The organism is Streptomyces stelliscabiei, from assembly GCF_014873495.1.
Taxonomy (GTDB): domain Bacteria; phylum Actinomycetota; class Actinomycetes; order Streptomycetales; family Streptomycetaceae; genus Streptomyces; species Streptomyces bottropensis.
Genome location: NZ_JADBGF010000001.1, coordinates 6,186,471 through 6,640,413 on the forward strand (window position 1 = coordinate 6,186,471; position 453,943 = coordinate 6,640,413).

General features: G+C 71.0%; 435 protein-coding genes and 2 riboswitches (1 of these 437 running past the window's edge). Of the genes, 236 read left to right on the top strand and 199 right to left on the bottom strand.

All coding sequences use genetic code 11. The annotated features are described in order from the left end of the window. Positions 1-112 precede the first annotated feature (112 nt). The 16 genes from rplK to H4687_RS27510 all read left to right on the top strand — a co-directional run bounded on the left by rplK (position 113) and on the right by H4687_RS27510 (position 23,171). Positions 113-547 (top strand): 50S ribosomal protein L11, encoded by a 435-nt coding sequence (gene rplK, locus H4687_RS27435; protein ID WP_005481290.1) that lies wholly within the window; start codon positions 113-115, stop codon positions 545-547. 106 nt (positions 548-653) lie between these two features. Beyond that, the gene (gene rplA / locus H4687_RS27440; protein ID WP_005481289.1) at positions 654-1,379 is read left to right on the top strand and encodes a 50S ribosomal protein L1; all 726 of its coding nucleotides are present in this window, start codon (positions 654-656) and stop codon (positions 1,377-1,379) included. A 182-nt stretch (positions 1,380-1,561) separates the two neighbouring features. Then, a complete protein-coding gene (locus tag H4687_RS27445) occupies positions 1,562-2,497 on the top strand; it encodes a hypothetical protein (protein WP_078907581.1) in 936 nt (311 codons plus the stop codon). 292 nt (positions 2,498-2,789) lie between these two features. Then, complete coding sequence (gene rplJ / locus H4687_RS27450; RefSeq protein WP_046913801.1) at positions 2,790-3,320, top strand: 50S ribosomal protein L10; 531 nt, start codon at positions 2,790-2,792, stop codon at positions 3,318-3,320. Positions 3,321-3,442: 122 nt separating this feature from the next. Beyond that, positions 3,443-3,826, top strand: coding sequence for a 50S ribosomal protein L7/L12 (gene rplL / locus H4687_RS27455; RefSeq protein ID WP_086016332.1), 384 nt, complete (start codon positions 3,443-3,445; stop codon positions 3,824-3,826). Positions 3,827-4,472: 646 nt separating this feature from the next. After that, complete coding sequence (gene rpoB, locus H4687_RS27460; RefSeq protein ID WP_046913802.1) at positions 4,473-7,958, top strand: DNA-directed RNA polymerase subunit beta; 3,486 nt, start codon at positions 4,473-4,475, stop codon at positions 7,956-7,958. 94 nt (positions 7,959-8,052) lie between these two features. After that, positions 8,053-11,952 carry a DNA-directed RNA polymerase subunit beta' gene (locus tag H4687_RS27465; RefSeq protein WP_046913803.1) on the top strand — a complete coding sequence of 1,300 codons (3,900 nt, stop codon included), beginning with the start codon at positions 8,053-8,055 and terminating at the stop codon, positions 11,950-11,952. Between the two features lie 236 nt (positions 11,953-12,188). Further along, entirely contained in the window at positions 12,189-12,668 is a 480-nt protein-coding gene (locus H4687_RS27470) for a DUF1707 and DUF4190 domain-containing protein (protein ID WP_005481266.1), read from the top strand. Between the two features lie 326 nt (positions 12,669-12,994). Beyond that, positions 12,995-13,366, top strand: coding sequence for a 30S ribosomal protein S12 (gene rpsL / locus H4687_RS27475; protein WP_003948652.1), 372 nt, complete (start codon positions 12,995-12,997; stop codon positions 13,364-13,366). A gap of 2 nt (positions 13,367-13,368) precedes the next feature. After that, positions 13,369-13,839 carry a 30S ribosomal protein S7 gene (gene rpsG, locus H4687_RS27480; protein WP_005481264.1) on the top strand — a complete coding sequence of 157 codons (471 nt, stop codon included), beginning with the start codon at positions 13,369-13,371 and terminating at the stop codon, positions 13,837-13,839. A gap of 39 nt (positions 13,840-13,878) precedes the next feature. Further along, positions 13,879-16,005, top strand: a complete 2,127-nt coding sequence (fusA, locus tag H4687_RS27485) for an elongation factor G (protein ID WP_046913804.1) — start codon at positions 13,879-13,881, stop codon at positions 16,003-16,005. Positions 16,006-16,160: 155 nt separating this feature from the next. Further along, the gene (gene tuf / locus H4687_RS27490) at positions 16,161-17,354 is read left to right on the top strand and encodes an elongation factor Tu (RefSeq protein WP_005481261.1); all 1,194 of its coding nucleotides are present in this window, start codon (positions 16,161-16,163) and stop codon (positions 17,352-17,354) included. 228 nt (positions 17,355-17,582) lie between these two features. After that, entirely contained in the window at positions 17,583-18,134 is a 552-nt protein-coding gene (locus H4687_RS27495; protein ID WP_046913805.1) for an RNA polymerase sigma factor, read from the top strand. Then, complete coding sequence (locus H4687_RS27500) at positions 18,131-18,748, top strand: hypothetical protein (protein WP_046913806.1); 618 nt, start codon at positions 18,131-18,133, stop codon at positions 18,746-18,748. Before H4687_RS27495 ends, H4687_RS27500 begins: the two co-directional genes overlap by 4 nt. A gap of 166 nt (positions 18,749-18,914) precedes the next feature. Next, complete coding sequence (locus H4687_RS27505; RefSeq protein WP_192781724.1) at positions 18,915-22,076, top strand: glycosyl hydrolase 115 family protein; 3,162 nt, start codon at positions 18,915-18,917, stop codon at positions 22,074-22,076. Positions 22,077-22,094: 18 nt separating this feature from the next. After that, positions 22,095-23,171, top strand: coding sequence for an endo-1,4-beta-xylanase (locus H4687_RS27510; RefSeq protein ID WP_046920177.1), 1,077 nt, complete (start codon positions 22,095-22,097; stop codon positions 23,169-23,171). A gap of 16 nt (positions 23,172-23,187) precedes the next feature. On the opposite strand, the gene H4687_RS27515 is transcribed toward H4687_RS27510, so the two are convergent. From H4687_RS27515 to H4687_RS27530, 4 genes are all read right to left on the bottom strand, one after another. Next, positions 23,188-23,787: a Uma2 family endonuclease gene (locus H4687_RS27515; RefSeq protein WP_046920178.1), complete on the bottom strand. Its 600-nt coding sequence runs from the start codon at positions 23,785-23,787 to the stop codon at positions 23,188-23,190. Between the two features lie 49 nt (positions 23,788-23,836). Continuing rightward, complete coding sequence (locus H4687_RS27520) at positions 23,837-24,715, bottom strand: DNA-binding protein (RefSeq protein WP_050399455.1); 879 nt, start codon at positions 24,713-24,715, stop codon at positions 23,837-23,839. A gap of 147 nt (positions 24,716-24,862) precedes the next feature. Next, positions 24,863-25,357, bottom strand: a complete 495-nt coding sequence (locus tag H4687_RS27525) for an ATP-binding protein (protein WP_050399456.1) — start codon at positions 25,355-25,357, stop codon at positions 24,863-24,865. 9 nt (positions 25,358-25,366) lie between these two features. After that, positions 25,367-25,543 carry a PIN domain-containing protein gene (locus H4687_RS27530; protein ID WP_192781725.1) on the bottom strand — a complete coding sequence of 59 codons (177 nt, stop codon included), beginning with the start codon at positions 25,541-25,543 and terminating at the stop codon, positions 25,367-25,369. A 285-nt stretch (positions 25,544-25,828) separates the two neighbouring features. Between H4687_RS27530 and H4687_RS27535 the strand changes: the two genes are divergently transcribed. Together H4687_RS27535 and H4687_RS27540 are read left to right on the top strand one after the other, a co-directional pair. Next, positions 25,829-26,659 carry a hypothetical protein gene (locus H4687_RS27535; protein ID WP_046916812.1) on the top strand — a complete coding sequence of 277 codons (831 nt, stop codon included), beginning with the start codon at positions 25,829-25,831 and terminating at the stop codon, positions 26,657-26,659. A gap of 232 nt (positions 26,660-26,891) precedes the next feature. Beyond that, the gene (locus H4687_RS27540; protein WP_046916813.1) at positions 26,892-27,719 is read left to right on the top strand and encodes a hypothetical protein; all 828 of its coding nucleotides are present in this window, start codon (positions 26,892-26,894) and stop codon (positions 27,717-27,719) included. A gap of 19 nt (positions 27,720-27,738) precedes the next feature. Here H4687_RS27540 and H4687_RS27545 read toward each other — a convergent pair whose 3' ends face one another. Both H4687_RS27545 and H4687_RS27550 read right to left on the bottom strand, forming a co-directional pair. Then, positions 27,739-30,528: a poly(A) polymerase gene (locus tag H4687_RS27545; protein ID WP_050399457.1), complete on the bottom strand. Its 2,790-nt coding sequence runs from the start codon at positions 30,526-30,528 to the stop codon at positions 27,739-27,741. A 6-nt stretch (positions 30,529-30,534) separates the two neighbouring features. Beyond that, positions 30,535-32,208, bottom strand: a complete 1,674-nt coding sequence (locus H4687_RS27550) for an RNA ligase family protein (protein WP_046916502.1) — start codon at positions 32,206-32,208, stop codon at positions 30,535-30,537. Between the two features lie 113 nt (positions 32,209-32,321). Here H4687_RS27550 and H4687_RS27555 point away from each other — a divergent pair, with 113 nt between their 5' ends. The 33 genes from H4687_RS27555 (at position 32,322) to truA (ending at position 51,284) form a co-directional block, all read left to right on the top strand. Beyond that, complete coding sequence (locus H4687_RS27555) at positions 32,322-33,050, top strand: YoaK family protein (protein ID WP_046916501.1); 729 nt, start codon at positions 32,322-32,324, stop codon at positions 33,048-33,050. Positions 33,051-33,090: 40 nt separating this feature from the next. Further along, the gene (locus H4687_RS27560; RefSeq protein ID WP_046916500.1) at positions 33,091-33,354 is read left to right on the top strand and encodes a hypothetical protein; all 264 of its coding nucleotides are present in this window, start codon (positions 33,091-33,093) and stop codon (positions 33,352-33,354) included. 409 nt (positions 33,355-33,763) lie between these two features. Continuing rightward, a complete protein-coding gene (gene rpsJ, locus H4687_RS27565) occupies positions 33,764-34,072 on the top strand; it encodes a 30S ribosomal protein S10 (RefSeq protein ID WP_003948644.1) in 309 nt (102 codons plus the stop codon). Between the two features lie 17 nt (positions 34,073-34,089). Then, positions 34,090-34,734 carry a 50S ribosomal protein L3 gene (gene rplC / locus H4687_RS27570; RefSeq protein ID WP_005481233.1) on the top strand — a complete coding sequence of 215 codons (645 nt, stop codon included), beginning with the start codon at positions 34,090-34,092 and terminating at the stop codon, positions 34,732-34,734. A 7-nt stretch (positions 34,735-34,741) separates the two neighbouring features. After that, a complete protein-coding gene (gene rplD / locus H4687_RS27575) occupies positions 34,742-35,401 on the top strand; it encodes a 50S ribosomal protein L4 (RefSeq protein WP_046916499.1) in 660 nt (219 codons plus the stop codon). After that, the gene (gene rplW / locus H4687_RS27580) at positions 35,401-35,820 is read left to right on the top strand and encodes a 50S ribosomal protein L23 (protein ID WP_005481228.1); all 420 of its coding nucleotides are present in this window, start codon (positions 35,401-35,403) and stop codon (positions 35,818-35,820) included. Before rplD ends, rplW begins: the two co-directional genes overlap by 1 nt. Before the next feature lie 38 nt (positions 35,821-35,858). Further along, positions 35,859-36,695 carry a 50S ribosomal protein L2 gene (gene rplB / locus H4687_RS27585; RefSeq protein ID WP_005481225.1) on the top strand — a complete coding sequence of 279 codons (837 nt, stop codon included), beginning with the start codon at positions 35,859-35,861 and terminating at the stop codon, positions 36,693-36,695. A gap of 12 nt (positions 36,696-36,707) precedes the next feature. After that, on the top strand, positions 36,708-36,989 hold the full coding sequence (gene rpsS / locus H4687_RS27590; protein ID WP_005481224.1) for a 30S ribosomal protein S19: 282 nt from the start codon (positions 36,708-36,710) through the stop codon (positions 36,987-36,989). A gap of 42 nt (positions 36,990-37,031) precedes the next feature. After that, positions 37,032-37,379, top strand: coding sequence for a 50S ribosomal protein L22 (gene rplV / locus H4687_RS27595; RefSeq protein ID WP_004571827.1), 348 nt, complete (start codon positions 37,032-37,034; stop codon positions 37,377-37,379). After that, positions 37,379-38,212 carry a 30S ribosomal protein S3 gene (gene rpsC, locus H4687_RS27600; protein WP_005481221.1) on the top strand — a complete coding sequence of 278 codons (834 nt, stop codon included), beginning with the start codon at positions 37,379-37,381 and terminating at the stop codon, positions 38,210-38,212. Before rplV ends, rpsC begins: the two co-directional genes overlap by 1 nt. A 5-nt stretch (positions 38,213-38,217) precedes the next feature. Beyond that, a complete protein-coding gene (gene rplP, locus H4687_RS27605) occupies positions 38,218-38,637 on the top strand; it encodes a 50S ribosomal protein L16 (protein ID WP_004927269.1) in 420 nt (139 codons plus the stop codon). Continuing rightward, positions 38,637-38,861, top strand: a complete 225-nt coding sequence (gene rpmC, locus H4687_RS27610) for a 50S ribosomal protein L29 (protein ID WP_005481220.1) — start codon at positions 38,637-38,639, stop codon at positions 38,859-38,861. The genes rplP and rpmC overlap by 1 nt, the downstream gene beginning before the upstream one ends. Continuing rightward, a complete protein-coding gene (rpsQ, locus tag H4687_RS27615) occupies positions 38,861-39,148 on the top strand; it encodes a 30S ribosomal protein S17 (RefSeq protein WP_013001413.1) in 288 nt (95 codons plus the stop codon). The genes rpmC and rpsQ overlap by 1 nt, the downstream gene beginning before the upstream one ends. A gap of 103 nt (positions 39,149-39,251) precedes the next feature. Continuing rightward, on the top strand, positions 39,252-39,620 hold the full coding sequence (gene rplN, locus H4687_RS27620; RefSeq protein WP_003992364.1) for a 50S ribosomal protein L14: 369 nt from the start codon (positions 39,252-39,254) through the stop codon (positions 39,618-39,620). A 2-nt stretch (positions 39,621-39,622) separates the two neighbouring features. Then, the gene (rplX, locus tag H4687_RS27625) at positions 39,623-39,946 is read left to right on the top strand and encodes a 50S ribosomal protein L24 (RefSeq protein WP_046916498.1); all 324 of its coding nucleotides are present in this window, start codon (positions 39,623-39,625) and stop codon (positions 39,944-39,946) included. Next, positions 39,946-40,503: a 50S ribosomal protein L5 gene (gene rplE, locus H4687_RS27630; protein WP_005481216.1), complete on the top strand. Its 558-nt coding sequence runs from the start codon at positions 39,946-39,948 to the stop codon at positions 40,501-40,503. The genes rplX and rplE overlap by 1 nt, the downstream gene beginning before the upstream one ends. Positions 40,504-40,508: 5 nt before the next feature. Continuing rightward, complete coding sequence (locus H4687_RS27635; protein WP_003948630.1) at positions 40,509-40,694, top strand: type Z 30S ribosomal protein S14; 186 nt, start codon at positions 40,509-40,511, stop codon at positions 40,692-40,694. 215 nt (positions 40,695-40,909) lie between these two features. Continuing rightward, positions 40,910-41,308 carry a 30S ribosomal protein S8 gene (rpsH, locus tag H4687_RS27640; protein ID WP_013001411.1) on the top strand — a complete coding sequence of 133 codons (399 nt, stop codon included), beginning with the start codon at positions 40,910-40,912 and terminating at the stop codon, positions 41,306-41,308. A 24-nt stretch (positions 41,309-41,332) separates the two neighbouring features. Further along, positions 41,333-41,872: a 50S ribosomal protein L6 gene (rplF, locus tag H4687_RS27645; protein ID WP_046916497.1), complete on the top strand. Its 540-nt coding sequence runs from the start codon at positions 41,333-41,335 to the stop codon at positions 41,870-41,872. A gap of 3 nt (positions 41,873-41,875) precedes the next feature. Next, positions 41,876-42,259 carry a 50S ribosomal protein L18 gene (gene rplR, locus H4687_RS27650; protein WP_005481210.1) on the top strand — a complete coding sequence of 128 codons (384 nt, stop codon included), beginning with the start codon at positions 41,876-41,878 and terminating at the stop codon, positions 42,257-42,259. Positions 42,260-42,298: 39 nt separating this feature from the next. After that, positions 42,299-42,907, top strand: a complete 609-nt coding sequence (rpsE, locus tag H4687_RS27655; RefSeq protein ID WP_010354225.1) for a 30S ribosomal protein S5 — start codon at positions 42,299-42,301, stop codon at positions 42,905-42,907. Beyond that, positions 42,907-43,089 carry a 50S ribosomal protein L30 gene (gene rpmD / locus H4687_RS27660; protein ID WP_005481207.1) on the top strand — a complete coding sequence of 61 codons (183 nt, stop codon included), beginning with the start codon at positions 42,907-42,909 and terminating at the stop codon, positions 43,087-43,089. The genes rpsE and rpmD overlap by 1 nt, the downstream gene beginning before the upstream one ends. A gap of 2 nt (positions 43,090-43,091) precedes the next feature. Beyond that, a complete protein-coding gene (gene rplO, locus H4687_RS27665) occupies positions 43,092-43,547 on the top strand; it encodes a 50S ribosomal protein L15 (protein WP_005481206.1) in 456 nt (151 codons plus the stop codon). A gap of 243 nt (positions 43,548-43,790) precedes the next feature. Further along, positions 43,791-45,104, top strand: coding sequence for a preprotein translocase subunit SecY (secY, locus tag H4687_RS27670; RefSeq protein ID WP_046916496.1), 1,314 nt, complete (start codon positions 43,791-43,793; stop codon positions 45,102-45,104). After that, complete coding sequence (locus H4687_RS27675) at positions 45,104-45,766, top strand: adenylate kinase (RefSeq protein ID WP_046916495.1); 663 nt, start codon at positions 45,104-45,106, stop codon at positions 45,764-45,766. The genes secY and H4687_RS27675 overlap by 1 nt, the downstream gene beginning before the upstream one ends. A gap of 111 nt (positions 45,767-45,877) precedes the next feature. Continuing rightward, on the top strand, positions 45,878-46,714 hold the full coding sequence (map, locus tag H4687_RS27680) for a type I methionyl aminopeptidase (protein ID WP_046916494.1): 837 nt from the start codon (positions 45,878-45,880) through the stop codon (positions 46,712-46,714). Between the two features lie 261 nt (positions 46,715-46,975). Then, the gene (gene infA, locus H4687_RS27685; protein WP_003948620.1) at positions 46,976-47,197 is read left to right on the top strand and encodes a translation initiation factor IF-1; all 222 of its coding nucleotides are present in this window, start codon (positions 46,976-46,978) and stop codon (positions 47,195-47,197) included. Positions 47,198-47,269: 72 nt separating this feature from the next. After that, positions 47,270-47,383: a 50S ribosomal protein L36 gene (rpmJ, locus tag H4687_RS27690; protein ID WP_003998809.1), complete on the top strand. Its 114-nt coding sequence runs from the start codon at positions 47,270-47,272 to the stop codon at positions 47,381-47,383. Positions 47,384-47,591: 208 nt separating this feature from the next. Then, the gene (rpsM, locus tag H4687_RS27695) at positions 47,592-47,972 is read left to right on the top strand and encodes a 30S ribosomal protein S13 (protein ID WP_005481202.1); all 381 of its coding nucleotides are present in this window, start codon (positions 47,592-47,594) and stop codon (positions 47,970-47,972) included. Positions 47,973-48,042: 70 nt separating this feature from the next. Continuing rightward, positions 48,043-48,447, top strand: coding sequence for a 30S ribosomal protein S11 (gene rpsK, locus H4687_RS27700; RefSeq protein WP_003956432.1), 405 nt, complete (start codon positions 48,043-48,045; stop codon positions 48,445-48,447). A 125-nt stretch (positions 48,448-48,572) separates the two neighbouring features. Next, positions 48,573-49,595 (top strand): DNA-directed RNA polymerase subunit alpha, encoded by a 1,023-nt coding sequence (locus H4687_RS27705; RefSeq protein ID WP_003966937.1) that lies wholly within the window; start codon positions 48,573-48,575, stop codon positions 49,593-49,595. A gap of 180 nt (positions 49,596-49,775) precedes the next feature. Beyond that, positions 49,776-50,282, top strand: coding sequence for a 50S ribosomal protein L17 (gene rplQ, locus H4687_RS27710; RefSeq protein ID WP_046916493.1), 507 nt, complete (start codon positions 49,776-49,778; stop codon positions 50,280-50,282). A 138-nt stretch (positions 50,283-50,420) separates the two neighbouring features. Continuing rightward, positions 50,421-51,284, top strand: a complete 864-nt coding sequence (truA, locus tag H4687_RS27715) for a tRNA pseudouridine(38-40) synthase TruA (RefSeq protein ID WP_046916492.1) — start codon at positions 50,421-50,423, stop codon at positions 51,282-51,284. 22 nt (positions 51,285-51,306) lie between these two features. On the opposite strand, the gene H4687_RS27720 is transcribed toward truA, so the two are convergent. Further along, a complete protein-coding gene (locus H4687_RS27720; protein WP_225966843.1) occupies positions 51,307-52,191 on the bottom strand; it encodes a hypothetical protein in 885 nt (294 codons plus the stop codon). 304 nt (positions 52,192-52,495) lie between these two features. Here H4687_RS27720 and rplM point away from each other — a divergent pair, with 304 nt between their 5' ends. From rplM to glmM, 3 genes are all read left to right on the top strand, one after another. Then, a complete protein-coding gene (gene rplM / locus H4687_RS27725; protein ID WP_013001400.1) occupies positions 52,496-52,939 on the top strand; it encodes a 50S ribosomal protein L13 in 444 nt (147 codons plus the stop codon). A 41-nt stretch (positions 52,940-52,980) separates the two neighbouring features. After that, positions 52,981-53,508, top strand: coding sequence for a 30S ribosomal protein S9 (gene rpsI, locus H4687_RS27730; RefSeq protein WP_046916490.1), 528 nt, complete (start codon positions 52,981-52,983; stop codon positions 53,506-53,508). A gap of 285 nt (positions 53,509-53,793) precedes the next feature. Then, positions 53,794-55,152 (top strand): phosphoglucosamine mutase, encoded by a 1,359-nt coding sequence (gene glmM / locus H4687_RS27735; protein ID WP_046916489.1) that lies wholly within the window; start codon positions 53,794-53,796, stop codon positions 55,150-55,152. Between the two features lie 132 nt (positions 55,153-55,284). Here glmM and H4687_RS27740 read toward each other — a convergent pair whose 3' ends face one another. Together H4687_RS27740 and coaA are read right to left on the bottom strand one after the other, a co-directional pair. Further along, on the bottom strand, positions 55,285-56,214 hold the full coding sequence (locus tag H4687_RS27740) for a DUF389 domain-containing protein (protein ID WP_046916488.1): 930 nt from the start codon (positions 56,212-56,214) through the stop codon (positions 55,285-55,287). Positions 56,215-56,245: 31 nt separating this feature from the next. Further along, entirely contained in the window at positions 56,246-57,235 is a 990-nt protein-coding gene (coaA, locus tag H4687_RS27745) for a type I pantothenate kinase (RefSeq protein WP_046916487.1), read from the bottom strand. A gap of 206 nt (positions 57,236-57,441) precedes the next feature. Between coaA and H4687_RS27750 the strand changes: the two genes are divergently transcribed. Next, positions 57,442-57,684 carry a hypothetical protein gene (locus H4687_RS27750; RefSeq protein WP_046916486.1) on the top strand — a complete coding sequence of 81 codons (243 nt, stop codon included), beginning with the start codon at positions 57,442-57,444 and terminating at the stop codon, positions 57,682-57,684. Positions 57,685-57,726: 42 nt separating this feature from the next. Here H4687_RS27750 and H4687_RS27755 read toward each other — a convergent pair whose 3' ends face one another. The 3 genes from H4687_RS27755 to glmS all read right to left on the bottom strand — a co-directional run bounded on the left by H4687_RS27755 (position 57,727) and on the right by glmS (position 61,686). After that, the gene (locus tag H4687_RS27755; RefSeq protein ID WP_179860037.1) at positions 57,727-59,169 is read right to left on the bottom strand and encodes an NAD(P)H-hydrate dehydratase; all 1,443 of its coding nucleotides are present in this window, start codon (positions 59,167-59,169) and stop codon (positions 57,727-57,729) included. Between the two features lie 268 nt (positions 59,170-59,437). After that, entirely contained in the window at positions 59,438-59,809 is a 372-nt protein-coding gene (locus H4687_RS27760; RefSeq protein WP_028796463.1) for a holo-ACP synthase, read from the bottom strand. 29 nt (positions 59,810-59,838) lie between these two features. Continuing rightward, positions 59,839-61,686, bottom strand: coding sequence for a glutamine--fructose-6-phosphate transaminase (isomerizing) (glmS, locus tag H4687_RS27765; RefSeq protein ID WP_046912743.1), 1,848 nt, complete (start codon positions 61,684-61,686; stop codon positions 59,839-59,841). A 215-nt stretch (positions 61,687-61,901) separates the two neighbouring features. On the opposite strand from glmS, the gene H4687_RS27770 reads away from it, so the two are divergent. The 5 genes from H4687_RS27770 to H4687_RS46655 all read left to right on the top strand — a co-directional run bounded on the left by H4687_RS27770 (position 61,902) and on the right by H4687_RS46655 (position 66,375). Next, positions 61,902-62,807, top strand: coding sequence for a L,D-transpeptidase (locus H4687_RS27770; protein ID WP_046912742.1), 906 nt, complete (start codon positions 61,902-61,904; stop codon positions 62,805-62,807). Between the two features lie 85 nt (positions 62,808-62,892). Then, positions 62,893-64,053 (top strand): alanine racemase, encoded by a 1,161-nt coding sequence (gene alr / locus H4687_RS27775; protein ID WP_046912741.1) that lies wholly within the window; start codon positions 62,893-62,895, stop codon positions 64,051-64,053. A 227-nt stretch (positions 64,054-64,280) separates the two neighbouring features. After that, positions 64,281-65,528: an alpha/beta fold hydrolase gene (locus H4687_RS27780; RefSeq protein ID WP_046912740.1), complete on the top strand. Its 1,248-nt coding sequence runs from the start codon at positions 64,281-64,283 to the stop codon at positions 65,526-65,528. Next, positions 65,494-66,018 carry a tRNA (adenosine(37)-N6)-threonylcarbamoyltransferase complex ATPase subunit type 1 TsaE gene (gene tsaE / locus H4687_RS27785; protein WP_078907583.1) on the top strand — a complete coding sequence of 175 codons (525 nt, stop codon included), beginning with the start codon at positions 65,494-65,496 and terminating at the stop codon, positions 66,016-66,018. Before H4687_RS27780 ends, tsaE begins: the two co-directional genes overlap by 35 nt. A 162-nt stretch (positions 66,019-66,180) precedes the next feature. Beyond that, positions 66,181-66,375, top strand: a complete 195-nt coding sequence (locus H4687_RS46655; RefSeq protein WP_107082289.1) for a hypothetical protein — start codon at positions 66,181-66,183, stop codon at positions 66,373-66,375. 125 nt (positions 66,376-66,500) lie between these two features. On the opposite strand, the gene H4687_RS27790 is transcribed toward H4687_RS46655, so the two are convergent. Next, entirely contained in the window at positions 66,501-67,061 is a 561-nt protein-coding gene (locus H4687_RS27790) for a L,D-transpeptidase (protein ID WP_179860036.1), read from the bottom strand. Positions 67,062-67,185: 124 nt separating this feature from the next. Here H4687_RS27790 and tsaB point away from each other — a divergent pair, with 124 nt between their 5' ends. The 7 genes from tsaB (at position 67,186) to H4687_RS27825 (ending at position 71,775) form a co-directional block, all read left to right on the top strand. Then, positions 67,186-67,851 carry a tRNA (adenosine(37)-N6)-threonylcarbamoyltransferase complex dimerization subunit type 1 TsaB gene (gene tsaB, locus H4687_RS27795; protein WP_046919624.1) on the top strand — a complete coding sequence of 222 codons (666 nt, stop codon included), beginning with the start codon at positions 67,186-67,188 and terminating at the stop codon, positions 67,849-67,851. Beyond that, positions 67,848-68,348, top strand: coding sequence for a ribosomal protein S18-alanine N-acetyltransferase (gene rimI / locus H4687_RS27800; protein WP_020113860.1), 501 nt, complete (start codon positions 67,848-67,850; stop codon positions 68,346-68,348). Before tsaB ends, rimI begins: the two co-directional genes overlap by 4 nt. A gap of 4 nt (positions 68,349-68,352) precedes the next feature. Then, positions 68,353-69,468, top strand: coding sequence for a tRNA (adenosine(37)-N6)-threonylcarbamoyltransferase complex transferase subunit TsaD (gene tsaD, locus H4687_RS27805; protein ID WP_334446244.1), 1,116 nt, complete (start codon positions 68,353-68,355; stop codon positions 69,466-69,468). Continuing rightward, a complete protein-coding gene (locus tag H4687_RS27810) occupies positions 69,465-69,722 on the top strand; it encodes a hypothetical protein (RefSeq protein ID WP_046919626.1) in 258 nt (85 codons plus the stop codon). The genes tsaD and H4687_RS27810 overlap by 4 nt, the downstream gene beginning before the upstream one ends. Positions 69,723-69,806: 84 nt before the next feature. Continuing rightward, positions 69,807-70,601 (top strand): hypothetical protein, encoded by a 795-nt coding sequence (locus H4687_RS27815; protein WP_050399459.1) that lies wholly within the window; start codon positions 69,807-69,809, stop codon positions 70,599-70,601. A gap of 146 nt (positions 70,602-70,747) precedes the next feature. Continuing rightward, a complete protein-coding gene (locus tag H4687_RS27820; protein WP_078907654.1) occupies positions 70,748-71,533 on the top strand; it encodes a helix-turn-helix domain-containing protein in 786 nt (261 codons plus the stop codon). Then, on the top strand, positions 71,530-71,775 hold the full coding sequence (locus tag H4687_RS27825; protein WP_046919628.1) for a DUF397 domain-containing protein: 246 nt from the start codon (positions 71,530-71,532) through the stop codon (positions 71,773-71,775). Before H4687_RS27820 ends, H4687_RS27825 begins: the two co-directional genes overlap by 4 nt. Positions 71,776-71,781: 6 nt before the next feature. Here the strand turns inward: H4687_RS27825 and H4687_RS27830 are convergent, their stop codons facing one another. From H4687_RS27830 to H4687_RS27845, 4 genes are all read right to left on the bottom strand, one after another. Further along, positions 71,782-74,100, bottom strand: a complete 2,319-nt coding sequence (locus H4687_RS27830; protein WP_050399460.1) for a beta-xylosidase/alpha-l-arabinosidase — start codon at positions 74,098-74,100, stop codon at positions 71,782-71,784. Positions 74,101-74,152: 52 nt separating this feature from the next. Then, positions 74,153-74,998, bottom strand: coding sequence for a carbohydrate ABC transporter permease (locus H4687_RS27835; RefSeq protein WP_046919312.1), 846 nt, complete (start codon positions 74,996-74,998; stop codon positions 74,153-74,155). Positions 74,999-75,062: 64 nt separating this feature from the next. Beyond that, positions 75,063-75,968 (bottom strand): carbohydrate ABC transporter permease, encoded by a 906-nt coding sequence (locus tag H4687_RS27840; RefSeq protein ID WP_046919313.1) that lies wholly within the window; start codon positions 75,966-75,968, stop codon positions 75,063-75,065. Next, the gene (locus H4687_RS27845; RefSeq protein ID WP_046919314.1) at positions 75,965-77,329 is read right to left on the bottom strand and encodes an ABC transporter substrate-binding protein; all 1,365 of its coding nucleotides are present in this window, start codon (positions 77,327-77,329) and stop codon (positions 75,965-75,967) included. The genes H4687_RS27840 and H4687_RS27845 overlap by 4 nt, the downstream gene beginning before the upstream one ends. 131 nt (positions 77,330-77,460) lie before the next feature. On the opposite strand from H4687_RS27845, the gene H4687_RS27850 reads away from it, so the two are divergent. The 5 genes from H4687_RS27850 to H4687_RS27870 all read left to right on the top strand — a co-directional run bounded on the left by H4687_RS27850 (position 77,461) and on the right by H4687_RS27870 (position 83,406). Then, positions 77,461-78,525: a LacI family DNA-binding transcriptional regulator gene (locus H4687_RS27850; protein WP_046919315.1), complete on the top strand. Its 1,065-nt coding sequence runs from the start codon at positions 77,461-77,463 to the stop codon at positions 78,523-78,525. Positions 78,526-78,992: 467 nt separating this feature from the next. Next, positions 78,993-80,366 (top strand): endo-1,4-beta-xylanase, encoded by a 1,374-nt coding sequence (locus tag H4687_RS27855; protein WP_050399461.1) that lies wholly within the window; start codon positions 78,993-78,995, stop codon positions 80,364-80,366. A 68-nt stretch (positions 80,367-80,434) separates the two neighbouring features. Then, positions 80,435-81,523, top strand: coding sequence for an LCP family protein (locus H4687_RS27860; RefSeq protein WP_046919175.1), 1,089 nt, complete (start codon positions 80,435-80,437; stop codon positions 81,521-81,523). A 184-nt stretch (positions 81,524-81,707) separates the two neighbouring features. Next, positions 81,708-82,064, top strand: a complete 357-nt coding sequence (locus H4687_RS27865; RefSeq protein ID WP_005481157.1) for a YciI family protein — start codon at positions 81,708-81,710, stop codon at positions 82,062-82,064. 43 nt (positions 82,065-82,107) lie between these two features. Next, a complete protein-coding gene (locus H4687_RS27870; RefSeq protein WP_046919174.1) occupies positions 82,108-83,406 on the top strand; it encodes an RNA polymerase sigma factor in 1,299 nt (432 codons plus the stop codon). A 54-nt stretch (positions 83,407-83,460) separates the two neighbouring features. Here H4687_RS27870 and H4687_RS27875 read toward each other — a convergent pair whose 3' ends face one another. Next, positions 83,461-84,657: a class I SAM-dependent methyltransferase gene (locus H4687_RS27875; protein WP_050399462.1), complete on the bottom strand. Its 1,197-nt coding sequence runs from the start codon at positions 84,655-84,657 to the stop codon at positions 83,461-83,463. Between the two features lie 110 nt (positions 84,658-84,767). On the opposite strand from H4687_RS27875, the gene H4687_RS27880 reads away from it, so the two are divergent. The 4 genes from H4687_RS27880 to groL all read left to right on the top strand — a co-directional run bounded on the left by H4687_RS27880 (position 84,768) and on the right by groL (position 89,293). Next, positions 84,768-85,775, top strand: a complete 1,008-nt coding sequence (locus H4687_RS27880) for a polysaccharide deacetylase family protein (RefSeq protein ID WP_225966844.1) — start codon at positions 84,768-84,770, stop codon at positions 85,773-85,775. A gap of 449 nt (positions 85,776-86,224) precedes the next feature. Then, complete coding sequence (locus H4687_RS27885) at positions 86,225-87,043, top strand: polysaccharide deacetylase family protein (RefSeq protein ID WP_225967924.1); 819 nt, start codon at positions 86,225-86,227, stop codon at positions 87,041-87,043. Positions 87,044-87,248: 205 nt separating this feature from the next. Beyond that, positions 87,249-87,557, top strand: a complete 309-nt coding sequence (gene groES, locus H4687_RS27890; protein WP_003998759.1) for a co-chaperone GroES — start codon at positions 87,249-87,251, stop codon at positions 87,555-87,557. 110 nt (positions 87,558-87,667) lie between these two features. After that, positions 87,668-89,293 (top strand): chaperonin GroEL, encoded by a 1,626-nt coding sequence (groL, locus tag H4687_RS27895; RefSeq protein WP_046915025.1) that lies wholly within the window; start codon positions 87,668-87,670, stop codon positions 89,291-89,293. A 125-nt stretch (positions 89,294-89,418) separates the two neighbouring features. Here groL and H4687_RS27900 read toward each other — a convergent pair whose 3' ends face one another. From H4687_RS27900 to H4687_RS27910, 3 genes are all read right to left on the bottom strand, one after another. Then, the gene (locus H4687_RS27900; RefSeq protein WP_046915024.1) at positions 89,419-90,126 is read right to left on the bottom strand and encodes an ester cyclase; all 708 of its coding nucleotides are present in this window, start codon (positions 90,124-90,126) and stop codon (positions 89,419-89,421) included. 119 nt (positions 90,127-90,245) lie between these two features. Beyond that, a complete protein-coding gene (locus H4687_RS27905; RefSeq protein WP_046915023.1) occupies positions 90,246-91,019 on the bottom strand; it encodes an SDR family NAD(P)-dependent oxidoreductase in 774 nt (257 codons plus the stop codon). A gap of 132 nt (positions 91,020-91,151) precedes the next feature. Further along, on the bottom strand, positions 91,152-91,817 hold the full coding sequence (locus tag H4687_RS27910; protein WP_192781726.1) for an MOSC domain-containing protein: 666 nt from the start codon (positions 91,815-91,817) through the stop codon (positions 91,152-91,154). Positions 91,818-91,898: 81 nt separating this feature from the next. Between H4687_RS27910 and H4687_RS27915 the strand changes: the two genes are divergently transcribed. After that, the gene (locus H4687_RS27915; protein ID WP_046915026.1) at positions 91,899-92,801 is read left to right on the top strand and encodes a LysR family transcriptional regulator; all 903 of its coding nucleotides are present in this window, start codon (positions 91,899-91,901) and stop codon (positions 92,799-92,801) included. 71 nt (positions 92,802-92,872) lie between these two features. On the opposite strand, the gene H4687_RS27920 is transcribed toward H4687_RS27915, so the two are convergent. Further along, entirely contained in the window at positions 92,873-93,208 is a 336-nt protein-coding gene (locus tag H4687_RS27920) for a WhiB family transcriptional regulator (protein ID WP_005481142.1), read from the bottom strand. 392 nt (positions 93,209-93,600) lie between these two features. On the opposite strand from H4687_RS27920, the gene H4687_RS27925 reads away from it, so the two are divergent. From H4687_RS27925 to H4687_RS27940, 4 genes are all read left to right on the top strand, one after another. Next, entirely contained in the window at positions 93,601-94,212 is a 612-nt protein-coding gene (locus tag H4687_RS27925; protein ID WP_003948568.1) for a response regulator transcription factor, read from the top strand. Positions 94,213-94,480: 268 nt separating this feature from the next. After that, entirely contained in the window at positions 94,481-95,056 is a 576-nt protein-coding gene (locus H4687_RS27930; RefSeq protein WP_005481141.1) for a sigma-70 family RNA polymerase sigma factor, read from the top strand. 176 nt (positions 95,057-95,232) lie between these two features. After that, positions 95,233-96,735: an IMP dehydrogenase gene (gene guaB, locus H4687_RS27935; RefSeq protein WP_005481140.1), complete on the top strand. Its 1,503-nt coding sequence runs from the start codon at positions 95,233-95,235 to the stop codon at positions 96,733-96,735. Between the two features lie 114 nt (positions 96,736-96,849). Beyond that, entirely contained in the window at positions 96,850-97,974 is a 1,125-nt protein-coding gene (locus tag H4687_RS27940; protein WP_046915022.1) for a GuaB3 family IMP dehydrogenase-related protein, read from the top strand. Positions 97,975-98,528: 554 nt separating this feature from the next. Here H4687_RS27940 and H4687_RS27945 read toward each other — a convergent pair. Continuing rightward, a complete protein-coding gene (locus H4687_RS27945; protein ID WP_046915021.1) occupies positions 98,529-99,737 on the bottom strand; it encodes a nucleotide sugar dehydrogenase in 1,209 nt (402 codons plus the stop codon). Positions 99,738-100,018: 281 nt separating this feature from the next. On the opposite strand from H4687_RS27945, the gene H4687_RS27950 reads away from it, so the two are divergent. From H4687_RS27950 to H4687_RS27975, 6 genes are all read left to right on the top strand, one after another. Then, complete coding sequence (locus H4687_RS27950; RefSeq protein WP_078907585.1) at positions 100,019-101,725, top strand: glycerol-3-phosphate dehydrogenase/oxidase; 1,707 nt, start codon at positions 100,019-100,021, stop codon at positions 101,723-101,725. Positions 101,726-101,929: 204 nt separating this feature from the next. Next, positions 101,930-104,116 carry a serine/threonine-protein kinase gene (locus tag H4687_RS27955; RefSeq protein ID WP_046915019.1) on the top strand — a complete coding sequence of 729 codons (2,187 nt, stop codon included), beginning with the start codon at positions 101,930-101,932 and terminating at the stop codon, positions 104,114-104,116. 389 nt (positions 104,117-104,505) lie between these two features. Then, positions 104,506-107,244, top strand: a complete 2,739-nt coding sequence (locus H4687_RS27960) for a protein kinase domain-containing protein (RefSeq protein WP_046917785.1) — start codon at positions 104,506-104,508, stop codon at positions 107,242-107,244. A gap of 219 nt (positions 107,245-107,463) precedes the next feature. Further along, entirely contained in the window at positions 107,464-109,260 is a 1,797-nt protein-coding gene (locus tag H4687_RS27965; RefSeq protein ID WP_046917784.1) for a serine/threonine-protein kinase, read from the top strand. 132 nt (positions 109,261-109,392) lie between these two features. Beyond that, positions 109,393-111,204 (top strand): serine/threonine-protein kinase, encoded by a 1,812-nt coding sequence (locus H4687_RS27970; RefSeq protein ID WP_050399463.1) that lies wholly within the window; start codon positions 109,393-109,395, stop codon positions 111,202-111,204. A 202-nt stretch (positions 111,205-111,406) separates the two neighbouring features. After that, positions 111,407-113,125, top strand: a complete 1,719-nt coding sequence (locus tag H4687_RS27975; protein WP_046917651.1) for a serine/threonine-protein kinase — start codon at positions 111,407-111,409, stop codon at positions 113,123-113,125. A 4-nt stretch (positions 113,126-113,129) separates the two neighbouring features. Here the strand turns inward: H4687_RS27975 and H4687_RS27980 are convergent, their stop codons facing one another. After that, a complete protein-coding gene (locus H4687_RS27980) occupies positions 113,130-114,080 on the bottom strand; it encodes an alpha/beta hydrolase (RefSeq protein WP_050399464.1) in 951 nt (316 codons plus the stop codon). A gap of 383 nt (positions 114,081-114,463) precedes the next feature. Here H4687_RS27980 and H4687_RS27985 point away from each other — a divergent pair, with 383 nt between their 5' ends. The 4 genes from H4687_RS27985 (at position 114,464) to H4687_RS28000 (ending at position 120,627) form a co-directional block, all read left to right on the top strand. Further along, positions 114,464-115,855, top strand: a complete 1,392-nt coding sequence (locus H4687_RS27985) for a diacylglycerol/lipid kinase family protein (protein WP_046917802.1) — start codon at positions 114,464-114,466, stop codon at positions 115,853-115,855. A 213-nt stretch (positions 115,856-116,068) separates the two neighbouring features. Continuing rightward, positions 116,069-117,724, top strand: a complete 1,656-nt coding sequence (locus H4687_RS27990) for a succinic semialdehyde dehydrogenase (protein WP_046917803.1) — start codon at positions 116,069-116,071, stop codon at positions 117,722-117,724. A gap of 30 nt (positions 117,725-117,754) precedes the next feature. Further along, complete coding sequence (locus H4687_RS27995) at positions 117,755-119,590, top strand: GMC family oxidoreductase N-terminal domain-containing protein (protein WP_404819290.1); 1,836 nt, start codon at positions 117,755-117,757, stop codon at positions 119,588-119,590. Between the two features lie 302 nt (positions 119,591-119,892). Next, positions 119,893-120,627, top strand: coding sequence for a hypothetical protein (locus tag H4687_RS28000; protein ID WP_225966847.1), 735 nt, complete (start codon positions 119,893-119,895; stop codon positions 120,625-120,627). Between the two features lie 539 nt (positions 120,628-121,166). On the opposite strand, the gene H4687_RS28005 is transcribed toward H4687_RS28000, so the two are convergent. Further along, entirely contained in the window at positions 121,167-121,487 is a 321-nt protein-coding gene (locus H4687_RS28005; RefSeq protein ID WP_046917806.1) for a chorismate mutase, read from the bottom strand. Between the two features lie 323 nt (positions 121,488-121,810). On the opposite strand from H4687_RS28005, the gene guaA reads away from it, so the two are divergent. Then, complete coding sequence (guaA, locus tag H4687_RS28010; protein WP_046915626.1) at positions 121,811-123,391, top strand: glutamine-hydrolyzing GMP synthase; 1,581 nt, start codon at positions 121,811-121,813, stop codon at positions 123,389-123,391. Positions 123,392-123,408: 17 nt separating this feature from the next. Here the strand turns inward: guaA and H4687_RS28015 are convergent, their stop codons facing one another. After that, positions 123,409-123,891, bottom strand: a complete 483-nt coding sequence (locus tag H4687_RS28015; protein WP_046915627.1) for a pyridoxamine 5'-phosphate oxidase family protein — start codon at positions 123,889-123,891, stop codon at positions 123,409-123,411. A gap of 266 nt (positions 123,892-124,157) precedes the next feature. On the opposite strand from H4687_RS28015, the gene H4687_RS28020 reads away from it, so the two are divergent. Further along, positions 124,158-124,952, top strand: coding sequence for a class II aldolase/adducin family protein (locus H4687_RS28020; protein ID WP_046915628.1), 795 nt, complete (start codon positions 124,158-124,160; stop codon positions 124,950-124,952). A 46-nt stretch (positions 124,953-124,998) separates the two neighbouring features. Here H4687_RS28020 and H4687_RS28025 read toward each other — a convergent pair whose 3' ends face one another. Together H4687_RS28025 and H4687_RS28030 are read right to left on the bottom strand one after the other, a co-directional pair. Beyond that, entirely contained in the window at positions 124,999-125,892 is an 894-nt protein-coding gene (locus tag H4687_RS28025) for a DUF4429 domain-containing protein (protein ID WP_046915629.1), read from the bottom strand. 113 nt (positions 125,893-126,005) lie between these two features. Continuing rightward, positions 126,006-126,308: a hypothetical protein gene (locus tag H4687_RS28030; RefSeq protein ID WP_159026155.1), complete on the bottom strand. Its 303-nt coding sequence runs from the start codon at positions 126,306-126,308 to the stop codon at positions 126,006-126,008. Positions 126,309-126,419: 111 nt separating this feature from the next. Here H4687_RS28030 and H4687_RS28035 point away from each other — a divergent pair, with 111 nt between their 5' ends. Then, a complete protein-coding gene (locus H4687_RS28035; protein ID WP_050399465.1) occupies positions 126,420-127,670 on the top strand; it encodes a hypothetical protein in 1,251 nt (416 codons plus the stop codon). Between the two features lie 520 nt (positions 127,671-128,190). Further along, positions 128,191-128,733 carry a DoxX family protein gene (locus tag H4687_RS28040; protein ID WP_046913551.1) on the top strand — a complete coding sequence of 181 codons (543 nt, stop codon included), beginning with the start codon at positions 128,191-128,193 and terminating at the stop codon, positions 128,731-128,733. Positions 128,734-129,750: 1,017 nt separating this feature from the next. On the opposite strand, the gene H4687_RS28045 is transcribed toward H4687_RS28040, so the two are convergent. After that, positions 129,751-131,328 (bottom strand): PspC domain-containing protein, encoded by a 1,578-nt coding sequence (locus H4687_RS28045; RefSeq protein WP_046917655.1) that lies wholly within the window; start codon positions 131,326-131,328, stop codon positions 129,751-129,753. Positions 131,329-131,494: 166 nt separating this feature from the next. On the opposite strand from H4687_RS28045, the gene H4687_RS28050 reads away from it, so the two are divergent. Then, positions 131,495-132,784 (top strand): ATP-binding protein, encoded by a 1,290-nt coding sequence (locus H4687_RS28050; protein WP_046917654.1) that lies wholly within the window; start codon positions 131,495-131,497, stop codon positions 132,782-132,784. Then, the gene (locus H4687_RS28055) at positions 132,781-133,692 is read left to right on the top strand and encodes a LuxR C-terminal-related transcriptional regulator (RefSeq protein ID WP_306459053.1); all 912 of its coding nucleotides are present in this window, start codon (positions 132,781-132,783) and stop codon (positions 133,690-133,692) included. The genes H4687_RS28050 and H4687_RS28055 overlap by 4 nt, the downstream gene beginning before the upstream one ends. 370 nt (positions 133,693-134,062) lie before the next feature. On the opposite strand, the gene H4687_RS28060 is transcribed toward H4687_RS28055, so the two are convergent. After that, positions 134,063-135,136: a C40 family peptidase gene (locus H4687_RS28060; RefSeq protein WP_046919050.1), complete on the bottom strand. Its 1,074-nt coding sequence runs from the start codon at positions 135,134-135,136 to the stop codon at positions 134,063-134,065. Positions 135,137-135,836: 700 nt separating this feature from the next. Here H4687_RS28060 and H4687_RS28065 point away from each other — a divergent pair. Continuing rightward, positions 135,837-136,190 carry a hypothetical protein gene (locus H4687_RS28065; RefSeq protein WP_046919048.1) on the top strand — a complete coding sequence of 118 codons (354 nt, stop codon included), beginning with the start codon at positions 135,837-135,839 and terminating at the stop codon, positions 136,188-136,190. Between the two features lie 26 nt (positions 136,191-136,216). Here H4687_RS28065 and H4687_RS28070 read toward each other — a convergent pair whose 3' ends face one another. Then, positions 136,217-137,506, bottom strand: coding sequence for a C40 family peptidase (locus H4687_RS28070; protein WP_046919047.1), 1,290 nt, complete (start codon positions 137,504-137,506; stop codon positions 136,217-136,219). 9 nt (positions 137,507-137,515) lie between these two features. Continuing rightward, a riboswitch (cyclic di-AMP (ydaO/yuaA leader) is annotated at positions 137,516-137,689 on the bottom strand. Between the two features lie 241 nt (positions 137,690-137,930). On the opposite strand from H4687_RS28070, the gene pcrA reads away from it, so the two are divergent. After that, the gene (gene pcrA / locus H4687_RS28075) at positions 137,931-140,441 is read left to right on the top strand and encodes a DNA helicase PcrA (protein ID WP_046917932.1); all 2,511 of its coding nucleotides are present in this window, start codon (positions 137,931-137,933) and stop codon (positions 140,439-140,441) included. Between the two features lie 100 nt (positions 140,442-140,541). Here pcrA and H4687_RS28080 read toward each other — a convergent pair whose 3' ends face one another. Together H4687_RS28080 and H4687_RS28085 are read right to left on the bottom strand one after the other, a co-directional pair. Next, positions 140,542-142,149: a M23 family metallopeptidase gene (locus H4687_RS28080; RefSeq protein ID WP_046917931.1), complete on the bottom strand. Its 1,608-nt coding sequence runs from the start codon at positions 142,147-142,149 to the stop codon at positions 140,542-140,544. Positions 142,150-142,548: 399 nt separating this feature from the next. Continuing rightward, positions 142,549-143,409, bottom strand: a complete 861-nt coding sequence (locus tag H4687_RS28085; protein WP_050399466.1) for a lipase family alpha/beta hydrolase — start codon at positions 143,407-143,409, stop codon at positions 142,549-142,551. A 651-nt stretch (positions 143,410-144,060) separates the two neighbouring features. Between H4687_RS28085 and H4687_RS28090 the strand changes: the two genes are divergently transcribed. Next, complete coding sequence (locus H4687_RS28090; RefSeq protein ID WP_020113873.1) at positions 144,061-144,477, top strand: cobalamin B12-binding domain-containing protein; 417 nt, start codon at positions 144,061-144,063, stop codon at positions 144,475-144,477. Positions 144,478-144,672: 195 nt separating this feature from the next. Here the strand turns inward: H4687_RS28090 and H4687_RS28095 are convergent, their stop codons facing one another. After that, positions 144,673-146,310, bottom strand: coding sequence for a DUF5691 domain-containing protein (locus H4687_RS28095; protein ID WP_046919972.1), 1,638 nt, complete (start codon positions 146,308-146,310; stop codon positions 144,673-144,675). Between the two features lie 55 nt (positions 146,311-146,365). Further along, entirely contained in the window at positions 146,366-147,733 is a 1,368-nt protein-coding gene (locus H4687_RS28100; RefSeq protein WP_046919973.1) for an SWIM zinc finger family protein, read from the bottom strand. A gap of 133 nt (positions 147,734-147,866) precedes the next feature. On the opposite strand from H4687_RS28100, the gene H4687_RS28105 reads away from it, so the two are divergent. The 6 genes from H4687_RS28105 to sucD all read left to right on the top strand — a co-directional run bounded on the left by H4687_RS28105 (position 147,867) and on the right by sucD (position 157,012). Continuing rightward, entirely contained in the window at positions 147,867-149,021 is a 1,155-nt protein-coding gene (locus H4687_RS28105; protein WP_179860034.1) for an ATP-binding protein, read from the top strand. Between the two features lie 26 nt (positions 149,022-149,047). Continuing rightward, positions 149,048-151,546, top strand: a complete 2,499-nt coding sequence (locus H4687_RS28110) for a DUF5682 family protein (protein ID WP_078907589.1) — start codon at positions 149,048-149,050, stop codon at positions 151,544-151,546. 196 nt (positions 151,547-151,742) lie between these two features. Further along, on the top strand, positions 151,743-152,945 hold the full coding sequence (locus H4687_RS28115) for a VWA domain-containing protein (RefSeq protein ID WP_050399467.1): 1,203 nt from the start codon (positions 151,743-151,745) through the stop codon (positions 152,943-152,945). A 242-nt stretch (positions 152,946-153,187) separates the two neighbouring features. Then, complete coding sequence (locus tag H4687_RS28120) at positions 153,188-154,312, top strand: hypothetical protein (RefSeq protein ID WP_046915895.1); 1,125 nt, start codon at positions 153,188-153,190, stop codon at positions 154,310-154,312. 615 nt (positions 154,313-154,927) lie between these two features. Next, positions 154,928-156,106, top strand: coding sequence for an ADP-forming succinate--CoA ligase subunit beta (sucC, locus tag H4687_RS28125; protein ID WP_046915896.1), 1,179 nt, complete (start codon positions 154,928-154,930; stop codon positions 156,104-156,106). Between the two features lie 21 nt (positions 156,107-156,127). Continuing rightward, on the top strand, positions 156,128-157,012 hold the full coding sequence (sucD, locus tag H4687_RS28130; protein WP_046915897.1) for a succinate--CoA ligase subunit alpha: 885 nt from the start codon (positions 156,128-156,130) through the stop codon (positions 157,010-157,012). 129 nt (positions 157,013-157,141) lie between these two features. On the opposite strand, the gene H4687_RS28135 is transcribed toward sucD, so the two are convergent. Beyond that, entirely contained in the window at positions 157,142-158,089 is a 948-nt protein-coding gene (locus tag H4687_RS28135; protein WP_046915898.1) for an RNA polymerase sigma factor, read from the bottom strand. A 138-nt stretch (positions 158,090-158,227) separates the two neighbouring features. Between H4687_RS28135 and H4687_RS48125 the strand changes: the two genes are divergently transcribed. Next, complete coding sequence (locus tag H4687_RS48125) at positions 158,228-160,402, top strand: cell division protein PerM (RefSeq protein WP_050399468.1); 2,175 nt, start codon at positions 158,228-158,230, stop codon at positions 160,400-160,402. A 70-nt stretch (positions 160,403-160,472) separates the two neighbouring features. Here H4687_RS48125 and H4687_RS28145 read toward each other — a convergent pair whose 3' ends face one another. Then, the gene (locus tag H4687_RS28145) at positions 160,473-161,267 is read right to left on the bottom strand and encodes a hypothetical protein (protein ID WP_050399469.1); all 795 of its coding nucleotides are present in this window, start codon (positions 161,265-161,267) and stop codon (positions 160,473-160,475) included. A gap of 365 nt (positions 161,268-161,632) precedes the next feature. Between H4687_RS28145 and purN the strand changes: the two genes are divergently transcribed. From purN to H4687_RS28160, 3 genes are all read left to right on the top strand, one after another. After that, positions 161,633-162,262 (top strand): phosphoribosylglycinamide formyltransferase, encoded by a 630-nt coding sequence (gene purN, locus H4687_RS28150; protein ID WP_005481073.1) that lies wholly within the window; start codon positions 161,633-161,635, stop codon positions 162,260-162,262. Further along, positions 162,259-163,851 (top strand): bifunctional phosphoribosylaminoimidazolecarboxamide formyltransferase/IMP cyclohydrolase, encoded by a 1,593-nt coding sequence (purH, locus tag H4687_RS28155; RefSeq protein WP_005481071.1) that lies wholly within the window; start codon positions 162,259-162,261, stop codon positions 163,849-163,851. The genes purN and purH overlap by 4 nt, the downstream gene beginning before the upstream one ends. 237 nt (positions 163,852-164,088) lie before the next feature. Beyond that, positions 164,089-164,460, top strand: a complete 372-nt coding sequence (locus tag H4687_RS28160; protein WP_225966850.1) for a hypothetical protein — start codon at positions 164,089-164,091, stop codon at positions 164,458-164,460. A gap of 103 nt (positions 164,461-164,563) precedes the next feature. Here the strand turns inward: H4687_RS28160 and H4687_RS28165 are convergent, their stop codons facing one another. Beyond that, positions 164,564-165,142, bottom strand: coding sequence for a hypothetical protein (locus H4687_RS28165; protein ID WP_046916928.1), 579 nt, complete (start codon positions 165,140-165,142; stop codon positions 164,564-164,566). A 285-nt stretch (positions 165,143-165,427) separates the two neighbouring features. On the opposite strand from H4687_RS28165, the gene H4687_RS28170 reads away from it, so the two are divergent. The 8 genes from H4687_RS28170 to H4687_RS28205 all read left to right on the top strand — a co-directional run bounded on the left by H4687_RS28170 (position 165,428) and on the right by H4687_RS28205 (position 175,164). Then, positions 165,428-166,282 (top strand): bifunctional methylenetetrahydrofolate dehydrogenase/methenyltetrahydrofolate cyclohydrolase, encoded by an 855-nt coding sequence (locus H4687_RS28170; RefSeq protein WP_005481066.1) that lies wholly within the window; start codon positions 165,428-165,430, stop codon positions 166,280-166,282. A 487-nt stretch (positions 166,283-166,769) separates the two neighbouring features. After that, positions 166,770-167,276 carry a DUF3017 domain-containing protein gene (locus tag H4687_RS28175; RefSeq protein WP_046920130.1) on the top strand — a complete coding sequence of 169 codons (507 nt, stop codon included), beginning with the start codon at positions 166,770-166,772 and terminating at the stop codon, positions 167,274-167,276. Between the two features lie 840 nt (positions 167,277-168,116). Then, positions 168,117-169,415 carry a helix-turn-helix domain-containing protein gene (locus H4687_RS28180; RefSeq protein WP_046920131.1) on the top strand — a complete coding sequence of 433 codons (1,299 nt, stop codon included), beginning with the start codon at positions 168,117-168,119 and terminating at the stop codon, positions 169,413-169,415. A gap of 467 nt (positions 169,416-169,882) precedes the next feature. Next, complete coding sequence (locus tag H4687_RS28185; RefSeq protein ID WP_046917243.1) at positions 169,883-170,872, top strand: malate dehydrogenase; 990 nt, start codon at positions 169,883-169,885, stop codon at positions 170,870-170,872. A gap of 86 nt (positions 170,873-170,958) precedes the next feature. Then, the gene (locus H4687_RS28190) at positions 170,959-171,765 is read left to right on the top strand and encodes a hypothetical protein (RefSeq protein ID WP_046917242.1); all 807 of its coding nucleotides are present in this window, start codon (positions 170,959-170,961) and stop codon (positions 171,763-171,765) included. Positions 171,766-171,920: 155 nt separating this feature from the next. Further along, positions 171,921-172,307 (top strand): hypothetical protein, encoded by a 387-nt coding sequence (locus tag H4687_RS28195; protein WP_046917241.1) that lies wholly within the window; start codon positions 171,921-171,923, stop codon positions 172,305-172,307. 21 nt (positions 172,308-172,328) lie between these two features. After that, a complete protein-coding gene (locus H4687_RS28200; protein WP_046917240.1) occupies positions 172,329-173,513 on the top strand; it encodes a glutathionylspermidine synthase family protein in 1,185 nt (394 codons plus the stop codon). 82 nt (positions 173,514-173,595) lie between these two features. After that, positions 173,596-173,684, top strand: a riboswitch (ZMP/ZTP riboswitch). Positions 173,685-173,715: 31 nt separating this feature from the next. Further along, positions 173,716-175,164, top strand: a complete 1,449-nt coding sequence (locus H4687_RS28205; protein WP_046917239.1) for a glycine hydroxymethyltransferase — start codon at positions 173,716-173,718, stop codon at positions 175,162-175,164. Positions 175,165-175,182: 18 nt separating this feature from the next. Here H4687_RS28205 and H4687_RS28210 read toward each other — a convergent pair whose 3' ends face one another. From H4687_RS28210 to H4687_RS28220, 3 genes are all read right to left on the bottom strand, one after another. After that, entirely contained in the window at positions 175,183-175,911 is a 729-nt protein-coding gene (locus H4687_RS28210; protein ID WP_225966851.1) for a hypothetical protein, read from the bottom strand. Positions 175,912-176,029: 118 nt separating this feature from the next. Continuing rightward, on the bottom strand, positions 176,030-176,905 hold the full coding sequence (locus H4687_RS28215) for a hypothetical protein (RefSeq protein WP_046917237.1): 876 nt from the start codon (positions 176,903-176,905) through the stop codon (positions 176,030-176,032). Next, positions 176,898-177,518, bottom strand: coding sequence for an RNA polymerase sigma factor (locus H4687_RS28220; RefSeq protein ID WP_078907590.1), 621 nt, complete (start codon positions 177,516-177,518; stop codon positions 176,898-176,900). The genes H4687_RS28215 and H4687_RS28220 overlap by 8 nt, the downstream gene beginning before the upstream one ends. A gap of 100 nt (positions 177,519-177,618) precedes the next feature. Here H4687_RS28220 and trpS point away from each other — a divergent pair, with 100 nt between their 5' ends. After that, positions 177,619-178,632 (top strand): tryptophan--tRNA ligase, encoded by a 1,014-nt coding sequence (gene trpS, locus H4687_RS28225; RefSeq protein WP_046917244.1) that lies wholly within the window; start codon positions 177,619-177,621, stop codon positions 178,630-178,632. A 182-nt stretch (positions 178,633-178,814) separates the two neighbouring features. Next, positions 178,815-179,396 carry a 2'-5' RNA ligase family protein gene (locus H4687_RS28230; protein WP_046917235.1) on the top strand — a complete coding sequence of 194 codons (582 nt, stop codon included), beginning with the start codon at positions 178,815-178,817 and terminating at the stop codon, positions 179,394-179,396. A 49-nt stretch (positions 179,397-179,445) separates the two neighbouring features. Here H4687_RS28230 and H4687_RS28235 read toward each other — a convergent pair whose 3' ends face one another. Both H4687_RS28235 and H4687_RS28240 read right to left on the bottom strand, forming a co-directional pair. After that, the gene (locus H4687_RS28235) at positions 179,446-180,201 is read right to left on the bottom strand and encodes a decaprenylphospho-beta-D-erythro-pentofuranosid-2-ulose 2-reductase (RefSeq protein WP_046917234.1); all 756 of its coding nucleotides are present in this window, start codon (positions 180,199-180,201) and stop codon (positions 179,446-179,448) included. Positions 180,202-180,253: 52 nt separating this feature from the next. Beyond that, the gene (locus tag H4687_RS28240) at positions 180,254-181,750 is read right to left on the bottom strand and encodes an FAD-binding oxidoreductase (RefSeq protein WP_050399470.1); all 1,497 of its coding nucleotides are present in this window, start codon (positions 181,748-181,750) and stop codon (positions 180,254-180,256) included. A 143-nt stretch (positions 181,751-181,893) separates the two neighbouring features. On the opposite strand from H4687_RS28240, the gene H4687_RS28245 reads away from it, so the two are divergent. The 3 genes from H4687_RS28245 to H4687_RS28255 all read left to right on the top strand — a co-directional run bounded on the left by H4687_RS28245 (position 181,894) and on the right by H4687_RS28255 (position 184,350). Next, complete coding sequence (locus tag H4687_RS28245) at positions 181,894-182,436, top strand: phosphatase PAP2 family protein (RefSeq protein ID WP_050399471.1); 543 nt, start codon at positions 181,894-181,896, stop codon at positions 182,434-182,436. After that, complete coding sequence (locus H4687_RS28250) at positions 182,429-183,370, top strand: decaprenyl-phosphate phosphoribosyltransferase (RefSeq protein ID WP_050399472.1); 942 nt, start codon at positions 182,429-182,431, stop codon at positions 183,368-183,370. The genes H4687_RS28245 and H4687_RS28250 overlap by 8 nt, the downstream gene beginning before the upstream one ends. 104 nt (positions 183,371-183,474) lie before the next feature. Continuing rightward, positions 183,475-184,350 (top strand): YihY/virulence factor BrkB family protein, encoded by an 876-nt coding sequence (locus H4687_RS28255; RefSeq protein ID WP_050399473.1) that lies wholly within the window; start codon positions 183,475-183,477, stop codon positions 184,348-184,350. 85 nt (positions 184,351-184,435) lie between these two features. Here the strand turns inward: H4687_RS28255 and H4687_RS28260 are convergent, their stop codons facing one another. Further along, complete coding sequence (locus tag H4687_RS28260; RefSeq protein WP_046915417.1) at positions 184,436-185,725, bottom strand: D-alanyl-D-alanine carboxypeptidase family protein; 1,290 nt, start codon at positions 185,723-185,725, stop codon at positions 184,436-184,438. 127 nt (positions 185,726-185,852) lie between these two features. Here H4687_RS28260 and H4687_RS28265 point away from each other — a divergent pair, with 127 nt between their 5' ends. The 4 genes from H4687_RS28265 (at position 185,853) to H4687_RS28280 (ending at position 189,727) form a co-directional block, all read left to right on the top strand. After that, positions 185,853-186,095, top strand: a complete 243-nt coding sequence (locus H4687_RS28265) for an SCO4848 family membrane protein (protein WP_005481042.1) — start codon at positions 185,853-185,855, stop codon at positions 186,093-186,095. A 16-nt stretch (positions 186,096-186,111) separates the two neighbouring features. Next, the gene (locus tag H4687_RS28270; protein WP_192781828.1) at positions 186,112-187,443 is read left to right on the top strand and encodes a metallophosphoesterase; all 1,332 of its coding nucleotides are present in this window, start codon (positions 186,112-186,114) and stop codon (positions 187,441-187,443) included. A gap of 194 nt (positions 187,444-187,637) precedes the next feature. Next, positions 187,638-189,194 (top strand): ABC transporter substrate-binding protein, encoded by a 1,557-nt coding sequence (locus H4687_RS28275; protein WP_046915419.1) that lies wholly within the window; start codon positions 187,638-187,640, stop codon positions 189,192-189,194. A gap of 134 nt (positions 189,195-189,328) precedes the next feature. Next, positions 189,329-189,727, top strand: a complete 399-nt coding sequence (locus H4687_RS28280) for an ATP-binding protein (RefSeq protein ID WP_046915420.1) — start codon at positions 189,329-189,331, stop codon at positions 189,725-189,727. Between the two features lie 261 nt (positions 189,728-189,988). On the opposite strand, the gene H4687_RS28285 is transcribed toward H4687_RS28280, so the two are convergent. The 5 genes from H4687_RS28285 to H4687_RS28305 form a co-directional block, all read right to left on the bottom strand. Continuing rightward, positions 189,989-190,663, bottom strand: coding sequence for a TetR/AcrR family transcriptional regulator (locus H4687_RS28285; RefSeq protein ID WP_225967935.1), 675 nt, complete (start codon positions 190,661-190,663; stop codon positions 189,989-189,991). Positions 190,664-190,834: 171 nt separating this feature from the next. Next, positions 190,835-191,350, bottom strand: a complete 516-nt coding sequence (locus H4687_RS28290; RefSeq protein WP_046915852.1) for a thiol-disulfide oxidoreductase DCC family protein — start codon at positions 191,348-191,350, stop codon at positions 190,835-190,837. Beyond that, a complete protein-coding gene (locus tag H4687_RS28295) occupies positions 191,347-191,754 on the bottom strand; it encodes a hypothetical protein (protein WP_046915855.1) in 408 nt (135 codons plus the stop codon). The genes H4687_RS28290 and H4687_RS28295 overlap by 4 nt, the downstream gene beginning before the upstream one ends. An 84-nt stretch (positions 191,755-191,838) precedes the next feature. Beyond that, complete coding sequence (locus H4687_RS28300; protein WP_046915853.1) at positions 191,839-192,249, bottom strand: VOC family protein; 411 nt, start codon at positions 192,247-192,249, stop codon at positions 191,839-191,841. A gap of 139 nt (positions 192,250-192,388) precedes the next feature. Then, positions 192,389-195,874, bottom strand: a complete 3,486-nt coding sequence (locus H4687_RS28305) for a DNRLRE domain-containing protein (protein ID WP_046915854.1) — start codon at positions 195,872-195,874, stop codon at positions 192,389-192,391. 484 nt (positions 195,875-196,358) lie between these two features. Here H4687_RS28305 and H4687_RS28310 point away from each other — a divergent pair, with 484 nt between their 5' ends. Both H4687_RS28310 and H4687_RS28315 read left to right on the top strand, forming a co-directional pair. Further along, on the top strand, positions 196,359-203,660 hold the full coding sequence (locus H4687_RS28310) for a polymorphic toxin-type HINT domain-containing protein (RefSeq protein ID WP_234317471.1): 7,302 nt from the start codon (positions 196,359-196,361) through the stop codon (positions 203,658-203,660). A 4-nt stretch (positions 203,661-203,664) separates the two neighbouring features. Next, positions 203,665-204,168: a hypothetical protein gene (locus tag H4687_RS28315; RefSeq protein WP_159026160.1), complete on the top strand. Its 504-nt coding sequence runs from the start codon at positions 203,665-203,667 to the stop codon at positions 204,166-204,168. Between the two features lie 160 nt (positions 204,169-204,328). Here H4687_RS28315 and H4687_RS28320 read toward each other — a convergent pair whose 3' ends face one another. From H4687_RS28320 to H4687_RS28335, 4 genes are all read right to left on the bottom strand, one after another. Then, the gene (locus H4687_RS28320; protein WP_046915432.1) at positions 204,329-205,621 is read right to left on the bottom strand and encodes an IS256 family transposase; all 1,293 of its coding nucleotides are present in this window, start codon (positions 205,619-205,621) and stop codon (positions 204,329-204,331) included. A gap of 435 nt (positions 205,622-206,056) precedes the next feature. Continuing rightward, the gene (locus H4687_RS28325) at positions 206,057-206,848 is read right to left on the bottom strand and encodes a hypothetical protein (protein WP_046918857.1); all 792 of its coding nucleotides are present in this window, start codon (positions 206,846-206,848) and stop codon (positions 206,057-206,059) included. A gap of 121 nt (positions 206,849-206,969) precedes the next feature. Beyond that, the gene (locus H4687_RS28330; protein WP_046918858.1) at positions 206,970-207,287 is read right to left on the bottom strand and encodes a helix-turn-helix domain-containing protein; all 318 of its coding nucleotides are present in this window, start codon (positions 207,285-207,287) and stop codon (positions 206,970-206,972) included. Next, positions 207,284-207,670 carry a type II toxin-antitoxin system RelE/ParE family toxin gene (locus H4687_RS28335; RefSeq protein WP_192781727.1) on the bottom strand — a complete coding sequence of 129 codons (387 nt, stop codon included), beginning with the start codon at positions 207,668-207,670 and terminating at the stop codon, positions 207,284-207,286. The genes H4687_RS28330 and H4687_RS28335 overlap by 4 nt, the downstream gene beginning before the upstream one ends. 243 nt (positions 207,671-207,913) lie before the next feature. Here H4687_RS28335 and H4687_RS48730 point away from each other — a divergent pair, with 243 nt between their 5' ends. From H4687_RS48730 to H4687_RS28355, 4 genes are all read left to right on the top strand, one after another. Further along, positions 207,914-208,216 carry a DUF7737 domain-containing protein gene (locus H4687_RS48730; protein WP_046918860.1) on the top strand — a complete coding sequence of 101 codons (303 nt, stop codon included), beginning with the start codon at positions 207,914-207,916 and terminating at the stop codon, positions 208,214-208,216. 105 nt (positions 208,217-208,321) lie between these two features. Further along, the gene (locus H4687_RS28345) at positions 208,322-208,849 is read left to right on the top strand and encodes a TM2 domain-containing protein (RefSeq protein WP_046918861.1); all 528 of its coding nucleotides are present in this window, start codon (positions 208,322-208,324) and stop codon (positions 208,847-208,849) included. After that, positions 208,842-209,240 carry a DUF2752 domain-containing protein gene (locus H4687_RS28350; protein WP_046918864.1) on the top strand — a complete coding sequence of 133 codons (399 nt, stop codon included), beginning with the start codon at positions 208,842-208,844 and terminating at the stop codon, positions 209,238-209,240. The genes H4687_RS28345 and H4687_RS28350 overlap by 8 nt, the downstream gene beginning before the upstream one ends. 333 nt (positions 209,241-209,573) lie before the next feature. Beyond that, positions 209,574-209,837 (top strand): TM2 domain-containing protein, encoded by a 264-nt coding sequence (locus tag H4687_RS28355; protein WP_005481016.1) that lies wholly within the window; start codon positions 209,574-209,576, stop codon positions 209,835-209,837. 217 nt (positions 209,838-210,054) lie between these two features. On the opposite strand, the gene H4687_RS28360 is transcribed toward H4687_RS28355, so the two are convergent. From H4687_RS28360 to H4687_RS28380, 5 genes are all read right to left on the bottom strand, one after another. Next, the gene (locus H4687_RS28360; protein WP_045562915.1) at positions 210,055-210,834 is read right to left on the bottom strand and encodes a succinate dehydrogenase iron-sulfur subunit; all 780 of its coding nucleotides are present in this window, start codon (positions 210,832-210,834) and stop codon (positions 210,055-210,057) included. Further along, positions 210,834-212,591 (bottom strand): succinate dehydrogenase flavoprotein subunit, encoded by a 1,758-nt coding sequence (gene sdhA, locus H4687_RS28365; protein ID WP_046918862.1) that lies wholly within the window; start codon positions 212,589-212,591, stop codon positions 210,834-210,836. The genes H4687_RS28360 and sdhA overlap by 1 nt, the downstream gene beginning before the upstream one ends. Before the next feature lie 23 nt (positions 212,592-212,614). Continuing rightward, on the bottom strand, positions 212,615-213,106 hold the full coding sequence (locus tag H4687_RS28370) for a succinate dehydrogenase hydrophobic membrane anchor subunit (RefSeq protein WP_046918863.1): 492 nt from the start codon (positions 213,104-213,106) through the stop codon (positions 212,615-212,617). Between the two features lie 5 nt (positions 213,107-213,111). Next, on the bottom strand, positions 213,112-213,492 hold the full coding sequence (gene sdhC, locus H4687_RS28375) for a succinate dehydrogenase, cytochrome b556 subunit (protein ID WP_078531457.1): 381 nt from the start codon (positions 213,490-213,492) through the stop codon (positions 213,112-213,114). A 429-nt stretch (positions 213,493-213,921) separates the two neighbouring features. Then, positions 213,922-214,551, bottom strand: a complete 630-nt coding sequence (locus H4687_RS28380; protein WP_078907597.1) for a 2-oxo-4-hydroxy-4-carboxy-5-ureidoimidazoline decarboxylase — start codon at positions 214,549-214,551, stop codon at positions 213,922-213,924. Positions 214,552-214,841: 290 nt separating this feature from the next. Between H4687_RS28380 and H4687_RS28385 the strand changes: the two genes are divergently transcribed. The 9 genes from H4687_RS28385 to H4687_RS28425 all read left to right on the top strand — a co-directional run bounded on the left by H4687_RS28385 (position 214,842) and on the right by H4687_RS28425 (position 223,184). Next, a complete protein-coding gene (locus tag H4687_RS28385) occupies positions 214,842-216,437 on the top strand; it encodes a beta-N-acetylhexosaminidase (RefSeq protein ID WP_046919840.1) in 1,596 nt (531 codons plus the stop codon). A 271-nt stretch (positions 216,438-216,708) separates the two neighbouring features. Next, on the top strand, positions 216,709-217,440 hold the full coding sequence (locus H4687_RS28390; protein ID WP_046919843.1) for a DUF4328 domain-containing protein: 732 nt from the start codon (positions 216,709-216,711) through the stop codon (positions 217,438-217,440). Positions 217,441-217,530: 90 nt separating this feature from the next. Beyond that, complete coding sequence (locus H4687_RS28395) at positions 217,531-218,067, top strand: hypothetical protein (RefSeq protein WP_005481000.1); 537 nt, start codon at positions 217,531-217,533, stop codon at positions 218,065-218,067. A gap of 85 nt (positions 218,068-218,152) precedes the next feature. After that, positions 218,153-218,761: a hypothetical protein gene (locus H4687_RS28400; protein WP_050399478.1), complete on the top strand. Its 609-nt coding sequence runs from the start codon at positions 218,153-218,155 to the stop codon at positions 218,759-218,761. A 119-nt stretch (positions 218,762-218,880) separates the two neighbouring features. Further along, positions 218,881-219,309, top strand: a complete 429-nt coding sequence (locus H4687_RS28405) for a hypothetical protein (protein WP_020113899.1) — start codon at positions 218,881-218,883, stop codon at positions 219,307-219,309. Between the two features lie 202 nt (positions 219,310-219,511). Further along, positions 219,512-220,102 (top strand): RNA polymerase sigma factor, encoded by a 591-nt coding sequence (locus tag H4687_RS28410; protein WP_005480994.1) that lies wholly within the window; start codon positions 219,512-219,514, stop codon positions 220,100-220,102. Then, complete coding sequence (locus H4687_RS28415; RefSeq protein WP_050399479.1) at positions 220,099-220,887, top strand: hypothetical protein; 789 nt, start codon at positions 220,099-220,101, stop codon at positions 220,885-220,887. The genes H4687_RS28410 and H4687_RS28415 overlap by 4 nt, the downstream gene beginning before the upstream one ends. Before the next feature lie 327 nt (positions 220,888-221,214). Further along, positions 221,215-221,901 (top strand): RNA polymerase sigma factor, encoded by a 687-nt coding sequence (locus H4687_RS28420; protein WP_046919408.1) that lies wholly within the window; start codon positions 221,215-221,217, stop codon positions 221,899-221,901. Next, entirely contained in the window at positions 221,901-223,184 is a 1,284-nt protein-coding gene (locus H4687_RS28425; RefSeq protein WP_046919407.1) for a hypothetical protein, read from the top strand. Before H4687_RS28420 ends, H4687_RS28425 begins: the two co-directional genes overlap by 1 nt. 305 nt (positions 223,185-223,489) lie before the next feature. Here H4687_RS28425 and H4687_RS28430 read toward each other — a convergent pair whose 3' ends face one another. Next, positions 223,490-224,416 carry a L,D-transpeptidase family protein gene (locus H4687_RS28430; RefSeq protein ID WP_179860031.1) on the bottom strand — a complete coding sequence of 309 codons (927 nt, stop codon included), beginning with the start codon at positions 224,414-224,416 and terminating at the stop codon, positions 223,490-223,492. Positions 224,417-224,633: 217 nt separating this feature from the next. On the opposite strand from H4687_RS28430, the gene H4687_RS28435 reads away from it, so the two are divergent. Both H4687_RS28435 and leuE read left to right on the top strand, forming a co-directional pair. Next, complete coding sequence (locus H4687_RS28435) at positions 224,634-226,214, top strand: acyl-CoA mutase large subunit family protein (RefSeq protein ID WP_046919631.1); 1,581 nt, start codon at positions 224,634-224,636, stop codon at positions 226,212-226,214. A gap of 48 nt (positions 226,215-226,262) precedes the next feature. Continuing rightward, a complete protein-coding gene (gene leuE / locus H4687_RS28440) occupies positions 226,263-226,916 on the top strand; it encodes a leucine efflux protein LeuE (protein WP_050399482.1) in 654 nt (217 codons plus the stop codon). A gap of 27 nt (positions 226,917-226,943) precedes the next feature. Here leuE and H4687_RS28445 read toward each other — a convergent pair whose 3' ends face one another. Then, entirely contained in the window at positions 226,944-228,500 is a 1,557-nt protein-coding gene (locus H4687_RS28445) for an FAD-dependent oxidoreductase (RefSeq protein WP_046920297.1), read from the bottom strand. Positions 228,501-228,575: 75 nt separating this feature from the next. Between H4687_RS28445 and H4687_RS28450 the strand changes: the two genes are divergently transcribed. After that, a complete protein-coding gene (locus H4687_RS28450) occupies positions 228,576-229,250 on the top strand; it encodes a TetR/AcrR family transcriptional regulator C-terminal domain-containing protein (RefSeq protein ID WP_050399483.1) in 675 nt (224 codons plus the stop codon). A gap of 41 nt (positions 229,251-229,291) precedes the next feature. On the opposite strand, the gene H4687_RS28455 is transcribed toward H4687_RS28450, so the two are convergent. The 4 genes from H4687_RS28455 to H4687_RS28470 all read right to left on the bottom strand — a co-directional run bounded on the left by H4687_RS28455 (position 229,292) and on the right by H4687_RS28470 (position 233,938). After that, positions 229,292-230,209, bottom strand: coding sequence for a class I SAM-dependent methyltransferase (locus H4687_RS28455; protein WP_050399484.1), 918 nt, complete (start codon positions 230,207-230,209; stop codon positions 229,292-229,294). Positions 230,210-230,482: 273 nt separating this feature from the next. Next, a complete protein-coding gene (locus H4687_RS28460) occupies positions 230,483-231,622 on the bottom strand; it encodes an acyltransferase family protein (protein WP_046917047.1) in 1,140 nt (379 codons plus the stop codon). Between the two features lie 7 nt (positions 231,623-231,629). Then, positions 231,630-232,964, bottom strand: a complete 1,335-nt coding sequence (locus H4687_RS28465; RefSeq protein WP_046917046.1) for an alpha-2,8-polysialyltransferase family protein — start codon at positions 232,962-232,964, stop codon at positions 231,630-231,632. Next, positions 232,961-233,938, bottom strand: a complete 978-nt coding sequence (locus tag H4687_RS28470) for a glycosyltransferase family 2 protein (RefSeq protein WP_046917045.1) — start codon at positions 233,936-233,938, stop codon at positions 232,961-232,963. The genes H4687_RS28465 and H4687_RS28470 overlap by 4 nt, the downstream gene beginning before the upstream one ends. A 198-nt stretch (positions 233,939-234,136) precedes the next feature. Between H4687_RS28470 and H4687_RS28475 the strand changes: the two genes are divergently transcribed. The 14 genes from H4687_RS28475 (at position 234,137) to H4687_RS28540 (ending at position 251,564) form a co-directional block, all read left to right on the top strand. Then, complete coding sequence (locus tag H4687_RS28475; RefSeq protein ID WP_046917044.1) at positions 234,137-235,489, top strand: DUF6716 putative glycosyltransferase; 1,353 nt, start codon at positions 234,137-234,139, stop codon at positions 235,487-235,489. A 35-nt stretch (positions 235,490-235,524) separates the two neighbouring features. Next, positions 235,525-236,865, top strand: coding sequence for an N-acylneuraminate cytidylyltransferase (locus H4687_RS28480; protein ID WP_046917043.1), 1,341 nt, complete (start codon positions 235,525-235,527; stop codon positions 236,863-236,865). Between the two features lie 14 nt (positions 236,866-236,879). Then, the gene (locus H4687_RS28485) at positions 236,880-237,818 is read left to right on the top strand and encodes an N-acetylneuraminate synthase family protein (protein WP_046917042.1); all 939 of its coding nucleotides are present in this window, start codon (positions 236,880-236,882) and stop codon (positions 237,816-237,818) included. Between the two features lie 55 nt (positions 237,819-237,873). Then, positions 237,874-238,980, top strand: a complete 1,107-nt coding sequence (locus H4687_RS28490) for a hypothetical protein (protein ID WP_046917041.1) — start codon at positions 237,874-237,876, stop codon at positions 238,978-238,980. Positions 238,981-239,121: 141 nt separating this feature from the next. Further along, on the top strand, positions 239,122-240,324 hold the full coding sequence (locus H4687_RS28495) for a low temperature requirement protein A (RefSeq protein ID WP_167358673.1): 1,203 nt from the start codon (positions 239,122-239,124) through the stop codon (positions 240,322-240,324). Between the two features lie 485 nt (positions 240,325-240,809). Beyond that, positions 240,810-242,063, top strand: coding sequence for an amidohydrolase (locus H4687_RS28500; protein ID WP_046918343.1), 1,254 nt, complete (start codon positions 240,810-240,812; stop codon positions 242,061-242,063). Between the two features lie 301 nt (positions 242,064-242,364). Continuing rightward, entirely contained in the window at positions 242,365-243,423 is a 1,059-nt protein-coding gene (locus H4687_RS28505; RefSeq protein WP_159026242.1) for a BMP family lipoprotein, read from the top strand. Between the two features lie 565 nt (positions 243,424-243,988). Further along, positions 243,989-245,041 (top strand): BMP family lipoprotein, encoded by a 1,053-nt coding sequence (locus tag H4687_RS28510; protein ID WP_046918344.1) that lies wholly within the window; start codon positions 243,989-243,991, stop codon positions 245,039-245,041. 301 nt (positions 245,042-245,342) lie between these two features. Next, positions 245,343-246,911, top strand: coding sequence for an ABC transporter ATP-binding protein (locus H4687_RS28515; protein WP_046918359.1), 1,569 nt, complete (start codon positions 245,343-245,345; stop codon positions 246,909-246,911). Continuing rightward, positions 246,911-248,041 (top strand): ABC transporter permease, encoded by a 1,131-nt coding sequence (locus H4687_RS28520; protein WP_046918345.1) that lies wholly within the window; start codon positions 246,911-246,913, stop codon positions 248,039-248,041. The genes H4687_RS28515 and H4687_RS28520 overlap by 1 nt, the downstream gene beginning before the upstream one ends. Next, positions 248,038-249,312: an ABC transporter permease gene (locus H4687_RS28525; RefSeq protein ID WP_046918346.1), complete on the top strand. Its 1,275-nt coding sequence runs from the start codon at positions 248,038-248,040 to the stop codon at positions 249,310-249,312. The genes H4687_RS28520 and H4687_RS28525 overlap by 4 nt, the downstream gene beginning before the upstream one ends. Then, entirely contained in the window at positions 249,309-249,701 is a 393-nt protein-coding gene (locus tag H4687_RS28530; RefSeq protein WP_046918347.1) for a cytidine deaminase, read from the top strand. Before H4687_RS28525 ends, H4687_RS28530 begins: the two co-directional genes overlap by 4 nt. Before the next feature lie 111 nt (positions 249,702-249,812). Further along, on the top strand, positions 249,813-251,096 hold the full coding sequence (locus H4687_RS28535; protein ID WP_028796476.1) for a thymidine phosphorylase: 1,284 nt from the start codon (positions 249,813-249,815) through the stop codon (positions 251,094-251,096). 123 nt (positions 251,097-251,219) lie between these two features. Next, positions 251,220-251,564 (top strand): STAS domain-containing protein, encoded by a 345-nt coding sequence (locus H4687_RS28540; RefSeq protein ID WP_225966857.1) that lies wholly within the window; start codon positions 251,220-251,222, stop codon positions 251,562-251,564. Here the strand turns inward: H4687_RS28540 and H4687_RS28545 are convergent. After that, entirely contained in the window at positions 251,457-252,464 is a 1,008-nt protein-coding gene (locus H4687_RS28545) for a sigma-70 family RNA polymerase sigma factor (protein WP_046918348.1), read from the bottom strand. The two genes, H4687_RS28540 and H4687_RS28545, sit on opposite strands and share 108 nt — an antisense overlap. A 124-nt stretch (positions 252,465-252,588) precedes the next feature. Beyond that, a complete protein-coding gene (locus H4687_RS28550; protein ID WP_046918349.1) occupies positions 252,589-253,875 on the bottom strand; it encodes an MFS transporter in 1,287 nt (428 codons plus the stop codon). A gap of 66 nt (positions 253,876-253,941) precedes the next feature. Between H4687_RS28550 and H4687_RS28555 the strand changes: the two genes are divergently transcribed. Then, positions 253,942-254,910 carry a LysR family transcriptional regulator gene (locus H4687_RS28555; RefSeq protein ID WP_046918350.1) on the top strand — a complete coding sequence of 323 codons (969 nt, stop codon included), beginning with the start codon at positions 253,942-253,944 and terminating at the stop codon, positions 254,908-254,910. A 71-nt stretch (positions 254,911-254,981) separates the two neighbouring features. On the opposite strand, the gene H4687_RS28560 is transcribed toward H4687_RS28555, so the two are convergent. Next, a complete protein-coding gene (locus H4687_RS28560; RefSeq protein ID WP_046918351.1) occupies positions 254,982-255,752 on the bottom strand; it encodes a dienelactone hydrolase in 771 nt (256 codons plus the stop codon). 113 nt (positions 255,753-255,865) lie between these two features. Here H4687_RS28560 and H4687_RS28565 point away from each other — a divergent pair, with 113 nt between their 5' ends. Beyond that, positions 255,866-257,029, top strand: coding sequence for an adenosine deaminase (locus H4687_RS28565; protein ID WP_046918352.1), 1,164 nt, complete (start codon positions 255,866-255,868; stop codon positions 257,027-257,029). 133 nt (positions 257,030-257,162) lie between these two features. Further along, positions 257,163-257,528: a hypothetical protein gene (locus tag H4687_RS28570; RefSeq protein ID WP_046918353.1), complete on the top strand. Its 366-nt coding sequence runs from the start codon at positions 257,163-257,165 to the stop codon at positions 257,526-257,528. 61 nt (positions 257,529-257,589) lie between these two features. Here the strand turns inward: H4687_RS28570 and H4687_RS28575 are convergent, their stop codons facing one another. From H4687_RS28575 to afsQ1, 5 genes are all read right to left on the bottom strand, one after another. After that, entirely contained in the window at positions 257,590-257,790 is a 201-nt protein-coding gene (locus H4687_RS28575; protein WP_045562882.1) for a PspC domain-containing protein, read from the bottom strand. A 125-nt stretch (positions 257,791-257,915) separates the two neighbouring features. After that, complete coding sequence (locus H4687_RS28580; RefSeq protein WP_046918354.1) at positions 257,916-258,398, bottom strand: VanZ family protein; 483 nt, start codon at positions 258,396-258,398, stop codon at positions 257,916-257,918. A 251-nt stretch (positions 258,399-258,649) separates the two neighbouring features. Further along, positions 258,650-259,294: a hypothetical protein gene (locus H4687_RS28585; protein ID WP_373560624.1), complete on the bottom strand. Its 645-nt coding sequence runs from the start codon at positions 259,292-259,294 to the stop codon at positions 258,650-258,652. A 44-nt stretch (positions 259,295-259,338) separates the two neighbouring features. Beyond that, positions 259,339-260,889, bottom strand: coding sequence for an ATP-binding protein (locus H4687_RS28590; protein ID WP_046918356.1), 1,551 nt, complete (start codon positions 260,887-260,889; stop codon positions 259,339-259,341). A 46-nt stretch (positions 260,890-260,935) separates the two neighbouring features. After that, complete coding sequence (gene afsQ1 / locus H4687_RS28595; RefSeq protein WP_013001223.1) at positions 260,936-261,613, bottom strand: two-component system response regulator AfsQ1; 678 nt, start codon at positions 261,611-261,613, stop codon at positions 260,936-260,938. Positions 261,614-261,919: 306 nt separating this feature from the next. On the opposite strand from afsQ1, the gene H4687_RS28600 reads away from it, so the two are divergent. Continuing rightward, entirely contained in the window at positions 261,920-262,687 is a 768-nt protein-coding gene (locus tag H4687_RS28600; protein WP_046918357.1) for a SigE family RNA polymerase sigma factor, read from the top strand. Positions 262,688-262,905: 218 nt separating this feature from the next. On the opposite strand, the gene H4687_RS28605 is transcribed toward H4687_RS28600, so the two are convergent. Continuing rightward, complete coding sequence (locus tag H4687_RS28605; protein WP_046918460.1) at positions 262,906-263,535, bottom strand: uridine kinase family protein; 630 nt, start codon at positions 263,533-263,535, stop codon at positions 262,906-262,908. Between the two features lie 143 nt (positions 263,536-263,678). Between H4687_RS28605 and H4687_RS28610 the strand changes: the two genes are divergently transcribed. After that, positions 263,679-264,092: a hypothetical protein gene (locus H4687_RS28610; protein WP_046918461.1), complete on the top strand. Its 414-nt coding sequence runs from the start codon at positions 263,679-263,681 to the stop codon at positions 264,090-264,092. Positions 264,093-264,180: 88 nt separating this feature from the next. Here H4687_RS28610 and H4687_RS28615 read toward each other — a convergent pair whose 3' ends face one another. The 3 genes from H4687_RS28615 to deoC are packed head-to-tail and all read right to left on the bottom strand — an operon-like array spanning position 264,181 to position 267,456. Next, positions 264,181-265,068, bottom strand: coding sequence for an aldehyde dehydrogenase family protein (locus tag H4687_RS28615; RefSeq protein ID WP_046918462.1), 888 nt, complete (start codon positions 265,066-265,068; stop codon positions 264,181-264,183). Then, the gene (locus tag H4687_RS28620) at positions 265,061-266,497 is read right to left on the bottom strand and encodes an aldehyde dehydrogenase family protein (protein ID WP_046918463.1); all 1,437 of its coding nucleotides are present in this window, start codon (positions 266,495-266,497) and stop codon (positions 265,061-265,063) included. The genes H4687_RS28615 and H4687_RS28620 overlap by 8 nt, the downstream gene beginning before the upstream one ends. Positions 266,498-266,502: 5 nt before the next feature. After that, complete coding sequence (gene deoC, locus H4687_RS28625; RefSeq protein ID WP_097249464.1) at positions 266,503-267,456, bottom strand: deoxyribose-phosphate aldolase; 954 nt, start codon at positions 267,454-267,456, stop codon at positions 266,503-266,505. Between the two features lie 342 nt (positions 267,457-267,798). Here deoC and H4687_RS28630 point away from each other — a divergent pair, with 342 nt between their 5' ends. Together H4687_RS28630 and H4687_RS28635 are read left to right on the top strand one after the other, a co-directional pair. After that, entirely contained in the window at positions 267,799-268,548 is a 750-nt protein-coding gene (locus H4687_RS28630; RefSeq protein ID WP_373560623.1) for a PH domain-containing protein, read from the top strand. A gap of 381 nt (positions 268,549-268,929) precedes the next feature. Beyond that, on the top strand, positions 268,930-270,729 hold the full coding sequence (locus H4687_RS28635) for a hypothetical protein (RefSeq protein WP_046918488.1): 1,800 nt from the start codon (positions 268,930-268,932) through the stop codon (positions 270,727-270,729). Between the two features lie 84 nt (positions 270,730-270,813). Here H4687_RS28635 and H4687_RS28640 read toward each other — a convergent pair whose 3' ends face one another. The 3 genes from H4687_RS28640 to H4687_RS28650 all read right to left on the bottom strand — a co-directional run bounded on the left by H4687_RS28640 (position 270,814) and on the right by H4687_RS28650 (position 274,110). Further along, entirely contained in the window at positions 270,814-272,445 is a 1,632-nt protein-coding gene (locus H4687_RS28640) for a phospho-sugar mutase (RefSeq protein ID WP_046918489.1), read from the bottom strand. Positions 272,446-272,695: 250 nt separating this feature from the next. Then, a complete protein-coding gene (locus H4687_RS28645) occupies positions 272,696-273,520 on the bottom strand; it encodes a purine-nucleoside phosphorylase (RefSeq protein WP_046920128.1) in 825 nt (274 codons plus the stop codon). Between the two features lie 152 nt (positions 273,521-273,672). Next, positions 273,673-274,110 carry a gamma-glutamylcyclotransferase gene (locus H4687_RS28650; protein ID WP_045562870.1) on the bottom strand — a complete coding sequence of 146 codons (438 nt, stop codon included), beginning with the start codon at positions 274,108-274,110 and terminating at the stop codon, positions 273,673-273,675. A 169-nt stretch (positions 274,111-274,279) separates the two neighbouring features. On the opposite strand from H4687_RS28650, the gene H4687_RS28655 reads away from it, so the two are divergent. Both H4687_RS28655 and H4687_RS28660 read left to right on the top strand, forming a co-directional pair. Beyond that, complete coding sequence (locus H4687_RS28655; RefSeq protein ID WP_050399485.1) at positions 274,280-275,725, top strand: NAD(P)H-quinone dehydrogenase; 1,446 nt, start codon at positions 274,280-274,282, stop codon at positions 275,723-275,725. 135 nt (positions 275,726-275,860) lie between these two features. Further along, entirely contained in the window at positions 275,861-276,865 is a 1,005-nt protein-coding gene (locus H4687_RS28660; RefSeq protein ID WP_005480912.1) for a DeoR/GlpR family DNA-binding transcription regulator, read from the top strand. Positions 276,866-277,087: 222 nt separating this feature from the next. Here H4687_RS28660 and H4687_RS28665 read toward each other — a convergent pair whose 3' ends face one another. After that, positions 277,088-277,654 carry a TetR/AcrR family transcriptional regulator gene (locus tag H4687_RS28665; protein ID WP_046918855.1) on the bottom strand — a complete coding sequence of 189 codons (567 nt, stop codon included), beginning with the start codon at positions 277,652-277,654 and terminating at the stop codon, positions 277,088-277,090. Between the two features lie 210 nt (positions 277,655-277,864). After that, a complete protein-coding gene (locus H4687_RS28670; RefSeq protein WP_046918854.1) occupies positions 277,865-279,637 on the bottom strand; it encodes an acetyl/propionyl/methylcrotonyl-CoA carboxylase subunit alpha in 1,773 nt (590 codons plus the stop codon). Positions 279,638-280,030: 393 nt separating this feature from the next. Here H4687_RS28670 and H4687_RS28675 point away from each other — a divergent pair, with 393 nt between their 5' ends. Further along, positions 280,031-280,552: a hypothetical protein gene (locus tag H4687_RS28675; RefSeq protein ID WP_179860028.1), complete on the top strand. Its 522-nt coding sequence runs from the start codon at positions 280,031-280,033 to the stop codon at positions 280,550-280,552. Positions 280,553-280,622: 70 nt separating this feature from the next. Here H4687_RS28675 and H4687_RS28680 read toward each other — a convergent pair whose 3' ends face one another. The 4 genes from H4687_RS28680 to H4687_RS28690 form a co-directional block, all read right to left on the bottom strand. After that, entirely contained in the window at positions 280,623-281,243 is a 621-nt protein-coding gene (locus H4687_RS28680; protein WP_046918852.1) for a nucleoside triphosphate pyrophosphatase, read from the bottom strand. A 360-nt stretch (positions 281,244-281,603) separates the two neighbouring features. Beyond that, positions 281,604-281,732, bottom strand: a complete 129-nt coding sequence (gene mmpB, locus H4687_RS47585; RefSeq protein ID WP_097249462.1) for a morphogenic membrane protein MmpB — start codon at positions 281,730-281,732, stop codon at positions 281,604-281,606. A 72-nt stretch (positions 281,733-281,804) separates the two neighbouring features. Continuing rightward, positions 281,805-282,017, bottom strand: coding sequence for an acyl-CoA carboxylase epsilon subunit (locus H4687_RS28685; protein ID WP_050399486.1), 213 nt, complete (start codon positions 282,015-282,017; stop codon positions 281,805-281,807). Positions 282,018-282,034: 17 nt separating this feature from the next. Continuing rightward, a complete protein-coding gene (locus tag H4687_RS28690) occupies positions 282,035-283,633 on the bottom strand; it encodes an acyl-CoA carboxylase subunit beta (RefSeq protein ID WP_050399487.1) in 1,599 nt (532 codons plus the stop codon). 171 nt (positions 283,634-283,804) lie between these two features. Between H4687_RS28690 and H4687_RS28695 the strand changes: the two genes are divergently transcribed. Beyond that, entirely contained in the window at positions 283,805-284,677 is an 873-nt protein-coding gene (locus tag H4687_RS28695) for a biotin--[acetyl-CoA-carboxylase] ligase (protein WP_050399488.1), read from the top strand. Between the two features lie 212 nt (positions 284,678-284,889). Then, the gene (locus H4687_RS28700) at positions 284,890-286,053 is read left to right on the top strand and encodes an adenylate/guanylate cyclase domain-containing protein (RefSeq protein ID WP_050399489.1); all 1,164 of its coding nucleotides are present in this window, start codon (positions 284,890-284,892) and stop codon (positions 286,051-286,053) included. Between the two features lie 101 nt (positions 286,054-286,154). Here the strand turns inward: H4687_RS28700 and H4687_RS28705 are convergent, their stop codons facing one another. Then, positions 286,155-287,045 (bottom strand): hypothetical protein, encoded by an 891-nt coding sequence (locus H4687_RS28705; RefSeq protein ID WP_192781728.1) that lies wholly within the window; start codon positions 287,043-287,045, stop codon positions 286,155-286,157. 308 nt (positions 287,046-287,353) lie between these two features. On the opposite strand from H4687_RS28705, the gene H4687_RS28710 reads away from it, so the two are divergent. The 3 genes from H4687_RS28710 (at position 287,354) to hutH (ending at position 291,572) form a co-directional block, all read left to right on the top strand. Then, the gene (locus H4687_RS28710; protein ID WP_046920324.1) at positions 287,354-288,193 is read left to right on the top strand and encodes an enoyl-CoA hydratase/isomerase family protein; all 840 of its coding nucleotides are present in this window, start codon (positions 287,354-287,356) and stop codon (positions 288,191-288,193) included. Positions 288,194-288,322: 129 nt separating this feature from the next. After that, the gene (locus H4687_RS28715) at positions 288,323-289,495 is read left to right on the top strand and encodes a GGDEF domain-containing protein (RefSeq protein WP_046919108.1); all 1,173 of its coding nucleotides are present in this window, start codon (positions 288,323-288,325) and stop codon (positions 289,493-289,495) included. Positions 289,496-290,033: 538 nt separating this feature from the next. Beyond that, complete coding sequence (gene hutH / locus H4687_RS28720) at positions 290,034-291,572, top strand: histidine ammonia-lyase (RefSeq protein WP_050399491.1); 1,539 nt, start codon at positions 290,034-290,036, stop codon at positions 291,570-291,572. Between the two features lie 257 nt (positions 291,573-291,829). Here hutH and H4687_RS28725 read toward each other — a convergent pair whose 3' ends face one another. Then, entirely contained in the window at positions 291,830-292,147 is a 318-nt protein-coding gene (locus tag H4687_RS28725) for a hypothetical protein (RefSeq protein WP_192781729.1), read from the bottom strand. A 110-nt stretch (positions 292,148-292,257) separates the two neighbouring features. Between H4687_RS28725 and H4687_RS28730 the strand changes: the two genes are divergently transcribed. The 5 genes from H4687_RS28730 (at position 292,258) to H4687_RS28750 (ending at position 300,098) form a co-directional block, all read left to right on the top strand. Beyond that, positions 292,258-292,602, top strand: coding sequence for a hypothetical protein (locus H4687_RS28730; RefSeq protein ID WP_046916397.1), 345 nt, complete (start codon positions 292,258-292,260; stop codon positions 292,600-292,602). Between the two features lie 215 nt (positions 292,603-292,817). Further along, entirely contained in the window at positions 292,818-294,086 is a 1,269-nt protein-coding gene (locus H4687_RS28735; RefSeq protein ID WP_046916396.1) for a L,D-transpeptidase, read from the top strand. A gap of 148 nt (positions 294,087-294,234) precedes the next feature. Continuing rightward, entirely contained in the window at positions 294,235-295,740 is a 1,506-nt protein-coding gene (locus H4687_RS28740; protein WP_046916395.1) for an ABC transporter permease, read from the top strand. 60 nt (positions 295,741-295,800) lie between these two features. Continuing rightward, on the top strand, positions 295,801-296,484 hold the full coding sequence (locus H4687_RS28745) for an ABC transporter ATP-binding protein (RefSeq protein ID WP_046916394.1): 684 nt from the start codon (positions 295,801-295,803) through the stop codon (positions 296,482-296,484). A gap of 227 nt (positions 296,485-296,711) precedes the next feature. Then, positions 296,712-300,098 carry a S8 family peptidase gene (locus H4687_RS28750; RefSeq protein ID WP_046916393.1) on the top strand — a complete coding sequence of 1,129 codons (3,387 nt, stop codon included), beginning with the start codon at positions 296,712-296,714 and terminating at the stop codon, positions 300,096-300,098. 149 nt (positions 300,099-300,247) lie between these two features. Here the strand turns inward: H4687_RS28750 and H4687_RS28755 are convergent, their stop codons facing one another. Beyond that, entirely contained in the window at positions 300,248-301,174 is a 927-nt protein-coding gene (locus tag H4687_RS28755) for a helix-turn-helix transcriptional regulator (protein ID WP_046916392.1), read from the bottom strand. Between the two features lie 171 nt (positions 301,175-301,345). On the opposite strand from H4687_RS28755, the gene H4687_RS28760 reads away from it, so the two are divergent. The 4 genes from H4687_RS28760 (at position 301,346) to msrA (ending at position 304,835) form a co-directional block, all read left to right on the top strand. Beyond that, a complete protein-coding gene (locus H4687_RS28760; protein WP_020113915.1) occupies positions 301,346-302,389 on the top strand; it encodes an NAD(P)-dependent alcohol dehydrogenase in 1,044 nt (347 codons plus the stop codon). 220 nt (positions 302,390-302,609) lie between these two features. Further along, a complete protein-coding gene (locus H4687_RS28765; RefSeq protein ID WP_046916391.1) occupies positions 302,610-303,452 on the top strand; it encodes an MBL fold metallo-hydrolase in 843 nt (280 codons plus the stop codon). A gap of 258 nt (positions 303,453-303,710) precedes the next feature. Next, positions 303,711-304,163, top strand: coding sequence for a DUF5707 domain-containing protein (locus H4687_RS28770; RefSeq protein ID WP_046915692.1), 453 nt, complete (start codon positions 303,711-303,713; stop codon positions 304,161-304,163). 159 nt (positions 304,164-304,322) lie between these two features. Continuing rightward, on the top strand, positions 304,323-304,835 hold the full coding sequence (gene msrA, locus H4687_RS28775) for a peptide-methionine (S)-S-oxide reductase MsrA (RefSeq protein ID WP_046915691.1): 513 nt from the start codon (positions 304,323-304,325) through the stop codon (positions 304,833-304,835). Positions 304,836-304,954: 119 nt separating this feature from the next. Here the strand turns inward: msrA and H4687_RS28780 are convergent, their stop codons facing one another. The 3 genes from H4687_RS28780 to H4687_RS28790 all read right to left on the bottom strand — a co-directional run bounded on the left by H4687_RS28780 (position 304,955) and on the right by H4687_RS28790 (position 308,986). Next, positions 304,955-306,052 (bottom strand): hypothetical protein, encoded by a 1,098-nt coding sequence (locus H4687_RS28780; protein ID WP_046915690.1) that lies wholly within the window; start codon positions 306,050-306,052, stop codon positions 304,955-304,957. After that, the gene (locus H4687_RS28785) at positions 306,049-307,689 is read right to left on the bottom strand and encodes a M48 family metalloprotease (protein WP_046915689.1); all 1,641 of its coding nucleotides are present in this window, start codon (positions 307,687-307,689) and stop codon (positions 306,049-306,051) included. The genes H4687_RS28780 and H4687_RS28785 overlap by 4 nt, the downstream gene beginning before the upstream one ends. Before the next feature lie 178 nt (positions 307,690-307,867). After that, the gene (locus H4687_RS28790; protein WP_046915688.1) at positions 307,868-308,986 is read right to left on the bottom strand and encodes a hypothetical protein; all 1,119 of its coding nucleotides are present in this window, start codon (positions 308,984-308,986) and stop codon (positions 307,868-307,870) included. Between the two features lie 143 nt (positions 308,987-309,129). On the opposite strand from H4687_RS28790, the gene H4687_RS28795 reads away from it, so the two are divergent. After that, a complete protein-coding gene (locus H4687_RS28795; protein WP_046915687.1) occupies positions 309,130-310,284 on the top strand; it encodes a cystathionine gamma-synthase in 1,155 nt (384 codons plus the stop codon). A gap of 16 nt (positions 310,285-310,300) precedes the next feature. Here H4687_RS28795 and H4687_RS28800 read toward each other — a convergent pair whose 3' ends face one another. From H4687_RS28800 to H4687_RS28810, 3 genes are all read right to left on the bottom strand, one after another. Continuing rightward, positions 310,301-310,549: a hypothetical protein gene (locus H4687_RS28800; RefSeq protein WP_046915686.1), complete on the bottom strand. Its 249-nt coding sequence runs from the start codon at positions 310,547-310,549 to the stop codon at positions 310,301-310,303. After that, positions 310,546-311,037: a sigma factor-like helix-turn-helix DNA-binding protein gene (locus tag H4687_RS28805; protein ID WP_179860026.1), complete on the bottom strand. Its 492-nt coding sequence runs from the start codon at positions 311,035-311,037 to the stop codon at positions 310,546-310,548. Before H4687_RS28805 ends, H4687_RS28800 begins: the two co-directional genes overlap by 4 nt. A gap of 140 nt (positions 311,038-311,177) precedes the next feature. Further along, positions 311,178-311,672, bottom strand: a complete 495-nt coding sequence (locus H4687_RS28810) for a MarR family winged helix-turn-helix transcriptional regulator (protein WP_179860271.1) — start codon at positions 311,670-311,672, stop codon at positions 311,178-311,180. A 164-nt stretch (positions 311,673-311,836) separates the two neighbouring features. On the opposite strand from H4687_RS28810, the gene ilvA reads away from it, so the two are divergent. The 3 genes from ilvA (at position 311,837) to H4687_RS28825 (ending at position 315,117) form a co-directional block, all read left to right on the top strand. Beyond that, a complete protein-coding gene (gene ilvA, locus H4687_RS28815) occupies positions 311,837-313,066 on the top strand; it encodes a threonine ammonia-lyase (RefSeq protein WP_046915693.1) in 1,230 nt (409 codons plus the stop codon). A 192-nt stretch (positions 313,067-313,258) separates the two neighbouring features. Further along, positions 313,259-314,275 carry an ATP-binding cassette domain-containing protein gene (locus H4687_RS28820; protein ID WP_046915684.1) on the top strand — a complete coding sequence of 339 codons (1,017 nt, stop codon included), beginning with the start codon at positions 313,259-313,261 and terminating at the stop codon, positions 314,273-314,275. Continuing rightward, positions 314,272-315,117, top strand: coding sequence for an ABC transporter permease (locus H4687_RS28825; protein ID WP_046915683.1), 846 nt, complete (start codon positions 314,272-314,274; stop codon positions 315,115-315,117). Before H4687_RS28820 ends, H4687_RS28825 begins: the two co-directional genes overlap by 4 nt. A 105-nt stretch (positions 315,118-315,222) precedes the next feature. Here H4687_RS28825 and greA read toward each other — a convergent pair whose 3' ends face one another. Together greA and H4687_RS28835 are read right to left on the bottom strand one after the other, a co-directional pair. Then, complete coding sequence (greA, locus tag H4687_RS28830; RefSeq protein ID WP_005480857.1) at positions 315,223-315,723, bottom strand: transcription elongation factor GreA; 501 nt, start codon at positions 315,721-315,723, stop codon at positions 315,223-315,225. A 235-nt stretch (positions 315,724-315,958) separates the two neighbouring features. Then, positions 315,959-316,357, bottom strand: a complete 399-nt coding sequence (locus H4687_RS28835) for a DUF4307 domain-containing protein (protein WP_046915682.1) — start codon at positions 316,355-316,357, stop codon at positions 315,959-315,961. 250 nt (positions 316,358-316,607) lie between these two features. Here H4687_RS28835 and mca point away from each other — a divergent pair, with 250 nt between their 5' ends. From mca to H4687_RS28850, 3 genes are all read left to right on the top strand, one after another. Next, complete coding sequence (gene mca / locus H4687_RS28840; RefSeq protein ID WP_046915681.1) at positions 316,608-317,459, top strand: mycothiol conjugate amidase Mca; 852 nt, start codon at positions 316,608-316,610, stop codon at positions 317,457-317,459. 12 nt (positions 317,460-317,471) lie between these two features. Next, on the top strand, positions 317,472-317,735 hold the full coding sequence (locus H4687_RS28845; protein ID WP_192781730.1) for a hypothetical protein: 264 nt from the start codon (positions 317,472-317,474) through the stop codon (positions 317,733-317,735). 531 nt (positions 317,736-318,266) lie between these two features. After that, positions 318,267-318,488 carry a helix-turn-helix domain-containing protein gene (locus tag H4687_RS28850; protein ID WP_046914940.1) on the top strand — a complete coding sequence of 74 codons (222 nt, stop codon included), beginning with the start codon at positions 318,267-318,269 and terminating at the stop codon, positions 318,486-318,488. Between the two features lie 454 nt (positions 318,489-318,942). Here H4687_RS28850 and H4687_RS28855 read toward each other — a convergent pair whose 3' ends face one another. Both H4687_RS28855 and H4687_RS28860 read right to left on the bottom strand, forming a co-directional pair. Then, a complete protein-coding gene (locus H4687_RS28855) occupies positions 318,943-319,170 on the bottom strand; it encodes a hypothetical protein (protein ID WP_078907600.1) in 228 nt (75 codons plus the stop codon). Between the two features lie 74 nt (positions 319,171-319,244). Further along, positions 319,245-319,628 carry a hypothetical protein gene (locus H4687_RS28860; protein WP_046914939.1) on the bottom strand — a complete coding sequence of 128 codons (384 nt, stop codon included), beginning with the start codon at positions 319,626-319,628 and terminating at the stop codon, positions 319,245-319,247. 185 nt (positions 319,629-319,813) lie between these two features. On the opposite strand from H4687_RS28860, the gene H4687_RS28865 reads away from it, so the two are divergent. Beyond that, entirely contained in the window at positions 319,814-321,040 is a 1,227-nt protein-coding gene (locus H4687_RS28865) for a helix-turn-helix domain-containing protein (RefSeq protein WP_225966863.1), read from the top strand. On the opposite strand, the gene H4687_RS28870 is transcribed toward H4687_RS28865, so the two are convergent. Beyond that, positions 321,021-321,683, bottom strand: coding sequence for an HAD family hydrolase (locus H4687_RS28870; RefSeq protein ID WP_046914938.1), 663 nt, complete (start codon positions 321,681-321,683; stop codon positions 321,021-321,023). The genes H4687_RS28865 and H4687_RS28870 overlap by 20 nt on opposite strands. 73 nt (positions 321,684-321,756) lie before the next feature. On the opposite strand from H4687_RS28870, the gene H4687_RS28875 reads away from it, so the two are divergent. Both H4687_RS28875 and H4687_RS28880 read left to right on the top strand, forming a co-directional pair. After that, positions 321,757-321,951 carry a hypothetical protein gene (locus H4687_RS28875; protein WP_046914937.1) on the top strand — a complete coding sequence of 65 codons (195 nt, stop codon included), beginning with the start codon at positions 321,757-321,759 and terminating at the stop codon, positions 321,949-321,951. A 61-nt stretch (positions 321,952-322,012) separates the two neighbouring features. Beyond that, positions 322,013-322,213, top strand: a complete 201-nt coding sequence (locus H4687_RS28880; RefSeq protein ID WP_046914936.1) for a hypothetical protein — start codon at positions 322,013-322,015, stop codon at positions 322,211-322,213. Between the two features lie 297 nt (positions 322,214-322,510). Here the strand turns inward: H4687_RS28880 and rhuM are convergent, their stop codons facing one another. The 39 genes from rhuM to H4687_RS29080 all read right to left on the bottom strand — a co-directional run bounded on the left by rhuM (position 322,511) and on the right by H4687_RS29080 (position 355,897). Then, positions 322,511-323,344: a RhuM family protein gene (gene rhuM / locus H4687_RS48130; protein WP_159026139.1), complete on the bottom strand. Its 834-nt coding sequence runs from the start codon at positions 323,342-323,344 to the stop codon at positions 322,511-322,513. A gap of 1,052 nt (positions 323,345-324,396) precedes the next feature. Further along, the gene (locus H4687_RS28895; protein ID WP_046914935.1) at positions 324,397-324,705 is read right to left on the bottom strand and encodes a hypothetical protein; all 309 of its coding nucleotides are present in this window, start codon (positions 324,703-324,705) and stop codon (positions 324,397-324,399) included. Between the two features lie 9 nt (positions 324,706-324,714). Further along, the gene (locus H4687_RS28900) at positions 324,715-324,963 is read right to left on the bottom strand and encodes a holin (protein ID WP_046914934.1); all 249 of its coding nucleotides are present in this window, start codon (positions 324,961-324,963) and stop codon (positions 324,715-324,717) included. A 196-nt stretch (positions 324,964-325,159) separates the two neighbouring features. Beyond that, on the bottom strand, positions 325,160-325,933 hold the full coding sequence (locus tag H4687_RS28905) for a peptidoglycan recognition protein family protein (RefSeq protein ID WP_050399497.1): 774 nt from the start codon (positions 325,931-325,933) through the stop codon (positions 325,160-325,162). Next, the gene (locus tag H4687_RS28910) at positions 325,933-326,454 is read right to left on the bottom strand and encodes a hypothetical protein (RefSeq protein WP_225966864.1); all 522 of its coding nucleotides are present in this window, start codon (positions 326,452-326,454) and stop codon (positions 325,933-325,935) included. Before H4687_RS28910 ends, H4687_RS28905 begins: the two co-directional genes overlap by 1 nt. A 65-nt stretch (positions 326,455-326,519) precedes the next feature. Further along, positions 326,520-329,090, bottom strand: coding sequence for a right-handed parallel beta-helix repeat-containing protein (locus tag H4687_RS28915; protein WP_050399498.1), 2,571 nt, complete (start codon positions 329,088-329,090; stop codon positions 326,520-326,522). A 16-nt stretch (positions 329,091-329,106) separates the two neighbouring features. Further along, positions 329,107-329,733, bottom strand: coding sequence for a hypothetical protein (locus H4687_RS28920; protein ID WP_046913302.1), 627 nt, complete (start codon positions 329,731-329,733; stop codon positions 329,107-329,109). Positions 329,734-329,741: 8 nt separating this feature from the next. Then, entirely contained in the window at positions 329,742-330,671 is a 930-nt protein-coding gene (locus H4687_RS28925; RefSeq protein ID WP_046913301.1) for a hypothetical protein, read from the bottom strand. Then, the gene (locus tag H4687_RS28930; RefSeq protein ID WP_046913300.1) at positions 330,668-331,831 is read right to left on the bottom strand and encodes a hypothetical protein; all 1,164 of its coding nucleotides are present in this window, start codon (positions 331,829-331,831) and stop codon (positions 330,668-330,670) included. The genes H4687_RS28925 and H4687_RS28930 overlap by 4 nt, the downstream gene beginning before the upstream one ends. Next, positions 331,831-332,709: a hypothetical protein gene (locus H4687_RS28935; RefSeq protein WP_046913299.1), complete on the bottom strand. Its 879-nt coding sequence runs from the start codon at positions 332,707-332,709 to the stop codon at positions 331,831-331,833. Before H4687_RS28935 ends, H4687_RS28930 begins: the two co-directional genes overlap by 1 nt. 16 nt (positions 332,710-332,725) lie before the next feature. Further along, entirely contained in the window at positions 332,726-337,000 is a 4,275-nt protein-coding gene (locus tag H4687_RS28940) for a replication protein (protein WP_046913298.1), read from the bottom strand. 26 nt (positions 337,001-337,026) lie between these two features. Beyond that, positions 337,027-337,506 carry a hypothetical protein gene (locus tag H4687_RS46675; protein WP_225966865.1) on the bottom strand — a complete coding sequence of 160 codons (480 nt, stop codon included), beginning with the start codon at positions 337,504-337,506 and terminating at the stop codon, positions 337,027-337,029. Continuing rightward, positions 337,449-337,820, bottom strand: coding sequence for a hypothetical protein (locus tag H4687_RS28950; RefSeq protein WP_046913296.1), 372 nt, complete (start codon positions 337,818-337,820; stop codon positions 337,449-337,451). Before H4687_RS28950 ends, H4687_RS46675 begins: the two co-directional genes overlap by 58 nt. A gap of 5 nt (positions 337,821-337,825) precedes the next feature. Continuing rightward, entirely contained in the window at positions 337,826-338,182 is a 357-nt protein-coding gene (locus H4687_RS28955) for a hypothetical protein (protein WP_046913295.1), read from the bottom strand. Positions 338,183-338,270: 88 nt separating this feature from the next. Continuing rightward, positions 338,271-339,041 carry an Ig-like domain-containing protein gene (locus H4687_RS48140; RefSeq protein ID WP_046913294.1) on the bottom strand — a complete coding sequence of 257 codons (771 nt, stop codon included), beginning with the start codon at positions 339,039-339,041 and terminating at the stop codon, positions 338,271-338,273. A gap of 137 nt (positions 339,042-339,178) precedes the next feature. Continuing rightward, the gene (locus H4687_RS28965) at positions 339,179-339,598 is read right to left on the bottom strand and encodes a DUF3168 domain-containing protein (protein ID WP_046913293.1); all 420 of its coding nucleotides are present in this window, start codon (positions 339,596-339,598) and stop codon (positions 339,179-339,181) included. Further along, positions 339,595-339,876, bottom strand: a complete 282-nt coding sequence (locus tag H4687_RS28970) for a hypothetical protein (RefSeq protein ID WP_046913292.1) — start codon at positions 339,874-339,876, stop codon at positions 339,595-339,597. Before H4687_RS28970 ends, H4687_RS28965 begins: the two co-directional genes overlap by 4 nt. 10 nt (positions 339,877-339,886) lie before the next feature. Continuing rightward, positions 339,887-340,234, bottom strand: a complete 348-nt coding sequence (locus H4687_RS28975) for a hypothetical protein (protein WP_046913291.1) — start codon at positions 340,232-340,234, stop codon at positions 339,887-339,889. A 12-nt stretch (positions 340,235-340,246) separates the two neighbouring features. After that, positions 340,247-340,798 carry a hypothetical protein gene (locus tag H4687_RS28980; RefSeq protein WP_046913290.1) on the bottom strand — a complete coding sequence of 184 codons (552 nt, stop codon included), beginning with the start codon at positions 340,796-340,798 and terminating at the stop codon, positions 340,247-340,249. Then, positions 340,791-341,324 carry a hypothetical protein gene (locus H4687_RS28985; protein WP_159026074.1) on the bottom strand — a complete coding sequence of 178 codons (534 nt, stop codon included), beginning with the start codon at positions 341,322-341,324 and terminating at the stop codon, positions 340,791-340,793. Before H4687_RS28985 ends, H4687_RS28980 begins: the two co-directional genes overlap by 8 nt. An 86-nt stretch (positions 341,325-341,410) precedes the next feature. After that, on the bottom strand, positions 341,411-341,623 hold the full coding sequence (locus H4687_RS28990; protein WP_046913288.1) for a hypothetical protein: 213 nt from the start codon (positions 341,621-341,623) through the stop codon (positions 341,411-341,413). A gap of 1 nt (position 341,624) precedes the next feature. Beyond that, complete coding sequence (locus tag H4687_RS28995; RefSeq protein WP_107082302.1) at positions 341,625-341,966, bottom strand: HNH endonuclease; 342 nt, start codon at positions 341,964-341,966, stop codon at positions 341,625-341,627. A 451-nt stretch (positions 341,967-342,417) separates the two neighbouring features. After that, the gene (locus H4687_RS29000; RefSeq protein ID WP_046913287.1) at positions 342,418-343,746 is read right to left on the bottom strand and encodes a phage major capsid protein; all 1,329 of its coding nucleotides are present in this window, start codon (positions 343,744-343,746) and stop codon (positions 342,418-342,420) included. 7 nt (positions 343,747-343,753) lie between these two features. Continuing rightward, positions 343,754-344,644: an HK97 family phage prohead protease gene (locus H4687_RS29005; protein WP_046913305.1), complete on the bottom strand. Its 891-nt coding sequence runs from the start codon at positions 344,642-344,644 to the stop codon at positions 343,754-343,756. An 11-nt stretch (positions 344,645-344,655) separates the two neighbouring features. Continuing rightward, a complete protein-coding gene (locus H4687_RS29010) occupies positions 344,656-346,599 on the bottom strand; it encodes a phage portal protein (protein ID WP_046913286.1) in 1,944 nt (647 codons plus the stop codon). Further along, positions 346,599-346,820 (bottom strand): hypothetical protein, encoded by a 222-nt coding sequence (locus tag H4687_RS29015; protein WP_046913285.1) that lies wholly within the window; start codon positions 346,818-346,820, stop codon positions 346,599-346,601. Before H4687_RS29015 ends, H4687_RS29010 begins: the two co-directional genes overlap by 1 nt. A gap of 22 nt (positions 346,821-346,842) precedes the next feature. Further along, complete coding sequence (locus tag H4687_RS29020; protein ID WP_046913284.1) at positions 346,843-348,594, bottom strand: terminase large subunit; 1,752 nt, start codon at positions 348,592-348,594, stop codon at positions 346,843-346,845. Next, complete coding sequence (locus H4687_RS29025) at positions 348,566-349,045, bottom strand: phage terminase small subunit P27 family (protein ID WP_046913283.1); 480 nt, start codon at positions 349,043-349,045, stop codon at positions 348,566-348,568. The genes H4687_RS29020 and H4687_RS29025 overlap by 29 nt, the downstream gene beginning before the upstream one ends. 113 nt (positions 349,046-349,158) lie before the next feature. Continuing rightward, positions 349,159-349,377, bottom strand: coding sequence for a hypothetical protein (locus H4687_RS29030; protein WP_046913282.1), 219 nt, complete (start codon positions 349,375-349,377; stop codon positions 349,159-349,161). A gap of 27 nt (positions 349,378-349,404) precedes the next feature. After that, on the bottom strand, positions 349,405-349,794 hold the full coding sequence (locus H4687_RS29035; RefSeq protein ID WP_046913281.1) for an HNH endonuclease: 390 nt from the start codon (positions 349,792-349,794) through the stop codon (positions 349,405-349,407). A gap of 860 nt (positions 349,795-350,654) precedes the next feature. Next, complete coding sequence (locus H4687_RS29040) at positions 350,655-351,137, bottom strand: hypothetical protein (RefSeq protein ID WP_233443708.1); 483 nt, start codon at positions 351,135-351,137, stop codon at positions 350,655-350,657. 150 nt (positions 351,138-351,287) lie between these two features. Beyond that, positions 351,288-351,452 (bottom strand): hypothetical protein, encoded by a 165-nt coding sequence (locus H4687_RS29045; protein WP_159026073.1) that lies wholly within the window; start codon positions 351,450-351,452, stop codon positions 351,288-351,290. A gap of 132 nt (positions 351,453-351,584) precedes the next feature. Continuing rightward, positions 351,585-352,175 (bottom strand): hypothetical protein, encoded by a 591-nt coding sequence (locus tag H4687_RS29050; protein ID WP_050399503.1) that lies wholly within the window; start codon positions 352,173-352,175, stop codon positions 351,585-351,587. Beyond that, a complete protein-coding gene (locus tag H4687_RS29055) occupies positions 352,172-352,684 on the bottom strand; it encodes a hypothetical protein (RefSeq protein ID WP_050399504.1) in 513 nt (170 codons plus the stop codon). Before H4687_RS29055 ends, H4687_RS29050 begins: the two co-directional genes overlap by 4 nt. After that, positions 352,681-353,337, bottom strand: a complete 657-nt coding sequence (locus tag H4687_RS29060) for a hypothetical protein (protein ID WP_233443709.1) — start codon at positions 353,335-353,337, stop codon at positions 352,681-352,683. Before H4687_RS29060 ends, H4687_RS29055 begins: the two co-directional genes overlap by 4 nt. Further along, positions 353,334-354,905 (bottom strand): DUF2637 domain-containing protein, encoded by a 1,572-nt coding sequence (locus H4687_RS29065; protein ID WP_318787713.1) that lies wholly within the window; start codon positions 354,903-354,905, stop codon positions 353,334-353,336. The genes H4687_RS29060 and H4687_RS29065 overlap by 4 nt, the downstream gene beginning before the upstream one ends. An 85-nt stretch (positions 354,906-354,990) precedes the next feature. Beyond that, positions 354,991-355,161, bottom strand: coding sequence for a hypothetical protein (locus H4687_RS29070; protein ID WP_159026230.1), 171 nt, complete (start codon positions 355,159-355,161; stop codon positions 354,991-354,993). Next, positions 355,158-355,553: a hypothetical protein gene (locus tag H4687_RS29075; RefSeq protein WP_046917887.1), complete on the bottom strand. Its 396-nt coding sequence runs from the start codon at positions 355,551-355,553 to the stop codon at positions 355,158-355,160. The genes H4687_RS29070 and H4687_RS29075 overlap by 4 nt, the downstream gene beginning before the upstream one ends. Beyond that, on the bottom strand, positions 355,550-355,897 hold the full coding sequence (locus tag H4687_RS29080) for a hypothetical protein (RefSeq protein ID WP_050398152.1): 348 nt from the start codon (positions 355,895-355,897) through the stop codon (positions 355,550-355,552). Before H4687_RS29080 ends, H4687_RS29075 begins: the two co-directional genes overlap by 4 nt. A gap of 203 nt (positions 355,898-356,100) precedes the next feature. Between H4687_RS29080 and H4687_RS29085 the strand changes: the two genes are divergently transcribed. Then, positions 356,101-356,397: a hypothetical protein gene (locus tag H4687_RS29085; protein WP_233443317.1), complete on the top strand. Its 297-nt coding sequence runs from the start codon at positions 356,101-356,103 to the stop codon at positions 356,395-356,397. A gap of 90 nt (positions 356,398-356,487) precedes the next feature. Here the strand turns inward: H4687_RS29085 and H4687_RS29090 are convergent, their stop codons facing one another. The 33 genes from H4687_RS29090 to H4687_RS29250 form a co-directional block, all read right to left on the bottom strand. After that, on the bottom strand, positions 356,488-357,153 hold the full coding sequence (locus H4687_RS29090; protein ID WP_046917888.1) for a hypothetical protein: 666 nt from the start codon (positions 357,151-357,153) through the stop codon (positions 356,488-356,490). After that, complete coding sequence (locus tag H4687_RS29095) at positions 357,150-357,365, bottom strand: hypothetical protein (RefSeq protein WP_046917889.1); 216 nt, start codon at positions 357,363-357,365, stop codon at positions 357,150-357,152. Before H4687_RS29095 ends, H4687_RS29090 begins: the two co-directional genes overlap by 4 nt. Then, complete coding sequence (locus H4687_RS29100; RefSeq protein WP_046916434.1) at positions 357,362-357,613, bottom strand: hypothetical protein; 252 nt, start codon at positions 357,611-357,613, stop codon at positions 357,362-357,364. Before H4687_RS29100 ends, H4687_RS29095 begins: the two co-directional genes overlap by 4 nt. Continuing rightward, the gene (locus H4687_RS29105) at positions 357,610-358,095 is read right to left on the bottom strand and encodes a hypothetical protein (RefSeq protein ID WP_046916433.1); all 486 of its coding nucleotides are present in this window, start codon (positions 358,093-358,095) and stop codon (positions 357,610-357,612) included. The genes H4687_RS29100 and H4687_RS29105 overlap by 4 nt, the downstream gene beginning before the upstream one ends. A 1-nt stretch (position 358,096) precedes the next feature. Beyond that, a complete protein-coding gene (locus tag H4687_RS29110; RefSeq protein ID WP_046916432.1) occupies positions 358,097-358,321 on the bottom strand; it encodes a hypothetical protein in 225 nt (74 codons plus the stop codon). 3 nt (positions 358,322-358,324) lie between these two features. After that, the gene (locus H4687_RS29115) at positions 358,325-358,990 is read right to left on the bottom strand and encodes a hypothetical protein (RefSeq protein WP_046916431.1); all 666 of its coding nucleotides are present in this window, start codon (positions 358,988-358,990) and stop codon (positions 358,325-358,327) included. A gap of 2 nt (positions 358,991-358,992) precedes the next feature. Next, a complete protein-coding gene (locus H4687_RS29120; RefSeq protein WP_046916430.1) occupies positions 358,993-359,562 on the bottom strand; it encodes a hypothetical protein in 570 nt (189 codons plus the stop codon). After that, positions 359,559-359,861, bottom strand: coding sequence for a hypothetical protein (locus tag H4687_RS29125; RefSeq protein ID WP_046916429.1), 303 nt, complete (start codon positions 359,859-359,861; stop codon positions 359,559-359,561). The genes H4687_RS29120 and H4687_RS29125 overlap by 4 nt, the downstream gene beginning before the upstream one ends. Beyond that, entirely contained in the window at positions 359,858-360,241 is a 384-nt protein-coding gene (locus tag H4687_RS29130; protein WP_050399508.1) for a hypothetical protein, read from the bottom strand. The genes H4687_RS29125 and H4687_RS29130 overlap by 4 nt, the downstream gene beginning before the upstream one ends. Next, complete coding sequence (locus H4687_RS29135) at positions 360,238-360,441, bottom strand: hypothetical protein (RefSeq protein WP_046916428.1); 204 nt, start codon at positions 360,439-360,441, stop codon at positions 360,238-360,240. The genes H4687_RS29130 and H4687_RS29135 overlap by 4 nt, the downstream gene beginning before the upstream one ends. Then, positions 360,438-360,995 (bottom strand): hypothetical protein, encoded by a 558-nt coding sequence (locus H4687_RS29140; protein ID WP_046916427.1) that lies wholly within the window; start codon positions 360,993-360,995, stop codon positions 360,438-360,440. Before H4687_RS29140 ends, H4687_RS29135 begins: the two co-directional genes overlap by 4 nt. A 112-nt stretch (positions 360,996-361,107) precedes the next feature. Continuing rightward, on the bottom strand, positions 361,108-362,139 hold the full coding sequence (locus H4687_RS29145; RefSeq protein ID WP_050399509.1) for a hypothetical protein: 1,032 nt from the start codon (positions 362,137-362,139) through the stop codon (positions 361,108-361,110). Further along, entirely contained in the window at positions 362,136-362,375 is a 240-nt protein-coding gene (locus tag H4687_RS29150; RefSeq protein WP_046916426.1) for a hypothetical protein, read from the bottom strand. Before H4687_RS29150 ends, H4687_RS29145 begins: the two co-directional genes overlap by 4 nt. Continuing rightward, positions 362,372-362,644, bottom strand: coding sequence for a hypothetical protein (locus H4687_RS29155; protein ID WP_046916425.1), 273 nt, complete (start codon positions 362,642-362,644; stop codon positions 362,372-362,374). The genes H4687_RS29150 and H4687_RS29155 overlap by 4 nt, the downstream gene beginning before the upstream one ends. Continuing rightward, complete coding sequence (locus tag H4687_RS29160; protein WP_046916424.1) at positions 362,641-362,868, bottom strand: hypothetical protein; 228 nt, start codon at positions 362,866-362,868, stop codon at positions 362,641-362,643. The genes H4687_RS29155 and H4687_RS29160 overlap by 4 nt, the downstream gene beginning before the upstream one ends. Continuing rightward, positions 362,865-363,464, bottom strand: coding sequence for a hypothetical protein (locus tag H4687_RS29165; RefSeq protein ID WP_046916423.1), 600 nt, complete (start codon positions 363,462-363,464; stop codon positions 362,865-362,867). Before H4687_RS29165 ends, H4687_RS29160 begins: the two co-directional genes overlap by 4 nt. After that, the gene (locus H4687_RS29170; protein ID WP_046916422.1) at positions 363,461-363,814 is read right to left on the bottom strand and encodes a hypothetical protein; all 354 of its coding nucleotides are present in this window, start codon (positions 363,812-363,814) and stop codon (positions 363,461-363,463) included. The genes H4687_RS29165 and H4687_RS29170 overlap by 4 nt, the downstream gene beginning before the upstream one ends. Beyond that, positions 363,814-365,697, bottom strand: a complete 1,884-nt coding sequence (locus H4687_RS29175) for a hypothetical protein (protein WP_050399510.1) — start codon at positions 365,695-365,697, stop codon at positions 363,814-363,816. Before H4687_RS29175 ends, H4687_RS29170 begins: the two co-directional genes overlap by 1 nt. 101 nt (positions 365,698-365,798) lie before the next feature. Beyond that, a complete protein-coding gene (locus tag H4687_RS29180; protein WP_159026245.1) occupies positions 365,799-366,347 on the bottom strand; it encodes a helix-turn-helix domain-containing protein in 549 nt (182 codons plus the stop codon). Further along, positions 366,344-366,658 (bottom strand): hypothetical protein, encoded by a 315-nt coding sequence (locus tag H4687_RS29185; RefSeq protein WP_050399511.1) that lies wholly within the window; start codon positions 366,656-366,658, stop codon positions 366,344-366,346. The genes H4687_RS29180 and H4687_RS29185 overlap by 4 nt, the downstream gene beginning before the upstream one ends. Next, a complete protein-coding gene (locus tag H4687_RS29190) occupies positions 366,655-367,497 on the bottom strand; it encodes a hypothetical protein (protein WP_050399512.1) in 843 nt (280 codons plus the stop codon). Before H4687_RS29190 ends, H4687_RS29185 begins: the two co-directional genes overlap by 4 nt. Before the next feature lie 83 nt (positions 367,498-367,580). Continuing rightward, on the bottom strand, positions 367,581-367,841 hold the full coding sequence (locus tag H4687_RS29195; protein WP_050399513.1) for a hypothetical protein: 261 nt from the start codon (positions 367,839-367,841) through the stop codon (positions 367,581-367,583). Then, on the bottom strand, positions 367,838-368,053 hold the full coding sequence (locus H4687_RS29200) for a hypothetical protein (RefSeq protein ID WP_050399514.1): 216 nt from the start codon (positions 368,051-368,053) through the stop codon (positions 367,838-367,840). The genes H4687_RS29195 and H4687_RS29200 overlap by 4 nt, the downstream gene beginning before the upstream one ends. Next, positions 368,050-368,562 carry a hypothetical protein gene (locus tag H4687_RS29205; RefSeq protein ID WP_050399515.1) on the bottom strand — a complete coding sequence of 171 codons (513 nt, stop codon included), beginning with the start codon at positions 368,560-368,562 and terminating at the stop codon, positions 368,050-368,052. Before H4687_RS29205 ends, H4687_RS29200 begins: the two co-directional genes overlap by 4 nt. After that, positions 368,559-368,750, bottom strand: coding sequence for a hypothetical protein (locus tag H4687_RS29210; RefSeq protein WP_050399516.1), 192 nt, complete (start codon positions 368,748-368,750; stop codon positions 368,559-368,561). The genes H4687_RS29205 and H4687_RS29210 overlap by 4 nt, the downstream gene beginning before the upstream one ends. Before the next feature lie 32 nt (positions 368,751-368,782). Beyond that, positions 368,783-369,265: a hypothetical protein gene (locus tag H4687_RS29215; RefSeq protein ID WP_050399517.1), complete on the bottom strand. Its 483-nt coding sequence runs from the start codon at positions 369,263-369,265 to the stop codon at positions 368,783-368,785. After that, positions 369,265-370,065 carry a hypothetical protein gene (locus H4687_RS29220; protein WP_050399518.1) on the bottom strand — a complete coding sequence of 267 codons (801 nt, stop codon included), beginning with the start codon at positions 370,063-370,065 and terminating at the stop codon, positions 369,265-369,267. Before H4687_RS29220 ends, H4687_RS29215 begins: the two co-directional genes overlap by 1 nt. Then, complete coding sequence (locus H4687_RS29225; protein ID WP_046916279.1) at positions 370,062-370,709, bottom strand: hypothetical protein; 648 nt, start codon at positions 370,707-370,709, stop codon at positions 370,062-370,064. The genes H4687_RS29220 and H4687_RS29225 overlap by 4 nt, the downstream gene beginning before the upstream one ends. Beyond that, the gene (locus H4687_RS29230; protein WP_046916278.1) at positions 370,706-370,981 is read right to left on the bottom strand and encodes a hypothetical protein; all 276 of its coding nucleotides are present in this window, start codon (positions 370,979-370,981) and stop codon (positions 370,706-370,708) included. The genes H4687_RS29225 and H4687_RS29230 overlap by 4 nt, the downstream gene beginning before the upstream one ends. Further along, complete coding sequence (locus H4687_RS29235; protein ID WP_159392237.1) at positions 370,978-371,526, bottom strand: hypothetical protein; 549 nt, start codon at positions 371,524-371,526, stop codon at positions 370,978-370,980. Before H4687_RS29235 ends, H4687_RS29230 begins: the two co-directional genes overlap by 4 nt. A gap of 32 nt (positions 371,527-371,558) precedes the next feature. Then, positions 371,559-372,206, bottom strand: coding sequence for a hypothetical protein (locus H4687_RS29240; protein ID WP_050399532.1), 648 nt, complete (start codon positions 372,204-372,206; stop codon positions 371,559-371,561). 91 nt (positions 372,207-372,297) lie between these two features. After that, positions 372,298-372,615: a hypothetical protein gene (locus H4687_RS29245; protein WP_046916275.1), complete on the bottom strand. Its 318-nt coding sequence runs from the start codon at positions 372,613-372,615 to the stop codon at positions 372,298-372,300. Then, positions 372,581-372,868 carry a helix-turn-helix domain-containing protein gene (locus H4687_RS29250; protein WP_046916274.1) on the bottom strand — a complete coding sequence of 96 codons (288 nt, stop codon included), beginning with the start codon at positions 372,866-372,868 and terminating at the stop codon, positions 372,581-372,583. The genes H4687_RS29245 and H4687_RS29250 overlap by 35 nt, the downstream gene beginning before the upstream one ends. A gap of 175 nt (positions 372,869-373,043) precedes the next feature. Between H4687_RS29250 and H4687_RS29255 the strand changes: the two genes are divergently transcribed. Both H4687_RS29255 and H4687_RS29260 read left to right on the top strand, forming a co-directional pair. Further along, positions 373,044-373,496 (top strand): hypothetical protein, encoded by a 453-nt coding sequence (locus H4687_RS29255; RefSeq protein ID WP_159026178.1) that lies wholly within the window; start codon positions 373,044-373,046, stop codon positions 373,494-373,496. A gap of 427 nt (positions 373,497-373,923) precedes the next feature. Continuing rightward, positions 373,924-375,306 carry a hypothetical protein gene (locus H4687_RS29260; protein WP_050399533.1) on the top strand — a complete coding sequence of 461 codons (1,383 nt, stop codon included), beginning with the start codon at positions 373,924-373,926 and terminating at the stop codon, positions 375,304-375,306. A 389-nt stretch (positions 375,307-375,695) separates the two neighbouring features. Here the strand turns inward: H4687_RS29260 and H4687_RS29265 are convergent, their stop codons facing one another. Continuing rightward, positions 375,696-378,980, bottom strand: coding sequence for a tetratricopeptide repeat protein (locus H4687_RS29265; RefSeq protein ID WP_046915358.1), 3,285 nt, complete (start codon positions 378,978-378,980; stop codon positions 375,696-375,698). 236 nt (positions 378,981-379,216) lie between these two features. On the opposite strand from H4687_RS29265, the gene H4687_RS29270 reads away from it, so the two are divergent. From H4687_RS29270 to H4687_RS29290, 5 genes are all read left to right on the top strand, one after another. Next, positions 379,217-381,265: a thioredoxin domain-containing protein gene (locus H4687_RS29270; protein WP_046915359.1), complete on the top strand. Its 2,049-nt coding sequence runs from the start codon at positions 379,217-379,219 to the stop codon at positions 381,263-381,265. Between the two features lie 211 nt (positions 381,266-381,476). Further along, positions 381,477-382,739, top strand: coding sequence for a glycosyltransferase (locus H4687_RS29275; RefSeq protein WP_046915360.1), 1,263 nt, complete (start codon positions 381,477-381,479; stop codon positions 382,737-382,739). Then, positions 382,736-384,475 carry an ArnT family glycosyltransferase gene (locus H4687_RS29280; RefSeq protein ID WP_046915361.1) on the top strand — a complete coding sequence of 580 codons (1,740 nt, stop codon included), beginning with the start codon at positions 382,736-382,738 and terminating at the stop codon, positions 384,473-384,475. The genes H4687_RS29275 and H4687_RS29280 overlap by 4 nt, the downstream gene beginning before the upstream one ends. Continuing rightward, complete coding sequence (locus H4687_RS29285) at positions 384,472-385,758, top strand: glycosyltransferase (protein WP_046915362.1); 1,287 nt, start codon at positions 384,472-384,474, stop codon at positions 385,756-385,758. The genes H4687_RS29280 and H4687_RS29285 overlap by 4 nt, the downstream gene beginning before the upstream one ends. Continuing rightward, complete coding sequence (locus tag H4687_RS29290; protein ID WP_046915363.1) at positions 385,755-388,247, top strand: galactose oxidase-like domain-containing protein; 2,493 nt, start codon at positions 385,755-385,757, stop codon at positions 388,245-388,247. Before H4687_RS29285 ends, H4687_RS29290 begins: the two co-directional genes overlap by 4 nt. A 133-nt stretch (positions 388,248-388,380) precedes the next feature. Here the strand turns inward: H4687_RS29290 and H4687_RS29295 are convergent, their stop codons facing one another. Then, positions 388,381-388,854, bottom strand: coding sequence for a MarR family winged helix-turn-helix transcriptional regulator (locus tag H4687_RS29295; protein ID WP_233443710.1), 474 nt, complete (start codon positions 388,852-388,854; stop codon positions 388,381-388,383). Positions 388,855-388,939: 85 nt separating this feature from the next. Here H4687_RS29295 and H4687_RS29300 point away from each other — a divergent pair, with 85 nt between their 5' ends. The 3 genes from H4687_RS29300 (at position 388,940) to H4687_RS29310 (ending at position 392,405) form a co-directional block, all read left to right on the top strand. Then, positions 388,940-390,133, top strand: coding sequence for an FAD-dependent oxidoreductase (locus H4687_RS29300; protein WP_046915365.1), 1,194 nt, complete (start codon positions 388,940-388,942; stop codon positions 390,131-390,133). Next, the gene (locus H4687_RS29305) at positions 390,133-391,698 is read left to right on the top strand and encodes a multicopper oxidase family protein (RefSeq protein WP_192781732.1); all 1,566 of its coding nucleotides are present in this window, start codon (positions 390,133-390,135) and stop codon (positions 391,696-391,698) included. Before H4687_RS29300 ends, H4687_RS29305 begins: the two co-directional genes overlap by 1 nt. 197 nt (positions 391,699-391,895) lie before the next feature. Continuing rightward, entirely contained in the window at positions 391,896-392,405 is a 510-nt protein-coding gene (locus H4687_RS29310; RefSeq protein WP_159026143.1) for a DUF3592 domain-containing protein, read from the top strand. Positions 392,406-392,442: 37 nt separating this feature from the next. Here H4687_RS29310 and H4687_RS29315 read toward each other — a convergent pair whose 3' ends face one another. The 4 genes from H4687_RS29315 to trhA all read right to left on the bottom strand — a co-directional run bounded on the left by H4687_RS29315 (position 392,443) and on the right by trhA (position 396,371). Then, entirely contained in the window at positions 392,443-393,177 is a 735-nt protein-coding gene (locus H4687_RS29315; protein WP_046915367.1) for a Mut7-C RNAse domain-containing protein, read from the bottom strand. A 33-nt stretch (positions 393,178-393,210) separates the two neighbouring features. Then, positions 393,211-393,876, bottom strand: a complete 666-nt coding sequence (locus tag H4687_RS29320; RefSeq protein ID WP_192781733.1) for a TetR/AcrR family transcriptional regulator — start codon at positions 393,874-393,876, stop codon at positions 393,211-393,213. Positions 393,877-393,880: 4 nt separating this feature from the next. After that, a complete protein-coding gene (locus H4687_RS29325) occupies positions 393,881-395,461 on the bottom strand; it encodes a DHA2 family efflux MFS transporter permease subunit (RefSeq protein ID WP_046916701.1) in 1,581 nt (526 codons plus the stop codon). Between the two features lie 151 nt (positions 395,462-395,612). After that, a complete protein-coding gene (trhA, locus tag H4687_RS29330) occupies positions 395,613-396,371 on the bottom strand; it encodes a PAQR family membrane homeostasis protein TrhA (protein ID WP_097249445.1) in 759 nt (252 codons plus the stop codon). Positions 396,372-396,719: 348 nt separating this feature from the next. On the opposite strand from trhA, the gene H4687_RS29335 reads away from it, so the two are divergent. The 7 genes from H4687_RS29335 (at position 396,720) to H4687_RS29365 (ending at position 405,013) form a co-directional block, all read left to right on the top strand. Beyond that, positions 396,720-398,546, top strand: a complete 1,827-nt coding sequence (locus tag H4687_RS29335; RefSeq protein ID WP_046916702.1) for a phosphoenolpyruvate carboxykinase (GTP) — start codon at positions 396,720-396,722, stop codon at positions 398,544-398,546. Between the two features lie 505 nt (positions 398,547-399,051). After that, positions 399,052-400,041, top strand: coding sequence for a serine/threonine-protein kinase (locus H4687_RS29340; RefSeq protein ID WP_050399534.1), 990 nt, complete (start codon positions 399,052-399,054; stop codon positions 400,039-400,041). Beyond that, a complete protein-coding gene (locus H4687_RS29345; protein WP_192781734.1) occupies positions 400,028-400,582 on the top strand; it encodes a hypothetical protein in 555 nt (184 codons plus the stop codon). The genes H4687_RS29340 and H4687_RS29345 overlap by 14 nt, the downstream gene beginning before the upstream one ends. 159 nt (positions 400,583-400,741) lie before the next feature. Next, positions 400,742-401,947, top strand: a complete 1,206-nt coding sequence (locus H4687_RS29350; RefSeq protein WP_046918277.1) for a hypothetical protein — start codon at positions 400,742-400,744, stop codon at positions 401,945-401,947. A 202-nt stretch (positions 401,948-402,149) separates the two neighbouring features. Further along, on the top strand, positions 402,150-402,911 hold the full coding sequence (locus H4687_RS29355; protein WP_005480825.1) for a vWA domain-containing protein: 762 nt from the start codon (positions 402,150-402,152) through the stop codon (positions 402,909-402,911). Position 402,912: 1 nt separating this feature from the next. After that, complete coding sequence (locus H4687_RS29360; RefSeq protein ID WP_046918278.1) at positions 402,913-403,701, top strand: PP2C family serine/threonine-protein phosphatase; 789 nt, start codon at positions 402,913-402,915, stop codon at positions 403,699-403,701. A gap of 145 nt (positions 403,702-403,846) precedes the next feature. Next, positions 403,847-405,013, top strand: a complete 1,167-nt coding sequence (locus H4687_RS29365; protein ID WP_046918279.1) for a hypothetical protein — start codon at positions 403,847-403,849, stop codon at positions 405,011-405,013. 371 nt (positions 405,014-405,384) lie between these two features. Here H4687_RS29365 and H4687_RS29370 read toward each other — a convergent pair whose 3' ends face one another. From H4687_RS29370 to H4687_RS29395, 6 genes are all read right to left on the bottom strand, one after another. After that, positions 405,385-405,969 (bottom strand): hypothetical protein, encoded by a 585-nt coding sequence (locus H4687_RS29370; RefSeq protein ID WP_046917220.1) that lies wholly within the window; start codon positions 405,967-405,969, stop codon positions 405,385-405,387. A 4-nt stretch (positions 405,970-405,973) separates the two neighbouring features. Next, on the bottom strand, positions 405,974-407,569 hold the full coding sequence (locus H4687_RS29375) for a vWA domain-containing protein (protein WP_046917219.1): 1,596 nt from the start codon (positions 407,567-407,569) through the stop codon (positions 405,974-405,976). Then, positions 407,566-408,756, bottom strand: coding sequence for a toxic anion resistance protein (locus tag H4687_RS29380; RefSeq protein ID WP_046917218.1), 1,191 nt, complete (start codon positions 408,754-408,756; stop codon positions 407,566-407,568). The genes H4687_RS29375 and H4687_RS29380 overlap by 4 nt, the downstream gene beginning before the upstream one ends. Then, a complete protein-coding gene (locus H4687_RS29385; protein ID WP_046917217.1) occupies positions 408,753-409,850 on the bottom strand; it encodes a substrate-binding domain-containing protein in 1,098 nt (365 codons plus the stop codon). The genes H4687_RS29380 and H4687_RS29385 overlap by 4 nt, the downstream gene beginning before the upstream one ends. A gap of 440 nt (positions 409,851-410,290) precedes the next feature. After that, on the bottom strand, positions 410,291-410,692 hold the full coding sequence (locus tag H4687_RS29390; RefSeq protein WP_046917216.1) for an SCO4983 family protein: 402 nt from the start codon (positions 410,690-410,692) through the stop codon (positions 410,291-410,293). 120 nt (positions 410,693-410,812) lie between these two features. Further along, positions 410,813-412,024: a pyridoxal phosphate-dependent aminotransferase gene (locus H4687_RS29395; protein ID WP_046917215.1), complete on the bottom strand. Its 1,212-nt coding sequence runs from the start codon at positions 412,022-412,024 to the stop codon at positions 410,813-410,815. A 313-nt stretch (positions 412,025-412,337) separates the two neighbouring features. Between H4687_RS29395 and H4687_RS29400 the strand changes: the two genes are divergently transcribed. Further along, positions 412,338-413,246, top strand: coding sequence for a S1 family peptidase (locus H4687_RS29400; protein WP_046917214.1), 909 nt, complete (start codon positions 412,338-412,340; stop codon positions 413,244-413,246). Between the two features lie 8 nt (positions 413,247-413,254). Here the strand turns inward: H4687_RS29400 and H4687_RS29405 are convergent, their stop codons facing one another. Together H4687_RS29405 and H4687_RS29410 are read right to left on the bottom strand one after the other, a co-directional pair. Beyond that, entirely contained in the window at positions 413,255-414,874 is a 1,620-nt protein-coding gene (locus H4687_RS29405; protein WP_046917213.1) for an N-acyl-D-amino-acid deacylase family protein, read from the bottom strand. Between the two features lie 50 nt (positions 414,875-414,924). Then, a complete protein-coding gene (locus tag H4687_RS29410; protein ID WP_046917212.1) occupies positions 414,925-416,214 on the bottom strand; it encodes an amino acid deaminase in 1,290 nt (429 codons plus the stop codon). 140 nt (positions 416,215-416,354) lie between these two features. Here H4687_RS29410 and H4687_RS29415 point away from each other — a divergent pair, with 140 nt between their 5' ends. The 4 genes from H4687_RS29415 (at position 416,355) to H4687_RS29430 (ending at position 419,429) form a co-directional block, all read left to right on the top strand. Further along, positions 416,355-417,452: a sugar kinase gene (locus tag H4687_RS29415; RefSeq protein WP_050399535.1), complete on the top strand. Its 1,098-nt coding sequence runs from the start codon at positions 416,355-416,357 to the stop codon at positions 417,450-417,452. Further along, complete coding sequence (locus tag H4687_RS29420) at positions 417,449-418,210, top strand: IclR family transcriptional regulator (protein WP_046918983.1); 762 nt, start codon at positions 417,449-417,451, stop codon at positions 418,208-418,210. Before H4687_RS29415 ends, H4687_RS29420 begins: the two co-directional genes overlap by 4 nt. Then, positions 418,207-418,635, top strand: a complete 429-nt coding sequence (locus H4687_RS29425) for a RidA family protein (protein ID WP_046918984.1) — start codon at positions 418,207-418,209, stop codon at positions 418,633-418,635. Before H4687_RS29420 ends, H4687_RS29425 begins: the two co-directional genes overlap by 4 nt. A 101-nt stretch (positions 418,636-418,736) precedes the next feature. Beyond that, positions 418,737-419,429 carry a hypothetical protein gene (locus H4687_RS29430; RefSeq protein WP_046918985.1) on the top strand — a complete coding sequence of 231 codons (693 nt, stop codon included), beginning with the start codon at positions 418,737-418,739 and terminating at the stop codon, positions 419,427-419,429. A gap of 70 nt (positions 419,430-419,499) precedes the next feature. Here H4687_RS29430 and H4687_RS29435 read toward each other — a convergent pair whose 3' ends face one another. After that, positions 419,500-420,873 carry a M14 family metallopeptidase gene (locus tag H4687_RS29435; RefSeq protein WP_046918986.1) on the bottom strand — a complete coding sequence of 458 codons (1,374 nt, stop codon included), beginning with the start codon at positions 420,871-420,873 and terminating at the stop codon, positions 419,500-419,502. Between the two features lie 422 nt (positions 420,874-421,295). Between H4687_RS29435 and H4687_RS29440 the strand changes: the two genes are divergently transcribed. From H4687_RS29440 to H4687_RS29450, 3 genes are all read left to right on the top strand, one after another. Next, a complete protein-coding gene (locus H4687_RS29440; protein ID WP_373560622.1) occupies positions 421,296-421,688 on the top strand; it encodes an ATP-binding protein in 393 nt (130 codons plus the stop codon). Positions 421,689-421,965: 277 nt separating this feature from the next. Next, entirely contained in the window at positions 421,966-423,288 is a 1,323-nt protein-coding gene (locus H4687_RS29445) for an Nramp family divalent metal transporter (protein ID WP_050399536.1), read from the top strand. 132 nt (positions 423,289-423,420) lie between these two features. Beyond that, on the top strand, positions 423,421-423,969 hold the full coding sequence (locus H4687_RS29450) for a hypothetical protein (RefSeq protein ID WP_097249439.1): 549 nt from the start codon (positions 423,421-423,423) through the stop codon (positions 423,967-423,969). A 69-nt stretch (positions 423,970-424,038) separates the two neighbouring features. Here the strand turns inward: H4687_RS29450 and H4687_RS29455 are convergent, their stop codons facing one another. The 3 genes from H4687_RS29455 to H4687_RS29465 all read right to left on the bottom strand — a co-directional run bounded on the left by H4687_RS29455 (position 424,039) and on the right by H4687_RS29465 (position 427,588). Then, entirely contained in the window at positions 424,039-425,043 is a 1,005-nt protein-coding gene (locus tag H4687_RS29455) for a CU044_5270 family protein (protein WP_050399537.1), read from the bottom strand. Then, positions 425,040-425,720, bottom strand: a complete 681-nt coding sequence (locus tag H4687_RS29460) for an RNA polymerase sigma factor (protein ID WP_046919893.1) — start codon at positions 425,718-425,720, stop codon at positions 425,040-425,042. The genes H4687_RS29455 and H4687_RS29460 overlap by 4 nt, the downstream gene beginning before the upstream one ends. A 146-nt stretch (positions 425,721-425,866) precedes the next feature. Then, the gene (locus tag H4687_RS29465) at positions 425,867-427,588 is read right to left on the bottom strand and encodes a chitinase (protein WP_046919892.1); all 1,722 of its coding nucleotides are present in this window, start codon (positions 427,586-427,588) and stop codon (positions 425,867-425,869) included. 292 nt (positions 427,589-427,880) lie between these two features. On the opposite strand from H4687_RS29465, the gene H4687_RS29470 reads away from it, so the two are divergent. The 13 genes from H4687_RS29470 to H4687_RS29530 all read left to right on the top strand — a co-directional run bounded on the left by H4687_RS29470 (position 427,881) and on the right by H4687_RS29530 (position 439,705). Then, positions 427,881-428,795, top strand: a complete 915-nt coding sequence (locus H4687_RS29470; protein ID WP_046919891.1) for a hypothetical protein — start codon at positions 427,881-427,883, stop codon at positions 428,793-428,795. An 88-nt stretch (positions 428,796-428,883) separates the two neighbouring features. Further along, entirely contained in the window at positions 428,884-429,615 is a 732-nt protein-coding gene (cpaB, locus tag H4687_RS29475; RefSeq protein WP_046919890.1) for a Flp pilus assembly protein CpaB, read from the top strand. Positions 429,616-429,796: 181 nt separating this feature from the next. Further along, positions 429,797-431,413, top strand: coding sequence for an AAA family ATPase (locus tag H4687_RS29480; protein WP_046916457.1), 1,617 nt, complete (start codon positions 429,797-429,799; stop codon positions 431,411-431,413). A gap of 344 nt (positions 431,414-431,757) precedes the next feature. Then, positions 431,758-432,036, top strand: coding sequence for a hypothetical protein (locus tag H4687_RS47590; RefSeq protein ID WP_373560621.1), 279 nt, complete (start codon positions 431,758-431,760; stop codon positions 432,034-432,036). Positions 432,037-432,087: 51 nt separating this feature from the next. After that, entirely contained in the window at positions 432,088-433,428 is a 1,341-nt protein-coding gene (locus H4687_RS29490; protein ID WP_046919132.1) for a CpaF family protein, read from the top strand. Between the two features lie 31 nt (positions 433,429-433,459). Then, positions 433,460-434,524 carry a type II secretion system F family protein gene (locus H4687_RS29495; protein WP_404819291.1) on the top strand — a complete coding sequence of 355 codons (1,065 nt, stop codon included), beginning with the start codon at positions 433,460-433,462 and terminating at the stop codon, positions 434,522-434,524. Between the two features lie 21 nt (positions 434,525-434,545). Further along, positions 434,546-435,448: a DUF5936 domain-containing protein gene (locus H4687_RS29500; RefSeq protein WP_046919133.1), complete on the top strand. Its 903-nt coding sequence runs from the start codon at positions 434,546-434,548 to the stop codon at positions 435,446-435,448. Then, a complete protein-coding gene (locus H4687_RS29505; RefSeq protein ID WP_097249434.1) occupies positions 435,448-436,803 on the top strand; it encodes a sensor histidine kinase in 1,356 nt (451 codons plus the stop codon). Before H4687_RS29500 ends, H4687_RS29505 begins: the two co-directional genes overlap by 1 nt. Beyond that, complete coding sequence (locus H4687_RS29510) at positions 436,796-437,509, top strand: response regulator (protein WP_050399575.1); 714 nt, start codon at positions 436,796-436,798, stop codon at positions 437,507-437,509. The genes H4687_RS29505 and H4687_RS29510 overlap by 8 nt, the downstream gene beginning before the upstream one ends. A 105-nt stretch (positions 437,510-437,614) precedes the next feature. Beyond that, entirely contained in the window at positions 437,615-437,827 is a 213-nt protein-coding gene (locus tag H4687_RS29515; protein WP_046918600.1) for a hypothetical protein, read from the top strand. Next, a complete protein-coding gene (locus tag H4687_RS29520; protein WP_078907660.1) occupies positions 437,824-438,441 on the top strand; it encodes a pilus assembly protein TadG-related protein in 618 nt (205 codons plus the stop codon). Before H4687_RS29515 ends, H4687_RS29520 begins: the two co-directional genes overlap by 4 nt. 15 nt (positions 438,442-438,456) lie before the next feature. After that, complete coding sequence (locus H4687_RS29525) at positions 438,457-439,062, top strand: hypothetical protein (RefSeq protein ID WP_046918601.1); 606 nt, start codon at positions 438,457-438,459, stop codon at positions 439,060-439,062. A gap of 1 nt (position 439,063) precedes the next feature. Then, positions 439,064-439,705, top strand: coding sequence for an OmpA family protein (locus H4687_RS29530; protein WP_050399576.1), 642 nt, complete (start codon positions 439,064-439,066; stop codon positions 439,703-439,705). Positions 439,706-439,718: 13 nt separating this feature from the next. Here the strand turns inward: H4687_RS29530 and H4687_RS29535 are convergent, their stop codons facing one another. After that, positions 439,719-439,991 (bottom strand): winged helix-turn-helix domain-containing protein, encoded by a 273-nt coding sequence (locus H4687_RS29535; RefSeq protein ID WP_046919237.1) that lies wholly within the window; start codon positions 439,989-439,991, stop codon positions 439,719-439,721. Between the two features lie 157 nt (positions 439,992-440,148). Here H4687_RS29535 and H4687_RS47595 point away from each other — a divergent pair, with 157 nt between their 5' ends. From H4687_RS47595 to H4687_RS29550, 3 genes are all read left to right on the top strand, one after another. Continuing rightward, entirely contained in the window at positions 440,149-440,481 is a 333-nt protein-coding gene (locus H4687_RS47595; RefSeq protein WP_050399577.1) for a hypothetical protein, read from the top strand. Then, on the top strand, positions 440,478-440,681 hold the full coding sequence (locus tag H4687_RS29545) for a hypothetical protein (protein WP_159026251.1): 204 nt from the start codon (positions 440,478-440,480) through the stop codon (positions 440,679-440,681). The genes H4687_RS47595 and H4687_RS29545 overlap by 4 nt, the downstream gene beginning before the upstream one ends. A 106-nt stretch (positions 440,682-440,787) precedes the next feature. Next, a complete protein-coding gene (locus tag H4687_RS29550) occupies positions 440,788-441,360 on the top strand; it encodes a dihydrofolate reductase family protein (protein ID WP_046918617.1) in 573 nt (190 codons plus the stop codon). Between the two features lie 40 nt (positions 441,361-441,400). Here the strand turns inward: H4687_RS29550 and H4687_RS29555 are convergent, their stop codons facing one another. The 9 genes from H4687_RS29555 to H4687_RS29595 all read right to left on the bottom strand — a co-directional run bounded on the left by H4687_RS29555 (position 441,401) and on the right by H4687_RS29595 (position 452,549). After that, positions 441,401-442,858: an AI-2E family transporter gene (locus H4687_RS29555; protein ID WP_404819316.1), complete on the bottom strand. Its 1,458-nt coding sequence runs from the start codon at positions 442,856-442,858 to the stop codon at positions 441,401-441,403. A gap of 165 nt (positions 442,859-443,023) precedes the next feature. Then, on the bottom strand, positions 443,024-443,749 hold the full coding sequence (locus H4687_RS29560) for an aggregation-promoting factor C-terminal-like domain-containing protein (protein WP_179860022.1): 726 nt from the start codon (positions 443,747-443,749) through the stop codon (positions 443,024-443,026). Between the two features lie 397 nt (positions 443,750-444,146). Continuing rightward, on the bottom strand, positions 444,147-445,472 hold the full coding sequence (locus tag H4687_RS29565; RefSeq protein WP_046918614.1) for a PhoH family protein: 1,326 nt from the start codon (positions 445,470-445,472) through the stop codon (positions 444,147-444,149). 326 nt (positions 445,473-445,798) lie between these two features. Further along, entirely contained in the window at positions 445,799-446,572 is a 774-nt protein-coding gene (locus H4687_RS29570; RefSeq protein WP_046918613.1) for an isoprenyl transferase, read from the bottom strand. Between the two features lie 868 nt (positions 446,573-447,440). Next, the gene (locus H4687_RS29575) at positions 447,441-448,217 is read right to left on the bottom strand and encodes a methyltransferase domain-containing protein (protein WP_046918612.1); all 777 of its coding nucleotides are present in this window, start codon (positions 448,215-448,217) and stop codon (positions 447,441-447,443) included. 160 nt (positions 448,218-448,377) lie between these two features. Continuing rightward, on the bottom strand, positions 448,378-448,911 hold the full coding sequence (locus H4687_RS29580) for a carboxymuconolactone decarboxylase family protein (RefSeq protein ID WP_046918611.1): 534 nt from the start codon (positions 448,909-448,911) through the stop codon (positions 448,378-448,380). Between the two features lie 73 nt (positions 448,912-448,984). Next, a complete protein-coding gene (locus tag H4687_RS29585; RefSeq protein WP_046918610.1) occupies positions 448,985-451,342 on the bottom strand; it encodes an FtsX-like permease family protein in 2,358 nt (785 codons plus the stop codon). Next, the gene (locus tag H4687_RS29590; RefSeq protein WP_046918609.1) at positions 451,339-452,025 is read right to left on the bottom strand and encodes an ABC transporter ATP-binding protein; all 687 of its coding nucleotides are present in this window, start codon (positions 452,023-452,025) and stop codon (positions 451,339-451,341) included. Before H4687_RS29590 ends, H4687_RS29585 begins: the two co-directional genes overlap by 4 nt. After that, on the bottom strand, positions 452,022-452,549 hold the full coding sequence (locus H4687_RS29595; RefSeq protein ID WP_046918619.1) for a PadR family transcriptional regulator: 528 nt from the start codon (positions 452,547-452,549) through the stop codon (positions 452,022-452,024). The genes H4687_RS29590 and H4687_RS29595 overlap by 4 nt, the downstream gene beginning before the upstream one ends. Positions 452,550-452,882: 333 nt before the next feature. Here H4687_RS29595 and H4687_RS29600 point away from each other — a divergent pair, with 333 nt between their 5' ends. Continuing rightward, a protein-coding gene (locus tag H4687_RS29600; RefSeq protein WP_179860266.1) for a transglycosylase domain-containing protein crosses the window boundary here: on the top strand, positions 452,883-453,943 show its beginning. The gene runs 1,321 nt beyond the window's last position; 1,061 of the gene's 2,382 nt are visible here — the first part of the coding sequence; the start codon lies at positions 452,883-452,885; the stop codon falls past the right edge of the window.

Sequence of the window (453,943 nt, forward strand, 5' to 3'; positions counted from 1 at the left end):
ACCTGCTCGGTTTTTGGCCGCGCATCCATACCCGTTATCGTTGTGCGGTATGCCTTCATCCGGGACGCGACCTGGATGGGGGCGCACTCGAATCGAAAGGACCCGGAGAGCAATGCCTCCCAAGAAGAAGAAGGTCACGGGGCTCATCAAGCTCCAGATCAACGCCGGTGCGGCGAACCCCGCCCCGCCGGTCGGCCCCGCGCTCGGTCAGCACGGCGTCAACATCATGGAGTTCTGCAAGGCCTACAACGCCGCGACCGAGTCGCAGCGTGGCTGGGTGATCCCGGTGGAGATCACGGTCTACGAGGACCGCTCCTTCACCTTCGTCACCAAGACGCCGCCGGCCGCGAAGATGATCCTCAAGGCCGCGGGTGTCGAGAAGGGCTCCGGCGAGCCGCACAAGACCAAGGTCGCCAAGATCACCGAGGCGCAGGTCCGTGAGATCGCCACGACCAAGCTCCCCGACCTGAACGCCAACGACCTGGACGCCGCGTCGAAGATCATCGCCGGCACCGCCCGTTCCATGGGCATCACGGTCGAGGGCTGAGTCCCACCTTCGTAGCATCACGCGGCGGCCGTACACGGCAGCCGCGCGTGGCAGGGCCTGCTCGGCCCGTACCACGACTCCTTACCAAGCACACACAGGAGCAGTTGTGAGCAAGCGCAGCAAGGCTCTCCGCGCTGCGGACGCCAAGGTCGACCGGGACAAGCTCTACGCCCCGCTCGAGGCCGTCCGTCTCGCCAAGGAGACCTCCACGTCCAAGTTCGACGGCACCGTCGAGGTCGCCTTCCGTCTGGGTGTCGACCCGCGCAAGGCCGACCAGATGGTCCGTGGCACCGTGAACCTCCCGCACGGCACCGGTAAGACCGCCCGGGTCCTGGTCTTCGCGACCGGTGACCGTGCCGAGGCCGCGACCGCCGCCGGCGCCGACATCGTCGGCTCCGACGAACTGATCGACGAGGTGGCGAAGGGCCGTCTGGACTTCGACGCCGTCGTCGCCACCCCGGACCTCATGGGCAAGGTCGGCCGCCTCGGCCGCGTGCTCGGTCCCCGTGGTCTCATGCCGAACCCCAAGACCGGCACCGTGACCCCCGACGTCGTGAAGGCCGTCAACGACATCAAGGGCGGCAAGATCGAGTTCCGCGTCGACAAGCACTCGAACCTGCACTTCATCATCGGCAAGACGTCGTTCGACGACACCAAGCTGGTGGAGAACTACGCCGCGGCGCTGGAGGAGATCCTCCGTCTGAAGCCGTCGGCCGCCAAGGGGCGCTACATCAAGAAGGCCGCGCTCAGCACCACGATCGGCCCCGGCATCCCGATCGACTCGAACCGCACCCGCAACCTCCTCGTCGAGGAGGACCCGGCCGCCGTCTGAGCCTGACGCTCACCGGCAGCCGCGTCGCGGTCGCACGCCCGAGGACGAGCCCCGCAGCCTTTCGAGGCTGCGGGGCTCGTGTCTTCTGCGCGGGAGCGGAAAGGCGCACGACAGCCGCCGTCCGTCGGCGCTAGTGTCCCTGTCGCCCCATAGAGGTGGGGCGTGAGGTTCCAGGGGGACGGATGAGGTTGGACGGACACGGCTCCGTACGTCGTCGTAGGGGCGTCGGCATCGCCGTCGTGGCCGCGTTGCTGGGCGGTGCCACCACGGCCTGCGGCACGGGGGCGGGGGCGCAGGCCGAGGCGAAGCCGAAGACGCCCGCGGAGGCCGAGGCGAAGCCCGCGACGCCCGCCGATGCCGTGGCCCGTGCCGCGGAGCGGACGACGGACATCGCGTCGCTGCGCTACCGGGTGTCGGGGACCCTGCCGGAGCACGGGAAGATACGGGTCGAGGCGGCCATGACCGCGCGGCCGACCGCGATGCGCATGGAACTGACCGGGTGGGGCCCGAGCGAGGACAAGGCCTTGGCGGTGCGGTTCGCCGACGGGGTGATCTACGCCGAGGGGGACGCGTCCGCCATCGGCGCCCCGGCGGACAAGAAATGGATCAGCGCCGGGCCGGCCGTGTGGGGACGCGGCGCGGCGGACAACAACACGTACCGCGTCCTGCCCGGTCCGTTGGAGGCGAGCCCGCTCGCGCAGTCCACGCTCCTCACCGGCGCGAAGAAGGTCAGCGAGGTCGGTGCCGAGACGGTCGACGGCGGCGAGGCCACGCACTACCGGGGCACGGTCACCACGAAGAGCCTGCGGGCCGCCCAGACGGCCGCCCGGGACAAGGCGACCCGGGAGATGCGGACGACGAGTCTGGACCAGTTCATGATGCTGGGCATCGAGAAGACGCTCACCGTGGACCTGTGGGTCGACGACGACGGCCGGGCCAAGCGGTACCGGCTCAGGGGCGAGACCTACGCCCTGCAGGAGGGGCGCATGGTCGACGGAGGCCCGCTCGACCTGACCGTCACCCTCCTGGACGTCGACCGGCCGGTGACCGTCGAGACCCCGGCGGCCGAGGACACGGTCGACCTCGCCGAGCGGGTGGACGGGGCCGGAGAGGGCTGAGCGGCGGCCTCCGTGAGCGGATTTGCTCGACAGGGACGCCGTCCCGTACTCTTCCGAGGAAGCCAAAGACCGCTGGTCGTTGCCGTGTGCTCACAAGAGGGCGCGGTGGCCGAAGGATCCGCTGATACGCGGACGACCCGCGCAGGTGACTGTGGAAGTTGCTCCTGGTCCGGTTCCGTCTCGTACGGGATTCGTCCGGTCGAGTCACGCCCCGAGCGCCTGCGCCGGGGCGTTTCGTTTTCTCCAGCCCCTTCTGAGCGGTCCTCATCACCCGGAAGGAGGCCGACGCTCTATGGCAAGGCCCGACAAGGCTGCCGCGGTGGCCGAGCTCACGGAGCAGTTCCGTAGCTCGAACGCCGCCGTGCTGACCGAGTACCGGGGTCTCACCGTGGCGCAGCTCAAGACGCTGCGTCGTTCACTCGGTGAGGACGCCCAGTACGCCGTGGTGAAGAACACGCTGACCAAGATTGCGGCCAACGAGGCCGGGATCTCGACGCTCGACGACCTGTTCAACGGTCCGACGGCGGTCGCCTTCATCACCGGTGACCCGGTGACGTCGGCGAAGGGTCTTCGTGACTTCGCCAAGGACAACCCGAACCTCGTCATCAAGGGCGGTGTCCTTGACGGCAAGGCGCTGTCCGCCGACGAGATCAAGAAGCTCGCGGACCTCGAGTCCCGCGAGGTTCTGCTCTCCAAGCTGGCAGGTGCCTTCAAGGGCAAGCAGTCTCAGGCTGCGCAGCTCTTCCAGGCGCTTCCCTCGAAGCTCGTCCGCACCGTGGACGCGCTCCGTGCCAAGCACGAAGAGCAGGGCGGTGCCGAGTAACTCGGCTCGCGAAATGACCGCCGCCTGAGGCAGTCCGCCTCCGGAAAGCGGTCGTAGCGGGCCGTCGTACGCCCGCCAGACATGTACATCCCGGCACCAGCCGAATTAGTGGAAGGAAAGCCATCGTGGCTCTCACCCAGGACGAACTGCTCGCCGAGTTCGAGGGCATGACCCTCATCCAGCTCTCCGAGTTCGTGAAGGCGTTCGAGGAGAAGTTCGACGTCACCGCCGCCGCGGCCGTCGCCGTCGCCGGCCCGGCCGGTCCGGCCGCCGCCGCCGAGGCTGTCGAGGAGCAGGACGAGTTCGACGTCGTCCTCACCGGCGCCGGCGAGAAGAAGATCCAGGTCATCAAGGTCGTGCGTGAGCTGACCTCGCTGGGCCTGAAGGAGGCCAAGGACCTCGTGGACGGCGCTCCGAAGCCCGTTCTCGAGAAGGTCGCCAAGGAGGCCGCCGAGAAGGCTGCCGAGTCCCTCAAGGCCGCCGGCGCCTCCGTCGAGGTCAAGTAAGGCCTCGCTGGTCCGCCAGCTCTCCTGGATCCGCGAGGATCCGTGCGGGACGGTTTCGAGACGAGTGTCAAAAACTTGTTCGAGGCTGTAACGCGAACGTACCGAAGGGCGATCACCCAACTGGGTGGTCGCCTTTCGGCGTTCCGGGACGTCGGCGGACGGCTGCCTTGCACTGTCGGTGGCGACGAGTATGGTGATCTTCGTCGTGCCTCCGCCGCCCTGGGCGACGAGCCGCGAGTGACGATCGCGGCACCCGGATCGGGCATGAGGGGCCTTGACGAACTGCACGCAGCGCGCAATTCTCAGGACGCGTCGTCACACCGATCCGAACTCCGAGGCATGGATCGACGGCGAAGAGGGCAGTATCAACGTGCGTTGAGGGCGTGGGCTTGCGTAGGTGTCAAGAACAACGAGGGTCTCAAAAAACCCGCACTGGACATCAGTGTGCCAACTGGCTACACTGACCCTTTGCGCTGCCTGTTAGCTGTCCCCTGCCCGTCACCAGGGGCATGCCCTCGCTTGAGCATCGACGAACAGATCATTCCCGACCTGGCCTTTCCGTCAGATCAGGAACAGCCTGCTCTCTTTGCGCATAAGAGGGGCCGGTACGCGCGTAGTGAGTCCGAGCCCTCGGAAGGACCCCCTCTTGGCCGCCTCGCGCAACGCCTCGACCTCGAATACGAACCCCGCCGCCAGCACTGCCCCGCTGCGCATCTCTTTTGCAAAGATCAAGGAGCCTCTCGAGGTTCCCAACCTGCTCGCGCTGCAGACCGAGAGCTTTGACTGGCTGCTCGGCAACACCGCCTGGCAGAGTCGGGTCGAGGAGGCTCTGGAGAACGGACAGGACGTCCCCACCAAGTCCGGTCTGGAGGAGATCTTCGAGGAGATCTCCCCGATCGAGGACTTCTCCGGGTCGATGTCGCTGACGTTCCGCGACCACCGTTTCGAGCCGCCGAAGAACAGCATCGACGAGTGCAAGGACCGCGACTTCACGTACGCGGCCCCGCTGTTCGTCACCGCCGAGTTCACCAACAACGAGACCGGCGAGATCAAGTCCCAGACGGTCTTCATGGGCGACTTCCCGCTCATGACCCACAAGGGCACCTTCGTCATCAACGGCACCGAGCGTGTCGTGGTGTCGCAGCTGGTCCGTTCGCCGGGTGTCTACTTCGACTCCTCCATCGACAAGACGTCCGACAAGGACATCTTCTCCGCCAAGATCATCCCGTCCCGGGGTGCCTGGCTGGAGATGGAGATCGACAAGCGCGACATGGTCGGTGTGCGCATCGACCGCAAGCGCAAGCAGTCCGTGACCGTCCTCCTCAAGGCACTCGGCTGGACCACCGAGCAGATCCTGGAGGAGTTCGGCGAGTACGAGTCCATGCGCGCCACCCTGGAGAAGGACCACACCCAGGGGCAGGACGACGCGCTGCTCGACATCTACCGCAAGCTGCGTCCGGGCGAGCCCCCCACGCGTGAGGCCGCGCAGACGCTTCTTGAGAACCTGTACTTCAACCCCAAGCGCTACGACCTCGCGAAGGTCGGCCGCTACAAGGTCAACAAGAAGCTGGGTGCGGAGGCTCCGCTCGACGCGGGCGTCCTGACCGTCGAGGACGTCATCTCGACGATCAAGTACCTGGTGAAGCTGCACGCGGGCGAGACCGAGACGGCCGCCGACAACGGCCAGACGATCGTCGTCGAGACCGACGACATCGACCACTTCGGCAACCGTCGTCTGCGCAGCGTCGGCGAACTCATCCAGAACCAGGTCCGTACGGGTCTGGCGCGTATGGAGCGTGTCGTCCGCGAGCGCATGACGACCCAGGACGTCGAGGCGATCACGCCCCAGACCCTGATCAACATCCGGCCGGTCGTCGCCTCCATCAAGGAGTTCTTCGGCACCAGCCAGCTGTCGCAGTTCATGGACCAGAACAACCCGCTGTCGGGTCTGACGCACAAGCGTCGTCTCTCGGCGCTGGGTCCCGGTGGTCTGTCCCGTGAGCGGGCCGGCTTCGAGGTCCGTGACGTGCACCCCTCGCACTACGGCCGCATGTGCCCGATCGAGACGCCCGAAGGCCCGAACATCGGTCTGATCGGCTCGCTCGCCTCCTACGGCCGCGTCAACGCGTTCGGTTTCGTGGAGACGCCGTACCGCCGGGTCACCGACGGTGTCGTCACCGACGAGGTCGACTACCTGACGGCCGACGAGGAGGACCGCTTCGTCATCGCGCAGGCCAACGCCACGCTCGACGACGACATGCGCTTCACCGAGAACCGCGTCCTGGTCCGCCGTCGTGGCGGCGAGGTCGACTACGTCCCCGGTGACGACGTCGACTACATGGACGTCTCGCCGCGCCAGATGGTGTCGGTCGCGACCGCCATGATCCCCTTCCTGGAGCACGACGACGCCAACCGTGCCCTCATGGGCGCGAACATGATGCGTCAGGCCGTGCCGCTCATCAAGAGCGAGGCCCCGCTCGTCGGCACCGGCATGGAGTACCGCTCCGCCGTCGACGCCGGCGACGTGGTCAAGGCCGAGAAGGCGGGTGTGGTCCAGGAGGTCTCCGCGGACTACATCACCACCACCAACGACGACGGCACGTACATCACGTACCGCCTGGCCAAGTTCGCCCGCTCCAACCAGGGCACCTCGGTCAACCAGAAGGTCATCGTCAACGAGGGCGACCGGATCATCGAGGGCCAGGTCCTGGCCGACGGTCCGGCCACCGAGAACGGCGAGATGGCGCTGGGCAAGAACCTGCTCGTGGCGTTCATGCCGTGGGAGGGTCACAACTACGAGGACGCGATCATCCTGTCGCAGCGCCTCGTGCAGGACGACGTCCTCTCCTCGATCCACATCGAGGAGCACGAGGTCGACGCCCGTGACACCAAGCTCGGCCCCGAGGAGATCACCCGGGACATCCCGAACGTCTCCGAGGAGGTCCTCGCCGACCTCGACGAGCGCGGCATCATCCGCATCGGCGCCGAGGTCGTCGCCGGTGACATCCTCGTCGGCAAGGTCACGCCCAAGGGCGAGACCGAGCTGACCCCCGAGGAGCGGCTGCTCCGCGCGATCTTCGGTGAGAAGGCGCGCGAGGTCCGTGACACCTCGCTGAAGGTGCCGCACGGCGAGATCGGCAAGGTCATCGGCGTCCGCGTCTTCGACCGCGAGGAGGGCGACGAGCTTCCCCCCGGTGTCAACCAGCTGGTGCGCGTGTACGTGGCGCAGAAGCGCAAGATCACCGACGGTGACAAGCTCGCCGGCCGTCACGGCAACAAGGGCGTCATCTCCAAGATCCTGCCGATCGAGGACATGCCGTTCCTGGAGGACGGCACCCCGGTCGACATCATCCTCAACCCGCTCGGCGTCCCGTCCCGAATGAACCCGGGACAGGTGCTGGAGATCCACCTCGGCTGGCTCGCCAGCCGCGGCTGGGACGTCTCCGGTCTCGGTGACGACTGGGCGAAGCGTCTGCAGGTCATCGGCGCCGACTCCGTCGCCCCCGGCACCAACGTCGCGACCCCGGTCTTCGACGGTGCCCGCGAGGACGAGCTGGCCGGCCTGCTCCAGCACACCATCCCGAACCGCGACGGCGAGCGCATGGTGCAGCCGACCGGCAAGGCGAGGATGTTCGACGGCCGCTCCGGTGAGCCGTTCCCGGACCCGATCTCCATCGGGTACATGTACATCCTCAAGCTCCACCACCTGGTCGACGACAAGCTGCACGCCCGGTCGACCGGTCCGTACTCGATGATCACCCAGCAGCCGCTGGGTGGTAAGGCCCAGTTCGGTGGCCAGCGCTTCGGTGAGATGGAGGTGTGGGCGCTGGAGGCTTATGGCGCCGCGTACGCCCTCCAGGAGCTGCTGACCATCAAGTCCGACGACGTGACCGGCCGCGTGAAGGTCTACGAGGCCATCGTCAAGGGCGAGAACATCCCCGAGCCCGGCATCCCCGAGTCCTTCAAGGTTCTCATCAAGGAGATGCAGTCCCTGTGCCTCAACGTGGAGGTGCTGTCCTCGGACGGCATGTCCATCGAGATGCGCGACACCGACGAGGACGTCTTCCGCGCTGCGGAGGAGCTTGGCATCGACCTGTCCCGGCGTGAGCCGAGCAGCGTCGAAGAGGTCTGACGGGAGTTCGGAGGCCTTCGCGATGAAGGCCTCCGGCCCCAGGACCCCCGTATCAGACCCCATGACTTACAACCCTGAGAGGGATTGACGCATAGTGCTCGACGTCAACTTCTTCGACGAGCTCCGGATCGGTCTGGCCACCGCTGACGACATCCGTCAGTGGAGCCACGGCGAGGTCAAGAAGCCCGAGACGATCAACTACCGCACGCTCAAGCCCGAAAAGGACGGACTCTTCTGCGAGAAGATCTTCGGTCCGACCCGGGACTGGGAGTGCTACTGCGGCAAGTACAAGCGCGTCCGCTTCAAGGGCATCATCTGTGAGCGCTGCGGCGTCGAGGTCACTCGCGCCAAGGTGCGCCGTGAGCGGATGGGCCACATCGAGCTGGCCGCTCCCGTCACCCACATCTGGTACTTCAAGGGCGTTCCGTCGCGGCTGGGCTACCTGCTCGACCTCGCCCCGAAGGACCTGGAGAAGGTCATCTACTTCGCGGCGTACATGATCACGTACGTCGACGAGGAGCGCCGCACCCGCGACCTGCCCTCGCTGGAGGCCCACGTCTCCGTCGAGCGTCAGCAGGTCGAGAACCGCCGGGACGCCGACCTGGAGGCCCGCGCCAAGAAGCTCGAGACCGACCTGGCCGAGCTGGAGGCCGAGGGCGCCAAGGCCGACGTGCGCCGCAAGGTGCGCGAGGGCGCCGAGCGTGAGATGAAGCAGCTGCGCGACCGTACGCAGCGCGAGATCGACCGTCTCGACGAGGTGTGGACCCGGTTCAAGAACCTCAAGGTCCAGGACCTGGAGGGCGACGAGCTTCTCTACCGCGAGCTGCGTGACCGCTTCGGCACGTACTTCGACGGCTCGATGGGTGCCGCGGCGCTGCAGAAGCGCCTGGAGTCCTTCGACCTGGACGAGGAGGCCGAGCGCCTCCGCGAGATCATCCGCACCGGCAAGGGCCAGAAGAAGACCCGTGCGCTCAAGCGCCTCAAGGTCGTCTCCGCGTTCCTGCAGACCAGCAACAGCCCCAAGGGCATGGTGCTCGACTGCGTGCCGGTCATCCCGCCGGACCTCCGCCCGATGGTGCAGCTGGACGGTGGCCGCTTCGCGACCTCCGACCTGAACGACCTGTACCGCCGTGTGATCAACCGGAACAACCGTCTGAAGCGGCTTCTCGACCTCGGCGCGCCCGAGATCATCGTGAACAACGAGAAGCGCATGCTCCAGGAGGCCGTCGACGCGCTGTTCGACAACGGCCGTCGTGGCCGTCCGGTCACCGGTCCCGGCAACCGCCCCCTGAAGTCCCTGAGCGACATGCTCAAGGGCAAGCAGGGCCGTTTCCGTCAGAACCTGCTCGGCAAGCGTGTGGACTACTCCGCGCGTTCCGTGATCGTCGTCGGTCCGCAGCTGAAGCTGCACCAGTGCGGTCTGCCGAAGGCGATGGCGCTGGAGCTGTTCAAGCCGTTCGTGATGAAGCGGCTCGTGGACCTCAACCACGCGCAGAACATCAAGAGCGCCAAGCGCATGGTCGAGCGCGGCCGCACCGTCGTGTACGACGTCCTCGAAGAGGTCATCGCCGAGCACCCGGTGCTGCTGAACCGTGCGCCCACCCTGCACCGCCTCGGCATCCAGGCCTTCGAGCCGCAGCTGGTCGAGGGCAAGGCCATCCAGATCCACCCGCTCGTCTGCACCGCGTTCAACGCGGACTTCGACGGTGACCAGATGGCCGTGCACCTGCCGCTCTCCGCGGAGGCGCAGGCCGAGGCCCGCATCCTGATGCTGTCCTCGAACAACATCCTCAAGCCCGCCGACGGCCGTCCGGTGACGATGCCGACCCAGGACATGGTCCTCGGTCTGTTCTTCCTCACCACCGACGGCGAACTGCGTGACACCAAGGGCGAGGGGCGTTCGTTCGCCTCCACGGCCGAGGCGATCATGGCGTTCGACGCCGGCGAGCTGGCGCTGCAGTCCCAGGTGGACATCCGCTTCCCGGTGGGCACCATCCCGCCGCGTGGCTGGATGCCGCCGGCGCGCGAGGAGGGCGAGCCGGAGTGGCAGCAGGGTGACAGCTTCCGTCTGAAGACCACGCTCGGTCGTGCGCTCTTCAACGAGCTGCTGCCCGAGGACTACCCGTTCGTCGACTACTCGGTGGGCAAGAAGCAGCTCTCCGAGATCGTCAACGACCTGGCCGAGCGCTACCCCAAGGTCATCGTGGCGGCGACGCTCGACAACCTGAAGGCGGCCGGCTTCTTCTGGGCGACCCGTTCCGGTGTCACCGTGGCCATCTCCGACGTCGTCGTTCCCGAGGCGAAGAAGGAGATCGTCAAGGGTTACGAGGCGCAGGACGAGAAGGTCCAGAAGCAGTACGAGCGCGGTCTGATCACCAAGGAAGAGCGCACGCAGGAGCTCATCGCGATCTGGACCAAGGCGACCAACGAGGTCGCCGAGGCGATGAACGCGAACTTCCCGAAGACGAACCCCATCTTCATGATGGTCGACTCGGGCGCCCGCGGAAACATGATGCAGATGCGTCAGATCGCCGGTATGCGTGGTCTGGTGTCGAACGCCAAGAACGAGACGATCCCGCGTCCCATCAAGGCGTCCTTCCGCGAGGGCCTGTCCGTCCTTGAGTACTTCATCTCCACGCACGGTGCCCGTAAGGGTCTGGCGGACACCGCCCTGCGTACCGCCGACTCGGGTTACCTGACCCGTCGTCTGGTGGACGTCTCGCAGGACGTCATCATCCGTGAGGAGGACTGCGGCACCGAGCGCGGTCTGAAGCTGCGGATCGCCTCGAAGGACGAGACCGGGGTCCTGCGCAAGGCCGAGGACGTCGAGACCAGCGTCTACGCCCGCATGCTCGCCGAGGACGTCGTCATCGACGGCAAGGTGATCGCGCCGGCCAACGTGGACCTGGGCGACGTGCTCATCGACCAGCTCGTGCACCACGGTGTCGAGGAGGTCAAGACCCGCTCGATCCTGACCTGTGAGTCCAAGGTCGGCACGTGTGCCATGTGCTACGGCCGCTCCCTGGCCACCGGCAAGCTGGTCGACATCGGTGAGGCGGTCGGCATCATCGCCGCCCAGTCCATCGGTGAGCCCGGTACCCAGCTGACGATGCGTACCTTCCACACCGGTGGTGTGGCCGGTGACGACATCACGCAGGGTCTGCCGCGTGTCGTCGAGCTCTTCGAGGCCCGTACGCCCAAGGGTGTCGCGCCGATCTCCGAGGCGGCCGGTCGCGTCCGCATCGAGGAGACGGAGAAGACCAAGAAGATCGTCATCACGCCGGACGACGGCAGCGACGAGACGGCGTTCCCGATCTCGAAGCGTGCCCGTCTGCTGGTGAGCGAGGGCGAGCACGTCGAGGTGGGCCAGAAGCTCACCGTGGGTGCCACCAACCCGCACGACGTGCTGCGCATCCTGGGTCAGCGTGCCGTCCAGGTCCACCTGGTCGGCGAGGTCCAGAAGGTCTACAACTCGCAGGGTGTGTCGATCCACGACAAGCACATCGAGATCATCATCCGGCAGATGCTGCGCCGCGTGACGATCATCGAGTCCGGCGACGCCGAGCTGCTGCCCGGTGAGCTGGTCGAGCGCTCGAAGTTCGAGACCGAGAACCGTCGTGTGGTCCAGGAGGGCGGTCACCCGGCCTCCGGTCGTCCGCAGCTGATGGGTATCACCAAGGCCTCGCTGGCGACGGAATCCTGGCTGTCGGCCGCCTCCTTCCAGGAGACGACCCGAGTCCTGACGGACGCGGCGATCAACGCCAAGTCCGACAGCCTCATCGGCCTCAAGGAGAACGTCATCATCGGTAAGCTCATCCCGGCCGGTACGGGTCTGTCCCGCTACCGCAACATCCGGGTCGAGCCGACCGAGGAGGCCAAGGCCGCGATGTACTCGGCCGTCGGCTACGACGACATCGACTACTCGCCGTTCGGCACGGGCTCCGGCCAGGCCGTCCCGCTGGAGGACTACGACTACGGTCCGTACAACCAGTAGGCGAGCGGTGGTAGTTGCTTGAGTTGAGGGGCGGTCACCTTCGGGTGGCCGCCCTTTGGCGTGGGTACGGGTGTTCGGTGTGGCAGAACCGCAACAGAACCGGGGCGGGGAACCCGTGCTCGGGGGCGGGCGTTGGAGCATCATGGAGGGACAACCAGTCCGGGGGAGTGTTTCTCGTGTCGAACCCGTCATGGCAGCCGATTCCGTGGCAGCAGCCGCAGGGCAATGGTCCTTCGATGCTCGCCGCACACGCCGACCGTGAGCGTGCCGTGGATGTACTGAAGGCCGGGTTCAGCGAGGGCCGCCTTCCGCAGGACGAGTACGAGAGGCGCGTCGAGAGGGCCTACAGGGCGCGCACAGTGGGGGAGCTGTCCCTTCTGGTCGCCGACCTGCCCCAGGGGCCCTCGGGGATGCAGCCGACCGTCATGGGCGCTCCGGTGCCCAGGACGTTCATGCCGGCGCCCCTGCCGCCCCCGATGACCAACGGCAAGGCCGTGGGCTCCATGGTGTGTGGCGTGCTCACCACCATGACGATGGGGCTCACCGGCATTCCCGCGGTCATTCTCGGCCACACCGCCCGCGCCGAGATCAAACGTACGGGTGAGGGCGGCGACGGCTTCGCGCTGGCCGGGATCATCCTCGGCTGGCTCTCCGTGGCCGGCTGGGCCTTCTTCCTCGTCCTCATCGCCGTTCTGGAGACGTCCGCGACCCCCTGATCCGGTACCGCGCCCGGGAGTTCGCCGGGGGCGCGGGACCGTGCCGGTCGCCGGTTCGGCCGGGCGGGCGCCCCTGCTCAAACCACCGCCCGCCCATTTGTTTTGACCGTAGCGAATGAGGTAGGTACGCTCAGACCTTGTGCCTGGGGTGTGCCCTGGCTCCCGTGCGTGCCTTCAACCGCACAGGGGGAGCCGTAAGCGGCCGCCGTACTCTGCGCCCTTTCTGCCTTGCGGCGGGAGTCTGCAGTTTCGACACACCCGACCGCGTGGGTCGGCGAATGTTTCAGGTTAGCTTCACCATTCGGCACACAGAAACCGGAGAAGTAGTGCCTACGATCCAGCAGCTGGTCCGGAAGGGCCGGCAGGACAAGGTCGAGAAGAACAAGACGCCCGCGCTCGAGGGTTCGCCCCAGCGTCGCGGCGTCTGCACGCGTGTGTTCACGACCACCCCGAAGAAGCCGAACTCGGCCCTGCGTAAGGTCGCGCGTGTGCGTCTGACCAGCGGGATCGAGGTCACCGCTTACATTCCGGGTGAGGGACACAACCTGCAGGAGCACTCCATCGTGCTCGTGCGCGGCGGCCGTGTGAAGGACCTGCCCGGTGTTCGCTACAAGATCATCCGCGGTTCGCTCGACACCCAGGGTGTCAAGAACCGCAAGCAGGCCCGCAGCCGCTACGGCGCCAAGAAGGAGAAGTAAGAATGCCTCGTAAGGGCCCCGCCCCGAAGCGCCCGGTCATCATCGACCCGGTCTACGGTTCTCCTCTTGTCACGTCGCTGATCAACAAGGTGCTGCTGAACGGCAAGCGCTCCACCGCCGAGCGCATCGTGTACGGCGCCATGGAGGGCCTGCGCGAGAAGACCAGCAACGACCCGGTCATCACGCTGAAGCGCGCCCTGGAGAACATCAAGCCGACCCTCGAGGTCAAGTCCCGCCGTGTCGGTGGTGCGACGTACCAGGTTCCGATCGAGGTCAAGCCCGGTCGTGCCAACACGCTCGCGCTGCGCTGGCTGGTCGGTTACTCCCGCGCCCGTCGCGAGAAGACCATGACCGAGCGTCTGCTCAACGAGCTTCTCGACGCGTCCAACGGCCTCGGTGCCGCTGTGAAGAAGCGCGAGGACACCCACAAGATGGCCGAGTCCAACAAGGCCTTCGCGCACTACCGCTGGTAGTCGCTACCCCCATCGAGACCGAGAGAAGACCGAAGCCTTATGGCTACCACTTCACTTGACCTGGCCAGGGTCCGCAACATCGGGATCATGGCCCACATCGACGCGGGCAAGACGACCACCACCGAGCGGATCCTCTTCTACACCGGCGTCAGCTACAAGATCGGTGAGGTCCACGACGGCGCTGCCACCATGGACTGGATGGAGCAGGAGCAGGAGCGTGGCATCACGATCACCTCTGCTGCCACCACCTGTCACTGGCCGCTCGAGGACAACGACTACACGATCAACATCATCGACACCCCGGGTCACGTCGACTTCACGGTCGAGGTGGAGCGTTCGCTCCGCGTGCTCGACGGTGCCGTCACGGTGTTCGACGGTGTCGCCGGTGTCGAGCCGCAGTCCGAGACCGTGTGGCGTCAGGCCGACCGCTACGGCGTGCCGCGCATCTGCTTCGTGAACAAGCTGGACCGTACGGGCGCGGAGTTCCACCGCTGTGTGGACATGATCTCCAGCCGCCTGGGCGCCGTCCCGCTCGTCATGCAGCTGCCGATCGGCGCCGAGATGGACTTCAAGGGCGTTGTGGACCTGGTCCGCATGAAGGCGCTCGTGTGGTCCGCCGAGGCCGCCAAGGGCGAGATGTACGACGTCGTCGACATCCCGGCCACGCACACCGAGGCTGCCGAGGAGTACCGCGGCAAGCTGGTCGAGGCCGTCGCGGAGAACGACGACGAGATCATGGAGCTGTTCCTGGAGGGCCAGGAGCCCACCGAGGAGCAGCTGTACGCCGCGATCCGTCGCATCACCATCGCGTCCGGCAAGTCCGACGGCGTCACCGTCACCCCGGTGTTCTGTGGCACCGCGTTCAAGAACAAGGGCGTCCAGCCCCTGCTCGACGCGGTCGTGCGCTACCTCCCGACCCCGCTCGACGTCGAGGCCATCGAAGGCCACGACGTCAAGGACCCCGAGGTCGTCGTCAAGCGCAAGCCGTCCGACGACGAGCCGCTGTCGGCGCTGGCGTTCAAGATCATGAGCGACCCGCACCTCGGCAAGCTCACCTTCGTCCGGATCTACTCCGGTCGCCTGGAGTCCGGCACCGCCGTGCTGAACTCCGTCAAGGGCAAGAAGGAGCGCATCGGCAAGATCTACCGTATGCACGCGAACAAGCGTGAGGAGATCGAGTCGGTGGGCGCCGGCGACATCGTCGCCGTCATGGGCCTGAAGCAGACCACCACCGGTGAGACGCTGAGCGACGACAAGCAGCCGGTGATCCTGGAGTCCATGGACTTCCCGGCGCCGGTCATCCAGGTCGCGATCGAGCCCAAGTCCAAGGGTGACCAGGAGAAGCTGGGTGTCGCCATCCAGCGTCTCGCGGAGGAGGACCCCTCCTTCCAGGTCCACTCGGACGAGGAGACCGGCCAGACCATCATCGGTGGTATGGGCGAGCTGCACCTCGAGGTGCTGGTCGACCGTATGCGCCGTGAGTTCAAGGTCGAGGCCAACGTCGGCAAGCCGCAGGTCGCCTACCGCGAGACGATCCGCAAGGCCGTCGAGCGCGTCGACTACACGCACAAGAAGCAGACTGGTGGTACCGGCCAGTTCGCCAAGGTGCAGATCGCGATCGAGCCGATCGAGGGCGGCGACGCCTCGTACGAGTTCGTGAACAAGGTCACCGGTGGCCGTATCCCGAAGGAGTACATCCCTTCGGTGGACGCCGGTGCGCAGGAGGCCATGCAGTTCGGCATCCTCGCGGGCTACGAGATGACGGGCGTCCGCGTCACGCTCATCGACGGTGGCTACCACGAGGTCGACTCCTCCGAGCTCGCCTTCAAGATCGCCGGTTCGCAGGCCTTCAAGGAGGCCGCGCGCAAGGCGTCCCCCGTGCTCCTTGAGCCGATGATGGCCGTCGAGGTCACCACGCCCGAGGACTACATGGGTGAGGTCATCGGCGACATCAACTCCCGCCGTGGTCAGATCCAGGCCATGGAGGAGCGGGCCGGTGCCCGCGTCGTGAAGGGCCTCGTGCCCCTCTCGGAGATGTTCGGCTACGTCGGAGACCTCCGCAGCAAGACCTCGGGTCGCGCAAGCTACTCGATGCAGTTCGACTCCTACGCCGAGGTTCCGCGGAACGTCGCCGAGGAGATCATCGCGAAGGCCAAGGGCGAGTAACGCTCCGCGTCCACACGCTTTAGGCTTGACTCCGGAGCCTCAGGGGGCAAACACCCGCCAACACGGGTGTTTGCCCAAGGACCCGGACTTTCCAGCAAAGATCACCTGGCGCCGATGAAGCAAGGCGTTCCAGAACCACTCCCAGGAGGACCCCCGTGGCGAAGGCGAAGTTCGAGCGGACTAAGCCGCACGTCAACATCGGCACCATCGGTCACATCGACCACGGTAAGACGACCCTCACGGCCGCCATTACCAAGGTGCTGCACGACGCGTTCCCGGACCTGAACGAGGCCTCGGCGTTCGACCAGATCGACAAGGCTCCCGAGGAGCGTCAGCGCGGTATCACCATCTCGATCGCGCACGTCGAGTACCAGACGGAGACCCGTCACTACGCCCACGTCGACTGCCCCGGTCACGCGGACTACATCAAGAACATGATCACGGGTGCGGCGCAGATGGACGGCGCCATCCTCGTTGTCGCCGCCACCGACGGCCCGATGCCGCAGACCAAGGAGCACGTGCTCCTGGCCCGCCAGGTCGGCGTTCCGTACATCGTCGTCGCCCTGAACAAGGCCGACATGGTGGACGACGAGGAGATCCTGGAGCTCGTCGAGCTCGAGGTCCGTGAGCTGCTCTCCGAGTACGAGTTCCCGGGCGACGACCTGCCGGTCGTCAAGGTCTCGGCGCTCAAGGCCCTTGAGGGCGACAAGGAGTGGGGCCAGTCCGTCCTCGACCTGATGAAGGCCGTCGACGAGAACATCCCGCAGCCCGAGCGTGACGTCGACAAGCCGTTCCTGATGCCGATCGAGGACGTCTTCACGATCACCGGTCGTGGCACCGTCGTCACCGGTCGTATCGAGCGTGGTGTCCTCAAGGTCAACGAGACCGTCGACATCGTCGGTATCAAGCAGGAGAAGACCACCACCACGGTCACCGGCATCGAGATGTTCCGCAAGCTGCTCGACGAGGGCCAGGCCGGTGAGAACGTCGGTCTGCTCCTCCGTGGCATCAAGCGCGAGGACGTCGAGCGCGGCCAGGTCATCATCAAGCCCGGTTCGGTCACGCCGCACACCGAGTTCGAGGCCCAGGCCTACATCCTGTCCAAGGACGAGGGTGGCCGCCACACGCCGTTCTTCAACAACTACCGCCCGCAGTTCTACTTCCGTACGACGGACGTGACCGGCGTGGTGACCCTCCCCGAGGGCACCGAGATGGTCATGCCCGGCGACAACACGGAGATGAAGGTTGAGCTCATTCAGCCCATCGCCATGGAAGAGGGCCTGAAGTTCGCCATCCGTGAGGGTGGCCGGACCGTGGGCGCCGGCCAGGTCATCAAGATCACGAAGTGATCTTGGCCCGCGAGGGCTGACCGGTTGGTCTTTGGAGAGGCCCGTACGACTTCGGTCGTACGGGCCTCTTCTGTTTCCCCGACGCTCTCCCCGTGACGCCTGTCCTGTGCCGCCCTTCCTGTAACGCCTTTCCCGCCCCGGTCCAAGTACAAGTGACAGCACGACCGACCACGGGAGGTACGTACCTTGGCACCGGACAGCAGAGGCCCCGGCGGTCCGCCGGGAGGCATGTACGATCCGGCGGCCTTCGAGGTCTTCTACCGCCGTCATGTCGACGCCGTCACCCGCTTCATGGCCCGGCGGGTCACCGATCCGCACACCGTCGCCGATCTCACCGCCGAGACCTTCCTCGCGGTGATCGACTCGGCCCGCGCCTACCGCGCCGACCTCGGGAGCGAGACGGCCTGGCTGTACGGCATCGCGCGCAACGTGGTCGCGGCCGAGGCGCGGCGCAGCGCGCGGCAGAGCGTGCTCGGCGGCCGGATCGCCGGGCGGCGGCTGCTGGAGGCCGACGACATCGGCCGGCTGGAGGACAAGCTCGACGCCGAGGCGGCCGGGCGCCGGGCGCTGGCCGCGCTGGAAGGGCTCCCCGAGGGCGAGCGCGCGGTCGTCGAACTCGTCGCCGTCGACCAGTTGAGCGTCACCGAGGCAGCCACGGCGTTGGGGATACGCAAGGTCACGGCGCGCGTACGGCTGCACCGGGCCCGCCGGGCGCTGCGCTCGGCGGCGGTGGGCAGTGAGCATCCGGCAGGGCTCAGCTACGCAGGGGGAGAGGCATGACCACGAGGACGACGAAGACCTTCGAGGACCGGCTGCTGGACGAGCTCCAGCGGGAGATCGCGCTGCGGGCCGAGGACGTGACCGAGCCCGACCCCGTGATCCGCCGGGCGATCACCACGCGGCGCGCGCTCGTCGCCCTCGCGGCGTGCGTCGCGGCGGCGGGGGCGGTGGTGGCGCTGCCGTCGTCGACCGGTGGGTCGCAGGCGTACGCGGTGGAGCGGAACGGGGACGGCAGTGTCACCGTCAGCATGGAGGACATTCTGCTGAGCGGCGACGACCAGAAGGAGCTGAGCGAGCGGCTGCGTGCCGAAGGCATCAGCGTGACCGTCGACAGGCCGAGGAAGGGCTATGTCTGCGCAAAGCGTCGTGGTGAGGCCTATCAGCCGGGCTGGGTGGTGGGGCCGTCGCGTGGCACCGGTGAGGTGGTGATGCCCAGCCATGCGTTCATCCTGCGCCCTGGTGACTCCCTGGTGTTCGAGTTGCCGCAATGGGAGGCGGGGGACCGTGCCGCCCCCGCCTCGACCGTGTTCGGGTACAAGGGGCGGGCCGAGCCCTGCCGGGAAGTGCCCTGGGACGGGAGCGGTGTCCGCAGGGACTCCTTCGAGGAGAAGTAGCCCGGGGTGGCCCGCACGGCGGCGACCGTGCGGGCCACCCCGGGGTTTCGGCGCTTCGAAACTATTCGGCGCGTTCGACCCGTTGTCCCCTCGCCTCACTCCCTTCACCATTTGTCATGTCGCTGAGCAAATTCAGCGTTCGGGATGACCGGGCGAGGGGTGTGGCATGTCCGCGGACGTCAGTCGGAGAACCGTTCTGGGAGCGGGTGCCGGGCTCGCCGTGGTGCCCGCCCTGCCGGGGGTCGCGGGGGCGGAGGAGGCGTCGGCGCAGGACATGGCCTCGGGGGGTGTGCCGGGCGGGCCGCGGGTCACCGACCCCGGCGCGTACCTCTCCTTCACGCCCGTGCCGAGGGCGTTCGCGCTGGTCGGTGCCCCGGTGGTGGTCAGCCCCGAGGATCACCCCGGAGTCGTACGGGTCGCGGGGGATCTGCGGGACGACATCGAGCGGGTGACCGGGGTGCGGCCGGGGAGCGACACGGCGGCCGAGATCGTGCTGGTGGGGGCCATCGGTCGGAGTCCGCTGATCGACGGGCTGATCGCCGCCGGGAAGCTCGACGTCGACGGGGTGCGGGGAAGGTGGGAGACCTCGCTGCAGACGGTCGTGGAGCGGCCGATGCCGGGGGTGCGCCGGGCCTTCGTCATCGCCGGCAGCGATCCGCGCGGCACGATCTTCGGGGTGTACGACGTCTCGTACGGCCTCGGTGTCTCGCCCTGGTACTGGTGGGACGACGTGCCGCCGGTCCGCCGGGACGCGGTGTACGTACGGCCGGGCCGGTTCAGTCAGGGCACGCCCGCCGTGAAGTACCGGGGCGTCTTCATCAACGACGAGAACCCGGCGCTCGGGACGTGGGCGCCGGCGTACTTCGGGCCCGGGAAGGCGCCGGGGCACCCCGGTGGCTTCCATGCGGACTTCTGGGCGAAGGTCTTCGAGGTGCTGCTGAGGCTGAAGGGAAACTACGTCTGGCCCGCGGTGTGGGGACGGGCCTTCGCCGAGGACGATCCGGAGAACCACGCGCGGGCCAAGGAATACGGAATTGTCATGGGCACGTCGCATGAGGCGCCCATGATGCGGGGGATCGAGGAGTGGAACCGCCACGCGGTCCCCGCTGTGCGCGACGGCGCGGGCAAGGTGGTGACCCCCGGGCGGGACCCCTACGGGGGTACCGGGGAGTGGTCGTACCGCCGGAACGCCGAGGCCATCAGGGCGTACTGGCGTGACGGCATCCGGCGCATGGTCGACGAGGACTTCGAGGGCGTCGTCACGCTGGGCATGCGGGGCAACGGTGACACGAGCCTGCCGGACGGCGACGGCATCGAGCTGATGCGGGAGATCATCGACACCCAGCGGCGGATCATCGCCGAGGTGACCGGCCGCCCGGTGCGGGAGACCCCGCAGGTGTGGACCCTCTACAAGGAGGTCCAGCGGTACTGGGACCGGGGGCTGCGGGCGCCGGACGACGTCACGGTCGTCCTCACGGACGACAACTGGGGGAACATCCGTAAGCATCCGGACCCCGGGGAGCCCGTACGACCCGGGGGTTACGGGTTGTACTACCACTTCGACTACGTCGGTGTCGGGCGCAACTACAAGTGGGTCGACACGGCGAACCTCGCGAACCTGTGGGAGCAGCTGCACCAGGCCGACGCGTACGGCAACCACGGTCTGTGGGTGGTGAACGTCGGCGATCTGAAGGGGAACGAGCTGCCGACCGAGTTCTTCCTGAACTACGCCTGGAATCCGGGCCGTTGGGGATCGAAGGACCTGGAGGAGTGGGAGCGGGGGTTCGCGCGGCAGAATTTCGGCGCGCAGGCGGCGGCGGAGATCGCCGAGGTGCTGGCCGCCTACGGGCAGCTCCAGGCCCGCCGCAAGCCGGAGCTGCTCAACCGCCGGATCACCCTCGACGAGACGAAGGACCCCACGAAGGACGAGCGGGCGATCGTCTACGACGACCAGGCGACACCGTTCTTCTTCGGCCACCGGGAGCTGGAACGCGTCACGGCCCAGTGGCGGGCGCTGGCGAAGCGGGCCGACCGGGTGGGGCGGCGACTGCCGGCGGCCGTGCGGGACGCGTGGTTCGAACTGGTCGGATACGAGGTGGCGGCCACCGCGAACCTGTACGAGCTGCGGGAGGCGGAGTTCAAGAACCTGCTGTACGCACGGCAGGGACGGGCGGCGGCCAACAGCCGCGCGGAGGCCGCCGAGGCGGGACTGGCACGCGATCTCGCGCTGGCCGATCGCTTCAACTCCGAGGTGGCGGGCGGGAAGTGGCGAGGCTTCCAGACGCAGCCGCACATCGGGTACGGGGACGTGGAGCGCTACGGCCCGAACGCCGGATGGCAGCAGCCGGAGCGGAACAACGTGGCACTGCCGGACGAGATCTTCCCCCAGGTGCGGCGGATCGAGGTGCCGGTGGCGGCGGAGCTGGGGGTGGCGGTCGACGGGGGCGACGACTCGGGGGAGTGGTGGCCCCGGTCCGCCGCGGAGGCGGTGCTGCCGGTGTTCAGTCCGTACCAGACCAGGCCCCGGCAGTACGTGGAGATCTTCAACCGGGGGCGTACGCCCTTCGCGTACCGGATCGAGTCGTCGGCGCCCTGGCTGGTGGTGGAGCGGCCCCGGGGGCGGGTCGAGGAGCAGGTGCGGGTCGGGGTCCGGGTGGACTGGGGGCGGGTGCCGGCGGGGGGTGCCGAGGCTTCGCTGACGGTGAGCGGGGCCGGGGCCTCGGTCGCGGTGAAGGCCGTCGCGGAGAAGCCGTCGGAGCGGGAGGCGCGGAAGCTGCGGGGGTTCGTCGAGGCGGGCGGCTACGTGGCGATCGACGCGGAGCACCACACGCGGGCGGTGGGTTCGCGCGACGGGCGCGTGGGCTGGCGCCGGATCGAGCGGATCGGGCGTACGGGGGCGGGGGTGACGCCGTGGCCCGTGACGGCGCCCCGGCAGACGCCGGGCGGGTCGGGACCGCGGCTGGAGTACGAGGTCGGTCTGCTGTCGGCCGTGGACGAGGTGACGGTCCGGGCGTACGTCTCGCCGAGGAACCCGACGCTCGCGACGGGCGGCCTGCGCTACGGGGTGTCGTTCGACGGGGCGGAACCCCAGGTCGTCGACATCAACGCCGTCACCGGGGCCGACGACGGGCTCATGAACAAGCAGTGGGCGCGCAACACCTCCGACAACGTGAACGTGACGGTGACCCGGCACACGATCGCCGGGCCCGGGGTGCACCGGCTGACGTTCTGGATGGTCGATCCGACCGTGGTGCTGCAGCGGCTGGTGATCGACACGGGTGGTCTGACACCGACGTATCTGGGGCCGCTGGAGAGCCACCGGATCTGAGAAGGGACCTGGAGACAGATGACGTACATGAACCGCCTTCGCCTGCCCGCGCTCGGGATCGTCGCCGGAGCGCTGCTGTCCACGGCCGTGGCCGTGCACCCGGCCTCGGCACACGGACAGCCCGGCCCGTCGTTGCGGACGCTCGCCGACCGGGCCGGCGTACGCGTCGGCACGGCCGTCGACATGGCGGCCCTCGCGGACGACCGGACGTACCGCGCGACCACCGCACGGGAGTTCAGCTCGGTGACCGCCGAGAACGCCATGAAGTGGGAGTCGGTCGAGCCGCAGCGGGGCGTGTACGACTGGAAGGCCGCCGACGACCTGGTCCGTTTCGCGCGGAAGAACGGGCAGGTCGTCCGCGGTCACACCCTCGTCTGGCACAGCCAGCTGCCGGGCTGGCTGACGGCCGGGGTGACGGACGGGTCGATCGGCCCGGCGGAGCTGCGCGGCATCCTCCGCAAGCACATCACCACCGAGGTGAAGCGGTACAAGGGGAAGATCCAGCAGTGGGACGTGGTGAACGAGGTCTTCGAGGAGGACGGCAGCCTGCGGAACTCGCTCTGGCTGCGTGAGCTGGGGCCGTCGTACATCGCGGACGCGTTCCGCTGGGCGCACGCGGCCGACCCGAAGGCGAAGCTCTTCCTCAACGACTACAACGTGGAGGGCGTCAACGCGAAGTCCACCGCGTACTACGAACTCGCGAAGCGGTTGCGTGCCGAGGGTGTGCCGGTGCAGGGGTTCGGCGCCCAGGGGCACCTGGCGATCCAGTACGGCTTCCCGGGGCAGGTCGCGGAGAACCTCGCCCGGTTCGGTGCGCTGGGGATGCGGACGGCGTTCACGGAGGTGGACGTGCGGATGATCCTGCCGGTGGACGAGACGAAGACGGCGACGCAGGCGAGCTACTACCGGCAACTGCTGGACGCCTGCCTGGGGGCGCGCAGCTGCACGTCGTTCACGGTGTGGGGGTTCACGGACAAGTACTCGTGGGTGCCCGGGGTCTTCGACGGCGAGGGCTCGGCGACGCCGATGGACGAGACGTACGGGCGGAAGGCGGCGTACGGGGCGCTGCGGGAGGGGCTGGCGGCGGGGCGGTGAGCGGGGCCGTCCCCGGTCAGCCCTGGTCCGGATAACGAGGCAGGTTGTCCGTGGAGATGGTCCAGTCCGCGATGGTGACGTCCTCGCCGTAGACGAAGTCCTTGCGGGTGGCGTAGCGCGGGCCGTCCGGAGTTGCGTGGATGTCGGTGAGGACGGCGCCGGTGCCGGTGCGTGGGTCGAAGACGGCATAGACGGGGATGCCGAGCAGGGGGTAGTCGCGGACCTTGCCGATCCAGTCGTTGTCGGGGTTGGAGCGGGACACGATCTCGATCGCGGCGATCAGCGTACGTGCGTCGAAGGATCCGTCTCCTTCCATGTCCGCCTCGGCGATGAGCATCACGTCGGGATGTCGCATGACCCCTTCGGGCTCGTCTTCCACATCCGGGGTGCCCGTGTGGGCCACGAGGTCGTCGGGCATGAGCCGTTCGAGCCGTTTCCGCAGGCGCAGCGCGGTGAGTTCGTGCTGCTTCACGGGCGACATCATGTCGTGGACGATCCCTTCCTTGGTGATCTCGAACTTGCCGGGGAGGGTGTCGTCCATCGACTGAACGAAGTCCCGCATGGCCCGGTAGGGGTGAGAGGCGCCGTGCTGTGCGTTGTCCGGGGTGATGGTCATGGCGCTCGCTCCTCGTCTGTGCCCGGAGGCAAGGATCGTCACGTTCATGCTAGGTGGCCTCCATGAGGTCGGGCGTGGTGTGGTCGGGCCCGCAGTCGCGGCAGCGGCTGCCCTTCGGCCCCCGGAAGCCGCGGTCGCAGCCGCCGCAGTTCGTCATCTCGTAGTGGACGGACGGCGGTGACGCCGGGGCCCGGAACGGCGGCGGGGGCGGGAGCTGGGTCGCGAGGCGGTGGGCCAGCAGGCCGGCCGGGCGGTGGAGCGGCTCGGGCGGGAGATCGCCGGTCAGGGCGTCACGTACGGCGGTGGGGGTGAGGTCGCGCTCCAGCCAGGCGGCCACGCCCGGCGCGAGATGCGCGGCGTCGCAGGCCGAGAGGAGGAGTCGGGGGTCCGTCCTGCGCAGGTCGGCGAGGAGGTCGGTGGCCGTCTGGAGGAGGGTGGGGGAACGGTAGGCGGGCTGGGGGACGGAAGGGAGGGGCTTGCGGGGTGCCTTCTCCTTCCGGGGCGGGCGGCGTACGGGCTCGTCCTGCGTGTGGTCCTTGCCGCGGCCGGGCTGGTTGCAGGAGATCGTTCGGGTGATGATCCGGCCGCCGGGGACGCGTTCGCGTTCGCGGCGCAGATAGCCGTGGGCTTCGAGTTCACGCAGGGCGGCGGCGATACGGGTCGTGCCCTCCGTGAAGCGACCGGCGAGCGTCTTGATGTCGACGCGGGCGCCCTTGGGGAGCGACTGGATGTGCGCGGCCAGCCCGATCGCCACGAGGGACAGCTCGGGGTGCTGGGCCAGGTGGTTGCCGATCACCGTGAAACGGGTGGTGTGGCGGGAGTGGTCGTGGGTCAGGCCACCGCCGTACGGGCTCTGCCGTTTCGGGTGGTTGTTGTCGGCAAGCCGGGCACGGGCGCGCGAGGGCGCGCTAGGGTGCTGCGTATCCATCGGGAAGCGATCTCTTCCTTGGTGGTCAGGCCCTCGCACTGGGATTGCCGTCCCGGCGGGGGCCGTCGTATGTCTGCGGTTGTGTGGGTCCTGCTGCGCTGAGCTAAGGGCATCAACCGGTCCCGAATCCAGCCGAGTCGGCGATGTTCACCCGCGAGGGTGAGGCGGCCTGCCGGGCGGGAGGAGGGGTGGGGTTTGGTGGGGTTCTTTCTCTCCCGGGTCCTTTGAGGAAAGACCGCCCGTCGCACCGAAGCGCACGTCCGCGGGTTCCGGTGACTGTCGGACGGTGACCTCGGCCCAGACCGTCTTGCGTGGGGGCAGCCCCGGCGCGGTGCCCCAGCGGTCCGCGAGAGCTTCGACGAGCACCAGGCCCTGGCCGTCCTCGGCGTCTGGTGAGGGGCACCGGGTGCGCGGCAGCCGTTCGCCGCGCGTGTCGGTGACCTCGATGCGGAGGGTGCCGCCGATCACGTAGAGCGTGAGTCCGAAGTCCCGTCCCTGTACCCGGCCGTGCGTGGCCGCGTTGGCCGCCAGCTCGGCGACGATGTGCCGCGCCGGGTCCAACGGCAGCCCCCATGAGCGCAGTTGCTCCGTCGCCAGGAGGCGGGCGAGGCGGGCTCCGCGCGGTGTGGGGGACAGGCGCAGGCTGACCGGTCACCGCTGTGGTTGTCCGCAGACGACGGAGAGTCCGGGCCTGACCTTGGTGATCGCGGCGAAGTCGTCGTCGACGTGGAGGAGGGTCAGGCGGTGGTGCTCGGCGGTGAGGGCGATCAGGATGTCGATGGGTGAGGGCCCTTCGCGGTGGCCGATCTGGAGCAGGTAGCGCTGCACTGCGACGATCTGACGACCACATGCCCGGCGTCGGCGTCGACGCTGTTCCAGATCAGCTCCTCCACCGCGCCGATCGGGTCACGCAGCCGCGCCAGCTCGGCGACGTGTTCCCGACTGGTCTCCAGTCGCACCTTCACCATGACGTCGGTTTCTCCGGTTCTGTCACTCGTCCCTGGACGAGAGCAAAGTCTGCCCCCTCAGGAGGGTTTGACGTGAGGAATCGCCACGAGATCACTCTTGGTACTCTGCCGCCTCCCGTATGAACACGCTTTCGAAGAGGTGTGAATGAAGTCAGGCAGACGAACCGTCGCGGTGGCCACGCTCGTGGGGGCGCTGGGTTTCTCGGTGTTGAACGCGCCGGCGGCCCACGCGGCGGACACCGGCATCACCGTGTCGGACATCGTCATCAACAAGGGCAAGCCGATCGTGGTGGGCACGAAGAAGGAGGTGGAGCCGCCCATGACGTTCAACCTGGCGCTGCCGGCCGGGTACAGCGTCGAGGGAACAGCGGGCAGCTGGAGCGCATACCCGTTCCTCTACCGGGGCGACCTGAAGAAGGCCGCCGACACCGGAGAGAACTACATCGGACCGGGGGGCTACACCTGCTACGAGAGCGACTCCAGGCACGCTCACTGTGAGGGCAATCTCTACATCGACCCGCACCCGAGCCAGGAGCACGTCGACTCCAACAGCGACGCCACCACGTGGAAGGTCGCCGTCTCGCTCCGTCTGTTCAAGGCCAGCGGGAACCTCAAGGCCGGGGAGATCGAGAAGCGGTCCAAGACCGTCCGGCTCAAGCGCGCGGCCAAGGCGACCGTCAACGCCACGCCCGAGCCGGTCACCAAGGGCAAGAAGATCACCGTCACGGGGAAGCTGACCCGGGCGGACTGGAACACGAAGAAGTTCGGCGCCTACAGCGGCCGTACCGTCAGCCTCCAGTTCCGCGCCAAGGGCAGTGACACCTTCAGGACGGTCAAGAAGGCCACCACTGGCAGCACGGGTGGCCTGAAGACCACGGTCACCGCTTCCACCGACGGTTCCTACCGTTGGGTGTACTTCGGCAACGCGGCCACCGGTGTCGCCACCAGCCCGGCGGACCACGTCGACGTGCGCTGACCCTGGGGGTTCAGCGGAGCGTCAGTGTCTCGCGGCCCGCAGCCCTCATGAGCGTGACCCCGCCAGGCCGCCCAGCCGACGTTCCGCCACGGCGGTCACCTCGGTCGCGGTCGGCGGGGTTCGGCCCAGGCCGACGGTGTAGCAGGTCGGGGCCGTGGTGAAGGCCGGGCCGGGAGATCGCCCTTGGTAGCCTGCCGCCTTCCGGATAGGCATCTTTACTGAAGAGGCGTCAATGAAGTCAGGCAGACGGACCGTAGCGGTGGCCACGCTCGTGGGGGCGCTCGGGCTCTCGGTGCTGAACGCGCCGGCGGCTCAGGCGGCGGACACCGGTATCACCGTGTCGGACATCGTCATCAACAAGGGCAGGCCCATCGTGGTCGGCACGACGAAGGAGGTGGCGCCGCCGATCTCCTTCAACATCGCCCTGCCGGCGGGGCAGAGCACTGCCAATCCCTCCGGTTACACCGCCCACCCCTTCATCTACCGCGGTGACAGGAGCAAGGCCGTCGACACCGGCGACGGTTACATAGGTCCGGGCATCTACACCTGCTTCGAGATCGACGCGAAGCACGCCCGCTGCGAGGGAGAGTTCCACATCGACCCGCATCCGAGCCGGAAGCAGGTGAACACCAACGCCGCCGCCACGGCCTGGAAGGTCGCCGTCGTGATGCGCCTGTGGAAGGCGAGCGGCGGCCTCAAGACCGAGGAGTACGAGACCCGGTCCACGACCGTGCAGCTCAAGCGCGCGGCCAGGGCCACCGTCGCCGCCACGCCGGAGACGGTGACCAAGGGCAGGAAGGTCACCGTCACGGGCAAGCTGACCCGGGCGAACTGGAGCACCAAGAAGTACGGCGGCTACAGCGGCCGGACGGTCAGCCTCCAGTACCGGGCCTCGGACGCCACCTCCTTCAAGACGGTCAAGAAGGTCACCACCAGCAGCACCGGCGGCCTGAACACCACGGTCACCGCCTCGGCCGACGGCTTCTACCGCTGGGTGTACTACGGCAACTCGACGACCGACGGCGTCACCACCCCGGCCGTCTACGTCGACGTCCGCTGACCGCTGACCTCTGCCTTCCTCAGGACAGCGTCGGCACCTCGCCGCCCTCCGCCCGTGTGAGCGTGACCCCCGTCAGACCCCGTAGCCGACGGTCCGCCACGGCGGCGAGGGCGTCGGCGGTCGGCGGGGTAGGTCCCAGGCCGATGGCGTAGCGGGCGGGGGCCGTGGTGAAGGGGCGGGGCCAGGCGTGGCAGCCGGGGGCCACCTCGGCGAGGTCGGTGACCAGGGCCCGCATCCTGCCCCGTACCCGGCCCTCGTCCGCACCCTCACCCGCACCCCCGCCCACCGTCGCGACCGCCCAGGCGGCGTGGCGGCGGTGCAGCGGAGGAGGGGTGAGCAGGCGGGGGAACGGGGTGCTCTCCTCCAGCAACTCCCAGGCCCGGAACAGCTCCTGGGTGATCAGGTCGCGCATGCCCGCCGTGACCTGGTCCGTGCAGGAGCGGACCGGGGCGGACGGCGTGGCGACGGTGAGGGGCCCGGCCGGAACCCCTTCGAGGCCGCCCACCGGCTCGCGCCAGTCCCACGCCGCCCACGTCGCGAAGAAGTGCCTCAGGAGGTCGGCCGGCGGCAGGTCTCCCGCCTCGCTCACCGTGCGGGCCGCCAGCACGGACCAGGCCAGGCCCGGCAGGCCGCCGAACGGCGCCGAGTCCAGCCCTCGCGCCTTCGCCCACGCCTTGACCCGCCTGGCCAGCCCGGCGAACGCCGGACCGTGCCCGCCCACCGAGGTGAGCACCGCCTCCGCGTCGCTCACCGCGCTGAGCGCGACCGCAGCCGCCTCGCCCAGCTCCGCCCGGCGGTCCACCGCCTCCACCGGGTCCAGCGTGCCGGTGGCCACGACGGCCAGGTCCACGTCCACGCCGTCGAGCCGCAGCCGCAGCCCGGGGACGCGTGCTCCGACCACCTCGCGCACATCGGCGGCCTCGCGCAACTCCCGCTGCAGAGAGGCGAGTTCGACTGTTCCGGGCAGCGCCGCCACCAGGTCCAGATCCGCGCCGGGCAGCGCGCAGCCCATGCGCCGAGAGCCGACGACGTGGACGACACCGCCGGGGAACGCGTCGGCGACGAGGCGGGTGACCCGGTCCGCCACGCCGACCTCACCGTCCCCCTCGGCCTGGTGAGGCACCGGCTCCTCCTCGGCCCAGCGCACCTCTCCCGTCCCCAGGCTCACCGTCGCCCGTACCCGCATCGGCTCGTCCCCGCGCCGCGACAGCAGCGCCAGCTCACCGACCCTGGCCGACAGGGGGCCGAGCCGGGCGGCGCACGCGGCGGCCAGGGCGTTCGGGTCGGTGGTGCGGCCCAGGCTCAGGTGCGGGGTGAAGCCCTCCTGACGGCCCCGGCAGCGCGGGAAGTGCCGTACGAGGGTGCTGTGCAGCTCGGCCCACGGCTCCTCACCGGCCGCCGCCGGATCCAGCCACACCGTCGCGTCGTCCCGGTGGCCGAACCAGTGCACGCCCTCCAGCCGGACGTCGAAGGGAGTGGGCGCGGCCGGCATCGACGCCGCGAGCACCGAGGCCGCCTGCTCGAAGGCGTGTTCCGGTACGAAGCCGAAGAGGACGTTCACATGGGGAGGCCAGCGGTGGATCTGCGGGTCGTGGTCACGGCGGACGTCCTGCAGCGGCGGCCACAGCTCCTCGGGCGGCAGCCACGCCAGAGCCGTACGGGCGGTCGGCCGGACGTCGAGGCCCGCGGCGGCCGGGGCCGGGGAGCCGGGCCCCACCTCCGCCCGTACGCCGTAGTGGTCCGAGACGAACAGCCCGTCCGGCGTGGGCGTGTCCCCGTACAGCTCGGCCGAGCGCACCCCCAGCCCGTCCCCGCGCACCAGCACCCGGTCCAGCCGGGAGGCCCGCCCCGTCAGGGACGAGACCGCCGCCAGGGGGTTGGCGCCCGGGTCGAAGGTCGGGGTCATGTCGGCCGGACCGTGCACCTCGCTCCACGCGTCCCGCATGCCGAGCGTCACCTGGGGTGTGTCGCCGCCGTCGTTGAAGTCGCCGAGGAGGAGCAGATCGGCGTCCAGGCCCGCGAACCCCTCGGCCACACGGGCGAGTTCGGCGGTCCGGCGACCCGCTCCGTCGGCGGAGTGGTCGCTGCTCAGATGCGTCGCCGCCACGACGAGGGGGCGTGCGCCGGTCTCCACGACCACGGCGGTCACCGCCTTGTGCGGGCCCAGCGCGTGGAAGGCCGCCTCGCGCACCGGCAGCCGGCTCAGCACCAGCAGACCGCAGCCGTCCACGTCCCGCCCGCGCGGGTCCGTCCCCAGCGTCCAGCCCGCCCGCGCCCACGGCTCGCGCAGCAGCATCGCCAGCAGCTCCGCCTCGACCTCCTGCAACGCGATCACGTCGACCTCGGCCGCGCACAGGGCCCGCAGCAGCAGCGGCCTGCGCCGGGCGCTGTCGATGCGGTCGGCGTCGTAGCGGTCCCAGAGGGTGTTCCAGGTCAGCACCCGCACGCTTGCCACGCCGACCTCGTATCCGGCGCCCTCGGGCGTGCGCCGGGGCGTCCACTCCTCTCCGTCCCAGGCGTGCGGCGTGCGCGCCGTGAAGAACGGCGCCCGGAGCAGCCGGGTCTCCCGGACGCGCCCCGCCTCCGTCGCGTCGATCCGGTCCACACCCGTCGCCCGGTCCCAGACCACCTCGCCGTCCGCCTCGACGAACAGCACCCGGTGCCACGGGATCTCCCCGCCGGGCACGAACGCGGGCAGCGGGACCCGCTTGGGCGCGGCGCCCCGCTGCAGGACGCCAAACACGAAGCGCGCCGGGTCGAAGCGCGCGTCCCAGCGCACCCGGTGATAGATCTCCTCGCTCGTCCGCACGGCTCCTCAGACCTCTTCCTCTACGGTCCCGCTCGCCCCGACGTACCAGGTGCGGTGCGCGTCGCCCGGATACGGCGGGGCGAAGCGGCGCAGCTGGGCGGTGAGGACCTCGGGTGGCACCGGGTGCGCGCGGTGGGAGTTGCGCCGGACCAGCTCGTCCTCGTCCACCAGGACCACGGCGTGGGTGATCAGCGCGTTGCGCCGCTGCGCGACCGCGTGCGCCAGCGAGCGCTGCTGGTGGGTGAGCGAGGTGGCGTCCCACACCGCCGTCCCGCCGGCGGCCAGCGCCGCGTCCAGCCGGTCGAGCCCGGCGCGCAGCACGTCCGGGTTGGCCCGCTGGTCGGCGCGCGCGCCTCGCGCCTCGCGCAACTCGTCCAGCGAGACGTACGCGTCCACGCCCGCGAGCCCCCGCGCGAAGGTGCTCTTACCGCTGCCCGACGGCCCGACCAGCTGGATCAGCTTCGGATAGGCCCCCGACCGCCAGCGCCAGGTCGCGGCGACGGCGCCCTCCGCATCCGCGACGCGCCCCCGCGCGTACGCCTCCCGCGCCTCGGCCCGGCACCGGACGGCCGCGTCGGGCGACAGCCCGGCGAACGCCTTCCGCACGGCACCCTCGTCCAGGGGCCGTACCTCGTCGGCGTGCAGGGCCGACCACTCCACCAGCTCGCGCGCCTCGTGCGTCGCCGCCGTGGCGCGGGCGACCGCGTGCAGCAGACCGAGATCGGCGGCGAGGGACAGCCGGGCCAGGCCCGTCCGGCGCTCCTCGTCCGGGTACGGCCGGTGCAGCGCGGGGTGCAGCCCGACCAGGTCGGCGACCCGGCGCGCGAGCGGCATGCCCACGGCACCGGCCAGCCGCGCCGCGACCCGGGCGCGCCGGCCTCCCGGGCCGTGGGCGTGCAGCAGCGCGGCCAGCACGCCGACGAGCCGGTCGTCACCCGTCCGACCGGCCGCGTCGAAGCGGGCGACGGCCTCCCGGTCGCCCTCGCCGGGCAGCCCGGCGGCCGCCGCCAGCGCGGCGGCGTCGGCGGGCGCGCCGGAACGCACCGCCCACAGGGGGGCCCGCGCACCCAGCCCGTTCTCCACGACGGCCGCGTGCATCCAGTGCGTGTCCGTCGTCACGTGCCCGGCCCGCACCCACTTCGCGACACGGGCGCCGAACTCCGCGGCGCCGAAGCCGTCCACGACCCGGACGACGTACCCCTCCTGCCGCCCGAGATCCAGCCGCAGCCCGCGCAGCGCCCGCTCGTCGAACACGCCCCGCCACAGCACACGCGGCACGGGGATGCCGACTCCGCGCAGGAACGCCGTCGTGCGGTCCCAGCCCAGGCAGTTCCCGTCCGCGTCCCACACCGAGAAGCCGTAGAACCAGCTGTCCAGGTCGTCGTAGGGGAGGGAGTGGCGGGCGAACATGTTCTCCCCGCACACCCGCCAGCCCTCCGGGAGGGCGTGGCCGACCCGGGCCTGGAGCGCCTTGACCCAGGTGCGGGAGGGGTGGTGCGCGGAGTCGAGCGAGCGGGCGTGCAGGCCGTCGGCGTACAGCGTGGTGTTCTCGCCGTCCAGCTTCTCGGTCACGACGACCTCGCGACCGCGCAGGCCGGACAGGTCGGTGACCCGGAGATCGTCGGCGGTGGCGCCGGGGGACCAGGGCAGATGTCTGGTCCGCGGATAGTGCGTACGCATCGTGAACGTTCCCCCGTGACAGCCGGCGTGCCTGAACGGCCGACGTACCTGATCAGCGTAGAAGCGCGGGGCGGCGGCGGGCGAGTGGATTTGCCGCGGCCTAGGGTCCCGGTATGAAGCCCAGAGCGGGCGTCGGGCTCACCTCGGTCATGGTGGCGCTGACGCTGACGACCGGCATGATCGAGGCCGTCAGTTTCCTCGTGCTGGGCCCGGTGTTCACCGCGGTGCAGACCGGCAACCTCCTCTTCCTCTCCTTCGCGCTCACCGGCGCCGCCGGGTTGTCTCCGGCCGCCGCGGGCGTCTCGTTCGCCGGCTTCACGGTCGGGGCGCTGCTCGGTTCACGGTTCGAGTCCGGCGTGGACGCCCACGGTCGCCGCTGGTTCGTCCCCGCGCTGCTCGTCGAGGCCCTGCTGCTGGGGCTCGGCGGACTGGTCGCCTGGCGCACCGGCCTTGACGTGACGGGCGGCCCGGCGGACGACCCGCACTACACCGTCGTCGCCCTGGTCGCCGTGGCCATGGGCGTGCGCAACGTCACCACCCTGCGGGCGCGGGTCCCGGACGTCCCCACCACGGTGTCCACCCGCGCGCTGACCGCGCTGCTCAGCGGTCTGCCCCCGCACCCCGACAGCCACGTGGGAACGGGAGCCAGGAACGAGGGCCGCCGCCTCGCCTCGGTCGTCGCGATGTTCACCGGCGGCCTGCTGGGCGCCTGGCTGCTGCTGCACGAAGAGGTGCACCCGGCGCTGGTCCTGCTGATCCCCGCCGCGCTGGTCCTCGCCCTGGGCGCGCTCTACCGGGCGCTGCCGCGACGGCGTACGCCGGAGCCGTCGGAGCACGGCTGAATCGTGACACCCCGGCGAAGTCGCAGTGGATCATGAACGCATGAGTCTTTCAGCGAGCCGTCTCGTCGGTGCGGCCCTCCTAGTCGCCGGAATCACCGTCAGTCTCTGGCTGGCCCTCGGCGTACCCCAGGAGTGGACCGGAGGGATGCGGTGGGCGGGGGGTGCGCTGCGGCTGACGTCCCTGGGGGCCATCGTCCTCGGAGCTTGCTTCCTGTACCCCGACCGCGCGACGAGGACCCCGGACGGCGCCTCTCACGGCGCGGATGCCGGCACTCCGGACGGCCCCGACGGCTCCCGGGTTTGACGTGCGTCACTCTCGGGGTAATCTCTCCGGCTCGATTGGCGGAGCCGGTGGGCCGTATGGCAGACTAGCGGGGTTGCTCGGTCGAGTGTTGATGCTGCGCGCCTCCCGCCGGGAGGACCGGAAGCGAGTCCCACAGTACTCGTCGCCCCAACTGCCTTACGGCAGCGCTGGAGCGGACGTACGGGAATCTTTCGGGAAGTGTCAGTGCGGCGCCGGCCAGGCACCCGGTGGGCTTCTGCCCCCGGCCCACGGCTGAGGGAAGGGCCGTGTTTCCCGGACAAGGGATGCTCGAACAAGGGGCCTCCGTGTCGAAGGAAGCGCGACACACCCGACCGCGTGGGTCGGAGGAGCAGGTGACGGAACACCGGGTTCCAGAGCGTTAAACGAGACAAAGGACTACTGAGTAGCCATGGCGGGACAGAAGATCCGCATCCGGCTCAAGGCCTACGACCACGAGGTCATCGACTCCTCGGCGAAGAAGATCGTCGAGACGGTGACGCGCACTGGTGCGTCGGTCGCGGGCCCGGTGCCGCTGCCCACTGAGAAGAACGTGTACTGCGTCATCAAGTCGCCGCACAAGTACAAGGACTCGCGCGAGCACTTCGAGATGCGCACGCACAAGCGCCTGATCGACATCCTCGACCCGACGCCCAAGACCGTTGACTCTCTGATGCGACTCGACCTCCCGGCCGGTGTCGACATCGAGATCAAGCTCTAGGGGTCGGTGATCTGAGAATGGCTAAGCAGATCAAGGGAATCCTGGGCGAGAAGCTCGGCATGACGCAGGTGTGGGACGAGAACAACCGTGTTGTTCCGGTCACCGTCGTCAAGGCCGGCCCCAACGTCGTGACCCAGGTCCGTACGAACGATGTCGACGGCTACGAGTCGGTCCAGATCGCCTTCGGCGAGATCGACCCGCGCAAGGTGAACAAGCCCCTCAAGGGCCACTTCGCCAAGGCCGACGTCACCCCCCGCCGTCACCTCGTCGAGATCCGCACCGCGGACGCCTCCGAGTACACGCTGGGCCAGGAGATCTCCGCCGAGGTCTTCGAGGCCGGCGTCAAGGTGGACGTGACCGGCAAGAGCAAGGGCAAGGGCTTCGCCGGTGTCATGAAGCGTCACAACTTCAAGGGCCTCGGCGCCGGTCACGGCACCCAGCGCAAGCACCGCTCTCCCGGCTCCATCGGTGGCTGCGCCACCCCGGGCCGCGTGTTCAAGGGCCTCCGCATGGCGGGCCGTATGGGCAACGAGCGGGTCACCACCCAGAACCTGACCGTCCACGCCGTTGACGCGGAGAAGGGTCTGCTGCTCATCAAGGGCGCTGTCCCCGGTCCGAACGGCGGCCTCGTCCTGGTCCGCACCGCGGCCAAGGGGGCCTGAGGTACCGATGAGCACTGTTGACATCCTTTCGCCTGCCGGCGAGAAGACCGGAAGCGTCGAGCTCCCCGCGGAGATCTTCGGCGTGGAGAAGATCAGCATCCCGCTGATCCACCAGGTCGTCGTCGCGCAGAACGCGGCTGCCCGTCAGGGCACCCACAAGACCAAGCGTCGCGGTGAAGTCCGTGGTGGCGGCAAGAAGCCGTACCGCCAGAAGGGCACCGGCCGCGCCCGTCAGGGCTCGACCCGTGCGCCGCAGTTCGCCGGCGGTGGCGTCGTCCACGGCCCGCAGCCGCGTGACTACTCGCAGCGGACCCCGAAGAAGATGAAGGCCGCGGCCCTGCGCCACGCCCTCACCGACCGGGCCCGTCACAACCGCATTCACGTCGTCTCCGGCGTGATCGAGGGCGAGAACCCCTCCACGAAGGCCGCCAAGTCGCTGTTCGGCAAGATCTCGGAGCGCAAGAACCTGCTCCTGGTCGTCGAGCGTGCCGACGAGGCCGCGTGGCTCTCCGCCCGCAACCTGCCCCAGGTGCACATCCTGGAGCCGGGCCAGCTGAACACGTACGACGTGATCGTCTCGGACGACGTGGTCTTCACCCAGGCCGCTCTGGAGTCCTTCGTGTCCGGCCCGAACACGGCCAACGACACCGAAGGGAGTGACGCCTGATGGCTACGCGTCACCCGAGCATCGCCTCGAAGGCGGCCAAGGCCGCCAAGGCCGCGCGCGTCGCCAAGGCGAAGCGCCACGAGGCCGAGGGCAAGAACACCGTCATCACCGCGCCCAGCAAGGCGTTCACGGACCCCCGTGACGTGCTGCTGAAGCCGGTCGTGTCGGAGAAGAGCTACGCGCTGCTCGACGAGGGCAAGTACACCTTCATCGTCGCGCCCGGCGCCAACAAGACCCAGATCAAGCAGGCCGTCCAGGCGGTCTTCTCGGTCAAGGTCACCGGGGTCAACACGATCAACCGCCAGGGCAAGCGCAAGCGGACCCGCACGGGCTTCGGCAAGCGTGCCGACAGCAAGCGCGCGATCGTGACCCTTGCCGAGGGCGACCGTATCGACATCTTCGGCGGTCCGACCGCGTAAGCGGGTCGGATCGTCCGATATCGGACGAGGACTGAGAAATGGGAATCCGCAAGTACAAGCCGACAACGCCGGGCCGTCGTGGTTCCAGCGTCGCCGACTTCGTCGAGATCACGCGGTCCACGCCGGAGAAGTCGCTGGTCCGCCCGCTGCACAGCAAGGGCGGCCGTAACAACGCCGGTCGTGTGACCGTTCGTCACCAGGGTGGCGGACACAAGCGCGCCTTCCGTGTCATCGACTTCCGTCGTCACGACAAGGACGGCGTGCCGGCGAAGGTCGCGCACATCGAGTACGACCCCAACCGCACCGCGCGCATCGCGCTGCTGCACTACGCGGACGGCGAGAAGCGCTACATCCTCGCCCCGCGCAACCTGCAGCAGGGCGACCGGGTGGAGAACGGTCCCGGGGCCGACATCAAGCCGGGCAACAACCTGGCGCTCCGCAACATCCCGGTCGGTACCACGATCCACGCGATCGAGCTCCGTCCCGGTGGCGGCGCCAAGTTCGCCCGCTCCGCCGGTACCTCCGTGCAGCTGCTCGCGAAGGAGGGCGCCTACGCCCACCTCCGCATGCCGTCCGGTGAGATCCGCCTGGTCGACGTGCGCTGCCGCGCCACCGTCGGCGAGGTCGGCAACGCCGAGCAGAGCAACATCAACTGGGGCAAGGCCGGCCGCAAGCGCTGGCTGGGCGTCCGCCCGACCGTTCGCGGTGTGGCGATGAACCCGGTTGACCACCCCCACGGTGGTGGTGAGGGCAAGACCTCCGGTGGTCGCCACCCGGTCAGCCCCTGGGGTCAGAAGGAGGGTCGTACTCGCTCGCCGAAGAAGGCTTCGAGCAAGTACATCGTCCGCCGCCGCAAGACGAACAAGAAGCGCTAGGAGCGGGTTTAGATGCCGCGCAGTCTCAAGAAGGGGCCCTTCGTCGACGACCACCTGATCAAGAAGGTGGACGTACAGAACGAAGCAGGCACCAAGAACGTCATCAAGACCTGGTCCCGTCGCTCGATGATCATCCCGGCCATGCTCGGCCACACGATCGCGGTGCACAACGGCAAGACCCACATTCCGGTGTTCGTCACCGAGTCGATGGTCGGCCACAAGCTCGGCGAGTTCTCGCCGACGCGCACCTTCCGGGGTCACGTCAAGGACGACCGGAAGTCGAAGCGCCGCTAACGCGGGGTGGAATCGACCATGACAGACACTGGAAGGACAACCATGGAAGCCAGGGCCCAGGCGCGGTACATCCGCGTCACGCCCATGAAGGCCCGCCGCGTGGTGGACCTCATCCGTGGCATGGACGCCACGGAGGCTCAGGCGGTCCTGCGTTTCGCCCCGCAGGCCGCGAGCGTGCCGGTCGGCAAGGTGCTGGACAGCGCCATTGCCAACGCCGCACACAACTACGACCACACGGACGCCTCTTCGCTGGTCATCAGCGAGGCGTACGTGGACGAGGGCCCGACCCTGAAGCGGTTCCGTCCGCGTGCCCAGGGCCGTGCCTACCGGATCCGCAAGCGGACCAGCCACATCACCGTGGTCGTCAGCAGCAAGGAAGGAACCCGGTAATGGGCCAGAAGGTAAACCCGCATGGGTTCCGGCTCGGTGTCACGACCGACTTCAAGTCGCGTTGGTACGCCGACAAGCTGTACAAGGACTACGTCAAGGAAGACGTCGCCATCCGTCGGATGATGACGTCCGGCATGGAGCGCGCCGGCATCTCGAAGGTGGAGATCGAGCGCACCCGTGACCGCGTCCGCGTGGACATCCACACCGCGCGTCCGGGCATCGTCATCGGCCGCCGTGGCGCCGAGGCCGACCGCATCCGCGGTGACCTCGAGAAGCTCACGGGCAAGCAGGTCCAGCTGAACATCCTCGAGGTCAAGAGCCCCGAGACCGATGCCCAGCTGGTCGCTCAGGCCGTCGCCGAGCAGCTCTCCTCCCGCGTCTCCTTCCGTCGCGCCATGCGTAAGAGCATGCAGGGCACGATGAAGGCCGGCGCCAAGGGCATCAAGATCCAGTGCGGTGGCCGCCTCGGTGGCGCCGAGATGTCCCGCTCGGAGTTCTACCGCGAGGGCCGTGTGCCCCTGCACACGCTCCGCGCGAACGTGGACTACGGCTTCTTCGAGGCCAAGACGACCTTCGGCCGCATCGGCGTGAAGGTCTGGATCTACAAGGGCGACGTCAAGAACATCGCCGAGGTCCGCGCCGAGAACGCCGCCGCCCGCGCCGGCAACCGTCCGGCCCGTGGCGGCGCTGACCGCCCGGCCGGCCGTGGTGGCCGCGGTGGCGAGCGTGGCGGTCGCGGTCGTAAGCCGCAGCAGGCTGCCGGCGCCGAGGCCCCCAAGGCCGAGGCTCCCGCCGCCGCCGCTCCGGCTGAGAGCACCGGAACGGAGGCCTGAGGGACATGCTGATCCCCCGTAGGGTCAAGCACCGCAAGCAGCACCACCCCAAGCGCCGCGGTCAGGCCAAGGGTGGTACGACGGTCGCGTTCGGCGAGTACGGCATTCAGGCCCTCACGCCGGCGTACGTGACCAACCGCCAGATCGAGGCGGCTCGTATCGCGATGACCCGCCACATCAAGCGTGGCGGCAAGGTCTGGATCAACATCTACCCGGACCGCCCCCTCACGAAGAAGCCCGCCGAGACCCGCATGGGTTCCGGTAAGGGTTCGCCCGAGTGGTGGATCGCGAACGTGCACCCGGGTCGGGTCATGTTCGAACTGTCCTACCCCAACGAGAAGATCGCCCGTGAGGCCCTCACTCGCGCAGCCCACAAGCTGCCGATGAAGTGCCGGATCGTCAAGCGCGAGGCAGGTGAAGCGTGATGTCGGCCGGTACCAAGGCGTCCGAGCTGCGCGAACTGGGTGACGAGGAGCTTCTCAACAAGCTCCGCGAAGCCAAGGAAGAGCTGTTCAACCTCCGCTTCCAGGCGGCGACCGGTCAGCTCGAGAACCACGGTCGGCTCAAGGCCGTCCGCAAGGACATCGCGCGGATCTACACCCTGATGCGTGAGCGCGAGCTGGGCATCGAGACGGTGGAGAGCGCCTGATGAGCGAGAGCAACGTGACTGAGACGAACACCGAGGCTCGCGGATTCCGCAAGACCCGTGAGGGCATCGTCGTCAGCGACAAGATGGACAAGACCGTCGTCGTCGCCGTCGAGGACCGCAAGAAGCACGCCCTCTACGGCAAGGTCATCCGCAGCACGAGCAAGCTCAAGGCCCACGACGAGCAGAACGCCGCCGGCGTCGGCGACCGTGTCCTCCTGATGGAGACCCGGCCGCTGTCCGCCACGAAGCACTGGCGTGTCGTCGAGATCCTCGAGAAGGCCAAGTAATTCCTGCGGCCAACCCCGCAGGTCAGTTCCGCCAGGCTCGGCAGGGGCTCCCTCGTGAAGAGGCGGCCCCTGCCGGGAACCGGCAGACAATCAGGAGATAGACGTGATCCAGCAGGAGTCGCGACTGCGTGTCGCCGACAACACTGGTGCGAAGGAAATCCTTTGCATCCGTGTGCTCGGTGGCTCCGGTCGCCGCTACGCGGGCATCGGTGACGTCATCGTCGCCACCGTCAAGGACGCGATCCCCGGCGGCAACGTGAAGAAGGGTGACGTCATCAAGGCGGTCATCGTTCGCACCGTCAAGGAGCGCCGCCGTCCGGACGGCTCGTACATCCGCTTCGACGAGAACGCCGCTGTCATTCTCAAGAACGACGGCGACCCTCGTGGCACCCGTATCTTCGGCCCGGTCGGCCGGGAGCTGCGCGAGAAGAAGTTCATGAAGATCATCTCGCTCGCGCCGGAGGTGCTGTAAGCATGAAGATCAAGAAGGGCGACCTGGTCCAGGTCATCACCGGTAAGGACAAGGGCAAGCAGGGCAAGGTCATCACGGCCTTCCCCCGCGAGGACCGCGTCCTGGTCGAGGGTGTCAACCGGGTCAAGAAGCACACCAAGGCCGGCCCGACCGCCAAGGGTTCGCAGGCCGGTGGCATCATCACGACCGAGGCGCCGATCCACGTCTCCAACGTCCAGCTGGTCGTTGAGAAGGACGGCAAGAAGGTCGTCACGCGAGTCGGATACCGCTTCGACGACGAGGGCAACAAGGTTCGCGTTGCCAAGCGGACGGGTGAGGACATCTGATGGCTACCACCACGACTCCGCGTCTCAAGACGAAGTACCGCGAGGAGATCGCGGGCAAGCTGCAGGAAGAGTTCTCCTACGAGAACGTCATGCAGACCCCGGGCCTCGTCAAGATCGTGGTCAACATGGGTGTGGGCGACGCCGCCCGCGACTCCAAGCTGATCGAGGGCGCCATCCGCGACCTCACCACGATCACCGGGCAGAAGCCGGCCGTCACCAAGGCCCGCAAGTCCATCGCGCAGTTCAAGCTGCGTGAGGGCCAGCCGATCGGTGCCCACGTCACGCTCCGTGGCGACCGCATGTGGGAGTTCCTGGACCGCACCCTGTCGCTCGCGCTCCCGCGCATCCGCGACTTCCGTGGTCTGTCCCCCAAGCAGTTCGACGGCCGTGGCAACTACACCTTCGGTCTCACCGAGCAGGTCATGTTCCACGAGATCGACCAGGACAAGATCGACCGTACCCGGGGTATGGACATCACCGTGGTGACCACGGCGACCAACGACGCTGAGGGCCGCGCCCTCCTTCGTCACCTCGGCTTCCCCTTCAAGGAGGCGTGAGCGAGATGGCGAAGAAGGCTCTGATCGCGAAGGCTGCTCGCAAGCCCAAGTTCGGCGTGCGTGGCTACACGCGCTGCCAGCGCTGCGGCCGTCCCCACTCCGTGTACCGCAAGTTCGGCCTGTGCCGCGTGTGCCTTCGTGAGATGGCTCACCGTGGCGAGCTGCCGGGCGTGACCAAGAGCTCCTGGTAGTCCCTGCTTTTCAGGGATTCCCGAAGCTCTCGGTAAGCACTGGGCGTGTCAGGCGCCCACCCTTCCATGGCTTAGGCTTGGAGGGTTGGGCGCCTGACGGTAGCCCGTACGACTTACTACGCCGTAGGTCCCCGCACCGCACCCGTCCCGCCACCGAGCGGGGAGAGGGATGGCGCATACAGGAAACCCCGGCGAGAGAGGCCGAAGGCCAATTCATGACCATGACTGATCCGATCGCAGACATGCTTACGCGTCTGCGGAACGCGAACTCGGCATACCACGACTCCGTGACGATGCCGGCATCGAAGATCAAGTCTCACATCGCGGAGATCCTCCAGCAGGAGGGCTTCATCACGGGCTGGAAGGTCGAGGACGCCGAGGTCGGCAAGAACCTCGTCCTCGAGCTGAAGTTCGGCCCGAACCGTGAGCGCTCCATCGCGGGCATCAAGCGGATCTCCAAGCCCGGTCTCCGGGTTTACGCGAAGTCCACCTCCCTGCCCAAGGTGCTGGGTGGCCTCGGCGTGGCGATCATCTCCACGTCCCACGGGCTCCTCACCGACAAGCAGGCCGGCAAGAAGGGCGTAGGCGGAGAAGTCCTCGCCTACGTCTGGTAGCGGAAGGGAACGGAGGAAACAGCTATGTCGCGTATTGGCAAGCTCCCCATCACGGTTCCCGCCGGCGTGGACGTCACCATCGACGGCCAGACGGTCGCGGTCAAGGGCCCCAAGGGCTCGCTGACCCACACCGTTGCCGCGCCGATCGAGATCGCCAAGGGTGAGGACGGCGTTCTGAACGTCACCCGCCCCAACGACGAGCGTCAGAGCAAGGCCCTGCACGGCCTGTCCCGCACGCTGGTGGCGAACATGATCACCGGCGTGACCCAGGGTTACGTGAAGAAGCTCGAAATCAGCGGTGTCGGTTACCGCGTGCAGGCCAAGGGCTCGAACCTCGAGTTCGCGCTCGGCTACAGCCACCCGATCACCGTCGAGGCGCCCGAGGGCATCACCTTCAAGGTGGAGAACCCCACCCGGTTCTCGGTCGAGGGCATCGACAAGCAGAAGGTCGGCGAGGTTGCGGCCAACATCCGCAAGCTGCGCAAGCCCGACCCGTACAAGGCCAAGGGCGTCAAGTACGAGGGCGAAGTCATCCGCCGCAAGGTCGGAAAGGCGGGTAAGTAAGCCATGGCATACGGTACGAAGATCGCTAAGGGCGACGCTTACAAGCGTGCAGCCATCAAGCGGCGCCACATCCGGATCCGTAAGAAGGTCAACGGTACGGCTGAGCGTCCCCGCCTGGTCGTGACCCGCTCGAACCGCCACATCGTGGCCCAGGTGATCGACGACCTCAAGGGGCACACCCTTGCGTCGGCGTCCACCCTGGACTCGTCGATCCGTGGTGCGTCGGAGGACAAGTCGGCTCAGGCCGGCAAGGTCGGCGCCCTGGTCGCCGAGCGTGCCAAGGCCGCCGGTGTCGAGGCAGTCGTGTTCGACCGTGGTGGTAACCGGTACGCGGGTCGCATCGCGGCCCTGGCCGACGCCGCCCGCGAGGCCGGGCTCAAGTTCTGAGCTCGCTGCGTAGCTAGCGGAAAGAGAGAGGTAAATCCAATGGCTGGACCCCAGCGCCGCGGAAGCGGTGCCGGTGGCGGCGAGCGGCGGGACCGGAAGGGCCGTGACGGCGGCGCTGCTGCCGCCGAGAAGACCGCGTACGTTGAGCGCGTCGTCGCGATCAACCGCGTCGCCAAGGTTGTGAAGGGTGGTCGTCGCTTCAGCTTCACCGCGCTGGTCGTGGTGGGCGATGGCGATGGCACCGTCGGTGTCGGTTACGGCAAGGCCAAGGAGGTGCCGGCCGCGATCGCCAAGGGTGTTGAAGAGGCCAAGAAGCACTTCTTCAAGGTCCCCCGTATCCAGGGCACCATCCCGCACCCGATCACGGGCGAGAAGGCCGCGGGCGTCGTCCTGCTCAAGCCTGCTTCCCCCGGTACCGGCGTCATCGCCGGTGGCCCGGTGCGTGCCGTGCTCGAGTGCGCCGGTGTGCACGACATCCTGTCGAAGTCGCTCGGCTCGTCGAACGCGATCAACATCGTGCACGCGACCGTGGAGGCCCTGAAGGGTCTGCAGCGTCCCGAGGAGATCGCGGCCCGCCGTGGTCTGCCCCTCGAGGACGTCGCTCCCGCGGCTCTGCTGCGTGCGCGTGCCGGGGCCGGTGCTGCGTAATGGCACAGCTCAAGATCACGCAGACGAAGTCGTACATCGGCAGCAAGCAGAACCACCGTGACACCCTGCGTTCCCTTGGTCTCAAGGGCATCAACACGCAGGTCGTCAAGGAGGACCGCCCCGAGTTCCGCGGCATGGTGCACACCGTCCGCCACCTCGTGACGGTCGAGGAGGTCGACTGATCATGGCGGAGAACAACCCGCTCAAGATCCACAACCTCCGTCCCGCCCCCGGTGCCAAGACCGCGAAGACCCGTGTCGGTCGTGGTGAGGCGTCGAAGGGTAAGACGGCCGGTCGTGGTACCAAGGGCACGAAGGCCCGCTACCAGGTTCCGGAGCGCTTCGAGGGTGGCCAGATGCCCCTCCACATGCGTCTTCCGAAGCTGAAGGGCTTCAAGAACCCGTTCAAGACGGAGTTCCAGGTCGTGAACCTGGACAAGCTCGCCGCCCTCTACCCCGAGGGTGGGGAGGTCACCGTTGCCGACCTGGTCGACAAGGGTGCCGTCCGCAAGAACAGCCTCGTCAAGGTCCTCGGCCAGGGTGAGATCTCCGTGGCGCTGCAGGTGACGGTCGACGCCGTCTCCGGCTCCGCCAAGGAGAAGATCACCGCCGCCGGCGGTACCGTCACCGAGCTCGTCTGAACACATCAGGCGTCTCGATGACTTGAGCGATCCCGACCGGGGATACCCTACAAATGGGGTATCCCCGGTTGGTCGTTCCTAGGGAGGCAGTCCCGCCGGTAAGGTGGCCTGCGCTGTCCGTTTTTCACAGGGGACCCCTCACCGGGCACTCGTCGCGGCAGTTAAACGTTACGTAAGTCGTCCTCATCAGAATCTCAAAACCGTCACCCTTGACGCAGTAGCGCGGGGGTCGCAGGAGGCACCGTGCTCACCGCGTTCGCCCGGGCGTTCAAGACGCCCGACCTGCGCAAGAAGCTGCTCTTCACGCTCGGCATCATCGTGATCTACCGGATCGGCACGCACATCCCGATCCCGGGTGTCGACTACCGCGCCGTTCAGTTCTGCATCGACCAGGCCCAGACCAACAAGGGTCTGTTCGGTCTGGTGAACATGTTCAGTGGTGGCGCGCTGCTGCAGATCACGATCTTCGCGCTCGGCATCATGCCGTACATCACGGCGAGCATCATTCTGCAGCTGCTGACCGTGGTGATCCCGCGTCTGGAAGCCCTGAAGAAGGAGGGGCAGGCCGGTACGGCGAAGATCACGCAGTACACGCGTTATCTGACGGTCGCCCTCGCCATCCTCCAGGGCACCGGCCTCGTCGCCACCGCCCGCAGCGGCTCGCTGTTCAGCGGCTGTGTGCAGGCCAGCCAGATCGTCCCCGACCAGTCGATCTACACCACCGTCGTCATGGTCGTCACCATGACCGCCGGCACGGCCGTCGTCATGTGGCTCGGTGAGCTGATCACCGACCGCGGCATCGGCAACGGCATGTCGATCCTGATGTTCATCTCGATCGCCGCCACCTTCCCCTCCGCCCTCTGGGCGATCAAGGAGCAGGGAGAGCTGGCGGGCGGCTGGATCGAGTTCGGCACCGTCATCGCCGTCGGCCTGGTCATGGTCGCCCTGGTGGTCTTCGTCGAGCAGGCCCAGCGCCGCATCCCGGTCCAGTACGCGAAGCGCATGATCGGCCGTCGTTCCTACGGCGGCACGTCGACCTACATCCCGCTGAAGGTCAACCAGGCGGGCATCATCCCCGTGATCTTCGCCTCGTCGCTGCTCTACATTCCGGCTCTCGTCGTGCAGTTCTCGAACTCCACGGCCGGTTGGGCGAGTTGGGTCAACAACAACCTGGTGCCCTCGGACGCTCCGGTGCACATCACGATCTACTTCTTCCTGATCATCTTCTTCGCCTTCTTCTACGTGGCCATCTCGTTCAACCCCGAGGAAGTCGCGGACAACATGAAGAAGTATGGTGGCTTCATCCCGGGCATCCGGGCTGGCCGACCGACCGCTGAGTACCTGAGCTACGTACTCAACCGGATCACCTGGCCGGGTTCGCTGTACCTGGGTCTGATCGCTCTCGTGCCGACAATGGCGTTGGCCGGCTTCGGGGCCAACCAGAACTTCCCGTTCGGCGGTACCAGCATCCTGATCATCGTGGGTGTGGGTCTGGAGACCGTGAAGCAGATCGAGAGCCAGCTCCAGCAGCGCAATTACGAAGGGTTCCTCCGCTGATGCGAATCGTCCTCGTCGGGCCGCCGGGTGCGGGTAAGGGAACGCAGGCCGCGTTCCTGGCCAGGAACCTGTCGATCCCGCACATCTCCACGGGCGACCTGTTCCGGGCCAACATCAGCAAGCAGACGGAGCTGGGCAAGCTCGCCAAGTCCTACATGGACAAGGGTGAGCTGGTGCCGGACGAGGTCACCATCGCCATGGCGAAGGACCGGATGGAGCAGCCGGACGCCGTGAACGGCTTCCTGCTCGACGGCTTCCCGCGCAACGTCTCGCAGGCCGAGGCGCTCGACGTGACCCTCCAGGACGAGTCCATGAACCTGGACGCGGTGCTGGACCTGGAGGTCCCCGAGGAGGAGGTCGTCAAGCGGATCGCCGGTCGGCGCATCTGCCGCAACGACTCCGCGCACGTCTTCCACGTCACGTACAAGAAGCCGAAGCAGGACGGCGTGTGCGACGTCTGTGGCGGCGAGCTGTACCAGCGTGACGACGACTCCGAGGAGACCGTCCGCAAGCGCCTGGAGGTCTACCACACCCAGACCGAGCCGATCATCGACTACTACAAGGCCCAGGGCCTCGTGGTGACGATCACGGCGCTCGGCCCGGTGGAGGACGTCACCCAGCGCGCCATGGAAGCGCTCAAGCGCGAGGACGACGGCCAGTAGGCCGTCGGTCGGTACGTCGGCCGCGGTGCCCGAGGAGGGTGCCGCGGCCGTACTGTTGTGTAGGCACACCCAAGACGTCCAATCCGCGGAAGACGGAGAGCGCAGGCCCCCATGGTGCAGATCAAGAGCCCCGAGCAGATCGCCAAGATGCGCGAGGCGGGGCTGGTCGTCGCGGCCATCCACGCGGCCACCCGCGAGGCCGCCGTGCCGGGCGCCTCCACGAAGGATCTGGACGAGGTGGCCCGCAAGGTGCTCGCGGAGCACGGCGCCAAGTCGAACTTCCTCGGGTACGGCGGCTTCCCGGCGACGATCTGCACGTCGGTGAACGAGGTCGTGGTCCACGGGATCCCGAGCGACGAGGTCGTCCTGAAGGACGGCGACATCATCTCCGTCGACTGCGGCGCGATCGTCGACGGCTGGCACGGTGACGCGGCCTACACCGCGTTCGTGGGATCCGGTCACGCCCCGGAGCTGATCGAGCTGTCCCGGGTGACCGAGGAGTCCATGTGGGCCGGGATCGCCGCCATGAAGGTGGGCAACCGGCTCGTGGACGTCTCCCGCGCCATCGAGACGTACATCCGCCGGCAGCCCAAGCCGGGCGGGGGCAAGTACGGCATCGTCGAGGACTACGGCGGCCACGGCATCGGGACCGAGATGCACATGGACCCGCACCTGCTGAACTACGTCGAGCGGCGGCGGGGCAAGGGACCCAAGCTCGTCCCCGGGTTCTGCCTCGCGATCGAGCCGATGGTGGCCCTGGGCACCCCGAAGACCGAGGTCCTCGCGGACGACTGGACCGTGGTGAGCACGGACGGCACGTGGTCCTCGCACTGGGAGCACTCGGTGGCGCTGACCGAGGCGGGGCCGCTGGTGCTGACCGCCCCCGACGGCGGCAGGGCCAAGCTGGCGGAGTACGGCATCGTCGCGGCTCCCGATCCGCTGGGCTGAGTCCTCGTCGCCGGGCGCGTGACCGGTGGGGCCTGTGGTGCCCACGTGGCTGTGCCGCTCGGTGCCACCGCCCCGCGCCCCTGAAGACGGCCCCGTCGCTTCCGGGGCGCGCGGCATAAGGATCTCCGGCTCTGGGCATCCTTACCCGAATTCGTGTTTCCGGGGGCCCTGGCGTAGACTGACTCGTCGGCTCTCGTGTTTCCGTGTGTCCTCATTCGGTTACGCCGAGTCGATCAAGGTAGTCGATTCGAAGGGCGAAGCGTGGCCAAGAAGCAAGGTGCCATCGAGATCGAGGGCACTGTCGTCGAGTCTCTTCCGAACGCCATGTTCAAGGTCGAGCTCCAGAACGGCCACCAGGTCCTGGCACACATCAGCGGCAAGATGCGTATGCACTACATCCGTATCCTCCCTGACGACCGGGTCGTGGTGGAGTTGTCTCCGTACGACCTGACGCGTGGCCGGATCGTCTACCGCTACAAGTAGATCTTGCCCCCGCTCTCCGTGCCCGGTCTCCCGGGACGCGGGTGGTGGCACTGACCCGGAGAACCTCACCCCATGAAGGTCAAGCCGAGCGTCAAGAAGATCTGCGACAAGTGCAGGGTGATCCGCCGTCACGGTCGGGTCATGGTCATCTGCGAGAACCCGCGCCACAAGCAGCGCCAGGGCTGACGCACGACCGATCCCTCTGCTCGATTCGCAGAGATTCGCGCGACGCAAGCTGAATTTGTTCATACGCAGGACCCAGGCGAGCTGTAGGCCTGACACCCCCGGCTCGGAGGCCGGGGACCCGAGCCGTACCTACTCTTCGCCATGGAAGAGGCCGGCGGCCGGGGCCCGGTTCTGTGGAAGACCTCCGACAATCACCAGGAGCCATTGAATGGCACGCGTTTCCGGTGTTGACATCCCGCGCGACAAGCGTGTGGAGGTCGCCCTCACCTATGTGTTCGGCATCGGCCGGACCCTCTCCCAGGAGACGCTGGCAGCGACCGGCGTCAACCCCGACACCCGCGTCCGCGACCTCTCCGAGGAGCAGCTCGTCGCGATCCGCGAGTACGTGGACAACAACATCAAGACCGAGGGTGACCTCCGTCGCGAGGTCCAGGCCGACATCCGCCGCAAGGTGGAGATCGGCTGCTACCAGGGCCTCCGTCACCGTCGTGGTCTGCCCGTCCGCGGTCAGCGCACCAGCACCAACGCCCGCACCCGCAAGGGCCCGCGTCGCGCCATCGCCGGTAAGAAGAAGCCGGGCAAGAAGTAGTCCTCAGCGGACAACGCTTCATCAGCGGTCTTCGCTGTAGGACCGACCACCTCCCCGTAGGAGTTTGTAGATGCCCCCCAAGGGTCGTCAGGGCGCTGCCAAGAAGGTGCGCCGCAAGGAAAAGAAGAACGTCGCTCACGGCCACGCGCACATCAAGAGCACGTTCAACAACACGATCGTCTCCATCACGGACCCCTCGGGCAACGTGATCTCCTGGGCCTCCGCCGGCCACGTCGGCTTCAAGGGCTCCCGGAAGTCCACGCCGTTCGCCGCGCAGATGGCCGCCGAGTCGGCCGCCCGTCGCGCGCAGGAGCACGGCATGCGCAAGGTCGACGTGTTCGTCAAGGGCCCGGGTTCGGGTCGTGAGACGGCCATCCGTTCGCTGCAGGCGACCGGTCTCGAGGTCGGCTCCATCCAGGACGTCACGCCCACCCCGCACAACGGCTGCCGTCCGCCCAAGCGCCGCCGCGTCTGATCTTCGACGCAGGCTGCTTGGTCTGAGGTTTTCGGGCGGTACGGCTCCTTCGGGTCGTATCGCCCGTACCCTTGTTACACCTCAGGGCGTCAAATAGCGGGCGCCCCTGACAGAAGGATCTCCCTATGCTGATCGCTCAGCGTCCCTCGCTGACCGAAGAGGTCGTCGACGAATTCCGCTCCCGGTTCGTGATCGAGCCGCTGGAGCCGGGCTTCGGCTACACCCTCGGCAACAGCCTCCGCCGCACGCTCCTCTCCTCGATCCCGGGTGCGGCGGTCACGTCCATCCGTATCGACGGTGTCCTGCACGAGTTCACCACCGTGCCGGGCGTCAAGGAGGACGTCACCGACCTGATCCTCAACATCAAGCAGCTGGTCGTCTCCTCGGAGCACGACGAGCCGGTCGTGATGTACCTGCGCAAGCAGGGCCCGGGTCTGGTCACCGCCGCCGACATCGCGCCCCCGGCCGGTGTCGAGGTGCACAACCCCGACCTCGTCCTCGCCACGCTCAACGGCAAGGGCAAGCTGGAGATGGAGCTGACGGTCGAGCGTGGCCGCGGTTACGTCTCCGCCGTGCAGAACAAGCAGGTGGGCCAGGAGATCGGCCGTATCCCGGTCGACTCCATCTACTCGCCGGTTCTCAAGGTCACGTACAAGGTCGAGGCGACTCGTGTCGAGCAGCGCACCGACTTCGACAAGCTGATCGTCGACGTCGAGACCAAGCAGGCCATGCGTCCCCGTGACGCCATGGCGTCGGCCGGTAAGACCCTGGTCGAGCTGTTCGGTCTGGCCCGTGAGCTGAACATCGACGCCGAGGGCATCGACATGGGCCCGTCCCCGACGGACGCCGCGCTCGCCGCCGATCTGGCGCTGCCGATCGAGGAGCTGGAGCTCACCGTTCGGTCGTACAACTGCCTCAAGCGTGAGGGCATCCACTCCGTGGGTGAGCTGGTCGCGCGCTCCGAGGCCGACCTGCTCGACATCCGCAACTTCGGTGCGAAGTCGATCGACGAGGTCAAGGCGAAGCTGGCGGGCATGGGCCTGGCGCTCAAGGACTCGCCTCCCGGGTTCGACCCGACCGCCGCCGCCGACGCCTTCGGCGCCGACGACGACGCGGACGCGGGCTTCGTGGAGACCGAGCAGTACTAAGAGCTCGGGCCGTCAGGTCCGTACTCGGGTGCGGGTGCGCTGTGCTTGATCGCGCGGTTCCCCGCACCCCTTCCGGGCAGGCCCTTCGGGGCCCTGCCCGGATCTCTGACAGGCGACCGTCTGCTCAGATACTGACTCCGGTACCTAGTACGGCCGGGGCAGACACCTAGGAGAAACACCATGCCGAAGCCCACCAAGGGTGCCCGTCTGGGCGGCAGCGCCGCGCACGAGAAGCTGCTCCTCGCGAACCTCGCGAAGAGCCTCTTCGAGCACGGCCGCATCACCACCACCGAGGCGAAGGCCCGCCGTCTGCGGCCCTACGCCGAGCGTCTGGTCACCAAGGCGAAGAAGGGCGACCTTCACAACCGCCGCCAGGTGCTCCAGGTCATCACGGACAAGAGCGTCGTGCACACGCTCTTCACCGAGATCGGCCCGCGGTACGAGAACCGTCCCGGTGGCTACACCCGCATCACCAAGATCGGTAACCGTCGTGGCGACAACGCGCCCATGGCTGTCATCGAGCTGGTCGAGGCGCTGACGGTCGCGCAGCAGGCCACCGGTGAGGCCGAGGCCGCCACCAAGCGTGCCGCGAAGGACGCGGAGGCGCCGGCCGCCGAGGCCACGGTGGACACCACCAAGGCCGACGAGGCGGGCGACGAGGCTGCCGAGGAGTCGAAGGACGCGTAAGCGTCCTGCGGGGGCTGCGTTTTCGGCCGCGGGTTCGTGGTGGTCGCTCGCGCAGTTCCCCGCGCCCCCTCAGGGCGTTGGCGGGTCCGTCCCTTTCGAGGGGCGGACCCGCTTTTGTGTTGCTGAGAGGATCTGTGGGTGAGTGACGAAGTGGAGCCGGGGCATGTCCGTGTGCGGCTCGATCTGTCCTATGACGGTTCCGAGTTCTCCGGGTGGGCCAAGCAGGCCGGGGGGCGGCGGACCGTACAGGGGGAGATCGAGGACGCGCTGCGGACCGTGACGCGGTCCCGGGAGGCCTTCGAGCTGACCGTGGCCGGGCGGACGGACGCCGGGGTGCACGCGCGCGGACAGGTGGCGCACGTGGACCTGCCGGAGGCGGTGTGGCGTGAGCACCACGAGAAGCTGTTGAAGCGGCTCGCGGGGCGGCTGCCGAGGGATGTGCGGGTGTGGGCGCTCAGGGAGGCGCCCAGCGGCTTCAACGCGCGTTTCTCGGCCGTCTGGCGGCGCTACGCCTATCGCGTCACCGACAATCCCGGCGGTGTCGACCCGCTGCTGCGCAGCCATGTGCTGTGGCACGACTGGGCGCTCGACGTGGACGCCATGAACGAGGCGGCCCGGCTGCTGCTGGGGGAGCACGACTTCGCCGCCTACTGCAAGCGGCGCGAGGGGGCCACCACCATCCGCACGCTCCAGGAGCTGAGCCTGGTGCGGGGGGACGACGGGATCATCACCGCGACCGTGCGGGCCGACGCGTTCTGCCACAACATGGTGCGGTCGCTGATCGGGGCGCTGCTGTTCGTGGGGGACGGGCACCGGGGGACCGACTGGCCGGGGAAGGTGCTGGCCGCCGGTGTGCGGGACTCCGCCGTCCATGTCGTACGGCCGCACGGGCTGACCCTGGAGGAGGTCGGCTACCCGGCCGACGAGCTGCTGGCCGCGCGGAGCAGGGAGGCGCGCAACCGGCGGACCCTGCCGGGGGCGCCCGGGGCCGGCTGCTGCTGACCCCGGGGCGGCTTCGCTCGGGCTACTGCCCGCCTGCCGCGGCGGCTGCCTGGGTCTCGCCCCGGCGGTGGATCTGCTCGTAGGCGGACTGGCTGAGGTCGTCGCCGGCGGCGAAGACGGCCTTGTCCTTCTCCGTGACGTCCTTGCCGTCGGTGAAGCCGGACAGGGTGAAGTAGGCGTAGCGGCCGTAGGAGTTGGCCGTCGTACGGCAGAAGGTCGTGCGGCAGAAGGTGGCGACGCCCTCGCCGGGCAGGGAGACGATGGTGCTCTTCTTGTCCCAGTCCTTCTTGACCTTGGTCGCCTTGGCCTCGGTGTCGAACAGGGCGACGCCGATCGTGACCGCGATCTTGTCCCTGACGTAGGTCACGCGCAGGAAGCGAGTGCAGTCGTTGCCGGTCAGGAGGGTGTCCAGGCTGCCCTGGACGGCCGACGCGCAGTTGGTCGTCGAGGCCGTGGCGCCCTTGCGGTAGACCACGCCGTCGCGCTTGGTCAGCTGGGAGCCCGGGAAGAGGATGTCCGGGCTGATCGGCGCCTTGTCCTTGCCCGAACTGGAGATGAACTCCTTCGGGTCCAGGGGCGGTGGGGCCGAGGTCGGCGCGAACGACGGGTCCGCCTTGGCGCTGGCGCTCGGGATGTCCGCGGCGGTCGGCAGGTCGTTCGGACCGTTCGCCGTGGTGCTGCCGCTGTCGTTGTTGACGACGGCGACGGCCACGGCGACACCTATGCCGACCGTGGCGAGTGCGCCGCCCACGATCATCAGGAGTCTGCGGCGTCTGTTGCGTATCTCGGACTGCTCGGCGAGTGACGCCCAGTCCGGGGTCCGGTTGCTGGTGGAACTGTACTGATCGTCCCACGGATTGTGGGAACCCCCGGGGCTCCACTGAGACCCCCCCTGCCCAAAGCTCATGGGCCGCAGTTTAGACGGGCGAAGGCATACCTCACTCGATTACGGGTGAGGCCTTCTCCCGCCGGTGGTCCGGGGCGTGGTCGGGGGCCGTTTTGACCCGTCCGGGGCAGCGCGAGTAGTCTTGCCGCTTGTTATGCGTATTGGCTTGGCCGCTCTCAGGCGAGAAGCCCCTACGTAGGTTCCCTGGAGCAGTTACCAGTGGGCGGCATACGGGCAGCGTTCCCGGCACTGTCGTCCCCAGCTGCACGATCGCTTCAGTGATGCCATGTGTCAGCACCCATCCACTGAAGAAGAAGGCTGCGAAGTGCGTACGTACAGCCCTAAGCCCGGCGATGTGACTCGCCAGTGGCACGTCATTGACGCTCAGGACATCGTCCTGGGCCGTCTGGCTACCACTGCCGCGAACCTCCTCCGCGGCAAGCACAAGCCGACCTATGCCCCGCACATGGACATGGGCGACTTCGTCATCATCATCAACGCCGACAAGGTTCACCTGTCCGGCAACAAGAAGACCCAGAAGCTGGCGTACCGCCACTCCGGCTACCCGGGTGGTCTGCGCTCCGTCCGTTACGACGAGCTGCTGGCGAAGAACCCCGAGAAGGCCGTCGAGAAGGCCATCAAGGGCATGATCCCCAAGAACACCCTGGGCCGTCAGATGATCAGCAAGCTGAAGGTCTACTCGGGCGACCAGCACCCGCACGCTGCCCAGCAGCCGGTGCCGTTCGAGATCACCCAGGTCGCGCAGTAGTTCCGGCCACACCCCAAACAGAAAAGAATCTGAGGAGAACCGTGGCCGAGACCACCGTTGAGCAGCCGGTCGAAGAGACCGAGACCGAGCTCGTCGACATCGAGAGCTACACCACCGAGTCCGAGGTCCCCGTCGAGGGTGAGTACACCTCGGAGTCGCTCGCCGGCCGCTTCGGCGACCCGCAGCCGGCCGCCGGCCTGGGCCGTCGCAAGAACGCCATCGCCCGCGTCCGGATCGTCCCGGGCACCGGCAAGTGGAAGATCAACGGTCGCACCCTTGAGGACTACTTCCCCAACAAGGTGCACCAGCAGGAAGTCAACGAGCCCTTCAAGGTGCTCGAGCTCGAGGGCCGCTACGACGTCATCGCCCGCATCGCGGGTGGCGGTGTCTCCGGCCAGGCCGGCGCCCTGCGCCTCGGCGTGGCCCGCGCGCTGAACGAGGCCGACGTGGACAACAACCGCGGCGCCCTCAAGAAGGCCGGCTTCCTCCGCCGCGACGACCGTGCGGTCGAGCGCAAGAAGGCCGGTCTGAAGAAGGCCCGCAAGGCTCCGCAGTACAGCAAGCGCTAGATCGCGCTCGCGCCCGGCGCGCGTTTCGCGCGCGCCGCGCACTGCGCGTATCGCCCCGGTGGCACGTACTCGTGCCGCCGGGGCGGTTTGCGTAGCAGGGCCGACCGTTCGTACGGGGGCTTACACGCAGACTGTCGGTACAACCCCGAAAGGGGGAGGACAGTCTCAGGGGATGTACTTGGTCCGGGGAATGCCGGGACACTCGGGGACAGCCGGTGCGGGACCGCCCGGTAGGGGACCATCAGGTACGAGCCGCACATTCTCAGCAATTCGGAGGACACCACTGTGGGACGACTCTTCGGCACGGACGGCGTGCGCGGTGTCGCCAACGCGGATCTGACGGCCGAGCTCGCGCTCGGACTCTCCGTCGCGGCGGCACACGTACTCGCCGAGGCGGGAACGTTCGAGGGCCACAAGCCGGTGGCGGTGGTCGGGCGGGATCCGCGGGCGTCCGGAGAGTTCCTGGAGGCGGCCGTCGTGGCCGGCCTCGCCAGTGCGGGCGTCGACGTCCTGCGCGTCGGCGTGCTGCCCACCCCCGCTGTGGCGTTCCTCACCGGTGAGCTGGGCGCCGACCTCGGCGTGATGCTCTCCGCCAGCCACAACGCCATGCCCGACAACGGCATCAAGTTCTTCGCCCGCGGCGGCCACAAGCTCGCCGACGACCTGGAGAACCGCATCGAGGGCGTGTACGAGGAGCACCGCACCGGGGCGCCCTGGGACCGGCCGACGGGCGCGGGTGTCGGGCGCATCCGGTCCTACGACGAGGGCTTCGAGCGGTACATCGCGCATCTGCTGTCCGCTCTGCCCAACCGTCTGGAGGGGCTGAAGATCGTCCTCGACGAGGCGCACGGCGCCGCCGCCGGGGTCTCGCCCGAGGTGTTCACCCGGGCCGGCGCCGAGATCGTCACCATCGGGGCCGAGCCGGACGGGCTCAACATCAACGACGGCTGCGGGTCGACGCACCTCGGGAAGCTGCGGGCCGCCGTCGTCGAGCACGGGGCGCACCTCGGCATCGCGCACGACGGGGACGCGGACCGGTGCCTGGCCGTGGACCACGAGGGCGACGAGGTCGACGGGGACCAGATCCTCGCGGTGCTCGCGCTGGCCATGCGGGAGCGGGGGGAGCTGCACTCGGACACCGTGGTCGCGACCGTGATGTCCAACCTCGGGTTCAAGCTGGCGCTGGAGCGGGAGGGGCTGCGGCTGGTGCAGGCCGCGGTCGGGGACCGTTATGTGCTGGAGGAGATGAAGGAGCACGGGTACACGCTCGGGGGCGAGCAGTCCGGGCACGTGATCATCTCCGACCACGCGACCACGGGTGACGGCACGCTGACGGGGCTGCTGCTGGCGGCCCGGGTCGCGCAGACCGGTCGTACGCTGCGGGAGCTCGCGGGCGTGATGGAGCGGCTGCCGCAGGTGCTCGTCAATGTGCCGGACGTGGACCGGTCGCGGGTGGGGTCGTCGGCGGAGCTGGCCGCGGCCGTGGCCGAGGCGGAGTCGGAACTGGGGGCCACCGGGCGGGTGTTGTTGCGGCCGTCCGGGACCGAGCCGCTGGTTCGGGTGATGGTGGAGGCCGCGGACATCGAGCAGGCGCGGGCCGTGGCGGGGCGGTTGGCGGATGTGGTGAAGTCCGCGCTCGGGTAGGTGCGCGGGTTAGGAGAGCTGCGGGGTTCTGTGCGTTCCGGGTAGGGGCGTGGGGTTCTGTGTGGTGCGGGCCGCGGGTTCGTCGTGGCTTGTCGCGCAGTTCCTCGCGCCCCTTCTGGTGTGCGCCCCTGGTCATGAAGTCCTGCGTTGCCTTGCCCACAGCCACTTCTGGAGCAGCAGGGTCAGGGTGCCGGCCAGGACGATGCCCAGGAGGTTCAGGAGCAGTTGCTCCGAGGAGCCCACCGTCTGCTGCGTGTCGCCGTAGGCCAGGGCCACCGCCGCGTTGGCCGCCGCCGGGACCGTGGTGACCGAGATGGCGACGCCCACCAGGGCACCCGACTTCGCCGAGGTGAGGGAGAGGGTGCCCGCGATGCCGGCGAGGACGGCCACGATGAAGGAGAAGGCGTCGGGGGCGTAGACGAAGGCGGTGTTGGGGCGGTCGGCCTCCAGTTTGGCCTCGGTGAAGTAGCCGAGGGCGTCCATGAAGAAGGTGAAGCCCACCGTCACCGCCATCGCCACGGCGAAGCCCACCAGCAGGGCGACGAACGAGCGGACGGCCAGGCGTGGATGGCGTTGGACGAGGGAGGTGCTGATGCCGGCCAGGGGGCCGAACTCGGGGCCCACCGCCATCGCGCCGACGATCAGGACCGCGTTGTCCAGGACCACTCCGCAGGCCGCGATCATCGTGGCCAGCGTGATGAAGGCGACGTAGGTGACGGAGAGCGTCGACTCCTCGTGGGTCGCGTCCGTCAGGTGCTCCCACAGGACCGCGTCCGCGCCCTCTCCCGGCGCGTCCTTCTCCGCCCGGTCGGCGCGCTCGGAGAGCGACAGGTCGATGTTCTCCACGGCGATGGAGCCGGTCCTGTCGAGGTCCAACGCCCGGAGCGCGCCGATCAGTTCGTCGCCCGCCTCGCGCGCCACGTCGCACATCACGACGTCGCCGACGGGGTCGCGGGCGGCGCCCGCCATGACGACGAGGTGGGTGGTGCCGACCGTGTCCTCGATCAGACGGACCACCTCGTCGGTCCGGTCGGACGGGGTGATCAGGCGCAGATGCAGCATGCCCGCAGGGTAGCGGGGCGCGCGTGCGGGCCTACAGCTTGCGCAGGCTGAGGCGACGCACCTTGTGGTCGGCGCCCTTGCGGATGATGAGGGTGGCACGGCCCCGGGTGGGGGCGATGTTCTCGACCAGGTTGGGCTTGTTGATGGTGCGCCAGAGGGTGCGGGCGTAGTCGAGGGCGTCGTCCTCGGAGACCTGGGTGTACTTGCGGAAGTACGAGTCGGGGTTCTGGAAGGCGGTCTGCCGGAGCTTCTTGAAACGGTTGAGGTACCAGCGCTCGATGTCGTCGGCGCCGGCGTCGACGTACACGCTGAAGTCGAAGTAGTCGGCGAGACCGACGCGGGTACGGCCGTCGCTGCCGGGGAGCGCGGGCTGCAGGACGTTGAGGCCCTCGACGATGAGGATGTCGGGGCGGCGGACCGTGAGCCGCTGGTCGGGGACGATGTCGTAGATGAGGTGGGAGTAGACGGGGGCCGTCACCTCGCCCTTGCCGGCCTTGATGTCGGCGACGAAACGGGTCAGGGCCCGGCGGTCGTAGGACTCGGGGAAGCCCTTGCGGGAGACGAGGCCGCGCTCCTGGAGGTCCTTCATGGGGAGCAGGAAGCCGTCGGTGGTGACCAGCTCGACGCGCGGGTGTTCGGGCCAGCGGGCGAGGAGTGCCTGGAGGAGACGGGCGACGGTGGACTTGCCGACGGCCACGGAGCCGGCGACGCCTATGACGAACGGGGTGCCCGACTGGGAGCCCTGCTCGCCCAGGAAGGTGTTGAGGGCGCCGCGCAGGCCGTCGGTGGCGCCGATGTAGAGGTTGAGGAGCCGGGACAGCGGCAGATAGATGTCCCGGACCTCGTCGAGGTCGATGACATCGCCCAGGCCGCGCAGCTTCTCGACCTCCTCGGCGTTCAGCGGGAGCGGCGTTTTTTCGCGCAGCGCGCTCCACTCGGCACGGGTGAGGTCGACGTAGGGAGTCGCCTCCGGCCTGGGCCGGTGGGCGCTCCGCGGCAACGAGGAGACCGGTGAGATCACAGTCCATTGTTAACGGAGTCTGAACAGGGTGACGGGGTGGGGTCCGTCACGCCGGGGCGCACGATAGCGGATCCGCCCTCACTGTGCGTGAACTGTGGCGAAGGTATGGACCTGGAATGGAGGGAGGACTAGCGTCCGGGCGGCCGGGAGGGAGCCGCCTCCCGGCCGATCCGGGGCTGCGGGCCCGGGGGAATTGAGGTTGTCTGATGCCTTTTGGTGTGCCTCTGCGCGTACGGGACGCGGTCCGGCGGGACGCTACGCGCGGTGACGCGGAGCTGGCCGGGCGGGTGTGCAGCGAGCTTTCGGCGGATCTTCCGGACGAGGATCTGGGCGAGTGTCCCTCCGACGCGATGGACATGTACCGGATGGGGAGCAAGCCCCGGTGCGAGGAATCCGAGTATCTGGGGATGGTGCGGGAGGCGATCGAGCGGATCGAGGAGGGGAGTTGAGCGGAGCGGGGCGGACCGGATCGAGGCGGAACGGGGCGGGCCTCAGGCGGTGATGTCCCGCCAGGCCGCCGGGATCGACTCCGCCACGTCGTGGGCGCCCGCCGGGGCGCCGTCGGCGGCGTAGCGGCCCGCCAGGCCGTGGACGTACGCCGCCACGCTCGCCGCGTCCAGGGGGGAGAGGCCGGCCGCCAGGAGCGAGCCCGCCAGGCCCGAGAGGACGTCACCGCTGCCGGCGGTGGCGAGCCAGGGGGTGCCGGTGGCGTTGACGCGGACCGGGACGTCCGGGTCCGGGGCCGCGATCAGGGTGGTGGAGCCCTTGAGGAGGACCGTCGCGTCGTAGGCGCGGGACAGGTCGCGTACGGCGGTGAGGCGGGAGGCCTCGACCTCCTCGCGGGGGATGCCGAGGAGCGCCGCGGCCTCGCCCGCGTGCGGGGTCAGCAGGGTGGGGGCCGTGCGGCCGCGGACCGTCTCGCGGTCGGCGAGACGGAGGCCGTCGGCGTCGAGGAGGACGGGGACGTCGGTGGCGAGCGCCTCGGCGACGGGGGCCGGGTCCTCGGCGGCTCCGGGGCCGGCGACCCAGGCCTGGACCCGGCCCGCCTTCTTCGGGCCCGTGTTCGAGACCAGGGTCTCCGGGAAGCGGGCGAGGACCGCGTCGCCGGCCGCGCCGACGTAGCGGACCGCGCCCGCGCCGCCGCGCAGGGCACCGGCGACCGCGAGGACCGCCGCGCCCGGGTAGCGGGCCGAGCCCGCCGCGATCCCGACGACCCCGCGGCGGTACTTGTCGCTCTCCTGGGACGGGTGGGGCAGGAGGGCGGCCACGTCGGTGTGCTGGAGGGACTCCAGGGCGGGGGTGGCCGGGAGGGTGTCCGCCAGGCCGATGTCGATCAGACGGACCGAGCCGGCGTGCTCGCGTGCCGGGTCGATGAGGAGGCCCGGCTTGTGGGTGCCGAAGGTGACGGTCAGGTCGGCGCGGACGGCCGCGCCGTGGATCTCGCCGGTGTCCGGTTCGATGCCGCTCGGGAGGTCCACGGCGACGACGATGGCGGGGGAGGCGGCGACCAGGGCGGCCAGGCGGGCGGCTTCTGGGCGCAGGCCGCCCTTGCCGCCGATGCCGACGATGCCGTCCAGGACCAGGTCGGCGCGGCCGATGAGGGCGGGGGCGGTCGTGGGGGCGGCGGTGGTGCCGCCTGCCCGGAGGAGGGCGTCGAGGGCGGCGGGGTGGGTGCGGTCCGGGGCGAGGAGTACGGCGGTCACGCCCGCGCCTCGCCTCGCCAGGCGGGCGCCGGCGTACAGCGTGTCGCCGCCGTTGTCCCCGCTGCCGGTGAGGAGGACGACGCGGCTGCCGTAGACGCGGCGGGGGAGTACGTCGGCGCAGGCCGCGGCCAGGCCTGCGGCCGCGCGTTGCATCAGGGCGCCGTCGGGGAGGCGGGCCATGAGGGTGCGTTCGGCTGTGCGGACGGTTTCTACGCGGTGGGCTGAGCGCATGGGATGAGTCTGCCTTGTGTGGGGGGCCTGGTGCAGCTGGGCCGGGGGTGCGTGGGGCGCCCTCCCCCGCTGCTGCCGGGTGGGGGTGCGTGGTCGGGTGCGGGTCCGGTGGGGCTTCTCGCGCAGTTCCCCGCGCCCCTGAAAGCAGGGGCTGCGCCCCGAGCTTTTCAGGCCCGCAGGGGTCTGGTCTTCAGGGGCGCGGGGAACTGCGCGACCAGCCCCCACGCACCCGCGCCCGACCACGCACCCGCACCCGCCTCACGCCCCCTCAGCCCTCCGCGATCACCACCGCCGACGCCACCCCCGCGTCGTGGCTCAACGAGATGTGCCAGGACTTGACGCCGAGCGCCGAGGCGCGGGACGCGACCGTGCCGGTCACTCGGAGGCGGGGTTGGCCGGAGGGCTCGACGTAGACCTCGGCGTCGGTCCAGCGCAGGCCGCTGGGGGCGCCGAGGGCCTTGGCGAGGGCCTCCTTCGCGGCGAAGCGGGCCGCGAGGGAGGCGGGGCCCCGGCGTTCCCCGCTGGGCAGCAGGAGCTCGCTCGGGAGGAAGAGACGGTCGGCCAGGCTGGGCGTGCGCTCCAGCGAGGCGCGGAAACGGTCGATCTCGGCGACGTCGATGCCGACTCCGATGATGGGCATGATCCGCACCCTACGGTGCCCCCGAGGCCTCACTCCACGGTCACGGACTTCGCCAGGTTCCGCGGCTGGTCCACCTCGTTCCCCCGCGCCGTGGCCAGTTCGCACGCGAAGACCTGGAGGGGAACCGTGGCGACCAGCGGCTGGAGCAGGGTCGGGGTCACCGGGATGCGGATCAGATGGTCGGCGTACGGGACGACCGCCTCGTCGCCCTCCTCCGCGATGACGATCGTGCGGGCACCGCGCGCGCGGATCTCCTGGATGTTGGAGACGATCTTGTCGTGGAGCAGCGAGCGGCCCGCCGGGGAGGGGACCACGACGACCACCGGCAGGTCCTCCTCGATCAGGGCGATCGGCCCGTGCTTCAGCTCGCCCGCCGCGAAGCCCTCCGCGTGCATGTAGGCCAGCTCCTTGAGCTTCAGGGCGCCTTCCAGGGCCACCGGATAGCCCACGTGGCGCCCCAGGAACAGCACCGTGTCCTTGTCGGCGAGGGTGCGCGCCAACTCCCGTACCGGCTCCATCGTTTCGAGGACCCGCTCCACCTCGCGGGAGATGCGGGAGAGGTCGCGGACCACCGCCCGGATCTCGTCGCCCCACTTCGTGCCGCGCACCTGGCCGAGGTAGAGGGCGACCAGGTAGCAGGCCACCAGCTGCGTCAGGAACGCCTTGGTGGAGGCGACGGCCACCTCCGGCCCCGCGTGGGTGTAGAGGACCGCGTCGGACTCGCGGGGGATCGTCGAGCCGTTGGTGTTGCAGATGGCGAGGACCCGGGCGCCCTGCTCGCGGGCGTGCCGCAGCGCCATCAGCGTGTCCATGGTCTCGCCGGACTGGGAGATGGCGATGACCAGGGTGTGCGGGCCGAGGATCGGGTCCCGGTAGCGGAACTCGCTGGCCAGCTCCACCTCGCAGGGGATACGGGTCCAGTGCTCGATGGCGTACTTGGCGATGAGGCCCGCGTGGAACGCCGTACCGCACGCGACGATGACCACCTTGTCCAGCTCGCGCAGCTCCGCGTCGCGGATGCGGACCTCGTCCAGACTCAGGGCGCCCGCCGCGTCGATACGGCCGAGGAGCGTGTCCGCGACCGCCTTGGGCTGCTCGGCGATCTCCTTGAGCATGAAGTAGTCGTAGCCGTCCTTCTCGGCCGCCGACGCGTCCCAGTCGACGTGGTACGAGCGGACCTCGGCGGGACGGCCGTCGAACGTCGTCACCGTCACGCCGTCGCGGCGCAGCTCGACCACCTGGTCCTGGCCCAGCTCGATCGCCGAGCGGGTGTGGGCGATGAACGCGGCCACGTCCGAGGCGAGGAAGGCCTCGCCCTCGCCGATCCCGACCACCAGCGGCGAGTTCCGGCGGGCGCCCACGACCACGTCCGGCGCGTCCGCGTGCACCGCGACCAGCGTGAACGCCCCCTCCAGGCGGCGGCACACCAGCCGCATCGCCTCCGCGAGGTCGTCGCACGAGGAGAACGCCTCGGCGAGCAGGTGGGCGACGACCTCGGTGTCCGTCTCGGAGACCAGCTCGTGGCCGCGCTCGGTGAGTTCGGCGCGCAGCGCGGCGAAGTTCTCGATGATGCCGTTGTGGACGACGGCCACCCGGCCCGCGTTGTCGAGGTGCGGGTGGGCGTTGGCGTCCGTGGGACCGCCGTGGGTGGCCCAGCGGGTGTGGCCGAGGCCGGTCGAACCGGTCGGCAGCGGCCGCCCGACCAGCTCCTTCTCCAAGTTGACCAGCTTCCCGGCCTTCTTCGCGGCGGCCAGGCCCCCGTCGGCCAGGACCGCCACGCCCGCGGAGTCGTACCCCCGGTACTCCAGCCGCTTCAGCCCGGCCAGGACCACGTCGAGCGCGGACTGCGCGCCGACGTATCCCACGATTCCGCACATATCAACCCCTGTGTCGTGCCGTTCGCGACCTGTCGTGTGCCCTGTGTGACTCTACGTGACGCCGATGGCGTCCGGTCAGCCCGCATATCGGGTGACTTCGCACGCGCATATCGGGTGACCGTACGCGCGGCGCCCCCTCCCGCGCGAGTACGGCACGTATCGCTGATCACATGACGAGCCGACAAATGACGAACAGGCCCATGAGGTTCAGGCCCATGAGGTTCCGCGCCCTCGCCGTGTTCCTGGCGGCCCTGGTGACCGCCCTTCCCGTCGGCACCGTCGACGCCGCCGCGGCCGGACGCGCCGCGCGCGAGCCCGCCGCCCCGTCCGGCGACGGCCCCCTCGTCCCCGGCGTGCCGCCCGGCCCGCACCAGCCCTGGCAGATCGACACGCCGGACCAGGCGCTGCCGCCGCGGGTGTACGCGCCCGGCGCGGCGGAGGAGGCGGTGGAGCCGAGGCGCGCGGCGGCCGGGACGTACGACCTCATCGAGTACGTGCCGCTGAGCGAGGCCCAGGCGTTCGCCGGGGCCGCGGTGACCTGCACGAAGCTGACGGGCCCGTACCAGAGGCAGGTCGAGCGGTATCTGCGGCGGAAGGTGGACGGGAAGCAGTCGCGGGCCGACTGCCTGGCGATCCGGGCGTTCCAGATCAAGCAGCGCATCAAGCCGGCGATCGGCTTCGCGGGGCCGGTGACCTGGGCGCGGATGCAGTTGCTCGCCGCCCGCAAGAACCCCAACGCGGCCGGGAAGTGCCCGGTGCGGACGTACCGCGTGGCGTGTGTGGATCTGTCGCGGCAGCTGACGTGGGTGCAGAAGGGGAACAAGGTGGTGTTCGGACCGGTGCCGATGCGCAGCGGGCGGAAGGCGTACCCGACCCGTGCGGGGTGGCACAAGGTCTACTGGAAGCACAAGAACCACTGGTCGACGCTCTACAACACGCCTATGCCGTACAGCCAGTTCTTCAGCGGCGGCCAGGCGTTCCACGCGGTGTACGGGTCCATCTACACGGAGATCGGGTCCATGGGGTGCGTGAACCTGCGGCTGGCGGACGCCCGGTCCCTGTGGGGGGTGCTGAAGACGAAGGACCGGGTCTTCGTGTGGGGGAAGCGGCCGGGGAAGTGAGGCGGGTGGGGGCGGGGTCGTTCGTACGTCATGGGCCGCGCCCGTTCGAAGGGGACTTCCGTGGCTCTGAGACACTGGGGCCGACATGAGTGAGACAGCACCTGCGCGGAGCGCGCCCCTGCGGGCCCGCGCCGAGATCGATCTGGATGCCCTGCGGGCCAATGTGCGCACGCTGCGTGCGCGGGCCGCGGGTGCCGAACTGATGGCCGTGGTCAAGTCGGACGCGTACGGCCACGGTGCGGTGCGGTGTGCCCGGGCGGCCGTCGAGGCGGGGGCGACCTGGCTGGGGACGGCCACGCCCGAGGAGGCGCTGGCGCTGCGGGCGGCGGGTCTGACCGGGCGGCTGATGTGCTGGCTGTGGGCGCCGGGCGGGCCCTGGCGCGAGGCGGTCGAGGCGGATCTCGATGTCGCGGTCAGCGGGATGTGGGCGCTGCGGGAGGTCACCGACGCCGCCCGTGCCGCGGGTCTGCGCGCGCGGGTGCAGCTCAAGGCCGACACCGGGCTCGGCCGCAACGGCTGCGCGCCCGGCGACTGGCCGGAACTCGTCGCCGAGTCGCTGCGGGCCGAGGCCGAGGGGCTGGTGAAGGTCACCGGACTCTGGTCGCACTTCGCCTGCGCCGACGAGCCGGGGCACCCCTCCATCGAGGCCCAGCTCACCCGCTTCCGCGACATGGTCGCCCACGCCGAGGAGCAGGGCGTCCGCCCCGAGGTGCGGCACATCGCCAACTCGCCGGCCACGCTCACCCGCCCGGACGCGCGCTTCGACCTCGTACGGACGGGCATCGCGGTCTACGGCATCTCGCCCAGCCCGGAACTGGGCAGCGCGGCCGACCTCGGCCTGCGTCCCGTCATGCGGCTCAGCGCCTCGCTCGCGCTGGTCAAGCACGTCCCCGGCGGCCACGGCGTCAGCTACGGACACCACTACGTCACCCCGGGCGCCACCACCCTCGGCCTGGTCCCCGTCGGCTACGCGGACGGCATCCCCCGGCACGCCTCCGGCGCCGGGCCGGTGCTCGTCGGCGGCAAGTGGCGGACGGTCGCGGGCCGCGTCGCCATGGACCAGTTCGTCGTCGACCTCGGCGGGGACGAACCCGTCGCCGGGGACGAGGTCGTGCTGTTCGGGGCCGGTGACAAGGGCGAGCCGACCGCCGAGGACTGGGCGCAGGCGGCCGGAACCATCGCCTACGAGATCGTGACGCGCATCGGAACCCGCGTCCCGCGCGTCTACGTCGATACGGGTGAATGAGCGGGCACGTGCGGCCACGCGTGCGGCCCCCGAGGATGTGATCACGGGTCTCCGGCGCGGGTGCGCCGGAGTGTGATCCGGGGCACGTCCGGGTGCGGGCATGAGCGGTCGGTGCCCGAACACGAGTAAGTGAAAGACGAAGGACTGGAAACTCCGTACACATGTGCGGAGCGCCAGCGGTAGCGGGATCCACAGCAGGACCGGACGTCGGCGAAGAGGAGCGGGACGTGAGCGAGAGCAGCGCGGAGGCCGTGGAGGCCGTCGCGAGCGCGGCCGCCGCCTCGGCCGCGTCCGGCGACGGGATCTGGCGCAGAGCGGGTGTCGCCGGGGCGGCGATAGGCGTGGTCGCGGCGGGCGCGGCGGCCGGCGTCGCCATAGAGCGGCTCACCGTCGGGCGCGGGATGCGCCGCAGGGCCCAGCTCGCGCTCGACTCCACCGGCCCGTACGGGGGGCTGCGCGGCACCCCCGGCAAGGCGTACGCCGACGACGGCACCGAGCTGTACTACGAGGTCGACGACGTCGAGCCCGAGGCCGGGCTCTCGCCCCGCAGACGCCGGCTGTTCGGCCGCAAGGCCCCGGCCCCGGTCACCGTCGTCTTCAGCCACGGCTACTGCCTCAACCAGGACTCCTGGCACTTCCAGCGGGCCGCGCTGCGCGGTGTCGTGCGGACCGTGCACTGGGACCAGCGCAGCCACGGCCGCTCCGGCCGGGGCGTGGCCCAGGTGCAGGACGGGCAGCCGGTCACCATCGACCAGCTGGGGCGCGACCTCAGGGCCGTCATCGACGCGGCGGTGCCCGAGGGGCCCATCGTGCTCGTCGGGCACTCCATGGGCGGCATGACCGTCATGGCGCTGGCCGCGCACTGCCCGGAGCTGATCCGCGAGCGGGTCGTCGCCGTCGCCCTGGTCGGTACGTCGTCGGGGCGGCTCGGCGAGGTCAACTTCGGGCTGCCGGTCGCGGGCGTGAACGTGGTGCGGCGGGTGCTGCCGGGGGTGCTGAAGGCGCTGGGGCAGCAGGCCGCGCTGGTGGAGCGGGGGCGGCGGGCGACCGCCGATCTGTTCGCCGGGATCATCAAGCGGTACTCGTTCGCCTCGCGGGACGTCGACCCGGCGGTGGCGCGCTTCGCCGAACGGATGATCGAGGGCACGCCGATCGACGTGGTCGCCGAGTTCTATCCGGCGTTCACCGAGCACGACAAGACCGAGGCGCTCGCGGCCTTCGCGGAGCTGCCGGTGCTCGTGCTGGCCGGGGTCAAGGACCTCGTCACGCCGAGCGAGCACAGTGAGGCCATCGCCGATCTGCTGCCGGACGCGGAACTGGTGCTCGTCCCCGACGCGGGGCATCTGGTGATGCTGGAGCACCCCGAGGTGGTGACCGACCGGCTCGCGGACCTGCTCACCCGTGCGGGGGCCGTGCCGGCGGGGGCTACGGTAAGTGGCTATGGAAGCGCCAGCAGCACCGCACGTCCCGGGTGAGTCCGGGCCTTCTCTGCGGATCACCGTACATTCGCCCGCCCGGATGCTGGAGCTGGGCCGTCGCCTGGCCAAGCTCCTGCGCGCGGGCGATCTCGTGATGCTCAACGGGGAGTTGGGCGCCGGGAAGACGACCCTGACCCGGGGGCTCGGGGAGGGGCTCGGGGTGCGGGGTGCGGTCACCTCGCCGACCTTCGTCATCGCCCGGGTGCATCCGTCGCTGGTGGAGGGGCCGCCGCTCGTCCATGTCGACGCGTACCGCCTCGGCGGCGGGCTGGACGAGATGGAGGACCTCGACCTCGACGTCTCGCTGCCGGATTCGGTGATCGTGGTCGAGTGGGGCGAGGGGAAGGTCGAGGAGCTGACGGACGACCGGCTGCATGTCGTCATCCACCGGGCCGTCGGCGACACCACGGACGAGGTACGCCATGTGACCGTCACCGGACTGGGTGAACGGTGGGGGGCCGTGGAGCTGGGCGTGCTCGCGGCGTGACGTTCCGCCCGGGTGGGGCGTGGTGCTGCGCCGCGCTCCCGCCGTGGGTTCCGACGGGGTGTCGGTAAGTGTTGCGCAGGTCGTCCTCGGCGTGGTCACATGGTGACCAGTCCTTGGTTAGGTCTACCTAACTTGGTTCGCCGGTTGCACCAGGAGGCGTCCATGTCGACAGCGGAACGTAGGCCGAGGCCCTCCGGGGTGGGCGAGGTTTCGATGCGGGACCTTCTGGCTTCCTGTGCGGCGGCGAGGGTGGTTTCCACCCCGCCGCCTGCTCCACCTGTGGCTCCACCTGTGACTCCGCCGGTCAAAGGCGAGGGGCGGCGGGGTGGGCAGAAGCGGTGCCGTGAGGCTGCCTAGCGCTCCGGGAGGGGTGGTCTCGGTCGTGAGCGCGGCTGCGGGTGGGTGGGGGCTGGTCGCGCGGTTCCCCGCGCCCCTGAACGGGCCGGCGATCCCCTGACCGGTGACTGAGAAAGCAGCCGGGGCTACTCGACCACCACCACCTTTGTGCCGATGCCCGCGAACTGCCACATCGCCTTGCCGTCCTTGCGGGCCTCTCGGATGCCGCCCGTCCTGGTGGCGGGGTCGGGTTCGGGGGTGGAGCCGTCCACCGCCGCGCTGAAGCCGATGGAGACGCCGTCGACCGTGGCGAAGCGGACGACGTTCTCGATGGGGGTGCCGTCGGAGCCGGTGACGGCGGCCGAGCGGGACGTGACCGTGTAGGTCGCGGGGGTGGGGTCGACCGTGCTGGGGGTGACCTCGAAGGTGCGGGTGACCTTCTCGTTCGCGCCGACCAGCCAGACGCGGTCGTCGTCCAGGGAGTAGACGACGCGTTCGCCGGCGCCCGAGTCGTCGGGCAGGATCTTCTCCGTGTCCTTCTTCCCCTTGCCGGGGGTCTTGGACTTCGGAAGCGCCGAGGACTTGGAGGGGGACGGTTTCCCGAGGTCGTCGGGCACGTGCGCCGACGCCTGATAGGCGAGGAAACCGACTGCGGCGACGGCCGCCGCGGTGAGCCCGGCCACGAATACCGAGCTGCTACTGGCCACCTTCTGCGTCCACCTCTCGTACCCACGTACGCCTTTGAAGCACGTCTGTGCTGTGACGGTAGCAGCAGAGGGGACGTGTACCGGGTCGGCCGTGGCCCGGCCCGAAGCGCCGTAGGCTGTTTGCGTGCTCTTGCTCGCTCTGGATACCGCCACCCCCGCCGTCACCGTCGCGCTGCACGACGGGACGGACGTCGTCGCCGCGTCGAGTCAGGTGGACGCCCGGCGCCACGGGGAGCTGCTGCTGCCCGCCGTCGACCGGGTTCTCGCCGAGGCGGGCACCCGCCTCGACGCCGTCACCGGCATCGTCGTGGGCATCGGCCCCGGCCCGTACACCGGGCTGCGCGTCGGCCTCATGACCGCCGACACCTTCGGCCTCGCCCTCGGGGTCCCCGTCCACGGCCTGTGCACCCTCGACGGGCTCGCGTACGCGGCCGGCGCCGAGGGGACGGTCGAGGGACCGTTCGTGGTGGCGACGGACGCCCGGCGCAAGGAGGTGTACTGGGCGCGGTACGCGGACGCGCGGACGAGAACCACCGAGCCGGCCGTCGACCGGCCCGCCGACATCGCCGGCACGGTCGCCGGACTGCCCGCGGTCGGCGCCGGGGCGGTCCTCTACCCCGACACCTTCCCGGACGCCCGCGGACCCGAGCACGTCTCCGCCGCCGCCCTCGCGGCCCTGGCCGCAGAGCGGCTCGCGGCGGGCGGGGAACTGGAGGCGCCCCGGCCGCTGTACCTGCGTCGGCCCGACGCCCAGGTGCCCAAGAACTACAAGGTGGTCACCCCCAAGTGACGACCCCGGTGCTGCGCGAGATGCGCTGGTGGGACATCGAGCCCGTCCTGGAGCTGGAGAAGGACCTCTTCCCCGAGGACGCCTGGTCCCGCGGCATGTTCTGGTCGGATCTCGCCCACGCGCGCGGACCCCACGCGACCCGGCGGTACTACGTCGCCGAGGACGCCGACGGACGGATCATCGGCTACGGGGGCCTGGCCTCCGCCGGGGACACCGCCGACGTACAGACCATCGCCGTCGCCCGGGAACACTGGGGCACCGGCCTCGGCGCGCTGATCCTCACCGAGCTGCTGCGGGCCGCCACCACGTTCGAGTGCGCCCAGGTGATGCTCGAATGCCGGGTCGACAACGTCCGTGCCCAGAAGCTCTACGAACGCTTCGGCTTCGAGGCGATCGGCTTCCGCCGCGGCTACTACCAGCCGGGGAACGTGGACGCCCTCGTCATGCGCCTCAACGACCCTTCCGCATCCGTACAAGGAACCGAGATCAATGGCTAGGTCCATGGCTGACGAACCGCTGGTTCTGGGGATCGAGACCTCCTGCGACGAGACCGGTGTCGGTGTCGTGCGCGGGACGACCCTGCTGGCCGACGCGATCGCGTCCAGCGTCGACGAGCACGCCCGCTTCGGCGGGGTGGTGCCCGAGGTCGCCTCCCGCGCGCACCTGGAGGCGATGGTCCCGACGATCGACCGCGCGCTGAAGGAAGCGGGGGTGAGCCCGAAGGACCTCGACGGCATCGCGGTCACCGCCGGGCCGGGCCTCGCGGGCGCCCTGCTGGTGGGCGTCTCGGCGGCCAAGGCGTACGCGTACGCGCTCGGCAAGCCGCTGTACGGCGTCAACCACCTCGCCTCCCACATCTGTGTCGACCAGCTGGAGCACGGGGCGCTGCCCGAGCCGACGATGGCGCTGCTGGTGTCGGGCGGACACTCGTCGCTGCTGCTGTCCACCGACATCACCTCGGACGTACGGCCGATGGGCGCGACGATCGACGACGCGGCCGGCGAGGCCTTCGACAAGATCGCCCGTGTGCTCAACCTCGGGTTCCCCGGCGGCCCGGTCATCGACCGGTACGCCAAGGAGGGCGACCCGACCGCGATCGCCTTCCCGCGCGGCCTGACCGGCCCCCGCGACCCCGCCTACGACTTCTCCTTCTCCGGCCTGAAGACCGCGGTGGCCCGCTGGATCGAGGCCAAGCGGGCGGCCGGCGAGGAGGTGCCGGTGCGGGACGTGTCGGCGTCCTTCCAGGAGGCCGTCGTGGACGTGCTGACCCGCAAGGCCGTGCGCGCGTGCAAGGACGAGGGCGTCGACCACCTGATGATCGGCGGCGGGGTGGCCGCCAACTCCCGCCTGCGGGCGCTGGCGCTGGAGCGCTGCGAGGCGGCCGGGATCCGACTCCGGGTGCCCCGGCCCAAGTTGTGCACCGACAACGGGGCGATGGTGGCCGCGCTGGGCGCCGAGATGGTCGCGCGCGGGCGGGCCGCCTCCGACTGGGACCTGTCGGCGGACTCGTCGCTGCCGGTGACCGATCCGCATGTGCCCGGACGCTCCGCCGGACACGGTCACGACCACGGCCACGACCATGTGCACGAGGTGAGCAAGGAGAACCTGTACTCGTGACCGTCGCGCTGATGTGGGAGGCGCGGGCGGTGGCCGGGCGGGGGGAGGAACTCCTCGCCTGGGCGCGGGCCCAGGAGCTTCCCGTGCGGCCCCTGCGGCGCGAGACGTTCAGGGCGCCGCAGGACCGGGTGCTGGTCATCACGTGGTGGGACGCGGCCTACGCCGCGGAGCTGCCCGAACTGCCCGAGCCGGGCCGGGAGTTGGCCGATCGGTCGGTCCACCGGTGGAGGTTCGAGTCGGCGGGGACGGACTGACCGGCGTGTTCCTTCGGCGGACCGGATCACGCGTGGCTCGTCTGCAATGCTGCGCGGATGAGCAAATCATGGAAAGGAACCGTCATGGACGGTTCGGGCATCACGGTCCCGGCGTCGGGTGTGACGCCGATACATGTGCTGTGCGCTGTCGGAGTGGGCCTGGATCCCGAGATACTCACCCGGGCGGTCGAGGAGGCGGGAGCAGGGGAGTTCACGGTCGAGGAAGTGCAGCATGAGCCCGATCCCCGGATGCGGGAGGCGTTCGACGCCGCGTTGGGTGCCCGAAGAGCCACCCAGGACGACGAGTTCGGCGACGGCGACTGGGCCGCGGTGGATGCGCACGACTCGGTTGCCTTTGTCCTGTCGCCGCCGATGTCCCAGTTCAGCGCCTTCGAGGTCTCCCGGCGGGCACTGGCTGTCACGGCCGCTCTGCTGACCAACGGGGCCACCGCAGTGAAGAACGATTCCAGCGGTGTGGCCTGCGGGCGCGAGCGGTGGCTGGCTCTGGCGGACAGGGCCGCAGCCGCTGAGAACATCGACGAACTGGCGATCGCCCTGTGCGAGGCATGGGTGGTGCCGGCCATGCTCGACGGGGACGCCTTCTACACCTGCGGCATGCATCTCCTCGGCGAGGCCGACGTGGAGCTGGTGCCCGGACGCGCCGTGGAACCGGAGCTGTTGCCCGAGTGGCTGACCACCATGGACGTCGCGCGGTACTACCTGCTGACGGAGCAGCCCTCACACGGCATCAGGGACGGCGAGGGGTTCCGCATCACCCCGGACGCGCGCCGCTGGATCATGCACCGTGTCGAGTGCGAGCTGGAGGAGGACGACACCTTCCACAACCCCTACGGCCGCTGGCGTCTCACCCCCGCGTAGCGCGTGCCGGCGGGCGTGTACGGGGGGTGGGGTACGCGGCTGTTCGGTGGACGGTACCGTGACCGGACGGTCACGCTGGGTAGAGGGTGCACGGTGTGGAGTGGGCGGCGCAGGGGCCGGGCGGTGAGCCCGAGTCGTCGGACAGCATGCGGGCGTTCGGGGCGGTGGTGCGGGCGCTGCGCGAGCATGCGGGGGTGAGCCGGGAGGAGTTCGGGGCGCTCGTCCATCTGTCCCGACACTCCGTCGCCTCCATCGAGCTGGGGCGACGGCTCGCGGACCAGCGGTTCGTGGAACTGGCGGAGGAGGCGACGGGCGGCACGGGGGCGGTGCGGGGGGCGTTGCGGCACATGGCTCGACAGCCGGGGTTGGCGGCTTGGTTCAGGACGTGGGCGAGGCTGGAGCAGGAGGCCGTGTATCTCGCCACGTACGAGTGCCGGTTGGTGCCGGGGCTGTTGCAGTCCGAGGGGTACGCGCGGGCGGTGTTCAGCAACCGACTTCCGCCACTGTCGGACGAGCAACTGGAGGCGCAGGTCGCGGCGCGCATGGAGCGGCAGCAGATGTTCCGGGAGCGCCCCAACACCTCGTTCGGCTTTGTCGTGGACGAGCACGTCGTCCGGCGTCGATTGGGTGGCGCCGACGTGCTGCGTGGCCTCCTCGATCACGTGCTGGCAAGTGCGCGGCTCCGCAACGTGGAAGTCCAGATCATCCCGCTCGAACGCGAGGCGCACACGGGGCTGGACGGCCCCCTGGCGCTGCTGGAAACGCCGGACGGGCGGCATCTGGCCTATGCGGAGGGGCAGGAGACCGGGCGGCTGGTGGCCGACGCGAAAGAGGCCGCCGTTCTGCGTCGCCGATATGCGACACTCCGCGCACAGGCCCTCACCCCGCTGGATTCCGTGGGTCTGCTGGAGCGGATCAGAGGAGCGCTATGAGCACCACCGAACTGGCCCGGTTCAAGTCCAGTCACAGCGGAACGCAGGATGACAACTGCGTCGAAGTCTCCCTGGAATGGCGCAAGTCGACGTACAGCGGTACCGCCGGCGACAACTGCATAGAGATCGCCCCCACCACCATCCACGTCCGCGACTCCAAGGACGCCACCCGCCCCCATCTCGGCCTCGCCCCCTCCGCCTGGGCCCCCTTCGTCGCCTTCGCGGCGGCCCAGGCGGACTGAGCACCCTCAGTTCTGTACGGCCCGGACCTCCGTCTCGCAGTGCAGCCGGCGGTCCGGGCCGACCTCGTGGACCGGGCCCGTCAGGGTCAGCCGCGCCCGGTGGCGGATGTCCACGCTCGACGCGCCCAACCGCAGTTCCAGGTCGCCCGGTTCGACCACGAGCCGTCCCGAGCGGGCCGCGAAGGACGACACGTCGGAGTGGAAGCGGAAGGTGACCCGCCGGGCGGCACCCGGCTCCAACTCCACGCGCCGGTAGGCGATCAGACGGACGTCGGGGCGGGTCACCGAGGCCACCGGGTCGTGCAGATACAGCTGGACGACCTCCGCACCCGCCCGCTCACCCGTGTTGCGGACGGTCAGCGACACGTCGTACGCGCCGTTCCCGTCCGTGGTCATCCCGGTGCCCTCCTCCGCGAAGTCCGTCCACGCGAACGTCGTGTACGCACCGCCGTGCCCGAAGGGGTACAGCGGGGTCGGATCGATGCTGCTCGCTCCGCCCAGCAGGCCCATCGGCGGCTGGAGGTACGTCCACGGCTGGCCCCCCGGCCGTTGCGGGACGCTCACCGGGAGACGGCCGGACGGGGAGACACGGCCCGACAGCACGCCCGCCACCGCCGGGCCGCCCTCCTCCCCGGGGAAGAACGCCTGCACCACGCCCGCCAGTTGCCCGTGCCAGCGGCCGAGCGCGTACGGGCGCCCGGTGAGCAGGAGCGCCACCACCGGCGTGCCCGTGGCGAGCAGCGCGTCCAGCAGTTCGGACTGGACGCCCGGGAGCCGTAGATCCTCCGCGTCGCAACCCTCACCGGAGGTACCGCGGCCGAAGAGGCCCGCCCGGTCGCCGAGGACCGCCACGCAGACGTCCGCCTCGGACGCGCGGGCGACCGCCTCGGCGAAGCCGCCGGTGTCGTCGCCGTCCACGTCGCTGCCCGCCGCGTACGTGATCTTCGCGTCCGGGAGTTCGGTGCGCAGCGAGGCGAGGACCGTGGGGATCTCGATGCCCAGGGGGGTGCCGGGGTGGGCGGGCAGGACGTGGGAGGGGAAGGAGTAGCAGCCGAGCATGGCGAGGGGGTCGTCGGCGCGGGGGCCGACCACGGCGATACGGATGTCGGGGGCCAGGGGGAGGACGGCGTCGGGGTTGTCCAGCAGGACCACCGACTCCTCGGCCAGACGGCGGGCCAGGGCGCGGTTCGCCGTGGAGTCGAGCCTGATCCGGTCCTCGGCGGGCTCCGGCGTCCAGTCCTCGTCCAGCATGCCCAGCTCGCACTTCTGGAGCAGGACCCGGTGGGCGGCCCGGTCGACCAGCGCCTCCGGGATCTCGCCGGCGCGGACCGCCTCCAGCAGGGGCTCGCCGAAGCAGCGCAGGGACGGCAGTTCCACGTCGAGGCCGGCCGCCAGCGCCGCGTGCGCGGCCTCCGCGCGGCTTCCCGCCACGCGGTGGTTCGTCTCCAGGAAGCCCACGGCGAAGTAGTCGGAGACGACCGTGCCGGTGAAGCCCCAGGTGTCGCGCAGGAGTGCGGTGAGCAGCTCGGGGTCCGCCGAGACCGGGACGCCGTCCGTCTCCGTGTACGCGGCCATCACCGAGCGCGCGCCGCCCTCGCGCACCGCCATCTCGAACGGGGGCAGGGTCACGTCCGCGAACTCCCGTACCCCCGCGCGTACGGGCGCGTGGTTGCGGGCGCCGACGGAGGCGGCGTACCCGGCGAAGTGCTTCAGCGTGGCCACGATCCCGGCCGACTCCAGGCCACGGACGTACGCCGTGCCGACCGTGCTCACGAGGTACGGGTCCTCGCCGATCGTCTCCTCGACCCGCCCCCAGCGCGGGTCGCGGACGACGTCCAGGACGGGGGACAGACCCTGGTGGACGCCGACGGCGGCCAGGTCGTGGCCGATGTGCCGGGCCATCTCCTCCACCAGCGCCGGGTCGAAGGTCGCGCCCCAGGCCAGGGGGACCGGGTAGGCGGTCGCGTGCCAGGCCGTGAAGCCGGCCAGGCACTCCTCGTGGGCGACGGCGGGGATACCGAAACGGTTCGCGGCCATGATGCGGCGCTGGACGCGGGACAGTGCCACCGCGCCCAGCGCCGGGTCCACGGGCGCCGTGCCGAAGACACGGGTGAGCTGGCCCAGACCCCGGGTGATCAGCTCGTCGAAGTCGAACGACTCGGTCATGCCCTGCTCGTCGGGGGCGATGTCCTCGCCGGTCGAATCGCTTTTCACCCACACGCCGTACAGCTGGGCTGTCTTCTCCTCCAGGGTCATCCGGGAGAGAAGGTCGTCGACCCGGGCCGTTGCGGGCAGGGCGGGGTCGCGCCAAGGGGCCGTGGTCATGAAACTCCTTTGGTGGGTTGGTGAGTTTCAGTCGCGACGCTGCGATGAAGGGTCACTTGCCGCCCACTCCCATCAGCCCGCCGACCAGTGCCCGTCGCGCCACCAGGTACACGGCGAAGATCGGGATGCCGGACAGGACGACCGAGGCGAGCAGGGCGGGGATGTTGACGCCGAACTGGCTGACGTAGTTGAAGAGTCCGAGGGTGAGCACGCGCGGGCCGTCGGACTGCGTGAAGATCAGCGGGAAGAGGAAGCCGTTCCAGGCCTGGAGCGCCGAGAAGATGACGACCGTGCTGATGCCGCCCTTGGCCAGCGGGATCGTCAGCTGGAAGAGCGTCCGCAGGGGCGAGGCGCCGTCCAGGGCCATCGCCTCGTACAGGTCCTCCGAGACGTCGCGCAGGGTGCCGACCAGGACCAGGACCGAGACCGGCATCGCGAAGGCGGCCGTCGGCAGGATGACGGCCAGGAGGGTGTCGTAGAGGTCGAGCTTCGCGATGAGCAGATACAACGGCACCACCACGGCCTGCGCCGGGATCGCCACGCCCAGGAGGAACAGGCGGAAGGCGGCGTTCGACCAGCGGTCACGGGTGCGGACGGTGACGTAGGCGAGGGGGATGGACAGGGTCAGGACGATGCCCACCACCGAGACCGCGACGATCGCCGTGTTGCTCAGCAGATGGCCGAAGCCGCTGGTGAGGACGGTGTTGTAGTTGTCGAGGGTCGGGTCCGTGGGGGGCTTGAGGGGGTTGCCGGTCAGGGCCTTGTCCGCGCCGGTGAGGGACGCCGACAGCATCGCGTAGATCGGGACCAGGACGATGACCAGCCAGACGAAGGCGCCGAGACCCGCGACCGGGTTGGGCCGTCGGGTCCAGTGCCGTCGGCGCCGGGGTGACTCCATGGAGGGGCTCCCGTCCGGCTGCCGGGTTTTCGTGGGGCGCGCCAACGTGTCGTGTGACACTGCGTCACATCCCTTCGCGGGTGCTGCGCATGGCGCCGAAGCCCGACAGCCGGACCAGGACCAGCGAGAGGCCCGTCGCGGCGATGACGAGGAACGACGCGATGGCGCTCGCGTAGCCGAAGTCGTACGTCTTGAAGCCCGCCTCGTACATCAGGTACGGCAGGATCGCGGTGTCCGTGCCGGGGCCGCCCTTGGTGAGGATCAGGACCGTCTCGAAGTACGTCAGCGAGCCGACGACCATCAGGACCGTGGACGTGGTGATCGTGTGCCGCAGCTGCGGCAGCGTGATCGAGAAGAACTGGCGGTAGCGGCCGGCGCCGTCGATGGCGGCGGCCTGGTAGAGGACCTCGGGGATCTGGCGGGCCCCGCCCTGGTAGATCAGGGTGTGGAAGGGGATGAACTGCCAGCCGCCGACGAAGACGATCGCGAGGAACGCGCCGCTCTGCGAGCCCAGGGTGTCCGCCTGGATGATGCCGAAGTTCGGGTCGAGGAGGGCGTAGAAGAGGATCGCGATGGCGGTGGAGGAGAGCAGGAACGGCACGAAGAACACCGCGGAGAGGATCGCGCGGTTGCGCTGCCGGCCCGCGGCCCAGACGCCGAGCAGCAGGGCGACGACCGTCTGGAAGACCCAGCTGGCGACCGTCAGGACGACGGTCAGCCACAGGGACTGACCCATCCGGGGGTCGTCGAAGAGTTTCCGCCAGTTGTCGAGACCGACCGGTCGCGGGTCGCCGAGGCCGTCCCAGCTGGTGAAGGAGAGGTAGAGCGCCAGGGCCATCGGGACGACCGCGAAGAACGTGAAGAAGAGGACACCGGGAAGGGCCCAGGCGGCGTGCGGACGGCCGGCACGGCTCGCGCGGAGTACCGGCCCCTTCCGCGCCGCCGGGGCCTTCTCGACCGTGACGGTCACTTCAGCCCCTTGCACGCCGTCACGAACTCGCTGGGCGAGGACTTGCCCGCGAACAGCTTGCCGATCTCCGTGTGCATCCTGGTGCCGAGGCCGTCGCCGAGCGCCTGGTCCCAGGAGAGCGTGAACGCGGGGGCCTTCTGCACCATGTCGTACTGGAACTTCGCGTACTCGGGGTTCGGCGCGGAGGCGAGGAGGGCGGCCGCGTTCGAGGTGGTCGGCACGTCTCCGTTGTCGATCAGCGCCTTCGCGTACGCCTCCGAGGCGCAGTCCTTCAGGAAGCCGACGGCCAGGTCCTTGTTCTTCGTACGGGCGTTGACGGACCAGTAGTTGGTGGGGTTGCCGACGACGTTGCGGACGTCGCCCGTGCCGCCCTCGACGGTCGGGAAGGGGGCCCAGCCCAGGTCGCTCTTGGCGAAGTCGGGGAACTTGCCGAGCTGCGTCGAGTACTCCCAGGAGCCCATCAGGTGCATGGCGGCCTTGCCGCGCGCGAAGACCGCGGGGGCGCCGCCGTTGACGTACGACACAGAGGTGAACTTGGAGCCGAAGGCGCCGTCGTCGATGAGTTCCCTGACCAGTTCGGCGGCCTTGAGGATCGTGGGGTTGCCCCAGCCGTCGGCGTCGCCGTCCTGGATGCGCTTGAAGACCTGGGGGCCGCCGAGACGGTCGACCAGGTACTCCAGCCACATCAGGTTGGGCCAGAGGTCGGAGCCGCCGAGGGCGAAGGGGGTGATCTTCGCCTTCTTGAGCTTGGCGTTGTTGTCGAGCAACTGGTCCCAGGTGGCGGGGGGTTGGAGCTTGTGCTCGGCGAAGACCGCCTTGTTGTAGAACAGGATCACCGGCTGCATGCCGCGCATCGGGATGCCGTAGTGGCGGCCCCCCAGGTCGCCGGCGGACAGGACCGAGGGCAGGAAGCCGTCCTTGAGGACCGGGTCGTCGTCGATGATGTCGGTGAGGTCGACGAGCTTGCCCGCGTCCTCGTACGGCTTGATCGAGCCGCCGCCCCAGTTGAAGAAGATGTCCGGGGAGCTGGGAGAGCCCATCGCCGTGCGGAGCTTGGGGGAGTAGTCGGAGCCGGGGACCTTCTGCAGTTTGATGGTGCCGCCGGCCTTCTTCGCCGCGGCCGACTTGTTGAACCGGTCGACGCTCGCCTGCTGGACCTTCACCGCGTCGTCGCCGTACACGAACGCGGTGAGCGTCTTGCCGTCCCCGCCGCCCGCTCCGCCGCCGGAGCCGCAGGCGGTGAGGCCGGTGCCCAGTCCCGCGGTGAGCAACGAGGCGGAACCGGCGCCGAGGAACCAGCGCCTGCTGAACGGCCTGGTGGCCGCGCTGTCGCCGGTGACCTGGCCTCTACTCGACTCCATGAGAGCACCCTTCGCGCATGGTCGGACGTATGAATCTCTGCGAATGTTTCGGCTGGTACTTCGAATGTTCCGGGAACGTATGGCCGTCGAAAGGGTTCGTCAAGAGGTCGCGCAGGGATACGATCCCGCTCATGAAGCCCGCGAAGCCTGAGGAAATCCAGACAAGAGCGCGTGCGTCCCAGTCCACGCAGACCGCGACGCTCGCCGAGATCGCCCGGCAGGCCGGCGTCTCGGCTCCGACTGTTTCGAAGGTGCTCAACGGCCGCGCGGACGTCGCGCCCGCGACCCGCACCCGCGTCGAGGAGCTGCTGCGCGAGTACGGCTACCGCCGCCGGCGTGCCGAGGCGAGCCGGTCCCCCCTCATCGACCTGGTCTTCCACGAGCTGGAGAGCGCGTGGGCGATGGAGGTCATCCGGGGCGTCGAGAACATCGCGCGGGAGGAGGGCCTGAGCGTGGTCCTCTCCGAGAGCGCGGGCCGTCTCACCCCCGGCCGCACCTGGGCCGACCAGGTCGCCGCGCGCCGCCCGCACGGGGTCGTCCTCGTGCTGTCCGGGCTCGACGAGTCCCAGCGGGCGCTGCTGACCAGCCGCTCCATCCCGTTCGTGGTGATGGACCCGGCGGGCGACCCCGGTGACGACGTGCCCTCGATCGGCGCCACGAACTGGCAGGGCGGCCTCGCCGCCACCCGCCATCTGATCGAGCTCGGCCACCGGCGGATCGGTGCCATCAGCGGGCCCTCACGGATGATGTGCAGCCGCGCCCGGGTCGACGGCTACCGGGCCGCGCTGGAGACCGCCGGGCTGCCGGTCGCCTCGGATCTCATCAAGGCCGGGGACTTCCATCACGAGACCGGCTACCGGCTGGGCCTGGACCTGCTGCGCCGCCCCGACCGCCCCACGGCCGTCTTCGCCGGCAACGACCTCCAGGCCCTCGGCCTCTACGAGGCCGCCCGCGAACTGGGCCTGCGCATCCCGGAGGACCTCAGCGTGGTCGGCTTCGACGACCTCCCGGTCGCCCGCTGGGTGGGCCCCCCTCTGACGACGGTCCGCCAGCCCCTGATGAAGATGGCCGAAGCGGCCGCCCGCCTGGTCCTGGACCTGGGCCGCCAGGACACCTCGTCCACAGCGACCCGAGTCGAACTGGCAACAAGCCTGGTCGTACGAAGCAGCACGGCAACACCACCACCGGCCCCCTGAAGGGGGCACGGGAAACGGCGCGACAAGCGCCTTTCTGGGGGCGCGGGGAACGGCGCGAAACGCCCCGACGGCGCGGCACCCGGCCACGAGCCCGGTCGGGCGGACGCGGCCTCGCTTGCCGCGCGAGCGGCTTCTCGGGGGCGCGGGGAACGGCGCGACAAGCCACGACGGCGCGGCACCCGGCCACGGCGCGACAGCCACGACGGCGAGCCACCCGGCCACGCTCCGGCCCCGGCAGACGCGCGCCCGCTGCCGCGCGAGCGGCTTCTCAGGGGCGCGGGGAACGGCGCGACAGGCACAACGACGCGGCACCCCACCACGCCCCGCACCCGGCACACGCCCACCCGCCCCCGGCGAAGTGCGGCGTGTCCTGGCCGGAAGTTGATGTATTGACGAGTGACGCAACCCCCTCCACACTCCTCCGCAGTCAATCGGATGCACAACCGAAACTTTCGGAGGCACCCGCAATGAGAACCCCCCAAACCCCCCTGCGCGCCCGTCTCACCGCCCTGCTCACCAGCCTCACCGCTCTCACCGCCGCCGCCCTGCTCACCACCGCCCCCACCGCCCACGCCGCCGACCCGTCCCTGCGGGACCTCGCCGCGGCCAAGGGCAAGGGCATCGGCACCGCGGTCACCGGCTCCAAGCTCACCGGCACCTACGGCGAGATCGCGGCCCGGGAGTTCAGCTGGCTCACCCCCGGCAACGCCATGAAATGGGCCTCGGTGGAGCCCACCCGGGGCACCTTCGACTGGACCGAGGCCGACCGGATCGTCGACTTCGCCGAGGCCCACGACCAGGACGTACGCGGCCACACCCTGGTCTGGCACAGCCAGAACCCGAACTGGCTGGCGAACGGCACCTGGACACCCGCACAGCTCGGCCAGCTGATGAAGGACCACATCGCCCTGGAGGTCGGCCGCTACAAGGGCCGCCTCGCCGCCTGGGACGTGGTGAACGAGCCGTTCAACGAGGACGGCACCTACCGCCAGACCCTCTGGTACAACGGCCTCGGCACCGACTACATCGCCCAGGCCCTCACCGCCGCCCGCGCCGCCGACCCGGCCGCCAAGCTCTACATCAACGACTACAACGTCGAGGGCGTCAACGCCAAGAGCACGGCCCTCTACAACCTGGTCCGGGACCTGAAGGCACGCGGCGTCCCCATCGACGGCGTCGGCCTCCAGGCCCACCTGATCCTCGGCCAGGTCCCCGCCACGCTCCAGCAGAACATCCAGCGCTTCGCCGACCTGGGCGTGGACGTGGCCATCACGGAACTCGACATCCGCATGCAACTCCCGGCCACCCAGGCCAAGCTGGCCCAGCAGCGCACCGAGTACGAGACCGTGGTGAAGGCCTGCGTGGCCGTGACCCGCTGCACCGCCCTCACCGTCTGGGGCTTCACCGACTCCGACTCCTGGATCCCGGACACCTTCCCCGGAGAGGGCGCGGCGACCCCGTACGACGAGAACTACGCACCGAAGCCCGCCTACCAGGGCATCGTGACGGCACTCGGCGGCACGGTGACCGAGCCCCCGGTCCCGGCCGGCTGCTCGGCGGCGTACACCGTCGCCAACCAGTGGAACACCGGCTTCACCGGCAACGTGACGATCCGCTGCGCCGCCGGCTCCTCGCTCTCCTCCTGGCGGCTCAACTGGACCTTCGGGGCCGGACAACAGCTCTCCCAGGCCTGGAACGCGACCTGCACCCAGACCGGCGCGGCCGTCAGCTGCTCCAACGCCTCCTGGAACGGCGGCGTACCGAGCGGCGGTTCGGTGAGCTTCGGTTTCAACGGCACCTGGAGCGGCACCAATCCGGTGCCGACCGTGACCCTGGGCTGAGAAATCTGAGAATTTCCGAAGGAAAAGCGGCAGGTAGTTTCTCGCCGTAACAATTCGGACGTACGTTCATGTGTGTGACTGGTGAAGGAAACGAGCGCGGAACCGAGGACGGCGGGGACGAGAACGGCGGGGACGCGGGCAGACGGCGGCGCCGGCTCAGGATCGCCGGCCTCGCCCTCGCCGGCGTCCTCGTCCTCGGTGCGAGCGGGGCCGGCTGGGCGTTCTGGCGGCTCAACGACAACATCACCGGCGTCGACATCAACAGCGCGCTCGGCGACGACCGCCCCGCGAGGATCGGACCGACGGTGTCACCCGAGGCGTCGGCCACCGCTGCCGAGCCCCTGCCGAGCGGCGCGCTGAACATCCTCGTCCTCGGCTCCGACTCCCGCAGCGGCAAGGAGAACGCCGCGCTCGGCGGCGGCGACGAGGGCGCGGGCGCCCGCTCGGACACGGCGATGGTCGTCCACATCGACGAGGGCCGCACCGGGGCGACCGTCGTCAGCATCCCCCGCGACACCCTGGTCACCCGCCCGTCCTGCCCGCTGGAGTCGGGCGGTTCGACGGCGGTGGCGTACAACGTGATGTTCAACAGCGCGTACGCGGTCGGCGGCCCGGTCTGCGCGGTCAAGACCGTCGAGTCGATGACGGACGTCCGCATGGACCACTACATGGAGATCGACTTCGCCGGCTTCGCGAAGCTCGTCGACGCCCTCGGCGGGGTCACCGTCACGACGGACGAGGACATCGACGACGAGGACAGCCACCTGAAGCTGGCCGCCGGCACCCACCACCTCGACGGCGAGCAGGCCCTCGCCCTCGCCCGCACCCGCCACGGCATCGGCGACGGCAGCGACCTCGGCCGCATCGGCCTCCAGCAGAAGCTGGTGAAGGCCCTGCTGGACCAGATCTCCTCGACCGACCTCCTGACGAACCCCGCCCGGCTCTACCGGGCCGCCGACGCGGTCACCGCGAGCCTGACGACGGACACCGGCCTCGACTCGCTCACCGAGCTGGTGCGCCTCGGCCAGAGCCTCAAGGGCCTGTCCTCCGCCGCCACCACGACCGTGATGATGCCGGTCGCGCCGGCCCCCTACGACAGCAACCGGGTGGTGGCGCGGGAGCCGGACGCGGGCAAGCTGTGGGAGTCGTTGAAGTAGCCGCCTGGGCGGCGGCTCGGGTGCGGCCCGAGCGCGAGCGGAGCGCGGCCCGAGAGGCGGCCTGAGCGGCGGCGAAAAACTTCTCCGGGAAATTCCGGCGGTCGTGTCGATCCGGGGTGCGGCCGTTCGACGCATGGGTGAGAGTCGGGGAGAAGCCCCGGCCGCCGACGCACCTGGAGTCACCATGCCGCGCTATCTGTCGATGGTCCGGATCGACGAGACGACCGCCCCCGCCGAGGGCCCGAGCCCCGAGCTGATGCAGCGCATGGGGGACCTGATCGAGGAGATGACCAAGGCCGGGGTGCTGCTGGACACCGCCGGTCTGTCCCCGACCGCGCAGGGCACGCGGGTGCACTGGGAGAGCGGGAAGCTCTCCGTCACCGACGGGCCGTTCACCGAGTCCAAGGAGGTCGTGGGCGGGTACGCGATCGTCCAGGCCAAGGACATGGCCGAGGCGATCGAGTGGACCAAGCGGTTCCTGAAGGTGCACGAGGAGCACTGGACGGTCACCTGCGAGGTGCGGGAGATCATGGAGGCCTGAGCCCGCTTGGCCGGGGCGCCGTCCGGGTGTCTGATGGTGGGCTGTGACCCCACAGCCCACCGCCGCGTCCGGTCCCGGCCCCGCGTCCGGTCCCGCCCCCGACCCCCGCGTCGCCATCGAGACCGTCTTCCGCATGGAGTCGCCCCGGCTCATCGCCGGGGTCACGCGCATCGTGCGGGACGTCGGGATCGCGGAGGAACTGGCACAGGACGCGCTGGTCGCGGCCCTGGAGCAGTGGCCGCGCGACGGGGTGCCCGACAATCCCGGCGCGTGGCTCACGGCCACCGCCAAACACCGGGCGATCGACCTCGTGCGCCGCCGGGAGCGGTACGCGCGCAAGCTCGCCGAGGTGGGCCGGGACCAGGAGGCGGCGGGACCGTACCTCGACCGGCCGTCCGACCCGGACGACATCGACGACGACCTGCTCCGCCTCGTCTTCACGGCCTGCCACCCCGTGCTCTCCTCCGAGGCCCGCATCGCCCTCACCCTCCGCCTCCTCGGCGGCCTGACCACGCCCGAGATCGCCCGCGCCTTCCTGGTCCCCGAGCCGACGATCGCCCAGCGCGTCGTCCGCGCCAAGCGCACCCTGGCCACGCGCAACATCGCCTTCGAAGTGCCGTACGGCCCCGACCGCGAGGCCCGCCTCGGCTCCGTCCTCGAGGTCATCTACCTGATCTTCAACGAGGGGTACGCGGCCACCGCCGGCGACGACCTGCTGCGCCCGGCCCTGTGCGAGGACGCCCTCCGACTGGCCCGCGTGCTCGCCCAGTTGATGCCCAAGGAACCCGAGGTGCACGGCCTCGCCGCGCTGCTGGAGCTCCAGGCGTCACGGGCCGCCGCCCGTACGGGGCCCTCGGGGGAGCCGGTCCTGCTCGCCGACCAGGACCGCCGCCGCTGGAACCGCCCGCTCATCGCCCGGGGCTTCACCGCCCTGGGCCGCGCCACCGCCGCCGCGCCGGGAACGCCGGGTCCGTACGCCCTCCAGGCCGCCATCGCCGCCTGCCACGCCCAGGCGTACACCTACGTGGAGACGGACTGGCCGAAGATCGCCACCCTGTACGCCCTGCTGGCCGCCCGCGCCCCGTCCCCCGTGGTGGAGCTGAACCGCGCGGTGGCCGTCTCCATGGCCGAGGGCCCCGGCCCCGCCCTGGAGATCGTGGACGGCCTCGCCACCGAACCCGCCCTGCGCGACTACCACCTGCTGCCCAGCGTGCGCGGGGATCTGCTGCGGCGGCTCGGCCGCACGGAGGAGGCGCGCGCCGAGTTCGTACGGGCGGCCGGGCTGGCGCGCAACGAGCGGGAGCGGGAGTTGCTGCTGACGCGGGCGGAGGAGGGCGCGTGAGGGGAGTCGCCCGAGGCGGGTCGCCCGAGGCGGTCGCCTGAGGTGCGCGGGGGGTCAGGCGGGGTGGCCGATCAGCATCGTCGGCGCTCCCGCGACCCGGGTCAGGAAGACCGTCGCCGAGTTGCGTCCCTGCGGCTTGACCATCTTGCGCAGCTCCTCCGGCTCGACGGCCGACCCCCGCTTCTTCACCGTCAGGACGCCGACCTCGCGCTCCCGCAGCAGGGCCTTCAACTTCTTGACGCCGAAGGGGAGCCGGTCGGTGATCTCGTAGGCGGTGGCGTACGGCGTGACGTGGTGCTCGTCGGCGGTGACGTAGGCGATCGTGGGGTCGATCAGCCCGCCCCCGAGGTCCCGCGCGACCTCGGCGACCAGGTGGGCGCGGATGACGGCGCCGTCCGGCTCGTACAGGTACCGGCCGACCGGGCGGACCGGGGGGTCGGGCAGCATCGTGTCGGGGGAGGCGCGGATGCCGGCCTCCGCGGGCAGCAGCATCGCGCGCCGCGCCCCCGGTGTGCCGTCCGCACGGAACCAGAGCACGGCCTCCTTCACATCACCGCCGTCCGAGATCCACTCGGCCTCGGCGGCCGGGGGGATCGCCTCGTGCGGGATGCCGGGCGCGATCTTCAGCGCCCCCAGCGGGGCCCTGAGCGCGGCCGCCACGGCCCAGGACAGGGGCGGGGAGTAGGCCTCCGGGTCGAAGATCCGGCCGCGCCTGGACGAACGCCGGGCGGGGTCGACGAACACGGCGTCGTACCCGGCGGTGTCCACCTCCGTCACATCCGCCTCGCGCACCTCGATCAGCTCGGCGAGGCCGAGGGCGTCGGCATTGGCGCGCGCGACCGCCGCCGTCAGCGGGTCGTGGTCGACGGCCAGCACCCGGATCCCGGCGCGCGCCATCGCGATCGCGTCCCCGCCGATGCCGCAGCACAGATCGGCGACCGAGCGCACGCCGAGCGCCCGGAAGCACTCGGCCCGGTAGGTCGCCACGGTCGTCCTGGTGGACTGCTCGACGCCGTTCGGCGTGAAGAACATCCGCCCCGCGTCCGCCGCGCCGAACTTCGCGGTCGCGCGCTGCCGCAGCCGTGCCTGGGCCAGGGCCGCCGACACGAGCGCCGCCGGGTGGTCACGGCGCAGCCGGGTCGCCACGGCCAGCTCCCGCGCCGGTTCGGTGTCGCGCACCTCGTCGAGGAGGGCACGGCCCTCGGGGGTGAGGAGGGGGGCGAGGAAGGCGGCGGGGTCCAGGTCGTTCACCGGGCCATTGTCGGTCAGGGGGAGGGGGCGTGGGCCAGTCGGTGGATGGTGGGGGCCGGTTGGCGGTGTCGGGGCCGTGGGAAGGGGCCGTCCTGCGAGGATGCGGCGCCATGCGACTCGTACGACAAAATGATGTAAAGAGTGCGAAGCGGGCGAGTTTCTGGAAGGGGAGGGCGAGGGGGAGCGGCGGGTTCCGGGGCGGCATCGCCGTGCTCGCCGCCGCGGTCATCGTGTCGGGGTGCGCCGGGGGTGGCTCGCAGGAGGGCCTGGAGGGGGACCCGGTCGGGCGGTGGGGCACCGCGGGGCCCGCCCACGGTCAGGCGCGCGGGCAGCGGCCCTTCGAGGCGCCGGGCGCCCGTGCCCTCGACGCGTACGCCGGGAAGCTGCGCCGGGCGCACGCCGCGCGGGTCGCCGCCGCGAAACGCTGGGGACTGCCCGAGGTCCCCCTGCTCGCGCCGGCGCCTCCGGCCCGCAAGCCGGTGCTCAGGACGCGCGAGGGGTTCGAGGTCGACGGCCACGAGGAGGACGGTCTCCCCCCGGTCCTCACGACCGTCCCCACCCGCGACAGGATCCTCTTCCTCACGATCGACGACGGCGCCGAGAAGGACCCCGAGTTCCTGCGGATGACGAGCGAGCTGCGCATCCCGTACACCGCCTTCCTCAGCGACTACCTGATCAAGGAGGACTACGGCTACTTCGCGCGGATGCGGGACCGGGGCGTCGCCCTCGACAACCACACCCTCCACCACCGCCACCTGCCCGCTCTCTCCTACGCCGCCCAGAAGCGCGAGATCTGCGGCATGCAGGACGTGATCGAGAAGCGGTACGGCGAGCGGCCCACGCTGTTCCGGCCGCCGTACGGCAGCTACGACCGGGACACCCTGCGCGCCGCCAGGTCCTGCGGCATCGAGGCCGTCCCCCTCTGGAACGAGGAGGTCTTCGTCGACCGCTGGGACTACCGCGAAGCGGACCGCGAACTCCGCCCCGGCGACATCGTCCTCACCCACTTCCGGGGCAGGTCCGACTGGAACGGCACCATGCCCGACATGATGCGCCGCTTCCTGAACCTGGTCACCGCCGAGGGCTACGCGGTGGCGAGGCTGGAGGACTACCTGTGAGGGGCGCCGGACGACATCGAAGGGGAGGGCGCCGGGCGTGGAGCGGGGGCGCGGCGGGAGGGGAGGCCGCCCGCGATGCCTCGGAGAACCGTGTGGGGCGGGGGAAGCGCGGGGCGTGGGTGGCGCGACCGGCGTGGAGCGGGGGAGCCTGCGGTGAGACCTCGGGGGGCCTCGCGGGGCAGGGAGGGCGTCGGCCGCGGGCGGCGCGGGCGGCGCGTGCGGCAGGCCGGGAGGGGAGAGCGCGCGGGGCCCTGCGGGCGTGCGTGGCGGCACCCCGTGCGCCGGTCGCCCGCGCCCTGGCCGCCCTCTCCGCGCTCCTGGCCCTCGCCGTCCTGCTCCTCGCCGGATGCGCGGCCGATCCCGTCGGCCCCGCGGCCCGCGACGAGGGGCCCGGAGCCGAAGCGACGGCGAACGGCCGCCTGCCGGCGCGGGGGACGAGCCCGCCCTCCATGCCGGCGGCCGCCCGGACACCGGCCTCGGCCACCGCGCCCCCGGGCGGCCGTGCCCCGGTCCCGGCCGCTCCCCGCCCCCGCGCGGACGGCGCGTCGCCCCGTACCCCGGCCGCCTCCCACCCTCCCGGGCACGCGCCCCCGTACCGCCGCTGGGGCCTCAGCGCCCCTCTCGCTCCGCCGCCCGCGCGTCCCGACCGGCCGTCCCGACTCCGCGTGGCGGGCCCGGGGCTGCCGCCCGTCGTCGACCGGGTGCCGACCCGGGACAAGGTGGTCTTCCTGACCTACGACGACGGGGCCGAGAAGGACCCGGCGTTCGTCGACATGGTCCGCGAGCTGCGGCTGCCGGTGAGCATGTTCCTGACGGACAGTGTCGTGGGGCCGGGATACGGTCACTTCGCGCGGCTGCGGGCCGTCGGGGCGACCGTGCAGAACCACACCCTCGACCACACCGCCCTGCGCGGCCTGCCGTACGCCGGACAGCGCGCCGAGATCTGCGGCCAGCAGCACAAGCTCAGGCAGCGCTTCGGCGCCCGGCCGACCCTCTTCCGCCCGCCCTACGGCGTCCACGACGCCACCACGCTCCGCGCCGCCGCCGACTGCGGCATCGCGGCCGTCGTCCTGTGGCGGGCGTCCATGCAGATCAACGACCTCCGCTACGCCGTCGGCGACCGCCTGCGCCCGGGCGACATCGTCCTGGCCCAGTTCCGGGGCCCGGACCAGCTCCAGGGCGCCACGCTCACGGAGATGACGGCACGGCTGCTGCGCCGGATCCAGGCCCAGGGCCTGACGGTCGGACGTCTGGAGGACTACCTCTGAGGCACCCCCGCCGACCCGCCGCGCTCCACTCGATTAGCAGTCCGCTTGACCGAGTGCTAATCGCGGTCATAGTCTCTGGTCTGGCACTCCCCCCTGGAGAGTGCCAACTAGCGACGGGCAGGTCCGGCACCCGCGACGACGGATCCACCTGGTCGCCACCTCAGACAGTTAACCCCGTGAGATCTCCGAAGGGGGAGGTCGGATCGTGACGACCACCAGCTCCAAGGTTGCCATCAAGCCGCTCGAGGACCGCATTGTGGTCCAGCCGCTCGACGCCGAGCAGACCACGGCCTCTGGCCTGGTCATCCCGGACACGGCCAAGGAGAAGCCCCAGGAGGGCGTCGTCCTGGCCGTGGGCCCGGGCCGCTTCGAGAACGGCGAGCGCCTGCCGCTCGACGTCAAGACCGGCGACATCGTGCTGTACAGCAAGTACGGCGGCACCGAGGTGAAGTACAACGGCGAGGAGTACCTCGTCCTCTCGGCTCGCGACGTGCTCGCGATCATCGAGAAGTAATTCACCCATCGTTTTTCTGAGCTGCGCCCCTGGCCCCCGACCATAATCAGCCGGGCGCCCGGGGCGCAGTTCGTTTCACCCACGTTTTCCGAGAGGGCTGAACCGCTCCCATGGCGAAGATCCTGAAGTTCGACGAGGACGCCCGTCGCGCCCTCGAGCGCGGCGTCAACAAGCTTGCCGACACGGTCAAGGTGACGATCGGCCCCAAGGGCCGCAACGTCGTCATCGACAAGAAGTTCGGCGCCCCCACCATCACCAACGACGGTGTGACCATCGCCCGCGAGGTCGAGGTCGAGGACCCGTACGAGAACCTCGGCGTCCAGCTGGTGAAGGAGGTGGCGACCAAGACCAACGACGTAGCGGGCGACGGTACGACCACCGCCACCGTGCTGGCCCAGGCGCTCGTCCGCGAGGGCCTGCGCAACGTCGCCGCGGGTGCCTCCCCGGCCGCCCTGAAGAAGGGCATCGACGCCGCGGTCAAGGCCGTGTCCGAGGAACTCCTCGCGACCGCCCGACCGATCGACGAGAAGTCCGACATCGCCGCCGTCGCCGGTCTGTCCGCCCAGGACAGCCAGGTCGGCGAGCTCATCGCCGAGGCGATGGACAAGGTCGGCAAGGACGGTGTCATCACCGTCGAGGAGTCCAACACCTTCGGTCTGGAGCTGGACTTCACCGAGGGCATGGCCTTCGACAAGGGCTACCTCTCCCCGTACTTCGTCACCGACCAGGAGCGTATGGAGGCCGTCCTCGACGACCCGTACATCCTCATCCACCAGGGCAAGATCGGCGCCATCGCCGACCTGCTGCCCCTGCTGGAGAAGGTCATCCAGTCCAACGCCTCGCGCCCGCTGCTGATCATCGCCGAGGACGTCGAGGGCGAGGCCCTGTCGACCCTGGTCGTGAACAAGATCCGCGGCACCTTCAACGCGGTCGCCGTCAAGGCCCCCGGCTTCGGCGACCGTCGAAAGGCGATGCTGCAGGACATGGCGACGCTGACCGGCGCCGAGGTCATCTCCGAGGAGGTCGGCCTCAAGCTCGACCAGGTCGGCCTGGACGTGCTCGGCTCCGCCCGCCGCGTCACCGTCACCAAGGACGACACCACGATCGTCGACGGTGCCGGTGACTCCGGTGCCGTGCAGGGCCGCGTCGCCCAGATCAAGGCCGAGATCGAGAACACGGACTCCGACTGGGACCGCGAGAAGCTCCAGGAGCGCCTCGCGAAGCTGGCCGGCGGCGTGTGCGTGATCAAGGTCGGCGCCGCCACCGAGGTGGAGCTGAAGGAGAAGAAGCACCGTCTGGAGGACGCCATCTCCGCGACCCGCGCCGCGGTCGAGGAGGGCATCGTCTCCGGTGGTGGCTCCGCGCTCGTCCACGCCGTGAAGGTGCTGGAGGGCAACCTCGGCAAGACCGGCGACGAGGCCACCGGTGTCGCCGTCGTCCGCAAGGCCGCCGTCGAGCCGCTGCGCTGGATCGCGGAGAACGCCGGCCTGGAGGGCTACGTCATCACCTCCAAGGTCGCCGAGCTGGACAAGGGCCAGGGCTTCAACGCCGCCACCGGCGAGTACGGCGACCTGGTCAAGTCCGGTGTCATCGACCCGGTCAAGGTCACCCGCTCCGCCCTGGAGAACGCCGCCTCCATCGCCTCCCTCCTCCTGACGACCGAGACCCTGGTCGTCGAGAAGAAGGAAGAGGAGCCGGCCGACGCGGGCCACGGCGGCCACGGCCACTCCCACTGACGTCAGCCACGTCGGCAGGCCACAGCCACAGGTGAGGCCCGGCACCCCCGCACGAGGGGGTGCCGGGCCTCACCGCGTCGCAGCCCGTTCCGCTCCGGCCGCTCCGTCCGCTCAGGTCGCCGCGCCTACTTCTCCAGGTCGTCGAGCGCGCCCAACTGCCCCATCAGCCCGAGCCGGTCGTACTCCCACCACCCCTCGCTGATCTTCCCGTCGGAAGCGCACCGGTGCACGATCGTTCCCGTCATCCGCACCGCCCTGCCGCTGGCCGGGATCCCGAGGAAGTCCCCCTTGTGGGTCGCGTTCCAGGTCCACCGCGTGCACACCCGGTCGCCCTGGGCGATCTGGTCCTCCACGGTGAACGCGAAGTCGAACCCGCGCCGCCACTCCTCGACGGTCCGCCGGAACGCGTCCATCCCGATGGCGTCCGGCTCCTCCGAGGGAACGTGGTCGTGGTAGTCCTCCACGAGCAGACCGTCGAGCGGTGGCAGTTCGCCCTCGGCGGCGATGGTCGCGAGGAACCGCCGGGCCGTCTCCGCGTACAGCTGCTCGTCCCGCACCACGTCCAGATCCGTGAACGTGGGCATCTCCTCGCACAGCGCCACCATCTCCTGGAAGATCCGCTCCGTCTCCGGCAGCCCGGAGTTCCGCATCGCCTCCTCGTACGACGGGAACTCCACGATCTCCACGAAGTGCGAGTCGTCCGACCGGTCCTTCCCGATCACGCTGTGCGTCGCCGTCCGCTTGCCCTTGGTCTGCTCGACCCATGTGTCCATCAGCCGGTCCATCTCGTCGAACCGGCTGGTCCTGCAGTCGATGAGCTGCACGAATGTCATGAGACCGCCTCCGGCCCCCCTGCGTCCGGGTGAACAGCTCCATTGTCCCCCGGCACCGGCCGCCTCACCCCCGGACGCCGCCGAGGCCCACCGCCACCGCGGCCCGGAGCCGTCCCGCCCTACTGCGGCCCGTACTTCCGCCCCGTCTTGGAGCTGATTCCGCCCAGCAGCCCCCGCGGCACCACCTTCACCACACCCATCAGGGCCTTGTAGCGCGGGTCGGGGATGGAGACGGTCCGGCCCCGGGACAGATCGGCGAGGGCGGCGGTGACCAGCTTGTCGGCGTCCAGCCACATCCAGGACGGGATGCTGTCGGTGCCCATCCCGGCCCGGTCGTGGAACTCGGTGCGCACGAAACCGGGGCACAGGGCCATCAGCCGGACCCCGGTGCCGGCCAGGTCCTTCGCCGCGCCCTGCGTGAACTGCACGACCCATGCCTTCGACGCCCCGTACGTGCCCCGCGGCACGAACGCGGCGACCGACGCCACGTTCACCACGCCACCCCGGCCGCGCTCGCGCATGGCCTCGCCGGCCGCCGAGGTGAGACGCAGGACCGCCTCGCAGTGGACCTTCAGCATTCTCAGCTCGTCGGCCATGGAGACGTCGAGGTAGCGGCCCTTGTTGCCGAAGCCGGCGTTGTTGATCAGCAGGTCGACCGGGTTCTTGCGGTCCGACAGCCGCCGCGCCACCGTCTCGATGCCGTCGTCCGTCGCGAGGTCCGCCGTCAGCACCTCCGCCTCGATGCCGTGCCGGTCGTGCAGTTCGGTCGCCTGCTCCCGCAGCCGCTTGGTGTCACGCGCCACCAGCACCAGGTTGTGCCCGTCCGCCGCCAGGCGCCGCGCGAACGCGGCACCGATCCCCGCGGTCGATCCCGTAATCAGAGCCGTTGTCATGGCGCAAGCGTAGTGACCGGAACTGTGCGGGTCCGTTCGCTCCACCCCCGTTCGGCGGCGATGCGCCGCTGTCACGCGGGACACCCGCACCGGCCGGACGCCTTCACGGACACCGCACCGCCCAGCGGCCCGTCACCCCTGCCGCGCCACGTGCTCGCGCGCCCTCTCCAGCAGCTCCGGATGCAGGGCCTCGCCCGCCGCCAACAACCGCGGCAGCAGATCGCGTTCGCCCATCGTGGCCCGGAAGGCGAGGGTCACGGTGACGTCGTGGGCGGGCCGGTGGACGATCTCGATGGGGTCCCCCGCCCGGATCTCGCCGGGCTCGATCACCCGGAGATACGCACCGGGCGCGCCCTGCAGCGTGAAGCGCTTGACCCACCCCCGCTCGCCCAGGTGCCGCTGGAAGTTGACGCAGGGGACACGGCCGCACGTGACCTCCAGGACCAGCTCGGGACCGATCCGCCAGCGTTCGCCGACGAGGGCGCCGGAGACGTCGAGCCCCTCGGTGGTGAGGTTCTCGCCGAAGACCCCGCTCGGCAGGGTGCGGCCCAGCTCGCGCTCCCAGCCGTCCAGGTCCTCGCGGGCGAACGCGTACACGGCCTGGTCGTCGCCGCCGTGATGCTCGGTGTTGCACACCGCGTCCCCGGCCACGCCGCTGGCGCCGACGCCCTTCGGCCCGGGCGCCGCCACCCGCACCGGCCCGTCCACCGGCCGCTTGTCGATGCCCGTGACGCGCTTCGACTCCTCCGGGATGTCGACGGCCTTGGGGCGCCCCACATTCAGTGACAGAAGCTTCATACGGGCACGGTAGGCGGACGGGGGTCAAAGCGTCGACGCAATATTCGGCACCTCGTCCAAGCTCCCCTTATGCTCTCTCCCGTGATCGAGGCCCGTCATCTCCGTGTTCTGCGCGCCGTCGCCGCCACCGGCTCCTTCTCGGCCGCCGGACGCGAACTCGGCTGCACCCAGCCCGCCGTCAGCCAGCAGATGAAGGCGCTCGAATCCTCCGTCGGCACACCGCTGCTCGTGCGCAGCGGCCGCGAGACGCGGCTGACCCAGGCGGGCGAGGCCCTGGTGCGGCACGCGGCCGGCATCCTCGCCGGGCTCACGGCGGCCGAGGAGGAGGTCGCCGCCATCGCCGGACTGCGCGCCGGCCGGGTCCGCCTGGTCTCCTTCCCCAGCGGCAGCTCCACCCTCGTCCCCACGGCCCTGGCCGCTCTGCGCGCCGCCCACCCCGGCACCCGGGTCTCCCTGGAGGAGGCCGAACCGCCGCGCTCGGTCGAGATGCTCCGCGAGGGCGACTGCGACATCGCGCTCGCCTTCCGCTACGAGGGCGCGGCGGGCGCGGAGGAGGGGGAGTGGGCCGACCTGGTCGTCCGGCCCCTGCTCACGGACCGGCTCGTCGGGCTCGTACCGCAGGGGCATCGGCTGGCCCGTACGCGGTCCATCGGCATCGGGGAACTCGCCGGGGAGGCCTGGATCGCCGGCTGCCCGCGCTGCCGGGGGCAGCTCGTGCGGGTCTGCGAGAGCGCGGGTTTCACGCCCCGCATCGATTTCGCGACCGACGACTATCCGGCGGTGGTCGGCCTGGTGGGCGCGGGCCTCGGGGTCGCCGTCCTGCCGGAGCTGGCCATCGAGTCCGTGCGCCCCAAGGGTGTGCGGATGGTGTCGGTCGAGCCGGTGGTGCGCCGGGAGATCGTGGCGCTCACCCTGCCGGACCTGGCCCAGGTGCCCACGGTCGCGGCGACGCTGGACCGGCTCGCCGGGGCGGCCGCGCGCTGAGGCCGCGCGGTGGCGCCGGACGGTGGCGCCGGACGGTCCCGGGGCCGTCGCGATCCTAGAGAAACGTTCCTTCAGTCGTCCGAGGCGGTGTCGCCCCCCGGCGCCGACGCGGACGCCGTCACCAGCCGGTGGCGCGCCCTGCCCATGAGTTCCTCGCGCTCGTCCTCGGTCAGCCCGCCCCACACGCCGTACGGCTCGCGCACCGCGAGGGCGTGGGCCGCGCACTGGGCGCGGACGGGGCATCGCATGCAGACCTCCTTGGCCGAGTTCTCACGAGCACTCCGTGCCGCACCGCGTTCTCCTTCGGGGTGGAAGAAGAGTGAGCTGTCGACCCCGCGGCATGCCGCGAGGAGCTGCCAGTCCCACAGATCAGCGTTCGGTCCGGGAAGGCGGGAGAAATCTGCCATTACGTGTCCCCTTGTTGCCGTTATGGGCGGAGATGTTGCCCATGACCGTACATCGACTATCTAAGGAGATGAAAATATGACTCATTGCGAATCTAGCCTCAGACACCAAGAAATGGGAAGAAAAACGGCTGAATGGGGCATACGTTGTGATGAAACATTGAGGGTCCGTTGTGCATGTCTGCACCGTGTGCGCGCCCTCACGTAGAGTGCCGAAGGTAGCCGGCCATCCCGTAACTCTTTCGAGTGACCGTCGTTGAGACGGGCGGAGGCGGTTGAAGGAACAAGCGCTCGGGCAGGCGTTCGTGTCCGCTCGTGAGTGTCGACCGCACAGGTGACGATTTCGTACCAGCCTGGAGGCTCAAGGTGACGCGCATCAGCTGCGGAGGGCGGCCATGACATCCGTCCTCGTCTGCGACGACTCCCCGCTCGCCCGAGAGGCGCTGCGCCGCGCGGTGGCCACCGTGCCCGGCGTCGAGCGCGTGACCACGGCGGCCAACGGCGAGGAAGTCCTCCGCCGCTGGGGGGCCGACCGCTCGGATCTGATTCTGATGGACGTACGCATGCCCGGACTGGGCGGCGTCGAGACCGTACGGCGGCTGCTGTCCGCCGACCCCGGGGCGCGCATCATCATGCTCACCGTCGCCGAGGACCTGGACGGCGTGGCCCTCGCGGTCGCCGCCGGGGCACGGGGCTATCTGCACAAGGACGCCTCCCGCGCGGAACTGCGCGCCACGGTGACCCAGGCTCTCGCCGACCCGACCTGGCGGCTCGCCCCGCGCCGGCTGCGCTCCGCCGAGATGGGCGCCGCGCCCACGCTCACCGCGCGTGAGATCCAGGTCCTGGAGGGCATGAGCCACGGCCGTTCCAACGCCGAGATCGGTCGCGAGCTGTTCCTCTCCGAGGACACCGTCAAGACCCACGCCCGGCGCCTGTTCAAGAAGCTCGGCGCCTCGGACCGCGCGCACGCGGTGGCGCTCGGCTTCCGCTGGGGCCTGGTTCGCTAGGTGAGCCGCGACGGGGGTTCGGGAGACCCCGCCTGCCATGCGGCGGGCGGGGGCGCTTACCGCCTGGTGAGCGGGGTCGCGCGAGTGCCCGCTGCTCGTTTCGCCGCGGATGCCGCATCCTTGAGGTGTGGAGCTTCTCGGGGAGCAGTCGAACGAGCGGGAGGGGAGGGCGCAGGAGATGGATTCCGGCGCACCTGCTCATAACGCTTCGGTGCACAACCATGGACGTGGCGCCACGGACCGGACGGCCGCAAGGCACCATGGACCGATGCGTGACGACGAGACGACAGTGATCGGTGCGCTCGTGCATCGCGCCGTCGACGGGGACGAGCAGGCCACGCACGATCTGCTCGCCCATGTCCACCCCTTGGCGCTGCGCTACTGCCGCACCCGTCTGTCCCGGCTCCCGGGTGACGCGCGGCACTTCGTGGAGGACCTGGCGCAGGAGGTCTGCGTCGCCGTCCTCCTGGCCCTGCCGCGCTACAAGGACACCGGCCGGCCGTTCGAGGCGTTCGTCTTCGCCATCGCCGGCCACAAGGTCGCCGACCTCCAGCGCGCCGCGATGCGGCACCCCGGGTCGACGGCCGTCCCCTCGGACGAGATGCCCGAGCGCCCCGACGACTCGCTCGGTCCCGAGGAGCGCGCCCTGCTCAGCAGCGATGCCGAGTGGGCCAAGAAGCTCCTGGCCAACCTCCCCGAGAACCAGCGGGAGCTGCTGCTGCTGCGGATCGCGGTCGGGCTCACGGCCGAGGAGACCGGACAGATGCTGGGCATGTCACCGGGCGCTGTCCGGGTGGCCCAGCACCGTGCGCTGAGCAGGCTCCGGGCGCTGGCCGAGCAGTAGCGGTACGGCTCGCAGGGGCTCCCCGGCGGGCCGCGCGTGAACACGCGGGGTGCGTTCTTCGTATTCTCCGTACGAACATACGAAGCCCGGTATCACTTCGTACCGTGGAATGTGTGCCCCACGCTTCCCGTTAGCATGGACATCCGCACCGATCAAGGCCATTTGGGGAAGGTGTCATGACTGCCAACGTCGACGGAGTGCCCGGAAAATTCGCGACCCTCGGGCTCACCTACGACGACGTGCTGCTGCTGCCGGGCGCATCCGAGGTGCTCCCCAACGCGGTCGACACCTCGTCCCGCATCTCCCGCAACGTCCGTGTCAACATCCCGCTGCTCTCGGCGGCGATGGACAAGGTCACCGAGTCCCGCATGGCGATCGCGATGGCCCGCCAGGGCGGTGTCGGCGTACTGCACCGCAACCTCTCCGTCGAGGACCAGGTCAACCAGGTCGACCTCGTGAAGCGCTCCGAGTCCGGCATGGTCACGGACCCGATCACCGTGCACCCGGACGCCACGCTCGGCGAGGCCGACGCCCTGTGCGCCAAGTTCCGCATCAGCGGTGTGCCGGTGACCGACGGCAACAAGAAGCTGCTGGGCATCGTCACCAACCGCGACATGGCCTTCGAGACCGACCGCTCCCGTCAGGTGCGCGAGGTCATGACCCCGATGCCGCTGGTCACGGGTCAGGTGGGCATCTCCGGCGCGGACGCCATGGAGCTGCTGCGCCGCCACAAGATCGAGAAGCTTCCCCTGGTCGACGACGCGGGCATCCTCAAGGGCCTCATCACGGTCAAGGACTTCGTCAAGGCCGAGCAGTACCCGAACGCCGCCAAGGACTCCGAGGGCCGGCTGATCGTCGGTGCCGCCGTGGGCGCCAGCCCCGAGGCGCTGGAGCGCGCCCAGGCCCTCGCCGAGGCCGGTGTGGACTTCCTGGTCGTCGACACCTCGCACGGCCACAACAGCAACGCCCTGAGCTGGATGTCGAAGATCAAGTCGAGCGTCTCCGTCGACGTGATCGGCGGCAACGTCGCCACCCGCGACGGCGCCCAGGCCCTGATCGACGCCGGTGTCGACGGCATCAAGGTCGGCGTGGGTCCCGGCTCGATCTGTACGACCCGGGTGGTCGCCGGTATCGGTGTCCCGCAGGTCACCGCCATCTACGAAGCCTCGCTCGCCGCCCGCCCGGCCGGCGTCCCGCTCATCGGCGACGGCGGCCTGCAGTACTCCGGCGACATCGGCAAGGCGCTCGCCGCCGGCGCCGACACCGTGATGCTGGGCAGCCTCCTCGCGGGCTGCGAGGAGTCGCCCGGCGAGCTGCAGTTCATCAACGGCAAGCAGTTCAAGTCCTACCGGGGCATGGGCTCGCTCGGCGCGATGCAGTCCCGCGGCCAGGGCAGGTCGTACTCGAAGGACCGCTACTTCCAGGCCGAGGTCGCCGCCGACGACAAGCTCGTGCCCGAGGGCATCGAGGGCCAGGTGCCCTACCGCGGCCCGCTGGGCAACGTGCTGCACCAGCTCGTCGGCGGTCTGCGCCAGACCATGGGCTATGTGGGCGCGGCCACCATCGCGGAGATGGAGACCAAGGGCCGCTTCGTCCGGATCACCTCCGCGGGCCTCAAGGAGAGCCACCCCCACGACATCCAGATGACGGTCGAGGCGCCGAACTACAGCCGTAAGTAGCCGTACGTAGTCGCCAGGCTTCGCGAGGGCGGCCCCGGGGCATCCGGGGCCGCCCTCGTCGTGCCCGTCGGCGATACTGGTAGACGCTGAACGCATCAGGGAAAGGCCACAGACGTGACTGAGATCGAGATCGGGCGCGGCAAGCGCGGCCGCCGGGCGTACGCCTTCGACGACATCGCCGTCGTCCCCAGCCGCCGTACGCGGGACCCGAAGGAGGTCTCGATCACCTGGCAGATCGACGCCTACCGCTTCGAGCTGCCGTTCCTGGCCGCTCCCATGGACTCGGTCGTCTCCCCGGCCACCGCGATCCGCATCGGTGAGCTGGGCGGCCTCGGCGTCCTGAACCTCGAAGGTCTGTGGACCCGGTACGAGGACCCGCAGCCGCTGCTGGACGAGGTCACCGGCCTGCCCGACGAGGCCGCGACCCGCCGCCTCCAGGAGATCTACGCCGCTCCCATCAAGGAGGAGCTGATCGGGCAGCGCATCAAGGAGGTGCGCGACTCGGGTGTCGTGACCGCCGCCGCGCTCTCCCCGCAGCGCACGGCCCAGTTCTCCAAGGCCGTCGTGGACGCGGGCGTCGACATCTTCGTCATCCGTGGCACGACCGTGTCGGCGGAGCACGTCTCCGGCTCGCACGAGCCGCTGAACCTGAAGCAGTTCATCTACGAGCTGGACGTCCCCGTGATCGTCGGCGGCTGCGCCACCTACACGGCCGCCCTGCACCTGATGCGCACCGGTGCGGCCGGCGTCCTCGTCGGCTTCGGCGGCGGCGCGGCCCACACCACGCGCAACGTGCTGGGCATCCGGGTCCCGATGGCCACGTCGGTCGCCGATGTCGCCGCCGCCCGCCGGGACTACATGGACGAGTCCGGCGGCCGGTACGTGCACGTCATCGCCGACGGTGGTGTCGGCTGGTCCGGCGACATCCCCAAGGCGATCGCCTGCGGCGCGGACGCGGTGATGATGGGCTCCCCGCTGGCCCGCGCCACGGACGCGCCGGGCAAGGGCAACCACTGGGGCATGGAGGCGGTGAACGAGGAGCTGCCGCGGGGCAAGAAGGTCGACCTCGGGACCGTCGGCACGATCGAGGAGGTCCTCACCGGTCCCTCGCACACCCCCGACGGCTCCATGAACCTCTTCGGTGCGCTGCGGCGGGCGATGGCCACGACCGGGTACAGCGATCTGAAGGAGTTCCAGCGCGTCGAGGTGACGGTGGCGGACTCGCAGCACATGCGGTGACGCCGCGCTTGGCGTGAGCGGGGCTTGGGGCTCGGTTGCCTGAGGGCGACCGGGCCCTTTTGTGTGCCCAAGTGCGCTGGTGGGGGCGTGAGTTGTGGAGGTGGGGGCGCGTGGCGGTGTTCGGGGCGAATATGGGCCGAACGTGCGTAGCCGGGCGACAGCGTTCGTGCCCGGCGCCCCAGTTCGGCTGGGAGCCCCCTTCCAAGGACATGGTCCGGACCCCGCCCTCGGGGCCCGGCCCGATTCCGACGGACCGCCTACCGGGTCAATGGGTGGTGTCGTGGAAGGGGGGCGCCCATGGGACGTCACCGCAAGCCCACCCGCTGGGACCGAGTCCGTCTTCGGATGGTGAAGTGCCGGAGGAGGTGGATCTTGAGGCTTCTCGGATGGTGAGCGGCCGCCCCCATACGGACTAGGGGCGGACACTCCGTGAACCATCCAGGAGCCTGGCGCAGTGACCGCTGCGGTGGGCTCCACCTGTTTCCGTACGCTACCGGGGTGGGGCGGTGTCTGCCACCAGCTCCGGAGGCCGTGGCTGTGCCGTGCGCCCCCTCTCACAACCTGTGCGCCGCCCCTGTGGGCGTGGCCCCCCGCGTGTCCAGCAGCAGTTGCGCCTTCACCGACAGGCCCTGGAGGTCGTACGTGCGGTGTTGCTGGAGCAGGATCGTCAGGTCGGCGTCGGCGGTGGCCTCGTAGAGGGAGTCGGCGCGGGGGATGGGGCGGTCGAGGACGCTCCAGGTGGGGACGTGCGGGTCGTGGTAGCTGACGTGGGCGCCGAGTTCGATGAGACGGCGGGCGATCTCGTCGGCGGGGGTGCCCTGTTGGTCGGGGACGTCGGGCTTGTAGGTGATGCCCAGCAGGAGGACGCGGGCGCCCCGGGCCGACTTGCCGTGTTCGTTGAGGAGCGTGGCGGCGCGCTGGACGACGTACTGGGGCATGCGGTTGTTGACGCGCTGGGCCAGTTCGACCATGCGGAGCGAGCCAGGGGCGTGGCCCGAGAGGTCCTGGGGGAGGGCGTGGCCGCCGACACCGGGGCCGGGGCGGAAGGCCTGGAAGCCGAAGGGCTTGGTCTCGGCGCAGCGGATGACGTCCCAGAGGTCGACGTTGAGGTCGTGGCAGAGGGCGGCCATCTCGTTGACCAGGGCGATGTTGACGTGGCGGTAGTTGGTCTCCAGGAGGTGGACCGTCTCTGCCTCGCGCAGGCCACGCGCGCGTACCACCTTGTCGGTGAGGCGGCCGTAGAAGGCGGCGGCCGACTCCGTGCAGGCGGGGGTGAGGCCGCCGATCACCTTGGGGGTGTTGGCGGGGCCGAAGTCGCGGTTGCCCGGGTCCACGCGCGCGGGGGAGTAGGCGAGGTGGAAGTCGCGGCCGGCGCGCAGGCCGGAGCCTTCTTCGAGGAGGGGGCGCAGGAGATCCCCGGTGGTGCCCGGGGGAACCGGGGACTCCAGGATGACCGTGGTGTGCGGGCGCAGCCGGGCGGCCAGCGTGCGGGCGGCCTCCTCGACCTGCGTGAGGTCGAGCGAGCCGTCGGCGCCGAGGGGGGTGGGCGCGCAGATGACCGCCGTACGGACGCGGCCGAGTTCGGCGGGGCTGGTGGTGGGCTTGAAGCCGCGGGCGAGCATGCGGCGCAGTTCGCCGGGGGTGAGGGAGCCGGAGTCGGGGCCGGTGCGGTAACCGAGCGTGGGGATGCCGGCGGCGACGGCGGCCTGGGCCAGCGGCAGCCCCAACTGGCCGAGTCCGATGACGGCGAGATCTGCGGGCATGGCGTGGGCCGTCCTTCCCAATAACCGAAGCGGGACAGACGCGCAAGCCCTGTGGACTGGACGAGCGAGCGCAATGTCACACTAGGCGTAAATATGACCGATATGCGGGATTGGAGAGTTGTTTTTCTGTGCGCGTCCTGCGGAGTTATCCACAGGCTGCGGGCGGGTGGTGGCCGAAGTCGGGCAGGGCGGTCAGAATTTTGGGCAGGGGGACATGTACCGGGTCTCGTCCGAGAGGTAGGGACAGGTGAGACCGGCGCGACCGACAGCAGGAGGCAGCGGTGAGGACAGCGGCACTGGGACCGGCGCAGCGCGCCGAGTCACTGGCGGGTATGGCCGAGCGCGAGCTGGACGTGCTGGTCGTGGGTGGTGGCGTGGTCGGTGCGGGCACGGCCCTGGACGCCGTGACCCGCGGCCTGTCCACGGGCCTGGTCGAGGCACGTGACTGGGCGTCGGGCACGTCCAGCCGGTCCAGCAAACTGATTCACGGCGGTCTGCGCTATCTGGAGATGCTCGACTTCGCCCTCGTGCGCGAGGCCTTGAAGGAGCGGGGGCTGCTGCTGGAGCGGCTCGCACCCCATCTGGTGAAGCCCGTGCCGTTCCTCTATCCCTTGCAGCACAAGGGCTGGGAGCGGTGGTACGCGGGTTCGGGCGTCGCGCTGTACGACGGGATGTCGATGGCGCGCGGGCACGGGCGGGGGCTGCCGGTCCACCGTCATCTGACCCGCGGTCACGCCCTGCGCGTCGCGCCCTGTCTGAAGAAGGACGCGCTGGTCGGCGCGTTGCAGTACTACGACGCCCAGATGGACGACGCCCGCTATGTGGCCACGATGGTGCGCACGGCCGCGTCGTACGGGGCGAAGGTCGCCAACCGCGCGCGGGTGACCGGGTTCCTGCGCGAGGGCGAGCGCGTGGTCGGGGCCAGGGTGCAGGACGTCGAGGCCGGCGGGGAGTACGAGATCCGCGCCCGGCAGGTCGTGAACGCCACCGGGGTGTGGACCGACGACACCCAGGCGATGGTGGGTGAACGGGGCCAGTTCCACGTACGGGCCTCCAAAGGCATCCATCTGGTCGTACCCAAGGACCGGATCCACTCCACGACCGGGCTGATCCTGCGGACCGAGAAGTCCGTGCTGTTCGTGATCCCCTGGGGGCGGCACTGGATCGTGGGGACGACCGACACCGACTGGGACCTCGACAAGGCGCATCCGGCGGCCTCCAGCGCGGACATCGACTATCTGCTGGAGCATGTGAACTCGGTCCTCGCCGTGCCGCTGACCAGGGACGACGTGCAGGGGGTCTATGCCGGGCTGCGGCCCTTGCTCGCCGGGGAGTCGGACGCCACCAGCAAGCTCTCGCGCGAGCACATCGTGGCGCATCCGGTGCCGGGGCTGGTGGTCGTGGCCGGCGGCAAGTACACGACGTACCGGGTCATGGCCAAGGACGCGGTGGACGCGGCCGTGCACGGGCTGGACCAGCGGGTCGCGGAGTGCGTCACCGAGGACGTGCCGCTGCTGGGCGCGGAGGGATACCGGGCGCTGTGGAACGCGCGGGCGCGGATCGCGGCGCGTACCGGGCTGCACGTGGTGCGGGTGGAGCACCTGCTGAACCGGTACGGGTCGGCGACCGAGGAGGTGCTCGAACTGATCGCGGCCGACCCGTCGATGGGCGAACCGCTGCACGCGGCCGACGACTATCTGCGGGCCGAGGTGGTGTACGCGGCCTCGCACGAGGGGGCGCGGCACCTCGACGACGTGCTGACGCGGCGGACGCGGATCTCGATCGAGACCTTCGACCGCGGGACACGCAGCGCGCGGGAGGCGGCGGAGCTGATGGCACCGGTGCTCGGGTGGGACAAGGACCAGATCGAGCGGGAGGTCCAGCACTACGAGAAGAGGGTGGAGGCGGAGCGGGAGTCGCAGCGGCAGCCGGACGATCTGACGGCGGACGCGGCCCGGTTGGGGGCGCCGGACATCGTGCCGCTGTAGGCGCGCGCGGCCGGGGCCGCGGGGGACGGCGGCCGGTGTCCGCCCCTCGCCGGGCCCCGTCGGTCCCCGTCCGCCCCCGTACCCGTGCGCCTCTGAAGCCCTCTCAGCCGCCGCCGTGGCTGGTTGAGGGGGCCCTGGGCGTGGGGCGGTTGGCGGGTGGGTGACAATGGAGGCTCTGTCAGGGCGGGTTGTATGAGGGGACGCATGTCGGAGGCGGAGCGGGCTGGGGAATCCCGTCAGGACAAGGACGCACGTCTCCTCGCCGGGCGGTACCGGCTGGGAGGGGTGCTCGGTCGCGGCGGTATGGGCACGGTGTGGCGTGCCATGGACGAGACGTTGGGCCGTACGGTCGCCGTCAAGGAGCTGAGGTTCCCGTCGAGCATCGACGCGGACGAGAAACGGCGCCTGATCACGCGCACCCTGCGCGAGGCGAAGGCGATCGCGCGGATCCGCAACAACGCCGCGGTGACGGTCTTCGACGTCGTGCACGAGGACGACCGTCCGTGGATCGTGATGGAACTCGTCGAGGGCAAGTCGCTCGCCGAGGCCATCCGTGAGGACGGCGTGCTCGAACCGAAACGGGCCGCCGAGGTGGGGCTCGCCATTCTCGACGTGCTGCGCGCCGCGCACCGCGAGGGCATCCTGCACCGGGACGTGAAGCCGTCGAACGTGCTCATCGACAAGCACGACGGCCGGGTCGTCCTCACCGACTTCGGAATCGCACAGGTCGAGGGCGACCCCTCCATCACCTCGACCGGCATGCTCGTGGGCGCGCCCTCGTACATCTCGCCGGAGCGGGCCCGCGGTCACAAGCCCGGCCCCGCGGCGGACCTGTGGTCGCTCGGCGGTCTGCTCTACGCGGCGGTCGAGGGGGTGCCGCCCTACGACAAGGGGTCGGCCATAGCGACGCTGACCGCGGTGATGACCGAGCCGGTGCCGGAGCCCAAGCGCGCCGGCCCCCTGAAGGACGTCATCTTCGGGCTGCTGACCAAGGACCCCGAGCGGCGGCTCGACGACGCCGGTGCGCGGGCGATGCTCAACACCGTGATCCACGCGCCCGATCCGAAGGACGTCGATCCGGTGGACGCGACGCGGGTCGTGCCGCTGCCGCCGGTGCCGGAGGAGCGCCCGAAGAAGGGTGGTTCCGCGGGCGCCGGGGCCAAGGAGAGCGGCGGCGAGCGGCCGCGGGCGCCTCGGTGGTCCATGCGGAAGGGCTCGTCGGGTGCCGCTGCCGCCGGTGCCGGTGTGGCGCGCGGTGTCGGTGGTGGCGCCTCGGGTGGGACGTCCGGCGGGCGCTCCGGCAAGGCTTCGGGTGGGGCGGGTGCCGTGTCTCCGGCCGCGTCCTCGGCGGCGGTGACGACGAGGTCCGCGTCCGTCGGGGTGGCGTCGGGTGCCGATGCCACGAGGACCGGCGGCGGCTCGGGGCGGACCCCGGGCGGGTCGGGGGCCGCGGTGCCGGGGCCGCGTGCGGCCGGCGCGAGCGCGGGCGACGGTGCGGGGAACTCCGTGTCGGCGAAGCGGACTTCCGGGTGGCCCCAGGTGCCGCCGCCGGATCTGCCGCCGCGGCCGGTGCCCCGGGCGCCGATCACGGACGTGGTGTCGCGGCGGACCCTGGCCGTCATCGCCGTGGCCGTGGTGCTGGTCGTCCTCGGGACCGTCCTCGCCCTCACCCTCGGCAACGACGACGGCGGTTCCGACAACAGCAAGGGCGCCGGCACCAAGGCGGTCGCGTCCGGCGGAGCGGCGTCGGGGAGCGACGCCGACGGCAAGGACGCGGACACCAAGGACGACAAGGGCGGCAAGGAAGCGGACAAGGGGAAGGACAAGGGGTCCGACCCCAGTCCGGACGGTGACACGACGGACAAGGCCGGCCGTTCGGGCGGCTCCGGGGGCAGTTCGCCGAACCCCACGGGCGGGTCGAACGGATCCGTGGGCGAGGGCGGCTCCGGCTCGGGCACCCTCGCGACCGAGACGTACAAGAGCGGTCAGGGGTTCTCGATCGGGCTGCCCGACGGGTGGAAGTACCAGTCGACGGACGCCGCGGGCGCCCGCTTCTCCGGCCCCGACGGGCAGCGGCTGCTCGTCGGCTGGACGAGCACGCCGAAGACGGACCCGGTCGCGGACTGGAAGACCCAGGAGCAGTACATGGTCCGCTCGCAGTACAAGCGGATCCGAATAGAGGCGGTGAACTACCGGGGCTGGAACGCGGCCGACTGGGAGTTCACCTACGTGGAGAGCGGGACGAAGTACCGGTCGATCGACCGCGGTTTCGTCGTCGACTCCCGGCAGGGCTACGCGCTGATGTACACCGCGAAGGCGTCCAAGTGGAGCGGTGAGCTGCGTAAAGACACGTGGCGGACGTTCACGAAGACGTTCAAGCCGAAGTCGTGAGGCGCCGGGTGCCCCGCCCGTGACGGTGTGCGCGGGGGCGTGCGCGGGTGGGGCGTTGTGCGCCGGTGCGTTCGGAGCCGGGGCCGTGTGCGGTTTCGTGCCTCAGCTCGGGGTGCCGTACGGGGGCGTGCGGGGCTCGGGGCCGGGGGTGGGCCTCCCCGAGGTGACCTCGGCTTCGGCACTTGTGCCCGCCTGGTGAGTTCGGGGGCGCCGCTTCCGGGGAAGATCGGATGCGTTCGAGCACATTCGAGACGAACGAGATATCGCATCGAGTCAATGTGAGTTGCCTCCGGCACGTATCGTGTAGGGCTGCGGACCGTACGCATCAAGAGCGGAACGGGACACAAGGCGAACGGAATTGACCAACCGGGCGGCCGGGGGAGGGCGTTGTGGACGCATACGCGGGGCGCGTGCTCGCCGACCGCTATCGCCTGCCGCTGCCGCCCTCCGACGAGTACGAACCCGCCTCGGAGCTCCGCGCCTTCGACACCTACAGCGGACAGGAAGTCCTGGTCCGGCAGGTGCCGTTGCCCGAGGTCGTCGAGGCGGAGATGCTTGACGCGGACGGGCTGCCCGAAGGCTACGTGGCGCGGGACGGCGCAGGAGGCCGGGGTGCGGGGCGGGCCACGCGCCGCTCCGCGGACCCCGCCGTACGACGGGCCATCGAGGCGGCGCAGGCCGCCGCCCAGATCCCCGACCACCCACGGCTCGACCAGGTCTTCGACGTGTTCGCCGAGGGCGGCTCGTTGTGGATAGTGAGCGAACTGGTGCCCGCGCGGCCCCTCGCCGCACTGCTCGCGGACCAGCCGCTGACCCCGTACCGGGCGGCCGAGATCGCCTCCGACGTGCTCACCGCGCTGCGGGCGCTGCACGCCCACGGCTGGATCCACCGGAACATCACCGCCCGTACGGTGCTGATCTGCGACGACGGCCGGGTGATGCTGACCGGGCTGGCGACGGGGGCGGCCGAAGAGGCGTTGTGCGGGTACGACCCGGTACCCGTGCGGGAGTTCGAGGACACGCCCCCCGGGGCTCCCGGCGGTGGCGGGGGAGTGCCTGCCGTGGGACCCGCCGGGGGGCAGGTCGCGCGCCGTGACCCGGTGCCGCCCGAGGGACTTCCCGCGGCGCGCAGGGCGTCGGCGCCCGGGGGCACCGGCGCGAGTACGTTCGGCGGCGCCCGCGCCGGCGTGCCCGGGGGCGCCGTCGAGGACCCCGAGGCCGCGCGGCGGGCGGCGATAGAGGCACGGGCGGGAAGTACGACGGCCCCGGGCGACCCCTCCGGGGGGCAGCGCGCGCTGGAGGCGGGCGGGGACGCCCGAGCGGCGCGGGCGGGCGCGATCGCCGCGTACCGTGCGGGCGCGCGGGCCGCGGCCCGGGTGCAGGACGACCAACGGGGCGTTCCGGGCACGGGGTTGCCCGCGCAGCGGCCGGCGCCGCAGGACACCGCGGCGACGGGACCGGGGCGCGACGGCGACCCTGCCTCCGGTGCGGGGACACGACCGGTGCCGCTGGGCCAGATCGCCGACCCCTACGGAGTCCTCGCGAACGGCGGCGCCACGAGCGCCTGGCACGGTGCCGCACCACGCGGCACGACGGCCGCGCCCGGCGGCAACGGCCGGGTGGTCCCGGCCGCCGGGAACTCCTCGCCGTACGCCTCTAGTTCGCTCGGCGGAGCCCCGGCCGTGGGCGGTCGGGCCGACGACACCTTCGACGGCGGCGACACCGGCACGCACCTGGTGCTCGGCGGGCACGCCGACTCCGTGCGGGACACGGCCGGCCCGTATCCCGGGGGCACCGAGGACAGCGTCGCCTGGGACGGCGTGGGCGGTGGGGCCGCTGCCCGGCGGGGCCCCGCGACCGCGCTCGCCGCCGAGCGGGCGCGTCAGGCGCGGATGGCGGTCGTCGGGCCCGTCACGGAGCGGTGGGCGCCGGAGCAGGCCGGGCCGGTGCACGAGAACTGGCAGCTGGCGGCGCCGATCGGGCCGTCGACGGATCTGTGGGCGCTCGGGGCACTGCTGTTCCGGGCCGTGCAGGGTCACGCGCCGTACCCGGAGGAGAACACCGCCGAACTGGTGCAGCTGGTGTGCGCGGAACCGCCCGCGTTCGCCGAGGAGTGCGGGCCGCTGCGACCGGTCGTGGAGTCCCTGCTGCGCCAGGACCCCACCGAGCGGCTGGACTTCGAGGAGCTGCGCGGTTGGCTGCGTTCGCTGGTGCGGTCGGCGCCCGAGCCCGAGGCCGGTGCGCATGTCGTGCCGACGCCCCCCGTGGACGCGAGCCGGCTGCCGATCGTACGGCGACGCGGGGAACTGGTCCGCAGGCGCCGCGCCGGGCTGCCCGCGACGAGTGCGCACGCGCGCCACAAGCGCACCCGTCAGAAAGCTCCGCAGCCCCGCAAACTGGGCCGGAACCTGCTCCTGCTCATCCTGCTCGCGCTGGTGGCGGCCCTCACGTACGCCGTGGTCTTCATGCCGAAGGCCGCGCCGGGCAGCGAGGGCAGCGACACGGGCACCCGTACGGACAGTGCCGGGCAGGGGAGTTCGGTGCCCACGGCGAGCGACGAGCCCCGGCCCGACCGGAACTCCAACTCCCCCGACGGCGGGGAGAAGGACCAGGACAAGGCGAGCCCGTCGCAGTCGTCCGGATCGACGCAGACGCAGACCGGTGATCCCGAGGTCGCCCAGGGGTTCACCCTGCGCAAGGACCCCGAGGGGTTCCAGGTCGCCGTCGCCAGCGGGTGGGACCGCAGCGGCAAGAACGGGCGCGGTCAGATCGTGTACACCCAGGGCGACTTCGAGCTGATACTCGTGCCGGGGCGGGACAGCAGGGCGACGTACGGCGGCGATCCGCTGAAGTACCAGCGGGAGGACGAGCGCGAGCTGCAGCCCTTCCGTGACTCGTCCTGGGCCACCTCCACCGGGATGCGGCTGATCGAGGTCGGCGGTGTGTCCTCGGCCGAGGGGCAGTTCACCTGGCAGGACTCCGAGGGGCGCGGCGTCTACGTACGGAATCTCGCGATTCTCCTCGACGGGCGGTACCACGTGGTGCAGTTGCGCGGGCCGGAGGCGGAGCGGGACGAGGTCACACGGCTGTACGAGCAGGCGGCGGCCACCTACAAGGTGACCGGATAGCGGCTCCCCGGGCGGCCGAACGGGCTCCGCGCGCGGCCGAACCGGCTCCTCGGGCGGGCGGACGGGTGCTTGGTCGGGCGGGCTCCGGAAGGTTGCGCTCCGGTGGCGGAAGCGAGAACCGTCACAGTGCTGTCCCTGTGCGGCCCCGCCGGTTCCCCGGGGCGCGAGCCGCTCCCTAATGTGACCCTGTCAAGAACATTGCGGGGCAACGTGAATCAGATGCAGGGGCTGCTCCTCGCGGAGCGCTACCGGCTGGTCGACACGATCGGCAGCGGGGGCATGGGACGGGTCTGGCGTGCGCACGATGAGGTGCTGCACCGGGCCGTCGCGATCAAGGAGTTGACGGCCGCGCTCTACGTCTCGGAGAGCGACCAGGCCGTGCTGCTGCAACGGACCCGGGCGGAGGCGCGCGCGGCGGCACGGATCAACCACTCGGCCGTCGTCACCGTGCACGACGTGCTGGAGCACGACAACCGGCCGTGGATCGTCATGGAGCTGGTCGAAGGCGTCTCCCTGGCCGACGCGGTCAAGGAGCGGGGGCGTGTCGAGGCACGGGAGGCGGCGCGGATCGGGATGTGGGTGCTGCGCGCGCTGGGCGCAGCCCACCGGGCCGGCGTCCTGCACCGCGATGTGAAGCCGGGCAACGTCCTGCTCGCCGAGGACGGCCGGGTCCTGCTGACCGACTTCGGTATCGCGCAGGTCGAGGGCGACACGACCATCACCCGCACCGGCGAGATCGTCGGATCCGTCGACTACATCGCACCCGAGCGGGTGCGCGGACACGACCCCGGGCCCGCCTCCGACCTGTGGTCGCTGGGCGCCACGCTGTACACGGCGGTCGAGGGCAAGTCGCCCTTCCGGCGCACCACTCCGCTCACCACGATGCAGGCCGTGGTGGGCGAGGAGGCCGCCGAACCCACGGCGGCCGGGCCGTTGGGGCCCGTCATCACCGCGCTGCTGTGCAAGGACCCGGCCGTACGGCCCCCCGCCGACGAGATCGAGCAGATGCTCGCCGAGGCGGCGGAGGGGCGGCGGCCCCGGGTGGCGCAGGCGTATGTGCCGACCCGGCAGCAGTCGGGGGGCGCGGGGGGCGCGGTGCGCGACGCGGGTGGAGCCGCCCTCGCACCGGACGGTGCGGAGGGCGGGGGCACGCGTGGTGCACAGGGCGCGCCCGGCGCGCCCGGCACTCCCGGTTCGGATACGGGTGGTGGTGCACGGGTGCCGGGGCGTCCCACCGTGGGTGCGGGCTCCGCCGGGGGGCACGTGCCCGCCGCCGGAGGCCACCTGCCTGCCGCCGGAGGCCACCTTCCCGCCGCCGGGGGCTTCGGCACACCGGCCACCCCGATGGCCATGGGCGTCCCGCCCGCGCCGGCCGCCCCCGCCCCGACGTCCACCACCGGGCGGCGCGGCCGGGGTCGTACGGTCGTGGCCGCGATCCTGCTGGCCGCGCTGCTCGGCGGTGGCGGTGCCGTCGCGATGCACTACGCCGACACCTGGCGCGCGGGGAGCGGCTCCACGGCCGGAGCGAACGGCGCGGGCGAGGCGGACGACGGCGTGCCCGAGGGGTGGGAACGGGTCGAGGACCCGGAGGGTTTCAGCCTCGCCCTGCCCAAGGGGTGGAAGCGGCAGGTGATGGGCACGCAGATCGACTACACCCCCGACGACCGTGAGCACTTCCTGCGGATCGCCGTGGACGACGCGCCGGACTTCGACAGCCCGTACCACCACCAGCTCGACCTGGAGGAGCAGCTGAGAACGGCGCGGCCCGAGTACCGGCAGGTGCGTCTGGAGGAGAACGTCTTCCGCGACCGGCCGGGCGCCCTGTGGGACTTCACCTGGACCGCGCCGGCGAAGGACACGAAGTTCCCCGGGCCGCGCCGGGCGATCGAGCAGATGTACCTCTCCCGGGACGGCGTCGAGTACACGATCTACATGTCCGCGCCCGCCGGGGACTGGAACACGGCGAAGGAGCAGTTCTACACGGTGCTGCGCAGCTGGCGGCCGTCGCAGAAGTGAGGCGGGGTCGAGCGGTCCCGCGGCGTGCGTGAGCCTCGCACGCGGCGCTCACGGGTCGCGCGTACGTCGCTTGTCGGCCAGGCCGTCCCGCGGCACCGGAGGGTTTCGGTCCGGTGCGGCATGATGGGGCGTATGGGGACCGAGGGGGAGAACGTCCGTCTCATAGCCGGCCGCTACCGGCTGGAGGCCAGGATCGGCCGCGGCGGTATGGGGATCGTGTGGCGCGCCACCGACCAGCTCCTCGGTCGGCAGGTGGCGGTCAAGGAGCTGGCCCTCGACGACTCGCTCCCCGAGGATCGGTCCCGGCAGCGGCGCGAGCGCACCCTGCGGGAGGCGCGGGCGGTCGCCCGGCTCGGGCACCCGCACATCATCGTCGTGCACGACGTCGTCGAGCAGGACGAACGCCCGTACATCGTCATGGAGTTGATCAACGGCAGCTCGCTCGCGGAGCGTATCGAGGCCGAGGGGCCCGTGGACGCGCGCGAGGCCGCGCGGATCGGGATCGCCCTGCTGGGCGCGCTGCGGCGGGCGCACGACGCCGGGGTGCTGCACCGCGACCTCAAACCGGCGAACGTCCTGATGGAGACCGGCACCGATCGGGTCGTCCTCACCGACTTCGGCATCGCCCAGGTCGCCGGCGCGACCACGCTCACCGAGAGCGGGTCCTTCGTCGGCTCGCCCGAATACACCGCGCCGGAGCGGATGTCCGGAACCCGGACCGGACCGGAGTCCGACCTGTGGTCGCTGGGCGCGCTGCTGTGTGCCGTGCTCAGCGGGGAATCGCCGTTCCGGCGGGACTCGTTGGGCGGCATCCTGCACGCGGTGGTCGTCGACGAGATCCGGCCGCCCGCGCAGGCCACGCCGCTCCTCCCCGTCGTGCGGGGGCTGCTGGAGCGCGACCCGGACCGGCGGCTCGACGCGGCGGAGGCGGAACGGCTGCTGCGGGCCTTCCGGGAGACCGGCCGGACTCCGAGGACGACCAAGGCCCCGCGGACGTCGGCCGGTTACACCCCGACCCGGCGGGACGTGCCGCGCCCCGGGCGGGACGCGCAGAGGAGGGCCGCGGCCGGGCACGCCGCCCAGGACGGGCCGGCGGCGGGCGGACCGTCGCCGTCGGGGCCGCCCCCGCCCGGCGCCCCCGAGGCGTCCCCGCGGGAGCAGCCCGCGCAGCAGCGGCAACCGCAGTCCGCCCGGACCGTGCTGGTCGCGGCCGCGCTGGTGGCGGCGATGGCCGGGGCGGGCGTCTCGGCGGCGGCGCTGCTGATGCGGGACGGGGGCGGCGGGGGAGGCGGCGGCACGCCGAGCAGTTCGGCACCGGGGACGCCGGAGGAGTCGCGTACGACGGGTGCGCCGGCCACCTCGGGCGGGCCCGGCGCGTCCGGCGGCACGTCCGACACGTCCGGCACGTCCGGCACGCCCGGTACGTCGACGGACGACACGCCGGGCACGTCGTCCGACGCCACGCCCACGGTGACGCGCTCGCGGGCGGCGACCGCGCCGACCGTGCCCTCGGGGTACCGGCTCGCCGAGGACGAGCGGGGCTTCAGCCTCGCCGTGCCGGACGACTTCACACGGGACCCGCAGGGGGAGCGGGTCTTCTACATGTCGCCGGGGGAGGTGATCCGTATCGGCGTCAAGCTCGACGACCCGCAGGAGGGCGGACCGGCCGGCGTGATGCGGCGCGCCCACGAGAAGGGGTCCTCGACGAATCCCGGCTACCGCGACGGCAGGGTCACCGAGACCACGCACGGCGGGCGCCCCGCCGCGCTCTGGGAGTTCACCTGGGACGGCTTCAGCGCGACGGAGGGGCCCCGGCACACCTACGACCTGTGCTGGGAGCAGGACGGGCGGCTGTACGACGTGTGGGTGTCGGCGCCGGTCGGGAAGGTGAGCGAGGCGAAGGAGTACTTCGACGTGGCGGTGGACACGTTCGTACGCGGCTGAGCGCGCCGGTATGCGACTGGGCGTCCCGGTACGCGGCTGAGCGCGCCGCCCCCCAGCGTGGCCGGGCGGTGTCCTCGTACGCGGGCGGCCAGTATGTCCGTTCGCGTCAAACCGGACATATGTGGCGTTCCGCGTCACGGGTCTGTGACCGGAAAGCGACGGGGGTGGATGCCGACGCGCTCGCCGCGATACAGATGAGCGTATGAGCAGCAACGGGGGCGCCCCTTACGGATCCGGCTACGGGTCGGACGAGCCGACGAGTTTCGGACTGCAACCGCCGCAGCCGAGCGTGCCGTACCCGGGCAACCCGTATGCGCAGCCGACGGGAGTGGTGGCACAGCCGGCGCCGTCGGCACCGGTACAGCCGTCGGTGCAGCCACCGGTACAGTCTGCGCCCCCCTCGCAACCCCCGCAGGACCCCGGCACCGGGCGCCTGATCGCGGGGCGCTACCGGCTGCTCGCCAAGCTCGGTCATGGCGGCATGGGCACGGTGTGGCGGGCGAAGGACGAGACGGTGGATCGTGAGGTCGCCGTCAAGGAGCCTCGCGTACCGGACCATCTTCCCGAGCGTGAACGGGCCAACGCCTTCGAGCGCATGCGCCGTGAGGCCCGTGCGGCGGCCCGGCTCGACCATCCGTCGGTCGTGAACGTGCATGACGTGGCGGTCGTGGACGGCCAGCCGTGGATCGTGATGGAACTCGTCCGGGGACGTTCGCTGGGCGACGCGCTCCAGGAGGGCACCCTCGGGGTGCGGGACGCGGCGAGAATCGGCCTCGACGTGCTCGGCGCGCTGGAGGCGGCGCACGCGGCGGGCATCCTGCACCGGGACGTCAAGCCGGACAACGTCCTCCTCGGCCGCCACGACCGGGTCGTCCTCACCGACTTCGGCATCGCCCAGATCGAGGGCGAGACGAACCTGACGGACACCGGGGGCATCGTCGGCTCGCCCGAGTACATCGCTCCCGAACGGGTGCTGGGCCAGCGGCCCGGCCCCGCCTCGGACCTCTGGTCGCTCGGCGTCGTCCTCTACGCCGCCACCGAGGGCGTGTCGCCGTTCCGGCGCAGCAACACGCCGGCGACCCTGCAGTCCGTCCTCAACGCCACGCCGGCGGCGCCCGCCTCGGCCACCGGCCCGCTCGCCGAGGCCATCAACGGCCTGCTGCAGAAGGATCCGGCGCGCCGCCCGTCCGCCGCCCGCGTCCGTGAGCTGCTGGAGGCGGCCGCGAACCCGCCGGCGCCCGCGCCCACCCGGCCCATTCCGCAGGTCGCCGGGACCCCGGCCGGTGACTTTCGGGGCATCCGGGTCGGCGCCAAGACCCTGACCGGGCTCGGCGCGGTGGTCGTCGCGGCGGCGGTGACGGCGTACCTGGTGATCGCCGACCCCTTCGCGGGGCCCCTGCCGGACGGCTGGAAGCAGCGGGACCTCGGTGCGAAGGTCGCCGCGAGCGTGGGCGTGCCCGGGGACTTCGTGAAGGACACGTTCGAGCCGGACGCCACGGACGGCACCTTCGCGCAGTACAGCGACCCCAGCGGGCTGATCCGGATCAACGTCGACCGGGACATCAAGAAGGACGACAAGGACAACGAGATCCCGGGCAACGCGCTGGACAAGGCGTACGCCGACTGGGAAGTGGTCAAGGACGGCGAGTACGGCCTGGACATCGCCGACACGCCGACGCCGAAGGGGCGGCCGCAGGAAGCCCGGTTCGAGGACCGGGACGCCGCCGAGAACACCATCGTGTACACGACCACGGACACCCGGGCCCCGCGCCTGCGTGAGGCGCGGGTTCTGTACTACAAGGCGCGCAACGGCGACGTCTACCGGGTCTGGATCGACTATCCGGGCAAGGGGCACTTCACCGGGCAGGGCCGCGAGATCGCGCGTACGGTCCTCGCGAACCTGGAGTTCAAGCACACGTAGGCGCTCAGTACGTCCTCTCGGCGATCCACGCCATGACCCGCTCGGCCACCTTCGGATCGTCCAGCAGCGCCGCGCCGTGCGCCGAACCGGGCACCGTCTTCACCGTCACCCCGTTGGCGGGCATGTTGTGGTCCCTCTCCTCGGCCGCTTCGAGGTCGAGCGAGGGCTCGACGGGTGCGGCGTCACCCTTGGAGTGGACCAGGTACATGGGGGCGTCGTCGGCACCGGAGGCCCGGCTCTTGGCCGCCATGTCGTTCCAGGTCTCCCGGCAGTCGGGGGGCGTGGACGCGGTGTCGGGGGCCTTCGCCGGCGCCCGCGTGTCCGAGCCTGTGTCCGGCTTCCCCTCCGGGGAGCAGCGCGCCAGAATCACGGCGTTGTCGCGGAGCCTGCGCTGCCGGTCCGTCGCGGTGGCGGCGTTGCCGTCCCGCCAGGCGCGGTACGGGGCGACCACGGGGGACAGCCCCACCACGCCGTCGAGACCGTGCACACCGGACCGGTACGTCGCCACGCTGGTCGCGATCTGGCCCCCGGAGGAGGAACCCAGGAGCACCATCCGGTTGACGTCGAGGTCGAAGTCGGCGGCGTGGTCGCGGATCCAGCCGAGCGCGGAGAGGGCGTCGGTCCGCTGGGCCGGCCAGGGGGCGTCGTGGTTCAGGCGGTAGTCGACGGCGAAGACGGCGTACCCGGCGTCCGCGAAGGTGCGCGACCAGGTGGCCCAGCCGGTGTCCTCGTGCCAGTACCCGCCGTGCAGGATCACGAGGCCAGGCTGCCTGCCGTCCCGCTCCTCACCGGCGGCGTTCCAGTAGGCGTCGAGGGTCTGCCGGGTGTGCGAACCGTAGGAGTACGTGGCCTCGTGGCGGCCGGCCGCCACGCTGTCGCGCGTGTCGGAGATGAGGAGCGCCGCGACCGCCGCGGCGCTAAGGAACAGACAACCCCAGAGGCGACGCACGGTCACCAGCCCTTCGCATACGACCCGACGGCAGGCGTCCGTTGTCCCCGGGACCGGGATCCGATCGAGGTGTCCGCGTCCGGTCGAGGCGTCCGCGTCCGCTCGTGGCGCGAGGTGTCCACTCGGGGAGCGCCCACACGGCCTGCTCGCGTGCGCACCCGGACTATAGGCGGCGGGCTCGAACAATTGCCAAGCGGGGTACGGGGGTTACGGCGAAATGCCCGCTGTCGAAAACAATGGTGGGTTTTCGCTGCGACGGTGTGGTCCTCCGTGTGCGCGCGGGACGGCCGAGGACGACGCGGCCGGTGTCCAGGAGGCATCGCTTTGTCCGGCCCCTTGCCCCTAACATGCCGTGTCAAGTGCATGATCGGCGCGAGGGGCGAGCGAGCGTGGGCATCGAACACCTGGACGTGCGGGCTCACGCGAGACAGCGCTGGGCGGCCAGGGCCGCACTCGGCTGCGCCGCGCTCGCCGTACTGCTGCCGCTCGGCTACGCGCGCGGGGCGAGCCTGCTGCTCGCCGCGGGCGTCGTGCTGGGTGCCGGACTCACCGTGGCCGCGCTGTGGTGGGTGCTGATCCACCGCGGGGCCGTCCGGGTCGCGGCGGGCTTGCTGGCCGTGGCCGCGCCGGTCGGCGTCATCTGGTGGTTCGCCGTCGTCAACCTGCTGTGGGTGGTGATCGTCTCCGCCGGGCTGTGGGCCGTGGCCGTCTGGTCCGGCAAGTTCGCCCTCAGCAGCACCAAGTCCCACCAGGTGCATGTGCCCGAGCACCGCACCCCCGCCCCCACCCGGCCCTTCCTCATCATGAACCCCAGGTCGGGGGGCGGGAAGGTCGAGCGTTTCCGGCTGAAGGAGCGCGCCGAGCGGCTCGGCGCCACGGTCCATCTGCTCGACCCCGCGCACCACGAGGACGTCGCCGTACTGGCCCGGGACGCCGTCAGGAACGGCGCCGACCTCCTCGGTGTCGCGGGCGGCGACGGCACCCAGGCCCAGGTCGCCGCCATCGCGGCCGCGTACGACGTCCCCCTCCTCGTCATCTCCGCCGGCACCCGCAACCACTTCGCCATGGACCTCGGCCTCGACCGCGACAACCCCGCCGCCTGCCTCGACGCGCTCACCGACAAGGGTGTCGAACTCCACGTCGACCTCGGCTACGCCAGCGGACACCCGTTCGTCAACAACGCCTCCTTCGGCGCGTACGCCGCCGTCGTGCAGAGCCCCGCCTACCGCGACGACAAGGTCCGCACCACCCTGGAACTGCTGCCCGAACTGCTCACGCACCAACGGGGTCCGCGGCTCACCGCCCGGATCGGGGACGCCGTCATCGACGCGCCGCAGGCCGTCCTCGTCAGCAACAACGTCTATCGCAGCGACGACCTCGTGGGCCTCGGCCGCCGCGAGCGGCTGGACGCCGGCGTGCTGGGCGTCGTCGGAGTGCGCGTCGACAGCGCCGCCGAGGCCGCCGGGATGGTCCTCGGCCCGAACGCCCCCGGGCTCAGCCTCCTCGTCGCGGACGAGATCGTCGTCGAGGCCGACCGGGCCGAAATCGAGGTCGGTGTCGACGGCGAGGCCCTCCTGCTGCCCACCCCCGTCCACTGCCGGGTCTCGCCCAAGGCCCTGCGCGTCCGTGTGCCCCGCGACCGGCCCGGCGTCCCCGAGCCCAAGCCGCCCCTGGACTGGCGCCGGCTGCGCAAGCTCGCGGCCGCGGTCGGCCGCACGGCCCTGCCCAAGCACCGCGAACGGTACGGCTGGGCGCAGCAGTTGTGGGACCGCTGGCGTTAGGCGTCCGGCGTGGCGGACGGGCACACCGTCACCCGGGGGCGACCCCCGGTTTCGCACAAGGTGATCCACGCCGCATCCGCCTCCGTACGGCACCGCCCGCCGCGCTGATCAGCGACTTCGTTGCCAGCGATCACTGGCGTGATGGGTGGGCCCGGTGAAACCCTGTTACCGCCGGGTACCCAAAGTCGTCCGGTCCGGAATACCCTGCGCGTCATGACGGACTCGCAGGCCCCCGAAAAGACCGGCACGACCATCACGGGAACGACCGGCACGGCACGGACGACCGGCACCAACCCCCTCGCGGCAGCCCCGCAGGGCGCCCGTACCGCCGCCGACGTGGTCACCCCCGAACTGGTCGCCCAGCTCACCAAGGGCGTGGTCGGCTCCGGCCGGACCGCCAACCACACGCCCTTCACCGGTGAGAAGCTGGCCGACCTGCCGGAGTCCACCCCCGAGGACGTGGCGACGGCCTACGAGCGGGCCCGCGCCGCCCAGGCCGTCTGGGCCCAGCGACCGGTGCGCGAGCGCGCCGCCGTCCTGCTCCGCTTCCACGACCTGGTGCTGGAGCGCCAGGGCGAGGTGCTCGACCTCATCCAGCTGGAGACCGGCAAGGCCCGTCTGCACGCCCACGAGGAGGTCCAGGCCGTCGCGGTCGCCGCCCGGCACTACGGCCGCAAGGCCCCGTTCTATCTGAAGCCGAAGCGGCACACCGGCGCCGTACCGACCCTCACCAAGGTCACCGAGCTGCGCCACCCGCGCGGTGTGATCGGCCAGATCGCCCCCTGGAACTACCCGCTCGAACTGTCGGTCGGCGACGCGATCCCCGCCTTCGTCGCGGGCAACGCGGTCGTCATGAAGCCCGACACGGAGACCTGCCTGACCGCCCTGTGGGCCCGCGACCTGCTCATCGAGGCCGGACTGCCCGCCGACGTCTTCCAGGTCGTCCTCGGCGAGGGCCCCGTCATCGGCCCCGAGGTCGTGCGGCACGCCGACTACGTGTCCTTCACCGGCTCCACCCGCACCGGCCGCGAGGTCGCCCAGGGCGCGGCCGCCCGCCTCGTCGGCGTCTCCCTCGAACTCGGCGGCAAGAACGCGATGCTGGTCCTGGCCGACGCCGACATAGAGAAGGCCGCGGCGGGAGCCGTCCGCGCCTGTTTCTCCTCCGCCGGCCAACTCTGCATCTCCATCGAGCGGTTGTACGTCCACGAGTCCGTCGCGGACGCCTTCCTGGAGCGCTTCGCCGCCCGCACCAAGGCCATGAGGCTGGGCAAGTCCCTCGCCTACGGCGCCGAGATGGGCTCCCTCGTCGGCGCACGCCAGCTGGAGACCGTCACCCGCCACGTCGACGAGGCCGTGGAGAAGGGCGCGAAGGTCGTCGCGGGCGGCGTCGCCCGCCCCGACATCGGCCCCTACTTCTACGAACCCACGATCCTCGACGGCGTCACCGAACCCATGTCCGTGTGCACGGAGGAGACCTTCGGCCCGGTCGTCTCCGTCTACCGCTTCACGGACGAGGACGAGGCCGTCGCGGAGGCCAACTCCACCGCGTACGGCCTCAACGCCTCCGTCTGGACCAAGGACGGCCGCCGCGGCCGCGAGGTCGCCTCCCGCGTGCGCGCCGGCACGGTCAACGTCAACGAGGGCTACGCCTCCGCCTACGGCAGCGTCCAGTCCCCGATGGGCGGCATGAAGGACTCCGGCCTCGGCCGCCGCCACGGCTCCGAGGGCATCCTCAAGTACACGGAGGCCCAGACCGTCGCCCAGCAGCGCCTGCTGCCCATGGCCCCGTCCCTGGGCATGGACGACGAGAAGTACGCCCAGTTCATGAGCCGCAGCCTGAAGGCGATGAAGGCGCTGCGCCTGAGGTGAGCGCCCCGTGAGAGGGGCGCGGGGAAGCGCGTGAGCAACCACATACGGCCCGCAGCTGAGGACCGTTCTCGACGAGGAGAACAAGTGTCGTACGACTATGACGTCATCGTGGTCGGATCGGGCTTCGGCGGTTCGGTCACCGCCCTGCGCCTGACCGAGAAGGGCTACAAGGTCGGCGTCGTGGAAGCGGGCCGTCGCTTCACCCGCGCAACCCTCCCCAAGAACTCCTGGGACCTCAAGAACTACCTCTGGGCCCCCGCCCTCGGCATGTACGGCCTCCAGCGCATCCATCTGCTGGGCAACGTCATGGTGCTGGCCGGGGCCGGCGTGGGCGGCGGCTCCCTCAACTACGCCAACACCCTCTACGAACCGCCGAAGCCGTTCTTCGAGGACCCGCAGTGGAAGGACATCACGGACTGGCAGGAGGAGCTGAAGCCGTACTACGACCAGGCCCGGCGCATGCTCGGCGTGCGGCTCAACCCGACGATGACCCCCTCCGACGTGCACCTGAAGGCCGCCGCCGAGCGAATGGGCGTCGGCGACACCTTCCACCTCGCCCCGGTCGGTGTCTTCTTCGGCGACGGCGAGGACGCCGACGGCACCGAGAAGGCCGCCCCCGGCGAGCAGGTGGCGGACCCCTACTTCGGCGGCGCGGGTCCGGCCCGCAAGGCCTGCACCGAGTGCGGCGAGTGCATGACCGGCTGCCGCCACGGCGCCAAGAACACCCTCAACGAGAACTACCTCCACCTCGCCGAGAAGGCGGGCGCGGTCGTCCACCCGATGACCACGGTCGTCGCCGTCACCGAGGACTCCCAGGGCGGCTACGCCGTCACGACCCTGCCGACCGACGCGCGCCGCAAGGGTGACTCCCGCGTGCTCAAGGCCCGCCGCGTCGTCCTCGCCGCCGGCACCTACGGCACCCAGACCCTGCTGCACCGGATGAAGGCGGGCGGCCAACTGCCGCACATCTCCGACTGGTTGGGCATGCTGACCCGCACCAACTCGGAGGCCCTGGTCGGCGCCCAGACCGACCGGCGCCGCTACCGCAAGGCCCACGGCGCGCCCGAGGTCGACTTCACCCGGGGCGTGGCGATCACCTCCTCGATCCACCCCGACGAGAACACCCACATCGAGCCGGTCCGCTACGGCAAGGGCTCCAACGCGATGGGCGGCCTGTCGATCCTCCAGGTCCCCTACGCGGGCGGCACCGCGTCGGACGCCTCCCGGGTGCTCGGCTGGCTGGTGAACGCGGTCAAACACCCCTTGCTGGTGGCCCGCTCACTGTCCAACCGCCGCTGGTCGGAGCGGACCATCATCGGCCTGGTGATGCAGTCCCTGGACAACTCCCTGTCGACGCATCTGAAGCCGAAGGGGCTCGGCAAGGGACTGTTGACGGCACGTCAGGGTCATGGCGCGCCCAACCCCAAGCAGATCGAGGCCGCTTCGACGGCCGCCGCCACCCTCGCCGCCGAGATCAACGGCTTCGCCGGCAGCAACGTGGGCGAGCTGATGGGAACCCCGCTCACCGCGCACTTCCTCGGCGGCTGCCCCATCGGTGCCACGGCGGCCGACGGGGTCATCGACCCGTACCACCGCCTCTACGGCCACCCCGGCATCTCCGTCGTCGACGGCGCCGCCGTCTCCGCGAACCTGGGGGTGAACCCCTCGCTGACCATCACCGCCCAGGCCGAGCGCGCGATGTCGTACTGGCCGAACAAGGGCGAGGCCGACCACCGGCCGGCCCCGGGAGCGGCCTACGAGCGCCTCGTTCCCGTGGAGCCCCTGCGCCCGGCGGTCCCGGCGGACGCCTTCGGCGCGCTGCGGCTGCCGCTGTTGCCGGTACCGGCCGTTCCGCCGAAGAAGTAGATCCGGCCGGGGCGTCCGCGGCTGCGATGACGGTGCGGGCGAGGACAGCGGAGAAGGACCCGCACCCCCCTCCGAGCGCGGGTCCTTCTCTCGTGTGCCAGGTGTGACCGGTGAGTCGCGTGAAGGGTTGCCCCCGCGTTGACAGTTTTCTTGTGTGACCTGAGTCACACTCCGGTGAGGCTGAAGTGATACCCGAAACCGCTTGTGGCGCCAGGTCGCACCCATGATCTGATGTGGCCTGTGAGGCCTCTGTGAGGCATGCGAGAAAAGCCGTAAGGGTGGGGGACATGAAGGTGGGGGACATGAGGTCGAAGGTGTCGCGGGCGGTGGTGGCCGTCTCGGTCGCGGCCGCGCTGGGGCTCACCGCGGCGTGCGGCGGTGGCGGCGACGAGAGCAAGGACGCGGAGGCGAAGCCGTCGGCCGCCGGGGACGCGAAGGGCGGGCAGGACGGGCAGGACGGGGCCGGGAAGGCCGCGCTGACCGAGGCCCAGCTGAAGGAGGCGGCCCTCGCGAAGGGGGACGTGAAGGGCTACAAGATCGCCGACATGCCCGCGGAGGACATGCCCGCCGTACCCGTTCCCGCGAACCCGGCCGCCTGCCAGCCGCTCGCGAACATGTTCAACTTCACCTCGGACCCGCAGCCGAAGGCCCGCGCCGGACGCACCGTCACCTCCGAGGACAAGCTCTCCGCGAGCGTCATCTCCCTCGCCCTCGCCGCACACGAGGAGAGCGACGCCGAGAAGGTCATGGCCGATCTGCGCAAGGCGACGGAGACCTGCGACGGGTACGAGCACGTCGGCAACAAGTACACCGACGTCGAGGCCCGCACCGCCCCGAAGCAGGGCGACGAGGCCGTCGCGTACAAGCTGAAGGCCGACATCGAGGGTGCCAAGATCCCGATGTCCTTCACGGTGGTGCGCAGCGGTTCGACGCTCATCGGGTTCTACTCGATGAACATGCTCGACGCGGACAAGGCCGAGGTGCCGGACGCGATCATCGACGCACAGGTCGCGAAGCTGGAGAAGGCCGCCGGCTGAGCGGACCACGGCGTGGCGAAGGGCCCCGCGGGACGGAAGTCGCGGGGCCCTTCTGCGTCAGCACCGGCGTCAGGGTGGTGCCGGTGCCCCGAAGCGGCGCCGGGGGGTCGCGCCGCGTGTCGGGATGGTGATTGAGGGGGCTGCGCCCGGCGCACCGGGGGCGTGCGCCGGGTGTCGACCAGGGGCGGTCGACGGTGTCCTGTTCCGCGGTGTCCTGTTCCGTGTCGTGAGGCGGGGAAACGGCCTCCGCAACCGTTCCGGCCACCCTCGGACAGGTTTCCGCCGGTCGGCCCCGGGCGTCCCCGGAGCCGGCCGTTCTCTCGTGTGACCGGGCTGCTGTCCCCTGCCGTCCGGTCACCACCCTGGAGCGAGGTCCCACGGCGCATGGCACGATCCGTACGCCTCATCGCTCCAGCGGAGCCACGCGTGGTTCTTTCGGGCCCGGACCTGGCTGGCACGGACACCGACACCAACGAAGCGCGGCGGACGACGGTCACGCGCCGTACGGGTGAGAGGGCAGGCGTACGTACGTGCGCCGGTCAGATGCGACCCCGGCACAGCTCCAGCAGCGTCATGGCGAGCGCGGTGCCGGGCTTGCCGAGGGCGTCCCTGTAGTGACCCAGGACCTCCATCTCGCGGGAGAGGTTCACCCGGCGGCCGCCGGACTCGATCCGGGCCTGCTGGATCACGGTGGAGACCGCCACCCGTTCCTGGATCAGGCCGATGATCCGGTCGTCCAGCGCGTCGATGCGCTCACGGGCGCCGGTGATCACGCCGGCGGCCTCGGAGGTACGGGCGCCGGTGACGTCGGTGGCGTAGGTGGCGGCGGCGGTCGTGGCGGTGATGGCGGTGGTGGTCATGGGGAGGCTCCTGGTCGGAAGAGGCTCCCGGGACGGCAGGACCGGGAAAACGCCAGGCGCCCCGGACCTTGTCGGTCCGGGGCGCCTGGGAAAGTCGCTCGTCAGTGGCTCAAGCAACACGACCATGGCAGCCGGCGGACCGGGTGCCATAGGTAAAGAGGAAGGTCGGGTGCGTGAGCATGGGCGTCAGTATGCCACGGCCCGTCCCGGCCCGGTTCCGCGCCGGGGATCCGGGGTGGGGCCCACCGTGGGCCCGCTCCGCCGGGGCGCACCCCGGTAGACTCGACCCCACAGACCCCCGCCCCACCGCCGGAAGGCACCCCGTGTCATCAGCGAACCCCGCTGCCGCCGTCCCCGACACCGTCCTGGTGGTCGACTTCGGCGCCCAGTACGCCCAGCTCATCGCCCGACGGGTCCGCGAGGCCCGGGTCTACAGCGAGATCGTGCCGAGCACCATGCCGGTCGCGGAGATGCTCGCCAAGAACCCGGCGGCGATCATCCTCTCCGGCGGCCCCTCCTCGGTCTACGCCGAGGGCGCCCCCCGCCTCGACCGCGCGCTCTTCGAGGCCGGCGTCCCCGTCTTCGGCATGTGCTACGGCTTCCAGCTGATGGCCACCACCCTCGGCGGCACCGTCGACAACACGGGGGCGCGTGAGTACGGCCGTACGCCCCTGCATGTCGCCAAGTCCGGCAGCACCCTCTTCGAGGGCACCCCCGACGAGCAGTCGGTCTGGATGTCCCACGGCGACGCCTGCTCCGCCGCCCCCGAGGGCTTCACCGTCACCGCCTCCACCGACGTCGTCCCGGTCGCCGCCTTCGAGAACGACGAGAAGAAGCTGTACGGCGTCCAGTACCACCCGGAGGTCATGCACTCCACGCACGGCCAGCAGGTCCTGGAGCACTTCCTCTACCGGGGAGCGGGCATCACCCCGAGCTGGACCACCGGCAACGTGATCGAGGAGCAGGTCGAGGCCATCCGCGAGCTGGTCGGCGACAAGCGCGCGATCTGCGGCCTGTCCGGCGGTGTGGACTCCGCGGTCGCCGCGGCCCTCGTCCAGAAGGCCATCGGCTCCCAGCTGACCTGCGTCTACGTCGACCACGGTCTGATGCGCAAGAACGAGACCGAGCAGGTCGAGAAGGACTTCGTCGCCGCGACCGGCGTCCAGCTGAAGGTCGTCGACGCGGAGGAGCGGTTCCTCAAGGCGCTCGCCGGGGTCTCCGACCCCGAGCAGAAGCGGAAGATCATCGGCCGCGAGTTCATCCGCGTCTTCGAGCAGGCGCAGGCGGAGATCATCGCCGACGAGGGCCCCGAGGTCGCCTTCCTCGTCCAGGGCACGCTCTACCCGGACGTCGTCGAGTCCGGCGGCGGCACCGGCACGGCCAACATCAAGTCCCACCACAACGTGGGCGGTCTGCCGGAAGACCTCGAATTCAAGCTGATCGAGCCGCTCCGCCAGCTCTTCAAGGACGAGGTCCGGATGGTCGGCCAGGAGCTGGGGCTCCCGGAGGAGATCGTCCAGCGCCAGCCGTTCCCGGGCCCCGGCCTCGGCATCCGGATCGTCGGCGAGGTCACCAAGGAGCGGCTCGACCTGCTCCGCGACGCCGACGCCATCGCCCGCGAGGAGCTGACGGCCGCCGGCCTCGACCGAGACATCTGGCAGTGCCCGGTGGTACTGCTGGCGGACGTCCGGTCCGTCGGCGTCCAGGGCGACGGCCGCACCTACGGCCACCCCATCGTCCTGCGCCCGGTCTCCTCCGAGGACGCCATGACGGCCGACTGGTCCCGGCTGCCGTACGAGGTCCTCGCGAAGATCTCGACCCGGATCACCAACGAGGTCGCGGACGTCAACCGGGTCGTCCTCGACGTGACGAGCAAGCCCCCGGGCACCATCGAGTGGGAGTGAGCCCCTTTTGACCGGGCTCAGGTCCGCTTGAGGGTCCGCACCGGCTCTCCGGGCTTCCAGACCTGGACGACCAGGTACGTGTCGTCCTCGATGGAGGTCCGCACGACCTCCGTCAGCTCGGTGCGGAAGAGGTGGAACGGCTCCGGCGGTTCCACCTCTTCGCCGTACGCCGCCTTGACCGCGGGATCCTCGACCTCGACCGCCCGCCCGCTCACCCGCACGTCACCGCCGCCCATCTCCGTGCCCGGGCCCGGATTGGCCTGCAGCGAGAAACGGGGGTCGCGCCGCAGATCGAGCGCCTTGAGCGAGTCGGGCATCATCCCCAGCCACAGCTCCCCGTTCACGAACCGGACCTCCAGCCCGGTCGTCCGCGGGGAGCCGTCCCGGCGGAGGGTGGCGAGGACGTGATGGGTGAAGGCGCCGAAGCGCGCCTCGACGGTCTGTGCGAGTTCGGGTTCGGCGGCGACGAACGCGCCCCAGTTCGAAAGATTCTCCGGCATACGTCGAGTCTCGCGCGGATACCCGACAACCACTGTCCGGTTACCCCGAGCGACGTACCGAGCGATGTACGAGCGACGCACGAGTGACGTACAAGCGACGCACGAGCGACGTACGACGGCGGTTCGACCCGAGCGAGCGGTGTGCGGTGTGGCGCGCTTCCGTGACTTGCGTAACGGTTGCGCACTCTCTTCACGGGACGGGCCTGTTCTGCCAGGGGCACCGACGGTAACTTCCGATTCGTAAAGGAAGTCACCCTGGAGGACACATGCACGGGCCCACACCGCCCCTGCCCCTACCCACCGACCAGCTCCGGTTCGCGATGCCGCCGATGCACGAGTCGGCGGAGGACGAGCGGCGACACCGCAAGGAACGCCTGGCCGGGGCCCTGCGGATCTTCGGGCGCATGGGGTTCGAGGAAGGCGTCTCGGGGCACATCACCGCGCGCGACCCCGAGTTCAGCGACTGTTTCTGGGTCAACCCGTTCGGGATGCCGTTCAAGCACGTCACGGTGAGTGACCTGGTCCTCGCCAACCAGGACGGGCAGGTGATCGAGGGCCGCTACCACGTGAACCAGGCCGCCTTCACCGTTCACGCCCAGGTGCACGCCGCCCGCCCCGACGTCGTCGCGGTCGCGCACTGTCACTCCGTGCACGGCCGCGCGCTGGCCGCGCTCGGCGACCTGCTCGACCCGATCACCCAGGAGTCCTGCGCGTTCTACGAGGACCAGGCGCTCTACGACCACTACACGGGCGTCGCCGTGGACGCGGAGGAGGGCCGCCGCATCGCCGAGGTGCTCGGCAGCCGCAAGGCCCTCGTGCTGCGCAACCACGGTCTGCTGACGGTCGGCGACTCGGTCGACGCGGCGGCGTGGTGGTTCCTGTCGATGGAACGCTCGGCCCAGGTGCAGCTCACCGCGAAGGCGGCGGGTCGGCCCCTGCTGATCGAACACCGGCTGGCCGCGGCGACGCGGGAGCAGGCGGGCGGCGATCTGGTGGCATGGATCAACTATCAGCCGCTGTGGCAGGACATCAGCAGGAGCGAGCCGGATCTGCTGAGCTGACGGGGGCCGGCCCGGGGCCCCCGATCTCCGGGCCCGTCCGGGCGGCTCAGAAGTCGCGCAGTACGACCGCCTTCGTGGTGGCGAACTCCTCGTCCGTCAGGACACCCTGGCGGTGGAGTTCGCCCAGCTCACGGAGGCGACGCAGGAGGACGTCGTGGTGGTCAGGGGTGGGTGGTGGCTCGACGGCGGACTGCGTGGGCCGGGAGGCGTCCGGGCGGTCGGCGGCGCCGCGGGTGGACGGATGGGGAAGCCGTGCCGTGACCGCCGTGGCGACGAGTGCCGTGAGGAGGTCGCGCCGGGTGCTGCCCCACAGATCGAGGGCGTACGGGTCCCGCTCCGGCGGCAGCTTGGAGAAGACGGTCTCACGCGTCACGAACCGCAGGAACCCGTCCTCGTAACCGGAGTTGGGCAGCCACTCGACCTGCACCAGCTCACCGACGTCGATGATCCGCGGGCCGGTCGCCCGCTTCACCCGGTCGGAGGTGTCGTTCCAGTCGATCCGCACCTGCGTACCGTCGAACGACACCGTGCCGTCGCTGGACCGCACGGACACCGGCACGGGCGGGCCGGGCAGCAGGTAGACCGTGGCGGGCTCCTTCGGTGTCTGCTCCAGCAGCATGGACCGCCGTATCTCCTCGGCCACGTACTCGGCGATCCCCGAACGGTCGAGATCCACCGTCAGCCGGTACGGATCGGCCCCGTCCGGCAGCCGCCCCCCGGTGGCCTGCAGCAGCGGATCACTGCCCTCCCGAAGCCGCAACCGGAGCCGTCCGCGCTTGCGTTCGGGCTCGTAGACGACACCGGACACCGCCTCCAGCGGCACCGCGATCTCCCCGTACGTCTGCCGGAACAGCGCCACGGAACGGTGCAGGCTCGGCGTGATCCGAACCGTGCTGCCGTCGAAGGCCCAGGCCCCGTCCCGCTGGATGATCTCGGCCATGGGGAGATTCTCCCAGCCGGGTCAACACGGGCACCGGAACTTCACCCCGCCCCTCCCTTGCGCGAAGTGGACCTGCCGGACGCGGTCCGTGTTCCGTACGGCACAATTCGCTGTCATCGCAGGGCATTTGTACGGCCGCACGGCTGTGGGAGCGAGCGGACGTACATGCGAGGCCCGGCGACGGCTGTGAAGTCGTCCACGAGGTCCACGAGGTCCACGACGTTCACGACGTTCACGACGTTCACGACGTCCGCGCTCACGACGTCTTGCTCGGCGCCGTTCATGAAGGCGCCGAGGGCGGCACTGTTACGGCGTCGTTGAAGGCGGCGGCAACGGTACTGAGTTGGCGAACGGTGGACGACAACAACGGTACTGATGGCAGTCATGATGACGGTGGCCATGGTGATGGTGGCCATGACGAAGATGGCAATGACAACGGCGGCGAATGCCGAGAGACGCGGTCGCGCAGGCGGACGCGGTGCGGGAAGGCGGGCACGGGCGTGGCGGTGCAGGAGGCGAGAGGGGGCATGGGCGCGGCCCATGAGGGTGGGTGCACGTGCGGGGACTGCCCGCACGGGGCGCGCGCGGGTCATCGGCGCGCGGTCGCCGAGTTCCTGCTGAAGCGGGAGGAGTTCGCGTCCGGGCAAGGGTTGCCGGCGGCCGTCGCGCACTCCGTGTCCGCCTCCCGCCAATGGGTCTCGGACGAACTCACCCAGTCCGCGGCCCTCGTCGCCGAGCGAGGCCGCGTCGAGGGCGAGGCCTGGCTCGGTCGCCTGTGGCTGCGCACGGCGATCGTCGTCTGGGCCGCGGTCGTGACCCTCCTCCTCGTCCAGTCCCTCACCGCGATCGGCGCGGGCTGGACGGTCGCCCGCACTGCCGGACTGCTCGCCGCCCTGCTCGTGGGTGCGGCACTGACGGGCGCCGGATATCTGCACCGGGCACGCGGCGGGGCCCTCGCCCCCGTCATCGGCGAGGACAACCGTCTCTCCACCTCCCGCGCGATCGCGGCCGCCTGGGTGCTCTTCGTCGTCTTCGCGATCCTCGTCCTCGTCGGCCGCCTGGCCGCCGCCTCCGACCACCGGGAACGTGACGCCCTCATCGCCGGCCTCGACCTCACCCGGGGCGCGGGCATCGTGACCGTCCTGGCCGTGGTCTGCGGTATCGCGGTCCTGGTCCGCCGCGTCGTCGGCCTGCGGATCCTCTCCCAACGCCTCCAGAAGGTCCGCGCCCACCGCCCCCGCGCCGCCGACCTCCTCACCGACGACTCCGGCCGAGGCAGTTTCACGGACATCCAGTACGTGATCATCTGCACCGTCGCCCTCACCTTCGCGGCGGTGCGCCTGGCCCGCCGCCCCGACCAACTCCCGGACCTCCCCTGGGGCCTGGCCCTCCTCGTCCTGGTCTCCGCCGCCACCTACGTCGCGGGCAAATACGCCGAGGGCGGCCGTCCCGTCGTCCTGTCCGTCGTCCGCGCCCGCGAGGCCGGCGACCTCGACGCCCCCATCCGCAACGGCGACGACATCGAGATCCGCGGCGCCGGCTTCGTCCCACCCGGCGCGCAGACCGCCGACCACCTCTCCCGCATGGTCGTCCGCATCGGAGCCGTCCATGTCCACGTCCCCCTCGTCCCCGTCGCCGGCGGCTTCAGCAACCCCACGGACGCCGTCCTCACCGCCCCCGTCCCCGCCGACGTCGAACCCGGCAAGGTCGACGTCCAGGTCGTCACAGCCGCCGGCGTAGAGACCAACCGCTACACGATCGAGGTCTCAGCGGACTGAGCGACCGACAGGAGGAAGGGGGAGGGGACGACGGGACGGGCGCCGGCAGCCGAGTGCTGGGCAGCCCGGGTGTCGGGTGCCGGGTGCCGGGTGTCGGGTCTCGTTTCTCCGGTGACCTCAGCTTCGGCCGCGTGACGTGGGCCGACCTGGGCCGGTGGGGTGGGGACTCGGCGGTTGGGGCCGGTCGACGACCTGTGGCGGGGTCCTTCAGGCCTACCCTGTCGATCATCGCTGGGGGGCTGCGTTCGGCGGGGGCGGTATCGCAAGCGGGGTCGATGGGGCGGGGCCGGGACCGGGCTCCGGTAGGTGAGCGTGGGTGAGGGGGCGCAAGGGCCGCAGCACCTTGGGTGGGATGGGATGGAGGTAAGGGCGGAGGAACGGTCCCACGAGGCCGCACCCCGACCCCGACAAGCCGCCCCGACCCGGAAAAACACGCCCGAACCATTGAGCACCCCCACCCCTCCGAACGTATCGTCTGTTGAGGGGTCAACGGCACGGCGGACAAGAGGCGGCGCAGACCATGACTCACGGCATTCGCACGGACTCCCACACCCCCTACCTCGACGGTGGCCCCCACTGGCGGGACACAGCCTCCCGCTACGCCCTGCTGCCCCTGCGCATCTTCCTCGCCATCACCTTCATCTACGCCGGCCTGGACAAACTCACCGACAGTGCGTTCATGTCAGCCTCCGGCTCCGGCTCCATCGGCGACATGATGAGCGCCACCAGGGACTCCTCCGCCATCCCAGCGATGATCGACATGGCCCTCAAGAACCCCGTCGGCTTCGGATACGCCATCGCCATCGGTGAACTCGCCGTCGGCATCGGCGCCCTCCTCGGCCTCTTCACCCGTCTCGCCGCCTTCGGCGGGGCCCTGATCTCCCTCAGCCTCTGGCTGACAGTGAGCTGGTCGGCATCCCCGTACTACTACGGCAACGACCTCCCCTACCTCATGGCCTGGATCCCCTTGATCCTCGCCGGCGCCCCGGTCCTCTCCGTGGACGCGGTCATTCGCTCCCGCCGCCATGCCGGCAGCAGGCACCGCGCTGGCGCCTACCACTGACCCCACGGCACCACCCCGCCCACGGCTCACCGAAACCACCCAGCAGAGCTTGCGCCAGCACGGCATCACCCACGGCCCTCAGGTCATTGCTGCTCGCTCTCACCACCCGGCACCGCGCGCGGCCACGGCACCTGCCTCCAACGCCCCAGTGACCCCAGCTGGGCCCGCCTGCGCCAGGCATGGGTGGGGCCTCTCTGCGAGCCGTATCAGGCTCTTGATCGCCCCGCCACCAGTCTGCGGCCCTCGACCCATGACCGCCCCACAGCCTGTCCCGCCTGCACTGCGGTCCTGGTCGCCTGGCAGCAGAGCGCCATCTCCAACCCTGGGCTGGCCGGTGGCGCCCTCCAACCAGACACGTTTCCTCCCCGGGCCGGTGGTGCCCCCAGCCAGACACGTCAAGCCCCAGCTGCCCACAAACCTCCGCGCGCCGCGCCCATCACGCCGCCCACCTGCCCTCCTCTCAGGCTCTCCGAGTTGGCCCTTCGCTGCGCCGACCCTGTCGTACCGACCGCCCCGTCGCCCCCGTCCCGCGCCCCCTGCCCGACTGTCGCCCGCCCCTCTGACCGTCTCTTCTCGCAGGCCGCCATGCCTCGTAACTCCGACTATCCGTGCGTGCCCGGCGGCCCTTGCGCACTCTCGTGCACGCCGGCAGCGGCAGTTTTCCCGTCCCATCCCCGGCCGCCCAGGAAGACTCACCCCACAGAACCGCTCGGTCCTGTGACTCCCTCCGAGTCGGCCGTACCCCCGGGCCCAGTCGCCCCCGCACTCATCGCCGCTCCGGACGGCCCCGCCGCACTCCCATACCCCGTCGGCCCTGTCGGCCCCGTCCCTCCTGATGTCCCGCGTCCGCGTATCGCGTGGTTCAAGAGACCCACCGCCCCTGCCAGACACAGCCCCCCGATCACGAGGGGTATTACGGCGAACCAGGGGGCTTCCCAGGCGTTTCTCGCGTCGCCGACATACACGACGCCGGCAGCGGTGAGGAAGAGGCCGGCTATGAGCTTCCCCGGGCGGAACTCATGACGCAGCACGGGCCACCTCCGCCTGTCCCAGACCCACTTCGAGGTCGATGGTGAGCGTGCCACCGCTGTCGGAACCCTTTTCGGGGGACAGCGTCAGTCGATCGCTCCTGTCCGGTGCCACGTCCACGTCCTCCTTGTCGTCACCTGGCAACTGGATGTCACCGAGGCCTACTTCGACGTCGAGACGCACGGTGACGTCCTGCGGGACCACCACCCTCGCGTTGCCCGCGCCCACCTCCACGCTCGTCGTCAGCGTCTCTCCTTTCGGTATGTCCACTCCGGACAGGTCCAGCGTGCCCACGCCGGTTCCCAGCTCATAGCGGGGCGCCACGCTCTTCACGTTTCGCGGTGTCCACTCCGTACGGACCCAGTCGGTGCTGATGTTCGCCGGGAGCGCCGCCGTGCATGCCAGGAGTCCTCCGGTGACCAGGGACAGGAAGATCGACCCCGCTCCCGTGCGGCCGAGGAAGGCGCTCAGGGCTATGCCCAGGCCGAACACGGTCAGCGCGCAGGCCAGGCCGGTCTGCAGGCTGGTGGCGAGAGCCTGGTTCTCCCAGGTCGCTCCGGTGCCGAGTCCGCCGGCGAGCAGAGCGAGCAGGAATATCCAGCCTCCTGTCCAGCGCGGACCGCGCGGCTTCGGCGGGCGCGCGGCGCGTACGTCGTGGCGGGACGGCATGTATCCCCCGGCGATGTTGACCGCTGCCGCCACGTCCCGGTCGCGGGTCGTCCAAGGCCCCCACAGATAGCCCGTGCCGCCCACATGCTTTCCGTCCTTGATGATCGGGTCGCGCCACCAGGAGGGGTAGGCGGACGCCACGGGCGGCGCCTGGGCCTCGGGCGGGGCGTCGGCGACGGCCTGCGCGGCGAGCGGATCGGGGTCAGGGGCTCCGCGCTGTTGCGACCAGTAACCCGCGCCGGCCAGGAGCAAGGAGACGACCACGGAGAAGGTCAGGACGGTCGTGTTGCTCAGCATGGTGAGGAAGACACCGCAGCCGACCAGTGCGAAGAGCACGCCCGCGAGGGCCTGGCCGTCGACCCTGCCGGTCAGCAGCTTCCGTACCTCGTTCTCCTCCTCATCGTCATACGGTATGAACAGCCAGGCGAAGCCGTAGAAGATGAGGCCGAAGCCGCCGGTCGCGGCGAGCACCGCGAGCACCACCCGGAAGATCACCGGATCCATGTCGCACTGACGCCCGAGCCCGGCGCAGACACCGCCCAGCATCTTGTACTGGCGGTTGCGGCGGAACTTGTGCGGAGCGGCGGGCCTGTCCGCCGGATCGTCGAGGCCGGGGCGCCCCGCCGAGCCAGGAGCGGACGGGTCTTCCGCTCCGGGGGAGGAGCGGCCGGCAGCTCCGTGAGGGCCGGCGGAGGCCGCCTGATCCGCAGGCGCACCCGCGGTTGTCCGCGCACCCGTGCGCGCCTGTCGGCCCGTGTCCGCGCTCCCGTGTGCGCGCGGCTCCTCTGCGCCCGTGCCCGACGAGGGCACGGCGTCCTGCGGCTCGTTCATGGGCCGCCGGGCGTCCGGACCCGAGCCGGGGCCCGGCTCCGCTGCCGCGTGCTGGTGATCCGTCATGCGTCCATCGTGACCGCCTAGCCGGTCCGATGGCAGTCGGGACGACCCTGGTCGAACCCTGATATCCGTTCGGGGATGTGTGCGATCACGCCTGGGCCGAAGATCAGGGACGTCTCGGGGACCGACCCTGATGCCTGGATCCGCCGTGCGTGTGAATATCGATGGCATGCCGGAAGCCGCAGCACTGCCAGTCGACACTCCGCGGCCCCCGCGCAAGCTCTACCGCAGCAGCGACGGACGCTGGCTCGGAGGCGTGGCGCGAGGGCTCGCCGGACATCTTGGGCTGCCCGTGACCTGGGTGCGGCTCGTGTTCGCCGGCCTCTTTCTCGCGGACGGCCTCGGTGCCCTGGTCTACGCGGCGTTCTGGTTCTTCGTCCCGCTCGGTGTGGGAGGCGTCGACAACCAGCGGCCGCCGGCCATCGCCACCGAGACCTCGCCCGACGGCCGCCGCAGACTCGTGGCCCGCAAACCCGACCGCGGGCAGATAGTCGCCCTCCTCCTCATGGTCGTCGTGGCCATGGTCTTCGTCGGCAATGTGGACCTCGGCGAGGCCGCCCGGGCGTATCTCTGGCCGACCGTGCTCGTCGCGGCCGGTGTCGCCCTGGTCTGGCGTCAGGCGGACAACGCGCGGCGCGCCCGCTGGGCCGAGGTCGGCCGGCGGCGGCGCACGATCACGCTGCTCCGCTCCGTGGCCGGTGTCCTGCTGGTCACCGCGGGCGTGTCCGGGATATTCGTCCTGCAGGGCTCGGCCGCCCACCTGGGCTCGGTGCTGCAGGCCGCACTCGCGGTCCTCGTGGGCATAACGCTGCTGGCCGGGCCGTACCTCGTCCGTATGACCCAGGACCTCTCCGAGGAGCGCCTGATGCGTATCCGTGCCCAGGAGCGCGCGGAGGTAGCGGCCCACGTCCACGACTCGGTGCTCCACACGCTGACGCTGATACAGCGCAATGCGGACAGCCCGAACGAGGTCCGCCGCCTCGCCCGAGCCCAGGAGCGCGACCTGCGGAACTGGCTGTACAAACCCGAGGGCACAGGAAAGGACGAGGACGACGAGCCGGACACCCTCGCCGAGGCCGTGCGGCGGAACGCCGCGGAGGTCGAGGACAAGCACGGCGTCCCCATAGAGGTGGTCGTCGTGGGGGACTGCCCCCTCGACGAAGGACTGACCGCGCAGATGCAGGCCGCGCGCGAGGCGATGGTGAACGCCGCCAAGTACGGTGGCGAGGGCGGCGCCGTACAGGTTTTCGCCGAGGTCGAGGGAAGGACGGTTTTCGTGTCCGTCCGCGACCGAGGTCCGGGCTTCGATCTCGACTCGATACCCGCCGACCGCATGGGCGTCAGAGAATCGATCATCGGCCGCATGGAGCGCAACGGAGGAACGGCACGGCTCCGCGCCGTACCGGACGGCGGCACGGAGGTCGAGTTGGAGATGGAGAGGGCGGAGACGACGTCATGAGTGACGCGAACGGGGCGAACGACACTGACGCACAGAGCGGTTCGGGCACTGACCCGGACGGGGGCCAGAGAGGTGCGACCGCGAGAGGCACGGATGCGGCTGAGGGCGTGGCCGGCCGCCCCGATACTCCCGCCACGACCACCACGGACGGTGATGCCGGTGTGACCGCCGCACCGGGGAAGTCCGCCACGGCCGGGCAGTCCGCTGCGACCGAAGGCGGGGCCGGAGCGGGTGTCTCCGCGGTCGGGCGGCACGTCCGGGTCGTGCTGGTGGACGATCACCGGATGTTCCGTACGGGAGTGCGGGCCGAGATCGGACAGACGGACCGTACGGGTGTGGAGGTCGTCGGGGAGGCACCCGACGTCGACCAGGCGGTCTCGGTGATCACGAGCACGCGGCCCGAGGTGGTGCTCCTCGATGTGCATCTGCCCGGCGGGGGAGGCGTCGAAGTGCTGCGCCGTTGTTCTGCGTTGATGGCAGACGCCGAACAGCCCGTCCGGTTCCTCGCGCTGTCCGTGTCGGACGCGGCGGAGGATGTGATCGGTGTGATCCGGGGTGGTGCGCGCGGCTATGTCACCAAGACGATCACCGGCTCCGATCTCGTCAACTCCATCTTCCGGGTGCAGGAGGGGGACGCCGTCTTCTCCCCGCGCCTGGCCGGCTTCGTCCTGGACGCCTTCGCCTCCACCGACGCCCCGCCTGTCGACGAGGACCTCGACCGACTCACCCAGCGCGAGCGCGAGGTGCTGCGTCTCATCGCCCGCGGATATGCGTACAAGGAGATCGCCAAGCAGCTCTACATCTCGGTGAAGACGGTGGAGTCCCATGTGTCCGCCGTACTGCGGAAGCTGCAGCTCTCCAACCGGCACGAGCTGACGAGGTGGGCGACGGCACGACGCTTGGTGTGAGGGGTGGGCGCCGGCACCGGCTCGGCACCAGCGCTGGCACCGGTCCTGGCCCTGGCACTGGTCCTGGTCCTGGCACTGGTCCTGGCACCGGTCCTGGCACTGGTCCTGGTCCTGGTCCTGGCACTGATGGTGCGGGCGCCAGGTCGGTCGGGCGGTGCGCCTTCGGTGGTCGACCTCCCCTTGCCCCGCTGCCCCGCTGCCCCGAGCCCCCGGCCAGCCGGAAGCTGGCCCGTGCTGCCGGACCGCCCGTGCCACCGGACATCCAGGCCTCGGCGTCCGGCAGCCGCTCGACGCCGCCCATCAGCGCGAGGCAGCAGCCCCGCGCTGTCCGCTCCGTACCGCTCCGTTTCGCCCGGCCGGAGGTGTCCGCTCAGGCCACCCTTGTTGCCCCCGCGTACGGCATCTCGTCGAGCGGAGCCACGCGTACCGGGGCGGAGGGGTTCGGGGCATGGATCATCTGGCCGTTGCCGATGTAGATGCCCACGTGGCTGATGCCGGAGTAGTAGAAGACCAGGTCGCCGGGGAGGAGTTCGGAACGGGAGACGCGGCGGCCGGCGTTGATCTGGGAGTAGGTGGTGCGGGGGAGGGAGACTCCCGCGGCGCGGTAGGCCGCCAGGGTGAGACCGGAGCAGTCGAAGGCGTTGGGGCCGGTGGCGCCCCAGACGTACGGACTGCCGAGCTTGGAGAAGGCGTAGGAGACGGCCGCTGCGGCGCGGGAGTCGGGGGCGTCGGCGGTGGCGGGGGAGACCGGGCCGGTGAGGTCGCGCCGGGGCGAGGCGGAGGAGCGGGAGACGTGCCCCGTGCTGCCGCCCGCGGTGTCGAACCGTGCCCGGTCCTCGCTAGTGAGCCGGCCGAGCAGCTGCCGTGCGTCGGACAGCTTCGAGGTGACCGTCTTCTTGTGCCGCTTCAGCTCCGTCTGTCGGGTCTTGAGCGTGCCCAGTTCGACCCGGGCGGCCCCGCGCAGCCGTTCGATCTCCAGCAACTGCTTCCGCACGCTCGCCACATCCGCCGACTGCCGGCTGCCGACCCGCTCGGCGAGGGCGGCGCCGTCCAGGTACTGGTCAGGGTCGGCGGAGAGCGCGAGTTGCCAGGAAGGGTCGATGCCCCCGCGCCGGTACTGCGCCGCCGCCAGCGAACCCAGCTCGTCCCGTGCGGAGTTGAGCCGTTCGGTGCGGCGGGCGGCCTGGTCGCGCAGCTCTTCGAGGTTCTCCTGCGCTGTGTCGGCCTTCTCCTTCGCGCCGTTGTACTTCTCGGTGGCGACCTCGGCCTCTTGGAACAGCTTGTTCACTTTCGCCCTGACCTGGTCAGGCGTGAGTTGGGGGTCGGCGTGCCCGGTGCCGTCGAAGCCGGTCGCGGTCGCCGCGCCCGCGAGGGCGAAGGTCGCGGCCGTGCGGACCGTGTGGCCGCCGAGTGAGCGCTGTCTGGGCTTGCGGTGCGCTGCCACGTGGAGTCCATGTCCTCTCCGTACGACCGCCGTCCGCGGTACGGACATCGTCCGACCGTACGGACCGCCTGGGGGGAGCGGTGACGCGTCCGGCGGCGGCCCGCACAGGGGGAGCGGGACGCCGCCGGACCTTCTCGGCGGTGGTGTCCGACTGCCGCCCCTGGCCGGGCGGCGGTGGGGAGCCGGGCACCTGAGGGAGGACGCTAAACCTGGGCGTGAGGGCACGGTAACGCGTTGTACGGAAGTGGCGTGCACCGACCGTGAGGTGACCGTATGTGACCGTGATCTCGTCCTGGCGTCACCGACTTCACGCTGCGCGATGACCGATACGGTCATTTCGGATCTGTCGGGAGTGCGGCGATGCTATGCGGCGCATATATGCAAGATCGTCAGGACCCCGCCGGAGGCCATCGTGCCGGCGCCATCGTTTCGGATGTCTTCGTGCCGGAAGCCTCCGTGCCGGCGAACTCCGTGCCGGCGAACTCCGTGCCGGCGAACTCCGTGCCGGCGAACCTCGTGCCGGAGATCTTCGGGAGGCCGTGGCGCCCCCGGAGGCCGCGTGCGGCCACCGTTCCCCATGAGATGGAGCGGCCCCGCGTCCGGCCCGCCGCAGGCCCCGCCCGGCCCGCCGCAGGCCCCGCCCGGCCTGGCGCAGGCCCCCGCGCCCGGCCTGGCGCAGGCCCCTCATTAGGCTCCGCGCATGGACGTACTCATCCACATCCTCGTCGCCCTCCACATCATCGGCATCGCCTCCCTCCTGGGTGGTTTCCTGACCCAGATGAAGGCCATGGGTCAGGGCGCCGCCCGCTTCGTCCCCGCGATGCTCCACGGCGCCCTCACCATGCTCGTCACCGGTGTTCTCCTCGTCGGCCTCAACCAGGCGGACGGCCAGCCCGTCGACAACATCAAGATCGGCGTCAAACTCGCACTGCTGATCGTGATCCTGGGGCTGGTCTATGTGAAACGGGACGAAGAGACGGTGGAGAAGCCGCTGTTCGGCCTGGTGGGCGCGCTGACCATCGCGAACATCTTCATCGCGGTGCTCTGGACCTGACGGCGCGCCCCCGGCCGACCGTGCGGCTACGCCGGCCGCACCACGCTGTGCACCGACGACTCGCCGTCGTGGAAGACCGTCTCCTCGCGCACGTAGGTGCCCGGCTTCGGGGCGTGGATCATCATGCCGTTGCCTATGTAGAGGCCGACGTGGCCGATGTTGTCGTAGAAGAAGACGAGGTCGCCGGGCCTGGCGTCGGCGAGGGGAATCGTGGTGCCGGCGCTGAGCTGGTCGAAGGTGGTGCGGGGGAGGTCGACGCCGGCGGCCTTCCAGGCGGCCTGGGTGAGCCCGGAGCAGTCGTAGGAGCCGGGGCCGGTGGCGCCCCAGACGTACGGCTTGCCGATCTGTGCGCGGGCGAAGGCGATGGCCTTGTCGGCCTTCGTGGCGTAGGTGAAGTCCTCGGCCGGGACGGTGGTCCCGGAGGTGGCGCCGGTGGACGTCTCCGTGCCGGCAAACGTGTCCTCCCAGGTGCCCTGCGACCCCTGGCCTTCCTGAAATCCCTGGCCTTCCTGGAATGCCCGGCCTTCCTGCGATCCCTGGCCTGGCTGTGATCCCTGACCCTCCTGGGCAGGCGGAGCTTCCCGCGTCTCCACGGTCGTCGCCCGTGCCGTCTGTTGCCGCGCCAGTTCCTCCGCCTTGCGGTCGGCCTCCTCCCGCTCGCGCTGTTCGATCGCGGCGAGCCGGGCCCTCTCCTCGGCGGTGAGGGCGGCGAGCAACTCGCGGGCCTGGGCGAGCTTCGCCTGCACCTTGGCCTTGCCGGCCTTGAGCCTGTTCTGCGACGCGGTGAGCTGTTCGAGGCCGTCGCTCGCCTCCTGGCGCTGATCCGCCGCCTCGGCCTGCTCGGTGACGTACGTGCCGACGGCCTCCTGCGGGCGGTCTGCCGGCCGGTCCGTCAACTGGTTCCGGTCGACGTAGCCCTGCGGGTCGTCCGCCGGCAGCGGCGAGGTCTGGTCGGGGGCCGCCGCGCCCGTGCGGTACTGGGCCGCGGCGAGGGAACCGCGTTCCTCCCGGGCCTCGTTGAGCTTCTCCGTGCGTTTGACGACGCCGTCGAAAAGGGTGTCGACCTGCTTCTTCTGCCTGCCCGTCTTCTCCTTGGCCGCGTTGTAGCCCTCGGTCGCCGAACCGGCCTGGCGGTAGAGAGCGTCGACCTTCTTCTCGACTTCCTCCAGGCTCGGCTTGTCGTCGGTCGAGGGCGCGGCCGTGGCGGTGCCCGACTGGGAGAGCAGGGCCACCGAGGTGAGGGCGGCGGTGGCGAGAGCGGGGGTGCGTATGCCCGCGCGCGTTCCGGCCGGACGCGGCTTGCGGTGCGGCGCCATGGTGCGGCGTCTCCTTCCGTTGTCCGCCTACCGAGTTAGCTGTCGGGTTCGGGCGCAAGCTTCGGAAGGTTTGCCCTACGGCCCTCGCCGCGCGCGGCGGTCGGGTCGATTCACCCCGGAGAACGGTGGGTCCCCGGCTCCGGGCGCCTCGGGGAGGCGTACCGGACTCGGCGGAGGTCGTGCGGCCCGGCGACGTTCGCCGGTTGGGTCGTACGGCCCTAAAGAAAAAGTTAGCCAACTCGTGTGGCCCGTGTGAAGGTTGATGTGCGATATGCCCGATACGTTTTCGTGACCTTAGCCTCTTCGGCGCGACGAACGGTAGGCTCGATCGCTCACCGTCGCACGGCGGTCGCGGTAGGTGGCGGGGACGGACTTTCCGGGGCGGCCTCTCGCTGTCAGTGCGGGCGCCTAGACTCGGAGAGCGATGAGCAGCCTCTTTGACGACAGCTTCCTGGCGGACCTCCAGGCCCCCCGCGGCCACGCGGAGGAGCCCCCGCCGCCACCCGAGGACGATCACGTACCGGAGCCGCTTCCGGACGATCTGTTCGGTGGGAAGTTCGACGTGCCCCCGGACCGGGACGCGTACTACCGCGACGGAGCCCCCCGCCCCGCCCTGGACGCGGCGGCCCTCCTGGACGGGCTGAACGAGAACCAGCGAGCGGCCGTGGTCCACGCGGGTTCGCCCCTGCTCATCGTGGCCGGAGCCGGCTCCGGCAAGACCCGGGTGCTCACCCACCGCATCGCGCACCTGCTCGGCGAGCGCCGCGTCCACCCGGGCCAGATCCTCGCGATCACCTTCACCAACAAGGCCGCGGGCGAGATGAAGGAGCGCGTCGAACAGCTCGTCGGACCGCGCGCGAACGCGATGTGGGTCATGACCTTCCACAGCGCGTGTGTACGGATCCTGCGGCGCGAGTCGAAGAAGCTCGGCTTCACGTCCTCCTTCTCGATCTACGACGCCGCCGACAGCAAGCGTCTGATGGCGCTCGTCTGCCGTGATCTGGACCTCGATCCGAAGCGTTTCCCGCCCAAGTCCTTCAGCGCCAAGATCTCGAATCTGAAGAACGAGCTGATCGACGAGGAGGACTTCGCCGCCCAGGCCTCCGACGGCTTCGAGAAGACCCTCGCCCAGGCCTACGCGCTCTACCAGTCCCGCCTCCGCGAGGCGAACGCGCTCGACTTCGACGACCTGATCATGACGACGGTCAATCTGCTGCGCGCCTTCCCCGACGTCGCCGAGCACTACCGCCGCCGCTTCCGCCACGTCCTCGTGGACGAGTACCAGGACACCAACCACGCCCAGTACGCCCTGGTCAGAGAGCTGGTCGGCACCTCCGAGCACCCCGTGGACGTGCCGCCCAACGAGTGGGACGTACCGCCCGCCGAGCTCTGTGTCGTGGGTGACGCCGACCAGTCGATCTACGCCTTCCGCGGCGCGACCATCCGCAACATCCTCCAGTTCGAGGAGGACTACCCGGACGCGACGACGATCCTGCTGGAGCAGAACTACCGCTCCACCCAGACCATCCTGAGCGCGGCCAACGCGGTCATCGAGCGCAACGAGTCCCGCCGCCCGAAGAACCTGTGGACGAACGCGGGCGCGGGCGCGCAGATCACCGGTTATGTCGCCGACACCGAGCACGACGAGGCCCAGTTCGTCGCCGACGAGATAGACCGGTTGACGGACGCGGGCGACGCGAAGGCCGGCGACGTCGCCGTCTTCTACCGTACGAACGCCCAGTCCCGTGTCTTCGAAGAGGTGTTCATCCGCGTCGGCCTGCCCTACAAGGTCGTCGGCGGCGTCCGCTTCTACGAGCGCAAGGAGGTCCGGGACGTCCTCGCGTATCTGCGGGTCCTCGCCAACCCGGAGGACTCGGTCCCGCTGCGCCGCATCCTCAACGTCCCCAAGCGCGGTATCGGCGACCGCGCGGAGGCGATGATCGACGCCCTGTCGCAGCGCGAGAAGATCAGCTTCCCGCAGGCGCTGAAGCGCGTCGACGAGGCCTACGGCATGGCGGCCCGGTCGACGAACGCGGTCAAGCGGTTCAACACGCTGATGGAGGACCTGCGGACCGTCGTGGAGTCCGGCGCCGGACCGGCGACCATCCTGGAGGCGGTCCTCGAACGGACCGGCTATCTGGCCGAGTTGCAGGCCTCCACCGACCCCCAGGACGAGACCCGCATCGAGAACCTCCAGGAACTCGCCGCCGTCGCGCTGGAGTTCGAGCAGGAGGCCACGGCCGCGGAAGGCGAGGGCGAGGCGGCGGCCGCGACGCCCGTCGGGCTCCCCGCCTTCCTGGAACGGGTGGCGCTGGTCGCCGACTCCGACCAGATCCCCGACGACGAGGAGGACGGCTCGGGCGTCATCACGCTCATGACCCTCCACACCGCCAAGGGCCTGGAGTTCCCGGTCGTCTTCCTCACCGGTATGGAGGACGGCGTCTTCCCGCACATGCGCGCCCTCGGCCAGACCAAGGAGCTGGAGGAGGAGCGCCGCCTCGCCTACGTCGGCATCACCCGCGCGCGGGAGCGGCTCTACCTCACCCGGTCCACCCTCCGCAGCGCCTGGGGCCAGCCCTCGTACAACCCGCCGTCCCGCTTCCTGGAGGAGATCCCGGCCACACACCTGCAGTGGAAGCGCACGGGTGCCTCCGCGCCGGTGTCCTCGGGGCCGGCCTCCGGGATCGCGTCCTCGCTGTCGTCGTCCCGTTCCCGTTCCTCGGCCTCCGGAGCGTCCGGCTTCGCGACCCGCCGCAGCAACGAGAAGCCGGTGGTCTCGCTCGCCGTGGGCGACCGCGTCACCCACGACCAGTTCGGCCTCGGCACGGTCGTCGGCGTCGGGGGCACGGGCGCGAACGCGGAGGCGACGATCGACTTCGGCGACACCAAGCCGAAGCGGCTGCTGCTGCGGTACGCCCCGGTGGAGAAGCTGTAGCGGCGGTCGGTCGCCGCGTGACACACCTCGGGCCCCTGGCGTTCGGCAGGGGCCCGGTCTTCGTTCTCGCTGTCCGCAACGGTGGCCGCTACGGCGCCCGTTACGTCGGGTCCAGCCCGTGGCTGCGCAGCCACGGCAGGGGGTCGATGGCGGAGCCGCCCGCCGGGTGGACCTCGAAGTGCAGGTGCGGGCCGGTCGAGTTGCCCGAGTTGCCCGAGTAGGCGATGGGGTCGCCGGCCTTGACGGTCGTACCCGAGGCGACCTTGTAGGTGGAGAGGTGGCAGTACCAGGTCTCGGTGCCGTCCTTGGCGGTCACGATGACCATGTTGCCGTAGGCGCTGTTCCACTGGGTGCGCACGGTGCCGTCGGTCGCGGCCATCACCTGCGTGCCGTACGAGACCGGGAAGTCTATGCCGGTGTGCAGGGACATCCAGTTGACGCCGGACTGGCCGTAGTACGCGCTGAGTCCGTGCTGGGCGACCGGCAGTGCGAACTTCGGCCGCAGCCGCTCCTTGCGCGCCGCGTCGGCCGCCGCCTTCTTCTGCTCCAGCTCCTGCTGCGCCTTGAGGTCGATGCGCTCCTGCGTCCGGCTCGCCCGGTCGGCGAAGTCGTCGGCCTCGGCCGAGAGGCTCTCCAACTGCGTGTCGAGCTGGTTGTTGGCGATGGACGGCTTCACGGCGGTGGCGTCCGACTTGACCGACGCGGTCGTCTCCGTGTCGTCCGACGTGGCGCCGACCGAGGCCGCCGCGATCCCCGCGACACCCATGACACAGGCCGACGGAACCGCCACGGTCAGCAGGGCGGAACGTTTGGCCGGAGGCTTCCGGCGCGACCGTGAGGCCGCGCGGGTGGCCGCCCGGCCGGGGCCCGCGCTCCTCGTCTCCGCCGGGGCGACCTCCTCCTCGCCGTCGAGGAGCGCGACGCGGTCCGCGTCGTCGGACTCGAACTCGTCGTCCTCGGAGGGGTGTTCGTCCTGGTCGTACGGGGCGATCTGCTCGAAGGTCGCGGTCGCCTGCTGGTGGAAGTCCGTGGCCTCGGCCGAGAGGTCCACCACGACGGTCTGGGGGTGCGACTGTGCCTCGTACGGCTCGGAGGCCGCGCCGTCGTGTTCGTACGACTCCTCGGAGGGGCCGCCGTGTTCGTCGCCGGCCGGGGTGCCGTCGCTGTTCCACTGGGTGGCGTCGAACGCGCCCGTGTCGAAGTGCTGGGTGCCGACCCACTGCTGGGTCCGGTCGGTGTGCCCCGACTGGCCCGCCTCGTCGGACGGTTCGGCCTGCAGCCAGCCGCTCGCGTCCCACTGGCCACTGGCGTCGGGACCGGCCGGCTGCGTCGGGACCTGGGAGAGGTGGTCGTAACCCGCTGCCCACGAGGTCGTTTCGTAACTGCCCGTGTCGTACGCGGCCTGGTGCTGCGCGGCGTACGGGTCGTAGTTCGGCGTCTGGTGGTTGCCCGTCGACCACTGCGAGGCGTCGTAGGAGCCCGTGCCGGTGTCATTGCCCGGGAGGTCACCGAAGAGGGGGTCGGTCGCGAAGGTGCCGGTCGCGTGGGCGCCGGTACCGGAGTCGAAACCGGTGGCGGGGAATTCGCCGTACGTGGTGAAGTCGCCATAGGAGGCTTCCTGGTGGCCGTACGACGCGTAGTGCGCCGGGTCGGCTTCGGAAGCCGGAGCCGGGGGTGTTGCGGTCCCCGACGGGTGACGATCGTTCACCAACTTCTCTTTCGCCTCGACGACAGGGGCTGGCAGAGCAGTGCGGTGACTGTACCCGGCGGTATGCGGGCGCGACAATCTTCAACGGGTTTCACGCGCGCAGGAAACGGGCATTCGAGCGTCTTTCGGCGGTCTGTGGGTACGACTTTGGCCTTGCGTTCGAAGGTTGTTCGATAGTCGACCGCCGTGTGAGGGTGACGGGACGCCCGTGCCGACGGGGGCGAGACGTTTCGCGGGGTGGCGGCGGGCCGGAGGTGGGGCGCGTTGTGGCTGCCGGAAGGAGTGGCGCGAGTCGGGCGCGTGACAGGGGCGCACGGGTGTGCGCCGGGTTTACCGCCTTACGTCCCCGTTTTGGTGCCATGTGGCGAGCGTCACTGTGCTGTCGGCGGCGGTCGCGGCTCAGGCGACGGTCAGGCCGCCGGAGCGGGCGGCGGGGCGGGCGCCCGTCGACGGGTTGTCGAGGGCCTGCCGTATTTCGCCGACGACGGCGGGGTGAACCGGCAGGGCGAGGTGGCCGATACCGGTGACCCGGACGTTCTGTGCCATCAGGTCCGGGTGGTCGACGCAGGCGGTCTCCAGCGGAACCATCACGTGGTCGAGGTCGCTCCAGAACGCCACGAAGTGCGTACGGCAGCCCGGCGCCGGTTCCCGCAGCTCCTCCAGCAGCGCCGAACCCGGCCGCATCTGGCGGACGATGGGGTGCGCGTCCGCCAGCGGCACGGCCCGGGTGCCGCTGTGCGGGGTGCCGAGCGTGACGAGCGTACGGACGCGCACGTCACCGCCGAGCCGCTGCACGTAGTACCGCGCTATCAGTCCGCCGAGGCTGTGCCCGACGACGTCCACCTGCTCCTGGCCCGTGCGTTCGCAGATGTCCTCGATGTGCCGGCCGAGCAGTTCGGCGGCGGCGCGGATGTCGCAGGTCAGGGGGGAGTAGTTGAGCGATTCGAGGTGGCGGCCGCCGTGCTGTGCGAGGGCGCGGCGCAACAGGACGAAGACCGAGCGGTTGTCGATGAAGCCGTGCAGCAGGAGGACCGGGGGCTTCTCCTCGGCGGGCAGCCGGGGGGTGTCCGCCGGGGGGAGCGTGGGGGTGGCCCGGCGCTCCTGGGTCATTCCGGACGGATAGAGCAGCATATGTCCGGCGAGGATCGCCAACTCCAGTGCGGTCGCCTTGAGAAGGGCGATGGACAGGCCCGCCAGACTCGTGGGCAGCAGTCGCTCGCAGAGCGGAAGAAGGGGCGTGACCGCCCTGGTGACCTTCATGCCGACCTCCCGTCGGCAGACGGGAGGACGCCTCTGTCCCCCCGTGTGCCCTAGTGAAGGGCCGCGGATGTGGCCGACGGGCGACGGGTGCGAGGCGACGTGACGCGGTGCGTGTGGCGCGCGTGACGTGCGGTGCGTGAGCGACGCCTGAGGCGCCGATCGCGCGACGGGGATGCGACGTTCCTGACTCCCCGCTGCCCTGCCCTCCGCCGTCTGCCGGTGCCGGTCCGTCCCTTCGCCGTGCTCCTTCGCGGCAGTGGGGCGGTGCGGCGTCCTTCCGACGACCCTCCTTGCTTTGCGCACGCTACCCCGTGGCGCGCACGCCACGGGAGCCTGTGGCAGGCGGTCCGGAAACAGCCCGGATGCCGCGATCACCTCCGTGATCACCTAGGTCCCCGCGACGCGTGAGCCGCGGAAACCGGGAGCAGTGCGCGGCGAACGTGTCCCACCGTGTGATTTCCCCCTCGCTCTCGGCCGCGAAACTGCCGGTTGCGGGATGCTGGAGATAACGGTCGTTCACTTTCACGGACTGTGGCATGGATAAGTGTTTCCATGAACCCGAAGCCCCGATCTGGACGTTTTGCGCGGTTTGCGCGACATATGAGGCTGTGTTCTGTTACGGGTTGGTGTAGTCGTTTCATGGAGGCAGTGATGGGTGTGGCAACCGGTCCGATCCGCGTGGTGGTGGCCAAGCCGGGACTCGACGGCCATGACCGGGGGGCGAAGGTGATCGCGCGGGCGCTGCGCGACGCCGGTATGGAGGTCATCTACACCGGCCTCCACCAGACTCCCGAGCAGATCGTCGACACCGCGATCCAGGAGGACGCCGACGCGATCGGCCTGTCCATTCTCTCCGGCGCCCACAACACGCTCTTCGCTGCCGTCATCGAACTCCTCAAGGAACGCGACGCCGAGGACATCCTCGTCTTCGGCGGCGGCATCATCCCCGAGGCGGACATCGCGCCCCTCAAGGACAAGGGAGTCGCCGAGATCTTCACGCCGGGGGCGACGACGGCGTCGATCGTGGAGTGGGTACGGGTGAACGCGCGGGCGTCGGCGGGGGCATAGGGGGCGGGCGAGAACAGGCCCGCGGGCCTGGAGAGCGACGGCCCTGCGCGCCTGGAGGGATGGCGGCCTCGGCCCCTGGAAAGCACGGGGCGCAGCCCCTGCTTCTCAGGGGCGCGGGGAACTGCGCGACCAGCCCCCACCGGACCCGCACCCGCCGACTCACCCCCACCCGCCGACTCACCCCGCCCCACCGCTTCACCCGGAGCCCACCCCCGCCAACTCCTCCCGCATCGTCGCCCGCAACCGCAACGTCGTCGCGAGCCGCTGAAACGCCTCCGCCCAGTACCCACCCGCTCCCGGCGCCGAGTCCTCCGCATCCTCCGGCGTCGCGGTGAGCGGCTGCAGCCGCACCGCCTCCGCCGGATCCAGGCACCGCTCGGCCAGCCCCATCACCCCGCTGAAGCTCCACGGATAACTCCCCGCGTCCCGCGCGATGTCGAGCGCGTCCACCACCGCCCGGCCCAGCGGCGGAGCCCACGGCACCGCGCACACCCCGAGCAGTTGGAACGCCTCCGACAGACCGTGCGTGGCGATGAACCCCGCCACCCACTCGGCCCGCTCCCCGCTGCTGAGCGTCGCCAGCAGCTTCGCCCGCTCGGCCAGCGACACGGCCCCCGGCCCGCCGGCCTCCGGCGTCGAGGGCGCCCCCAGCAAGGCCCGCGACCACTCGGGATCCCGCTGCCGCACCGCCGCCCGGCACCACGCCCCGTGCAGCTCACCCTGCCAGTCGTCCGCGACCGGAAGAGCCACGATCTCCGCCGGCGTACGCCCCCCGAACCGCCGCGACCATGCCCCGAGCGGCGCCGCCTCCACCAACTGGCCGAGCCACCACGACCGTTCACCCCGCCCGGCGGGAGCCTTGGGCACCACGCCGTCCCGCTCCATCCCGGGGTCGCACTCGTGCGGGGCCTCGACCACGAGCGTGGGGGTTCCGGCAGCCGTCGACGTGCTGCCTGTGCGGTCGACGGCCACACACGCGGTCGCCCGCTTCGCCATCCGCCCCGCGAGCGCCGATGCGGGCAGGGCGGACAGCAACTCCGCCGCCGTGGCCCGCACATTGCGGCTGCGGTCGGCCAACGCGGCCTCCAGGAAGGGTTCGTCCGCCGCCTCCAGCCCCGTGCGCAGCGTGTCGAGAAACATCAGCCGGTCCTCCGCCCGCTCCGTCTGCCACGTCCCCGACAGCACCTCGCGCGCCGAGGCGGCGTCCTCGGTCCGTAGCGCCGCAAGCAGGGCGACGCGCTCCGCGAAGAGGCCCTCCCGCCACAACCGCCGGACCCGCTCGGGCTCGTCCGGACCGGGCAGGGCCGCCCCACCGCCGGGCGCGGCACGCAGCGCGAAACGCCAGTCCTTGTTGCACCGGGCCAGCCACAGGGCCCGCGCCCCCGCGAAGACCAGCACGGCGGGCCGCAGATCGGTACGTCCGCGCGCCGCGTCCAGCAGCGCGGGCAGGGCCTCCGGAGGCGCCGCGTAGCCGTGCGCGTTGGCCAACGCCAGCCACTGCGGCAGCAGTTCCATGAGATCGGGCGCCGTGCCCCGGCGTCCGCCACCGGTGCCGGGCCGGTCGGCCAGCAGCGTCGCCAGCCTTCGCGCCGCGGCGGGCGGCAGCGGTGGACGCCGGTCGGGCGCCACCGGCTCCGGCCGCGCCACCGCCCGCACCGGCCGTATCCCCGCCCGGCGCCGCACGGTCTCCACGGCCGCCGCGTCCAGCAAGGCCACGGGCGCCGCCCGTCCGGGCACCGGCCCGGCCGGCGCACGGCGGTCCGTCCCGAGGAGCGCGGTCGTGACCAGTTCCTCCCAGGAGGGTCCCGCCGAGGCTTCTGACGCACTCGTCATGAGGTTCCTTCCTTCCGTCCGCCGCCCGCACTCCGTGTCCGCCGCCTCGCCTTTCTCAGCACAGCGCCACCGCCTGCCCGCCCGCAGGTTGTTCCGCCCATGCCGTCAGCGGGGTGAAGCCCCGGTGGCCGCACTCGCCGAAGACGGTCACGGGCAGGCCGCCGGAGAGGGACAGCAGGCGCCACAGGCCGGGCCGGGCGCGTGCGGAGGGAGTGAGGGGGAGGGCGAGGTCGCTGTCGGCGTCGGCCAGTTGCCAGGAGTCGCCGTCCGGGACGGGGACGACGCGGGCGAGGGTGACCGGGAGGGAGTCCAGCCAGGGATCGTCCCGCAAGGCCGCGCCGTAAAGGCCCGCCGCCTCGGACGGAGTGATCCCCCGCGGTCGTACGGCGGTGGGCTCGGGAGTCGTGAAACGCTCGCCCAGGGCCGCTCGGAGCTGACCGGCACCCGGGTACGCCGACACCTCGGCCTCGAACGCCAGCCCGACCGGAAGCGACAGCTCGGGCGCGCGACCGGCGGCTCCGTAGGAGAGGAGCAGGGCCGTACGGCCCGTATGGATGCCGTGCAGCCAGATGCGGCGGGTGGTGAGAGAGGAGTGGGTGTCGGACGTGTCGTACTGCGCGAGGGCGAGCCAGCGATCGCGGACCGGTGCGCCGTCCGGCGAGCCGGTCAGGCCGACCCGGGAACCGACCGTGGCCGCGAGGCCGTCCGGCAGACGATCGCGGCGCAGCCAGCCCTGGTCGAGCAGATGAAGCAGCGCGCACTCCTCCAGGAGGCGGGCCGGCCAGCCGGGGCCCGACCCTGGTATCGCGCCCAACTCCCGCACCCGCGCCGCGAGTCCCGGGGCCTGGGCGTCGACCATGCGGGCCGCCGTCTCCTCCCACAGCCCGTACCCCGCCTGTTCCGCGGCGGCCAGGCCGCCGCGGAACAGGTCGGTCAGTCGCTGTTCGAGTTCCGTCGCGCCCGCGGTGATGCGGTCGGCGCGCCGCTCCGCTCGGCGGCGTGCCGCCTCGGGGTCAGCGGACGTGGCCCCAGATGCCGCGCCCGTCCTCGTCGTCCTCGCCGCTGCGCGCGTGCGGCGGCCTGACAGCCACTGCTGCGCCCAGTCCGGCGCCTGCCCGGACGGCACCGCTGCGGCGTCGCCCGCCCAGAGCAGGAGCAGCCCCAGCGCATGCTTGCACGGGAACTTCCTGCTCGGACAACCGCACTTGTACGCGGGCCCCGAGGAGTCCGCCACGTCGATGATCGTCTGATACGGCTTGCTGCCACTTCCTTTGCACAGTCCCCACACCGTCCCCTCGTCCGAACTGCCAGTACCCGACCACGGCCCTGCCGAGGCGAGTTTGCTTCCGGCTTTGCGCGACGCTGCGTCAGGTGCCAATGCCAGCACCTGCTCAGCCGTCCAGCGCACCCCCTGCTGAGTCATGTTCCGAAGGTAGATCCCACCACTGACAATTGGCTTGCGCGATCCAATTTCCGCAGGTCAGACTGGATTGTCAGTGGCGTGGTGCAGTGTGGTCACCAGATCCGAACCGGCCGAGCTGGAGGGGGACTCAGCCATGCCTGCGTCCGTTGGAACGACCACTGTCGACCCGAGCCGCAACCAGTCCGCGCCCGCGAACACACGCACGGGCGGTGAGGTGCTGCGGGCCCACGCCGAGCACGCCTTCGCCGGGGAGCTGACCGCGCTGGCCGCCCAGGACGACCGGCCCCGGCCGGCCCGCTGGAAGCTCTCACCATGGGCCGTCGCCACGTATCTGCTCGGCGGGACGCTCCCGGACGGCACGGTGATCACACCGAAGTACGTCGGACCTCGCCGCATCGTCGAGGTCGCCGTGACCACGCTCGCCACCGACCGCGCCCTGCTCCTGCTCGGCGTGCCCGGCACCGCCAAGACCTGGGTCTCCGAACACCTGGCGGCGGCCGTCAGCGGTGACTCCACGCTGCTCGTGCAGGGCACGGCGGGCACCCCGGAGGAGGCGATCCGCTACGGCTGGAACTACGCGCGGTTGCTCGCGCACGGCCCGAGCCGTGACGCCCTGGTGCCCAGCCCCGTCATGCGGGCCATGTCGGAGGGCATGACGGCCCGCGTGGAGGAGCTGACCCGCATCCCGGCCGACGTCCAGGACACGTTGATCACGATCCTCTCCGAGAAGACGCTGCCGATACCGGAGTTGGGGCAGGAGGTGCAGGCCGTCCGGGGCTTCAACCTCATCGCCACGGCCAACGACCGCGACCGCGGGGTGAACGACCTGTCGAGCGCCCTGCGCCGCCGTTTCAACACCGTGGTGCTGCCCCTGCCGGAGAGCGCCGACGCCGAGGTCGACATCGTCTCGCGCCGCGTCGACCAGATCGGTCGCTCCCTCGACCTGCCGGCCGTGCCCGACGGCGTCGACGAGATCCGCCGCGTCGTCACGGTCTTCCGCGAGCTGCGCGACGGCATCACGACGGACGGCCGTACGAAGCTGAAGTCGCCCAGTGGCACGCTGTCCACCGCCGAGGCGATCTCCGTCGTCACGGGTGGCCTCGCCCTCGCCGCCCACTTCGGCGACGGCGTCCTGCGCGCCTCCGACGTGGCGGCCGGCATCCTCGGCGCCGTCGTCCGCGACCCGGCCGCCGACCGCGTCGTCTGGCAGGAGTATCTGGAGGCCGTCGTCCGCGAACGCGACGGCTGGACCGACTTCTACCGAGCCTGCCGCGAGGTGAGCGCGTGACGGAACGGGGAGAGGAAACGGCGGCTGTGCGCGGCGATGCCCCGGACGAGTCGACGCCGCGAGGGGGCAGGGGTGGACCGTTGCTGCTCGGGGTGCGGCATCACGGGCCGGGGTCGGCGCGGGCCGTGCGGGCGGCGCTGGATGCGGCGCGGCCCCGGGTCGTGTTGATCGAGGGGCCCCCGGAGGCGGATGCGCTCATTCCGCTGGCCGCCGACGAGGACATGCGGCCGCCGGTCGCGCTCCTCGCCCACGCGGTCGACGAGCCTGGCCGTTCCTCCTTCTGGCCGTTCGCCGAGTTCTCGCCCGAGTGGGTCGCCGTCCGCTGGGCCTTGGCCCACGGCGTCCCGGCCCGCTTCATCGACCTGCCCGCCGCGCACACACTGGCCTGGGCGAGGGAAGACGCCGCCGCCGAGCCGGACGAGCCGACCGCCCAGGGGGACGAGGCTCTGCGGGGTGATCCGCTCGCCGCGCTCGCCGAAGCCGCCGGGTACGACGACGCCGAGCGGTGGTGGGAGGACGTCGTCGAGCACCGGGGGACGGGCGGGGACGTCTTCGCGCCGTTCGCGGTGCTGGAGGAGGCCATGGGGGCGCTGCGGGAGGTGTACGGAAGCGGGGGGCGCGACCGTGATCCGGTGCGCGAGGCGTACATGCGCTTGCAGCTGAGGGCCGCACAGAAGGAGTTCGGGGACGACGCCGTGGCCGTGGTGTGCGGGGCCTGGCACGTGCCCGCACTGCGGGAGAGGCGGACCGTGGCCGCCGACCGGGCGTCGCTGAAGGGCCTGCCCAAGGTCAAGGCCGACATGACCTGGGTGCCGTGGACGAGCCGACGACTGGCCCGTGCCGGCGGCTACGGGGCGGGGATCGACTCGCCGGGCTGGTACGGGCACCTGTTCGCCGTGGCGGACCGCCCCGTGGAGCGATGGCTGACCAAGGTGGCGGGGCTGCTGCGCGAGGAGGACCGGATCGTCTCCTCCGCACACGTCATCGAGGCGGTACGGCTGGCCGAGACGCTCGCCGCGATGCGCGGGCGCCCGCTGCCGGGCCTCACGGAGACCACCGACGCCGTACGGGCGGTGATGTGCGACGGGTCGGACGTACCGCTGTCGCTGGTGCGGGACCGGCTGGTGGTCGGCGACGTTTTGGGAGAGGTGCCCGACGCGGCGCCGGCGGTGCCGCTGCAGCGGGACCTCACGCGGCTCCAGCGGCGGCTGCGGCTCAAACCGGAGGCGCTGGAGCGGGAGTTGGAGCTCGACCTGCGCAAGGAGAACGACGCCGAGCGCAGCCGTCTGCTGCACCGGCTGCGGCTGCTCGGCGTCGAGTGGGGTGAGCCGGCGACCTCGCGCGGCAGCACGGGCACGTTCCGGGAGACCTGGCGGCTGCGCTGGGAGCCGGAGCTGTCGGTGCGGGTGGCCGAGGCCGGGGTCTGGGGGACCACCGTGCTCTCCGCGGCGACCGCGAAGGCCGAGGCGGACGCCGTCATGGCCGGTTCGCTCGCCGACATCACCGGCCTCGCCGAGCGCTGTCTCCTCGCCGAACTCCCCGACGCCCTGCCCGTGGTGATGCGCGTGCTCGCCGACCGCGCCGCCCTCGACGCCGACGTCGGCCACCTCGCCCAGGCACTCCCGGCCCTCGTCCGTTCCCTCCGCTACGGCGATGTCCGCGCCACCGGCACCGGCGCGCTCGCGGAGGTCGCCACCGGTCTCGCCGAGCGGGTCTTCGTCGGCCTGCCGCCCGCGTGCGCCGCGCTCGACGCGGAGGCGGCACAGGAGATGCGCCGCCATGTCGACGCCGTGCACGGGGCGGTGGGCCTGCTCGGCGACGCCGCCCCGGAGGGCGACGCGGCACGGGACGGCGGGAGCGGGGGCGGGATACGGGCCCGCTGGCACTCGGTGCTCCACGTCCTGTCCGGACGGGACACGGTGCCGGGTGTGATCCGGGGGCGAGCCGTACGACTGCTGCTGGACGACGGGGAGTTGGCGCAGGACGAGGCGGCGCGGCTCATGGGGCTGGTGCTGTCACCGGGGACGGTGCCGGCGGACGCGGCGGCGTGGATCGAGGGCTTCGTCGGGGGCGGTTCCGGCGGCGGGATGCTGCTCGTGCACGACGAACGGCTCCTCGGCCTGGTGGACGCCTGGCTCACCGGGGTCCCGGCGGACGCGTTCACGGACGTACTGCCCCTGCTGCGGCGGACGTTCTCGGCGTACGAGCCGGGGGTGCGCCGGACGCTCGGCGAGCAGGTGCGGCGCGGGCCGGGGCGCCGGGGGAACACGGTGGCCGGCGGTTCCGGCATACCCGGCTTCGCCGACGACCTCGACAACGACCGAGCGGACGCGGTGCTCCCGGTGCTGCGGCTGCTGCTCGGCCTGGACGGCGACCGGGACCGCGACGGCGATGGCGATGGCGACGGCGACCGTGACCGTGACCGTGACCGCGATGGCGGTGGCACCCGCGATGGCGACCACGACGCCGACGGCGACGGCCGCCGGGTGCATACGGATGACGACCTTGTGGGGGTGGCGGGATGACGACCGAACGACTGCGCGAACCGAGGCGGGCCGCCGACGCGATAAACACCGTGGTGGGCACCGGGGACGGGCGCGCGGTGGTCCTCGATCGAACGGCCGGCCTCCACCGTCCTGGCCACGGGGCGTGTTCGGGCAAGCGCGCGGCGACCGTGACGGTGATGCCGCTCTGGGCCAGGCCTCGGGCGGGGGTGCGCGGATGACGAGCGGGGCGGAGACCAGGACGGCGTCAGGGGCAGAGGCGGACGCGGGGGACGACGGAGCCGGCGAACGGCTGCGCCGCTGGCGGCTCGTGCTCGGCGGGGACACGGCGGACGGCACCGGGTGCACGCTCGGCGGACGGGACGCGGCGATGGACCAGGCGTTGGCCGCGCTGTACGGGAAGGGGGACAGGGCGCGGGCGGGGCAGGACCGTTCGGCGGGGCTCGGGGCGTCGGCGCCCTCCGTGGCCCGGTGGCTGGGGGACATCCGGACGTACTTCCCCTCCTCCGTCGTCCAGGTGATGCAACGGGACGCCATCGACCGGCTCGGTCTGTCCGCGCTGCTGCTGGAGCCGGAGATGCTGGAGGCGGTGGAAGCGGACGTACACCTCGTCGGCACTCTCCTGTCCCTCAACAAGGCGATGCCCGAGACGACCAAGGAGACCGCGCGGGCCGTCGTACGGAAGGTCGTCGAGGACCTGGAGAAGCGGCTCGCGACCCGCACCCGGGCCACCCTCACCGGCGCTCTCGACCGCAGCGCCCGCGTCAACCGGCCGCGCCACCACGACATCGACTGGAACCGCACGATCGCGGCCAACCTCAAGAACTACCTGCCGGAACACCGGACGGTCGTGCCCGAGCGGCTCATCGGGTACGGGCGGGCCTCGCGGTCGGTGAAGAAGGAGGTCGTCCTCTGCATCGACCAGTCCGGGTCGATGGCGGCCTCCGTCGTCTACGCGTCGGTGTTCGGGGCGGTGCTGGCGTCCATGCGGTCCCTCAGCACCCGGCTCGTCGTGTTCGACACGGCGGTCGTGGACCTCACCGACCAGCTCGACGACCCGGTCGACGTCCTCTTCGGCACCCAGCTGGGCGGCGGCACGGACATCAACAGGGCCCTCGCGTACTGCCAGTCGCAGATCACCCGGCCCGCGGACACCGTGGTCGTGCTCGTCAGCGACCTCTACGAGGGCGGGATACGCGACGAGATGCTGAAGCGGGTGGCGGCGATGAAGGCGTCGGGGGTGCAGTTCGTGACGCTGCTCGCGCTCTCCGACGAGGGGGCACCGGCGTACGACCGTGAGCACGCGGCGGCCCTCGCGGCGCTCGGCGCACCCGCGTTCGCCTGCACGCCGGACCTCTTCCCGGAGGTGATGGCGGCGGCGATCGAGAAGCGGCCGCTGCCGATACCGGACAGTGCGTGAGGGGCAGGCCGAGGACGCCGAGGGGCGGGGCCGTCGGCCGTGACCGACGTGGCAGCCGGTAACCGGACAAGGGTGGTTGAAAAGAGGACATGACCACGCGTCGGTGACACGGGGCTTGCGTGACGGCGGGAGTCCCGTGCGAGGATCGGCAGCGCTTCACAGCCTTCACACGGGTGTTCGCATCTCGCGCATCTTCGCCCCCGTGCTCCGCCGTTCCGTCGCACGGGAGGGTCCTCCCCGTCTTGACCGCAGCAGCCCCGCTCCCCGGTGCCGGTGCCGTCCCGCGCGTGACGTGCGGGACGCGCGGGGCCGCCGGGCGCCGTGCGGTGCGGGTGGGGCTGCTGGTGGGCGGGCTGTTCGCGCTGGGCGTCCTGTGGGGGGCGCGGGCGAGCGCGGCGGACGAGGGGGCGCCGGGTGTGTCCTCCCTCCCGGCGGCCGTCACCGCCGCCGGTACCACTACCGGGACCGATCGGGTCGTCCGGCCGGTCGGCGAGTCGACGGCTCGGCCCGTGACCGAGGCGGACACTCCCTCGATCGAGGGGACCGCGGCCTTGACCGAGCGGCCCGTCCCGCTGACCGAGCGGCCCGTCCCGCTGACCGAGCGGCCCGTCCCCCTGACCGAGCGCATCGCTCGACCGGTCATGGCGGACGTCGCCCAGCCGGTGACCGACCCGGTACTGCGGCCGGTGACCGAGCACGCCGTACAGCCGGTGGCCGAACGCTTCGCACAGCCGGCCACCGAGCATGTCGTGCGGCAGATCGCCGACGACCTGGTACAGCCGGGCGTCGAGGCGGTCGTGCGGCCCGTCGTCGACGATGTCGTGCAGCCGGTCGTCCCGCCCGTGTTACGGCCGGTCACCGAAGGGCCGTCCGCGGTGCCTTCGCTGCCCACGGTGCCGGGGCTTCCGGAACCGTCCGGGTGGACGACGTCGCCGGTGGAGGCTCCGCCCGCCGATGTGACGCCACGGGAACCCGGCCGAGCGGTGGCCGGAAACCCGGGCTCGACCGTCGACGGTGACGGTGGCAGTGGCAGTGGCGGAGAACGGGATTCCGTTCCCCCCTCCGTCGCGTTCGGGCCGACGGGCGTCGTCAGCGGATCGGTGATCGTGCCGGCTCCTCGCCGCGACGCCGGGGTCGGGGACGCGCCCGTCGTGCGGGGGCCCGCGCACCGGAGCCCCGGCGGTCTTCCGACCGGCTCCCTCGGCCGCCACTCCGCCGTCGACAACGGCGGGCCCCGGCACGTGGAGGCGTCGACCGTCGCCTCGCTCGGCCGGGCGCCGCTGAGCGTCGTACCCGGCGCCCCTGCGGCCGATGTCCCGGACGGTGTCCGGGACCGGCACCGCGACATCCCCGAGTTCCCCGGCTAGCGCCGGTCCTCACTTCCGGAGGACTGTCGCCCTCCCCTCTCGCGGAGCCCTGGCTCCAGGAGGAATGGAACCCCACAGGTCGCGGCTCCACACAAGCATCCGACCACCCCCGCGCCACACCGGCACCGGCAACGCCACCGGCGCCCCAGAACCCGACCCCAGCCCCGCCCCCGTAGGCGCGGCTGCGGGGGCGGCCACAGACAACCGACCCACGGCTCGAACCCGGACGGCCGAAAGCCGTCGGCCCGGTCCGGGCGGGAGTCGGGGACGGTGGCGGACGGTCTCCGATCGGGGAGGAGATCACCCGCCAGGGGCCCTTCGGCGTCAGTGAAGGGCCTCGTAGGGACCTCACCGGACGTACCCCCGTTCGGTGAGGTCCCGCATACGCGGCACGCGGTGCCAGTGAGGGCGGCATCATGTGACAGGTATCACCGCTCAGGTGTGACCCGCGATTTAGGGGCCTCCCGGAAGCAGCGATAACCTGCGAGACGGACATGCCGCGCGCTCGGACACCGTGTGCGCCTCCCTTGTGACTCACGGCGGACGTCACGTTGCCCTTCGCGGCACGCCCACGCATCCAACGAACCGCTAGCTCACTGATAGGGACGGACGCGCGTGGACCTGTTCGAGTACCAGGCGAGGGACCTCTTCGCCAAGCACGATGTACCGGTGCTGGCCGGTGAAGTCATCGACACGCCTGAGGCGGCTCGCGCAGCCACCGAGCGTCTGGGTGGCAAGTCCGTGGTCAAGGCCCAGGTGAAGGTCGGTGGCCGAGGCAAGGCCGGCGGCGTGAAGCTCGCGGCGACCGCCGACGAGGCGGTCGAGCACGCGACCAACATCCTCGGCATGGACATCAAGGGCCACACGGTCCACAAGGTGATGATCGCCGAGACCGCTCCCGAGATCGTCGAGGAGTACTACGTCTCGTACCTCCTCGACCGCACCAACCGCACCTTCCTCTCCATCGCCTCCGTCGAGGGCGGCATGGAGATCGAGGAGGTGGCGGCCACCCGCCCCGAGGCCGTCGCCAAGACGCCGATCGACGCCAACGAGGGTGTGACCCCCGAGAAGGCCCGCGAGATCGTCGAGGCCGCGAAGTTCCCGGCCGAGGTCGCCGACAAGGTCGTCAACGTCCTGGTGACGCTGTGGAAGACCTTCATCGAGGAGGACGCCCTCCTCGTCGAGGTCAACCCGCTGGCGAAGGTCGCCTCCGGCGACGTCATCGCCCTCGACGGCAAGGTCTCCCTGGACGAGAACGCGGACTTCCGCCACCCCGACCACGAGGAGCTCGTCGACCACGCGGCCGCGAACCCCCTTGAGGCCGCGGCCAAGGAGAAGAACCTCAACTACGTCAAGCTCGACGGTGAGGTCGGCATCATCGGCAACGGCGCGGGTCTCGTCATGAGCACCCTGGACGTCGTCGCGTACGCCGGTGAGAACCACGGTGGCGTCAAGCCCGCCAACTTCCTCGACATCGGCGGTGGCGCCTCCGCCGCCGTCATGGCGAACGGCCTGGAGATCATCCTGGGCGACCCGGACGTCAAGTCCGTGTTCGTCAACGTCTTCGGTGGCATCACCGCTTGTGACGAGGTCGCCAACGGCATCGTGCAGGCGCTGCAGCTGCTCAAGGACAAGGGCGAGGACGTCACCAAGCCCCTCGTCGTCCGCCTCGACGGCAACAACGCCGAGCTGGGTCGCAAGATCCTCTCCGACGCCAACCACCCGCTGGTCCAGCGCGTGGACACCATGGACGGCGCGGCCGACAAGGCCGCCGAGCTCGCGGCCGCGAAGTAAGGGACGAGGGACAGAACAGCCATGGCTATCTTCCTCAACAAGGAATCCAAGGTCATCGTCCAGGGCATGACCGGTGCCACGGGCATGAAGCACACCAAGCTCATGCTGGCCGACGGCACGAACATCGTCGGTGGCGTGAACCCCCGCAAGGCGGGCACGACCGTCGACGTCGACGGCACCGAGATCCCGGTCTTCGGCACCGTCGCCGAGGCGATCGAGAAGACGGGCGCGAACGTGTCCGTCCTCTTCGTACCGCCGGCCTTCGCCAAGGCCGCCGTCGTCGAGGCCATCGACGCCGAGATCCCGCTCGCGGTCGTCATCACCGAGGGCATCGCGGTCCACGACTCGGCCGCGTTCTACGCGTACGCCGGTTCCAAGGGCAACAAGACCCGGATCATCGGCCCGAACTGCCCGGGTCTGATCACCCCCGGCCAGTCGAACGCCGGCATCATCCCCGGCGACATCACCAAGCCGGGCCGCATCGGTCTCGTCTCGAAGTCCGGCACGCTGACGTACCAGATGATGTACGAGCTGCGGGACATCGGCTTCTCGTCGGCCGTCGGCATCGGTGGCGACCCGGTCATCGGCACGACGCACATCGACGCGCTCGCCGCGTTCGAGGCCGACCCCGACACCGACCTCATCGTGATGATCGGTGAGATCGGTGGCGACGCCGAGGAGCGGGCCGCCGACTACATCAAGGCGAACGTGAAGAAGCCGGTCGTCGGTTACGTCGCCGGCTTCACCGCGCCCGAGGGCAAGACGATGGGCCACGCCGGTGCCATCGTCTCCGGCTCCTCCGGTACGGCCGCCGCGAAGAAGGAGGCCCTTGAGGCCGCCGGCGTCAAGGTGGGCAAGACGCCCACCGAGACGGCCAAGCTCGCGCGCGAGATCCTCGGCGGCTGATGTTCGTAGGCTGATCTTCGGCTCCGCCGAGCCTTCTGCGGGCCCGCATCCCCTGTCGGGGGTGCGGGCCCGCTGGCGTTCCCGGGGGCCGGCTGCGGCCCGCGCCCCGGCTTTTGCCCGCGCCACGGCTCAGTGGGCCTCCGGGTGCAGGCGTTCCGGCCCGACGGCGGTCTCGGCCCGCAGTTTGGCCCGGAGCTTCTGCTGGGGCGGGGAGAGCGGGCCGGGGGCCGCTCGTGGAGGGACTCCGTGGATCGGGGCGCCCGGGGGGACCGGGGCCTCGTAGTGGTCCGGGGCCGTGTGCAGCGTGAGGGCGGTGGTGGTGAGCAGGAGGGTGGTGAAGGCGATGGCGGCGTGGATCCAGCGGCGGGCGCGCAGGTCGGCCCGGGCGCGGAGGGCGAGGGGCCTGGTGGGGCCCGGCCGGACGTCGGAGGGGAGCGCGGCCAGGAGGCGGCCGAGGTCGTCGGCCGCCACCGGCTCCGGGAGCCGCTCGGTGACCCTGGTGCGGGCGTAGAGCAGCCGGCCCGCCGCGGCGGGTGTGCTCGACTCCGTCTCGGCAGCCGTGTCGGGCAGGTCGAGGCCGACGCCGTCGTAGAGGAGCAGGGTGCGGCGGTACGGGGGCGGCAGTTCGAGCAGTGCGGACAGCAGGGCGCGGTCGGTGGGGTCGGCCGGCTGCGGTTCGAGGTGCCGCCGGGGGCGGGGGCGCAGTCGGTGCCAGGGGGAGAGGGCGTACTCGTGGGCCGCCGCCCGCACCCAGCCCGCCGGGTCACGGTCGACGGCCACCTCCGGCCAGCGATGCCAGGCGAGTTGAAAGGCCCGCTCCACCGCCTCGCGCGCGAGCCGCCGCTGCCCGGTGAGCAGATACGTCTGCTGTACGAGGGCGGGGGCGCAGTACGCGTAGAGCGCGTCGAAGGCCTGGCCGGGTGTCAGGGGCGGCGGGGCCGGCTCCGAGAGGTCGACGTCGGGGCGGGCGGCGTCGTCCGGGCCGAGCGGCTGTTGGTACCACTCGCCTCCGTCACGGCGCCCGCCTTCGTCACGGCGCCCGATGGCGGCCCCGGTCCGGGGCCCACGCCGGGTCACCGGATCGCCTCCCCAAGAAGCGACCCCAGAAGCGACCTCCGTTGGACCGATCTGCGTACGAAAAAGCACATAAGAACATATTGGGCGACACGTGCAGGAATCCTCCGTTACGCACCTGAAGCGCGTGTCGTTGGGAGCATGGCCGACGTGACAGACGCGACCGACCCGAACGACCCGGCCGCGGGGCCGGGCCAGCACCCCGTCGGCCACGGCCGGTCGGCGCCTCCCACGGCCTCCGGGGTGCCCCTGAGGCCCGTGGCCTCCACGCCGTCCCTGTACTCGTCCGCGCCCCGGTCGCCGTTGTCGCCGCTGCTCCGGCGGGCGCGGCGGAGGTCCTCCAAGCTCGTCGCCGGGGTGCTGGGCGGGGCGCTGGCGGCGGGGCTCGGACTGGGGGCGTTCGTCGCCCTCGTGACCGTGCTGTGGATCAGTTCGCCGTACCCCGACAGCGGGCCCGGCGGGGCGCTGCACGTGGCGGCGGCGCTGTGGCTGCTCTCCCACGGCGTGGAACTCGTCCGCACCGACACGCTCTCCGGGTCCCCCGCGCCGGTCGGCCTCGTCCCGCTCTTCCTGCTCGCCCTGCCGGTGGTCCTGCTGCACCGATCGGCCCGCGACCACGCGGGCGACGGTTCCGGGGTGAGTGCTCGTGCGACGTGGGCCGGGCTCGTCATCGGTTACGCGACCGTCGGCGCGGCGGTCACGCTCTACGCCTCGGGCGGAGTGCTGCGGCCGTCGTGGTGGTGGGCCGTGCTGTGCGTGCCGCTGGTGGCGGCGCTCGCGGCGGGTACGGGGGTGTGGGCGGCGCGCGGGCGCCCCCGGCTGCCGCTGCCCGCGCTCCTCGGCGGCGCCCCGAGGACGGAGTACCGACGGCAGGTCGCGGCGGCCGCCGGACGTGCCGCCGGGGCGGGCGTGCTCGTGCTGGGCGGTGGCGGTGCTCTGCTGGTGGCCGTCTCCCTGGTGTGGCACGGCGGCGCGGCCCGCGCCTCCTTCCTCCAGCTCACCGAGGGGCTGTCCGGGCGGTTCGCCGTACTGCTCCTCTGCCTCGCCCTCGTCCCGAACGCGGCGCTGTGGGCGGCGGCCTATGCCCTCGGCCCCGGCTTCGTGCTGGGCGCCGGACATACCGTCGCCCCGCTGGAGGCGGCCGCCCCGGCAGTCCTTCTGCCCCCGTTCCCGCTGCTCGCGGCGGTCCCGGCGGGCGGGGGCACGCCCGTGTACTGGGTGGTGGGAGCGGTGCCGCTGGCCGCGGGGGTGACGGTCGGCTGGTTCACCGCGGCGCGGGCGGCCGCCGACCGGACGGCGCCGTGGTCCGCGGGGCGCACGGTCGTCGCGACCTTCCTCGCGGCCCTCCTGTCCGCCGTCGCCTTCGCCGTCCTCGCCCTCCTCGCCGGCGGGCCCCTCGGAGTGGCCGCGCTGACCGCCTTCGGGCCGGTGTGGTGGGAGGCCGGCGGTGCGGCCGGGGCCTGGGTGGGCGTGGTGGGGCTGCCGGTGGCCCTGGTCGCACGGTGGTGGCGGACGCGGGCCCGGACGACGGCGGACGCGTCCGGGGGGACCGCCAGGACGAAGCCGTCGGCGGTGCCCGTGGCCAGGGGGGCGGGTGGGGCGGGGCAGGGGAAGACGCCGGGGGAGGCCGTGGGCGAGGGGACCGGACGGCGGAAGCGGTCGGTGGTGGCCGGGGGGGTCCGGCGCGGGGCGAGCCCCAGCGGAGACGGGCAGGCTCCCGGTGCCACACACGGCGGGCCCCGAACCGCATCCCGAACCGATTCCCGAACTGATTTCTCCACTGGGTCCCGTACCGGGTCCCGGGCGGGCACGGGTCGGTCAACGGCGTCGCCCTGCGAGCCGCAGCCTCAGCCGCAGTCTCAGCCGCTCCCGAAGCGCCGCCGCCGATTCCCGACGTGGTTCCCGGGAGCGAAGCGCCGCCCGGTCGGGCCGTCGATCCCGGCCGACTCCTCGCCCGCCGTCGAGGTCGGCGCCGCCACCCCCGTCACCGCCACCGGTCCCGGCCCGGAACTCGGTAGCACCAGGGGTCTCGCGGATGACCCCAGCGACCCCAGCGCCCTCGCCATCGATGACACCGATGACACCGATCACGCCGATTCCACTGATCACACCGATCCCACCGACGCCCTGACGTCGTACGCCGCCGTCGATCCGTACGCCGACGAGTCCGCCGCCGTACCCCCGCCCGTCTGGGACCCGGACTCCCGCGCGGCCCGCTGGGCGGCGCTGCGCGAGGCGTCCGCTCTCGCCCGGGACGCCCGGGACGCCCGGGAACCCACCCCGCCCCCGCCCCCCAGCCGCGAGGAACCCGTATGACGAACCGAAGGCGCGCCGCCGATGACCATCGACGGCGCGCCTTCGCACAGCTCTGCCCGGGGCGGCGCTCCTACTGCGCGCCCAGAATCTGCCGCAAAGGCCCCTCCGGCAGGAGCTCCTTGCAGGCCTTCGCGGAGGTGGTCGTCAGGGAGTCGTTGACGCAGGTGTAGTAGTCCCGGTACACGAACTGGGCCGTGAAGGTGATGGCGACGACGGCGAGGGCGATCGTCGAGGTCACGAGTCCGCTGATGGCAGCCGTCCGCTGGGGCCGGCCGCTCGGCTCGGCTGCCGCCGGCCGGTCCGGGTCCGGGGTGGCGGGCTTGGCGCGCAGGGCGCTGACGGCCCAGTACACGGCCAGGGAGCCGAGCAGCAGGGCGACGTACGTCCAGGCGAAGAGGGCGAAGAAGAAGGCCCACATGCCGCAGAGCAACGAGTACCGCGCGCGGCGCTGGGCGGGGTCCGTCGGGTCCCAGCGCAGGCCGCTGCCCGGACCGCCCTCGGGGCCCTGGCCGGAGCCGCCGGGTCCACCCGGACCGCCCTGGCCTCCGGGGCGCTGACCGAAGGGGCCGCCGGAGGAGCGGCCGGGCTGCCGGTCGCTCCACTGGCTGCCCCACGGCGAGTGACCACCACCGCGCCCGGCTTCGTCGTCGGCACCCTGGCCGTCGGGCCGGCGTGGCCGCCACGGCCGGTCGGGCGCGCCCTCGGGCGGCGGCGCGAACGGGTTGTCGTCCGAAGCGCCTGCGCCCTGGCCCCGCCCGGGCTGCCCGGACTGCTCGGGGGTGTCCTCGCTCTCGCGCGGAGGCGTGGGCGAGGAACTCCGCTCGCGCAGCAGGAGCGGAGGAAGGCGGAAACTGCGGTCCGGCATCAGGAGTGCGTCTTCCCCTTGGTGAGTACGGCGGTGAAATCTACTGGTAGCGCATGAGCTGTCACTCCTTGAACGCCACACACGCCGACCGCGTTCCCGAGCCCACTCCTGGCAGACGCTACCTCCCGGCCACGCCCCCGTCCCACGGGGGCCGTCCGGTGTGCCGGTATCGTTGCTGACGGTCGGCCGCTTCGTAGACTTCCCCGTATCGGGGGACACGAAGCATTCGTATGAAAGTACAAGTGCACGTGCGCGTGCGGCGGACCGGAACGTTCTCCTGCGGAACCCGCAGAGGCAGCACCCGTAGAAGCAGCACCCGTAGAAGCAGCACCCGTAGAAGCAGCACCCGTAGAAAGGGCCCCACCGTGGCCGCCAAGCCCGTGGCCAAGCGCCTCGTCGTGTTGGTCTCCGGATCCGGCACCAACCTCCAGGCGCTGCTGGACGCCATCGCCGCGGCCGGCGTCGAGGCCTACGGCGCCGAGATCGTGGCCGTCGGAGCCGACCGCGGTGGCATCGAGGGGCTCGCCCGCGCCGAGCGCGCCGGGCTGCCGACCTTCGTGTGCCGGGTCAAGGACCACGCGACGCGCGACGAGTGGGACGCGGCGCTCGCCGACGCCGTCGCCGCGTACGAGCCGGATCTCGTCGTCTCCGCAGGGTTCATGAAGATCGTGGGGAAGCGGTTCCTGGCGCGGTTCGGCGGGCGGTTCGTCAACACCCACCCGGCCCTCCTCCCCAGTTTCCCGGGGGCCCACGGCGTGCGGGACGCGCTCGCGTACGGCGCCCGGGTCACCGGCTGCACCGTCCACTTCGTCGACGACGGCGTCGACACCGGGCCGATCATCGCGCAGGGCGTGGTGGAGGTCCGGGACGAGGACGACGAGAGCGCTCTGCACGAGCGCATCAAGGAAGTCGAGCGAAGGCTGCTCGTCGATGTCGTGGGGCGGCTCGCCCGCAACGGCTATCGCATTGAGGGACGAAAGGTAGTTATCCAGTGACCGCCGACAGCACTGTCACGGCCGGCCAGAGCGGCACGAGCGACCAGCGGGTCATCCGTCGCGCGCTCGTCAGTGTCTACGACAAGACGGGCCTCGAAGACCTCGCGCGCGGCCTGCACGAGGCGGGCGTCGAACTCGTCTCCACCGGGTCCACCGCCGGGCGTATCGCCGCTGCCGGTGTCCCCGTCACCAAGGTCGAGGAGCTGACCGGCTTCCCCGAGTGCCTGGACGGCCGGGTCAAGACCCTGCACCCCAAGGTGCACGCGGGCATCCTCGCCGACCTGCGCCTGGAGGACCACCGGCGCCAGCTCGCCGAGCTGGGCGTCGAGCCGTTCGACCTCGTCGTCGTGAACCTCTACCCGTTCCGGGAGACCGTCGCCTCCGGCGCCACCCCCGACGAGTGCGTCGAGCAGATCGACATCGGCGGCCCCTCGATGGTCCGCGCCGCCGCCAAGAACCACCCCTCCGTCGCGGTCGTCACCAGCCCCGCCCGGTACGCCGACGTCCTCGCGGCCGTGCAGCACGGCGGCTTCGACCTGACCACCCGCAAGCGGCTCGCGGCCGAGGCCTTCCAGCACACGGCCGCGTACGACGTGGCGGTGGCCTCCTGGTTCGCGTCCTCGTACGCGCCGGCCGACGACTCGCAGTTCCCCGACTTCCTCGGGGCGACCTGGGAGCGCGCGCACACCCTGCGCTACGGCGAGAACCCGCACCAGCCGGCCGCGCTGTACGTCTCCGGGACCGGCGGTCTCGCCGAGGCCGAGCAGCTGCACGGCAAGGAGATGTCGTACAACAACTACACGGACACGGACGCCGCGCGCCGTGCCGCGTACGACCACGACGAGCCCGCCGTCGCGATCATCAAGCACGCGAACCCGTGCGGGATCGCGGTCGGCGCGGATGTCGCCGAGGCGCACCGCAAGGCGCACGCGTGCGACCCGCTGTCGGCGTTCGGCGGTGTGATCGCGGTCAACCGGCCGGTCTCGAAGGAGATGGCCGAGCAGGTCGCCGAGATCTTCACCGAGGTGATCGTGGCGCCCGACTACGAGGACGGCGCGCTGGAAGCCCTCGCGAAGAAGAAGAACATCCGGGTGCTGAAGGCGCCGGGCGCGCCCGCCGCCCCGGTCGAGGTCAAGCCCGTCGACGGCGGCGCGCTCCTCCAGGTGACCGACCGGCTCCAGGCCGACGGTGACGACCCCGCCCACTGGACCCTGGCCACCGGGGACGCCCTGTCCGCCGACGAGCTGGCCGAGCTGGCGTTCGCCTGGAAGGCCTGCCGTGCGGTGAAGTCCAACGCGATCCTGCTGGCCAAGGACGGCGCCTCGGTGGGAGTCGGGATGGGGCAGGTCAACCGCGTCGACTCCGCCAAGCTCGCCGTCGAGCGCGCCGGGGCCGAGCGCGCGCGGGGCGCGTACGCCGCCTCCGACGCGTTCTTCCCCTTCCCGGACGGGCTGGAGATCCTCACCGCGGCCGGAGTCAAGGCCGTGGTGCAGCCGGGCGGTTCGGTCCGTGACGAGCTGGTCGTCGAGGCCGCGCAGAAGGCGGGCGTGACGATGTACTTCACGGGGACGCGGCACTTCTTCCACTGACCCGCTCATCTGCCCGCTCCACTGATCCGCTCCACCGAGCGCCGCGCCGATGGCGTGGGCCGATGGCGTGAGCCGATGGCGTGAGACGAAGGGTCCGTCGGGTACACCGGCGGACCCTTCGGCGTGTCCGCCCGGGGCGGGAGCATGCGGAATGGCCGATACCCCGGTGCAGAGGCGTGGGTTCCGCTGCGAGGGTCGAGAGGTCCGTTCCGTCGACAGGGACTCAGGGGGTCGGTCATGCGCACCAGGTCGAGTGGTTCACGCCGGGCGGCGGCCGTAGGGCCGGTGCTCGCCGTCGCGTTCGGTACGGGGATGAGCGGCGCCACGGCCGCGAGCGCGAGCGCCGCCGGGGACGAGGCGGTGGTGTCCTGTCTCCGCGGGTACGTCTGCCTCCAGCCGCTGCTCGGCGCCCAGCCGGTCATGGTGAGAGAGGGCGACCGGGCCACGTACAGCCCGGCCCTGCGGGTCACCGCGGTCGTCAACGCCACGAACACGCCCTACTGCGTCGGCGGCACCCTGAGCTATCCGCTCGGGCCCGGCCAGACGCAGAGCTACGACCACGGCGTGAACCAGCTGTCACCGGCGAGCGGCAGCTTCTGCCCGCTCTGACACACCGAGGGCCGTGCCCCCGCGTACGGGAGGCACGGCCCTTCGGGTGCGGTGCTCGGCGCCCGGTCCCGTGCGCCGCTCGGCTGCGCGCGGTGCCCGGTGCTCAGTAGCGCGGGCGGTTGAACCACGCCTTGCCGTTGGCGTTGCCGACGAAGACGGCTATCAGGATGCCCAGCACCAGGTGGACCAGGCCGATCACGATGAACGGGAAGAGGCCCAGGATCGCGGTGATGATGCCGAAGACCAGGGTGGCGACGCGCACGCCGTTGCCGCCGGACTTGAACTTCACGGCCATCATGACCGCGTAGACGAGCCAGGCCGCGGCGAATATGGCGGTCGCCACCATCTGGCCGATGGAGACGTTGCCGAGCGCCTCGGCGAGGGCGGGGTCCTCGGTCCTGTCGCTCGCCGCGGAGACGACGATCGCGCCGATGGCGTACAGCAGCACGCCGACCACCTGAAGGCCGACGATCACCCACAGCATGATGCGGGCCGCGTTCACCGAACTCGGCATGGTCTCGGGCGCGTTCGGGTAGCCGCCGTAGCCCTGGGAGACCGGCGGTGCGCTCGGGTAGCCGTACCCGGGCTGCTGGGGCGGGGTCTGCTGCGGGTAGCCGTAACCCTGGGCGGGCGGCTGCTGCTGGGGCTGGCCGTACGGGTTCTTCGGGTCGCCGAAGCTCATGGCGGGGTTTCCTCCGTTGCCTGGTGCGGGGACGCGCGGCACGGTTCGGAGGAATGCCCTGGAACTTTCGAAATGGTCACGCCCCCCGTCAGTGCCCGCGGCACTGTGACCCAATCGTTTTATATGCCCGCTCGGATGTCCAGGGAGATTGCCCGGGTGTTGTGCAAGTGCAACACATCCGATCTTGGCCGGCACGGGCGGCGATCCGGCCCGGTACAGGTCGGAAGGCGTCCGCCAGGTGACCGGATTGGAACCCGGCACCGGTCATCCGCGAAGATTGGGGCCATGAGCGCCCAGATTCTCGATGGCAAGGCCACCGCAGCCGCGATCAAGTCCGATCTGACCGCCCGCGTGGCGGTGCTGAAGGAGAAGGGCATCACGCCCGGACTCGGCACGATCCTGGTCGGCGAAGACCCCGGCAGTCAGAAGTACGTCGCGGGCAAACACCGCGACTGCGCGCAGGTCGGCATCGCGTCCATCCAGCGTGAACTGCCCGCGACCGCGACACAGGAGGAGATCGAGGCGGTGGTGCGGGAACTCAACGAGGACCCCGCCTGCACCGGTTACATCGTCCAGCTGCCGCTTCCCAAGGGCATCGACGAGAACCGCATCCTCGAACTGATGGACCCCGACAAGGACGCGGACGGTCTGCACCCGATGAACCTCGGGCGCCTCGTCCTCAACGAGCCCGCCCCGCTGCCCTGCACCCCGAACGGCGTCCTCACCCTCCTGCGCCGGTACGGCGTCGAGATCAAGGGCGCCGAGGTCGTGGTCGTCGGGCGTGGTGTGACGATCGGGCGTCCGATGCCGCTGCTGCTCACCCGGCGCAGCGAGAACGCGACGGTGACCCAGTGCCACACCGGCACGCGTGATCTGGCCGCGCACCTGCGGAAGGCGGACATCATCGTCGCCGCGGCCGGCTCCGCCCACCTGATCCGGCCCGAGGACGTGAAGCCGGGCGCCGCCGTCCTCGACGTCGGTGTCTCCCGCTCCGCCGAAGGCAAGATCGTCGGCGACGTCCACCCCGGCGTCGCGGAGGTCGCCGGCTGGATCTCTCCCAACCCCGGCGGCGTCGGCCCGATGACCCGCGCCCAGCTGCTCGTCAACGTGGTGGAGGCGGCGGAGCGCAGTGCCGGCTGACGGCGGGGCGGAGGGCGTTTCCGGGGCGCCGCGGGGGTCGGGCGCCTCCGGTGCGCCCGGCACGTCGGAGGCCTCCGGGACGTCCGAGCGGTCAGGGGCGGCGGGGAAGCCAGGGGCGTCCGAGCAGCCAGGGGCGGCGGAGGGGGCGGAGACGGCCGGCGGGTCGGAGAAGCCGCTGAAGCCGGCACGGCCGGACGCTTCCCGGGCTTCGGGGACGTCCGGCGCTTCGACGGCTTCGACGGCTTCGACGGCTTCGACGGCCTCGGGGGCCCCGACGCCTTCGACGGCGTCGACCCCTTCGACGCCGGCAAAGGCTTCAGCCGAGGCCGGGCCGCACGTGACTTCGCCTTCGCCCGACGGTTCGCCCGACAGTTCGCCCGGTGGTGGGTCCGGGGAGACGACGGGTGGACCGAGGGCCACGGAACGGTCCGGGACGACGACGGACGGGGCTGCGGCGGACGAGAGCGCGGCTTCGGAAAGGGTGGACATGGCGAAGACCGCTGGGACGACCGGGGTGGTCGGTGCGACCGGGGCCGCGGACGAGATCGAGGTCCGTGATCACATCAGCGTGCCCGATGCCGAAGGGAACCCCGTTCGCGGCACCCGGCGGTTCCCGATGTTCACCAGGGACACCGCGCGGCCCGAGGGCGGTGGCCGGGCGGCACCGCGTGAGGCGCCCGCGCCCGTCCGCCAGTGGCCGATCCTCGCCGTGCTGTCCACCGTGGGGCTCGGGCTGCTGCTCACCGCGCTGGACGCGTTCCGGGTCGGCACGATCCTGATCGGGGCCGCGATGCTCGCCGGCGCGGTGCTGCGCTGGGCCGTCCGGGATGTCGGCATGCTCGCCGTCCGCTCCCGCTTCACGGACATGGCCACGTACATCTTCCTGGGCACCGCCATCGTGCTCCTCGCGCTGATGGCCCAGCCGAGGCCGCTGCTGGAGATCCCGTTCCTCAAGGACACCCTGCACTTCACGGTGGGCGACGAGGCGGGCTGAGCCGTTTCGCCCCGCCCCCGCCCCCGAGCGCGTACGACGGCGGTCCGTCCCCTCCCCCGAGTAAGGACGGACCGCCGTCGCGTTCCACGTTCCTGCACGGTGAAGGCCGCCTTCAACACCTGTCAGCCCGCTGTGGCACGGAAGTGACCATTCCGCCACGGTGTCCGCGCCGCGCGACGGCGGCGGCACCCGGACGTCATCCGCGCGCCCCCTCGCCACGTCCTTCTTCCGCCTCGCCTTGCTTGGCCTCATGAGGCCGTCCGGGTCACGTTCCTCTCCTCGCCTCCGCGCCTCCGCGCCTCCGCGCCTTCCGGCATTCGCTGACGCACACGAGTCGCACGCGTCTGTGTGCGACCCGCGTGACGTGGAGGTGCCGTCGGGGTGCCGCTGTGCCGGCAGGTTCGAGGGTGTGGCACGTGGACCTTCAATACCAGGGCGGACAAGGGTATTTGGGGCGGTCCGGGACGTCCCGTGTGGGGACCTGCGATTCCGCCCGGAAACCGGGACGTCGGTGGGACACTGGAACGCTGACGGTGCGGGGGGCGTGCGCGGCGCGCGGCCCGGCCCGGAATGCACCCGCGCGCCCCTTTCCGGGGAACTGACATCCCGACCGGGCGCATCCCAGTGGGTAGGCCAGAACGGGGCTCCGGAGAGGGCCTCGGGACCGACGGGCAGGTCCCGGACCAGGATTCAGCGAGGGCATCATGCGTGGCACGCGGACAGCGGGCACGGGGGGACAGTCCAGAGTCGTACGGAGATCCGTACGGGCATCTGTACGGAGCGTCGTACGGAGATCCGTACGGGGGGAAGAGGGGGGAAGAAATGCCTCGTTGGAGGGCCTTGCCCGATGAACTCGATCCACAGGTCAAGGAGTTCGCGGGTCAGCTGCGCCGGCTCGTCGACCGCGGTGGACTGAGCATCGCGGCGGTGGCCGACCGCACGGGCTACAGCAAGACGTCCTGGGAGCGGTATCTCAACGGCAGACTGCTCGCGCCGAAGGGCGCGATCGTGGCGTTGGCCGAGGTGACCGGCACCGATCCCGTCCATCTGGCCACCATGTGGGAGCTGGCCGAGCGGGCCTGGAGCCGTTCGGAGATGCGCCACGACATGACCATGGAGGCGATCCGTATCTCCCAGGCGCGCGCCGCCCTGGGTGAGACGGGCGGGCAGTCCACCGTCAAGGGTGGCAGGAACGGCAGGGGAGGCCGGAGCGCGACCGTGACACCGGGTGTGGCGGGCCCGGCCGGCGTCGCCCCGTCGGTACCGCTGCAGCCGCGCTCCTCGGCCGACGACAGCGCCTCGCGCCCGCCGTACGGGGCGAGGGCTGCCTCCGGTGGCTCGTCGCGCACCAGTTGGGGTGTCTCGCCGTCGTCGGCCGCGTCCCGGCCCTCGACGTCATCACCGTCGGGCCTGGTCGGGGGGTGGTCCTCGTCGGCTTCCTCCGCCTCCGCCTCCGCCTCTGCCTCGGGCTCGGCCTCGGTGTCGTCGGCGTCCTCGTCCCGGGGGCCGGCCGGGGCGCCGGGTTCCGGTGGTGCCGCGGTTGCCGGTGGCGCCCAGGCCTCCGGTGGTGGCTCGGTGCCGTCCGGTGTGTTCGGCCCGCCGCCGGGCGGTGGGGGCCGGTCGGACGACGGCGATTCCCGGCCGAAGCGGCGCGTGCCGATGTTCCTCGCGGGAGCCGTCGGAGGGCTCGTCGTGATCGCGGCGGCCTTCTTCTTCCTCACCGACGGTGACGGGAAGGATCAAGCGGACGGCAAGCCGCCCACCTCCCGGTCGACCTCGACCGGCACGAACCCCGACCTCCCGGCCGGAGTGAAGTGCAGCGGCAAGGACTGCGACGGCAAGGACCCGGAGACCATGGGGTGCATCGGCAACCTCGTGCGCACCGCCGACGAGGCGACGATCGGCACGACACGGGTCGAGGTCCGCTACAGCAAGACCTGCCAGGCCGCCTGGGCCCGTATCACCGGCGCCGCCCAGGGCGACGAGGTCCAGGTCACGGCAGGCGGGACCAAGCAGACCGCCGCCATCGAAGAGGCCGGCGACAACATCGCCTACACCCTGATGATCAGCGTGAAGGACGCGGGCGATGCCGCGGCCTGCGCGACGCTGGCATCGGGCCGGAAGGGCTGCACGGGGTAGTGGTGCGGAGGGGGCGCGTCCGCCGCGCCCCCTCAGGTCGCGGGGGAGCGGCACGGCCTGCCACATCCCTCGTCAGGTGCATGACGCACCGTAGCCGTCTCTACCGTAAAAGTAATCACGACGGAAGTGGAATGCACGCCGAACTCCGGGGCATGCGGACAGTACCCCCACGGGAGTCCGGTCAGCCCGGGAGGAGGATCCCCCCTCCCCTCCCGGCCCGGCGCCCCCACAAAAGGCGGCCGCTCGGTCCCTCCCCCCGGACCGGCGGCCGCCTTTTCTTGCGACGCTCCGCTCGGCGCGGCAGCGCGGAGCGACTTGTGGGCTGGGCCACACGAACCCCGGCCGTCCGGGATCCCGGATGCGCGGTAGCCTGACCACCGATCTCTCTTGACGCCAAGAGATCGATCATTTGTACGTCCCACCAGGGGCAGGGACGCCCCACCGCCAGCTGTCATACGGAGAACGCCATGACCCGCACTCCCGTGAACGTCACCGTCACCGGCGCGGCCGGCCAGATCGGTTACGCCCTGCTCTTCCGCATCGCCTCCGGCCAGCTGCTCGGCGCGGACGTGCCGGTCAAGCTCCGCCTGCTGGAGATCACCCCGGCGCTCAAGGCCGCCGAGGGCACCGCCATGGAGCTCGACGACTGCGCCTTCCCGCTCCTCCAGGGCATCGACATCACGGACGACCCGAACGTCGCCTTCGACGGCGCCAACGTCGGTCTGCTCGTGGGCGCCCGCCCCCGTACCAAGGGCATGGAGCGCGGTGACCTCCTGGAGGCCAACGGCGGCATCTTCAAGCCGCAGGGCAAGGCCATCAACGACAACGCCGCGGACGACATCAAGGTCCTCGTCGTCGGCAACCCGGCCAACACCAACGCCCTCATCGCCCAGGCCGCCGCGCCGGACGTCCCGGCCGAGCGCTTCACCGCGATGACCCGCCTGGACCACAACCGCGCGCTGACCCAGCTGTCGAAGAAGACGGGCGTCCCGGTCTCCGAGATCCAGCGGCTCACGATCTGGGGCAACCACTCGGCGACCCAGTACCCGGACATCTTCCACGCCACGGTCGCCGGCAAGAACGCCGCCGAGGTCGTCAACGACGAGAAGTGGCTCGCCGAGGACTTCATCCCGACCGTCGCCAAGCGCGGCGCCGCCATCATCGAGGCCCGTGGCGCCTCGTCGGCCGCGTCCGCCGCCAACGCCGCCATCGACCACATCTACACCTGGGTCAACGGCACCGCCGAGGGCGACTGGGCCTCCATGGGTATCCCGTCCGACGGTTCCTACGGTGTGGCCGAGGGCCTCATCTCCTCCTTCCCCGTCACCGTCAAGGACGGCAAGTACGAGATCGTCCAGGGTCTGGAGATCAACGACTTCTCCCGCGCCCGTATCGACGCCTCGGTCCAGGAGCTGGCGGAGGAGCGCGACGCGGTCCGCGCGCTCGGCCTCATCTGAGCCGACGTCTTATAGCTTGCTCCCGCAGGCCCTGTCCCGGTTTCGACCAGGACGGGGCCTGTTCGGCGTGTACGCCGCTATCGTCGGTGAACGTACGTCGTGAGAAGGCCGGCGACGGCAAGGGGGGCATGATGACGAGGTGGGATCCGCACCAGGGGCGCTGGGTGGACGACACTCCCGGGCGCGGCAGCCCGTGGCCGCGCCTGACCGTCGCCGTCGCCCTCGCGGCCCTGCTCGGTGGCGGCATCGGTTTCGGGGTGTGGACCCTGTCCCGTGACGACGACGGCCCGGCCCGGGCGACCGCCGCCGACAGCTCCCCGTCGACGCCCCCGCCCTCCGTCTCGGCGGCGGGCCCGACGGACGACGACGGCACCGACCCGGCCACACCGAAGCAGTCGGACCCGGACGCCGACGCGGGCGACACCCCCGGTTACGTCCACTCCGACGACCCGGCCGGCTTCACCGTCGACGTCCCCTCCGGCTGGAAACGCACCGCGAAGACGCCGACGGACAAGCCCACCGTCGTGACCTACGACTCCCCGGACGGCAGCCGCATCCTCCAGCTCTTCCTGGTCAGCGAGAGCAGCCCCGCCGAGTCCATGGACCTGGCGGAGAACGAGAACTACGGCTTCGCCCGCCTCCCCGGCTATCGCGCCCTCGACCGCTCGGCCGCCGACGACGACAGCTACTCCGAGGTCGTGTACCGCTTCGACGGCGAAGGCGAGGCGGGCCCCCGTCAGGTCATCGACCACCGCTTCCGCACGGCCGGCGACAAGATCTACGGAGTCCGTCTCAGCGCCCCCGAGTCCACCCCGCTCGACGAACTCCGGGAACCGGTCACCACTGTGGTCACCTCCCTCTGCCCGACGGGCGCGACCTGCGTCCGGGGATGAACACTCCGCCCCGCACACCCGGTTGGTCCCCTCGACGACTCGATCACTAGTCTGAGCGCCGATAAGGCGCACACAAACGGCGGCCGGTCATCGCGCAGCGCACAGCGGACCGGCCTCGGTACGACAGGGGCCAACGGCCCGACGGGGGAGCACACATGGGAGAACAGCGCAGGCGACTGCGGTCCAGCACGGTCGTCCTCGGAGGAATGGGTGTCGTCGCGGCGGCCCTGACCTCCTGCGGATCCGATCCGGACCGCCGTTGCGTGGATCGCGACAGCTACGACTACGCCAACGGCTACAAGATCATCGCGGACAGGAACTGCAACACCGGTTCCGGCTCGTCGTCGTACGGCAAGAACAGCAAGAGCAACAGCAGCGGCAACCGGAAGCAGGCCGGTTCGGCGGACGCCGCCTGGTACTACGACGCGGACGTCAGCGGCGGCTGGGCCGACGACGGCACCTTCAGCCGCAGCGAGGCCGTGGACCGGGACGGCTTCGGCTGCTCGGGCGACGGTGACGGCTCCGGCTCCAGCGGCGGCTGAGCCGGCGGACGAGGCAGAACCATGGAACGCCGCACCATCGAACCCCGGCCGGGCTGGCAGGAGACCGTCGAGGAACAGGGGCTCATCTACCCGCTGACCCGCTACCCCGACGGCTCCCTGCGCCCGTACTGGGACGAGAGCGCGTACTACGTCTTCTCGCTCCCCGAGGTCGAGGCGCTGGAGGAGGTCGTCGAGGAACTGCACGCCATGTGCCTGGCGGCCGCCGCGCACATCGTCGAGCACGACCGCTTCGCCGACCTCGGCATCACGGACCCACGCCTCGCCGGCCTCGTCGCCGAGGCGTGGCGCCGACGGGCCGAACTGCCCTCTGTCTACGGCCGCTTCGACCTCCGCCACGACGGGACCGGCCCCGTCAAACTGCTGGAATACAACGCCGACACCCCGACCTCGCTCGTCGAGGCGGCAGGCCCCCAGTGGTTCTGGATGGAGGAACGCTTCCCGGGCGCCGACCAGTGGAACTCCCTCCACGAACGCCTCGTCGCCGCCTGGAAGAAGCAGGCCTCCCTCCTCCCACCGGGCAGCCCCCTGTACTTCGCGCACTCCGCGGGCGACGAACTGGGCGAGGACCTGATGACGGTCGCCTATCTGAAGGAGACCGCCGAACAGGCCGGCCTGGACACCGACTGGATCTCCATGGAGGACATCGGCTGGGACCGCCTCGCGGACCGTTTCGTCGACAAGAAGCTGCGTTTCATCCGCAGCATCTTCAAGCTCTATCCCTGGGAGTGGCTCACCACCGACCGCTTCGCCCCCCATGTGCTCGCCACCCTCGACAACGGCGGCGGCACCGGGACCACGATGTGGATCGAGCCCGCCTGGAAGATGCTCCTCAGCAACAAGGCCCTCCTCGCCGTCCTCTGGGAGCTGTACCCCGGCCACCCGAACCTCCTCCCCGCCTATCTCGACGGCCCCCGCGAACTGGCCACCACCACCGGCTACGTCGCCAAGCCCCTCCTCGGCCGCGAGGGCGCCGGCGTCACCGTCCACGAGGCGGGCGCCACCCCCGTCCTCTCCGAAGAACCGTGCTGCTACCAGGAGTTGGCCCCCCTCCCCGCCTTCGACGGCAACCATGTCGTCCTCGGCGCCTGGGTCGTCGAGGACGAGTCGGCGGGCCTCGGCATCCGCGAGTCCTCGGGCCTGGTCACCGACGAGTACGCCCGCTTCCTGCCCCATGTGATCCTCTGACCTCCGCACTCTCCTCCGCCTCCTGCCGTCGTTCGTATGGTGGACGTCCGGGCCCGGGCGTCCACCACGCCCGATAGGGTGATCGGCGGGCCGTGACTGGCGCGCTGGGATGGGACGGACCATCGGGGAGCGGCCCGGGAAAGATGAGTGCCGTGCGCCTGGGCCGTACCGTGAACGCTGAACGCAACGTCCGGAGGTCCCCATGTCAGCCGAGCCCCTCTCCCACGAGTCCACCGCCTTCCGCGCCGCCCTCGATGTGATCCGCGCCGTCGAGCCGCGCGTGGCCGACGCCATCGGCCAGGAGGTCAGCGACCAGCGCGAGATGCTCAAGCTGATCGCCTCCGAGAACTACGCCTCTCCGGCCACCCTCCTCACCATGGGCAACTGGTTCAGCGACAAGTACGCCGAGGGCACCGTCGGCCGCCGCTTCTACGCCGGCTGCCGCAACGTCGACACCGTCGAGTCCCTCGCCGCCGAGCACGCCCGGGAGCTCTTCGGCGCCCGCCACGCCTACGTCCAGCCGCACTCCGGCATCGACGCCAACCTGGTCGCCTTCTGGTCCGTCCTCGCCGACCGTGTCGAGGCCCCCTTCCTGGAGAAGGCCGGCGCCCGCCAGGTCAACGACCTCTCCGAGGCCGACTGGGCCGAACTCCGCCAGGCCTTCGGCAACCAGCGCATGCTCGGTATGTCCCTGGACGCCGGCGGCCACCTCACCCATGGCTTCCGCCCGAACATCTCCGGCAAGATGTTCGACCAGCGCTCCTACGGCACCGACCCCGCCACCGGCCTCATCGACTACGAGGCCCTGCGCGCCACCGCCCAGGACTTCAAGCCGCTGATCATCGTCGCCGGCTACTCCGCCTACCCCCGTCTCGTGAACTTCCGGATCATGCGCGAGATCGCCGACGAGGTCGGCGCCACGCTGATGGTGGACATGGCGCACTTCGCGGGCCTCGTCGCCGGCAAGGTCCTCACCGGCGACTTCGACCCGGTACCGCACGCCCAGATCGTCACCACGACCACCCACAAGTCGCTGCGCGGCCCGCGCGGCGGCATGGTCCTGTGCGACGACTCCCTGAAGGACCAGGTCGACCGCGGCTGCCCGATGGTCCTCGGCGGCCCCCTCCCGCACGTCATGGCCGCCAAGGCCGTCGCCCTGGCCGAGGCCCGGCAGCCCGCCTTCCAGGACTACGCCCAGCGCATCGTCGACAACTCCCGGGCCCTCGCCGAGGGCCTGATGCGCCGGGGCGCCACCCTGGTCACCGGCGGCACCGACAACCACCTCAACCTGATCGACGTCGCCACCTCCTACGGTCTCACCGGCCGCCAGGCCGAGGCCGCGCTGCTCGACTCCGGCATCGTCACCAACCGCAACGCCATCCCGGCCGACCCGAACGGCGCCTGGTACACCTCCGGCATCCGCATCGGTACGCCCGCGCTGACCACGCGTGGTCTGGGCACCGCCGAGATGGACGAGGTCGCCGGCCTGATCGACCGTGTCCTGACCACCACGGAGTCCGGCACCACCAAGTCGGGCGCCCCCTCCAAGGCCCAGCACGTCCTGGACGCGAAGGTCGCCGACGAGATCTCCCGCCGTGCCACCGACCTCGTCGCCGGCTTCCCGCTCTACCCGGAGATCGACCTCGGCTGACCTCCTCGCCACGGCCGGTCAGGCATCCAACAGCTCCTGACGGGGCTCCCGCGGCGGTCCGGACTCGTGCCGGGCCGCCGCGCGGCGCAGCAGCAGCGTGGCGCCCCCGGAGCCGAGGAGCAGGCCCAGGGCCAGGGCGGGTATCGCCCAGCGGGCATGGCCGGCCGGACCGGACGCGTCCGCGGCGGCGCGTGTGCCGGTGACCGTCCCGCCGGTCTCGGTACCGGAACCGGTGAGCGCGTCGTCCGAGGACGTTCCCTGCACCGCGCCGTCGGAGGGCTCGCCCAGGACCCCGAGCCCTCGCAGCAGCGCCCGCAGCTCCTCCGACTGCTTCGCCTTGTGCCAGACACCCTCGCCCGCGGTCGCGGCGTCCTCCGCCGTTTCCAGTCCCGTGTATATCCAGACGTCCTTCGTGTCGGGCGCCGACATGTACAGCCGGTCCACCCGCCAGGCCGTCACCTCATGGCTCATCCACGTCACGGTGACCATGTCGCCGACCTGACCTCCCCAGGTGCCCTCCGGCCCCCAGTCCGGAGCCTTCTCCCTGCTCCCGTCGAGCGCGGAGCCGGCCGGGACGAGGAGCCTGACCAGGAGGTCGTACTGCTTGCCCGAGCCGTACAGCGAAGCCGTCCTGTGGCTGGTCGGTGAGACCAGCAGCACGCTGGTCGGTCCGCCCGCCGCCGAGGGCGGTGCCCCCAGCAGGAGCAGGGTCAGAGCGGCCAGCGACGCGCCCAACGCCGCCGCCATGTGTCGCGGTCCACGCATCCGACACCCCCGATCGATCCCGGTGCGGTCCGTCCGCACTCGCGGTGTCACTCCTGGTACACCGCTCGAACCGCCGGGGTTCCCACCTCGACCGGACCGATCAGTCCAATGACTCCGCGATCTTCCGCGCCCGGTCCTTCGACGCCACGCCCTCCAGCCGCAGCGTGAACTCCTCGCCGTGGACCCACAGCAGGGTGGGCCCCGCCGTGCGCTCGGAGCGGGTGAAGCGGGAGCCGTCCTTCGAGGTCATCCAGAAGCGCAGGAGGTGCGGCTCCGGGAACCACAACGCGTCGAACGCGCCCGCGCCCAGCCGGACCCACTCGACGGCCTGCTCACCCGCCACGGTCTTGCCGTACCCGGGGGCCAGCCGGGCCGCGTACTCGTCGAGCCGGACGGTGTGTCCCCGCTCCTCCCAGCAGAGGGTGATCACGAAGCGGCCCTTCGGCGCACGCGTCACGGACACCGCGTCCGGCGTCCCCAGCGCACCCGGCACGAGCGGAGCGAACCCCGCCCGCCGCCCTGCCTCGGCGAGCGGGACCGGGTCGGGGCAGCCCGGCACCCCCGCCCCGGGCGAAGGCGACGCCGACGGGTCGTACCGCACCTCGACCCCGCCGAAGTCGAAGAAGTCGGCCACCGCCGCCCGCACCGGAGGGGTGAGGACGAGCACCGTGAGCAGCCCGCACAGCGCGGCCGTCAGCGCCCGCCGACGGAGCCCGAGCCACCGGCGCGCCGCCCGCAGCCGCGCACCGGCGCCCGGCGGCTCGGCCACCGGGGTGGGCACCCGCTCGGCGAGTATCTGCCCCAGCACCCGCTCGACCATGGTCTCGTCCCCGTCGGCCCCCGGCCGGTCCAGCGCGCGCCCGAGCGCCCGCAACTCCTCGGGCAACCGGACGTCACGCCCCTCACTCCCCGTGCCGCCGCCCACACGCTCCCGCTCCGCGTCCTCGCTGCCGTAGGGCCTGTCGGGCTCAGCCATCTCCCTCACCTCCTCCCGTCTTCTCCAGGGCCTCGCCCGGCTCGAAGTCCGGCAGCAGACGGCCCAGCCTGCGCAGCGCCCGGCTCAGGCGGGACTTCACCGTCCCCCGGGGCCAGCCGAGGGCCGCCGCCGTCTCCGGCTCGTCCATCTCCAGCAGATAGCGGTAGGTGACGACCAGCCGGTGTTCCTCGCTCAGCTTCTCCAGGGCGCCCAGGAGCGCGACACGGCGCTCTATGGCCAGCGCGGCGTGGGCCGGGTCGGCCGAGGACGGTATCAACGGCTCGGCCTCGACGAATGCCGCCTCACGGTCGGCCAGGGACCGCTGACGCCCCGCTGTCCGCACTGTGTTCCTCGTCTCATTGGCCACGATCGACAGCAGCCACGGCCGGAACGCGGAGCCGTCCCGGAAGCGGCCCAGTGAGCAGTACGCCTTGAAGAAGGCCTGCTGCACCACGTCCTCCGCGTCCGCGCCGGCGCCGAGCGCCCGGGCCGCCCGCAGCGCGATGCCCGTGTGGGCGCGCACCAGCTCCGCGTACGCCTCCGGCTCCCCGGCGCGTACGCGTGCGATCACCGCGGCCTCATCGACGATGCGGCCCCCTTCCCGCGTTCTCACAGAATGGGTACACCGCCCGAGCCGGATCGGTTCCCGCCCGTGTCCCCTCTGTTTCCGGTCGGTTCCGGAACGCCCCCCGACACCTGAGAGAATGGTGAGCATGGCCACTGACCGACCCCGCGTGCTCTCCGGCATCCAGCCCACCGCCGGCTCGTTCCACCTCGGCAACTACCTCGGCGCCGTCCGCCAGTGGGTGGCCCTGCAGGAGTCCCACGACGCGTTCTACATGGTCGTCGACCTGCACGCGATCACCATCGCGCAGGACCCCGCGGACCTGCGCGCCAACACCAGGCTCGCCGCCGCGCAGCTCCTCGCCGCCGGTCTCGACCCGGAGCGCTGCACCCTCTTCGTCCAGAGCCACGTCCCCGAGCACGCCCAGCTCGGCTGGGTCATGAACTGCCTGACCGGCTTCGGCGAGGCCTCCCGCATGACCCAGTTCAAGGACAAGTCCGCCAAGCAGGGCGCCGACCGCGCGAGCGTCGGCCTCTTCACGTACCCGATCCTCCAGGTCGCGGACATCCTGCTGTACCAGGCGAACGAGGTCCCGGTCGGCGAGGACCAGCGCCAGCACATCGAGCTCACCCGTGACCTCGCCGAGCGCTTCAACGGCCGCTTCGGCGCGACCTTCACGATCCCGAAGCCGTACATCCTGAAGGAGACGGCGAAGATCTACGACCTTCAGGACCCCGCGATCAAGATGAGCAAGTCGGCGTCGACCCCGAAGGGGCTGATCAACCTGCTCGACGATCCGAAGGCCACCGCCAAGAAGGTCAAGAGCGCGGTCACCGACACGGACACGGTGATCCGCTTCGACCCCGCCGAGAAGCCGGGCGTCAGCAACCTGCTCAGCATCTACTCGACCCTGACGGGTACGGGTATCGGGGAACTGGAGCAGAAGTACGTCGGCAAGGGCTACGGTGCGCTCAAGACGGACCTCGCCGAGGCCATGGTCGAGTTCGTGACGCCCTTCCGGGAGCGCACCCAGCAGTATCTGGACGACCCGGAGACGCTCGACTCGATCCTGGCCGAGGGAGCCGAGAAGGCGCGCGCCGTCGCCGCGGAGACGCTCTCCCAGGCGTACGACAAGGTGGGCTTCCTGCCCGCCAAGCACTGAGCCGCACCACCTCGGGCCCCGAGCGCCGACCGCACCACCCGTCGCACCACCGACAGCGCCGCACATCACTCCCGCTGCGCCTGCCCGGAACACCGCCGTGGCCGTACAGTCGATAGCCGGTGCGACGGAGTGCGCCCCGCAAGATCCACGACCACGCGCAGGACACGACGACAGGAGACGACGTGGGGACCGTAACGATCGGTGTGTCGATCGCGGTCCCGGAGCCCCACGGCAGCCAGCTCCAGGAGCTGCGCGCGGGCTTCGGCGACGCCGCGGCTCACGGCATCCCCACGCATGTCACGCTGCTGCCGCCGACCGAGGTCGGCGGCGGCGAGCTGCCGGCGATCGAAGCGCATCTCGCCGAGGTCGCGGCGGCCGGCCGGCCGTTCCCGATGCGGCTGTCCGGCACGGGCACGTTCCGCCCGCTGTCGCCCGTGGTGTTCGTGCGGATCGTCGAGGGTGCCGAGGCCTGCACCTGGCTGCAGAAGCAGGTCCGGGACGCCTCGGGGCCGGTGGCACGCGAGCTGAACTTCCCGTACCACCCGCACGTCACCGTCGCGCACGGCATCGCCGAGGAGGCGATGGACCGGGCGTTCGAGGAGCTCGCCGGGTACGAGGCCCAGTGGCCCTGCACCGGCTTCGCGCTCTACGAACAGGGCCCCGACGCGGTCTGGCGCAAGCTGCGCGAGTTCGCGTTCGGCGGATCGGTCGTCCCGTCGCAGGCGGGGGCGCCGGTGGGGGACACGACACTTCCCACGCGCTGACGCCGCCGATGGAGGGGCAGGGCGCCCACCCGCGAGCCCTCCACCTCCCCTAGAGCGGCAGGCGGCGGAACAGCGCCCTCGGCAGGTGCCTCAGGGCCGCCATCACCAGGCGCAGCGAACCGGGCACCCACACCGTCTCCGAGCGCCGCCGCAGGCCCAGTTCGATGGCGGTGGCGACCGCCTCCGGGGTCGTCGCGAGAGGGGACTCCGGGCGGCCCGCCGTCATGCTCGTGCGGACGAAGCCGGGGCGGACGAGCATGACGTGGGCGCCCGTGCCGTGGAGGGCGTCGCCGAGCCCCTGGGTGAAGGTGTCGAGGCCGGCTTTGCTGGAGCCGTAGATGAAGTTGGAGCGGCGGGCGCGCTCGGCGGCGACGGAGGACAGGACCACCAGGGAGCCGTGCCCCTGCGCCTGGAGGGCCCGTCCGCAGATCAGCGCGGACGAGACGGCGCCCGTGTAGTTGGTCTGGGCGACGCGCGCGGCGGCCACCGGGTCGCGCTCGTCGTTGGCCTGGTCGCCGAGCACGCCGAAGGCGAGCAGGACCATGTCGATGTCGCCCTCGGCGAAGATCTTGCCGAGGATCGCCTCGTGGGACGCGGGGTCGAGTGCGTCGAAGGTGACGGTGTGCGTCTCCGCGCCGAGTCCGCGCAGGTGGACGGCGGCGTTCTCCAGGTCCTGCGAGGGGCGTCCCGCCAGCCACACCGTGCGGGTGCGGCGGGCGATCAGCCGGCGTGCCGTGGCCAGCGCGATGTCCGACGTGCCGCCGAGGATCAGCAGGGACTGGGGGGTGCCGAAGGCGTCCTTCAAGACAGCTCCTGGGTGTGGGGGGGGACAGGGGGTTCCACGGCGTCCACGGCGCTCAGAGGCCGAGGCGTCGGGCCAGGTCCGATACGAAGACGCCGCCCGGGTCCAACTCCCGCCGCAGTGCGCGGAACTCGGGCAGCCGGGGGTACATCGCGGTCAGCAGTTCGGGGCGCAGACGGGCGTCCTTGGCCAGGTAGACGCGGCCGTCGGCGGCCGCGACCTCCTCGTCGAGCGTGTCCAGGAAGGTGCCGAGGCCGGGCAGGCCCGCCGGGATGTCCAGGGCGAGGGTCCAGCCGGGCATCGGGAAGGACAGCCAGCCGGGGTCGCCCTCGCCGAACCGCTTCAGCACGGCGAGGAAGGAGGAGCAGCGGCGCGCGGAGATCCGGTCGACGATCCGGCGCAGGGCCTCCTCGTGGCCGAACCCGACGACGAACTGGTACTGCACGAAGCCGGACCTGCCGTAGATCCGGTTCCAGTGCGGGACGCCGTCCAGGGGGTGGAAGAAGGTGGAGAGGCGTTGGAGTTCGCCGGTGCGGGCCCGGGGGGCCCGGTGGTACCAGAGTGCGTTGAAGAGGCCGACGGCCGTACGGCCCAGGAGGCCTTCCGGGACGCGGGCGGGAGGCGCCGGGAGCCGGCTGGTCCGGAATTCCAACGGACTGGCACCCCGCCGGAGGGTGTTCCCGCGGAACGCGTCCCCGCGAGGGAAAATCCCGCCACGCGCGCGTGAGGACGAGGAGTGCCCCTCACGCGCGCGCGTGGACGGCGATCCCGGCGGCTCCAGCGCCTCCAGGGGCGCGTGGTCGCCGCGGGTGAGGACCGCGCGGCCCGTCGACGCGCCCCGGGCGAGCAGGTCGATCCAGGCGACGGAGTAGCGGTGGTGGCGGTCGCCGGCCGTCAGGCGGGTGAGGAGGTCGTCGAGGTCGCGGGCGCGTTCGGTGTCGACGGACATCCAGGACGTCTCGACGGGCAGGAGCCGTACGGTCGCGGTGAGGACGACGCCGGTCAGACCCATGCCCCCGGCCGTGGCGTCGAACAGCGGGGTGCCGGGGACGACCGTACGGATCTCGCCGTCCGCCGTCAGCAGTTCGAGGGACAGGACGTGCCGGGCGAACGACCCGGAGACGTGGTGGTTCTTGCCGTGGATGTCGGCCGCGATGGCACCGCCGACGGTCACCTGGCGGGTCCCGGGGGTCACCGGCACGAACCAGCCCAGGGGGAGCAGCACCTCCATCAGCCGGTGCAGCGAGACGCCCGCGTCGCACAGGACCGTGCCGCCGTCCGCGTCGATGGCGTGGACCCGGTCGAGTCCGGTCATGTCGAGGACGGTGCCGCCCGCGCTCTGCGCCGCGTCCCCGTACGCCCGCCCCAGACCCCGGGCGATCCCCCCGCGCGCCCCGCACGCCCGTACGGCGGCCGCGGCCTCGTCGTAGGTGCGCGGGCGCAGCAGACGGGCGGCGGTCGGGGCGGTGCGGCCCCAGCCGGTGACGGGGACGGTCCGGCCGGGGGTGGGGGGTGGGGGAGCCGGAGGGGCTGCTGCGGCGTCGGCTGGCATGCCCGCGACCGTATCGCCGCGTATGCGGAGGAACCGGGTACGTCGGCCCGGCCGCTCTGTCGCCTCACCGAAACGGGTGATTAATGGGATGTCGTTCTAGATTGCCGCAGCTCCCGGACGATCACCTAGAAGAGTGGCATCGCATGGATGAAGTTGACGTCGTCGACGGCGTGCGCGGCCTGGACCGGCGGTTGCTCTCCGTGCTGCACGCCCGGGGCGCGGACCCGCGCGTCGCGGCCGCCGCGCGCGGACTGTCCTGGGCCGGGGAACACGGCCTGCTGTGGCTCGCGGGCGGACTGGCGGGGGCCGCCGTCGACCGGGAGCGGCGCGGCGTGTGGCTGCGCGGTGCGGCGGTGACCGCCGGGGCGCACCTGGCCAGCATGGGCGTCAAGCGAGTGGTGCGGCGGCCCCGCCCCGCGCGGGTCGCACCCCTGGTCCGCACCGCCGGGCGGCACTCCTTTCCCAGCTCGCACGCCAGTTCGGCAGCGGCGGCGGTCGCCGTCGTCGCCCTCGGGGCCCCGGCCGCCCCGCTCGTCCTCGCCGCCGCTGCCCCGCTCGCCGCCGCGATGTGCCTCTCGCGGCTGGTGGCCGGCGTGCACTACCCGTCGGACGTGGCGGCGGGCGTGGCGCTCGGGGCGCTCACCGCGCGCTTGGGCGCACGCTGGGTGGTGAACGGCCGTGGCTGAGCGCACCGTCCTCCTGGAGCGGCGGACGGCCCCCGGGCAGGCGGCTCCGAAGGCCGGCCTCGCCCTCGGACTCCTGCGCACCGCCCGACCCCGCCAATGGATCAAGAACACGCTGGTCGTCGCCGCGCCCGCGGCCGCCGGGGAACTCCTCACCCCGCGCGCGCTCCTCCAACTCCCGCTCGTCTTCGTGCTCTTCACGGCCTGCGCCGCCGCCGTGTACCTCGTCAACGACGCCCGGGACGCCGAGGCCGACCGCGCCCACCCGGTCAAGCGCCACCGCCCGGTCGCCGCCGGACAGGTGCCCGTACCGGTCGCGTACGCCGTCGGCGGCGCCCTGGCCGTGCTCGCGCCCCTCACCGCCGCGTGGCTCTGCCCGCCGTACACCGCCGTGCTGCTGACCGCCTACCTCGCACTCCAACTCGCCTACTGCGTCAGTCTCAAGCACGTCCTGGTCGTCGATCTGGCCGTCGTCACCACCGGGTTCCTGATGCGGGCGATGGCCGGCGGGCCGGCGCTGGGCATCCCGCTGTCGCGCTGGTTCCTGATCACCACCGGCTTCGGCGCGCTGTTCATGGTCGCGGCCAAGCGCTACTCGGAGGCCGTGCAGATGGCCGACCGGCCCGGCGCCACCCGGGCGCTGCTCACCGAGTACACGGCCGGATACCTGCGCTTCGTCTGGCAGCTGGCCGCCGGGGTCGCCGTGCTCGGCTACTGCCTGTGGGCGCTGGAGGAGGGCGGCGTCCCCACCACCGGGGTCCTGCCCTGGCGCCAGCTCTCCATGGTCGCCTTCGTCCTGGCCGTCCTGCGCTACGCCGTCTTCGCCGACCGGGGCACGGCGGGCGAGCCCGAGGACGTCGTCCTGCACGACCGCGCCCTCGCCCTCATCGCGGTGGTGTGGCTGACGATGTACGGGCTGGCGGTGGCGGACTGGTGACGCGACGGCCACCACGCCGGGGACGGTGACGTCCGGAGCGCCTGCGCGGACCGGTGCGGGGGTACCCGGCATCGGTCGGCGACGAGTGGGGCAGAGTTCGGATCATGGACTGGCTGAAAAAGCTTCCCGGGGTGGGCCCCCTGGCGGAGCGTCTGATGACCACGCACGCGTGGCGGTCGTACGAGCGGCTCGACCGGGTGAAGTGGACCCGGCTGGCCGCCGCGATGACCTTCATCAGCTTCCTGGCGCTCTTCCCGCTGCTGACCGTGGTCGCCGCCGTCGCCGCGGCGACCCTCGGCAAGGACAGGCAGCAGGACCTTGAGGGCCGGCTCGCCGAGCAGGTGCCCGGCATCTCCGACCAGCTCGACATCGCCGGCCTCGTCGAGAACGCCGGCACGGTCGGGGTCATCGCGGGCGCGCTGCTGCTGTTCACCGGCATCGGCTGGGTCGGCGAGATGCGCGGCTGTCTGCGCGCGGTGTGGGAGAAGCCGGACCCCGACGAGAACCCGGTCCTCGCCAAGGCCAAGGACATGGGCGTCCTCGTCGGCCTCGGCGGCGCGGTCCTGGTCTCCCTGGCCGCCTCCACCGCCGCCTCCTGGGCCGTCGGCCGGTTCGCCGACCAGCTCGGCATCGACCGCGACGGCTGGGGCGGCATCCTCCTGCGCGTCGCCGCGTTCGCCGTCGCCGTCCTCGCCGACTTCCTGCTCCTCCTCTACGTCCTCACCCTGCTCCCCGGCGTCCATCCGCCCCGCCGCCGCCTCGTCGTGGCCGCCCTCATAGGAGCCGTGGGCTTCGAACTCCTGAAGCTCCTGATCAGCGGTTACATGCAGGGCATCGCCTCGAAGAGCATGTACGGCGCCTTCGGCGTCCCCATCGCCCTGCTCCTGTGGATCAACTTCACCACCAAGCTCCTGCTGTACTGCGCGGCCTGGACGGCGGAGAGCAGCAAGGAGGCACCGGAACCGGCAACGGACGAGTGAGGGGCGAGGGGCTGCCGCGCGACCAGCCGCAGCGCACCCACGCCCCACACGCCGGGGAGCGACCCACGGCCGCTCCCCGTCCGCCCTACCTGCGCCCCCGCAGAGGCCACTTCCGGTTCACGAGGAACACGCCGCCGGCCACCAGCACCAGCACGCCTCCCGTGATCCCGAGCGCGATCCCGACGCCGCCGCCCCCGCCGGAGGCGCTCGCCGCCACGGACTTGCCCCCCGCCCCGCCGGAGGCGGACGCCGAGTCGGTGGCCCCCGGCCGCGCACTCGGTTCGGCACTTCCGCCGGAGTTCTCCGCGCTCTTGGGCGCCACCAGCTCGCCCACCGGCGTCACCTTGCCCGCCGCCTTGAACCCCCAGTCGAGGAGGCTCGCGGTCTCCTTGTAGACCTGGTTGTGCTCGTTCTTCTCCGGGTGCATGACCGTGACGAGGAGGACCCGGCCGCCCCGCTCGGCGACCCCGGTGAACGTGGCACCCGCGTTGGTGGTGTTGCCGTTCTTCACACCCGCGATGCCCTGGTAGGAGTCGAGGCCGCTGTCCCCGGTGAGCAGCCGGTTGGTGTTCTGGATCTCGAAGGAGGAGCGGCTCTTCTTGCCGTTCTTGCCCTTCTTCGTCTCACCGGGGAATTTCGCCCGGACGGTGGAGCAGTACTCCCGGAAGTCCTTCTTCTGCAGCCCCGACCTGGCGAACAGGGTCAGGTCGTACGCCGACGACACCTGCCCCTTGGCGTCGTAGCCGTCGGGGCTGACGGCGTGCGTGTCGAGGGCCTGCAGCTCCTCGGCGTGCGCGTTCATGTCGGCGACGGTCTGCTTCACGCCGCCGTTCATGGCCGACAGGACATGGACCGCGTCGTTGCCGGAGCGAAGGAAGACGCCGAGCCACAGGTCGTGGACGGTGTACTTCTCGTCCTCCTTTATGCCGACCATGCTGGAGCCCGCGCCGACGCCCGCCAGGTCGGCGGGGACGACCTTGTGCTCGTCGTCCCTGTTGAACTTCGGCAGCAGCGTGTCCGCGAACAGCATCTTCAGCGTGCTCGCGGGGGCCAGCCGCCAGTGCGCGTTGTGCGCGGCCAGCACCTCGCCCGACTCGGCGTCCGCGACGATCCAGGAGCGGGCGCTGATGTCCTTGGGCAGGACCGGCGCATCGCTGCCGAGGGCCGCCTGGGTGCCCGGCCTGCCCAGCTGCTCGCCGCCGACGGTCGACATGGTCGCCGGGGGAGTCGCGGACGGCGAGGCGCTCGAACTCGGTGACGGCTTCGCCGCGAAGGCCGGTGCGGCCGTCAGTGTCAGCGAGGTGAGGGAGAGGGACAGCAGGGTGGCTGAGGTGACCAGCAGGGGGCGCCTGGCGGTCTTCTTGGAGGCGGGCACGATCGAGAAAGTACATGGCTCCGACCGGTAAATCCCACCGCAGCGCGCCGTGGCTCGTTCTCGCCAACTCGCGCCCCCGCTCGCACCCCGGCGCGAGGACCCTGCGGCCGGCGGCGATACTGAACGCATGAAGCTCAGCCGCCCCCTCTCCTGGTTCCTGCTCGCCTTCGGGGTGTGGAGCTGGGTCATCTGGACCACTTTCATCAAGAACCTGTGGAAGGACGGCAGCGGGCTCGCGTTCGACGACGCGGGCGATCCGACGGCGTACTTCTGGGTGCATCTGACGCTCGCCGTCGTCTCCCTTGCTCTTGGGACGGCCATCGGGGTCATCGGGTTGCGCGGAGTGCGCGCCCTTCGCCGGACCGCGTGACCGGGAGTACGACGTGATGATCGTTGTCTTCGTCCTTGTCGCTCTGCTGGTGCTGAGCGCCTTCGGGGCCCTGCACTGGTACGCGTGGCGCCGTCTGGTGCGCGACACGACACGTGGGCCGGGCCTCGCCAGACGCGTGGGCACGGTGGTGTTCGTCGTCGGGCCGGTGCTGATGTTCGCCGGATTCGCGGCCGAGCGCGCCCACGCCCCCTTCTGGCTCCAGCGGACGCTGACCTGGCCGGGCTTCATGTGGCTCGCCCTCTCGCTGTACCTGCTGCTGGCCCTGCTGGCGGGGGAGCTCGTACGGCCCTTGGTGAGCCGTCTGGTGGCGCGGCGCGCCCCGGCGCCCGCGCCGGACCAGGAGCCCGTGGTGCGCGAACCCGAGCCGCAGCCGGTACCGGCGGGAGCCCAGCCCGCGGAGGCCACCGATACCGGACAGCCGGCCGCGCCCGCCGCCCCCGCTGCGGACCCCCCGGCCCCGCCCGCCTCCACCACCCCGCCCGCCCCCGCGGCCCCCACCGACCCCTCCCGTCGCCTGTTCGTCTCCCGGGTCGTCGGCGGGGCCGTCGCCGCCGCGGCCGTCGGTACGGTCGGCTACGGCACCTACGGCGTCGTCCGCGGCCCGAAGCTCAAGCGGGTCACCGTGCCGCTGGCGAAACTGCCGCGCGCGGCCCACGGTTTCCGGATCGCGGTGGTCAGCGACATCCACCTCTCGCCGATGCTGGGCCGGGGCTTCGCGCAGAAGGTCGTCGACACGATCAACTCGACGCAGCCCGACCTGATCGCGGTGGTCGGCGACCTGGTCGACGGCGACGTGGCCGACCTCGGCCCCGCGGCGGCGCCGCTCGCCGGACTGAAGGCGCGCCACGGCAGCTACTTCGTCACCGGCAACCACGAGTACATCTCCGGCGCCGAGCAGTGGGTGGAGGAGGTGCGCCGGCTGGGCCTGACCCCGCTGGAGAACGCCCGTCGCGAGCTGCCGTATCTCGATCTCGCCGGGGTGAACGACATCGCGGGCGAGGACGAGGGCCAGGGCCCGGACTTCGCCAAGGCGCTCGGCGACCGGGACACGTCGCGGGCCGTCGTGCTCATGGCGCACCAGCCCGTCCAGATCCACGACGCCGTCGACCACGGCGTCGACCTCCAGCTCTCCGGACACACGCACGGTGGCCAGATGTGGCCGATGACGTATGTCGCCCAGGCGGCCAATCCCACCCTCGCGGGTCTGGAGCGCTACGGCGACACCCAGCTCTACGTGAGCCGGGGCGCCGGCGCGTGGGGACCCCCGGTGCGGGTCGGGGCACCGTCGGACATCACGCTGGTGCAATTGGCGTCGAAGCAGGCATGACGGGACGTCAGAAGCCTTTCTGCATAAGGTTCCGAAACCTTTCTGTCATGCATGGGTAATACGCTTACCTAGTTCTTTCTCAATTCAACAAAACCTGCCTTCCGCCAACACAGCCGACTGTGGTTAGGTGATCGGCGCCACCGCGAAACCACTGTGCGCAGTGGGCCGGGTGGGGTTCTTGGGAGGGTCTTCCGATGCGGTCGGTTCGCTTACGGATTCTCGCGTCGCTGCTGGTGCTGGCGGTCGCGGCGATCGGCGGCTGGCAGTTGCTGCCCGCCCAGCTGGACGAGAGCAGGACGATCACCGTCGGCACGACCGACACGGTCACCTCGCTGGACCCGGCCGGCGCCTACGACGCAGGTTCCTGGGCGATGTTCAGCAGTGTGTTCCAGTCACTGCTGACCTTCGAACCGGGCGGCGCGGTACCGGTGCCCGACGCCGCGAGGAGCTGTGCGTTCGTCGGCAACGCCCTCCTGGTCTACCGCTGCACCCTGCGTCCGGGCCTGACGTTCCCCAGTGGCCGCGAGGTCACCGGCAAGGACGTCAAGTACTCCTTCGACCGGGTCAAGCGCATCAACGCGGAGGTCGGTCCGGCCACGCTGCTCGACACCCTGCGGTCGGTCACCGCGAGCGGGCTCTCCGTCGACTTCCGTCTCTCCTCGCCGGACGCCACCTTCCCGTTCAAGGTGGCCACCGGCGCCGGGTCGATCGTCGACCGCACGAAGTACCCGACGAACCGGCTGCGCACCGACGCCGGCGCCGACGGCACCGGCCCGTACTCCCTGACCTCCTTCACGAACGAGCAGGCCCGCCTCACCCCCAACCGCGCCTACCGGGGCATCGCCCGCACCACCACCGGCAGTCCCGTCCTCATGCGCTACTACAAGAACTCGGCCGCGCTGCAGAAGGCATGGAAGGCGCGGCGGGTCGACGTCGTCACGCGCACGCTGCCGCCCAGGACGCTGGCCGACCTGTCCCCCAGCGATCCCGACCAGCGGGTCACCGAGGCCGACAGCACCGAGACCCGCAACCTCGTGCTCGACGTGCGGGCGGACTCGCCCCTGCACGACCGCCGGGTACGGCAGGCGATGGCCGCGCTGATCAACCGCGAGAAGCTGGTCGCCGACGTCTACCAGGGCACCACCGACCCGCTCTACTCACTCATCCCGGCCGGCATCACGGGCCACACCACCTCGTTCTTCGACGCGAACCCCCAGCCGGACCCGCAGCGGGCCCGCCGTCTCCTCGACGAGGCGGGCGTCAGCATGCCGGTGCGCTTCACGTACGGCTACGCCGAGGGCCGGGGTTCGTCCGCCGCCGAGGCCGCCGAACTGAAGGAGCAACTGGAGGCGAGCGGGCTGTTCTACGTGACGACCAAGGCGTACGAGTGGACCGAGTTCCAGAAGAGGTACGCCGAGGGCAAGCTGGACGCGTACGGGGTGGGCTGGGTGGCCGACTACCCCGACCCCGACACCTTCGGCGGGCCCCTCGTCGGCACCGGCGGCTCCCTGAGCAACGGCTACAGCAGCGAGCTGGCCGACCGTCTCATCAAGGACAGCCAGCGCTACGCGGACCGCAGCCGGGCCGTGTCCGACTTCAAGGAGCTGCAGGAGGTCGTGGCGCAGGACGTGCCGATGATCCCGCTGTGGCAGCGCAAGGAGTACGTGCTCAGCAGCGAGGACGTGGGAGGGGCACAGTATCTGTCGGACGGGACCGGCGTGTTCCGGCTGTGGCGGCTGGAATGGATCTGATCCGGCCGTGGATATGACGGAAGCCGCGTGACACCTGACGCGAACTCGCGGGTCGGGTGAGCGCGGGAGTGACACGACGCGTCCGCCCCGCGCATCTTCGTGTGTCGGGGGCGGGTTCGGGGTGAGGAGCGAACGTGCTGAGACGCGACTCCTTCCGGCTGCCCCGCCATCCGGCGTCCGTGGGCCTGGTCCGGCGACGCGTGAGGGAACACCTGGTCGACTGGGGGCACGGGGAGGGTTCCGCCGCCCTGGACGACATCGTGCTCGTGGTCTCCGAGCTGGCGACCAACGTCGTACGCCATGGCCCGTTGCTGGAGCGGGAGTTCGAGGTGGCCGTGACCGCGCTGGCGGACGGCTCCTGCTTCATCGAGGTCTCGGACGAGGGGACGGCCGAGCCCCGGCTCCAGCAGGTGGGGGAGTGGGCCGAGACGGGGCGCGGGCTACGGCTCGTGGAGCACATCGCGGCGGCGTGGGGAGTGTGGAGCCGGGGGCGGCACGGGAAGACGGTGTGGGCGTTGGTGGGGGTGCCGTAGCGCCCGGGGGGAGTGTTTCGGCGGGTGAGGAGGGCCATGAGTGGGCGGGCGCATGAGTGAGCGCGTGGTGTCTCGGGGTCCCTGGACGCGGCGGTGCGACCGTCGATTTCAAGCCATCGCCGGTCGCCCCGTCACCCGTACGAACCTGCCCGCGCCCTCCTCCGCGAGCCCGCCCCGCGCCCCCTCCGCGGGCCCGCCCGGTCGCCTGCCCCCCGACCCGGCAGGTCACCGGCCCGGCCCCGTCGGATCGTCAGGTCCTGATCAGTCCTTCCGCCCCGCCGCCCCCGGATCCGGCAGCACCTTCGTCATGCCCGGCAGGAAGTCCGTGAACAGCTCGTGGACCTCGCGGACCAGGGGGCGCAGCGCGCGGAACCGGGCGAGGGAGACGCCCCGGGTCGTCAGCCGGGCGCCGCGCTCGGCGAGCCGGTAGCTGCGGGCGCGCCCCTCACTGCGGTCGAAGACCCAGTACAGGACGAGCCCCATCAGGGACAGCCACATCAACTCGGGCAGGATCTCCCGGAGTTCGTCCGGAACCTTGGCCTTGGACCCGGCGAGCACCTCGCGGTGGATGGCGATGGACTCCTCGCGCGGCCCCTCCGACTCGGGCGAGAAGGGGCTGAGCGGACTCTGTGGATCGGCCGCGTTCTTGAAGAACTGCGCCGCGAACTCGTGGTACGGCTCCGCCACGTCCAGCCACGCCTTGAGCACCCCGGCGATCCGCGCCTCCAGATCCCTCTCCCGCTCCAGCACGGGCCGCACCGCCACCAGATGCTCGGCGCCGATCCGGTCGTAGAACCCCTGGATCAGGTGTTCCTTGCCGGCGAAGTAGTAGTACGCGTTCCCGACGGAGACCCCGGCCTCCTTCGCGATGGCCCGCATCGTCGTCTTGTCGTACCCGCGTTCCTGGAAGAGGCGCAGCGCGGTCTCCAGGATCAGCGCGCGGGTCTGCTCGGACTTGGCGGAGCCCTTGGGGCCGGGTTGCCCGGACCCCGGCGAGGGGTCGGTGTACGGCTCGTCGGCGCCGGATTCGGCGCCGGATTCGGCGCCGGGCTCGTCGGCGCCGGGCTCTGGGCTGGGGCTGTCGTTCACTGCGGGCACGGGCAGAGCCTAACGAGTCGAACAGGTACCGGTGTCGCAGTCCGGCGGGCGGTACAGCCATCCGTAGCGCCGGTCGTACGCCCATCCCTTCAGCTCGGCTCCGCCGCTCCCGCAGCCCGAGCCGGGCTGCCGGTGGGTACCGCGCCACTTCGCGGCGGCGAGTACGGCGGTACGCGCGAACCGGGCCCCCGCCGGGGTGCTCAGCCGGTGCGCGAGCGGCCGGTGTTCGCGCAGCGCCCACAGGCACACGATCCAGGCGGCGGACCCCCGGTACACCTGGCCGCCGTCCCCCACGATCGTGATCTCCTCCAGCGTCGCCCCGTGGTCGAGCGACGGGAACAGTCGCCGAGCCTCCTCCGACCCCGCCGCCACAAACTCCAGCGGCACCAACTGCCGTTGCCTGCCCAGCCATCCCCGCAGAAAGGCGCACAGCCCGCACCCGACGTCGTACAGCACGGTGAGCCCGCGGACCGGGACGCGCTCGGCGCCCCGGTCCGCGGTGGCCGGCTCGGCCACGGTGCTCATACCCGCCCCGTGGGAGCGGCCCAGCCCTGCGGCGCGACCGGCGGCATCTGCTCCCGCTCCATCACGCCCCGCCGCCGGAACTTGTTCAGCACGAACACGTTCCCCAGGTGCAGCGCCCCGAGCACGAGCAGCACCACCCCGAGCTTCGCCGACACCGCCTCGAACACCTCGCGCGGGCTGTCGATGGCGCCGTCCGCGTTCAGGTAGAGCGCCACGAACCCCAGGTTCACGAGATAGAACCCGACCACCAGCAGGTGGTTCACCGCGTCCGCGAGCTTCTCGTTCCCTCGCAGCACATCCCCGAGGAAGATCCGCCCGTTACTGCTCAACGTCCGCGCCACCCACACCGTCAGCCCCACGCTGACCAGCAGATAGACCACATACGCGACGACCGTGAGGTCCATGTCCCCACCCCTTCCCAGCTTCTTGAACGCGTTCAAAGCGTCCTGGGAGAGACTGTAGACCCCTTTTTGAACACGTTCAAGCGGTCATCCGGTGCGGGCCAGCTCCGGCCGCTTGCTGTAGTCCGTGAGGCCGATGACGTTCCCCCAGGGATCCGCGAACTCGACGGTCCATCCGGTGGCGACGGAGAACGGCGCGTCGAGCGGGGCCACTCCCGACGCCGCGAGGGCCCGCGCGGCGGCCCGCGCGTCGGGCACCTCCAGCCACACCCGCGCGGACGCCCACGCGGGCGGCCGCTGCGGCAGCTCCTCCTCCACCCGGAGCAGCAGCCCGGGCGTCTCCTTGCCGACCTTCAGCCCCGCGATCCCGGCCTCGTCCAGCCGAAAGTTCACGTCGAACCCGGCCCGCTCGTAGAAGGAGACGGCCTGGGGGAGGTCGCCGACGGGGAGGAGGAGGTTGTCGAATCCGAGCAGCTCGTACGACTCATTGTCTGACATGTCGTCAGATTAGAGCGTCGGTGGGTGGGGTGGTGGGAGCGACAGCACGTGCATGGCGCGGTCGGGGGGACGGTGGAACCGGGCATGCGAAGGGGGGCCGGCCGCGGCTTTCCGCGACCGGCCCCTCCCCGTACTCCGGTCAGCCGATGGCGATCCGGGTCTTCCAGTAGCTCGCGGGTGCGACGATCTCCGTACCGGAGCCCGACAGAACCGTCTTGCCGCCGGCGTAGAAGCGGACCGAGCCGTCGGAACGCACGGTCCAGATGTCGGGGATGCCATCCCCGTTGGCGTCCGGCGTTCCGATGAGCAGCGGGACGTTGGCGTTGGACCAGCCGGCGGAACCGTACTCAAGATCGGTGCCGCCGGAGGAGTCGGCGCCGGACGACAGGGAGTCCAGGTCGGTGCCGCCGCCGCTCGCCGCTTTGCCCTTGCGGAGCATGAGCTGGGAGTGGACGTCGGTGCGGTACACCATGTCCGTCACCCCGTCGCCGGTGATGTCCAGGACGGTGACGATGTCGCGCTCGGTCCAAGCGGAGGCCGACAGCCGGATCGCCTGGTCGATCGTGGCGCCGTGGTAGCCGGTGAGAGCCCAGAGTTCGTCGCCCGCGGTGGCGAAGAAGTCGGTGCGGCCGTCGCCGGTGGCGTCACCCGTGGAGACGATCTGCGTCAGCGAGGCCGGGCTGGGAGCCCCCTCGGGCAGCAGGATCTCCACGCGCTTGTCGATGTTGACGGCGCCGTAACCGTCGCCGGGATACACCCACAGCCTGCCGCCGACACGCACCACCAGGTCCTGGAGACCGTCACCGCCGTAGATGTCCCCGTTGTGGGTGATCAGGGCGCCCTTGAAGTGCCCGGAGGGCACGCCGACGTACGGCGGCAGGTCGTCGCCGTTCGGATCCTTGTCGGGGTTGGCCCGGTAGGCGCCGGCCATCGAGTAGTCCAGGTCACCGGAGCCCTTGGCGAGGTCGTTGGTGGCCTGGGACGGGTAGAGGGACAGGTTGCCCTCCTCGGTGACGGCCATCAGGTCCGGGAGCTTGTCCCCGGTGAAGTCGCCGGGCGAGTCGGCCTGGTCGCGGGGGGAGACGTAGAAGAAGTACTTCGTCGGCTGTGACACGTTGCCGGCGCCGTCCACGGTCCGCACGTACAGCACGTTGGGCCCTGCGGTGGGCGGCTTGGCATTGGTCAGGGTGGCACTGACGGTGGCCGCGGTACCGGCCTTCCGGTCCAGATGGAAGGGGTAGCTGGGCGAGTTGAATCCGTACTCGTACCGCACGACGTCCGTGTTGAGGGCGCGCACGGTGAAGCTGCCCGCCGTGCCGAACTTCTTGGTGCTCCACTTCGAGTCGTCGGCGCCGCTGCCGAAGCCGTTCTCGTCGGTGTCGGCGTTGGGGAAGTCGGTGGAGCCGACCTTGGGCAACTTCGGTGCGGCGGTGTCGAGGACGAAGCGGCACGGTGTCTTGGCCGGGGAGAACCGGGAGAACGATCCCGCGTCGTCCCGGGCCCGCACCCGCCATGAGTAAAGAGTGCCATTGGTCAGCTTGCCGGTGGAGAACTCGTCGGTCGTCCTCAGCGCGGTGTCCTTGTCACCGCCCACGGTCACTTTGCCGGTCTTGCCGAGCAGATCGCCCGTCGAGGCCCATTTGCCGTGCGGCCACAGGTCGAAGTCGAGGAATTCGAGATTCTTGTCCTTGTCGGACGCCTTGGCGGTGAAGGTCAGACTGCCCGATCCCATCCGGACGTACGGCTGCGTGGTGGTGCACTTGGCGTCGGGGCCGAGGTCGAGGGAGGTGGGAGCGGTGGGCTTGCGGTTGTAGACGAGTTCGAGCACGGGCGGGTACTCCCCGTTGGCCAGGAACTTCTTCCACGCGTACTGCGAGTTCTCGTCGCGGGCGCGCATTCCGAACGTGATGCTGTCCCGGCCTTCGTCGGCCTTCTTCTGGGCGGCCGTACGGACGTTGAAGCCTTCCCAGGCGTCCCGGCAACCGGACTTGTAGCCGTGCGCGAAGCTCTTGGTGGTGATCTTGTTGCCGTCGTGCAGCCTGGGCGCGTTCCTCCAGTTGGTCCGTCCGCTGACCTTGGCGGTGAGATGCACGCTCATCGAGCGGGCGCTGCATGACCAGGAGTACGTCTCCAGCATGTACAGCGTCGCCGACACGATCTTCGTGCCCTTGAGGTCCTTGTCGAAGTAGATGTTGAAGTAGGAGCGCGAGGTGCCCCAGGTGTCCGACTCGAAGCCGACCCGGGCCTCGTGCGTACCGCCCTTGTTGAAGCCCCTGCCGTTGTAGAACGTGGCGTTGGGGTGCCGGCTGTACGCGGTGGTCCAGTTCTGGACCTGCTTCTTGACCGACGGGTCGACGAAGACCGGGTACGTGGTGGCCGGGTCGCGGAGGAAGTCCTGGTCGGGAGTGAGGAGCCAGTTCCCTCCGGACAGCTCGGTCTCGACCAGTTCGCCGCGGGAGTCGGGTGAGGGGCCGTCGAGACCGGGCAGGCCGAGGGTGGCCGCCGAGCCGGACTGCGAGGGCTCGGGCGTCGGCTCTGCCGGTGCGGACGGCGGCGGGGAGTCCGACGGAGTGGGCGCGGGGTCGTCCGTGCCCACCGGGAGCTCCTCGGGGTCCGGGTCGACCTGCTCGTCCGTCTCGACGAGTTCTTCCTCGGTGGCGCTCGCGTCGTCGCCCGGTGTCGGGGTGGACGAGTCCTCGGCGTCGGGGCTCTCCGGGTCGGTGGGCTGCACGGAGGCGCCGACCGAGCCGTCGGTGACCGCCGGGGCGCCGCTGCTGTCCCACATCAGCGGCGTCGGTGACAGCGCGACCTCTTCACCGTCCGCGTCCTCGGCGGCGAGGACGCCGGTGCTCGGGTTCAGCCGGAACGACAGGTCCGCCGAGGTGATGCCGTAGGTGAGCTGCTTGGCGCGCGGGTCGGCCGCGGCCTGCCGGTTCTTCAGGACCAACAACTGCGCGAAGCCGTCGTCGTCGGCCGTCAGCACCAGATCGGCGCCCGGGAAGATCTCCGGGTACAGGGCGCGCGAGCCGTCGACGATCGGTGCGGGGACCACGCCGGGCCAGGTGAGGTGGATGTCGTGGCCGTCGACGGTGAGGGTGACGAGGGTGCTCGCGTCGGCGGCGACCGTCCTGAGGCTCTTGAGCAGGGAGACCCGCTGCACAGTGGACCGGGAGGTGCGCTGCTCGTCGCCACGCGTCCTGTCACGCGTCGCCTCGGAGCCGGCCGAGAACACCATCCTGGTGTTGGTGGCCTTCGGCTCCCAGCCGTTCCCCGTGCGGCGGAGGTCGTAGTCGATGTCCTTCCACTCGCCGCCCACCTTGGCTCGGACCGGGGAGGAGTAGAGCTTCTTGGCCATCCTGCCGTCGGGACGCGCCCAGGTGGTGGACCGCGCCGTACGCAGCGCCGTGACCTCGACGGGCTTCCCGGTCTTCGCGGCCCGCGCGAGCGCGGCGGCGTCGGTCACCGGCTTCGCCTTCCGGTCGCCGCTCGACCTGCCGTGCGGGCCTGGCTCATCCAGGCCGAGGCCGATGAAAGTGATGCCGGTGGCAGCGAGCGCCGCGGTGAGTACGACGGCGGTGGTCCGTCCGCCGGGCACGCGACGCCCGTTGCGCTCCTTGCGCGTCATCGGGCGAGTTCCCCTTCCCCCTGTGGAACCGGCGCGGGACAGGGCTCGGCCGGGCCAGCCGATGATGGCTCACGAGGGCGCTGCCGTCACGCTTCGCAAAGCGAGGGCGTCGAATGAGTCGAGTAACAGCGGGAACCGTAAAGAGTGTTGTGCGCGGTCGACGCCAACTGCGCCGGTGGCGGACCCTCTTGGGGCAAAGTGCTGCAGAACGGCAACCAACTGCCTTGATTTCATGGGTGTTTGTGGCAGGTCCTCATGAACTGCGCGGTTGATCGCAGGCGAGTCACTGCTTCCGTAAAGCACAGGTAAATGCGGAATAAACTTCACTGACCGTTACCTTGCATTACGCGCCGTGGTGATCATCACATCCTCTCGGTCGATCTAGCGGAACTCCACAGAGTCGACACAGAATCTGCCCATCTGATACGCCATCACGCGTGGTCCATTCCCGGCCCCGCCTCGAATGGTCCGGGGGGACCTCGCCGTGTTCGGTCGCTTCTTGCCTGTCCGCTCGCGTCGGCTGCGCCGGGTGCGCGCTGCCGTCGTGCCCACGCTCGGGGCGGCGCTGCTCGTGGGTCTGCTGCCCACGCAGTCGTTCGCGCTGCCGCCCGACCCGGCCGCGGCCGAGAAGGGCCGCGAGACCGTCGAGCTGGAGACCCTCGACGAGGACGAGATCGTCGCCGGAGCGGTCGCCGAACCCGACCTGGAGACGCTGAAGGTCGACGTCCCTCCGGACCGGCAGCAGGCCCCGACGGGGACGGTCACCACACCGGCGGCCGGTACGGAGCCGGTCAACTTCGGCTCGGCCGCGAGCACCAGTCCCGCATCGGCCCGTACGACCGCGACCGCGCGCCAGGCTGGCATGACCCCCGCCGGGAGTCTCCCCGTCAGTCTTGGGCAGGCCCCGGACCAGGCCGCGCCCACCGGCACCTGGCAGGTCCAGCTCTACGACCGCGCCGCCGCCGTGTCCCAGGGCGTCGACGGCACCGTCGTGAAGGTCCAGGCTCCCGCGACCGGCTCCGTGCCGATCGCGGTCAAGCTCGACTACGCGAAGTTCAAGAACCTCTACGGCGCCGACTGGGCCTCGCGCCTGCGCTTCGTCCAGTTCCCCGAGTGCTACCTGACCACGCCCGAGGACGAGGCCTGCCAGGAGTACGAGGAGCTGGAGACCACCAACGACGTCCAGACACAGTCGATCACCGCCACGGTCGACACGGCGGCGGACGGAACCGTCACGCCCGCCTCGGCGCGGACGACCCCGCCCGGCGGGCCGTCGATCGCCCAGGCGTCCTACCGCACGTCGGCCACCGGAGTCACGTCGGCCACCGGGGTCACGTCGGCCACCGGGGTCACACCGGTCGCCGCGACCGGTGACACGGCCGTCGTCGGCGCGGTCGACTCCGGCGGCGGTGCCGGCGGCACGTTCAAGGCCACACCGCTGGCCTCCAGCGGCAAGTGGTCGGCGGGCGGTTCGTCCGGTGCCTTCACCTGGTCGTACCCGCTGACGATCCCGGCGGCCCCCGCGGGTCCTGCCCCCAACGTCGAGTTCAGCTACAACTCCCAGACCGTGGACGGCCGTACAGCCGTCGCCTCTCCCCAGTCCTCCTGGATCGGCGAGGGTTGGGACTACGACGCCGGTCACATCGAGCGCCGTTACCGCGCCTGCCAGGACGACCGCAAGAAGATGCGGTCCGGCACCGCCAACAACACGGCCAAGAAGGACAAGACGTCCGACCTGTGCTGGGTGTCGCACAACGCCGTGATGTCCCTGGGCGGCAGGACGACGGAACTGGTGCGGGACGCCGCCTCCGGCAGCGACCCCGAGAAAGACACCGAGATCTACCGCCCCCAGAGCGACGACGGTACCCGCGTCGAGCACCGCGTCGGCGGCACCAACGGCGACAACAACGGCGAGTACTGGATCGTCACGACCACGGACGGCACGAAGTACTACTACGGCCTCAACCAGGTCGGCGGCGGTCACGCCGACACCGACTCCGTCTCCACCGTCCCCGTCTTCGGCAACCACCCCGGTGAGCCCTGCCACGCCACGGCCTTCGCCGACTCCCGCTGCGGCTCCGGAAAGAAGCAGGCCTGGCGCTGGGGTCTGGACAAGGTCGTCGACGTACACGGCAACACCCTGGTCGTCACCTGGAAGCAGGAGACGAACCACTACGCGGTGAAGAAGAAGTTCAAGTCCCCCGAGCAGTACGACCGTTACGCCTACCCGAAGACCATCGAGTACGGCATGCGCGCGGACCTGACCAAGCCCTCCGCGACCGTCGAGTTCGGCGTGGCGCAGCGCTGCCTGAAGTCGGCGACGGCCTGCGACGCGGCGAACTTCGCCAAGACCTCCGACCCGGGCGCGTACCGCCCCTGGTGGGACACCCCCGGCAACCTCAACTGCAAGTCGACGTCGAAGCTCTGCCCGGCCTTCCCCTCCTTCTGGACGCAGCTGCGCCTGGACTCGGTGACGACGAAGGCGGCCCGCGCCGGCCAGACCGGCCTGGGCAAGGTGGACACCTACGAACTCCACCAGTCATTCCCCGAGGACTGGTACTACACGTCCCCCGGCCTCTGGCTGAACTCGATCACCCGTCGCGGCTTCGCCCCGGGCGACACCACCGGCACGCTCCAGCACAAGGACGGCGTCAGCTTCGGCGAGTACACGGTCGGCTCCTCCTCTGAACTGAAGGGGCGCCTGAGGGACCGCCAGCTCCCCAACCTGGTGTCGAGCGGCCCGAAGGACCAGCGTCCGCCCTTCACCCGCCCCCGCATCGGCACGGTGGCCACCGAGCACGGCGGTGACATCGAGATCGAGTACAAGGGTGGCTGCGCGAGCGAGCCGTCGGAGGACAAGGGCAGGGACAACGGCACCTGCTACCCGGTCCGCTGGTCGCCGGACGGCGACGAGAAGAAGCCCGCGAAGTCCTGGTTCAACAAGTACGTCGTGCACTCCGTGACCGAGAACGACAAGGTCACCTCGCGGGGCAAACTGATCTACACCCAGTACGACTACACCGACCCCGCCTGGGCGAAGACCGACGACGAGTTCACCCGGCCGTCCCTGCGCACGCACAGCGTCTGGCGCGGATACCGCCAGGTGGCGGTCACCAAGGGCAGCAGGACCACCACCTCCGCCGGAGTACCGCAGGCGCAGTCGTACTCCGAGACGCGGTACTTCCAGGGTGTCGGCGGCGAGGTCAAGGATTCCACGGGCAAGTACACGCTCGTCACCGACGACGAACCGCAGTTCGCGGGCATGGCGGCGGAGACCCTCACCTACCCCGACTCGGACAGGGGCACGCCGAAGAAGCGCACCCTCACCTTCCCCTGGTCGAAGCAGACCGCGTCCCGGTTCCGTGAGGCCGAGGACGGCGCGGACATGGATCCGCTCCTGGCCCATCGCAGTGGTGTGAAGCGTACGGACGAGATCCAGAAGGTCGGTGACAGCTGGCGGGCCGTCCGCACGCTGACGACCGTCGACGACACCTACGGCATCCCGGTCCAGGTCGAGACGGCGGTGGTCGAGCCGGACGGCTCCGGCGAGAACTTCTCCGACCAGAGCTGCACCAGGACGTCGTACGTGCACAACACGTCGGCCTGGCTCATCGGCCTGCCCAAGCAGCAGCGCACCACGGGCACCACCTGCGCGGATCACGACAGTGCCGACCCCGCCACGCAGCTCATCAGCGCGAGCCGCACCACCTACGACAACCAGTCCTACGGCGATGCCCCGACGAAGGGTCTGGTCACGGCCGCCGCAGGGGTGAACGGCGCCGGGACCTCGTACTCGGTCGTCACGAAGACGTCGTACGACCCGCTGGGCCGGGTCCGTACCGTCGCCAAGCCGGGCGCCGGCACGACGGAGATGCGGTACACCCCGGGCGACACCGGTGGTCCCGTCACCTCGGTGGAGGCGATCAACGCCAAGGGCCACGCGGTGACGACGACTTTCGATCCGGGCCGCAGCCTGGCGCTGACGGTCAAGGACGCCAACGGCCGGGTCACCCGTAACGAGTACGACGCCCTCGGCCGCTTCGTGAAGGGCTGGTCCCCGTCCCGCTCCTCGGGGGGCAAGTCGCCGAACGTCGAGATCGAGTACCAGCCGGCGATCGCCACCTCGAAGGAGTCCCGGCCCGCCGCCGTCACGACCAGGTCGCTCAAGGACGACGGCACCTACAGCCGCCAGGTGACCATCTACGACGGCCTGATGCGTCAGGTCCAGACGCAGTCGGAGGCGCACGGCCCCGGCCGCGTCGTCACGGACACCACCTACAACGACCACGGCCTGGTCGACGAGCAGACCAGCGCCTACCTCGCGAAGAACGAGCCGGCCGCCGAACTCTTCTCGCCCAAGTCGAAGTCGCTCGTCCCGGCCCGGATCAAGACCCGCTACGACGGTCTGGAACGGCCGGTCAGCCAGTCGACGTACCACGACGAGAAGCTGGCGTACGCGGCTAGGACGGAGTACGGCGACACCAGCACCTCCGTGGACCCGGCCGGGTCCACGGCGCCGCGGACCCGCACCGTCACGGACGCGCTCGGCCGTGTCACCTCGGTCGTCCACCACAAGGACGACAGCACGAGCGCCGGACGCACGACCACCTACGGATACGACGACCGCGGCCGGCGCACCAGCGTCAACGACCCCGCCGGCAACAAGTGGACGTACACGTACGACGCCCGGGGCCGGGTCACCTCCACGACGGACCCGGACGTCGGCAAGACGGACACCTGGTACGACGAGGCCGACCGGCCGTACAAGGTCACGGACGCGGAGCAGCGGACGACGTACACGGAGTACGACGAGCTGGGCCGCGTCAGGTTCGTCCGTGAGGGCTCCGAGACGAGCAATCCCGTCAAGTCGTTCACGTACGACTCCCTGTCGGGTGCCCTCGGTCAGCCGGTCGCCTCCACCAGGCACACCAAGAACGGCGACTACATCAGCCGCGTCACGGGCTACGACACCGAGTACCGGCCGACGGGCACCGAGACGGTGATCCCCGCCAACACCATGACGACGGGTGTCGCGGGCACGTACCCGTACAAGTACACGTACACCCAGACCGGAAAGCCGCAGACGGTCACGCTGCCGTCGGTGGGCGGGCTGGCCCAGGAGAAGGTCGTCACCCGCTACAACAGCGACGGCCTGACCGAGTCGACCTCGGGTCTCGCCTGGTACACGTCCGACGTCACCTACTCCCCGTACGGCGAACCCCTGCGGACGGTGTCCGGCTCCCAGCCGAACCGCGTCTGGACGACCAACTTCGTCGACCCCTACACCGGACGCCTCCAGCGCACGGTCGCGGACCGCGAGACCGCCGGCCCGCACCGCATCTCGGACAGCTCTTACTCGTACGACAAGTCCGGCGTCATCACGTCGAACGCACGTCAGCTGTCGGACGCCTCGGGTGACACCTGGGACATGCAGTGCTTCACGTACGACGTGATGGGGGAGCTGGCCAACGCCTGGACGTCGAACATCGCCCTCACGAGCAAGGGCACGGGCTGCAAGTCGGCGAACGGTACGACGTGGGGCCCGCGCACGGACCACGCGGCCTCGTCGGGCCCGGTCGCCGACGCGCCGGACACGGCGAGCGACGCGTCCAGCCCGGACGCCTCGCTCAAGTCGACGCTGGCCGCCACCGCCCCGGCCGCGAACACGGTCTCCACGGGCGCCACCGCCTACCACCAGTCCTTCACCTTCGACTGGCTGGGCAACCGGGCCACCCTGACCGAGGCAGACCCGGCGGACGCGACCAAGAACGTCACCTTCACGTACGGCTACAACCCCAAGCAGCCGCACACGATGACGTCGATCGCCTCCAGCCCGGCGGGCCAGAGCAGCACGTACACGTACGACGCGGTGGGCAACACGAAACTCCGTGATCTGCCGGCCGGGGCGCAGGACCTGAAGTGGACCTCGGAGAACAAGCTCGACACGATCACGGTCGGCAGCAAGAAGACGACGTACGTCTACGACGCCGCCGGCAACCGCCTCCTGGAGAACTCCCCCTCCGGTACGACGCTGTACCTGGGCGAGACGGAGGTGACGACGGGCAGCGCGGGTGCGGTGACCCGTGCTTCCCGGTCCTATGGCCAGCCCGGCGCCCCGATGGTGACCCGCACGGCGACCAGCGGCGCGACGACGGGCCACCAACTCTCGGCCCTCCTCGCGGACCACCTGGGCACGGCGAACACAGCGGTCGCTCTGGCGAGCGGCCAGGCGGTCACCCGCCGAGCCGCCAAGCCGTACGGCGAACTCCGCGGCCCGAAGCCGGCATCGTGGCCCAACAAGCGCGGCTACATCGGCGTCGGCATCGAGGACACGACCACCGGCCTGACCCACATCGGCGCCCGCGAGTACGACCAGAACGCGGGCCGCTTCATCTCGGCGGACCCGATCATCGACATCGCGGACCCGCTGCAGATGAACGGGTTCGCGTACTCCAACAACGGCCCGGTCTCGAACTCCGACCCCACGGGGCTGTGCCTGACCTGCGGCGAGGGATTGCCCATCGGAGGAACGGGCCACAACGGAACCGAGAAGCGCTATGTGGGTGCCCGGCAGGGGGCTTCTCAGGGAGGGGGCGGGGTCACGCACCTGGACCCGGGCTCCTACATGAACAGGCGTCGGACGATCGTCTATCCGGGCGTGGAAGTTCCGACGGGTTGGAAGGGGAGGGAAGAGTTCGTTGTGCGCTTCACTGAGCAGCTGGATGGTGTGCGGTTCACGAACGGTCAGCTTCCCAGCTATCTGAGCGACAGCGAAAACACGGGCGCTCAGCAACAACTCGGATTTTGGGCGCTCAACGTCTGCCGAGCGATGAAGTCCTGCCCGGCAGCGCTGGAAATGCACTTCATGCACCTGTCTGCGGGGTTCTCCTCGATGGTGACCGCAGCCGGTGACGTTGATATGCGCAGTACCATGCCAGGAAAGGGAGCGAAGGGCGCCAAGAAGGCAGGCGCAACCTGCAACCAATGCTTCCTGGCCGGAACCCCCGTCCTTATGGCTGACGGCACCACCAAGGACATCGAGGACATCGAACTCGGAGACAAGGTTCAGGCCACGGACCCGGAGACCGGCGAGACGGGACCACGTAAAGTTACCCGCCTCATCGTCACGGAGAACGACAAGCACTTCAACGAACTCTCCATCGCGACGGAAGACGGCATCGAAAAGCTCACGGCGACCTATGAGCACCCCTTCTGGTCACCGTCAGAGCACAAATGGACCGAGGCTGGCGACCTTGCGCCGGGCATGACCCTGCTCACGGACGAGGGCGACACCGTCATCGTCACCGGGAACCGGGCCTACACGCAGCACGCCCGGACGTACAACCTCACTGTTGACGACCTGCACACGTACTATGTGCTGGCGGGGGCCACGCCAGTTCTTGTTCATAACTCCAGTTGCCCGGCCGGATATGACCCCGAATTCCCCTCCATTAAGCTGGAGAACTATCGGGGAAGGTTCAATGCCTCACTGAACAAGAACGGATACAAGCGACTCCCTGACGATTGGGATGCCCACCATGCCATTCCGCAAGAGTACCGAGATCATCCAGAGTTCGCCGACTTCGACTTCGATGCGCCCTCCAACATGCGTGGGGTTCCCGGTAGTAGAATGAAGTCACGTGGCGCCAACGTCCATCAAGACATCACGAACCAGTGGAAGTGGTTCCACGACATGAACTCAAATCCCACGCGAGCTCAGATCGAAGACTTCGCTGGACAGGTAGACAGGGGATACGGTGACTACTTCTGGCGAGAGCCTAAGTAGCTGGGTGGATGAGGTGTCGCGGCTGACCTCGAAGCTCATGAGGAACTTCGAGGCGAGCTTCGGGTACCCTCCAGGCGATAACGGCGTGCTCAAGGCCACCCCCGAACAAGGACTCGAAGTGGCTTCACAGTTGGCTGCTGCTGGAATTGGTGAGGATCTTCATGAGTTCTACTCGCGAGTAGAAGAGGTGTCTTTGCCGGATGTGGGTAATGGGTTCTTTATCCACTCAGCCGAAGCGGTAGTCGACGGGATTAGAGGGGATCAGCCGACCGAAGTAGTCGGCGCCGTCCAAGACGAGATCACTGTATTCGGCTCTGATGGAGGAGGAGGGCTCTTTGCTCTGAGCTCCTCTGGAGAACGAGTCTATCGACTTGATGGTGGATCTCTGATTGGCTCTACCTACGACGTGGATGACTCCGGAGTGAGGGTGGTCGCGAATGGATTCTGGGATTTTTTGGAATACTTGCGCGGCGAATTGGGCCAGGCGATTCCGGCCGATTGGATCTAGAGTTTCAAGAGAATAGCTTCGACTGAACTGTAGAAGCCCGGCCAGGGACTCCTGGCCGGGCTTCTACATGCCTTGACGGTAACGGTGACGGCAACGTCAGCGGACGGCTGCAGCGGTGGGCGGGACTGTCAAACGAGTGGTGTAACTGGGGCAGTTGAGGTTACTGGCGGGCCGCTGACAGGCGGCCGTCGAAGGTGATGTCGAAAGCGTTCAGCGCTGTTTTCCAGCGCATGGTCCAGCGTGCCTGTCCCTTGCTGGTGGGGTCGAGCGACATGACGGCCATATAGACGCACTTCAGGGCGGCCTGCTCGTTCGGGAAGTGACCGCGGGCCTTGACCGCCCGGCGGATCCGCGCGTTCACCGACTCGATCGCGTTCGTCGTGCAGACGATGCGGCGGATCTCGGTGTCGAACCGCAGGAACGGGGTGAACTCCTCCCAGGCGTTCTCCCACAGCTTCACGATCGCTGGATACTTCCGGCCCCAGGCATCGGCGAACTCGGCGAACCGGTCAAGTGCTGCCTCTTCGGTGGGTGCGGTGTAGACGGGCTTGAGGAGACGCGCGATCTTGTCCCAGTCCTGGCGGGCGGCATAGCGGAAGGAGTTCCGCAGCAGATGCACCACGCAGGTCTGCACGATCGTCCGCGGCCAGACCGTCTCGACCGCCTCGGGCAGGCCCTTGAGCCCGTCGCAGACCAGCATGAGAACGTCACTGACGCCGCGGTTCTTGATCTCGGTGAGGATGTGCAGCCAGTGCTTGGCACCCTCGCCGCCGTCACCGGCCCACAGCCCCAGGATCTCCCGCCGGCCCTCGGTCGTGACGGCCAGGGCCACATAGATCGGCCGGTTGGCCACCGCACCATCGCGGATCTTCACGTGGATGGCGTCGATGAAGACCACCGGATAGACGGCGTCCAGCGGACGGCTCTGCCATTCCGCCATGCCTTCCAGGACCTTGTCGGTGATGGTGGAGATGGTCTGACGGGAGACCTCAGCGCCATAGACCTCCGCCAGGTGGGCCTGCACCTCGCCGGTGGTCAGGCCCTTGGCCGCCAGCGAAATCACCATCTCGTCGACGCCGGTCAGGCGCTTCTGCCGCTTCTTGACGATCTTCGGCTCGAAGGAGCCGTCGCGGTCGCGGGGCACGGTTATCTCCACCGGCCCGACATCGGTCAGCACCGTCTTGGAGCGGGTGCCGTTGCGGGAGTTGCCGCCGTTCTTGCCTGCGGGGTCGTGCTTGTCATAGCCGAGATGGTCGGTGATCTCGCCCTCCAAGGCGGACTGCAGCAGTCGCTTGGTCAGCTGCTGCAGCAGCCCGCCCTCACCGGTCAGCTGCAGACCCTCGGCCTGAGCCCGGCCCACCAGCTCGTCGATCAACTGATCGTCCACGGCCTTCGCAGGCACAGCCTTCGTATGCTCAACGGTCGCAGCCTCGGACACGTTCTCACTGGTCATCGATGCATCTTCCATGATCGGGAGTTACACCGATCGTTTTACAGACCCAAACGGAGTGCCGAGGAACTTGTAGTCACGCCTGGCACAACCTGTTGTAGGCGCCGACGTCCCCGGTGCCTCAAAAAGGGCGTGGTCGGGGATCTCTGAGTTCGGTTGTACGCGCATCGGGAGCCTCTGCCGAGCCGGTACTCGGCGTGGGCTCCTCGGCATTTTGACGGCAACGTCAGCGGACGAGTGCTGAGGCAGATGGATTCTCGGACGGTTCCTCGGTGCCGTTCAGGGGGTTGTTGAGGCTGTCGATGGCTTGGCGTTGGAGGCGTGCCGAGAGGGCATGTTGAGGGCGCTCTACATCGAGTACTTCCCCACCACTTTTATTGCCTGGCGGAGCCCCAGACCGCCCTGATCGTGGCCCGCGTCGACTGACGCGGGCCCAGCTCAGGATGCGCAGCCCCCCACCCGCCGCGTACTCACCGCGATGTCGTCCACTCGCATCTCGAACGCCGACGGTGACGGGTTCCCCTGGTACAGCTGCCAGCCCAGCTTCAGCTTGTCGAAGGTGGGGAAGACGAAGTCGTCCGCCGTGCCGCCGTGGTTCTTCGTGGAGACGGTCAGGTCGGGCTGGGCCACGCCGTCCAGGTAGACCGTGACGCGGTTGTCCGTGGCGTCCAGGTGGAATTCCGCGCACTGCCACTTCCCGGCCACCGCCGGCGCCGAGGTCTTCCAGTTCGTCCAGTCGCCCGTCGGGCCCAGGTCGGAGCCCACGCCCCAGAAGTTGCCGTTGTCGGTGGGGGCGTACTGGCCGCCGAGGGGGCGGACCAGGGTGGGGGAGTCGGTGCCGGAGGCCTCCGCGAGGGTCCAGTGGGCCCACTGGGGGGCGGTGGGGAACTCGGTCACCCGCAGCCGCATCCGGGCCCAGAGGCTGTTGCCGGGCGGGGCGAGGTCGGGCAGGACGACGAAGGCGCGTCCGTTGCCCTCGGTGCGGAGGCGGAGTTCGCGGCCGTGGCCGTTGGTGCCGGGCGTGACGGTCAGCGTGCCGTTGGACGTGTCGGTGGTCCAGCCCCGGCCCTTGGTCACCGGGCCGAGGGGGAGATGGTTGAAGTTCTCCCGGACGAGCGTGCCGCCGTAGGTGTCGTGGGCGGCGGGCGTTGCCGAGGCTGTGGGGGGTATCGCGATCAGGATCGCGGCCGCGGCCGACAGTGCGGCCGCGGCTTTCCTCAGGATGGTCATGGGGGTCAGTCTGTGATCAACAACCCCATCAGTCACGCAAGTTGGATGCGATCCAGCCAAGCGGCAACGCTCGTCGAGGCGCGAGGGTTGTACGGGGCGTGTGGGATTCAGGAGCGCCGGGCTATGCCACCACCACCCGGGTCCCGTTGAAGTTCGCGACGATCTCCAGTTCCCCGCCCAGTGCCTCCACGTAAGCAGCGACCGTCCCCACCTCGGCGGACTCGGTCCTCCCGCGTTCGATGGCGGACACCCGTTCCTGGCGCACGTGCATACGGTCGGCCACCTCGCGCTGGGTGAGGCCGAGTTGTCGGCGCATCTCGGCCAGCCGGTGCGCACGTGCCTCGGCGACCATGCGCCGGGCACCCGACATGATCTCGTCGAGGTCCTCGGGGTCGTAGACCTCTTCCTTGACCTCGTCCCATGAGTGAAAGCTGGTCATCGCTCTGTCTCCTTGTGGCGGGGCCGGGCCAGGTGGTCCAGCCACTCGGTATAGCGTTCCTCGGCCAGGGGGATCGCGCGGCGGTACCACGCCGTCCATCGCCCCGCCTTGTCGCCCGCGACCAGGAGTACCGCGCTGCGTTCGGGATCGAAGGCGAAGAGGATCCTGATCTCAGTGTCTCCGGCCGAGCCCGGCCGCAGTTCCTTGAGGTGGTGCAGGGCGGACCCCTTGATCCGGTCCACCAGAGGGCGCCCGAGGTCCGGGCCCTCCTCTACCAGGGCCTGAATCGCCTGGCCCACCAGCCGTGCCGTGGTGCGGTCGTCCTTGCGTAGCCTGTGCAGCCAGTCGCGCACCTCGCCGGTCATTTCAAGATGCCAGGCCATCAGCGATCACCGTGTAGTACGTGTACATACTAGTACTCTGGTGTACTGGCTGCCATCCGACCCGACAGTCCGGCGCGGATCACCCGATGGAGTTGCCCCTGTCTCGCAGGCGGGCGCTCCCGCCCTGCCTCCAGTGCCACCCTCCTGGGCAACTCCTCCGCCGCACTCAGGGGTTGGTGTAACTGGCTCTGACTGTCCGTCGACTGCCTGGCATCGCCCGTACTCGCGGGCTGCCGCAGTCGGTTGCGGGCGGAGCGCTGGATCCCGCGCCCCCTGCCGGGCCTGCGTCTCGTCCCCGAGTCGGCCGTCGGCAACGCGAACGGAAGCCGGAACGGGGGCGATGAGGGGAACGGAACCCCGCAGACCGGCTGTCTCCCCCGCGAGGGCGACCGTATGCTCGATGTCACCCTCAGCAAGGCGATGCTGCTCGCCAAAGACACGGGGATCGCGGACCCGACGATCGTCGGCCGGCTGTCACGGCCGACGGTGATCGGGGGATGTGACTCCGCCCACACGGGGGAGTCGGCGGGTGCCCGGCCGAAGTAACGACTTCTCTCCGGGCCCTTCCCTCCTGCAATATGACGGACAGCCCATATTCAGCTATTCAGCCGTTCCAGCCGCTCAAGCAAACAACACGCAGGAGTCAGTACCGTGACCGAGCAGCCTCAGCAGCCCGCTCAGCCCCCGCAGCCGCCGCAGCCCGGATACGGGTACCCGGGCGCGGCCCCCGGCCAGCCGGGCGCCAACCCGTACGGGGCTCCGCAGGCCGGTGACCCGTACGGGGCTCCGCAGGGCGGCTACCAGCAGCCGGGTGCGGGCCAGCCCGGTTACGGCTACCCGCAGCAGGGCGGTTACCCCCAGCAGGGCGGCTACCCCCAGGGCGGTGGCTACCAGGTGCCTCCGACGCCGGGCGGCGCGTACACCGGTGACCCCAACGCCCCGTACGGCTACGACCCTTACGGGCGCCCGTACTCCGACAAGTCGAAGATCGTCGCGGGCATCCTCTCGCTGTTCCTGGGTGCCTTCGGCGTAGGCCGCTTCTACATCGGTCATGTCGGCCTCGGCGTCGCGCAGCTCCTCACCTGCGGCGGCCTCGGCATCTGGTCGCTGGTCGACGGCATCATCCTGCTGACGAGCAGCAACACCACGGACTCCAACGGGCGTGTCCTGCGTGGCTGAGCGCGGCCTCACCACCCTCCGGCATCCGGCGGCGGCCCCCCTCGCGGTGGCCGCCGCCGGGCTGGGGGGCGCCGCGTACCTGTACGGCACCAACCCGCACGAGCCCGGTCATGTGCTGCCCCAGTGCCCGTTCCGCTTTGTCACCGGGCTTCTCTGCCCCGCCTGCGGCGGCACCCGCATGGTGTACGACCTGATGCACGGCCGCCTCGAAGCCGCCTGGCACGACAACCGGGTTCTGCTGCTCGCCGCGCCCTTCGCGCTCGTACTGCTCGGCCGCTGGGCCGTCGAGGGCCTGCGTGGCCGCCGCTGGCGCCCCGAACTCAGGCCCCGCACCCAGGCCTTGATCCTGGGCATCGCGGTGACGTGGACGATCGTCCGCAACCTGCACTGAGCGGGACTGTGGGGGGTGCAGAACCCCATCGCCTTCCCCCTGTCGACCCCCGTAAATCCCTTACGCCCGCTTTATCTTGCCCAGTTGTAGCAAGTTGGCTGGAATCGGATCACGGAATCGGAACGATCGCCTGATTACCCTCCCCTCCGTCCCCTGAATCTCACTACGCTCAACGGCTACAGGGGGGATGACGGGGGACTACGTCGTGCTCGATCGGTGGCCGGTATTTGCCGTGCCCGATCGCTGCCGGGCTTTGCCGCGCCTTCTCTCCTGGGCTCTCCCCGAAGCAATCCGCTTCGGTTATTCAGTCCGGTACATCCAGGAGTTATTTCCATGACCGTCCCCACCCCTGACGCTCCCTTCGGCCACGACCCGCAGGGGCGCCCCTACTCCGACAAGTCGAAGATCGTCGCCGGCATTCTGCAGCTCTTCCTCGGCACGCTCGGCATCGGTCGCTTCTACGTCGGTTCCGTCGGCGTGGGCGTCGCCCAGCTCCTCACCTGCGGTGGTCTGGGCTTCTGGTCCCTGATCGACGGCATCCTGTTCCTCACGAGCAACGACCGCACCGACGCCCAGGGCCGTGTCCTGCGCGGCTGATCGCGCTGCGGATCACCGCTCGGGTGATCGACCGAAGGGCCTCGTCCACCCCGGAGCTTCCCTCTGAGCTCCGCGCGGGGACGAGGCCCTCGTGCGTGGGGACGAAGCCCTGGTGGACGGGGCGTGCGTACGCCCGCGCGTGCGCCAAGTAGCGCATGCATGACGGAGGGCCCGCAGGTGAACCTGCGGGCCCTCCGTCATGCGCTGTGGCGGCGGATCAGAAGCGGCGCGTGATGAGCGCCCGCTTCACCTCCTGGATCGCCTTGGTGACCTCGATACCGCGCGGGCAGGCGTCCGTGCAGTTGAACGTCGTACGGCAACGCCACACGCCGTCACGGTCGTTGAGGATCTCCAGCCGCTGCTCCCCGGCCTCGTCACGCGAGTCGAAGATGAACCGGTGGGCGTTGACGATCGCGGCCGGACCGAAGTACTGGCCGTCGTTCCAGAACACCGGGCACGAGGACGTGCACGCGGCGCAGAGGATGCACTTCGTGGTGTCGTCGAAGCGCTCGCGGTCCTCGGCGGTCTGGAAACGCTCACGCGTCGGCTCGTTGGTGTCCTTCGTGATCAGGAAGGGCATCACGTCCCGGTACGCCTGGAAGAACGGCTCCATGTCCACGACGAGGTCCTTGAGGACCGTGAGGCCCTTGATGGGCTCGACCGTGATCGGCTTCTCGGGGTTGATGTCCTTGATCAGCGTCTTGCAGGCCAGACGGTTCTTGCCGTTGATCCGCATGGCGTCCGAACCGCAGATGCCGTGGGCGCAGGAGCGGCGGAAGGTCAGAGTGCCGTCCACATCCCACTTGATCTTGTGCAGACCGTCGAGGACGCGCTCCTTGGGGTCGATCTCCAGCTGGAAGTCCTGCCAGCTGGCCTCGGCCGAGACCTCGGAGTTGAAGCGACGGACACGGAAGGTGACCGTGATGTACGGGGAGTCGGCGAAACCGGGCTCGGGGCTGCCTGCCGCGTCCGCCTTGTCCAGGGTCGGGGTTGCCATCAGTACTTACGCTCCATCGGCTGGTAGCGGGTCTGGACGACCGGCTTGTAGTCGAGGCGGACGGTCTCGGAGCCGTCGTCGCCGACCTCGCGGTACGCCATGGTGTGACGCATGAAGTTGACGTCGTCGCGGTTCGGGTAGTCCTCGCGGTAGTGACCGCCGCGGGACTCCTTGCGCGCGAGCGCCGACACGGCCATGACCTCGGCCAGGTCGAGCAGGTTGCCCAGCTCGACGGCCTCCAGGAGGTCGGTGTTGAACCGGCGGCCCTTGTCCTGGATCGCCACGTTCTTGTAGCGGGCCCGCAGCTCGGCGATCTTCTCGACGGCCGTCTTGATCGTCTGCTCGGTGCGGAACACCATGACGTTGGCGTCCATGGTCTCCTGCAGCTCGCGCCGCAGCTCCGCCACGCGCTCGTTGCCCGTGGACGAGCGCAGCCGCTCGATCTGCTCGACGACCAGCGACTCCGGGTTCTCCGGCAGCTCGACGAAGTCGGCCGTCCGGGAGGCGTAGTCGGCGGCGGCGATGCCCGCCCGCTTGCCGAACACGTTGATGTCGAGCAGCGAGTTCGTGCCGAGGCGGTTGGCGCCGTGCACGGAGACGCAGGCGACCTCGCCGGCGGCGTACAGGCCCGGGACGACGGTGGTGTTGTCGATCAGGACCTCACCCTGGACGTTCGTCGGGATGCCGCCCATGGCGTAGTGCGCGGTCGGCTGGATCGGGATCGGGTCCGTGTAGGGCTCGATACCGAGGTACGTCCGCGCGAACTCGGTGATGTCCGGGAGCTTGGCGTCGAGCTGCTCCGGCGGGAGGTGCGTGAGGTCGAGGTAGACGTGGTCGCCCTCGGGACCGCAGCCGCGGCCCTCGCGGATCTCCGTGTAGATGGAGCGGGACACGACGTCACGGGACGCGAGGTCCTTCATGACCGGCGCGTACTTCTCCATGAAGCGCTCGCCGTCCTTGTTGCGGAGGATGCCGCCCTCACCGCGGGCGCCCTCCGTCAGCAGGATGCCCATGCGCCAGATGCCGGTCGGGTGGAACTGGAAGAACTCCATGTCCTCCAGCGGCAGCCCGCGACGGTAGACGGCCGCCTGGCCGTCACCGGTCAGGGTGTGCGCGTTCGACGTCACCTTGAAGAACTTGCCGGTGCCGCCGGACGCGTAGATCACGGCCTTCGCCTGGAAGACGTGGATCTCACCGGTGGCGAGTTCGTACGCGACGACGCCGGCCGACTTCTTGACGCCGTCGACCTCGGTGATCAGCTGGTCCAGGACGTAGAACTCGTTGAAGAACTCCACGCCGTGCTTGACGCAGTTCTGGTACAGCGTCTGGAGGATCATGTGGCCGGTGCGGTCGGCCGCGTAGCAGGAGCGGCGGACCGGGGCCTCGCCGTGGTTCCGGCTGTGACCGCCGAAGCGGCGCTGGTCGATCGTGCCGTTCGGGGTGCGGTTGAACGGCAGGCCCATCTTCTCCAGGTCGAGGACGGAGTCGATGGCCTCCTTCGCCAGGATCTCGGCGGCGTCCTGGTCGACCAGGTAGTCACCGCCCTTGACCGTGTCGAAGGTGTGCCACTCCCAGTTGTCCTCCTCCACGTTGGCGAGCGCGGCGGCCATGCCGCCCTGCGCGGCGCCCGTGTGGGAGCGGGTGGGGTACAGCTTGGTCAGCACGGCGGTGCGGCTGCGCTGCGTCGACTCGATGGCCGCGCGCATACCGGCGCCGCCGGCGCCGACGATGACGGTGTCGTACTTGTGGATCTTCATGATCGGTTGCCTCAGCCCCGTGCCTAGCGGATGTTCGGGTCGAAGGTGAAGATCACCAGCGTGCCCAGCAGGATGGTGAACACCGTGGCGGTGTAGAGCAGGCCCTTCAGCCACAGGCGGGTGTTCGGACGCTCCGCGTAGTCGTTGATGACCGTACGCAGGCCGTTCGCGCCGTGCAGCATCGCGAGCCACAGCATCAGCAGGTCCCAGGTCTGCCAGAACGGGGACGCCCAGCGGCCCGCGACGAACGCGAAGCCGATCTTGGAGACGCCGCCGTCGAGGACGAGCTGGATGATCAGGTGGCCGATGACCAGGACGACCAGGACGATGCCGGACAGGCGCATGAACAGCCATGCGGCCATCTCGAAGTTGCCGCGGGTCGACTTCGGGGTCTTCTTGGTGCGCTTGCGGGGCGGCTCGATGAAGGGGGCCGGGTTGTCGGGGCTGTAGCCCGACAGCTCTCCGGCGCCCTCGACGGGGCCGATGCCGGACGCGGTGGTTTCAGTGGCGGACATCTGCCTCAGCTCCCGAAGACTTCACGGACGGCGTGGCCGAGGACGGGGTACAGGGCCCCGATCATCAGCACGAGCCAGATGCCGACGACGGACCACAGCATCGTCTTCTGGTGACGGGGGCCGTTGGACCAGAAGTCGACGGCGATGACCCGAAGACCGTTGAGCGCGTGGAAGAGGATGGCGGCGACGAGGCCGTACTCCAGCAGCGCGACGATCGGCGTCTTGTACGTGGCCACGACCTTGTCGTACGCGTCGGGGGAGACACGGACGAGAGCGGTGTCCAGCACGTGTACGAACAGGAAGAAGAAGATGAGGACGCCGGTGACTCGATGAGCCACCCAGGACCACATTCCTTCCCGGCCGCGGTACAGCGTTCCAGCCGGCACGGAAGAACCCTCCGGGAGCGGGGATTGGGGCCGGCCGGCTTGCTTGTCGGTCTGACCCGGCCGGGTACGGTCCACCGGCCCCGGCCATGGTAGCGACGTCGTTGCACTTGGCTTAAGCCGGGAGGGTTGGTGTGATCAAACTGGCATACAAAGGTGCACGTAAGGGTGAGTAGCGGGCGGCATCCGGGGTGGGGGTGCTGACGGGGTGCCGGGTGCGGGTTCGGTGGGGGCTGGTCGCGCAGTTCCCCGCGCCCCTGAAACGATCCCGCCGTCACGGCGGCCCCGAGGCGCTGCGGAGTTCCACGCGTCCTCGAAAAGATCGCGCAGTTCCCCGCGCCCCCAAGAGGTTGCGCCGCTCCCTGCCGCCCGAGGGCGCTGCGCGGTTTCCCCGCGCCCCGCTCCTGCGAAGGGCGCGCGGTTCCCCGAGCCCTAGAAGATCGCGCGGTTCCCCGCGCCCCTGGTGAGGTGGCTGGTCAGGCGTTCTCGTGCCAGGCGGCGTAGTTCCTCGGCCACCACCACGCGCTCCTCCTCCGGGTCGTTCGAGAGGCGGGAGCGGATGCCCTCCAGGGTCCGGTCGAGGAGTTCGTCGGGACGGGTGGTGGTCCCGGAGATCACGAAGACGTGGCCGAAGCGGGCCTCGTAGGCGGCGTGGGCGGCGTTCAGGGCGGTGTGGGCCACGCCGTAGGTGTCGTCGGGGAGGGGCGGGAGGGTCTCGCCGGCCAGCGCTTCCGCGAGGTCGGCCGCCGTGAGGTCGTACGCCGCCTCGTCCGACGCGGCGAGCAGGGCGTCGAGGTCGGGGTAGGGGCGGTGGTCGGTGAGGCGGTGGGCCCAGCGGAGGCTGCGCAGGCAGGTGAGGAGGATCTGGCGGGCGCTGTCGGCGGGGGCGTGGTTGAACCGCTCCAGGGCCGACGGGCCGGGGGTGCGGACCTGCTCCGGTATGGCGACCTGGCCGGGGAGGCGGGGGAGACGGTGCGGAGGCAGCGTGGTTCCTCGGCGGTGCGTAGGGGTCGGCAGGGCAGGTTGTGCGAAAGGTGCCACCACGTTATCGAGGCGGGTCATGGGCTGTCCGTTCGATGCCCGAAATTCACCCGAACGGGAGAGTTTCGGAACCTGTGGTGGACTGATGGGACGGTGGAACGTCGTAGGTTCGAGAAGGGGCTCGGAAGAGAGCCGGGCGTGTCGAGAGAGCCGAGAGAGCCGGGACAGGACCGGGAGAAGGCCGGGGGAAGGTGCGGGCGAGAGGTGCGTGAGTTGTCGTGGATGCTGACCGGGATCGGGACCGAGGGCGCGTCGTGAACCGAGGCCGGCGCAGGGCACCCCGCAGGAAGACGGCGATCACCTCGAAAGGGTTGCTCCTGGGGACGGGAGCCGTCCTGGCGGGTGGCGCGGTCGCGGTGGCCGTGACCGTGTGGCCGGGCGACGGGACACGCACGCCCAGCGGCTCGGAGCCGTCGCGGGCGGGCTCGTCCGTGAACGCCGCCGAGAAGGCCCCCTCCGCGTCCCCGTCCCCCTCGCGCTCGTACCCGCTGTCCCAGAAACCGCGGACCATCCCCGCCGTACGGCAGCACGAGGCCGCCCGCGGCCCCGGCTGGAAGCCCGCCGACGGCGGCCGGGTCGTCGTACGGAACGCGGCGCTCGCCGACGAGGGGCGGCTGACCGCCGGGGAGCTGGGGCTGGCCTACGCGGGGGACGCGCGCCCCCGCGCCGGGGACGTGGAGCTGGCGCTGACCGGGGCCGACCAGCCGAGGTCGGAGGCGTACACGCTGACGGTGAAGGACCGGCGGGTACGGATCGCCGCGCCCGCCGAGGCGGGCGTCTTCTACGGGACGCGCACCCTGAAGCAGGAGGTGCGCGGCGGCGGTACGGCACCGGAGGGCGTCGTCCGCGACGAGCCGGCCAAGCCGCAGCGTGGGTTCATGCTCGACATCGCGCGCAAGCACTTCACGGCGGGCTGGATCGAGGACCGCGTCCGTGAGCTGGGCGACCTGAAGTACAACCAGCTCGGGCTGCACTTCTCCGACGACCAGGGCTTCCGCATCGCCTCCACGAGCCACCCCGAGGTGGTGTCGGACCAGCACCTCACCAAGGCCCAGGTGCGGAAGATCCTGGACCTCGCGAAGAGCCGGCACATCCAGGTCGTACCGGAGATCGACTCCCCCGGGCACCTGGGGGCCGTGATCGCGGGCAATCCCGGGCTGCAGCTGCGGAACGCCCAGGGCGTGGCCGCGAGCGGGGCCGTCGACATCTCCAACCCGAGGTCGGCCGTGGTCGTGGACGAGCTGCTCGACGAGTACGCCGGTCTCTTCGACGGCGCGTACTGGCATCTCGGCGGGGACGAGTACCGGGCGCTGATGGCGTCGAACCCCGAGGCGTCCTACCCGCAGCTGGCCGCCGCCGCGCGGCAGAAGTACGGCCCCGGCGCGACCGTCGCCGACCTCGCCACCGGCTGGCTCAACGACCGCGCCAAGGTGATGCGCGGCCATGACCGGACCGTGCGGGCCTGGAACGACGGGTTCTTCCGGGGCGGCTCGGTCCAGGCGGACAGGTCGATCCAGGTCGCGTACTGGACGGGCAAGGAGATCGGGGCCCGGCAGCCCGTCGAGTATCTGAGCGCCGGACGGCAGGTGATCAACTACAACGACGAGTACCTGTACTACGTCCTCGGCGAGCCCAACCAGTTCTTCTACCCGACCGGACAGCGCATCTACGAGTCCTGGACGCCACGGGTGCTGCGCGGCACGACCGCCGTCCCGGCCCGGTACGACGACCAGATCCTCGGCGGTTCGTTCGCCGTCTGGTGCGACCTCGCGAACCGGCAGACCGAGGCGCAGGTCGCGGCGGGCGTGCGGATGCCGCTGCGGGCGCTGTCGCAGAAGCTGTGGGATCCGGGGAAGCCGACGCTGAGCTGGGCGCAGTTCCGGGAGCTGGCGGGGAAGGTGAGCTGAGGCGGTGGTGGGTCGCGGCGCCGGTGAATCGAATGGACGGGCGGGGCGGGTGAACCGTATGTTCCGCGTGTTCTGATCGCCGAGCGTGAGGGTCCGCGGAGGACCGTGTTCGGCGCGCGTTTCGATCACACGGGGGCTTCGAACGATGGACTGTGCGCGTTGCGGGAACCACACCGCGACACCCGGAGGACAGCTGTGCCGTGGCTGCGACGCGGCGGCTCCGCGCCCGGAGTCTCCGCCGCCGGCCGCGTATCCGGTGACGGACCCGTCGGTGACGTACCCGGCCGCTCCGCCGCTCGCGACCCACACGGAGCTGCCCATCCAGTCGCCGCACGGCCCCGCCTGGCTGCGGTCACCGGTGGCGCTCGGGCGGGCGGTGGCGATCCTGCTCGGCGCGGTCGCCGCCGCGGACGTGGTCGCGGTGTGGGCGGACCTCTCGCTCCTCGACGTGTCGGACCGGCTGGCCGGCGAGGACTGGAGCGTGGCTTTGGAGCGCGACTCCGACCGGGCTGACGGGCTCGTCGCGCTGGCGGGCATCCTCCAGACGCTCACCTACGTCGCCGCGATCGTCGTCTTCCTGGTGTGGTTCCACCGGGTGCGGGTCAACGCCGAGGTGTTCGACCCCTTCGGGCATCGCAAGAAGCGGGGCTGGGCGATCGGCGGCTGGTTCGTGCCGGTGGTGAACCTGTGGTTCCCGCGCCGGATCGCGATCGACTGCTGGGACGCGAGCAGCCCGTGGGAGAAGCCGCGGTCGCACGCGCTCGTCAACACCTGGTGGACGCTGTGGCTGCTCAGCCTGTTCGCGGGGGAGGCCGGGGACCGGGCGTACCTCAGGGCGGAGGAGATCGAGGAGTACCGGGTGGCCGCTCGGCAGATGCTCTTCGCGGACTCTCTGGAAATCGTGGCCGCCGTGTTCGCCGCCCTGTTCGTCCTCGCGCTCACGCGGATGCAGAACGACAGGGCGCGCGGCGGTCCGCGCGAGCCGGAGCCCGGCACCGTGTGAGCCCGGTCCCCTGTGGGCCGTCTGCGCGGAACCGTGCGGATTGCCCGATTCCGGGCGCGAACTGCCGTACGTGTGTGGTGTATTCCCGTTATGGGGTACTGGGGGTACTACGTCGTGGGCAGAAGCGGGCAGCGTCTGTCGGGGCTGGACGCGCTGGGCGGGGCCAAGGGGTTGACGTTGTGCGCGACGGCGGCCGGTGACTGGCAGGTGTGGGCGTATCCGACGGGCGCGCCCGGTGCCGAGACCGCGACGGCGGCCGGCGACGTCGGGAACATGAACACGCTGGCCCGGGAGACGGGGGCGCCCGCGCTGTTCGGCTACGTCATGGACAGCGACTGTGTGGTCGTCGAGGCCGCCGGGCCGGAGAGCGGCGCGTGGACCACGTGTCTCGCGCGGCGGGCCATGGCCGCGTACCTGGGCGACGGCGAGGGGCTCACCGTCGAGGACTACTTCCTCGAACCGCGCGACGCCGCCGAACGTGCCGTCGCCTGGGCCGCGGAGGCCGGGCGGGCCGTCGACGCGCAGGCGCTGGTCGATGTGTTGACCTCAGAGCCTGGACCGGCGGACCCCCTGGCTGAAAACATTCTGTTCCGGTTGCTCGACCGGCTCGGGGTCGTCCCTCTGTGACACTCCCGTGCCGTCGCACGCAGTAAGGGGAAGTGCGGGCTCCGTATAACCGGGGTGTGGTCGAGCGGGATACAGGGGAGGCGCGATGAGCCTGGTGGAGCTGTTGGCCCAGGCCGACGAACGCGGTCTGGCGGCAAGCGGGTTGGCTTGTTTGGACCGTTGCGTACCGCTTCTCGGTGGTGACGACGAGGTCCTGCGTCCGCTGTGGGCGGGACTCGTGGACGACGGCGAGGGGTGGGGGGAGAAGGTCGCGAAGGCACGGGGTGAACTGGCCTCGTCCGATGCCGATGCCGATGCCGATGCAAGCGCAGCTGTCGGCGCTGGTGCGGCTTCCGCCTCCGGTGCGGACGTGGTCCTGCTGGCCCGTCGGATGCTCGACGCGGTTCCCGACGAGCGGTCCGGTGACGCGTTGCGCGCGTGGGCGGAGGTCTGCTCCGTCTCCGCGCTGAGGATCCATCAGTTGCTCGACCCGCTGGACGCCGGGGGAGAGGACTCGGTGGCGGACTGCCGTGCGGGCCGCACCGAGGGGGCCTCCCATCTGGTCGCCGCCGAACTGCGCCGGCAGGTCGTCGTGCTCGAACTGCTCGCGCAGCACGGGGCGGCGGGGGTGCGCCAGGCGCTGGGTGTGGCCACGGAGGGGCGGCGCGTGCTGCGGGCGGTCGTGTCGCGGCGGGCGCGCGGGGCGGGGCGGTAAACCTCGGTTCCTGGCAGGTCCTGTGGGTGTCCTGAGGCCGGGTGTGGCGGTCCTGCGCCGGTGTCGCGCACACGCTGAAATCGCGAAACGTCTCACGCGGGGCGGGCGCTTTCCCGAGTGTGAGCGCACAGCAGACATTCAGTTCGGGCGATGCCCCCAGCGCGCCGGGGAGCCTCGGGAGCCGGCCCACGAGCGCGGCGAAGCCCCTTCGGTGGGCGGCCGACGCGGTGGCGATGATGCGGGAAGGGGCGCGGGTGCGCCTCGACTACTCGACACAGAGTCTGTGGCGGGTGGACCGGATGATCGAGGAGATACGACGGGAGGGCGCGCCCTACGCCGCCGTGGAGGGGGCGTTGCGGGGGTTCGGGGCGTACGGCGGTGAGGTCGTCGTGCGGTGGGCCGGGGGCGAGTGGGTCGCGTCGGGCGGGGGGTTCTGGGTGCGGACCTGGGACGGCCGCTTCTGGGATCCGCTGGACGAGGCGCGGCGCTGTTTCGCCGGCGAGGGTTCGCTGCGGCTGCTGTGCCGTGACGCGATGCCGTCCGGCTGACGTGGCCAGGCGCGTCGCCGCGGGTGAGCGGGTCCGCTGCGGGGCCGAGGTGGCGGAGGTTGACGGTGTGACACTTCCGTGGAGCCCGGCGCAGATGACCATGGGGGCTTGGCGGCGGCCGGGACGGTCCCCGCAACGCCATCCCGGCACCGACTCGGCACGGGCTCGGACAGCCTGCGGCCAGGGAGGGGAACCTCGGCGCGTGCAGGCGTACGACGGTGAACTGGGCGCGGCCGTCGCGCGGGCCCAGGCCGGGGACGAGGCCGCCTTCGCGGTGGCCTACCGGCTCGTGCAGCCCGGACTGCTGGGGTACCTGCGCGGCATCGTCGGGGACGACGCGGAGGACGTCGCCTCGGACGCCTGGCTGGAGATAGCGCGGGACCTCGGGCGGTTCAAGGGCGACGGGGCGGGGTTCCGGGGCTGGAGTGCGACCATCGCCCGGCACCGGGCCCTGGACCATCTGAGGCGCCAGAGGGTCCGGCCCCGGGCGACCGCGCTGGAGAACGACCTGCTGGAGCTGCCGGGCACGCACAGCACCCCGGACCAGGCCCTGGAGACCCTCTCCACCGAGCAGGCGCTCGCACTCGTCGCCCGGCTGCCCCGCGATCAGGCCGAGGCCGTACTGCTGCGCGTCGTCGTCGGCCTCGACGGCCCCGCCGCCGCCCGTGTCCTCGGCAAACGCCCCGGCGCGGTCCGTACCGCCACGCACCGGGGGCTGAAGCGACTGGCCCAGCTCCTGCGGAGCGAGGGTGTGACGGATGACGGCCCCCGGACGCTGGGGGAGTCGAGATGACCGACAGCGACCACGGCCTGCACGGCGCCGACACCCACCACCGCGCCCACGCGTCCGCCGACAGGGAAGGGCACCCGCGTGACGACCAGGGCCCTGCCTCCCTGTCCGACGGCGTGACCGCGCCCTCCGTCGAGCGTGTCTCCCCCCTTCTCGCCGCCGCCGTGCGCGGTGGCGGGGAGGCCGACAGCGTGGGGGAGGCACGGGCGGTGGCGGCCTTCCTGGCCGCGCGGGAGACGGGGGCGCGTACGGCCCGTACCCGGCGGCGCGACGACTGGCGGCCGAACGCGCGGCGCCGCGTGCAGCTGTCGATCCGTACCACCCTGGCCGTACTGCTGGCGGGCCTCACCCTCGGCGGAGTCGCCTTCGCGGCGGTCGGACCGGCCGCACGCGACGACGAGGGCGCCGGCCGGGAACACGCGCGCGACGGAGGCCAGGAGCGGCGTCCCCGTACGGCCGACAGCGCTCCCGCCCGTCCCGGACCCTCCACCGCGGACCGCCCGGACCTGGACCAAAAACCCACCGCGTCCGGGCAGCCGGGCAGCACCGACGGACCGCGCAACGGCGGCGGCAAGCCCGACGGCAAGTCCGACGGCAACGACAAAGGCCGTAGCGAGGGCGGCAAGCCGAGGCCCTCGTCGCGTCCCGCCGGTCCCGACGCGTCAAGGGCGGCGAACGAGTCCGGGCGGCCGGGAGGCGAGGGACGACGTCCGGCGGTCGCGGAACGCGACGAGGCGGGCGCGGGACGGAAGCCGGGCGGCGAAACGCGGGGCCCGGAAACGAAGTGAGGCCGGCGTGCTCGCAAGACCCCCGTACTCGCAAGACACCCGGCCGACTCCGCCGATGGCAACGGCCGGGGCCGCCACCCCCCACAGGAGAGGCCCCGACCGTCGCGCGGCACGGGCCGCGCGGCGACCCGTACTCCCTACAGCGCCGCGCCCACGTTTTCTGTCACACCTCGCCGCATCACGAGTTAGTTGCATGTTCTACGGACATGGACGGTCAGCGGTTTCAGGCCGTAACGTGCCTTTCGCGCCGGATCGTGGAGGGCGGAAGACCACCGCAACCACAGCGGTTCCGAGACCGCGACCATCGATCGAGGAAGGGGCGCGTGGGTGCTGGGGGACGACGCGGAGCTGACCGCCGCGGTGCTTGCGGCACAGGACGGGGACGAGACCGCGTTCCGGACTGTGTACCGCTCGGTGCACCCACGGCTGCTCGGATACGTGCGGACGCTGGTCGGCGATCCGGACGCGGAGGACGTCACCTCCGAGTCCTGGCTGCAGATAGCCCGTGACCTGGAGCGGTTCAGCGGAGACGCCGACCGGTTCCGCGGCTGGGCCGCGCGGATCGCCCGCAACCGGGCCCTGGACCACATACGCATGCGGGGCCGCCGGCCCGCGATAGGCGGCGACGAGACCGAGCTGACCGCCAAGCCTGCCGAGTCCGACACGGCCGGCGAGGCGATGGAGTCCCTGGCGACCGGCCGCACGCTCTCGCTCATCGCCCAGCTGCCGCAGGACCAGGCGGAGGCGGTGGTCCTGCGCGTCGTCGTCGGCCTCGACGCGAAGACCGCCGCGGAGACTCTGGGCAAGCGCGCGGGAGCCGTACGGACGGCCGCGCACCGGGGGCTGAAACGGCTCGCCGAACTGATCGGGGAGAATCCGGAGACGGCATCGGAGACCGACCCGGAATCCAGGGGTCCGCTGGACGCCGTACCCCGACCGAGAGCCGCGCGCGTACGCGCGGCCACGTCCGCCGGTGTGACGCATACGCGTTCGCGGACGCAGAAGGATGTGTGATGGCCGACGAGCAGTACAGGTGGCTGAACCGCGACGCCGCGGAGCGGCTGCTGAGCGGGAAGCCGCTCGAAGCCGTCGACCCCGATACCCGTGCCCGTGCCGACCGGCTCGCCGAGGCGCTCGGCGCCCTGGCGGCGGAGGCCGCGCCTGAGCCTTCACCGGATCCCGAACTCCCGGGCGAGGAGGCCGCGTTGGCCGCCTTCCGCACCGCCCGCACGACTTCCTGGACCCCTGCGCTCGACTCCGGTGAGAGCGGCCGGGCCGAGGAGTCCGGCCGCGGCGGCCGTACGCACCCCGCCGCCTCGCCCGCGGCCGACGCGGGTGTCGTCCACCTCGGCCGACCCGCGCGGACGTCCGCCTCGTCGGGGAGCCGACGGGCCCGCTGGGGCCGCCCGGTGCGGTTCGGGCTGGTCGCGGCGGTGGCCGCCGGGATGCTCGGCGGGGTCACGGTGGTGGCCGGCGGCGGCGCGCTGAGCGTGTTCCGCGGCGACGAACCGGAACCCTCCGCCACCGTTTCCGCCGGCCGGTCGCCGGACCGGCCGCTGATGTCACCTTCGCCCGACACGGAGAAGGGCGACGACAGGCGCGGGGCGTGGGGCCAGGCAGTGCCCGACGAGTCTCCGGCCCCCTCCTCGCAGGGCGACGCCCCCTCCGGCGAGGGCACCGGCGGTGCCGACGAGGACGAGCGGTCCGGTGCGAGCGGGCGGGACGGGCAGCCCACCCCGGAGTGGTGGCGGAAGGTGACCTCCGCCTGCCGTGACGTACGCGACGGCAAGGAACTCACCGCCGACCGCCGCCGCGGCCTGGAGGACGCGGCGGGCGGCAGGGGCCGGGGGCAGCTGAAGCGGTACTGCGAAGGCGTCCTGTCCGGCGGCTCCGTCAACCCCGGCGGCTCCGGCAAGGCGAAGCGGTGGGGTGCCGGCACCGGGACGGGCGCCTCGGGCAATGGCGGCCCGTCGGTCGGCGGCGACAAGGACACCCGGTCGGGCAACGACTCCGACGATGACGACGACGCGCACCACGGCAAGGGCCGAGGCGGTCACGGGAACGGCAAGAGCCGCCACGGGAACGGCCGGGGCGACGGCAAGGGCCTCGGGCACGGGAACGGCAAGAACAAGGGCGGCAAGAACAAGGGCCACCAGGGCGGACAGGGCGGCAAGGGGAACAAGGGCGGGAAGGGCAGCGGTGGCAGCGGTCACCGGGGTCAGTTCGCGGCCGTGACCCCGGTCGGCTTCGGCGTCGGCCCCGCCACCGCCGGACAGGCGCTCACACATCCCTCCTGACCTGCGTTTTCGTATCCGCTCCGAATTCTTTCGCTGAACGGGTAACACTTTTGGCCGCCCCGGCGCAGTAATGAGTGAGCCGACTGGTCATCGGCCGTCGCACAGAGCCGGGGTTCCCCCCGTACCTACGGCTCGTGCACCTCGGCGCGGGCGGGACACGTTCCCCCGGTCCCGCCCGCGCCCCATTACCCCCGTGATTCCCCCGTGACCCCGTACTTCCCCTGACGCGCGGGACACCCTCCCGCTATGCGTCGTGTGACGCACGTCACTTGATCCGGGGTCCATTCGCCGTTCGACCGCTGTCGTCACCAGTACACGACGACCTTGTCGCCGTTCCTGACCTGCGCGAACAACTGGGCGATCGCCGCCTTGTCCCGGACGTTGACGCAGCCGTGCGAGGCCCCGTAGTAGCCGCGGGCCGCGAAGTCGGCGGAGTAGTGGACCGCCTGGCCGCCGCTGAAGAACATGGCGTACGGCATGGGGGTGTCGTACAGGGTCGACACGTGGTCACGGGACTTGAAGTAGACGCTGAAGACGCCCTCGCGCGTGGGTGTGTACTCCGAGCCGAAGCGCACCTCGACCGTCGTCAGGGTCCGGCCGTCCACCATCCAGCGCAGCGTGCGGCTCGTCTTGCTGATGCAGAGCACCCGCCCGGTGAGGCACCGCGGGTCGGGCGACGCGGCCGGCTGTCCGCCGTAGGCGTACAGGTCCCATTTGCCGGGCTCCCGTGTCATGTTCAGCAGCCGCGCCCAGGTGACGCTGTCCGTCTTCCCGGTCTGCGGCAGCCCGCGTTTGCCCTGGAAGCCCCGGACCGCCTGGACGGTCGGGTCGTCGTACGTCCCCGTGGGCCCGGTGAAGAGCCACGCGATCTGCCGCAGCCGGGCCTGCAGTTCCCGTACGTCCAGTCCCGCGTCCCCCCTGGCCCACAGGACCGTGGGGGCGACGGTGGGGGTGGGGGTGGCCCTGCGCGGTGGGGTCTGCTCATGACGTCCCTTGCCGTCACCGTCACCGTCGGCGTCATCGTCATCGGTGCGCGCGCCGGCGTCGGCGCCGGCGCCGCCGTCCCGGTCGCCGGTGTCCTGCTTCGGGGCGCCGCTCGGCGTGCCGGTCACGTCGACGCGCACGGGCCCGCGCTGGTCGCCGTGCACCTCGATGCCCTGGGCCGTGCAGGCGCCTGCCAGGGCGAGTGCCGCGAGCGCGGCCATCGATCTCCGCATGTCCCTGGTACGCATCGGGGCCCCCGTCTTCTCATGATCCGCCGCGGCCGGTCACTCTCCCGGACAGGTTTCCCGGACGTGACCCGTCGCGAACAAACGGGCATGGTTGTGAGCAAGGTCCCAGCCAGGACCGCTCCACCGGGTGCTGACTCGCCGCCACAGCCCCTCGCGAGCGTCAGTACGGGTGAGTGGCGAGCGAGTGTCCGCACCGGCGGCAGGACGGAGGCACACCATGGCGCGCGAGTCGGAGTCAGGACTGCCCATCGAGCCGGTGTACGGGCCGGAGGCGCTGCGGGACTGGGATCCGGCGGAGCGGCTCGGCGACCCCGGCGCGTACCCCTACACCCGTGGTGTCCATCCGTCGATGTACACCGGCCGACCCTGGACGATGCGTCAGTACGCCGGCTTCGGTACGGCGGCGGAGTCCAACGCGCGCTACAGGCAGCTGATCGCCGACGGCACGACGGGGCTGTCCGTCGCGTTCGATCTGCCCACCCAGATGGGCCACGACTCCGACGCCCCGATCGCCCACGGCGAGGTGGGCAGGGTGGGCGTGGCGATCGACTCCGTCGACGACATGCGGGTGCTGTTCGACGGGATCCCGCTGGACAGGGTGTCGACGTCGATGACGATCAACGCGCCCGCCGCCCTGCTGCTGCTGATGTACCAGCTGGTCGGCGAGGAGCAGGGGGTACCGGCCGACCGGCTCACGGGCACGATCCAGAACGACGTGCTGAAGGAGTACATCGCGCGCGGGACGTACATCTTCCCGCCCAAGCCCTCCCTGCGCCTGACCGCCGACATCTTCCGGTACTGCGGGACCGAGATCCCCAGGTGGAACACCATCTCGATCTCCGGCTACCACATGGCCGAGGCGGGTGCCTCGCCCGCGCAGGAGATCGCGTTCACCCTCGCCGACGGCATCGAGTACGTGCGCACGGCGGTCGCGGCGGGGATGGGTGTCGACGACTTCGCCCCCCGCCTCTCCTTCTTCTTCGTCGCCCGCACGACGATCCTGGAGGAGGTCGCCAAGTTCCGCGCGGCGCGCAGGATCTGGGCCCGGGTGATGCGGGAGGAGTTCGGCGCGCGGAACCCCAAGTCCCTGATGCTCCGCTTCCACACCCAGACGGCCGGCGTGCAGTTGACGGCCCAGCAGCCGGAGGTCAACCTCGTCCGCGTGGCCGTACAGGGCCTCGCGGCCGTGCTGGGCGGCACCCAGTCCCTGCACACCAACTCCTTCGACGAGGCGATCGCCCTCCCGACCGACAAGAGCGCCCGCCTGGCCCTGCGGACACAGCAGGTGCTGGCCTACGAGACGGACGTGACGGCCACGGTGGACCCGTTCGCGGGTTCGTACGTCGTCGAGAGGATGACCGACGACGTGGAGGCGGCGGCCGTCGAACTGATGCGGAAGGTCGAGGACCTCGGCGGCGCGGTCGCCGCCATCGAGCACGGCTTCCAGAAGGGCGAGATCGAGCGCTCCGCCTACCGGATCGCCCAGCAGACCGACTCCGGCGAACGGGTCGTGGTCGGCGTCAACCGTTTCCGGCTCGACGCCGAGGAGCCGTACGAGCCGCTCCGGGTGGACCCGGCCATCGAGGCCCAGCAGGCGGCACGGCTCGCGAAGCTCCGCGCCGCACGCGACCGGTCGGCGGTGGAGGCGGCTCTCGCCGCCCTGAAGAAGGCCGCCGAGGGCGAGGACAACGTCCTCCCTCCGATGCGGGAAGCCCTCAGGGCCCGCGCCACCGTGGGCGAGGTGTGCGACGCGCTGCGGGAGGTCTGGGGGACCTACGTCCCCGGCGACGTGTTCTGACGCGGACGCCGAACCGGGTTGTCGTACCCCCGTGCGACACTCCCTTCCATGTTCGGTGTCACTGACCTGCCCACCTATCTGGCAGGACTCGTCCTGATCGTCCTCCTGCCCGGCCCCAACTCCCTCTACGTGCTGTCCGTGGCCGCCCGGCGCGGGATACGGACCGGGTACCGGGCCGCCGCCGGGGTGTGGGTCGGGGACGCCGTGCTGATGACGCTGTCGGCGGCGGGGGTGGCCTCGCTGCTGCAGGCCAACGCCGTGCTCTTCGGGATCGTGAAGTACGCGGGCGCCGGGTATCTGTCCTGGCTGGCGGTGGGGATGCTGCGGGCCGCGTGGGGGATGTGGCGCAGCCGCCACGAGCGGTCGGCCGAGGGGGCGGGGGGCGAGGCCGTCGAGGGGGAACGGCCGTTCCGGCGGGCCCTGGTCACCAGTCTGCTCAACCCCAAGGCGATCCTGTTCTTCGTCGCCTTCTTCGTGCAGTTCGTGGACCCCGGGTACGCCTACCCGGCCCTCTCCTTCGTGGTGCTCGGCGCCCTCGCCCAGATCGCCAGCTTCCTCTACCTGAGCGCGCTGATATTCAGCGGCACCAGGCTGGCCGCCACCTTCCGCCGGCGGAAGGCGCTGTCGGCGGGCGCCACCTCGGCGGCGGGCGCGATGTTCCTCGGGTTCGCGGTCAAGCTGTCGCTGGCGAGCAGCGCCTGAGCCTCGCCCGGGTCTCGCCGGGCTCGCTCAGGCCAGACCCGTCGCGGCCGCGTATGCCGGGAGACCGGCCGGGGTCTCGCCGGCCCAGCCCACATAGCCGTCGGGGCGGATGAGGAAGACACCGGTGCCGTAGGCCTCGTAGGCCGGGATGTGGGCCCGGCGCACGTTCTCCGGCCACGCCGGCTCCGACGGGTGCGGCCGGTCCGCCGTCGCGTCCCTGCGGGCCGTGCCGCCGTCTGGGGCGGGCGTGCCGTCCGTCGCGTGCGTGCCGGCCGCGGCGTGCGTGGCGTCCGTGCCGACCGTGAGCAGGGTCCAGTGCGGGCCGCGGAAGACGTCGAAGAGGTGTACGCCGCCGCGCCGGCCGTCGGGGGCGCGGTCGCCGGCGCGAAGGGCGTCCGGGGGCAGGTTCTCGCGGGTGTCGACGCACAGGGAGCTGTCCCGGTAGCCGAGGCCCAGCTGCTGGGTGTCCCGGCCCCGGCGCTGCTCGCCCCGGTGCACCCGGGTGGAGAGGCCGAGCATGGCGGCGGCCACCGGGCGCCGCTCCTCCTCGTACGTGTCCAGCAGCGTCTCGTCCGCGTCGCCCCGCACCACCGCGCCCAGTTTCCAGCCCAGGTTGTACGCGTCCTGGACGCTGGTGTTGAGGCCCTGGCCCCCGGCGGGCGAGTGGACGTGCGCGGCGTCCCCGGCGAGGAACACGCGCCCGGCACGGAAGTGGTCCGCGAGCGCTGCCCGCGGCCGGAAGTCCGAGGCCCAGCCCACCTCCGTCACGTCCTCGGCGGCGAGGTGGGAGCGGGCGGCGACGACCTTGCGGACGCCGTCCGCGGAGAGGTCGACCACCGTGCCGGGGTCGGGGAAGTTCGCGGCCAGCTGGAAGTCCTCGGTGCCGGGGAGCGGGCAGAGCGCCATGAAGCCGTGCTCACCGGCCGGCGGGAACAGGTGCCAGTTGTCGCGGTCGAGCGCCGGGACGCGGATGTCGGCCACCAGGGTGGGGCTCGGGTCGACCGTCTCGCCGGTCATGCCGATGCCGAGCAGGCGCCGCACGGTGGAGCGGCCCCCGTCGGCGGCCACGGCGTAGCGGGCGCGGACCTCGGGGCCGGTGGTGAAGGACGCCGTCACGCCGTCCGCGTCCTCGGTCAGTCCCGCGAGCTCCCGGCCGAAGGCGACGTCGCCGCCCAGTTCCCGCAGGCGGGACAACAGGATCCGCTGCGTCCGCCACTGGGGGATCAGCCAGGGGCCCTGGTACGGCTCGGCCTCCGTCGGTGCCGGCACGTCGAACATCCGGTGCTCGCCCTGCCTGCTCCCCCCGCTCCAGACCATGCCGACCGGGGCGGGGGCGCCGGCGGAGCGGATCGCGTCGAGGACGCCCAGGTCGTCGAGGACCTCCAGGGTGCGGGGCTGCATCCCCTTGCCCCGGGAGCCGGGGAACAGAGCGGCGGCCCGCTCCACGAGCAGGGCGCCGATGCCGCGCCGGGCAAGGTCGACGGCGAGGGCGAGGCCGGTGGGGCCGGCTCCGACGATCAGGACGTCCGTCGTCAGCGGGGTGGGAGCGGTCGCGTGGGAGGTCGCGTGGGTGGTTGCGCTCATGGGTTCCGGTCTCCTTAACGTCGTTAAGTAGAGCTGCGTGCAGCAGCATGCGCTTAACGCCGTTAAGCTGTCAACGTGGTTCCCAGGAAATCCCCGAAGCTGGACAAGGCACAGGTCGCCGAGGCGGCCCTGCGGTTGCTGAACGAGGTCGGTCTGGAGGGGCTGAGCCTCCGGCTGATCGCCAAGGAGCTGGACGTCCAGGCGCCCGCGCTCTACTGGCACTTCAAGAACAAGCAGGACCTGCTCGACGAGATGGCCACCGAGATGGTGCGGCGCATGGCGGCGGACTGGGCCGGGATGCCGTCAGGGGGCGAGGACGGCGCCGACTGGCAGGAGGCCCTGCGGGCGCGGATGCGGGGGCTGCGCGAGCACCTTCTGCGGTACCGCGACGGCGCGAAGGTGTACAGCGGGACGCACTTCACCGACCTGTCGTACGCGGCGCCGATGGAGGCGAACCTGCGCATGCTCACGGCGGCGGGGTTCTCGCCGGCGGGGGCCGCGCGGGCCTGGTTCACGGCGTACAGCTACACGATCGGCTACGTCATCGAGGAGCAGGCGATGGGGGCGGACCCGGCGCGGGGCGGGGAGGGGTACGACCTTGCCGCGCGGGCCGAGCGGTTGGCGGGGTATCCGTTGGCCGTGGAGGCGGGGTGGGAGATGTTCCGGGACCAGGAGCGGGGGTTCGAGGTGGGGCTGGAGGCGGTCGTGGCGGGGGTCGCGGTGGTGCTGCGGGGGAGTGGGGGGAGCTGAGGGTCCAGCCTCGACAGGACACCGGCCGCCGCCCCGCCCTCTCACCGCTTCCTGCCCGCCCTCGCCCTTCTGATCGTCCTCGTCACCAGCGGGGGCAGCAGGTCCACGGCGAGTCTGCGGGCGGGGTTGTGCGGTGGACGCGGGCGGGCGGGGGGCTTTGGAGCCAGGGCTGCCGGGCTCGGGGGTTCCGGCGGGGTCCAGTGGCGGGACTTGGGGAAGGCCGGGGGCCGCATGCCCTTGGACTTGAGGCGGATGATGCGATGGCCGGCCGCCTGCTGGTTGCTGATGTGGCAGTCGTCCCGGCGCCCGACCATCTCCAGGAGGGCCTCCTGGACGGGCTCCGGGTCGTCCCACGTGCCGTAGAGCTTCTGCGTGCTGAGGCAGATCGGGTTGAGGCCCCGGTTGAGGACGGCCTCCCACGCGGCGATGGAGACCCCGGGGGTGTGCTCCGAGCGGAAGTCGTCGAGGACGACCAGGCCGCCGGGGAGGAGCAGGTCCCGCGCGGCGGTGATGTCGCCCGCGACATGCTCGTACAGGTGCGAGGCGTCGATGTGCACGAAACGGCAGGAGCGCGGCTCGACCTCGCCGGGCACGATCGAGCTGGGGCCCTGCAGGACGCGGGGCAGTTCGTCGTGGAAGGAGAGGTAGTTCGCCTCGAAGGCCCGGCGGGTGAGCGTACGGCGGTAGGACTTGGTGGCCTCCGCCGCGTTGGCGTCGTCCGGCGCGTCGCTCTCGAAGAGGTCGCAGACCGTGTAGGCCTCGCCCTCCTGGAGATGCCGGCCCAGGAAGATGGCGCTCTTGCCCATGTAGACGCCGACCTCCAGGAGATCGCCTTTCCCGCCCGCGACCTCCTGCCGGTTCAGGAGCCAGTCGAAAAGCAGCTGATCGAGCACCGGAAACCAGCCGGGAACGTCGTCGAGTTCACGGGGGAGTCGGATCGTGCCGTGTTCAGGGGTCATTTCAGAGGTCGTTTCAGAGGCCATGAGGACAGAAGACTCTCTTGTGTCGACGAGGCGAACAGGCGATATGCGCACAAGCGGCAGGTGACGGCCGAGCGGTTATGAGCGGATGGGTTGGAAGGGGGAACCGGTCAACTCATGAACTGGTGAACGGGCCAGGAACCTACGAGACGGCTATGGCCTGGTCAAGGATGCTGCGGAGCCTTACCGCCGAGGTGATGTCGAATCCTCGGGCCGGATGAACAATGGGCCAATTCCAGGTTCAGGAACGGTTCAGCCGCGGCGTCCCGCGAGTGACGCGCGCAGCCACGGCTGCAACGGACGTTCGACCCACCGGTGCAGCAGCCACGCGAGCGTCAGCATCAGCGCCACCGTGAGCGCGACGGTCACGGACGACGGAACGCCCAGACCCTGGTGCAGCGCCCGGACCACCGGCCAGCCCAGGTGCTCGTGCACGAGATAGAACGGGTACGTCAGGGCGCCCGCGGTGGCCATCCAGGGCCGGTCGAGGCGTCGCAGGAACCCCAGGGCGACCGCCGCCACGGCCGCGAAGCCGACGCCGACGGCGAGGACGATGGCGAGCTGGGGCCGGTAGGAGAAGAACTCGGCGTTCGGCGCGTGCCACATGTCCTCGACCGTGCGGTACTGGCTCAGCAGCAGGCTGAACACGACGATCAGCCAGGCGGTGGTGTCCCGGCGGTCGCGGTGCACCAGGTAGAGGCCCATGCCGCCGATGAACAGCGAGGCGTACTGGGGCATCAGGACCATGTCCAGCAGCGGCTCCTTCGCGGCCGGCGCCAGGACCGAGGCCAGCGTCCAGCCGCCGCAGAACCAGATCACGCGTCTGCGGGTCACCCCGGGCAGGACCACGCACAGCGCGAACAGGACGTAGAAGCGGACCTCCGCCCACAGCGTCCAGCACACGCCCAGGACCCGGTCCGCGCCGAGCGGCGTCTGCAGCATCGTGAGGTTGACCAGGAACTCGCTGACGGACACCCGCGCGAAGCCGATGCCCGGGAAGGCGAAGACGGCCGCGACCAGGATCACCGCCGCCCAGTACGCCGGCAGCAGACGGGCCGCGCGGGAGGCGAGGAAGGCCTGGACGGAACGCCCCCAGCCGCTCGCACAGATCACGAACCCGCTGATCACGAAGAAGGCCTGGACCCCGGCCCAGCCGTACGCGAACAAGCCGTGGGCGGTGGGGAACTGCACGGCGGGCGAGGTGCCCCACGCCTTGCCGATCTCCCCGTCGCGTCCACCGTAGTGATAGGCCGCGACGCAGAGCGCGGCGAGCAGCCGCAGCCCGTCCAGGGCGTACAGCCGGGGCCGGGCCACGGCCCCGCCGGGGCGGGGGCGTGGGGTCGTGTCGGTCCGGGGCTCGACCCGGTCGGTCGTCTCTGTCGAGGAAGTCACTCGGGGCTCACCCCAGCGTGGCTCGCTTGAGGGACCGGGCCCGCCGCGCGACTCTTCGCACGGTGGCGTTGCGCGGGATGAACGCGAGCTGGACGGGGATACCGCCCGGCAGGCCCAGCGAGGTCAGCCGGCGCCGCTTGAAGTACCGCAGGGTGTGCGCGCTCGGATGCCGTGTCAGATACGCCTCGGCCTCGGCGCGCAGCGACGGGTAGATCTTCGGCTGCATCGCGAAACCGACCGCCCGGACCAGACCGTCGAGGTCCGTGACCGCCGTGCCCGGCTTCTGTGAGGTGACCGCGGCCCGGTCGCCCAGCTCGGGCAGCAGCGCGTCCACGATCGTGACGGGCACCCGGTTGCTGTTCTCGTACGGGGCGAGCCGGTCCAGCAGGGTGCCGGTGCCGACGCGGGCGACCGGCAGGCCGTACAGCGCGGAGGCGGTGAGCAGGGCCGTGGAGAAGCAGCCGACGACGAGGGCGGGACGCATCCGCTGGTAGAGCACCTCGGCGAGGACCGGCGTGTCCAGCACGGTCAGATCGGCGCCGAGCCGCTCCGCCTCCTTCTCCAGACCGCGCGACCAGCGGGCCGGGGCGCTCGGGTGCGGCTTGAACACCACACGCGTGTGACCGAGCGCGACCGCGCCCTTCAGCATCGTCACATGGAGGTCCTCCTCCTCCTCGGCGGTGAGGATGCCGAGCGCGGAGAGGTACTGGCCCAGCAGCAGCGCGGGCTCCTCGATATCGGGCAACTCGTCACCGGTGTCGAGGAGTTCCGCCAGCACCTTCACGAAGGCGTCCGTCGGCACGATCTCCGGCCCGACCCCGAACTCGGTGAGCAGCAGGGGCCTCAGGTCCGGCACCAGGTCCAGGTGGAGGAGGCGGTCGATGCGGGTGCCGACCAGCGGGTCGATCTTGTTGCGGGTGGGCCCGTAGCTCATCAGGCCGTCCGCGTACACGGTCACGGGGGCGCCGGTGAAGATCTGGGTGAAGCCGAGCGCCGGGTGGACCTGGATGGACTCCACGGCCAGCTCGACGTCGTCGTCGCCGAGGTTCCACAGCAGCCGCAGATGCCGCTCCCACAGCGGTACGTCGTCCTGGCGCGGGGACCAGCCGCCGGGGTGGAAGGGGGAGATGGTCTCGTTCCAGGAGATCACCTCGTCGAAGCGGGCGCTCAGCCGATCGAAGCCGGGCATCTCGTCCAGGCCCGGCGCCGTCTCCGGCGTCGCCGCGTTGTTGGAGATCAGCAGGATGCGCCGGGTGGCGGGGCGGAAGCACTCGGTGTCCAGGGCGGCGGCCAGCGTGGCCGTGCCGTACAGCGTGGACGCCATGAAGATCTGCGTGGTCACGCGGCGACCCCCGTGGCGGCGGGACGGCGGCGCAGCCGGCGCAGCCGGGTGGCGCGCTGGACGTCCATGGAGTCGAGGGCCTCGTCGAGCACGTCCTGCGGCATGCGGCGCAGCGCGGTCGCGCTCATCGACTTCAGTTTCCGTGCCACCGCCGGCTCGAACCTTTCGATGGATCCCAGATGGTGGGAGATGATCGCGCAATAGGTGCGCACGGCCTTGGGGAGAAGTCTCTCCGCGTCCCGGTCCTTCGCCGTCTCCTCGATGACCTGGTCGAACGCGCGAATGAAATCGAGCTGCCGTACGTCGCCGATCTGGGTCAGCGAGGACGCCACGCCCCGCCGGTAGAAGACGCCCAGCAGCCCCACCGTGGCGAAGGATTCGGCCTCCCGGTGGAGCTTCCAGATCCAGGGCCGGTCCTCGGCCGTGCGCAGCCCGTGGGTGAAGTGCAGGACGCCCTTGTCGACCAGCCGGCGGTGGTAGATGCCCGCCCAGGCGAACGCGTAGTCGACGGAGGTGGAGCGGTCGGCGGGCAGGATCGCGTCCCGCGGGTTCATCACCACGCCCCGGCGCCCGTTGGGTACCCGGTGGACGGAGCGGGCCCGCCCGGTGCACTGGACATGGTCCGTGCGCACGAAGTCGCAGCCCAGGTCCTCGATGGCGCCCAGCAGGCGGGGGAAGTAGCCGGGGGCGAGCCAGTCGTCCCCGTCGAGGAACGTCAGGTATTCACCGCGGGCTTTGTCGATGCCCGTGTTGCGCGCGGTCGCCAGTCCTCCGTTCTGTTCGTGTCTGACATACACCGCCCCCGGCAACTCGCGCTCCGCGCGCGCGAGAATGTCCGGTGTCTCGTCGCGCGAGCAGTCGTCGACGAGAATGAATTCGAAATCCTCACGAGCGTTTGCTCCGAGGCTCTTCAGGGTGTCGGGCGCGTATTGCTGCACGTTGTAGAACGGCACGATGACGGAGAGCTTGACCACCCCCGTGACGTTAGGGGGCCCTCCGGCATTCGTCTTGACCACCCGCTTGATGTCAGGTGAACGACGCGTGGCGGAACCGTGAACCAGGTGCATTCCGCCGGCTCTCGCGGCCCGATTCGCCGTCCGGCGATGTGCTGTTAACCCTTTGTTGCATTCAGGTTGGGCCGTTCAACGGAATCGCTTCCTAGCGTCTTCGATGTGCCAGCAAGTGCTACGAACACCCTGCGAGTCGCCGTACTCGCGGATTCCGACACCCGGTGGAAATGGGGCGCGCTCACCGCGCACCGTCTCGCTCCGGAGAAGTCGGACATCCGCCTGGACGGCTTCCTCCTGCGCGGCCGGGCCACCCCCACGGCCCGCCAGCTGGAGGAGGTCGGCGTCCGCCCCGACTCCCTGCGCGAGGTGACCGGCCTCGAATTCCTGCGCGCTATGAAGGAGGCCGCGTACGACGTCGTCCTGCTCTCCCTCGTCGGCGGGGGCGTCCAGGCGATGCTGCACGGCCTGCGCCGGGCCTGGGACGGGCGTACGAAGCGGCCCGTGGTCGTCACCGGGTACGTCGGTGTGGTCTACGAGAAGCTCGCCGACGGTCTGCTGCTGCGGCACGGCGCGGACCTCGTCCTCGCCAACTCCCGCCAGGACGCGGACCGGTTCAGGGCGGTGTACGAGGGCGTGGGCGCCGACGCCTCCTCGGTCACCGAGGTCGCGCTGCCCTTCCTGGGCGGCAGGACCTACGCGGGCGCCGAGGACCCGTCCGCGGAGCAGGGGCGCGGGCCCTACACGGTCGTCTTCGCCGTACAGCCGTCCGTCCCGGACAACCGCCGGGACCGCACGTACCTGCTGAACCGGCTGATCGGGCACGCCAGGCTGCACCCGGACCGTGAGGTGCTGCTGAAGCTGCGCTCCAGGCCGGGCGAGCACACCACGCACATCGAGGAACTCCCGTACCAGAAGCTGGCGGAGAAGCAGCCCGATGGTCTGCCGCCCAACTTCCGCCTCGCCTACGGGAACATGGGCGAGATCCTGGACAGCACCGACCTGCTGGTCACCGTCAGCTCCACGGCCGCCCTGGAGTCGCTGCACCGCCGGATCCCCACCGTCGTCCTCACCGACCTCGGCATCCGCGAGACCCTCGGCAACCACCACTTCGTGGGCTCCGGCTGCCTCGCCTCCTGGGACCAGCTGGACGCCGGGTACGAGCCGGTGCCGGACCCGCGGTGGGTGGCCCGGCAGGGAGTCGCCGCCGGGGGCTCCGGGGGCGGCTCGTACCGCACGGCCTTCGACGCCGCCCGCGACCGCATCGCCGAGCTGGTCGGGGCCGCCGAACTGCCGCCCCTGGCCCCGTACTACACCCCCGTCACCGCGCCCGGCTATCTGCCCGGCATCCTCGCCCGCCACCACCTCGGCCCCGACGGCGCCCCGCTGCCCGGAGCGCCCGCCGCCGAGCGGCAGGCCGGGCCCGTACGGCAGATCGTGCGCCGGGCGGCGCGCGGCGCCTACCGCCACGGAGTGCAGCGCGTGGCACCCGTCATCCGCCGGATGGGGGAGCTGTGAGCCGCCACCTGTCCACTGCGCAAGGAGTACAGCCCATGCCCCACCCGGAAGCGGACCGAGCGGCCTCCGCCCGCCGCGTCCTCGCCGTGATCCCCGCGCGCGGCGGCTCCAAGGGCGTCCCCGCGAAGAACCTCGCCCCCGTCGGCGGCGTTCCGCTGGTGACCCGCGCGGTCCGTGAGTGCCTCGCCGCCCGGCTGGTGACCCACGTCGTCGTCTCCACCGACGACCACGCCATCGCCGCCGCGGCCCGCGAGTCCGGCGCCGAGGTCGTGCTCCGCCCCGCCGCCATCGCGGGCGACACCGCCACCTCGGAGGCCGCCGTCCTGCACGCCCTGGACGCCCACGAGGCCCTGCACGGCGCCTCGGTCGACGTCGTCCTCCTGGTCCAGTGCACCAGCCCGTTCATCCTCCGCGAGGACATCGACGGCGTGACCCGCGCCCTCGTCGAACACGGCGCCGACACCGCCCTCACCGTCGCCCCGTTCCACGGCTTCGTCTGGCGCGACACGACCGAGGAGTCCGCGGACGCCCCGCACGGCGCGGCGGCCGCGGCCCTCGCCGGCCTCCCGGCCGGGGGCCACGCCCACGCGGCGCACGGCACCGAGGACCTCGCCGGAGCCCCGGCCGGAGGCCACGGCGTCAACCACGACAAGTCCTTCCGCCCCCGCCGCCAGGACCGGCCGCAGGACCTGCTGGAGACCGGCGCCGCCTACGCCATGGACGCGGCCGGGCTGCGCAAGTTCCAGCACCGCTTCTTCGGCCGCACGGAACTCGTGCGCACCGACCCCGCGCGGGTCCTGGAGATCGACGACCCGCACGACCTCGCCCGCGCCCAGGCCCTCGCGCCCCTCTTCGACGCGAACCGGCCCGGCGCCCTCCCCACCCACGACGACATCGACGCCGTGGTCCTCGACTTCGACGGCACCCAGACGGACGACAGGGTGCTGATCGACTCCGAGGGACGGGAGTTCGTCTCCGTGCACCGCGGCGACGGACTCGGCATCGCGGCCCTCCGCAGGAGCGGCCTGGAGATGCTGATCCTCTCCTCGGAACGGAACCCGGTCGTCGCCGCCCGGGCCCGGAAGCTCAAGCTCCCGGTCCTGCACGGCATCGACCGCAAAGACCTCGCACTGAAGCAGTGGTGCGAGGAGCAGGGCATCGCGCCGGAGCGCGTGCTCTACGTCGGCAACGACGTCAACGACCTCCCGTGCTTCGCCCTCGTGGGCTGGCCCGTGGCGGTCGGCAGCGCCCACGACGTCGTACGCGGCGCCGCACGCGCGGTCACCACCGTCCCCGGCGGTGAAGGCGCGATCCGGGAGATCGCCGGCTGGATCCTCGGCCCCTCCCTCGACTCTCTCGACTCCCTCACCAGTTAAGGAAATCCTCCGTCATGAGCACCAACTCCCGTCTGCGCACCTTCGGTTCGAAGACCGCCGGCCCCGGCCACCCCGTCTACGTCGTCGGCGAGATCGGCATCAACCACAACGGTGAGCTGGAGAACGCCTTCAAGCTGATCGACGCCGCCGCCGAGGCCGGCTGCGACGCGGTCAAGTTCCAGAAGCGCACCCCCGAGATCTGCACCCCCCGCGACCAGTGGGACATCGAGCGCGACACCCCCTGGGGCCGCATGACCTACATCGACTACCGCCACCGCGTGGAGTTCGGTGAGGACGAGTACCGCCAGATCGACGAGTACTCCAAGAGCAAGAACATCGACTGGTTCGCCTCCCCGTGGGACACCGAGGCCGTCGCCTTCCTGGAGAAGTTCGACGTCCCCGCCCACAAGGTGGCCTCCGCCTCCCTCACCGACGACGAGCTGCTGCGCGCCCTGCGCGGCACCAACCGCACGGTCATCCTCTCCACCGGCATGTCGACCCCGAAGCAGATCCGCCACGCGGTCGAGGTCCTCGGCAGCGACAACATCCTGCTCTGCCACGCCACCTCGACCTACCCGGCCAAGGCGGAGGAGCTGAACCTCCGCGTCATCAACACCCTGCAGGCCGAGTACCCGAACGTCCCGATCGGCTACTCCGGCCACGAGACGGGCCTGCAGACCACGCTCGCCGCCGTCGCCCTCGGCGCCACCTTCGTCGAGCGCCACATCACCCTCGACCGCGCGATGTGGGGCTCCGACCAGGCCGCCTCCGTCGAGCCGGGCGGCCTCACCCGCCTCGTCCGCGACATCCGCACCATCGAGGCCTCCCTCGGCGACGGCGTCAAGAAGGTCTACGACTCCGAGCTGGGCCCCATGAAGAAGCTGCGCCGTGTCTCCGGCGTCGTCGCCGAGGCGGAGATCGCGGCGGCGGCGGGCGAGCCGGTCGCGGTCTGAGCCTCCCTCCATCCCTGACCACGGGTCTCCCCCACTACGGGACGGTCGTACGTCGATGAGCCCCCGCGCCGGAACCGCCGGCCCCCACACCCTCGCCTTCGTCGAGAGCCCGGTACAGCTGCTGAACGTGCTGGAGTGGGCGCACGCCCATGCCCTCGGCACACCCGAGGACCCCGGCGCGGGGCCCTTCCGACGGGGCGGCGCGGGACTCACCCTCGTGGTCCTGTCGCCCAACGACCCGATGACCCGCGGCCAGCTCCGCCGGATGGCGGAGCTGGCCCGGGACGAGGGCCACAACGTGCGCTGGGAGGAGGCGCGCGGCGGCACCGCCGCCCCCTTCCGCACCATCGGCGGCCTCGCGCCGATGCTGCGTGCCGCGAGCCGCGTCGTCCTGGGCGACCCCTTCTCCCGCTACGTCCAGCTCCTGCTGACCATCACCCGGGCCCGGGACGTCGTCGTCGTCGACGACGGCACCGCGACCATGGAGTTCGTCTCGCAGCTGGCCCGCGGCGAGCGCCTCGTGCGCTGGCACCGCAAGGGCGGCCGACCCGGTCCCCGCGACCTGATCTTCGCCCCGGTCTCCTCCAGGGCCCGCAAACGCCTCACCCCGACCCCCGGCAGACGCGTCGAGGTCTTCTCCTCCATGCCGATCGACGAGACCCCCGAGGGCGTCTTCGTCACCGCCAACGACTTCGCCTGGACCCGGTCCCGCTTCGGCCCGCCCCGCATCACCAAGGGCGCCGACCTCGTGGGCACGTCCCTCGTGGAGACCGGCGTGGTGGACGGCGACCGCTACCTCGAAGCCGTCCGCTCCCTCGCCAAGGCCCACGGCGCCACCCGCTACTTCGCCCACCGCCGCGAGAGCGCCGAGAAACTCCACACCCTCGCCGCCGAGACGGGCCTGGAGATCGTCCGCCCCGACCTCCCCCTCGAACTCATCGCCCGCCGGGGCCCCATCGGCCGGACGATCCTCAGCTTCCCCTCGACCGTGGTCCACACCCTGCCGCTCGCGCTCGCCGGCACGGACGTACGCGTGGCGGTCTGCGACATCGACCCGAGCTGGCTGACGGAGAACGCCTCCCCCCGCGCCCAGGGCTTCCTGTCCGGGGTCACGGGCACGGCACGGGACGTCCACCGGCTGTCGTCGGTGGTGTCGGTCTGAGCCGCGCCTCGGCGGCACCGGGCCGACTGCCCTGAACCGTGTTCGCTCCGGGGGGATCCGGAGCCGTCGCTTCCCCGGCCGGACCGCGCCTATCGTGCCGCGTGGCGGGGGAGGCGAAGCGCCCTCCCCGAAGGGGGAGTGGTGACGACACACGGCGAACACGCGCGGCTCACGCCCACGGCGGACGGACACCGGGTCACCCCCGCCGAACTCTTCTTCGACCTCGTCTTCGTCTACGCCATCACCCAGGTCACGGCCCTGATGGCCGCCCGGCCCACCGCGCTGAGCCTGCTCGGCGGCATGGTCGTCCTCGCCCTCCTGTGGTGGTGCTGGTGCTGCTTCGCCTGGCTCGGCAACGTCGTACGCGCCGACGCGGACGGCATGGCCGCGGTGCTGGTGGCGGTGATGGCGGTCGTCCTGATCGTCTCCCTGACGGTCCCCGAGGTGTACGACGACGGCCCGGGCGGCCTCTACGCCCCCGTGCTGTTCGTCGTCTGCTACGGCGTGGTCCGCGGCCTCCACCTGGTGACCTACTGGCTCTCCGACCCCGGTGACGCGGCCCTGCACGCCACCCTGCGCCGTACGGCCCTGCTCTCGGTGCTCCCGCCCTTCACCCTGCTGCTCGTGGGCTCGGCCTTCGACGGCGTGACCCGGACCCTGATCTGGCTGGCGGCGGTGGTCATCGACTACGCGGGCATCTTCGTCACCGGCCGGTCGGGCTGGCGCGTGGCGTCCCCCGCCCACTTCTCCGAACGCCACGGTCTGATCGTCATCATCGCGCTGGGCGAGTCCATCGTCGCGATCGGCGTCGGGGTGACCGGCTACTCGGTCTCCGCCCCCGTCGTGGCCGCGGCGGCCCTGGGCCTCCTGGTCTCCGCCGCGCTCTGGCGCCTGTACTTCCACGGCGTCAGCGAACCGGCCGAACACCGCCTGGCCGAACTGACCGGCGACGACCGCACGGTCCTGGCCCGCGACACGTACACCTTCCTGCACCTGCCGCTGGTGGCCGGCATCGTCATCACCGCCCTCGGCATGAAGACGACCCTGCACCAAGTCGCCGACACGGCCCACTACGGCCTGGCCGAACCCCTCCACGGCATGCCCGCCTGGGCCCTGGCGGGCGGCGCGGGCCTGTTCCTGCTCGGCTCCGCCGCGATCCTGCGCCGCACCACGGGCCGCCACGCCCCGGCCCTCCTCACCGGCGCCGCCCTCTGCCTGGCGGCAGGCCCCCTGACCTCCCTCGTCCCGGCCCTGGCAGCCCTGACAGGCCTGACAGCGACGATCACCGCGGTGCTGCTCGTCCACGGCCGCGCGGCACGGGGCGACGGCGCTGCCGGGGGCTGAGGAAGCGCGCCCGTCGACCCCGCGCCCCCCGTCACCCCCGTGATCCCTGTCACCCCCGTCACGCCCACACCGGCCACCCGCACGCCACGGCCCCGACCCCCGGTTCACCCCCGCAGCCGCAGGCCACCCCCCGCGTGCCGGCCCCTGGCGCCACCTCCTCGCCCACCCCGTCGCACACAGGCCGTAGCGGAACCAGCACGCGGCGGTGATGGTTCCGGGACAGTGCGATGGGCCGGACGTGGTATCCGTGGAGGGTGGGAATCGGCCGGGCACCCCCGGACGTTTGGACCATGGGAATCGCGGGCAACCCCGGCGCTCCCTTCTCCGAGGTCAGCCCGCCCGCGAAGAGGCGGACGGGTATACCCGTCCCTGCCAATACGTATGCGTCGCGCGACCGGAAATCTTCCCCTTACGGGCTGATTTTTTGTTGATCGAGGGTGAGAAGGTCGCCCGATCGCCCTACCCTTCAGAGGGTGAACCAACTGATGTCCCGAGAGTCCGAGGCAGATCTGCCAGGGGAAGCCGAAACATCGCTCCCCGGCACGTTGCCGGAAGCCCTGCGTGCCGAACTCGTCGCCTTCCGCCGCGACTTGCACATGCACCCGGAGCTCGGCAACCAGGAGTTCCGCACGACCGCCGCGATCAAGGCCCGCCTGGAGAAGGCCGGCCTCAACCCGCGCGTGCTCGACAGCGGCACCGGACTCATCTGTGACATCGGCGACTGGAACGGCACCGACAGTGCCGCGCTCGCCCTGCGCGCCGACATCGACGCCCTGCCCATCCCGGACACCAAGGTCGACTGCGACTACCGCTCCACCGTCCCCGACCGCGCCCACGCCTGCGGCCACGACGTGCACACCACCGTCGTCCTCGGCGCCGGCCTCGTCCTCGCCGACCTGCACCGCAGGGGACAGCTGCCCCGCCCCGTCCGGCTGATCTTCCAGCCCGCCGAGGAGGTCCTGCCCGGTGGTGCCGCCGACGCGATCCGGAGCGGCGCGCTCGACGGCGTCGGCCGCATCATCGCCGTGCACTGCGACCCGAGGGTCGACGCCGGCTTCATCGGCCTGCGCCACGGCCCCATCACCTCCGCCTGCGACCGGCTGGAGCTGTCCCTGGACGGGCCGGGCGGCCACACCGCGCGCCCCCACCTCACCACCGACCTCGTCACCGCCGCAGCCCGGGTCGTCACCGACGTCCCCGCGCTGGTCGCCCGCCGCTTCGACGCCCGCGCCGGGCTCGTCGTGACCTGGGGCCGCATCGAGTCGGGCCACGCCCCGAACGTCATCCCGCAGCACGCCGAACTCTCCGGCACCGTCCGCTGCCTGGACATCAACGCCTGGCGGCAGGCCCCCGACCTGATCCACGAGGCGGTCCAGGAGGTCGCGGTCATGCACCGCGCCAAGCCCGAGATCAACTACATCCGGGGCGTCCCGCCGGTCGTGAACGACCCCGTCGTCACCGAACTGCTGCACGACTCGATGGTCGCCCGCCGCGGTGTCCGGTCCGTGGAGGACACCGAGCAGAGCCTCGGCGGCGAGGACTTCTCCTGGTACCTGGAGCACGTCCCGGGCGCGATGGCGCGTCTGGGTGTCCGCCGTCCGGGCGATCTCACCGTCCGCGACCTCCACCAGGGCGACTTCGACGCCGACGAGCACGCCATCACCGTGGGCGTGGAACTCTTCACCGCGGCCGCCCTCCTCGACGCCCGTATGCGCGTCATGGACCCGGCAGGCCGGTAACCCCCTCCGGTTGCGCCCCGCCGGCCCTCGCGGCAGCCTGGTGCGCGTGTCCGTACGATCACCGTACGGAGCGCGCACCTTCACGCTGACGTCACCCCTCGTACACGCACAGCGAGGGGCGGGAGAGGCACTGTGTCCAGAAGATCCCTTTCGATCCCATGGTTCACGAGGACGTAACGGCCACCGGCACGAATGGATAACGGCCAGTCGAAACCCCGTTCCCAGGAGGGTCTACGCGCGTTAATGTGCGCCGAACTGAGCACCCGGTCGCGGGGCTTTGGAGAAGATGGGGAACTTCAAGATGCGTCGGATTTCCAAACTGACCCGCGTCGCGGTGGGGGTCGCGTCGCTGGCGCTCGCCGCCACGGCCTGTGGTGGTACCAGCAGCGAGAGCAGCGGCAGCGGCGGCGAGACCAGCAAGGGCGAAAAGGGTCTCGCGATCGCGTACGACATCGGCGGCAAGGGCGACCAGTCCTTCAACGACGCCGCGTTCGCGGGCCTGGAGAAGGCTCAGAAGGAATTCGGGTACAAGACCGAGGACATCGAGCCCACCGAGGGCGAGACGGACGCCGACAAGCAGCAGCGTCTGGAGTCCCTCGCCAAGCAGGGCTACAACCCGGTGATCGGCGTCGGCTTCGCCTACGGCCCCGCGATGGAGGCCGCGTCCAAGCAGTTCCCGAAGACCACCTTCGGCATCGTCGACTCGGTCGTCGAGGGTGACAACGTGGCGTCCCTCGTCTTCGCCGAGCAGGAGGCCTCGTACCTCGCCGGTGTCGCGGCCGCCAAGGCCACCAAGACGAACACCGTGGGCTTCGTGGGCGGTGTGGACATCCCGCTCATCCACAAGTTCGAGGCCGGCTACAAGCAGGGTGTCGAGGACACCAGCGGCGGCAAGGTCAAGGTCCTCTCGCAGTACCTGACCCAGACGGCCGAGGAGGGCGGCTTCTCCAGCCCCGACAAGGGCAAGGCCGCCGCCGAGGGCCAGATCGAGAAGAAGGCGGACGTGCTCTACGCGGCCGCCGGCCTCTCCGGCCAGGGTGTCATCGAGGCCGCCGCCAAGGCCAAGGTCTGGGCGATCGGTGTCGACTCCGACCAGTACAACCAGGAGGCCCTGGCCCCCTACAAGGACTACATCCTCACCTCCGCCCTGAAGGACGTCGGCGGCGCGGTCTACGCCCTCGCCAAGTCCGTCGAGGACGGCAAGCCCCTCACCGGTGTCCAGACCTTCGACCTCAAGGTGGATGGCGTCGGCCTCGCCGACTCCAACCCGAAGATGGCGGAGATCGCCGGCCTGACCGACGCCGTCGCGAAGGCCAAGGAAGGCATCATCGACGGCTCGATCAAGGTGAAGACCGAGTAGGTCCGGATCCGCGACGAACGCCGACAGCGGGCGGGTGTGCTTCTGCACCCGCCCGCTGTCGCGTTTCCCGGCACCTCGCTCCGAGGCGGGCCCTGAAAGGGCCGCGGGGGTGCCGCGTCCTCCGCGTCATGTCGGACGGCAGCCTCGTAAGGGGTGCGAGGGGCCGCGTCCGTGCCGGACGGCGACCCCGTGCGGGGTACGAGGGGCCGCGTGCGTGCCAGACGGCAGCCCCGTAGGAGGCATGAGGGACCGCGTCCGGGCGGGGGCGGCCCCGCATAGGGCACGAGGGGCCGCATCCGGGCCGGGGCGGCCCCGTAAGGGGCGCGGGGAACTGCGCGACCAGCCACGATGCACCCGCACCCGACACTCCACCCCCACTCCACCCCCAACACCCTCCCGCCACCTCCGGACACCCTTGCAACACGGCCCCATAACAACGTGGTCCACCAGGCTTCACCCGGAGGGTCTACGCGCGTTACTCTGCGGCGAAAGCCATATAAGGCGCCGATGCTGTGAAGCACTACTGAGCAGTACCCCCCGGCGCTGTACGACAGGAGCACCACACATGCGCCGGGTTTCCCGCCTCGCGGTCGCAGGCGCAGCGACCGCCTCCCTCGCCCTCGCCCTCTCCGCCTGCGGCGGCACCTCGACGGACGCCGCGACGTCCGCCGACTCCAAGGGCGACAAGGGCCTCGCGATCGCCTACGACGTCGGTGGCAAGGGCGACCAGTCCTTCAACGACGCGGCGTACGCGGGCCTGGAGAAGGCGAAGAAGGAGTTCGGGTACGACACCCGGGACATCGAGCCCACCGAGGGCGAGACGGACGCGGACAAGGAGCAGCGCCTGGTCTCCCTGGCCAAGCAGGGCTACAACCCGGTCGTCGGCGTCGGCTACGCGTACGCGACGGCCGTGAAGGCCGCCGCCGAGCAGTACCCGGACACCACCTTCGGCATCGTGGACGACTCCACGGTCCAGCTGAAGAACGTCGCGGACCTGGTCTTCTCCGAGGAGCAGGCCTCGTACCTCGCCGGTGTCGCGGCGGCCAGGTCCACGAAGACGAACACCGTCGGCTTCGTGGGCGGTGTGGACATCCCGCTGATCCACAAGTTCCAGGCGGGCTTCGAGCAGGGCGTCAAGGACACCAACCCCAAGGCGAAGGTGCTCACCCAGTACCTCACCCAGACGGCCGAGGAGGGTGGCTTCTCCAGCCCCGACAAGGGCAAGACGGCCGCCGAGGGCCAGATCGAGAAGAAGGCCGACGTGATCTACGCGGCGGCCGGTCTGTCCGGTCAGGGCGTGATCGAGGCCGCCGAGACCGACCAGGTCTGGGCGATCGGTGTCGACTCCGACCAGTACCGGCAGGAAGCCCTCGCGAAGTACAAGGACTCCATCCTGACCTCGGCGACGAAGGACGTCGCCAAGGCGGTGTACAACCTGGCGAAGTCGGTCGAGGACGGCAAGCCCGCGACCGGTATCGTCAGGGGCGATCTGAAGACCGGCGAGGTCGGCCTCGCCGACTCCAACCCGAAGTTCAAGAGCGACACCGAACTCCAGGAGGCCCTCGCCACGGCCAAGGAGAAGATCATCAGCGGCGAGATCAAGGTCAGGACCAGCTGATCAGCTGTACCACGAGCAGTCGCGCGACCCCGGTGGTGTTCAGGCACCCCCGAAGTCGCCAGTAACCGCGGGGTTACGTGCGCTCAACGGGGTACGGGGAGTATCGCTCCCTGTACCCCGTTGTCTAAGCGGCCCCGGGGACGTCGAGGCATCTCGCCCCGTTTTCCCCGGTACCGCCTGGGCGCGTCGCCCGCTTCCGATGCCGTAGGGGCGCTACGCGCGTAGACGACCCCCTTTCCCAGGAGAGTGCGCCATCAACGCGTCCAGCAGCCCTCCGGCCGACGTGGCGGTCAACGGTCAGGTGACCGCCGTCGAACTTGCCGGGATCACCAAGCGATTCCCCGGCGTCGTGGCCAACCACGACATCCACCTCACCGTGCGCAAGGGCACCGTCCACGCCCTCGTCGGGGAGAACGGCGCCGGCAAGTCGACCCTGATGAAGATCCTCTACGGCATGCAGAAGCCGGACGAGGGCACCATCGCGATCGACGGCGAGCAGGTCTCGTTCTCGTCCCCGGCCGACGCCATCACCCGCGGCATCGGCATGGTCCACCAGCACTTCATGCTCGCCGACAACCTCACCGTCCTGGAGAACGTGGTCCTCGGCAGCGAGAAGCTGTACGGCATCGGCGCCAAGGCCCGCCGCAAGATCAAGGAGATCTCCGAGCGCTACGGCTTCGGCGTGCGCCCGGACGTCCTGGTCGAGGAGCTGGGGGTCGCCGAGCGCCAGCGCGTGGAGATCCTCAAGGTCCTCTACCGCGGCGCCCGCACCCTGATCCTGGACGAGCCCACCGCCGTCCTGGTGCCGCAGGAGGTCGACTCCCTCTTCGCCAACCTGCGCGAACTCAAGGCGCAGGGCCTGGCGGTCATCTTCATCTCGCACAAGCTGGGCGAGGTGCTGTCGGTCGCCGACGAGATCACCGTCATCCGGCGCGGCACGACGGTCGGCACGGCAGTCCCCGCCGAGACCACCCCGCGTCAGCTCGCCGAGCTGATGGTCGGCAGCGAGCTGCCCACCCCCGAGACGGCCGAGTCCACGGTCACCGACCGCCCCGTCCTCACCGTCAAGGACCTCCGGCTGGAGGCCGTCGGCGGCAAGGCGCTGCTCGACGACATCACCTTCACCATCCACGCGGGCGAGGTCCTGGGCCTGGCCGGCGTCGAGGGCAACGGCCAGACCGAGCTGGTCGACGCGCTGATCGGCCTGAAGTCCGCCGACTCCGGCACGATCGCGCTGGCCGAGGAGGACATGACCACCTGGGCCACGCGCAAGCGCCGTGAGAAGGGCGTCGGCTACATCCCCGAGGACCGCCACCGGCACGGTCTGCTCCTGGAGGCCCCCCTCTGGGAGAACCGTATCCTCGGCCATGTGACCGAGCGGCCCAACGCCAAGGGCGTCTGGCTCGACCCGAAGGCCGCCCAGGAGGACACCCGCCGGATCGTCGCCGAGTACGACGTCCGCACCCCCGGCATCGACGTCACCGCCGCCTCCCTGTCCGGCGGCAACCAGCAGAAGCTGATCGTCGGCCGCGAGATGAGCCACAAGCCGCGCTTCCTGATCGCCGCCCACCCCACCCGCGGTGTGGACGTCGGCGCGCAGGCCCAGATCTGGGACCAGATCCGCGAGGCCCGCCGCGAGGGCCTGGCCGTGCTGCTGATCTCGGCCGACCTGGACGAGCTGATCGGCCTGTCCGACACCCTCCGGGTGATCTACAACGGCAAGCTGGTCGCCGACGCCGACCCGGCCACCATCACCCCCGAGGAGCTGGGCTCGGCCATGACCGGTGCCGCCACCGGCCACCTCGCACACGAAGAGACCCCCGAGACCTCGGCGGACGCGTCCGGGTCCGAGGAAGACGAGGCCCGCTGATGAAGAAGTTCGACAAGGAGCGCGTGCTCCTCGCGGTGGCCGGACCGGTCCTCGCGCTCGCCGTGGCCTTCGCGCTGACCGCGATCGTGCTGCTGGCCTCCGGCAAGAACCCGGTCGAGCCGTTCTCGATCATGCTGGAGCAGGCCACGTTCTCCGACATCCAGGTCCGGATCATCAACCAGGCCTCGCTGTACTACGTCGCCGCCCTCGCGGTGGCCATCGGCTTCCGGATGAACCTGTTCAACATCGGTGTCGACGGTCAGTACCTGCTCGGCGCCATGATGGCCGCGATCGTCGGCGCCCACGTCGACCTGCCCGCCGCCCTGCAGATCCCGCTGCTGATGCTCACCGCGATCCTCACCGGCGCCTTCTGGGCCGGCATCGTCGGTGTCCTCAAGGTCACCCGGGGCGTCAGCGAGGTCGTCGCGTCGATCATGCTGAACGCGATCGCCACCTCCGTCATCGGCTACCTCTGGCTGCCGAACGTCTTCGGCGTCAAGGTCGGCAACAACAACACCACCGGCGAGATGGCCGAGTCCGGCTGGGTCCCCGGCATCGACATGGGCGCGGCCGGCGAGATCTACGGCCTGGTCCTCCTCGCCGTGCTGCTCGGCATCGGCTACTGGATCGTCATCAACCGCACCCGCTTCGGCTTCGACCTGCGCGCCTCCGGCGCCTCGGAGTCGGCCGCCGCGGCCAGCGGTGTCGACCCCAAGCGCATGGTCCTCACCGCGATGCTGATCTCCGGCGGTGTCGCGGGCCTCGCGGGCCTGCCGATCCTGCTCGGCGACACCCACACGTACAGCCTGAACTTCCCCACCGGGATCGGCTTCCTGGGCATCGGCATCGCCCTCCTCGGCCGCAACAGCCCCGTCGGCATCGCCTTCGCCGCCCTGCTGTGGGCCTGGCTCGACAAGGCCTCCCCGGAGCTGGACTTCCACGGCTACGACAAGGAGATCGCGGTCATCATGCAGGGCCTGATCGTGCTCTCGGTCGTCGTCTCCTACGAGACCGTGCGCGAGTGGGGCCTGCGCCGCCAGCAGCGCCGGGTCGGCGCCGAGCTGGCCGCGGGCCACGTCCTCGGCGCCTCCGACAACAACAACGTCAAGAAGGAGGTGGCGGGCCGATGACCACGAGCACCACCGCGACCGACGTCAACCAGCCCTCGCTGCAGCCTGCCGCCCCGACCGGCCGCAAGATGTCGCTGCCCGTCCTGCTGCTGGTCATCGCCGGTGTCCTCGCACTCACCTCGATCGTCCGCATCATCACCGGCGCCGACGGCATCACCAACGTCAGCCAGATGTCCACCGCGCTGGAACTGGCGGTCCCGATCGGCCTCGCCGGTCTCGGCGGTCTGTGGGCCGAGCGCGCGGGCGTCGTCAACATCGGCCTCGAAGGCATGATGATCCTCGGCACCTGGTTCGGTGCCTGGGCCGGCTTCCAGTGGGGCCCGTGGACCGGTGTCCTGATCGGCATCATCGGCGGCTGCCTCGGCGGTCTGCTGCACGCCTTCGTCACCGTCACCTTCAACGTCAACCACATCGTCTCCGGTGTGGCCATCAACATCCTCGCCCTCGGTGCCACCCGCTACCTCGCGCCCCTCGCCTTCGAGGGCCACCAGGGCGGCTCCGCCAAGCAGTCCCCGCCGGTCGACTCCCTCGGCGACTTCACGGTGCCCGGGCTCTCGGACGCGCTCCAGACCCTCAACGAGAAGGGCTGGTTCTTCGTCTCCGACCTCGCCGGTCTGCTCGGCGGCCTGGTCACCAACGTCTCCTGGCTGACCCTGCTGGCCGTCGCGCTGATCCCCGCCACCTGGTGGATCCTGTGGCGCTCCGCCTTCGGCCTGCGCCTGCGCTCCTGCGGCGAGAACCCGATCGCCGCCGAGTCCCTCGGCGTCAACGTCTACAAGTACAAGTACCTCGCCGTGATCATCTCCGGCGGTCTGGCCGGCCTCGGCGGCGCCTTCCTCTCCATCGTCGCCAACCCCTTCTACCTGGAGGGGCAGACCAGTGGCCGCGGCTACATCGGTCTCGCCGCGATGATCTTCGGCAACTGGATGCCGGGCGGTCTCGCCCTCGGCGCCGGCCTCTTCGGCTACACCGACAGCCTCAACCTGCGCGGCGGCTCCGAGAACGTCCACGCCCTGCTGCTGCTCGGCGCCCTGCTGCTGGTCATCGGCGCGATCTGGCAGGCCGTCCGCAAGAAGTACGTCCCGGCCGCGATCACCTTCGTGATCGGCGCCCTGGTCTACACCTGGTACGCGACCACCAACGAGGTCCCCAACCAGGTCGTCGCCGCCACGCCGTACGTCATCACCCTGATCGTCCTCGCGCTCTCCGCCCAGCGTCTGCGGATGCCGAAGGCCGACGGCATGCCGTACCGGAAGGGACAGGGCAAGTGACCGCCGTCGACTGGGCCGCGCTGCGCACGGCGGCCCGGGACGCCATGTCCCGGGCGTACGCCCCCTACTCCGGCTACCCCGTCGGTGTGGCCGCCCTCGTCGACGACGGCCGGATCGTCTCCGGCTGCAACGTCGAGAACGCCTCGTACGGCCTCGGCCTGTGCGCGGAGTGCGGCCTGGTCTCGCAGCTGCAGAACAGCGGCGGAGGCCGTCTGACGCACTTCACCTGCGTGGACGGAAAGGGCGACATCCTCGTCCCGTGCGGCCGCTGCCGGCAGCTGCTGTACGAGTTCGGCGGCCCGGAGCTCCTGCTGGAGACCCCGGCGGGCATCCTGCCCCTCTCGGAGATGCTGCCCCAGGCGTTCGGCCCGGACCATCTCACCAAGTGACTCCCGTGCGGCCCCTCCTGACGAACGGTCGGAGGGGCCGCGCACTTTCCCGATCCGCGGCATGTCACCGGATCGCTGTCGAACACCCTCGAAGGGAACCCCATGACGTCTGTGTCCATGGATGCCATCTCCGTCATCCGCACCAAGCGGGACCGCGGTGAACTCAGCGACGAGCAGATCGACTGGGTCATCGACGCGTACACCCGCGGCGAGGTCGCCGACTACCAGATGGCCGCGCTCAACATGGCGATCCTCCTCAACGGCATGGACCGCCGGGAGATCGCCCGCTGGACGGCCGCGATGATCGCCTCCGGCGAGCGCATGGACTTCTCGTCCCTGTCCCGCCCCACCGCCGACAAGCACTCCACGGGTGGCGTCGGCGACAAGATCACCCTTCCGCTCGCCCCCCTGGTGGCGGCCTGCGGCGCGGCCGTTCCCCAGCTCTCGGGCCGGGGCCTCGGCCACACCGGCGGCACCCTCGACAAGCTGGAGTCCATCCCCGGCTGGCGCGCCCTGCTGTCCAACGAGGAGATGCTGAACGTCCTGGACGAGGTCGGCGCCGTCATCTGCGCGGCCGGCGACGGCCTGGCCCCGGCCGACAAGAAGCTCTACGCGCTCCGCGACGTCACCGGCACGGTCGAGGCGATCCCGCTGATCGCCTCCTCCATCATGTCCAAGAAGATCGCCGAGGGGACCGGCTCGCTGGTCCTGGACGTGAAGGTGGGCACGGGAGCCTTCATGAAGACGCTGGAGGACGCCCGCGAGCTGGCCTCCACGATGGTGGGCCTCGGCAACGACCACGGCGTGAGGACGGTCGCCCTGCTCACGGACATGTCGACCCCCCTCGGCCTGACGGCGGGCAACGCCCTGGAGGTCCGCGAGTCGGTCGAGGTCCTGGCGGGCGGTGGCCCGGCGGACGTCGTGGAACTCACCGTCGCCCTGGCCCGCGAGATGCTCGACGCGGCCGGTGTGAAGGACGCCGACCCGGCGAAGGCGCTGGCCGACGGCTCGGCGATGGACGCCTGGCGTCGCATGATCGCGGCTCAGGGCGGCGACCCGGACGCCCCGCTGCCGACCGCGCGCGAACAGCACGTGGTGAAGGCGACCGCCTCCGGCGTCCTGACCCGCCTCGACGCCTACGACATCGGCATCGCCGCCTGGCGTCTCGGCGCCGGACGCGCCCGCAAGGAGGACCCGGTGCAGGCCGGCGCGGGCGTCGAGATGCACGCCAAGCCCGGCGACACGGTGACCGAGGGCCAGCCCCTGCTCACCCTCCACACCGACACCCCGGAGCGCTTCGCCTACGCCCTGGAGGCGGTGACCGGCTCGTACGACATCGCGGCGGCCGGGACGGAGTTCACCCCGTCGCCGGTGGTGCTGGAACGTATCGCCTGACCAGGCCGCACGACCTCTTCGGGGTGCACGGGACCGGTGTGTGCGCCGGTCCCGTGGCGTGCGCGCCGTGGCCCCGTACCGATGAGTTACGTCCGCCCGGCCGGTCTACCGCTCGTGGACGCCATGAAACCCGCTGTACTCGTGCCGGCCGGCCCCGTCACCCGGGAGGAGGTGGCGAGGCTCTGCGACGACGTCCGGGCACTGCTCGGCACCACCCGTAGCGGGGTGGTGGTGTGCGATGTCGGGGGTGTCGGACCACCGGGCCTCGGCACCATCGACGCCCTGGCCCGGATGCAGCTCGCCGCCCGGCGGGCCGGGGGCCGGGTACGGCTGCGGGACCCCGATCCCGCGCTGAGCGCGCTACTGCGACTGGTCGGGCTCGCCTTCGAGGTGGAGGGGCAGGCCGAAGAGGGGGAACCAGCGGGCGGTGTCGAGGAAGCAGTGGAATCCGGCGATCCGGCCCTCTGAGATCTCCAGCGCCTGCACCGCCCAGGCGGTGAACCCGCCGGTCTCCGGGTCCGGCTTGTACTGCGCGAAGCCCGGCAGGCCGTTCACCGCGACCGGCACCAGGTGCGAACCGGCGCAGGCCGCGCCGAGCGTCGTCATGAACCCGGTGATGTCGTCCGTGCCGGTCAGCCACAGGTCGAACGGCGGCATCGTCATGACCGCGTCCTCGTGCAGCAGGGCCGTCAGCGCCGCCATGTCGTACCCCTCGAAGGCGGCCACATAGCGGTCCAGCAGCTTCAGCTGCTCCTCGTCCAGCGGGTCGGAGACATCGGCCGCCGCGAGCCGCCCGCCCTCGGCGAGGGTCGCGCGGGCCCGCTGCAGGGCGCTGTTCACCGAGGCGACGGACGTGTCGAGCAGCTCGGCGACCTCGCTCGCCTTCCAGGCCAGCACCTCACGCAGGATGAGCACGGCCCGCTGCTTCGACGGCAGCTTCTGCAGCGCGGCGACGAACGCCAGCCGCACGGACTCCTTCGCCACGGCGGCCTCCGCCGGGTCGTCGGTCGTCGGCAGCACCCGGGCGTCCGGCACCGGCTCCAGCCAGGTGTTGTCCGGCCGGGGGGAGAGGGCGGCCTGGGCCAGGGGCGTCGAGTCGGAGAGATCCATGGGCCTGGCCCTCTTGTTCCCCGCGGTCAGCATGTCGAGGCACACGTTCGTGGCGATCCGGTACAGCCACGAACGCAGTGACGACCGACCCTCGAACTTCTCGTAACTGCGCCAGGCCCGGATCATCGTGTCCTGCACGGCGTCCTCCGCCTCGAAGGACGAGCCCAGCATCCGATAGCAGTACCCGGTCAGCTCGACCCGGTGCCTCTCCAACCGGACGTCGAGCTCCGCCGTCGCCGTCGCCGTACCGTCACCCATGGCCAACCCACCCCTGTGGCATACCTGTGCGTACCAACACCTCGGAAGCTACCGCAGCCCACTGACAATGGCCTGGGGAAGGGAGGAAGGGGCAGGTCAGGGGGCGTGGGTGACCACGACGGACTCAGTGCGCCGGCACCGGCCCGCGCCGGGCCGCGTGGGAACCCACCACGGTGATCCCCACGACTCCCAGCACTGCCAGCAGCCCCATGGAGACGGTCCCGCCCCAGCCCCCCGCGTGGAAGGCGATCGCCCCCAGGGTGCTGCCCGCGCTGGAGCCCACGTAGTACGCGGACTGGTACAGCGCCGACGCCTGGGCGCGGCCCTCCTTCGCCGTGTGGCTGACCGCCGACGACGCGGCGGCGTGGCCCGCGAAGAACCCGGCGGTGATGAGGACCAGCCCCAGCAGGACCACGGGGAGGGCGTCGGACAGGGAGACCAGCAGACCGGTGGCCGTCGTGGCGCCCGCCAGGTACAGCGTGCCGCGCCGGCCCAGGCGGCCGACCAGCTTCCCGGCGGTGGACGCCGACACCGTGCCCACCAGGTAGACGAGGAAGATCGAGCCGATGACACCCTGCGGCAGCGAGAACGGTTCTCCGGCGAGGCGGTAGCCGATGACCGTGTAGACGCCGCCGAAGACCGTCATGAAGAGGGCGCCGATGGCGTACAGCCGGCGCAGCAGCGGGTTCGCCAGGTGGGCGCGGACCGTGCTGGCCAGTACGGCCGGGCGCAGCGACCCCGCCACGAAGTGCTTGGGCGCGGGCAGCAGCAGCCGGAAGGCCACCGCGCATCCCACGGCGATCACCCCGAGCACCCCGAGCGCGACCCGCCAGCCCCACTCCTGGGCGACCCAGCCGGTGACGACCCGCCCGCTCATCCCGCCGACGCTGTTGCCGGCGACGAAGAGGCCGATCGCGGTGATGAGGGCCTTGGGGCGGACCTCCTCGGCGAGGTAGGCGGTCGCGGAGGCCGGCACCCCGGCCAGCGCCGCGCCCTGCACGGCCCGCAGCACCACCAGCGCGCCCAGCGAGGGCGCGAAGGGGATCAGCAGTCCGACCGCCACCGCGACCACCAGCGACGCCGTCATCACCGTGCGCCGCCCGAACCGCTCGGACAGCGCGCTCATCGGCAGCACGAACAGGGCCAGCGCCCCGGTCGCCGCCGACACCGTCCAGCTCGCCGCGCTCGCCGTACTTCCGAAGCCGTCCGAGATCAGCGGCAGCAGAGCCTGCGTGGAGTACAGCAGGGCGAAGGTCGCGACACCCGCGAGGAAGAGCGCCAGGCTCATCCGGCGGTAGCCGGGCCCACCCGGGGCCACCCGGGAATCGACGGCGGACGGGGTGGAGGCGGTGGGGGCGACGGCTGGGACGGCGCCCACGGTGGTGGACGCCCCGGTACTTGCGGAAGGCATGCCCCGAAACTACGTACGCCGCCGCTCATCCGTCCAATGCATGGAACCCCCATAATCGTTCCTGTGATGCATCAGCAGAGGTCAGAGCCGCGCCTGTCACCGTCCGGTGACACAGAAGACATCGAGAGCATCGAGGACATCGTCCTGAGGCTCGCCCCCCGCCTCGCCCACTTCGCGGGAGTCGCCCGTATCGAGCACGTCACCCGGGCCGCGCGGGAGATGCGCGTGCCGCAGTCGACGCTGTCGCGTGCCATGGTCCGCCTCGAACAGGACCTCGGCGTGGACCTGTTCGCCCGTCGGGGGCGCACGGTCTCCCTCACCCACGCCGGGCGCACCTTCCACGCCTCCGTCGAGCGCGCCCTCGCCGAGATCGAGCGCGCCGCCGACGAGGTCCGCGCCGACGCCGACCCCTCCACCGGCAAGGTCGCCTTCGGCTTCCTGCACACCATGGGCGCCGAGACCGTCCCCGGCCTGCTGCAGGCCTTCCGTGCCGAGCACCCCCGGGTCCGCTTCAGCCTCGTCCAGAACTACGGCGAGGCCATGCTCGAACGCCTGCGCGCGGGTGAACTCGACCTGTGCCTCACGTCCCCCGTCCCGGACGCCCCCGACCTGGTGGCCCGCCGCCTCGACGAACAGAAGCTCCGCCTCGTCGTCCCGGCCGACCACCGTCTCGCCGCCCGCAAGCGTGTCCGCCTCTCCGAGGCCGCCGACGAAACCTTCGTCACCCTCGAACCCGGCTACGGCATGCGCCGCATCACCGACGACCTCTGCGAGGCGGCCGGCTTCACACCCCGTATCGCCTTCGAGGGAGAGGAGGCGGAGACCCTGCGGGGCCTGGTGGCGGCAGGCCTGGGCGTCGCCCTCCTGCCCCCTCCGGCCGTTCCCCGGCCGGGAGTCGTCGAGCTGACGGTCACCGCCCCCAGAGCGGCCCGCGAGATCGGCGTGGCCTGGCTCGACGGCCACCCCGACACACCCCCGGTGGCGGCCTTCAAGAAGTTCCTGCTGTCGAGAAGGGGCAACCTGCTGCCCAGCTGAGCCGCGGCAGCGTCAGGGGCGCGGGGAACCGCGCGACAGGCCCCCACCCACCCGCAGCCGCGCAAGCAGCCTCAACCGCCCCGCTGGGAGCGAGCCACCCCGAAGCCGGAGGCGAGCGGCATCCGCAACCCCAACGGCGGCGGCGCCGCCAGCGCGTCCTCCACCGGCCGCGCGAACGCCCTCCCGAACAGCACCCCCATCACGAAGTCCGAGGCCAGGGCGTGCACCTCGTCCCGGTACTGCGTCAACCCGTGCCGGTCCGCGTGCACCTCGAACCGGCAGATGTCGGGGTTCGTCTTCTTCGCCCGCGCCGCGAACCGGAACGACAGCTCGGGATCCACCCGTTCGTCGTTCGTGCCGTGCACGATCAGCACCCGCCGCCCCGACAACTGCTTCACCGGTTCGGGGGTCGCGGCCACATCCTCCTCGGGCAGCCAGGGAGCGATGGCCAGTACCGAGTTGACGGCCTCGTGCCCACCCGCGTGCAGCGCCGCCCGCGCGCCCATGTGGAGCCCGGCGAGACACACCGGCACGTCTCCGTACCGCCGCACCACCTCGTCCACGGCCCACTCGGCGTCCCGCGCGAGCCGCGCCTGCGAACCGTTCCACCCCCGGTAGCGGTAGTGCACGACATGGGTCGCGAGCCCCTCCGTACGGCCCGCGCGGGCGAGCCGGCGGCCGAGGGAGCGCACGGAGGCCGTGGCCCACATGGGGGAGGGTCTGCGGGTGGACGCCTCGTCACCGGCCGGAAGGAGGAGGACCACCCCGTTGACCGTGCTCGGCTCCGGGCCGATCGTCCGCCCAAGTCGGGGCGTACGGACCGGCATTGCTTGCTGCGCCATGACAGAACAGTGTCAGAAGAGACGGTGTACGCCACCCGTCCTGTGGGTCACCGTTGGATATCGACGGGATCATCCGACGGGCGCTCTACGCGCGTAGGAGGTATCGTACGAAAATGACGAACCAGATCGACCCGACCGGAAACACCCCGGATCCGGACCAGATCCGCCGGGCGCCCAAGGTTCTGCTGCACGACCACCTCGACGGCGGCCTGCGCCCCGGAACCATCGTCGAACTCGCCCGCGACAGCGGGTACACCCAGCTTCCGGAGACCGACCCCGACCGGCTCGGCGTCTGGTTCCGGGAGGCCGCCGACTCCGGCTCGCTGGAGCGGTATCTGGAGACCTTCTCCCACACCGTCGGCGTCATGCAGACCCGCGAAGCGCTCGTCCGGGTCGCCGCCGAGTGCGCCGAGGATCTCGCCGCCGACGGCGTCGTCTACGCCGAGGTCCGCTACGCCCCCGAACAGCACCTCGAAGGCGGACTCTCCCTCGAAGAGGTCGTCGAGGCCGTCAACGAGGGCTTCCGGGAAGGCGAGCGGCGGGCCAGGACCGACGGCCGGCGCATCCGGGTCGGCGCCCTGCTCACCGCCATGCGGCACGCGGCCCGCGCCCTGGAGATCGCCGAACTCGCCAACCGTTACCGCGACCTCGGTGTCGTCGGGTTCGACATCGCGGGCGCCGAGGCCGGCTACCCGCCCACCCGGCACCTCGACGCCTTCGAGTACCTCAAGCGCGAGAACAACCACTTCACGATCCACGCCGGTGAGGCCTTCGGGCTCCCCTCCATCTGGCAGGCGTTGCAGTGGTGCGGCGCCGACCGGCTCGGCCACGGCGTCCGCATCATCGACGACATCCAGGTCCACGAGGACGGCTCCGTGAAGCTCGGCCGCCTCGCCTCCTACGTCCGCGACAAGCGCATCCCGCTGGAGATGTGCCCCAGCTCCAACCTCCAGACCGGCGCCGCCCGTTCGTACGCCGAGCACCCCATCGGGCTGCTGCGGCGACTGCACTTCCGGGCCACCGTGAACACGGACAACCGGCTGATGTCGTACACGAGCATGAGCCGCGAATTCGAGCATCTTGTCGACGCCTTCGGTTACACGCTCGACGACATGCAGTGGTTCTCGGTCAATGCTATGAAGTCAGCATTCATTCCTTTCGATGAACGACTGGCCATGATCAATGACGTGATCAAGCCCGGATATGCCGAGTTGAAATCCGAATGGCTGTTCCGACAAACGGCCTCCACCAGCGGTTCTGTCGACGAATCGAGCTGAACGGCGACTTCGGGGGGTGGCCGCGTCCAGGGCGACGCGGCCGCTTTTCGATGTTTGCCTCCGGCGGGACTTTGGTGTTTACGTTTCGGCACCGCTCACCACCCGCCCCACGCATTCCAAGGACGCATTCAACATGAAGCAGTCTGCTGCCAAGACCCTCGGTGTCGCCGTCGTCGGTGCCGCCATCGCCGCTGCGGGCGCGGGCGCCGCGAACGCCGCCCCGAGCGTCCCCGAGGCCTCGCAGGCCCTCGGCACCGTCACCCAGGCGCTGCCCGTGGAGAACGTCACCAAGGCACTGCCGGCCGCCGGCGGTGCCCTGGCCCAGGGTCAGAGCGCGCTCGGCGCCGGCCTGGAGGCGGCCCAGCCCGCCGCCGCCAACGTCCTCGCCGAGGGCCCCACCGCCCCCGTCGCCGGGCTGCTCGGCGGCCTCCCCGTCGGTAAGGCCCTCCCCACCAAGGGGCTCGGCGTCAACGGCCTGCCCCTGGGTGGCGGCGCCTGAGCCGCACCACGCCCTCCGTGCGGGGCGCATCCCTGGAGGGTGCGCCCCGTCGGCGTGCGCGTCACCAGGCCGCGCGCGCCTTGCCCTCCGCGGGGAAGAGAATCCACAGGGCTATGTAGAGCAGGAACTGAGGGCCGGGAAGCAGGCACGACACCAGGAAGATCACGCGCATCGTGGTCGCGGAGGTGCCGAAGCGCCGTGCCAGCGCGGCGCACACTCCGCCGATCATCCGGCCTTCGGTGGGGCGGGCAAGGCGGCTCATGAGGGCTCCTTCGTCGGTGCAGGACACCGGCCCGCGGGGCCGGCGGTGGGGCGAGGCCTTCCTCGGCCATCGCTCTCTTTTCCACACCTTCGACGCTACGGTGACGAAGCGGACGAAGCGTCCCTCTACGGAGCCATCCCGACCCTGGGAATCGTCGGGGTCCGACCCTGAGGCACCTCTTCGGGGCGCGATCGCTCCGCCCGCACCCGGGTCTCCGCCCTGCGCCGCAACGCGGACCTGACCACCGGCACCACCGCGAGATGGGCGAGGCCGACGCCGAGCGAGTTCAGCAGGATCGAGTCGATGTCGACGACCTGCCCCGGCACCCCCGTCTGCAACAACTCGATGGCCAGCGACAACAGCGCCCCGGCCGCCACCGACCGGGCCAGCGACGCCAGCGGGGACCCGGCCAGCCTCCCGTGCGCCATCGGCAGCAGCACGCCCAGCGGAGCGAGCAGCGCCAGCCCCTCACCGATCCGGTGGGCCGCCTCCGGCCACCCCAGGGCCAGATCCGCTCTGATCCCCGCGAACGGCCGCAGATTCGCGGGACTCATCCAGGTGACGTCCAGCGGACGCAGCGTGATCCAGGCAACGACCGCGAGATGCACGGCGAGGAGAACACCCCCCGCCGCACGGACACGGATCCCGGCGCTACGGCCGTTCGTACCTTGAGGCTGCACGCCCCCCAAGACGCGGCCCCCGGCACGATCGGTTCCGCTGTCTTCACGCGGCTCGGTCGTCGCCGGGGCGCAGCAGTCCGTGTCGAGCCTTCGGCTCACTCAGCGGCCCTGTCGCGGTCGGCCGGGTGGTGAGCCCAGGGCGGCGGGCCGCCCGGCTCGGGAACCCCCGACCGCCCGGCTCAGGAACCCCCGACCTCCGTCGACGGCGGGTTGCCCGCCCCCGGGGTCGACTGGGTCTCCGAGGCGCACTCGTAGCGGCGCAGCGACTCGGCGCTCGTGCTGCCGAGGACCACCGAGCCGTTGTCGCCCGCGGCCGCGGAGTCGGCGAAGGTGCAGACGATCTGGGCGAGGGCGTATCTGGGGAGGGCGTCGGGGGCCGTGGACAGGCGCAGGGCGTCCTCGGGATCGCCGGGCGCGGGGCCCGTCACCGTGAGGCCGGGCGGGACGGCGGTGCCGTAGCCGGCCTCGTCCTCTATGCGGGTGGGGGCGGCGGCCAGGGCGTCCAGCAGACCCTGGGCGACGACGACGCGTCGTCGGGCCTCGTCGGTGCCCTCGGCGACCTCCACCGAGCGGTTGACCCGCACCAGCGCCCCGGAGCACAGGAGGAACACCTCGACCGGCATCCCGGAGGGCGTCGTGTGGGGCGTGATGTCCGTCATCGACAGCTCGCACGGCACCATCGAGGGCGCCGGGCCGAAGTCCGTCGGCACCTGCGTCGCCCGGATGCCGCAGCCGGCCAGCAGTCCGGCCAGCGCGCCGGTGGCGGCCAGGACCCGTACGCCGCGCGCACGTGGGCCCCGTACCCGTACGTCTGGCACTCGCACGCCCCGCGTTCCCCCGTCTTCCCGTCGCCGGGTGCCTCGTATCGTCACTGGTCGGCCCCCTCGGCGCCCTGCGGGCCGCCGTCGGCCTGCTCGCCGTCCCGCTCGTCCGCGATCAGCGAGGCCGCGTCGCGGGGCAGGCGGAGGGTGAAGACCGCACCGCCCTCGGGGGAGTTGGCGGCGGTGATGTCGCCGCCGTGGATGTGGGCGTTCTCCAGGGCGATGGACAGGCCGAGGCCGCTGCCCTCGGAGCGGGGGCGGGAGGCGCTCGCCTTGTAGAAACGGTCGAAGACGTGCGGGAGGACGTCCTCGGGGATGCCGGGGCCGTGGTCCCGTACCTCGATCAGCAGGTCCGCGTCGCTCTTGTCGCCCGCGCGCACCGAGACACGCACCGGCGAACCGCCGTGCTTGAGCGCGTTGCCGATCAGGTTCGCCAGGATCACGTCGAGGCGGCGCGGGTCGAGGTTGACGATGATGCCGCGCTCGGCGTCCAGGTCCACCGCGTCCAGCCAGGCGCGGGCGTCGATGCAGGCGGTGATCTGGTCGGCGATGTCCACGTCGTCGAGGACGAGACGGGCCGTGCCCGCGTCGAAGCGGGTGACCTCCATCAGGTTCTCGACCAGGTCGTTCAGGCGCCGGGTCTCGCTGACGACGAGCCGGACCGCCGGTTCGATCATGGGGTCGAGGCTGCCGGTGTCGGCGTCCAGCTCCTCCTCCAGCACCTCCGTGACGGCGGTGATCGCCGTCAGCGGTGTCCGGAGTTCGTGCGACATGTCGGCGACGAAGCGTCTGGACGCCTCCTCGCGGGCGCTCATGTCGTCGACCTTCTTCTCCAGCGACTCCGCCGCGAGGTTGAACGTCCGGGAGAGGTCGGCCAGTTCGTCCGTGCCCGAGACACGCAGCCGGGTGTCGAGCTTGCCCTCGCCGAGCCGCCGGGCGGCGACACCGAGGCGCTGCACAGGCTTCAGCACGGTCGTCGCGGCGGCCTGCGCGAGCAGCGCCGAGCCGATCAGCGACAGGCCGGTGGCGATCCCGAGCGACCAGGCCAGCGAGTTGAGGTCCTTCGCCTCCTCCGCGAGCGACTTGCGCATGTACCCGGTCGGCCCGCCGCCGATCATCTTCGCGCCGCCCACCAGATAGGGGGTGTCGCCGTCGATGACCCGCTGCCAATACACGTGGTACGCGTGCTTGTTGCCCGACGTGAGCTTCTGCCGCTTGTCGACGGCCTTCTGCAGGGACGCCGGCACGTCGTCCAGTGAGAACCCGTCGAGCGCGTTGTCGGTCGAGGACCCCGAGACCGTCCGGCCGTCGGCGCCCTCGGCGACCAGCAGCACGCTGGAACGCTCGCCGCCGTCCGCCATCTTCCGTGCCGCGAGGCGCAGTTGGTCCTGTGTGGGGTTCGGGCGCAGCGTGCTCACATGGCTCTGCATCTCGCGCTCGAAGTCGTTGAGCGCCGCGTCCTGCGCGCGGGTCTGCACGGCCTCGCGGTTGAGCCAGTACGCGATCCCGGACGCCGACACGGCGGCCGTGAGCGCCACCAGACCGAAGACGACCACCAGCCGCAGCCGCAGGCTGGTGAAACGGATCCGGGACTGCACTTTCCTGCGAGCCGCGGCCCAGCCGCGGATCCCCCTGAAGCCTTCGTCACTGAGGCGTGTCCAACCGGTAGCCCACGCCGCGCACGGTACGGATCAGGGTCGGCGACGACGGCACGTCCTCGACCTTGGCGCGCAGCCGCTGCACACACGCGTCCACCAGACGGGAGTCGCCCAGGTAGTCGTGCTCCCACACCAGACGCAGCAACTGCTGCCGCGACAGCGCCTGTCCGGGGCGGCGGCTCAGCTCCAGCAGCAGCCGCAGCTCGGTGGGCGTCAGCTGGAGGTCCTCGCCGTTCTTCGTCACGGTCATCGCCGCGCGGTCGATCACGAGGGAGCCGAAGGTCGCCGCGTCGTTGGCCTCGCGCTCACCGCGCCGCAGCACCGCGCGGATGCGGGCGTCCAGCACCCGCCCCTGCACGGGCTTGACCACGTAGTCGTCCGCGCCCGACTCCAGGCCCACCACGACGTCGATGTCGTCGCTGCGCGCCGTCAGCAGGATGATCGGCAGCTGGTCGGTGCGCCGGATCCGCCGGCACACCTCGAAGCCGTCGATTCCAGGCAGCATCACGTCCAAAACGATCAGATCAGGCCGCTGTTCGCGCAGCAGCTTGAGGCCATCCTCGCCGGTGGCGGCGGTGGCGACACGGTGCCCCTGGCGCGTCAGTGAGAGCTCCAGGGCCGTGCGGATGGCGTCGTCGTCCTCGATCAGCAACAGGGAAGGCACGGGCTCATTCTGGCCCATGGCATGGCGCCGAATCGACCGTTGGAGCGCTCCCACCCCACACCCGCACACGATCGTGCCGTTCGCGTAGCCGTACGACTCTTCTCTGTGATCAACCTGTGCCCCGGCTGGGCCCGACCCCTGTGACAGCTCTGTGACAGTCGGCGGACACGGCCATGAAGGTGAACCGGCAATCTTCTCGGCACAGGCAAGGAAACGCCGCCCGACAGCACCAAGGGGCGGAGCCGGGGAGTACGAAGAACCACAGCACAGCACCACAAACCGGAACTCCACGACGGGGGGCGCGAGATGAACACGCTGCACGGCAACAGCACTGGCGCAGTTGTCACGCGTCTCCACGACGTCGTCCGGAACACGGAGAAGTCCGGTGCCGTGAGCGGGCGGGGGTGCGCTCGCGGCACCGGGCGTCAGCACACCACGTACATGTCGGTGGTTGACGCGCATGTGGGGGGAAGCACCACGGGGGTCGCCCACGGGGGAACGGGGGCGGCGGGGACCGCGTACGGGGAGGACACGGGGGAGCGCCGGTCTGTGTCGGAGGCGGAGTTCACCGCCTACGTCCAGGAGCGTCGTGCCTCCCTGTACGCGACCGCCTACCACCTGACCGGTGACCGCTTCGAGGCCGAGGACCTGCTGCAGAGCGCGCTGTTCTCGACCTACCGGGCCTGGGACCGGATCAGTGACAAGGCCGCGGTCGGGGGCTACCTCCGCCGCACCATGACCAATCTGCACATCAGCGCGTGGCGTCGCCGCAAGCTGAACGAGTACCCGACCGAGGAGCTGCCGGAGACGGCCGGCGACACGGACGCGATGCGCGGCACCGAACTGCGCGCCGTCCTGTGGCAGGCGCTCGCCCGGCTCCCCGAACTCCAGCGGACGATGCTGGTCCTTCGTTACTACGAGGGCCGCACCGACCCGGAGATCGCGGAGATCCTCGACATCAGTGTCGGCACGGTGAAGTCGAGCATCTGGCGGTCGCTCCGCCGGCTGCGCGAGGACGAGGTCCTCAGCTTCGGCCGTGACGAGGAGGAGTCCTTCGGGGAGCTTGTCGCCTGAAGGTCTGCGGGGGGAACGGGGGACGGGGGAAAAGCGGGGGGACACGGGGGAGGCGAGGGACGTCACGGTGGCGCGGGGGAGCGCCGGCGTGACGGCCGGGGGTGACCGGCGGGGTCCGGGGGGACCGCGACGGTGCAACGGGGGAACACGGGGGAAGCGGGACTGGAGGGCCGGGGGGTCCGTCCAGTCCCGTTTTCATGTCCGCCTCGGGTCCGCCCTCAGGCCGTCGCCCTCGCGTCGTGGCCCGCGGTGGCCGCCGCCAGACGCCCCAGCGCCTCGTCCCTGTCGCACGGGTGGGCGCCCAACTCCGTCTGGCGGGTCACGATCGTGCGCTCCAGCCGCATCAGCCGCCAGCCGCGCCGCAGCAGGAACGGCACCGACTTGCGGCCCTCGCGCAGATCGCGCAGGAAGCGGCGGCGGAACGTCGTCACCGCACCACGGGTCAGGCACAGCGCGTCCGCCAGCAGGCCCAGTTCGCGGCAGCGCCCGACGATCTCGGCGGCGAAGATGCCCTCGGCGATGAACACCGGCGTCCGCCCGATGTCCAGGGCCTCCGCGCCGGTCCGCGCGCTGAGCGAGATGTCGTAGGCGGGGACGGTCGTACGGCTCGTGCGGCACAGCTCCTCGATCGCCGCGACGGCGGTGTCCGCGTCCCACGACAGCGGGTGGTCCCAGTCGATGTCCGTGCTGCCCGCGACCTGCGGCAGCGTCGGGTCGTCACCCTCCTTGTAGAAGTCGTCCAGCCGCAGCACGGGCAGGCCGGAGCGGGCGGCGAGGAGGGACTTGCCTGAGCCGGACGGACCGGACAGCAGGACGACCCGGGTCGGTATCGGAGGATGCGCACTCACGAGAGTCCAGTGTGAGGCATCACGCGGCTCCCGCCGAGTCGGCGGGTCGCCCTTGGAGCGCACATCACACCTCAACTACCGTATGTGTCTCTATGATTACTTTCCGCAGGGACAAAACGGCACAGGAGAAGGTGGCACCACCGATGGCTCGACTCTCACACCCGGCTTCCCAGAACCCCTCCGCGCGGCGCGCGTTGCTGGCCGTCACCACCGCGGGGCTCGCCCTCGGCGCGGGCGCCGGTACGGCCGCCGCGGCGGACGGCGCCGCCCCGGTCGTCGACGTGCTGCGCACCCGGCCCACCTCGCTCGGCCAGGTCGACCCGCAGGCGGGTCTGCAGGCCCTGACCGGCACGCTCGGGTACGTCACCGGGCCGGTCGCGGGACTCAAGCCCAACCCGCTGGCGGGCACCGGGGTCGACCCGCTCGACAACGGGGTGGGCACGCAGCTGGCCGACTTTCAGCCGCTGACGTCGACGGCCCTGACCGGGCCGGTGGCGCAGGCGCCGTCGATCGGGAGCATTCCGGTGCTGGGGCAGGTGGTGGGCGGGTTGCGCTGAGCCGCCCGTGAGGAGCGCGGGCAGCCGCGCGGCCGGCCCCGGGCGGTCGACGCCGTCCCGAGGGCCCCGCGGCTGCCCGCGCTCCGGGTCAGTACGCCGAACCCGAGGCGCCCAGCGACCCCGTGGGGTGCCAGACCGTCTTGGTCTCCAGGAACGCGGTCATGCGGTCGAGGCCGGGCGTGGCCGACCAGTCGTCCACAGGCTGTGGACGCAGGACGCGCTTGAGGTTGTCGGCCGCGGCGATCTCCAGCTCCTTCGCCAGGACGTCGTCCGCGCCCGCCAGGTCGATCGCGTTGACGTCCTGGTGGGCGGCGAGGGGCGCCGCGATCTCCGCCGTACGGCCGGAGAGGACGTTGACGACACCGCCGGGGACGTCGGAGGTGGCCAGCACCTCGCCGAGCGACAGCGCCGGGAGGGGGGACCTCTCGCTCGCGATCACGACCGCCGTGTTGCCGGTCGCGATCACCGGGGCCAGTACCGAGACCAGGCCCAGGAAGCTCGACTCCTGCGGGGCCAGGACCGTCACCACGCCCGTCGGTTCCGGGGAGGAGAGGTTGAAGTACGGGCCGGCCACCGGGTTTCCGCCGCCGACCACCTGGGCGATCTTGTCGGTCCAGCCCGCGTACCAGACCCAGCGGTCGATGGTCGCCTCCACCAGGGCGGCGGCCCTCGACTTCGACAGGCCCTCGGCGTCGCCGACCTCGTGCACGAACTGACCCTTGCGGCCCTCCAGCATCTCGGCGACGCGGTAGAGGACCTGGCCCCGGTTGTACGCCGTCGCGCCGGACCAGCCGCCGAACGCCTTGCGGGCGGCGACGACCGCGTCACGGGCGTCCTTGCGGGAGGAGAGCGGCGCGTTCGCCAGCCACTTGCCCTTTGCGTCGGTCACCTCGTACACCCGGCCGCTCTCGGAACGCGGGAACTTCCCGCCGACGTACAGCTTGTAGGTCTTGAAAACAGACAGGCGGTCAGACATCGAGGTACGCCTCCAGGCCGTGGCGGCCGCCCTCGCGGCCGAAGCCCGACTCCTTGTAGCCGCCGAACGGCGACGTCGGGTCGAACTTGTTGAACGTGTTGGACCAGACGACGCCCGCGCGGAGCTTGTTCGCGACGGCCAGGATCCGGGAGCCCTTCTCGGTCCAGATGCCCGCCGAGAGGCCGTACTGGGTGTTGTTGGCCTTGGCGACGGCCTCGTCCGGGGTGCGGAAGGTGAGGACGGAGAGGACCGGGCCGAAGATCTCGTCCCGCGCGATGGTGTGCGCCTGGCTGACGTTGGTGAACAGCGTCGGGGCGAACCAGTAGCCCGCGGAGGGGAGTTCGCAGGCGGGGGACCAGCGCTCGGCGCCCTCGGCCTCGCCGCGCTCGACGAGCGAGGTGATCCGGGTGAGCTGCTCCTCGGAGTTGATCGCCCCGATGTCGGTGTTCTTGTCGAGGGGGTCGCCGAGGCGGAGCGTCGACAGACGGCGCTTCAGGGAGTCGAGCAGTTCGTCCTGGATCGACTCCTGGACCAGGAGGCGGCTGCCCGCGCAGCAGACCTGGCCCTGATTGAAGAAGATGCCGGTCACGATGCCCTCGACGGCCTGGTCGATGGGGGCGTCGTCGAAGACGATGTTCGCGCCCTTGCCGCCCAGTTCGAGCGTCAGCTTCTTGCGGGTGCCCGCGACCGTCCGCGCGATCTGCTTGCCGACCGCCGTGGAGCCCGTGAAGGCGACCTTGTTGACGTCCGGGTGCGCGACCAGGGCCGCGCCCGTGTCGCCGTAGCCGGGGAGGATGTTGACGACACCCTTCGGCAGGCCCGCCTGGCGGCAGACGTCCGCGAAGAACAGCGCCGACAGGGGAGTGGTCTCGGCCGGCTTCAGCACGACCGTGTTGCCCGTCGCGAGCGCGGGGGCGATCTTCCACGCCAGCATCAGGAGGGGGAAGTTCCAGGGGATGACCTGGCCCGCCACGCCGAGGGGGCGCGGGTCGGCGCCGAAGCCCGCGTGGTCGAGCTTGTCGGCCCAGCCGGCGTAGTAGAAGAAGTGCGCGGCGACCAGGGGGAGGTCCGCGTCCCGCGTCTCCTTGATGGGCTTGCCGTTGTCCAGGGTCTCCAGGACGGCCAGCTCGCGGCTGCGTTCCTGGATGATGCGGGCGATGCGGAAGAGGTACTTCGCACGCTCCGCGCCCGGCAGCGCGGACCACTTCTCGAAGGCCTTGCGGGCCGCCGCCACCGCGCGGTCCACGTCCGCCTCGCCCGCGCGGGCGATCTCGGAGAGGACCTCCTCGGAGGAGGGGCTGACCGTCTTGAAGACCTTGCCGTCGGCGGCCTCGGTGAACTCGCCGTCGATGAACAGGCCGTAGGAGGGGGCGATGTCCACGACCGCCCGGGACTCGGGGGCCGGTGCGTAGTCGAATGCGGAAGCCATGGGGATCAGTCCACCGTCACGTAGTCGGGGCCGGAGTAGCGGCCGGTGGCCAGCTTCTGGCGCTGCATCAGCAGGTCGTTGAGGAGCGAGGACGCGCCGAAGCGGAACCAGTGGTTGTCCAGCCAGTCCTCGCCCGCGGTCTCGTTGACCAGGACGAGGAACTTGATCGCGTCCTTGGTGGTGCGGATGCCGCCGGCGGGCTTCACGCCGACCTGGACGCCGGTCTGGGCGCGGAAGTCGCGGACGGCCTCCAGCATCAGGAGGGTGTTGGCGGGGGTGGCGTTCACCGCGACCTTGCCGGTCGAGGTCTTGATGAAGTCCGCGCCCGCGAGCATGCCGAGCCAGCTGGCGCGGCGGATGTTGTCGTAGGTCGAGAGCTCGCCGGTCTCGAAGATGACCTTGAGCCGGGCGGAGGAGCCGCAGGCCTCCTTCACGGCGGTGATCTCGTCGTGGACCTTGAGGTAGTTGCCCGCGAGGAACGCGCCGCGGTCGATGACCATGTCGATCTCGTCGGCCCCGGCGGCGACGGCGTCGTTGACGTCGGCCAGTTTCACGGCGAGGGCGGCGCGCCCGGCCGGGAAGGCCGTGGCGACGGAGGCGACCTTGACGGTGGAGCCGGCGACGGCCGCCTTGGCGGTGGGGACCATGTCCGGATAGACACAGACCGCGGCCGTGGCGGGGGCCGTGCGGTCACCCGGGTCGGGGAGGACGGCCTTGGCGCCGAGGGACCGGACCTTGCCCGGGGTGTCCGCGCCTTCCAGGGTCGTCAGATCGACCATGGAGATGGCCAGGTCGATGGCGTACGCCTTGGCGGTCGTCTTGATGGAACGGGTGCCGAGGGAGGCGGCACGCGCCTCCAGGCCGACCGGGTCGACGCCGGGCAGCCCGTGAAGGAAGCGGCGCAGCGTGCTGTCGGACGCGGTGACGTCGGCGAGAGCGTGGGGTGCAGCTGTGGACATGGTCACCAGACGAGCATATCTACGCGCGTAGCAGGTGTACAGCCCCCGGATTGTTTGCGGGTGCCCGAGGTCGGTCGCGCGGGCCGTTGGGGGTGGGTGGTCGCGCGGGCGGTGGGGTGCGGGCCTCGCGGGCCGTGGGCGGGTGGTCGTACGAACCGTGGGCGGGTGTTCGTGCGGCCGTCGGGTGGGCGGCCGGGGCGGCGGGGCGCGGTGCGGGCGGCGGGCGGCCGGTGGCGTGGTTCGTCGCTTCCGCGCGCGGGCGGCGGGCCGCTCCAGCGCGCGCGGGGGCGGGCCGGGTGGGCTGCGAACGGTTCCTCCGGGGCGTCGGGCAGAATCGGACGTATGAGCACCTCGGATCAATCGTCGCCCGAGCCGGAGCACACCTCGGCGGCTCGCAGGCGCGCGGAGGCCGGCACGGCTTCGGAGACCCCGAAGGCCGAGCAGGCTCCGGCGCCGGCGGCGGCCCCCGCGTCGAAGCCCGCCAAGCCCGCGTACAAGGACCGGGTCTACCGGTCGCCCGCCGGGCTGATGGGCGGAGCGCTGCTGCTCGGGCTGTTCGCGTGGCTCGGCGGGGACGCGGTGGTGTCGGGAGAGGGGCGTACGCCCTGGCTGGCACTCGCCTCCATGCTGGTGGCCGTCCCCCTGGTGGTCGCCTTCTCGGTGCGCCCGGCCGTGTTCGCCAACGACGACCGGCTGCGGGTGCGCAATCCGTTCCGGGTGATCGAGCTGCCGTGGGCGAGCGTCGTGTCGCTGCGCTCCGGTTACACCAACGAGGTGATCGACCAGGGCGGGGCCAAGTACCAGCTCTGGGCGATCCCCGTCTCGTTGCGCGGCCGGAAGAAGGCCGCCCGGCATCAGGCCCGGGAGGAGCACCGGGCGGCCAAGGGCGGGAGCGCGGGACCGGCCGCCCCGGCCGGACGGCCCGTCCGGGCGGAGACCGACCAGGTCATGGCCGATCTGCGGGAGCTGTGCGAGGCACGGGCGAAGGCGCTCGGGTCGCAGGGCGAGCCGAGCGTGCGGTGGGCCTGGGAGGTCATGGCGCCCGCGGTGGCGGGAGCCGTACTGCTGCTGGTGCTGATCGCGATCGGGTGACCGTCCGGCGGGCCGGACTTCCGCCCGGGGCCGGACTTCCGGCGGCCGGTGGGGGGCGGCGGCCGGTGGCGCTGCGGCCGATTCCACCCGCTGGTTTCGGGTCGGGACGGGCTTGTGCCGGGAGGTGTCCGCGGGGCGTGCGGGCGCCCGGGGTCGGAGGCTTCCCGGATCGGCTTCAGGCAACTGTTCTATGGTGGCTGGAAACGCGCCGGACGCGACGTCCGGGAAGCGCGCGACGGTCCAACACCCGGCCAATCCGGGTGGGTTGGTCCGGAACGTGCCCGTGCGTCCCGCCTTCACAGCTTGGTCCCACCCGGATCGCGTCGGATCGCGCGCGACGAACGGCGTAACCACGACGGCGGCCGGAGTGTCCACGAACCGATGACCACGAACCTTGAGCCCCGCCCGCAGGCCGGGCCCGCCGTGCCGCGCCCGCTGCCCCCGACCGCCGTGCCCGAGGGCTGCGTCGCCTGGAGCGGGGACAAGCTGGAGGCATGGGCCCGGACCCGGCCGCCCGTGTGGGTGCCGGCCCGGACCCGCCCCCTGCACCTGCTCGCCGTGGTCCCGGGCGGCCTCGTCATCGGCTTCTGGCTGGCGAACTTCGCGGAGATCCCCGCCGCCCTCGCCGTGCTGGTCCCCCTGCAACTGGTGTGGACCCTGGTCAGGCCCGAGGTCGTACGGTTCTCGGCGCCCCTGCTCATGCTCCTGCTGGCCTGGCGCGGGGGATCGCACGACGTGCCGACCCTGCTGGGCCTCACCGCCCTGACCTTCACCTGGGCCGCCGCCGAGATCCGGCTGAGCAAGCGCGGGCTGCAGCGGCAGTGGGCCGTGGCGGCCGCCGAGGGTGCGACCGCCACCGTGCCGGACGAGGCGGGGCCGGTGCGACGCGGCCGGTTCCTCATGGGGGCCGGGCTTCTTCTGGCCCTGCTCGGCGCGGCACTGCTCACCCTCGCCTCCGGCCGGGACGGCGCCACCGACCGGGACGGGGTCACGCTCGTCGGCTGGTTCGTCGTCGGCTGGGGGCTCACCGCGCTGCTCTCCGGCTGGCTGGGACGCCGCCGGGCGGCCGCGCTGCGAGGTGCTCCCGTGCCGGTGCTGCGGGTGCTCGTGCGCGACGGCGCCGACGGGGACGCCGAGGTCTTCGCCGCCGACGACGTGGAGGCACGGCGACCGCTGTTCACCGTCGCGGCCGAGGAGTGGTACGACGACGGCGAGGAGGAGTCCGAGGAGGACGGCGCGCCCGAGGGAGCCGCGGAGCGGGACGAGCGGGACGAACTCCTCGACGCGATCGAGTTCGCCGACGATGACGACGAGCAGCCCGGCCCCCTGCGCGAGGCCGTGCTGTACGGGCCGCCCCACGAGGGCGCCGAGATCGTGATCGTCAGCGCGGCGGAGAGGCCGGACGCGCCCGAGGAGCCGGACGCGCCCGAGGGGCCGCCGGACCTGCGGAAGCCGGCGGAGCGGGACGGCACGGACACGGCCGGGAGCGGTACGCCGACGGAACTGGTCGTCGAGTCGTCCAGCGGCCCGGTGCGCCCCCTGTCCGCCCGCGCCGTGCGGCGCCGGGGCGCCGCGCAGCGGGCCAGGGCCAGGCGGAGCACGGTCCACGAGGAGCTGCGGGCCACCGCCGCCGCCCGGAGCAGGCAGCGGCTGGGCGACGAGCCGGTGCCCGTACGGCGCTGGCGGGCGGGGTGGGCCGACTGGACCGCCGCCCTCCTCACGGTCGTCGTGGTCGTGGCCGTCGGGCTGTACCCGGAGGGGTTGCCGCGGTACGTCGTCGGCGCTCTGGTCGGCCTCGTCGGCGTCCTGACGCTGCCCCGACTGCTGGCCTGGCGCATCACGGCCGACCGCACCGGCCTGTGGCTGAGCGACTGGCGCCGGACCCGGCACATCGAGTGGGACGACCTCACGACGGTCCGGTGCGCCGGTCCCGTACTGACCGTGGACAGCCGCCAGGAGTCGTTCACGCCCTGGTCCGTCCGGTCGGAACGCTGGCGCTGGCTGGAGCGGAGGCTGCGCCTGGTCCACCCCTACGAGAGGACCGCGGCCGAGATCACCGCCATGTGGCGGGAGCCCGCGCTGCGGCCCGCGGGGGAGTACCCGGGCCGGGGGATGCCGTTGTGGCCGCTGGGCGTGGTGCTGGCCGTGGCCTGGGCGGCGGTGCTGGTGCTGGCGCCGTAGGGCGGTGGCGCGGCCGGATCGCCGGTGCGAACGGCGCGGGGCCCCGGCTGGTGATCCAGCCGGGGCCCCGTCACACGCCGGCGGTCAGATGCCCGCCGCCGCCGACAGGTCCCGCTTGATGCCGGCCAGCAGGTCGGTCGCCTTCGCGCGGGCCGCCGGGAGACCGGCGTGGTCGGCCACCGGCACCACGACCTCCAGGTAGCACTTCAGCTTGGGCTCGGTGCCGCTCGGGCGGACGATCACACGGGCGCCGTCGAGGGTGTACCGCAGGCCGTCCGTGGGCGGGAGGCTGTCGGTGCCGCGGGTGAGGTCCTCGGCCGTGGTGACGGCGAGGCCCGCGAGGGCGGTCGGGGGCCGCTCACGGAGCCGCTCCATGGCGCGGGCGATGACCGACAGATCCTCGACGCGGACCGAGAGCTGGTCGGTGGCGTGCAGGCCGTGCTCGACGGCGAGGTCGTCCAGCAGGTCGAGGAGGGTGCGGCCCTCCTCCTTCAGCCGCGAGGCGAGTTCCGTGATGAGGAGGGCCGCCGTGATGCCGTCCTTGTCCCGGACGCCCTCGGGGTCGACGCAGTAGCCGAGGGCCTCCTCGTAGCCGTAGCGCAGGCCCTCGACGCGGGCGATCCACTTGAAGCCGGTGAGGGTCTCCTCGAAGGGCAGGCCCGCCTTCTCGGCGATACGGCCGAGGAGCGAGGAGGAGACGATCGACTCGGCGAAGGTGCCCTGGACGCCGCGCGCGACCAGGTGGGCGGCGAGGAGCGCGCCCACCTCGTCGCCCCGCAGCATCCGCCAGTCGGCGCCGTCCCGGACCGCAGCGGCGCAGCGGTCGGCGTCCGGGTCGTTCGCGACGATCAGGTCGGGGTCCGTCTCGCGGGCCTTCGCGAAGGCGAGGTCCATCGCCCCGGGCTCCTCCGGGTTGGGGAAGGCGACCGTCGGGAACTCCGGGTCCGGATCCGCCTGCTCGGCGACCAGGACGGGTTCCGGGAAGCCCGCGCGGGCGAACGCGGCCAGCAGGGTGTCCTTTCCGACACCGTGCATGGCCGTGTAGACCGTGCGGGCGGTGCGGGGGGAACCGGGCGAGAGGACCGCGTCCGTACGGGCCAGATACGCGTCCAGGACGCTGTCGTCGAGGGTCTCCCAGCCGGCGTCGGGGCGAGGGACGTCGTCCAGGGACCGTACGGCGTCGATCTCGGCCGCGATCCCGGCGTCGGCCGGGGGCACGATCTGGGAGCCGTCGCCCAGGTAGACCTTGTAGCCGTTGTCGCGGGGCGGGTTGTGGCTGGCCGTGACCTCCACGCCGGCGACCGCGCCCAGGTGCCTTATGGCGAAGGCCAGGACGGGCGTGGGCAGCGGGCGGGGGAGGACGGCCGCGCGCAGGCCCGCGCCGGTCATCACGGCGGCCGTGTCGCGGGCGAAGTCGGCGGACTTGTGCCGGGCGTCGTAGCCGATGACGACGAGGCCGCCGCCCGCGCCCTGCTTGTTCAGGTACGCGGCGAGGCCCGCGGCGGCGCGGATGACGACCGAGCGGTTCATGCGCATGGGGCCGGCGCCGAGTTCGCCGCGCAGGCCCGCGGTGCCGAACTGGAGGGTGCCGGAGAAACGGGCGGTCAGCTCCGCCGTGTCCGCCGCGTCGATCAGCCCGCCGAGTTCGTCCCGGGTGTCCGGGTCGGGGTCCTCGGCCAGCCACGCCTTGGCGCGGGCGATCAGGTCGTCGTGCACGGGGGTCAACCTCTCGTCTCGTTCTTTGTCCGTGGGTGCGTTCGATTGTCCCGAGGAGGGGGTGCGCTGTCGGGTGCGGGTGGGTGGGGCCTGGCCGCACAGTTCCCCGCGCCCCTGAGAAGCAGGGGCTGCGCCCCTGGCTTTTCGGCCCGAAAGGGCCATGGGCCCTCAAGGGGCGCGAGGAACTGCGAGAGAAGCCCCCACCCACCCGCACCCGCCGATGAAACCCGCGGCCCCGAGCCGTGTCGCGCTACAGCCGCCCGAGTACCCGCGTCAGCAGCTCACCCATCTGCGTCGCCGAGTCGCGGCCCGCCTGGAGGACCTCTTCGTGGTTCAGGGGCTCGCCCGTCATGCCGGCCGCCAGGTTGGTCACCAGCGAGATGCCCAGGATCTCGGCACCGGCCTCGCGCGCGGCGATGGCCTCCAGGACCGTGGACATGCCGACCAGGTCCGCGCCGATCACACGGGCCATCCGGATCTCCGCCGGGGTCTCGTAGTGGGGGCCCGTGAACTGCGCGTAGACGCCCTCCTCCAGCGAGGGGTCGATCTCCTTGCACAGGGCGCGCAGGCGCGGGGAGTACAGGTCCGTGAGGTCGACGAAGTTCGCGCCGACGATCGGCGACGTCGCCGTCAGGTTGAGGTGGTCGCTGATCAGGACCGGCTGGCCGGGACGCATGCCCTCGCGGAGACCGCCGCAGCCGTTGGTGAGGACGATCGTCTTCACCCCGGCGGCGACGGCGGTACGGACGCCGTGCGCCACCGCGGCGACACCGCGGCCCTCGTAGTAGTGGGTGCGGCCCAGGAAGACGAGCGCCCGCTTGCCGCCGATCCGGTACGAGCGGACCTTGCCGCCGTGGCCCTCGACCGCCGGCGGCGGGAAGCCGGGCAGCTCGGTGACCTGGAACTCGGCCTCGGGGGCGCCGAGCGCGTCCACGGCCGGGGCCCAGCCGGAGCCCATCACAAGCGCGACGTCGTGGGTCTCGGCGCCCGTCAGCTCGCGCAGGCGCGCGGCGGCGGCGTCGGCGGCGGCGTACGGGTCGCCCTGGATGTCGTCCGGAAGAAGAGATGCGTTCACGCGACGAGGGTATCCGGTTTGGGCCTACGCGCGTAGATGACGAGGCGCTCCGGATCGGGATCGTTGCCTTGTCGTTTCCAACGCCGAGACCGGGCGCGGGACCGGGCGCGGGAGGGCGCGCGGGAGGGGCTCCGCGCCGCTCTGCCACTCGCTCAGCAGGGGCGTTTGCGCAGTTCCATCACGTAGTCGTGGGGTGCGCCCGCCGACTCCGCCGCGTCCGCCACCTCGCCCAGGTAGCGGGCCGAGGGAAGCCCGCCCTCGTAGCCGTTGAGGACGTAGACCCAGGCCGGCTCCTCGCCGTCCAGGGTGTGGACGCGGACCCGCATCCGGCGGTATATGTCCAGGCCGACGCCGACCCAGCGGTCCATCGCGTCCTCGTCCATGGGGGCGATGTCGTACAGCGCCACGAAGACCTGGGAGCGCGGTGCCTCCACGACCGTGGCCAGCGCGCCCTCCCAGCCCATGTGCTCGCCGCCGAAGGTCAGCCGCCAGTCGTTCAGCCAGCCGGTTGCGCGCAGCGGGGAGTGGGGGGCGCGGCGGGACATCAGACGCGAGTCCAGGTTGCCGGCGTAGGCGGCGTAGAGCGACATGGGGAGAGGGTACGGGAGGGCTCCGCTCGGGGGGCCGGGCACCTGATGGGGTGGGGGGTGCCCGTGGTTCGGCGGGTGCGGGTCGGTTGTGGCTGGTCGCACAGTTCCCCGGGCCCCTCGCGGGGCGCCCCGCACCCCGGGGGCGTGCCACCCGCGCTCGTACGGGACAATGGGGTACGTGACTCGGATCGTGATCATCGGTGGCGGACCCGGCGGCTATGAGGCGGCGCTGGTGGCCGCGCAGCTCGGCGCGGAGGTGACCGTCGTGGACTGCGACGGTCTGGGCGGGGCGTCGGTGCTGACCGACTGCGTGCCGTCGAAGACCCTCATCGCGACGGCCGAGGTGATGACCACCTTCGACTCCTCCTACGAGGAGCTGGGGATCATCGTCGCCGACGACACTCCGTACATCGACACGCCCGCGCGTGTCGTCGGGGTCGACCTCGGCAAGGTCAACCGGCGTGTGAAGCGGCTCGCGCTGGCGCAGTCGCACGACATCACGGCGTCCGTGACGCGCGCCGGCGCGCGGGTGATGCGCGGGCGCGGCCGGCTGCAGGGGCAGCAGGATCTCGACGGGTCGCGCAAGGTCGTGGTGCGCGCCGCCGACGGGTCCGAGGAGACGCTCACCGCCGACGCCGTGCTCATCGCCACCGGCGCCCATCCGCGCGAGGTGCCCGACGCGCAGCCCGACGGCGAGCGCATCCTCAACTGGACGCAGGTCTACGACCTCGACGAACTTCCCGAGGAACTGATCGTCGTCGGGTCCGGTGTCACCGGTGCCGAGTTCGCCGGCGCGTACCAGGCGCTGGGGTCCCGCGTCACGCTCGTCTCCAGCCGCGACCGCGTCCTGCCGGGCGAGGACCCGGACGCCGCCGCCGTCCTGGAGGACGTGTTCCGGCGGCGCGGGATGAACGTCATGGCGCGCTCCCGGGCCCAGTCCGCCAAACGGGTGGGCGACCGGGTCGAGGTGACGCTCGCGGACGGGCGGGTCATCAGCGGCTCGCACTGCCTGATGGCCGTCGGCGCCATCCCCAACAGCGCGGGCATGGGCCTGGAGGGGGCCGGGGTCAAGGTCAAGGACTCCGGGCACATCTGGACCGACAAGGTCTCCCGGACGAGTGCGCCCGGCGTGTACGCCGCCGGTGACGTGACCGGTGTCTTCGCGCTCGCCTCCGTGGCCGCCATGCAGGGCCGTATCGCCATGTACCACTTCCTCGGCGACGCGGTGGCCCCGCTGAACCTGAAGACCGTCTCGTCCAACGTCTTCACCGACCCCGAGATCGCCACCGTCGGCTACACCCAGGCCGACCTGGACACCGGGGTCATCGAGGCCGTCGGGGTGAAGCTGCCGCTGCTGCGCAACCCGCGCGCCAAGATGCAGGGCATCCGGGACGGTTTCGTCAAGATCTTCTGCCGCCCGGGCACCGGCATCGTCGTGGGCGGTGTCGTGGTCGCCCCGCGTGCCTCGGAGCTGATCCACCCCATCTCGATCGCGGTCGACAACAACCTGACCGTCGAACAGATCGCGAACGCCTTCACGGTGTACCCGTCCCTGTCGGGTTCGATCGCCGAGGTGGCACGCCAGCTCCACACGCGCAAGGCCGGCGGCGTCTGACAGGTCGTCCGGCAGTCGTCGGACAGGTCGCCGGAGCGGCCTGTCCGGCACATTCCGTCCCGGATGGCCCCTATATCACTCCTCGCCCCACCCTGCGAACAACTTCTGCTATTCGGCGCAAACTGCTGAAAGCAGATGGTCGTTGGCGTTACTGTCAGTTTCGTGTTCGCTGCAGAACGTCGTCAATTGATCCTCGAAATGGTGCGGGCCAATGGAGCCGTGTCGCTCCGTGAGCTCGCCCGCGTCGTCCAGACCTCCGAAGTGACCGTACGGCGGGACGTGCGCGCTCTGGAGGCAGAAGGACTCCTCGACCGCCGGCACGGCGGTGCGGTATTGCCGGGCGGGTTCACGCGGGAGTCCGGCTTTCCGCAGAAGTCTCATCTCGCGACCGCCGAGAAGACGGCCATCGCCGACCTCGCCGCGAGCTTCGTCGAAGAAGGCGAGGCCATCGTGGTCGGGGCGGGGACCACCACGCAGGAGCTGGCACGCCGGCTCGCGCGGGTCCCCGGGCTGACCGTCGTCACCAACTCCCTGTTGGTGGCCCAGGCGCTGGCCCATGCCAACCGTGTGGAGGTCGTGATGACCGGCGGCACCCTGCGCGGTTCCAACTACGCCCTGGTCGGCTCCGGCGCCGAGCAGTCCCTCCAGGGGCTGCGCGTGTCCAAGGCCTTCCTCTCCGGGAGTGGACTGACCGCAGAGCGCGGCCTGTCCACGTCCAACATGCTGTCGGCCTCGGTCGACCGCGCGCTGGTCCAGGCCGCCGCCGAGGTCGTCGTCCTCGCCGATCACACCAAGCTCGGCACCGACACGATGTTCCAGACGGTGCCGACCGATGTGGTCACCCGGCTGGTCACCGACGACCCGCCCGGCCACGACGACCGCGCGGTCACCGAGCTGCAGGCCCTGGCCGATCAGGGTGTGCAGATCTCCGTGGCCGGAGCGGCGGGCGGCGGTGCCGGCGGCGACCCCGTCCCGGCGCGCCCCTCGCGCCGGGACGTGCCCCTTCCGGGTCCTCGGCGCAACCAGGTCCACGGCACCGCGCCGCAGTTGCGCACCGCCACGGTCCTGGGGGACCAGCCGCCGGTCGGTGAACGGGAGCGGGAGAGGGCGGCCCGGGTCGCGGACCTGCGGCGCCGGTAGGGCCTGCCCTACGCGCGCTGCCGTCGCACCGCGTGTAGGTCGTGCCTGCCGTACGCGCGCTTGGCACCGCGTGTTCGTCGGAGGCGGGTCCCGCCTGCCTCCGGGTGATGCCGCACGTCGTCCGGCGGGTCTCTCGAACGGTCCGGTGGCGGCGCCCCGGCGCGCCGCTCTCCCCGCGCCGCTTCGGCGCCGGGCGGTGGGTCGGTAGGGGCCGTACGACCGTCAGGGTTTCAGGCCGCGCAGGGTCAGCGTCAGCAGGCGGTCGGCCAGGTCCGGGTCGTCCGGGGTCTCCTCGGCCGCCAGCGCGATCGCGTGGGTGAGCTGGAGCAGGTCACCGATCGACACGTCCTCGCGCACCGTGTGGGCCCGTTGCGCCCGCCGGAGCAGGGCGGTGCCCGCCTCCCGGATGGGGGCGCAGCACCGGGCCAGGTCCGAGGTGTTCTCGTCCGCGGCGCGGGAGTCCGCGTACGAGACCGTCATCAGGGCCTGGGCCAGACCTCGGTATTCGCCCGCATGGGTGATGATGTCGCGCAGCCAGGAGACGAGTGCGGTGCAGGGCCGGGCCGCGTCGAGTTGCTCGCCCGCCCGGGCCAGCAGGTCGCCGACGGCCTCCTCGAAGACCGCGCCGAGGAGGGCCTGGCGGTTGGGGAAGTGGCGGTACAGGGTGCCGATGCCCACGTCCGCGCGGCGGGCGATGTCCTCCAGCGAGGCGGACGTCCCGTGGGCCGCGAAGGCGAGACGGGCCTCCGCGAGCAGCCGGTCGCGGTTGCGGCGGGCGTCGGCCCGCATCGGGCGGGCCCCTGCGGGGGTTTCCGCCGAAGCCTGGGCCGGGGTCGGGCTCACGGTGGTTCCACCTGCTCTCTGCGCTGGGGGATGTTCAGCCCAAGAGCTCGGGTGAGCGCGGGAGTTGCGCGGGTGCCGGTCCCTGCGGGGCTGGTCGCGCGGTTCCCCGCGCCCCTCTGAGGGGCGCGGGGACACGGCTGCTCGCGTGGCGCCGGATCAGTCCTTGATCTCGCAGATGGCGGCACCGGAGGTGATGGAGGCGCCGACCTCCGCGGAGAGGCCCTTGACGGTGCCGGAGCGGTGGGCGTTGAGAGGCTGTTCCATCTTCATGGCCTCCAGGACGACGATCAGGTCGCCTTCCTTGACCTCCTGGCCCTCCTCGACGGCGACCTTGACGATGGTGCCCTGCATCGGGGAGGCGAGGGTGTCGCCGGAGGCTGCCGGGCCGGACTTCTTCGCCGCGCGGCGCTTGGGCTTGGCACCGGCCGCCAGACCGGTGCGGGCCAGGGTCATGCCCAGGGCGGCCGGGAGGGAGACCTCCAGGCGCTTGCCGCCGACCTCGACGACGATCGTCTCGCGGTCGGTCTCGTCCTCGGCCTCGGTGTCGGCCGGGGCCGCGAAGGGCTTGATGTCGTTGACGAACTCGGTCTCGATCCAGCGCGTGTGGACCGTGAACGGGTCCGTGGAGCCGGTCAGCTCGGGACCGAACGCCGGGTCCCTGACCACCGCGCGATGGAAGGGGATCGCGGTGGCCATGCCCTCGACGGTGAACTCGTCCAGGGCGCGGGCGGCGCGCTGCAGGGCCTGCTGACGGGTGGCGCCGGTGACGATCAGCTTGGCCAGCAGGGAGTCCCAGGCCGGGCCGATCACGCTGCCGGACTCCACGCCCGCGTCCAGGCGGACGCCGGGGCCGGTGGGCGCGGTGAAGGTGGTGACGGTGCCGGGGGCGGGCAGGAAGCCCCGGCCCGGGTCCTCGCCGTTGATGCGGAACTCGAAGGAGTGGCCGCGCAGCGGCGGGTCGTCGTAGCCGAGGGCCTCGCCGTCGGCGATGCGGAACATCTCGCGGACCAGGTCGATACCGGTGACCTCCTCGGTGACCGGGTGCTCGACCTGCAGACGGGTGTTGACCTCCAGGAAGGAGATCGTGCCGTCCAGGCCCACCAGGAACTCCACCGTGCCGGCGCCGACGTAGCCGGCCTCCTTGAGGATCGCCTTCGACGCCGCGTACAGCTGCTCGTTCTGCGCCTCGGACAGGAAGGGGGCCGGGGCCTCCTCGACGAGCTTCTGGTGGCGGCGCTGCAGCGAGCAGTCACGGGTGGAGACCACGACCACGTTGCCGTGGGAGTCGGCCAGGCACTGCGTCTCCACGTGGCGGGGCTTGTCGAGGTAGCGCTCCACGAAGCACTCGCCCCGCCCGAACGCGGCCACGGCCTCGCGGACGGCGGAGTCGTACAGCTCCGGGACCTCCTCCAGGGTGCGGGCGACCTTCAGGCCACGCCCGCCGCCACCGAAGGCCGCCTTGATCGCGATCGGCAGACCGTGCTCCCGGGCGAACGCCACGACCTCCTCGGCCCCCGAGACCGGATCGGGCGTGCCCGCGACCAGCGGCGCACCGGCGCGCTGGGCGATGTGCCGGGCCGCCACCTTGTCACCCAGGTCGCGGATCGCCTGCGGGGGCGGACCGATCCAGATCAGGCCCGCGTCCAGGACCGCCTGGGCGAACTCCGCGTTCTCCGAGAGGAAGCCGTAGCCGGGGTGGACCGCGTCGGCTTCGGCGTCCTTCGCCGCCTGGAGGACCTTGCCCATGTCCAGGTAGCTGGTCGCCGGAGTGTCACCGCCCAGGGCGAACGCCTCGTCCGCGGCCCGCACATGCAGCGCGTCCCGGTCCGGATCGGCGTACACGGCCACGCTCGCGATCCCGGCGTCCCGGCACGCCCGGGCGACGCGGACAGCGATTTCGCCTCGGTTGGCGATCAACACCTTGCGCACGATGGCTCCCTCTCCTTGAAACAAGCCGAGTTTAGGGACTGCCGACACGGCGTTTCGACCCGTCCACAATGGTGAGCTTGCCCACACGGAGCGTGAAACGAGGCTCACTCAACCTGCGAAATCCCTTGTCGCACAGCATTGCGCAGGTCTCCATGCGGAAACCCTAGCCCTCTGATGTGGTCAAGGTCTCTGTGCGGCCGCGCTGCGGCCGGTTGGGTTTCTTTGTGGAGTCCCTACTAATGGCCCAACGATTCTTTGCTCTCGTGAGAACCCTTGTCCCGGGGTTTACCCGTTAGTAGCGTTCGCGATGTCTCGAACGCCTGCCTGGGGTGACGACATGAGTCCGCGAGGCGCTGAGAGCAGCAGGACGAGAGTGGAAAGTGGGTGGGGGCGGTGATCCGCAGACCGGTGGCGGTGGTCACGGCGTTCGTGCTGTTCGTGGAAGGGCTCGGAATCGCCGGGCTGCAGTGGTTCCTCGGCACGGTCGTCGACCGCCAGAAGATGTCCCTCGCCGGGCTGGATCCGGACGCGATGTCCCTCTCCACGAAGGCCGGGGGTGTCGTCTTCGGCCTCTACTTCGTCCTCTGCGGTGTGGTCGCCCTGCTCGTCGGGGTGCGCAACCGGCCCGCCGCCGGGCTCGGCAGGATCCTGCTCATCAGCGTGGCCGTCGTGCACGGGCTGCTCGGCGCGCTCACGGTGGGGCTGGTCGGGTGGGGCGCGTTCGCGTTCATGATGGTCGTGCTGGGGCTCGTGCTGCTCACGCTGATGACGTACGACCGGCAGGACGGAAGCGCTGACGCCGTGTCGGGTGGCGCCGGTGGGGCCGACGGGCCCGGCGAGGCGAAGGAGTCGGGTGGAGTGGGTGGCGCCGGTGGGTCGGAGCCGGTCGCTCCTGCGGCGCCCAGCGCCTCGTGACGGGACCGGCGCTCACCGTGTGACGGGACCGGCGCTCGCCTGGTGACGCTTCGGCGCGATCCCCGCGTGTTCAGTTCTCGCGGGGTGTCCACAGCTCCGTGATGCCTACGCCCAGTTGGGCCAGCAGGCGCCGGAGCAGGGGCAGGCTGAGGCCGATGACGTTGCCGTGGTCACCGTCGATGCCCTCGATGAACGGGGCCGAGCGGCCGTCGAGGGTGAACGCGCCCGCCACGTGGAGGGGTTCGCCCGAGGCGACGTACGCGGCGATCTCCTCGTCGGTGGGGTCGCCGAAGTGGACGACCGTGGAGGCGGTCGCGGAGGCGTGGCGGCCGGTGGCGGTGTCGTAGACGCAGTGGCCGGTCTGGAGCGTGCCGGCGCGGCCGCGCATCGACTTCCAGCGGGCGGTGGCCTCCTCGGCGTCGGACGGCTTGCCGAAGGCCTGGCCGTCCAGGTCGAGGACCGAGTCGCAGCCGACCACCAGGGCGCCCTTGACCTCGGGCTTCGCGGCCACCACGGAGGCCTTGGCCTCGGCCAGGGCGAGCGCTAGGTCGGCGGGGGTGGGGGCGCTGACGGCGTCCTCGTCGACGCCGCTGACGATCACCTCGGGGGTGAGGCCGGCCTGGCGGAGGAGGTTGAGCCGGGCGGGGGACTGGGAGGCGAGAACGAGGCGGCGGCGCTGGTGGTCGGTCATGGGCGCCAGGGTATCGGCGGGGGTGCGTCCGGGGAGTGGGCCGGGGCGCGTTGATGCGGTGGGGTGGTGCGCGCTCGTCCGGTGCGCTGGGTGGGGTGCGGTTACCTGGTGCGCGGTTACCTGGTGCGCTGAGTGGGGCGCGTGAGGCTCGGTGGGTGGGGGCGCGCGTCGTGCGGTGGGTGGGTCGGGGGCGCGCCGGGGGGTGTCCGTCCTCGGATCGGCGCGGAATCGGTCGGGCGGGAGGCGCGGGGCGTCGACGCGCCAACCGCTGTGGGCGGACACCCCCCGGCACGCCCCCTTCTCGCCGTACGCGGCCGATCCTGCGTGCGTCGCGCGCCCGCCTGATCGCCGTACGTGGATTCAGTGCAGGCCGAGGACCAGCATCGCCAGGAGCATGGCGAAGGCCATGAGGACGCCGAGCCGCCGAAGCATGGCCTGCGTGTCGCGCAGTTCCTTCGGCGGCTCGTTCTCAGGGTCGGACCAGAGCATGCTGCGATGGTGCGTCGCCCGGGGGGCCGGGCGCCTGAGTACGCGTACTCAAGTTGGTAGGGGAGGTTCCGCTCAGCCGGGCCAGTAGGTGCGGCTCCAGGTCGTGGGGCCCGGGGCCGGGAGGCGGTGGGCGGCGATGCGGGACGGGTCGGCCCAGGAGTCACGGGGGGCGGGCGCGCCGGCGGGCTGCTCCGCCGCTGCTGCCGCGGTGCGGGCGCGGACGACGGCGAGTGCGGCGGCGAGTTCTTCGGGGGTGGGGTTTCCCCGGACGACCTTGATGGTCATGTCGGCTCCGTGGGGGGTTAGAGGGGGATGTTTCCGTGCTTCTTCGGGGGGAGACTCTCGCGTTTGGTGCGCAGTTGGCGCAGGCCGCGGATGAGGTGGCGGCGGGTTTCGGAGGGGGTGATCACGGCGTCGACGTAGCCGCGTTCGGCCGCGGTGTAGGGGTTGAGGAGGGTGTCCTCGTACTCCTGGATGAGGCGGGCGCGGACGTCTTCGCGTTCGGCCTCGGGGGTGGCGGCGATGGTGCGGCGGTGCAGGATGTTGACCGCGCCCTGGGCGCCCATGACGGCGATCTGGGCGGTGGGCCAGGCGAGGTTGAGGTCGGCGCCGAGGTGTTTGGAGCCCATGACGTCGTAGGCGCCGCCGAAGGCCTTGCGGGTGATGACGGTGATGAGGGGGACGGTGGCCTCGGCGTAGGCGTAGATGAGTTTGGCGCCGCGGCGGATGATGCCCTCGTGTTCCTGGCCCACGCCGGGCAGGAAGCCGGGGACGTCGACGAAGGTCAGGACGGGGACGTTGAAGGCGTCGCAGGTGCGCACGAAGCGGGCGGCCTTCTCGGAGGCGTCGATGTCCAGGCAGCCGGCGAACTGCATGGGCTGGTTGGCGACGATCCCGACGGGGTGGCCCTCGACGCGGCCGAAGCCGGTGAGGATGTTCGGGGCGAACAGGGCCTGGGTCTCGAAGAACTCGGCGTCGTCCAGGACGTGTTCGATGACGGTGTGCATGTCGTAGGGCTGGTTGGCGCTGTCCGGGACGAGGGTGTCCAGTTCCAGGTCCTCGCCCGTCACGCTCAGGTCGGCCTGCTCGGGGAAGACCGGGGGCTCGCTGAGGTTGTTGGAGGGCAGGTAGGACAGCAGCTGTTTGACGTACTCGATGGCGTCCTTCTCGTCGCCCGCCATGTGGTGGGCCACGCCGGAGGTGGCGTTGTGGGTGCGGGCGCCGCCCAGTTCCTCGAAGCCGACGTCCTCGCCGGTGACGGTCTTGATGACGTCGGGGCCGGTGATGAACATGTGCGAGGTCCGGTCGACCATGACGGTGAAGTCGGTGATCGCGGGGGAGTACACCGCGCCGCCCGCGCACGGGCCGACCACCAGGGAGATCTGCGGGATGACGCCGGAGGCATGGGTGTTGCGGCGGAAGATCTCGCCGTACATGCCCAGCGCCATCACCCCTTCCTGGATGCGGGCGCCGCCGGAGTCGTTGATGCCGACGACCGGGCAGCCGGTCTTCAGCGCGAAGTCCATCACCTTCATGATCTTCTGGCCGAAGACCTCACCCAGGGACCCGCCCAGCACCGTGAAGTCCTGCGAGAACACGGCCACCGGACGGCCGTCGACCGTGCCGTAGCCGGTGACGACACCGTCGCCGTAGGGGCGGCTTCGTTCCATGCCGAAATCGGTGGAGCGGTGCCGGGCGAACTCGTCGAACTCCACGAAGGAGTCCTCGTCCAGGAGCAGTTCGATACGCTCACGGGCCGTCAGTTTGCCCTTCGCGTGCTGCTTCTCCACCGCGCGCTCGGAGCCGGCGTGCGTCGCCTCGTCGATACGACGCTGCAGGTCCGCGAGCTTCCCCGCGGTCGTGTGGATGTCGATGCTTGCTGGCGCTTCCGGCTCGGACATCGGGATGCGGCTCCCTGCCTGCTCATGGGGACGTGAAAGATCGGTACGTGCTGCTGGGCGCGTAGGGGGCGGTGCGTACGTGCTCAGAAGTGTGTGGGGTTACTCATCCGTAGCGTAGTGCTGCGCCTACCGTTCGGCAGTGCGGCGTTTACCACACCTAGGGTGGGTTGCATGACGCCGCGAGATGCCTCAGACGACGGAAACGACCAGTCCGGCAGCAGGTGGTCCGACCTGGACCGGCCGCCCCTCAACTCCGCCTCCCTGCGCCGGGCGCTGGTCCGGGACGGCGGGCTGTGGAGCTCCCTGGACGTGGTGCCCGTCATCGACTCCACCAACACCGACCTCGCCGGGCGCGCCGACCGCCTCGCCGAGGGTGCCGTGCTCGTCGCGGAGAAGCAGCGGGCGGGCCGCGGACGCCTGGACCGCATCTGGACCGCGCCCGCGCGCTCCGGCCTGTTCTTCTCCGTCCTCCTCAAGCCGGGCGAGGTGCCCGTCGAGCGTTGGGGATGGCTGCCGCTGCTCACCGGCGTCGCCGTCGCGACCGGGCTGTCCCGGGCCGCCGGGATCGACACGGCACTCAAATGGCCCAACGACCTGCTGGTGACCGTGGACGGTCAGGAGCGCAAGGCCGGCGGCATCCTCGCGGAGCGGGCCGGGGCGGACGGCGTGGTGATCGGGATCGGCATCAACGTCAGCCTGCGGGAGAACGAACTGCCGGTGCCCGCCGCCGGATCCCTGCTGCTCGCCGGAGCCGTGACCACGGACCGCGATCCGCTGCTGCGGGCCGCGCTGCGGGCGCTGGAGGAGTGGTACGGGCGGTGGCGGGCCGCCGGCGGCGACCCCTCGGTGAGCGGACTCCAGGAGACCTACGCCGCCGGGTGCGCGACCTTGGGGCGCAAGGTGCGCGCCGAACTGCCCGGGGACCGGTCAATCGTGGGGGAGGCCGTGGCGGTGGACGGGGACGGCAGGCTGGTGCTCGCCACGGAGGCCGGGGTGCAGGAACCGGTGGGAGCGGGGGACATCGTGCATCTGCGGCCCGCGTGACGTGTGGGGATGATGGGGCCTGGGCACCCGGTGTCGCGTGTACGAGGGGACTCGGAGCGTCGGCCTCCGGTGGCCCCGGCCGGCGCGGGGTGCCGTCCGCCGGAAGGCGTACGCCCCCTTCGGCTCACCTCCCGGAGTGAGCTGGCGCACACCTGCCGTAGAGTTGAGGCCGGTCGAGTACGTGACCGCGGGAGATCGGAAGGGCAGCAGGAGTGAGCGTCGAGGACACGGGCTCCGGCACGGACGCGGATGACCGCGTGGAGCCGCCCCCGCTCTCGGCTTCGCTCGAGCGGTCGGAACCCCATGACGTGGACGCCGACGAGGAGGACCCGCTGGCGCTGCGCCTCGAAGGGCTGATCCTCGGGGCCGAGCGCCGGTACACCCCCTTCCAGGCGGCACGCAGCGCGGGCGTCTCCATGGAGTTGGCGTCCCGTTTCTGGCGGGCCATGGGCTTCGCGGACATCGGCCAGGCCAAGGCGCTGACCGAGGCGGACGTCCTCGCGCTGCGGCGGCTCGCCGGTCTGGTGGAGGCGGGGCTGCTGAGTGAGGCCATGGCGGTGCAGGTGGCCCGGTCGACCGGGCAGACCACCGCGCGGCTCGCCGAGTGGCAGATCGACTCCTTCCTGGAGGGGCTGACCGAGCCGCCGGAGCCGGGGATGACCCGGACCGAGGTGACGTATCCGCTGATCGAGCTGTTGCTGCCCGAGCTGGAGGAGTTCCTCGTCTACGTCTGGCGGCGTCAGCTCGCCGCCGCCACCGGGCGGGTCGTCCAGGCCGCGGACGACGAGGAGATGGTCGACCGGCGCCTCGCGGTCTGCTTCGCCGACCTCGTCGGGTTCACGCGGCTGACCCGCCGTATGGAGGAGGAGGAGCTCGGCGAACTGGTCGAGGCCTTCGAGACCACGGCGGCGGACCTCGTGGCGGCGAACGGCGGGCGGCTCATCAAGACCCTGGGCGACGAGGTCCTGTACGCCACGGACGACGCGGGCGTCGCCGCCGAGATCGCGCTGCGCCTCATCGAGACCATGGCCAACGACGAGACCATGCCGGAGCTGCGTGTCGGCATGGCCTTCGGCACGGTGACGACGCGGATGGGCGACGTCTTCGGTTCGACCGTGAACCTCGCCAGCCGGCTCACCTCGATAGCGCCGAAGGACGCGGTCCTCGTCGACGGTGCCTTCGCCGAGGAGCTGATCCGCACGGGCGAGGCCCCCGCCTCCGAGGCCGAGGCCGCCGAAGCCGCGGCCGCCGCGGAGAAGGAGGGCGAGGAGCCGCCGACGTACCGCTTCGCGCTCCAGCCGATGTGGCAGCGCCCGGTGCGTGGCCTGGGAGTCGTCCAGCCGTGGCTGCTCACGCGGAGGCCGGGGCAGGTCTGACGGGCGGCTCCGGCGGGCGGGTGCCTGGGAGCCTGCTGGCCCGCGCCTGTGCCGGTGCCTCTGCTCTGTGGGGTGTTCCGTCGGTGACTTGGGGAGCCCTCTCACCTGCGCAGGGCGTCGTCGACGCAGAGGCCGACGATCGGGACGCACAGGCCCGGCTTGGTGGGCTTCGTGGGGGTGGCCGTGTCGCCGGGGGTGGTCGGCGTGTTCGGGGAGTCCGGGGACTGGGGTGCGGTCGGCTGCTGGGGCGCTGCCGCTGGTGGCCCGGTGGGCGCGGGGGGAGTGGGCCGGGGGGATTCGGGGGTGTCCGCCGCCCGGGGAGCGTCGGGCGCGGGCGCGGTGCTGTCGAGGTCGTCGCGTGCGCCGGGAGCGTGGGGGTCGGAGGGGACCTCGACACCGATGGCGGGGTCGGGCGGGGAGGTGGAGGGGGCCGGCGTGGGGGCGGTCGCTCCTGGGGACGGCGGCTGGGTCGGGGCCGGGTCCTCGCCGCCCATGGGGGTGTCGGCGGTCGGGGTCCCCGCGTCGGCCGGGGGCTCGTCGCCCACCGTCGTGCCGGCGTCGGTCGCCTCGTCCGTGACCCCGTCCGGCGCACTCGGCGCCGGGCCCGCCGCACCGGCGCCGCCGCCGACGGGGTCCGACGCCACCCGCAACAGACTCAGCGCCCCCGCCGCCAGCGCCATCCCGCCCACCGCGAGCAGCAGTTTCCGGGGCCGGGGACGCCGGTGCCGACCGCGCGGGCGGGGCGTGGGCTCGTCGTGAGCGCCGCCGGCCGGGTCGGAGGGGCCTGAGGCGAAGGGCGAGAACGCCACGGCCGGCCGTGCGGGGGCCGCCGACGGCCGCCAGGGCGCCGACCGCGCCGGTGAGTCCGGTGCGGCAGTCCTCGCCGGTGCGGAAGCCGGTGGTGCCGTGGGCGCGGTGGTGGCCGGCGTCGGTGACTCCTGTCGCGCTCGTGGTGCGGTCGATGCCGGCCGGGTGGCCGTGTCCGTCGTCATGGTTCGTCCCTCCCCTACGCGCCCGTGTCCGCCGGTGCGCCTGTGGCGGAGCGCAGATTATGTGCAGGAGAGGGCGGTACGGCCGGAGAAGGCCCCGGTGTCACTCGTACGGGGAGAAGTTTGCCGGGGTTTGTCAAGGGGACACCCCGTGCGGGCTCTCGTTGGGGTGGGCGCCGGGCGTGGGGATGACGCGTCGGCCGTCCCTCAGGATCCGCGCCTGCCGCCGGTTCCGTCGGGGGTTTGCGTCGGCCGGGGCGGCTGCGATGATCGAGGGCACGGAGTTAACCCGCGTTAACCGGGAGGGTTCTATGGATGACGGTGCGGCAGTGGAGCGGGCGGCGGGGCTGGAGGGCGAGGAGGAGCGCCGGTTCGGGGAGTTCGTCGTGGTGCGGCGGCACGGGTTCGTCGCCGAGCTGGCGCTCGACCGGCCCAAGGCCATGAACGCCGTGTCGACCGACATGGCCCGCTCCGTCACGGCGGCGTGCGGGGCGCTGGCCGCCGACCGGGACGTACGCGTGGTCGTGGTGACGTCGACGCACGAGCGGGCGTTCTGTGTGGGGGCCGATCTGAAGGAGCGGAACTCGTTCAGTGACGCCGATCTGCTGCGGCAGCGGCCCGTCGCGCGGGGGGCGTACACCGGCGTACTGGAGTTGCCGATGCCCACGATCGCCGCCGTACACGGCTTCGCGCTGGGTGGCGGCTTCGAACTCGCCCTGTCCTGCGACCTGATCGTGGCCGACCGTACGGCGATCGTGGGGCTGCCCGAGGTGTCGGTGGGGGTGATCCCGGGCGGTGGCGGTACGCAGTTGCTGCCGCGTCGGGTGGGGGCCGCGCGGGCGGCGGAGGTGATCTTCACCGCGCGTCGGCTGGAGGCCGAGGAGGCGCGGGACCTGGGCCTCGTGGATCAGCTGGTGGAGGAGGGGCGGGACCGGTCGGAGGCCTTGGCGCTGGCCGCGCGGATCGCCGCGAACTCGCCGGTCGGACTGCGCGCGGCCAAGCGTGCGCTGCGGCTCGGGCACGGGCTGGATCTGCGGGCCGGCCTGGAGGTCGAGGACGCGGCCTGGCGCTCGGTGGCGTTCTCGGGGGACCGGGCGGAGGGCGTGGCCGCCTTCAACGAGAAGCGGAAGCCGGACTGGCCGGGGGAGTGAGGGCCGAGGTGGGGCGGGCGGGTCCGGTGTCGAGGGTGGCCGGGCTGCGGGCGTGGGTCACCGGTGGCCCGTACCCCTGTTCGCTTCACCAATCTCCCAAATCCCCTCAAAGCTCCCTAGCCTGGGGTGATGGGAGAGGACAGGCGGCTGAGGGCCGTGGTGGCGTTGGCGCGCGGGATGGCCGGGGCGCGTACGTCGCCGGAGACGTGGTGGGCGGCCGCCGACGGGTCGTGTCGGGCCCTGTCGGGCAGCTTTGCCGCGCTGTCCGTGTGGGAGCGGGATCGGGGGCTGCTGCGGGTGCTCGTGAACGTGGGGAACCGGGCGGCGGACGAGGAGGAGTTTCCCGAGGAGGAGACGTATCCGGTGCACGAGTTCCCGGAGATCGCGGAGTTCCTGCACGAGCGCTGGCTGGAAGGCGGTGAGCCCAACGCCTGGGTGGAGACGGCCGCCGGGCCGGTCGGGGGGCGGCGCCCCGGCGGCTACTGCCACCAGCGGGTCGCCGCACTGCGCCGGCGCGGCCGGGGCTGCTGCGTGGTCGCGCCCGTCGTGATGAACGGCCGTGCCTGGGGCGAGCTGTATGTGGCCCGGCCCGCCGGGGAGCCCGTGTTCAACGGCGGCGACGCGGCCTTCGCGACCGTGCTGGCCTCGGTCGTGGCCGCCGGACTCGCGCAGTCCGAGCGGCTGGAGGAGGCCCGGCGCCTCGCCTTCACCGACCCCCTCACCGGGCTCGGCAACCGGCGCGCGGTCGATCTCCGTCTCGACGAGGCGATGGAGGCGCACCGGCGCGACGGCACGGTGATCAGCCTCGTCGTCTGCGACCTCAACGGCCTGAAGAAGGTCAACGACTCCCAAGGGCACGCGATGGGGGACCAACTGCTGGAGCGGTTCGGGTCCGTGCTGTCGCGCTGCGCGGCGGAGCTGCCCCGGGTACTGGTCGCGCGGCTCGGCGGGGACGAGTTCTGCCTGCTGGCGGTGGGTCCGTCGGCGGACGAGGTGGTACGGGTCGCCGGTGACCTCTGTGTACGGGCGCGGGAGCTGGAGCCGGGCGACGGAGTCGCCTGCGGTGTCGCGTCCACCGGCGATCCGATCGGGCCGTTGCGCTCGGCCCGGCGCCTGTTCCGGCTGGCCGACGCGGCGCAGTACCGGGCCAAGGCCGCCGGGTCCGTGGAGCCGGTCGTCGCGGGGCGGGAGGGGGACGGTGACGAGGATCCGGTGGTCAGTCTCGCGGACCGCCCGCCCGCGCCCGTAGATCCCGCGCACCCGGGGGACCGGCGCCGCATTCGAGGGCGCCGGTCCTCCTAGGGCGGGCCGCGCGCGGGGTCGAGTCGACGCGCGGTCCTGGGCTGCCCACGGCCGAGGGGGGAGTGGGCCGTGGGCCGGTCGGTGGTCCGGAAGGGCAGGGCAGGGGGAGGGTGGCTCCGGTGGAGTACGCGCCCTGCGGCGTCCGGTATTTCGACCCTACGCGCGCGTGCCCGCCGCCAGCGCTCTGACCTGGCGATTCTGATCAACCTCGGAGGGTTCTCTGACCGTTCTCCGATCTGTCTCTGATCTACGCGGATAGGTGCGGGGCTGCCGGTCGGTCGGGGGTGGAGACCGGTCGGTGGGGGCGGAGGCCGGTCGATGGGGATGGAGGCCGGTCGGCAGGGGTGGAGACCGGTCGATGGGGACGGAGACCGGTCGATGGGGACGGGGACCGGTCGATGGGGACGGGGACCGGTCGGTGGAGGCCGGGGGTCCGCTCCGGGAGGGGGCGCGCGACGAGAGTAAGGAGTCCCTCCCCGCCGCGGTCGTGACATTCGGCGATTCAGTCCCTACGATCCTGAATATGGATATGCACTCTGTGGACACGGTGGTCCTCGGGACGTCCGGGGTCACCGCGGCCGACGTCCTCGCCGTGGCGCGCGCCGACGCCCGGATCGAGCTCTCCGACGAGGCGGTGGCCGCGCTCGCGGCGGCCCGCGGGATCGTGGACGCGCTGGCGGCCAAGCCGGAGCCCGTCTACGGGGTCTCCACCGGCTTCGGCGCCCTCGCGACCCGGCACATCAGCCCCGAACTGCGGGCCCGCCTCCAGCGCAACATCGTCCGCTCGCACGCCGCCGGCATGGGGCCGAGGGTGGAGCGCGAGGTCGTCCGCGCGCTGATGTTCCTGCGGCTGAAGACCGTCTGCTCCGGCCGCACCGGCGTCCGGCCCGAGGTCGCGCAGACCATGGCCGACGTCTTGAACGCCGGCATCACCCCCGTCGTCCACGAGTACGGCTCCCTCGGTTGTTCCGGCGACCTGGCCCCGCTCTCCCACTGCGCGCTCACCCTGATGGGCGAGGGCGACGCCGAGGGTCCGGACGGGGTCGTACGGCCGGCCGGCGAGCTGCTCGCCGAGCACGGCATCGCCCCCGTCGAGCTGCGCGAGAAGGAGGGGCTGGCTCTCCTCAACGGCACCGACGGCATGCTAGGCATGCTCGTCATGGCGCTGGCCGACCTGGAGAAGCTGTACACGTCGGCGGACATCACCGCCGCGATCTCCCTGGAGGCCCTGCTCGGCACGGACCGGGTCCTCGCCCCCGAACTGCACGCCATCCGCCCGCACCCCGGGCAGGCGGCCTCCGCGGCCAACATGCTCGCCGTGCTGAAGGGTTCGGGGCTCACCGGGCACCACCAGGACGACGCGCCCCGCGTGCAGGACGCGTACTCGGTGCGGTGCGCCCCCCAGGTGGCCGGGGCCGGGCGGGACACCGTCGCGTACGCGCGGCTCGTCGCCGAGCGGGAGCTGGCGGCGGCGGTCGACAACCCCGTCGTCCTGCCCGACGGGCGGGTCGAGTCCAACGGCAACTTCCATGGCGCGCCGGTCGCCTACGTCCTCGACTTCCTCGCCATCGCCGTGGCGGACCTCGCCTCGATCGCGGAGCGGCGCACCGACCGGCTGCTCGACAAGAACCGCTCGCACGGGCTGCCGCCGTTCCTCGCGGACGACGCCGGGGTCGACTCCGGGCTGATGATCGCGCAGTACACGCAGGCGGCGCTGGTGAGTGAGCTGAAGCGGCTCGCCGTGCCGGCCTCCGCGGACTCGATCCCGTCCTCCGCGATGCAGGAGGACCATGTGTCGATGGGGTGGGCGGCCGCGCGGAAGCTGCGGACCGCCGTGGACAACCTGACGCGGGTGCTGGCCGTGGAGTTGTACGCCGGGACGCGGGGGGTGGAGCTGCGGGAGGGGCTGGTGGCCGCGCCGGCCACCCGGGCCGTGGTGGAGGCCCTGCGGGGGGCCGGGGTCGAGGGGCCGGGGGCGGATCGTTTCCTCGCGCCTGATCTGGCCTTGGCCGACGCGTTCGTGCGGGACGGGCGGTTGGTGGTGGCCGCGGAGTCCGTGACCGGGGTGCTCGCCTGATTTTTTCTCGCCCCCGCCGCCCCTACCCGTCCCATCCTCAAGGGGCTGTGCCCCTGTGACCCCCGGGTAGGGGCGGGTGGGTGTGGGTGCGGGTGCGTTGCCGGGTGCGGGTGGGGCGTGGTTGCCCGCGCAGTTGCTCGCGCCCCTGGAGGGCGTGGTTGCTTGTGCGGGCTCCGCGCCCTGGAGGGCGTGGTTGCTCGGGTGGGCGCCGCAGTCTCTGCGAGGAGTAGGGGGTGTGGCCCTTGCTCCTCGTTCTTTCACGGGGCGTGCGGGAGTTCGAGGTCCTCGCGTTCGCGGCGGATCGAGTAGGCGACGAACGCCGCGCCCAGGCCGAGCATGGCCGTGCCGCCGATGACGTAGGGGGTGGTGTTCGGGCTGCCGGTGTCGGCGAGTTCGCGGGTGTCGCCGGTGGTCGAGGCCGTGTCCGACGTCGTGGTCGTCTGCTCGCGTACGGCCACCTCCTGGGTCGCGTTGGCGGACGGCACGAACCAGAGGGCACCCAGAAGGGTGCCCGCGGCGGTGGCGGTCACCAACGACCGGCGGGCGGTGGACGACGCGCGACGTGCGACGGACACGGAATATCGATCCCCTTGTGACGCTGGCGAATTGGCCGTGGAGAGCGATGCTAATGAAAGGCGCGGGTCGTGGGAAAGTCGCGTGACGTGTGAGCCGTACGCTCCGGAGCATGAGTACAACGGAGACATCACAGTTTGTCCGGCTACGCGTCGAATTGGTGGTGGAGATCGAGGACGTCGAGGCCATCACCGGGGCCGCTCTGCGGCGGATCGCGACCGATTCCGATATGCCTGCCGATGAGCGGGTACACGCCGAGAGCGCGGTGGCCGAGGACACCGCGGAGGCCCTCGCCTATCTGGTCGACCCGTTCGACCTGGTCGGAGAGGTCCCCGGGGTCGAACTGGCCCAGGCCTCCTGGAGCAGCGAGGGCATCGACTACGACCCCGATTCGCCGGAATGGGGTCTCGACGAGGATGATGACGGAGAGGGTGAAGAGGAAGACGCGCGCGGCTGAGCGGTCGGGGAAATTGATGGTCCCGGGCGGCAACCGCCGCCCGGGGTTCTTTCGTCTCACGAGGCGCACCAGTCACTTGTGCACCGCCGGGTCGCCGACGATCCGATGCGGGTGGAGTGGCGTATCCCACATATCCGCGGGAGCGGAACGGCCCGGTGCCGTCGTGGTGTTTAAGTGCTTACGGGGATCTTCGGGGTTTTGGGGATTCGGCAACGATGGAGAAGCGTGTGATGACGAACAGTAAGCGGCGCAGGGGCCTGACGGTCGCGTCCGCACTGCTCGGCGGGGTGCTGGTGCTCTCTGCGTGCAGCGGGGGCGACGGCGACAAGGCGTCCGGGGGTGACGGCGGGGACTCCTCGCGGTCCAAGGTCGACGAGGCGGCGGCGGAGAAGACCTCCGAGGCCGACATCAAGATCATGCCGAAGGACGGCTCGGACAACGCCTCCATCAACAACTCGGCCAAGGTCACCGTGAGCAAGGGCACGCTCACCGAGGTGAAGATGACCACCTCCGACGGCACCGCCGTCGAGGGCGAGATATCCGCGGACAAGAAGAGCTGGGCGCCGAGCGCTCAGCTGGAGCGGTCCACCGGCTACAAGATCACCGCGGCCGCCGAGGACTCCGAGGGACGCAAGGCCCACGAGAACGCGGCGTTCACCACGGTCTCGCCCGCCAACAGCTTCATCGGCAACTTCACGCCCGAGGACGGCTCGACCGTCGGCGTCGGTATGCCGGTCTCGATCAACTTCGACAAGGCGATCACCGACAAGGCCGCCGTGCAGAAGGGGATCACCGTCTCCAGCAGCTCCGGCCAGGAGGTCGTCGGGCACTGGTTCAACGCCAACCGCATCGACTTCCGGCCCGAGGAGTACTGGAAGGGCGGCTCCACCGTCACCCTGAAGCTCGCGCTCGACGGTGTCGAGGGTGCCGACGGTGTCTACGGTGTGCAGCAGAAGACCGTGACCTTCAAGATCGGCCGCAACCAGGTCTCCATCGTCGACGCCAAGACCAAGACGATGAAGGTCACGCGGGACGGCAAGGTCGTCAAGACCATCCCGATCTCCGCCGGTTCGCCCGAGAACAAGACGTACCAGGGTCAGATGGTGATCTCCGAGCAGTTCAAGGAGACCCGGATGAACGGCGCGACGGTCGGGTTCACCGACAACGACGGCAAGGGCGAGTACGACATCAAGGACGTCCCCCACGCTCAGCGTCTGACGACCTCGGGCACCTTCATCCACGGCAACTACTGGGGTGCCGACTCCGTCTTCGGCAACGTCAACACCAGTCACGGCTGTGTCGGTCTGAACGACACCAAGGGTGCCAACGACTCCGACACCGAGGGCGCCTGGTTCTACGACAACTCCATCATCGGTGACGTCGTGGACATCCGGAACACCGGCGACAAGACGGTCGCCCCGGACAACGGCCTCAACGGCTGGAACATGAACTGGGCCGACTGGAAGGCCGGTTCGGCGGTCTGATCCACCGTCATCCGTAGAACGCGCGGCCGGTGCCGCCCCTGGGACACCCAGGGGCGGCACCGTTGTTTCCGGGGCCGTGCCCAGGGTTCTCATCCGGCTCTTATCGAGGACTTATCCCGTCATCACATGGCGTCCCTAGCTTGCCGCCATGTTCTTCACCTACCTGAGGCGCGAACTGCGCCGCCGCAGAAAGGCGGCGCTCGTCGTCGCCTCCGGGCTCGCCCTGGGCATCGCGCTGGTCATCGTGGTCAGTTCCGTGTCCTCGGGCATGGAGAAGGCGCAGGGCAAGGTCCTCGAATCCCTGTACGGCCTGGGCACGGACATGACCGTCACCAAGGCCGCCGCCGCGGCGGGCGAGAACGACGGCCAGCGCCCGCGATTCGAGTTCGACGCCCAGGACGACGACTCCGACGAGAACCAGAGCAGTGACCTCGTCCGGGTGCAGGGCTTCCAGACGCTGGCGAGTTCGACCGTCACCGAGGTCGGCGAACAGGCGGGTGTCGCGCAGGCCGTCGGCGGTCTCAGCCTCCAGGTCATCAAGGTCGACGGGCAGTTCCGGCGCGGACAGTTCCAGCAGGACGAGGGCACCGGGGGCCAGCCGGGAGGCGGTTCGGGCGCCGGCGGCCGGAACGGCGGCACGGGGCAGCCCGAGGGGCGGGTCGAGGGCGGCGGCGCCCAGTTCGACGTCGACAACTACTCCGTCTACGGCACGGACGTCACCGAGCCCGACCTGGGCCCCCTGACCTCCTCGAAGATCACCAGCGGTCGTACGTTCAAGACGTCCGAGACCGACGCCGAGGTCGTCGTCGCGGACAGGTCGTACGCCAAGGAGAAGGAGCTGAAGGTCGGTGACAGCGTCACCGTCAACAGCGTCAAGTACACGGTCATCGGGATCGCGACACCCGACAGCGGGGACGCGGCGGCCGACCTCTACATGCCGCTGAAGCAGGCGCAGACGCTCAGCGACTCCAAGGACAAGGTCACCACGATCTACGTGAGGGCGAGCGACTCGCAGCGGATCGACGGCGTGAAGGCGGCCATCCAGAAGAACATCGACGGGACGACCGTCACCACCTCCGCCGACCTCGCCGACACGGTCTCCGGATCGCTGTCGACGGCCTCGGACCTCGCCTCCGACGTCGGCAAGTGGCTGTCGATCGCGGTGCTCGTGGCCGCGTTCCTGGTGGCCGGGCTGCTCACCTCGTCGGCCGTGTCCCGGCGGGTGCGGGAGTTCGGCACGCTCAAGGCGCTGGGATGGAAGTCGGGGCGGGTGACCCGGCAGGTCGTCGGTGAGGCCGTCGTCAACGGACTGGTGGGCGGTGCGCTCGGTATCGCGCTGGGGCTCGGCGGGGCCTACGTCGTCACGGCGATCAGCCCGACGCTGCAGGCGGAGATCGGGGCGACGGCCGGTGGTTTCGGCGGACCCGGTGCCGGCGCGCCCGGTGGAGGCGGCTTCCCCGGCGGGGGCGGACCCGGCGGAGGTCGGCAGACGGCTTCCAACGCGCTGGACGTGGCCCTCACGGCTCCCGTCAGCGTCACGACCATCGGCGTCGCGGTGGGGCTCGCCGTCGCCGGCGGGCTGATCGCGGGGGCGTTCGGCGGGTGGCGGGCCTCGCGGCTGCGGCCGGCGGACGCGCTGCGGCGCGTGGAGTAGTCCGGCGGCGGCCGAGGCGCCCGCCCCACAGCCAGGTCCATCCGAACTCAGGGAGTCCACATGTACGTACTGACCGGCGTCACCAAGCGCTACGCGCGCGGCAAGGACACCGTCACCGCCCTCGACGGGGTCGATCTCACCATCGCCGACGGGGACCGGCTGGTCATCCAGGGGCCCACCGGGGGCGGGAAGTCCACGTTGCTGCAGATGCTCGGGGGGCTGGACAAGCCCTCCGACGGGAGCGTCGAACTCGACGGGACCGATCTGGCGAGGCTGTCGGAGACGAGGCTCACGCGGGTGCGCGGCGAGAACATCGGGTTCGTCTTCCAGAGCTTCAACCTGATCCCGACGCTGACCGCGCAGGAGAACGTCGAGACGGCCCTCGTGCCGCTCGGGGTGAAGGCGAAGGAGCGGCGGGAGCGGGCCGCGGAGGCGCTTGGGTCGGTGGGGCTCGGGGAGCGGCTCGGGCATCTGCCGGCCGAGCTGTCGGGCGGCCAGCAGCAACGCGTCGCGATCGCCCGCGCGCTGGTGAAGCGGCCGAAGGTGCTGCTCGCGGACGAGCCCACCGGCAACCTCGACGAGTCCATGCGCGACGAGATCATGGAGGTCCTGGAGACGCTGTGGAAGGAGCACGGCCTCACGTTCATCATGGTCACCCATGACTCGACGCTGGCCAGGAAGGCCCCTCGGGTCGCGACCATCCGCAAGGGGCGCATCACGGTGAAGGAGAACGCCGGGGCGTGAGCGCCTGCCCTCATCGGGTGGCATCCGGTGAGTTCCCTGGGCGTGGGGCGCGTTGGTGTGGAGCCCGGGCGCGTGCGGGCCGTGCGTGGCCCGGGTTCGCCGCTTTGCGCCCACCCGCGAGGGAGGTGACGTGAGTTGACTCCCGGTCATACTCCGTAGACCGGGGGAATTGACGTGAATATGTGCGGAAGCTCCCCTGGCCGGATGAACCGGATCAAGGGGGAGACTTGCGCAGACACACCAAGAGCGCGTGCACGGCCGCGATCGCCATGGTGTCCGCCGTGGCGCTGACGGCGGGCCCGACCAGCCCGGCGTCCGCGATATCCGAGCGCGTGACCGGCGTGACCGGCGCGGCGGGCCTGACGGGCTTCGCGGGCGTGACCGGCGTGGGCGGCGTGACCGCCGCCGACCTCGCGCCAGGCCGTCGCATCACGCTCGTCACCGGTGACCGCGTCCTCGTCGACGCCGGGGGCCGCGTGCTCGGCCTGGAGCGGGCCAAGGGCCGTGAGGGTGTCCCCCTGGCGGTGCGCGAGGCCGACGGCCACACCTACGTCCTGCCGGCCGACGCGGCCCGGCTCGTCTCCGCCGGCCGGGTCGACAGGCGGCTGTTCGACATCACCGCGCTGAACACGGCGGCGTCCCGCGCCGCCCAGAAGCAGGGCCTGAAGCTGATCGTCGGCTACACCGGAACCGCCGCCGGCGCCCGGGCCGGCGTACGGGCGGCGGGCGACACCAAGGTCCGCCGCACCCTGCGGACACTGAACGCCGAGGCGGTGCTCACTCCCGGGGACGACGCCGCCGCGCTGTGGAAGGCGGTCACCGACGCCGACGGCACCACCGCCACCGGGATCGCCCACCTCTGGCTGGACGGCGTCCGCGAGGTCACCCTCGACAGGTCCGTCGCGCGGATCGGCGCCCCGAAGGCATGGAAGGCCGGCTTCGACGGCAAGGGCGTCACCATCGCCGTCCTCGACACGGGCGTCGACGCGACCCATCCCGACCTCAAGGGCCAGGTGAAGGCCGCCAAGAACTTCTCCACCTCACCCGACACCACGGACAAGTACGGCCACGGCACGCACGTCGCCTCCATCGCGGCCGGCACCGGGGCCGGCTCCCGGGGCAGGTACAGGGGCGTCGCGCCCCGCGCCAAGCTGCTCAACGGCAAGGTGCTCGGCGACGAGGGCTTCGGCGACGACTCCGGCATCGTCGCCGGCATGGAGTGGGCCGCCGCGCAGGGCGCCGACGTGGTCAACCTCAGCCTGGGCGGCGGCGACACCCCCGAGATCGACCCGATGGAGGCGGCGATCAACAAGCTCTCCGCCGAGAAGGGCATCCTCTTCGCGGTCGCCGCGGGCAACGAGGGCGACGGCGGCGCGGGCACGGTCGGCTCGCCGGGCAGCGCCGCCGCCGCGCTCACCGTCGGCGCGGTCGACGACAAGGACCGGCTCGCCTCCTTCTCCAGCCGGGGCCCCACCCTCGACGGCCGGATCAAACCCGACGTGACCGCGCCCGGCGTCGCCATCACCGCCGCCGCGGCCCCGGGCAGCGTCATCGAGCGCGAGGTCGGCCAGAAGCCCAAGGGCTACCTGACGATCTCCGGTACGTCGATGGCGACCCCGCATGTCGCCGGCGCCGCCGCCCTCCTCAAGCAACAGCACCCGAAATGGACGTACGCCGAACTGAAGGCCGCCCTCGTCGCGTCCGCCAAGGGCGGCGCGTACACCCCCTTCGAGCAGGGTTCGGGCCGTATCCGCGTCGACAGGGCGATCAAGCAGAAGGTCCTCGCCCGGCCCGTCTCGGTCGACTTCGGCGTCCACCGGTGGCCGCACACCGACGACAAGCCGGTGGCCAGGAAGCTCACCTACAAGAACCTCGGCACGAAGGCCGTCACCCTCACCCTCGCGGTGAGCGGCATGAACCCCAAGGGCAAACCAGCCCCGGCCGGCTTCTTCAAGCTCGGCGCCAGGAAGGTCACCGTCCCGGCCCGGGGCAGGGCCACCGTCGACCTCATCGTGAACACCAGGCTCGGCGGGAACCTCGACGGCGCCTACTCCGCGTACGTCACCGCCAAGGGCGGTGGCCAGGGCGTCCGCACGGCGGCGGCCGTACAGCGCGAGGCGGAGTCGTACGACGTCACGCTGAGGACGGTCGGCCGGGACGGCGCACCGGCCGTGCACCACGTGCTCGACCTGACCGGCGTCTCCGGGCTCGCCCGGGACACGTGGTTCACGCCGTACGACCAGGACGGCACGGTCGATCTCCGGGTACCGGAGGGCGACTACATCCTCAACGCAGGGATCGTCGTGGACCCGGACGACGCCGCCAAGGGCGTGGACTGGCTCGCCCGGCCGACGCTCACCGTCGACCGGCGGATCTCCCTCACGCTGGACGCCCGCACGACGAAACCGGTGGACATCACCGTGCCCGATCCCGCCGCCCAACAGGTCCTCGCGGCACCGGAGTTCGCCCTGACGGTGGGCGGGGTCAGCTACTCCTCCGGCTGGCTCCTCGACACCTACGCGGGGTTCCGCACCGCGCACCTCGGCCCGCGGATCGCCGGCGGCAGGCTCAGCCAGACCTGGGCCGGCCAGTGGACCGGGGGCGGCACGGCGCAGTACGCCACCGCCGGCGGAGGCAAGGCCGAGAAGCTCGCCACCGGCTGCACCAAGCACTGGAAGAAGGACGAACTGGCCACCGTACGGACCGGCCTGGGCGCCTCCGGCACCGGAAGGAAGGGCGCGGTCCTCGCCTGGGCCCAGCTTCCCGGCGGCTCCGGCGCGCCCGCCGTGGGCGTCCCGCAGCCGGTGCCCGGCAAGCGCACGCTGTATCTGTCCGCCGCGAACGGGGTCTCATGGGTCCTCGACTTCGAGCAGTACGGCGCGGAGGACGAGCAGGGCTTCCCGCTCCTGGACGCCTACTACACCACCGGCGACAGCCGCACCTTCAAGGCGGGCCGGACGTACGCACAGACCTTCAACGTCGGAATCTTCGGACCGCGGATCGCCGGGAGCCACGGCATCCGGCGTGACGGCGCGTACCTGTACGGCCTGCTGCCGATGGTCGCCGACGGCCGGGGGCACGCGGGGGCGTCCGTCTACGAGAAGGTGACGACCACCCTGTACCGCGACGGCGAGAAGTTCGCCTCGGGCGAGGACGCGCTGGACGGGTCGGGCCAGTTCGAGCTCCCGGCGGGCCGCGCCGCCTACCGGCTGACGACCTCCCTCACCCGTCCCGCCGAGCTGGCCAGGGCCTCGTCCCGGATCGACGCGAGCTGGACCTTCACCTCCGAGAAGACCGCGCGTGACACGAAGATGCCGGTGTCCACGGTCCGCTTCGGCGCCCCGTTCCTCGGCCTCGACAGCACCGCTCCGGCGGGCGGCAGGGCCACCGTCCGCGTCACCGTGCAGGGCGCGGCCGCCGGCGACAACCTCAGGTCGCTGTCCGTGTACGTGTCGGGCGACGGCCGGAAGTGGACCGAAGTCGCGGTGAAGAAGGGCGCGTTCACGCACCGGACCCCGGCGGCGGGCAAGAGCGTGTCGCTGCGCGCCGAGGTGACCGACAAGCAGGGGAACACGTCGACGGTGACGATCCACGACGCGTACTTCGGCAGGTGAGGCACCCCATCTGAGGCACCCCATCTGAGGCACCCCATCTAGGCACCCCACCCGAGGCACCCCGCGACAGACGGCCTACGGGACATGCCAGAGGGCATCCGGGGTGACGTCGTGGCACCCGGCTACGGCGTCACCCTCGGTGCCCCCGGCTACGGCGTCACCCTGGGCGCCCGGGGCGCGTCCGTGCCCCAGCTGGCCAGGAGGCGGAGGGCGTCGGCCGAAGGGGATCCCGGTTCGGCGTGGTAGGTGATCAGACTCTGCTCGTGATCGTCGGGCAGCTGCAACGTCTCGAAGGAGAGGGTGAGTTCACCGACCAGGGGATGACTCATGCGCTTCACGCCGTGACTCTTCTCCTTCACGTCGTGCGTCGCCCACAGCCGCCGGAACTCCTCGCTCTTCACCGACAACTCGCCCACCAGCGCCGACAGCAGCGGATCGTCCGGGTGACAGCCCGCGTCCATCCGCAGATAGCTGACGATGTCGGCCGCCTTCTGGTCCCAGTCGAGGTACAGATCCCGGTAGTCGGGTCGCAGGAACACCATCCGCGCCCAGTTCCGCTCCTGCGCGGGCAACTCCGACCAGTCCCCGAACACCGCCGCCGCCATCCGGTTCCAGACGAGGATGTCCGAGCGCCGGCCGGTGACGTACGCGGGGACCACGTCCAGGGTGTCGATCAGCTGTCGCAGGGAGCTGCGCACCTGCTGGGGGCGGGCAGACCGCTTCTTCTTGTGCGCCTTCGGCTTCGCGAGGTGGGTGAGGTGCGCGTGCTCGGCGTCGGTCAGCCGCAGGGCGCGCGCGATGGCGTCCAGCACCTCCGCCGACACATTGCGCCCGTTGCCCTGCTCCAGCCGCGTGTAGTACGCCACCGACACCCCGGCGAGCTGCGCCAGCTCCTCCCGGCGCAGCCCGGGGACCCGCCGGTGCCGCCCGAACGCCGGCAGCCCCACGTCCTCCGGCTTCAGCCGGGCCCGCCGGGTGCGCAGGAACTCGCTCAGCTCGGCGCGCCGGTCCAGGGCACCGGCGGCTCCGGCCTCACCGAGGGGTGGCAGTTGCGCTGCTTCGGGCTGTTCGTCCATACGGCAAGTATTCACGGTCGTACGCCGGGGAGCCTGACCCCGCCAGTGGTAGGACCAGCGGACGTACGCAAAGCCGTGACCTGGGTGAACCCTGTGACTTCGGGCAGGCTGGTATCCGCAGCCGGCCGGAAGGCAGGCCGGTTGCGGGACGACGATCAGGAGAATCCCGGCATGACCACCACTGTTGCCGCCTATGCGGCGCCCGCCGCCAAGGCTCCGCTGGAGCGCACCACCATCGAGCGCCGCGACGTCGGTGAGTTCGATGTTCTGATCGACATCAAGTTCTCCGGCATCTGCCACTCGGACATCCACCAGGCCCGCGAGGGCTGGGGCGAGGCGATCTTCCCGATGGTCCCGGGCCACGAGATCGCCGGTGTCGTCGAGGCCGTCGGCTCCGGGGTCACCAAGTTCGCCGTCGGCGACAAGGTCGGCGTCGGCTGCATGGTCGACTCCTGCCGCGAGTGCGAGAACTGCCGCGCGGGCCTGGAGCAGTACTGCCTCAAGGGCAACGTCGGCACCTACAACGCCATCGGCAAGGACGGCGAGCCCACCTACGGCGGCTACGCGGAGAAGATCGTCGTCGCCGAGGCCTTCACCGTACGCATCCCCGACGGCATCGGTCTCGACGAGGCCGCGCCCCTGCTGTGCGCCGGCATCACCACGTACTCCCCGCTCAGGCACTGGAACGCCGGCCCCGGCAAGAAGGTCGCCGTCGTCGGTCTCGGTGGCCTCGGCCACATGGGCGTCAAGCTCGCCCACGCGCTCGGTGCCGAGGTGACCGTCCTGTCGCAGTCCCTGCGCAAGAAGGACGACGGTCTGAAGCTGGGCGCAGACCACTACTACGCGACGAGTGACGAGGCGACGTTCAAGGAGCTGGCCGGCACCTTCGACCTCATCCTCTCGACGGTCTCGGCCCCGCTGAACCTGGACGCCTACCTCTCCCTGCTGAAGACCGACGGCGCCTTCGTGAACGTCGGCGCCCCCGAGGAGCCCGTGGCCCTCAACCTCTTCTCGGTCATCGCCGGCCGCAAGACCCTCGCGGGCTCCGGCATCGGCGGCATCCAGGAGACCCAGGAGATGCTCGACTTCTGCGCTGAGCACGGCCTCGGCGCCGAGATCGAACTGATCCGCGCGGACCAGATCAACGAGGCGTACGAGCGGGTGCTGGCGAGCGACGTCCGCTACCGCTTCGTGATCGACACGTCGACGATCTGAGAAAGCCGGTCCGGAGAGCAGGGGCGCAGCCCCTGCTCTCCATGTGAGGGCATGGGTAGGGGCGGCGGAGGCGAAACACCTCACGCCGCCCCTACCCATGCCCCCGGACCCACCCCGTCCGGATGCGGGCCCACCCCCGCAGCCGGACGATGGAGCGAGGAGAACACACGGCACGCTGCCACGAGCGATCACCACCCCGGGGGGCGCGGAGGAGGGCGACATGCCCCTTCAGAAGGTCCGCCCCGGCACCGTCCACACGGTCCGCCCGGACATCACCGTCCTCGCCGACAGCCTGGAGGTCCCGGGCATCGGCCACATCCCGGTCAACGCCTTCGTGCTGTCGGCCGCCCAGCCGGTCGTCGTCGACACCGGACTCGGCCTGCCCGACCGCGACTTCGTCGAGACGCTCGCCACGGTCCTGGACCCGGCGGACGTGCGCTGGATCTGGCTCACCCACCCCGACCGCGACCACACCGGCGGCCTCTTCGACCTGCTGGCGGCGGCGCCCGACGCCCGGGTCGTGACGACCTTCGTCGGCGCGGGAATCCTCTCCTGCGAACGCCCCCTGCCCCTGGACCGCTGCTATCTGCTGAACCCGGGCGAGTCGATGGACATCGGCGACCGCACCCTCACCGGCTTCCGCCCGCCCCTGTTCGACAACCCCGCCACCGTCGGCTTCTTCGACGACCGCTCCGGCGTCTGCTTCAGCTCCGACTGCTTCGGCGCGCCCCTCCCCACGGCCGACCTCGCCCAGGCCGACGACGTCCGCGAGGTGCCCGCCGACGACCTGCGCATGGCTCAGCTGCTGTGGGCCACCGTGGACAGCCCCTGGGTCAGGACGGTCGACAGGGACAAGTACCTGGCGACCTTCGGTCCCCTCGCGGACCGCGAGCCCGACCTCGTCCTCTCCACCCACCTCCCCCCGGCCACCGGCATCACGAACTCCCTCTTCGACACCCTCGCCACCGCCCCCGACGCCCCACCCTTCACCGGCCCGGACCAGGCGGCCCTGGAACAGATGCTGGCGGGGTTCGAGCCGAACGGGGGCGGCCACGGAGGGTGAGCGGGAGCCGACCTCCGACCCCGACACTCAGCCCTCGGCCTTCGCCCCGCCGATCGGGCAAGAGACCCTCGCCCCGCCGAGCCCTCGCTGCCCCGTGCCCCGTGCCCCGTGCCCCGTGCCCCAGGGTGGCAACACCCGCCTACTCAGGTTGAGTTGAGTAGGTGCGCTCATGTCCGGCGGGCCCCTGGGCGGCGAGTATCGGGGAAGCGGCGCAGAGAGTGCCGTCCCGATTCAGCTCGGATTCTTATGGAGTCTCTTATGTCCCGACGTACTGTTCTGTCCGTGGCCGCCGGTGTCGTTGTCCTCGGTGGTGCCGGTGCCCTCACCCTTGCCTACGCGGGGGACCTGCCGGTGAAGCTGGCGCACAGCACGGCCCGTTACACCGCTCCCCACGGCGACCGCGACGGCTCGCTCACCTTCGGCACCGACGTCACGGCGTCCTCCGGTGTCAAGAGCGTGAAGGTGCTGGCATGGCCGCAGGACTCGTCCTTCGCCAAGGACGGGCTGACCGCCAAGGACATGGCCGGCGCGGAGTCGGCCGTCTGCAAGCCCTCCGGAAAGGACACCGCGCACTGCACGTACACCGTCAAGGTCACGGGTTCGGACGCGAAGTCCTCCCCGCGCGGTGCCTGGCACGTCGCCGTCCTGGCCACCGCCAAGGACGGCACCACGACCCTGGACACCGAGGCGGCGGACTTCGTCGTCCGGTGACCCGGCCGGGCACGTGACCGGGAGCGGGCGCGCGATCCCGCTGGGTGGGGACGGAATCGCCCGGAGCCCTCGCGCGTTGAGGTCGGTGGGCATCGGATGGCGATGGTGTACGAGCCGAGTACGCCGAGCCGCCGAGCTGACACGTATGGGAGGGCCGCAATGGCTGCGCAGACGCAGAGGGCCGTGCTGGCGGGCGGGTGTTTCTGGGGAATGCAGGACCTGATCCGCCGGCTCCCGGGGGTGATGGCGACCCGGGTGGGATACACCGGGGGTGACGTGCCGAACGCGACGTATCGCAACCACGGCACGCACGCGGAGGCCATTGAGATCCTTTTCGACCCTGCGGGAACCGACTTCCGCGCGATCCTGGAGTTCTTCTTCCAGATCCACGACCCGAGCACCCGGAACCGCCAGGGCAATGACATCGGCCTCAGCTACCGCTCGGCGATCTACTACGTGGACGACGAGCAGAAGCGGATCGCCGAGGACACCATCGCGGATGTGGACGCCTCCGGTCTGTGGCCGGGCAAGGTCGTCACCGAGGTGGAGCCGGTCGGCCCCTTCTGGGAGGCCGAACCCGAGCATCAGGACTACCTGCAGCGCTACCCGGACGGCTACACCTGCCACTTCCCGCGTCCGGGATGGCGGCTGCCCGCCCGCACGGAGGGCTGACCCGCGAGACGGCCCGGCGGGGCGGTGCCTGGTGAACGTTCCTGGCACCGCCCGCGTTCTGTCCGGCGTTCGCGCGGGCTGGGTCCGGCGTACGGTCCCGTACCACCCGTACCACCCGTTCAGTCCGTCGCGGACGTCGTCGCCGCCGCCCCCGCCGAGGCGTTCCGGATGCGGCAGTAGAACGCGGCCATCGCCTCGCCGTCGCCCTGGTAGCGCCACGGCAGGGCGTTGACGTACCCGTCGACCAGCCTGAACTGTTCGAGCGCGGCGTCGTCGCGGTCCTGCAGGGCGAGGTAGTACGCGAGCAGGTGCCGCAGTTCGGGCAGGCGCGGGTGGGTGGGGTCGGCCGCGGCGGCGTCCGCGAGGCCGGCGTCCACGCGGCCGATCATCCGGGGCGTACGGTCGACGCTGTTGTCGTCCGACGTGTCGTGCTCGAAGTGCGCGATGAGCGGGAACGCGGTGAGCAGTCTGCCGAGCGGGGCCTGGGCCGCCGCGCGCTCGGCGAACTCCGTCGCCAGCCTCTCCGAGCCCCGCCACTTCGCACACCAGTACTGCAATGCCGAGAAGTGGGCCTCGTAGTGGTGCGGGGCCCGGGCGGTGATCTCCGCCCACAGTCTGTCCATCTCGGAGTTCGGGTAGCCGAGCCCGAGCGCGACCCAGATCTCGGTGATGTACGGCGTGGGGTCGTCGGGGTTGAGCGCCGCCGCCCGGCCGATCTCCTCGCGGGATCGTTCCAGCATCCGGTGGAAACCGCCGAACTGCTCGCCGGTCGTGTACTTCGCCTTCTTCCCGCCGCGCAGGTTCCAGGCCAGGATCACGGTGCTGCGGGCCCGTACGACGGCGGCGTCCGGGTCGTCGGGGCGGTCCGCCTCCCAGGCGAGCAGCCAGTCGTCCTCCTTCGCCGCGATCTCGCCCAGCAGATACGCGGTGAACGACCGGCGTTCCCAGTCCCGGCCGGCGTCGTGCATCAGCTTGGCGGCAGCCTTCCAGTCGCCGCCGCGTACGGCGGCCAGCGCCGCGTCGTGGCCCGTCGGCAGGGGACCCGAGAGGCCGGAGTTCTGGCGCTCCGCCGGCAGCAGCCCCAGCGCTCCGGCGACGTCCGGGTCGGCGTCGGTGCCGGGGGAGAAGAACTCCTTGAGGAAGACCCAGGCCATCCAGAGGCCGAAGAGCACGGTCGGTACCGCCAGGACGGCCAGTATCCAGAGCAGTACGGTCATCGCGGTGCGTCCGTCTCTCGGTTCGCGGGGTCCTGGGGCGCGGGCAGCAACGTGCGCAGCGGGCCCGTGTCGGGGTGGTCGGCGACCGCCGCGGCGATCGCGGTGCCCAGGTCGGCCTCCGTGCCGTCCGGCGCGGGCGGCAGCCGTACCGCCGCCGGTTCCGACCAGGAGAACTCCCAGCTCAGCCGGGAGTGGGCGCTCAGTTCGGCCAGCACCATGCCCTGCAACGCGTCCGCCAGCGCGGGCCGCGCGAACTCGCGGAAGGCCCGGCCCTGGGCCTCGGCCGCCTGGTCCGACAGCGGCAGCCGCCGTGCCAGCTGCCACAGCTGACCGTCGTCGATGACCTTGAGCAGCGCGGCCAGGGACGGGTGGCTCTTCGTGTACATCGCCAGCGCCCGGTGCAGCTCGGTGTCGAGGGAGGCGAGGTTCGCGACCATGGCGCCGTCGAGCAGCTCCTGCCAGTCGGCGGTGCGCCGGAACCGCAGGACGTCCTCGGTGAGGACCGCGTCCTCCAGCGCCGCCAGGGTCCGGTCGGGGTCGGTGAGCAGTCCGAGCGCCGCGCCCCGGGCCTCGTCCGCGCGGCCGTCGGCGGGCAGCGCCTCGATCCGCTCGACCCGGTCGGCGATGGGCGGGTGCGAGTCGTACGGGGAGGTCGGCTCGGTGGGCAACTCGGTGCGCAGACCGACCAGTTCGAGCTGTCGGGCGGAGAGCATCCGCCCGTAGCCGCCGAAGAACTCGCCGCGCGGCGGGAGCAGCCGGGCCTCGGCGCCGAGCGTGGCGTAGCTGTTCATGTAGAAGCCGAACGCGGCGTCCAGCGCCGGTATCTCGCGCAGCGCCGAGGCGGTGGCGTCGCGGCCGGCGATCCGGGCGGCCGCGGCGTCGGCGGCGTACTCCTGGCGGCGCGAACCGGTGAGCGTGGCCCGGATGTAGAGCTTGCCGTAGCCGGCGTAGATCCACGCCATCACGCGGTAGGTGATGCCCGCGCCCGTCGTGTCGATCTCCTTGGTCTTCTTCCCCTTGGCCGCGGCCTTGGCGTTCTTCTTCTCCAGCCGGGCCCGCTCGCGTCCCGCGGTCCTGTCGGCCCGATCCTCGAAGTGCCCGATGGTGCGCAGCACCTGGGCCCGGCCGCGGGCGGTGATCGCGGCGAGCCGGGTGTCCGCGTTCGAGTAGTGGCCCAGTTCATGGGCGAGGACCGCGCGCAGCTGTGCCTCGGTCAGGCCCTGCGCCAGTGGTATCCCGAGGTAGAGGTGGCGCGGTCCGGGCAGCAGGCCGAGCAGCCGGGCGTCCTCGCTGACGGCCGCGTTGACGTCGGCCGTCAGGACGATCCGGGACGGCGCCCGGGTGCCGACCGCGGCGGCCAGCTCCCGTAGGGTGCGCCACAGTGCGGGCTCGTCGGCCTCCGTCACCGGCAGGCCCGGCGGATCCTCCCCCTTCGGCGTCCGCAGCATGAACAGACCGCGGACCAGCGGGATCGCCAGCAGTACGGAGACCACGTAGAGCTTGGCGGCGAGGCTGGAGGGCGCGTACAGGTAGAGCAGGTGGTCGGCGCCGGCGAGCGCCGCCAGCAGGAGCACGCCGAGCAGATAGAAGCCGGCGAGCAGCACGAGGGCGCGCAGTGCGCGCAGGGTCGCGCCCATTGGGCAGAGTTCCCCCCACGGGAAAGATCGCGAACGATCATTTATGCGTTGAAAATGGTCAAAGTCGGACGGCTTGAGGCGTGTCCATGACCAAAAGGCGTGAGGGGCGGAGTATTTCGCACGGATGTGCGGGGTTGCAAGGGCCCACCTGAGGGGCGGGCCCCGCGACCCGGTCGGGTCAGTGCGGCAGCGTCGCGGGACTGCCCCCGTTCGCCTCGTAGCCCGCCACCGCCAGGGCCCGGTATATCGCGTAGTCGGCGGCCGGGTCGGAGGTGAGGGTCCAGGGAAGGGCGCCCACGTGCCCGTCGACGTGCATGAGCTGGTCCATGGCCTCGGACCAGCGCTCGGAGCGGACCAGGAAGAAGACCAGCAGGTGGCGGACATGGGCCAGCATCGGATCGTCCGGCCGCGCCGCGTGCACCGCGAACAGCGCGCCGTGGATCGCCTTGGTGACGACCTCGCTGCGGTAGAAACCCTGCACCAGGTTCACCTCGGGCAGGTGCTCGAAGACCGCGAAGAGCGGCATCGCCGCGAGCAGCGACCCCTGCCGGGCACGGGCCGCCGCCGCCTCGGCGAAGGAGTACGCCAGCTCCCGCGAGCCGTGCCACTTCTCGCACCAGTAGTGCAGGGCCGCGATGTGGGCACCCATGTGGTCCGGGGCACGGTCCAGGATCTTCAGCCAGAGCTGCTCGAACTCCGCGCGGGGGTACGCCAGCCCACGCGCCACCGACAGCTCGATGATGTACGGGATCGGGTCGCCCGGGGCCAGCAGCGCCGCGTCACCGCACGCCGACCTGGCCTCCTCCATGATGATCCGGAAGTCGTCCGTGCCGGGCGTCGACGTCCGCCACGCCTGCTGCACCAGGAACTCCGCGTGCACCGCCGCACCGCCCGCGTCCTTGGGCGCCTCCGCGCGCCACACCCGCAGCCACTGCCCGCCCGGCGTCTCGCCCACCCCGCCGGGCCGCTGCGCCAGCTCCAGCGCCGCCGCACCCGCGAACGCCTGCACCCGCTGCCAGCGGACCTCGCCGGCCGCCTCCGTGCCGGCCAGCAGCTGCTTCGCCGCCCGGTAGTCCTCCGAACGCTGCACCACGTCCAGCACGTCCAGCAGATCCTGGTCGGGGCCCGGCATCCGCACGTCCAGCAGCTCCTGCCGCACGAACCCGTAGTCCGCCGGGTCCGCCGCGTCCGGGTGCCCCGCCTCCACCTGCTGAATGCCGGCCCTGCGGCGGGCCAGGATCGGCCACGCCACGAAGCCGATCATGAGCATCGCCATCAGGACCCAGAGAATCTCCATGCCACAAGGGTTCCAGACCCGGCCGACAATTGCCCAACCCGGCCCGTCGCCCTGTGGATAACTCCGGTCGGCGCACGGCTTCCGGCGGAGCCGTGGGGGCACGGGGCGCCCCGAACCCCCGCGACCGCTTACGCTCGGTACCCATGAGCGACAGCCACACCAGCCAGCACTTCGAGACCCTCGCGATCCACGCGGGCAACACCGCGGATCCCCTCACCGGCGCGGTCGTCCCGCCGATCTACCAGGTCTCGACCTACAAGCAGGACGGCGTAGGGGGCCTGCGCGGCGGCTACGAGTACAGCCGCAGCGCCAACCCCACCCGCACCGCGCTGGAGGAGAACCTCGCCGCCCTGGAGGGCGGCCGCCGCGGTCTCGCGTTCGCGTCCGGCCTGGCAGCCGAGGACTGCCTGCTGCGCACGCTGCTCAGCCCCGGCGATCACGTGGTCATCCCCAACGACGCCTACGGCGGCACCTTCCGCCTCTTCGCGAAGGTCGTCTCCCGCTGGGGCGTGGACTGGTCGGTGGCCGACACCGCCGACCCGGCGGCCGTCCGGGCCGCCCTCACCCCGCGCACGAAGGTCGTCTGGGTGGAGACGCCCTCCAACCCGCTGCTCGGCATCACCGACATCCCGGCCGTCGCCCAGATCGCCCGCGAGGCGGGCGCCAGGCTGGTCGTCGACAACACCTTCGCCACCCCCTACCTCCAGCAGCCGCTCGCGCTCGGCGCGGACGTCGTCGTGCACTCGCTCACCAAGTACATGGGCGGCCACTCCGACGTCGTCGGCGGCGCACTGATCGTCGGCGACCAGGAGCTGGGCGAGGAACTGGCGTACCACCAGAACGCCATGGGCGCCGTCGCCGGACCCTTCGACTCCTGGCTGGTGCTGCGCGGCACCAAGACCCTCGCCGTCCGGATGGACCGGCACAGCGAGAACGCCACCAAGGTCGCCGACATGCTCACCCGGCACGCGCGCGTGTCGAGCGTGCTCTACCCGGGGCTGCCCGAGCACCCCGGGCACGAGGTCGCCGCCAAGCAGATGAAGGCGTTCGGCGGCATGGTGTCCTTCCGGGTCACCGGCGGTGAGGAGGCGGCCGTCGAGGTCTGCAACCGCGCCAAGGTGTTCACCCTCGGCGAGTCCCTGGGCGGCGTGGAGTCCCTGATCGAGCACCCGGGACGCATGACGCACGCCTCGGTGGCCGGTTCGGCCCTGGAGGTACCGGCCGACCTCGTACGCCTCTCCGTGGGCATCGAGAACGTCGACGACCTCCTGGAGGACCTCCAGCAGGCCCTGGGCTAGACCCGGGCCCGGGCGCTCACCAGCCCGACACGGGTGGGGTCGTCGTCGACGGCGGCTCCACCCAGGGGCGGACCGTCAGCGCCCACACGACGAACGCGACCACGGCGGCCCCCAGCAGCACCCACATCACGTGCCGGGCCACCGCGCGGCGCCGCAGCATGCGCCCGCCGCGCCGTACCGCCGCCCCGCACAGGTCGGGCGGCACCAGCACCGACTGGCGCTCCAGTATCTGCCGTACGGCCGCCTCGCGGTCCCGCAGACTCATGACGGCGCCACCTTCGCCACCTTCTTCAGGGCGGGTTCGCGCGGGGGATGCAGGACCGTCGCCATCGCGCGCAGACAGATCGTGGTCACGCGCTCCACGGGCAGCCCGAGCAGCGCGGCCGTCTGCTCCGCGGCGACCCCCTCGTAGAGCCGCAGGACGAGGATCAGCCGCTCCTGCGGGCCGAGAACGGCCAGTGCCCCGCCGGGCGGCGGGCGGAAGGGACCGTGGTGATGCCACGCCCCGCGCGCGAAGCGGACGGCCAGCTGCTGCCGCGTCCGGTCGTAGGGGTCCTCGCCGCGCAGCCGGTCCCAGGTGGCGTAGGTGTGGGCGAGGGCATGGGTCAGCAACCGCCGCGCGCGCGGGTTGTCGTCCGGCGGTTCCGCCGTGAGCAGGGTGGCGGTCTGCAGCAGCCGCCCCGCCGCACCCGCGACGAACGCCTCGAACTCCCTGGCCCGGCGGGCGCCTTGGGCCACCTGCCGATCTCGCACCACGCCTCCCGCCTGAGGCCGACCCTGAGGGGAACGGGGCCCGGTCGCGCGCGGATCGGTCTGGCGCGTACGGATACGTCCACCGCGTACGACGAGGGCCCGGTCTCATATGAGGCCAGGAGCGGGGGCGCGGTCAAGGGTCAGGAGGCCGACGGTGCCTCCGGCGCCGCGGCCATGCGGGTCGAGAGCGCGGTGTTGAAACGGGTGAGGAGGGAGCAGAACGCCTCGCGCTCCTCGGGGGCCCAGTCCTGGGTGAGTTCGGCCATCAGCTGACGCCTGGAGGAACGTACCTCCTCAAGGCGGGACAGCCCTCGCGGCGACAGCTGGAGCACCACGGCGCGGCCGTCCTCCGGGTGCGAGGTGCGCTTGACGAGGCCGGTGTCCACGAGCGGTGCCACCTGGCGGGTGACCGTCGAGGAGTCGATCCCCATGCTCGCCGCGAGCGCCTTGACGCCCATCGGCCCTTCCTTGTCGAGGCGGTTGAGCAGCAGGTAGGCGGCACGGTCCATCGAGTTGCGCACCTGCCCGACGCCGCCGAGCCGGGTCTGTTCGGCACGGCGTGCGAAGACCGCGACCTCGTGCTGCAGCGTGTCGAGAAGACCGTTCTCACCGACGGTCGTCATGTCCATCGACATTTCAGGTGTTGTGGGCATGGCCAAAGGCTCAATTCATGCGTGGGGCGCTGGGTTGGGGGACAGAGTACGCGGACCGGGCGTGGGGTGTACGGGCCCCGGTGAAACCCGGTCCCGCCCCTTGGTCACACCCGCGTTCGGGCCCTGTGAACTGCGAGACTGTGGTCATGGGCTACAGCACGGCTGACTCCTTTCCGCGCGTGACGATCGACGACGTGCGGGGCGCGCAGAAGATGCTTACGGGTGTTTCACGTGTCACCGCCATGGAGGGCAGCAGGCATTTGACGCAGCTCGTCGGCGCGCCGGTGCACTTCAAGTGCGAGAACCTCCAGCGGACGGGGTCGTTCAAGCTGCGGGGCGCGTACGTCCGGATCGCGGGCCTGTTGCCCGAGGAGCGGGCCGCCGGAGTCGTCGCCGCGAGCGCCGGAAACCATGCCCAGGGCGTCGCCCTCGCCTCCTCGCTGCTCGGCGTGCGCGCCACCGTCTTCATGCCGAAGGGCGCCCCGCTGCCGAAGATCAGCGCGACCGAGGAGTACGGCGCCGAGGTGCGTCTGCACGGCACGGTGGTCGACGAGACGCTGACCGCCGCCCAGGAGTACGCGGCCGAGACGGGCGCGGTGTTCATCCACCCGTTCGACCACCATGACGTCATCGCGGGTCAGGGCACGGTGGGCCTGGAGATCCTGGAGCAGTGCCCCGAGGTGCGCACGATCGTCGTCGGGGTCGGCGGCGGCGGACTCGCGGCGGGTATCGCGGTCGCGGTGAAGTCGCTGCGGCCGGACGTGCGCGTCGTCGGTGTGCAGGCGGAGGGCGCGGCCGCGTACCCGCCCTCGCTGGCCGCCGGGCTGCCCCTGGCCGTGGCGAACCCGGCGACCATGGCCGACGGCATCAAGGTCGGACGGCCCGGCGACGTGCCGTTCGGGATCATCGCCGAGCTGGTGGACGAGATCCGCACGGTCTCGGAGTACGACCTCTCCAGCGCCCTGCTGCTCTGCCTGGAGCGGGCCAAGCTGGTCGTGGAACCGGCCGGGGCCAGCCCCGTCGCCGCCCTGCTGCGCGACCCGGGGTCCTTCGAGGGCCCGGTCGTCGCCGTGCTCTCCGGCGGCAACGTCGACCCGCTGCTGATGCAGCGCATCCTGCGGCACGGCATGGCCGCCAGTGGCCGCTACCTGCAGGTTCGCCTCCGTCTGACCGACCGCCCCGGTGCCCTCGCGACACTTCTGGGGGTGTTGTCAGTGGTCGATGCCAATGTTCTCGACGTGAGCCATGTGCGGACCGACCCCCGGCTCGGGCTCACGGAGGTGGAGGTCGAACTGCACCTGGAGACGAGGGGACCGACGCACTGCGCGGAGGTCGACCACGCCCTCCGCGAGGCGGGCTACACCGTCCTCGACTGACGTCCTCGACCGAGGCCGGCGACCCGTCGTCCGCAGTCCGTCACTCGTTCGGGGAAGTCCATTGAGAGACACGATACATCGCGTTATGGTGTGTCGGTCGGCTCGGTGACGCGGCCCATGCCGTGAGTCAGGCAGAACAAAACGTACAAACTTAGGCTTTGCGAAGGAACCCCAAAGACGTGGAGAAATCACATGCCAGGCGCCATTCATGCCGAAGGCCTGGTGAAGACCTTCGGTGATGTGAAAGCCCTGGACGGCGTGGACCTCGATGTTCCCGAGGGCACCGTCCTGGGTCTGCTCGGGCCGAACGGCGCGGGCAAGACGACCACCGTCCGCTGCCTCACCACCCTGCTGCGGCCCGACAGCGGCAGGGCCGTCGTGGCCGGCATCGACGTGCTGAAGAACCCCGACGCGGTACGGCGCTCGGTCGGCCTCTCCGGCCAGTTCGCCGCGGTCGACGAGTATCTGACGGGCCGCGAGAACCTGCAGATGGTCGGCCAGCTGTACCAGATGCGGGCCAAGGACGCGAAGGTGCGGGCGGGCGAGCTGCTGGAGCAGTTCCATCTCGCCGACGCCGCCGACCGGCCCGCCAAGACGTACTCCGGCGGTATGCGCCGCCGGCTCGACCTGGCCGCCGCGCTGGTGGTGTCGCCGCCGGTGATGTTCATGGACGAGCCGACCACCGGACTCGATCCGCGCAACCGCCAGCAGCTGTGGGAGGTGATCAAGCAGCTGGTCTCCGGCGGTACGACCCTGCTGCTCACCACCCAGTACCTCGAAGAGGCCGACCACCTCGCGCACGACATCGCCGTGGTCGACCACGGCCGCGTCATCGCCCGCGGCACCTCCGACCAGCTCAAGGCCCGCACCGGCGGCGAGCGCGTCGAGGTCGTCGTGCACGAGCGCGAGCGCATCCCGGAGGCCATCGGGGTGCTGACCGGCTTCGGCAAGGGCGAGACATCCGTCGAGGAGCACACCCGACTGCTCACCGTGCCCGTGACCGGTGGCGCCAAGCTCCTCGCCGAGGTCATCCGCGAGCTGGACACCCGGGGCATCGAGATCGACGACATCGGTCTGCGCCGCCCCACCCTGGACGACGTGTTCCTCTCGCTGACGGGACATCTCGCCGAGGCGAAGGACGAGGCCGAGGGGCAAGGCGAGACCGCCGACGCCAAGGGGCGGGGCCGCAGGAAGGAGGGGGCGAGGTGAGCATCGTCAAAGGCGCCGTGCGGGTCGTGCCGCCCGGCAATCCGATCACCCAGTCCGTCAGGGACTCGCTGGTCGTCGCCAAGAGAAATCTGATCCGGATGTCCCGGATCCCGGAGATGGTGATCTTCGGACTGATCCAGCCGGTCATGTTCGTCGTGCTGTTCAGCTACGTCTTCGGCGGCTCCATGAACGTCGGCGGCACCACCGACCCCGCCGTCTACCGCGAGTTCCTCATGGCCGGCATCTTCGCGCAGACCGTCACCTTCGCGACCGCCGGTGCCGGCGCGGGCATCGCCGACGACATGCACAAGGGGCTCATCGACCGCTTCCGCTCCCTGCCCATGGCACGCGGGGCCGTCCTCACCGGACGGACCCTCGCGGACCTGGTCCAGACGGCACTCACCCTGGCCGTGCTGGCCGTGGTCGCCCTCCTCGTCGGCTGGCGCACCCACACCAGCTTCGGTGAAGTGCTCGGCGCCTTCGGGCTGCTGCTCCTGCTCGGGTACGCGTTCACCTGGGTCGGCGCGCTCATCGGTCTGTCGGTGCGCACCCCGGAGGCGGCCACCTCCGGCGGGCTGATCTGGCTCTTCCCGGTCACGTTCATCTCGAACGCGTTCGTGGACTCCAGCCGGATGACGCCCTGGCTGCAGCATGTCGCCGACTGGAACCCGTTCAGCGCCACCGTCCAGGCCTGCCGCGAGCTGTTCGGCAACCCGGGGGTGTCGCCGTCGGACGCCTGGCCCATGCAGCACCCGGTGTGGGCCTCGCTGATCTGGTCGGTCCTCATCGTCGTCATATTCCGGACCCTGTCCGTACGGAAGTACCGCTCGGCGTCGGCGTGAGAGGCGTGGCGTGAGTGGCGTCGGCGTGAGCGGCGGCCGGCCCGGTGCACGACCGGGCCCCCGGCGCCGAAGGGGCGCCGGGGGCCACGGGACAAGCGGGGGCGATCAGCTCTGGTAGGGCACGGCCTTGAGGATCTTCACCGAGGCGAGCTTGCCGTTCGGCAGCTCGTACTGCGCGTCCTGGCCGACCTTCTTGCCGGTCACGCCCGAGCCGAGCGGGGACTGCGGCGAGTAGGTCTCGATGTCGGAGCTGGCGTACTCACGGGAGGCGAGCAGGAAGGTCACCGTGTCGTCCTCGTCGCCGTCGAAGGCGATCGTCACGACCATGCCGGGCGCCACCGCGCCGTCCGCGGAGGCCGGTGCCTCGCCGACCTTGGCGTTCTCCAGCAGCTGGGTCAGCTGGCGCACCCGGAGCTCCTGCTTGCCCTGCTCCTCCTTGGCCGCGTGGTACCCGCCGTTCTCGCGCAGGTCGCCCTCCTCGCGCGCGGCCGCGATCTTGGCGGCGATCTCCGTGCGCGCGGGACCAGACAGGTAGTCCAGCTCGGCCCTGAGCTGGTTGTACGCCTCCTGGGTCAGCCAGGTGACGTTCTCGCTGGTCTGGGTCACTGGTGCTCCTCGTAGGTACTGGGAATACAAAGCATCGCCCTACACAGAAGAATGTTCCTTCTCGGTTGGGCGAAACCACGAGCCTAACAATTCGGTGGCCGAAGGGGGAGGACATAAACCACAAGCGTTACGTCGACGCAGGTCACGGCGCACATTCGGAGGGGCGGAGGGCCAGCGCGGGCCAGGTGGAGGCCGGGCCGGGTCCGGGTGCGCTGCTCAGCGGTCCGGGACCGGGTCAGCCGGCGTGGCAGCCGAGGAGTTCGGCCGTGGTGCCGCGTGAGGTCGTCCTCAGCGTGACGATCTTGTCGATGTCCGTGACATCGGCGGCGAAGCGGAAGTCGGCGCGGCCGACCTCGGCGCCGTCCTCGGACTGGGAGCGCACGGTGCAGTAGCCGTCGACACCGGCGTCCTTGTCGCCCCTGAGGTGCACCTTCACCGCATGCGCGGAGGTATCGAAGGTGTAGATCTCGACGCTGATCCTGTTACCGGCGACGTAGTGGTAGGCGAACCAGCCGATCAGGACGAGAAGGGCGGCGCCGAGGACGCTGCCGATGACCTTGAGCTTGCGGTCGGCGCGCTCGTCCGCGGAGCGGCCGTAGCGGCCCTCGGGAGGCCGCGTGCTCGCCGTCGTCATGGTCGTCCTCTCGGAAAGGGGCCGGGAGCGTGCTCCCGGCAGGGGCGTCCACGCATCGGACCGGGAATATCCCGCCCCCCGATGCCGTCACTATAGAAGCCCCCCGCCCAGCGCCTGACGGCCGCCCCGCACCGGGTGTCCGAGCGGGACGGCAGTATGGACTCTCCGGATCGCGCCGGGCCGAGTCACCGAAGTTCAGGCCGGGCGCCGAGTTACGAGGGAACGAGTCTTGACTGACCAGCTGCGACTGATGGCCGTGCACGCGCACCCCGACGACGAGTCGAGCAAGGGTGCGGCCACCATGGCGAAGTATGTGTCCGAGGGGGTGGACGTGCTGGTCGTGACCTGCACGGGCGGGGAGCGCGGCTCCATCCTCAATCCGAAACTCCAGGGCGACAAGTACATCGAGGAGCACATTCACGAGGTTCGCAAGAAGGAGATGGACGAGGCCCGGGAGATCCTCGGCGTCGGCCAGGAGTGGCTCGGCTTCGTCGACTCCGGCCTTCCGGAGGGCGACCCCCTGCCGCCCCTTCCCGACGGCTGCTTCGCCCTGGAGGACGTCGACAAGGCGGCCGGCGAGCTGGTCAGGAAGATCCGCGCGTTCCGTCCCCAGGTGATCACCACCTACGACGAGAACGGCGGGTACCCGCACCCCGACCACATCATGACCCACAACATCTCGATGGTGGCGTTCGAGGGCGCGACGGACACCGAGAAGTACCCCGAGGCCGAGTACGGCCCGGCGTACCAGCCGCAGAAGCTGTACTACAACCAGGGCTTCAACCGTCCCCGCACCGAGGCGCTGCACAACGCCCTGGTGTCCCGCGGCATGGAGTCCCCGTACGGCGACTGGCTCAAGCGCTGGGACGAGTCCGAGCACAAGGACCGCACCCTGACCACGCACGTGCCCTGCGCCGACTTCTACGAGATCCGTGACAAGGCCCTCATCGCCCACGCCACGCAGATCGATCCCGACGGGGGCTGGTTCCGGGTGCCGATGGAGATCCAGAAGGAGGTCTGGCCCACCGAGGAGTACGAGCTGGCGAAGTCCCTCGTGGACACCTCGCTCCCCGAGGACGACCTCTTTGCGGGCATCCGTTAGCCCTGGGGGACAATGCCAGACATGAGCGTAAGCCTGGCAGTCACACACCTCGTCCCCCTCGCCAAGGAGCTGGACAAGGACAAGGTCACCCCCGGCGTCCTCGGCTTCATCGTGTTCGCGGTGATGGCCCTGGCCGTCTGGGGCCTGATGAAGTCCATGAACAAGCACATGGGCAAGGTCGACTTCAAAGAATCCGAAGATGCCCAGGTCGATGCGCCTGCCAGCCAAAATGGCGCTTCGCAGGGATCCGGCAGGACGGCCAGGCCTGATGCCTAAAGTGGAGATTACTAGAGATTTCTAGTGATCGATCGAGTCCACTCGGCATGATCATCTCCCATGTTTCTCCCATGGGAATTTGCAATCACGCATGAAGAAGGCCTCTACGGGATCACTTCCGTAGAGGCCGTCTCTGTTGCGCGTGGGGGGACCAGGGTGGGGGTGCCACCTGGGGGGCGGGACTGGCCCCCACCCCGGCTATCTCATCCAACGTGCGTGCCATGCATATGTCACGGTCACGGCTGTCACTCGATCGAGCGAGTTTGAACAAAAGTCGATCGGAAAAAAGCAATGGCCGCCCGCCAGCCGACAAGGGGGTGCTCACGGCGGGCGGGCGGCCTGCCTCGGTGCCTCCGTTGCGGAGCACCGAGCATGCGAGGGGGGTGGTCGAGCGCGTACCAAGTGCAGCTTCCCCGTTCTCTGAGAATTACCCACATGGGTAAGGACTTCTGACCAAGATCAACCCAGCGTGGACGGGTGCGCCGCAACCCCCCACCGCAATGGGTCGTCCTCCGCCGACAGGACATCGGGATGAAGATGCGAGCTGCGCGTAGAACCGCCCGCCTCACCCAGCAGCAGCTCGCCGACCGCATCGAGTGCGAGGTGAAGAGCATCAGTCGCTGGGAAAACGGCTACCGGGCGCCCGACCTCAACGACCTGATCCGCATCGCCGATGCCCTCGGCGTCCCGCTCGCCGATCTGGTGCGGGACCCCGCCGCCGGGGCGGGGGATCCTCCGGCGGCGGGGCGATAGCCACCCCCCAACGGCGTGGGGCGGCAGTCCTGCAGCCGGGACGGTACACACCGGCTGCAGGAGAATGCGGCGCTACTTCCAGCGGACCGCAGGCTTGACGTACGGGTGAAGGTGGTCTGCGCCCTGTTTCTCGTGGCCTAAGGGCTGGCAGCAGTGGAGACCCGATTGGGGGTGCGTGGCCCAGCAGTAGCCAGCGAGGCCGCGGGGTCCGGGCGGGATGTCTCGGGCGCGCACAATGCCGGGCCGCGGGTCTGCCACTGGGTCTCTCCTTGCTCCTTGGCGCAGGTGGTGGGACATGCGTAGACGGCGACACTGCGGTTGTGGGCGCCCCAGTAGCCGACGGCCAGGCCTTCACGTATCGCGTCGTCGCCGAGGACAGCACTGCACCAGACGCAGTGCGTTGCCTCGCGCTGCCCCCGGGTCAGCCTCCACACGGTGGGCAGGGTCCGCGTGCTCACGACTGGCCTCCCGCGGGAGTGAGGCCGTGCTGCTCACGGCAGCGGGCGCAGGCGTAGAGGCTGCCGGTGCCGTGGCCCGAGCCCTGGTCCGCGAGGTCCCGGATCAGCTCACAGGTGTCGGCCAGCCCGCGATGCCAGTTGCAGTAGAGGGCTCGGCGGTGCCGGCGCTGCTCGGGGCGCGGCTGTTCGACTGCCCTCTGAAGAGGGCGTGGTAGAAGATGCATTGTCGATCTGCTCCGATCAGTTCGGCCATTGCCCCGGGACCGCGGCCGAGCGGTCGCCGGGGTTCAGCGCTCGGTCAGCCCGCGCGTTCCTCTCCGACCCGGGGGCCGAAGGCGTCCTCGAGCGCCGCGCGCAGCGCCTGCGGGTCGGTGAGCATGCGGCCCTCGCCCGGGCACATCCGCCAGTGCGGACCCGGCCCTTGGGTCCGGCGCGCGGGCGGGATCGCCACGGCGTTCCCCTCCTGGACCGGCTCGGTGTGGTCGACGGACCAGCCAGCCGCCGTGCCGCACGGGGTGAAGAAGAAGACCGCAGTCCCCTCCTCGACGACCGCACCGCACCGCGATCCGAGGATCACCATTGCGGCCAGGCCGACACTCTTCTGCGCACGGATCGCGTCCCAGTCCTGGCCTGCGCGCTGCATCGTGCAGACCGACCGGGTCGATAAGCCGACAGTGGGCATCCTGACTCCTCGTCACCAAGGGGGAACGGCGTGCGTACAAGGCTGGCCGTAGTGGCGGCGCTTTCCGAGGACTTTGAGAGGACTTTTCGCCGCCGGAAACCGGACTTTCTGTAGCCCTGCGGGGTGATGAGTGGCCAGACTGAGGGCCTGCAGTGACACTAACCGCGTGCCCGACACGGAGGTGGATGGTGGCCAAGCCCTCAGGTAACACCCAACTCAGGTCCGCGCGGATCGCCGCTGGCTATCCCTCGCAAGACGCCCTCGCCGACGCCCTCAACGTAGGCGTACGGCAGGTCCGCCGCTGGGAATCCAGCGCCCCACCCTGGCCCCAGGCCGAGGTAGGGCAGAGTCTCGCACGCCTCCTCGGCCAGGACCTGACATCCCTCGGATTCACCCCGCCCTCAGGCGCGCGCACCGACACCGTCCGCCGCCCCGGACTCCCGGCAGCCGCAGCCGCGGGCCTGGCAGCCGTGCCCACCCAGGCCGCCATCCTCCAACCCGCCACGGTCGCCGCAGACTTCACGGCGGTCACCCGCGCGCACCGCCGCCTGTACTGGTCCGTCGCACCAGCCACCCTGCACCCCGCCGCCATCGCTCACGCCACCCTCGGCTGCGCTCTCCTCCCCGAGACCGCCGGCCAGACCCGCCGCGCAGTCGCGGCCGCGCTCGCCGAGACCTGGCTCCTCGCCGGACGCATCGAGTTCTTCGACCTCCGCGACGCCGACCGCGCCCAGCAGACCCTGCTCCGCGCGCTGCAGGCGGCAGGCGAGGCGGACGATTCACTGATCGGCGCCGCGGTCCTCGCGCACACGGCATTCATCCCAGCCTGGACGGGCGACCGCGACTCGGCCGTGGAACGGATGGTCGCGGCCCGCACGTACGCCCGCCGCGGCCCGGCGTCCGCCGACTTGCTCGCGTGGCTCGACGCGGTGGAGGCGGAGTGCGAGACGCGGTGCGGGCACACGCGCACCGCGCTTCATCTGATCGGCCACGCGGAGAGCGTCCTCGAGGCGGGCAGCGAGCACGAGACCCCGGAGTGGCTCGACTGGTTCTCCCGGGTGCGGCTGGCCGCCTTCAAGGGGAACACGCAGCTGAAGGCCGGCCATCTGCCGCAGGCCCGCACCACCCTGCTGCAGGTGCTCGAGGACCTGGACCCGGCCGAGGAGAAACAGCGGGCCGTCGTCCTCGGCGACCTGGCCGCCGTCGAGGCCGCAGCCGGGGACCCCGAAGCGTCCTGCGGGTACGCGCGGCGTGCGCTCGATCAGCTCGAACGGACCTGGTACGCGATGGGCATGGACCGCGTCCGCGATGTCCGCCGCTCACTCACCCCGCACCAGCACGAGGCGTGCGTCCGCGACCTCGACGACCGCCTGTACGGATGGGCGACGACCGTCAGCGCCCTCGCTCGTTGAACTCGGCGATCAAGCGCGGCAGTTCGAGGAGGCTCTCCACCCGGAAGGTGGGGAGCTTCTCGGCTTCCTCGGTGTGCCACTGGATCGTCGCCCAGGGGCCACGGTGCACGAGCGCGGTGCGCATGCCCGCCTGGGCGCCCGGGCGCAGGTCGTTGTCGACGCGGTCGCCGACGTAGAGGATCTCGTCAGCCGCGAAGGGGACGACCTCGGCGACGCGGACGAAGAACTCAGGGTCTGGCTTGCTCGCGCCCCAGTCGTCCGAGGTGCCGATCAGGTCGACGTCGTCCGTGAACAACCCACGCAGCAACCCACCAGCCCGGACCGTCTGGTTGCCCGCGATCCCCAACCACAGGCCGTCCCCCCGCAGCTGCGCGAACGCCGGACGGACATCGGCGTACAGGTCCTCTTCGCCGAAGTGCTCCGGCTGCCCCGCGGCCGCGCGCTTCTCCCGTTCCTCGTACAGGTCGAAGCCAGGCCGGAACTCCTGGAAGGTGTCGCGGTAGTCGCGGCCCTGGGCGATGACCGCACCGAACATCGAGGCGAAGGTGTGTCGGGGTACGCCGAGCCAGTCCGCCCAGGTTCCGTACTCCCGTGTCTCGTCGACGAGGCATTCACCAACATCAAAAACCACAGCACGAATCATGCGGGCAGCGTACCCAGGGGCGGTTTTGGCCAGTTCCCACGGCTCTGTCAGCCCCTCGCCGTAGCCTTGTCGCATGCCCACCGACGTCTCGCGCCGTGGTTCCGTGCGGTCCGCGGCCGACCTCAACAACCGAATCCGCACCCTCATGCTCGGCGCCGGCGGCTACCTCCGACCCCAGGAACGCGCCGAGTACGAGCAGCTCGTCACCGCCTGGGCCCACGCAGACGCAGCCGAACGCCACCGCCCCACCTACGCCGAAGCGGCCTGACCCCCAGCCGACGGCCAGCCGCCATCGGCAGCCCGCACCCCGCCGCTTAGGATCCCCTCCCGTGAGCGACATCGAATACCCGAGCGACCTGATCAACCTCGAGACGACGGCCTGGCAGGAGATCCAGGCCGGCCGCCTCACCCTCACCACCGCCGGCGCCGTCCAGGCCGCCATCACAGCCTTCGCCACCGAAGCCGGACTCGACCGGTACACCGTCGAGATGGGCCTCAAGAAGACCGTCCGGCACACGGCAGCGGCCTGACGCTCAGCCGCTCGCCCGCTGCACCGACATCACCCGACGCCCCACCGGAAATGCCTCCATCACCTCCGCACGCGACACCCCCCGCGGGACCAGCATCACCGCCGGCACACCCTCCACGCTCGAGGATCCTCCGCCCCGACGGACCTGACGAAGCGCGCGGTCGGGGTTCGGATACGGGCGGTACGACATCAGCGTCTCCTCGAATCAGCCAGACGATCACCGAGCACAACGCCCGATCCGGACACGACGAAACGGCCCCCGCTCTCCCGGAGGAGAGCGGGGGCCGCTGCGCGTACGTCAGGCCGCGATCTGGCGGTTGAGCATCCTGAGTTCCACCTCGACGAGGTGCCGCCACTCGACGAGCGACAGATGCAGGCCATCGTCGGCAATGTCCTCGGCACGCAGACACAGCCGACCGACAAGCCGGTTCAGCTTCCGCAACTCCGGCTCGCTGAGGTAGTTCTTCGCGACCTTGCGGACCGCGCTCTTCGCACTCGGCTCCGGCTTGCCTTCGGCGGCGCCCGGCCAGGTCGCGAGGCAACGGGCCTCCTTGATCTCCTGAGCCGTCATGCCGACAACCTGGAGGTAGAGCTTGTTCTGCGTGGCCGCGAAGAAGAGTTGCGTGGCCCTGCTGCTCGGCTCGTAGTCGGGGGCGTTCTCGGCCATCATGTCGCGGAATAGTCGGTAGTCGACCATCTCACGAGCACGGGCCAGGGCGGTCTGTCGTACTTCCGCCAGAGTGATGGCACCCAGTTCGGCTTCGCGGGTGCGCCGCACGAAGTACGCCTGCGCCGCGGCGACCTCCGCCTTGTCGGGGTCACCGTTCATCGCCACGTAGTAGGCGGCGGCCCTAGAGAGCCGGAAGTCCTTCGCCGGGCGCCCTCCCAGCTCAGATGGGTTTTCACGGACTTCCGTGAAAACTGCCGCAGCGTCGCTGACGTTGCTCGCAGCCTTCCGCGCCCGGTCGATCACGGGCTCGAAGTGCTGCCACCGCGGGTAGCCCATGAGCGGCTGCACCTCACGGGCGATCCAGTACTCGCGCCCGTAGGCGTCCAAGTGAAGAATTTGGTCAAAAGGGCTTCCCGCCTGGTTGACGGCGGCAAGCGACTTGCTACTCTGCGGTTGCACCACGGAGTCCTACCTCCTGGTCTTGGCCCTCCGCAGGGCTGCTACCCCTGCGGAGGGTGTCTTTTTGTGTACCTTCGATTCGAAGGTGATCCGCTGCCAGAAGGTTACGCCATCCCCTCGCAGCGGGGAGTGTCTCGGAAAAGGCACTGCATGCCGCTCAGATTCGGATGGCCTTGGAATCTCGCGCCGCCTCGGAACGCCTCGGAACGCCTCGGAACGTTTCGGATCGTTTCGTGTCACGGAGTGTCAACTCCTGCCCGGCGAACGATCGTTCGAGTGTGGCGGACGTCTCATCTTTCGGATGAACCTTGGGCGTGTCGCGTCCGTGCGCGCCGTCGAGTCTTACAGGTACTGACGACGAGTCGGAACGAGCCCGGCCACCAGGGGACTCGAGGGCTCATCCTCGTCCGGAGGTGACGTGTCGTCCTTCCGGCACACCAGAGCGTCCGGATCCCACGACGGCGCCTGCAGGCTGTACCCGTCTGGACAGTCAGGCCCAGCCGGACCGCGCTCGCCAGGCTCTCCCTGCTCGCCCTGGACTCCTGCAGGTCCGGGTTCGCCCTGGGGGCCTGGCGGTCCTGCAGGACCCGCAGGGCCCTCGGCCCCGGACTCACCTGGCGACCCGGCCTCGCCGTCCGCGCCGTCCCTGCCATTCCGCCCTGGTGATCCCGAGGGCCCCGGTGTACCGGGCTCGCCCGGCACCCCTGCCTCGCCCGGCACCCCTGCCTCGCCGCGCTGCCCCGGGGCCCCTTGAGGGCCTGGTATCGGCACCGGCACCCGAGCGCGCGCGGGCAGATCATCGACCGCGTCGGATGGGTCCGGCGCGACCGGCGTCTCTCCGCCGGCTTTGACCTGCGTACGCAACGCCCGGACGTCCGAGGCGAGCGTGGACACGGCCTGGCCGCGCAGGTCGGCCTCGGCGGCCGCCTCGTCGGCGCGGCCGGCCGCGGCGTCCATCCGCCCCCAGATGATGACGACCGCCCCGGACAGAGCGATCAGCCAGCACAGCAGGGCGAGCGGCCGCCACCTCCGTGCAAGAGCCTGCTCGGCGCGGGTCACGGTTGGCCTCCCAGTTGGACGACGAGGGCGCGGAGCCGGGCGATCTCGGCCTGGTCGGCGGCACGCAGCGCGGACTGCTCGGCCGCGCTGGCGGCCATCGTGCTGATCGTCGTGGTCTGCGTGTTGATCGTGGCGGCCTGCTCGGTGACCTTCTTGTCGAGCCGGTCCCGCTCTTCCTGCAGGTTGTCGGTCAGCGAGCTGTAGCCGGTGAGGGCGTTCTCGCCCTTCTTCCCCAGGTACGTCACCAGGCCACCGACGACCGCGGCAACGCCAACGAGCAGGCTGCCGATGGTGGTGACGTCCAAGGAGACTCCTTACGGAAGGGGGCGCCGGCTACTGGCGACGACGGTCTCCGTCAGCCCGGGCCCGGTGGTGGTACCGCCGCTCGCGACGATCGCGGTGAGCAGCGCGGCCACAGCCGCCAGCCCGCCGATCGAGAACGCCTGGCCCCAATCGACGTCGATCAGGCCGAGGCCGTCGCCGCCCAGGAGCGCGAGGACGGCCTGGGCGAACGTGCGGACCATCCGCTCGAGGGTGGCCTTCCAGAAGGCTCTGTTCGTCATGCTGTTCCTCTCGTCAGGGCAGGCCAGAGAACGCCTCTGACCTGGGGTGTCATAGGGCGCGTAATAAAATCGCGCGGAAAGTTAAGGTCGGGCCGGGCCGTCTACAGACGGCAGATGCCGGCCATCACGCGGTACAGGTGTCCGGGCCCGAAGCGCAGGCAGCAGCAGCCCGGACACACCAGCCGCTCGAGCAGCCTCACTTCGCCGGGAGCTTCAGCACCTGACCGGGCTGCAGCTCGTCCGGGTCGACGTCCGGGTTGAGGTCGACGATCTCCTGCCACCGCCCCCCCTTGCCCAGCTCATGCGCCGCGATCCCCCACAACGTGTCCCCGGAGACCACCGTGTACGACCCCGCCGTACCCGGCGACCAGGACGGCTTGTGCTTCAGCCGCTCCGAGATCCGCGCCTCGACGTCCGCCCAGTCCAGACCGCGCGGGTCGACCTTCCCGACCTGCCACTCCAGATGCCGGATCACACTGCGCACCGTCCAGCCGTGCTCCCGGCACAGCGCCGCCCCGGTACGGACGATGGCCTCGACCTGCTCGTCGGGCCAGGGGTCCTTGCCGTCGCCGAGGTTCTCGCACTCGAAGCCGTAGTAGTGCCGGTTGCCGTCGGTGTTGTTCTCGTTCGCCGCCGGCAGCGCCTTCTCCGCGATGACCGCCTTGAGGACGTCGTCGTCACCGGAGCCCGCGTGGTTGGCGCGGCCGTAGCCGACGAGATGCACCCGGCCATCCTTGGTGATGACGCCGTGACACAGCGGCCCGGGCAGCCCCGAGTAGCCGTCACGGCAGATCCGCACGGTCTTGGCGCTGCCGGAGGTCACGGTGTGGTGGATCATCACACCGTGCACGGGCCCCCACGGACCGACGTGGTTGCGGTTGTGGTCGCGCCAGTCACCGACCTCGACGACCGTCACACCCTCGTTCTTCAGCGCGGCCAGGAACTTGACCGCGGACAGCGGCGGCGCCATCACACACGCCCCGGCCAGGCCCAGGCACCGGGCCGGTCACCCTCGGCAGCCGAGGTGGCCCAGTGAGTGTCGTTGCCGTCCAGCAGCACCTGCAGGTTGACGGTCACGGTGGCCTCGTTGAAGACCTGGACCACGACGGCCGGGAACACATCGCCCGCAGCCGCCCAGTTCCCAACGTGCCCCACGAACCCGGACCCCGCCTGCGCGCGGCCGTTCTCGTGGAAGTCCTTGCGCCCGCGGTTGATCTGCCCGGCGTCGTGCTCGCTCAGCCGGTAGTGGACGATGCGCCCGATGCTCGGCCGCTGCGGCGCCGACTGCTCGCTGCGGACCGCGTTCTCGGCGGGCTGCTCGATGACGACCTGGGCGACGGCGGCGGCCGCCGCGACCCACGCCTGCTGGATCCGGTCGCCGAGCTCCTCCCACTCCGGCATCTGCCGGCCGTCATGGGTGCGGTGGTTGGTGGAGGCGCCGTACGCGGCGTACGCGTACTGGGCGAGCTCCATGGTCGATGGATGGGACATGCAGGACTCCTGACATGACGAAGGCCCCGGCCGAGGGCGCGGGGCTGCGGGGCGTGGGGGGGGGCTCAGGTGGTGTAGCCGTGCAGCAGGATGCCGCTGCCAGCGCCGAAGGCTCCGGCCGTGAAGGCTCCGGCCGTGACGGTGGGCGGGGTGGTCTGGCCGGTGTCGGTGCCGCCGAACCCGGGGCTGACGGACGCGAGAACGTCGGCGACCGACCCCTCGGACACGAGGCTCGGCACGGTCGTCGCCTTGATCATGACGCCGAGGTAGTGCAGCCCGCCGTACGTCGTCGTGTACGAGGACGCGGCCCCGGCCGTGGCCTGCGCGATCGCCACCGTCTTCACGGTGTTGGCGGCCCAGGCGGCCGTCAGCTGGTCCGCCGTCCGGGCGAGCGCGACCCGCGACCGGTTGTGCAGGGTGAACCACCAGTTCGTCGGCGTCACCATCGCGGTGCCCCCGGACACGAACGAGATGTTCGAGACGACGAGGCCCTGCGGCAGCCAGAGCGGCACCAGGTACAGCGTCCCGGACGTCGGCGTCGATGTCGTCCCGCACCGAAGACGGCTCGTCGTCTCGTACCGGCCGGACGGCCGCAGCAGGATCTCGAGGGCGCCGGCCGCATCGAACGGCGACGGCTCAGCACCGGTGGACTGGTCGTCCAGTCCGGTGTCGAGCAGGTCGTTGCCGTGCCGCTTGACGTTCGTGCACGTGCTGGTGATCCCGATCCCGGCCGCGACCTCATTGCCGCTGCCGTACTTGCGGATCTTGTTGCCGGTGATCTGCAGCCCGTCGACGGACGTCGAGCAGCGGATACCCCACGACCCGGCGGCCGCCCGGCTGGCGCCCTTGATGTAGTTGTTCTGGACCTGGATGTCGGATCCGCCCAGGACGTGGACGCCGTTCACACCCGCGTCGCGGATCTGGTTCACGGCGATCGTGATGCCCGTGCCCGTGTCGCACGAGATCCCGGAGCCGGCCGGGGCGTAGACCCGGTTGGGGCCGACCACGCCGCCGATGACCTGCTCCTGGCTGATGGCCGTACCACCGGTGTTGCGGACGGTGTTCCCGGTCACGGTGTAGTCGGACACGAAGTACAGGCGGATGCCGTTCTCGCCGTCGTCGGCGCCGTCGATCGTGTTACCCGTGATCGTGACCCCGGTGATCCGCCCGGTCGTCTCGCCGAACAGGAGGATCGGATCGTCGTAGCCGCTGCAGTCCACGATGACGTTCCGGTCGATCGTCAGGTTCTCCATCACCTGGCTGGCGTTCGTGACCACGCCCGACGTGTTCGTTGAGTCGGCGGCATCCGCGCTGATGATCGACCGGCAGCGGATCCCCGCCCCGCACCCCTTCATCGTGTTGCCCGCGATGACGCTGTCGTTGTACGCGTACGCCACCACTCCGTACTGCAGGCAGCCCTCGAACGAGTTCCCCTCGATCTTGATCCGGCGGTGCGCGACGTCCACGGTCGCCGAGTGCGAGCCGACCCCGCGCGGCCACGCCGTCGTACCCGCCGTCCCGGACGCCCCGACGTAGCAGTCCCGGATGGTGACGTCCTCGCAGACCGTGTTGTCGTACGGCCCGAATCCCCCGAACACGCCACTGCTTTTTGCGAGGTCGACCTGTATCGCCTCGCTGAAATCGCGACCGCCGGGGTCGACATACCCGAGGAACTTGCAGCGCTCCACCGTGGCGGTCTTCGTCGAGTTCAGCTCGATCGCGTGGTAGCCGCTGACGTCCTTGATCACCAGGTCGCTGATGGTCACGTCGCGGGCGTGGCCGATGGAGATGCACATCGCCGAGCCGGTCAGGCCGGACGTCGTTCCGCGCATGTTCCACAGGCCGCCCTCGATGAGGATGTTCCCGTGGCCGGTGTAGCCGCCGTATGCCTGGTCGGCGTCGCCGTTCAGGAGCATCGTTCCGGCGTAGTTCCGGCGGAACTCGGCGCCCGGCAGGAGGGTGAGCCGGGTGTTGCGGTAGATCCGGAGGACCTCGCCGATCATGTAGACGCCGGACGGGACGATGACCCAGCCGCCTCCCGCCGCGTTCGCTGCGGTGAGCGCGTCGTTGATGAACGGGGCGTCGTTGCCGGTGCCGTCGCCGAGTGCCCCGTAGACGCGCGGGTTGAAGATGCGCATGCCGGACAGCTGCAGGTTCTCGGGGGTGAACGTGCCGCTGACGCTGAGGTCGCCCTCGACGTCCAGGCCGTCCACCGTGGCGCCGCCGGTGACGTTCAGTCCGTCCTCGACGTCCAGGCCCGCCTCGAACGCGGTCGGTCCCTGGACGATGCCGCCGTCGGTCTTGGACAGAGCGTCGGCGGCCGCGCTCGCGGCCTCCTGGGCGAGTTCGCGGGCGGCCTGGTACCAGCGGACCGGTGACCCGCCGGGGCCGTTGTAGGCGTACTCGATCGCGGTGACGTCGGCGGCCTTGAAGGACCGGATCGCACCGGGGGTGTCGCTGTCGTCGTCGTTGGAGCGGAGCTCGCTGATGGGGGTGGTGCCGTCGACCTCGTACAGCGCCGTCACCAGCTCGTTGGTCCCGGCCCGGTAGACGAGGACCTGGAAGTCGCCGACGACGTTGCCGGCGGTGTCGGTGAGGACGTCGGCCGGGCTGCCTCCGTAGGTGTACTGCGTCACGCTGGGGAGCCTCCTGTCAGTCGGTCCAGTACTCGCCGTTGATGGCGATCCACGGGGTGCCGGTCGCGACCGGTCCGTCCTGGGACCACCAGGTGATGTCGCCTGCGCCGCCGAGTACGGAGGAGGTGCCGGTCTCGAGGACCTCCAGCTTTCCGACGCCGATGATGACGTCGCCCGCCAGCGAGCACGTCCCGGCGTACGCGCCGACCTGCTCCTGGGGGATGCAGTCGGTGGGCACCGATCCGACCTTCACGCCGTTGATCGGGATGACCTGCCCGTCGGTGCGTTCGATCCGGCCGCGCAGGCTGACCCGGTTGCCGACGAGGCGGGCCTGCGGGGTGAAGCCGCCGGAGCTCTGATAGCCGGCGGCCAGGGTGCAGTTCTGCCAGGCCGGGAGCGGCTCCCACACCGTGACCCACGTGTTGGACCCGCCGTCCGTCTTGATCCAGGTGGTGCCGTCTTCGGCGACCGCCACGGTGTGCTGCGGCGCGGCGGACAGGGTGGAGTTGCGGTCGGCGAGGTCGGTGACGTGCTGCACCAGGTGCGGGTCGAGGGCCGTGGCGATGTCGGCGAGCGCGCTGGCGACGGTGGGTGTGTCCGCGCCTGCGGGCACCGGGAGCTGTGCGTATCCGATGGTGGGCAAGGGTGCTCCTACGCGGAGAAGGTGATGGTCAACTTGCCGCCGGTGAATGCGGCGTAGTCGCGGGAGCCGTTGGCGTAGATCGCCAGTCCCTTCGCGGCGCCGGACGCCAGCTGGGAGCGCCATGACGCGGGCAGCGTGGCGGTGCCGGTCGCGCCGACGGACAGGCTCAGCAGCTCCTCCGGACCGTCGTCCAGGTCCAGTTGCCCGGACGGGGCCGAGGAGTGGTCGTGCAGGTACAGGTGCATGGGCCGTTTGGCGTTGACGCCGGCGCCGGTTTTCCGCGCGAACTTCACGGTCATCTTCGCGACGGTCTTGCCCGTGCACGCGTTCTGGATCGCCGACCCGTAGAACCAGGCCCCGCGCCGGTTGCCGCGGCCCGTCCAGTCGCCCTGGGTCGGGGAGGCGGCGTACTCGTCGGGCTTCCCGTTCCGCCAGGACCCGGAGTCCGTGGGTGTGATCGTCACCGGCCGGGGCGCGGGCACGTCCGGTGTTCCCGGCGAGGGGTCCGCGACCGAGCCGACCTTGAAGTAGACCTCGAGCTTGCCGTCGACCTTGCGGACGTGGACCTCGGTGGCCTGCTGCCAGCCTGACCCGACCGGGGCGCCGGTGCCGTAAGTGGCGGCGCGGACGACCTGGGCGTCGATGGCGGCCTGGGTGGCGATCTCCTCGGTGTTCTCCGTGGCGGTCTCGGCCGGGTCGGCGCCGAGCCGCCACAGCACGACCGGCCGGGCCGAGAGCCGGACCGCCACCCAGTCGCCGGCCGCGCGGTCCCGGTAGGAGTCCGGGCACGGCACGTCGAGCAGCAGGTCGCCGTTGCCGAGGAGGAGGTTGACCCGCCCGGACTCGGTGACGTCGGCGACCTCGAGGGAGAGGACGTCACCGCCGGAGGTGCGGGTGCGGGCGAGGGCGGCGCCGAGGAGGTCCGCGGGGTCGCTCACGTCAGCCTCCTGGTGGTGGTGCGGGTGGAGCAGGACATGGAGGCCGAGCCGAGCGTGTACGACAGCGTGTCGATGATGTGCGGCTCGAACACCTCCGGGTCGGTCTCGACAGCGACCAGGTCGCCCGGCTCCAAGGCCGGGTTGCAAACGGCGGTCAGGGTCAGCGACGCGCGCACGCCCAGGGAATCGGCGAGCTTGGCGGCGGCGACGTCGGAGGCCTGGTTCGGGGTGGTGATGACCGCCGACGCGTACCGCTGGACCCGCAGCCGGACCCCGTTCAGACCGAGACGCTGGGGGGCGCCGGGGTCGTTGATGGGGTCGGGGCCGGCGTAGGTGAGGGAGTTGGGGTCGTCGTCCCACGCGAACATCGGCCCCACGGCGGGGGCGCCGTCGCCTCCGTCGCCGGTGACCGCCCACACGTTCGCCAGGCCCTCGGCAGTCTGCTCCGCCTGAGGCTCGACCAGCGCGCCGCCCTGCCCCCGCCGGATCGTCCACACGGCCTGCCCGTCCAGCGTGGGCACGGGACCGATGGTGACAATGCCCCTGGCGTCCACCCAGATCTCCCCCGCGAGCGCAGAGACGATCCCGGTGTCGGTGCCGGTGGAGTCGGAGCCGCCGGACAGGACCGCCCACCGGTCCTCCGTCGCCGCGATCTGCGGCACCTGCAGGTCGGGGTTGACGCCGGAACGCCACGCCACGGGAATCCCCGGCAGCGCCTCCCCGACGAGCCCTTCGACCAGGCCGCGCGCCACCCCGGGGCCGACCGTCCGCGCCGTCGGAAACGACGCGGCGCGCAACTCGTCCTCGAGGCCGTCCAACTCCACCGTCATCGTCCCCGCCCGGTTCGCGCGGGTGCGGGTGACGGTGTACCGGCCGGCCGGAAACCAGACCGGGTCCGCGCGCGGCAGCGTGATGCCCTGCCACAGGCGGACGTTGGTGGCGATCGCGTTGACGCCGTCGCGCCCGCCGGTGACGCCGACGAGATCGGCGCCAGCGGTGTAGCGGACGTCCGCGGTACGGTCCGCCGCGACCGACGCCGACCCCGCCGCGATCGCACACCGCGTCCACGTCTGCCCGCCGTCGTTGGACCACTCCGCCCAGTACGGGCGCCCCACCGCCTGCGGCAGCGCGGCCAGAACGTGCGCGCTGATCGGCAGCATCAGATGACCCCGTTGGTGGCCAGCGACGCGTACGACGAGTACGCGGCCGCCACCGCGTCGTAGGAGGCGTACTCCCCGGCGAGGACGTCGTAGGACCACTCCGGCATCCGCATGGGCTGCCCGCCGGTGTCCGGCCGCGCCACCTGGATCACCGAGGCGGTGAACGTCCGCGACCCGTCCGGGGTGCCGTCGACGGCCTCGGCCGGATCGGACAGCAGCACGAAAATGTCCGGCCTGCGGTAGGCCGGCCTCGTCTGCAGCAGCCGCACCCCCGGCGTCGTCAGCAGCTCCCGTACGGCCTCGATCTCGTCGCCCTCGGCGTCCAGCGTGATCTCCGAGGCGGCCGCCCCGTACACGTCTTGCGCGGCCGCCGGGAACGCGCTTCCCGCCACGGCGGCCTGGTCGATGCGGGCGGACCACGCCAGCTGCGGCCACGCCGTCACCGTCACCCGCGCGGACGCGCCCGGCAGGTCGATCGACTTCAACCACACGTCGGCGACCGGCGACGGCGCGGGCACGGTGATGCCGAGGGAGGACTCCGGCCCCCAGCTCCCGTCGGCGTACTGCGGGCGGGCGGTGTAGGTGACGCCGACCCCGAGCGGGGCCTCATGGTCGTAGCCCTGTCCCACGCCCTCCAGCGCCCATGCGAGATTCGCTCCCCGCACGGGCGCGGCCGCGGCCGCGCCCGGGTCCTGGCGGGTGATCAGGACCTTGACGACGTTGGCCGCGTCGGCGAGCGGAGTGCCGGCGGTGTAGTCGACGGCCAGGACCACACCGGCCCAAGTGGTGTCGACGACGGCCGTCAGCCAGCCGTCGGGGCTGGTGACGGTCTCCGGCGGGGTGATGGGCGGCGCGTCCGGGTCCACGATCATCGGCATCCGTTGGCTCTCCTCTCTAGTGTTTGCGGCCGGCGGACGCCGCCCGGCGCACGCGGTTGAGGCCCGCGCCCACGCGGTCGTCGGCACGGTCGTCGACGTAGGCGGCGAGCTCGCGGCCGTCCTCCAGCACCAGGTAGACCCGGCCACCCGAGGTCAGCCCTCGCGGAGTGGACGCGGACGAGGCGATGCCCGCCGGGGAGACGGCCGGGACGCCCGGGACCGCGGCGTCGGCGACGCGCGCGGCCGCGGCTGCCACGGTCGCGGCGGTGTTGTCCAGGCCGACCCCGACGCCCGCGCCGGTCATCTCGCCCACCCACTGCGTGACCCTCGACGGCGACTTGATCTTGAGCTTCTTGCGGATGGCCGCGACCAGCCCGGCACCGAGCCGGTCCATGGCCTTCTGCAGCTCCGCCTCCTGCGCCTGTAGACCGGTCAGGAATCCCTTCCCGGCCTGGGACCCGGCGTCGAACATCGCGTCGGCCATGGTCCGGCCGAACGACGTCGACAGGGCGCCGCCCGCCGCGGAGACCTTGTTCAGCTGGGCGAGCTGGCCCTTGGACGCTCCGGCGATCAGATCGATCAGCGGGCCGCCCGGGCCCTGGGCGACGAGCTGGCTGATGATGTCCTGGCTGACGCCCTTCTTCGACAGCCCGGCGATCTGCTTGCGGAACGCCTCCACCTCGGCCTGCCTCGACTTCAGCCCGCCGAGCAGGTCGGAGAAGGTGCCCACCTCGCCGAGCTGCGACAGGCCGAAGAAGTCCTGGGCCGTCTTCTTCTGGTCGGCGGCCGCCGACTTGGCGGCCTCGAGGCGGGAGTCGACGCTGTCGCGCCGCTTCGCGAGCGCCTGCAGTTTCGCGGACGCCTTCGTGCTCGACGCGGCGAGCGCCTTGCCCGCACCCCCGGCCGCGCGGAGGTCCTTGGTGAGTGCGTCGAACGCCCGCTTGATCTCCGACGCCGACGCCGTCAGCGCCTTCGTCACCCCGGTCAGGTCCCCAGGGAGGTCCTTCCGGGCCGCCTTGATCTTGGCCTTGCTGGTGCCCTTGGCGTAGCCGGGCAGTACGCCCATGCCGCCTGCGGCCCTCAGTGAGTCGCGGTGGTTGAGGACCTCCTCTCCGCCCCCGAAGCGCACCAGCTCGGGGCCCAGTTCGCCGACCCACGCCCAGCCGGGGGTGGCGCCGCGGGTCCCTTTGGAGTAGCCCTTCAGGCCGTACCAGTCGGTGAAGAGACTGTCGTTGTAGCCGCGCGCCCGGGAGCCGACGACGACACCGTCGCCGCCGCGGCTCTCGACATTCGTGCCGTTCAGGGTGCCCGCCGTGTGGCCGACGCCGGCGTTGGTGATGCCGACGCGGAACGGGGAGCGGGCGCCGCGTACCCAGCCGGACGGGGCGGTGGAGCCGGAGAAGGCGCCGGTGGCCCAGCGGCGGGCATAGGGCTTCAGGCCCCGGATGATGTTCTCGATGGCGCTCATGAAGCCGGAGCAGTCGTAGCCTGCCGGGCCGACTCCGCCCCAGATGTAGGGCTTGCCTGCCTGGGACTTGGCGAAGGACAGGGCGGACTTGAAGCCCTTGCCGCCGATGCCTGCCGCGCCGAGCTTCTTGTCCGCTGTGTCGGTGTAGCTCAGTAGGGACTTGACCATCTTCTCCGGGACCTTGGTGATCATGTCCCGGTACAGCGAGGCGGACCCGGAGATCCGCTCGATGAGAGGCTTCACCGCCCTGTTGATCCCGGCGAGGGCGCTGGCCTTCATGCCGTCCTTCAGCCAGGACACGCTCGACTTCGCCACGTCCACGCCCTTGGACGCGGTGTTCTTCACCCAGCCGAAGATGCCGCCGTCCGCGAACCCGGGCAGGCCGAGGGCGCGCTGCACGCCGCGGATTCCTCCGCCGCGTGCGGCAGCGTTCATGGAGTTGACGTAGCCGGGTCCTACCGCCCGCGTCCACTCCGGCCGCATGACGGCCTCGCCGCCGGACAGGGCTGCCAGATGTACGTCACGGCCCGGCGTGTAGCCGGGGAGGACACCGCCGGTGGCGAACGTGTACGCCGGCAGCTTCGGAGCCCCGAAGGCCCCCGCCACGGTGTTCCAGACACCGCGCAGCTTGCCGTACACCGTGTTCACGACGAAGACGACGGGCGCCTTAGCGATCCCCTTCACCTTGTCCCAGGCCACCTTGATGGCGTCCTTGGCCATGCGGAACGCGTCGCCGACCTTGCCGACAGCCGCGCGCAGCTTGTCGAGGACGGGCCGGATCCCGACGTTGTAGCCGTCGGCGATGACCGACTTGATCCCGGACAGGGCTGGTGAGATGGCGGACTTCCACAGCCAGGTCGCGCCGGCTCCGACCGCCCGGAACCCGGCGCGGACGAACCCGAAGTAGATCTTGACCCCGGCCCACCAGAGCTTGAAACCGCCGACGATCAGGTCGATCACGGGCGAGATCGCGACGTGCCAGAGCCACATCGCGGCCGCTCCGACGGCCCGGAAACCGGCTCCGACCAGGGAGAAGTACAGCTTGGCCCCGGCCCACCAGAGTTTGAATCCGGCGATGATCCAGCCGATCACCGGGGAGATCGCCGACTCCCAGAGCCAGACGGCCACCGCGCCGAGCGTGTAGAAGATGACGCCGACGGCGGTGAAGTAGATCTTGGCGGCGGTCCACCACCACTGGAACGCCTTGACGATGAACCCGATCACAGGCTTGAGCACGACGTCCCAGAGCCACAGGGCTGCGACCGAGATCGCCTTGAACGCGGCCTGGACGATCGTGCGGAAGGTCTCGCTCTTCTTGTAGGCGATGACCAGCGCGGCGCCCAGGGCGACCAGGGCGATCGCGACCAAGACGAACGGATTCAAGGCCATCACAGCGTTGAGCAGGCCCTGGGCGATGGCGAACCCGTTCGTCACCGCGGTGCCGATCAGGATGGCCGCCCGATAGATCGAGAACACGCCCGTGACGAACGCGGTCGCGATGGCCTGCGCGTTGAGGGCGATGGTCAGGCCGCCGACCGCGATCGCCGCGGGGATGAGCCACACGCCGAAGTCCCGCAGCCAGTTCACGGTCGCGGCGCCGGCCATCCACGTCAGCCGCAGAGCGGGCACGAGCGTGACCGCCAGGATCGACCCGAGCGTCTTCATGGGCGGCAGCACGTTGCTGTTGAGGAAGCTGCCGGTCTTGCTGAGGATGGGCAGTACCTGGCCGCCGAGGAACGTCACGAAGCCCTGCTTCAGGCCCCGGAAGAACACCTCGAGTTCGTGCGAGGCCCCCGAGTGGAGGTCCTTGCCGAGCTGCTTGGCCGCCCCGGACATATCCCCGAAGGCATTGGTGGCTTTGCTCGGGTCCAGCTTGAACAAGGCCGAGCCGACTTCCTCGGCCTGGGTTCCGAACAGGCCCACGGCGGCCGCCTCACGGGCCACCGGGTCCTTCATCTCGCGGAGCTTGTCCAGGACAGTCTGCAGGCCGGCGGACGCGCTCGCCCCGCCCTTGGCGATCTTGCTGGACATCTCCTGTGCGGGCAGGCCCAGCGCCTTGTACGCGTCCTGGCTGGACTGCGACATGTCGATCGAGCGGATGGAGAACTCTTTGAAGAGGTCGGCCAGGATGTCCGTGTCGCGGGCGCCGCCCTTGAGGCCCTGCTGGAACAGGCCGAGGCTGGTCTTGGCGTCCAGGCCCAGCTTCTTCAGCTGGACCGGGTACTCCTGGAACGTTTCGAGGAGGTCCTCGGCGTTGGGGCCCAGCTTCTGGAAGCCGGTTGTGATGATGCCGAGCGCTGTCTTCGCGTTCGGCGCCAGACCGTTCTTCAACAGCGCGGACACGGCCTGGGACTGCAGACCCATGTCCGTACCGAAGGTGGTTGCCACGTCGGCCATCTGCGCGGCGATGGACTTCAGCTGTTTGTTCGTCGCGTCCGGCGGGACGAGGCCGCCCTGCACGACCGCACGGATCGCGTCGGCGCCCGCCTGGACGTCCTCGACGATGCCCTTCGCGTACAGCTGTCCGGCGATCTTCCCGTACCGGGCAGCGTCCTTGCCAGTCGCGCCGAGCTGTCCCTTGAGGACAGAGGTGATGTTCGCCTGCTCCATCGCCTCGGTGATCCCGGCGACGAGAACAGCGCCCGCGGCCGCTCCGGCGATGGCGGCCCCGGCAAGGAGCTTGTCCTTGAGGTTCCCGCCGGCGGCCTGGCCCGCCTCTTCTCCTGCGTCCTCGGCGGGGCCGACGAGCTGGCTGCGCAGCTCGTCGGCGATACCGCGTACGGAGGGGATGACCTGCAGCGTGGCGTAGCCGACGTTCGGCATAGGGCACCCCCGTTTTCAGTTGTTGATCAGGTGATCTCCCCGGCGGCGATGGCGCGGCGCCGGTCGGCGGCCCGCTCGAGGGCGGCCTTGCGCTTGGCGATCCGCTCGGGGCTGTTCTTGTCGCGGCCGCGCCCGACGCCCGGGCGGGTCAGCGGGGCAGGCGGCTTGGTCTGCTTGGACTGCTTCACGCCCTCGTTCGCGCGCTGCCAGTTCGCAACCCGCAGCTCGTCGATCGTCAGCGCCTGCAGGTGCTCCTGCAGCCCCCACACACCGTCGGTCTCGCCCATCGCCAGACGCGTGCGCGCGCGGGCGGGCAGCTGGCGTACGTAGGAGCTGAGCTCCCGCCACGTCAGCAGCGGTCGCCCGCCGGCGTCACGGGCGAACAGGTCACCCAGCCGCACTCCGTACGTTTCGCGAAGGTCCGCTTCGACAGCCTCGCCGTACTCGCTCAGGAGTCGGACGAGGCCGAGGATTCCCCCTCTTCCATCCCGCAGTGCTTCTGCCATGCCTTGAAGAGGGGCATCAGCTTGTACTGCGGAAGTGGCTTCTCGCGGAAGGCCTTCCACTGCTCGCCGCCCAGGGCCAGGCGCAGCGAGCCCATGACGGCGTTCGCCTCACCACCGTCTGCGGCCGCCAGGAGTTCCCAGCTGTCGAGGTCCTGCATGTGGGCGAACTCGAAGCGGCGGCCGTTCCAGTGAACGATGAACGGTGTGCTCTCGACTTCGGCCTTGACGGCGTCGAGGTTGAAGTCGAACGGCTGGTCGTCCGGCCTTGTCGGAGCCTTGCCCTGGGTGCTCTTGGTCGCGGTTCGGGTGGTCATGGGTGCTACTCGCTCTCGTTCTTGCTGGGCTTGGGCTTGAGGACCTGGACCGCCTCGGCCAGGAGTGTGAGGCGGACGGTGCTGATGCCCTCGGGGTTGAGGCCGATCTCCATCGGCTGTCTGGCGATCAGCCAGGGGAACGGCTCGCCATCGATGAGCACGGCGCCGCCGGGCTCGACGACGATCTCCTTCGCACACACCGGCTCGGCCTGCTTCTCCTGCCGGTCGGCGGCGCGCCGTTCCTCGACGAGGGCGGCCACGACCTTCGAGCGGTGCCGGTTCGGGACGGCTGCGCCTTCGGTGATGACGCCGAGCTGTACGGCCTTGGCGTTGATCTCGGCGTCGGTGAACTGCAGAGGCACAGGGCCTCCTTCGGTGTCGCGGTTCGGGGTGGGTGGTGCACCGGGCGCGGGCCGAACCGCGACGAACTCCCCGCGCCCGGGCGCTGGGTCAGGCCGTGACGGTGACGGCGCAGGTGTCGGTCTCGCCGAGGTAGGTGGCCGTCACGGTGGATGCGCCTGCGGCGACGCCGGTGACGAAGCCCGCGCTGACCGTGGCCTTGGTCGGGTCCGACGAGGACCAGGACGCTTCCGCCGTGACGTCCGCCGTGGTCGCGTCCGAGTAGGTCGCGGTCGCGGCCAGGGCACCGATCTCGCCGTCGGCGACCGTCAGCGTGGACGGCGTGACGGAGATGGACTCCAGGATCGGTGTGGCCTGCCGGTTGAACAGGACACCGCCGCTCGTCGGGAAGATCGTCGCCGAGATCGTCGCCGACTCGAGGTCGGTCTCGTTCTCACCGTGGTCGCCGTCCAGCGAGCACTCCGCGTACAGGGCAGTGGCCAGGCGGCGGACCTTCTCGCCCTCGCGGGTCTCGAAGGCCACCAGCACGCGCTCCGGCTTGGGCACCTTGATCTGCGTGTCGGTGCTGCCCGGCCACACCAGCTTGCGGGTCCACTCGTTGTCCTCGAGCGCGGTGAAGCTCTTGGTGAGCTTGAAGTGGTTGCGGCTGGTGCGGACGATGATGCCGCCCCAGGCGAACTTGTCGTCGGTGTCCTCGTCCCTCGTTTCGGGGAAGCCCTCGTCGCCATCGAGGAGACCGATCTGCTTCCAGTCCGATCCGAACGGAGTCTCCGCGTCGGCGGGCAGGGTAGCGCTCAGGTTCCAGGACACGTACACGTCCGCGTCGGTCCAGAGGTTTGCCTTTGTCGGGTCGCCGGCCACGGCGCCCTCCTCTCAGTTGCAAGGTCAGCAGGGAGCCGCGGTTCAGAGCGGGGCCCGCCGCCCGGTCGCTGCGCGCGCAACCGGGTCTCAGCCGGAGGAGGCTCTCTGCCCCATCGCCGGACGGCGGGTGTTGAGGGTCAGGCCAGTCGGGGCCTGACGTTGGCGAGCACGGTGAACGTGCTCAGCGGGTTGTCGGAGACGTCGTCGACGGCGGCGATCGGGCCGGTGCCCGGGCGGACGCCGCGGATGACCGGGCCGGAGTGCACGATCAGCAGGCCCTGGCAGAGCATCGCGAGGTCGTGCGCCTGGTCGTCGTCCTCGTGCCAGACGGTCACCCGCAGCGTGACCCGCGAGTTGGCCATGGACGAGTGCGGACTGTCGGAGTCCTTGCGGACCATGACGTACGGCAGCCGGTCCAGTTCCGGCGACCGGTCGGCCGGCACCTTCGTGCCGACCGTGACGTCCTGCGCGAACGCCTCCACACGGCTGGCGAGGGCATCCCGCAGGACGGTGGCCCCGGCGGCCTGGGCGTCGCCGAAGACGGTCAGGGTCTTCATCGCTGCCAGGCCTTGACCTCGAGGCCGACCGCTGCGGCGGCGCGGGTGAGGATGCCGTCGCGGGCCTGCCAGGCCATGGCCCGCACGTCCTGCACGGTGATCGATGCGGCGCCTCGGTCGGTGGTGTAGCCCTTCACCGAGACGACCACATCGGCGGGTACGTTGCCGCGGACGTGGCCTGCGATCTGGTCGGCCAAGCCGTCCACGGACGCGCGGAGTTCGGGGCCCCTGAGGACCTCGCGTACGCCGGCCGCGTCGAGGCGGAAGTCGACAAGCACGAGCCACCTCCTATCCGGTCGCGCGGACCATCGTGAACTCGGTGTGGTGGTGGGCGCCGCTGAGGGGGTCCGGCCACGGGGCGACCTCGCCCTCGACGAGGAGGGTCATGCCGTTCCACTCGATGCGGTCCCGGGCGGTGATGTCCGGGGCCGTGCCCTCCTCGGACTGGACGCGCCAGCCGGTGACGACCGCGTTGCGTGTCGGGTCGGTCTGCTCGGTCTGGCTGGTGGGCTGGATGTTCAACTGCCCGACCGTCAGCCGCGAGACGGCGCCGTCCGTCCAGTCCTCGACGGTGTTGCCGCCCCGGTCGACGCGTGTGCCCGCACGTACGCGGACGACGGAGTCGAAGAAGAACACGGCGCCCCCTTCTCACACGTCGGCGGCGGTACGGACCGCGTGCCGGGCGACGCACTTCGTCCAGGCCTCGGTGGATCCGGAAGCAGCCTGCGCCCCGAACGTCACCGACTGCCCGCCGACCGCCTTGGACTGCACGCCCACGGGAATCGTGAACGCCGCCTCGGCCCGCTCGAGGACGACCTCCTGGATGTCTTCGGGGGAGGTGGCGAAGCCGTGGCTGTAGCCGACCTGCAGGCAGCGCAGCTTGTCCGGCCACACCCGGCAGCCCAGCCGCCGCAGCATGCCCGCGTCCGACCAGTCGTAGTCGGTGCCCTCGACGAGCTCCACGCCCTCGAGTTCGACCGACTGAACCGCGGTCGTCGGCCACACCGGCAGCAGCAGCGACTCACGGCCGTTGCCGTCCAGCGTCACCGTCTCCGTCGTGACCGGAATGACCGAGTGGCCGACCTGCCCACGGAACCGGCGGGACGCCGACAGCAGCGCGTACAGCAGCCTGGGGTCGTCCGCTTCCCGGCCGAGCTTCGCCGCGAGCTCGGCCGGGTCCGCGAGGTACTCGTCAGCCACCGGGGCTCTCGGCCTTGTTGGCCGCCGCCGGGCGGGCCTTGTTCGCCGATGCCGTCTGCCGCTTGGCAGCCGCCTTCTTCACCGGCGCCTTGACGGGCGCCTTCGCTCCGGCGTCGCCTGGGCCGGCCGGGTCGGTGGCCGCCGGGGTGTCGGCCTCGGTCACCGCTTCCTCCTCCGGATCGTCCGGATCCGTCGCTGCCGCCGGGTCTCCCGGCGCCTGGACGTCACCGCCGGGGTCCGCAGCCGGCTGCACCGGCTCCGCCCCCGCACCGGTATCAGCAGCGGCCACGGCCTGGACGTCACCGGAGTCGTCAGCAGCGCCATCGCCGTCACCACCGTCGGACTCGTCGACCGGCTTGATGAGCGGGATCGTCGACGCCGCCCCAACGACGTCATCCGGTCCCGCCCCCAGCCGCTTGGCGTCGGCTTCGTTCAGCTTCATCACGGTGACGAAGCTCCCGCGCTTCACCCGGTACTTCTTCAGCGGACCGCTCACTGCGGCCACCTCCTCGATGCGTTGGTCCACCGGCACCACATCGGAGGGCGGCCCGCACGTCGCATCCATCGCTCCGCACGGGCACCGCCCTCCGGCGTTGCGGTGGGTGAACAGGGTCACGAAGCCATCTGGCCGGACGCGCGCATGGCCGCGAGCAGCGCGTTGAGCTTGGTGCGCAGCGCGTTCGTGTCGGCCAGGAGCGCGTCGAACTCCGCCTTCGTCGGGTTCGCGCCGGCGGCCGCCGCAGCGGTCGCAGCAGCGGCGTTCGTGACGGCTGCGGTCTGCGACCCCTCGCGGGACGCGCCCGCGCTGGGGTTGAGGTAAGCCATGTCATTCCTCCGGTAGGTCGCCATACAGCTCGCGGTACCGGGCGAGCTGAGCCTTCAGGTCTCTGAGGTCTCGCCAGTTGTCGAGTGCTGTGATGGACGCGTGGTCCGGCCCAGACAAGACCACGAGGTTCTCCGGCCGATTGTCGGCCTTATCCCTGTTTATGTGGTGCACTTCATCGGCCCTATCGAGGCGTCGCCCCAGGGTCTTCTCTGCGACGAGCCGGTGTTCCAAGAGCCAGCCGCTGTACGAGGCCGTGTGGTCTGGTTCCCAGACCAGGACGTAGCCAGCTGCGTTGATCCGTACCGCGCGGCCGTTGTGCTTGCGGTCCAGTACGCGGACCATGCGCCCGTCGGCCTCGCACTGCTTCGAGCAGTACTTGCGGGCAGCGGACCTTTGGTGACGGAACTCCGAGCCGCAGCAGGCGCAGGCCGTGACGACTTGGCCAACTCTCTGGGCCTCGTCGTGGCACCCCTTGGAGCAGAACTGCCGTTGCTGCCCGGGCGGTTGGTAGACGTCTGCGCCGCAGCCCTGGCAGGTGATGTTCGTCCCCCGCCGCGGCTTGCTGCCTACGCGGCCCCGGCACTCCCGTGAGCAGAACACCCGGCCGCTCTTCAGCCGAGCAAGATCGCTCTCGCGGCGTTCGATCGGGTCGCCGCATCCAGTGCAGGCGACAACCCGGCGCTTCACCTGCGGACGCCCCGGACCAGCCATCATCCCCACCCCTATCCGCTCCTAATAGTTCTCTTGCAAGCTATTAGGAGCGGATAGAGCAGGTGAGGGTTTCTCCGTTCTGTTACGCGGTCAGGTCGATCTCAATAAAGGCGCTGGGCTGCAGGATGCCGAAGGCTGCCCTCATTTCCGCGAGGATCGCCACGAGGTTGCGGACGAAGAAGTCCAGGTGGCTGTCGGTCACCTGCACGGTCGCCTGCTCCCGGTCCCAAAGGACCGCCTTGCGGAAGTCGCCGCAGTAGGCGGTGCCCTCCGGAACGGCCTCGGTCTCGACGACCGGCAGGTCCCACAGGCTCCGGGCTGTACCCGCGCCGGACGGCCCTCCGAAGTAGTACCTGCCCTCGTTGTCCTGCAGCAGGTCCAGCTCCTCCAGGTCGATCGGGTTGATCAGGTACGCGTTCGGGATCGAGCGGCCTACGGTGACGACCTTGCGCTTCGCCCTCCGGTAGGTGGTGAACAGGTCGTCCTCGAATGCCTGTGCCTGAACGCCGGATACGTTGGCGAGGCCTTCGAAATTCTCGCCCGTGCCGTCGCCGTTGACGATCTGGTCCTCGAGCTCCTCCTCGAGGCCGTACATCAGGAACGCGTCGATCAGCGTGCGGATCTGTGCCGCGTCGGACAGCGCCCGCTTGGTGGCCGGCATCCAGTGCGCGATCGTCTTGACCGCCGTGGTCACCTTCGCCAGTGCCACACCGGACTCCGGCTTGTAGCCGCCGCCGGCGTTGTTCACCAGGGCGCCCGCACCACCCGGCGCGGTCGGCGCCGCCGAGCTGGTGGCTTCCGGGACCGGCGCCGCGTTGTTCGTCACGGAGGTGACGCGGACGTACTCCACCGTGTCCGAGGTGGTGGTGCCGGGAGTGACGCGGTCGCGGATACGCAGGGGCCGCTGGAAGACGTCGAGGCCGACCTGCAGTCCGCGCCAGTCGTTCTGGACCAGGGCGCCGCCGGAGGTGTCGGAGCCGCCGGTGACCAGGCTCTTGACGCCGAACATCTCCGACTGAACGCGCTGCTTCTGCCCGAACTTTCCGTTCGGGGCCTGGGCGAGGAGGCCCTTGTACTCGGGCGAAGCGGTGAACTGCTCACCGAGGGACTTGCCCTTGTCCGGCAGGTGGAAGCCGGATGCGGTCTGCCGCTTGCCGTCCTCGTCGGTCTTGGCGTTCAGGGCGATGTCGTCGCCGAGCTGGGCGAGAGTCGCCTTCAGCTCGTCGTTGCCCTTGCGCTCCTCGATGGCGGCCTTGGCCGCCGTGGCCTTGGACATGTGCTCGCGCAGGTCCTTGGCCTCGTCCGCCGTGAAGTCGCGGTCGCCGTCCTCCTCGGCGGCCAGGGTGATCTCCCGCGCCTTGAGGAGGTGGTGCTTCATCTCCTCGGAGAGTTCCTTGATCGTCTTGGCCATGGTCTCCTCAATCCGTAAGCGAGAACTCGAGCTCCATGAACGCGAGTTCGGTACGCAGACGGGCGGAGACGGCACCGGCCTTGGCGGTGTCCTCGGGGGACACTTCGCGGGGGTCCGGCGTGGCCTCTTCCTCGCTGCTCTTGTTCTCCTCCGGCACGACCTGGGCGGACTCGGTCTCTGCAGGCTGAGCGGGCGGCGTGTCGCCGCTGGCTGCTGCAGAGCCGGGCTGGCCGGTCTCCTCGGAGGCGTTCTTGGGGGTGGCCGGGCGCCTGGCCTTTTCAGGCTCGGCGGCGGCCAGGACCTCACCGATCGATGTGTATGCGGCGGTGAGGCGGTCGTAGTTCGCTTGCGACAGGACGCGGCCGGCCTTCGCGCCGGTGGCCAGACTCTGGGCCTTAACGGCGAGCAGCTCGGTCTCGCGGTTCACGCCGAGCAGGCATGGGCCGACCTCGTGGAGGTCGAGGCGGCGTAGTTCGTAGTAGCCGCCCCAGGGGTGCTCGTCATCGCTGATCCAGCCGCCTTCGCCGACGTCGTAGGCGAAGGAGAACTGCTTGACTCGGCGCCCCTTGAGCAGGCTGTACACCCGCCTGGCGGTGGGGTTCTGATCGTCGCCTGTCAGGTCGTCGATCTGTCCGAGGACTTCCAGGCCTTCTAGGGTCTCGGTCGCTCGGAGGACGTGCCCGACGTGGGCGAACGGGTCGGACCACTGGTGTGCCCAGATGACCGGGACGGGATCTCCCGTAGCTGCCCACTCCTGCAGAGTCTGGGTGAAGGCTCCCGGGCGGACGACGTCGCCGTAGCTGTCCTCGTTGTTGAACACGCTGACCAGGGCGAGGAACTGCCCGTCGGCCAGGCCGTCGGCGGTCCCCGCAGCCTTCACCTTGGCGGTCACTTCCATGGTGCGCACGGTCAGTCCTCCTTCGCGTAGTCGAGTTGGCAGTTGCAGTTGACGAGCTCTTTCGTCTCGCCCTTGCCGTCACCGGGCCAGCGCAGACCGTTGGAGAACACGTCGTCGAGCGAGACCTGTTCGCCGTTCTGCGCCTTGTGGCTGGCTCTGGGGTTGGTGCCGCCGGTGCGCCAGATCTTCTTCGTCAGCCCGCTCGCGCCGGCCGCGTCGTGGCCGCCGAAGGAGCGCAGCTCGGTGGAGGCGGTCAGTGCCCGTGCAGCGGCCGCGGTGCCCCACGCACCGCCGGCCGACTGCAGGGCCTCCCGCCAGCCGTCGCCGCCCTCCTCCTGCACCTGGGCGACGGCCTCCCGTCCTGCCTCCTCGTGCTGCGCCGCATGCGTCTCAGCAGCAGCGAGGATCCAGGCGAGCATCACATCGGCCGACCAGTCCTCGGCCTCGGGGTTGTGAACGTCGAGGACCTCCCACGCGCCGACCTGCGCGAGCCGGAACCCGTGGTGGCCGAGGAGCGCCTGCAGCTGCGCGAGCCGGTCCTCCGATCCGGCTGCCCAGAGCTCCAGCAGATCCGGCGGCCCGTCGTCGGCCTTCGCGCCGGCCGCGACGAGCAGGGCATCGGCCTGCCGCTCGCTGAACCGGACGAGGCCCTTCTCGAGGGCGTCGCGCTCGGACACGAAGGTGCCGATGCTGGAAGGCTTGCCGCTCGCCTTGGTACGCGGCAGGCCACGCGCTTTCGGGGGAGCGTCGCCCGGCTCGGGGGCGGTGTCCCGAGGCGAGGCGAGGCCGCCCTCAGTGACGTTCATCGGGACGATCAGCTCGTCCCCGCCCTCGATGCGCGGCAGGTTGTTCCGGCCACGGATCTCGTTGCGGGTCATCCACGGACCACCGGTCGCGGTCGATGCCGCGGCGGCCTGCGACTCGAAGTCTCCACGCATCTTCGCCTCGACGTTGAACTCGGCGTAGACATCCGAGTTGTCGCCCGGCAGGTCCGGCAGGATCTGCGCGACGAACTCCTGCTGCAGGTCCACCGTCCAGGGACCCAGGGTGTCCTGGTAGAGGTGGGCGTGCTGCTCCTTGATGTTGCTGTAGGTGGCGTGGTCGAGGATTCCGATGAGCGGCGGCGGGATGTAGTACGCCGACGCGCACTCCTCCCGGCTCAGCTTCCGCCCCTCGATGTACTGCGCCTGCTCCGGGTTGAAGCCGATCTTGTCGTAGGTCATGCCGTCCTCGAGGATCGGAGTACCGCCCTCGCCTCCACCGCCGTCGGAGAAGCTGCGCCACATCTCGCGGAAGCGGCGCTTGTCGTCCTTCGACCAGTCCGGCGCATCGGCCGGACGGACGAGGACACCGGTGATCCGGGCCCCCGACTTCCACATCTTCGCCCGGGCCTTAGCCGCCTCCGACGACTCGAGGATCAGATCGCGTAGGGCCTCGATCGGAGACTCGCCGTACGTCAGGTCGTCGGGCGAGTAGCCGTGGATGTGGATCACTTCGTCCGGCGCGAAGTCCCGCCCGCCAGCGGTCTGGTAGTACTCCGGGGCGATCCAGTTCCCGCCGTACGGGCGGATCAGCTTGGGCGGCACCGGCAGGATCCGTAGCCGCCCGTTCAGCTTCAGCTTGATGCCGAAGAAGTTGTCGTACAGGGCGCGGTCGCTCACGATCCGCTCGATGAACCGGTACTGCGTCATCCCGGGCAGCGGCTCGCTGAGCAGCTGCGCGAGCGGGTGCCCGGTCAGCCGCTCCCGGTCGGTGTCGCTGATCCGGCGGAACGTATGGATGCCGAGCTGCGCGATGTTCCGGGCGATGAACCCGATGACCGTGCGGACCTGTGGCTGCGTGCGCCAGATCATTTCGTACTCCCACGGCGCGGCCCGCAGCGACATCGCCGCATGCGCGTGCGTGACCCCAGCCCCGGTGGTGGAGAGTTCACCGGAGCTGACCACGAACGCCATCAGCCACCACCCCCGGCGAGGACCTGGGTGAACTCCACCCTCGACCGCTCGACGACGATCTCGCCGTCCACGGGCTGCGGCTCCCGGCCGGCCTCGAGGAGCTCCGCGTCCCGCAGGACCAGGAGCGGGCCCCGCTGCGCCCAGAGGATCCCCCGGAACGCCTTGTCCTGCAGGTTGACGACGACTCGTTTCCGTACGGCTGTACGGCGCCACGCGAACACAGCAGCCTCCCGCTCCCGGCCGCTACACGACCATGATTTCGTCTTCGTCCGCGTACCGGGACTTCCGGCGCGGGGGCCTGGCGATGATCTCGGCCATGGCTGTGGCCAGCGCTGACACGCCGTCGATCTTGTCGTTGCTGTTCGCCTTGTCGGGCTTGACGTTGCCCGCGGGGTCCATGACGACGGCGAGGTTGTCGACACACCAGCGCACGACGGGATGCCCGCCGTGCCGCAGCGCCGGCACCTCGGGGGTGCCCTGCAGCGTGAGCCGCTGGATCTCCTTCAGGACCGGGCTCATGGTCTGGAAGCCCTGCCTCACCTTGACCATGGGGGCCCGCTCGGAGACCAGGTCGTTGGTCAACTGGCTGGCGTTCCACGGGTCGTAGCCGATGGACCGGACCTTGAAGGTGTCGCGGTCGCGGCGGATCTGCTCCTTGATGAAGTCGTAGTCCGCCACGTTGCCAGGCGTCTTGGTCAGGAATCCCTCACGCACCCACCGGGACGCGGCCCCGGCGGTCCGCTTGTCGAGGGAGGCGAGGTTGTCCTCCGGCGTCCAGAACCGCCAGACCGCGTCCAGGGTCCCGGTCTCGTCGTCGGGGAACAGCCAGCACAGCGCACACAGGTCGCTGGTGCTGGCGAGGTCCAGGCCGCCCCAGGTGTCCCGCTCCGCGAAGGCCTGCTCGTCGACCATGCCCGCGTTGCGGTCCCACGCGGTCAGCAGCAGGAACTTCGTCTCCTGCTTCGTGCGGATCCCTAGGTGCAGGCGCAGGAACTTCGCCAGGTCTGCAGGGGACTGCTTGGCCTCGTCCGACCGCGCGCGCATGTACGCACGGGTCGGGCTGATCCCGTACCCGGGGTTGGCCTTGCGCCAGGTCGCCTCGTCGTGCGGGTCGTCGTCCTTCTCCGCCGCCCACACCACGCCGTACACGGTGTGCGCGGTGAACACGCGCCGAGACAGCTGCTCGATCCGCGTGCGCTTGCGGTGGTAGATCGTCTCCCGCTTGCCGGAGTCGGCCGTGGTGATGATGACGATCAGCGGCTGCGTACGCGAGCCGGTGCCGGTCTCGATCGTCTCGACGAGCTCGGGGTCCTTGTGGATGTGGAGCTCGTCGATGACCGCGCCGTGCAGGTTCGCACCGTGCTGGGCGTCAGCGACCGAAGCGACGCACTCGAAGTAGGAGTTGCTCCGCTTGTGGACGATCTTCTTCTTCAGCGCGAGGACGCGGTCCTTCAGCGCCGGGGCCCGCTCGGCGAGCTGCTTGATCGGCGCGAACACGAACCCGGCTTGCCGCTCCGACGTCGCGGCCGCCACGACCTGCGCGCCGGGCTCGCCGTCCGCGCAGGTCAGGTAGATCGCGATGCCGCCCGACAGCGTGGACTTGCCGTTCTTGCGGGGCACGTCCACGTACAACTCGCGCACCACGCGCACGTACGCGTTCGCGTCCTCGTCCCACTGCACCCAGCCGAACACCGGCGCGATGACGTACGCGACCTGCCACGGGTCCGGCACCAGCGGGCGGCCGGCCCACTGGCCCTGGGTGTGCCGGAGCTTGGAGAACGCCCGGATCACCGTGTCGACGCGGTCGGGGTCGAACACGGCGCCGGGCGCCTCGCCCGGGCTGGGGGTCTGGATCAGCGGCGGGCAGTCCGGCAGCGGGATGCCGCGGCTCAGGAGGTACCAGGCGACCTCGGGGGAGAGCTTGAGCCGCCCGAGCTCGGCCTCGTCGGGGAGGTCGAACTGCGGCTCAGAACGGGTTGTCGTCCTCTTCGCCATCGTCGGCCCCTCTCGCCAGGGCCTGCTCGCTCGAGGGGGTCAGGCCGAACTGCGCGGCGAACGCCCGCAGCTCGCGGCCGGCGGAACGCGCGATAGCCACGGCGGGGTTCGGCACGGTGCGCGTCGTCTCGGCGCCGGAGACGCTGATGGTCGTGACCTCGGAGGTGATGCCCTCCCGGCTGACGACGCGGGTGGCCGTGACGAACTGCGACCAGGTCTCGCAGTACGCGGCGAGGACGGCGCGGTCCTCTTCCTTGAGGAGGTCCAGGCGCTCGAGGCCGGGCGCGACCCGCTTCCACTCGGCGGCGGCCTCGCGGCTGAGCCACGTCGGCGGCCGCGGCGGGATCCGGCGGAAGGCCGGCCCCTTGTTGACGACGCGGCCGCCGGAGTCGCGGCCGGGCGCACGCCCTGAGATGAGCTTGAGGGCGGCTGGCTTGGCGGTCCGTCCCACGCGATCACCCCCTGACCTGCATGTTTACTCAGCGTGACCGGTTCGGCGGCCATCGGCCGAAATTTATTCTGAGCGTAGAGATGCCGAGTTGACCGCGGCGGGCCCCCAGCCGATCAGGCTGGTGATTTTGACTCCCCTACCCCCTCCGGGGCATCCAGAGGGGGCCTTTTCGGCGTCTCAGAGTCCACGTCCGGACGCGTGACGAGGCCCTCTGCGGCGATGAGCGTCCGAGCCGCGTCGCGCACAATGTTGTTGAGTAGCTCCTCGCCGAAGCCGAAGGCGTTGCTGAGCTCGCGCCGGAACTCGATCAGGCGTTGCGCGGTGGTGCGCATGGTGGCCTCCTGAGGCTTGGGGAGTGGTCAGCGGGCCTTGCGGCGCCTCTGGTTGGCCCGTGCGGCCTCTGCCTTGCTCTTGACGTCGTGGCAGGTGGTGCAGGCGAGGCCGAGGTTGTCGAGGGAGCGGCGTGCTCCGCCTTCGCTGATGGGGATGACGTGGTCGAGCTCGTGTGGCTCGGCATCCTCGTCGTCGGGGTCGACGGGTTCGGCGCCGCAGATGTAGCAGCATCCGTTGTCACGCTTGGTGATCTTGCGCTTGAGCGTGCGCCACTCTCCGCTTGAGATGCCGTATCGCTCGGCCTTGTTGTCGCGTCCTCGCCATGGGATGGGCTGGTGTTCGTCGCAGCGTGATCCCTTGGTGGCGAACTCAGAGCACTCGGGGTCGGTGCAGCGTGAGGGTGGGGCGTACGGCATGGCCTACCCACCCCCCTGTACCTCCCCCTGGGGGTCCCCTGGGGGTCATGGGCGCCTGCAGGCCTTGCGTCCGCAGTCGATGATCCTGGGGTTGCTGTAGGCCTCGACGATGCTGTCTGCCTGGGCTTGGTGCTTGGTCATGGCGTCTGGGTCGATGCCTGTGGCTACCTCTAGCTCGGCGATGGTGTACGCGGATGCTCGGTGATGGGTAGGGCATCGGCCTGCGATGGCCTGCAGAAGGCTCCTGAGCATGGGTCAGGCGCTGGTGAGCGGCCTGTGGGCGTGCCTGGGGTGTCTGTGGGGGGTGTTGAGGACGTGGTGGGTCATGGGGGTCCTCTGGGGGGTGTGGGTGAGGTGGTTGGCACCCGCCCGGCGTGTGTACCGCGGCCCCACGCGGCTGCGGGAGACCTCCCCGGGTCTCGTACGCGTCGGGCGGGTGCCGGGCATCGAAAAAGGCCCTCGGGTCAGGTCCCGGGGCCTTGATCAATGCCTGTATGTGTGTCCGTTTTCGGACATGGCTGTGACGGGGAGATCGTTACAGCTCGCTGACCTGCGCGTCAAGCTGAATGGCGTTCAGGTTGCATGAGGGGCTGGTCAGAGCGCTTGAGGCGGTCCGCGTGGAGGGCAGTGACCTCCTGGACGTCGAACTCGGGGCGTCGGGGGCTTCCTCCGACGCGGTGGAGCTTGCCCCGGTGGACCAGGAGGCGGAGGTTCTCGCGGGAGACGCCTAGGAGCGTGGCGGTCTGTTCGGCGGTGAGGCGCCCTCGGCGTGGCTGGTAGGACTCCATGGGCCCATGGTGCCGTACGGGCGTTCGGGGCAGGCCCGGCCGGCGTTGCGGGCCGGGCCTGCTGGTGGAGGGTCAGTAGTTGCCGTTGGCGAGGAGTTCGCCGTCCTTGTCGTAGACGGTCACCAGGCCGTTGTCTGACTCGTAGCAGGACGCGAAGGCGGAGGCGATGAGCTTGCCGTCGGAGGCGTGCTCTCCGACGATGCCGCCGGTGTAGTCGGTGAAGACTTCGGCGGCGTCGAGGACGTTGTTCGACTTGTCCGTGCCGGTGACCTTCGTGACGTGCTGGACGGCTTCCTTCTCCGTGGGGGTGCCGGACTTGGCGACGCAGTCTTTGAACTGCTCGGCGAGGGGCTTGCCTTCGGCCTGGTCCTTGGTGCTGTCCTTGGAGCCTTCAGCGGTGACGGCCTTGTCCTTGCTGCTCTTGTCGGCGCTGTCGTTGCCACCTGCGGAGCTGATGACGGCGATGACGACGATGAGGGCGATGATGCCGAGGCAGCCCAGGCCCATGAACTTGCCGATGGACCGCTTCTTGGGCTGCTGCTGTTGCTGACTCACTGTGCTCCCTTGGTGCTTCTGGGTGAGGGTGTGAATGTAGTTTATATCGGGGCGAAGGCGGAGCCGAAGGATCGTTTCCGTCACTAGGTAGTGACTCGGAAGTGACAACCGTGCAGAGCACGGTGACGGAAGGCCCGGCGGGCGAGGTGGTCAGTCTTCCCGGGTGATTTCCACGGTGTACTCGTCCTGTCCAGCGCCTGCTACGGGCTTCGGTACGGGCGGGAAGTAGCCGCCTCGGGAGGCCTGGTAGACGGTTTCGTGGCCTTGCAGGCGGGGGTCGTCGGGCTCGATGGGGCCCTTGAATCCGAGTGCCATGATGGCGGTCTCCTGTCTCGTGTTCGGGATGGGTGGACCGGGGCGGCCGTACTTCTTGGCGGAGGGGCGGCCGCCCCGGGGCTTGGTAGATGGGCCGGTAGATGGTGGTAGACGGCCCGGTATACGCGCAGGTCAGTCGGCGGTAGACGGGGCGGGAGGCGCCCCCTGGGGCTCGGCCGGGGAAGGGGTCTGCAGGTCCCTTCGGCGCACCCCCCAGGTGGGGGTTCGGCCCACCTTCACGCCGCGGTCCACGGGCACTCCGAGGCGCTCCAGATGGACGCGCAGATCGGTGACCGTGCGGCCCTCCCACTGGCCGTGCTCCTGGAGGTGCTTGAGGACGGCCCGCAGGTGCACTCCGGAGCCGGTGCCCATGAGATCCAGCAGGAGGGTGCGGACGGCTTCCGCGCCGGCCTCCGCCGAGGGGGTCTGCAGGGTCTGTTCGGCGGGCTTCGGCGGGGGCTTGCCCGCGCGCCAGGACGCGATGGTCCACCAGCCGGTGAGCAGCCACATCAGGGACGGCAGGGCGCGCACGAGGCGGGCGAGGACGTACACGCCGAGGGCGAGCAGGGCGATCCGTACGAAGACGCCGAGGGCTCCGCGCCAGCCGGTCAGGTCGGCGCGGCGGCCACGGGCGCACCATGCTGCTGCGCGGGTGCCCAGGCGTCGGGCGTACGTGCGGGAGCCGACGGAGAGGCGTCCTGCGGCGCTGGAGAGCCGGGTCACAGGATGCCCGAGCCCTCGAAGAGGGCGCGGACGCCGTCGCCGGTGGCGTTGAGGGCGCTGGGGAGCCAGGCGAGGGCGCCGGCCATGCCTGCGGTGAGGCAGAGGGTGCTGCCGACGTAGGCGCCGCCGAGGATGCGCTTCTTGTCCTTCTTACCTGCGGCTTTGTAGGAGAGGACGGTGAGGGTGACGGCGATGACGACGACGAACGCGCCGGTCGCGCCGAGGCCGACGAGCTGGCCGGAGGTCAGGCCGGAGGAGGAGTCGGCGCCGGTGAGTGCCTGTCCGGCTCGCTCGCCTGCCCCGTTGCCGAGGGTGCCGGAGCGGGCGTGGGCCCAGCCGAGGACGCCGCCGGGGCAGGCCGCGGCGCACGCGGCGGCGGCGAAGCCCTTCCCGAACGACGAGAGCTGCTTCATCTCGCGGGGTCCGGTCCACCAGGGGTACAGGTTCGCGGTGAGGATGATCAGGGCGGCGAGGAGGCCGCCGAGGGTGAGGGTGGTCGTGGCGGTCACAGGTGTACTCCGGTGAGCAGGAGGAACGGGTCCCACCAGTGCAGGACGCCGAACGCGCCCAGCGAGCTGGTGACGAGGAGGACGCGGGGCAGCCAGCGGCCCGTGTGCCGGTCCAGGGCCCAGGCGGCGGCGAGCGCGACGGCCGCGATGACGTAGGCGGCGCCGACGCCGGCCTCGGTGCGGGCCTGGTAGACGGTGTGGGACCAGATGCCGACGGGGCTCTGCCCGGCGGCCCAGGGCAGGAGCGCGGCGAGGATCGCCGAGATCATGCGCCAGGTGACCAGCCAGTCCCACAGGCGGGCGAGGAGACCGGGCTCCGGCTCGGGCTCGGCGGGCGCCACCAGGTCGACGGTGACGCGGACCTCGATCGGCCCGGGTGCAGGCGCAGGGGGCCACGGTGCGGACGGCGGTAGGGCGGGTGGGGCCGGTGGTGGGGGTGGCGGGGTGCGCCAGGGCGGTGCCTCGCCGGGTGCCGGCGGCCGGGAGGGCAGCGGGGCACCGGCCGGGATGATCCGGGTGGGGGTGATGGGGCGGCGGTCGCCGGTCATGGGAGTCCTCTGGGGCGTGTGGTGGGAGTGGCCGAGGGGGCGGGCGCCGAGCCGGGCCAGGAGGTAGCGCGTACGGCGCTCGTCGGGGCCCGGCTCACGGCTCACGGGTAGAACCCGGTGCCTTTGCCGACACGAATGCGCGCCTCCTTGAGCCGGCGGCCGGCGGTGGCCTCGCTGACCCCGAGTAGTTCAGCCGCGGTGGTCTTGGTGAACTGATCGCCGTTCCTGAGCCGGGAGGCGAGCGTGGTGATCTGCTGTTGGATCTCGTCGCTCCCGGTCGAGTCCGGCTCACCGGGCGGCTCAGGGTCGGGCTCACGGCTCGGCTCAGGCTCACCAGCGGGCTCACCGGACGGCTCACGGCTCGGCTCAGGGCTCACCGGGCGGCTCACGGGCTCAGATGCCTGCGGCTCACGGGGAAGCGTGGGCGCGACGGTGTGAGCCGGGCCGACTGCTGTACGGCGAGCGGCGGTCTCGATCGCGAGCCAGGCCGCGTCGGCCTCGAGCTGGTCGCGGGTCACGGCGGGGGCCGGCGTCGGGGCGGCGGTGAGGGCGGGCTGTGGGGTCGGATCGGCCGTGGCTGAGACGGGCTCGGGGGTGTCCTGGGCGAACGCGCGCAGCCCGGCGAGGACCGCCTCCCCCGTAGCCGGGTTGTCCGTACGGGGTGGTGCGTGGGTCGGCTCAGGGTTCGGCTCACCGGGCGCCGGGTGAGCCGGGGGCCCGGGGGGCGGGGTCGGAAGGGTGATCTCAATGGCGGCCGCAGCGTGCTCGCCGAACGACTGCGCGGGCTGGGCTCGCGGACCCGGCTCAGGGCGGAGCTCATGAGCCGGGCCGTCCGGCTCACGGCTCACGGATGCCGGGCTCACCGGCTCACCGCCGGGCTCACGGCTCACCGGGGGCAGCTCAGGCCGCGCCGGGGCTGAGCCGAGCGTCCCGGCAGGCTCGGCGGCCGCGCCGACGGCGACCGGAGTGTGAGCCGGGGTGTGCTCGATGTCGAGGACGCCGGCCACGGGGGCCAGGGCGCGTCCGTAGCGGGTCAGCCGCAAGGCCATGACCGCCGAGACGGGGGCCTTGCTGCGCCAGCGGCGGCCGTACCGGGCACGCAGCCGGGCTTTCTCGATGCGCCGGTCCTGCTCCAGCCGGATCACGTGGTCGTAGGAGCGCAGCTCCCACAACTTCATGCGCCGCCACAGCCGGAACGTGCTGACGGGGTCAAGGAACCAGCGGCTCAGACGGACGGCGTCCATGTGACGGCCGACCGTGATGGCGGCGGTCCGGCCGATGGCGTGCCGGGCGGCCTCGACGACGACCACGAACAGGACGGGGATGACGGCGTGCATGCCGGTGCCGACCGGGTCGGGCCAGGCGGCGGCCGCGTTGAACGCGATCGTGGCGGCCGTGAGAAGCCATGCGGTGTGGCGGAGCAGGGGGAAGGGGATGCGCTGCCAGGTGAGGAGGAGGTCGAGGGCCAGGAGGACGAGGATCCCGGCGTCGATGCCGATGGGGAAGGCGTGCGCGAAGGTGCCGAAGCCCTTGGCCTGGGCGAGTCGGCGTACGGCGGCGTAGGAGCCGATGAAGCCGATGGCGGCGATCGTGGCGGCTCCGACGCCGACGGCGACGATGAGCCGGCGCTGCAGGCGGGTGAGTGTGGGGCGGTCGCCGGGTGGCGTCGTCACGGTGCTCCTCCAGGAGCAGGGAGGGCCGCGCCCCGGCCGGGGGTGGTACCGGGGCGCGGCGGTCAGGTGGGTCAGGTGGTGTTGCTCATCGGGCGGCCGCGGCTTCGCTCGCATGGGCGCGGGCGAGGGCGAGCTGGCTGCGGGCCTCGGCCTCGTTCGCGGTGCGCTGCTGCTGAGCGCGGGCGTAGTCGTCGGCGCACTGCTCGAGGAGGCTGGGTGCGGTGGCCTGGGCGTCGTGGGTGGTGGGCTTGCTCACGGCTGGTCACCGTCCTCGTCGTCGCAGCCGGGCAGGCCGGTGGTGTCCATGCCCATGGGCGAGGAGGCGTTGTGCATGCGCTGGACGGCCGCGGTCAGTGCGGCGGCGGCGCGCATGGCGTCCTTGCGGGCCTGGACCAGCTCGCTGACCTTCTGGTCCGGGTCACCGCCGTTGTCGATGCGGACGCGGCCGCGCTCGTAGGCGCGCATCACCGGGCCGGTGGACTGTTCGATGGCCTGGCCGAGCATTCCGATCAGGAACGAGAGGTTCCCGATCGCGGTGTAGGCGTCGCTGGGGTACTTCCAGTCGTCGCCAGCGGAGCGGGAGGCGTGGTTGAAGGCGCGGATCTGCTCGGCGGCCTGGTCCAGGTGACGGGCGGGAGTCTGGCTCATCGCTGCTCGCCCCTGACCGTGTCCAGGGCGATCGCGGCGAGGCGCAGGTGCGGGGCGTACTCGCCGCGCGTGACCGAGGTCGGCCGGTCGGGCAGGGCGCGGTACATGCGGCTGATGCTGTCCTCGGCGACGACGTCGGGGAGCGGGCGGAGGATGGTGTCGGCGGCGATGTCGATGGCGCGCTCGAGGTCCAAGCCGGTCAGCGGGTGGCCGGGTTCCATCTCGAGGAGGCGCGCGGTGGTGATGAGCATCTGCGCGGCGTAGGAGGGCTGGTTGAGGAGGACGTGGAGGGCTACGTCGACGGGGCTGGGCTGCGGGGCGGGCTGGTCGGTACGGTTGGCCATCAGGGCCTGCCTTTTCGTGATGGTTGAGGTGGGCCTGGCCCCGTCCCGGAGCGCCAACTCAGCGGGACGGGGCCGTTGTGCGTTGCAGGGAAACCGGTCGCGGTGTCCCCGCCTCAGCACCGTAGACCCTAGGGTCTATGCAGTGCAAGACCCTAGGGTCTAGAGTCGGGGTTGTCGCGCTCCACGGCACGGAGGGAGCGTCAGTGGACGAGCAGGTCGAGGAGGTGCGTCGACTCTTGGAGGCGATCGAGCGTCTGGAGCAGATGCAGGACGACGAGGCGTGCGCCAAGGCGGTCACGCAGGTGCTCGATACCTGGCCGGACCACCACGCGCGCCTGCGGGAGCTGCGCCAGGCGAGGGTCCAGCGGATGAAGGACTCGGGGATGACCTGGCAGCAGATCGGTGACGTCCTGGGCGTGCACGCGACCCGGGCACAGCAGATCGCCAAGGGGCTGCGAGGTTCAAAGCGGCCGAAGAAGGACGACGCCGCCGAGGCGTAGAACGCGCGAAGCCCCGCCACCCCAGTCGAGTTGGGGTGGCGGGGCTCTCGCGTGTCCGGGGCACACGCTACGCCGTGGTGGCGGGGCACGTCAGGCGGCCGCCGACTGCAGGTCGTCGGCCGTGGCCTGGTTGCCGGGCTGGAGGCGCCGCAGCTCGAGCCACCGGTCCGGCGGGTACAGGCTCAGGCACCAGCCGCACTGCACGGCCCGCCGGATGTCGGCGTAGATCCGGGAGCCGCAGACCACGCCGGAGGAGTCGACGGCCACGCAGTACCCGAGAAGCAGGGGCGGCTTCGGCTCGTCGAGTTCGTGGCCGGGCTCGGTGACACGCCGGATACGGGCGACCAGCTGGCGTACCTCCCGCGCGAGTTGCGCGCCCTGCTCCCACTGGGCGATGAAGTGGATGTGGCCGGCCAGGCCTACGGACGCGTCCCTGACCCGGTGCGCGAGGGACCCGGCGCGCGGGGGAACGGTCTGGTGGCGGGCTTCGCGGATGGCGTCGTGCCAGTCCTCGAGGACGCCGGCGATTCCTCCGGCGGCGCGGAGGGTGAGGGCCTCCTCGTCCAGGGGCAGCGGCGCCTCGGCCATGCGTACGCGGCCGCCGTACTGGGCGCCGCCGCGTACGCCGGGGACGAGCCAGTCCTCCAGTGCCGCCCAGAGGTGGGGCATGGCGGTGATGTGGTCCAGGGTGTCGATAGTGCATGTGGGGCAGAGGCCTTCGTACTGCTGGGTTGCCTTGCACAGGGTGCAGATCATGCGTGCTCCCCTTCCTGCAGATGGTGCGTGGGGTCGTCGGGCCACTCGATGTGGCCGCCTCCGTAGCCGCGGATGAGGTCTGCGGTGGTGGGGGCGGCCGAGGTCAGCCCGTACTCGGGGTCGTCGATCGCGACGGCCCAGCCGTCGGCCGTCTCGAAGCCGTCCAGCACCTGGTGGGGCAGGTGCAGACGGAACGGCCGGGACTCGGTCACGGGGCGGCGGGTGGGGTCTCGTGCGAGGCGTCCGGTGGGGCGGAGGTCGGTCGGGCGTGGATGACGCCTGGGCGGATCGACTCGTCCCGCACAAGCGGGAGGGAGAAAGCGCTCCACGCGGAGAGGAGTTCGGGAGCCGCGCGGGGCTCAACTGCCTTGGGCCGGAGGATGTCCTCCAGCTGGGCGAGCGTGTTCGGTTCGGCGGCGATCTCCTGCACCGGGTCCGTGCGGAAGAAGTAGAGCTTCATCGGGGCCTCCTCGACGGCGGGCCGTACGGCGACTGCCAGGCCGGCCGGTCGTCGGACGTGAGAACCGGCGGCGGCTGCTCGGACATAGGGGCAGGGGCCTGCGTGACGTCGGGGAGCCAGTGGCCCATCCGCACCTTGGGCTGGTAGAGCGGCTCGCGGGCGAGGTGCGGCCCGAGGATCTCCAGGGCGCGCTCGATCGGCGTCGGCCTGTAAGGCTCGGTGAGCGACGCGAGCAGCCCGCGGGGTTCCCAGGTGTCGAAGCCGTCGAGGAACTGGGCCAGGGACTCCTGGTAGCGGCGGGCGGCCTCCTCGGCGTAGGCGGCTGCGACGAGGCGCTCGATGAAGTCCTGGAAGTGCGTCGAGAGTTCCTCGGGCGGGCTGTCCTCCTCCAGTTCGACGCGGGTGACGCCCTCCACCGGCTCCCATCCGCCGTCTTCACGGGCGAGCCAGACGTGCGTGAACTCTCCGAATTCCAGTCCCATGTCAGGCCTCCCCGGTGGTCTGTTTGGCGCGCTTGCGGGCGTGGCGGATGCAGGAGCAGCGACGCGGACAGGCCCACCGGACGTGCCTGTTGCGGTGTTTGCCCCACCAGTGCCGGCCCCGGCCGCATGCGACGTCGTGGATGACGGCGTCTGGGGTGCAGACCTCTGCCTGGGACCAGCAGTGAGGGGAGTCGCGAGGGTCGTCGGTGATCTGGGCCTGGGCCATGGGTTAGTCCTTCGTGGACGGGTTGAGGAGGGCGGCGTGCAGCTCGGCGAGGCGGTGGTCCCACCAGCGGTTGATGAGCGTGCCGAGGGGCGGTGGCCCGGCCTTGACCCAGTGCTCGTACAGGGCGATGACGCGTTGTACGTCGGCGTCGGACATGCGGCCGAGCGTGGCGGTGATGCGGGCGGCGGGGAGGACCGCGGCGAGCACGGCGGCCGTGATGTCGTTGACCACCTGGTCGTGTTCGACGGTGAGGTTGTGCTCCGGCCACTGCAGGAGGATGCGGCGGACGGGGTCGGCGATCTGTTCGCGGAGCCCAGGCGTCTCGATCTCGTCGTGTGGCGGGCGGAGCACCTCGACGTCGTGTGCCGTTCCGGCCGGGCGGTTGCCGTACTTCGCGATCCACTCCTCTTGCACGCGGCTGGGAGCCGCGGTGGTGGGGGTGAGGCGTTTGGCGGCTGCGCGGGTGGACATGGCGGTCAGGTCGCCGTCGGGCCAGCGGAGGAGGGTCCATCCGGGCTCGGGGTAGACGTCGCCGTCGGATGTCTGCAGGACGAGCTGGTGGCCGTCGAAGCGGTGGGTGTCCTCTCCCAGCCACTTGATGAGGTTGGGGTCGTCGGTGCCGTTCCAGATACGGGTGTCGACGACAGCGGGCACGGTGTGCTGCAGCACGGTCAGCCGTCCTTGCGGTAGTTGACGGAGAAGCCGGGCAGGCCGAGGCCGAAGTCCGGGTCGGCGGAGGCCGGGCGGAGTGGGGCGCGGAGTTCGGTCTCGTCGACGCTGCACATGGGCTGACGGGGTGAGAGGCCGGCCGGGACGCCAGTCCAGCGGAAGGGCTCGCCGCAGTGCCGGCAGTTGACCCTGATCTCGGCCGTGTAGCCAATCACGGTGGGGTCGTTGTCGCCTGCGGCGATGCGGGCGACGCCGACGAAGGCGTCGAAGTCCTCATGCGTGCATGGCCGGTCGGGGTCGATGCGGGGCTGGACGCTGTCCGGGTCGATGGTCAGGTTGCTGTGTCCCCAGCGGGGTGCGCCGCCGTGGGTGACCTTGTTCCAGCCGGAGCCGTCCTCGTTGTCGATGTAGAACGTCTGGTCCCCGTACGTGACCTCGACGACGTCGCGGCGTGTGCCGACGAGATGGCGGGCCCAGTACTGGGGGAAGACGCCGTTGTCGGCGACGATCGCGGTGACGCGGCGGGCCTGGCAGGGCTCGCCGTTCCAGCGTGTGTCCTGTCGTTCGCTCATGCGGCCTGGTCCTCCTTGAGTGATGCTTCGTTGACGGGTGTGCCGTAGCCGGTGGGGATGCTGAGGGCCTGGCAGCAGGGGGTGCAGCGGCGGCGGCCGAGGCGGGAAAAGAGGCCGGGCAGCTCCCAGCCGCGGCGGAGTCTGCAGGCGGCGCGCGCGGGAACCAGCTGGCCCTCGTCGATGGCCGTGCGTAGCTGCTCGGGGGTGATGGCGGGTCCGGCGATGGCGTGGAGGCGCCGCCACTTGCCGCAGGTCAGCCACCAGTGCCCGGCGTTCTCGTCGATGGGGTGGGCTGTCATGCCGGACCCCCGGGCCGGTGGAAGGCGGCCGAGAGTGCGGCGAAGGCGTGCTCCTCGGCGGTGGTGAGGGTGGTGCGTGCTGCGGTCGGCCGGGTGCAGTCGGGGCCATGGACCTCGCCGTCCGTGTGTCGCCAGAACGAGCAGCAGGGAGGCGGTAGTTCGACGGGGGAGGTCTCGTCGTTGAGTCGCTCCAGTCGCTGCTGTACGGCCTGCTCGCGCCGGGCCTGGGTGTAGCAGCGGCGGGAGAGGGCGCCGAAGAGGTATGCGGTGAAGAGGCCGAAGAGGCCCAGCCACCAGGTGTGGAGGGCGGTACCCAAGGCCCCGGCGGTGAGGAGCGCGGCGGCGGCCGCGCTGGCGTGGGCGTACATGCGGGTGGTCATGGGCTGACCCGGATGATGGCGATGGGGGTGTTGGCGGCGAGCGCCTGGTGGAGTTGACGGAGGCGGAGGAAGGCGCGGGCGTCGCGGCGGCCGAGGCGTCCGCGAGTGGAGGCGGGCAGGGCGCGCCAGCAGGCGCGGCACAGGTACTGGCCGTGGTTGCGGCGGCCGGCGGTGCAGCCGGGGCACTTGGGTGTGTTCATCGGCGCGGCTCCAGGAATGCGAAGTCGCGGGTCTTGATCTTGGCCATGGGGCCGTCGGGGTGGTGGAAGACGAGGCCTTCCCACCTGTGCCGGCGCAGGAAGTCGGAGATCTCGTCGTACGTCCGGTCGTCGAATTCGACGCGCTCGGCGGTCGCGTGCCGGATGAGCGTGTGCCGCTCCAGCCCTTCCGGGTTGCCGTTGATCTTCGGCCCGCACAGTTCGTACGTACCGCTCGGCCACTGGCTTCGGATCTCGCGGGCCTCGGCGAGGTACTTGATGAACGACGACTGCCCGGCGGGCTCCCAGCCGACGGTCTTGCCTGTCCTCTGGTCGTGCTGGACGGCCTGGTATCCGGGCGGGGTGCTCTTGCCGGGCTTGACCTCGCGGCGCGCCCACCAGGCGCCGGAGTCGTCGAGGAGGATGCACGTGCCGTCGTACTTGCGGGTAGCAAGGCCGTGGCCTTCGAGGACCCACTCGCAGCCGGGTGTGACTTCGGGCAGGACGTGGCGGCGGTCGTCGGGGTTGCGGACGAAGAGCGTCGGGATCTTGTTCATCGGTTCCTCCGGCGGTCACGGCGGGTGAGGTAGGCGATGGAGAGGGCGGCGATCAGGAAGGTGAGCGGGCAGGCGGCGCCGACGTCCTCGGCGCCGCTGATGGCCAGGGAGATCACGTGGTCCTCCCGAGGAGTTCGCGGGCCAGTTCGATGGCCGCTGCGGAGGGCCGACCGGGCCCCGTGGCCAGCCACTCGACGGCGTCGGGGTGGTCGCAGCTGCCCCAGATCTGCGCGGCCGCGCGTGTGGTGGCCGCGCGCCACTTGATCTGTTCGGTCAGCCACCGGCTCAGGGCGCGTGCGACGGTGGGCGGGATGGCGCCGCCCGGGGTCAGCAGATCCCCCACACGCGGGGCGGTGTCGAGGAGTTCCACGGCCAGGCCGAGGAGCTGCTCACCAGTCGGCTCGCCGCCGGCGCACTGGGCGATGCAGTCCGGGGTGCCGTGACCGGGGCAGTCCTCCTTGTGGGAGAAGCCGGCGCGGTGGATGTCGCAGCTGAGCCACTCCGGGGCATGCGCAGGCACGCGCAGGGGGTGTCGGCAGACGCGGGCGGTCGGGTCTCCTTGCCCGGCCGGTCCGCTGTGGCGGTGGACAGGCGCAGCGGCCGACACGCTTTCGGCGGTGTGGTCAGCGGCGGCGGGTTGGGTGTCGGCGCGGTGGTCGAGGGCCTGGATCCATCCGGTCGCGTACGCGGCCAGGTCGACGAGCGCGGCCCGCAGGTCGGGATGCCTGCACTCGGCGAACACCCCGGCTGCGGCGGCGCGTACGACGTGGAGCCAGTCCAGGTGGCCGAACTCGGCGGCCTGGTCGCGCGCCATCTGGGCCACGTCGGCGTCGATGGTCTCGGGGTGCTGGCCGGTGCCGTCCGGCAGGCGGTGTTCGTCGCCGCCGAACGCGGTGCGCTGGCGGCCCCGCCGGACCGCGATCTCGCTGAGGACACCCTGCAGGCCGGGGCGCGGCGCCCACTGGTCCGAGATGTGACGCAGGGCCTGCGCGACCTGGTGCTGGTCGGTGCCTTCCGTGGCCGCCGCTTCCAGGAGCACGGTGCCCTGCTTGGGGCCCGGGCGGAGGATGACGTACGCGATAGCCTCGCGGCCGTCCACCACAACCATCCGTGCCTCGGCGCTGCTCTCGTCAGTGCTGCTCAAGGGGTGTTCTCCTGCTCTTCCAGGGGGAGCTGGCCGTCCGTGGACGGCGGGGGCTGGTTGAGCGCGCGGCGTACGGCGGCCGCGCTGGGCCGGACGGTCCGGCCGAGCAGGGCCCGCATCACTGCGCGCTGGTCGGGGCGGAGCTTGCGCCAGCAGCGGCCCCCGATCCGCCGGCCCATGGAGGCCTTGGAGCGGATGGGCTTGTGGCAGGCCTGGCACTCGACGGGATCTCTCATGGGATGGCTCCGAGCGGGTCCGGTGCGGGCTGGGGCGGGTAGTTGTCGATCGGGATCGGGACGGTTTCGACGAGGCGGGTGCGGCCGCGCACGGTGATCACCTGGGCCCCGTTCTGCAGGGCCTCGAGCAGCTCGGCGTCCTCGGGGTCGTACTCGCCGCAGACCTCGAGGTCGTCCAGGTCGTCCAGGTCGCGTTCGAGACAGGCGCAGTAGCCGTCCTCGCAGCCGCCGTACGGGCAGTCCACGAAGAACGGGAGCTGGATGGTCATGCCGCCTCACCTCGCGGTCCCGGGCGGGGCGGTGTCTTGGCATGGCGGCGGATGGCAGCGCCGACGACGAACCCGGACAGGGCGTCGCTGAGGTCGGCCAGATGGGCGGCCTGCTCGTCTGCGCTGCAGGGCGTGATGTGGGCGGGCAGTGCCGGGCGGGCTCCGCCGAACTGCCCTGTCGGGGTGTCCTCCGCGGGCATCTCGTGCGTCTCGGCCGTGTTCACGCTCCACCCCCAGCCGCCGGGAGGCTGCGCCTGGTGGAGCGCATCGGCTCGTCGGTGAGGTGAGGGCCGGCCATACAGCCCGGCTCACGGCAGTCGGACAGCGTGTAGCCGACCGGGGCACGCCCGTGGTGTGCGGTGAAGGCCACGCGGCGGGCGTTGTGGCTGCGGCCCTCGGCGAACAGCTGGGGCATACGGCCGCAGTAGGGGCCGGTCCAACGGACGTGGCCCTGGCCGTAGGTCTCGGTGTAGAGGGCGAGGGTCTGGGCGACCGTGCGGGAGGGGTTCGGCCGAACGGCCTTCGGGATGTTCCAGTCCAGCCGGATGAGCCGGATCGTCGGTGCGCTGAGCCCCACCTCAGCGGTGATCTCGGCGCAGGTGGCGCCCTGCAGGAGCAGGACGGCGACCTGCTGCTCGAGGCGGGCCTTGTCCTCCGGCGTGTACCGGTAGCCGGGCCCGACGGGCAGCGGGATCTTGTAGGCCTTGCGGGTGGCCGAGACGACGTGAGCGGACACACCGAGCTGCCGCATGACGGTGTCGTACGTCGCCCCCTGGTACAGCAGTTCGGCGACGTCGGCGCGGGGGTGTTCTTTCCTCATCGCAGTCCCCTCTGCGGCTGTCCCCAGAGCGGGGCCTGCACGGTGGGCCTACGCCGCGCGGGGCGGGAGGTCTGGGTGGGCGGCTGCGGGCTGCTGGGGGCGCAGCTGGAGAAGTGGCTGACGGCCTTCCATTCCAGGAGGGCGGGGACGCAGTCGGGCTCCTCGCGGGTGAACTCGCGGACGACCAGGCCGCCGAGGCCGGTGGTGCGGGCGGCGAGTCCGCCGGCCGGGGACGGCAGCGCGTTGATCGGGGTGCGCTCACCGGGCCGGGGGCCGCTGGCCCAGCGGATGAGAGCGCCGCACCGGTTGCATGGGGTGGTGCCTCGGGTGGGGTGCGGTGTGGTCGGCATCAGGTCTCCTCTCCGCGCTGCTCGGCGGCGGCGGTGCGGGCGTCGTGTGGGGCGCGGCGGCGGCCGGCCTTGCTGGTGCAGGGCTGGCCCTCCTGGGCGACGCAGCCCTCCTGGGGGCAGGCGATGGCGAGCGCCCCGGTGGTCGTGGTCCGGCCGAGCTGGGCTCGGATCTGGTCGGGCATGTAGCCGCGGTCGGGCATGGGCGCCTCCTCCAACGGGCGGGCACACGGACGGGGTTGAGGGGGCCGGGGCGGGGTGGCGCCGACGGCTGCGGGGAGGTGGCCGTACTGGTCGCGCAGAAGCGGGGCCGCGCGCAGTACGCCGTAGCGGTGCAGCGCGGCCGCCGGTCCGTGGGTGGCGGCGACGGCCAGGACGTCGGCGTCGCTGGCCGCCGCGCGCTGCCGGTACGTGGCCTTCGCGGGCAGCTGCTCGCCCTCGGCCTGGCGGTGAGCGCGGAGCTCGGCGAGCCGGTCGTTCAGCTCGCGGGCGCGCCGCCAGTGCTCGCTGGTCGCCTGCCGGTTGACCGTGCAGGACTCGCACGTGGCGCCGGTCGGCCAGAGTCGGCCGTCCTCGCACAGCGGCTGGCCGCAGCCGCGGTGGACGACGCCGACGGCGAGGAGCCAGGCGGCGATGTCGCGGATGGGTCCGGCGTCGCGGTAGCGGGTGGCGATCCGGGCGGCCATCCGCTCCGGCGTCATCAGCGTGGTGGCGCCCTGGTCGAGCTGGCGGCCGATCTCGCGGGCTACCTTCCGCAGCAGGAAGCGGTTGGTGTCCGGCTGCTGCAGGAGGTGGCGGACGGGGGCAAGGCTGACGTGGATGCGCTCGGTCCAGCGCAACTCCGGTCCGCTGTACGCCTGTCCGGTCGACGGCTGCTGGGTGGGGCGGGTGCCGCGCGGAGCGCGAGAGACGCCGGGCCCGAACGTGCCGTCGGTCAACTCGCTCGCGTCGACCGGGGGCTTACCTACGGTCACTCGCCTACGGCGGGAACCACCATCCTCCTGGGGCGCAGCAACAACGTCAGTGGGAACCCCGGTGTATTCCTTGATCGCGAGGGATCCGCCATCGGTGGCCGGACCGGATCCGCCATGGTTGTCCGCACTCGCCTCACCGTGCTGGCCTGACGCGGCCGGGGCCTCGACGTCCACCGCGGTCACGGGGGTGTCGAGGTCGAGGGCGAGCTGCTCGGCGAGGATCGGGTGGGAGTTCACGGCCACGGTGTGGCGGCCCTGGTGGCCGGTGCGGTGGCCGACGCTGACCCAGCCGGTGGCCTCCAGGTCGTGGATGATGCGGCGCGCGGTCCGCTCGGACAGGGGCTTGCCCGGGGTCTTGCCGTGGTGGTGGAACAGTTCGCCCGCCAGCTCGGCGGCGGTGGGCTGATAGCCCGGGCTGTACTTGGCGGTGTGCGCCATCAGCAGCGCGGCACGCAGGCGGCGCGGCTCGAGGGCGTCGCACATCGCCACGGCGACCGTGACGTACCGCTCGGCGTCGACGACGGACCGGACCTGACGGATCGCGGTGCGCCCCTTGCCGGACTTGCGGGTCATGCGGCGGGTGGAGAACTCCGGCAGCCCGCCGTCCGGGCCCGGGTGCCGGCCCTCGGTGAGAGCGCGCTGGAAGTCGCGCAGGGACAGGCCGCAGAAGCGGGCCATCTCGGTGACGTGGGCGTTGCAGTGCTCGGGGTTGGTGTCGACGTCGAGGGCGGCCATCTTGGCCCACGCCTTGATGAACGCGTCGGAGTAGTGGGGGCCGCGGTAGATGCGCTCGGGGATCTCGACGGTCTGGACGGCGCGGCGCTGCGGGCGGCGGGGCCTGACCCGGGCCACGCCACCGGCCCCGCCACGGATGTGGCGGGGCTCGGCGGCGGTGGCACGGGCAGCGGTCATCGGTCAGGCGCGGCCGGTGCAGGCGGTCAGGACCAGCTCGGCCGTGGTGAGAGCGGCGCCCAGGAGGAGCAGGGCGCGGTATGCCCGCCGACGGGGGCGGCTCACTGGTCACCGCCGGTGGCGTGGGCGATGTACTGGGCGCGTTCGGCGGCGTATGCGGCGCGTTCGGCGCGGGCCGGCTCGAGGAGGAAGGAGGGGATGGCGAGGAACAGTCCGGGCTGGCCGTTGTACGAGCCCCGGGTGAGGAGGCGGGTGTAGAGCCAGCCGCGCTGGGTCAGGACGTGCAGCTGCACCTGGACCTGACCGGTCGTGAGGCCGGTGTCCTCGGCCAGCTGCTCGATGTCGGGACGGTTGCGGCTGTTGACCAGGCCGGATTTGTAATGGGCGTAGCCGAGGAGGGTGAGCGCGACGAGGCGGGCCTCAGGGTGCATGCGGCTCATGCGCAGGGCGCGAGGGAAGAGGCTGCGCAGGTTCTCGTCGCCCTTCAGCTGACCCGGGGCGATGGATTCAGCCGGGGTCCGAGCGGGCTGCGTGTCCGCCGCGGGCGGCAGGCTCGGGGCCGCGGCGGGGGCCGGAGTGGTGGGCTTGGGCGGGGTGCGGCGGGGGCCCATGGTGGCGGGCGACGGGCGCGGAGTGGTCGGGCAAGTCATAGGTTCAGGTCCTTCCGGTGGTCGACCGCCTCCTGGGCGGCTCGGTAGGCGGCGGGGGTGGAGCGGCGTTTGCCGGACGCGATCGCGCGGTCGTCGGCGAGCGCGGAGGCGGACTGCGGGCTGAGGGGGAGTTCGCTGGGCGGGCGGCCGTATCCGGGCGGGGGTTCGGGTTTCCCGGCGAGGGCGTTGGGGGTGTGGAGGGGGCAGCGGAGGCCTTGGATGTAGGGGCGGATGCCGTCCACGGCCCGGCAGTGACGGCGCTCGGATCCGATCCAGTGCCGGCACTCCGGGCCGGGACGGTCCTCGCTCACCCCTCGGCGTCCTTGGCGGGGTCGCGGTCGGCGTCGGGCTCCCAGGGCACGGCGGCACCGGACTCCGGCCCAGTGCCGGGCTCCTCGATGTACGCGGCCAGCTCGACCAGGGCGCGGTCGCCGCCGTCCGCCGACAGCGTCAGCTCCGTGCGCGGCGGCCTCCACCCGCGCGGCCCCTGGCGCGCCGGGTACCGGAACTCCTGGACTTCCTCCGCGCCCAGCACGCCGGCCCATCCGGCCATCGCGGCGCGGGCCTGGTCGACGGGCAGCCCGTCCAGGCGTCCCTTCGCCATGCCGCCGCCCGCGGCCGGACCGTTGTAGACCGGCCCGAAGGTCCACGGGACCGGTGCCAGGCTGGTGTTGGCTTCCTGCAGTTCGGTCACCAGGCGCAGCGCGGGCTGCGCCTGGTACGCGGCGGCGGTCAGCGCCGCGGCCTTGTGGTTCAGCCACGCGGTCTCGGCGAGCGAGCTGTAGGTGTGCGTGGTCTCATCGCGCCAGCCGCAGGAACAGCCAGCGGTGTGGGAGCTGTAGAAGCGGTACCAGCCGCGGACCACCATGTCCGCGTGAGTGATCTTCCGCCCGTGGCCGCGGACCGGGCCGATCGCGTCGAGGGTGCGCCACACCCGGACCACGTCGCGCGGGTAATCAGTACGGCGGGCCGTCGGCGGGTGCGGTGGGGTGTAGGCGGAGAGGGCCTCGGGCGGGTCTCCGGCCAGGTCCCACTGGCCGGTGCGCTGGACGATCTCCCGTACCCGCATGCGTCCGCCGAGGTGGTCGGTGATGTCACCGAGTCGTACGTCCCGCACCGGCAGGGCGAGGACTACGAACTGCTCGGTCATGAGGCTCCGTTCAGGGCTTGGGGCCGGTCGGGTGGGACGAGGTGTCAGGTCACGTCCCGCCCGACCGGCGGTATGGGGGCGGGTCAGGCCGCATCCGGGGCGGGGCGCTGGCGGGGGGTGCCGCAGCCGGGGCAGGTGGCGGTTCCGTCGCCGTCGTCCTCGTGCTCGGTGGCCCCTGGGCAGGTGCCCTCGCACTCGGCGGGCGGGGCCGCCGGGTCATCGGTGTGGAAGCCGGTGTAGGCGCCGGCCGTACGGCGGTTGCGCAGGTGCGGGGTGCCGGACGCGAAGGCGATGGCGGCGGCCAGGCCGAGGAGGGCGGCGGCGATCTGGGCGCTCTGGGTCACGGCCGTGCTCCTTCGCGGTGGGCGGGGCGGCAGGGGATGTGGTCGAGCCAGTCGGCTCGGCCGGTGCTGCCGCCGAGGTAGGACCAGGTGAGGACGGAGCCGCGAGGGTTGGCCTTGGGGCGGGTGGCGACGGTGAACCAGTCCCCGGTGGGCTGGCGGACCTGGTCGCCGGGCCGGAGGTCAAGGACGGGGCAGGTCGGCAGGCTGCTCACCGCACCTCCGTATTGGTGTGGTGCTCCCAGGGGCCGACGAACGTGTCGAGGCTGGCGTCCGGAGTGGTGGTGCCGAAGCGCTTGCCGCACTGGCAGGTGCCGTGGAGTTCGCAGTCGCCGTACTGGACGACCAGGGCGTGGCCGCCGCCGAGGGTTTCCCGGAAGTCCGGGTCGGGGTCGACGTCGTGGGGTTCGCGGTCGGCCTGGGCGAGCAGTTCGGCGGCGGCCTTGGGGGTGTGGCCGGCGGCCTGCAGGGTGGTGAGGATCTGGGCGCGAGCAGTGGACGCCGCCCCGGTCGGCTGGGCGCCGGCCGGGGTGTCCTTCTCCTCGCTGATCGTCAGCGCGCTGTCGATGGCCTCGGCCAGCTGCGGGATGGTGGCCGTCCAGTCGGGGTCCGTGCTACGGCCGAGCAGCTGCACGACACCCGCCCGGACCTCGTGCCCGACGTACGGGCGGCGGAGGTTCGGCTGGTGGAGGGCGGCGGCGATGACCGCGGCGCGCGCCGTCATCGGGCACCGCCACTGTGGCCGCCGGTGCGCAGGTCGGCGCGGGCACGGTCGATGGCCGCGCACCGGGTGCAGCCGGGGGCCGTGCAGGTGTGGAACAGCGGGACGTGGTCGCCGGGCCGGGATGTGCCGACGAGTCCGCCGTTCCAGACCTGGCGGGCCTGCTGCTGGGCCTTGCCGGTCTCGGCCATGCGAGGACGCTGAGCACGGGGACGGGCAGCCATCAGCCCTCACCGCCATCGGCCTCGTACCCGGAGACCGTCCACTGCTCCAAGGGCGCGTTCCAGACCACCGACCAGGCGTTGTGATCAGTGACGGTGCCGTCGATGTCGATGCCGATCGGCATACCGGCGGCGACGGCCGCGTTGAGGGCGGCGGCGATGTCCTGCCAGTACGACCGCTCGGTGCGGGGCACGGGGAACGCCGTGTCAGCGGGAAGCGTGCCGAACTCACGCAGCAGCCTGGCGACTTCGGCGCAGTCGGTGAGGCCACCGTCGAGGAGCGCCCGGCCGCGGTCCTCGAAGAGAGTGGCGGCCTGCTCGATGGCGGTGCGGGCGGCAGTCTCGGCTGCCCGTTGGGCGACGGGCAGGACGGCGTCGGTCAGGGTGCCGGCCTGGCCGAGGATCTCGACGGGCATGGTGTGCGGCACGGCGGCCGCGGCGATGAGCGCCTCGCCGAGCTGGTCGCGGAGGCTGGGCTGCTCCATCACGCGTCACCCGCCTGAGCGGACTGGTCCTGCTTGGCCCGCCAGGTGGCTGCCTCGTCCACGGTGAGCTGGTGGGTGGCGCGGAGTTCGACCTCGATGCCGTCGACCTCGGTGGCGGCGTTGACGTGACGGAAGACGAGGACGTGCGGGCTGGTTCCGCCGCGGGTCTGGTCCGTCACTTCCACGCCGAGGGTGCGGGCGATCTCTTCGAGGCTCTCGATCGTGTCGGCCTTGAGGCGGAGCTTGCCGTTGCTGGAGGCGTCGTCGTGGCCGAAGGTGTAGGCGGCGGTGATGGTGAGGCCGGGGTGTTCAGCGGTCAAGCGGCGGCCCAGCGTGGCCATGCGGGCGGTGCAGGTCTGCAGTGCCTCGAGTGCGGCGAGCGGGCCCGGCACGGCGTCCGCCTCGGCGGTCTCCGCCGGGGCCGGCTCCTCGTCCTGGTGGAGGATCAGGCCGAGGTCGAACAGGCTGTTCACCTTGTCGATTCGGTCGTGTCCGCAGGCCACGCACGGCCGGACCAGGTCGAAGGACACGTTCTCGGCTTCGTGGTCGATGCGGTAGCGCAGGTACTCGGGGAGACCCGGCACCAGGAAGGCGCGCGCCTCTTCCACCTGCTCGGGCAGGCCTTCAGCGGTGTACTGCCAGTCGAGGGAGGTGGCATCCGCGCAGAGCGTGCTGCCGGCGCAGGCCCGCGCCAGTCGCACGATTTCCCGCTTCGCCTCGACGGCGTACTCGGCGTCCTGCTCGGCCTGGGCTGCGGTGCCCTCGGTGTAGGTGGTGAGGGCCAGTTCGACGAGGTTCATACGGCTACCACCAGGGGCTGCTGCTGGGCGGGGTCGATGACACTGGCGACCCAGGCCGCGGCCTGGTCGACGGTGCGGTTGTCGCTGGTGCGGCGGGCCCAGGCGAGCCGGTACTCGCCGGGCTCACGGCGCAGGCGTGCCGGGGGTGGGGTGGGGATGGCTCCGGCCCACCAGCGGAGTCGTCCGCCGGCGGTGTGGTGGCGGCCGATGGCGCCCACGCAGGCCTCGGGGGTGAGCCGGTCGAGGAGGCTGGTGGTGACGAGGTACTCGTGCGGCTGGTCGTCGAGGCCGGAGGGGCCGGGACCGTAGCCGTGGAGGACGGGGCGCCCGGGCCACAGGTAGAGGCCGGCCATCTCGCGCGGGGGCTGGCCGTAGCCGAGGGCGGCGGTGGTGGTGACGGTGCGGGTGAGGGATTCGCCGGTGATGACGTGCGCGGTGTCGCAGGAGCGGCAGATGACGCGGACGGTGACGCGGTCGAGGCCGCCCTCGTGGCCGCAGTGCTGGTCGGGGCATCCGTGGCGGACCGTGGCCTCGGACGTGGGGCGGATGCCGAGGTCGTGGCGGACGTCGATGTCCCAGGCCGGGTTGGGGCAGGTGCTGGTGTGGGTGAGTTCGTCCCACCCGAAGTAGGCGTTCTCGATCATGCGGCGGTCCTCGGCTTGGCGTGGCGGGCGCGGTGGGCTTGGACGGTGGTGAGGTGGAGGGTTTCGCCGGTGCACGTGGTGGTGTGGGCGTGCGGGGCGGGGAAGGGCGGCCAGATCGGCGCGGCCGGGACCGGCGGGGCGGGCTTCGGCTCGGTGGCCGGGGCGGCGTCGCAGGAGGCGTCGATCAGCAGCTTGAGCAGCCACAGGATCAGCCCGGTGCCGATCGCGGATCCGGAGATGACCAGCCATAAGGCCGGTCCGTTGCCGGTCACCACGGGTGTCCGGCCGGGCTCTCGGCGAGGAAGCCCTGCAGCTTCTTCGCGGACCGGTCGACGGCCTGCGCGTCGAGGAGTTCGCCGACGTTGGGGCCGCGGAGCTGGACGGTGATCTCGCCATAGTGGCCGGTGCCGGAGACGACGTGGCCGTGCCGGAGGATCGAGCCGACGGCGAGCCTGCGGCGCCACCACCTCCAGCCGTGGAGGGACTGCGGCTGGACGGTCAGCGTGAGGTGGGTGCGGGTGGGGACGTCGGTGGCGGTGACGTCCGGCTGGCGTCGCAGCTCGAGGGCGAGGAGCGCGGCCGGGGAGTCCTCCTCCACCTCGGGGTGGATGGACGACGTGCAGCCGTCGTACTCGGTGACGGTCCGGTCGGCGGGCCCGGCCTGCTCGGTGAGCGCGTAGGCGACGGGCACGAGGTCCGCCAGCTCGGCGTCGGTGTCGGCGAGCATCGCTGTGAGGAACGGGGTCAGGTCCACGGCCAGGACCTCGACCTGCTGGTGGTTCAGCGGCAGGTCGCGGAGGGCGGTGATGGTGGACACGGCACCGTGGATCAGGTGCTGGCGGTCGCGGCTCACAGGTCACCGCCGGCGGCCGGGGTGGAGACGACCATGTGGCCGGGCTCGACGTGGGCGGCGGTGAGGGAGACCGTGTCGCCGTCGTCGTCGGTGGCCGCCTCGACGGCGGGGACCAGAGCGACGACGCTTCCGCCGAGGGAGGCGACGTACCGGGCGGTCGACTGGGCGTACAGGTCGGGCTGGGCCTGGGCGACGGGGCTCTCGCCGAGCGGCACAGGGGCCGGGGCGGGCTCCGCGTCGCAGGCGGCGGCCGTCGCGGTGACGCGAGGGGCGGTGAGCAGCTGCTCGGCGGTAGCGGCCTCCTCACGGGTGAGGATGGTCCAGGCCCACACGGCGACGTTGTCGACGATGGCCCGGGCCTCGGCGTAGACGGCCTCGCCGGACTCGGTGGGCGTCATGTGCCAGGGCTGGTCGGCCCAGGCGGCGAAGGCGGCGACGCCGGAGTAGTCGCTGCTCCAGTAGATCTGGACGCTGTACTGGCCGTGCATCTCCCGCTTGAGGTCTATGTCGCGGGGGAACGTCGCGAGCTGGGTGATGATGCGGCCGGCCACAGAGTGGGCCTCGAGGAGGGTCGCCCCGGCGGGCACCAGCTCCTCGGCCTCGACGGGTGCGGTGGGCGTGGCGGACTGGGTAGCCTGTTCCACGTGAACCTCATTTCAGAGTGGTGAGGTGAGGCGATTTCTTCGGCGGGGTCGAGGGACCGGGCATGGTCCACCGGCCCCGTTTCGCGTGTGCTCAGCGGGCGATGGGGCGCTTCCTCCGGCTGGCCCGCGGCTTGCTGCGGCCGTCCACCTTGTTGCGGACCAGTTCGGCGATCTCGGCGAGGTCGGAGTCGCTGAACATCAGCTGGTTGGCCATCCGGTAGCAGGGGAACTTGGGCCCCTGACCGGGCTTCCGGTTCACCCCGCGACGGAGCCAGTCCTGGCCGCGCTTGTCGTTCTCGTCCTCGGTGGCGAGACCGAGCCGGACGGTCGCCTGCTTGAGGTTGTAGAAGTTCTCGAGGACGGGCCCGGCCGTCCTACTCCGTGCCGGGGGCGCCTTCGTGGCGGACATCTGGTTCCTCTCCTTGCCGCTCCTGCTGTGCGGGGAGGAGCAGCCGGTCTGATTGCTTGCTCTTCAGGGCGGAGCGAAGTCGCGCGTATGTGGGGGGCCGCATGTCCTGTCGGGCGCCGTTCTCCAGCTGGCTGAGGTACGCCCTGGTGATCCCGGCCCGGCTGGCGCACTCGGCCTGGCTCAGGCCCAGTGCCTTGCGGCGGGTGCGGATAGCCGCCCCGTCCACCTGGTAGGTGGTTGGGGGTTTGTGCATGCGAGGAATCTAGCGACCGTAGCTAGCTACTTCTACCCATACTCGCTAGTAATCTCTAGAAATCGCTAGAGATTGAGTGAGTTGCGCCCCTGTATGCGCCGAGTGCGCGCCAAGTTTCGGTCACGGTGCTAGAGGTTTCTGGCGGTAGCTGGAGGTAGCTGCCATCATTGGGTGCATGGCGTCCCCCATGGACCGCACCGCACCTCACCTGCGGAAACTCGCGGTACTCGTGATGCAGCGCCGCGTAGCGCTCGGCATCACCGACAAGCGTGTCGCGGCGAAGCGCTGCGTCCTGTCCGTGACCACGTACAGCAAGGTCGAGAAGGGTGAGCCGGTCACCGACACGTCGTACGCGAAGCTCGAGGCGGGGTTCGGCCTGCTGTCGGGCTCGTGCCGTGCGGTCCTGGAAGGGGCGGACTCCATCACCCTTCAGGACGGCAGGCAACTGATCGACAGCGCGCAGATCGTGCGCTTCGACCCCGGCAAGCTGAAGGCCGAACTCCGGCAGGCCGTGACGCGGTCGGCCGGCGTGGTCGCCCCGGACCTCACGCTCGGTCAAGTTGATGCGATGTACGAGGGGCTGATCAAGCAGCTGCAGGAACAGGGGGTGTTCCCGAATGACGAGTAACTTTCGGCGATGGTCATACAACCATTTCGCTGTAATCGGATCGTGACCATCTGTGATCCATGAATCCCCTGTAACCCCCTGCCGCCCACGCGTCTGGCATGTAACTCTGTCGGTCCACCTGGGGGGTCTCCGAGGGTAAAGGGGGACCTGTGGCGACGATCGTTACCTTCGATCGGCCCGGCTTCATGGGTCAGGTAATGGAGATCAGAGGAGAGATCGTTTGCGTCCTCGCCTCAGCAGCCGCAACCGACGCGGGAGTTCAGGATCGCGTTCGGCGGCTGATGAAAGGTGAGGGCATCGACTGCAGAGCTTGCGGCGGTTGCCCAGTCGGCCGGGCAAGTTAGGCAGTCGGTACGCGGAGAGCCGGCGGCAGGGGTGCCTGTCGGTGTATCCGTACGACCCACGACTGCCAACCCAGGGAACACGCATGCCTTACGTCGAGGTGCGCGGAAACTCGATCCGTGTGAAGTGGTGGAACGGCGAGTACAAGCTCGACGGTGAAGGAAAGCCCACCAAGGCGAAGCTGTACGACTCTGCTTCTGGCCCTGAGCCAGGTGTCCCGTTCGCGGATGAGGCCGAGGCCCATAACTACGGGCTGGACCGCGAGTATGAGGTGCGGCACGGTAAGAACATTCCGCGGGCGTCAGCGCAGACGCTGATGGAGGCCTACTGCTGGCTCTGGTTCGAGGCGGCCTCCCTGCGGCCGAACTCGGTCGACACCTACAAGTCGATGCTCAACGCGGTGATCGTCCCGTACTGGAGGAAGCGGCCGGTCGGCGCCATCACGGCGCTCGAGTACGACGTGTGGAAGAAGCACATCGAGGCGAAGTACTCCGAGAACTACGTCGACCAGCTGCGGGGGCTGTTCCGCATGCTGATGGAGGACGCGATCCTCAAGTACAAGCTGCGGACTGACTCGCCGATCATCGAACAGCGCCGCCGCGGGAAGTACACGAAGAAGCAGACCCGTCGCCCCAAGCTCGACTTGCCCATCCGTGCCATCCATCAACTCGCCACGAATGCCTACCACGTGTGGGGCTTCGCCGGATGGACATACATCTGGACCGTCGCCTTCACCGGCATGCGGCCCCCCGGCGAGATGTACGGGCTGCAGCGCGGCTACGCCTCCCCGAGTTGGCCAGCCGCTGACCGTGACCGCAAGCGCCGCGAGGAGGCCGCGAAGCGGTACGACGCCAGCGGCCTGCACGCCCTGAGGGTCCAACACCAGCTGTACTACGCCGACGGGGCACCAGTGTTGGCCGGCCCCAAGTACGAGTCGCACCGGTCGCTCGTCATACCGCCGTTCCTGCACGAGCTGCACTCCGCGCTGCTGGCCTCCCACGACAAGCCGTTCGTCTTCCTGTCCATCATGGGCAAGCCGCTCTTGGGCACCCAGTTCGAGCGGGACTACTGGCACCCGATTCGGGACGGCGCTGACGAGCGGACGTCCCGCAAGGGATACGAGCGGTTCGCCCGCCCGAAACTGCCGCCCGTCGAGGAGATGGCCGGACAGGACATCTACCGTCTCAGGCACTGGCACAGGGAGCTCCTGGACGAGCCGGGGGCAGACATCCCGACGGTGGCCAAGGAGGCGCGGATGGGGCACGAGCTGCCCGGCGTCGAGGGCGTCTACACGATGGTGACGATGGCGATGGAGAAGCGCATCGCCGAGTACCTCCAGGAAGTGTGGGAGAAGTTCCTCAGCTCCGGGCCATGGCTGCCGTCATTTCCCATCCGTCTCCCAGATGATCAACGAAATGGTGTTCCGCCGCAGTTCAGCGACTATCGGGTACTGGAAGAGCGTCGATGAAGTCCATGAACAAGCACATGGGCAAGGTCGACTTCAAGGAGTCGCCGGACACGGACGCCTCCGTCGAGGAGACGGCGACGGAGGCGAGCGGGAAGGCGACGTCCGTGAAGGGCTGACGCCTGGGGCACGGCGTCCGTGAAGGGCCGCCCCCTCGGGCGACGTCCCTGAGGGCTGACGCCCGGGCGCGACGTCCGTGAAGGGCTGACGCCCGGGGCGATCGTGCGACGGCGTGGCTCCGTGACACCGCTCGGGTGTCGCGGAGTCGCACGGCGCGCGTCGCCGTGACGGGCTCCCGGTGCTCCTTCGCCGTGACGGGTACTCCGGTGCTCCTCAGCCGTGTCGCGCGCCCGGTGCTGTTGTGCCGCGTCGGGCGCCCCGGTGCCCTTCGCTCACCCGTGCCCGCCCGTGACGCCCGTCACCGGTACCCCCATCACCTCCCGCGCGTGGCGGTTCGGGACCATGCCGAGGGTCCAGGCGCGCCAGCCGCTCTCCAGGTTCACGCCCCGTTCGAGCAGCAGCCCGTACGCCTCGATGTACTCGGTGAGTTTCTCGTCGCGCAGCGGGTGGGCGGTGCGGGAGAGGTGGGCCAGGTCCTCCTGGGCGACGGCGGTGCCGATCTCGACGCCGCCGGGGGCCGCGTACGGCAGCAGGGTGCACTTGAGGAAGCGGGCCCAGTCCTCGCCGCGGCGGTCGCCGTAGGAGGTGAAGAGGCGGGTCGCCTCCTCACAGAGGGCCAGGGCCTGGGGGGTGCGGGCGTTGCCCGCGTCCACCACGGCCAGCTCCAGGCAGGTCCAGGCCTCGCCGTGGGCGACGCCGATGCGCTGGAAGTCCGCGCGGGCGTCGACGAGGAGCTGGCGGGCGAAGCCGGAGTTGCGCAACGAGCCGGTCTGGACGGCCCGCTGGTCGCGGGTGACGCGGGCCGAATGATGTCTCGCGCAGGCCAGGCCGTAGACGTCCCGCATGCGGGAGAACATCGTGCGGGAGCGTTCCAGCTCGCGGACCGCCTGGTCGAGGGTGCCGGTCTCCTCCAGCGCCTGGCCGAGGTAGTAGCCGCTCCAGGCCTCGCCGCGGGCGTCCTCGTTGTCGCGGTGGCGCGACAGGGCCTGGCGGAGGCCGTCGACGGCGGCGGAGGGGTCACCGGCGACGAGGCGGGCGCGGGCGAGCTGGGTCATGGACCAGGCCTGGCCCCGGGTGTCGCGGGTCCGGCCGAAGAGGTCCAGGGCGGTGCGCAGTTCGCTCTCCGCGCGCGGTATCTCGCCCATGCGCAGCAGCAGTTGACCCAGCTGGAAGTACGCCCAGCCCTCGCCGTGCAGCGACTCCTGCTGGCGGTGGATGACCAGGGCGCGGGTCAACAGGTCCAGGGAGTCCGCCAGATGGGAGCGGTCGCGTTCCACCGCCGCCAGGGCGTGCATCGTCCAGGCACGGTCCGCCGCCAGCTGGGGGGCCGACTGGAGCTGGAGCGCCTCCAGGAGCTTCTCCGCCGCCTCGGTCAGGTTGCCCTGGTGGTGCAGGGTGATGCCGAGCGAGCACAGGGCGCGGGCGGCGCCCGCGTCGTGGTTGGTCTCCCGGTAGAGGCCGACGACCGAGGCGAGCGTGGTGCGGGCCTTGTCCAGCTCGCCCAGCTGACGGGCCGCGATACCCGTACGCCACTGCACCGAGCGGGTCAGCAGGCCCTGGTCGACCGACTGGGCCAGCTCGCTCAGCTCACCGAGGCGGTAGAGGTCGCCGCGCAGCAGGCAGTAGTCGCACAGCGCGCCGAGGAGGCTGAGGACCGCCGCCTGGTTCACGCCCTCCGCGTGGCGGAGCGTGGAGGTGATGAAACTGGTCTCGTCGTCCAGCCAGCGCAGCGCCTCGTCCAGGGAGACGAAGCCGTGCTGGCCGAAGCGGTCCGAGCGGGTCGACATGTTGCCGTCGACCAGACGCAGGACGGAGTCGGCGAGGTCGGCGTAGGTGACGATCAGGCGTTCCTGCGCGGCGGTGCGCTCGCTCGGCTCCTCCTCGTCCAGGAGGCGGGCGTGGGCGAAGGCACGGACCAGGTCGTGCAGGCGGTAGCGGTTGCCGTGGACATGGTCGATCAGGCCCGCGCGGGCCAGCGCGGTGAGGTGACGGGTCGCCTCCGTCTCGTCGGTGGCGAGGAGGGAGGCGGCAGCCGCCGCGCCCAGGGAGGCGCGCCCGGCCAGCGCCAGGCGGCGCAGCAGTCTGCGGGAGAGGTCCGACTGGTCGGTGTAGCGGAGCCACAGCGCCCGTTCGACCGGCTCGACCGGGCCGTACGCACCCAGTTCCGTGGCCAGTTGGCCCGGCGTGCGCGGACCGAGCGACGAACCGGCGACGCGCAGGGCGAGGGGCAGGCCGCCACACAGCTCCCGGATCCGGGCGAGGGGTTCGGCGGGGTGCGCGTGCGGGTCGATCGCTGTCACGGAGGGCGCCGAGGACGAGCCGCCGTACGCCTGGGCCGGCGGACCCGAGGACAGTACTCCGGGCTCCGAGGCCGTGGTCTCCAGGAGTTCCAGCGCGCCCTTCCCGTCGAGCGCCTCGACCGGCAGCTCATGGACCCAGGCGGGCAGGTCGGCGGGCAGGGCGAGCGCGGAGCGGGCGGTGACCAGGACGAGGCTGTCGGAGCGCTCGGGGACGAGGGCGCGGACCTGCTCGGGGTCGGACGCGTCGTCCAGGACGATCGTCACCGGCACGGCCGCCAGATGCTGGTGGTACAGCTCGCTGAGCCGCTTGACCTGCTGGTCCTGCGAGGTGCGCTCACGGAAGAGGAGCTGGTCGCGGGGGGCGCCGAGGCGATTCAGCAGATGCATCAGCGCGTCCCGGGTGGAGAGCGGAATCTCCTCCGGGCTGTCGGCGCGCAGATCGACCACGCAGGCGCCGCGGAAGTAGTCCCGCAGCTCGTGGGTCGCGCGCACGGCGAGGGCGGTACGACCGGAGCCGGGCGCGCCGTGCAGCACGACGACCGTCGGCCGGGTTTCGGTCTCGGCGCGGGCCGCCTGCACCCACTGGCGGATTCTCCCCATCTCCGTGCGCCGGCCCGCGAAGCGGTCGTCCGCCTCCGGGATCTGCAGGAACGACTGCTCCAGCACATTGCGCCGCCGCGCCGCCGCGCTCTTGTCGGCGCCGCGCAGCTGGGGAGCCTTCTTCTTCGGCGTGGACGCGGCGAGTACGCGCTGCTGGTCCAGGAACGGCCGTATCCCGCGCACCTCCAGCGCCGTCAGCCACTGCAGCCGCAGCTGCTCGGGGCCGCCGGGCTGGCCCAGGGCGCCCGCGCGATGGTGGGCCGCGGGTACATGGGAGGCCGTCACCTTCAGGACCGTGGCCACGGCGCTCGCGATGCCGACGATCAGGCCGGTGCTCACGGCGGTGCCGGCGCCGACACCGAAGGAGAGGTCGGCCACGACCGCCGTGCCCGCGGCAACGCCCGCGACCAGCAGGGGAGTTCCGGCGCCCTCCTTCGCGTAGCGCTGGCCGAAGGTGAGCCGGCCGGCCTGCGACTCGTCCAGTGCGCGGGTGTACGCCTCGTACTCCTCCGCCGCGTTGCGGGCCATCGTGTCCAGCGCGGCGCGGGCGCGGCCCAGGAGCACCACCCCGTCGGTACGGCCGCCCGACCTGCGGACCTCCTCCTCGACCGCCCGGACCAACAGCCCTTCGGCCTCCCCCCGGTGGCTGTCCCGCATCACACGTCCCCCTTCGCCGAAACGGCATGCCTCCGGCCAGTGTGGGGCGAGAGGCGTGACTAATCGAGAGGGCGTGATCCCTGCCGGGGACGAGGTTCGGGGTTTCGCCGTGGGGGCGGGGGCCGTTCGCCGACCGAGGCTCCTTCGTGGTCGCCCGCGCGGTTCCCCGCGCCCCTTTCGGGGGCGCGCGCCTGTGCTGAACGGCGCTGCCTGGGTACTGGTGAATGATGGTGCCCATGGCGAATCGACTGGCCCACGAGACCTCCCCCTACCTCCTCCAGCACGCCGACAACCCGGTCGGCTGGTGGCCCTGGTCGGCCGAGGCGTTCGAGGAGGCGCGGCGGCGGGGCGTGCCGGTGCTGCTCAGCGTGGGGTATTCGAGTTGCCACTGGTGCCATGTGATGGCCCACGAGTCGTTCGAGGACGGGGAGACCGCCGAGTACCTGAACGCCCACTTCGTCAGCGTCAAGGTCGACCGCGAGGAGCGCCCCGACGTCGACGCCGTGTACATGGAGGCCGTGCAGGCGGCGACCGGGCAGGGTGGCTGGCCCATGACCGTGTTCCTGACGCCGGACGGGGAGCCGTTCTACTTCGGGACGTACTTCCCGCCGGAGCCCCGGCACGGGATGCCGTCCTTCCGGCAGGTGCTGGAGGGCGTGCGGGCCGCCTGGGCCGACCGGCGCGACGAGGTCGCCGAGGTCGCCGGGAAGATCGTGCGGGACCTGGCCGGGCGGGAGCTGAAGTTCGCGGCGGTCGACGTGCCCGGGGAGGACGAGCTGGCGCAGGCGCTGCTGGGGCTCACCCGGGAGTACGACGCGGCACGCGGCGGATTCGGCAGGGCGCCCAAGTTCCCGCCGTCGATGGTGATCGAGTTCCTGCTGCGGCACGCGGCGCGCACCGGTTCCGAGGGCGCGCTGCAGATGGCGCGGGACACGTGCGAGCGCATGGCCCGCGGCGGCATCTACGACCAGCTCGGCGGCGGCTTCGCCCGGTACTCCGTCGACCGGGAGTGGGTCGTGCCGCACTTCGAGAAGATGCTGTACGACAACGCCCTGCTCTGCCGGGTCTACGCCCATCTGTGGCGGGCCACCGGCTCCGAACTCGCCCGGCGCGTCGCACTGGAGACGGCCGACTTCATGGTCCGTGAACTCCGGACGAACGAGGGCGGGTTCGCCTCCGCGCTGGACGCCGACAGCGACGACGGCACCGGTACCGGGAAGCACGTCGAGGGCGCCTACTACGTCTGGACGCCCGAGCAGCTGACCGAGGTGCTCGGCGAGGAGGACGCGCGGCTCGCCGCGCACCACTTCGGGGTCACGGAGGAGGGCACCTTCGAAGAGGGGGCGTCCGTGCTGCAACTCCCGCAGCGCGAAGGCGTGTTCGACGCCGGGAAGATCGAGTCGGTCCGGGAGCGGCTGCTCGCGGCGCGGGTGCGCCGCCCCGCACCCGGCCGGGACGACAAGGTGGTCGCCGCCTGGAACGGGCTGGCCGTCGCCGCGCTCGCCGAGACCGGCGCCTACTTCGACCGCCCCGACCTGGTGGACGCCGCGATCGCCGCCGCCGACCTCCTCGTACGCCTGCACCTGGACGAGCGGGCACGGCTTGCGCGGACCAGCAAGGACGGCCAGGTGGGGGCCAACGCGGGGGTGCTGGAGGACTACGCGGATGTCGCGGAGGGGTTCCTGGCGCTGGCCTCGGTCACGGGGGAGGGCGTGTGGCTGGAGTTCGCGGGGTTCCTGCTCGACCATGTGCTCGCGCGCTTCGTCGACGAGGAGTCGGGGGCGCTGTACGACACCGCCAGTGACGCGGAGAAGCTGATCCGGCGGCCGCAGGACCCGACCGACAACGCCACGCCGTCCGGGTGGAGCGCGGCGGCCGGGGCGCTGCTCGGCTATGCCGCGCACACCGGCTCCGAGCCCCATCGCAGGGCCGCCGAGCGGGCGTTGGGCGTGGTGAAGGCGCTGGGGCCGCGTGCGCCGAGGTTCATCGGGTGGGGGCTGGCGACCGCCGAGGCGTTGCTCGACGGGCCGCGCGAGGTGGCGGTCCTCGGGCCGCAGGGGCATCCGGGGACGCGGGAACTGCACCGGACGGCGTTGCTGGGGACCGCTCCGGGTGCGGTGGTCGCCGTCGGGACCCCGGACAGCGACGAACTGCCGCTGCTGGCCGACCGTCCGCTCGTCGGCGGTGAACCGACCGCGTACGTCTGCCGTAACTTCACCTGTGACGCTCCCACGACCGATGTCGACCGGTTGGGGACGGCTCTCGGGGTGGCCTCGACCGGCTGAAACTCGCCGGTAGGAGACCGGGACAAGATCGAACAACTGCCGAGAAACAGGTCGGTGTGAGGACACATCCGACTACATGTTCCCTCGAACGGAAACACGCTTTTTATCGGAAGGGCTCCCCGGGTTCACAGTTTCCCCCTAGTCTCCTCACAGTGATGCGACGGGAGTAACCCCCCTCGCATCAGGGGGTATTCGGATCCGGGGGGATCTCTTGCTGACCTATGTCCTCATAGGCGTCGTCTCGCTCGCCCTGTTCTGGATGGCGGCTTTCACCCTGTGGTGGCAGATGCACGCGTGGCGCACGCCCGAAGTGCTCGCCTCCACCCGGTTCAGCAGACCCGACGGCGACGAACACGTGTCGTTCTCACTGCTGCTGCCCGCACGTCATGAACAGGCCGTGCTGGACCACACCATCCAACGACTGCTCGAATCGAGCCACGACGACTTCGAGATCATCGTGATCGTCGGACACGACGACCCGGAGACCACCGCGGTGGCCCGGGCGGCCGAGGGGAGTGACCCCCGGGTCCGCGTGGTCGTCGACCACCACGAGAAGAAGAACAAGCCCAGGGCCATGAACACGGCGCTGCCGCACTGCCGCGGCGACGTCGTCGGCGTCTTCGACGCGGAGGACCAGGTCCATCCCGAACTGCTGTCCCACGTCGACCACGCCTTTCGCACCACGGGCGCGGACGTCGTGCAGGGCGGGGTGCAGCTCATCAACTTCCACTCCAGCTGGTACAGCCTGCGCAACTGCCTGGAGTACTTCTTCTGGTTCCGGTCCCGGCTGCATCTGCACGCGCAGAAAGGGTTCATCCCGCTCGGCGGCAACACCGTCTTCGTCCGGACCGGCGTCCTGCGGGAAGCCGACGGCTGGGACCCCGACTGCCTCGCCGAGGACTGCGACCTGGGCGTCCGGCTGTCGAGCGTCGGCAAGAAGGTCGTCGTCGCCTACGACTCCGACATGGTGACCCGGGAGGAGACCCCCGGCAGCCTGGTGTCGCTGATGAAGCAGCGCACCCGCTGGAACCAGGGCTTCCTCCAGGTCTACCGCAAGAGGGACTGGAAGCAGCTGCCGGGCTTCCGGCAGCGGTTGCTGGCCCGCTACACGCTGATGACGCCGTATCTCCAGGCCGTCTCCGGGGTGATCATCCCGCTCAACGTGGCCGTCGCGCTCTTCCTCGACGTCCCCGTCGGCGTCGCCTTCATCACCTTCCTGCCGGCCGTGACCGCCCTCGTCACCTTCGTGTTCGAGGTCGTCGGACTGCACGACTTCGGCCAGCAGTACGGCCTCCGCGTCCGGTTCACCCACTACGTCAAGCTGATCGTCGGCGGCCCCTTCTACCAGGTGCTCCTCGCCCTCGCCGCCGTACGCGCGGTGTGGCGTGAGCAACGCGGCCGCAACGACTGGGAGTTGACCAGCCACGTCGGCGCACATCTCGCGCACGTGAACCGAGAGGACGTTCCTGCGTGACCTCCACACTTCCCGCGGCGACCAAGACAGAGGTCAAGGTCCCCGCGCAACGGACAGCTGTGCCCACAACCGGTTCGACCGGTCGAACGACCGCGTCCGCTTCCCCTCCGACCGCACCGATGCGGCTGCGCGACTCGCGCCCCGACCTGATCCTCTGCGGTCTCCTCCTCGTCGCGATCATGATCGTGCAGGGGTGGAACATCGCCGACTACCCGGCCCTCAGCGACGACGAGGGCACCTACCTCGCGCAGGCCTGGGCCGTGCAGGAGGGCAGAGGGCTCGCCCACTACACCTACTGGTACGACCACCCGCCCCTCGGCTGGATCCAGCTCGCCGTCCTGACCTGGATCCCCGCCCAGCTCGCCCCCGAGTCGATGACCGTCGGCTCGATGCGCGTGGTGATGCTGGCGGTCAGCGCCGTCAGCGCCGTCCTCGTCTACGTCCTCGGCCGCCGCCTCTCGCTGCCTCGCTGGGCCGCCGGCCTCGGCATGGTCCTCTTCGGGCTGTCCCCGCTGTCGGTGGTGCTCCAGCGGGAGATCTTCCTCGACAACATCGCGGTGATGTGGACGCTCCTCGCGTTCTGCCTCGCCGCCTCACCGAGCCGTCACCTCTGGCACCACTTCGGAGCGGGGCTGGCCGCCGCCGCGGCCGTACTCACCAAGGAGACGATGCTCCTGGTCCTGCCCGCCGTGCTGCTCACCATGTGGCGGCACAGCCACCGCGACACCCGGAAGTTCGCCCTCACCGGCGCCGTCACCGCCTGCGTCCTGATCGGCGCCTCGTACCCACTGTTCGCCCTGCTCAAGGGCGAGTTGTTCCCCGGCGCCGGCCATGTCTCACTGTGGGACGGCATCGTCTACCAGATGAGCCGCCCCGGCTCCGGCTTCCTCCTCACCGAGGGCACGGGCTCGTACGGCGTCCTGCAGTCCTGGCTGTACTACGACCGCGTCCTGCCCCTCGGCGGCCTCGCCGGCGCGCTGCTGCTCCTGGTCACCTGGCGCTGGTCGGTGACCGCGCGCGCCCTCGCCGGACCCGCGCTCGCCGTCGCGATCCTCGCCGGCATGGCCCTGCGCCCCGGCTATCTGCCCGCGATGTACGTCCTGCAGGCCCTGCCCTTCCTCGCGCTCGTCCTCGCGGGCGGCACGGCGAGCGTCGCCCACGGCGTCCTGCGCAGAGGGCGGGGCGCTGCGGAGACACGGCCCCTGACCTGGGCGCGCTACACGGTCGCCGTCGCCCTGGCCGCCCTCGCGACGGCGTACGTGGCCCCCCGCTGGTACGAGGGCAACCACACCGCGATGACGTTCGACGCCAACGCGCCCTACCAGAAGGCCGCCGAGTGGCTCGGGCGTGAGGTCGACGATCCCGAGGGCACCCGGGTCCTCGTGGACGACGCGCTCTGGCTGGACCTCGTCCACGAGGGGTACGAGCCGGGGCTCGGCGTCATCTGGTTCTACAAGGCCGACCTGGACCCGGCGGTGACGAAGACGATGCCGCGCGGCTGGCGCGACCTCGACTACGTGGTCGCCTCCCCGACCGTTCGGCGCGACGCGGTGGACCTACCCAACGTCAGGAGCGCCATGGAGAACTCGACGCCGGTCGCCACCTTCGGCACCGGCGAGGACCGGATCGAGATCCGCAGGATCGACACCGCAGGCGGCGACGTCCGCGTCCGCGGGACCGAGGAGGCGGACGACGAACGCGTCCGCGACACCGAGGCCGCTGGAGGCGACCGATGAACAGCGGAAGCTACGAGTCCACCGCCCCCGGGGAGCTGGACGACCCGGCCGTCCGCGGCGTCGAGATCCCCGAGCCCGGCGCCGTCACCATCGTCGTACCGACCTTCAACGAGTCTGCCAACGTACGGGAGTTGCTGCACCGGATCACGGAGTCGGTGCCCGCCCGGCTGCCCTGCGAGGTCGTCTTCGTGGACGACTCCACCGACGACACCCCCGCGGTGATCGGCGAGGCCGCGCAGGACTGTCCGTTCCCCGTGACCGTGCTGCACCGCGACGAACCGGTCGGCGGACTCGGCGGCGCGGTCGTCGAGGGCATCAGGGCGGCCACGTCCGACTGGATCGTCGTCATGGACGGCGACCTGCAGCATCCGCCGTCGCTGGTACCGGAGTTGGTGGCGACCGGGGAGCGGTCGTCGGCGGGTCTGGTGGTCGCCTCCCGCTACATCAAGGGCGGCAGCCGGGCCGGGCTCGCGGGCAGCTACCGCGTGGCCGTCTCCCGGGGGGCGACCTGGCTCACCAAGTCCCTCTTCCCGCGCCGGCTGCACGGCATCAGCGACCCGATGAGCGGCTTCTTCGCGATCCGCCGCAGCGCGGTCACCGCCGACATCCTCCAGCCGCTCGGCTACAAGATCCTCCTCGAACTCGCCGTGCGCAGCCGCCCCCGCCGGGTCACCGAGGTGCCGTTCGTCTTCCAGGACCGGTACGCCGGCGAGTCCAAGTCCACCGCGCGGGAGGGCCTGCGGTTCCTGCGCCACCTCGCCGGGCTGCGCACCGCCTCGCCCGTGGCCCGCATGCTGGTCTTCGGGCTGATCGGCGTCACCGGCTTCCTGCCGAACCTGGCCGGCCTGTACGCCCTCACCTCGGCCGGCATGCACTACCTCCCCGCCGAGATCCTCGCCAACCAGCTCGGGGTCCTCTGGAACTTCTTCCTCATCGAGCACCTGTGCTTCCGCGAGCGGCGCAGGCACCGCAAGGCGTGGGACCGCGTCGGCCGGTTCGCGTTGCTGGCCAACGCCGATCTGGTGCTGCGCATCCCGCTGATCGCCCTGTTCGTCGGCCGGTTCGGGATGGGGGCGCTGACCGCGACCGCGCTCGCCCTGGTGACGACGTTCGTACTGCGCTTCGTGGCGGTCGAGGCGCTGGTCTATCTGCCGCGAAAGGCGTCTCGCCGTGGGGAGCACGGCGAGCAGAAGCGGGCCGAGCAGAAGCAGGTCGAGCAGAAGCGGGCCGAGCAGAAGCAGGTCGAGCAGAAGCAGGTCGAGCCGGCAAGGAGAGCCGTGTGAAGAACCATCCGATGAACCATCCGCGGGGCCGCTTGCATCTGCGGGGCCGCTTCGGGATCCGCCGCAGACCCGGGCCCCTGCCCAGGGTCAGACGGAGCACGGCCCTGCTGGCGGTCGGGGCGCTCGCCGCCGGCCTCCTGCTGGTCTCGCCCCAGTCCGCGTCCGCCGCCAACCTGGTCCAGAACCCCGGGTTCGAGACCGCCGGCACCGACGGCATGCCGTACTGCTGGGAGAAGTCCGGCTGGGGCGACAACGACTTCACCTTCACCACGGTGGCGGGCGCCCACTCCGGCGCCAAGGCGATGAAGGTCGAGCTGACCCGCCGGGTCTCCGGTGACCGCAAGGCCCTCATCACCGAGTCGGCGGCCTGCGCGCCCACGGTCACCGTGGGCAAGCAGTACGACCTGGCCCTCTGGTACAAGTCGACGACCCCGGACACGTCCGTCACCCTCTTCCGGCACGACACCACGGCCGGCTGGCAGTACTGGACCGACCTCAAGACGCTGGACATGGCCGGGAGCTGGACCGAGGCGACGGTCCGCACCCCGCAGATCCCGGCGGGCACCGACCGGATCACCTGGGGCGTCTCCGTCTACGGCACCGGTTCCGTCACCACCGACGACTACACGATGGACCAGGTGGCCGACCCCGTCCCTCAGCCGCAGTGCACGGGCACGCCGGACGAGTGCCTGAACGGCCGCTGGGACGTGCTGCCCACCAAGAACCCCGTCCGCTCCATGCACTCCGTCGTCCTCAACAACGGCAAGGTGCTGCTGATCGCCGGCTCCGGCAACAGCGAGCAGATGTTCGAGGCAGGGACGTTCACCTCCGCGGTCTACGACCCGAAGAACGGCACGTACAAGCAGATCCCGACCCCGGACGACATGTTCTGCGCGGGCCATGTGCAGTTGGACGACGGCCGGGTCCTCGTCATGAGCGGCAACAAGGCGTACCCGGTGGCGGGCGGTCACGGCTACGAGGGCTACAAGGACTCGTACGTCTTCGACCCGGTCACCGAGACCTACAGCAAGACCAACGACATGAACGACGGCCACTGGTATCCGTCGGCGACGATCCTCGGCAACGGTGACGTCATCTCCTTCGGCGGACTGCGCGAGGACTCCACGGGTTCGGTGACGGCCGAGCTGTGGTCGGACGCCGAGCAGAAGTGGCTCGAACTCTGGAAGGTCCACCAGACCTGGTCGTACTGGGGCCTGTACCCCTCGATGATCCTCATGCAGGACGGCCGCCTCTTCTACTCCGGCAGCCATGTCTTCGGCAACAACATCCCCGGCACGGGCAGCGCGATCTACGACTACGGCGCCAACACGATCACCCAGATCCCGGGCCTGCAGCGCAAGGACGAGCGCGACCAGTCCGCGAGCGTGCTGCTGCCGCCCGCCCAGGACCAGAAGGTCCTCACGCTCGGCGGCGGCAACATCGAGTCCAACCCCGACGCCAACCGCCTGACGGATGTCATCGACCTGAAGGCCGCGAACCCGGCGTACGTCGCGGGCCCGCCGATCCCGCAGGGCACGGTGGACCTCGGCAACGGCAAGGTCGCCCAGACGGGCAGCCAGGGCAAGATGTACGTCTCGGCGGTGCTGCTGCCCGACGGCAAGGTCCTGGAGACGGGCGGCGGCCTGCACAACCGCGCCGACCCGGTCTACGAGTCGTCGCTCTACGACCCGGCGACCAACACCTTCGACCCGGTGGCGACGGACCCGGAGGAGCGCGGCTACCACTCCTCGGCGTTCCTGCTCCCCGACGGCCGCGTCATGACGACCGGCGACAACCCGGGCAACGGCACCTGGAACCACGACGTGTCCCTCTACACCCCGCCGTACCTCCTGAAGGGACCCCGCCCGAAGATCACGTCGGTCATCGACAAGGAGTGGGTGTACGGCGACACGCAGCGGATCACGGTGGACCGGCCGATCGTGAAGGCGGAACTGATCCGCCCCGCGGCGGTCACGCACTCCTCGGACCCGAACCAGCGGTTCGTGGACCTGCCGCTGTCCGTCGACGGCAACAACATCGACCTCAACGTGACGAGCAACCCCAACCTGGCGCCGCCCGGCTGGTACATGCTCTTCGCGGTGGACGCAGGCGGCGTTCCGTCGGTCGCGGAATGGGTCCACCTCCAGGGCCCGTCGGCCCTGGCCGCGGCCTCCGGCGACGCCCCCTCGGCCCATGTCCACGACTTCGCGGACGCCCCGAAGGGCAAGACCACGGGCCCGCTGAAGAAGACCAGGTCGAAGAAGGTCAGCCCGACCGTCTCCGGCTGCGACCGCCACTACGGCACGGCGAACGTCTGCGTCCCGACGGCCTTCCCCGACGAGGTGAAGGAGACGACGGCGTCGCGGTGCGCGTGGCTGAAGCAGAACGACTACGGCCGCCTGAAGGTCAACGGCAAGGACGATCCGCTGCGGTTGGACCGCGACCGGGACGGCCTGGCCTGCGGGAAGGGGGACGTGCGACGGCGCTGACGATCGGCGTCCTCGACCGCTAAGGGTCAGTTCGAGGGTCCAGGGCCCCGTACCCGACGGACATCCGTCGGGTACGGGGCCCTGGCACGGGCAGGGGGTGATCCCCGATCCCCGAACCCGATTCCTGGCGCCGTCAGTTCTGCCCGGTCAGCGTGCCCGTGGCCTGCTGCTGGACGGCGGCCGACCGGCGGAGGAAGTCGAGGATCACGTCCAGCTGCTCGTCGGTGTAGTCGGCGTACAACGCTTCCAGACCGGTGACGAAGTCGGCGAACAGCGCGCCGAAACTCGCCACGTGGTCCCGCTCGATCTCGACGATCACCCGGCGGCCGTCGGCCTGGTCACGCGTCCGGCGGACGAACCCCTTGCGCTCCAGCCGGTCGACCAGCCCGCTCACCGACGCGGGCGCCAGACCGGTGCGCGCGACGATCTCCCCCGACGTCAACGGCCCCTCCCGCTCCAGCAGATCGAGGGTCTTCTCCTCCGTCATGCCCAGCCCCATGCGGGCGCCGACCGCGGCGTGGAACATCACCGCCGCGTTGCTGTGCTCGCGGCCGGCCTGATGCAGCGCGGCGAGGAGTTCGCCGCGTCGACCCGCGTCGCTTGACACCCGTGCCACGCTCCTCTTACATTTCGTTCGTGCGAACTAAATAACTGTCTGTTACTAGATTAGCACCGAAGGGGGCGGCGTCACAATGACGACGGCATTGATCATCGGCGGTGGGATCGGCGGCCTGACCATGGCCCTGGCGCTGCGGCGCGCGGGCATCGAACCGCTGGTCCACGAGGCGTACGACGGGCCCGACGACTACGTGGGGTCGTTCCTGAACACCGCCTCCAACGGACTCGACGCGCTACGCGCCATCGGCGTCGACCTCACCCGCCACGTGGACGGGGTCCCGATCCCCCGCATGGTCATGTCGAGCGGCTCCGGAAAGCGGCTCGGCGAGGTGGCCAACGGCACCCGGCTGCCGGACGGCACCGTGAGCCTCTGCGTCCGACGCGGCGCGTTGCAGCGGGCGCTGCGCACGGAGGTCCGCGAACGCGGCATCCCCCTCGTGTACGGAAAGCGCCTCGCCACCTATCGGGCCCTGCCCACCGGGGTGGTCGCACGGTTCACCGACGGCACCGAGGCCGGCGGTGACCTCCTCATCGGCGCCGACGGCATCCACTCCCGGACCCGCGGCCTCCTCGACCCCGACGCCCCGGCGCCCCGCTTCACCGGCCTGCTCAGCGTCGGCGGTTACAGCGAGGGCACCGGGCTGGCCCCCACCACCGGCACCCAGCACCTGGTCTTCGGCAGGCGGGCGTTCTTCGGCTATCTGGTCCGGGAGTCGGGCGAGACCTACTGGTTCGCCAACCTCCACCGGCCGGACGAACCGAGCCGGCAGGACCTGGCCGCCATGACGACCGACCAGTGGCGGCGTCACCTGGCCGACCTCTTCGCCGACGACACACCGGTCATCCGACGCATCCTCGACCACCTGGTCGGAGAGATCGGCGCCTACCCCGTGCACGACATCCCGACCAGCCCGGTCTGGCACCGGGGACCGGCCGCGCTGATCGGTGACGCGGTGCACGCCACCTCCCCGTCCGCCGGGCAGGGCGCCTCGATGGCCGTCGAGGACGCGGTCGTCCTCGCCCAGTGCCTGCGCGACGCACCCGACACCACCACCGCGTACACCACGTACGAGCGCCTGCGCCGCCCGCGTGTGGAGAAGGTGGTGGCGTACTCCCGGACGCTGTCGAACAGCAAGACCGCCGGTCCGGTCGCCCGGGTCCTCCGGGACCTCATGATGCCCGTCGCGCTGAAGTTCTTCGCCAACCCGGCCTCGCACGCCTGGATGTACGACCACCACATCGAGTGGGACCACCCGGTGGCCGTCTGATGGGCGCGCGACGCCTCGACCGCCGACGGCTGCTGAAGCTGGGCCTGCTCGGGATACCGGCCACCGCCGCCCTGGCCGGGGGCGGCCTGACGTATCTCTGGGCGGGCGCGGACATCGACACCGCCGGGAAGCTCTCCTTCACCAACCGGCTCGCCGTCCCGCCGCTCGCCCGAAGTCGCCGCGACGGGGCGGGTCGCCGGGTCTTCGACCTGCGGATCGCCCCCGGCCGGCACCGGTTCCGGCCGGGACGGCCCACCGCGACCTGGGGCGTCAACGGCGCCCACCTCGGACCGACACTGCGCGCCACCGGGGGCGAGACCGTCCTGCTGCGGGTGCGCAACGACCTGCCCGAGGCGACGAGCCTGCACTGGCACGGCATGCGTCTGCCCGCGGCCATGGACGGCGGCCCGCACCAGCCGATCGAGCCGGGACACACCTGGTCGCCGACCTGGCGGATCGACCAGCCGGCCGCCACACTCTGGTACCACCCCCATCCGCACGGGCGGACGACCCGGCACGCCTACCGTGGCGTGGCCGGCCTGTTCATCGTCGACGAGCCGCCACCCGAACCGACCGCGCCGTCCGCACCGACCGGGTCGTCCACACCGACCAAGTTGCGGCGCCTGCCCGACCGGTACGGCGTCGACGACATCCCGGTCATCGTCCAGGACAAGAAGTTCCACGCCGACAACCAACTCGACGAGTCCGGGCCGACGATGAGCGGCGCGGGCCCGGTCGGCGACACCGTCAGCGTCAACGGCACGCTCACGCCGTACTTCGACGTCACCACCCAGCGCGTGCGTCTGCGGCTGCTCAACGCCTCCAGCACCCGGGTCTACCGCTTCGGACTGGACGACGACCGGCCGTTCGCGCTCGTCGCCACCGACGGAGGGCTGCTCGCGGAGCCGTACCGCACCAACCGGGTGCAACTGTCGCCCGGAGAACGCGCCGAGATCGTCCTGGCACCGGCACCGGGCGAACGGCTCGTGCTGCGCAGCCACCCGCCCCGACTCGGCCTCGACCCCTGGAACCGGCGCTTCGCCGGCGGGGACGACACGCTGGACATCCTCCAACTCCGCGCGGCGCCCCGCCTCAAGCCGTCGGCGGCGCTGCCCGAGCGGCTCGCCGACGTGCCCCGCATCGACACGTCGGCCGTCGCGGCGACCCGCACCTTCGCACTCTCCGGCAACCGGATCAACGGCCGGGGCATGGACATGGCCCGCATCGACTTCGCCGTCACCCAGGACACCACCGAGATCTGGGAGATCACCGCCGACGACGGTGTGCCGCACAACTTCCACGTCCACGACGCCCAGTTCCAGATCCTGAGCATCGACGGCACGCCCCCACCGGAGTCGCTGCGCGGCTGGAAGGACACCGTCCACACCCCACCGAACACCCCCGTCCGCATCGCCCTCCGCTTCCACGGCCACACCGACCGCCGGACGCCGTACATGTACCACTGCCACCTGCTCACCCACGAGGACCAGGGCCTGATGGGCCAGTTCGTCGTCCTCGCCCCGGGCGAACGGCCGGGCGGACCCCACACCCACGACGCGGGTTGAGACGGCCCCCTACCCCGGAGAGTGCCGCCTCGTACGGAGGGCTTCGGGTTCCGCGTTGTGCGTGCGATGCTCGAAATCGGCAGTGGAGGCGCAGATGAAGGAGCGCTACGACGCTGGGAGCGGGCCCGTCGTCGGATCGACCGCATACCTTCGCCGGCCGGACTCGTGGCCGGGCTCCTCCGACTGGGCCCGGAGTCGTGGCTGCTGGCCCCCCCCGCTGGGCCAGAACCCGGTTCGCCGTCGGGGGCTTCCTGATGTTCGGCACCATCGCCGGAGTCATGGGAGGGGAGGCGGGTCAGGAGTACCAGGCGCTGCGGCATCTGCGCGACGAGGGGATCAGGACCGACGCGACCGTCGTCGAGATCGCCGGCCGGTCGGAGGAAGGCTCGGCGACCTCCCTGACCGTGCGCTTCGACACCTCGTCCGGCCCTGTGCGCGCGTACGTCGACGTCTCGGGCGGTCCGGCGACCGACGCGAAGCCCGGAGCGCGGATACCCGTCGTGTACAGCAGCCCGCTCGATGTCTCCGACGTCCGCCACGCCGACCGCCTCGACGGAGGCGAGGCCGACGGAATCCGGCAGGGATCGATGGTGGTCGGGCTGCTGGCGGCGGGCTCTCTGGCGGGCGCCCTCCGCGAGGTCGCGCGCGCCGGGCGACAGACCGAGGCGGAGGGGACGCAGGACGGGCACCCGCGGCTGGACACCTGAACAGACGGACGCGATGCGTGCGGGGACATCCGGCGAACTACTCCGGGGTCGCGCCGCGCACCCTCAACGCCTCCCGCACGATCGCCTCCAACTGCTCGTGGTGCGCGCCCTTCCAGTACGCCCGGCCGCACGCGTCGCACTGGGCGAACACGTCGTACGACTTCTGGGTGCCGCCCTCCAGGCGGTCGGCGACCTGCTCCTTCGTCGCTGGTTTCAGGTGGCCGTTGCAGGCCGTGCAGCGGGTCCACGGGTTCAGGTCGGGGGCGAACCGGGCCAGGATGTCGGCCAGTTGGTCCTCCGGGTGCGTGCTGTAGACGTACGCGCCGGCCCACAGTTCGCGGCGTCGCAGCAGGCCCCGGTCGCGGCTGAGCAGTACTCGCTGTTCGGCGGCGGAACGGGTGGCCAGGGCGGGATCGCCGATGTCCGTCGACTCGTAGGCCGTGTCCACGCCCAGCAGGCGCAGGCGTCGGGCGAGGGTGCCGAGGTGGACGTCGAGGAGGAAGCGGAGGGGGGCGCCGGGGACGCGCTGGGGGCGCTCCACCGGGTGTACGGTGACGGACTCGCCGTGCGCCGGGATGTGGGACACCGGGACTTCGCGGCCGTCGACGACCAGTGCGCCCACCTCCGTCAGCGGGACGCCGAGGGACTCGACCACGTGGCCCAGGGTCGAGATCCCGTCCGTGGCCAGCGGGGTCGCGCCCGCGCGGCGGCCGTGCGGGACGAACAGGGCCAGTTCGGGGGCGACTTCGATATGGATCTCGGCGGCTCTCACCTGGTCAGGATGGCACGGGGGAGGGGGACGGACTCAGGGATTTCCCCTCGGCAGTCCGTGTTGGAGCGTGGCCAGGGTGCGATCGACGAGTGCGGAGAAGTCGTCGCGGTGGCCGTTCTCGGCCCAGTAGAGGGACGTCTCCAGCAGGGCGCCGATCAGGGACATGGCGTAGACCCGTACCTCCAGGCTGTCCGGGTCCCGGTCGGTGCGCTCGGCGATGGCGGTGCAGAGCATGCGGCCCGTCACCGACATGCTCTCCATCATGCGCGAGCGCACCGCGGGGATCTGGACCATGAGGCGCGTACGCAGCCGCGCCACCGCCGCGTCCTCCTCGACGCCCGTGCGGACGGCCTCTCGCATCACGTGACGGATGCTGTCCGTCCAGGGCTCGTCCGGCGGCCGGTTCCGCAGTTCCTCCAGGAGGAGCGGGTCGAACTCGTCGGTGAGGACGATGTCCTCCTTGGTCGGGAAGTAGCGGAAGACGGTCGACGGCGACACCTCCGCCCGGTCGGCGATCTGCTCGATCGTCGTGGCGTCGTAGCCCTGCTCCTCGACCAGTGCGTAGGTCGCGGCGCGGATCGCCTCGCGGGTCTTGATCTTCTTCCGCTCACGAAGTCCGAGCGGCGGGCGGTCGGCGGGAGTGCCGGTGGGGGTGCCGGTGGGGGTGTCGATGGGGGTGCTGGGGCGTGCGGCCGTCATGCGGTCATTGTCGGGCATCGGCCCGCGAGGTGGCCAGGTCAGGCCCGGTGTCCTCGCCGCCGGTGCTCCCGCCGTCCTTCGCCGTCGGCGCGCTCGGCAGCAGAGCCACGGCCAGCAGCGCGGCGACCAGGGCCGTGGCGCCGCACACCAGCAGGACGAGGCCCATCCCGTGGACGTACGAGGAGTTCGCGGAGGTGAGGAGATCGGCCGCGCCCGCCCGTTCGGCGACCACGTGGGCCGCCACCACCGAGTCCCCGGCCGTGTCGGCGGCGGACGAGGCCAGCCCGGCGGTGTCGAGCCGGTCCCGGAAGACGCCCGCGAGCAGGCTGCCGAGCAGGGCGATGCCGATGGCGCCGCCCACCTGACGCAAGGTCATCAGCAGCCCGGAGCCGGAGCCGGCCCGGTCGGCGGGCAGGGTGCCGAGGGCGCCGGACATCGCGGGCACGATCGAGAGCCCGAAGCCGGCTCCGGCCAACGACAGCCACAGCGCCGTGAACCCGTAGCCGGAGCCGACCGTCGTACGGCTGCCGAGGAGGGCGGCGAAGGCCAGCACCACCAGGCCCGCGCCGACCACGGACCGGGACCCGAAGCGTTCGACGACCGGCTGAGCGACCCGCGCGCCCACCAGCAGGCCACCCATCAGGGGCAGCAGCCGTACGCCGGTGCCCAGGGCGTCGTTGCCGAGGACGGCCTGGAGATACGGCGGCAGAACGAACATCAGGCCGGACAGCACGAACATGACCAGGGTCGCGGCGAGCGCGTTGAAGAGGAAGCCGCGGTGGGCGAGCAGCCCCATGTCGAGCATGGGACGGATGGCCCGCCGTTCGCGCAGTACCAGCGCGGTGATCAGGACGGCCGACGCCGCGAACATGCCCAGGACCAGCGGGTCGGTCCAGCCGCGCGTGGGTGCCTCGATGATCGCGTAGACGAGCGAGCCGAGGCCGGCCGCGGTGAGCGCGGTGGAGAGCGTGTCGACCCTGGGAGAGGCGGGATCCCGCGTCTCGGGCAGCAGGAAGACGCAGGCGGCCATGCCGATCGCCGCCATCGGGAGGTTGATCAGGAACACCGAGCCCCACCAGTAGTGGTCGAGCAGCCAGCCGCCGATGATCGGGCCGAGCGGCAGGCCCAGCGTGGAGCCCGCCGAGACGATGCCGACGGCCTTGGTGCGCTCGTCGGGGGCGAAGAGCGAGGGCAGTACCGACAGGGCGAGCGGGGTGACCAGCGCGGCGCCGATCCCCATCACGGCGCGGGCCACGACCACCGCGTCCACGTCCTGGGCGAGCGCGCCCACGACCGACCCGGCGAGGAAGATGCCGAGCCCGGTGATCAGCATGCGCCGCCGCCCGAACCGGTCGCCGAGGAGTCCGGCCGGGAGCATCAGGGCCGCGAACACGACGATGTACGCGTCCGCCATCCATTGCTGCTCACCGGTGCTGGCGCCGAGCTGGCCGGCCATGGTCGGCAGCGCCACGTTGAGGATCGTCATGTCGAAACCGAGCACCAGCATGCTCGCGACGAGGGCGCCGAGGGCCCACCAGCGGCGGGGGTCGGGCCGAGCCTGGGGAGGGGTGATGACAGTCTCCATGAAATGAGAGTAACTCTCAAAAGATGGTAGATGTCAATTGTCGGGTGGTGGAGGGGTGCGGGCCGTGAGGTGTGGGCGGGCATACGGAAGTGGCCGCGGCTGGAGAGCCGCGGCCAGGGAGGGAGTGGGCGTGTCCGGTCGCCCCGGAGGGTCAGCCGTGCTGGTAGGCCACCATCGAGATCCCCACGTAGTGCACGACGAACGCGGCGAGCGTGAAGGAGTGGAACACCTCGTGGAAGCCGAACCAGCGCGGTGACGGGTCCGGGCGCTTGAGGCCGTAGATGACTCCGCCGATGCTGTAGAGCAGGCCGCCGACGATCACCAGGACCAGGACGGCGATGCCGCCCGTGCGCATGAAGTCGGGCAGGAAGAAGACCGCCGCCCAGCCCATCGCGATGTAGCAGGGGGTGTAGAGCCAGCGCGGGGCGCCGACCCAGAACACCCGGAAGGCGATGCCGGCGACCGCCGCCCCCCAGATGCCCCAGAGCAGCCACTGACCCTTGGCGCCGGGCAGGAGCAGCATGGTGAGCGGGGTGTAGGAGCCCGCGATGATCAGAAAGATGTTGGCGTGATCCAGCCTGCGCAGGACGCCGTCCATCCTGGGGCTCCAGGTGCCCCGGTGGTACAGCGCGCTCACGCCGAAGAGCAGGCAGGCGGTGAGGGCGAAGATCCCGCACGCGATGCGTCCGCGTGTGGAGTCGGCGAGGGCGGTGAGCACCAGACCAGCCACGAGTACGGCCGGGAACATGCCGAGATGCAGCCAGCCGCGGAGTCTGGGCTTGATCTCGTCGGTGATCTGGTGGATCTCGTCGGTGATCTGGTGGGCGAGCTGATGCGGCTGGGTTCGCGCGTCGGACGTGCGGCTGTCGGCCGGCGTCTCCGGGTGCGCATCGGGGACGGACGCTGTCATACCTTGCATCGTACCTACGGAACCGTAACTTACGAGGCCGTGCGTCCTGTTCACACGCTCGGAAGTGGCCATCGTCTCACGGGGAGCCCCCGGAGGGGGTTCGGCCGCCCGTATGGATACCTGCGGTGAACCGGCGGTGACGCAAAGAAACCTTTCGGGCGCGGTTCGGTGAGTGGTGATGGTCACCATGCTCACGTGTGAGGCCCTATGGACATATGGGCACTCTCGTCGGATGATCAAATGAGTGCAGTCGGCACCGGATGAGCGCCAAGGGCACCACTGATGAAGCATCCGGGTCGCAGCCCCCACGGGGCCTCCCACACAAAATCCCTCATTTTAGGAGCAATCGTGGCGCGCGACATCGCGGCTCCCCCTTCAACCGTCCCGACCACCCACCGAGAACTCGTGGCGTGGGTGAACGAGATCGCCGAACTGACCGAGCCGGACAACGTGGTCTGGTGCGATGGATCCGAGGCCGAGTACGAGCGCCTGTGCGGGGAGCTCGTCGAGAAGGGCACCTTCCGTAGGCTCGACCCGATCAAGCGCCCGAACTCCTACTACGCCGCGTCCGACCCGACCGATGTCGCTCGGGTCGAGGACCGGACGTTCATCTGTTCGGAGAAGGAGGAGGACGCGGGCCCGACCAACCACTGGAAGGCCCCCGCCGAGATGCGGGACCTCTTCCAGGGGGAGAAGGGCCTGTTCCGCGGCGCGATGCGCGGGCGCACGATGTACGTCGTCCCGTTCTGCATGGGGCCGCTCGGCTCCCCGCTGTCCGCCCTCGGCGTCGAGATCACCGACTCCGCGTACGTCGCCGTCTCCATGCGCACGATGACCCGTATGGGACAGCCGGTGCTGGACGAGCTGGGCTCCGAGGGCTTCTTCGTGAAGGCCGTGCACACCCTCGGCGCCCCGCTGGAGCCCGGTCAGGCCGATGTGCCGTGGCCCTGCAACAGCACCAAGTACATCTCCCACTTCCCCGAGAGCCGCGAGATCTGGTCCTACGGCTCCGGGTACGGCGGCAACGCGCTGCTCGGCAAGAAGTGCTACGCCCTGCGCATCGCGTCGGTGATGGCGCGGGACGAGGGCTGGCTGGCCGAGCACATGCTGATCCTCAAACTGACCCCGCCGCAGGGTGAGTCGAAGTACGTCGCCGCCGCGTTCCCGTCGGCGTGCGGCAAGACGAACCTGGCGATGCTGGAGCCGACCGTCAAGGGCTGGACCGTCGAGACCATCGGCGACGACATCGCGTGGATGCGCTTCGACGAGGACGGGCAGCTCTACGCCATCAACCCCGAGGCCGGGTTCTTCGGCGTCGCGCCGGGCACCGGTGAGCACACCAACGCCAACGCGATGAAGACGCTGTGGGGCAACTCGGTCTTCACCAACGTGGCGCTCACCGACGACGGCGACGTGTGGTGGGAGGGGATGACGGAGGAGACTCCGGCCCACCTCACCGACTGGAAGGGCAACGACTGGACGCCGGACGCCGAGGCGCCGGCCGCCCACCCGAACGCCCGGTTCACGGTGCCCGCCTCGCAGTGCCCGATCATCGCGCCCGAGTGGGAGAGCCCCAAGGGCGTGCCGATCTCGGCGATCCTCTTCGGTGGCCGCCGCGCCACGGCGGTGCCACTGGTGACGGAGTCCTTCGACTGGAACCACGGGGTGTTCCTGGGCGCGAACGTGGCGTCCGAGAAGACCGCGGCGGCCGAGGGCAAGGTCGGCGAGCTGCGCCGCGACCCGTTCGCGATGCTGCCCTTCTGCGGCTACAACATGGGCGACTACATGGGCCACTGGGTCGATGTCGCCAAGGGCAAGGACCAGGCGAAGCTGCCGAAGATCTACTACGTCAACTGGTTCCGCAAGAACGACGCGGGCAAGTTCGTCTGGCCCGGGTTCGGTGAGAACAGCCGGGTCCTGAAGTGGATCGTGGACCGGCTGGACGGCAAGGCCGAGGGTGTGGAGACGCCGATCGGCATCCTCCCGACGCCGGAGGCGCTCGACACGGAGGGGCTGGACCTGTCCGCGTCCGACCTCGACTTCCTGCTGACCGTCGACAAGGAGGTGTGGCGGGAGGAGGCCGCGCTCGTGCCCGAACACCTCAACACCTTCGGTGATCACACGCCGAAGGAGCTGTGGGACGAGTACCGGGCGCTGGTGAGCCGTCTGGGCTGACGCCCGCGTGTGTGCTCCGCGATCGGCCGGATATGGGTTGCCCTGACCAGCGACGTCTCCTCGGCCGGTCGCGGACTTTTTGGTGCGCGCCGGGGAATGTGGTGCGCCTGGTGGCTCGGGGGGTGCGGGTGCGTCGGCGAGTGCCGCTCCGTGGGGCTTCTCGCGCAGTTCCCCGCGCCCCTGAAAGCCCGGGCCCCGGCGGGTCTGAGTGCCCGGGCCCCGGCGGGCCTGAAAGACGGGCCTGCGTCGGCCCGGAGCGGTTGGGCGCGCGGGTCTGGAAGCGGTGGGTGCGCGGGTCTGAAAAGCGGTGGGCGCAGCCCCTGCTTTTCAGGGGCGCGGGGAACTGCGCGATCAGCCCCCACCGGGCCCGCGGCCGGGGGTCGAAGGGGCGCAGCCCCTCGGGATGGGACGGGTAGGGGCGGAGGGGGCGAAAAGGGCTGCCGCGCAACGGATTTCGCGGGACACTCGGGACATCCGCACCGAACCCCGAAATGAGGTGAGCGGGGTGCGTACACCCGTAAGTGACCCCCTGAAGATCGGCCCGTACAAGATAGTCGGCCGCCTGGGATCGGGCGGCATGGGCTGGGTCTACCTGGGCCGCTCACCCGCCGGCCGCGAGGTCGCCGTCAAGGTCGCCCGCCCCGAACTCGCCGCGGAACCCGAGTTCCGCGAACGCTTCGCCCGCGAGGTCGCCGCCGCCCGCGTGGTCAGCGGCGCCTACACCGCCGCCGTCGTCGACGCCGACCCGACCGCCGAACTCCCCTGGCTGGCCACCCTGTACGTCCCCGGCCCCTCCCTCGCGGAAGCGGTCCGCGCCGACGGCCCCCTCCCCGAGGCCCAGGTCCGCCCCCTCGGCGCCGGACTCGTCGAGGCGTTGCAGGCCATCCACGCCGCGCACGTGATCCACCGCGATCTCAAGCCGGCCAACGTCCTGCTCGCCCAGGACGGCCCCCGCGTCATCGACTTCGGCATCTCCCGGGTCGACGGCGCCCCCGGCCTCACCCGCGTCGGTGTCGTCGTCGGCACCCCGCCGTTCATGTCGCCCGAGCAGATCCGCGGCGACCGGGTCGGACCGGCGAGCGACATCTTCTCGCTGGGCGGCGTCCTGGTGTACGCGCTCACCGGCCGCTCCCCGCACGGCAGCGGCGAAGGCGTGCGCGTGGAGGTCGTACGAGGAGAGCCCCGGCTGGAGGGCGTACCGGCGGGACTGCGCCCCCTGATCGCCCGCTGCCTGGCCAAGCGGCCCGAGGACCGGCCCCGACTCGCCGAGATCCTGGCCGAATTGGTGGAGGAGGACGCGAGCGCGGAGGTGTGGCCGCCGCCGCAGGTGGCCCGGACCATCGAGGTGCGGTACGAGGAGCTGAAGGAGCGCCACCTGCGCCGTACGACGAGCGAGTCCGTCCCCTCCTGCCTGCTGCTCCACGCCCAGGCACTGCTCGACGCCGGTCTGACCGACGCCATGGTCGCCGGGGCGGTGGTCCGTGACGGTGCCTGACTCCTACCCGGGCCACAACTCCTTCCCGGGCCAGGGCTCCTACTCCGGCCGGGAATCGTCCACGGGCCGGGAGTCCTCCGGGGGCCGTGAGGCGCATCCCTCGCTCAACGCCGAGATCCACGACCTCGGCACGCACTGGCGGCAGTTGGTGCAGAACTGGGTCGCCCGGCGGAATTACCACACGGTCCACGACACCGTGTCCGTGTCCCTGCGATTCGATCTCCCCGAGGCGGGGCGCATGGTCACGGTGAGATTCATGACCACCAAAAGGCTACTCGTGGCCTTCGCGACGGACGGGCATTTCCTCCGGCAGGACCAACTCGCCATGGCGGCGGCCGCGTCGAACGCGTGGAATACCGAACAATTGATTCCCATGCTTTCCGTGTGGGACGTGCGCGGGCCGCGCCCCTGCCTCGCCGGGGTGTGCGACCTGCCGCTGACGTGCCGCATCACCCAGGCCGACTTCGACGCGCTGGCCAATGACTGGGTGGAGAGGGCGCGACAGATGTTCAGCCGTTGCCATCAGGTGTTCAAGTTGTAGAAGTGAAAAGCGTACTGATCGTAAGTCGACGAAAGTCGCCGTAACTCCACCGGCGGAATGCACCAAACCCTTCCGGCCGCCCCGTCGCCTGCTCCACTATGGGATGGGCTATTTCAGGGCCGCGGGGGCGTGCCTTTCAGGCCACGGGGGGTGGGTGCGGTGGGGGCGATCGGGCGTTTGTCGTTCGTCGGTGTGCTGGTGGGGTCACTGGTCGCACTCGTGCCGGGCGGGTCGTCCGTGGCGGCCGCCGACTCGTGTGCCGACCGGCTCACCGAGCAGTTGGCGTGCTGGGCCGAGGTGATCAAGGACGGACCTGTCGTGATCACGCTGGACGAGCCACTGGCGTACGAGGACGTCGAGGAGCGGCAGCACCAGGACATCGAGGCATTGCGCAGGGACCGGTACCCGCTCGTGGTCCGCGTGCAGAAGGACAAGGCCACCGGTGAGGGGGGTACGGCCCTGCTGGTCCTGGCCGAGGGGCGGCTCGTCCATCCCGAGGCCCGCATCGACCGGCTGCGGCCCGGCCCGATGAGAGCCCTGAAGGACGCGGGCCTCTGCGTCGAACGCACACTGATCTGCGAGTTGATCGAGCGCAAGGGCGACAGGTCCGCGCCCCTGGACGGCAAGGAGCTGATCGACGCGGGTCTGGCCGCCGACGTCACCAGCCATGTCGACGCCATCGGCCCGGGGAAGGACGACGGGAAGCCGCACGCCGACACCTCCCCGGGCGGATCCGCCGAGCAGGGCGGCCAGAAGCAGGGCAACCAGAAGCAGGGCGGTGAACGGGCCGACACCACCGACGACGACCCCGCCGGCTACGGCAGCGGCGCCTGGACCGCCTTCTGGATGGGTCTCCTCCTCGCCCTGCTGCTGCTCGCCTTCGTGATCGTGATCCGGCGCTCCAGGGGCCCGGTGGCCGTGGGCCATCGGGCGGTGTCTCCCGGACGGGCCCTCGGCGGACCCACCCGGGCGGCGCCGGCGCACGCGGCGCGCGGCGGAACCGGGAGCGGGAGCGGAAGCGGAAACGGGGGCGGGAGAGGGGGCGGTAACGGCCTCGGCGGCGCGGCCGTTGAGGGGGACGAGGCCACCACGCGGCTGCGCGCCGCGCCCGCACCCCGGTACGGGCGTCAGGTGGGACCCCGCCCGACGCACTCCCGGACGGCCGTCGTACGGACCGAACTCCACCCGCAGGGCTATGTCGAACTCGACCGGGTGCTGCGCCGGGCCGTGTGGGCCGAGCCGGGGCGCCCACCACCCGCTCCCGGCGCACTCGTCGACGTCACCGACGCACGGGAACGCGATTCCGAGGTCCTGTACGCCTTCCCGCCGACCGCCGCCCGGCACGCGAAGGGCACGCCCAGATGACGTCGGCGGCGCCGGCCGCCGGCCACCGGCCGGCGAGGACCGGCCGCGACCCCGGCAGACGTGACCGTCGCACCAGCCGCGACACCGGCATCGGCGACCGCGACACAGGCATCGGCGACACAGGCATCGACAACGCCAGAAACACCAGAAACATCAGCAACACCAGAGGCATCGGCAACACACAGGCACAGGGGGAAGAACCATGCACCGCGAATACCCGCCCACGCTGCCGGCGGAGTACGCCGACATCGAGTTCGAGAACAACGCCCAGCGCATGCCGCTCGTGCTCTGCCTCGACACGTCCAGCTCCATGGCGGGCCCGCCGATCCAGACGCTGAACAACGCGCTCGCCGAATGGACCCGCGAACTCCACGACGACGTCAGCCTCAGCTACAGCGTGGAGGTCGCCGTCGTCACCTTCGGCGGCCAGGGCGTCGGCGCCTGGCGCGGACCCCAGCTCCTCGACCCGCGCACCCGCACGAGCCCCTTCATACCCGCGCACGCCTTCCAGGCACCGCAGCTCACGGCCGCCGGAGTCACCCTGATGACCGAGGCGCTGGAGCTGGCGATGCACATCGTCGCGGCCCGCAAGGCCGAACTGCGGGCCTCGGGGCTGCAGTACTACCGGCCGCAGATCTGCCTCGTCACCGACGGCCTGCCCACCGACCCGACCGGTCACCTCACAGAATCCTGGCACCGGCTGGTCCCCGTCCTCGCCGAGGAGCAGAGCGCCCGCCGCTTCCGGCTGTACGCGATCGGGGTCGGCGGGATCACGGACCGGGGGGAGCAGGTGCTGCGCGCGTTCGCGCCGAAGTTCAACGCCCGGCTGCAGGGCTTCCCGTTCCGGGAACTGCTCCAGATGATGTCCGCCAGCGCCAACGCCGAGCAGAAGGGCGCGGGGGACGAGGTGTTCGAGAAGATCTTCAGCCAGTTCAAGACGCAGCGCCCGGCCTGGGAGGCGTGAGATGATCGCCGCCGCACCCTGGCGGATCCACGGCCTGAGCGTCGAGGGCTACCGGCACCGGCGCCAGGGACTGCCCTGTCAGGACGCGTGCGCCGCCACCGCCACGGCCTCCGTCGCCGTGCTCGCCGTCGCCGACGGGGCCGGCAGCAGGCCGCGCTCGGAGGAGGGCGCGCGGCTCGCGGTGCGGCTCGCGACGGAGCACTTCGGGCGGCGGGCCGAGACGGCCCCGGAGGTGCCGCCGGGGGAGGCCGTGCACGAGCTGCTGCGGGACTCCCTGCACGACGTGAGCAAGGACTTCCTCGACCGGACCGGAGCCGACGCGCAGGACTTCGCCACGACGCTCACGGTGGTGGTGCTCGCACCCGGCTGGCTCGGTCATGTCACCGTCGGGGACGGTTTCGTCGTCGTACGGGCCGGGACGGAGGACGGGGAGCGGCAGTTCCATCTGCTGCCGCAGGCCGCGGCGGCGAGCGAGTACAGCAACGAGACGGTGTTCCTCACCTCGCCGGACGCGGCGCGCTGGACCCACACCGAGTGCGTGGCGGACGACGGGGTCGACGGGGTGCTCCTGTCCACGGACGGCCTCGCCCAGGCCATGCTCAACCGGGCGACCGACGGCGCCACGTCCCCGAACACCTCGTTCGCCGACGCCGTGTTCCGCTCCCTGGACACCGCCGCCGAGGACGACCGCGACCCCAATCTGGCGGCCCTCCTGCGCTCCGACCGCCTCACCGCCCTCAACGCCGACGACAAGACCCTGCTGCGAGCCGTCCGCACGCACCGGCGATGACCGCACGGGCGACGACCGCACCGGCGACGACCGCACCGGCGATGACCGCCGCGCACGACGGACGACTCCGCCGGTGGTGGCCCTGCCCCCAGGCCGACGCGTCCGCGCGGCGGCGACCGGCCCCATGACACCCGGAGGTACGGCCATGAGCGGCCGCACGGTCTTTCTCGACGGCAGGCGGGTCACGCTGGCCGAGTCGCCGCTGAAGGGCGGCGGGCAGGCGGCGGTGTTCCCCGTGGAGGGGGACGCCGGGATCGTCGTCAAGATCTACCGGGACACACCCGGGCCGGACCAGGAGCGACGGCTGGCCCGCATGCTCACGATGTCCCCGCTGGCCGCCCGCCCGACGGACGCCAACCAGCCGCCCGAGCTGGCCTGGCCCACCGCGATCGCCCGGGGCACGAACGGCGAGTTCCTCGGCTACGCGATGCGTCGGTTCGGCGAACCCCAGCACGTGCAGCTGGTGGGCCTGTTCACCCGTGTCCAGCGCCTCAAGCTCTTCCCCGACCGGGCCGACTGGCGGTTCCTGCTGGGCGTCGCCTGGAACCTCGCCTTCATGACCGCCCGGATGCACTACGACGACCTCGTCATCGGCGACTTCTCCAGCAGCAACGTCGTCGTCGACGGCAACGGCTTCGTCACCTTCCTCGACTGCGACTCGATCGCCTTCACCGACCCGGTCACCGGGGAACTCTTCCCGTGCCTGATGCACACCACCGACTACTCGTCCCCCGAGCGCCAGGCGGGCGGCCCCGCGACCCGGCAGAGCGACGACTTCGCCCTCGCCGTCCTCGTCTACCAGCTGCTCACCGCCGGCAACCACCCCTTCGGCGGGGTGCCGCACGAGAGCGCCTCCGAGTCGACCGTCAAGGACAACATCGCCGCGAGCTGCAGCTATGTCGTCCGCCCCGAGCGGGTGACCATCCCGCGCGGCACGATCGACCCCTCCGTGCTGCCGACCGAACTCCTGACCCTCGCCAAGGCCGCCTTCGGTGCCGGCGTCGAGAACCCCGACGCCCGGCCGAAGGCCGAGGCCTGGCTCCGCGCCCTCGACAAGGAGCGCGGCGAGGTGCGCGCCTGCACGGTGCGGCCCCTGCACACCTACGGCTCCCATCTGCCGACCTGTCCCTGGTGCACCCGGGCCGCGGTCACCGGGCACGACGTGTTCAACGGACCCCGTCCCGCGTCGGCCCCGGGGGCTCCGTGGGTGGCTCCGCCGGATCAGCCGCCGTCCCCGTACGCGGCGTTGAAGGTGCTGGCGGTGGTGGTGGGGGTGGTGTTGCTGATCGTGATCCTGGCGAGTCTCGGCTGACGGCTGCCGCCGGTCGTAGGGGGTGATGCGGGTTTCGTGGGCGGGTGCGGGACCGATGGGGCTTCTCGCGCAGTTCCCGGCGCCCCTAAAACCCCAGGCCCCCGTGCCCCAAAAACCCCAGGCGCGCAGATGTGAAAAGCGGCAGCCCTGCCAGCCTGGAAAGCGGCGGCCCGGTGCGCCTGGAAAGCCCAGGCCCCGCAGACCTGGAAAGCGGCGCCCTGCCGGCCTGAAATGTGGCGGTCCTGCGGGCCTGGGAAGCGAGGGGTCTGTGGCCCGAAAAGCAGCGGGCGCAGCCCCTGCTTTTCAGGGGCGCGGGGAACTGCGCGAGAAGCCCCACCGGGCCGCACCCACCGACGCACCGACCCGCTCCCTCACCCCGACCGGCCCTCCAGGTACCGCGTGTGCGACTCCTGTCGACGTGCCTCCGCATCGCGCAGCGCCGCCGCGAGACGTCCCAACTCCTCCTGCAAAAGGCCGAGTTGACGCTCCAGGTGGCGTTCCGGGGGTTCCGCCCCCGGAGTCAGCCGAGTCCACCAGCGGGTGCGGACGAAGGTGTCGACCGCCTCGGGGACGTCCTGCCGTACGGCCCGGGAGAGGGCGTGGACGCCCTCCGGGTCGCGGGCGAGGATCTCGGCGACCCAGCCGGGATCGAGGAGGGCGGTGAGGAGGTCGGTCAGCTCGGTGAGCCGACCGGACGCGGCGGGTGGCAGCTCGACACCGGCCAGGTACCCCCGCAGGGTGCCGTAGTCGGTCCGCACCTCGTCGAGCTGGGCGGACGGGTCCGGGAAGTCAGGCGGCGGAGGGCGCTCCGGCGGGGCGATCAGGGCGCCCGCGCCGTACAGCCCGACGACCACGACCGGCCAGTACGGTCCCGCGATCCCCGCGAAGGTCAGCCCGAGTCCGGCGACCCCGAGGGCGCTGCCGGTGAGGTTCTTGCGGGACTCGACGTACGCCATGAATCTACTGGTAGCCACGGATCTCCTCGAAGGCGCCGTCGAGTGAGCCCTGTCGGGCGTCGAAGAGGCGGCCGCCGGTCAGGTCGGCGATGTGCTCCAGTTCGCCCTGGTCGGAGTCGCCGAAGAGGATCGGGAAGACGGGGATCCGCCGGTCGGCGGCGGGCAGCCGCTCGTAGAAGTCGTCGAAGTCGGCGGGGCTCGCGCCCTCGGTGTTCTCGCCGTCCGTCATCAGCACGATGGAGGTGAAGGTGTCCCGGTCGGCGGCGCCGAGGTGCTCGTACGCCTTCCGCAGCGAGGTGTAGATGGCGGTGTCCCCGGAGGCGGACAGCCTGCCGGTGTCGGCGCGGATGCCGTCGAGCCCGGCCTTCGGGGCCTCGGGCCGCACGACATGCGTCGTCACGCTCTTCACGTCCGACCCGAACGGCATCAGCGTGACCTCCTCCCGGTCGCGGAAGTCACCGGTCAGCTCGGTGAGCGCGGCCTTCAGCCGGTCGAGCCGGTCGCCCTCCATCGAGCCCGAGGTGTCCAGGACGTACACGGTCCGCGACGGGCGGCGCAGCTCGTTCTCGTACGCGTCGAGCAGGCCGTCGGCGACGGACCGGGAGCCGGGAAAGGGGAGTTCGCGACGGCGCGTGGTGTCGAGACCGGCCGCGGGCGGGACGGAGGCGACGACCGGGCGGCGCAGCGTCCTCTCGGTGATCAGGCGCTGGATGTCCGGGGTGCGCAGGGCGTCGGTGAGCCGGCGTACGTCGTCCCGGACGTCCTTGCTCGTGGACACCAGGGACGAGAGCGGGTAGTCGGCGGTGACGACCCCGTCGCGCGGCCGGATCACCGTCAGGTCCTGGCGCGACTTCAGCACGGACTCGTAGTTGAGGAGCGCGTCGACGTCACCGCGCCGGTCGTACGCCGTCGCCAGCCAGCCCGAGGACCCCGACGTCAGCTGCTGCCCGGTGAAGAACTCCTTCAGCCGGGGCGTCGCCCGTGCCACGTCCGCGTCCGTGAGCGCGGACTGGGCGCCGGACAGGCCCGACGCCACCGAGATCAGCGTCGAGAAACCGGAGTGGGAGCGGGAGGGGTCGGTCATGCCGTACGTCAGCTTCCCGTCCGCCACCGCGTTCTCGATGTCCGACCAGGTGACGCGGTCGGGCTTCCACCCCAGCTTCCGTACGGTCTCGTTCTTCACGCCGATCGCGACCGGGCTGGACATCACCGGTGTCTCCGACACGACCTGCTTCGCCGCGTCCGGGCGCAGCCGCAGATAGTCGTTGGAGGAGAGCCACAGGGCGTCGTACGAGCCCTTCGCCCGGGACCCGGTGAGCAGGTCCACCGCGTCGAGCGTGCCCATGTAGGTGGGCCGGACCTTGATGCCGGTGTCCTTCTCCACGCGCTCCAGCACCGGCTTCATGTCGGCGAGTTCGCTGGAGGCGAGGACCCGCAGGGTGCCGGGGATGTACTGGGTGGCCTCCGCCGGGCCGGGCCCGGGCTGGTCCGTGGCGGTGCAGGCGGTGGCCAGGAGCACGAGCCCGGTCACCGCGGCGACGGCCGCCGTGGTCCGTGCCCTCGTGCGGGTCGCCGTCCCCGCTCTCGTCGGTGTCCTCATCCGAGTCCCCCTTCCAGCGCGCCCTGGTTCCGGCTGCGCTCCAGGTACTGGCTCGCGTTCTGGAGTTCGGAGGTCAGGGACTCGACGGTCGCGGCCATGGTCTCCGTGGCCTGCGCCTTGTAGGTGTCGATGGCGTCGAGCGTGCGGTAGATCTGCTGGAAGGCCGAGCGGAGCGTCTCCGCGCCGACGGCCGGATCGGCGGCGATGCGCTGGATCTCGCCGCTCTGGGTGGACAGCATCTCGGCGTTGCCCCGGATCAGGTCCTCGGTGGTGCCGCGCAACGCGTTGACCTGGTCGACGACCTTCCGCTGGTTGTCGAGCGCGGAGGCGAGCATCACCGAGATGCGCAGCGCCGACACCGTGGTCGTGGCGGCCCGGTCGACGCCCTTGATCAGCTCCTCGTTGTTGCGCCGTACGACGTCCATGGCCAGGTAGCCCTGGGCGCAGACGGCCAGCTGGGTGAGCAGGTCCTGGTGCTTCTGCCGGACGGGGAAGAGGACGTCGGCGCGCAGGGTGTCGCCCGCTTGCGGGTCGACGCCGTCGACGTGCGTCCGGATGTGGGCCTCGACGGCCGTGTCCAGGGCCTCCGCCAGGACGACGTACTCCTGGAGCTTGCCCATGGTCTCCCACAGCCGGACCCGCTCTGTCTGCAACGCGGCGCTGTCGCGCCGCAGTTCGTCCTGGCCGCCGCGCAGGGAGCCCACGATCCTGTTCAGCGTGCCCTGCGCGGAGGCGTACTTGGCGACGTGGTCGCGCAGCTTGTTGCCGCCGGGCAGCCGGGACAGGAACCTGCGGCCCTTGCTCGCCGGCAGGTCCCTCGGGTCCAGGTCCTCCACCACGCGCCGGAGTTCGACGAGCGAGCCCGCGACCTGCGACTGCGCGTCCCCGCCCTTGCTCGGCAGGCTGCGCACGGTCCGCTCCAGCATCCGGTTGGACTGCGCGGCGGCGGTGCGCATCTCGCCCGCGCCGAGCGAGGTGATCTCCCCGACCTTGCCGGCGAACTCCGGGGAGCGCGCGTCGAGGGCGGTGAGCCCCCGCACGTACTCCTCGGCCTTGCGGGCCATGTCCGTCCGCACGGACTCCTCGACCGGGACGAGTCCGCCGGCCTTCTCCCGGGGCACGGCGGCGACCGGTGCGGGAGGGGTGAGTGTGAAGGTGCGGTCGTCGTTGCTGTCTTCGATGGTCATGTGTCGTCTTCCCCCTCGTCCTCCTGGCCCCTGGCCCGGCGCGCCATCTCGTGCAGCACCTCGGAGGTGGGCACGGGCGCCTGCCGGACGGTCAGCCTCTGCATCAGGTGGGTGGTGTGGCCGGCGGTCGCCGACGTGAACTCGGTGGCCGCGCCCTGCGGCCGGAAGCCGTGCCGGGCCGCCAGTTCGCGCAACGCCGGGTCGGTGCCGAGCAGTTCGCCGAGCGCGCGGCCCTCGTCCGTGACCGGCACGACGGTGTGGTCGCTGAAGACGGTGGTGTCCGGGTAGAGGACGACCATGTCGTCGACGCGCTGATCCGCCGCGAGCAGGGCGGCCACCTGTGACTCGTAGACGAGGACGAGGGGACTGCCGACCCCGCTGACGAAGTCACGGAACGCCGCGTCGGTGCTCGGCTGCTGGGCGCCCTGGACACTGATCAGCTCGTGCATCAGCGGGGCGGTCCGGTCCAGGTCCGCCTTGCTCGCGACCACACGGCCGCCGTTGGCGACGTTGGAGGCGGCGGCGAGGTAGAGCGCGCCCGAGTTGGAGGTGGTCGGGTCGGTGGTGGCGATGTAGAGCAGCCCCATCAACTCGCCGTACTTCTCGGACCCCTTGAGGTCCTGCCACGTCCGGTTCTTCTCGGCTGCCTTCAGATAGGCGGCCATGTCGAGGACGCCCCGGCCCTTGTCGAGCGTGGCGAAGCCGTTCCCGCGCAGTACCTCGGCGGCGTCCCGGTGGGCGACCACGACGAGGGGGGAGTAGAAGGGGCGGGGCAGTGGTTCACGGACCTTGTACTTCGCGGCCAGTTCGTCGGCGGGTGCCTTGCTGGACGGGAACGCGAAGTCGTATCCCTTCAGATCCAGGCCGTCCATGGCCCAGGATCCCGACGTCTCCGTCTTCACGGTGTAGCCCTTGGCGGCCAGGGCCTTCACCACCTGGGGGTCGGCGAAGAACTCCGCCTTCTCCGACCCGATCACTCCTCGCACGGTCTTCGTTGCCGTGCTCGTGTCCCCGGTGTCCCGGCCTGCCACGACGGCTGCCACCACGCCGCCGATCAGCAGGACCGCGAGGACGATTCCTGCGATTCGTCTCACAGGGGGAGAGTGCTCCCGGAACCCAACGTTCCTCGTCGTTCCGGGTGAACGGGGGGTGAAGCGGTGGTCCCGGAACGCAACGGGCGGCTGCCGCCGGGGGTGCGGGCGTGGGTACGTGTTTCAGCGCGGGCCCGCTGGGGGCTTTCGCGCAGTTCCCCGCGCCCCTGGGGCTGTGGGTGCGCCCGGTTGTTTTCGGGTGCGGGCCCGGTGGGGCTTCTCGCGCAGTTCCCCGCGCCCCTGAAAAGCAGGGGCTGCGCCCGCCGCTTTTCAGGCCCGCAGGACTTGGGCTTTCTGGCCCGCGGGGCCTGGGCTTCATGGGTCCGAAGGGGCTGGGCTTTAGGGGCCCGCGGGGCCCGGGTTTTTAGGGGCGTGGGGAACTACGCGACCAGACCCCACCGGAGGCGCGGTCGACGACGGACCCGTACCCCCGACCCGAGTGGCTACGCGGTCAGCGGTACGACCGCGTGCGCGTCCATCCGCTCGGCCGCCAGGATCGCGGACGCCGTGTCCGCGCGGGACGCCGCGACGACGAGTGCCCGCCCCGCGAGCGCGTGCGCCCGCCGGTGCAGCGCGGCGACATCCCCCGTGCCCCCGCCGGCGGCGACGCGGACCGGCGGCAGCCCGCCCCGCAGCCCGGCGACCCGCGCGGCCAGCGCCTCCGCGGCGGCGTCGAGGTCGTCGGAGGGGCTCAGCGCGCGGAGCTCGTCGGTGGCCGCCAGCAGCGCCGCCAGATGACCCGCGAGCTGAATGTCCAGCTCCTCCTCACGCGAACGGTGAGGGAAGTCGGAGGAGGTCGTGCCGGCCATCGTGTGGACCGACTTCGTGCGGATCGGCTCGTACATGGGATGGCCTCCAAGCTCTCGGACGACCACTCTACCTTAGATTCGGTCTAAAGTTGAGCGAGGTCCGAAAGCTCGGGCCCACCACTCTCGGCGCGCCGCACCGCGCTTCGTTCCACGCCGCTAGGCCTGCGCGTACCCGTCCAGGAAGTTCCCGATCCGGGTGATCGCGGACCGCAGATCGCCCACCGTCGGCAGTGTGACCACCCGGAAGTGGTCGGGCTCGGCCCAGTTGAACCCGGTGCCCTGGACGACCATGATCTTCTCCTGTCGCAGCAGGTCGAGGACCATCCGGCGGTCGTCCTTGATCTTGAAGACGTTCGGGTCGAGGCGCGGGAAGAGATACAGCGCCCCCTTCGGCTTCACGCACGTGACGCCCGGGATCTGCGTCAACAACTCGTACGCGACGTCCCGCTGCTCCTTGAGCCGCCCGCCCGGCAGGACCAGGTCGTTGATCGTCTGACGCCCGCTGAGCGCGGCGACCACCCCGTGCTGCCCCGGCATGTTCGCGCACAGCCGCATGTTCGCGAGGATCGTCAGACCCTCGATGTAGGAGTCGGCGTGCGCGCGGGGCCCGGAGATCGACATCCAGCCGACCCGGTAGCCGGCGACGCGGTACGCCTTCGACATGCCGTTGAAGGTGAGGGTCAGCAGGTCGGGGGCGACCGAGGCCGTCGGGGTGTGCGTGGCGTCGTCGTAGAGGATCTTGTCGTAGATCTCGTCCGAGCAGACCAGGAGGTTGTGGCGGCGCGCGATGTCCGTCAGTCCGCGCAGCATCGCCTCGTCGTACACCGCGCCCGTCGGGTTGTTCGGGTTGATGATGACGATCGCCTTGGTGCGGTCGGTGACCCTGCGCTCGACGTCCGCGAGGTCCGGCATCCAGTCGGCCTGCTCGTCGCAGCGGTAGTGCACGGCCGTGCCGCCGGACAGGGAGACCGCCGCCGTCCACAGCGGGTAGTCCGGGGACGGGACGAGGACCTCGTCGCCGTCGTCGAGCAGGCCCTGCATGGCCATCACGATCAGCTCGGAGACGCCGTTGCCGATGAAGACGTGCTCGACGTCCGTCTCGATGCCGAGGGTCTGGTTGTGCATGACCACCGCGCGGCGCGCCGCGAGCAGGCCCTTCGCGTCGCCGTAGCCGTGGGCCGACGACACGTTGCGGAGGATGTCCTCCAGGATCTCGGGCGGGCACTCGAAGCCGAACGCCGCCGGATTGCCGGTGTTCAGCTTGAGGATCCGATGCCCCGCGGCCTCAAGTCGCATCGCCTCCTCGAGCACCGGGCCCCGGATCTCGTAACAGACGTTGGCGAGCTTCGTCGACTGGATCACCTGCATGCCCGTGAGCTTACGGCCCGGTAACGCGTTCCGTGTCGTGTTTTCCACCACCCGGGGCGACCTCTCCCGCCCGAACCGCCCCACCGTCCCCCGATCCCCCGCCTTCTGGCCGAAGATCGTGCGGCCGGAACCAACTCCTTGCTCGGCCCTCACCCGGCCTTCACAATGCGCATGACAAACTGCGGTGGCCGAAAGACCTTCACCCCCCACCGCACGACAGCCCCACGGCACAGCTCAGCCCGCACAGCACACCCCGCACGGCAGCTCACGCAGTACCCACGCAGCAATCCACGTAGCAAGAGGGGACCCCCACATGAGAAAGCCTCTCGTCGCCGCGCTGTTCGCCCTGGTGATCACCGGGGCGGGCGCGGCGCCGGCGGTCGCGGCGCCGGAGCCCGCGGCGGCACCCGTGAAGTCGGCCGTCGGCAGCGTCGTCGACACGGCGAACAAAACCGTGGCCGACCTCGCGGCCCCGGCCCCGGCGATCCAGGCCGTCAACTTCGCCGGCACCGTCTCGCTCAGCAACTGTTCCGGCTCGGTCGTCCGGATGCCCGCCTCCGAGGACAACGACCCGGCGCTGGTCATGACCAACGGCCACTGCCTGGAGACCGGCTTCCCGGCCGCCGGCCAGGTCCTCGTCGACCGGGCCTCCACCCGCACCTTCGGTCTGCTCAACTCCGCCGGCACCCGCGTCGGCACCCTGCGCGCCAGCAAGATCGCCTACGGCACGATGACCGACACGGACATGGCGGTGTACCAGCTCACCACCACGTACGCGCAGATCAAGAGCACATACGGCATCGACGCCCTCGTCTACGACACCGCCCGCCCGACCGTCGGCACCCCCATCACCGTCGTCTCCGGGTACTGGAAGCGGACCTACAGCTGCGCCGTCGACGGGTACGCGTACCGGCTGAAGGAGGGCTCCTGGACCTGGAAGGACTCCATCCGTTACACCTCCGCCTGCCAGACCATCGGCGGCACCTCGGGCTCCCCGGTCCTCGACAACGCCACCGGCAAGGTCGTCGGCGTCAACAACACGGGCAACGAGGACGGCGGGCGCTGCACCGAGAACAACCCCTGCGAGGTCGACGCGAACGGCACCGTGACCGTCCGCCCGGGCATCAACTACGCCCAGCAGACCTGGCACGTCCCCGCCTGCTTCGGCGTGGACAACAAGCTCGACCTCACCCGCAGCGGCTGCATCCTTCCCAGGCCGTAGGGAACCCGTCAGGCGCCACGCCGGACCGCCCGGCCCGCCAGTACGTCCGTCCGCCGGCCGTCCTCGATGACTGGACGGCCGTCGACCAGGACGTAGGGGATGCCGGTCGGCAGGGTGCGCGGTGCCTCGTACGTCGACCCGGCGGCCACGGTCGCCGGGTCGAAGAGCACCAGGTCGGCGCGGTACCCCTCGCGGACGAGTCCCCGGTCCACGAGGCGCAGCCGCGCGGCGGGGCGTGAGGTGAGGTGGGCGACGCACTCCTCCAGGGAGAGCACGCCCAGCTCCCTCACGTACCGGCCGAGATAGTGCGGGAACGTGCCGTACGCGCGCGGGTGCGGCTTGTCGCCGCGCAGGATGCCGTCGGAGCCCCCGGTGTGCGCCCGGTGGCGCATGATGGCCCGCACGTTCTCCTCGTGCCCGACGTGCTGCAGGACAGTGGAGCCGAGCCGGTCCTCGACGAGCAGCCGGCGGGCGGTCACCCAGGGGTCCTCGCCGCGCTCCTTCGCCGACCGCGCGATCGTCCGGCCCACGTACGACGACAGTGCCGGGTCGGTGACGCCCGAGATCTCCACGGTGTCCCACTCGACGGGCACGCCGTGGCAGCCGTCGGAGCCGAGGGCCTCCATGTGGTGCCGGATCCGTTCGGCCGTCGTGTCGTCCCTCAGCCGCGCGAGCACCGCCTCCGGGCCGCCCTCGCCCGCCCAGCTCGGCAGCAGCGCCACGAGCGTCGTGCAGCCGGGGGTGTAGGGGTAGGTGTCGAGCGTGATGTCCGCGCCCGTCGCGAGCGCCTCGTCGAGGAGCGTCAGCAGCTGCGGGGCCCGCCCTTCGTTCACGCCGAAGTTCATGGTGGCGTGGGCCAGGTGGAGGGCGCAGCCCGCCTCCCGGGTCAGGGCGACCATCTCCTCGTACGCCCGGAGCGCGCCCGCCCCGTAGGAGCGGTGGTGTGGGCAGTAGTAACCGCCGTACGACGCCACCACCCGGCACAGCTCGGTGAGTTCGGCGTCCCCGGCGTACATGCCGGGGGTGTAGGTGAGCCCCGACGACATCCCGACCGCGCCCTCCCGCAGGCCCGCCGCCACCGCCTCCCGCATCCGGTCCAGCTCCCGCGGTGTCGCCTCCCGGTCCTCCCAGCCCATGGCGAGCATCCGCACCGTGCCCTGCGGGACGAGGTACGCGGCGTTCACGGCGATGCCCTCGCCGTCGAAGCCGTGGTCGAGGCGGTCCAGGTACTCGCCGACCGAGCGCCAGGTGAAGTCGATGTCCTCGCCGTAGCCGTTCCATCCGGTGATCGCGCGGCGGACCTCTTCGAGGGTGCGGTCGTCGACCGGCGCGTACGACAGCCCGTCCTGGCCGACGACCTCCAGGGTCACCCCCTGTGCCGCCTTCGCGGTGTGTTCGGGGTCCCGCAGGAGCGCGAGGTCGCTGTGGGCGTGCATGTCGATGAAGCCGGGGGCCAGGACCAGGCCCTCGGCGTCGATCTCCCGCTGGGCCCTCGGCCGCTGGCACCCGGCCGCGGCCGCCTCCTTGACGATCGTCGTGATCCTGCCGTCCGCCACGACCACGTCGGCGCGGTAGGAGGGCTCGCCGGAACCGTCGACGACGTCGGCGTCACGGAAGACCAGGTCCATGTGCGTCACCTTTCAGGGCGGTGCCGGGATCGGCAGCGGTCGCCGCCCGCTCAGAAGAACGTGCGGACGTAGTCCACGACCGTGCCGTCCGCCTCCACCACCGGGATCAGCTTCCACTTGTCGAACGACGTGCACGGATGCGACAGCCCCAGCCCCACCCAGTCACCGACCTCCAGCGCGGCCCCCGCCCCGGTGCGCAGCCACGCGTGCTGGTCGGACAGCCCCGTCACCGTGATTCCCGCGGCCTCGCGGACCTCGCCCGTGCCCGCGTCCCGCACCACCTCGGCCGACGGCAGGTCCAGGTCGTGCGCGGCGTCGCGCTTGCCCGCGTTGGCGAAGGCCTGGTCGGGGGAGGGGCGGGAGACGACCTGCGCCCAGAGCCGGAAGGCGGGCTCCAGGGTGCCCTCCTCGGGGACGCGGTTGAAGGGGGTGAGCCGGCGGTAGTGGCCGGCGTCGTGCGAGACGTACGCGCCCGACCGGAGCAACTTCAGTACGGGCACGGACAGTTCGGGAAGTTCGGCGAAGACCTCGGCCACGGCGTCGAACCACGCGCTGCCGCCCGCGCTGACGATCACCTCGTCCAGCCCGGCGAACCGTCCCGCCTTGTCGAAGTCGACGGCGAGCGAGGTCAGCCGGCGCAGCCAGGCCGCCACCCGCTCGGGGTCGGCCCCCGGCACCTCGCCCTCGTAGCCGGCGACCCCCACGAGCCGCAGTGTCCCGGTCCCGGCCACCGCGTCCGCCACGGCCGCGCACTGTGCCTCCGTACGGACGCCGGTGCGCGCGTCCTCGCCCGCGCCCAGCTCCACGACGACGTCGACCGGGCGGGCGGGGCCCCCGGCGGCCCGCAGCGCCGCGTCCATGAGCGCGACACCGCGCACGGAGTCGACGTAGCAGACGAAGCGGAAGGCGGGGTCGGCGGCCAGTTCGCCGGCGATCCACCGCAGGGCGGCCGGATCGACGACCTCGTTCGCCAGGAAGACCCGCTCGATCCCGAACTCCCGTGCCACGCGCACCTGATGGGGTACGGCCAGGGTGATGCCCCAGGCGCCGCGCTCGATCTGCCGCCAGAACAGCCGCGGTGCCATGGACGTCTTGCCGTGGGGGGCGAAGGCGAGGCCGTGGCGGGCCGAGTAGGTCTCCATCAGCGCCAGGTTGTGCTCCAGGCGCTCGGCGGACAGGGCGAGCACGGGGGTGGTGAAGCCGTCGGTGAACAGGTTGAGCCGCCGGCCGGCCAGCTCGGCCACGGTGCTGCCGTCGGCGTCCGGCGGGAGGCCCTTGAAGCGGTGGTCGACGCGTTCCGCGGCCAGCCGGGCCAGCGCTTCGACACTCTCGGCGCCCATGGGGTCCTCCCTGACGAGTTCGTTGCATCACATGCAACGTTCATTGCGTATGTCGCTGAAAGCTGTCTAACATCCCAGCCAGACCTGGGTCAACGGTGCCGAACCCGCCCCCCCCGACGCGACGAGGAGCCTCCACCATCGTGACCGCCGACGGACTCCGTTCCCCCGGCGCCGCTCCCGTCGGCGTCGACGTCGTCGCGCTCGGCGAGTCCATGGTCACCTTCCTTCCCACCCGCCCCGGACGGCTCGCCGACGTCCCCTCCTTCGACCGGGCCGTCGGCGGCGCGGAGTCCAACCTCGCGTGCGCACTGGCGGCGGCCGGACACACCGTCCGCTGGGTGAGCCGGGTGGGCGCCGACGCGTTCGGTGACCACCTGGTCGAGACGATCGGCGGACACGGCGTGGACGTGACCTCCGTGGGCCGGGACCCGGCCCGTCCGACTGGCGTGTACTTCCGCACGGCGGGGGACCGGGCCACGGACGCGCACGAGGTCGCCTACTACCGGGCGGGTTCGGCCGCCTCGGCGATGTCGGCCACCACCGTGGACCTCGCGGCGGCACGCGCCGGACGCGTCCTGCACCTCTCCGGTATCACCGCCGCCCTGTCCGAGGACTGCCTGAGCCTGCTGCGCGACCTGACGGCCCCCCACCCGGACCGCCCCCTGATCTCCTTCGACGTCAACCACCGCCCGGGCCTGTGGCGCGCCGTCGACGGCCCCCGCGTCCTGCTCGAACTGGCCCGCGCCGCCGACCTCGTGTTCGTGGGCGAGGACGAGGCGGAGGAGGCGTGGGGCGTCACGGGCGGCCCGGCGGCGATCCGGACGCTGCTGCCCGAACCGGTGACCCTGGTGGTGAAACAGGGAGCCCACGGAGCCACCCTGTTCGCCCGCCCGCCCGCCGGACCGGGGACGTGCACACCCCGGCGCGCCCCCGCAGACACGACCACGTCCGAGCCCGCCCCGCACGTCGACGTGGTCGCCCCCGTGGGCGCCGGTGACGCCTTCGCCGCCGGCTTCCTCTCCGCCACCCTGCGCGCGCTCCCCGCCCGCGCCCGCCTCCGGCACGGCCACCTGACGGCCGCCGCCGCGCTCACCGTCCCCGGCGACCTCGCCACCCCGCCGCCGCGGGACCACGCCGACCGCCTGGCGGCCCTGGACGACGAGGTGTGGGGGAGACTTCGACTCGGCCCCGGCTGGACACAGGCCGATCGGGCCCCCGAGGAGGTACGCACCCCATGAGCCAGACCGTCGACCGCGCGCTGAGCATCCTGCCGCTGCTCGCCGAGGGCCCCGCCGACCTCGGCCGGGTCGCCGACCGCCTGGGCGTCCACAAGTCCACGGCCCTGCGCCTGCTGCGGACCCTCCACGAACACGGGCTCGTCTACCGGCAGTCCGACCAGCGCTACCGCCTCGGCGCCCGCCTCTTCGCCCTCGCCCAGGAGGCCGTCGAGAACCTCGACCTCCGCGAGATCGCCCACCCCCACCTCGTACGCCTCAACGAGATGTGCGGCCACACCGTCCACCTCGCCGTGCACGAGGACAACGAGGTCCTCTACATCGACAAGGTGGAGAGCCGCTACCCGGTCCGCATGTACTCCCGCATCGGCAAGCCGGTCGCGATCACGGTCGCGGCCGTCGCCAAGCTGCTGCTCGCCGACCTTCCCGAGGCGGAGCGCCGCGCCCTCGCGGAGAGGCTCGACTACCCGCTGTACACGCCCCGTTCGACCCCCAACGCCCCCGCCTTCCTCCAGGAGCTGGCGCGGGTCCGCGAACAGGGCTGGGCCACCGACCTCGGCGGCCACGAGGAGTCCATCAACTGCGTCGCCGCGCCCGTCCACGGCACCGACGGCCGGGTCGTCGCCGCGATGTCGCTCTCCGCGCCCAACGTCGTCGTCACCGCCGACGAACTCCTCACCCTGCTCCCGCTCGTCCGCCGCACCGCGGACGCGATCAGCGGCGAGTACTCCGGCAGAACCCCAGCGAAGGACACCGTATGAGCCACCGGCCCGGGCCGACCGAGAAGGTCGCCCTCACCCCCACGACCCACACCGCCCCGCCCGCGAAGTTCTCCCACGGCGTCCGCAAGGGCAACATCCTCCAGGTCGCCGGACAGGTCGGCTTCCTCCCGGCCGTCGAGGGCGAACCCCCCACCCCCGCCGGCCCCACCCTGCGCGAACAGACCCTCCAGACCCTCGCCAACGTCAAGGCGATCCTGGAGGAGGGCGGCGCCACCTGGGACGACGTGATGATGATCCGCGTCTACCTCACCGACGTGGACCACTTCGCCGAGATGAACGCGCTCTACAACGCGTACTTCGAGGAGCACCTCACCGGGGTACCGGCCGCCCGCACGACGGTCTACGTCGGCCTCCCGGCGGGCCTGCTGATCGAGATCGACGCGCTGGCCGTCCTGGACGCCTGACCCCGCTCCTCGCGCCCGGGGGGAGGGTCATGAAATCCAGATACGGACATATGCCCGGCCCGACTGTCCCCGGCACAGGATCGTCGACCATACTGCCCGCTGTGGAGCAGCGCATCGGTTCGAACAACCAGCCCCTGGCCGCCGCCGCGGTCGACCCGTCGCACATCCCCGGACTCACGGCACCGGTGTCCGTGAAGAAGGAGAAGCAGGAGGAGCCGGAGGACATCAAGCCGACGGAGCCCGTCGAGCCGGACGAGGCTGCCCCGGAACGGAACGAGCCGGCGGCCGCCGAGCCGTCGAAGCCGTCCCTCGACAAGTCACCCGCCGGGAAGACCCTGGCCGACGCCGACGAGACGGACGCCGAGGACGACACCGAAGCGAACGCGGAAGCAGACGCACCGGCGGACGCGGAAACCGAAGCGGGAGCCGACACGGAAGACGGCGCGGCCGACGGTCCCGTCTTCGAGGCCTCTGACCGCCGCGCGAAGATCATCGCCGACAGCCGTGGCGTACGGCTGCGCCTGGACGACCAGGAGTGCGAGTTCGGCTGGGACGAGATCGGCGCGATCGAGACGGAGTCCCCCCGCTTCGGCAAGCGGTTCACGATCACGGTCCACACCCCGGACCGCCGCTGGTACTTCCTGGAGATCGAGGCCAAGGCCAAGTCGGAGCACGCGGTCTGGGAGAAGCAGATCGACGAGGTCCTGGACGCGTACTTCGACGAGGGTTCCGCCGAGGGTTCCGCGGAGGGTTCCGCCGAGGAGGAGCAGGAGTCCGAGGACACCGCCTCCTAGAGGGCGCGGGAAACCGCGGGACCGGCCACGACGGTCCCGCGGTCACCCCCTCACCGATCGAAACCCCCGGCTAGCAGTACTGCGCCTCCTTGCCGATGGACCGGTACATGCAGTCCGAGTTCTCCAGCAGCTGCAGCACCGCGTCCCGGTTGCGCGAGGTCTCCCGGGAGATCACCTCGTCGGGCGGATAGAAGCCGCCCCCCGAGGCCGACCCCGGATACATCTCGAACGTGTACGCGAAGATCTTCTGGTTGCCCCACAGCCAGTCGTCGATCGACCCGTCCGTGATGTAGAGGTCACTGGACTGTTCGGGCGTGTACCCGTTGCTCGTCGCCATCTTCCCGCCGACCGTCGCGAACGCGTTGCGGTCGTCCGTCGTCATCCCGGTCGTCGTGTTGGCGGTCGTGTACCCGAACGGCCACAGCACCAGCTCGCTGTACGTGTGGAAGTCGATCGCGGACCTGATCTGCTGGACCCCGCCCACGACCCGGCCGCGTACGAAGTCGGCGACGACCTTGACCTCGGGCGCCGACTCGGCGGCCGCGCCCCGGTACGTGTCCGAGGACGTCGACCCGGACGAGCCGCCGCAGCAGCCCCAGCGGTAGTTCCAGTTGCGGTTGAGGTCGGTGCCGACGGCCGACGAACCGCTGTTGGGCTGCCGGTTCTTGCGCCACGAGCGGTAGGAGCCGGTGGCGACGTCGTACTCGCCGCCGTCGGGGTTGACGTCCGGGATGATCCAGATCTCGCGGTTGTTCACCATGTTCGTGACCCGGGAGTCGGTCCCGTAGTCGGAGGTCAGCTCGTTGAGCAGGTAGAGCGCCATCTCCACGGTGAGGTGCTCACGGGCGTGCTGGTGGTGGGTGAACAGCACCTCGGGCTCGGCCTCGTCCGTGCCGACGTTGTCGCTGATCTTGATGGCGACGATGTTCCGGCCCTGGTACGTCGTGCCGATGACCCGCTGGCTGGCGATCGAACTGTTCGCCGCGACCAGGGAGTTGATCTCGTTCGTCATCTCCGCGTAGTTGTGGTAGCGGGAGTCGGCGGACGGGAAGTCGAAGAGGCGTACGTCGTCCTCGCCGTTGGAGCGGTCCGGGACCGCTCCGAGCGCCGTGATCTCGTAGCCCTGCTGCCGCAGCTTCTTGATCTGGTCCGCGCGTCCGGAGACGAAGACCGAGTGGTCGTCGGCGTCGTCCACGGTCACGCCGGACCGTTGCAGCGCCGTGCGGGACGCGCTGTCCGAGTGCATGTGGACCTCGTACTGGCGGATGTCGTCCGCCGAGGCCCGGGGCCGCTCGGCGCTGGTCGCCGTCGCGTCCGTGGTCGTCGCGGCGACCGGGGCGGCGAGGGCGAGGGCCAGCAGGGTGGCGAGGCCGGCGGTGCGGCGGCCCGATCTCCTGCCCGTGCCGTCGGGCGTGGCCGACCTGCCGCGTATGCGGAGTCGCATGAAGTCTCCTCTGATCTCCAGGAATTCCGGGGTCTCCGGATGTGGGGAGTGGAGCGGGGGGTGGATCCTTGCGACGTGCCTCGGGCCTGGCGATGACCGTGGGGGCGTTCGGCAGGCCCTCGTGCGGGTGTGGCGCTCATGGTGCGGCTCTGGCATGACCAGGTCAAGAGTGGGGAAGCGGCCGACGGGCGCGTATGCCGCGCACGACCGCGTAGGGGTACATGGGTCTCATAGCGCCCTAATTGTGTACGTAACCGGACGGGAAACAGGTATATGCACGGCCGGAAACGGGTATTCCTCCCCGTGTGCCGCGTACGCACGGCGGCAACCCTGGAGGCATGCTGCAACTCTCCGGGGGTCTCTTTCCGGATTCCGGCCCCCATTTCGCCTCGTACCCCCAACCACCCATGGGTGCGGGTCACTTGAGCGTCGAGTACGACCCCCGTCCCACCGCCGCCGCCCAGGCCCGCACGCAGGTGCGCCGGCAGTTGGAGAAATGGGGACTGCTCGACCAGACCGACACGGCGGAGCTGTTGGTGAGCGAGCTGGTCACCAACGCGCTCGTGCACGCGGAGAGCCGGCTGAGGCTGACTCTGACGGCCGCGCACGGCGTACTGCGCTGCGAGGTGTCGGACACGGACGGCCGCCCGCCGCGGGTGCGGCGGGTCACGGGGATATCGGAGAGCGGCAGGGGGATGTTCCTGGTGGACGCGCTCGCCGGGCGCTGGGGCTGCCAGGAGGACGGGCCGGGCAAGACGGTGTGGTTCGAGCTGGGCACGTGCGGGGCGGGCGGATGCGGGGGGCCTCCGGCGTAGCGTTCGGGAGGTTCGGCGGGTTGAGGGGTGCGGGTTGGGCGGGGTGGGCGGGTTCGACCTTGGGTCGTCGGCCGTCCGCGGGTGCCGTCGTGGCTGGTCGCGCAGTTCCCCGCGCCCCTGATGGGGTGCGCCGGCACAGTGGTCCGCGCCTCTGATGGGGTGCGCCCGGGTGGGGCCCTGCGGGGCTGGTGGGGTGCGCCTGTGCGGTCTCCCGGGTCTGGTGGGGCCCGGGTAGGCCCTCTTGTCCGGCGCGGGGCTTTGGGGTTTCTTGACCTGCATGGCGGACACCACGGGAAACCCCACAGACACCCCCGCACCCTCCGGCCCCAACCCCCCACCCCGCGCGTCCAGTTGGAAGTACATCGGACCCGGCATCGTCGTCGCCGCGACCGGTGTCGGCGCCGGTGACCTCGTCGCGACGCTGATCGCGGGCAGCAACTTCGGTTACACCCTGCTGTGGGCGGCCGTCATCGGCTGCCTCGTCAAGATCTCTCTCGCCGAGGCGGCCGGCCGCTGGCATCTGTCCACCGGCCGCACCCTCTTCGACGGCTGGGCGAGCCTCGGCCGCTGGACGACGTGGTTCTTCGTCGTCTACGTCGTGATCTGGGGCTTCGTGTACGGCGCGGCCGCGATGTCCTCCAGCGCCCTGCCCCTGCAGGCGCTGTTCCCGGACGTCATGGACCTGAAGTGGTGGGCCGTGCTGTGCGGCCTGAGCGGTCTGGTCTTCGTCTGGTTCAACAAGTACGAGGTCTTCGAGAAGGTCATGACGGTCCTCGTGGGCGTCATGTTCGTCGTCACCGTCTACCTGGCGATCAGGGTCACCCCGAACCTCGCGGACGCCTTCGCCGGCCTCCTGCCCGTCCTGCCCGACGAGAAGGACTCGATCCTCAACACCCTCGGCCTGATCGGCGGCGTCGGCGGCACGATCACGCTGGCCGCGTACGGCTACTGGGTCAACGCCAAGGGCTGGACGAACACCGGCTGGATGAAGATCATGCGCCTCGACAACCGGGTCGCCTACATCACGACCGGCATCTTCGTGATCTCGATGCTCTTCGTCGGCGCCGAACTGCTGCACTCGGCCAACGTCGCCATCGCCTCCGGCGACAAGGGCCTGATCCAGCTCGGCGACATCCTGGCCGACGAGTACGGCACGGCCACCGCCAAGTTCTTCCTGATCGGCTTCTTCGCCACCTCCTACACCTCCCTCATCGGCGTCTGGCACGGCGTGAGCCTGATGTTCGCGGACTTCGTGGAACGCTTCCGCCGCAAGGGGGCCGTGACGGGCGAGGAGGTCGCCTCCGGCCGGCGCGAGAAGTCCTGGCCGTTCCGCGCGTACCTGCTCTGGCTGACCTTTCCGCCCATCGTCCTGCTCTTCCAGGGCCAGCCGTTCCGCCTGATCATCCTCTACGGCGTCCTCGGCGCGGCCTTCCTCCCCTTCCTGGCCGCCACCCTCCTCTGGCTCCTCAACTCCGCCCGCACACCACGGGAATGGCGCAACGGCATCCTCAGCAACACGATGCTGGCCGTCGCGGGCCTGCTGTTCCTGGTCCTCGCCGTGAAACAGATCTGGGACCAGCCGTGGGCGGACTTCTTCTGACCCCCTTCGCGCTGCGGTGGGACCGGCTGACCCGGATGCCCCGACACGGCGGTACCCGGGGAATGGGGCACGCGCGGGGCAGGGATACGGTGCCGTACGAGTCATCACCACGGGGCAGGGGAACGAACAGTTATGGACCAGTCCGAACAGGGCCACCGGCCGCCACCGCCGCCACAGCCGGGGACGCCGCCGGGAGGCCACCCGGGCTTCGGCCCCCCGCCCCCGCCGTACGCACCCCCGGCCGCCCCTGCCGGCCCCCCGCAGCCGTACGCGCAACCCCCGCAGCCGTACGGACAGTCGGCGCAGCCGTATCCCCAGCCCCCGCAGCCGTACGGGCAGCCGGCCCCGCCCGCCCACCCGTACCCGTACCCCCAGCCCCCCGCGGGCGAGGCTCCGGTCCAGGGGCCGGAGTTCATGGCCGTCGACCGCCACAACTCCGTCGTCGTCGACGTCAGCGGGGTCGCCTTCGAGGACCACGGCGTCTCCGTCGACTTCCCCTGGCCGGAGATCCGCAGCGTCCATTACAAGGCGAGCGGCAACGGCAAGGCCCTCATGGTCGCCGTGATCCACGCCGACGGCACCTTCTTCGAGTGCTCGGTCGAGGCCAAGCCCCGTGAACGCCTCCACCAGTGGTTCGCCCACCTGGCCCAGGTGCTCGGCCACTACCGTCCGATGGGATGACCACGGACCGTGTCCCTGCCCGAGGACGACACCCCGGGCAGGGACGGTCTCATCCCTGAGAACCCGTCTCTACGCACCCGGCCGCTCGCGGTAGGCGTCGACGACGGCCCGCTCCAGGACGGCGGTCTCGCTCAGGATCATGCCCTTGGCCCCCATCGGGCCGTCCGCCGTCAGCCGGCTGCGTTCGCCCAGGTACGCGAGGGTGTCCCGGTCGAAGACCCACTCGGTGGCCCACCCGGCGCGTGCGTCGACGCGGCGGATGCCGACGCCGTGCCGGCCGGCCGGGTCGACGGCGTCGTCGGTACGGGTCACCCCGGGGATCCTCGCGGCGGCCTCGTAGAGCGCGGCGGCGGTGCGGGCGGGCATGACCGTCTCGCCCAGCAGTTCGCCGATCCTGTCGAAGACGGCCTGCGCCTTCTCCTCTCCCTTCCACGTCCTGGTCAGCCGGTACAGCTCGGCGAGCAGGTCGTCGGGGTCGGTGGGCAGCGAGGCCAGCCACCGGTACGTGGGCCGGTCGATCCCTGCGGGGACGCCCGGCGAACCCGGCGGCAGCAGTTCCCTCAGCGGGGAGTACGCGCCGCCCTCGTAGTGCAGGGCCAACTGCTTCACCGGGCCCGGCTCCTGCGACACCCACACCTCCCGCCGGTGCAGCTCTCCCGGCTCGTACGGGCCGTCCTCCACGGCCTCCGCCCCGGCCGTCAGGCTCTTGACGTAGACCAACTGGTCGTCGCGGACCGGCTCGACCTCCGTTTTCGCGGCGACGTCGGCGATCCGGTCGAGCAGGACGACGGCGCTGGTGCCGTCGTCCTGGCGCGCCCCGGCGCCGGAGTCGGTGGTGGCGACCAGGCCGACGGTCAGCGCCCCGGCCAGGGCCAGCGCGGCGGCGGGCAGCCACAGCGCCGGACGGGCCAGTCTCGGGCGCGGACGGGGTGCCGGCGGGGTGGGAACGACGGGCGCCGTGGCCCGGTCGTCGTCGATGAGTCGCATCAGACGGTCCTTGTGGTGGGCGAGGCGACCAGGCGGAACGTCCCGTTCGGGCGGGGGCGGCAGCAGTCGGGCCAGCTCCTCGTTCATCGGGATCCCTCCTGGATCTCCTTGAGCGGACGGGCCGCGAACACGGCCTCGCTCTCTGCCTCTCCGCGGCGACGCCCCGGTTCCCCGTGCGGGGGGCGCTCCTCGCGCAGCCGCTCGTCCGTCAGGCGGCCCAGACGCGCCCGCGCCCGCGAGAGCCGCGACCGCACGGTCCCCACGGGGACGCCCAGCGCCTCGGCCGCCTGCCCGTAGTCGAGGCCGGCCCACACGCACAGCGCCAACACCTCCCGCTCCCCGCGCCGCAGCCGCCCGTACACCTGGCGTACGGCGGCGAGCCGACGCGTGTCGTCGAGGCGCCCGGCGGTCTCGTCGGCGAAGTCGGCCACCGGGGCCGGGGCGGGCCGACGGGCCAGGAAGGCCAGCCGGCGGCCGAGGCCGCGGTTGGCGTTGCGGGCCTTGTTGGTGGCCATGCCCAGCAGCCACGGCTTCACCGAGCCGCCGTCCGGCTCCAGCCGCTCCCGGGTGCGCCAGGCGTCGAGGAAGGTGTCCGCCATCACCTCCTCGGCCGTCGACCAGTCGCCGGTCAGCCGGTAGGCGTGGTTGTAGACCGCCCGCGCGTACGCGTCGTAGACCTCGGCGAAGGCCTCCCGGTCGCCCGCCCGGATCCGCGCCCGCGCCGAGGACTCGGCCCGCGCCTGCGCCCGCTCGGGGTCACTCATCTCGTATGCACCTCTCCCACCTCACACCTGTGTCTCTCCATGAGGTGGGACAGGTTCCGGTGACCTGCGCCACAACAGGCCGCAGGCCACCGCGCGTCGTTTCCTCCTCCTCTATGCCCTCTACGCCGCTATGTCCTCTGCTTCCGCTACGGCAGCCCGTGCACGTGCGGCCCCACCGCGTTCGACCACGCGTTGCCCGCCGTGGCGTCCCAGTTGGTCGACCAGGTCATCGCGCCCCGCAGGTCGGGGTACGTCCGCGGCGGCTTGAAGGAGCCGCAGCCGGTGGCGCGGGTCAGACAGTCGAGGGCGTCGTTCACCACGGCCGGCGACACGTATCCGCTGCCCGCGCCCCGCGTCGAGGCCGGCAGACCCAGCCCCACCTGGGACGGGGCGAGGCCGCCCTCCAACTGGATGCAGGCGAGGGCGGTGAGGAAGTCCACCGACCCCTGGCTGTAGACCTTGCCGTCGCACCCCAGCATCGAACCGCTGTTGTAGTACTGCATGTTGACGACGGTCAGGATGTCCTTGATGTTCAGCGCGGTCCGGAAGTACGCGTTCGACGTCGACTGCATGTCGATGGTCTGCGGCGCCATCGTGATGACGAGCGACGGGCCCGCCTTCGACGACAGCGACCGCAACGCCTGCGTCATGTAGGTCGCGTCGAGCCCGTTCTCCAGATCGATGTCGACGCCGTCGAAGCCGTACGTCTGCATCAGGGCGTACACCGAGTTCGCGAAGTTCGTCGCGGAGGCCGCGCTGTTCACCGCCACCGTGCCGCGCTCACCGCCGACCGACACGATGACCTTCTTGCCGGCCGCCTGCTTGGCCCGTAGGTCCGCCTTGAACTGGTCGACGGTGTACCCGCCGAGCCCGGCCGAGTCGAGGCTGAAGGTCACCGCGCCCGGCGTGGCGGTGGCGTCCGCGAAGGCCACGGCGATGATGTCGTACTGCGACTGCACGTCCGAGAGCCTCTGGACGGCCGCCCCGTTGTTGAAGTTCTGCCAGTAGCCGGTCACGGCGTGCTTCGGAACGCCCGTGCCGCCGCCCGGGGTCGCCGTCGTCGTACCCGTCACCGTCGCCGAACGGGCCGACTCGCCCGCCGTGTTCGTCGCCGTGACCTGGAAGGTGTACGAGGTGGAGGCCGCGAGCCCCGTCACCGTCGCCGAAGTGCCCTCGGTCGACTGGACCTCCGTGCCGCCCCGGTAGACGTGGTAGCCCGTGGCGCCCGCGACCGCGTTCCAGGTCAGCGACACCGAGGAGGACGTCGAGCCCGACACCGTCACCCCGGCCGGGGCCGAGGGGACGGTGGGCGGCTGGTCGCCGCCACCGCCGCCGTCGGGGCCGAGGAGGGACACGTCGTCGGCGAGGTACGCGGCCTGCCCGTACCAGCCGTGCGTGTAGACCGTCACCGAGGTCGTCGAGGCGCCCGTGGTGAAGGTCGTCGACAGTTGCTTCCAGGCCGCCGAGTCCGGTGTCCACGTCGAGACGTCGGTCGTCCCGGTACCGGTCGCGCCCAGGTACGCGTACCCGCCGCGCACCCAGGCGCTGAGCGTGTACGTCGAGCGGGGCTTCACCGCCACCGCCTGGGTGCAGCGGGCGTTGTCCTGCCCGGCCGGGGTCGCCCGCAGCGCGGACGCGCCCCCGTGCACGGGGGAGGAGACGGTGGCGCCGCTGCCCGCCGAACAGGTCCAGTCGCTGAGCCCCGACTCGAATCCGGCGTTCCTGACGTTGTTGATGTCCGCGGCGGAGGCCTGTCCGGCGCCGAGGAGCGAGAGACCGAGGGCGAGGGCGGTGACGACGGCCGTGGTGACGGCCCCCGGCCGCAGGCGCGTCCGCCCCCGTATACGCCCTGGCGCTTTCATCCGCATCTGTATGCGTTGTGGGTGTCTGAACATGCCCGGTACGCTGGTCCAGACCAATTGGGTTGTCAATACTCCCGGTCGAAAGCCGTTCACCCGTACGGGTGCCCCAACCGGCGTCCCCAACTGCCGAGTTGAGGCATATGCGTCTCACTCTGTGTGGATACGGCCCGTACCTTCCGTGAGTTGATCAAGAAGATCCGGTGTTGATCTGGCCATGCCGTGGATATGGTGCTGATGCAAGAGGATGCAGGAGGGGCGGCGGGCACGACGCCGTTCCCCACAGGGGTCATCTGAGGCGGTGGTCGACCACCCCGCCGAAGCGAACGGGGTGGTGTGCAGCGTGCCGACCGCGATAGCCGTCACCAGCTCCGGCCTGGTGCTCCCACCGCTCGACCGGCAGACCCCGCCCGCGGTCGTCCAGCCGCAGGAGACCCTCGAAGCCTCCCTGTTCGGCATGCACGCGCTCATCGAGCAGCACGGCTATGTCATCGCCCTGCACTCGGCCTCCGACCCCGCCGCCCTCACCCGGCGGCTGCACACGGTCCGTTCCGTGCTGGAGAGCGACCGCATCGCCCTGCTCGGCGTGGACCTGCCCCCGCTCGGCCTCGCCCTGCTGGCCCAGCAGCTGCGGCAGCTCTCCGCCTGCGACTTCAGCCCCGGAGTGCTCGCCTCCTCCGTACGCCTCCTCGCGCACTACATCTACGCCGGCGCCCTCCTCGGCTCCGTCGCCAAGCTCGACCGGGTGCCGGTCACCCTGAGGTCGCACGCCAAGTCCTGGCTGCCGGGCGCCCGGTTCGCCGTACTGGCCAACCCCAAGCCCCAGCTCGTGCGGATCGACACCGCCGGCCAGGAACCCCTCGCCGGGCCCGAGTTCGCCACCCGGCTGCTCGTCGCGCAGGGACCGCAGCCGCCGTCGGACTGGGTCACCGCGACGCTCGCGCAGGACTGGCAGGTGCAGGGGTCCCTGCCGGTGCCGCTGCCCGAGGAGTCCGTGCGCTGGTGGGGGACCGGCAAGCTCGTCGAGTTCGCCGCCGGGCTCTCGGACGTCTCCGTGCTCTACCAGCTCGTGTCGTCCGTACGCCGCGAGACGTGCCACTGGTGCGGCCTCGAACTCATCGGCGACCGCTGCGGATTCTGCGCGGCCCCGTTACGGGAGCCGGAAACCCCGGCCCGCCCGGCACGGACGGCAGCCCTTCCCCGAGGGGTCACATGACAGCCGTACGACAACTCCACAGTCCGCGAGCCACCACCCACAGCAGGCCCGCACCCGTGCCCGGCACGTTCCCACGAGGTGAGAAGTAGTGAACTCACGCCAGCGCCGCGGCGTCATCCTGCTGGTCCTCTCGGCCCTGTGCGCCCTCGCCGCCTTCGCCGGGGTGCTCTCGGTGATCCGTGATGTGAACGCGAAGGTCGGACCCGAGGTGACCGCCTACCGGCTCAAGGGCGACATCGCGCCCTACAAGGAGCTGACGGCGGACCAGTTCGAGCGGATCTCGATGCCCGAGCGGTGGCTGTCCGGCACCGCCGTCACCGATCTGTCGGAGATCCGCGGGAAGATCGCCGTCACCCAGCTGCGCAAGGGCTCCCTGCTCCAGTCCGACATGATCGTCGACCGGCCCGAACTCGAAGCCGGACAGCAGGAGATCGCGATCCTGATCGACGCGTCGACCGGTGTGGCGGGGAAGATCAACCCGGGGTCGCGGGTCAACATCTACGCCACCTTCGAGGAGAAGGACAGCGACTCCAAGAAGGACACCTCCAAGCTGATGGTCACCGACGCCCGGGTCATCGACGTGGGCAAACTGACCCCCCTGGAGTCCGGCCAGTCCAGCAGCGACCGCCGCCGCACGGCCACCGAGGCGGTCCCGATCACCTTCGCGCTCGACACCGCCGACGCCCAGCGCGTCGCGTTCGCCGAGTCGTTCGCCGAGCACGTCCGGCTCGCCCTCGTCGGGGGCGGCGAGGCCACCGTCGTCGTACCGGACGACCGCTCGTACACCCTCGACGAGGACAAGGAGGAGGCCCCGCGATGAGGTCGGTCCGGAACGTGGGTACGGGAACGCCTCGAACGAGGGTGCGTCGAATGCCGATGCGGGTGGGTGGGTCGAGGGTGGGCATGCTGAAGGGGGCACGGCGAACGGGGGTTCCGCGCGAACCCTGCCGGTGCGCGGCCGCCGAGCCCCGCACGTCCGCGAACGGAACGGGGATCCGCCGATGACCATCCGCATCCTCCCCGCCGCCGGGGACCTCGACTCGGCCCGTGCCCTCACCACCCTGCTCGACCAGCTGGCCGACGCCGAACCGGCCCCGCACGTCTCCGACTCCACGGCCCTGCTGGACACCCTGGCGCGGCTGGCCGCCGACTCGCTGGACGAACTGCCCGAGGTGGTGATCGTCCACGAACGCATCGGCCCCGTACCGGCGTTGGACCTGGTCCGCGATCTCGTCCTGCGCTTCCCGGCCGTCGGCGTCGTCCTCGTCACCTCCGACACCAGCACCGGCGTGCTGACCGCCGCCATGGACTCCGGCGCCCGCGGCATCGTCAACCTCCCCCTCTCCTACGAGGCCCTCGCCGAACGCGTCCAGGCCGCCGCCGCCTGGTCGGCCGGTATGCGCCGCCACCTCGGCAGCCCCACCCCGGAGCTGTACACGGGCCCCGGCGGCACCGTCGTCACCGTCAGCGGCGCCAAGGGCGGAGTCGGCGCCACGGTCACCGCCGTCCAGCTCGCGCTCGCGGCCCGCGCGTCCGGCCGTACGGTCGCCCTCCTCGACCTCGACCTGCAGTCGGGGGACGTCGCCTCGTACCTGGACGTCCAGTTCCGCCGCTCGGTCGCCGACCTGGCCGCCATCACGGACCTCAACCCCCGCGTCCTGCAGGAGGCGGTCTACGCCCACGACACCGGCATCGCCCTCCTCCTCGCCCCCGCCGAGGGCGAGCGCGGCGAGGAGGTGACGGACCGGGTGGCCCGTCAGGTGGTCGCCACGCTCCGCTCCCGGCACGACGTGGTGATCGTCGACTGCGGTTCGCACGTGACCGCGGCCACCGCGGCGGCCGTCGAGATGGCCGACCACGCGCTCCTGCTGGTCACCCCGGACGTCGTGGCGGTCCGCGCCGCCAAACGCATGGTCCGCCTCTGGGACCGCCTCCAGATCCGCAAGGCCGAGGAGACCCTGACGGTCGTCAACCGCCTGTCACGCGCCACGGAGATCCAGCCGTCCCTGGTCGAGAAGGTCACCGGCACCAAGGTGGCCCGCGCCGCCGTCCCCGCCGCCTTCAAGGAACTCCAGTCCGTCGTCGACGCGGGCCGCCTCCAGGACCTCGACGCCCGCTCGGTCGTCAAACAGGCCCTCTGGGCCCTCGCCGGAGAACTGGAACTGGTCGCCGCCCCGGAACACGGCCACGGAGGCCGCCGCCGCAGATCCCCCTCCGACCGCGGCGCCCTCGTCCTGCGCCGCAAGGGAGGCGACCGGGGCTCGGTGACCCTCGAATTCGCCGGCATGTTCCCGCTGCTCCTGATCACCATGACGATCCTCTGGCAGGCCGCGCTCTACGGCTACACCTACTCCCTCGCCGGCAACGCCGCCGACGAGGCCGCCCGCGCCGCCACGGCCGCCTACGCCGTCGACGGCGACGTGCCCGGCGCCTGCGAAGCCGCCGGCACCCGGAACCTCCCGAACGCCTGGGCCGACACCTCCATCGACTGCGCCCCCGCGGGCACCGTCATGCGAGCCGAGGTCCAGGCCAGCGTCCCCCTCTTCTTCCCCGGCTTCGACGCGGGCTGGACCGTGAGCGGCGAGGCGGGCGCGGCCCTGGAGGGGGACCCCCAATGACCCGGACGGACGGAACCCCACGGAGCCGGCGAACGGTCCGCGCAGGACGACCGGTCCGCGTACGACGGCCTGACCGCGCACGCGGGGTCGGCCGTGTACGGCGCGAAGGGGGCGTGCCGGAGGGTGTCCGCCCGCAGTGGTGGGCGCGTCGACGCCCCGCGCCACCCGGCCGACCGGGTCCGCGCCGTTCCGAGGAGGGACACCCCCCGACGTGCCCCCGACCCACCCACCGCCCCCGGGCGAACCCCCCACCCACGGGACGCGCCCCTACCCACCGTTGGAACGACCGAGGCTCCTCCATCCTGGAGTTCGCCGGCTTCCTCCCGATCCTCCTCCTCGTGGGCATGGCCGCGATCCAGCTCGGCCTCATCGGCTACGGCATCAGCCAGGCGGGCTCGGCGGCCCGCGCGGCGGCCAGAGCCGAGTCACTGCAACCCGGCACCGGCGGGGCCGCAGGCGTGGCCGCGGCGAGCGCATGGCTGAACCCCTCGGTCGACCCGGGAGGAGGCGGCACGGACACCAGCACCGCCACGGTCACCGTCACCGTCCCCTCCGTGGTCCCCCTCTTCGACCCGGTCACCGTGGAACGCTCGGTCACCATGCCGAACGACCTCGACCCCTGACCGACGCCCACCGCCCCGACACCCCACCCCCCGAGAGGAGTTGACGAGAAGATGAGCCTGCGATCCCGTATCGCCGCCCCCGACGAAGGGGGAACCGGACGCGAGGACGGACACCTCGTGGCCGTCTACCGCGCCAAGCTCCTCGAAGAGATCGACCTCGCCGAGATGTCGACGCTGACGGCGGCCGACCGCAGGGCCCGCCTCGAACGCGTACTCGGCCACATCATCAGCCGAGAGGGCCCGGTCCTCTCCTCCGCCGAACGCTCCCAGCTGATCCGCAGGGTCGTCGACGAGGCCCTCGGCCTGGGCGTCCTGGAGCCGCTCCTGGCCGACGCGTCCGTCACCGAGATCATGGTCAACGGCCCTGACTCGATCTTCGTGGAGCGCGCCGGCCGCGTGGAACAGCTCCCCCTCCGCTTCGCCTCGACCGACCAGCTGATGCAGACGATCGAACGCATCGTCTCCACGGTGAACAGAAGGGTCGACGAATCGAACCCGATGGTCGACGCCCGCCTCCCCACCGGGGAACGCGTCAACGTGATCATCCCCCCGCTCTCGCTCACGGGCCCGACCCTCACGATCCGCCGCTTTCCCCGCGCGTACACCCTCCCGGAGCTGATCGACCTCGGCTCCCTCGACGAGCAGATGCTGATGCTGCTCGCCGCCTTCGTCCGCGCCCGCTTCAACGTGATCGTCAGCGGCGGCACCGGCACCGGCAAGACCACGCTCCTCAACGCCCTGTCCGGCCTGATCCCGCCCCGCGAACGCATCATCACCATCGAGGACTCGGCGGAACTCCAGCTCCAGCAGGAGCACGTCATCCGTCTGGAGTCGCGGCCCCCCAACATCGAGGGCAAGGGCCAGATCACCATCCGCGACCTGGTCCGCAACTCCCTGCGCATGCGCCCCGACCGCATCATCGTCGGTGAGGTCCGAGGCGGCGAGACCCTCGACATGCTCCAGGCCATGTCGACGGGCCACGACGGCTCCCTCGCCACGGTCCACGCCAACTCCGCCGAGGACGCGCTGATGCGGCTGCAGACCCTCGGCTCGATGTCCGAGGTCCTCATCCCCTTCGAGGCACTCAAGGACCAGATCAACTCGGCGGTGGACGTGGTCGTCCAGCTCACCCGCTTCGCCGACGGCTCCCGCAAGGTCACCGAGATCGCCCTGCTCGTCTCGCACGGCCGCGAACAGTTCCGTATCGCCACGGTCTCCCGCTACGCCCCCGACCCCCTCGGCGCCGACCGCGTCGTCCACGGCCGCTTCGAACACCTGCCGGTACCCCGCCCCGTCGCCGAGAAGCTGTACGTGGCCAACGAGCCGCTGCCTCCCGCGTACGGAGTGACCGAGGCCATCGACCCGCTCAACACCCGTCAGGCCATCGGATAGCCCCGAGAGCCCCGAGGAGGTAGGACCGAACATGGCGACAGCCCAGGCAGCCCAGGCAGCCCAGGCAGCCCAGGCAGCCCAGGCGACCCAGGCACTCCAGGAACTCCGGGCGCCCCTGGCGACCCTGGCCCAGGCACCCCTGGACCTGGACAACACCACCCTGCTGGCCCTCGGCGCCACCGTCCTCTGCGGCACCCTCGCCGTCGCGGGCGCCCACGCGTACGTCTCCGGCCGCGCCCAGCGCCAGGCCCTGGCCGACCGTCTCGCGGGCAGCCACGGCGGCGGCCCCGCGCGCACGGCGGCGGGCCGCGTCCGACGCTTCACGGCCGTCGACCGCAGGCTGCGCCGCACCCGCCTCGGCCGGGCGATCCACCTCCGCCTGACGACGACGGGACTCGACCTGACGGCGGGCGAGTTCGCCACGTACGTCGCCCTGGCCGTCGCAGCCCTGTGGCTGATCGCGGCCGCCACCCTGGCCCCGTTCTTCGGCCCGATCGCGGGCGCGATCGGCGTGTGGGCGGCGGCCATCTTCCTCAACTGGCAACGCCAGAAACGCATCGAGGCCTTCATCAACCAGCTCCCCGACGTCGCCCGCCTCCTCGCCAACGCCACCGCCGCCGGCCTCGCCCTGCGCACGTCCCTGGCGATGGCGGCGGAGGAACTGGAGGCCCCGGCGGGCGAGGAACTGGCCCGGGTGGCCGATCAGCTGGCGCTCGGCCGCTCGGTCGACGACGCGCTCGGCGAGCTGGCTGAACGCCTCCCCTCGCGCGAACTGATCGTCCTCGTCACCACCCTCGTCCTGTCCAACAAGGCGGGCGGCACGGTGGTGAGTTCGCTGCGCAACCTGACCCAGACCCTGGAGGACCGCAAGGAGACCCGGCGGGAGGTCCGCACGATGCTCTCCGAGGTCAACGCGACCGCCTTCACCGTCCCCCTCCTGGGCCTCGGCTCCCTCCTCCTGATCAACTCCTCGAACGAGGGCGCCCTCGCCCGGGTCACCGGCTCCCCCCTCGGCCAGCTCCTGGTCCTGATCTCGATCGGCCTCTACACGGTCGGCTTCTTCGTCATCCGCCGCCTCGGCAAGATCGAAGTCTGAGAAGGGCGCGGTGACACGACCATGACGACATCGACGCTCCCCCTGCTCCTGGCACTCCTGACGGCCGTCGCCGTCGCGGGCGCCCTCCTGGGCATCCGCATGATCCGCGCCGAGGCGAAACTCCCCGCCGACCTGGCCCTCGCCCTGGAGGTCGGCGCCACCCGCGTCTCGAGGACCGGCTCGGCCGTCGACCGCCTCGGTATGCGCTTCGCCCCTCTCGTCCTGCGTCTCATGGGCCCCCGCCGGGTCGAGGCCAAGCGCCGCCGCATCGACATGGCGGGCAACCCCGGCGGCCTCACCCTCAACCGCTACGCCGCCCGCCGTGCCGTCTACGGCTTCTTCGGCGCCTTCATGGGCCTGGTCTTCCTGACCAGCGACCGCCCCCTCTTCGCCGCCTTCACCTTCGCCTTCGGGCTGCTGGCCGCCGACGCGGCGATCTGGCAGGCCATCCGCGACCGCAAGGACGTCATCGACCGCACGCTGCCCGACTTCCTCGACGTCCTCGCGGTCGTGGTCTCGGCGGGCCTGGGCTTCCGCCAGGCCCTGGACCGGGTCGCCGAGAAGTACGAGGGCCCCTGGGCGGACGAACTCCGCATCACCCTGCGTCAGATGGACATGGGCGTCAGCCGCCGCCAGGCCTTCGACGAACTCCGCCGGCGCAACTCCTCCGAGCAGGTCGCCCAGTTCGTCTCGGCGCTCCAACAGGGCGAGGAACTGGGCTCCCCGATCGCGGAGACCCTGATCCAGCTCGCCGCGGACATGCGCCGCACCGACGCGCAGAACGCCCGCCGCCGAGCCGCCCGCACCATCCCCAAGGCCACGCTGGTCACCCTGGTCTTCATGCTCCCGGCCACGATGATCCTCATCGCCACCGGCATGTTCCTGGGCTCGGGCACCGACTTCGGCGACATCCTGGGCCGCTGATGACAGGCCGACGCACTCCACCCCCGCCCGGCCCCGCCCCCGGCCCCACCTCTGGCACCGGCTACCTCGCCGACGACGCCACACCCCCCGCCACCCTCCGCCTCCAGCTCAACGCCCTCCAGTCCCTCGCCCGCCAGACCTTCGCCGTCCGCCTGGTCACCCTCGCCATCGGCACCCCCTTCGCGATGGCCAACACCACGGACGGCCCCCAGAACCACGCCGTACTCCTCGCCGCCGTCCTCGGCATCACCGTCTCGTACGCCATGCTCAGGGACTGGCACCGCTTCGCCCCGCGCCTCCTCGCCCACCCCAGCCTCATGGCCCTGGACCTCCTCTTCGGCGCGGTCCTCCTCCTCACCGCCTCCCCGGCCTCCCCCCTCGCCTACGCCACGGTCTGCACCCCCCTCCTCTCCGGCCTCCTCTACGGCTGGCGCGGCGCCGGCGTGCTCACCGGCCTGCAACTGGCCGTCCTCGTCACGGTCCACCGCACCTGGGAACACCATCCCGGCGCGGGCGTCAGCACCCTCCTCATCGCCGGCTTCTGCGTCGCGGCCGGCATCATCGGCGTCACCCTTCGGAACCTGATGTTCCGTTTCGGTACGGCCACCCAGGCGCTCTCCGAGGCCACGTCCCGCCTCGCCGTCGCGGAGGCGGTGGAGTCCGAACGCGCCCGTCTGGCCCGTGAACTGCACGACTCGGTGGCCAAGACCCTCCACGGTCTGGCCCTCGCCGCCGACGCCCTGGCGACCTCGGCCGACCGTCCGGCCCCGGACCCGGACCAGCTGAAACGACAGGCGGGCCTCGTCGCCTCGGCGGCCCGCCGAGCCGCCGCCGAGTCCCGCGACCTCCTCACGGACCTGCGCCGCCACACCGACCTGACGACGACCCCACCGGCGGACCTGTGCACCGAACTGGCCACCCGGACGGCGGACTTCGAGTCCCGCACCACCCTCCCCGCCCACCTGACCCACACGGGCGAACCACCCCCGCCGCTCCCGCCCGAGACGACCCGCCACCTCCTGGCGATCACGTCGGAGGCACTGGAGAACATCCAGCGCCACGCACGGGCGACGGCGGCGGAGGTCTGCCTGAACGTCACCCCGGAGACCCTGCACCTCACGATCAAGGACGACGGCATGGGCCTCCCGCCCGCCCTCACCCTCGAAGGGGCGCAGGAATCCGGCCACTTCGGCCTCCTGGGCATGGCGGAACGCGCGGACCGTACGGGCGCGGCCCTGCACCTGGCATCGGACGGCACCGGTACGGAAGTGACCCTGACCCTCCCGCTCCCCGCACACCCGGACGGCGCACCGCCCACCCCCGAAACCCCCCGAGAGGAGGCCGCACATGCCTGACCAGCCCCAGGCACGCCCCGGCCCACCCCTCCGCGTACTCGTCGCCGACGACAACCCGGTGGTCCGCGCCGGCCTCAGGGCCCTCCTGGACACGCACCCCGACATCGAGGTGGTCGCCCAGGCCACGAACGGCGAGGAGGCGGTGGCCCGAGCCCGCCGCCATCACCCGGACGTCGCCCTCCTCGACGTCCGCATGCCCGGCACGGACGGCCTCACCGCACTCCCCGAACTGGCCGCCCTCTGCCCCGTGATGATGCTGACCTACAGCACGGAACCCGAGGTCGTGGTTGAGGCGCTGCGACGGGGAGCGGTCGGCTACCTCGTCCACGGCGAGTTCACGGCACCCGAACTGATCGCGGCGGTACGGGACGTGCGGGAAGGCCGCGCGACCATCTCCGCGACTGTCTCATCCTCGCTCGGCGTTTCCTACGAACCTTCACACGAAAGTCACGACCACTCTTCGCAGCTGCAACCATCTGTGAAACAGTTCAACCGACCGTCCTTCGGCCTGAGTTCAAGGGAGGTGGAGGTGATGGACCTCATCGCGTCCGGCATGAACAACCGCCAGATCGCCGCCACCTGCTTCATCAGCGAGAAGACCGTCAAGAACCACATCAACCGCATCTTCGCGAAACTGCACAGCTCGACGCGCAGCGAAGCGATAGCCCACTGGCTGGGCACGACCCCCGGGGGGTGGCCCCGATGACCCCGCCCCCCAGGGAAATTTGGGCCCCCGGACCCACCCCCGGTACGCGCTGTCTCACGTACGGTGATCCGGTTGGTGTCGGCATCGCGCGGGAAGGCAACCGCCATGAAGGTGAAGCACCGTTTCCAGGCCTGGAGGACCACCGTCGTCTCCCGCATGCGCGGGAAGGGGCGGGACGCGGGCGCGGGGTTCGTGGAGTACGCGGGCATCATGATCATCGTCGCGGGGATCTTCGTGATGATCGACGGTTTGGGGTTGGATGGGCTGATCTCGGGTGCGATCTTCGACGCCGTGAACAGCGTCATCGGCGGAGGCTGACGGCTCCCCGGCCGCTCGACGACCGGGGATCGACCCTTCCCCTCTACATCTGGCTGACGACGATCCTGCTTTTCGTGGCGCTGGCCTTCTTCGCGTTCGCTCAGGCGGCGTCCGCCCGTAGCGGTGCCCAGTCCGCAGCGGACGCTGCTGCGTTGGCGGCTGCTCAGCACGCACGGGACGAACTGTTGCTGGACCTTGAGGACGCCATCGGCGCGGGTGGCGTCGACTGGCTGGACCTTTTCGACCTGTCCGGTGGTGGGCTCCCTCTGGAAGGGGCAGACGCCGCCGCTGCGGCACTGGCGGCTCAGAACAACTCGACCCTCGAAGGCGGCGCGCAACTCACCGAGGTGGAAGGTGATCCAGGGTTCCAGGTCGACGTCGTAACGGACTACACCGTGGGCGATTCGATCATCCCCGGCACCGAGAGCTTGACGGCCAGGGCCCAAGCGGTCGCCGTCATCCAGCCGCGCTGCGACTTCGCTCCGGACGCCGACCCCGAGAAGCCGGTCTCCCTGGACTGCGACGGCGTGCCCGTGGACATCGACCCCGGAAACTTCGATCCGGGCACCCTTCCCGAGGCGTCCGTGATGTTCTCTGTGTATCTGGCCAAGTGAGAGGAAGCTGTACCGATGAACCTTCGGCACACCATGAAGGGCCGCAGGACAGTGACCGCGGTGGCGATCGCGACCGGGCTGGTCCTCATGGTGGCCGGTTGCGGCGGGGGAGGGGACGACGACAGTCCGGCGAAGAAGGAGACGTCCTCAGCCCCCTCCAACAAGAACGATGGTTCCAAGGGGAACAACGACGAGCGGGAGACCGAAGCGCCCGCCGGTGAGTCGGTACTGGCCGAGGTCAAGGGCGACAATCTGACGCTCAAGGTCACCTCCGCTGTCCGCGACGGCGGAGGCTTCGTGACCGTCGAGGGCACGGTGACGAACAACGGCAGCAGGTCATGGGTCGCTGCGGACTGGCGGGGCGACGAGCGCGAACTGGCCGGCAACGGCGGTTCGATCGCGGGCGCGAGTCTCGTCGACCAGGCGGGCAAGAAGAAGTACCTCATTCTGCGGGACACCCAAGGAAAGTGCCTATGCACCAGGTTCACCGGCGCCCTGGTACAGGGAGCGAGCGCCGACTGGTTCGCCCAGTTCCCCGCCCCCCCGGAAGACACCACCTCCGTGGACTTCCAGGTCGGCTCCATGCCCCCCGCCACGATCGAACTCTCCGAGGGCGAGTGACGTGACGATGACCGCCCCCACCCCGCGCGCCGCCGTGCTGGCCGGAGCCGTGGCCGTCCTGGCCGCCCTCACCCTCGCCGCCCCCGCGTACGCCGAGGACGACCCGAGCGAACCCCCGGGCAGCGTCACCACCTCCCCACCGCCGGAGGTCGACGCGAACAGTCCGGGGCTGAAGCTCGCCCAGGGGGCCACGCTCGCCCCGGCGAAGGTCCTGGACATCAAGTCGGTCGTGGAGGACCTCGGCGGTGAGGAGCGCCGGGAGGACACGAACGAGAACGTGACGTTCGCGCTCCAGGCGGAGGTTCTCTTCCCGAAGAACAGCGCGAAACTCAACCCGCAGGCCCGCTCGCGCATCCAGGCGATCGCGGAGGAGATCAAGAAGCAGGACGCGGCCAAGATCCGCGTCTTCGGATTCACGGACAACCTCGGCTCGTACGCCCACGGCCTGACGCTCTCCAAGAAGCGTGCGGAGGCCGTCCACGACCTCCTCGCCGCCGACCTGGACGGCGACGTCACCTTCGAGGTGCGTGGCTACAGCGAGGACTACCCGATCGCCGACAACGCGACGGAAGAGGGCCGCAAGAAGAACCGCCGAGTGGAGGTCTCGTTCCCGAGGACCGGAGGAACGACGACCGACAGCTGACCGGCGGGCAAGGCTACTCGCCGGGATCGGCTTCCGGGTACGCGACGAACGTGCCCTTGGCGGGGAGGGTGACGACGAGACCGCGCTCCCGCAGCTCGCGGATCGCACGACGGGCAGTCAGATAGGCGACCCCGTACTCCGTGCCGAGGTCCCGCTCGCCGGGCAGGCGGGCGCCCGACCGCAGGTCGCCGGAAGCGATCCGAGCGGCGATGTGGTCAGCCACCTGCATATAGACGTAAGCGATCTTGCTTGGGTCGATCGGTGAATCGTTCGGGTCTGCCGCCATAGGTGCCACCGTAAAACAGCCCTGAGCTGCAGCAACACCCGTGTAGCTACTAACTGCTATGCACTGACATGCGTAGCAATGCATGCTGCTCGACGAAGACCCCGGCAGCCTTGCAGGGCTCCGGGGCGTGGCCGAACGCTTCGAAGGAGCGTCGACAATGCTGGACTTTACCCTCTGCCTCCTGGCCCGGATGCTGCACATCTGCCTCCCCGACCTCCGTGGCCGCCACCGAGCCGAACCACCGCCCCCGCCTCCGCCCCCGATGCCGACCCTGCCGCTGATCACCCAACCCCACGCCCCCCAACCCCACGTCCACCCGAACCTCCACCTCCACCCCCGCCCCCTGGACGACCGCATCCGCCGGCGTGCCACCCGAGGTCTCCGTGAACGCCGCCGAGCCCTCTACCTCGCCTCGCTCGGCCTGGACGCCGAGCCACCCGTACCCCGCGAGGCACGCGTTCCCGTCGGCCTGGCGGGGGCGATCCGATGACGCATGGGGAACACCGGACCCCGCGCCGCCTCCCGGTCCGCATGTGCGCCCGGTGCGAGAACGTCACCGAGAACCCCGTACTGATCCACGAGCACCACGGAGCCACCGGCCCCGGCATCAACGTCTACGCCTGCGCGGAGTGCGCCGTGCACTACCCGCCCCTGACGGGCGCGTTCGGCGACGTCATGGACGGCTCCTGACAAGGCGTCGAACACCATTTCCCACCATCCGTTCCATCGACGGGGTTGCCACGTGCGGTGTGATGCGAAGCGTTCACGCCACCGGAAACGCAAGGGAGTCGCAGTCATGCGAAAGATCGTCCTGATGATGTCCGTGTCCCTCGACGGCTACATCGAGGGCCCGAACCGTGAGATCGACTGGCACGTGGTCGACGACGAACTGCACGCGCACTTCAACGACGTCCTCAGGGACATGGGAGCCTTCCTCGAAGGCCGCGTCACCTACCAGCTGATGGACGCCTACTGGCCCACCGCCGACCAGGACCCCGAGGCCTCGCCCATCGTCGTCGACTTCGCCACGATCTGGCGGAACATGCCGAAGCTGGTCTTCTCCCGGACCCTGCGGCACGGGGACCGGCACACGACGATCGTCCGGGACGTCGTCGTGGAGGACATCCTGGCGCTCAGGGCACAGGACGGCGGCGACCTGGCCCTCGGCGGCGCCGATCTGGCGGCCGAGTTCATGCGGCACGACCTGGTCGACGAGTACCGGATCTACGTCCACCCGGTACGCCTCGGCGCCGGCAAGCGGCTCTTCCCGGAGGGCGACACCGCCACCCCGACCGGTCTGCGCCTGATCGAGACCCGCGCCTTCGGCAACGGAGTCGTTCTCATGCGCCACGGCCGCCCGGCCGACTGATCCACCGACCACCGACCACCGACCGGCGACCCGGGAACGGCTAACCCCCGCCCCCGTGTTCGTCGGCGTAGGCCCGCAACGACCCCACCACCGTGTTCGTGACCGCGACCAGCGGCACGGCGACCACCGCGCCCCCGATGCCCGCGATCATGCCCCCGGCGGCGACGGCCAGGACGACGGCCAGGGGGTGCACCCGTACGGCCCGTCCGAGGATGAACGGCTGGAGGATGTGTCCCTCGATCTGCTGGACGGCGAGCACGACGACCAGCGTCATGACGGCCGTGAAGACGCCCTGCGTCACCAGCGCCACGACCACGGCCAACGCACCCGAGACGACCGCGCCCACCAGCGGGATGAAGGAGAACAGGAAGATGAACACGGCCAGCGGGACCGCCATCGGCACATCGAGGAAGTAGATTCCCAGGCCGATGAAGATGGCGTCGATCAGCGCCACGACCACCGTGCCGCGCACATACGCCGTCAGGGTCCGCCAGGCGCGCGGGCCCGCGTCGGCGACCCCCGGCCGGGCCGCCGTGGGCACCAGCTTCAGGGTCCACTGCCAGATCCTCTTGCCGTCATACAGGAGGAAGAGGGTGGAGAACATCGTCAACAGGATGCCGGTGAGCGCCTCGACGAGGACGGTCACGCCCTCCAGGCCCGCCGAGGTGATGGTGTCCGTGTTGTCGCTGACGGCCTCGCGGAGGTTCTTGGCGATGTCGTTGATCTGGTTCTCGGTGACGTGGAACGGGCTGTCGAGCAGCCAGCGCTGCAGTTCGTCGATGCCGTCCTGGATCTGGTCGGAGAGGTCGTCGATGTTCTCCATGACCTGCCAGGTGACGAACCAGCCGATCAGCCCCATGACGACGAAGCCGAGGATGGCGGTCAGGGCGGTGGCGAGGCCGCGCGGGACACCGTGTCGCGTCAGCCGTGCCACGGCAGGCTGGAGCATCGCGGTGATGAGCACCGCTGCGGTGAAGGACAGCACCAGCAGCTGGACGGAGCTGATGATCCGCATCAACACCCAGACGGTGCCCGCGAGCACGAGCAGCCGCCAGCCGGCCTCGGCCGCCACCCGCATGCCCCAGGGCACCGCCGTCGCGGGATCGGGCCGGGTGGGGAGGACCAGGGCGGCGGTCCGGCCCGGAGCGCCACCGGGGGAGCCCGCCGACCCGCCCGCCTCGCCCGTGGCATCCTCGACCCCGCTCCCGGAGTCCTTCGTGGTCCGGACACCCGCGACACCCTCGGAACGGCCGGACCCGGCGCCGGCGTCGGACTCGGCCCCTGAGCCCGCGTCAGTGGCGGGCCCCGCACCGGAGCGGAGGCCGCTGTCGCCGCCTCCGTCCGCCCCGCTGTCGCGTCGCCGCCCGGCCGGGGCGTTGCTGCCGCCGTCCGGGCCCTCGGTCTCCGACTCGATCTCCGCCCGGCGCCGCTCCAGCCGGTCGGCCCACCGGTTCAACCCGGTACCGACCCGGCCGAGCCACCCGGGCACCCGCGACATCATCCGCCCTATTCCCCCGTCATCTCTGCTGGTCATCACTCCTCCCGGAGGCCGCGATCCCGCTCGGCGAATCGACCGTACATGGCCGAAGCCCTCCACCAAAGGACGGTGGAGGGCTTCGCAAGGTTGAGCGGCGGGCGGTCAAGCCCTCGACGGCCTGGAGGCCTAGTACCAGTTGTTCGCCTGCCAAAACGTCCAGGCTTCGCACGGGCTGCCGTAGCGCGATTCCATGTAGTTCAGGCCCCACTTGATCTGGGTGGCCGGATTGGTCTGCCAGTCGGAACCGGCGGACGACATCTTGGAGCCGGGCAGCGCCTGGAAGAGTCCGTACGCGCCCGAGGAGGGGTTGACGGCCTTGTAGTTCCAGGTGGACTCGTGGTTCACGATGTTGCTGAAGCACGTCCACTGGTCGCTGGCCACGACGGCCTTCGCCATCGCCTGGATCTCGGCGACGGTGTACGAACTCTGCGTGGGGACGTCACCGAGCGAACCGACGGCTGCGGACTTGGCCTTGACGTCGGCCGCCGCCGCTTCCTTCGCCTTGCGCTCCTGCTCGGCCTTCTCCGCCGCCTGCTGCTTGTCGATCGCGTCCTGGGCCGCCTTCTTACGGGCGGTCTCCTCGGCGTCCTTGCGGGCGCTCGCGTCGGCGGCGACGGCCTGGGCATCGGCCTGAGCTGTCAGGGACGCGGTCTGCACCTGGGCCTGCTGGCCCACAGGTATGTCGGCGAGCAACGTGGTGTCGTTCGCGACCGCCTCGGCGTCGTCAGTCGTCGACTGGGCGGTGCTGCCCGAGGCAACTCCGACGACACTGCCGACTGCGGTGACCGCGGTGGCCGAGGCCACTGCGAATCCCCGGACCGAAATCCGGCTCACACGGTTTCCTTCCAGCATCGCCCGCCTCGGTGACCCTGGCGGACGCAATCGTGCCCCTGTTCGCTGGCCTCCAACTGCGGGGTCACGGAGGCGCGGGCCCGGTGGGCAACTCCCTTGCGAGGAGCGCCGCGAGGTGCTCGGGCGGCATACGACGAAGACTATGGAGTTGACCTGGTGCAGCTGTGGTGCCGTACCGCTGGGGGTACAGATGTGTCGTATGCGGGGCCTGACAGAAATGAGACTCTGCCGTAACCCGACACCGCGAGGCAATTCAGTGGTGAGTGTGAAAGCTCACACCTCGTTTGACGCCGGAGATTCACGGAAAGCCGCACGCGCCAAGGCGCCGCCCGGCTAGGCTGCTGAGCCTTTTGCCGGGCGGCGCCCTGGGGTTGGGGCTGATTCCGGGAGGTCGGGGTTAAATCTGCCCGTCCTCCAGCATTTCGGTCACAAGGGCCGCGATCTGGGACCGTTCGGACCTCGTCAACGTGACGTGGGCGAAGAGCGGGTGGCCCTTCAGCTTCTCGACCACGGCGACGACACCGTCGTAGCGGCCGACGCGCAGGTTGTCGCGCTGGGCCACGTCATGGGTCAGGACGACACGGGAGTTCGCGCCGATCCGGGACAGCACGGTCAGCAGGACGTTCCGCTCCAGCGACTGCGCCTCGTCCACGATCACGAACGCGTCGTGCAGCGAACGGCCGCGGATGTGCGTGAGCGGCAGGACCTCCAGCATCCCGCGTGCGGTGACCTCCTCGATGACCTCGCGGCTGGTGACCGCGGACAGCGTGTCGAAGACCGCCTGCGCCCAGGGGCTCATCTTCTCGGACTCGGAGCCGGGCAGATAGCCGAGTTCCTGCCCACCCACCGCGTACAGCGGCCGGAAGACCATCACCTTCTGGTGCTGCCGCCGCTCCAGCACGGCCTCCAGGCCCGCGCACAGCGCGAGCGCGGACTTGCCGGTGCCGGCCCGGCCGCCCATCGACAGGATGCCCACGTCCGGATCGAGCAGCAGATCCAGCGCGATGCGCTGTTCCGCGCTGCGGCCCTTGATGCCGAACGCCTCCCGGTCGCCCCGCACGAGGCGGATGTTGCCGTCGGGCGTCACCCGGCCCAGTGCCTTGCCGCGTTCCGACTGGATCGTCAGACCGGTGTGCACGGGCAGCGTGCTCGCCTCGGGAACGTAGAGCGATCCTTCCTCGAAGAGGATGTCGACCTGTTCGCCGGCCAGGGTCAGCTCGGACATCCCGGTCCACCCGGAGGCGTCCGTGATGGCCAGCTCCGCGCGGTACTCCTCGGCGAGGAGCCCCACGGAGGACGCCTTGATCCTGAGCGGGAGGTCTTTCGACACCACGGTGACATCGAAGCCCTCGGCCTGCAGATTGCGGGCCACCGCGAGGATGCGGGAGTCGTTGTCCCCCAGGCGGTAGCCGCTCGGCAGCACACTGGGATCCGAGTGGTTGAGCTCGACCCTCACGGTCCCGCCGAGCTCCCCGATCGGAATGGGGGCGTCGAGGCGGCCGTGCCGGACCCGGAACTCGTCGAGCAGGCGCAGGGCCTGCCGGGCGAAGTAGCCGAGTTCGGGGTGGTGCCTCTTGGCCTCCAACTCCGTCACCACGACGATCGGCAGCACGACTTCGTGCTCGTCGAAGCGGCTCAGGGCGTTCGGGTCGGCCAGCAGGACGCTGGTGTCGAGGACGTAGGTGCGCCGGTCTGGCATACGGCGCTTTGTGCTGGTCACCACGGAAGGACGTACCCCCTCGGATGAGGTCGGGGAGCGACGGGTTCGAACTGGGCCGGTCGACGGCGCCGTTGCACGGGCCGAAAACCGGCCCTCCGCTGCTTCGTCCGTGCTGTGACCGCACGATCGGGCTGGTGCAAAGGGCCTCCCGGGCGGACGGCCCCGAGCCGCCCGCTGAGATCCGACACCCGTGGTTCGGGTGTCGACCTGACTGGCTTATGCCCTCGAACATGCGCCGCCATGCCAAGCGGTACGACGGCGTCCCGGTGAACTCCTCGTTACTTCTGTCCCGGACGCGCAGATGCGCACCTCATCCGCAATACGGAGTTTCAGCCTCCGAAACGACGGCCGCGCACGGCGTAGTCGCGCAGGGCACGCAGGAAGTCGACCTTCCGGAAGGCCGGCCAGAAGACGTCGCAGAAGTAGTACTCCGAGTGCGCGGTCTGCCAGAGCATGAATCCGGACAGCCGCTGCTCGCCACTCGTACGGATCACCAGGTCCGGGTCGGGCTGGTCGACGGTGTAGAGGTGCCTGCCGATCATGTCGATGTCGACGGACTCGGCGAGCTCCTCCATCGAGGTGCCCTTGTCGTGGGCCTCCAGGAGCATCGAGCGCACCGCGTCGGCGATCTCCTGGCGGCCGCCGTACCCGATGGCGACATTGACCAGTATCCCGTCGACGTCCGCGGTGGACTCCTCGGCCTCCTTGAGCGCGCTCTGCATCCCGGGGGACAGCAGATCCAGCGCCCCCACGTGGTGCACCCGCCAGCGGCCGTCGGCGGCGAGGGAGCGGACGGTGTCCTCGATGATGCCGAGGAGCGGGACCAGCTCTTCCTTCGGGCGGTTGAAGTTGTCGGTGGAGAGCAGCCAGAGGGTGACGACCTTGACGTCCGTCTCGGTGCACCAGCCGAGGAATTCCTCGATCTTGTGAGCGCCGGCCTGGTGGCCCTGCATCGTGGTGGAGCCCGCCGCCTTCGCCCAGCGCCGGCTGCCGTCCACGATCACGCCGATGTGCTCGGGCACCTGGGCGTGGTCGAGGTGACCCTCGACCCTGCGTGCGTAGACCTTGACCAACAGGCCGCGCAGTGTGTCGCGCAGGTTCACGTGTTCCAGCCCCTCCGGTGCGGTGACGGTCCCCTTGGAGAGCCGAAGCCTACCGGTGCCGGAGGCCTTGGGAGGCCCGGGGTCGGGGGACTTGGGGGCGGCCCGCTGCGGTGCGCGGGGGCGCCGACCTGCCGCTCGCCGTCCCGGGGGAGCGGTCGTGCGGGCAAGAAAAAACGGGCCGGTCCGTGGGGGGGAGACGGACCGGCCCGAGGGGGGGGGTTCCACCATAACCCTTCGTGAGTGATGCTGCGTGCATCGGCGCTCCACAACTACTCTCCGGAGCCGGGCGACAGCGCGACGGTGAATGCGGAAGCGTTCATTCAGGGCGTGATCGAGGGGTGATCATGGCCGAATCCCGGCGGATTCGAAGGAGGAAAGGCGAAATCTCGGCGGGAATGTGAGGCTTGCGCGGTGTTGTGCGGCTTCCGGGGAGAAACGGCCCGGCGCCCCCGTACGGGTGAAGGGTGAGCGGAACGCGCGCTTGACGGTGAACCTCGGGCGCACGGCTTCGCGCAGCCCCCTCCACTGCGCGACGCCGTACCGCGCAGCTTTGCTCACGCGAATTCCCTTGGTCTGAACCTACGTGAGCGGGGCAGGTGAATCCAAGCCGCGAGCGATAACGATGTGGACACCCCGATCGAGGCCGAGATCTAGAAGATCCAGGTCAGGATCTGACCTCCATCGGGCCTGGCCTCGCTCCCATCGACGGCGACGAGCGCTGGGGGTGCCCCCGTATGACGGCCCCGCGGACCTCGAAGAACGAGCAGGTCAGGCAGATCAGGCAGGTCAGGTCGGTCACGCCGGTCAGGGCGGTCACCTGGGAGGAGGCGAGCGCGCGGCGGACGGAGCGGCTGTTCCTGAGGGCGCCTCACAGGGCCGGCTTGCGGGCCTCGAAGAGGTGGCGGGCGCTGTGCGCGACGAAGGGACCCTCACGCTCGATCCGCTCGTGCAGGGAGCGCAGCCGCGGGAGATACGCCTCGACGGTGAAGCCGGGCACCATCCAGACGACCTTCTTCAGGAAGTGCACGACCGCGCCGATGTCATGGAACTCCATGCGGAGCCGCTCGGCCCGCAGGTCCACGATCTCCAGCCCGGCCGCCTCGGCGTCGGCGCGCTCGTCGTCCGGGTGGCGGCCGCGCCGGGTCTCCTCGGGCAGCGGCCCGGTGAAGTGCTCGACCAGCTCGAAGACACTGCGCGGCCCCACGTGCTGCGCGAAGTACGTGCCACCGGGTTCGAGGACCCGGGCGATCTCCGACCACGGCGGGCGTACCGGATGCCTGCTGGTGACCAGGCCGAACGCCCCGTCCGCGAACGGCAGCGGCGCGCCCTGCTCCACGGCCACCACCACCGCGCCCCGCGGACGCAGAAGCGCGGTGGCCCTGGCGATGTTCGGCGGCCACCCCTCCGTGGCCACGGTCACCGCCGGGAACCGAGGAGCGGAGGCGAGCACCTCGCCGCCCCCGGTGTCGATGTCCAGCGCCGCCGAGGCCCGCCCCAGCCGCTCACCCATCGCCCGCGCGTACCCCCACGACGGCCGGGCCTCGGTGGCCCGCCCCTCGAACCACGAGAAGTCCCACCCGTCGGTGGGCACGGCATCGCCTTCGGCGACGAGGTCGTCGAAGGCGCGGGAGGAGAGGGAGGCCATGGGGATGGATTGTGCCGAGGGGGAGCAGGGGCCGCGACCGATTTTCGGCGCCTGCCCCCAGGGGCGCGGGGAACTGCGCGACCAGCCACGACCGACCCGCGGCCGCCCGACCACCGAACCCCCGCATCCGTAGGCGACCCCGGGCCACCTCAACCCGCGCCTACTCGCAGAGCACCGCCTCCGCCTCCAACGTGACCCCGACCGCCTGGATCACCGCCGCGATCCGGAACGCCTCCTGCACCGTCTCCCGCCCGACCCCCGCCCGGCGGAGCGCCTGCTCGTGCGAGTCCAGACACGCCCCGCACGCGTTGATCGCGGACACGGCGAACGCCCACAACTCGTAGTCGACCCGGTCCACCCCGGGATCGCCGACGACCTTCATCCGCAGCCCCGTCCGCAGATCGCCGTACGCGTGGTCGGAGAGCAGATGCCGCGTCCGGAAGAAGACGTTGCTCAACGCCATCGTCGCGGCGGCCGACTTCGCCGCGGTGTACGCCTCGGGCGACAGCCGCGCCCTCGCCTCCGGCGCCAGCTCGCGCAGCACCCGTGCCGAGCGCGAGGCGATCGCCGTGGCCAGCACGGTCCCCCACAGCCGCTGCTCCGACAGCTCGGAGTCGCCGAGGACGGCATCCAGGTTCCGGCGCAGATCCTTCGCGTACTCCGGAATCGCGGACCTCAAGGTGTCGAGCGACATGGCGTCCTCACTCCCGGGCGGGCGGCTGACGGGGTCCAGTGTGGCGGTGCCGCGGGGCCGGCGCGGCCCCGGCCTACTCCGTACGCAGCCCCTCCGGCCGCATGAGCCGCACCAGCGGCGGCATGCTCAGGGCCGTGACCAGCAGGACGACGCCCGCGCCGATGCCCGTCATCGACAGCACCCCCGACCAGTCGACGGCCACCGGGAAGCCCGTCATCTTCAGCAGTACCGCTCCCAGGGCCAGTCCGACCGACGAGGCCAGGACGAGGCCCAGCGTGATCGGGATCGCCGTCTGCCACAGCACGGACAGACCGAGCGTGCGGCGCCGGGTGCCGAAGGCGACCAGGGCCGACAGCAGCTTCCTGCGTTCGCGCAGCTGCTCCAGCTGGGAGACCAGGAGGCTCGCGCCGATGAGGACGAGCACGGCGGAGGCGCCGACGAGCAGACCGGTGCGGATGTCCGTGAACTGGTCCAGTCGTCGGGTCGACTCCCACTCCCAGGTCCGGATCAGCGGATCGACGGCGACGGCGGCGTTGCGCACCTCGTCGAGCGCGTTCGGGACCGTGGGATCGGTGCGGACGTAGACGGTGCTGGAGAGTTCGTCCCCGACCTTCGCGGGCAGGGCACCGCGGGTCGCCAGCAGCCCCTCCATGCCCATCCGCAGCGGGTCGGGCCGCTGGGACACCTGCCGCACCTCGGCCGGCAACTTCCAGGCGATCTCGGCTCCCGGGTCGGCCCCGCTGAAGGACGGGTCGAAGTACAACGTCTTGCCCGGGACACCGAACCGCGCCACGTCGGCGTCCCTGACCCTCTTGGGAGTCTTCATCACGAAGACGTCACCGTCCCGGCACGAGGAGATCGTGGCGAGTTCGCGCAGCGCGGCGCAGTCGCCGACGGTCACCCCCATCCATGCGTCGGGGTCCTTGGCGGTGGGGGAGGCCTCTGCGGTGGAGAGCACGGCGGTGGCCTCGGCCCCCTTGGCCCGCTTCAGCTCCTTGCCGGCGACGCTCACGGGGAGGTCGTCCGGCAGCGTCAGCTCCATCTGGGTCCGCGTGACGTCCATGCCGGTCGACTCGGTGTACCTGCCCTCGACGCCGGCGAACAGCATCTGCAGGGCGATCGCGCCGGCCACCGCCACCGCGATGCCGTTGACCATGCGGGCCGCCGATCCGCTGCTCAGCTGGAGCCTGCGGACGGCCAGTTGCCAGGAGACGCCGCCGGAGCCCAGCCGGGCGACGAACGCCTCGACGATCCACGGCAGCAGCGCGGTGATGCCGAACAGCAGCAGGACGACACCGCCGGTCACCATGTACTCGTTGAACTCCCCGTTCCCCGAGCCCTGGCCGATCATCGGGTAGAGCAGGGCGAGGCCGCCGAGCGGCGGCAGCAGCCGCCACCAGAGCCTGCGGCGCGCGGGCCTGGCCGTGCGGACCACACCGAGCGGTTCGATGACGACACCGCGCAGCGCGAACAGGGTGACGAGGACGGCCGCCGCCGGCACCGCGAACGCCACCAGCAGGGCGAGCGCGGGGGAGGGGTCGAGGTAGCTCGGGAACACACTGACGTCGAACACCTCGACGGAGCCGATGGCCTGGCGGCCGAGCAGGAAGAAGCAGGTACCGAAGACCAGCCCCAGCACGGCACCCGAGAGCGCCTCGCCCGCCGCGATCCTCCGCGTCATCCGCCCGTCGGAGCCGACCAGCCGCAGCGCCGCCAGCCTGCGGTCGCGCCGCTCGCCACCGAACCGTACGGCCGTGGCGATGAAGACGGCGACCGGCATCAGCAGCACCACGAAGACGACCAGCGTGAGCAGCAGCAGGATCGGGTCCATCTCCTCCTGCGGCTGATCGGTCGTACCGAACCGGTCGATCCGTGCCACCACGGAGCCGTCGAGCCGTCGCGCGAGTCCGTCGGCTCCGGCGTAGTAGGCGAGTTCACCCGGACCGATCAGCCCGCTCTCGCCGATGGTGCCCACCGTCCGGTAGCGCAGCCGGTCGCGCAGGAGTTCCCCGGCGTCCGACGTCAACAGGTCGGCGAGGGCCGGGGAGACGACCATCTCGCCCGGTGCGGGGAACTTCGCGAGTCCCGGCGGCGGCTGCGCGTCCGCGCCCTCCTGTTCGAGGAGCCGTCCCCGGATCTCCTGGTGCTGGTACTCGGTGTCGGTGTCGCCGACGAGCAGGGTCCTGTCGGTCGGCTTGGAGCGGGCGTTGTCCTCCAGGTAGCCGATGCCCCGGTCCTGCCGGGCGTCCTCACGGGCTCCCCGGGTATCCAGCGCGTTCGGTATCGCCGTGGTGAGCAGCAGCAGAGCCACCCCGAGTCCGACGCCCGCCGCCGTGAGCAGGGCGCGCACCCAGCCCTCACGGCCCCCGGTGAAGGCGAACCGGGCCCCCATGGCCAGGTCCCGGTACCACTGGCGCACGGTGGCGCTCATACGACGCGCTCCATGTCCCGTGACTTCCCGTCCCGTACGACGATCTCGCGGTCCGAGTACGCGGCCACCCGCGCCTCGTGCGTGACGAGGACGACAGCGGCGTTGGTCGACCGGGCGGCCTCGGTGAGCAGTTCCATCACGCGCTCGCCGTTGAGCGAGTCGAGCGCGCCGGTGGGCTCGTCCGCGAACAGCAACCGGGGATTGGTGACCAGCGCACGCGCCACGGCGACCCGCTGGCCCTGACCACCGGAGACCTCACCGGGACGCTTGCGGGCGAGGTCGTCGACCTCCAGGCGCTCCATCCAGCCGAGGGCGGTCCGCTCGGACTCCTTGCGGGAGCCGCCGTTCAGCCGCAGCGGCAGCGCCACGTTCTCCACGCACGTCAGTTCCGGCACGAGCTGGCCGAACTGGAAGACGAATCCGAACTCGCTGCGCCGCAGCGCGCTGCGTTCGGTGTCGTTCATGGTGGCCATCTCGCGGCCGTTGTACGTGATCGAGCCCGAGTCGGGCTGCACGATCCCGGCGAGGCAGTGCAGCAGCGTCGACTTGCCGGAGCCGGAGGGGCCCATCACCGCGACGACCTCGCCGGGGTGGATGGAGAACCCTGCGCCGTCCAGGGCGTCGGTCGGCCCGTACGCCTTGCGCAGATCGGTCGCCACGAGCAGGGAGCCGGCGGGGGTCATCGGCGGACCACCGCCTCGGCCAGTTTGCCCAGTCGGGCGGCGGTCAGCTCCAGCCATCGCAGATCGGCCTCCAGGTGGAACAGGGCGTGGTCGCAGATCAGCTGATCGGCCAGGTCGCCCTTGCGCTTGCGGTCGGTGAGGATGCGCATCATGCGCAGGTGTTCGGAACGCTGGGTGTCGAGGATGTCGGCCGCGTTCCGGTCGGTGAGCAGGGCGAGGACGACCTTCGTGTAGAGGGTCGACTGCAGATACGGCTCGGGCTTCTCGGGCGTCGCGAGCCACCGCTGGACATCCGTGATGCCCGCCTCGGTGATGGCGTACCGCTTGCGCTCGGGTCCGCCGCCGGGTTCGATGCCGTCGACCTCGACGAGGCCGTTCTTCAGCAGGCGCGACATCGTCGAGTAGACCTGGCCGTAGTGCAGCGGCCGGTCGTGACCGAACTTCTCGTCGAAGGCCCGCTTCAGGTCGTAACCGTGGCGGGGCCCGGACTCCAGGAGTCCCAGGAGAGTGTGACCGATGGACATGAGCACGACTGTACACAGTGGGTATACACCGCACGTATACATGCTGTGTATAGGTCGCCATCGGGCGTGGAGGGGCGCAGGTCAGGGCCGATTGTCACGGTTCTGTCACCGGGATCGTCGCCAACTCCTGCGTCTGGTGGGGCAACCATCCGGCCTGTTGGAACGTCCGTTCCGGTGGGATGAGGTCTGCGACACGCGTGGCCGCGTGCGCATTGTCACGCCACCACAGAGCGGACCGACTCCCTCTTGCCACAGTCCTCGGTGTTAGCTTGCTGAGCTGACAACACCCGAGTGACGTATGAGACCGAGAAGAAGTCGGAGCGGACCGGAGCCATGGGACGAGCGGAAGAAAGACGAGCGCGGCAGCGCGGCGGTCGCCGCGCGGCGCCCCAGCGCTCGTCCGGGAGCGAAGCGGGGACGACGGCCGTCATAGCCCCGCCCGAGGGCGGCGGCCGGGCGGCCGCCAGAGCGGCGGCCAAGGGCGGCGGCAAGAAGAAGCAGCAGAAGAAGAGCTTCCTGCGCCGTCTCTTCACCTGGAAGAAGATCCTCGGCACGTTCTTCGGCGTCTGCCTGCTCGGCATGGGTGCCTTCGTCGTGCTCTACATGTCGATCGACATTCCGAAGGGGAACCCGCAGGCGACCCAGGAGAGCAACGTCTACAAGTTCTCCGGTTCCAACGGCAAGGTCTTCGCCCGCACCGGCAACACCAACCGCGAGATCGTCGAACTCGCGGATGTCCCCAAGAAGGTCCAGCTGACCTTCGTCGCCGCCGAGAACAAGTCCTTCTACACGGACCCCGGCGTCGACCTCAAGGGCATGGCCCGCGGCGTGATCAACACCCTGTCCGGCAAGGGCAAGCAGGGCGGTTCGACGATCACCCAGCAGTACGTCAAGAACTACTACCTGACGTCCGACCAGACCGTCACCCGCAAGCTCAACGAGCTGGTCATCTCCCTGAAGCTGGAGCGTGACAAGAGCAAGGACTACATCCTCGCGGGCTACATCAACACCAGCTTCTACGGCCGTAGCGCCTGGGGCATCCAGGCCGCCGCCCAGGCCTACTACCGCAAGGACGCCAAGGACCTCGACGTCGAAGAGGGCGCCTACCTCGCCGCGCTGCTCCAGGCCCCCAGCCAGTACGACCTGGCCACCGCCACCCCGACCGGCAAGAAGCTGGTCACGGCGCGGTGGAACTACGTCCTGGACAACATGGTCAAGATGAAGAAGCTGTCCGCCTCGGAGCGCGCGGGCATGAAGCTCCCCAAGCCGAAGCCGCCCCAGGCAGCCCCCGACATGGCGGGCCAGAACGGCTACCTCGTCGAGGCCGCCAACAACCAGCTGGCCAGGCAGCTCGTGGCCGACGGCACGGCGGAGGACGTCGAGGACGCCAGGAC

Bases quoted from the DNA above. Each gene is read 5' to 3' on its own strand.
- rplK (WP_005481290.1), top strand. From the start codon at position 113: ATGCCTCCCAAGAAGAAGAAGGTCACGGGGCTCATCAAGCTCCAGATC.
- H4687_RS27445 (WP_078907581.1), top strand. From the start codon at position 1,562: ATGAGGTTGGACGGACACGGCTCCGTACGTCGTCGTAGGGGCGTCGGC.
- rplJ (WP_046913801.1), top strand. From the start codon at position 2,790: ATGGCAAGGCCCGACAAGGCTGCCGCGGTGGCCGAGCTCACGGAGCAG.
- H4687_RS27470 (WP_005481266.1), top strand. From the start codon at position 12,189: ATGCTCGCCGCACACGCCGACCGTGAGCGTGCCGTGGATGTACTGAAG.
- rpsG (WP_005481264.1), top strand. From the start codon at position 13,369: ATGCCTCGTAAGGGCCCCGCCCCGAAGCGCCCGGTCATCATCGACCCG.
- fusA (WP_046913804.1), top strand. From the start codon at position 13,879: ATGGCTACCACTTCACTTGACCTGGCCAGGGTCCGCAACATCGGGATC.
- H4687_RS27495 (WP_046913805.1), top strand. From the start codon at position 17,583: ATGTACGATCCGGCGGCCTTCGAGGTCTTCTACCGCCGTCATGTCGAC.
- H4687_RS27500 (WP_046913806.1), top strand. From the start codon at position 18,131: ATGACCACGAGGACGACGAAGACCTTCGAGGACCGGCTGCTGGACGAG.
- H4687_RS27505 (WP_192781724.1), top strand. From the start codon at position 18,915: ATGTCCGCGGACGTCAGTCGGAGAACCGTTCTGGGAGCGGGTGCCGGG.
- H4687_RS27510 (WP_046920177.1), top strand. From the start codon at position 22,095: ATGACGTACATGAACCGCCTTCGCCTGCCCGCGCTCGGGATCGTCGCC.
- H4687_RS27515 (WP_046920178.1), bottom strand. From the start codon at position 23,787: ATGACCATCACCCCGGACAACGCACAGCACGGCGCCTCTCACCCCTAC.
- H4687_RS27520 (WP_050399455.1), bottom strand. From the start codon at position 24,715: ATGGATACGCAGCACCCTAGCGCGCCCTCGCGCGCCCGTGCCCGGCTT.
- H4687_RS27535 (WP_046916812.1), top strand. From the start codon at position 25,829: ATGAAGTCAGGCAGACGAACCGTCGCGGTGGCCACGCTCGTGGGGGCG.
- H4687_RS27540 (WP_046916813.1), top strand. From the start codon at position 26,892: ATGAAGTCAGGCAGACGGACCGTAGCGGTGGCCACGCTCGTGGGGGCG.
- H4687_RS27550 (WP_046916502.1), bottom strand. From the start codon at position 32,208: ATGCGTACGCACTATCCGCGGACCAGACATCTGCCCTGGTCCCCCGGC.
- H4687_RS27555 (WP_046916501.1), top strand. From the start codon at position 32,322: ATGAAGCCCAGAGCGGGCGTCGGGCTCACCTCGGTCATGGTGGCGCTG.
- H4687_RS27560 (WP_046916500.1), top strand. From the start codon at position 33,091: ATGAGTCTTTCAGCGAGCCGTCTCGTCGGTGCGGCCCTCCTAGTCGCC.
- rpsJ (WP_003948644.1), top strand. From the start codon at position 33,764: ATGGCGGGACAGAAGATCCGCATCCGGCTCAAGGCCTACGACCACGAG.
- rplC (WP_005481233.1), top strand. From the start codon at position 34,090: ATGGCTAAGCAGATCAAGGGAATCCTGGGCGAGAAGCTCGGCATGACG.
- rplD (WP_046916499.1), top strand. From the start codon at position 34,742: ATGAGCACTGTTGACATCCTTTCGCCTGCCGGCGAGAAGACCGGAAGC.
- rplW (WP_005481228.1), top strand. From the start codon at position 35,401: ATGGCTACGCGTCACCCGAGCATCGCCTCGAAGGCGGCCAAGGCCGCC.
- rplB (WP_005481225.1), top strand. From the start codon at position 35,859: ATGGGAATCCGCAAGTACAAGCCGACAACGCCGGGCCGTCGTGGTTCC.
- rpsS (WP_005481224.1), top strand. From the start codon at position 36,708: ATGCCGCGCAGTCTCAAGAAGGGGCCCTTCGTCGACGACCACCTGATC.
- rplV (WP_004571827.1), top strand. From the start codon at position 37,032: ATGGAAGCCAGGGCCCAGGCGCGGTACATCCGCGTCACGCCCATGAAG.
- rpsC (WP_005481221.1), top strand. From the start codon at position 37,379: ATGGGCCAGAAGGTAAACCCGCATGGGTTCCGGCTCGGTGTCACGACC.
- rplP (WP_004927269.1), top strand. From the start codon at position 38,218: ATGCTGATCCCCCGTAGGGTCAAGCACCGCAAGCAGCACCACCCCAAG.
- rpmC (WP_005481220.1), top strand. From the start codon at position 38,637: ATGTCGGCCGGTACCAAGGCGTCCGAGCTGCGCGAACTGGGTGACGAG.
- rpsQ (WP_013001413.1), top strand. From the start codon at position 38,861: ATGAGCGAGAGCAACGTGACTGAGACGAACACCGAGGCTCGCGGATTC.
- rplX (WP_046916498.1), top strand. From the start codon at position 39,623: ATGAAGATCAAGAAGGGCGACCTGGTCCAGGTCATCACCGGTAAGGAC.
- rplE (WP_005481216.1), top strand. From the start codon at position 39,946: ATGGCTACCACCACGACTCCGCGTCTCAAGACGAAGTACCGCGAGGAG.
- H4687_RS27635 (WP_003948630.1), top strand. From the start codon at position 40,509: ATGGCGAAGAAGGCTCTGATCGCGAAGGCTGCTCGCAAGCCCAAGTTC.
- rpsH (WP_013001411.1), top strand. From the start codon at position 40,910: ATGACCATGACTGATCCGATCGCAGACATGCTTACGCGTCTGCGGAAC.
- rplF (WP_046916497.1), top strand. From the start codon at position 41,333: ATGTCGCGTATTGGCAAGCTCCCCATCACGGTTCCCGCCGGCGTGGAC.
- rplR (WP_005481210.1), top strand. From the start codon at position 41,876: ATGGCATACGGTACGAAGATCGCTAAGGGCGACGCTTACAAGCGTGCA.
- rpsE (WP_010354225.1), top strand. From the start codon at position 42,299: ATGGCTGGACCCCAGCGCCGCGGAAGCGGTGCCGGTGGCGGCGAGCGG.
- rpmD (WP_005481207.1), top strand. From the start codon at position 42,907: ATGGCACAGCTCAAGATCACGCAGACGAAGTCGTACATCGGCAGCAAG.
- rplO (WP_005481206.1), top strand. From the start codon at position 43,092: ATGGCGGAGAACAACCCGCTCAAGATCCACAACCTCCGTCCCGCCCCC.
- H4687_RS27675 (WP_046916495.1), top strand. From the start codon at position 45,104: ATGCGAATCGTCCTCGTCGGGCCGCCGGGTGCGGGTAAGGGAACGCAG.
- map (WP_046916494.1), top strand. From the start codon at position 45,878: ATGGTGCAGATCAAGAGCCCCGAGCAGATCGCCAAGATGCGCGAGGCG.
- rpmJ (WP_003998809.1), top strand. From the start codon at position 47,270: ATGAAGGTCAAGCCGAGCGTCAAGAAGATCTGCGACAAGTGCAGGGTG.
- rpsM (WP_005481202.1), top strand. From the start codon at position 47,592: ATGGCACGCGTTTCCGGTGTTGACATCCCGCGCGACAAGCGTGTGGAG.
- rpsK (WP_003956432.1), top strand. From the start codon at position 48,043: ATGCCCCCCAAGGGTCGTCAGGGCGCTGCCAAGAAGGTGCGCCGCAAG.
- H4687_RS27705 (WP_003966937.1), top strand. From the start codon at position 48,573: ATGCTGATCGCTCAGCGTCCCTCGCTGACCGAAGAGGTCGTCGACGAA.
- rplQ (WP_046916493.1), top strand. From the start codon at position 49,776: ATGCCGAAGCCCACCAAGGGTGCCCGTCTGGGCGGCAGCGCCGCGCAC.
- H4687_RS27720 (WP_225966843.1), bottom strand. From the start codon at position 52,191: ATGAGCTTTGGGCAGGGGGGGTCTCAGTGGAGCCCCGGGGGTTCCCAC.
- H4687_RS27740 (WP_046916488.1), bottom strand. From the start codon at position 56,214: ATGCTGCATCTGCGCCTGATCACCCCGTCCGACCGGACCGACGAGGTG.
- H4687_RS27750 (WP_046916486.1), top strand. From the start codon at position 57,442: ATGCCTTTTGGTGTGCCTCTGCGCGTACGGGACGCGGTCCGGCGGGAC.
- H4687_RS27755 (WP_179860037.1), bottom strand. From the start codon at position 59,169: ATGCGCTCAGCCCACCGCGTAGAAACCGTCCGCACAGCCGAACGCACC.
- H4687_RS27760 (WP_028796463.1), bottom strand. From the start codon at position 59,809: ATGCCCATCATCGGAGTCGGCATCGACGTCGCCGAGATCGACCGTTTC.
- glmS (WP_046912743.1), bottom strand. From the start codon at position 61,686: ATGTGCGGAATCGTGGGATACGTCGGCGCGCAGTCCGCGCTCGACGTG.
- H4687_RS27770 (WP_046912742.1), top strand. From the start codon at position 61,902: ATGAGGTTCCGCGCCCTCGCCGTGTTCCTGGCGGCCCTGGTGACCGCC.
- alr (WP_046912741.1), top strand. From the start codon at position 62,893: ATGAGTGAGACAGCACCTGCGCGGAGCGCGCCCCTGCGGGCCCGCGCC.
- tsaE (WP_078907583.1), top strand. From the start codon at position 65,494: ATGGAAGCGCCAGCAGCACCGCACGTCCCGGGTGAGTCCGGGCCTTCT.
- H4687_RS46655 (WP_107082289.1), top strand. From the start codon at position 66,181: ATGTCGACAGCGGAACGTAGGCCGAGGCCCTCCGGGGTGGGCGAGGTT.
- tsaD (WP_334446244.1), top strand. From the start codon at position 68,353: ATGGCTGACGAACCGCTGGTTCTGGGGATCGAGACCTCCTGCGACGAG.
- H4687_RS27815 (WP_050399459.1), top strand. From the start codon at position 69,807: ATGGACGGTTCGGGCATCACGGTCCCGGCGTCGGGTGTGACGCCGATA.
- H4687_RS27820 (WP_078907654.1), top strand. From the start codon at position 70,748: ATGCGGGCGTTCGGGGCGGTGGTGCGGGCGCTGCGCGAGCATGCGGGG.
- H4687_RS27825 (WP_046919628.1), top strand. From the start codon at position 71,530: ATGAGCACCACCGAACTGGCCCGGTTCAAGTCCAGTCACAGCGGAACG.
- H4687_RS27830 (WP_050399460.1), bottom strand. From the start codon at position 74,100: ATGACCACGGCCCCTTGGCGCGACCCCGCCCTGCCCGCAACGGCCCGG.
- H4687_RS27835 (WP_046919312.1), bottom strand. From the start codon at position 74,998: ATGGAGTCACCCCGGCGCCGACGGCACTGGACCCGACGGCCCAACCCG.
- H4687_RS27845 (WP_046919314.1), bottom strand. From the start codon at position 77,329: ATGGAGTCGAGTAGAGGCCAGGTCACCGGCGACAGCGCGGCCACCAGG.
- H4687_RS27850 (WP_046919315.1), top strand. From the start codon at position 77,461: ATGAAGCCCGCGAAGCCTGAGGAAATCCAGACAAGAGCGCGTGCGTCC.
- H4687_RS27855 (WP_050399461.1), top strand. From the start codon at position 78,993: ATGAGAACCCCCCAAACCCCCCTGCGCGCCCGTCTCACCGCCCTGCTC.
- H4687_RS27860 (WP_046919175.1), top strand. From the start codon at position 80,435: ATGTGTGTGACTGGTGAAGGAAACGAGCGCGGAACCGAGGACGGCGGG.
- H4687_RS27865 (WP_005481157.1), top strand. From the start codon at position 81,708: ATGCCGCGCTATCTGTCGATGGTCCGGATCGACGAGACGACCGCCCCC.
- H4687_RS27880 (WP_225966844.1), top strand. From the start codon at position 84,768: ATGCGACTCGTACGACAAAATGATGTAAAGAGTGCGAAGCGGGCGAGT.
- H4687_RS27885 (WP_225967924.1), top strand. From the start codon at position 86,225: ATGCCGGCGGCCGCCCGGACACCGGCCTCGGCCACCGCGCCCCCGGGC.
- groL (WP_046915025.1), top strand. From the start codon at position 87,668: ATGGCGAAGATCCTGAAGTTCGACGAGGACGCCCGTCGCGCCCTCGAG.
- H4687_RS27900 (WP_046915024.1), bottom strand. From the start codon at position 90,126: ATGACATTCGTGCAGCTCATCGACTGCAGGACCAGCCGGTTCGACGAG.
- H4687_RS27905 (WP_046915023.1), bottom strand. From the start codon at position 91,019: ATGACAACGGCTCTGATTACGGGATCGACCGCGGGGATCGGTGCCGCG.
- H4687_RS27910 (WP_192781726.1), bottom strand. From the start codon at position 91,817: ATGAAGCTTCTGTCACTGAATGTGGGGCGCCCCAAGGCCGTCGACATC.
- H4687_RS27920 (WP_005481142.1), bottom strand. From the start codon at position 93,208: ATGGCAGATTTCTCCCGCCTTCCCGGACCGAACGCTGATCTGTGGGAC.
- H4687_RS27925 (WP_003948568.1), top strand. From the start codon at position 93,601: ATGACATCCGTCCTCGTCTGCGACGACTCCCCGCTCGCCCGAGAGGCG.
- H4687_RS27930 (WP_005481141.1), top strand. From the start codon at position 94,481: ATGCGTGACGACGAGACGACAGTGATCGGTGCGCTCGTGCATCGCGCC.
- guaB (WP_005481140.1), top strand. From the start codon at position 95,233: ATGACTGCCAACGTCGACGGAGTGCCCGGAAAATTCGCGACCCTCGGG.
- H4687_RS27945 (WP_046915021.1), bottom strand. From the start codon at position 99,737: ATGCCCGCAGATCTCGCCGTCATCGGACTCGGCCAGTTGGGGCTGCCG.
- H4687_RS27955 (WP_046915019.1), top strand. From the start codon at position 101,930: ATGTCGGAGGCGGAGCGGGCTGGGGAATCCCGTCAGGACAAGGACGCA.
- H4687_RS27965 (WP_046917784.1), top strand. From the start codon at position 107,464: ATGCAGGGGCTGCTCCTCGCGGAGCGCTACCGGCTGGTCGACACGATC.
- H4687_RS27970 (WP_050399463.1), top strand. From the start codon at position 109,393: ATGGGGACCGAGGGGGAGAACGTCCGTCTCATAGCCGGCCGCTACCGG.
- H4687_RS27975 (WP_046917651.1), top strand. From the start codon at position 111,407: ATGAGCAGCAACGGGGGCGCCCCTTACGGATCCGGCTACGGGTCGGAC.
- H4687_RS27990 (WP_046917803.1), top strand. From the start codon at position 116,069: ATGACGGACTCGCAGGCCCCCGAAAAGACCGGCACGACCATCACGGGA.
- H4687_RS28000 (WP_225966847.1), top strand. From the start codon at position 119,893: ATGAGGTCGAAGGTGTCGCGGGCGGTGGTGGCCGTCTCGGTCGCGGCC.
- H4687_RS28005 (WP_046917806.1), bottom strand. From the start codon at position 121,487: ATGACCACCACCGCCATCACCGCCACGACCGCCGCCGCCACCTACGCC.
- H4687_RS28015 (WP_046915627.1), bottom strand. From the start codon at position 123,891: ATGCCGGAGAATCTTTCGAACTGGGGCGCGTTCGTCGCCGCCGAACCC.
- H4687_RS28020 (WP_046915628.1), top strand. From the start codon at position 124,158: ATGCACGGGCCCACACCGCCCCTGCCCCTACCCACCGACCAGCTCCGG.
- H4687_RS28025 (WP_046915629.1), bottom strand. From the start codon at position 125,892: ATGGCCGAGATCATCCAGCGGGACGGGGCCTGGGCCTTCGACGGCAGC.
- H4687_RS28030 (WP_159026155.1), bottom strand. From the start codon at position 126,308: ATGGCCACCATCACCATGGCCACCGTCATCATGACTGCCATCAGTACC.
- H4687_RS28035 (WP_050399465.1), top strand. From the start codon at position 126,420: ATGGGCGCGGCCCATGAGGGTGGGTGCACGTGCGGGGACTGCCCGCAC.
- H4687_RS28040 (WP_046913551.1), top strand. From the start codon at position 128,191: ATGACTCACGGCATTCGCACGGACTCCCACACCCCCTACCTCGACGGT.
- H4687_RS28045 (WP_046917655.1), bottom strand. From the start codon at position 131,328: ATGACGGATCACCAGCACGCGGCAGCGGAGCCGGGCCCCGGCTCGGGT.
- H4687_RS28050 (WP_046917654.1), top strand. From the start codon at position 131,495: ATGCCGGAAGCCGCAGCACTGCCAGTCGACACTCCGCGGCCCCCGCGC.
- H4687_RS28055 (WP_306459053.1), top strand. From the start codon at position 132,781: ATGAGTGACGCGAACGGGGCGAACGACACTGACGCACAGAGCGGTTCG.
- H4687_RS28065 (WP_046919048.1), top strand. From the start codon at position 135,837: ATGGACGTACTCATCCACATCCTCGTCGCCCTCCACATCATCGGCATC.
- H4687_RS28070 (WP_046919047.1), bottom strand. From the start codon at position 137,506: ATGGCGCCGCACCGCAAGCCGCGTCCGGCCGGAACGCGCGCGGGCATA.
- pcrA (WP_046917932.1), top strand. From the start codon at position 137,931: ATGAGCAGCCTCTTTGACGACAGCTTCCTGGCGGACCTCCAGGCCCCC.
- H4687_RS28085 (WP_050399466.1), bottom strand. From the start codon at position 143,409: ATGAAGGTCACCAGGGCGGTCACGCCCCTTCTTCCGCTCTGCGAGCGA.
- H4687_RS28090 (WP_020113873.1), top strand. From the start codon at position 144,061: ATGGGTGTGGCAACCGGTCCGATCCGCGTGGTGGTGGCCAAGCCGGGA.
- H4687_RS28095 (WP_046919972.1), bottom strand. From the start codon at position 146,310: ATGACGAGTGCGTCAGAAGCCTCGGCGGGACCCTCCTGGGAGGAACTG.
- H4687_RS28100 (WP_046919973.1), bottom strand. From the start codon at position 147,733: ATGACTCAGCAGGGGGTGCGCTGGACGGCTGAGCAGGTGCTGGCATTG.
- H4687_RS28105 (WP_179860034.1), top strand. From the start codon at position 147,867: ATGCCTGCGTCCGTTGGAACGACCACTGTCGACCCGAGCCGCAACCAG.
- H4687_RS28115 (WP_050399467.1), top strand. From the start codon at position 151,743: ATGACGAGCGGGGCGGAGACCAGGACGGCGTCAGGGGCAGAGGCGGAC.
- sucD (WP_046915897.1), top strand. From the start codon at position 156,128: ATGGCTATCTTCCTCAACAAGGAATCCAAGGTCATCGTCCAGGGCATG.
- H4687_RS48125 (WP_050399468.1), top strand. From the start codon at position 158,228: ATGGCCGACGTGACAGACGCGACCGACCCGAACGACCCGGCCGCGGGG.
- H4687_RS28145 (WP_050399469.1), bottom strand. From the start codon at position 161,267: ATGCCGGACCGCAGTTTCCGCCTTCCTCCGCTCCTGCTGCGCGAGCGG.
- H4687_RS28160 (WP_225966850.1), top strand. From the start codon at position 164,089: ATGCGCACCAGGTCGAGTGGTTCACGCCGGGCGGCGGCCGTAGGGCCG.
- H4687_RS28165 (WP_046916928.1), bottom strand. From the start codon at position 165,142: ATGAGCTTCGGCGACCCGAAGAACCCGTACGGCCAGCCCCAGCAGCAG.
- H4687_RS28170 (WP_005481066.1), top strand. From the start codon at position 165,428: ATGAGCGCCCAGATTCTCGATGGCAAGGCCACCGCAGCCGCGATCAAG.
- H4687_RS28175 (WP_046920130.1), top strand. From the start codon at position 166,770: ATGGCGAAGACCGCTGGGACGACCGGGGTGGTCGGTGCGACCGGGGCC.
- H4687_RS28185 (WP_046917243.1), top strand. From the start codon at position 169,883: ATGACCCGCACTCCCGTGAACGTCACCGTCACCGGCGCGGCCGGCCAG.
- H4687_RS28195 (WP_046917241.1), top strand. From the start codon at position 171,921: ATGGGAGAACAGCGCAGGCGACTGCGGTCCAGCACGGTCGTCCTCGGA.
- H4687_RS28200 (WP_046917240.1), top strand. From the start codon at position 172,329: ATGGAACGCCGCACCATCGAACCCCGGCCGGGCTGGCAGGAGACCGTC.
- H4687_RS28205 (WP_046917239.1), top strand. From the start codon at position 173,716: ATGTCAGCCGAGCCCCTCTCCCACGAGTCCACCGCCTTCCGCGCCGCC.
- H4687_RS28210 (WP_225966851.1), bottom strand. From the start codon at position 175,911: ATGGCGGCGGCGTTGGGCGCGTCGCTGGCCGCTCTGACCCTGCTCCTG.
- H4687_RS28215 (WP_046917237.1), bottom strand. From the start codon at position 176,905: ATGGCTGAGCCCGACAGGCCCTACGGCAGCGAGGACGCGGAGCGGGAG.
- trpS (WP_046917244.1), top strand. From the start codon at position 177,619: ATGGCCACTGACCGACCCCGCGTGCTCTCCGGCATCCAGCCCACCGCC.
- H4687_RS28240 (WP_050399470.1), bottom strand. From the start codon at position 181,750: ATGCCAGCCGACGCCGCAGCAGCCCCTCCGGCTCCCCCACCCCCCACC.
- H4687_RS28245 (WP_050399471.1), top strand. From the start codon at position 181,894: ATGGATGAAGTTGACGTCGTCGACGGCGTGCGCGGCCTGGACCGGCGG.
- H4687_RS28255 (WP_050399473.1), top strand. From the start codon at position 183,475: ATGGACTGGCTGAAAAAGCTTCCCGGGGTGGGCCCCCTGGCGGAGCGT.
- H4687_RS28265 (WP_005481042.1), top strand. From the start codon at position 185,853: ATGAAGCTCAGCCGCCCCCTCTCCTGGTTCCTGCTCGCCTTCGGGGTG.
- H4687_RS28270 (WP_192781828.1), top strand. From the start codon at position 186,112: ATGATCGTTGTCTTCGTCCTTGTCGCTCTGCTGGTGCTGAGCGCCTTC.
- H4687_RS28275 (WP_046915419.1), top strand. From the start codon at position 187,638: ATGCGGTCGGTTCGCTTACGGATTCTCGCGTCGCTGCTGGTGCTGGCG.
- H4687_RS28290 (WP_046915852.1), bottom strand. From the start codon at position 191,350: ATGAGCACCGTGGCCGAGCCGGCCACCGCGGACCGGGGCGCCGAGCGC.
- H4687_RS28295 (WP_046915855.1), bottom strand. From the start codon at position 191,754: ATGGACCTCACGGTCGTCGCGTATGTGGTCTATCTGCTGGTCAGCGTG.
- H4687_RS28300 (WP_046915853.1), bottom strand. From the start codon at position 192,249: ATGTCAGACAATGAGTCGTACGAGCTGCTCGGATTCGACAACCTCCTC.
- H4687_RS28305 (WP_046915854.1), bottom strand. From the start codon at position 195,874: ATGACGCGCAAGGAGCGCAACGGGCGTCGCGTGCCCGGCGGACGGACC.
- H4687_RS28320 (WP_046915432.1), bottom strand. From the start codon at position 205,621: ATGACCAGTGAGAACGTGTCCGAGGCTGCGACCGTTGAGCATACGAAG.
- H4687_RS28325 (WP_046918857.1), bottom strand. From the start codon at position 206,848: ATGACCATCCTGAGGAAAGCCGCGGCCGCACTGTCGGCCGCGGCCGCG.
- H4687_RS28330 (WP_046918858.1), bottom strand. From the start codon at position 207,287: ATGACCAGCTTTCACTCATGGGACGAGGTCAAGGAAGAGGTCTACGAC.
- H4687_RS28335 (WP_192781727.1), bottom strand. From the start codon at position 207,670: ATGGCCTGGCATCTTGAAATGACCGGCGAGGTGCGCGACTGGCTGCAC.
- H4687_RS28355 (WP_005481016.1), top strand. From the start codon at position 209,574: ATGACCGTCCCCACCCCTGACGCTCCCTTCGGCCACGACCCGCAGGGG.
- H4687_RS28360 (WP_045562915.1), bottom strand. From the start codon at position 210,834: ATGGCAACCCCGACCCTGGACAAGGCGGACGCGGCAGGCAGCCCCGAG.
- sdhA (WP_046918862.1), bottom strand. From the start codon at position 212,591: ATGAAGATCCACAAGTACGACACCGTCATCGTCGGCGCCGGCGGCGCC.
- H4687_RS28370 (WP_046918863.1), bottom strand. From the start codon at position 213,106: ATGTCCGCCACTGAAACCACCGCGTCCGGCATCGGCCCCGTCGAGGGC.
- H4687_RS28380 (WP_078907597.1), bottom strand. From the start codon at position 214,551: ATGACCCGCCTCGATAACGTGGTGGCACCTTTCGCACAACCTGCCCTG.
- H4687_RS28395 (WP_005481000.1), top strand. From the start codon at position 217,531: ATGGGGTACTGGGGGTACTACGTCGTGGGCAGAAGCGGGCAGCGTCTG.
- H4687_RS28400 (WP_050399478.1), top strand. From the start codon at position 218,153: ATGAGCCTGGTGGAGCTGTTGGCCCAGGCCGACGAACGCGGTCTGGCG.
- H4687_RS28415 (WP_050399479.1), top strand. From the start codon at position 220,099: ATGACCGACAGCGACCACGGCCTGCACGGCGCCGACACCCACCACCGC.
- H4687_RS28425 (WP_046919407.1), top strand. From the start codon at position 221,901: ATGGCCGACGAGCAGTACAGGTGGCTGAACCGCGACGCCGCGGAGCGG.
- H4687_RS28430 (WP_179860031.1), bottom strand. From the start codon at position 224,416: ATGCGTACCAGGGACATGCGGAGATCGATGGCCGCGCTCGCGGCACTC.
- H4687_RS28435 (WP_046919631.1), top strand. From the start codon at position 224,634: ATGGCGCGCGAGTCGGAGTCAGGACTGCCCATCGAGCCGGTGTACGGG.
- leuE (WP_050399482.1), top strand. From the start codon at position 226,263: ATGTTCGGTGTCACTGACCTGCCCACCTATCTGGCAGGACTCGTCCTG.
- H4687_RS28445 (WP_046920297.1), bottom strand. From the start codon at position 228,500: ATGAGCGCAACCACCCACGCGACCTCCCACGCGACCGCTCCCACCCCG.
- H4687_RS28455 (WP_050399484.1), bottom strand. From the start codon at position 230,209: ATGACCCCTGAACACGGCACGATCCGACTCCCCCGTGAACTCGACGAC.
- H4687_RS28480 (WP_046917043.1), top strand. From the start codon at position 235,525: ATGCCCCACCCGGAAGCGGACCGAGCGGCCTCCGCCCGCCGCGTCCTC.
- H4687_RS28485 (WP_046917042.1), top strand. From the start codon at position 236,880: ATGAGCACCAACTCCCGTCTGCGCACCTTCGGTTCGAAGACCGCCGGC.
- H4687_RS28490 (WP_046917041.1), top strand. From the start codon at position 237,874: ATGAGCCCCCGCGCCGGAACCGCCGGCCCCCACACCCTCGCCTTCGTC.
- H4687_RS28500 (WP_046918343.1), top strand. From the start codon at position 240,810: ATGTCCCGAGAGTCCGAGGCAGATCTGCCAGGGGAAGCCGAAACATCG.
- H4687_RS28505 (WP_159026242.1), top strand. From the start codon at position 242,365: ATGCGTCGGATTTCCAAACTGACCCGCGTCGCGGTGGGGGTCGCGTCG.
- H4687_RS28510 (WP_046918344.1), top strand. From the start codon at position 243,989: ATGCGCCGGGTTTCCCGCCTCGCGGTCGCAGGCGCAGCGACCGCCTCC.
- H4687_RS28520 (WP_046918345.1), top strand. From the start codon at position 246,911: ATGAAGAAGTTCGACAAGGAGCGCGTGCTCCTCGCGGTGGCCGGACCG.
- H4687_RS28525 (WP_046918346.1), top strand. From the start codon at position 248,038: ATGACCACGAGCACCACCGCGACCGACGTCAACCAGCCCTCGCTGCAG.
- H4687_RS28540 (WP_225966857.1), top strand. From the start codon at position 251,220: ATGAAACCCGCTGTACTCGTGCCGGCCGGCCCCGTCACCCGGGAGGAG.
- H4687_RS28545 (WP_046918348.1), bottom strand. From the start codon at position 252,464: ATGGGTGACGGTACGGCGACGGCGACGGCGGAGCTCGACGTCCGGTTG.
- H4687_RS28550 (WP_046918349.1), bottom strand. From the start codon at position 253,875: ATGCCTTCCGCAAGTACCGGGGCGTCCACCACCGTGGGCGCCGTCCCA.
- H4687_RS28555 (WP_046918350.1), top strand. From the start codon at position 253,942: ATGCATCAGCAGAGGTCAGAGCCGCGCCTGTCACCGTCCGGTGACACA.
- H4687_RS28560 (WP_046918351.1), bottom strand. From the start codon at position 255,752: ATGGCGCAGCAAGCAATGCCGGTCCGTACGCCCCGACTTGGGCGGACG.
- H4687_RS28565 (WP_046918352.1), top strand. From the start codon at position 255,866: ATGACGAACCAGATCGACCCGACCGGAAACACCCCGGATCCGGACCAG.
- H4687_RS28570 (WP_046918353.1), top strand. From the start codon at position 257,163: ATGAAGCAGTCTGCTGCCAAGACCCTCGGTGTCGCCGTCGTCGGTGCC.
- H4687_RS28575 (WP_045562882.1), bottom strand. From the start codon at position 257,790: ATGAGCCGCCTTGCCCGCCCCACCGAAGGCCGGATGATCGGCGGAGTG.
- H4687_RS28600 (WP_046918357.1), top strand. From the start codon at position 261,920: ATGAACACGCTGCACGGCAACAGCACTGGCGCAGTTGTCACGCGTCTC.
- H4687_RS28610 (WP_046918461.1), top strand. From the start codon at position 263,679: ATGGCTCGACTCTCACACCCGGCTTCCCAGAACCCCTCCGCGCGGCGC.
- H4687_RS28615 (WP_046918462.1), bottom strand. From the start codon at position 265,068: ATGTCTGACCGCCTGTCTGTTTTCAAGACCTACAAGCTGTACGTCGGC.
- H4687_RS28620 (WP_046918463.1), bottom strand. From the start codon at position 266,497: ATGGCTTCCGCATTCGACTACGCACCGGCCCCCGAGTCCCGGGCGGTC.
- deoC (WP_097249464.1), bottom strand. From the start codon at position 267,456: ATGTCCACAGCTGCACCCCACGCTCTCGCCGACGTCACCGCGTCCGAC.
- H4687_RS28630 (WP_373560623.1), top strand. From the start codon at position 267,799: ATGAGCACCTCGGATCAATCGTCGCCCGAGCCGGAGCACACCTCGGCG.
- H4687_RS28635 (WP_046918488.1), top strand. From the start codon at position 268,930: ATGACCACGAACCTTGAGCCCCGCCCGCAGGCCGGGCCCGCCGTGCCG.
- H4687_RS28650 (WP_045562870.1), bottom strand. From the start codon at position 274,110: ATGTCGCTCTACGCCGCCTACGCCGGCAACCTGGACTCGCGTCTGATG.
- H4687_RS28655 (WP_050399485.1), top strand. From the start codon at position 274,280: ATGGGGTACGTGACTCGGATCGTGATCATCGGTGGCGGACCCGGCGGC.
- H4687_RS28660 (WP_005480912.1), top strand. From the start codon at position 275,861: ATGGTCGTTGGCGTTACTGTCAGTTTCGTGTTCGCTGCAGAACGTCGT.
- H4687_RS28665 (WP_046918855.1), bottom strand. From the start codon at position 277,654: ATGCGGGCCGACGCCCGCCGCAACCGCGACCGGCTGCTCGCGGAGGCC.
- H4687_RS28680 (WP_046918852.1), bottom strand. From the start codon at position 281,243: ATGACCGACCACCAGCGCCGCCGCCTCGTTCTCGCCTCCCAGTCCCCC.
- mmpB (WP_097249462.1), bottom strand. From the start codon at position 281,732: ATGCTCTGGTCCGACCCTGAGAACGAGCCGCCGAAGGAACTGCGCGAC.
- H4687_RS28685 (WP_050399486.1), bottom strand. From the start codon at position 282,017: ATGACCATCAAGGTCGTCCGGGGAAACCCCACCCCCGAAGAACTCGCC.
- H4687_RS28690 (WP_050399487.1), bottom strand. From the start codon at position 283,633: ATGTCCGAGCCGGAAGCGCCAGCAAGCATCGACATCCACACGACCGCG.
- H4687_RS28695 (WP_050399488.1), top strand. From the start codon at position 283,805: ATGACGCCGCGAGATGCCTCAGACGACGGAAACGACCAGTCCGGCAGC.
- H4687_RS28705 (WP_192781728.1), bottom strand. From the start codon at position 287,045: ATGACGACGGACACGGCCACCCGGCCGGCATCGACCGCACCACGAGCG.
- H4687_RS28710 (WP_046920324.1), top strand. From the start codon at position 287,354: ATGGATGACGGTGCGGCAGTGGAGCGGGCGGCGGGGCTGGAGGGCGAG.
- H4687_RS28715 (WP_046919108.1), top strand. From the start codon at position 288,323: ATGGGAGAGGACAGGCGGCTGAGGGCCGTGGTGGCGTTGGCGCGCGGG.
- H4687_RS28730 (WP_046916397.1), top strand. From the start codon at position 292,258: ATGAGTACAACGGAGACATCACAGTTTGTCCGGCTACGCGTCGAATTG.
- H4687_RS28735 (WP_046916396.1), top strand. From the start codon at position 292,818: ATGGAGAAGCGTGTGATGACGAACAGTAAGCGGCGCAGGGGCCTGACG.
- H4687_RS28740 (WP_046916395.1), top strand. From the start codon at position 294,235: ATGTTCTTCACCTACCTGAGGCGCGAACTGCGCCGCCGCAGAAAGGCG.
- H4687_RS28745 (WP_046916394.1), top strand. From the start codon at position 295,801: ATGTACGTACTGACCGGCGTCACCAAGCGCTACGCGCGCGGCAAGGAC.
- H4687_RS28755 (WP_046916392.1), bottom strand. From the start codon at position 301,174: ATGGACGAACAGCCCGAAGCAGCGCAACTGCCACCCCTCGGTGAGGCC.
- H4687_RS28760 (WP_020113915.1), top strand. From the start codon at position 301,346: ATGACCACCACTGTTGCCGCCTATGCGGCGCCCGCCGCCAAGGCTCCG.
- H4687_RS28765 (WP_046916391.1), top strand. From the start codon at position 302,610: ATGCCCCTTCAGAAGGTCCGCCCCGGCACCGTCCACACGGTCCGCCCG.
- H4687_RS28770 (WP_046915692.1), top strand. From the start codon at position 303,711: ATGTCCCGACGTACTGTTCTGTCCGTGGCCGCCGGTGTCGTTGTCCTC.
- msrA (WP_046915691.1), top strand. From the start codon at position 304,323: ATGGCTGCGCAGACGCAGAGGGCCGTGCTGGCGGGCGGGTGTTTCTGG.
- H4687_RS28780 (WP_046915690.1), bottom strand. From the start codon at position 306,052: ATGACCGTACTGCTCTGGATACTGGCCGTCCTGGCGGTACCGACCGTG.
- H4687_RS28785 (WP_046915689.1), bottom strand. From the start codon at position 307,689: ATGGGCGCGACCCTGCGCGCACTGCGCGCCCTCGTGCTGCTCGCCGGC.
- H4687_RS28790 (WP_046915688.1), bottom strand. From the start codon at position 308,986: ATGGAGATTCTCTGGGTCCTGATGGCGATGCTCATGATCGGCTTCGTG.
- H4687_RS28795 (WP_046915687.1), top strand. From the start codon at position 309,130: ATGAGCGACAGCCACACCAGCCAGCACTTCGAGACCCTCGCGATCCAC.
- H4687_RS28800 (WP_046915686.1), bottom strand. From the start codon at position 310,549: ATGAGTCTGCGGGACCGCGAGGCGGCCGTACGGCAGATACTGGAGCGC.
- H4687_RS28810 (WP_179860271.1), bottom strand. From the start codon at position 311,672: ATGTCGATGGACATGACGACCGTCGGTGAGAACGGTCTTCTCGACACG.
- ilvA (WP_046915693.1), top strand. From the start codon at position 311,837: ATGGGCTACAGCACGGCTGACTCCTTTCCGCGCGTGACGATCGACGAC.
- H4687_RS28820 (WP_046915684.1), top strand. From the start codon at position 313,259: ATGCCAGGCGCCATTCATGCCGAAGGCCTGGTGAAGACCTTCGGTGAT.
- H4687_RS28835 (WP_046915682.1), bottom strand. From the start codon at position 316,357: ATGACGACGGCGAGCACGCGGCCTCCCGAGGGCCGCTACGGCCGCTCC.
- mca (WP_046915681.1), top strand. From the start codon at position 316,608: ATGGCCGTGCACGCGCACCCCGACGACGAGTCGAGCAAGGGTGCGGCC.
- H4687_RS28845 (WP_192781730.1), top strand. From the start codon at position 317,472: ATGCCAGACATGAGCGTAAGCCTGGCAGTCACACACCTCGTCCCCCTC.
- H4687_RS28850 (WP_046914940.1), top strand. From the start codon at position 318,267: ATGAAGATGCGAGCTGCGCGTAGAACCGCCCGCCTCACCCAGCAGCAG.
- H4687_RS28855 (WP_078907600.1), bottom strand. From the start codon at position 319,170: ATGCATCTTCTACCACGCCCTCTTCAGAGGGCAGTCGAACAGCCGCGC.
- H4687_RS28860 (WP_046914939.1), bottom strand. From the start codon at position 319,628: ATGCCCACTGTCGGCTTATCGACCCGGTCGGTCTGCACGATGCAGCGC.
- H4687_RS28865 (WP_225966863.1), top strand. From the start codon at position 319,814: ATGGTGGCCAAGCCCTCAGGTAACACCCAACTCAGGTCCGCGCGGATC.
- H4687_RS28870 (WP_046914938.1), bottom strand. From the start codon at position 321,683: ATGATTCGTGCTGTGGTTTTTGATGTTGGTGAATGCCTCGTCGACGAG.
- H4687_RS28875 (WP_046914937.1), top strand. From the start codon at position 321,757: ATGCCCACCGACGTCTCGCGCCGTGGTTCCGTGCGGTCCGCGGCCGAC.
- H4687_RS28900 (WP_046914934.1), bottom strand. From the start codon at position 324,963: ATGACGAACAGAGCCTTCTGGAAGGCCACCCTCGAGCGGATGGTCCGC.
- H4687_RS28905 (WP_050399497.1), bottom strand. From the start codon at position 325,933: ATGGCGCCGCCGCTGTCCGCGGTCAAGTTCCTGGCCGCGCTGAAGAAC.
- H4687_RS28910 (WP_225966864.1), bottom strand. From the start codon at position 326,454: ATGTCCCATCCATCGACCATGGAGCTCGCCCAGTACGCGTACGCCGCG.
- H4687_RS28930 (WP_046913300.1), bottom strand. From the start codon at position 331,831: ATGCTGCCGATCAGCGCGCACGTTCTGGCCGCGCTGCCGCAGGCGGTG.
- H4687_RS28935 (WP_046913299.1), bottom strand. From the start codon at position 332,709: ATGCCGATGATCGTGGACCCGGACGCGCCGCCCATCACCCCGCCGGAG.
- H4687_RS28940 (WP_046913298.1), bottom strand. From the start codon at position 337,000: ATGCCGAACGTCGGCTACGCCACGCTGCAGGTCATCCCCTCCGTACGC.
- H4687_RS46675 (WP_225966865.1), bottom strand. From the start codon at position 337,506: ATGGCAGAAGCACTGCGGGATGGAAGAGGGGGAATCCTCGGCCTCGTC.
- H4687_RS28950 (WP_046913296.1), bottom strand. From the start codon at position 337,820: ATGACCACCCGAACCGCGACCAAGAGCACCCAGGGCAAGGCTCCGACA.
- H4687_RS28965 (WP_046913293.1), bottom strand. From the start codon at position 339,598: ATGAAGACCCTGACCGTCTTCGGCGACGCCCAGGCCGCCGGGGCCACC.
- H4687_RS28990 (WP_046913288.1), bottom strand. From the start codon at position 341,623: ATGGCTTACCTCAACCCCAGCGCGGGCGCGTCCCGCGAGGGGTCGCAG.
- H4687_RS28995 (WP_107082302.1), bottom strand. From the start codon at position 341,966: ATGGTCCGCGTACTGGACCGCAAGCACAACGGCCGCGCGGTACGGATC.
- H4687_RS29000 (WP_046913287.1), bottom strand. From the start codon at position 343,746: ATGGCCAAGACGATCAAGGAACTCTCCGAGGAGATGAAGCACCACCTC.
- H4687_RS29005 (WP_046913305.1), bottom strand. From the start codon at position 344,644: ATGGAAGTGACCGCCAAGGTGAAGGCTGCGGGGACCGCCGACGGCCTG.
- H4687_RS29010 (WP_046913286.1), bottom strand. From the start codon at position 346,599: ATGGCGTTCGTGGTCAGCTCCGGTGAACTCTCCACCACCGGGGCTGGG.
- H4687_RS29020 (WP_046913284.1), bottom strand. From the start codon at position 348,594: ATGGCGAAGAGGACGACAACCCGTTCTGAGCCGCAGTTCGACCTCCCC.
- H4687_RS29030 (WP_046913282.1), bottom strand. From the start codon at position 349,377: ATGCGCACCACCGCGCAACGCCTGATCGAGTTCCGGCGCGAGCTCAGC.
- H4687_RS29035 (WP_046913281.1), bottom strand. From the start codon at position 349,794: ATGCCGTACGCCCCACCCTCACGCTGCACCGACCCCGAGTGCTCTGAG.
- H4687_RS29045 (WP_159026073.1), bottom strand. From the start codon at position 351,452: ATGGCACTCGGATTCAAGGGCCCCATCGAGCCCGACGACCCCCGCCTG.
- H4687_RS29075 (WP_046917887.1), bottom strand. From the start codon at position 355,553: ATGAGCCAGACTCCCGCCCGTCACCTGGACCAGGCCGCCGAGCAGATC.
- H4687_RS29080 (WP_050398152.1), bottom strand. From the start codon at position 355,897: ATGGCCAACCGTACCGACCAGCCCGCCCCGCAGCCCAGCCCCGTCGAC.
- H4687_RS29090 (WP_046917888.1), bottom strand. From the start codon at position 357,153: ATGATCTGCACCCTGTGCAAGGCAACCCAGCAGTACGAAGGCCTCTGC.
- H4687_RS29100 (WP_046916434.1), bottom strand. From the start codon at position 357,613: ATGAAGCTCTACTTCTTCCGCACGGACCCGGTGCAGGAGATCGCCGCC.
- H4687_RS29105 (WP_046916433.1), bottom strand. From the start codon at position 358,095: ATGGGACTGGAATTCGGAGAGTTCACGCACGTCTGGCTCGCCCGTGAA.
- H4687_RS29110 (WP_046916432.1), bottom strand. From the start codon at position 358,321: ATGGCCCAGGCCCAGATCACCGACGACCCTCGCGACTCCCCTCACTGC.
- H4687_RS29120 (WP_046916430.1), bottom strand. From the start codon at position 359,562: ATGAGCGAACGACAGGACACACGCTGGAACGGCGAGCCCTGCCAGGCC.
- H4687_RS29125 (WP_046916429.1), bottom strand. From the start codon at position 359,861: ATGACAGCCCACCCCATCGACGAGAACGCCGGGCACTGGTGGCTGACC.
- H4687_RS29130 (WP_050399508.1), bottom strand. From the start codon at position 360,241: ATGACCACCCGCATGTACGCCCACGCCAGCGCGGCCGCCGCCGCGCTC.
- H4687_RS29135 (WP_046916428.1), bottom strand. From the start codon at position 360,441: ATGAACACACCCAAGTGCCCCGGCTGCACCGCCGGCCGCCGCAACCAC.
- H4687_RS29140 (WP_046916427.1), bottom strand. From the start codon at position 360,995: ATGAACAAGATCCCGACGCTCTTCGTCCGCAACCCCGACGACCGCCGC.
- H4687_RS29150 (WP_046916426.1), bottom strand. From the start codon at position 362,375: ATGAGAGATCCCGTCGAGTGCCAGGCCTGCCACAAGCCCATCCGCTCC.
- H4687_RS29155 (WP_046916425.1), bottom strand. From the start codon at position 362,644: ATGACCATCCAGCTCCCGTTCTTCGTGGACTGCCCGTACGGCGGCTGC.
- H4687_RS29165 (WP_046916423.1), bottom strand. From the start codon at position 363,464: ATGAGGAAAGAACACCCCCGCGCCGACGTCGCCGAACTGCTGTACCAG.
- H4687_RS29170 (WP_046916422.1), bottom strand. From the start codon at position 363,814: ATGCCGACCACACCGCACCCCACCCGAGGCACCACCCCATGCAACCGG.
- H4687_RS29175 (WP_050399510.1), bottom strand. From the start codon at position 365,697: ATGACCGCTGCCCGTGCCACCGCCGCCGAGCCCCGCCACATCCGTGGC.
- H4687_RS29180 (WP_159026245.1), bottom strand. From the start codon at position 366,347: ATGACTTGCCCGACCACTCCGCGCCCGTCGCCCGCCACCATGGGCCCC.
- H4687_RS29190 (WP_050399512.1), bottom strand. From the start codon at position 367,497: ATGACCGAGCAGTTCGTAGTCCTCGCCCTGCCGGTGCGGGACGTACGA.
- H4687_RS29205 (WP_050399515.1), bottom strand. From the start codon at position 368,562: ATGACGGCGCGCGCCGCGGTCATCGCCGCCGCCCTCCACCAGCCGAAC.
- H4687_RS29210 (WP_050399516.1), bottom strand. From the start codon at position 368,750: ATGGCCGAGACCGGCAAGGCCCAGCAGCAGGCCCGCCAGGTCTGGAAC.
- H4687_RS29215 (WP_050399517.1), bottom strand. From the start codon at position 369,265: ATGGAGCAGCCCAGCCTCCGCGACCAGCTCGGCGAGGCGCTCATCGCC.
- H4687_RS29220 (WP_050399518.1), bottom strand. From the start codon at position 370,065: ATGAACCTCGTCGAACTGGCCCTCACCACCTACACCGAGGGCACCGCA.
- H4687_RS29225 (WP_046916279.1), bottom strand. From the start codon at position 370,709: ATGATCGAGAACGCCTACTTCGGGTGGGACGAACTCACCCACACCAGC.
- H4687_RS29245 (WP_046916275.1), bottom strand. From the start codon at position 372,615: ATGTCCGCCACGAAGGCGCCCCCGGCACGGAGTAGGACGGCCGGGCCC.
- H4687_RS29250 (WP_046916274.1), bottom strand. From the start codon at position 372,868: ATGCACAAACCCCCAACCACCTACCAGGTGGACGGGGCGGCTATCCGC.
- H4687_RS29255 (WP_159026178.1), top strand. From the start codon at position 373,044: ATGGCGTCCCCCATGGACCGCACCGCACCTCACCTGCGGAAACTCGCG.
- H4687_RS29260 (WP_050399533.1), top strand. From the start codon at position 373,924: ATGCCTTACGTCGAGGTGCGCGGAAACTCGATCCGTGTGAAGTGGTGG.
- H4687_RS29265 (WP_046915358.1), bottom strand. From the start codon at position 378,980: ATGCGGGACAGCCACCGGGGGGAGGCCGAAGGGCTGTTGGTCCGGGCG.
- H4687_RS29270 (WP_046915359.1), top strand. From the start codon at position 379,217: ATGGCGAATCGACTGGCCCACGAGACCTCCCCCTACCTCCTCCAGCAC.
- H4687_RS29285 (WP_046915362.1), top strand. From the start codon at position 384,472: ATGAACAGCGGAAGCTACGAGTCCACCGCCCCCGGGGAGCTGGACGAC.
- H4687_RS29300 (WP_046915365.1), top strand. From the start codon at position 388,940: ATGACGACGGCATTGATCATCGGCGGTGGGATCGGCGGCCTGACCATG.
- H4687_RS29305 (WP_192781732.1), top strand. From the start codon at position 390,133: ATGGGCGCGCGACGCCTCGACCGCCGACGGCTGCTGAAGCTGGGCCTG.
- H4687_RS29320 (WP_192781733.1), bottom strand. From the start codon at position 393,876: ATGACGGCCGCACGCCCCAGCACCCCCATCGACACCCCCACCGGCACC.
- H4687_RS29325 (WP_046916701.1), bottom strand. From the start codon at position 395,461: ATGGAGACTGTCATCACCCCTCCCCAGGCTCGGCCCGACCCCCGCCGC.
- trhA (WP_097249445.1), bottom strand. From the start codon at position 396,371: ATGACAGCGTCCGTCCCCGATGCGCACCCGGAGACGCCGGCCGACAGC.
- H4687_RS29355 (WP_005480825.1), top strand. From the start codon at position 402,150: ATGCACCGCGAATACCCGCCCACGCTGCCGGCGGAGTACGCCGACATC.
- H4687_RS29360 (WP_046918278.1), top strand. From the start codon at position 402,913: ATGATCGCCGCCGCACCCTGGCGGATCCACGGCCTGAGCGTCGAGGGC.
- H4687_RS29365 (WP_046918279.1), top strand. From the start codon at position 403,847: ATGAGCGGCCGCACGGTCTTTCTCGACGGCAGGCGGGTCACGCTGGCC.
- H4687_RS29370 (WP_046917220.1), bottom strand. From the start codon at position 405,969: ATGGCGTACGTCGAGTCCCGCAAGAACCTCACCGGCAGCGCCCTCGGG.
- H4687_RS29375 (WP_046917219.1), bottom strand. From the start codon at position 407,569: ATGAGGACACCGACGAGAGCGGGGACGGCGACCCGCACGAGGGCACGG.
- H4687_RS29380 (WP_046917218.1), bottom strand. From the start codon at position 408,756: ATGACCATCGAAGACAGCAACGACGACCGCACCTTCACACTCACCCCT.
- H4687_RS29390 (WP_046917216.1), bottom strand. From the start codon at position 410,692: ATGTACGAGCCGATCCGCACGAAGTCGGTCCACACGATGGCCGGCACG.
- H4687_RS29395 (WP_046917215.1), bottom strand. From the start codon at position 412,024: ATGCAGGTGATCCAGTCGACGAAGCTCGCCAACGTCTGTTACGAGATC.
- H4687_RS29400 (WP_046917214.1), top strand. From the start codon at position 412,338: ATGAGAAAGCCTCTCGTCGCCGCGCTGTTCGCCCTGGTGATCACCGGG.
- H4687_RS29405 (WP_046917213.1), bottom strand. From the start codon at position 414,874: ATGGACCTGGTCTTCCGTGACGCCGACGTCGTCGACGGTTCCGGCGAG.
- H4687_RS29410 (WP_046917212.1), bottom strand. From the start codon at position 416,214: ATGGGCGCCGAGAGTGTCGAAGCGCTGGCCCGGCTGGCCGCGGAACGC.
- H4687_RS29420 (WP_046918983.1), top strand. From the start codon at position 417,449: ATGAGCCAGACCGTCGACCGCGCGCTGAGCATCCTGCCGCTGCTCGCC.
- H4687_RS29425 (WP_046918984.1), top strand. From the start codon at position 418,207: ATGAGCCACCGGCCCGGGCCGACCGAGAAGGTCGCCCTCACCCCCACG.
- H4687_RS29435 (WP_046918986.1), bottom strand. From the start codon at position 420,873: ATGCGACTCCGCATACGCGGCAGGTCGGCCACGCCCGACGGCACGGGC.
- H4687_RS29445 (WP_050399536.1), top strand. From the start codon at position 421,966: ATGGCGGACACCACGGGAAACCCCACAGACACCCCCGCACCCTCCGGC.
- H4687_RS29450 (WP_097249439.1), top strand. From the start codon at position 423,421: ATGGACCAGTCCGAACAGGGCCACCGGCCGCCACCGCCGCCACAGCCG.
- H4687_RS29455 (WP_050399537.1), bottom strand. From the start codon at position 425,043: ATGAACGAGGAGCTGGCCCGACTGCTGCCGCCCCCGCCCGAACGGGAC.
- H4687_RS29460 (WP_046919893.1), bottom strand. From the start codon at position 425,720: ATGAGTGACCCCGAGCGGGCGCAGGCGCGGGCCGAGTCCTCGGCGCGG.
- H4687_RS29465 (WP_046919892.1), bottom strand. From the start codon at position 427,588: ATGCGGATGAAAGCGCCAGGGCGTATACGGGGGCGGACGCGCCTGCGG.
- H4687_RS29480 (WP_046916457.1), top strand. From the start codon at position 429,797: ATGACCATCCGCATCCTCCCCGCCGCCGGGGACCTCGACTCGGCCCGT.
- H4687_RS47590 (WP_373560621.1), top strand. From the start codon at position 431,758: ATGGCCGCGATCCAGCTCGGCCTCATCGGCTACGGCATCAGCCAGGCG.
- H4687_RS29490 (WP_046919132.1), top strand. From the start codon at position 432,088: ATGAGCCTGCGATCCCGTATCGCCGCCCCCGACGAAGGGGGAACCGGA.
- H4687_RS29495 (WP_404819291.1), top strand. From the start codon at position 433,460: ATGGCGACAGCCCAGGCAGCCCAGGCAGCCCAGGCAGCCCAGGCAGCC.
- H4687_RS29500 (WP_046919133.1), top strand. From the start codon at position 434,546: ATGACGACATCGACGCTCCCCCTGCTCCTGGCACTCCTGACGGCCGTC.
- H4687_RS29505 (WP_097249434.1), top strand. From the start codon at position 435,448: ATGACAGGCCGACGCACTCCACCCCCGCCCGGCCCCGCCCCCGGCCCC.
- H4687_RS29510 (WP_050399575.1), top strand. From the start codon at position 436,796: ATGCCTGACCAGCCCCAGGCACGCCCCGGCCCACCCCTCCGCGTACTC.
- H4687_RS29515 (WP_046918600.1), top strand. From the start codon at position 437,615: ATGAAGGTGAAGCACCGTTTCCAGGCCTGGAGGACCACCGTCGTCTCC.
- H4687_RS29525 (WP_046918601.1), top strand. From the start codon at position 438,457: ATGAACCTTCGGCACACCATGAAGGGCCGCAGGACAGTGACCGCGGTG.
- H4687_RS29535 (WP_046919237.1), bottom strand. From the start codon at position 439,991: ATGGCGGCAGACCCGAACGATTCACCGATCGACCCAAGCAAGATCGCT.
- H4687_RS47595 (WP_050399577.1), top strand. From the start codon at position 440,149: ATGCTGGACTTTACCCTCTGCCTCCTGGCCCGGATGCTGCACATCTGC.
- H4687_RS29545 (WP_159026251.1), top strand. From the start codon at position 440,478: ATGACGCATGGGGAACACCGGACCCCGCGCCGCCTCCCGGTCCGCATG.
- H4687_RS29550 (WP_046918617.1), top strand. From the start codon at position 440,788: ATGCGAAAGATCGTCCTGATGATGTCCGTGTCCCTCGACGGCTACATC.
- H4687_RS29555 (WP_404819316.1), bottom strand. From the start codon at position 442,858: ATGTCGCGGGTGCCCGGGTGGCTCGGCCGGGTCGGTACCGGGTTGAAC.
- H4687_RS29560 (WP_179860022.1), bottom strand. From the start codon at position 443,749: ATGCTGGAAGGAAACCGTGTGAGCCGGATTTCGGTCCGGGGATTCGCA.
- H4687_RS29575 (WP_046918612.1), bottom strand. From the start codon at position 448,217: ATGGCCTCCCTCTCCTCCCGCGCCTTCGACGACCTCGTCGCCGAAGGC.
- H4687_RS29580 (WP_046918611.1), bottom strand. From the start codon at position 448,911: ATGTCGCTCGACACCTTGAGGTCCGCGATTCCGGAGTACGCGAAGGAT.
- H4687_RS29585 (WP_046918610.1), bottom strand. From the start codon at position 451,342: ATGAGCGCCACCGTGCGCCAGTGGTACCGGGACCTGGCCATGGGGGCC.
- H4687_RS29590 (WP_046918609.1), bottom strand. From the start codon at position 452,025: ATGACCCCCGCCGGCTCCCTGCTCGTGGCGACCGATCTGCGCAAGGCG.
- H4687_RS29595 (WP_046918619.1), bottom strand. From the start codon at position 452,549: ATGTCCATCGGTCACACTCTCCTGGGACTCCTGGAGTCCGGGCCCCGC.